Here is a 456,998-nt window from a genome sequence, read left to right as displayed (position 1 = left end):
CTGTGGCCGGAAGAGGAGGACGGCGATCATAACGAATAGTGCCCCGACGTACTTGAGGTCGGCCTCAAGCCAGATGGTGGAGATCTCCACCATGAGACCCACCAGCACGGAACCGATCAGGGCGCCGAAAACGGTGCCGAGGCCGCCGAGGGTGACGCCGGCGAAGATCAGCAGCAGGATCTGCTGGCCCATGTTGAAGGACACCCCTGGGCGGTAGTAGGCCCAGAGGATGCCGCCCAGGGCGGCCAGCATGCCTCCGACGACCCAGACCATGCGGATCACGGCGTCGACGTCGATGCCCGAGGCGGACGCCAGCGCGGGGTTGTCGGCGACGGCGCGGGTGGCCTTGCCCAGCCGCGTCTTCAGGAGCAGAAGGCCGAGGGCGGTGATGACCACCACCGAGATGATGAGGGATGTGAGGTTGTTCCGGGTGATACCCACCGTGCCGAACTCGATGATGGGGCTCTGCGCCCCCGGCAGTTGTCGGGTGGAGCCGCCGAAGAAGAACTGGATGATGTACCGCACGGCCAGGGCCAGACCGATGGAAACGATCATCATGGGAACCAGTGCGGACCCGCGCTTGCGCAAGGGCCGCCACAGGCCCCAGTCCTGGACATAACCGAAGGCTCCGCCCAGGAGGACGGCGAGGATCATGGCCAGCCAGACCGGCATGCCGGTGGCGCTGAGGCCGAAAGCGGCGACGGCGCCGAAGGTAACCATCTCGCCGTGCGCGAAGTTGGTCAGCCCGGTCGTGCCGAAGATGAGCGACAGTCCGACGGCGGCCAGCGCCAGCAGCAGGCCAAAGCTCAGGCCGGCCAATGCGCGTTCCGCCAGCGTGTCCAGGAAGCTCACCTGGGCGACGGCCGCGGCCTCGCCGATCTGGAAGATCACGCCCACGTTGGACGTGGTGCCGAACTCCACCGTTCGCGGGTTCTGCTGGCCCTCGCCCAGGGGCGCGCCCTCGGGGAGTGTGCTCGTGTCGAGCTCGACCCGGTACGTGGACTTTTCGGGGACGATGATCGCCCAGCGGCCGTCCTCGTCCGTCACGGACTCTCCCGTGAACCCGTTGCCGGTGGCCGTGATCCGCACGCCCTCCAAGGGTTCCTGTCCGTTGCGGAGTGTTCCCCTGATGGCGAGCTCTTGTTCGGATGCCTGTGCCGTGGCCGCGCTCGGGATCTCCGTTGGCGGGGCGGCGTGGGCTGCGGGCGCTGTGGCGAACAGGGATGCCAGCAGCGCCAGCATCAGTGCGCCCAGTAGGCCCCAGCGGGGCAGGCGTCGGGCATGAATCACGTGGTGAACCTCCGGTGTGGGGGCCGTCCCGCCCGGAGGCGGGAATGAACGGTGCGGTTGGGCATGTGAGTTGAATCACTAGTGGGGTTCATCGTAGCGCCCGGATGTTTCCTGCCAGTCAAGTAAATGTTTCCCGCTAGGTCGCAATCGCATAACGACTGTCAAGCCTTGTCACGCAGGTGCGCGCCGCTCCCGCGGTACTGCCGGGGCGACGCGGGTGGTTCCGACGGGGGCGTCTTAGGTCACGGTTTTATGAGAATTTTCGCCGAGCGGACAATCCGCGGATAGATCGGTGCCCCCCGCGCGTTGTGACAGTAGGGTATTAACAACAACCATTTTGAGGAGAACCAATGGCACTCGGGGGCAATCCGGTCTTCAACTCGAAGTCCTTCCGCTCACAGACAAACCCCAACGCGATGGGTGGCATGGCGACTGCGCAGCAGTCGCAGGCCACCATGAGCGCGCAGGAGCTGCAGGACCTCTACAGCCAGCGCTCGGCGGGCCCGGCCGATACCGGGCGGATGTCCTACAACGACGTCGTCACGAAGACGGTCATGTGCTTCGCCGTCCTGGTCGTGGGCGCCGTCGTCGGGTGGCAGCTGCCGGGCCTGATGCTTCCCGCGGTCCTCATCGGCCTGGTGCTCGGCCTGGTCAACAGCTTCAAGAAGGAGCCGTCGCCGGCCCTCATCCTGCTCTACGCAGGCGTCGAGGGTGTCTTCATCGGCGGCCTGTCCGGCGTCCTGGAGTCCATGTACAAGGGCATCGCCGTGCAGGCGGTGGCCGCCACGCTCAGCGTCTTCGCCGTGACGCTGGTGCTCTACCGCTCGGGCAAGTACCGCGCGACGCCCAAAATGACCAAGATGTTCATGATCGCCATGGTCGGGTACCTGGTCTTCTCGCTCGTGAACCTCGGCATGATGATGTTCGGCGTCACCGAGGGCATGTTCGGCCTGCGCAGCGGATGGATCGGGCTGGCGATCGGCGCCCTGGCCGTCCTGCTGGCGACGTACGCACTGGTGCTCGACTTCACCTCGATCGAGGAGGGCGTCCGCAACGGCGCCCCGGAGAAGTACTCCTGGACCGCGGCCTTCGGCCTAACGGTCACCATGGTGTGGCTCTACGTGGAGATCCTGCGCATCATCGCCATCATCCGCGAGATGGCCGAGTAGCCTCGACCCGCAGCAGGAACAACGATGGCGGCGCCCGCGAAGGGCGCCGCCATCGTCACTTATTCCGCGGGCGGAACGCATTGGCGCTAACGTAAGTGCATGATCGAGGATGAACGCACCGCCACCGCGCCGGCCGTTACCGGGCGGCAGTGGACGATCCGCAACGGGTCCGGCGAGGCGACCGTGACCGAACTCGCCGCCGCGCTCCGGTCCTACAGGCGACTCGGAGTCGATCTCGTCGAGCCGTTCGCCGCCGACGAGCTGCCGCCGTCCGGGTCGGGCATCCTGCTGGCCCCGTGGGGCAACCGCATCCGCGACGGCCGCTGGCTGCTGGACGGCAAGGTCCAGCAACTGGACATCACCGAACCCTCGCGCGGAAACGCCACACACGGCCTCCTGCGCAACGCGGGCTACGCTCCGGTCGCCGTCGGGCACTCGAAGGTCGTCCTCCGCGCGGAAATCTTCCCCCAGCACGGCTTTCCGTTCCGCATGACACACACGGCCGCGTACGCGATCGATGCCGACGGCCACCTCGCCGTGGAGCAGGACCTCGAGAACCACGGGCCGGCGCCGGCGCCGGCCGCCATCGGCGCGCATCCCTATCTCCGCGTGGGCGACGTTCCCGTCGAAGACCTGGTGCTGACCGTGCGCGGGGAGCGCCGCCTGGTGGCCGACGACCGCCTGATTCCCGTCTCGGAGGAGCCGGTCGCCGGCGACGCCGACTTCCGTGCCGGTCGGCGGATAGGGGACGTGCGCGTCGACGTCGCCATCACGGACCTCGCGTCCGACGCCGACGGCCTCCACCGCCATGTCCTCGAGGCGCCCGACGGGACGCGGGTCGCACTCTGGTCCGACGGTACATTCCCGTATGCGCATGTCTTCGTGACGGAGAAATACCGGGGCCGTCCGCTCGCGGTAGCCGTCGAGCCGATGTCCGCCCCGGCGGATGCCTACAACAGCGGCGCCGGTCTGGTCTGGCTCGGACGCGGCGAGCACCTCACGGGATCCTGGGGCATCCAGTCATGGCTCTGACCCCGGCCCGCGGGCTGAGGCCCGTCGACGACGACGTGCCGTACGGCGTCCGTATCGCCGCGGCCTGGTCCTGGCGCGTCATCGCGATCCTCTTGGCGACCGGCATCATCGTGTGGCTGCTGTCCCACGTCTCGCTCCTCATCATTCCGCTGATGGTGGCCGCGCTGCTGTCCGGGCTGCTGTCGCCGATCGTGTCCTTCCAGCGGCGCAGGGGAGTCCCCAACGGGGTCGCCACGGGGCTGACCGTGGTGGGCTTCCTCGTGGTCGTCGTCGGGTCGCTGGCACTCGTTGGCCGGACGCTGGCGCGGGGTTTCGCCAGCCTATGGGAGCAGGCACTGACCGGGCTCGCGCAGATCCAACAGTGGATGGCCACGGGGCCGCTCAAGATCACCAACGAGGAGCTCGACGGCTACATAGACAACGCCCTCAAGGAGCTACAGTCCAATAGCGCGTCCATCCTGACCGGTGCGCTCTCTTGGGGAAGCACGCTCGGCCACGTCGCGGCCGGGCTCCTGCTGGCCATCTTCGCGCTGGTCTTCTTCCTCCTCGAGGGTGGCCGGATCTGGCGCTTCCTCGTGGGGCTGATGCCCCGCCAGGCACAGGCGGCCACCGGTGGCGCCGGACGCCAGGGGTGGCGGACGCTCGTGAACTACGTCAGGGTCCAGCTGTTCGTGGCATTCGTCGACGCGGTGGGGATCGGGCTCGGCGCACTGATCCTCGGCGTTCCGCTGGCCCTGCCGCTCGGCGTGCTGGTCTTCATCGGCTCGTTCATCCCCGTGTTGGGTGCGCTGGTCACCGGCGCGCTCGCGGCCCTCCTGGCCCTCGTCGCGAACGGCTGGGTCAACGCCCTGATCATGCTGGCCATCGTTCTGGTGGTGCAGCAGGCGGAGTCGCACATCCTGCAGCCGCTGGTGATGGGCAAGGCGGTGAGCCTGCACCCGCTGGCGGTCGTCCTGGCCGTGGCGGGGGGCTCGATGATCGCCGGGATCGCCGGCGCCCTCTTCGCAGTGCCCGTGATGGCTGTCGTGAGCACCATGGTGCGCTACATCGCCGGCCGCAACTGGGAGGTGGACGGGCCCCCCGCCGTTGCCACCCACATCGGCGGCCCGCCCCCGGCCGCGAGGGGAGGCCACGCCCCGGCGGATACCGACGGAGAGGGCCCGCACCCCTGGCCGCCCACACCCGGACAGGCGGACACGCCATGACAACCACAAGCACAGGAAAGCCGGACATGAACACGAAGACCGTCCCAGTCACGCTCCAAGACATCGAAGCGGCCGCGGAACTGCTGAAGGGCGTCATTGCGCGAACGCCCGTGGAACACTCCCGAGCCATCGGCATGGTGACGGGTTCAGAGGTCTTCCTGAAGTGCGAAAACCTCCAGAAGGCGGGCTCCTTCAAGGTCCGCGGGGCCTACGTGCGCATGGCACGCCTCTCGCCCGAGGAGCGCGCCCGCGGCGTTGTCGCGGCCTCGGCCGGAAACCACGCCCAGGGCGTCGCGGTGGCCGCCGATCGCCTCGGCATCAAGGCGCGCATCTACATGCCTTTAGGCGTGGCCCTGCCCAAGCTCACGGCGACAAAGGACCACGGCGCCGAGGTGGTGCTTCACGGCCACAACGTGGACGAGGCGCTGGCGGAGGCGAAGCGGTACGCCGACGCCACGGGGTCGGTCTTCGTCCATCCCTTCGACAACACGGACATCATCGCCGGGCAGGGAACCATCGGCCTGGAGCTGCTCGAACAGTTGCCGGACGTCGACACGGTGCTGATGGGCGTCGGCGGCGGGGGACTGCTGGCCGGGGTCGCGGTTGCGATCAAGGCCAAGGCCCGCGAGTTGGGCCGCGAGATCAAGGTCATCGGGGTCCAGGCCGAAAATGCGGCCGCCTACCCGCCCTCCCTGGCGGCCGACGCGCTCGTGCCTCTGGAGAAGGTGTCCACGATGGCGGACGGCATCGCCGTTGGACGCCCCGGGCAGCTGCCGTTCCAGATCATTAGGGAGTTGGTCGACGACGTTGTGACGGTCAGCGAGGACGCGCTGGCCCGCGCGCTCGTTTTCCTTCTGGAACGCTCCAAGCTGGTGGTGGAACCCGCGGGCGCCGTGGGCGTCGCCGCGCTGCTGGAGGGCAAGCTGGCCGAGCTCGGCATCGAATCCAAGCAGACGGCCGTGATTCTATCCGGCGGAAACATCGACCCCCTGCTGATGCTGAAGGTGATCCAGCGGGGGCTTTCGGTGGCCGGGCGGTACCTGACCGTGCGGCTGATGCTCGACGACCGGGCGGGCGAACTTGCGACGATCTCCCGCGTCATCGCCGAATCGGACGCCAACGTGACACGGGTGGACCACACGCGGGTCGGTGGTTCCCTCAGCATGGGCGACGTGGCGATCACGATCGACATGGAAACCAAGGGCCACGAGCATTCGGAACAGGTCCTCCAGAACCTGCGGGCGGAGGGATTCCAGCCGGTCGCCGTGCACCCCTAGGCGCCGGCGCCCCGGAGCGGGTCCGGAGAAACGACAAAGCGGGACCGGCCACCCTTCGGTGGCCGGTCCCGCTCGTTGGTTCGGGGTCCGTTAGCCCTTGAAGGGCGTGGCGGAAACGATTTCGACGCTGATGTCCTTGCCGTTGGGCGCGGTGTAGGAAAGCTTGTCGCCCACTTTCTTGCCGTGGACGGCAGCGCCGATCGGGGAGCGCTCGCTGTAGACCTCGAGCCCCGAATCGCCGGCGACCTCGCGGCTGCCGAACAGGAACGTGGTGGTGTCGCCGGCGATGATGGCCTCGACCAGCATGCCTGGCTCCACGATTCCGTCGTCGGCCGGGGACTCCCCGACGTGCGCCTTCTGCAGGAGATCCTTGAGGTAGGAAATGCGGGCCTCGGCCTTGCCCTGCTCTTCCTTCGCGGCGTGGTATCCGCCGTTCTCCTTGAGGTCGCCCTCGGAGCGGGCCTGCTCGATGCGGTCCACGATTTCGGCGCGACCCGGTCCCTGCAGGTGTTCCAGTTCGGCGGTCAGGCGATCGAAGGCCTCCTGGGTGAGCCAAACGACTGCTTCATTGTTCGTGGGCACGTACTTCTCCTTGTAGTGATGGGACGGGACGCTTGCCCGGCCGCAGAACTGCCTTGCTTGCCGGCAGTTGCTCTTGCAAGCAAAGACCCCGCCTGCGAGGTGGTGAACTGGCGTGCTCACCATCAGTGGCGGGGTGGATCGTATTAGAGACATTTTAGCCATTATCTTGGCCAAACCCCAACCGAAGACGCGCCGGGTGTGGCGGCTTGGGCCCGCGGGGCGCCCTAGCGCTTCCAGCAGGAGCTGACGCCGCCCGAGACGCCGAGCGACTCCGTGCGGACGTCCACGACCTCGCGCACCTTTTCGCGGCCGCCCCCCTCGCGCGCCGGAACGGTGATGGTCTTCCAGCCGACGACGGCGTAGCTCTCGTTGAGCACGCGCACGGAGCACTCGACGGTGTCGGCAACATTCTTGTCCACGTCGAAGGTGACGGTTGCGGACGCGGGGGACCGGATGTCGAACGCGAGGTCCTTCGATGTGATGTCCTGCGTGTTCCAGACGGCCAGCAGTCCCGCGGCCGCGACGGCGAGCACGAGGGCGACGGCGATCAGGATATTTCTCTGACGCTTGCCAAGGGCGCGCTTGGGCGCTCCATAGCGATTGGCTACGCTTGACACTGGCGCTCCGTCCGACACCACGGCGGGCGCTGACTGGTGGGAATTCATCCCGTACAGTCTATGTCCTTTCCGGCGGCGGCCAACCGTCCGCACCGGAACCGGAGGGAGCAGCACCCAGTGGAAGAACCACGCATTGTCCCGATTCCGCCGTCCGACGGCCTGCGCCTGCTCGCCGTGCACGCGCACCCCGACGACGAGTCCAGCAAGGGCGCGGCGACCATGGCCGCCTACGTTGCCGCCGGGGCGGAAGTCATGGTGGCCAGTTGCACCGGTGGCGAAAGGGGCGACATCCTCAACGCCGCGGCCGGCGAGCTCGCCCATGCGCACCGGGACCTCGCGGGCCTGCGACGGCACGAAATGGCCGAGGCCGCCGGGGTGCTTGGCATCTCCCACCGCTGGCTGGGATTCGTGGACTCCGGCCTTCCGGAGGGTGATCCCCTGCCTCCGCTGCCGCCCGGCTGCTTCGCGCTCCAGCCGCTCGAGCGGGCCGCGGCCCCCTTGGTGCGCCTCATCCGGGAGTTCCGTCCGCACGTGGTCACCACCTACGACGAGAACGGCGGCTACCCGCACCCCGACCACATCATGGCCCACCGCGTCGCCGTCGAGGCCTTCGAGGCGGCCGCGGACGCGACGCGTTATGTGGGACTCGGCGAGCCCTGGGAGCCCTCGAAGCTCTACTTCGACCGCGCGTTCAGCCCGGACCGCTTCCGCGCCCTGCACTACGGAATGCTCGCGCAAGGGATCGAATCGCCGTACGCCGAACGCGTCGAGGCGTGGGAAAAGCATCCCGATGACGAGATGTTCGCCTGGGTCAGCCCGCACAGCACCACCACGCAGATCGCCTGCGCCGACTTCTTCGGCCACCGCGACCGGGCCCTGCTGGCCCACCGCACGCAGATCGACCCCGAGGGATTCTTCTTCGCCGTGCCGGCGGACGTCTACGCACGCCACTGGCCGTGGGAGGACTACACGCTCGTCACGTCCCGCGTGGAGACGGCCCTGCCGGAAAGCGACCTCTTCGCCGGCCTGCGCCAGGAGGCCGAGGCGGCGGGTCCGCGATAGGATGATGATGCGCCGGCGCCGGCCGGCGCCGCACCAGAAAGAGCCGTTCAGTGAACCTGTTGTCCCAGCTTGCCGCTTCCACAAGCCCCATGCCGTCCGTTCCCACCGGGGACGCGGCCAGGGCGATCGGCCCCGGTTTCGCTGGCTTTGTTGCCACCGCGCTGTTGGTCATCGTCGTGATTTTCCTGATCCGCGACATGGTCCGTCGTATCCGGCGGGTCCGCTACACGGCTCAGGCCGAAGAGCGCCAGCGGGACCTGGTCGAGCGGGGTCGATCCCTTCAGCAGGACGACGACGAGGCCCTGGGCGCGGACGGCCCGCGACGCGCCGGGGATGGCGGGACGCCGGCCGATCGGACGACTGGCCGCGACGGCCTGTAGGCCCCTGCGCCCGTCTTTCCCGCCGCTTTCTTCCGGCCACGGACTCGTTCCGCGCCGGCGTGGGATTCATGTCTACTAGTCGACTAATCGACTCCACGTCAGGCGCGGCACGGGCCTCCGGGCGGTTCAGCGGTGGTGCTCCTCGCCCGTGACCTGGTGGTCCGCCGCGTTGTAGCCCTCGCGCAGGAGCCGCACGAGGTGGCCGTCCGTCAGTCGGTACAACACCCGCCGCCCCTCCCTGCGCGCTTGGACCAACCCCGCAAGGCGCAGCTTGGCCAGGTGCTGGCTGATGGAGGTGCGGGAGGCGTTTGAGGCGGCGTTCAGGCCGCCCACGTCCTGCTCGCCGTCGGTCAGGACCCACAGGATGTTCAGCCGGGTCTCGTCCGACATCAGCCTGAACATGGCTGCCGCGGCGCCGAGTCGTTCGGCGTCCGGCGCCATCCCGTGCGCAAGCGAGGGTGTGGGATCGGTCATGCCACCAGCCTAGGCGCGTCATTGGGGAAGACGACAAGGGCGGCAAGGCCGCCCGCCAACGCCACGGCGAGCATCAGCCATGCGGCCGTGCCCAGTCCCAGCGCCGCGCCGGCGAGGCCCGCGAGCGGATACGTCACGAGGTAGCACGCGTGGGACAGGGAGAACTGGGCCGCGAAGACGGCCGTCCGCGTCCGGGGCGTCGACGCGTCGCGCAGGAGGTTCCCGGCAGGCGTCGACACCATGGACGTTCCCGCCCCCAGCACGGCCCAGCTGGCCAGCAGACCCGTCCAGCCCGCGCCGCCGCTGCCGCCGAGGCTGACCAGCAGCGCGCCCACGAGTCCCGCGGACACCAGAACGGACCCCGCCAGCATGGCCTGCCGCTCGCCGTGGGCGTCGATCCATCTCGGCAGCGCCAGTGCCATCGCCAGTGAGCCCGCGCCGAAGACCGCCAGCGCCACACCCAGTTCCGCGTCTCCCAGGCCGAGGCGCCCCTTGACAAGGACGACGGTGTTGATCAACACGGTGGCGTAGGCGCATGCAACCACAAGGTCGAGGGCCAGCAGCGCCCTGAGCCGCGGCGCCTTGGCGAAGATGCGGGCTCCCGCCGTCGTCCGCCGCCACAGCGACCCCGCCCCGGCTTCCGCCGTGGCGGGCAACCGGGTGGCGGCGACCAGCAGGAGCGAACACGCGAATCCGGCCGCCGTGAGGGAAAACAGGCTGTGGAACGAGACGAGGTTGAGGAGTGCCGCCGCCGCCAGGGGGCTGAGGATGGACTCCATGTCGTAGGCGACGCGCGACCACGCCTGCGCGCGCGTGTAGTCGCGCTCGTCGGGCAGGACCGCGGGGATGAGCGCCTGGAAGGTGGGGGTGAATGTGGCGGACGCCGCCTGGAGCAGAAAGATCAGCGCGTAGATTTCCCAAGCCTCGGTGACGAAGGGGAGGCAGAGCGCGGTCAGGCCGCGGACGGCGTCGGCGCCGATCAGGACGGCCTTGCGCGGCAGGCGACCCACCGCTGCCGCGACCAGCGGCGCGAAGAACACGTAGGCGGCGATCTTAATGGTCATCGCCGTCCCCAGGATCGCTCCGCCCCGCTCGCCGGCCAGATCGAACGCGAGCAGCCCCAGTGCGACGGTCAGGATGCCCGTGCCGAGGAGGGCCAAGACCTGCGCGGCAAACAGCCGGGCGTACGTGCGGTTCAGAAGGACGCTCAGCATGGGACGAGTTTATGTGCGCATCTGTGCACATGTCCAGGGGTCGGGCGCTGGTGCCGGTGCCTCCGTGGGGGGTCTCGGAAGCGGCGGGTTACCGCGTTCCGAGAACGGCGAACATGATGGCTATGTAGTGGCACGTGAAGGCGCCCACCGTGAATAAGTGGAACAGCTCGTGGAACCCGAACCACTCCACGTGGATGTTGGGGCGCTTGAGCGCATAGAACACGGCGCCGGCGATATACAGGGCGCCCCCGACGCAAATGAGCACCGCGGCCGCGGCGTTCGCGGCAAAGAAGTCTCCGATGAACAGCATGGACGCGAGTCCGAGGGCGATGTAGACGGGAACGTACAGCCATCGTGGCGCGTCGGTCCACAGTAGGCGGAAGAGCACGCCCAGGATGGCGCCGATCCACACCATGCCGAGCAGCCAGGCGGCCTTGTCTTGGGGGAGGAGGGCCCACGCCAACGGCGTGTAGGAGCCGGCGATGACCAGCATGATGTTGGTGTGGTCGAGGCGTTTGAGCAGTCGCTTGACTGGCGGCGACCAGTTTCCGCGGTGGTAGATGGCGGAGACGGTGAACAGCAGCAGGCCCGTCAGCGCGTAGACCGCGGATGCGGCCTTGCCCCAGGGGCCGGGGGCCAACACCACCAAAACGATGCCCGCCGCGAGTGCCAGCGGTGCCATGCCGGCGTGGATCCAGCCGCGCAGGTGCGGCTTCAGTTCATCGATCAATGGGGCGTCGCCGCCGTTCTCGCGCATACCCGAATTCTAATCTACGGGCGGGTAACTTGAAGCGCCGCGGTATATTCGCGAGGGGGCATATAGGGCCGGAATCCCTGGGGTCGCGCCGCGTCCCTTCGGCAGCGGGCAGAGTAAGCGGGTAGCGTTGGGGAAGCGGGGTCCACTGTGGGCCGGTGCGCAACATCGGATCGGAGGACGCGTGGTGAGGCTGCCCGGGATTCTCTACCGCCTCTACGGACGCGTCATCAGCAAGGACCTCCCGCCGGAAAAGCTCCCGCGCCACATCGGCATGATGGTGGACGGCAACCGGCGCTGGGCCAAGCTGGCCGGCGCACCGACGTCGCACGGGCACCAGGCCGGGGCGGACAACATCCTGGAGTTCCTGGGTTGGTGCGACGAGTTCGGCATCGGTACCGTCACGCTGTACATGCTGTCCACGGACAACATGAACCGCTCCAGCGACGAGCTGGACCAGCTGATGGGCATCATCGCCAACATGCTCGACCGCCTCGGCGCGAACCCCGGCCTGCGCATCCAGCCCGTCGGTGCCCAAGAGCTCCTCCCGTCCTATCTCTCCGACAAGCTGACCGAGCTCGCAGAGTCGACCCGGGAGGCCGGGGGCCTGCACGTGAACGTGGCCGTCGGCTACGGAGGGCGCCGGGAGATCGTCGACGCGGTCAAGGAACTGCTCCGCGACGAGGACGCCCGGGGCAAGTCGGCCGGGCAGATCGCGGACGAGTTGGACATCGAGGACGTGTCCCGTTACCTGTACACCCGTGGGCAACCCGATCCGGACCTTGTGATCCGCACGTCGGGGGAGCAGAGACTTTCCGGATTTATGACGTGGCAGAGCGCCTACAGCGAGTTCTACTTCTGCGAGGCACTCTGGCCCGACTTCCGGAAGGTGGACTTCCTCCGCGCCCTGCGCGACTTCGCCGACCGCCAACGGCGCTTCGGCTCGTAGCCCGGCGGCCGGCCTCGCACGTCCGGATAGCCGTTAACCCAGATTTAACCGAAACGCCGGTGAGCCGTCTCCCACGGCGCGCGGCGCGGGACTAGTTTTGGGTCATCGGACAGCAACCGGGCTGACCGATCGGAAAGGCCACCCGTTGAGATTGCTCGCAATCACTGGGGAGGCCGGTACCGGCCTCGCGGCCGGTCCGGCACACCCGTAGCGATTATCTAGGGCTCACGCCCTGGTTGGGAGTCATCGTGGCAGCACAGACCCAGTCCGCCCAGCAGTCGGTCCCGGCGGACGGCATGACGGAAACAGTTCCCAACGCGGGCGCGCGGCCCGACACCGCGGAACGGCAAAGCGTCGGGGACAAGTCCTACCTGCTGGACACCTCCGTGCTGATTTCCGACCCCCGAGCCATCTTGCGCTTCGCGGAGCACGAGGTCATCCTGCCGATCGTTGTCATTTCCGAACTGGAGAAGAAGCGCAATGACCCGGAGGTCGGCTACTTCGCCCGCAAGGCCCTCCGGCTGCTGGACGAGCTGCGCATCGAGCACGGCGGGCTGGACAAGGCCATACCCCTGGGCGGCGACGGCGGCTCGCTTCGCATCGAACTGAACCACATCTCCACCGAAGTCCTTCCGGTCGGCTTCCGCGGCACCGACAACGACGCCCGCATCCTGGCGGTGGCCAAGAACTTCTCCGACGAGGGGCGGGACGTGACTGTGGTGTCCAAGGACCTGCCGATGCGCGTCAAGGCGTCGGCGATGGGCTTGCAGGCGGACGAGTACCGAAACGAACTCGTCAAGGACTCCGGCTGGACGGGAATGGCCGAGGTGGACGTCGTCGACGAGGACGTCGCCACGCTGTACAACAACGAGGCCGTGCTGATCGACGCGGCCCAGGACATGCCGGTCAACACGGGGCTGGTCATCCTCTCCAACAGGGGCTCGGCGCTGGGGCGCGTCGGGGACGACGGCCTGGTCCGGCTGGTCAAGGGAGACCGCGACGTGTTCGGGCTCCACGGGCGTTCCGCGGAGCAGCGACTGGCCATCGACCTGCTGATGGACAAGGAGGTGGGCATCGTCTCCCTCGGCGGGCGCGCCGGAACCGGCAAGTCCGCCCTCGCGCTGTGCGCCGGACTGGAGGCCGTGATGGAGCGGCGCGAACACCGCAAGGTGGTCGTCTTCCGCCCGCTCTACGCGGTGGGAGGCCAGGAACTCGGCTACCTGCCCGGCTCGGAGAACGACAAGATGAACCCGTGGGCGCAGGCGGTGTTCGACACTCTGGGGGCGCTCGTGAGCCAGAACGTGATGGACGAGGTGGTGGATCGGGGCATGCTCGAGGTCCTGCCGCTGACGCACATCCGCGGGCGCTCACTTCACGACTCCTTTGTGATCGTCGACGAGGCGCAGTCGTTGGAGAAGAACGTGCTGTTGACCGTGATGAGCAGGATCGGTCAGAACTCGAAGATCGTCCTCACCCACGATGTCGCCCAGCGGGACAACCTGCGGGTCGGTCGGCACGACGGGATAGCGGCCGTTGTCGAGACGCTCAAGGGCCACCCCCTGTTCGGGCACATCACCCTCACGCGCTCGGAGCGCTCGCCCATCGCCGCGCTTGTGACGGACATGCTGGAGGACAGCGGCAACTAGGTCCGCAGGACCCGACCGGGGGCTACGCTCGCCCCCCGGTCGGGTCCGTGGGCAAGACCCAGGGAATGTGGTCCCGGACGTCGGTCAGGTGCATGGAGTGCTCAACGAACAGGTCGTCGAGCATGTACTCGTCCACGCCGAGGATGCGCAGGCTGTGTCCCTGACCAAGGTCGTCCCCACCGAGCGCCTCCGAAAAGACGCACACGCCCGTCTGCCGGTCGATCCTCACGCGTGTGCGGCCCGGCGTGACGAGCGGGCTCCCGGCCGTGGCGGCGCGGTACGTCTGGTTGGGGGAAACAACGGCTTCGACCGCGGGTCGGCCCGCGTGCTCCACGTCGGCCAGGGACTGGATCTCCACGACGTTGGAGAACGGGAACTCGAGCGGGACGGGGGCGTTGCCGGCCAGTTCCACCGGATCGAGCATGGCGGCCCAGCGGGGGTCGGCGAACACCGGATCGCCGTATGCCGCCTCGGGGCGCCGCCTCACGAAGCCGTCGTGGTCGTACACGGGAGTTGTCAGCCTGGGCGGCAACAGCCACGACTTGCGGCTTCCTGAGACGTAGAAGGCGTCCCGCGACTCGTTGATCCCGGTGGTGCTGAACAGTAGGCCGCCCTCGGGATTTTCGACGCGCAGGGCGTCCGGGCGGCGCAGCCACGCGCGGACGCGCGGCACGGGAAGCGGCGACGGGGCGTGCGCGGACCCGGGAACGGCACTGCCGGCGCCGGCACCGTCGTCGCCCGACACCGTGCCCTTGGCGGTGGGCGCGGACCACTCGACCTCGAAACGGAGGGTCTCCCAGCGCCACGGCGAGGAGCGGCAGAGGCGGCGGAATGCGGCTGCCGCCAGTGCGGCGACCGGTCCCTGGGAGTCTAAGGATGCTGATTGGTTCCCCATGTCCACAGTGTAGGCGCCGCGGTGCAACGGGGTCCGGCAGTGCAGTAGCGTGGTGCCATGATCGACGCCTTCGGCGAGTTGCGCGCCGCTCAACCCGCCGCCGCCGTCCCCCTCGCGTTGGCCCTGCTGCTGTTTGTGGTCAATGGGGCGCGGCTGGCGTGGATCGACGCCCGCACCCACCTCCTGCCGAACCGCATCGTGTTCCCCTGGTACCCGGCGGCCTTGACGCTGCTGGGGGCGAGCGCCGCCATCGCTGGTGATTGGGGCGCCCTGATCCGGCTGGTCCTCGCCGGAGCCGCGCTGTTCGCCTTTTACCTGGTGCTGCACCTGATCCAGCCGGGCGGCATGGGGCTCGGCGACGTGAAGCTGGCCGGCATCCTGGGCATGTACCTGGGATTTTTGACCTGGGAACACCTGCTGCTGGGCACGCTGGCCACCTTCGTCGTCGGCGGCGCGTACGGACTGGCGATGATCTTGGCGCGAAGGGCCACCCGGAAGTCGTCCATCCCCTTCGGCCCGTTCATGATCCTGGGTACCGCCGCGGCGCTGGTCGTGGCCGGCTAGCGAGACGTGGCAGGCTAGGTTCATGCCCGTTCCCGAATTCATCCTTGAACTGCGCTCCCACATCGGCACCGCCCCGCTCTGGCTGCCGGGCGTGAAGGCTGTGGTCTTCCGGTCGGACGGCGCACTCCTGCTGGTCCGGCGGGCCGACAACGGGTTGTGGACGCTCCCGGCCGGCATCCTGGAACCGGGGGAGGAGCCGGCGGCGGCCGCCGTGCGCGAGGTCCAGGAGGAGACCGGCGTCGAGGCCGCCGTTCTCCGGCTGGCCGGCATCGGAACCACCGATCCGGTGACCTACCCCAACGGGGACCGCGCCCAGTACCTGGACATCGTCTTCGAATGCCGTTATGTCTCGGGGGAGGCGCGCGTGAACGACGACGAGAACACGGACGTCGGTTGGTTCGCCGAGGCCGACCGCCCCGCGCTGCCGCCGAAGCACCAGCGCGCCATCGACTGGGCAACATCCGCGGACGCGGCCGCGCACTACATCGGCTGACCGGAAGCCCCGATCCGTCCCGCTGACCCGTGGTGCGGCCCCACGCTCCGGGTCTACTCTGGCCACAGGGAGAACCACAGGTTGCCGCACGGGCGGGGGGACGCCGGCGGCGCGGACGGTAGGGGCGAGCATGGGATTCGAGCAGTACCACGAGCCTCCCGCCGAGTTGTCGGCGGAGACCCGGACGTTCGCGCGCATGTGCGCGAACCTGACGGAGGAGGCGGAGGCGATTGGCTGGTACCAGCAGCGGATCTCCCTGGAAACCGATCCGGCGGCCCGGGCCATCATGGAGGACTCGCTCGGCGAGGAGTTCAAGCACTTCTGCATGGAGCTGGAGTACCTCTTCCGCGCCAAACCCCAGTGGGGCCTGACGGCGCGCGGCACGCTGTTCCGCGACGGAGACATCGTTGCCAACGGGCGCGCGGCCGAAGAGGCCGCCGGCCCCGGCGCGGCGCCGCCTACGCCGGGGACCCCCGCTCCGCAGGACGATCCACCGGGCGCCGCGCCCGGCGGGTCCCTCGGCATCGGCTCGTTGAAAGGAAGCGCATCGTGACCTCCAACCATCTGCTGCGCGAGCTGGCTCCCATCACCGACGCCGGATGGAAGCTGCTCGACGACGAGGCGCGCGACCGTCTCACCACGACGCTCGGCGCGCGCAAGCTCGTCGACTTCGCCGGACCCTTCGGCTGGGACTACTCCGCCACGAACTTGGGACGCACCGAGCCGCTTGCGGGGCCCGACGGCGACGGAATCGTCTCGCGCCGCCGCAGGGTGCTCCCGCTCGCCGAGATGCGCGTGGACTTCACGGTTTCCCGGGACGAACTGCTGGACGCGGAACGGGGGGCCGCCGACGTCGACCTCGCGAACCTCGACGCGGCCGCGGTGCTCATTGCCAGCGCCGAGAACCGGGCGGTCTTCCACGGCTGGCGCCAGGCGCACATCACCGGCATCACGCAGGCCACGTCCCTGCCCACCGTGCCGCGCGTGGCCGACTTCTTCGACTACCCGCAGCGTGTGGCCAGGGCCGTGGACCTCCTGCTGGAGGAGGGCATTTCCGGTCCCTTTGGCCTGGCGCTCGGCCCCGGACACTACACGGCGGTCATGCAGTCCACGGAGCGCGGCGGCTACCTGCTGTCCGAACACCTGCGCCGCATCCTGGAGGGGCCGATCGTCTGGGCGCCGGGTGTCCGGGGCGCCGTGGTGATGAGCCTTCGTGGCGGGGATTTCCTCTTCGAGTCCGGCCAGGACCTTTCGATCGGCTACAGCCACCACGACGCCGAGAACATCCATCTTTACCTGGAGCAGTCGTTCAGCTTCCGCGTCGCCACGCCGGAGGCCGCGGTGCACCTGACGTCGGGAGAAGACGAGCGGGCCCACTAGCCTCACACGGACAAAAGGCACCGGCGCCGGGCGCTCCCGCAGGGGAGGCCCGGCGCCGGTGCCGGCTGTTTCCGAGGTGGGCCGGGCGTCCGGGACGGCTGCGGACCTCGCCTAGTCGAGCGGCGCGGCGGCGCCCACGCTCCTGGAGTCGCGCTGCTCCGCCTCGAGCCGGAGGGCCTCCTCGCCGTCGACCGCCTCACCGCGGGCAACCATCCCGGAGGTGTGGGAGAGCGGCACCTGCTTGAGCATCAGCGCCAGCACAAAGGCGATCAGGATGAATGGGATGAGATACCAGAAGACGGGAGCCAGTGAATCGGCGTACGCCGTCACGATGCCCTCGCGCAGCGGCTCCGGCAGGGCGTTCATCGCGGCCGGGTCCAGCGTCGCCGTGGCCTGGCCGGCATCGGCCGTGGAGGCGCCGGCCCCGGTGAACACCGCCGTGAGCTTCTCGGACAGGTTGTTGGTGAAGATCGCACCGAAGATCGCGACGCCGAGAGATGCGCCCACCTCACGGAAGTAGTTGTTGGTGCTGGTCGCCGTGCCCACCATCTCGGGTCCGACGGCGTTCTGCACCACCAGGACAACCACCTGCATGATGAGCCCGAGGCCGGCGCCGAAGAAGAGCAGGAACACGCAGATCAGCCACAGGGGCGTGGACGCGGCGAGTGTGGTCATGGCCAGCATGGCGGCGGCGGTGACCAGCGTGCCGGCGATCGGATAGGCCCGGTACTTGCCGGACTTGGTGATCGCTATGCCGGACCAGATCGACGTTCCCATCAGGCCGACCATCATCGGCAGCATCAGCAGACCGGAGACGGCGGCGGAGGTGCCGGCCGACATCTGCAGGAAGGTGGGCACAAACGCGATGGCCGCGAACATGCCGAGCCCCAGGGTGAAGCCGATGCCGGTCGCCGTGACAAAGACCCGGTTGCGGAACAGCGAAAGGGGAATGATCGGATCGGCGGCGCGCAGCTCCGCGAAGATGAACGCGGTGGCGGCGATGACCAGCCCGGCGCCCCACATCCAGGTGGAGGCGGCGCCCCAACCGTGGTCGGCGCTTCCCCCGAAGTCGGTGAAGAAGATCAGGCAGGTGGTGGCGATGGACAGGAAGACGACTCCGGCGACGTCGATGGAAAGCGTGGCCTTCTTGCTCGGCAGCGTCAGGGTGAACCACGCGATGGCAAAGGCCGCGATGCCGATGGGGATGTTGATGTAGAACGCCCACTGCCACGTCATGTGGTCCACGAAGAAGCCGCCCAACAGCGGTCCGGCGACGGCGGAGAGGCCGAAGATGCCGCCCAGCGGGCCCATGTACTTGCCGCGCTCGGATGCCGGGACGATGTCCGCGATGATGGCTTGGGAGAGGATCATCAGCCCGCCGCCGCCGAGGCCCTGCATGGCGCGGAAGAAGACGAAGGCCCAAAAGGTTCCGGCGAAGGCCGCGCCGACCGAGGCCAGCGTGAACAGGGCGATGGCGATGAGGAAGAGGTTGCGGCGGCCCAGCACGTCGCCGAACTTGCCGTAGATCGGCATCACGATCGTGGTGGCCAACAGGTAGGCGGTAGTGATCCAGGCCTGGTGCTCCACGCCGCCGAGCTGGCCGACGATGGTGGGCATCGCGGTGGAGACGATGGTCTGGTCGAGGCTGGAGAGCAGCATCCCGGCGATCAGGGCCGAGAAGATGATCCAGATGCGCCGTTGGGTCAGCGCCAGGGGCTGTGAGGCCTGCGGGGGAGCGATTGAGCTCATCGTGGTTCCTGTTTCGTGGTTCCCGCGCCGGCGAAAAGCCGGGCGGCATGGTCGAATTTGTCGGTGAGGATCGTAGTGAAGCGGGCCAGGGCCCGTTCCGGGGTTTCGTCGGGTTCCGGCGGCGGAGGGTCGGAGCACTCGGTCACGTGCCCCACGAACTCCTGGAAGCTGGACATCGCCAGGTGGGAGGCCAGGCTTGAGACAAGGGCCGCGTAGGGATCGTCCGGATCGAGGCCCTCGCGGCGGGCGATCAGCGCGGCGAGCTCGCGCTGGCGGCGCAGGCCGGTTTCGAACATCCGCTTCATGAGCGCGGGCTCGGAGTGCATGGCCTGCATAAAGGCATGGATGTCGGCACGGGGGATGTCCATGGTGGCGTACCCGCGGAGAATCAGCGACAGGAGCGCGGCGGGCAACGGCACGGGCTCCGTTCCGTCCTTGCCGTCCGTGTCGCCGTGGTCCCGTGCGCCCGGGCCCGTTGCCACGAAGCCCTCCGCGAAGGGCGCCAGCGGATCCGTGGGCTTCGTTCCGAGGACCGCGTCCTCCTTGGTGGCGAAGTAGTTGAAGAAGGTGCGCCGGGATACCCCGACGCCCTCGCACAATTCCTCGACCGTGAAACCGTTGAGTCCACGTTGGGCGGTCAGTTCGCGGGCGAGGTTCGTCAGGGAAGCGTACGTCTCCCGCCGCCGACGCTCGCGGGCGCCAAGACCTTCACTTGCACTGATGTCCATATAGTGCAGTTTTGCACTAAGGCATGGCAAGTGCAATTTGTGGGCGTGTGGTTCTGATCACGGGCCCGGCCCTTGCGACGCCGGCGGGCCACCCCGTGTGGGCGGCCCGCCGGCGTCGTGCGGGTGCGGGCGCCGCGCGCCCGCTGGTTGTGCGGAAGGTCGGCTACTTCCCCGACGGCGACGTCATGGTGGTGACGTCGAGGGCGCTGTCCAACTGCTGCCCGGTGAGTTCGCCCCGTTCGACGAAGCCCAGGGCCACGGTCGCCTCGCGGACCGTCAGCCCCTCGGCCACGGCCTTCTTCGCAATCTTCGCGGCGTTCTCGTAGCCGATGAACTTGTTGAGCGGGGTGACGATCGAGGGGCTGGCCTCGGCCAGGAAGCGCGCGCGCTCCACATTGGCGGTGATGCCGTCGATCATCTTGTCCGCCATTACACGCGAGGTGTTGGTCAGGAGGCGGATGGACTCGAGCAGGTTGGCGGCCATCACGGGAATGCCGACGTTAAGCTCGAAGGCTCCGTTGGTGGCGGACAGGGAGATGGTGGTGTCGTTGCCGACGACCTGCGCCGCCACCATGATGGCGGCCTCGCAGATCACCGGGTTGACCTTCCCCGGCATGATCGAGGACCCCGGTTGGAGGTCGGGGATGGCGATCTCGCCCAGTCCGGTGTTTGGTCCGGACCCCATCCACCGCAGGTCGTTGTTGATCTTCATGAACGAGTACGCGATGGTTCGCAGCTGCCCGGACGCCTCAACGAGGCCGTCGCGGTTTGCCTGCGCCTCGAAGTGGTTGCGTGCCTCCGTCAGGGGCAGCCCCGTGTCTGCGGCGAGGAGCTCGATCACGCGGGCGGGGAAGCCGGCGGGCGTGTTGATGCCCGTTCCCACCGCCGTTCCGCCCAGCGGGACCTCCGCCACGCGGGGTAGCGCCGACTGGATGCGTTCGACGCCGTAGCGGACCTGCGCGGCGTAGCCCCCGAACTCCTGGCCGAGCATCACCGGCGTGGCGTCCATCAGGTGGGTGCGCCCGGACTTGACGACGTCCTTGAACTCCTCGGCTTTGCGCTCCAGCGACTCCGCCAGGTACTCGAGGGCCGGCACCAGATCGCCCAGCAGCGCCGACGTTGCCGCCACGTGGACGGACGTCGGGAAGACGTCGTTGGAGGACTGCGACGCGTTGACGTGGTCGTTGGGGTGGACGACCTTGTCGCTTCCCGCCTCGGCGAGAGCCCGCGTGGCGAGTTCCGCCAGGACCTCGTTGGTGTTCATGTTGGAGGAGGTGCCCGAGCCGGTCTGGAAGACGTCGATCGGGAAATGGTCGTCGAACTCGCCTGCGGCGACCCGGTCGGCGGCGGCGGCGATGGCGTCCGCCAGCTCCGAGTCGATCACGCCGAGCTCCGCGTTGGCGAGCGCGGCGGCCTTCTTTACCCGGGCGAGCGCCTCGATGTGCTTGCGCTCGAGCGTCTTGCCCGAGATCGGAAAGTTCTCCACGGCGCGCTGCGTTTGCGCGCGGTAGAGGGCGTCGGCCGGAACCCGGACCTCGCCCATCGTGTCGTGTTCAATGCGGAAGTCTGCGGTGTCAGCCATGGGCTCAGCCTACGCCGGGCCCCTGCCGACCTCCACCCGGGCGCCGGGTCCTACAGTGCGCCGAACCCGGACACCATTTCCGCTTTGCCCTCCGCCAGGCGGTAGGTGACGCCGATGACGGCGGTGCCCCCGCCGTCGACCGCTTGGGAAATCACCTTCGAGGCGTCGACCAGGCGCTGGGTCGTTTGCTGGACGTGTTCCACCACGTTGGAGTTCACGTCGTGGATGCCGTTGCGCTGCGCGGTGATCACCGACGGGGTGATCCGCTCGACGAGGTCCCGGATGAATCCCGGGGGCATAACGCCGGACTCGAACGCCTCCATCGTGGCGGTGACGGCGCCGCAGTTGTCGTGGCCGAGGACGATGATCAGGGGCACGTTCAGCAGGGCCACGCTGTACTCGAGGGAACCGAGCACGGCGTCGTCAATGACGTGGCCCGCGGTGCGGACCACAAAGACGTCGCCGAGTCCGACGTCGAAGATGATCTCGGCGGCGAGCCGGGAATCGGAGCAGCCGAAGATGACGGCGAAGGGATGCTGGGTGGCCACCAGGGAGTGGCGCCGCGGCGCATCCTGGTTGGGGTGGTCCGTGGCGCCTTGGACGAAGCGGTCGTTGCCCTCCCGCAGCCTGCGCCAGGCCTGCGCGGGGGTGAGGGACTCGGGGGCAGCGGGGGGAGGGGTGGCACCAGACATGGAAAAAAGAATATCGCTCCGGCGGAGCGCTAGTTCGCCGGGCCCGCCTCAAGGCTCTTTGTGACGGCGCGCGCCGCGGCGTCGAGTTCCTCCCAGGAGGACTCGGCGGTGATCAGGACCGTGGATCCGCCGCGCTCCAGGACCAGCGTCCGCTTGCCCTGCTTATCCCGCAGCTCCCAGTCCGTGCCGTCCACCGTGCGGACCCCGGTGACCGGCGCGCCGTCGGTGTACTGCGCGATCCAGGTGGGGTTGGCGTCGCCGGTCTGCCGCAGCCAGACGAAGCCCTCGTCGGCCGTGACGAACCCGGCCTCCCAATAGTCGATCCCGTCCGCGCTTCCCGAGTTCCAGCGCGCGAAGTTGGGGTACCAGCCCCCGGGCAGCTCTGGCGCCACCGGGGTGAAGTCGGCCGCGGCCGCGGCCTGGTTGGCGACGGCGGCCACGTCGATGTCGCGCTTGTAGGTGTTTTCGGTGCTGCCGGGGTTCAGCGCGATGACCGGGACGGCGACGGCAACCGTGAGGAGGACGGAGATGACCATGCCCTTGAGGGACTGGTTGGCTCGCTTCGCCTGGGCGGCGGTCAGGACGGGCTTGGCGGGTCCGCCCGTGGGATCTGGGGAGGGGCTGGGTGTTTCACTCACCCCTACATTGTCCCCGATGTTACGCGTCACGCTTCACGCGCCCGGCGGCGGATATGATCGTAGGGGTCGTCCACCGGCCCAAGCATCCACTCGAAGACGAGGACCACCGTGACAGAAGCCACGAACTATTCCCAACTGTCCCCGCGACTGTCGGTCGGCGACGCCGAGCCCGACCGCAACCTGGCGCTCGAGCTGGTCCGTGTGACCGAGGCCGCCGCCATTGCCGCGAGCCCCTGGGTGGGCTTCGGCGACAAGAACGCGGCGGACGGCGCGGCCGTCGACGCGATGCGTTCACTGCTCTCCACCGTCTCGGTCAACGGCGTGGTGGTCATCGGCGAGGGCGAGAAGGACGAGGCGCCGATGCTCTTCAACGGCGAGCACGTCGGTGACGGGACGGGTCCGGAGGTCGACGTGGCCGTCGATCCCATCGACGGAACCCGCCTGACAGCGCTCGGCATCAACAACGCCGTCGCCGTCCTCGCGATGGCCGAACGCGGCTCGATGTTCGATCCGTCCGCCGTGTTCTACATGGAGAAGCTTGTTACCGGCCCGGAGGCGGCGGAGCTCGTCGACCTGCGCCTGCCGGTCAAGCAGAACCTCTACCTGATCGCGAAGGCCAAGAACAAGCCGATCAGCCAGGTCACGGTCTGCGTGCTGGACCGCGACCGCCACAAGCCGCTGGTCCAGGAGATCCGCGACGCCGGGGCCCGCACGAAGTTCATCATGGACGGCGACGTCGCCGGCGCCATTGCCGCCACCCGCGAGGGATCGGGCGTCGACGTGCTGATGGGCATCGGCGGAACGCCCGAGGGCATCGTCACGGCCTGCGCCATCCGCGCGCTCGGCGGCGTCATCCAGGGCCGGCTGTGGCCCACGGACGATGACGAGAAGCAGCGTGCGATCGACGCCGGCCACGACCTGGAGCGCGTGCTGACCACAACCGACCTGGTCACCAGCGACAACTGCTACTTCTCCATGACGGCGATTACCGACGGCGACCTGCTGCGTGGAGTGCGCTACAAGAACGACCGGATCCTCACCCAGTCGATCGTGATGCGCTCGAAGTCGGGCACCATCCGCACCGTCGAGGGCGAGCACCAGTCACGCAAGTGGGAGGCCTACGTCCGCTAGGACGCGCCAGCGCAAGACGCGCCAGCACAGGCGGAGCCAAAAGCCGGCCGGAGGATCCTGGGATCCACCGGCCGGCTTTTTTGTCACGTCTCCGCGGGGCTACGGCTCCGAGACCGTGACGGCGAAGGCGACGGCGCCGTCGGTCCCGGTGGCCTTGGCTATCGCGGGGCTTTCGTTCGCGGGGACGAACACGGACTCGCCGCAGGCGACCCGCTCGTCGCCCCGCGGCGTGTCCAGCAGCAGGCCGCCCTGCACACAGACGAGGACCACGGGGCCGTTCTGGGCCAGCGGAACGTCGCCCCCGGCCATGCCGGAGGCGGAGGCGGCCCCGGTTACCGCCGGCGGCAACACGATGCGCTGCAGCTGGAACTCGTCGAAGGGTGGACGGTAGAGCTCCTGGCCCAACGCGGTGGTCTCCGGTTCGAGGAACGGGACCGGCAGGCTGGTGAAGTCGACGGTGGCCAGCAGCTCGGGCAGGTCCACGTGCTTTCCGGTCAGGCCCCCGCGGAGCACGTTGTCGGAGCTCGCCATCACCTCCACACCCAGGCCGCGCAGGTAGGCGTGGATGTTTCCGGCCGGGAGGTAGACCGCCTGTCCGGGGTCCAGCGTGACGTGGTTGAGCATGAGTGAGACGAGGACGCCCGGATCGCCCGGGTAGTAGCCGGCCAGCGAGGGCAGCTCGGCGAGGCCGGCGTCGTCCCGGAGCGACGCGTCGGCGGCCACCGCGGCGGACGCCGCCCCAACGAGCGCCACAACGTCGGCGCTGCCTTCGAGAAGGTCGGCGAAGGCCGCGCGCAGGTCGCCGGTCTCGAGCAGGGCCGCCGTGCGTTCGGCGGCGCCGGCCGGCGCGCCGTGGCCCACGGCCGCCGCCAGCCGGCGGAAGAGCGCGGCCGACTCCCGGGCGTCGCGAAATCCGCACAGCGCGGCGAAGGGGGTCAGCGCGAAGATCATCTCCGGCTTGTGGTTGTTGTCCTTGTAGTTCCGGTGGGGCGCGCCACGGGGCACACCGGCGGACTCCTCGGCGGCGAACCCGGCCTTCGCCTGTTCCAGCGTGGGATGCACCTGCAGCGACAGGGGCCCGCCGGCGGCAAGGACCTTCGCGAGGAACGGCAGCCGCCCGAAGCGTTCGGCCGCGTCCCCGCCGATGGTCCCCGCGGGATCGGCCTCCACCAGCGAGTCCAGGGCCTGGGCGGTTCCGTCGGCCTGGACGGCCAGGGAGGGGGAATCCGGGTGGGCGCCGATCCACATCTCGGCCTGCGGGGTTCCGTCCGGCACCGTCCCGAACAGCTCTGCCATCAGCGTGGTGGATCCCCACGGATAGTCGCGGACGGTGTTGTTGAGGCGGTGCATGGGTCTCCTAGGGCGTTGAACACTCGTTGTTGTTGGAGGCGATCGTAGAGATCAAATCCGTCTGCCCGGACAACTCCAGTTGAACAAGGTATTCCTCGGTGATGGGGGAACCGTCCGGCTGCGTCGTCGGGATCTCCTCGCCGATGCCCGATTCGATGGTTTCCGAGGACCCGGAAGAGGACGACGCCGGCGCGGAGGATTCGGCGCCGGGCGCTCCGCCGGAGGATCCGGAGGAAGCGCCGGACGAGCCGGTCCCGCCGGACTTGGTGGCGGAAGGGGTGGCGGTGGGCTTGCCGGCGTTGCCGGAGGCCTTCAGCAGGAGCGCGTCCACCCGCTCATAGATCTGCTCGAAGACCGGGAACGTGGAGAAGCGGTCTGAGCTGGGACCGAAGTCGGGGGCGCCGAGCGTGAGCCGCTCGAACGGCGACTTGCGGGACTTGTCGGCCAGGTTGATGAAGCTTCCCAGCTGGTCCTGCGGGATGTTGGTCTCCAACAGCTGCTCGCCCGCGGCCATGATTCCGGAGAACCGGGTCAGGACCGTGCTCGGGTTGAATTGGCTGATCATGGCCTGCTGCATGCACTGTTGGCGACGGATCCGGTGGTAGTCGGTCGTGAAGTCCCGGGACCGGGCGAACCAAAGCGCCTGCTTGCCGTTGAACTCCTGGACCCCGGGAGCGAACCAGTGTGTGCGGACCTCGGTGCCTTCCCACTTTTTCCCGTTGTAGGGGACCCAGCCACCGGAGTCGACCTTGACGCCGCCCATGGCGTCGATGAACTCCTCGAAGCCGGCCATGTCTATCAGCACGTAGCCTTGGGCCCGCACCCCGGTGCTTCCCTCCACAGCGTCGAGCATTGCCTCGGCGCCGGGGTTGGCGGCGCCGGGGTAGAGGTCCGCGTATTCGTTCTCGACGGTCGGGTACAGGGCGTTGATGATGCATTCGTCGCCGCAGTCGAATCCGTTGGGGAAGACCTCGTGGAGCGGAGACGACTCCGGGAACCGGGCGTTCTGGAAGTTCCGGGGGATGGAGATCACCGCTGTCTTGCCGGTCTTGGCGTCCACGCTGAAAAGGGAGATGCTGTCCGGTCGCAGCCCGATGCGGTTCGCGCCGGCGTCGCCGCCCATCACCAGGATGTTGTACCGGCCGTCGATGGGATCGAACGCCGGCCCGGAGGCGAACACGTTCTGGATGGTTCCCCGCCCCGTGTTCAGCACGTAGGCGCCGTAGCCAAGTGCCCCGCTGGTGGCGACGACGAGGACGACGGTGGAGAACGCGATGATTCCCTTCATGCCGGGGGAGAGCAGCCTGGGGCGGATGATCAGGAGCGTATTGATGAAGAGCACCAGCCAACCGACCGCCAGAAGGGCAAGGACGATCGCGAGGACCAGCTGCACCGCCGGGCGCGCGAGCAGTTCGATCACGAGCCCCCGGTTGAGCAGGCCGGCGGCGACGACCACGATGATGGCGAACCAGCAGGACAGCGTCACCGCGAGTGCCTTGCGGCCCAACGGCCGGTTCCCGGCGACGACCTGGGCCCCTCCCGGCACAAAGACGGTCAGAAACAGCAGGAAGAAGGCGCGCTTGGTCCTCGTCCGGGCGGACGCGCCCTCCGGGTTGCGGATCGGGTCGGTTTGCTGCTGGGTTCGGGTGTTCATAGGCGCCTAGCCGTTGGCCACTTCGTCGGCGACAGTGCGTCTGAGCGCCGCTCCCTTGTCGGCGGCCACCTGCCGGAGTTCGGCGGCGAACTCGATCAGCCGACCGCGGAGCCGCGCGGCCTCCGCGCCGTCTCCCGCGGCCAGAATGCGGGCTGCCAGCAGGCCCGCGTTGCGCGCCCCGCCGATCGAAACCGTGGCGACGGGGACGCCGGCGGGCATCTGGACGATGGAGAGCAGCGAGTCCATGCCGTCGAGCGTCTTCAGCGGCACCGGCACCCCGATAACGGGGAGCGGGGTCACGGAGGCAAGCATTCCGGGCAGGTGGGCGGCGCCGCCCGCGCCCGCGACGATGACCCGAAGCCCGCGTTCGTGGGCCTGCTTCCCGTAGGCGACCATGTCCTCCGGCATGCGGTGGGCGGACACGACATCGGCCTCGAACGGGATGCCGAATTCCCGCAGCGCCTCCGCAGCGAGCCGCATCACGGGCCAATCGGAATCCGATCCCATCACAACGCCGACAATCGGCTTCTCGGTGCTCATCTACCGGGCTCCTTCGTTGGCCTGTTCGGCCCGCCCGTCGCGGATAATGGCGGCGACGCGCTCGGCCCGCCGGCGGACGGAATCGGGGGATTCCCCGTGCTCGCCAACAATATTAACGTGACCGATCTTACGGCCGGGACGCACGGACTTGCCGTAGGCGTGGATTTTGGCGCGCGGCTCGGCGGACATCGCGTCCGCGAACGCGGCGAACAGGTTCAGGTTTGCGCCGCCGAGGTAGTTCTTCATCACACTCACCGCGCCGAGGGCCGACGTGTCGCCGAGCGGGAGGTCCAGGACGGCGCGGAGATGCTGCTCGAACTGGCTAGTGACGGACCCGTTCATGGTCCAGTGCCCCGTGTTGTGCGGACGCATGGCGAGCTCGTTGATGACAAAGCCCACGCCGACGCCCGGCGTCTCGAAGAGTTCGGCCGCCATGACCCCGGTGACGCCGAACGCCGTCGCGATGCGCAGCGCGGCGTCCCTGGCGGCGTCCGCGGCGGCGGGATCGAGGTCCTGCGCGGGCGCGATGACCTCGTCGCAGACCCCGTCGACCTGGACGGTGTGGACGACCGGCCAGGCGCGGGCCTCGCCGCCCGGCGTGCGGGCGACGAGGGCGGATAGCTCGCGGCTGAAGGGCACCTTGGCCTCCGCGAGGAGGGCACCGGAGCCGAACCAGTCGGCGCATTCGGCGGCCGCCCGGGCGTCGTCGACCATGCGGACGCCCTTGCCGTCGTAGCCGCCGCGGGGCGTCTTTAGCACCACGGGCCAGCCGATCCGGTCGCCGAAGGCCACCAGGTCCTCGACCGAATCCACGGCGGACCATTCCGGATTCGGCAGGCCGAGTTCCTCGATGGCCCTGCGCATCACCAGCTTGTCCTGCGCGTGGATCAGAGCCTCCGGGCGGGGCTGCACGTTGACGCCCTCCGCGATCAGGGTGCGCAGGTGCTCGTTGGGCACGTGTTCATGGTCGAACGTCAGCACGTCCACGCCGCTGGCGAAGCGCCGCAGCGTCTCCAGGTCCCGGTAGTCGCCCACCGGAGCCTGGGCCACGGCCGCCACGGCGGAGACGTCCGGGGCCTCCGCGAGGATCCGCAGTTCGAAGCCGAGGTTGACCGCCTCGGGCGCCATCATTCGGGCAAGTTGGCCGCCGCCGACCACGCCAATCACAGGAAACTTCACCAACCAAGCGTACCGAACGGGCGCGATTGCGCCGTCGCCCGCCCGGCCGGGCGGTGGCTTTCTTTAGGAAACGCACAGGCGCCGCGCCTATCATTGAGGGTTGGTGGCGTGCCAAAGCCGGTCGCCAAGTCAAGTTGGGCGCCGCAAAACGGCGCGATTGCTTGGATGTCTTCGGTCTGTGGAGGGTCATGCTCAGGGAGTTGTTCGAAAAAGTCAGCGGGTTGTTCTCGCTGCTGTGGCGCGAGGTCATGAAATTCGGCGTGGTGGGTGGCATCGCCTTCGTCATCGACACGGCCGTCTTCCTGTGGATGATGAACGGCCCGCTGGAGGGATCCGAAGTCAAGGCCAAGGTCGTCGGCGGCGTCGTGGCGACCATGTTCTCCTGGGTCGCCAACCGTTTCTGGACCTTCCGGCACCGGCGGCGGGCGTCCGTGGTCCGCGAGCTCCTGATGTTCCTGCTGATGAACGGCATTGGTCTGTTCATCGCCGCGGCGTGTGTGTGGGTGACCAAGTATTGGCTGGGCCTCACCGACCAGACGAGCCTGTTTGTGGCGGGGTCCGTGGTGGGCCTGGTGCTCGGCACGATCTTCCGCTTCTTCGCCTACCGCTTCTGGGTCTTCACCGAGGAACTGGACGCCGAACCGGCCTTCGAGCACGACCACGAACTGCTTCATGCCGTGCACCACCACGACGGCGTCCACCACGTCGACGCCGCCGAGGCGCCGGTGAGCAGCCGCGCGCCAGCCGAACCCGCCCAGGCGGCTCCGTCGTCCCACGGCGAGGAACCGTCGAGGGTGCGCCCGTCGGCGGCCGCGCCCGCCGCCCGGCAAGCCCCGCCGGTCTAACCGGGCGCGGGACGCGCGCGTCAGGTTCCGAGGACCCGCTCCACGCGTTCGGAGCCCTTGAGGCGGTCCGTCGGCGCGACCCCTTCACCCAGCAGGACAAGTGCCGCCCCGGAGGCCCACAGCCCAATCGCCTCCCGCAGCGCGGATCCCAGTCCCGCGCCGGCGCCGAGCAGGGCCGTGCCGCCGGGGTTGCGCGCACCGAACAGCTCCGAGTAGGCCCAGCTACCGGACGCGTCGCGCAGTGCCGGCTCGCCGCCCGCCACGGCCTCGGGCAGGAAGTAGTCCCCGAAGGCGCGGACCTCGGCCGCGTAATCGAGCATCCCATCGGGTGCGGGGCCCCTGAAGGCGAGGTCCAGCATCCCGAGTGCGACTCCGATGACCGCGGCGCCCGGATACTCGGTGGAAGCGGCCATTGGATCGTCGGCGGCCACGATGTCCACGGGGCCCGCGTGGTGTGCCTCGCCGTCGCCTTCCAGGGACGGCACCAGCAACTCCGCCCCGGTGTGGAGGACCGCGAGCGCGAGTGCCAGCGACTTCCAGTGCGCCGGCAGCCGCAGGGCGACCACCATGCCGGGGCCGGCGTCCAGCTCCTCGACGAGCAGGTTCGCGGACTTCGCGACCCAGTTGTCGAATACCCGCCCGCTGAGCTCCACCCGCTCGCCGCCCACGGAGTGCCAGACGAGGAGCGGGGACGTCGAGGTGCGGACGGGGGACAGCAGTTGGTCCGTAAAGTTTAACGAATTGGCATCGGCGGCCATGGGGCCCTCCTGAGTAGACTGTTAAAAACCTGTGAATCCGCGGCTATCGTGACACGCCCGGCGGCGACGCAAAAAGCTGGGCGTGTTGTGACGCGTTTTGGGTATTGCCTGTCTATAGAATCACCGCCTCCACTTGACGCGCCGGGAGTTACACCAGTGTAATTAGATAGCGAAGCGGCTTTGTCCACTCCTGGACACGAGTCTTCGCACCGAATCCTTCCACCGTCCGGCCCCCGGGCCGTCCGATGGCATGTGTCCGGTGCGGCCGCTTCAATGTCAGCCAACAAGCGGAAGGGCTCAGAACATGGGGAATGCAGAGCGAATTCACGAACACACTTCGGCGGCCGCCCAGGCCTCGAAGAAGTACGGATCCCGCGGCGTGCCCGCGGACTGGTTCCTCGACCCGGCGGACGATTCCGCCGCCGAGCGTTTCCGCGAGAGCACCGCGTTGAGCATCGAGGACCAGGCCACCGCATTCCTTGCCGCCCACGAGTCCGGCCTCCAGGACCCGCAGGCTCTCACCGGTCCACCCGTCCGAGACCTGCCGCTCGAGCGGACCGCCCCGGAGGCGCGTCCGGCGCAACAGCTGTGGATCGGCATGCCGGGATTCCCGGGCGCCGAAGACGAGGGCGAACTCGGATGGCAGACGGAGGCGCTCTGCGCGCAGACCGACCCGGAGGCATTCTTCCCCGAAAAGGGCGGCTCCACGCGCGACGCCAAGAAGGTCTGCGGAGCCTGCAACGTGCGTGCCGAATGCCTCGAGTACGCGCTGTCCAACGACGAGCGCTTTGGCATCTGGGGCGGACTGTCCGAGCGCGAGCGACGCCGGTTGCGGAAGCGAGCGGTCTGATTCACTCGCACGTCCGCGTCACCGCCGTCGTCGTTGCCCGCGACGGGGCCAGCTTCCTTCCCCGGACTCTTCAGGCACTGACCCACCAGACCCGTCCCGTCGACTCCTTCATCGGCGTGGACGCGGCGTCGACCGACGGCTCGCTGGACCTTCTGCGCGCGGGCCTCCCTGCGGGAACACCGATCGTCGAGACGGCCGCGCGGGGATTCGGGCACTCTGTCGGCGAAGGCTTGGCTGGCCGACTTCCCGCCGCCAGCGAATCCACCCAGGACTGGATCTGGCTGATCCACGACGATTCCGCCCCGGCCGAGGACGCGCTCGAGCACCTGCTGGCGTCCGTCGAGACCACGCCTTCGGTGACCATCGCGGGCTGCAAGCAGCTGGACCGCGATGTCCCGCGGAGGATCCTCGACGTTGGCCTCAGCATCAGCCGGTGGGGCGAGCGCCTCGCCATGGTCGACGTCGACGAGTTGGACCAGGGCCAGCACGACCGCAAGTCGGACAGCTTCGCCGTGAATTCCGCCGGGATGCTGGTTCGCAGGGACGCGTGGGAGCAGCTGGACGGCTTCGATCCGGCGCTCGCGGGGCTGGGCGACGACCTTGACCTCTGCTGGAGAAACCGGCTGGCCGGCCACCGCGTGGTGGTGGTCCCCCATGCGCGCATGTACCACGCGGCGGACACCGTCCGCTCGGTCGCGGGTCCGGTCGCCGCGCGGAGGGCCGAGGTCTACCTCAGGCTCAAGCACGCGCCGGCCTGGCAGCTGCCCGTGCTGGGGCTGGGCGCCGTGTTGGGCGGAGTCTTCCGCTTCGTCGCCAGCCTGATCGCCAAGGACCCGGGCCACGCGATCGGACAGTTCGGCGCGTCGGTTGGCGCGGTGCTGCGTCCCGTGCAGCTGGCCACGTCCCGCCGCGCCGCCAAGCGCACCCGCAGGGTGTCGCGGGGCATGGTGCGCCCCCTGATGATTCCGCGACGAGAGGTCTGGTCGCACCGCCGGACCCTGCTGGAGGGAATGGAATCCGGCCCCGTCCACGGAGACGGCTCCGGCGCCACCTCCGAGGCGTCAAACCCCTCCGGTGACAACAACGACGACTTCGCGGCACTGGCGGCGCCGCAGCGCACCAGCGCCGCTGTCGGCGCCATGCTGGCCGTGGGCGCCACGCTGGCCGTGTCGCTGATCGGCCTGCGCAGCCTCGTCGGCGCACCGGCGCTGGCCGGAGGATCGTTGCTTCCGCTGTCGATGAACTCGGTCTTGGTCTGGGAGAACGCCACGGACTGGTGGCAGTCGCTGGGCTCCGGCCACGCCGGCTACGGCGACCCCTTCGACGCCGTCCTCTGGGTCCTGTCCCTGTTGGGGTTGGGACATTCCAACGCCGCCGCCGTCGTCTTCATCCTTGCCGCCATGCCCCTCTCTGCGTATTTGGCCTGGCTGGCCCTCGGCGCCGTGACGGGAAGCAGGTCCGGCCGCCTCCTCGGCGGAATCGCCTGGGGGCTGGCCCCCTCGCTCCAGGTCGCGCTCGGATCCGGCCGTCCGGGAGCGATCGTGGTGCATGTGATGCTGCCGCTCGTTGTGTTGGGGATGATCCGCAGCGTCGGCGCAGCGCGCGAGAGGCACCCGCGGGACGGCGGACGGAAAACCGCCGCGGTCTACGACTCCCGCGCCGGAATCGGCGGCGTCCCGTCCTGGACGGCGGCCGCCGGTGCGTCCCTGGCGCTGGCCGCGTGCACGGCTGCCGCTCCAGGACTTTGGCCCGTCGCGGTTGTCGTGACCGTCGCCGCGGCGCTGGCCCTTGGCCGCTGCGCCAAGGCGCTGTGGTGGGTCCCGGTTCCGTCGCTTGCGCTGTTGGCGCCGAGCCTCGTTGGCGCGATCGACAACCCGCGCGTCCTTCTTGTTGATCCCGGGGTGCCCGCCGCGTTCACGGCGGCACCGCTGTGGCAGCAGCTGCTGGGATTCCCAGTGTCCTTCGATCCGGAGGCACCCGTGGCCGGCCTCGGCTGGGCGTTCGAGCTCGCCTCCGGACCGTGGGCGGGCATCGTGGCTGTCCTCGTAGGCGCGCCGCTACTGCTCCTGGCCGTCGCCGGTCTCCTCCGCGCCGGTCGAGCCGGCTGGATCGCCCGTACCGCATGGTTCGCCGGGCTGGTGGGCCTCGCCGTTTCCCTCGTGGCACAGTCGGCTCCCGCCACGCTGGCCGCCGGCAGCACCACCACGGCCTTCACCGGACCGTTCGTCTCGCTCTTCGTGCTGGGAACCCTGGTCTCGGCCGTCGCGGGCTACGACGCCCTTCGGGAGCGGCCCTCGGTCGGCTCCGATCCAGACCCCCGGCGCGGCCCCGGCGGCGCGTGGGCCGCGGCCGTGGTCCTCGTGGTGGTGTCCCTCGCCACGGCGGGAACGCTGTGGCTCGCACCGCGCATCACCGCTGAGGCGGATCCCACCGCCGTATCCGCCGGCGAGCCCCCGGCCGCCGACTTTGGCGCGGCCCAACAGGTCTCCCCGGTCGCCGAACGCACACTACCGGCCACCGCCGCGGACCGCGGCACCGGAGCATTCGAGGACCGGTCGCTCGTGATCGCCCTCGCCAACGGCGGTGGTGTCAGCGCCACGCTCATGGGGGGCAATGGCACAACGCTGGACGAGCTTTCCGGGGTCGCGTCGGCCGCTAGGCTCCACGGCACGCTCCTGGCCGCCGAGCCGACGGCCGACGACGACGCGACCGCCGCGGCCCGCGCCACGGTCGCGGCACTGATGTCCGGACAGTCCATCGATCCCCGCCGGGAACTCCAGGAACTCGGCGTCGCGTTTGTGGTGCTGCAGGAGGCGGATTCGAGCGCCGATCTGGTCGCCGACCAGCTCGACTCCGTGCCGGGGCTGGCTCCCGTGGGCCGGACCGATTCCGGCTGGCTGTGGAGGGTTCAGTCGGACGCCCCCCTGGCAGGGTCGGACAACAACGCGGACTTCACCGCCCGCGTCCGCGTGGTCGATGCCGACGGCGCGACGCTGGGCCTGGTTCCCTCGCGAAACACGCGCGTGGACGGGGCCGAAGTTCCGAACGGGGAGGAGGGCCGCAAGGTGGTTTTGGCGGAGCGGGCGGACCGCGGCTGGAGCGCAACCTTGGACGGCGAGCCGCTGACACCCACCGCGCAGAGCTGGGCGCAGGCGTTTGAACTCCCGGCCGGAGCCGGTGTCCTGGACATCCGCTACGACAATCCGTGGGCGCTGCCCAGTGCATTGCTCCAGGGCCTCGTCTTCGGCATCGCGCTGCTCCTGGTGCTGCCCATCCCGCAACGGCGGAGGTTCTCCCCGCGCCGCGTCGAGGAGTACCGCGCCACCGGCACGGCCGAATCGGTCGGCGACATCGACAACGAGAATGGCCAGGGTCCCGGCGCCGGAGCGGCGCGCCGGTCAGGCGATTCCGGAACCGCCGCCTCCGCGGAGACCGAACTGGAGAGAACGCCATGAGACCCACACCACGAGGCGCGCGGGGGGTGGCCTCCCGCCGCTTCGCCGCGGCAGGGACCGGCGCGGTGCTGATGGCGCTCACGGCCGGCGGGATCGCCGCGGGCTCGTTCCTCGCGCCCGCAGCCGAGCCGCGCGAGATCGGGGTCCCCGCCTCCACGGTGCCGGCGGGGGACTTCGTGGCCCAGTGCCCGCCGTCCGCCCGTCTCGTTCAGGGCGCGGGAACGGAGGGAACGGACCCTGCCTTCGCCGCCGGCTCGGACTCCGCGAAGACGTCCGTGCGGGCCTCTGTTCTCAGCGACGCGGCCGAACGGGCGCCGGGCGCCAGGATCGTGAACTCCGAGGGTGAGACCCTGCGTGAGGTCAACCCCACCATCGCCGACGAGTCGGCCGAGCGGGAAGCCACGTCCGGAAGCGACGGACTGTCCGGCCAGTCGGCGTCCACCGTCTCCGGACTCTCCGCCGCGGGCGCGGCCGTGCTGCGCGTGCAACCACTGGGCGGCCTCAAGTCGGTGGCCGGCATGGCCCGCAGCTACAGCGCCTCGGACGGCGATCTCGCCGGCCTGGCCGTATCGGGCTGCCAGAGCCCGGCGAACGAACAGTGGCTGGTCGGCGCCTCGACACAGGTGGGCAGGACGGCGCTCCTGGTCGTATCGAACCCGTCGGCGAACACGTCCACCGTGGACCTGGACCTGTTCTCGTCCAAGGGCCGCGTCGAGGCCGGCAACACGCGCGGCCTCGTCCTGGCGGCGGGGGAGTCGCGCTCCATTGTCTTGGGCGGGCTTGCCCCGAACGATCCGGCGGTGTCCGTCCGCGTGTCCGCTACCGGCGCCCCCGTCACGGCCGTGGTCCAGCAAAGCGTCCTGCGGGGACTCACCTCCGGGGGCGTGGACTACATCGAGCCCTCCGCCAGGGCCGGGCAGACACAGGTGGTTCCCGCGGTGGCCATTCAGGATCCGGCGGACACGAAGGACATCGCCTCGCAGAGGGGGTATTCGGACGCGACGCCGGAACTCGAGGTGGCGGTACCCGGAGACGACGAGGCCGTGCTCAACATCCGCGCCCTGGGCGCCTCCGGGGAGGTCGCACTGCCCGACGGCGGCGTGCACACCGCGCCGGGCGGAGGCACGGCGCGCATCCCCTTGGGGTCGCTTCCGAAGGGCGACTACACGATCGTCGTCGAATCGGACCAGCCGATCGCCGCCGGTGCCCGGGTGGTCCGCGGCTCCGCCAAGGGCAAGCCTGTCGACGTCGCCTGGTCGGCCGCGGCCGACCGCCTCGGCAACCAGCACCTGCTGGTGGTCCCGGAGCTTGCCGCCGGGCGCCTGGCGTTCGGATCCATCGGCGGGGATGCCGCCGTGTCCCTGCGGCCCGTTTCCAAGGACGGCTCGATCGGCAGGGAAAAGATTCTTTCGCCGGCCGGCGGGACCACGGCCGTGCAGCAGGTCGGGGGACTGGGGCCGGACGTCGTCGCCGTGATCGTGAGCGCCTCCGGGGAGCCGGTCTACGGGGGCCAGGTCCTGACCAGCGGATCCGCGGCGGTGTCCACGATCGGGATCCCTCCCGCGACCGAGGGCCAGAGGGGCATCAACGTGGACATCAGGTACTAGCTCCGCGTGCCCGCGTGAACACCCGGTGCGGAAAGCGAATGCCCTACTTGGGGCCGTGCGGCCAGCGCCCGTAGGAGGGGTCGACGTCCTCGGGCGCCATGGCGAGCAGTTCCGCGACAAGTTCCACGACCACATCGTGAACAACGTCGGGCAGGTCGACCGGGTTGTCCACCATTTCCTCCACCGGCCGCCGGTAAACCACGACCCGCGCGGCACGTCGCGGCGAGGCGCCGTGCGTGGTTCCCAGCGGGACGCCGCGGCCCGCCGCCCCGGCGCGCTCCAGGGCTTTCCTCCCGGGGACGAGTTCAACCGAGAAGGACACGTCGGCGATGCGGGCGCCCCAGAGGTCCTCGAGCCGCTCCGCCGATTCCGCCACCAGATCCTCGAAGCGCTCGAAACGCGTCCGGGCGCCGGGGAGCTGAGGGAGCATCAGCGGCCCGCGCAGCCCACGACCATGGCGGTTGCGTCGGCGCTGGGCGAAGGAGCGGGCCCCGGTGGCGGACGTGGAGCGCTGCGGCTCGGCGTCGCCCAAGTCGATGTTCAATCCGTGGGGCATGTTCCGAGCCTATCCAACGCCGGGGCCACCGTGAACCCGCGACCCTTGGTTCCCCGGGATCGGGCTGCACGGCGGGTACGCTTACTGCTCGTGGGATCCATCAGACTCTGTTCACGCTCGGCCTGCCGCGAATCGGCCGTGGCGACGTTGACGTATGTCTACGCCGACTCCACCGCCGTCCTGGGGCCGCTGGCCACCTACGCCGAGCCGCACTGCTACGACCTCTGCTCCTCGCACGCGGGCCGCCTGACGGTGCCGCGCGGCTGGAGCGTGCTGAGGCTGGAGATGCCCGGCGCCCCGCGGCTGGCATCGGACGAGCTCTCGGCCCTGGCGGACGCCGTCCGCGAACCGTCGACGCCGTCCGCCCAGGTCCAGCCCGAGGCGGCCGCCGAGCCCGGCGCGCGCCGGTCGCCCCCGGCCCCGATGGAGCCTCCCGTGGAGTCCGGAGCGTCACGCGGGCACCTCCGGGTTCTGCGTGAGCCGCGCTAAACCCATAAACTAGGGCCCATGGCCCACATTTCCCAGCAGCTTCTGGCTGTATTGCGTTGCCCGGAGACGGGATCCCCGCTGACCCAGCAGGGCGAAGAACTCGTTTCGGGCGCCAACGGCCCGCAGGGCGCGCCCGTGCGGTACACCATCCTCGAAGGCATCCCCGTCCTGCTGCGCCCCGCCGGCGCGGCCCCCAGCGACACCCCGGAGTAGTCCACACATGAGCTTTGAATACAAGATCGCCGACATCAGCCTCCACGAGGCCGGTCGCCACCAGATCCGCCTGGCCGAGCACGAGATGCCCGGGCTGATGTCCCTGCGCCGCGAGTACGCGGAAGCGCAGCCACTGAGGGGCGCCCGCATCGCGGGCTCCCTCCACATGACGGTGCAGACCGCCGTGTTGATCGAGACGTTGACTGCGCTCGGCGCCGAGGTCCGCTGGGCGTCGTGCAACATTTTCTCCACGCAGGACGAGGCCGCCGCGGCGACCGTCGTCGGCGCCGGCACGCCCGAGGACCCGCAGGGCGTGCCCGTGTTCGCCTGGAAGAACGAGTCCCTCGAGGACTATTGGTGGACCGCCGAGCAGATCCTCACCTGGCCCGGGGCCGCGGAGGACCCGGAGCTCGGCCCCAACATGATCCTGGACGACGGCGGCGACGCCACCATGCTGCTGCACAAGGGCGTCGAGTTCGAGGCCGCCGGCGCCGTCCCGTCTGCGGCGGAAGACGATTCCCACGAGCACACGCTGGTCCTTGAGACGCTGCGCAGGGCACTGGCCGCGGACCCACGCAAGTGGACCCGCACGGCCGAACGCATCCAGGGCGTTACCGAGGAGACCACAACCGGCGTTATGCGCCTCTACCAGCTGGCCGAGGCGGGCAAGCTGCTCTTCCCGGCGATCAACGTGAACGATTCCGTGACGAAGTCGAAGTTCGACAACAAGTACGGCATCCGGCACTCGCTGCCCGACGGCATCAACCGTGCCACCGACGTACTGATGGGCGGCAAGGTCGCCGTCGTCTGCGGCTACGGCGACGTTGGCAAGGGCGCCGCGGAGGCGCTGCGCGGCCAGGGCGCGCGCGTCATCGTCACCGAGATCGACCCGATCTGCGCGCTGCAGGCGGCCATGGACGGGTACCAGGTGGCGCGCCTGGAGTCGGTCGTCGGCCAGGGTGACATCTTCATCACCACCACCGGCGGCAAGGACATCATCATGGCCGCCGACATGCTCAAGATGAAGAACAAGGCCATCGTCGGGAACGTCGGGCACTTCGACAACGAGATCGACATGGCCGGCCTGGCCAAGGTCGACGGCGTGGTCAAGGTCGAGATCAAGCCGCAGGTCCACGAGTGGGTCTTCGGTGCCGGAACCGCCGGGGAGCGCTCCATCATCGTGCTGTCCGAGGGCCGCCTGCTTAACCTCGGCAACGCCACCGGGCACCCGTCGTTCGTGATGTCCAACTCCTTCGCCAACCAGACGATCGCCCAGGTCGAGCTCTTCACCAAGCACGGCCGGCCCGCGGCGGAGGGCGGGGAGCCGGAGTACGGCAACCAGGTCTACGTCCTGCCCAAGATCCTGGACGAGAAGGTGGCGCGCCTGCACCTGGACGCGCTGGGCGTCGAGCTGACCGAGCTGACCAAGGACCAGGCGGAGTACCTGGACCTGGACGTGGCGGGTCCCTACAAGTCGGAGCAGTACCGCTACTAGGCCCCGGATTCGTCGAACGGAAGGCGGTGGAGCCGTTGGCCCACCGCCTTCTGCCGTTCCTTCACAACAAGCATCCGGCGGTAGTCGCGGTCCCGGCGCTCGGCCATAACGGCTATCAGGAACTCCTCGGCGCCGGTTCCCTGCGGGGGAGCCGGGGCAACAAAGGCATTGAGCTCGTTGGCCAGCTCGATGCCGATCCGCGCCCGGGAGCCCTCCGTCATGGCGTCCGCCTGCCGGCCGAACCGCGAGACCTTGGCCGCAAGCGCATCCGGGACGCGGCCCAGGTCCGCCAGTTCCACCCAGGGACGCAGGTGCGCGGGGGCGGCGGGAAGGTTCGGGCGGACCTTCCGGCGGCGTTCGCGCATCGAATAGGTCCCGGCCAGCATGTCGCCCAGCCGTTTGCCACGCTCGTTGGCGAAAGACACGAGCAGGGCCAGCGAACCGAACATGGCGAGGATCTCCAGCAGGGCCAGCATGCCGCGGATGAACGCGTGCCGGAACCTGATCGCCCCACCGTCGTCGCGGACGATCCGCAGCCCCATCACGAGCCGCCCCAGCGACTTGCCGCGGCTGATCGTCTCGACGGCCACGGGCACCACCAGCAGCCAAAACACCAGCCATCCCACGATCCACGCCCTGCCGGCCGCTGAGTCCAGCCCGGCGGACGTCCGCGAGAGTAGGTAGGTGGTCAGCAGCAGTCCCAGGCCGTAGGCGACGTAGTCGATCGCGCAGCCGACAGCCCGCAGGACGAAGCTGGCCTCGCGCAACTCCAGGACCACCGCCTCGCCGGTGATGACAGTGCTCACGTGTTCCTCCGGGTTCCGCCCCTAGCGGAGGCTGCGCCGCGGCCCGCTGTGCCGTAGCGGCCGTTCTCCCAATCTAGCCGACCGCCCCGGGATAGGCTGGTCACGTGGATCTCGATGCCTTTGTAGCCGTGCACCAGGGGGACTGGCGGCGCCTCGACGAACTGTCGGGCAAACGCCGTCTCTCGGGTCCGGAAACCGACGAGTTCCTCTCCCTCTACGAGCGGGCGTCCACGCACCTTTCCATGGTGCGCTCGGTCGAGCCCGAAGCGTTCGTCTCCGCGGACCTTTCGGCCCGGCTGTCCCGGGCCCGGACGCGATTCACGGGGGCACGGACGGAAACGCTGCAGGACGTCGCCCAATTCTTCGTGGTCACCCTTCCCGCGGCGTTCTACCGCATCCGCCGGCCCACTTTGGTCGTCGGGGCGCTGTTCTGCCTGCTGGCCACGGCCTTCGGGATGTGGGCCGCCGGCTCCCCGGAGGTCATCCGCGCCATGGGCTCCGACGACGACCTGCGGGCCTACGTCGACCACCGGTTCGTGGACTACTACTCGGAGAACCCCGCGGCGTCCTTCGCGGGGGCCGTGTGGACGAACAACGCCCTGATCGCCGGCCTGTGCGTGGCCTTCGGCGTGACGGGCCTCTACGTCCCCTACGTGCTGTTCCAAAACGCCACCGGCATCGGGATGGCCGGCGGAGTCATGGCGGCGCACGGGGAACTCGACACGTTTTTCCTCTACATTCTGCCGCACGGCTTGATGGAGTTGACCAGCGTTTTTATCGCGGCCGCCGCCGGGCTGCGGATTTTTTGGGCCTGGGTCGCGCCGGGTCGGCGAACGCGCATCGCCGCCCTCGCAGCCGAGGGGCGCGCGCTGATGACCGTCGCGCTCGGGCTGGTGCTGGTCCTGCTCGTCTCCGGCGTCGTCGAGGCCTACGTGACGCCCAGCGCGCTGCCCCACTGGGCGCGCCTGGGGATCGGGCTGGCCGTGCTCGCCGCCTATTGGACCTACACCCTGGTGCTCGGCTCGCGCGCGGTCGCCGCCGGCGCCACCGGGGACCTGGACACGTACGACGCCGGGGCAACCGCCCCCATCGCCTGAACCATGGGCACCTATGAAAGGAAACGACTCCGCATGACGGACAAGGACACGCGGCAGGACCCGACGGAGCCCGTTGGCCCCGACACCACGGTGCCGCCGGATGCGGCGCTGTCCCGCAGGCCCGCCGACGCCCCCCTGGACGACTATGCCTCTGGGGCGGACACCGCGGGGCACGAGGGGTCACATGGCGACGCCGCGCAGAGTGCCGCGGCCGCGCATCGGGACGCCCAGGGCGACGACCGGCCACGGGACGCTTCGCCGGACGAAGCTTCGACGCCCGACCCGCAGTCCGCGGACCGGCCAACGGCGGCGGTGCCCGTGGTCCCGGAACCTGAGGCCGAAGCAGCGCCGGACGGGGCGCCGCCGGCATCCGAGCCCGCTCCGGCCCATGAGCCCGCCGCGGTGACCGCGTCCGCCCCGGCCTCCGAGACCGCCGCCGCGGCCTCCGAGACCGCCGCCGCGGCCTCTGAAACCGCCGCGCCAGCCGCCGTCCCGGCGTCGTCCCCCACGGCGAGGGAAGAACCAGAGAGCCGGCGCGCGAACGCCTCCGAATCGGCCGAGGTCAGGAAGATGGACCGGGCCGCCGCGATCGCCGCGGCGAAGCGCCCCGCGGCCGGCACAGGTCCGAAGCCGCGACTCGACGCCGAGGCGCAGCGCCGCAACGCCGCACGCGAGGCCGCGCTGACCGCCAAGCCGGTGCTGGCGCGCATCCTGCAGGTCCTGCTCGCGGTCGCCTTCCCGTTCCTGCTGGTCATCGGCGCCATCAAGGCCGTCGCCAGCCCGTGGTTCCTCTGGTTGGAGTACAACCGTCCCGGCTTCCCGGCGGACCGGTTCGGGTTCACCGCGGACGAGCGACTGACCTACGGTTCCTACGGCGTCGACTACCTGAACAACGCGGCGGGCCCCGACTACCTCGCCTCACTCGTCGGGACCACCGGCGGGGACCTGTTCCTGGCGTCGGAGGTCTCCCACATGGCGGACGTCAAGGCCGTCGTCGCCGCGACCTTCCTGGCCGGACTTATCCTGCTGGCCGCAGCGGTGCTGATCGCGTTCTACCTGGGCAGGAAGTATGCGGGCGGCATCCGCCGGGGCCTCTTTGCCGGCGCCGTGGCGACCGTGGTGGCCATGCTCGCCGTCGGCGTGTTGGCCGCAATGAACTGGCAGGCGTTCTTCTCCGGCTTCCACCAGATCTTCTTCGCCGACGGCACCTGGACCTTCAGCTTCTCCGACACGTTGATCCGCCTGTTCCCGCCCCAGTTCTGGATCGACGCCGGCATCGCCGTGGCGGGGCTGGTCCTGCTCGCCGCGCTCGGCACGCTGATCGCCACGTGGCCCACGGCCCGCCGCCGCGAGCGGTCCCGCTTGTTGCAGGAGGCCAGGGACTTCGGCCTGCGGTAGGCCGCGCTTCCGGGCGCCCCGGAACTCCTAGCGCGCGGCGGGGACGGGGGCGTAGAGCGCCTCGATGTCCGCCGCGCAACTGTCGATGACCGAGCCGCGCTTGAGCTTGAGCGACGGGGTCAGGTGTCCCGACGCCTCCGTGAACTCCCGCTCCAGCAGCACGAACTTCCGGATGCCTTCGGCCTTGGACACGGTGGCGTTCGCCAAGTCGACGGCGGCCTGCACCTCCCGCACCACCAACGGGTGTGTGCACGCCCGGGCCAGCGTCAGGCCGCCGAGGCCGTTCGCCGTGGCCCAGGGCCCGAGACCTTCCGGATCCAGCGTGACGAGCGCGGCGACGAAGGGCCGGTTCTCGCCGACCACCACAACCTGCGAGACGATCCGCGACGTGCGCACCAGCTCCTCCAGGGGCCCCGGCGCGATGTTCTTGCCGCCGGCCGTCACGAGCAGGTCTTTCTTGCGTCCCGTGATGGTGAGGAAGCCGTCGCGGTCCAGGGACCCGAGGTCTCCCGTGCGGAAGAAGCCCTCGGAGTCGAAGGCGTCGACCGACGCGTCCGGGTTGTTGTGGTAGCCGGCGAAGACGCCGATTCCGCGCAGCAGGACCTCACCGTCGTCCGCGATGCGCACCGTGGTGCCGGGGATGGGGATGCCGACGCTTCCCACGCGCGTGTTGTTTGTGCGGTTGACCGTCGCGGGCGCCGTGGTCTCGGTCAGGCCGTAGCCCTCCAGGAGTTCGACCCCCGCTCCGCGGAAGAAGTGCGCCAGCTCCGTGTTCAGCTCGGACGCGCCGGAGATCGTGTACTTCGCCTTGCCTCCCAGGATGTTGCGCAGCTTCGGGTACAGGACGCGGTCGAAGAAGAGGTGCCGCGCGACGTCCGCCGGGGTGCGGCGGGCCGTGGTCCCGCGGGCGCGGGCGTCGCGCGCCTTGGAGGTGAGGATCGCCGTTCGTTCCGCGCTGGCGAACAGGCCCCCCTTCCCGGCGGACTCCGCGGTGGACATGGCGCCTGACCGGATCTTCTCGAAGATCCGGGGCACGGCAAGCAGGAACGTGGGCTTGAACGACGCCAGATCGGCCATCAGGTCGGCGGCCCCGGAGGTGTGGGCCACCGTGGTGTCCGCGTGGACGCAGACCTGCTGGACGGCGCGGGCCAGGACATGGGCGAGCGGGAGGAACATCAGCGTCCGCGAGTTCCTGGCGACGACGTCGTTCATGTGGGGCACCAGGTTCACGGCGACCAGGGAGAAGTTGGCGTGCGTCATCACGCAGCCCTTGGGCCGGCCCGTGGTGCCGGACGTGTACACCAGCGAGGCGGGATCCGACAGCCTGCGCGACGTGCGGGCGGCCTCGACTTCCGCATCGGTGACCGGGTCCGCGTGGCCCGCCGCGATTCGCTCCTCCAACGCCGCGCCCGCGGGGGATCCGCTGTCCGCGCCGGAGGTCGGCCCGGACGCGGTTCCGCGATCAAAGGTCCACACGGTGACCGCGTCGCCGAGGGAGGCCGAGGCGGCCGCGACCGCCTCGGCGTGGGCGTCGCCCTCGGCCAGGACGTGGCGCGCGCCGGAGTCCCGGAGGATCCATTCGATTTGGTAGGGGGAGCTTGTCTCGTAGATGGGGACGGAGACGGCGCCGGCGAACCACACCGCCTGCTCGGCCAACGCCCACTCGTAGCGGGTGCGGGACATGATGGCCACCGAGTCGCCGGGCCGGATTCCCGCGCCGATGAGGGACTTGGCCAGCCCGCGGACACCGTCCACGTACGCCGCGGTGGACACGTCGACCCACTCGCCGGCCCGCTTGACCGCATAGATTGCCGGACCGCCCCCGCGTGCCAACCTGTCCACGAGCAGTTGGCTGGTGCTGAAACTCTCCGGCAGGTCGACGAACAGGTCTGTGCTGGATTCGCGCACGATGTACTCCCTGGTGGTGTTTATGGGCCGGATCACATTCTAAGTTACTGTCTGGTAATAAGAGTTCAGCCCCAGCTGGGCATCCAGCGCCTCAGGGTCCACTGGTCGTAGGGGATGGTCTCCCCGGTCCAGACGGGCCAGAAGAAGGCGGACACGACCAACGCCAGCGCCAGGAAGCCGCCCACGGCGAGCGTGCCCGCGCGCCGGCGTTCCGGCGGAGCTCCCGGGCGCCCGGCCGCGAGGGCCAGCACGTAGGTTAGCGAGAGGACCATAAAGGGTTGGAAGGCGATCGTGTAGAAGAAGAACATGGTGCGGTCCGGGTAGCCGAACCAGGGTCCAAAACCGGCCAGCATGCCGGCGAGGATCGCGCCCGCGCGCCAGTCCCGTCCGCCGGCCCAGTGCAACAGGAGCACCAGCAGGCTGAGAGCGGCAGCCCACCAGATGATCGGGTTGGGGAGGTCCGTGACGACGGCGGCGCAGTCGGCCGAGACGCAGTCGCCCTGGCCCCTTTCGGATCCCACGTAGTAGAACAGCACCGGCCGCCCCGCGAACAGCCAGGTCCACGGGCCCGATTCCCACGAGTGGTCGGAGCTCAGGCCTTGGTGGAACTCGTAGGCGCTGCGGTGGTACTCGATCAGCGAGCGCAGCGGCGCGGGCACGCCGGGCCAGGCGGAGTCGGGGTTGTCCGCGGCCCATTGGCGGTCGTAGCCGCCGGCCGTCGCCAGCCATCCCGTCCACGTGGCCAAGTAGGTCAGTGCCGCCGCCGGAACGACGGTAAGGAAGGCGGGGACGCCGTCGCGGAGCAGTCCCGCGGACATCCACCTCCCGATGCCGGCGATTCGCCGGGCCTGCACGTCCCATAGGACCGTCATCAGGCCGAACACGGCCACGAACGCCAGCGCGGACCACTTGACTCCGACGGCGCCCCCAAGCATGACCCCCGCAACGAGGCGCCACGGACGCCACGGCATCCACGGCCCGTAGAGTAGGGCTGCCCGCCGCGCCCCGGCGTCGGAATCGAGCATGGCGGAGGACAGCCGGTCGGCGAGCTTCCCGCGGCCGTGCTGGCGGTCGAGCAGCAGGGCGTAGAACGCGGCCACCACGAAGAACATCTGGAAGATGTCCAGCAGCGCGGTGCGCGAAAGCACCAGGTGGTGGCCCTCGATCGCGGTCAACAGTCCGGCCACGCCGCCCAGCGCCGCCGAGGCGAACAGCCGCTGAGCGATCAGCGCGATCAGCAGCACGGAGAGCGTTCCCACGGCGGCGGACGAGAACCGCCAGCCCAGCCCGTGGTCCGTGCCGAAGAGGAGCATTCCCAGGCCGATGAGCCACTTGCCCAGGGGCGGGTGCACCACGTACGCGGCCGATTCCAGCGGCGCGGGGTTCCCCGCCAGGTAGGCGTCGTTCGCGTCGTCGGCCCACTGCCGCTCGTACCCGGACTGCAGGAGCGTGTAGGCGTCCTTGACGTAGTACGTCTCGTCGAAGGTGAACGCGTGCGGGTTGTCGAGGTTCCAGAAGCGCAGGATGCCGGCGACGAGCGTCACGGCCAGGGGCAGGATCCACCCCAGCGGCCCCAGCCGCGTCCCGGCGCCGAGAAGCCGCCCGCGCAGGGCGTCGCGGCCATAGGCTTCCGCGGGGACGCGAGTCAGCGCGTGGCGTGCTGGAGAGGTCGTGGCGCTCACCCGGGCAACTCTACCGGCGGCCCCGCGCGCGGGTGTCCAGGGGCGGCCGGCGGACGGCCGTCGCGCCGTCCCGCCGGGCGGTGAGCCGGCGCCCGGCCGGTAGGCTGGTCCGGTGGATACTCCGAAGGCCCCCGGCCGCATCGTCCTGGCGGCAACGCCCATCGGCAACCTCGGCGACGCGTCGCCCCGCCTGATCGAGCTGATGACGACGGCGGACCTGGTCGCCGCGGAGGACACCCGCCGCCTGCTGCACCTGGCCAACGCGCTGGGAGTCCGAGTGGCCGGGAAAATGGTCAGCTACCACGAACACAACGAGGTGGCGCGGATCGCCGAGCTGCTGGAGCACGTGCGCGCCGGGGAAACCCTCTTGGTGGTCAGCGACGCGGGGATGCCCGCGGTCTCCGATCCGGGCTTCAGGCTGGTCGAGGCCGCCGTCGCGGAGGGCCTGACGGTCACCGCCGTCCCCGGTCCGTCCGCGGTCCTGACCGCGCTCGCGCTCTCGGGACTCCCCACGGACCGGTTCACCTTCGAGGGGTTCCTCCCGCGCAAGGCGGGGGAGCGCGCGGCCAGGCTGGCGGAGCTCGGCAAGGAGCAGCGCACGATGGTGTTCTTCGAGGCGCCGCACCGTCTCGAGCCCATGCTGCGGGCGCTCGCCGAGGCCTTCGGCCCGGAGCGGCCCGCGGCGGTCGCCCGCGAGCTGACGAAGATGCACGAGGAGGTCCTGCGCGGGCCGCTGCGCCAGCTGCTGGTCTGGTCCGAGGGCGAGGTCCGCGGCGAGATTGCCGTTGTGGTGGGCGGCGCGCCCGCGGGAGAGCCCGCTCGTGCCGTCGACCACGTGGCGCGGGTCCAGGCCCTCGTCGACGGTGGCATGCGCCTCAAGGACGCCGTGGGCGCGGTCGCGGAGAGCGAGCGCGTGTCCAAGCGCGAGCTCTACGCAGCCGTGCTCGCCTCGCGGAGCTGAACGGCTGGCCGGCCCGGCCGGACTGGCGCCGCCGAAGGGCGCGGCATGGCCCTCCACGCGTCTCGGGCATCTGCACAACGTCACGAATGAGGCGTGGTGCACAGCGGCATTTACAGTGTCAGGGAACCGTCATTACCGTGGCAGGGATAGCCCGGCCACCCCTAGCATTGGGAGATTTACGCGATGACCACCATCACCCTTGAGCGCGAAGCAGCGTTGCTTGCCTCTGTCCCCACCGGCCTGCTGATCAACGGCGAATGGCGCGACGCCTCCGACGGCGGAACCTTCGACGTGCACGATCCGGCCACCGGGCAGGTGCTGGCGACCCTCGCCTCCGCCACCAGCGAGGACGCCATGGCCGCCCTCGACGCTGCCGACGCCGCCCAGGCGGCCTGGGCGCGGACCGCGCCCCGCGAGCGCGCCGAGATCCTGCGCCGCGCGTTCGACCTCGTCACGGCCCGCGCCGAGGACTTCGCCCTGCTGATGACCCTCGAGATGGGCAAGCCCCTGGCCGAGTCGCGCGGCGAAGTGACCTACGGCGCGGAGTTCCTGCGCTGGTTCTCCGAAGAGGCCGTGCGCGACTACGGCCGCTACGTCACCAGCCCGGAGGGCAAGAACAAGCTCCTCGTCCACCGCAAGCCCGTGGGCCCGTGCTTCCTGATCACCCCGTGGAACTTCCCGCTGGCCATGGCCACGCGCAAGGTCGCGCCCGCGGTGGCCGCCGGCTGCACCATGGTCCTGAAGCCCGCCAAGCTGACCCCGCTGACCTCGCAGCTTTTCGCCGCCACGATGCTCGAGGCGGGCCTGCCCGCCGGCGTCCTGAACGTCGTCTCCTCCAAGAGCGCCTCCGGCGTCTCCGGCCCGATCATCAAGGACTCCCGCCTGCGCAAGGTGTCCTTCACCGGCTCCACGCCCGTCGGCAAACAGCTGATGAAGGACGCGGCGGACAACGTGCTGCGCACCTCCATGGAGCTCGGCGGCAACGCCCCGTTCCTGGTCTTCGAGGACGCCGACCTGGACAAGGCCGTGGCCGGCGCGATGGCCGCGAAGATGCGCAACATGGGCGAGGCCTGCACAGCGGCCAACCGCTTCCTGGTCCAGGCGTCCGTCGCCGAGGAGTTCACCCGCAAGTTCGCCGAGGCGATGGCGGCGCTGAAGCCCGGCCGCGGTACGGACGGGGACAGCAACGTGGGCCCGCTGATCGACGGCGGCGCGCGCGACGACGTGCACTCGCTGGTCACCGACGCCGTCGAGGCCGGGGCGACCGTGGTCACCGGCGGTTCCGCACTGGAGGGCGAGGGGTACTTCTACAAGCCCACCGTCCTGTCCGGAGTCCCCAACGACGCCGAGATCCTGCGCAGCGAGATCTTCGGGCCGGTCGCTCCCGTGACGACGTTCGAAACCGAGGAGCAGGCCATCGCCCTGGCCAACGCCAGCGAGTACGGCCTGGCCTCCTACCTGTTTACCAGCGACTACAACCGCATGTTCCGCGTCGCCGAGCAGATCGAGTTCGGAATGGTCGGATTCAACGCGGGCGTCATCTCCAACGCCGCCGCCCCCTTCGGTGGCGTGAAGCAGTCGGGCCTCGGCCGCGAGGGCGGCGCGGAGGGCATCGCCGAGTACACAACGACGCAGTACATCGGCATCGCCGACCCGTACGCCGTCTAGCCCCCCACCACCACGCGACAGCGCCCCGGTTCCGCCGGGGCGCTGTCGCGTTTCAGCGGGCGAACAGCGACGGGGGCAGCCCCGTGGCACGCGCCTGGGCGCCGGGAGCCGCGGCCCCGGAGAGTTCGATCTCGACGTCGCGCAGCGCCGACACCAGTGCCTGCCCCGGGCGCTGGCCGCCGGAGCCGGCACCGGGGGACGGGCTGCGCCGACCGGGGGCGGCGCACACGGCGTCCGGCGCCGGCCGGGAATATCGCACGCGCTCGTAGGAGTCCCTCAGGAGCGTCAGGGACGCGGCGGCGTCCGGCGCCCGCTGCCGCAGCCGGGCCGCATAGTCGTGTGCCGTCTCCGCGCCCCGCATGCGCATCCCGTAGTCCGTTCCGAGCGCCACAAGCTCTTCCCACGCGGCGGCGGGGCCGTCGCGTCCGGCGTCCGGGAACCGGCGTGCGTCGTCGTCCATGGCGCGGATCCTGCGCAGCCGGCGGGCCCGCAGGAGGCGGCGCGCCCCGTGGGGGCCGAACAGCGCCAGCAGTGCCAGGGCGCCCGCCCCGACCAGGCCTCCCGCGCCGCTGTCCCGACCGCCGGTGCCGGCTCCCGGCGCAGCCCCGGCCGAGGACGATTCGGCGGCCGACGGCGCCGGGGTAGAAGAGTTGTTCGCCGTCGCCCCCGGCAGACGCGGATCCTCCTCGGGCGGCGTGGATCCGCCCAGCTGCTCCGGAGCGTACGCCGGCGAGGCGCCCCGGCCCGGAGTGGGCTCGAAGGGCACCCACCCGATGCCGGCGAAGTAGAGCTCGGGCCAGGCGTGGGCGCTGCGCGGGCTGAGCTGGTAGCCGGTCAGTTCCTGCCCGTCGGATCCCAGGGTGGTTTCGCCGTTGGTCCGGCCGGGCGCGTAGCCGATGGCGATGCGGCTGGGGATGTCCAGCGAGCGCGCCATCAGGGCCATGGCCGAGGAGTAGTGGATGCAGTACCCGCTCTTCTGCCGCAGGAACGCCTCCACAACTGCCAGCCCGTTCCCGTCGTAGCCCTGCTCCAACGGCGTCTGCTCCGAGTACGTGTAGTCGATCCCGCGCAGGTGGTTCTGGAGGGCCACCGCCTGTTCGTAGGCCGAGTCGGCGCCCGCCTCGCGGACCACCGAGGCGGCGGTTTCGCGCACGATCTCCGGGAGGTCCTCGGGCACCGAGCTGTAGACGGGCGGCACCAACCGCTCCAGGATTTCGGGGTTTTCGGCTGAGAACTCGTCGCTGGCCTCCAGCAGCTCTGCCGTCAGCACTGGCACGGTGGACACCACGCGGTAGTCCTGGTCCAGGCTCGACGTGCCGCGGTCCGCCAAGACCGTGGCTGTTTCCCCGTACCACCCCCACTCGCCGCTCAGCCCCCCGACGGCGGCCGCGCCGCGGGGGAGGGGAAGCCAGGGGCTCTGGTAGTTGCCCGTGGCGATGCGCGTGTTCACGTCGCGGGTCTCCGTCACCAGGGGATCGAAGAGCCCGCCGAACGTTCCGCTCGTCGTCGGGAGCTGCGTGTCCACCGGGAGCCGCGCCACGTCGTCGTCGCTGGGCCTCCACCGCTCGGCGTCCAGGTCCCCGACGACGGCGGTCCGCAGGTACAGGGGGTCCTCCGAGTCCGTGAAGTACTCGATGGTGGTCAGGCCCAGGGGGCTGCGCAGGTTGTTGCCCAGGTTGAGCACCGGATTGATGCCGCTCGGTTCGCCCCAGAGGTAGAGCCGGCGCCCTTCCGGCAGCAGCCCCGTGGTGAACCCGGGGAGGGCGAACGGCACCAACAACATGGCGATGACCGAGGTGGCGCCGATCATGGCCGCCTGTCTGCCCATTCCCGTGCGCAGCGCGCTGCGCGGAACCTGGGCCGTGTCCGCCAGCCGGGCCGCCGCCAGGATCAGCAGGAACCCTACACCCGTCGCGGCGATGTGCCCCAGGCCGGCGCCGGAGGGCTTGATGAGCGAGGAAGCCGCCAGAATGACGGCGAGGGGGATGGCGGACAGGGCGGGAAACCGCAGGCCGAAGGCGATCAGGTCCACGGTCACGGCAACCAGTCCGATGGACAGGCAGGTCAGGAACACGAGCGGCCGCTCGGCGAGCACCGGGACCGACTGGGACAACACGGCCTCGTTGGCCTGGGGGAAGAGCTCGATGGCGCGCTGGATGGTCGAGGAGTCGGGGATGAACCCGAGGATTGCGGTGTCGGAGAAGAACTGGAGTGTCAGGGTGAGGCCCAGCGCCACCAGCGCCGCCAACGTGGGCCAGGGGCTCGCGGCGCCCGATGCCCGGACGATGCCGGCAGCGGCGCAGACGGCGCCGACTGTCACCGTGGAGTGTTCCAGCCAGCGCCATCCCTCGAAGACGCCGGACAGGCTGCCGGCGGCGAAGAGCACCGCCGCCGCGACCGCGACGGCGCCGAGCCAGGTGGACCCCAGTGGAGGCCGCCGCGGGGAGCGCGGGGCGGCCTGCCCGGGCTGCCTCGGCGGGGCAGGGGCCGGGGGACTGGGCGGCGCGTGGAGTGCCGTCACCGCCGGCCTCCGCGCCCGGCGACCCGCTCGGCGGTGCCGAGGACGTCCCAGGCCTCGGACAGCGGCAGCGTCGGGTCCGCGGCCACCGGATGCCAACCGGCCCGGCGGAAGGCCTTCCCGGCGGGCAGCGCGACGGCGGGGCTGCTGGTCACAAGGAAGGCCGCCACGTTGCGCGACGTGCCCAGCGACTCCGTCCAGGCGCGCGCCTCCCGCTCGTCCAGGTGGCCCGTCAGGATGACCAGCGGGTTTCGCGCGTTGCGGATCCGGGAGGAGAGCCGAGGTCCGGAGGAATGGGCGCCGGGGTCCGCGCGTCCGTCGGCGTCGCGGCGGCGCCGGTGCTTGGCGTCCGATTCCAGCGCCACGGCGGCGAGCGATAGCTGGAGATCCGTCGCCGCGTTCGGGCCCTGGTAGAGGTCGCGGCCGGGATCGACCGCCGAGGAGGACGACGCGGCCAGCGGATCCCCGTGCTGGTCGAGCACCTCGACGGCGTAGCCGAGTTCCGCCAGGTGCGCGCCGATGCCGATCGCGGCCGCCAGCACCCAGTCGAAGCAGGCGGTGGTCGTGCCCGCGGCGTCCGTGAAGTTCGACACCTCGCGGGGTTCGTCGGCGCCGACATAGCTGCCGTTGTAGGGCTCCCGTCGGCGGTCGACCAGCAGCGTGGCCCTGGGGGTCGACTGGTATTCCTCCTGGCGCACCATCAGCGATCCATGGCGGGCGGTCGCCGGCCAGTGGATTCGGCGCATGGAGTCGCCGTCGCGGTATTCGCGTGTCATGGCGTCGTCGCTGTCCGGAGTGGCCTGGCGGTTCGCGCGGGCCTCGCCGTGGGTTCCCCGATCGCCAAGTACGCCGCTGGGGTCCAGCCGCTCGATCGGCTGCACCACCGTGAGCGGCGAGGGCCGGTCCACCGAGCCGGGACGCGTGGCCAGTCCGAACGGGTCGGTGAACTGCGCCGTGAGCGGTCCCACGGAATAGACCCCGCGGTGTGCCGGCTTCAGTCGGTACTGGTAGAGCCCGGCGGCCGAGGGATAGTCGAAGGACGGGCGGCTGCCGAATCGCTCGGGCAGGGTCTCCGTCAGTCGGACCGACCCCGGGGCCGGTCCGGCGTGCGTGACCTCGAGCAGCACCCGCGCGGATTCACCGGCCACGACCGGGTCCGGCGAGAACCCTCGGCGCACGTGCAGGCGGCTTCGGCCGATTCGCACCACGGCGGCCGCCGCCAGCGGGGCGACCAGCAGGAATACGGCGACGTTGACCAGTTCCCGGCGCCCCAGCAGCCAGGCGACCAGCAGGGTAGCTGCGCCGCAGAGGAAGATCGCCCAGCCCCGCCGGGTCAGAAACGCCAGGCGAAGCCGCTGCTGCAGCGTGCGGTGCCCGCCCTCGTCACCCTGTCGGCCGCCTTCCCCCAGGACGGTCACGCTGGCCCCTCAGCCCCGAGCCCCGGCACGCACCGGCACCCTGGCCAGAAGTCCGTCAACGATGTCCGCCTCTGTGGTGCCGGCGACCTCCGCGCGGCGCTGCAGAACGAGCCGGTGCGCCAGGACGGGAGGGCTGACCGCGGCGACGTCGTCCGGCAGCACAAAATCGCGGGCGTTCAGTGCGGCCTCCGCCTTCGCCGCGCGCAGCAGCTGGAGGAGCGAGCGCGGGCTGGCCCCGAGTCGCACGTCGGGATGCTCGCGCGAGGCCTGGCCTAGCGCCACCACGTACTCCTTGACGGGATCCGAGACGTAGACCGATTGGACTGTCGCAATCAGCGCGCGCAGCTCCCCGGTGTCCACCACGGCGCGGACGGCGTCCAGCGGCGACCTCGACTGGTGCGTCTCGAGCATGGCGAGCTCTGCCGTCGTGTCCGGATAGCCCATGGACACGCGCGCCATAAAGCGGTCGCGCTGGGCTTCGGGGAGAGGGAACGTGCCCTCCAACTCGATGGGGTTCTGCGTCGCGATCACCATAAAGGGCTCGTCCAGCGTGTAGGTGGTGCCGTCCACCGTGACCTGGTGCTCTTCCATGCACTCGAGGAGCGCGGACTGCGTCTTGGCTGAGGCGCGGTTGATCTCGTCGCCGATGACGATGTTCGCGAAGACGGGGCCCTGACGGAACTCGAACGTGTGCGAGTCCTGGTTGTAGATGGACACGCCGGTGACGTCGGAGGGCAGGAGATCCGGCGTGAACTGGATCCTGCTGACGCTGCAGTCCACGGTCCGCGCGAGGGTCTTGGCGAGCATCGTCTTGCCGACGCCGGGCACGTCCTCCAGCAGCAGGTGCCCCTGGGCCAGCAGCACGGTGAGCGCGGTCCGGGCCACGGCGGCCTTCCCGTCGATGACCGTGGCGATGGAATCCAGAATCTTCCCGCAGCTTCGTCCGAAGTCCTCGGCCGAATACGTCCCCGACTGCGTGGCTGGCTGCACGTGCACTCCCTGCTCGCTATGGCGATAGAAACTCGTTTTGACAAGACTACTCACGAATGATGTGGCGTGGGGCACATCGGTCGGCGCACCGGGCCGGAGGTAGCCTTGGTCTGCACTTCAACACCCGCGCAGAGAGGACATCCGTTGCCGAACAGCCACCCGGACCATCGGCCGAGCGCCACGGGGCGGGCGGCCCTCGCCGCCGGCGGCCAGACCCCGGCCGCCTACCGTCCCCCGGAGCAGGAGGGCGAGCCCTCGGGTGGCGCCGGGTCGGCCGACGCTGGATCCGGCGACGGGGCCCGGCGCGCGGGGGACGACGCCGGACGCAAACGCAACCTCGACTACCCGCCCGCGCCGGAGCCGCTGGCCGTCCCCGTGCCGGACAACCACACGCACCTGGACTTCCGGGACGGGTGGGTCACCGTCGGCGTCTCCGACGCGCTGGACGCGGCCAACGCCGTTGGCGTGTCCGGCGTTGTCCAGGTGGGCTGCGACGTCGAATCGTCCCGGTTCGCCGTCGCGGCCGCCGAGGCGGACGTCCGGGTCCTGGCCGCCGTGGCCATCCATCCAAACGACGCGCCGCCGCTGGCGGAGCGGGGCGGGCTCGACGACGCGCTCGCGCAGGTCGACGTCCTGGCCGCGCACCCCCGGGTCAGGGCCGTGGGGGAGACCGGCCTGGACCGCTTCAGGACCGGGCCGGAGGGCGCCGCCGCGCAGGAGTACTCGTTCCGCCGCCACATCGACATGGCGGTGCGGCACGGCAAGGCACTGCAGATCCACGACCGTGAGGCGCACGCGGACATCGTGCGGATCCTGGGGGAGGAAAAGCTACCGGACAGGGTCGTCTTCCACTGCTTCTCGGGCGACGCGGAGCTGGCCCGCATCTGCAACGAGAACGGCTGGTACATGTCCTTCTCCGGCACGGTGACGTTCAAGAACTCGCACGGACTGCGCGAGGCCCTGGCGCTCGCCGACCGGAACCTGGTGTTGGTGGAGACGGACGCCCCGTTCCTCACCCCGCACCCGTTCCGCGGGCGGCCCAATGCGAGCTACCTCATCCCCTATACCGTGCGGTCCATGGCCGGTTTCCTGGGGGAGGACGTGGACGGGTTCTGCCGTGACCTGGCGTCCAACACTTTGGCGGTCTACGGGAGATTCGATCGGTAGGATTCGGGCCCTCTCTCGCCGGAATCCGCGGCCGCACGCCGGCCCCTACACCGGATCCGCACGAATTCAACGGAGCGCGCTTGTCACATTATTACGAATCGGTTACGGTTAACGATTAGTAGCCGGGATCGGGGAAGGTTTCCGGGTATCAAGCCGAGCCGGAAGGCAGTTGGACGTTCCGTTCGTACGCCCAAACACGCATCCGCGTAGCTCGACCTGTGCCATGCAATGACGCCAGCACGGGAGGATCCCACGTGCGACTCGCTGGGGTCGTCCTCCAGTGCCAATACCCCGTGCCCGGAAGCCAACGACGTTTGGATTCCCGTGCAACACGCCCTCAAAAAACGCTGGGTCAAGATCAGCGCCCAGGCGGTCATCCTGACCGCACTCGTTCTAGGACTCGTCTCCTTCGTGGGAGCCAACAAGACGGTCGCACTGACCGTCGACGGTGAGACGCAGAGCGTCCAGACCTTTGGCGGGACCGTGGCCGATGTGCTCGCCGCCTCAAACATCTCCCTCGCCGACCGCGACGAGGTCACCCCCTCGCTCGAGGCTCAGATCCAGGACGGCACGGCCATCGAGGTCAACCGCTCCAAGGCCGTCAACGTCTCCATTGATGGAGTCGACCGCGTCGTCCACACCACCGGCATGACCGTGGCGGACATCCTGGCCCAGCTCAAGGTCGAAGGCGCGTCCGACGTCTCGCTGGGAGACCAGATGCAGCTCGCGTCGCTGAGCACCCCCCTCGAGATCAGCACCCCCAAGACCGTCGCCCTGACCGTTGACGGCAAGACCCGCAAGCTGACGACGACGGTCGAGACCGTCGGCGCCCTGCTGGCGGAGTCCAAGGTCAAGCTGGACAAGGACGACGAGCTCTCCGCCAAGAAGGCCGCCAAGGTCTCCGACGGGTTGAAGCTCAAGGTTGTGCGCGTCGCGACCAAGACCACCACCGGCACGCAGGCCATCGCCAACGGCAAGAAGACCGTCGAGGACGATTCGCTCCTCGAGGGCAAGACCAAGGTGCTCGAGGCCGGCAGCGACGGCGTCCGCACCTTGAGCTACAAGGTCGTGACGAAGGACGGCAAGACGGTTTCCAAGAAGCTGGTCGGCTCCAAGGTCACCACCAAGGCTGTCGACACGAAGATCGCCGTCGGCACCAAGGAAAAGCCGAAGCCGGTCGTGAAGTCCGCCCCGGCGAAGTCCGCCACTTCGGCTCCGAAGGCCTCGGCCCCGAAGGCCTCCACCCCCAAGGCCGCGGCGTCCAGTTCCGGCGGCACGACCGCCTCCGCCTCCAACGTCTCCGGCTCTTGGGCCGCGCTCGCCAAGTGCGAGTCCGGCGGCAATTGGGCCATCAACACCGGCAACGGATACTACGGCGGGCTGCAGTTCAGCCTGAGCAGCTGGCAGGGCGTCGGCGGCACGCAATACGCCGCCTACCCGCACCAGGCCACCCCGGCACAGCAGATTGCCGCGGCGGAGAAGCTCCGGGCGAGCGGTGGCTGGGGCCACTGGCCCGCCTGCTCGGCCAAGCTCGGCCTGCGCTAGACAGCGGAGCCGCCAGGTGCGGCACCGTGGACAAGGGAGGAGCCCCGCCACACCGGCGGGGCTCCTCCCTTGTCCTGAACTAGGATTGGTTGCGTGACTGACGACTCTCCGAACGCCCCGGCGCAGGCCGCGCCCACCGGCCCGCCTCCGCTTTTGGGCGCAGCCGACATCCGACGCCTCGCCGGCGAACTCGACGTGCGGCCGACCAAGACGCTCGGCCAGAACTTCGTCATCGACGGGAACACCATCCGCCGCATCGTCGCCTCGGCGGGCATCGGGCCGGAGGAGACGGTGCTGGAGGTTGGCCCGGGGCTGGGCTCGCTCACGCTGGGCCTGCTCGATGCCGCGTCCAGGGTCGTCGCCGTCGAGATCGACCCGAAGCTTGCCGGCCGGCTTGAACAGACCGTGGCGGAGTTCCGGCCCGCCCGCGCGCGGAACCTCGACGTCGTCCTCGCCGACGCCATGCGTGTCACCGAACTGCCCCATCCGCCGAGCTCACTGGTGGCCAACCTCCCGTACAACGTCGCGGTCCCCGTGGTGCTTCACCTGTTGGAGCATTTCCCGAGCATCCGCCACGGCCTGGTCATGGTCCAGGACGAGGTCGCCGACAGGCTGTGCGCCGGCCCGGGCAACAAGACCTACGGGATCCCGAGTGTGAAGGCCGCCTGGTACGGCACCATGCGCAAAGCCGGAGTCATCGGCATGAACGTCTTCTGGCCCGCACCCAAGATCCACAGCGGGCTGGTGGGCTTCGAACGCCACGAGCCGCCGCGCACGACGGCGACGCGAGAGCAGGTCTTCGCGGTCATCGACGCCGCGTTCGCCCAACGGCGCAAGACGCTGCGCGCGGCGCTGGCCGGATGGGCCGGCGGCGCCGTCCGCGCCGAGGAGGCGCTTGTGGCCGCAGGGATCGATCCGCAGACCCGCGGCGAGCGACTGGGCATCGAGGAGTTCGCCCGGATCGCCGAGGCCGCCGTGAAGGCCGCGAAACCCGTGGACGCCGACGGGGCAGTCTCGTGACCCGCACGGTGACCGCGCGCGCGCCGGGCAAGATCAACGTGTACTTCCGCGTTGGTCCGCCGCGCGAGGACGGCTACCACTCTGTCGCCAGCCTCTACCTGGCGGTGTCGATGTTCGAGGACGTGTCCGCCACCGCGCGCGCGGACGGCGGCGTGACGGTCAGCCTGCACCCGGATTCCACGGCCGTGACCGATCCGGAGGACTTCCCGCTGGGAGAGGACAACCTGGTGGTCCGCGCAGCGCGGCTGCTGGCCGAGCACACCGGGCATGCCGCGGGCGTGGATCTGGAGATCACCAAGCGGGTCCCGATCGCGGGCGGCATGGGTGGCGGATCGGCCGACGCCGCCGCCACCCTTGTGGCCTGCAACGCCCTCTGGGGCACCGGGCTGAACCGCGAGGAACTCGGCAAACTCGGAGCCCGGCTGGGAGCCGACGTGCCGTTCGCGCTGTCCGGCGGCGCCGCGGTAGGCCTCGGCGTCGGCGACGAATTGTCGCCGCTGCTGATGCGCAGCCGAACGGACTGGGTGCTGGTGCCGGCAAGCTACGGTTTGTCCACGCCCGCCGTCTACGCCGAACTCGACGAGTTGCGCCAGGGACGGGACGTCCAGGAGCCCACCGAGGTCGACCCCGCCGTCGTGCAGGCCCTCGTGGCGGGCGACCATGTGCTGCTGCAGGGGCTGGTGGAGAACGATCTGGCCCCCGCCGCACGTTCCCTCGCCCCCGTCCTGGGCGCCGTCCTGGAGATGGGCGAGTCCGCCGGCGCCTTGGCGTCCATCGTGTCCGGCTCCGGGCCCACCATTGCGCTGCTTGTCAGCGACGAGGAACACGCCGAGGAGGTGGCGTTCCAACTCCGCGACGAGTCCGGCCTGGATGCCCGCCCCGTCTACGGCCCGGTCCACGGCGCCACCATCGTCTGAGGACCGGGGCCCACAGCCCCCACCACGCGCCCTGTCGTGAACGATCATGGCGCACCGCACGCCTCCCGCCGTCGGATCCGCCGGCAACACCGTTAGGAAGTACCGTTTTGGCCCATTTGCTCGGAGCAGAGAACGTCACCGTCTCGTTCGCCACCCGCACGGTCCTGGATGGCGTGAGCCTGGGACTCGAGGACGGTGACCGCATCGGCATGGTGGGGCGCAACGGCGACGGCAAGTCCACGCTGATGCGCCTGCTCGCCCAGCGTCAGCAGCCCGACACCGGGCGCGTGACCAAGCGGGGCGACGTGACCGTGGGTTACCTCGACCAGCAGGACGTGCTCGACGGCGACCTGGAGGTGGGGCAGGCCATCGTCGGCGACGCCGCGGACCACGAGTGGGCGTCCAACCCCAAGGTCCGCGATGTTATGGGCGGCCTGGTGGGCGAGGTCGACTGGCACGCGCGCGTCTCCAGCCTGTCCGGTGGACAACGCCGGCGCGTGGCCCTGGCCAAGCTGCTCATCGGCGACGACGACGTCGTGATGCTCGACGAGCCCACTAACCACCTCGACGTCGAGGGTGTCGCGTGGCTTGCCAGGCACCTGCGCCAGCGCTGGCGCGCGTCCGCCGGCGGGCTCCTGGTCATCACCCACGACCGCTGGTTCCTCGACGAGATCTGCACGCGCACCTGGGAGGTGCACGATGGCGTCGTCGACCCGTTCGACGGCGGCTACGCCGCCTACGTGCTGGCCCGCGCCGAGCGCGACCGGATGAACGCCGTCGTCGAAAACAAGCGCCAGCAGCTGGTGAAGAAGGAGCTCGCGTGGCTGCGCCGCGGCGCTCCCGCGCGGACGGCGAAGCCGAAGTTCCGCATCGAGGCGGCCAACGACCTGATCAACGACGTCCCGGAGCCGCGGGATTCCGTGGCGCTGTCCAAGATGGCGACAGCGCGGCTGGGCAAGGACGTGCTGGACCTGGAGCACGTGTCTCTGGCCTTCGACGGCGCCGCGCCGCTCTTCGACAACATCACCCTGCGCCTGGCGCCGGGGGAGCGGCTCGGCATCGTCGGCGTCAACGGCGCCGGCAAGTCGACCCTGCTGCGGCTGCTCAACGGAGAGATCGACCCGACGTCGGGGCGGCTGAAGCGCGGCAAGACCGTGAAGACCGCCATTCTCACGCAGGAGGTCCGCGAACTCGACGAGCTGGCGGACATGCGCGTCACCGAGGTCATCCAGAGCGAGCGCAACGTGTTCGAGGTCGGCGGCAAGGAGGTCTCCGCCGGGCAGCTGGTGGAGCAGCTCGGGTTCGGCCCGGAGAAGCAGTGGACCCCGGTCAAGGAACTCTCGGGAGGCGAGCGCCGGCGCCTGCAGCTGTTGCGCCTGCTGGTGGGAGAGCCGAACGTGCTGATGCTCGACGAGCCGACCAACGACTTGGACACGGACACGCTCTCGGCGGTCGAGGACCTGCTGGACGGCTGGGCCGGCACGCTCGTGGTCGTCAGCCACGACAGGTATCTGCTGGAGCGCGTGACGGACCACCAGCTGGCGCTGCTCGGCGACGGGCGCCTCCGCGGACTGCCGGGCGGCGTGGACCAGTACCTCGAATTGCGCGAGACCGCCGGCGCGGGCTCCGGCGGGGCCAAGACCGGCCCCGCGGCAACGTCCGGCTCGGTGGCGGCCACGGCCGGGCCCAGCGAGGCCGAGAAGCGTGACGCCCGCAAGGAGGTCAACCGCATCGAGCGTCAGCTGGGCAAGCTGGCGCAGCAGGAGGAGAAGCTGCACAAGCAGATGGCCGACTCCTCGGCCGCCATGAAGCTGGACGAACTGGCCGGACTCAACGCGAAGCTCAAGGCCGTCGAGGCTGAGCGCGAGGTGCTGGAGGAGGCCTGGATGTCCGCAGCCGAGGTGGCGGGGGACTGACGCCTAGGTCGCAGCGTTGATCGGCGTAGGAGGCGTCAGCGAAGTGATCGGCACCCGGGACGTCAATCTCGCGACGTAGCTCAGGCAACCGGGCGTGGACGGGACCGTGACGGTGAAGTCGTGGGTGCCGCCGTTCCTGGCGCCTCGTCCTCCTGACGCCGCGATCCGCATGTGGCTGTCGTTCGAGCAGGTGAACTGTGCGTCGCCCTGCTCTTCCGTGGTGACGGAAAAGGAGAAGGTGGTGTTGCGGCCTTCGTGGAATCGGCCGCTGGCGCTGATCGTCACCACCCCCATGCTGGCGTCTAGCAGGGCGATTACGCTTCCCGAGGGCACGACCTCGGCGTCCTGCGGACGTTCGGCGCTGAGCGCGACGACGGGCGCGGACCTTGCGGATCCGTGCACGTGGGTGCGGTGTTCTACGGCAATGGACATCTGATTTCCCCCCAAACGGTGGGACCGCGTCGCCTTCTTCCCCGAGAAGACGACCCCAAACACCGGACGGTGTTGCGGTCCCTGTACCGGGAGCCTAAGGGCCGAACCCATCGGACTCGCGAAAGTTTGCTGCAATTTTTGATCAATTCCCCCTGGAGTGCCGTCAATCCTCGCGCCCTTGTCGACCGGTGCGCGGGACAGCTCTGCAAAGAATGGACCCGCGGCGACCTCCGGTTTGGTAGAAGTCGCCGCGGGTCCGATCGAAATTGCGACGCTCGATGCCGAGTTGTCGCCGCGAGACATGGGGCGCTGGTGTGGCTACTTCTTGGAAATCGAAGCTAGAGGCGAGCCGCCGAGTGAATGACCTTTTCCGAAGTGAATTCGCTGATGTAGCTCGCCTTTGAGGATCCCTCAGCATTGGCTGGGATTCGCACTGTTATAAGCTGCTTACCCTTTCCGTTGGTGGAGTCGGTGCTCAAGAGGATAACTCCACCCTGCCCTTTGGCCTTGATCTTAGGTTCGCCGTTGTCTGTTGTGATTAGGAATTGGACATCGACAAACGTGTGGAAATGGCCGCTCACGCGTATGCGGAATGTATTGGCTGCAAAGTCCAATACGTCCACAGTCCCATTAGTCGTCGACGCAGCGGCCTGCGGAGCTGCGGCGGCGAGTGCGATAACGGGCACCGACCAGGCGGCACCCTTTACGAGGGCGCGACGATTTACAGCAGTGCTCATTCAGTAATCCCCAATACGTTGGGACCGCTTCGCCTTCTTCCCCAAGAAGACGACCCCAAGACACCCACAGGTGTAGCGGTCCGTGTACTGAAAACCTATTTTTTCAAAGCACTGGTTTCACGAAAGATTGCCACAACGTTCGCTCAATTTTGGCGAAATTTAGGCCGTTTCATCCCTCAATTCCGGGTCTTTCTTCAGGCCGGTCAGGCCGTACCACGCGAGGTTGACCACGTGGGCGGCCACGGTCCGCTTGTCCGGATGCCGCGCTTCGAGCCACCAATGGCCGGTCATGGCCACCATTCCAACCAGCATCTGCGCGTACACCGAGCGGTCCTCGGTGCTGAACCCGCGGCGCCGGAACTCATCGGCCAGGATCTCCTCGACCTGCTCCGTGACCTTGGAGAGCAGCGTGGAGAAGGTTCCGTTCGGCTGTGACGGCGGCGCATCGCGAATGAGGATCCTGAACCCCTCCGCCTGCTCCTCGATGTAGGTCAGCAGCGCTAGGGCGGCGCGTTCGACAAGCACTCGAGGGCTTGCGCCGCCGTCGGACTCCAGCGCGCCCAGGATGCTTCCGAGGAGCGAGCGGTAGGCGGTGGTCACGATCTCCATGTAGAGCGCTTCCTTGCTGCCGAAGTGCTCGTAGACCACGGGCTTGGAGACGCCGGACGCCGAGGCGATCTCCTCGATCGTGGTTCCCTCCAGGCCTCGCAGGGCGAACAGGGTGCGGGCGATGCCGCCGATCTGCAGCCGGCGTTCCGGGCCGGTCATGCGCACGCGCCGTGGCGGCGGCTCGGGGAGGGTTTCACTGGTCATCGTCACATCGTACGGCGCGGGAGTGCCGGAATCCCGCCGGATTCGGGGCCGGTCGCGGCATGGGTCGCGATCAGCGGGGCACAACTCAGCATGCCGCGACAAGTGTGGCAAAATAGCTAACTGTGCTCGGCGCCTCCGCGTGCGGGCACAGTATTCCGCTCTGGTGTAATGGCAGCACCCCGGCCTTTGGAGCCGTGGAGTATAGGTTCGAATCCTATGGGCGGAACAAGCACGGCCGGCGCCGGTCTGCCGCACGGTAGACTGGGCTGGCCCGGCCAGCGAGTCGGGCCCGTGTCACCAACCCCAGGGAGTGCCTAACTTGAGCGTGGAGCCCACGGCCCCGGCCGCCATCATCGTTCTGGCCGCAGGAGCCGGAACCCGCATGAAGTCGGCGAAGCCCAAGATCCTTCACGAACTCGGCGGACGCTCCATGGTGGGGCACGCGCTCGCCGCGGCCAAGGGTCTGGACCCCGTCCAGCTGGTGGCGGTCGTCCGCCACGAACGCGACCGCGTCGTCGAGCACCTGCTGGACATCGAGCCCGGGATCACCATCGCCGACCAGGACGACGTCCCCGGCACGGGCCGCGCCGTCCAGATTGGCCTGGCAACACTTACCCCGAAGCTCGAGGGCACCATCGTGGTGACCTACGGCGACGTGCCGCTGCTCACCACCGAACTGCTCGCGGAGCTCGTGGCGGCCCACGAGGACAACGAAAACGCCGCGACCGTCCTGACGGCGCTCCTCGACGACGCGACGGGGTACGGCCGCATTCTTCGCGCCCCCGACGGAACCGTCACCGGCATCGTCGAACACAAGGACGCAACCGTGGAACAGCGCGCCATCCGCGAGGTCAACTCGGGGATCTACGCGTTCGACGCCGAGGTCCTGCGCACCGCGCTCGAGCGCGTCACCACGGACAACGTCCAGGGCGAGATGTACCTCACCGACGTCCTGGCGATCGCCCGGAACGACGGCGGCCGCGTCGCCGCCGTCGTCACCACCGACCGCTGGCAGGTGGAAGGCGCGAACGACCGTGTGCAGCTCGCCGCGCTGGGCAAGGAAATGAACCGCCGCACTGTCGAGCGCTGGATGCGCGCCGGGGTCACGGTCATCGACCCGGCCACCACGTGGATCGACGCTGAGGTGGCACTGTCACCTGACGTGACCCTGAAGCCCGGCACCCAGCTCCACGGCTCGACGGCCGTGGGCACCGAGGCCGTCATTGGACCAGACACCACTCTGACCAACGTGACGGTCGGCCGCCGCGCACGTATCACGCGCAGCGACGCCACGGACTCCCGCATCGGGGACGGTGCCACGGTCGGGCCGTTCGCCTACCTGCGCGCCAAAACCGTGTTGGGCGAAGACGGCAAGATCGGTGCGTTCTACGAGACCAAGAACGTCACGGTCGGCAAGGGCTCCAAGTTGTCGCACCTCGGATACGCCGGGGACGCCGAAATCGGGGAGTACACGAACATCGGCTGCGGCAACATCACCGCCAACTACGACGGCGTGAACAAGCACCGGACCGTCATCGGCTCGCACGTCCGCACCGCGTCCAATACCGTATTCGTCGCCCCCGTCCGCGTCGGCGACGGCGCGTACACGGGAGCCGGGGCAATCGTCCGCAAGGACGTTCCGGCTGGAGCCCTCGCACTCACCGTCGCCCCGCAGCGAAACGCCGAGGGCTGGACCCAAGCGAACCGGCCGGGCTCCCCGGCCGCCGAAGCCGCCCAGCGCGCCGCCGGCTAGCCGCGGCCGCGCACACCCCAACAAGCCCCTCCAAGTGCCCCAGCAGATCGAGAAAGTGAATTCATGAGCGAACTGAGCCACAACGTCGACAAGAAATTGGTGTTGGCGAGCGGCCGCGCCCACCCGGAATTGGCGGAGGAGATCGCATCCGTCCTGGAAACCGAACTGCTGCCGATGTCCGCCTACGACTTCGCGAACGGCGAGATCTACGTGCGCTCGGGGGAGAGCGTGCGTGGCAAGGACGTCTTCATCATCCAGTCGCACCCCGCGCCGCTGAACAACTGGCTGATGGAACAGCTCATCATGGTGGACTCCATGAAGCGCGCCTCCGCCAGGCGCATCACCGTGGTCTCGCCGTTCTACCCGTACGCCCGCCAGGACAAGAAGGGCCGGGGCCGCGAACCGATCTCCGCCCGCCTCGTCGCGGACCTGTACAAGACTGCCGGCGCCGACCGCATCATGAGCGTTGACCTCCACACCGCGCAGATCCAGGGCTTCTTCGACGGCCCCGTGGACCACCTGTTCGCCATTCCGCTTTTGGCCGACTACATCCGCGGCCGCGTCGACATCGACAACGTGACGGTGGTTTCACCGGACACAGGCCGCGTGCGCGTCGCCGAGCAGTGGGCGGACCGCCTCGGCGGAGCCCCGCTGGCCTTCGTGCACAAGTCGCGCGACCTGACCGTGCCGAACCAGGCGGTCTCCAAGACCGTTGTGGGCCAGATCGAAGGACGAACCTGCGTCCTGATCGACGACATGATCGACACCGGCGGCACCATCTCGGGCGCCGTCCGCGTGCTGAAGGAAGCGGGAGCGAAGGACGTCATCATCGCGGCAACGCACGCCGTGTTCTCCGAGCCCGCCTCGCAGCGGCTGTCCGAGTCAGGCGCGCGCGAGGTTGTTGTGACCAACACGTTGCCCATCTCGGCGTCCAAGCGCTTCAAGCAGCTCACCGTACTCTCCATCGCTCCGATGATCGCCCGTGCGGTCAAGGAGGTCTTCGAGGACGGCTCCGTCACGAGCCTCTTCGACGGCAACGCCTAACGGACCGAGCCGCACGACGGCGGGGCCCGGACGCAGCGGCGTCCTGGCCCCGCCGTCGTTGTTGTGGGGTGCATCGCGTTGGCCGCGGTCGGGCGGGTCCCCGGCGCGCCGCGGCGCGGCCGCCCGGTAGGCTGGCGGGGTGGTAAAGATCCTGACTGTATGCACCGGAAACATCTGCCGGTCCCCGTTTGCCGAGCGCTACCTGCAGACCCACCTCGACGAGCTGGCGCCCGGTCGCTTCGAACTCTCGAGCGCCGGAACGCAGGCCATGGTGGGCAAGCCCATGGATCGCAGGTCCGCCGAACTGCTGGAACAGGCCGGCGGTAGCGACGACGGCTTCCAGGCCCGGCAACTCAACGAGATGATGCTCTCCGACGTGGACTTCGTCCTGGCGCTGACCGTCGAGCACCGCAACGTCGTTCTGGCGCGGAGCCCGCGGATGCTCAAGCGCGCCTTCACCGTCCGGGAATTCGCCCGGGTCCTCGACGCCATTCGTGCCGACGACGCCGTCTCGCTGCCCCGCGGCGGCGACCCGGAGGACATCGCCGCGCGTTGGAAGGCGCTCCCCAAGCTCGCTGCGCTAAAGCGCCACCAGGCGCATGCGGGCGGCGACGACGTCGTGGACCCGTACCGGCAACCGTCGGAGGTCTACGCGCGGATGATCGACCAGCTGCTTCCGCCGCTGCGCTCGATCGTCGAGTTCGAGGCCGCGGCCGTCCGCGCGTAGCCCACCGGCACAGGCCCGCAACGGCGGACGTCCCGCAGGCCAAACAAAAGAGCCCGGTTCCCCCGCGCTGGCGGCTTGGGGAACCGGGCTCTTGTTGTTGCTGGCTAGCCGCGGCGGCGCAGGTGGCGCATCTGCGGTGAGGTCAGCAGTTCGTCGAAGGACGGGTCGTCGGCGCCGGCCTCGGCGCTTTCGAAGTCGTAGATCGATTCGGGCGCCGGCTGGGCGCTGCCCCGTGCGGACGCCGTGCCTGCGGCAGCAGGGGCCTGCTGGGACTGCTGTCCGCCGAAGGCCTCCTCTCCGAACGACTTGTCGTCCGCGGCGAGGTGGGCCGCCGGCGTGGCCGCGGCGTGCGCGGTGGCGCGCTCGGGGGCCTCAACGGGGACTGCCTGATCCGTGCGGCGGCTGGTCTCGCCCTCGCCGGACTGCGACGAGTAGTAGTACTTGCCGTAGTAGCCGTATTGGTTGGCGCCGGCGCCCTTGGTGGGAACCTGGTTGAGGATTGCTCCCAGCACGTGGGCGTCGACCTTGTGCAGGTTCTCGAGGGCCTTTTCCAGCTCGTCCGTTGTCGTCGAGCCCGCCCTGACCGTCACGAGCGCGCCGTCGGCGGACTTGGTGAGGATCGCGGCGTCGGTCACGGGGAGCAGCGGGGGAGCGTCGATGAGAACAACGGCGGTCTCCGACAGGTCGCGGAGCAGCTTCTTCATGGCGCGCGAGCCCAGGAGTTCGGACGGGTTCGGCGGGATGCGTCCGGACGAGAGCAGGGACAGGTTGGGGACCGGTCCGTATGGCTGCAGCACGTCGTCGATGTCCGCCATTCCGCTGAGGACGTCGGTGAGTCCCGCGCCGGCGGGAAGGCCGAAGACCTCGGTGAGCACGGGGCGGCGGAGGTCGCCGTCCACGAGGACGGTCTCTCGGCCAGTCGCGGCGATTGCCACGGCCAGGTTCGCGGTCACGGTCGACTTGCCCTCGCCGGGGACGGAGGAGGTGACGACGATGATCCTCGGGGGGTTGTCGACGTCCATGTAGGCCAGGTTCGTGCGCAGTTCCCGGAGGGACTCGGAGAAGGCGTGTGACTCGCGGTCGTCGTGGTCGAGCAGGCCGGTTTCCACGATCTGGCGGTGGTCGCTCAGGCGCGGGTCGGACGGGATGGTGCCCACAACGCTCGTGCCGAGACGTTCCACGGCTTCGGCGGAACGGATGCGGCGGTCGAGGTGGTTGCGGATCAACGCGTAGCCGAGGCCCAGGGCCAGTCCGACGACGCCACCGAGGGCGAGAGCCAGCTTCGTGTTCGGGGACACCGGTTCGGTGGGCAGCGCGGCCATCCCGAGAGGGGCCACCTGGACCGCGGGTTCGGAAGACTCGTCGCTCGAGCCGGCGGACTCGATGTCCGCAACCTGGGCGGCCAGGGCCTGGACCCATTCGTTGGCGAGGTTCTGCGCGGCGACCGGGTCGGTGGACGTGGCGCTGACGCGGACCTCGGCGGTGGCGGTCGGAACCTCGACCGAGATCTGGCCCAGCAGCAGGTCCGGGCTGATGTCCAGGCCCAGCTCCTCCTGCACCTTGAGGGCGACGGGGCGCGTCTCGGCGATCGACTTGTAGCTCGTCGCCTTCGACTTGGCGAGGTTGTCGCCCGCGAGGGCCGTACCGATGTTGTCGGCGCCGGCGGTGACAACCATGCCCGACGACGAGGCCTCGTAGATCTTCGGCTGCGTCAGCGTCCAGACAAAGGCAAGGAGAATCGTGGCGAGCAGTATCGCCGAAATTCCCCGCCAGTAGGTCCTGACCACATTGAGATACTGGCGCAGATCCGGCCCAGCCTCAGCGCCGTTGAGTTCGTTCGGTTCCAAAATAAGATCTCCCCGTGGGCTCGGTACAGGCAAAAGAAGCTCTCCAGGCCAACTTTGCGCGCTATATTCCATCTGATTTTAGCTCAATTAGTGCTGCCAACTTTCCTCTGGATCAACACGAGTCGCAGACGCAACATAGCGCGAGTCGCCATCGCGCGGCTTGTCAAGAGTTGGACGGCCTATAGGGACAGGTCGGTTGTGGCCAAACCCTGCCCGCACAGCGAGTCGAGGAAGTCGGCGACCGTCGGCGCGACCTGCTCGGTCGCCACCCCATACTCGGCGGCGACCCGGGCCGCGATCTGGGACGCGGTCCCCGGCTCGGAGAGCGCGCGCCAGATTGCCGCGGCCGATTCCTCGAGTACGACCGGCTGGTCGGCGTCGAGCTCGAGGACCGCGAAGCGCGCTCCGCCGTCGGAGGCCGCGACGGCGATGTTGTCGGACATGCGCCACACGGCGGCGGCGGTCGGGATCTCCATGGCCCGATCCTAGCCCCGGTCCCGGCGGCGGCGTGGGGGCTGGTAGGATGGTCGGCAGTGCCCAGGCGAGGGAGCGGGACCTTGTGTCCCCCACACTCCGTGATCGACGAGGCTAGACGCTGAACCCGGCGGCCATCATCCGATGGACGTTGCGGCATCTAGGCTTTGACCTTCGAGCCAGGCAGCCCGCAACCAGTCCAAGGAGAACCACCATGACCGACCAGCTCAAGATTGCCGCCGAACTGCGCACCGACTTCGGCAAGGGCGCGGCCCGCCAGGCCCGTCGCGACCACAAGATCCCCGCCGTCGTCTACGGCCACGGCGCAGAGCCGCTGCACGTCCTCCTGCCGACGCAGCAGACCACGCTGGCGGTCCGCCACTCCAACGCCCTTCTGGTCCTCGACGTCGAGGGCGAAGAGCACATGGCCCTGGTCAAGGACATCCAGCGCCACGCGCTGAAGCAGTCCGTCGACCACCTCGACCTGCTGACCGTCCGCAAGGGCGAGAAGGTCACCGTGGACGTCTCCGTGCACGTTGAGGGCGAAGTTGCCCCCGGCGCCGTCCTGGACCTCGAGCAGTTCACCGTCTCCGTCGAGGCCGAGGCGACCCATCTGCCCGACTCCGTCACGGTCAACGTCGAGGGCCGCGAGGCCGGCGACAGCGTCCTCGCCTCCGACCTCGTCCTCCCTAAGGGCACCTCGCTGCTCATCGACGCCGACACCGTTATCGCCACCGTCTACGTCCCGGCCGCGGCCGACCTGGGCGAAGAGGGCGGCGAGGCTGCAGGCGAGGCCCCGGCGGCCTCCGCCACGTCCGCCGAGTAGGGACTTTCCCCCACCCGCATGACTAGCGACACTTGGCTCGTAGCCGGGCTCGGAAACCCCGGGCCCGGCTACGCCCATAACCGGCACAACGTGGGGCAAATGGTCCTCGACGAACTCGCCGTTCGCGTCGGCGGCTCCTTCAAGGCGCACAAGTCCCGGGCGCAGGTCCTCGAGGGGCGCCTCGGCATCGGCGGGCCTCGCGTTGTCCTGGCGAAGCCGGCGACGTACATGAACCTCGCCGGCGGACCGGTCTCGTCCCTGGCGAAGTTCTACTCGCTGGACCCGGCCCACGTGATCGCGATCCACGACGAGATCGACATTCCCTTTAACACCGTCAAGCTGAAGCTGGGCGGCGGCGAGGGCGGCCACAACGGCCTGCGGGACATCTCCAAGGCGCTCTCCACCAAGGACTACTACCGCGTGCGCGTCGGCGTCGGCCGCCCACCGGGCCGCATGGACACGGCGGACTATGTCCTCAAGGACTTCGGGACGGTCGAAAAGAAGGACCTTCCGTTCCTGATCGACGACGCCGCGGACGCCGCGGAACTGCTCATCCGCGAGGGCCTGGAGGCGGCGCAGGGGAAGTTCCACGGCGCCTGACTAGTGCGGACGGATCTACCCCGACGTAGAAAGTTGGCCAAGGGTTAGGCGTTTGACAGATTTTTGACTTATGCTGATCACAGCCTTCGTGGCTCCCTGAGTGGGGGCCGGCAGCAGGCGGCCTCTGAGACTGGGCCACCCCCATCCTGCTGCCGGTCCCTTTTCAATGTCCGGGCAAGGTTAGGCTCGGCTCAGATGTGGTTTGGCACGCCGAGTGGGAGGATTAGAGTACGATTCCGTTCCGGAATCCCAAGCACCTAGCATCCCCCAAGCGAAGGGTCCGTCCATAGTGGAGTCACCCACCCGCCCGACCGCCACCGACGCGGCGCCGCTCGACGACGCGGAGGTGGGCCGCCTGCGCGCGGACTTCACCATCCTCGGCCGCACCATCAACGAGGCGCCGCTGGTGTATTTGGACTCCGGCGCGACGTCCCAAAAGCCGCAGTGCGTCCTCGAGGCCGAGCAGCACTACTACGAACGCTTCAACGCGGCGGTCCACCGGGGCGCGCACAGCCTGGCCGTCGAAGCCACGGAAATCTACGAGGACGCCCGGGCAACCGTTGCCGCCTTCGTGGGCGCCGCCACGGACGAACTGGTGTGGACGTCCAACGCCACGGAGGCGATCAACCTCGTTGCGTATGCGTTCTCCAACGCCGCGGCCGGCCGCGGCGGGCCCGCGGCCGAGCGCTTCGTCCTTGGCCCCGGCGACGAGATCGTGGTCACCGAGCTCGAACACCACGCCAACCTCATCCCATGGCAGGAACTCGCGTTCCGGACCGGCGCCACCCTGCGTTACATCCCCGTCGACCCCGACGGCGCGCTGCGCATGGATCTGGCCGCGGGCATCGTGGGTCCGCGCACCCGCATCCTGGCCTTCAGCCACGTTTCGAACGTCCTCGGCACCGTCACCGACGTGGCCCCGCTGGTGGAGTTGGCCCGGCGCGTCGGCGCGCTCACCGTCCTGGACGCCTGCCAGTCCGTCCCCCACCTGCCGGTCGACGTCCGCGAGCTTGGCGTGGACTTCATGGCGTTCTCGGGCCACAAAATGCTCGGCCCCACCGGAATCGGCGCCCTCTTCGGGCGGCGTGAGCTCCTCAACGCGATGCCGCCCTTCCTCACCGGCGGTTCCATGATCACCACCGTCACCATGGAGTCGGCCGCATACCTTCCCGCCCCGGCACGCTTCGAGGCCGGCACCCAGCGGATTTCGCAGGCCGTCGCCCTGGCGACGGCCGTCCGCTACCTCTCCGAGGTTGGCATGGACCGGATTGCCGCATGGGAATCGGCACTCGGCGCCCGCATGGCGCAGGGGCTGGCATCCATCCCGGGAGTCCGCCAACTGGGCCCGTCCGGTGTGGAGCGGATCGGCACGGCCGCCATCGACGTCGAAGGGGTCCACCCGCACGACGTCGGCCAATACCTGGACAGCCGCGGCATTGCGGTGCGGGTGGGACACCACTGCGCGCAGCCGCTGCACCGCGCGCTCGGCGTCACCGCCAGCACGCGGGCCAGCACCTACCTTTACAACACCGCCGAGGACGTCGACGCCTATCTGGCGGCCGTCGCCGAAGTGCGGGCCTTCTTTGGAGTCAACGCATGAGCGGCTTGGAACAGCTGTACCAGCAGATCATCCTGGACCACGCCAAGCGCCGGGAGGGCGACAGCCTGCGCGAGGCGGACGCGGGCCACGCGTGGGGAGAGTCGCACCAGCACAACCCGATCTGCGGCGACGAGATCCGGCTGCGCGTGGAAACGGACGGGACGCGGGTCGCCAACATCAGCTGGGAGGGCAACGGGTGTTCCATCTCCATGGCCTCCGCCTCCGCCCTCACTGAGCTGGCCGGCGGCGTGGACCGCGACGAGCTGGCGGCGGTGGTCCAGGAGTTCCGCGAGGTGATGCGCTCGCGTGGCACGCGCGAGGCGGACGAGGAGATCCTGGGTGACGCGGCGGCATTCTCCGGCGTCTCCAAGTTCCCGGCGCGCGTCAAGTGCGCCATGCTGGCCTGGGTTGCCGCCGAACAGGCGCTGCTGGCGTCCAACGGGGCTTCGGCCGGTGCGGCGAGCCCCTAGGCAGCCATGACGGAAAGGCAGGAACGCAAGCCCCGGCCGCTCTGGCTGTCCACCGCCCTGAACGTGGTGGCCGCAATCGTGGTGATCGCCCTGGTGCAGGGCTTCCTGGTGAAGGTCTACAGCGTCCCTTCCGGCTCCATGGAGAGCACTCTCAACGTGGGCGACCGGATCCTGGTGAACCGGCTCGCCTACAACGCCGGCGGGCCTAAGCCGGGGGACATCGTTGTCTTCCGCGCCGATGCCGCGTGGGGCGCCTCGGCCGGCGACGAGCCGGCCGGGGTCCTGGAGGCACTCGTCCGCGGCTTTGGCGACCTCACGGGAATCGGGCCGTCCAACGAGGACTTCCTCGTCAAGAGGGTTGTGGGCGCCGGCGGCGACACGGTCGAGTGCTGCAGCGCCGAGGGGGCGCTGGTGCGCAACGGAGAGCCGCTGAACGAGGACTACATCCTTGAGGACCCGGCGTTCGCGCCGGGCGGGCCGGACTGTGGGAGCGATCCCCGTTCCCTGCGCTGCTTCGGACCGGTCGAGGTGCCGGAGGGGAGCCTCCTGGTGCTGGGGGACCATCGCGGCGCCTCGGCGGACGGCGTCCTGGCGTGCCGGGGCCGCGCCGAGAACGACCAGTCCGGCTGCGCCCGGTTTGTGGACGAGGAGAACGTCGTCGGACGGGTTGTCGCCAAGCTGTGGCCGCCGGCAGACTGGCGCGGCTTCTAGGACCCGGCGCGTCTCGCCCGTCGCCCGTCGGCCCAGACGCCTTCCGGAACGCTAGGAGCGTTCCAGCAGCCCCCGGGCCTGCAGCGCCGAGAGCTTTTCGTCCAGCAGGGCGCCGGCGTCGGGATGTTCACCGAACTCGTCCGTGACGGCCCGCATCAGCTGCTCCCGGCTGGCCCAGCGTTCCGTCGCCGCCCACAGGACGGGCCCCAGTCCGGCTAGGACCGTCAACCGCTCCCCGTGGAGAACCGCCACGGACTCGTCGTGGCCGGCCGCAGCGTGGGGGTCCGCCGGAGGGGCCCTTCGAATGCCGACGGCGTCGTCGGCCGCCGCCCTCCGGAACAGCCCGGGCAGGTCCGGGGCGTCGTTGTTGTCCGTCAGTTCCAGGGGACGCCACACGGGTTGAAGCGGCTCAGCGGCGGCGGCGAGCAGGCCCCGGGCCAGCGGCACCAGCTGCTCGGCCTCGGAATAGTTCAGCCGCAGCGCCCCGCCGCACCCGTCGAGGACCCTGCAAAGCATCACCAGGCCCCGCGTGAGGGCGGACAGAGACGAAATCTGCGGGCTGAGCCACTCCAGGGCCTCCTCCAGCGGCAGCGGATGCGCAGTGGCACGCTCGACCCCGCGCGTCCGCTCCCGGTCAAGGACCGCCACGCGGGCAAGGCACGGGGACGGGGGTGCGGGGAGCAGTGCGATGTCGTCGGGCGCCAGCTGCGACTTGGGACGCCGCCCCGTGGACGGAAGCACCGAGAGCGGCTTGGGAAACGGGACCAGACCGCCGGCCGGATCGACAGCGACCGTCTCGTCTGTGACGTAGCCCAGGTGGCGGCCCAACACGCGGGTGGCCGTGGTCTTGCCCGTCCCGCTGGACGCGACCAGCGCGATGGCGGCTCCGGTGGCGGGCTCCGCCAGCGCGGCGGCATGGAACATCAACAGCTCGCCGCGCCCCGATTCGATGCCGGCACGCGTCATCGCGAACACGAGCTCCTCGTGGAACGTGGTCCAGTCCGCAGCCCGTTCCCGGTCCAGGGCGGTGCCGGGCGAAGCGGGCGCACCGGTTGAATCATTCGCGTGGGACACGGGGGAGCAGCGGGACCACGCCCGGTCGAGCAGGTCCGCCTCGTGCCCGCTCAGGCCGGTTACCGTAACGCGTGCCCGCAGGGCGGTGGCGGACCAGCCGATCGGCCCCGCGCCGTCGCGGTGCCGGGCCTCCGGCAGCGGCGTGTGTGGCTCACGCATGTGTTTCCCCCATGATCGTTGCTGACGGTCCGCGAGTGTGGGCGCGGCTATTCGAAGAGGTCTGGAATGCCGTCCTTGTTCGCGTCCACCCGCTCGCGTTCGGCGATCTCGCGGTAGCGGCGGTCACGGGGACGGAGCCAGAGCGCCCCCAGGACGGCGGCGGCCAGCGAGCCGACCAGGATGGCGACCTTGGCATGCTCGTAGTGCGGCGACTCCAGTCCGAAGCTGAGCTCGGAAACCAGGAGGGAGACCGTAAAGCCGATGCCGCCGAGCAGCGTCACGCCGAAGAGGTCGCCCCACCGCGTGTCCGGGTCCAGGCTGGCGTGGCGGGTCTTGGTGACCAGCCAGGTGGCGCCGAGGATGCCGATCGGCTTGCCGAGGATCAGGCCCGCGACAATTCCCCACACCACGGGATCGCCGAGTGCCTTGGCCACGCCCTCGCCGCCGCCGAGCGCGACGCCGGCGGAGAAGAAAGCGAACAGCGGCACGCAGATGCCGGAGGACAGCGGACGGAAGCGGTGCTCCAGCACCTCGGCGAGGCCGGGGCCGTCCGCCCCGTCCTTGCGGCGCACCGGAACCGCGAAGCCCAGAACAACGCCCGCGATCGTGGCGTGCACGCCGGATTCGTGTAGCAGGGCCCACGAGGCGATGCCGAGCGGCAAGAGAATGGCCCACGCGGCCCAGGGCCTGCGGCCGAAGAACCTGCGTCGACGCTGCGCCAGGAACGCGAAGATGGCCATGGGAACGAGGGAATACAGCAGGAACTGAGGGCGCAGGTCCGATGTGTAGACGAACGCGATGATGACGATGGCAATGAGGTCGTCGACCACGGCCAGGGTCAACAGGAAGATCCGCAGCGCGGAGGGCAGGTGCGAGCCGATGACGGCCAGGACCGCGACGGCGAAGGCTATGTCCGTCGCCGTGGGGATCGCCCAGCCGCGGAGGGTCTCACCTCCCGTTGACAGGTTGAGTCCGACGTAGATGAGGGCGGGAACCAGCACCCCGCCGAACGCGGCCGTCACGGGCACGATGGCCCGGCTGAACTTGTTCAGGTCGCCGACGACGAATTCCTTCTTCAGCTCCAGCCCGGTGAGGAAGAAGAACACGGCCAGCAGCCCGTCGGACGCCCAGTGCCCCAGGCTAAGGTCCAGGTTCAGACCCGGGACGGGTATGGCCACGTGGAAGTCCCGCAACGCGAAGTAGGACGCGGCGGCCGGGGTGTTCGCCCAGATGATGGCGACGGCGGCGGCGACGATCAGAACCAGCCCGCCGATGGTTTCCTTACGGAGGATCTCGGAGATCCGAAGGTTCTCCGTGTGGCTTGAGCGGCGGAAGGCCGTTTCGGCGGGGCGCTTGTTTGGCGACTGGTTCATCGTTCTCCCAAAGGGTAGTCGGGCATGCTGCAGCTATCGCCGACCAGACTTCCCGGCACACCAGCTTCCACCCTACCGCCCCCGCCAGGCCGCGCCGCCCCCGCCGTGCCCCGCGCGGTAGGTGGCCGTGCGCCGAAACACCGCCAGACAGGCGAAGAGGCCGACGAACGCGCCGAGTGTGTTCGCCGCGACATCCGCCGGGGATGCGAACCGGTCCCGCAGCACCGCGTACTGGACGAGTTCGATCGCCATGCTGACGGTGAGGGCGGCCACCGGGACCGTCCACCAGCGCCGCGGTGCCAGTACGGCCGCCAGTAGGAATCCGAACGGCAGGAACATCACCACGTTGGCGAGCCACTCCACCAGGCCGTAGTCGAACCAGCGCGGCAGTCCGTGGCCGTGGAGCCACGCGAGCAGCCGCTGGAGCCCGCCGGCGCCGTACCGGTCCACCGGGACGGGCCAGAAGACCACCAGCAACAGGCACAGGGCGTAGGCGGCCGCTGGCAGCGCAATCCACTGTCTCCGGCGCCGCGGGGCCAACAGGGACAGCAGCGAGAATCCGGTCCGCAGCAGCGTCTGGCCTAGCTGCGGCGGGCGAGCCAGGCCTCGGCCTGGCGGGCCTGCATGCCAAGCGCCTTGCCGAGGAACGGCTCGGCGGCGGAGGCGATCTTGCCGCCGAGGAACGGGATTCCGGACGTCACGTCGCCCGTGAGCTCGATGGTGGTGGAGTCGCCGTGGGCCACCAGTCGCTGGACCGCCTTGACGTCGACGGGGGCGCCGGCCACGTCGACCGTGATGTCCACGGTCCGTCCGCCGTCGGGTGCGGGCGCCGACCAAGACTCGCGCTGGGTGACGTTCAGCGTGTGTCCCACGAACTTTCGCACCATCTCCGGGAGGCGATCCGTGGGGACGGCGCGGACCACCACTGCTTCGAACGCGCCGGAAACGGGGCCGCTGACGGTGAACTCCGTTAGGGTTCCCCCCACTTCGCGACTGACGTGGTCCACGAACTCACGGTCCGCGAACACCTCCGCAACGCGGGCGGCCGGGTAGGGCAGGGTGGTGCTGGCGCTCAGTGCCACGATGGCTCCTTCATCTCGGTGCTTCGGCGGAACGGGCCGATGCCGTGTCCGCTCCCATGCTACGGGCCGCGCACCGGGCCAACCCAACGGTGGCTCGCCGCGTGAACGCGGTAGGCTGGAGCCATACCCCGGTCTCCGCAAGGATCCCGGGTATTTGTGCTGTCCGACGGACCCCGGAAGGAACACCATGGCCCTCTCTGGCCTTCGCGCCGCCCTCGCGGCCGATCCCTCCTACGCGCGCGTGCGCGCCTACGCCTCCAATCCCTTCGCGGCGCGGAGCCAGGACCTGGAGGTCGCGGCCCCGGCGGGACTGCGCGCCGCGCTCGTGGCCGAGGCCGCCGATGGGCTGGGCGCCGGGGGAGACGGAGCGGGCGGCGGCGGCAATGCCGTTGTGCTCGCCGTGACGGCGACCGGGCGCGAGGCCGAGGACCTCGCCGCGGCCCTGCGCTCCTATCTGCCCGACGGCGGCGTCGCCGAGTTCCCCAGCTGGGAGACCCTTCCGCACGAGAGGCTCTCGCCGCGGTCGGACACGGTGGGCCGCCGACTCGACGTCCTGCGCCGCCTCAAGCACCCCGACGGATCGCTGAAGGTGGTGGTGGCACCCATCCGCGCGGTGGTCCAGCCGCTGGTCGAGGGGCTCGGAGACCTGAGGCCCGTGCACCTGAAGACCGGTGAGGAGAAGCCCTTCGGGAACGTGGTGCGCGAGCTGGCGGACGCGGCCTACGCGCGCGTGGACATGGTGACCCACCGTGGCGAGTTCGCCGTCCGCGGCGGCATCCTGGACGTTTTCCCGCCCACGGAGGACCATCCCGTGCGGATCGAGTTCTTCGGCGACGAGGTGGAACAGATGCGCTGGTTCTCCGTCGCGGACCAGCGTTCGCTGTCCGCCGACGGCGAGAGCGGAGCCGGCCCGGTGGAGCTGTTCGCGCCGCCCTGCCGCGAGCTGCTCATCACCCCGTCCGTGATGTCCCGCGCGGCGAAGCTCAAGAGCGCGATGCCCGCGGCGGCGGACATGCTGGAGAAGATTGCGGGAGGCATCGCGGTGGAGGGCATGGAGTCCCTCGCGCCAGTGCTTGTGGACGCGATGGTGCCGTTCTTGGCCCAGCTTCCCACCGACTCGATCGCGGTGGTCATGGAACCGGAACGGGTGCGGGCACGCGCCCACGACCTGGCCGCCACCAACGAGGAGTTCCTCGCGGCCGCGTGGTCGACCGCCTCCGACGGCGGAGCCGCGCCGGTCGACCTGCTGCAGGCGGAGGGCATGTCCGTGTCGCTCGACGCCGGCAACTTCTCCTCGCTGGCCGACACCCGCGCGATCGCGCTGCAGTCCTCGGTGAGCTGGTGGTCCGTCACGTCGCTGGGTCGGGACGACGAACTGGTGCTCGACGTGGACAGCATCACGGTCGGTGCGCGCGAACCGCGCGGCTACCAGGGCGACGTGGCGGAGATGATGGACTTCATCGGCGCCAGGATCCGCGACGACTGGCGGGTCGTGGTGGTCACGGACGGGCCCGGCCCCGCGCAGCGGCTCGCCGAGCTGTTCCACGACGCCGGCATCCCCTGCCACCGCGTGGAGTCGCTCGACGTCCTCCCGCAGGAGGGCCTGATCGAGATCACGACGGCGGTCGCGGGCCGCGGCTTCGTCTTCGACGGCCTCAAGCTGGGCCTGCTGACCGAGGCGGACCTGTTGGGGCGCTCCAGCGCCTACTCGGCGAAGAGCGGGCGCAAGCTGGCCGCCAAGCGCCGCAACGCGGTCGACCCGCTTCAGCTCACCGAGGGCGACTTCGTGGTGCACGAGCAGCACGGCATCGCCCGCTTCGTGGAACTGATGCAGCGCAAGGTGGCCGGCGGCTCCGGTCCGGAATCGATGCGCGAGTACCTGGTGCTGGAGTACGCGCCGTCCAAGCGTGGCGCGCCCGGAGACCGGCTGTTCGTCCCCACCGACCAGCTGGATCAGGTGACACGCTACGTCGGGGGAGAGACGCCGTCGCTGTCCAAGATGGGCGGATCCGACTGGTCCCAGACGAAGTCCAAGGCGCGCCGCGCGGTCAAGGAGATCGCCGGCGAACTGATCCGCCTCTATTCGGCCCGCATGGCCTCCCGCGGGCACGCATTCGCGAAGGACACGCCGTGGCAGCAGGAACTCGAGGAGGCGTTCCCGTTCAACGAGACTCCCGACCAGTTGACCACCATCAACGAGGTGAAGGCGGACATGGAACGGGAGATTCCGATGGACCGCCTCGTCTCGGGCGACGTCGGCTTCGGCAAGACGGAGATCGCGGTCCGCGCGGCGTTCAAGGCGGTGCAGGACGGCAAGCAGGTGGCCGTGCTGGTGCCCACGACCCTGTTGGCCCGCCAACACCACGAGACGTTCGCCGAGCGCTTCTCCGGCTTCCCGGTGCGCGTGAAGTCACTCTCCCGCTTCCAGACCACCAAGGAGGCCAAGGAGGTCATCGAGGGGCTCAAGAACGGTTCCGTGGACGTGGTGATCGGCACCCACCGGCTGCTCTCCAGGGAGGTTCAGTTCAAGGACCTCGGCCTGGTGGTCGTCGACGAGGAACAGCGCTTCGGCGTCGAGCACAAGGAGGCGCTGAAGAAGATGCGCACCGACGTCGACGTCCTGGCCATGTCCGCGACCCCCATTCCCCGCACGCTGGAGATGTCGTTGACCGGCATCAGGGAGACGTCCACGCTCGCCACCCCTCCGGAGGAGCGGCACCCCGTGCTGACCTATGTCGGCGCGTACACGGACAAGCAGGTCACCGCGGCCATCAGGCGCGAACTGATGCGCGAGGGCCAGGTGTTCTTTGTCCACAACAGGGTGTCGTCGATCGACTCCGTGGCGTCCAAGCTGCGCGAGCTGGTGCCGGAGGCCCGGGTGGAGGTGGCCCACGGAAAGATGAGCGAGGCCCGGCTGGAGCAGATCATCGTGGACTTCTGGGAGCGGAAATTCGACGTGCTCGTCTCCACCACGATCATCGAGACCGGCTTGGACATCTCCAATGCCAACACGCTGATCGTGGACCGCGCCGACGCCTACGGCCTTTCCCAGCTCCACCAGCTGCGTGGGCGCGTGGGCCGCGGCCGGGAGCGGGCCTACGCCTACTTCCTGTGGAACGCGGAGAAGCCGCTCGGCGAGGTCGCGCTGGAGCGGCTGAAGGCCGTGGCGGCGCACAACGAGCTCGGCTCCGGGTTCCAGCTGGCCATGAAGGACCTCGAGATCCGTGGTGCCGGCAACCTCCTGGGCGGCGAGCAGTCCGGGCACATCGCCGGGGTGGGGTTCGACCTCTACATCCGGCTGGTGGGCGAGGCCGTCGCGGACTTCAAGGGCGACGCCGAGGAAAAGGTGGCGGACATGAAGATCGAGTTGCCCGTCAACGCGCACCTGCCCCACGACTACGTGCCGGGCGAGCGCCTCCGCCTGGAGGCCTACCGCAAGCTGGCGGCCGCCACGGACAACGAGGGAATCGACGAGGTGGTTGCGGAGCTTGTGGACCGCTATGGCGAGCCGCCGGCACCCGTGGTGAACCTGGTGGAGGTGGCGCGCTTCCGTGTGCGTGCGCGCGCAGCCGGCCTGACCGACGTGGCGCTCCAGGGCAACTTCATCAAGTTCGCGCCGGCCAACCTGCCCGAGTCGCGCGAGATGCGCCTGGTCCGGATGTACAAGGGCGCGCAGCAGAAGCCCGCCCTCAACGCCATCCTGGTGCCAAAGCCGAAGACCGCGGCCATCGGGGGCAGGGACCTGGCGGACGCCCAGATCCTCGAGTGGGCCGGGGGAGTGCTGAAGGCGGTCTTCGAGGACTAGGCGGCCGGACCGGAAAAGCCCGGCACGAAAGAACCCCGGCACCCCGCCAAGGCGGTACCGGGGTTTCTTCGTTCGGCCAGTGGGCCGGCGTTCGACGCTAGTTGCCCGTCGCCGGGCCAGACGGGGTGGCCCCGCCCTCGCTCGACCAGTCCGTCCCGGTTCCCGCCGCGTGCGCGGGGTCGGACACATGGTCCGCCTCGTGGCCGAAGCCGGACGCGGAGTCGGTCTTGCCGGTCGTCTCGCGGACCTTGTGTGCCACGTTCGATGCCGCGGCGCCGACGGCCGCACTGACCTCCGGCGCCTTTTCCTTGATGGTCTCGCCCAGGTTGTTCAGCTTTTCCTGGGTGCGCGGATCCTCCCAGAGTTCACGCGCCTTGACCTTCATCTTGTCGTAGGACTCGCGGCCAGATCGCGTTCCGAAGATGTATCCGGCCGCTGCCCCTGCAAGGAACGTAAAGATTCGCATTCCAGCCCTCCTGTGGTCGTCTGGGCCCTGGACCGGGCCCCGCCAACCACCCTAGCGTCACTCGTGGCGCGTCGCCACGGAAGCGGCGCGCGCATCTGCCGACGGCGAAAGCCCCGCCGAATCGGCGGGGCTTTCGGTTCGTTGCCGCTTCGCGGCGGGGGCGTCGGCCCCGGGTTCGCGGTGCGGGGGCTACTTGGTCCTCACCACGGCCGCGGCCTCGGCGCGCGCGGTTTCCAGGCTGTCCGAACGGCCCAGGATGGTCTGCGGGATGCCGAAGGCAAGCCCGGCGAGAGCCAGGCACACGATGCCCGGGATCCAGGCGTTCTCCAGCGTCCAGAAGGACAGCGCGTAGATGGCGCCGAGGAAGAGGATGAAGAACACCGCGAAGGCAACAAAATTGCCGACAAACTTGCCCTGCCCCGAATAGGCCTTGTTCTTGCCGTCTGAGTACACAGCGTTTCTCCTTGTTAGTGCGCCTGGAAAGCTTCGGCGGTGTCCGCGTCAGTAGCCGGCGGCTCCCTGTTCTCCCTCTACAATAGCAACTCCCGAGCTGGCTCCGAGCCGCGTTGCGCCGGCCTCGATCATGGCCCGCGCGTCCTCCAGCGACCGCACGCCGCCGGAGGCCTTGACGCCGATGCCGGGTCCCACGGTCCGGCGCATCAGCGCGACGTCCTGCACGGTCGCGCCGCCTCCGGCGAACCCGGTGGATGTCTTGACGAAGTCCGCGCCGGCCTCGACGGCGGCCTCGCAGGCGAGGACCTTCTCGTCGTCGTCCAGCAGCGAGGTCTCGATGATGACCTTAAGGATGGCGCCACCCTCGTGGACCGCGGCGGCGACGCCCGCGATGTCGCCGACCAACGCCACGCGGTCCCCGCGCTTGGCCGCCGCGATGTCGATGACCATGTCGATCTCGGCGGCCCCGTCGGCGATGGCGCCGGACGCCTCGAACGCTTTCGACGCCGTTGTGGTCGCGCCGAAGGGGAAGCCGATGACCGAGCAGGTCAGGACTCCCGAGCCGGAGAGCGCCTCCGCGACCGTGGACACCCACAGCGGGTTCACGCAGACGGACTTGAACTTGTACCGCGCCGCCTCCGCGGCGATGCGCAGGACGTCGTCGCGGGAGGCGTCGGGCTTGAGCAGCGTGTGGTCGATGTAGCCGGCGATCTCGGATCCTGCGGGTGCGGTGTTCTGGCTTGCGGCCATCATTTCCTCCTGGGTTCGTGGGGTGTGGTGGGGGGTCTGCCGGGCCGTCTAGAGGCCCAGCGCCTCGCTGACGTCGCCGCGCACGGCCGCCAGCCTTTCGCGGGCGGCGGCCCGGGCTCCGGGCAGCTCGTCGGCGGAGTAGGCGGGGGCCACGACCTCCAGGTAACACTTGAGCTTGGGTTCCGTGCCGCTGGGGCGGACGATCACGCGCGTGTCGTCGGCCGTGAGGAACAGCATGCCGTCCGTCGGGGGAAGCTCGCCGCCCTCCGCGGCGAGGTCCCGGACCTCGACGACCTCCGATCCGCCGAGCAGCTGTGGCGCCTGGGTCCTCAGCCGGCCCATCATGGCGCCGAGCAGGTCCAGCGAGTGCACGCGCACGGAGAGCTGATCGGTCAGGTGAAGGCCATGCACCAGGGCGAGTTCGTCGAGCGCGTCCGGGATGGACCGGCCGGCCGCCTTGAGGCCGGCGGCCAGCTCGGCGACGAGGAGCGCGGCGGACATGCCGTCCTTGTCCCTGACGAGGTGGGGGGCCACGCAGTAGCCCAGCGCCTCCTCGTATCCGTAGGCGAGGCCGGGAACCCGGGAGATCCATTTGAAGCCGGTCAGGGTGGTGCGGTGGCCGATTCCGTGGGCCTCCGCGATGCGCGCGAGCTGGCGCGAGGAGACGATGGAGTTGGCGAACACCGTCTCCGGCTGTCCGGTGACGGCGTCCGCGTCCGCGGCGGAGGTCAGCCGGCCGGCCACGTGCGAGCCGAGCAGCGAGCCGACCTCGTCGCCGCGGAGCATCCGCCAGCCCTCGTCCGGCCATTCGACGGCCACCGCGCAGCGGTCGGCGTCGGGATCGTTGGCGATCACCAGGTCAGCGCCCTCGAGCTGGGCCTGCGCCAGCGCGAGGTCCATGGCGCCGGGCTCCTCCGGGTTGGGGAAGTCCACCGTGGGGAAATCAGGATCGGGCTCGGCCTGCGCGCGGACCACCCGCACGTCGCCGAACCCGGCGGCGTCGAAGATCCGGGACATGGTCTCGCCGCCCACCCCGTGGAGCGGGGTCAGCACGATCTTCAGGTCCCGATGCGGCCAGCGCCCGGCGTCGGCAAGAGCGGCGACGTCGGCCACGTAGCGGGCCTGGACGTCGCCCTCCTCTCCCGCTCCGGGAAGGACGGTCCACCCGGAGTCGGCCAAGGCGATGGAGGAGAGCGGTGCGGTGTGGTCGATGCGTCCCGCGATGTCACGGTCCATGGGAGCCACGATTTGCGCCCCCTGGCCCGCGTCCGCGACGGCCCGGCCGCCGAGGTAGACCTTGTAGCCGTTGTCCTGGGGCGGATTGTGGCTGGCCGTGACCATCACGCCGGCCTCGCAGCCGAGCGCCCGGACGGCCCAGGCGAGCACCGGCGTCGGCAGCATCGCGGGCATCAGGAACGTCTCGATGCCCGCGGCCGTGAAGACCGCCGCCGTGTCCAGCGCGAACACGTCCGAGTTGTGCCGGGCATCGAAGCCGACGACCGCGCGCGGAACATACGCCCCGGAGGCGGTGTGGAGCAGGTAGTCGGCCAGTCCAGCGGCGGTGCGTCGCACCACCGCGCGGTTCATGCGGTTGGGTCCGGCGCCGAGGGCCGCCCGCAGTCCGGCGGTGCCGAACTCGAGGGGGCCGGAGAAGCGGTCGGCGAGGTCCGCGGCGGCGGCGGCGGCTCCGGCGTCGTCCGCCGCGGCCGCGTCCAGCAGGTGGCGCAGCTCTTGTGCGGTGGCCGCGTCGGGATCCTCTTCGATCCAGGTTCCGACGGCGGCGGCGAGGTCGGCGGCCATTTCAGGTGTGGGGTTCATTGCGCTCTTTGCGGTAGCGGTGGCGTAAGGGTTCCGGCGGTCGGGCGCCGCTAGATGCGGTCGACGATGTCCGCGAGGAGCTTGGAGATCCGCGGGCCGGCGGCCTGGCCGGACTCGATGACCTCGGCGTGGCTGAGCGGGACCGGGCTGATGCCCGCGGCAAGGTTGGTCACCAGCGAGATGCCGAAGACCTCCAGGCCCACGTGGCGCGCGGCGATGGCCTCGAGCGCGGTGGACATCCCGACCAGGTCGGCCCCGATGGCCTTCGCGTAGCGGACCTCCGCCGGGGTTTCGTAGTGTGGGCCCGTGAACTGCGCGTAGACGCCCTCGTCCAGGCTCGGGTCCACCTCGCGGGCCACCGCGCGCAGGCGGGAGGAGTAAAGGTCGGTCAGGTCCACGAACGTGGCGCCCTCCAAGGGGGAGGTCGCGGTCAGGTTCAGGTGGTCGCTGATCAGGACCGGTGTCCCCGGCGCCCAGGCCTCGTTGAGGCCCCCGCACCCGTTGGTCAGGACCAGCGTCTTGCACCCCGCGGCGGCGGCCGTGCGCACTCCGTGGACGACGGCGCGCACGCCCTTGCCCTCGTAGTAGTGGGTCCGCGCCCCGAGCACCAGGATGCGCCGGCCGGTGGGGGTCAGGACGGACCTGATGGTTCCGGTGTGCCCCACGACCGCGGGGGGGTGGAAGCCGGGGATCCCGTCCGCGGGCAGTGCGTGGGTGGTCTCGCCGAGCAGCTCCGCGGCCTCGCCCCAGCCGGAGCCGAGGACCAGTGCGGTGTCGTGCCGGGGGACTCCGGTCTGTTCCGCGATGGCGGCGGCGGCCTCGCTGGCCAGGGCAAAGGGATCGTTGTGTAGTTCGGTCACGGGACTAACCTACCGGGCGGGAACGGAGTTGGGCAGAAGCCCTGCCGGTGTGCAAGTTCCTTACGCGTAGTGAAGAATGGTCTCTCGTGACGGCTCAACACGACTTCAGCTCCCATCGGCTCGTAATCCTCGGCGGCGGCCCCGGCGGCTACGAGGCGGCCATCGTGGGCGCCCACCTCGGTGCCCAGGTGACCATCGTCGAACGCGACGGCCTCGGCGGCGCGGCGGTGTTGACCGACGTCGTACCCTCCAAGACCCTGATCGCCACCGCCGACGCGATGCGGCGCGTGACCAACGCCCGCGACTTTGGCGTCCGCACCGGCGACGGGCTGGACGCCTCGGCGGACCTGGGGGTCGTGAACGCCCGACTCCTGGCGCTTGCACGCGACCAGTCCACGGACATCCACACCGGCCTGGAGCGCGCCGGCGTCCGCGTGGTCATCGGCCAGGGACGGCTCGTGGACAACAACACGGTGCACGTGGACCGTGCGGACGGCGCGGAGGAGACGCTGGACGCCGACGCGCTGCTGATCGCCGTCGGGGCCCACCCGCGGGAACTGCCCACCGCCAAGCCGGACGGCGAGCGGATCTTCACGTGGACCCAGGTGTACAACCTCAAGGAGATCCCGGAGCACCTGATCGTCGTCGGCTCCGGCGTCACCGGAGCGGAGTTCGCGTCCGCCTACAACATGCTCGGAGCCAAGGTCACCCTCGTGTCCTCCCGCGACCGGGTGCTCCCGGGCGAGGACGCCGACGCGGCGCAGGTCCTGGAGGACGTGTTCAGGAACAACGGCCTCAACGTGATGGCGAAATCCCGCGCCCAGGGCGTCGAGCGGACCGCCGACGGTGTGCGCGTGACGCTGTCCGACGGTCGGACGATCGACGGCAGCCACTGCCTGATCGCCGTGGGCGGCATCCCGAACACGGACGGTATCGGCCTGGAGAACGCGGGCGTCGCGGTGACCGAAAGCGGGCACATCAAGGTCGACGGCGTCTCGAGGACCACCGCGACCAACGTCTATGCCGCGGGCGACTGCACCGGGGTGTTCGCCCTGGCGTCCGTCGCCGCCATGCAGGGCCGCATCGCCATGGCGCACCTCTTGGGCGACAGCGTGCGGCCCCTCAAGCTCAACGAGGTCTCCTCCAACATCTTCACCAGCCCGGAGATCGCGACCGTCGGCGTCACCGAGCAGCAGGTCGCCGAGGGCAAGTACCAGGCGGACATCATCAAGCTCGACCTCGCCACCAACGCCCGGGCGAAGATGATGAACGTGACCGAGGGGTTCGTCAAGATCATCGCCCGCAAGGGATCGGGGTCCGTCATCGGCGGCGTGGTGGTGGCGCCCCGGGCCTCGGAGCTGATCTTCCCGATCGCGCTCGCGGTCCACAAGCGGTTGCACGTGGACGACATCGCAGAGACCTTCACCGTCTACCCCTCCATCAGCGGATCCGTCTCCGAGGCGGCCCGCAGGCTGCACGTGCACTTGTAGACCCGAACGGGCGCCAGTGGTGTCCAGCATGTGGACGGGGTGTCCATATAGTGGCGGATCGGCCTAATATCTCTAGGCAACGACCCAACCCCTTTCGCAGAGAGACCACCACTGTGTCCACCCCCGCCACCACCTCGGCGCCGAAGCAAAACACGCGCGGGCGCGTGATCTTCGCCAGCCTCATCGGCACAACCATCGAGTTCTACGACTTCTACGCGTACGCGACCGCCTCCGTGCTGGTGTTCCCCGCGCTGTTCTTCCCGAACGCCAGCAACATCAACGCGATCCTGAGCTCCTTCGCGATCTTCGGCGTGGCGTTCGTCGCGCGGCCGCTGGGTTCGATCGTCTTCGGCCACTTCGGCGACAAGTTCGGGCGCAAGGGCACACTGGTGGCCTCGCTGCTGACCATGGGCATCGCGACCTTCCTCATCGGCTTCCTGCCGGCCGCCTCGGGCTCGTTCGTGGTCCTGGCACCGTTGATGCTGGTCATCCTCCGCTTCTGCCAGGGCCTGGCCCTGGGCGGCGAGTGGTCCGGCGCCGCGCTGCTGGCGACCGAGAACGCGCCGGCCAACAAGCGGGCGATCTACGGCACGTTCCCGCAGCTCGGCGCGCCGATCGGATTTATCCTCGCCAACCTGGTCTTTGTTGGCCTGCAGCTGACGCTGTCCGCCGAGGAATTCCAGGCCTGGGGCTGGCGCGTGCCGTTCATCCTCTCCGCCGTCCTGGTCGCGGTTGGCCTCTACATCCGCCTCAAGCTGGTCGAGTCCACGTCCTTCCAGAACGTGGTCAAGGCCAACAAGGTCGCCAAGTCCCCGCTGAAGGACACCTTCAAGTACCACTGGCGCCCCGTCGTCGCCGGCACGTTCATCATGTTCGCCACGTACGTGCTGTTCTACCTGATGACCTCCTTCACGCTGACCTACGGGACCGCGCCGAAGGATCCGGCCGTGGCCGCGGCCGCCGCCGAGAAGGCCGGCAAGTCGTTCGACGCCGCGGCGTTCGTCCCGGGACTGGGCATCGCCCGGACCGAGTTCCTGTGGATGCTTATCCTCGGCGTCGTCTTCTTCGGCATCTTCACCGTGGTCTCAGGACCGCTTGCCGAGCGCTTCGGCCGCCGCAAGTTCCTGCTCGCCGTGTCGCTGGGCATCCTGGTCTTCGGGGCATCCTGGACGCTGATGTTCGGCCCGGGCAAGGGGGCGGCCATGGTCGGCCTGATCGTCGGGTTCACCCTGATGGGCCTGACGTTCGGACCGATGGCGGCCATCCTTCCCGAACTGTTCCCCACCAACGTCCGCTACACGGGTTCGGCTATCGCCTACAACCTCTCCTCGGTGATCGGCGCGGCGCCCGCGTCGTTCGTGGCCATCGCGCTGTGGCAGACCGGCGGCGGCAACACCGTGTGGGTGGGCGTCTACCTGGCCGCGGCCGCCGTCCTCACGCTCATCGCCCTGTGGATGACCGCGGAGACGCGCGACCGCGACTACGAGAACAACCTCGCCTAGGGGTTCCTTTTCCTCATCGTGCCGCCTAGGGGCGGCACGGCGGCACAACGGCGGCGGTCCCTCGAGAGGGGCCGCCGCCGTTGTGCCGCTAGGACCTCGGGGCTGCGGTCGGCGTCGGTGACGACGCCGGCCTCACTCCGCTATTCGGTTGCCGCCGGCGCGTCCGCCGCCGGCGCATGGACGGGTTCGGCGGTGCCCGCCGTCCGCTCGGACGTGAACTGGACCGGCGCCGCGTCCGGGGCGGTGACTGTTGCCACCACCTGGACCGGCGACCCGGCCTCGGTGGCGGTGATGTCGAACTCGCCGGTCGCGTTGCTCTGCGTGGTGAGCGCAATGCGGTTGTCGGCGGGATCGAGGGCGATGACCTGCAGTTCGAACTGGATGCTGGCGTCTGCCGGCACCCCGTCCGTGCCCAGCTCGGTGGAGAGGATGGCGCCCTCGGCCGGGGCGCCGGTGTTGCTGGGGGCGACGGTCACGGGATCGACGTCCAGCGCGGTCGGCGCGGCGCCGGAGACGTCCACCACACCGTCGCTGAACTGAAGTTGCTCCACGTTGCGGAGGTAGTCGGTCCGGACCGTGGGATCGTCCACGCTCGCGACCTGGACAACGCCGTCGGCGAGGACCGTGACCTCGAAGTCGGCCTGCGCCTCGGCGTAGACCACCGTGTCGTTGCCGTTGACTGCCGCGTCGGCGTTCTGCAGCCTCCGCTCGATGGACAGGTCGGCCGGGTTGAGCGTGCGGTTGAACATCCGCGCCTGGTAGGGGGCCATCGAGTTCTGGCGTTCGGTGACCGCTCCCGCGGCGTCCCTCAGGACCACGCTGGTGTCGATCCACGCGTCGCCGTCCACAAAGTTCGTGCCGGCACGCGTCTCGAACACGTCGTTTCCTCCGCCGCCGAAGAGGATGTTGTTGTTCAGGTCCTCTTGGGTCTGGACGTTGTCGTTCAGGAACGGCTGCGCGTAGACGGGCTGTTCGCCGCCGCCGAGGATCTCCCGGAGGCCGTCGACGCGGTCCAGGTGATCTTGGGTCATCCGGTGCCCATAGCCGAGCTTGTTGATCTCCGGATCGTCGAACGCGTCGCGGTTTTGGTTGCCGCGGACCACGTCGTTGCTGTTGAAGCCGGAGAAGCCCTCGACGCCCAGGTACCTGTCTACGATGCCGCCCTCGGTGCCCGGAAGGATCTGGATGACATCCATATCCGCGTTGACCGCGAAGTTGTAGTCCTCGAAGGAGGCCCAGTCGAAGCCAAGCTGGCCACTGAACCGGTCGGTGCCGGGCCCGCCGATCATCACGTCGTCGCCCTCTTCGGCGTCGTAGTCGTTGTTGCCGGTCTTTCCCACGATGACGTCGTGTCCGCCGTGGTACAGGCCGGGATTGTTCTCCATGGTGTTCATGTTGTCGCCGATGAGGAGGTCGGCGTTGGTTCCGCCCTCCACCCAGTCGTTGCCCTCGTTGCCCTGGATGCTGTCGCGACCGGTGGAACCCAGCATAAAGTCGTCGCCGCTTCCGCCGAACATGGTCGAGGCGTCCTGGCCGCCCATCAGGTAGTCCTGGCCCGAGCCGCCGAAGACGAGGTCGTCGATGCCGGGCCCGGCGTTGGCGACGTCGTTGCCGGCTTCGCCCTGGATCCGGTCGCCGTCGCCGAAGATGTCGGTGATGACGTCGTCGCCGTCGCCGCCCATCAGGGCGTCGACCCCGTCGTCGCCCTCGATGCGGTCGTTGCCGGCCTTACCCCAGATGGAGTCGTCGCCGAGTCCGCCGCGGATGGTGCTGTTCAGCGGTGTCGGGGCGTCCGCGTCCTGGATGACGATGTGTTCGGCCCCCGCGTACCGCCAACCGGCCGCGGCGGTTCCGCCGAGCCCCGCCGCGTTCAGTTCGACCTGTGGCTTGTCGAGGTTGAACGTCAGCTGCGGCGCGGCGAAGACATCGTGCGGCACACGCTCGGCCGACGTGTTGCGCAGCACGATCTGCGAGAAGGAGTTCGCCTCCAGCGTCTGGAAGAGCGAGTTGCCGAGGTTCCGCGACAGGTAGTAGAAGCGGTCGCCGTTCTGCAGGTCCTCGAGCTGGTGCTCAAAGACGTAGTTGAACGTGGAACCCAGCATGGCGCCGAAAATGTACGGCTTTTCGGCGAGACCGCCCATCCACAGGTCCACATCGTTGAGGCCGGTATCGGCGGCCGGCGCATTCATGAACGCGGTGTTGGCCGCGAGCGCCGTTCCCGCCGCGCGTTTGGCGGCGAGGGTGTCGGCCCCGGTGACGGTCGGGTGGTTGCCGTAGGCGGCGATGAAGTTGGCGATCGACTCGGGGTTCTTCATCGAGAGCCGGAAGTCCTCCCAGCTGGAGTAGGGCTGCAGCTGCGGGTCCTGGGTGGCGTCGAAGAAGGAAGTGCGCGCTGCCTGCATGGTGGGCACGCCCGCCTCCCTGGCCCGGGCGATGTTGATCGCGGACAGGTCCAGCGGCAGGCCGAGCAGCTTGTTGCGGAGCGTGTCCGTCACGAACTCGTCGATGCCGTTGGCGGTCTGGTTCGCCAGCCCCTTGAGGATTCCGCCGGCCGATTCGTCGGCCGTCAGCGCGGCGCCGTCGGGGCCGGTGGCGAACGCCGTCGGATTGAGGAAGGCGTCCAGTAGAGGCATCTCGGTCACCACGCCGTTCTGCTCCCGGGGAATCGTCTCCCGCAGCATGGAGTGTCCGAACCGGTAGACGGCGTGGGCGAACTCGGCGCGGATCGAGGAGTTCACGTCCGGCTGGTAGGAGTTCTCGGGCAACGCCGTCGGGTCGATGCTCGGCGAGATCCTGCGGCCGAACTCCTCGAAGACCAGGTGCTGGTACTGCATCTCGGTGAAGAAGCGCGCGGCCTGGAACAACCGCTCGCCCTCGTCCCAGAAGCCGTCCGCCGCGTAGCGGTCCCGCAGCGCGGCCGGCATCGTCGCCAGTTCCTCGGCGATCTGCTCCTGCACCCGGTTGTGCTCCGAATGGAAGACGTGGTGCACGGCGGTCAGGCCGATGTTCTCGTTGCCGCGCCCGTCGCCGGTGATGAAGTGCTTGCCGAGCGCCACGTTGTCGTAGCCGGGGATGGTGGGTCCGCCGTTCGGGTCCGGCCGGTCGGCGGCCGGGCTGGCGCCGTGGGCGATGTCGTCCAGGAAGGACGCGTTGGCGGTGAGCCCGTCGGTCGGGATGGGTGCCGCGGTGTTTCCCTCGCGGAGACCGTCCTCGTAGGCGAGCTGTGCCTTGCCGGTCGGGCCGAGGATCAGGTGTCCGTAGGGGTCGGTGGCCAGGAGCGGCACGTCCAGGACGTCGAAGTCGTCGAGTTCGATGCCGAGGACGGTGGCGGCCTGCGCCTGGACGTCGTCCCACGTGGGAAGCCCGCCCGCCGCTCCATTGAGAATCTGCCCGGTGGGCGCCGGCGACCCGTTGGCGTCCAAGGCGTATTCGCGCGTAAACGCCTGGTGGGAGGCGTGCGATCCGTAGGTTTGGTTCTGGTCCACGAACGGGGTGGTGCGGTTGACGTGCTCGCGGCCGTTGCCGTCCGCGCCCGTGTCGATCGTGGCGCGGGTCAGGGTCAGGAAATTGGTCCGTCCGCCCGGTGTGTAGAGCGGGTCGTCGGCCTTCAGCGGGACGACGACGGTGCCGTTGCCGCCCTTGGACACCAGGTCCAGGCCGTGGTCGAAGAACTGCCCGAAGATGGTGAACAGGCTCGTGGCGGAGGCCGAAAGGCCCTCGTCCGTTGCGATGTCCGGGATGAACGTGTTGTTGCTGCTGGCCACCTCGCCGACAGTGGCATCCAAGGTCATCGGGAGGGCAAGCGGGCCGCCGACGATGACGACATTGGCGGGGTCGAGCCTGTCCAGTTCCGCCCGCACGCTGGCCGGCATGACCCCGGTGGTCGGGATCAGCAGGATCGGCGCGCCCTTCGCGCCGGCGACCGGCGCGATGGAGAGGGCGTCCGGGAAGTTCGCGCCCGTGGTGAGGTAGACGGTGTCCACCCCGGGAGCGAAGTTTGCCGCCGAGATCATCGAGGCGGTGTCGTACAGCGTTGTGCCGCCGATCCGGACCGTGTTGGCCCAGCCCGCCTTGAGCTGGGCCTCGACCGCGGCGCTGACGGCGAGCTCGCCGCCGAGGATAACCACCTCGGCCGGCGCGAGCCGCTGGATTTCGGCCAGGACGTTGGCCGGGATGGAAGCCTTGCGGACCAGGAGCACCTGGTGCCCGTCGCGCGCGGCGGGGGCTGCGGCGGCCAGGGCGTCCGGGAAGTTTTCCCCGGTGGCGATGTAGAGGCGTTCGACCGGGTTGGCCGGGCTGGCATCGGGGTTCGCGTACTTGCTGATCTCCACGGCGGTGTCGTAGAGCGAATTGCCCGCCAGGCGGGTGACCGAGCCCGGAACGGTGGTGTACGTGCGCAGCTGCGTCTCCACGGATGCGTTGATGGCCACCGGGCCACCGACAATCACGATGTTGTCCGGGTTCAGCCGATCCAATTCAGCCGCCGTTTCGGTCGGGATCGCGTCAGGCCGGACGAGGACCAGCGGACCTCCGGCCGCCTTGGCCGCGGCTCCCGCCGCCAGCGCATCGGCGTAGTGGTCGATCCGCGCGACGAACACCGTTGGGGCGCCGTTCGGGAAGTTGGTTGTGCTGATGGCCGCCGAGGTGGCGGCCGCGGTGTTGCCGAAGAGACGGGTCGCCGTGACCGGCCTGTCGCTTCCGCCCCCGTTCACCCTGGCGCCAACGGTGGTCGCCGCCGGATTCGTAGAGGTCTGATCGACGATCAGGTTGCTGATGGTGCGCGGCTCCGAGTCGTAGACGAAGGTGTTCGTTGTGCTCTCGTAGCTCGTTGACGTGCCTGCGGCCCTGGGTTCCATGGCGGCCGGCATGCCGGTTGGCACCGGATCCGCGGCGTTGTACTGGGCCGCGACCAGCCGTGGGAACGTCTCCTGGGCGGTTCCGAACCCGTCCTGGCCCGCCATCAGGTTGTTCCACCGGCCATCGACGGTACGCAGACCGTGCGGCAGCTGTGGCTGGCCGACACATGGTGTGCCGTCGGCGTTGAAGTAGGTCTGCGTCGCGACCTCGAACGTTTTGCCGGAACCGCAGAGCGGCGAGGCGTCCGGATCGGTGAGGGTGGCCTTGGCGTGCGCCTCGGCGATGTCAATCTGCTTGATGATGAACTCAAGGTCGCCCTGGGTGACTTGCATGTCCTGTCCGGGCGGTGGAGCGGCCTGCGCCCCTCCGGCCGGGATCAGGGTCCCTGCTGCGACGACGGCGAATCCGGTGGCCAGTGCCCCCAGCCTTCGACCTGTTTTTTGGCGCGAGTGACTACGCATCTGACGTTGCTCCCCAATTTCGTGGCCCGACGCTTAGTCGCCAAATGGGCCCCCCGATTTGCACCGGGTCAATCGGCCTCAACTTCTCCCAACAGCCGAATCCCCCCAGTGCGCCCAGTATGGGCGCGAGTCAACTCCCTGTAAAGGGGTTGGGGGTGGCGGTTGTGGATGGGGGCGTCCAACGTGAATCGCCCAGCCGGCTGGCCTGCACGGCGCCGTGATCCGGCCCTCGAAAAAAGAATTACAGATCATGCCTTTACAAATGATTACAGCCCGCTAATAGTTGGTGCCACTTGGGGGCTCGGTCACTCGCGTCGCTCTTTGGGGGAGCGTCCGATCCCTGGTCAAACACGGCCAGCGGCTTTATTTGCCGCGCCGTCATCACCTTGGGAGTGAAAAAATTGAAGAAAATTGGGGACAAGTCCGGGCAACCGGGCAAAAAGTTGGGGGCATTTGCGGTCGGGGCCGCCTTGGTTGCCACGGGTGCACTTGCGCCGATACCGGCGGCATTCGCCGCTCCACCGCCAGGCCAGGACTTCAACGTCACGCAGGGCGACCTGGAATACATCATCAAGCAGGTCGAGATCGCCGAGGCGCACGCCGAAAGGACGCTGACCAATCCTGACGCGTCGCCGCTGTGCGGCAACGGGAAGCGGTTCGACGTCGCGTCGCAGACATTCCTCGACGCCAACAACAAGCCTTGCGTGGGCAATCCGTTGCTGCCGCACGGGCTGCGCACGGTCGACGGGCGGTGGAACAACCTGATGCCCGGCCAAGACGGCTTCGGCACGGCGCAGGAGACGTTCCCGCGTCTCGTTGCCGCGGAGTACGCGGACGCCGAGGTCACCCCCCCGTTCGCGCCGGGGAACAACGCCCCGACGCCCGGCGCCGCGACGAGCTACAAGCAGACGGACGGGTTCGTCTACGATTCGAAGCCGCGCACGATCAGTAACCTGATCGTCGACCAGACGACCGCCAACCCGGCGGCCGAGGAGGTCGCCACGCGCGTCGAGGGCGGTGGCCTGGAGGGCACCACGAACACGTTCATCCCGGACATCGCGACCGACGAGGGCCTCTCGGCCTCGGCCACGAGCCTGTTCACCATCTTCGGGCAGTTCTTCGACCACGGCCTGGACCTCGTGTCCAAGGGCGGCAACGGCACCGTCGTCGTCCCGTTGAAGGAGGACGATCCGCTGTATGTCGCGGGTGGACGCACCAACTTCCTGACCCTGACCCGCGCCACGATCGATAAGGGCGCGGACGGCACGGCCCGCGAGCACGTCAACCGCACCACCCCGTTCGTGGACCAGAACCAAACCTACGGCTCGCACGCGTCCCACCAGGCGTTTATGCGCGAGTACGCGATCGTCGACGGCAAGCCGAAGCCGACGGGACGGATCCTCAACGGGGCCGACGGCGGGCTTCCCACCTGGAAGGAAGTCAAGGACCAGGCTCGAACGGTCCTGGGCATCGAACTGGACGACTTCGACGTCTTGGACGTGCCGTTGCTGGCCACCGACCCGTACGGCCACCTGATCCTCAGCGCTGACGGCAACGCGCAGCTCGCCACCGAGGACGGGCTGGTCGCGGGCAACCGGACCACTCCGATCGCCACGGACGGGCTCACGGCCAACGCGTCGTTCCTGGACGACATCGCGCACGGCGCCACGCCGAAGGAGGGCACCACCGGTGCCGACGGCGTGGTCATTCCCGGCTACGACAACGACTCGCTGGACGCGCACTACATCACCGGCGACGGCCGCGGCAACGAAAACATCGGACTGACCGCCGTGCACCACGTGTTCCACGCCGAGCACAACCGCCTCCAGGCGCAGATCCAGGCCGAACTGGCCGGGATGCCTGCCGCGCTGCGGGACCGCTTCGCCGCGGACGGCTTCTGGGACGAGGGCGAGCGCCTGTTCCAGGCCGCGCGCTTCATGACAGAGATGCAGTACCAGCACCTGGTCTTCGAGGAGTTCGCCCGCCGGATCCAGCCGGAGATCGACACCGTGGTGGTGAACGAGAACTCCTACCAGCCGGACGTGAACTCCTCGATCCGCGCCGAGTTCGCGCACTCCGTGTACCGGTTCGGGCACTCCATGCTGCGGGAGACCGTCCCCGTCGAGCAGGCCGACGGGACCATGGCCGAGGTCAAGTTGCTGGATGCGTTCCTGAACCCGACCATGTTCGCGGAGTCCGGTACGGACGCCGACGATTCCGCCGGCAACATTCTCAAGGGCCTCGCCAACCAGACCGCCAACGGTGTGGACGAGTTCGTCACGGATACGCTCCGCAACCAGCTGCTGGGCCTGCCGCTGGACCTCGCGACCATCAACATGGCGCGTGCGCGGGAGACCGGCACCCCCGGCCTCCAGGCGGCGCGCAAGGCGTTCTTCGCCGAGACCCGCGACCCCGCGCTGCAGCCCTACTCCAGCTGGGAGGACTTCCGGCTCTCGATGAAGAACCCGGAATCCATCGCGAACTTCATCGCCGCCTATGGCAACCACCCGACCGTCACCGGGGCCGACACGCTGGCGGCCAAGCGCGCCGCCGGCACCGCACTCGCGGGCGACACGGCCTTCATGAACGCACCCGCCGCGGAGACCGGCCTCGACGACATCGACCTGTGGATGGGAGGACTGGCCGAGAAGCCGTTCGTCTTCGGCGGCATGCTGGGGGCGACGTTCAACCACGTGTTCGAGAAGCAGCTCGAAGACCTGCAGAACGGCGACCGCTTCTACTACCTGACCCGGAACCTCGGCAACTCGCTCTTCCACGCACTGGAGGCGAACTCGCTGTCCCAGATCGTGCAGCGCAACACCAGCGCGGACCGCGTCCCGCACGACGTGTTCGCGGCACCGCAGCTCACCTTCAACCTCGACGACAGCGTCACGCGCCAGGCCGAGCTCAACACCGCGGGCCTCACCGGCACGCAGGCCACCGGCTGGCGGTTCAGCGGCGACGAGCACATCGTCGTCCAGGACACCGACCAGGCCAGCAGCATCCGCACGGGCATCGGCGACGACTCCGTCTGGGGCAAGGGCGGCAACGACACCATCGAGGGCGACGACGGCGCCGACGCCCTGATGGGCGGCGACGGCGACGACGTCATCACCGACATCTTCGGCGACGACCGCCTCCAGGGCGAGGGAGGCAACGACGCCCTCAACGGCGGACCGGGCCTCGGCGACCTGCTCTTCGGCGGCTCCGGCCAGGACTTCATCGTCGGCGGCCACGACGCCTCCACCACCTTCGGAGGCCTCGGCAACGACTTCATCCTCGGCGGCACCGGGCGCGACAACGCCCGCGGCGACGAGGGCGACGACTGGATCGACGGCAGCACCAACGCCGACCTCCTCGTCGGCGACCTGAGCCAGACCGCGCAAAACGACCCGGGTCTCTACCACGGGGGACACGACGTGCTGGTGGGCCGCACCGGCAACAACGACCACGACGCCGAGGGCGGCGACGACATCATGGTCGGCGGGCCCGGCACCGACCGCTTCGCGGGCATGCTCGGGTTCGACTGGGTCACCTACGACAAGACGACCCACCCGGTCCGGGCCGACATGGACCCCGTCCAGATCGTTCCCGGCGTCGAAAGCGCCATCGTGGACCGGTACGACGAGGTCGAGGCGTTCTCCGGATTCGACGGCGACGACGTCGTTCGCGGCGTCCGCAACCGCGACGCCTTCGCCGACCCCGAGAGGGACAAGATCGGCTACGGCCACCGGCTGACCCAGGCAAACCTGGACCGCGTCGAGGGTCTCCGCGACCTGCTCGGCGGCGGCGAGGAGCCAACCTACGCCCTGCCGTTCCTCGAGGGACAGCCCTTCGACGCCGAAGACATGAACAACAACCTGATCCTCGGCGGCGGCGGCAGCGACCTGATCGAGCCCCGCGCGGGCGAGAACTTCATCGACGGCGACGCCTGGCTCGACACGAACATCGTCTACGGCGAGGAACGCTCGGACAAGCTCGAGCCGTTCATCGAGCGCATCTTCGACCGGACCATCAGCCCGACGGACCTGAAGATCGAACGCCGGATCCAGACGGCCACCGGCGGAGACGACACCGTCGTGTACTCGGTGGACAGTGCCGACGCCACCCTGACCGCGCTGCCCGACGGCCTGGTTCAGGTTGAGACCACCGGACGCGACGCCGCCGTGGACGTGCTGCGCAACGTGGAGCAGCTCCAGTTCAACGACGGCTTCGTCGACATCAGCGAAGGACTCGGCGATCCCGATCCCGAGCCGAACCTGCCGTTGACCGTGGGTCTGTCCAACCCAGGGGTCCCGGTGCTGGGGGCGGCGCTCGACGCCACCGTCGCAGGTGCCACAGCCGGCAGCGAGGTGTCCTTCGAACTGCAGGTCTTCCGGCTCACCCCGGAAGGAACGGAGTTCGCCACCACGACCCAGACGAACACCACCGGCAAGTTCACCATCACGGAGACCGAGGCCGGATTCCCGGTCCAGGTGATCGCCACGGTGACCCCGGTTAACGGCGCACCCTCCCAGGTCGTCTCCGACCGCACGGCCGGCGAACTGACTGTTCTCAAGGAATCCGTCGCCGCCACCGATCCCACGTTCGACGGGGCGGCGCGCACCGTAACGATCCCGGACGTCCGGGGTGTTGCCTACTTCATCGATGGGGAACGCAAGGATCCCGGCACCTACCCGGCCATGAAGGGAAGCGTGACCGCAAAGGCCTCCTCGGAGGACTTCATCGCAGAAGCCCGCACGTGGGACTTCGACCACCGTACCGAAGTCTCGACGGCCAAGCCTTCGTTCGATGCCGCAAAGAACACGGTGACTATCCCGGCGAAGGACGGCGTCGCCTACTCCATCAACGGCGCAGCCAAGAAGGCCGGATCGCACACCTACTCCGGCAAGGGCACCGTGACCGCGAAGGCGGCCGGCGACTCCTACAAGCTGGCCGGCGACGCGTCCTGGACGTTCGACAACTGGAACACGGTGACCGCAACGGCACCAAAGTTCGACGCGTCGAAAAACAAGGTGACGATCCCGTCGAAGGCGGGCGTGGCCTACCTCATCGACGGTTCGTCGAAGAAGGCCGGAACCTACACTTACGCCGGCACCGGCACCGTGACGGCCAAGGTCGCGAGCGGGGCGGACAAGCTCACCGGGACGACATCGTGGAAGTTCGACAACCGGAACTCGGTGACGCCGACGAAGCCGGTGTTCAGCGCCTCCGGAAACACGGTGAGGATCCCGTCGAAGGCGGGCGTCGTGTACTACGTCAACGGGGTGAAGAAGTCCGCGGGTACCCACAAGTACTCCGGCACGGGCACCGTCACCACCAAGGCGTCCAGCGGCTCATACAAGCTGGCCGGAACCACGTCCTGGAAGTTCGACAACCGGAACTCGGTGACGCCGTCCAAGCCGGTGTTCAGCGCCTCCGGCAACACGGTGCGGATCCCGTCGAAGGCGGGCGTCGTCTACTACGTCAACGGGGTGAAGAAGTCGGCCGGTACCCACCGCTACACGGGTAACGTCACGGTGACCACGAAGGCGTCCTCGGCCTCCTACAAGTTGGCAGGTACGCAGAAGTGGACCGCGCGCCTCTAGGGGCGATCCGCTGAAGCCATAAGAACAGGAAGGGCCAGTCAACTTCGGTTGGCTGGCCCTTCCGCTTGTTCGACGTGGTGGTCCTGCCGGGTGGCCGGCGTTGGTCCGGCCGGTCAGTCGGCGATGGTCGCCAGCACGGCGCCGGCGGACACGGTGTCTCCGGCGACGGCGGACAGGCCAGTGATGGTCCCTGCCTTGTGCGCCGTGAGGGGCTGCTCCATCTTCATGGCCTCCAACACGACCACAAGGTCTCCCTCGGCGACCGAATCGCCGTCGCTCACGGCGACCTTCACGATCGTGCCCTGCATGGGCGAGGACAGGCTGTCCCCGGAAGACGCGGCCACCGCGCTCCCGCGCTGCGCCCGCTTTTTCTTCGTTTTGCCGACTGCCCGGCCCGTCGAGCCGTTGGCTCCGCCGAGGCCGGCCGGCAGAACGACCTCCAGGCGCTTGCCGCCGACCTCGACCGTGACGCGCTGGCGCTCTCCGGCGTCGGACTCCTCCGCGGCGCCGGCCGGGGACCAGGACTCGATGCGGTTGTTGAACTCCGTCTCGATCCAACGCGTGTGGACCGTGAACGGACCCTCGGCGGGCACAAACGCGGCGTCGGTCATCACGGCCCTGTGGAAGGGGACGACCGTGGGCATTCCCTCGATCACCAGCTCGTCGAGTGCGCGGCGGGCGCGCTGGGCGGCCTGCGCGCGGGTCGCGCCGGTGACGATGACCTTGGCGATCATCGAGTCGAAGTTGCCGGAGACGCTCTCGCCCTGCTCGACGCCGGAATCGATGCGGACGCCGGGGCCCGTGGGGAACACGAGCGTGGAGATGGTGCCGGGAGCGGGCATGAAGTTGCGGCCGGCGTCCTCGCCGTTGATGCGGAACTCGAACGAGTGTCCGCGGATCTCGGGGTCGGTGTATCCGAGCTCCTCGCCGCGCGCCAGGCGGAACTGTTCGCGGACCAGGTCGATTCCGGTGACCTCTTCGCTGACCGGGTGCTCGACCTGGAGGCGCGTGTTGACCTCCAGGAACGAGATGACGCCGTCCTGGCCCACGAGGAACTCGCAGGTTCCGGCGCCCACGTAGCCGGCCTCGCGGAGGATCGCCTTGGAGGCCTGGTAGAGCCGGGTGTTCTGCTCGTCGGTGAGGAACGGCGCGGGTGCCTCCTCCACGAGCTTCTGGTTGCGGCGCTGCAGCGAGCAGTCGCGGGTCGAGACGACCACGACGTTGCCGTGGACGTCCGCCAGGCACTGCGTCTCGACGTGCCGCGGGGCGTCGAGGAAACGTTCGATGAAGCACTCGCCGCGGCCGAACGCCGCAGTGGCTTCGCGGACCGCCGACTCGTACATCTCCGGGATCTCGTCGCGCGATCGGACGACCTTGATTCCGCGCCCGCCTCCGCCATATGCGGCCTTAATGGCCAGCGGAAGACCGTGGTGGTCGGCGAACTCGAGAACCTCCTGCGTGCTGGACACCGGATTCTTCGTGCCGGGCACCAGGGGAGCGCCGACCTTCTCCGCGATGTGGCGTGCCTGGACCTTGTCGCCCAGTTGCGCGATGGCGGACGGGGGCGGGCCAACCCACACCAGCCCGGCGTCGACCACCTTCTGGGCGAACTCGGCGTTCTCGGACAGGAAGCCGTAGCCGGGATGGATGGCGTCGGCGCCGGAACGGGCCGCGGCGTCGAGGATCTTGTCCATGACCAGGTAGGAGTCCGCCGCCGTCGATCCGCCGAGCGCGTAGGACTCGTCGGCGAGGCGCGCGTGCAGGGAATCGACGTCGGGCTCCGCGTAGACGGCAACGGAGGCGATGCCCTCGTCACGCGCCGCTCGGATGACGCGCACGGCGATTTCGCCGCGGTTGGCGATGAGGACCTTTGTCAGGGGGGTCATGGCAGGGGTTTCTCCTTCACGTTGCTGCTCTGGAGCCTACCTGCGCTTGTGGGGTTTCCACGCCAGCACGCAAGTTCCTCCGTGCGTCCGGCGAAGTTTTTTGTAGGGACCCTACAAGGGTGCCGGGTGCCGCGTTGCCAGACGGCCGGGCATGACCGTGCGTGATTGGCAGGCCGGCGCGTGGCCATGCGACTCACGCGGGGCATGCGCCGTCCCAGCTCGGTCGGAGATACTCTCTGGGGCTATCCGCTCGTGGCCGTACCCAAGGATGTGGCGGTGGCCGTGGACCGCCGGGGACGTTCCGGGTACGATCCGCCGGTCGAGCGCGCCTTCCGTCGGCGAAGCGCACCCTGGGCGCCGGATTTCCCGGAGTCGGTTTTGGCGTCGGGCCCTCTTGTTACCCGGCCCGGTGCGCGGGATCGAATCCGGCGGATCCATCTTCTGGCCTGTGCGCCGCCGGAGGTCCAGCATTCGGTTGCGGATGCCGAGGGGGCTTTTGCGCGGACCGTCTGCCACTGGCCGGGGATGCGTTTGGTGGGGGAGATCGACGGCCGGGGGAAGTGCCAACGGGCCGCGTCGGAAGCAGGCCGGGATGTCGCGGACATCGTGATGGCCGAGAAGGACCGCGAGAACCGGATCCGCCGGACCGGCCGCGATGTCGCGAGGTGGGATTGGGCCTTCGCCCGGGATCCGGGGCGGCTTCGGCGGCTACTGCTTGGTGCCGGCGTTCCGCTGGCGCGGGGGCATCGGGGGGCGGATCGGGACTACTCCCAGAGGTCCGTGATGGAGAGCCCCGCCGCGGACAGCAACTGCCGGAGCGTGGAGACGGACAGGCCCACCACCGCGTTCGGATCCCCGTCGACGCCGCGCACGAAAGCGGCTCCGCGGCCGTCGATGGTGAAGCCGCCGGCGCAAGGCAGCGGCTCGCCGGTGGCCACGTAGGCGTCGATCTCGTCGTCCGTGGCGTCGACGAACGCCACGGTGGCCGAGGCCACGGCGCCGACGGTTGCCCCCGTTCCGCCGTCGCCCGGTTCCTCGCTGCGGTTGTCGATCAGCCAGTGGCCGCTGTGGAGCACGCCCGACTTGCCGCGCATGCTCCGCCAGCGCTCGGCGGCGACATCCGCCGTGTACGGCTTGCCGTACGCCACGCCGTCGAACTCGAAAACCGAATCACAGCCCAAGACGACGGCCCCGTCGGCCGCCTCGAGGGTGGCCACCGACTCGGCCTTGGCCCGGGCGAGCAGAAGGGCGGTGTCGTGGGCGTCCAGGTCGCCGAGGCGTTCGACGGCGTCGCGCAGGACAGCGTCCTCGTCCACCTCGGACACCACGACGTCGTAGGAGACGCCGGCCGCCGTAAGTATCCTGGCGCGGCCCGGTGAGGCCGAGGCGAGGACCAGCAGGGATGCCTCCTGGTCTTGGGAGAAGTCTCCGACGATCACGGACGAGTCCCGGTCCACGTTGTTCGATTCACTCATACGTCAACCGTAGCCTTACGGCCCCCGCCGTTGGCGCCATCCTGGTCGTCGAAGAACCAGTCCGATGCGCCGTCGTCGGCCGTGGCCGGCCGCTCCTTGGGCGAGGCGTCGCCCGCGGCGTCGAGCTTGGCGCCCTCGACGTCGACGTCGGGGAGGATCCTGTCCAACCAGCGCGGGATGTACCAGGCCTTCTCGCCGAGCAGATGCATCACGGCCGGCGTCAGCGTCATGCGGACGATGAACGCGTCGAACAGGACGCCGACCGCCAGCGCGAACCCGATGGCCCGGATCATGGTGAGGTGCGAGAACACGAAGCCGGCGAACACGCTGCCCATGATGAGCGCGGCGGCGGTAACCACGGGCGCCGAATGTGCGAAGCCGGAGCGGACGGCCGAGCGCGCGTCCTGGCCGTGCGCGAACGCCTCCCGCATTCCCGAGACGAGGAACACCTGATAGTCCATCGCCAGCCCGAAGAGGATGCCCGTGAGCAGGATCGGCAGGAAGCTCATGATCGGCCCCGGGTTCTCCACCCCGAACACGTTGCCCAGCCATCCCCACTGGTACACGGCCACGGTCGCGCCGAATGCGGCGGCCAGCGAGAGCAGGAAGCCGATGGTCGCGATCACGGGAACCACTATGGAGCGAAACACCAGAAGCAACAGGATCAAGGACAGTCCGACGACGATGCCGAGGTACGTCGGCAGCACTTCCGCCAGACGTTCGGAGACGTCCACCTGCGCGGTGACCTGCCCGGTCAGGGCGATCGAGGAGCCGGTGTCCGCCTGGATCCGGTCCGCGGCCCCGCGCAGGGTGTGCACGAGTTCCTCGGTGGCCTCGCTGGCGGGGCCGTCCTGCGGGATCACCTGGATGACGCCCACCGTGTTGGTGTCGTTGACTCCCAGGGGGACTGCCGCGACCACTCCATCGAACGCGCGGACCGCGTCGGCGACGTCGAGGTTGGCCTCGGTGGCGCCGCGGTCGTCGAGGCCCTGCGGCAGGTCGGCCACGACGATGATGGGTCCGTTGTACCCGCCGCCGAAGCTGCCGCTGATGTAGTCGTAGGCCTGGTGGGCGCTGGACTCGACCGGTTCGGCGCTGCCGTCGGGAAGGGCGGTGCGCATCTGTGCCGCGGGCACGGCGATGATGCCGAGCACCACGATCGAGACGACCGTTGTCAGCCAGGGCCGCTTGGTGGCGAACGCACCCCAGCCCCGGGCGCCGTCGTCGTTCCCGTGGCGGGCGGCGCGGCCTTGCGAGGCCTTGGCCCACGCGCGCTTGCTGACCAGCCGCTTCCCGATGATCCCCAGGAGCGCCGGGGTCAGGGTGAGCGCGATGAGCACGGCGACGGCGACGGTGAACGCGGCGGAAAGGCCGAGGACGGACAGGAAGGGAAGGCCGGGCACGGCCAGCGCGGCGAGCGCGATGACGACCGTCAGGCCGGCGAAGACGACGGCGTTTCCGCTGGTTCCGGTGGCGCGGCCGATGGACTCCTCCATGTCCATGCCGTCCAGGAGCTGGCGGCGGTGGCGGTGGACGATGAACAGCGAGTAGTCGATGCCCACGGCCAGCCCCAGCATCAGCGCCAGGGCAGGGGTAATCGAGGCCATCTCGATGAGGCTGGAGAGGGCCAGGGTCCCGCCGACGCCGACCGCGACGCCGAGCACCGCCATCACCAGCGGCAGGCCGGCGGCAACGAGTGTTCCCAGCATGGCCAACAGCACGGCGGCGGCGACGGCGAGCCCGAGGATCTCCGCGATACCGAAGATCGAGGAGAGGTCCTGGACGATCTCCTTCGAGTAGTAGACCTGGACGCCCTCACCCTCGGGGGCCGCAGCGATGTCCTGGATCGCCGCACGCGTCTCCGACGTGAGGGAGTCGGTGCTGCCCACGAACGTCAGGCTGACGGCCGCGGTGGTGCCGTCGGCGGAGACGAAGCGCATGCCTTCGGTGGAGGCCGCCTGGCGTTCCCCGAGCGCGAGCTCGTCCTCGCCGTCGGCAAGCTCGCGCTCGCCGTCGACCAGCTTCCGTTCGGCCGTCGGGATCTCGGCGGCCTTCTCCTTCAGCGTTGTCTCGCCGTCGGCCAGCTTGGCCTCGTTCGCGGCGATCTTCTCGAGCCCCGTGGCGATCTTGTCCCGGTTCGCCGCGATGGCGGCGGCACCCTCTGCGAGCTTGGCCTCGCCGGAGGAGACCTGGGTCGCGGCGGCGTCGAGCGTGGACTGGTTGGCCGTCAGTTCCGCCCACCCCGTGGTCAGTTTCTGCTTGGCCGCGGCGAGTTGGGCACGCCCGGCGGCGAGCTCCTTCTCCTTGGCCACCAACGTCTCGCGTGCTTGGGTGATTTGCGCGGATCCCGAGTCGAGCTGGGCCCTGGATGCCGCGAGCGAGTCGAGTCCGCCCCGCGCCCGAGTGATGGACGCCTGCCGCTGCGCGAGCGTGTCGCGCTGGTCTGCGACCTCCTGTTCAGTCGGCAGATCGGCGATGCCGGCGTCGATCTCCGCCAGCCGTGCCTCGCGTTCCTCGTCGGTCAAGGACTCGTCGGCCTCGACGGCGGCGCGCTGCTCCTCCAGCGAGGTCCGGGCGGCCGCGGCCTGGTCCAGCTGGGCCGTGCCCTCGTCGATCGAGGCCTGGCCCGTGTCGAGCTTCTTGTCGGCGGCGCCGAGGGAACGGACGTCGAGCTGCGCGAGCAGCCGCGCGACGCCGGCGGCGTACTTCTTGTTGCCTTCCGCGAGCTCCGCGTCCTTTTGGGTCAGCTGAGCTTGGCCGGCGGCCAGCTGCTTGGCGCCCGCCGCGATCTTGCCGGCGCCGGAATCGTAGTCCCGCTGGCCGTCGACCAGCTTGGCGCGTCCGGCCTCAAGCTGGCTGAGGCCCTTGGCGAGCTGCGCCTTGGCGGCGTCCAGCTCGCTTTGGCCGGCCGAGAGCTCCGAGGCGGCCGCCGCCAGCTGTCCTTGCCCGTCCTCGAGTTCCGCCTTGCCCGCAGCCAGCTGTTTCTTGCCGTCGGCGACTTCCTCTTTGCCGTCGGCCAGCTGTTTCTTGCCGTCGGCCAGCTGCTGCCGGCCGTCCGCGAGCTCGGCGCGGCCGTTGGCCAGCTGCTCCCTGGCGTCGGCGACCTCGGTCCGTGCCCCGTCCAGGTCGGACTGGAGCGCGAAGGGATCCCGCACCTCGCGGACGTCCTCCATGTCCTGGAGGTCGCCCAGCGCCGTGGCGATAGCCGTGCGCTGCGCGTCCGTGAAGGCGCTGCCGTCGGCGGTCCTGTAGACCACCGAGCCGGTTCCGCCGGCGAACTCGGGGAGCTCGGTCTTCAGGCGGTCAAGCGTCCGCTGCGTTTCCGTGCCGGGGATCGAAAAGGAATTGACCAGCGTGCCCATAAAGGCGCCCGCGGCGCCGCCGACGAGGACCAGGACCAGCGCCCACGCGGCGACGAAGCGCCAGCGGCGACGGTACGCGAGGCGGCCGAGTCGGTAGAGGAAGGTGGCCATGCGTCAGGCCTCTCGCGTCGTGGCCGGAGCGGCCTGGGTGTGAAGAGTGGGGAATCCGTCGCGGAGCTGGGTCAGGGCGGCGGTGAGGTTGTCCTGGAGGGCGGCGATGGAGGCTTCGGAGAGGTCTCCGCCGCCGGCCGCGGCCCAGTGGCCGAACACGGCTTTGCCGGCGCCCACGATCGAGTACGCGAGCACGGCGATGTCCAGTTGCGGCGTGCCGGGCGAACGCTCGGCGAAGGCGGCGATGAGCCGATCGGCGCACCTGTCCCAGGATTCGAGTTGGAGCCTGGCGAGTTGCGGGTTGTTTCCGGCGAGCGTGAAGAGCTCGGCCACGGACGCCAACGCGCGGGCATCGGCAAGGCTGCGGACGGCGTCGGCGGCCGCGGCGACGATGGACATGCCCTCAGGCAGCGTGTCGAGCTGCCGCAGGGCCTGCTCGAGGAACAGCTCGGTGGGCTCGTTGAGCGCGGACTCGACCGACGGGAAATAGTTGAAGAAGGTGCGGCGGGAGACGCCTGCGGCGTCGGCTACCCGATCTGCCGTTACCGCGGTGGCGCCTTCGGTGCGCAGGAGCCGCAGCGCGGCCTCGGCAATGGCCGCCCGTGTGGCGGCCTTGTTCAATTCGCGGCGTGAGGGCGCGCCCTCGGGTGCGGTGGGTGTGGGATCCTCTGGGGGCATGCAATTACACTACGTGCAAGTTTGCACGGTGTGCAAATTGACGCGTGGCCGTCGGTGGCCTGGCCTCCGCCGTCGCCTCGGCCGCCCCCCGCCGTGGGGTTGCCGGCACGCCGTGTTGCGGTGTCCGGGAACGCAAAGGGCGGCCCGGAAACCGGACCGCCTTCCGCTGGCGCTGGGTGGCGCCTGCCGAGGATCGGCTAGGCGGGGGGTGCCGCAGTGCGCGCCTCCGCGCGGCCGCCGGCTGCCTGGGCATCCTCCGTTGCCAGGGCGAACTCGTCGGCGAACGGGTTGCCGTTGCGCGGCGCGTTGTAGAGGCCCTCGTCGAGGATTCCCTCTCGTTTGGCCACGATCGCGGGCACCAGGGCCTGCCCGGCGACGTTGACCGCGGTGCGGCCCATGTCCAGGATCGGATCGACGGCGAGCAACAGGCCGACTCCGGCGAGGGGGAGACCAAGGGTGGACAGCGTCAGCGTCAGCATCACGACGGCGCCTGTTGTGCCGGCCGTGGCCGCGGATCCGAGGACGGACACCAGAGCGATCAGGACGTAGTGGCCCGCGTCCAGCTCGATGCCGAAGAACTGGGCCACGAAGATCGCGGAGACCGCCGGGTAGATTGCGGCGCATCCGTCCATCTTCGTGGTGGCGCCCAGCGGCACCGCGAACGACGCGTACCCGGACGGAACGCCGAGGTTCCGCTCGGTGACCCGCTGGGTCAGGGGCAGGGTGCCGATGGAGGAGCGGGAGACGAAGGCCAGTTGAACGGCCGGCCAGACGCCGGAGAAGTACTGGCGGACACTGAGCCCGTGGACGCGGACCAGGACCGGATACAGCGCGAACAGCACCAGGGCCAGCCCCACGTAGACGGCCACCGTGAACTTGCCGAGGGCGCCGATGGTGTCCCAGCCGTACGTCGCCGTGGCGTTGCCGATCAGGCCAACCGTGCCGATGGGCGCAATGCGGATGATCCACCAGAGAACCTTCTGGATGACGGCGAGGACGGAGGAGCTGAACGCCAGGAAGGGTGCGGCCGGCTTGCCGACCTTGAGGGCGGCGATGCCCACGGCCACCGCGATGACCAGAATCTGCAGCACGTTGAAGCTGACGGCGGTGGTCACCGCCCCGGACTCGGCGACCTTGGAGCTGGCCTCAAGCCCCAGGAAGTTGCCGGGGACCAGGCCGGTCAGGAAGGCCCACCAGTCGCCGGTTTTCCCCGTGTACTCCTCCGGGGTGCCCTGGCCGGTGTTGGCGCCGGGCCGCAGCAGGGCGCCCAGGCCCATGCCGATGAGCACCGAAACGAACGCCGTGATGGCGAACCAAAGGATGGTCTGCCACGCGAGCCGTGCCGCGTTCGCCACCTGGGACAGGTTGGCGATGGATGCCACGACGGCGAAGAAGATCAAGGGCACGACGGCGGCGCGCAAGAGGCTCACATAGCTCGAGCCGATGACGTCGAGGGTCGCGCCCAAGCCGTTCGGGGTCTCGTCGCTGTGTCCGGTGGACTTCGCGACGAGCCCGAGCACGACGCCCAGTATCAGGGCGGCGATGATCTGTGGCCCGAAGGACGTTGCCCAGCGTGGGAGGCGCCTGCGCGGCGCGGAGGATTGAGTAGTCACCCCAAGAAGCTAGGGCGTGCGGCCTAGCAAGGAAACCGGCGGTTGCGTAATGTTACGCGCACGGTGGTGGCCGCATCCGGCCAGTGGATTGGGGATCCGCGGAACGGCGCGCCGAAGAACCGGGACTGTTTCGCCCAGTGGTGGCGAACGTCTCGGCGGAACTTGGGGTCCGCAAGGAGGCGATGTTGGAACCGGCGACACCCGACGACGCGGGGGACTCCGGCATGCCGGACGCGGCCGATGTGGTCCGCGGCGCAGACGGTCCGCCGCGCCCGCCCGTGTCCATCATCGCCCGGCCCCGCCTGTTCGACGAGCTGGACCGGGCGTCCGAGTTTCCGCTGGCGATCCTTCGCGGGCCCGGCGGGAGCGGCAAGACGTCCCTGCTCCTAGATTGGATCAGCCGTTCCGCGGGCGGGTCGGAGAGGCGGACCCGGTGGCTGGACGGGACGGCCCTCCCCGCCGGCGGACACCTGGACAGGGATGCCTTCTGGGCCGCCGTACTGCGGGTCCTGTCCGGCAATGGTGCCGAAGGCCCCCCGGGGGCGGACCCCCTGCCGTCGGGCAGCCGGCTGGTGGACATGATCCGCAATCAAGTGGACGTGGTGCCCGTCCTGCTTGTGGTGGACGGCTGGGAGGGTGCGGTCCTGCCCGGCGTGGCGGACGAGGTGATGGCCGTCGCCGCCGCGGTGCCCCGTCTGAGGTGGATGGTCACGACCCAAACCACCGGTCATCTGGAGCGCCGGGGAACCTTGGACGGCCTGGACGTGGCCGTCATCGGTCCCGAATCCCTTCGCCTCACGGTGGACGAGACCGAGGAGTTGCTCGGCGGCTCCCCGTTGGCGGGCGAGGCCGCGGCCGTGTGGCGCCTTTCGGCCGGTTCGCCGCGGTTTTCCCGGGCACTCCTTGCCCGGGCCGCGGACCGCGGCACCGCTCCCCGCGGGACGGTGGAGGAGGCCGCGGCGGCGGTGGTCGACGATCTGCGGTCGCTACTGGCTTCGGGGACGCTGCCGCCCGGAATGCTGCGGTTCATGGAGCGCACGTCCGTGCCGGAGGAGGTGCCGGTGGGACTGGCGGAGGTCCTGGCCGCGGACGCCGATGCGCCCAGCCACCTGAATGCCGCCGCCCGGCACGGCCACGGAGACTGGACGGGGCGCGGCTCCTTCGCCTACGTCCCCCTGGTCCGCACGGCCTTGCTGGCGGAGTTTGAGCGGAACGCTGCCGGCGACGTCTCGTCGCTCAACCGCGAGTGCGCCCGGTACCTGACCCTGCACGGGAACCCGCGTGCCGCGCTGAGGCACGCACTCGCCGCCCAGGACCTGGATGCGGCCACCGGCGTCCTGCGCCGTTATGCGCTGCACATGGCGGACGCGTCGGAGCGCGAGTCGACCATCGAGACGCTGCGGGGCATCGGCTCCGCGAAGTTGGCCCGCTATCCCATCGTGGCCATGGTGCTGGCGCTGGCGTACATGTCCAGCGGCGTGCACCGTGCCAAGGGGCTGGAGATGCTGGCCGCGGCCATGGCCGGGGTCCGCAATCTGGCCAAGGGCCTGCCGCCCCCGGACCGCATGCTGCTGTCCATGCTGGAGGTCGTGGCGCTGCGCGTGGGCGGACGCGTCGCCACGGCCGAGGCGGTCGCGCGGAGGGCCTTGGCCCGCTACGAAGCGCTATCCGACGACGACCTCGAGGCGATCGGAGACTTCGAGGGCACCATGCTGGCCCACTTCGCGCTGACGTTGGTGCTGGCGGGCCATACGGAGTCGGCGGGCGCGGTCGCGTCGCGCGCCGTGACCGCATCCGCGCGCAGGGAGTCGGCCGCGGGCGAGGGGTACGCGCTGGGTGTCGCCGCCTGCGTGAACGTTGCCGAAGGCGACTTCCGGCAGGCGGCGTTGCTCGTCCGGCGCTCTATTGGGACGGGCTGGATCGAGCGGGAGCCCAGCGCCTACGCGACGACGCCGCTGCGGCTTGCGCAGGCCGCGGTCGAATTCGAGCGCCTCGATCTCGCGGCCGGGAGGGAAGCCTTGGCGCCCATTCTTTCCGAGGCGGAAACCAGCGAGTTTTGGCCGCACATTGTGTCCATGGCGACCATGTTCGACCTGTTGGCGGGCGACGCTGCGCTGTCCCTGGGCAAACTTCGGGCGGTGTTGTCCAGGCAACGCAACCTTCCGCCCACCAACCCCGCAGGCCAGTGGGCGCTGGACGCCGCGGCCGGGTGGTTGCACCTGGCGCTCGGCGATGGGGCCGCCGCGCTGCGCGCCGTGGGCCGGTACCGGGAGAAGTCCGGCGCGCAGGCGCTGATGAGGGCGCGGATCCATTTGGCGCGGGGCCAGTCGGAAGCCGTGCTCCACCTGACCGCGCGCGTCACGGACGGAGACTCGCCCCGCCAGCGGTTCGACGCCGGGGTGTTGGCGCTCGCCGTCCGGCTCCGGCTCGGCGACACGGAGGACACCGAGCGTCGCCTGCGCGAACTTGCGGGGATGTCCTCGGTCTTCAACCTCGTGTCGCCGGTCGCATTGCTGCCGGCGCCCGATCTGGAGCGCGTGCGGGCGGCGGCAGGCGCACACGGTGTGGCGTTGGGCGTTCCCGACGGATTCCGGGCGCTCGTCCAGGGCGACCTTGCCGCCGTCGACCTGACCGCACGGGAAGCGGCGGTGCTCCGCGAGTTGGAGGCCACCGGGAACGCCGCCGCCATCGCGGCGGTGCTGTTTGTTTCCGTCAACACGGTGAAGTCCCAGCTCAGGAGCCTGTACCGGAAGCTCGGGGCCTCGAGTCGCAACGAGGCCCTGAGCGCCGCCCGTCACTATGGTCTGCTCAACAGCTGAGCCCCGGGAGGGTCGTTGGCCCATCGTGAGGATGGCCGCACGCGTCCGCGACGGACGTGTGCGGCCATCTTCCCCCCAAGCGTCGACTGCCTGAGCCGTCTCCGGAGGCCTGCCCCATGCCGGCCCCCGGTCACTTGACCGTACTCATTTATGGTCTCCCTCCAACGACCGCTTGACAGCCGCGAGGGCGAATTTCACCCTCGGGATTCACCCCGTTAAGGGGTCGGCAGCAGGGCCCGGCGCAACGTGTCCAGCCCGACGGAACCCAAGTTTAGGGCCTCCGAATGGAAGGACTTCAGGTCGAACGCGGTGCCCTCGTTCTCTCGGCGCGCGTCGCGGATCTGCTCCCACAGGCGTTGGCCCACCTTGTAGGACGGGGCCTGCCCGGGCCAGCCGAGGTACCGGGTGAACTCGAACTTGAGCTGACCTTCGGAAATGTCCAGATGCTTGGCCAGGAAGTCGTAGCCCTTCTCCGGGGTCCACTGCCCCTTGCCCCAACGCTCCGGCATGTCGAACTCCAGGTGGACGCCGATGTCGAACACCACCCGCGCCGCCCGCATCCGCTGCATGTCGAGCATGCCCATGTGGTCGCCCGGGTCGGACAGGTAGCCGAGCTCGAGCATCAGCCTCTCCGCGTAGAGGGCCCAGCCTTCGCCGTGACCGGATACCCAGCAGGCGTTGCGCCTCCAGTTGTTCAGGGTGTCGCGCCGATAGGTGGCGGTCGCGACCTGCAGGTGGTGGCCCGGGACGCCCTCGTGGTAGACCGTGGTGGTCTCCGACCAAGTGGTGAACTGGTCCTCGCCAACCGGCACCGACCACCACATCCGCCCGGGACGGGCAAAATCGTCGGAGGGTCCCGTGTAGTAGATGCCGCCCTCCTGCGTCGGCGCGATCATGCATTCGAGCTTTTCCATCACCTCAGGGATCTCGAAGTGGACATCCTTCAGCTCGCGGACGGCCTGGTCCGATTTCCCCTGCATCCAGGACTTCAGCGCCTCGGTGCCCTTGAGCTGGCGGTCGGCGTCGGCGTTGAGGATCGACTTGGCTTCCTCGATGGAGGCCCCGTCCTTGACCTGGTTGGCGACCCGTTCCTGCTCCGCGATGAGCCGTTCCAGCTCCTCCACGCCCCAGCGGTAGGTTTCCTCGAGGTCGACCGCGGCCCCGAGGAAGCGACGCGACATCAGCGCGTAGTAGTCGCGGCCGACGGCATCCTTCACCGGGGCGTGGGGGAGGAGGTCGTTCTGGAGGAAATCGGCGAACCGGCTGTACGCGTCGGCGGCGAGCCGGGAGTTCTGCTTGAGGTCGGCGGTCAGCGACGGCGTCAGCTCCTCGTCGCCGGCGCTAGCCCCGGCGACGAACGAGTCGAAGAAGCCGCCCGGCTTCGCGTAGTCGCGGGCCTGTTCGACGACGATCTCCACCTGCCGCCGAGCGGAAACCTTGCCCTGCTCCAGGCTTGCGCGCAGCGATTCCTCGTAGCCGGCGAGGGCACCGGGCACGTTGGCGAGGCGGCCTGCGATGTGGCTCCACTGCTCGGCGGTGTCCGTCGGCATCAGGTCGAAGACGGCGCGGATGCCTTGCGCGTTGGAGGCGATGTTGTTCAGCTCCGTCACGCCGGTCTCGTGGATTTCCAGCTCCAGCCCCAGCCGCTCGCGCATTGCGTCCAACGTGGTCCGGTCGATGTCGTCCACAGGTTCCAGCCCCTCGAGCCGTGCGAGGGCCGTCCGGTTCGCCTCGGCCATGGCGCGCTCGCCCGCGGGGGAATAGTCACCGTATTCGGTCTCGTGCCCCGGGATGCCCAGGCTCGTCGCGAAATCGGGCGCGAGTTCCAGCAGGCGGGCGAAGTAGTCGTCGGCGACGGCGTCGATGGCGGTGGGAACGCGTGAGGTTCCGGATGTGGCGTTGGTCATAGGGGAAGACTACCGGTTTGTGAAGCCTTCGCTGAAGACCCTGGCCGAGTTATTTTGTCTCCCGCACTTGCGCGGCGGCGCGTCTAGAACCGCCCGCTGCGCCAGGACCCGGGGAGCCCGGCCAGCTGCCTGCCCCGGCGGGATTGGCGCCGCAGGCGCTCGCCACGCGACGCGGTCGCCGGCTCCTCCTCGTCCTGTCCATTGCCCAACGCCAGCACCACGGCGGTCAGCGCGGCCAGCTCGGCGGTGGTCGGGTTGCCCCGTTCCACGGTGAACAGCGCCGGCGCACCCGGTCCGGTCTCCGGCGTCGTTGTGTTCTCCACGTTGCTCCGTTCCTTCAGCGGTCTTCCTACAGCGGGATGTTGCCGTGCTTCTTGGCGGGCAGCGACGCGTGCTTGTCGCGCAGGGCGCGTAGGCCGCGCACGATCTGCAGGCGAGTGTCGGCTGGCGCGATGACCGCGTCCACATACCCGAGCTGGGCGGCCTGGTACGGGTTCAAGAGTTCGGCCTCGTAGTCGGCGATGATCTCCTGGCGCCGCTCCTCGACGTCGCCGCCGGCGGCCTCGACGGCCGCGAGGTCGCGGCGGTAGAGGATGTTCACGGCGCCCTGGGCGCCCATCACGCCGATCTGGGCCGTGGGCCAGGCCAGGTTCAGGTCGGCGCCCAGCTTCTTGGACCCCATCACGATGTACGCGCCGCCGTAGGCCTTGCGGGTGATGACGGTGATCTTGGGAACGGTGGCCTCGGCATAGGCGAACAGGAGCTTGGCGCCGCGGCGGATGATCCCCTGGAACTCCTGGTCCTTGCCGGGCAGGAATCCCGGGACGTCCACCAGGGTCAGGATGGGCACGCCGAACGCGTCGCAGTTCCGGACGAAGCGCGCGGCCTTCTCCGACGCGGCGATGTCCAGCGTCCCCGCGAACTGCATCGGCTGGTTGGCGACGATGCCCACGGTGCGGCCCTCGACGCGCGCATACCCGATCATGATGTTCGGCGCGTACAGCGACTGCATCTCGAGGAACGCGCCGTCGTCCACGACGTGCTCGATCACCTTGCGCATGTCGTAGGGCTGGTTGGCGGAGTCGGGGATCAGCGTGTCCAGTTCCAGGTCGCCGGCGGTGAGTTCGAGTTCCTCGTCGAAGTCCGCGGCGGGCGCCTCGGCCATGTTGTTGGACGGGAGGTAGTCCAGGAGCTCCTTGACGAACTCGATCGCGTCCTCCTCGCCCGCGGCGAGGTAGGTGGCGGTGCCGGTGGTGGAGTTGTGTTGCCGGGCCCCGCCGAGGGTCTCCATGTCCACTTCTTCGCCCGTCACCGTCTTGATGACGTCGGGTCCCGTGATGAACATGTGGCTGGTCTTGTCCACCATGACCACGTAGTCGGTCAAGGCAGGCGAGTAGGCGGCCCCGCCCGCGCAGGGCCCCATGATCAGGGAAATTTGGGGCACCACCCCAGAGGCATGGACGTTGTTGCGGAAGATGTCGGCGAACATCGCCAGCGAGGCGACGCCTTCCTGGATGCGGGCGCCGCCGCCGTCGTTGATGCCCACCACGGGGCAGCCGTTGCGGAGGGCGAACTCCTGGACCTTGACGATCTTTTCCCCGTTCACCTGGCTGAGCGAGCCGCCGTACACGGAGAAATCCTGGGAGTACACGGCGACCAGCCGGCCGTCCACGGTGCCGTAGCCGGAAACGACGCCGTCGCCAAGCGGCCGCTTTTTGTCCATGCCGAAGGCGGAGGTGCGGTGGACCGCCAGCGCGTCGAACTCAACGAACGATTCCTCGTCGACCAGCAGGTCGATCCGCTCGCGGGCCGTGTTCTTCCCCCGGGCGTGCTGTTTCTCCACGGCCTCCGGACCGGAGGGGAGTAGCGACTGGGCCTGCCGGCGGCGGAACTCGGCGATCTTGCCCGCCGTGGTGGACACGTCGATCGCATCGTCAATCGTGTCGGTGCCGGTCTCGCTCATGCCGGGGACTCCCGTCTGGTTGGGGTAGTAGGAATGGCACAACGATTGCGCCGTTCCTGCAAGTCTAGTGACGGGCGTTCATCGCCAGCCTGTAGGAACCCTACAAAAACCACCAGCGGCACTGGGCCGGTGTGGTGGCAAATACCGTTGTTACCGATGGGTAACATTTGGTCGATTTCTGTCGTAGGGTGTTGCCATGACCACGCAGCGAACCGCAGAGACCGATCCCGCCGCCCCGCTCGCAGGCCGCACCATCCTGATGAGTGGAGGGAGCAGGGGAATCGGCCTGGCGATCGCCCTGCGCGCCGCAGCGCAGGGTGCCAACATCGCCCTGATGGCCAAGACTGCGCGCACCCACGCGTCCCTGGAGGGGACCGTGTATTCGGCGGCCGAGGAAATCCGGGCGGCCGGCGGCATCGCCCTTCCGCTCGTGGGGGACGTGCGCAACGACGCCGACGTCCAGAATGCGGTCGACGAGACGGTGGCGACGTTCGGCGGCATCGACGCCGTCGTCAACAACGCGTCCGCGATCGACCTGTCCCGAACCGACGACGTTTCCATGCGGCGCTACGACCTGATGCAGGACATCAACGTGCGCGGAACCTTCCTGCTTTCCAAGCTCAGCCTCCCGGCCCTTCGCCGCTCGGCCAACGGCCACATCCTCACGCTGTCCCCGCCGCTGAACCTGGATCCCGCGTGGGCGGGCAGGCACCTTGCGTACACGATGGCCAAGTACGGCATGAGTCTCACGACGCTGGGCCTGGCCGAGGAGCTGCGCGCCGACGCCATCGCCGTGAACTCCCTCTGGCCGGCGACGCTCATCGACACGGCCGCGATCCGGAACATGCCCGGCGGCGAGAGCTTGGCGCGCTCGGCAAGGAGCCCGCGCATCGTGGCCGACGCCGCGGTGGCGGTCCTCGCCCGGCCCGCGGCCGGCTGCACCGGCAACTTCTTCACCGACGAGGATGTCCTCCGCGCGGAGGGCGCCACGGATCTTTCCGAGTACAGCCTGGGCGCACCGGAGGACCGGCTGGTCCCCGACATCTTCCTCTAGGACCGCGCGGCGGGATCTAGGCTGGAACCATGACGAGCGACGCATCGACCCCCGCCGCCCCCGAGCCGCAGGCAACGTCAGGTCCCGCGGAAGCGGCGGCGCCGCCCGGGCCGCAGGCCCCCGGAGACCAGGCCCCCGGACGCCAAGACTTCGGACCCCTGGACCGCCAGCCGCTAAACGGTGCGGCCCTGCGGGCGACCCTCGCTCAGCCCGCTGGACCCTACGCCCGCCTGGAGACCGTCGAGTCCACGGGATCGACCAACGCCGACGTTGCTGAGGCGGCCGCCGCCCACCCGGGGGACTGGCCGGACCTGAGTGTGCTGGCCACCGACTTCCAGTCCGCGGGCAAAGGGCGCCTCGAGCGGGTCTGGCAGGCGCCTCCGCGCAGTTCCCTTGCGGCGTCCATTCTGTTTCGGCCCGGATCCGCCGCCGGGGGACCGCTGCCGGCCGGCGCCTACGGTTGGCTGTCCATGCTCTGCGCGCTGGCGCTGGCGGAGGCCATCGAGGAGGCGAGCGGGCTCGACGCCCGGATCAAGTGGCCCAACGACGTGCTGGTCGGCGGCCGCAAGGTGGCCGGACTCCTGGCCCAGCTGGTGCCGGCGGGCCGCGTGCCGGCCGTCGTCGTCGGCTCGGGAGTCAACGTCGGCCTCACCGAGGCCGAACTGCCCGTGCCGACCGCCACCAGCCTGCTGCTGGAGGGCAGTCCATCGATCGACAACACGGTGGTCCTCGGCGCGTACCTTCGCAGGGTGGCGGTCCTGTACGGCGACTTCGTCGCCGCGGAGGGCGACGCCGCGGCCGGGCTGCGCGTTGGCGTCTCGGCGCGCATGGCCACCCTCGGCGCACGGATCCGCGCCGACCTGCCCGGCGGAGCGACACTGGAGGGCACGGCCGTGGGGCTCGAGGCCGACGGCGCCCTGCGTGTCCGCTCCGGCGACGGGACCGAGACGGTCCTCCGCGCGGGCGACGTGGTGCACGTGCGCCGCGCGGATGGCGGCTACGCGTAGCCAACCGGCCGCCGGGGGCCGGGGCCCGCGCCTAGACTTGAAGCGAGCAACCCACGAGGAGGACCCATGCGGCTTCGGCTGGCAGAGGGCGAACGCGTCATCGTCAGGACACGCGCGCACCGCCGGGTCCTGATGGTCCCCGCCCTCGCCTTCCTGGCCCTCGTCGGGCTGACGGGGTTCGCGCTGGGGTGGCTGAGCCGTCCCGGCCTGCCGCCGGCCCTTCAGGACGCGCTTCCCCTGCTACGGGTGGTGGTGCCGCTCGCGGCCGCCGTGCTGGCCCTGACCTGGTGCGTGGCCCCGCTTCTGCGCTGGCAGCGCACGCTGACCTACCTGACCAACCGCCGGGTCGTCATCCGGCGCGGAATGGGCGGACGGTCTCAGTGGGAGTTGCCGCTGGTGATCGTCGGGGGGATCCGGGTGCGCCAACCCGTCCTCAGAAGGGGGGCGGGAGCCGGGACTCTGGTGCTGGACACGGCCAACGGCGCGGCCGAGTTGACGAACATGCCGGGCGTCCACCGGCTGCGGGAGTTGGTCCTCGACGCCATCGAGGCTTTGCCAAGGACCGTCATGTTCGATGGTGTAGAACTGGATGTTGAACAACGGATGGATTGGACGGGACATGGTTGATGGGCCGCAGGACGGCGTGCTGGGCGGCTCGTCCGCCGCAACGCCGGATCCCGAGCCGCACCCCACCACCGCCCCACTGCCCCAACTGAGCCCCGACGCCGGTCCCGAGACCCGCGCCCTCCCGTTGGTGCAGGCGCTCGCCCGCGAAGCCGTCAAGGAGTCCGCAAAGGACCTCGAGCACAGGCTGCTGGGTGCGGAACGCACCATGCGCCGGCGCGAGGTCGCCGCCGGGGCGGGGATCTCGCTGCTCAGCGCCCGCAAGCTGTGGCGGGCCATGGGCTTCCCCAACCTCGGGGACGACGACGTCGCCTTCACCCAAGTGGACCTCGACGCGCTGGTGGTCATCGTCGAACAGGTGCGCGCCGGCAAGCTCACGGAGGAGGCGGCGATTTCCCTGACCCGGGCGATCGGCCAGATGACCGACCGCATGGTGGTGTGGCAGGTCGAGGCCCTCGTCGAGGACATGGTGCAAAACCAGGGGGTGAGCGATCCGGAGGCCCGGCGGCGTCTGGTGGACCTGCTGCCGGAGCTGATCGAGCCGATGGAGAAGATCCTGCTGTACTCGTGGCGGCGGCAGCTCAATTCCGCGGTGCACAGGCTTGGCGTGCGCGCCGAGACCGGCCTCGCGTCCAGCGAGGAGGGCCGGGACGGAAGCGAGGACGACGCGCCGTTGCCCCTGGCGCGCGCGGTCGGGTTCGCCGATCTGGTTTCCTACACCAGCCTGTCCCGCCGGATGAACGAACGCACGCTTGCCCAGCTGGTCCAGCGGTTCGAGAACAAGTGCGCCGAGATCATCTCCGTCGGCGGCGGCCGCCTCGTCAAGACCATCGGCGACGAGGTCCTCTTCGTCGCCGAAACACCGCAAGCTGGGGCCCAGATCTCGCTGTCGTTGGCGCGGGAGTTCAAGAAGGACGAGTTCCTCCCGGACACGAGGGTGTCCCTAGTCTGGGGCAGGATCCTGTCCCGGCTCGGAGACATCTACGGGCCAACGGTCAACCTCGCCGCGCGGCTGACCGCGCTCGCGGAGCCCGGGACGGTGCTCACCGACGCCATGACTGCGGCCACGCTTGCGGGCGACGACCGGTTTGTACTGATTCCGCAGGAAACGACGTCCGTGCGCGGCTTCGGAGACATCAATCCGGTGGTCCTGGCCCCCGGCGAGGGGACCGGCCTGGTGCTGGACTGACGCATGGGGACAACTCCCCATCGCACTGTTGTTCCTCCATCGGTTAGGCTGATGACGGTCGACGCCGGTCTTGTTGGGGGAGCGCTTAGGCGACAAGTATCTACGTGAGGTCTCGTCATGTCCCGATGGGGAGCGAATACCGGCAAGTCCGCGGGCTTTAAGGTTGCGGCGGTTTCGGCGGCAACGGCGTTGGCCGTCACCGGAGCCATCATCTACCCCGGGTTTGAAACCGCGGACGTGGACCTCAACGACGGCGGCGTCTGGGTGGTCAACAAGTCGGTCAACAAGGTGGGCCACCTGAACTACCAGTCGCGCGTGCTCGACGGTGGTGTGGTGACACCACTGCCCCGCTACGACCTGGCGCAGAACGCGGACCGGGTGTTTGTCAGAAACCTGGAGCAGGCCTCGCTGACCACGGTGGACCCGGCCATGGTCGCCTTCACCGACGACAACGCACTGCCGGCCAACTCGTCGTTCTCCTACGGCACCTCGGTGGTGGCGGTTTCCGACGCCGAGCGCGGCATTGTCTACGCGTCCAGCACGGAGCAGCTCAGCGAGTTCTCGGCGCAGGACCAGGAGCCGCTGCTCGACGCGGAGGGCGACACCCTCACCGCCGTCGGCCCCGACGACACCGTCTGGGCCGTCGACTTCAACGCCAACCGGTTCCTCAGCTTCACGGCGCTCGCCGACGGCACGTTCGAGCCGGGGGAGAACCGCGAGATCGAGGGCCTGTCCTCGCTGGCCGACCCGCAGCTGAGCGTGGTTGGCGATACCGCCGTCGTCTTCGATGCCGCATCCGGAGACGTGCTGACGTCCGACGGCACGGCAACCACCGTCGTCGACCCCACGGGAGGCAAGATCCAGGCGCCCGGGCCCGAGGCCGACGGCGTCGCGATCGCCCTGTCCAACAAGCTGGCCGAGGTGCCGCTCGGAGGGGGCGACGCCACCTACCGCCCCCTGGCGGCGACGGGCGAGCCCATCCAGCCGGTCCGCGTCGGCGAATGCACCTACGCGGCGTGGCAGGGCAGCGCGGCCTACGTCCGCGACTGCGCCAACGACGCCGAGGACAACGAGGCGCAGATCCCCGAACTCGGCGGCTCCGCCGAACTGGCCTTCCGCGTCAACCGCGACGTGGTGGTGCTCAACGATGTTGCCAGCGGCCTGGTGTGGCTGGTCAACGACGGCATGCAGGTGGTGAACAACTGGAGCGATCTGGAACCGCCCAAGGGCAAGGGCGAGGCGAAGAAGGAGGACTCCAAGGAGATCACCGACGCGATCGAGCTCCCCAACCGCACCGAGGACAACAAAAAGCCCATCACCAAGCCGGACAACTTCGGCGTGCGCCCGGGCCGCACCACGGCCCTGCCGGTCCTGTTCAACGACGTCGATCCCGACGGCGACCTGCTGGTGGCGACCCTGGAGGGCAAGCAGCCCTCCGTGGGAACCCTGCAGGGAATCTACGACGGCACCGGCTTCCAGCTGGTGGTCCCGGACGACGCGACCGGTTCGACGTCGTTCGTCTACAAGGCGTCCGACGGGCGCGGCGGCGAAGCGACCGGCAAGGCGACCGTTCGCGTCGTGCCGATGGACAAGAACACCGGCCCCGTGCAGGAACGCGTGACCACGCTGCGCGTCCAGCAGGGCGAATCGATCACCCAGCACATCCTGACGGACTGGTCGGACCCCGAGGGCGACGACCTCCAGCTCCTCGGCGGCGCCAGTAAGGACAACGACACCGTGCGGGTCCGGCCCGACGGCGCGTTGACCTTCCAGGACAGCGGCAAGGCCGTGGGCCGCAAGGAGATCACGGTGCAGGTTTCCGACGGACAGAAGAGCACCCAGGGGCGCATCGTCGTCGAGGTTCTCGCCAAGTCCACCATCCCGCCGATCCCCTCCACCGACCACGTGGTGGCCAACGTCGGCGAGGAGGTGACCTTTTCTCCGCTGGAGAACGACGGCGACCCGTCCGGAGCGGGACTCCGCCTGGCGAACGTCGACTCGGTCAACGGGCTGGAACTGGCGTCGAACCCGGACACGGGGACGGTCACGCTGCGCGGGGAGCGCACCGGCACCTTCTACGCCAAGTACGTGGCCACGAACGGCCCCTCGAGCGCCGCTGGGCTCATCCGCATCGACGTCAAGGACCCCGAGCAGAACACCGGCAACCCGGTGGCCGTGCGCGACGTCGCCCTGCTGCCCGCGGGAGGAAACGTGCTGGTCAACGTGCTCGGCAACGACTCGGATCCGGCCGGTGGCGTCCTGGTGCTGACCGGGGCGGAAGTCCCGGACGACGCGCCGTTCACGGTCGCCGTCGAACGCAACAGCTTTGTCCGCGTCACGGACGTGCGCGGCCTGACCGAGTCCACCAAGGTGACCTACACGGTCTCCAACGGAAGCGGCGTCTCCAAGGGCGAGATCACCGTTATCCCGGTTCCCGCCCCGCCGCGGTTGGACCCGCCGCGGCCCAACCCGGACACCGTTGTGGTGCGGGCCGGAGACGTGGCGACGGTCGACGTCCTTGAGAACGACGTCCACCCGAACGGCGCCGAATTGACGCTGCGCCCCGAGCTCAAGGAATCCTCGAAGATCGGCGAGGGCAGCCTGGTCAGCGTCGCCGACGACACCGTGCGCTTCCGCGCCGGGGCGTTCGACGGCAAGCCGCGCACCGTGTCCGCGGTCTACACGGTCGCGGGCCCGGACGGCCAGGAGGCCAACGCGCGCGTCAACTTCCACGTCCAGCCGCAGGACCTCGAGAACAACGCGCCGCCGAACGCCGTGCAGGTCCAGGGCCGCGTCTTCGCCGGCGGCAGCACGTCGATCGACATCCCGCTGAACGGCATCGACCCGGACGGCGACTCGGTCACCTTGGTGCAGCTGGGTTCCGCCCCCACGCTGGGCAACGCCAAGGTTCGCGGTTCGGCCATCGAGTACACGGCCGGCAAGGAGGCCAGCGGAACCGACGTCTTCACCTACGTCGTCGAAGACCGGCTCGGTGCGCGCGCCACCGGCACCGTCATGGTCGGCATCGCCCCGCTCGCCAGCACCAACAACCCGCCCGTCGCGGCCAACGACTCCATCACGGTGCGGCCCGACCGTCCGGTCTCCGTGGACGTGCTGACCAACGACACCGATCCCGATGGGGACAAGATCGCGCTTGTGGACGACCTCAAGGCCTCCGAGGGCGCCGACGCAAAGGTCGTCGAGGGCCGCATCGTCGTGACGTCTCCGTCGGAGAAGGGCTCGCTGTCCGTCCGGTACAACGTGAGCGACGGACGCGGAGGCTCGGCCTCGGCGACGCTGACGGTCCAGGCCGACCCGGAGGCCAAGCTCTTGGCCCCGATCGCGCGCGACGACCGCTCCTCCCTCCAGGAGACCGTGGGCAAGGAGCAGATCACCATCCCGGTCCTCGACAACGACGAGGACCCGGACGGCCGCACCGACGACCTCGAGGTCTCGCTGCCGGACGAGCCCGACACCGCCAGCGTCGTCGACGGCCAGCTGCGGGTGAAGGTGCTCGCGCAGGCGCAGGTGGTCGCCTACACGGTGACCGACGTCGACGGCCTGTACTCCACCGCCTTCGCGCACGTGCCGGGCTCCGGAGAGGCGCGCCCAGTCCTGAAGAGCGACACGCCGCTCGAGATCATGGCCGGCGAGCCGCTGCAGCTCAAGCTCCCGGACCTCGTCCAGGTGCGCGACGGGCGCAGCGCCCGCCTGACGGGCGAGGACAAGATCAAGTCCGTGCCCCAGAGCGAGGGCCAGCTGGTCAAGTCGGCGACCGAACTGACCTTCCGATCGGCGAAGGACTACTCCGGCCCGGCATCCGTGACCGTCGAGGTCACCGACGGGACCGGACCGGACGACCCGGACGGCCTTGCCGCCGTCCTGTCGATCCCCGTCAAGGTCCTGCCGCGGCCCGAGGAAAACAAGCCGCCGACCATCCAGTCGAATTCCATGGAGGTGGCGCAGGGCGAGGACCCGGCCACGCTGGACCTGCGCCGCACGGCCACGGACCCCGATGCCGGAGACACCGAAAAACTGGTGTTCAAGGTTGCCGAGACCAACATCCAGGGCGTCGACGTCGAACTCGTCGACGGTCACACGCTGCGGGCGTCCGCGCCGGCAACGACCCCCAAGGGCACCCGGGGCGCCGTCACGGTGACGGTCCAGGACGAGAAGAATCCACCCGTCTCCGCGACGGTCTCCATCTCCGTGCTCGCCTCCAACCGCGAGCTCCCGGTGGCCGTCAACGACACTGTCGCCGACGCCCACCAGGGCCGCACCGAGGTGGTCCCCGTGCTGGCCAACGACCACAACCCCTACAAGGGCGAGGGCGAGCTGACCATCATCGGCGCCACCGGGCGGCAGGGGGACGGAACGGTCCAGGTAAGCGGCCAGAACCTCGAAATCACGCCGGCCGAGACGTTCGTGGGCACCATGACCGTGCAGTACACCATCGGCGACATGACCGAGGACGCGGACCGCGAGGTCACCGGCACGGTCACGCTGAACGTCAAGGGCCGCCCCGAGGCGCCGGGCCTGCCGCTGGTGGAGTCGACCGGCGACCAGACCGTGGTCCTGCAGTGGGACGCGCCGTCCAACAACGGTTCCCCCATCGAGTACTACACGGTCCGCGGCGGCGGATTCGAGCAGCAGTGCGCGGCGACCACGTGCACGCTGAACGGCCTGGTGAACGACAAGACCTACAACTTCACCGTCACCGCCACAAACGCGGTCAACGAGTCCGACCCCTCGGCCGAGTCCGCCGAGGCCCGGCCGGACGTCGAACCCGAGCAGCCCGCGCCGCCGACCACCACCTACGGCGACCAGGAGGTCGCCGTGAAGTGGGCCGCACCGGTCAGCCGCGGTTCGGCGGTCACCGGCTACACGCTGGAGATCTCCCCGGCGCCGGCCAACGGCGTCACCCAGGTCACGGGCATCACCGGCACCGGCTACACGTGGAAGGGTCTCGCCAACGGAGTCTCCTACCAGTTCCGGGTGCAGGCGCTGAACAAGGCGGACAAGCCGTCCCCTTGGAGCCTCTACTCCGCGGGCGTGATCCCGGCAGGGAAGCCGTTCCAGCCGGTCGCCCCGACCGCGGTGCGCCAGGAATCGGCGGTCGACGGCGGCGTCGTCAACGTGAACTGGTCGGCGCCGGACAACAACGGCGCGCCGCTCCAGGGATACACGCTGAAGGTCTTCGAGAACGGCGCCCTGGAACGCTCCATGAAGCTGCCGGCGAGCAGTACCAGCCAGACGTTGCCGGGCCTGAAGACCACAAGCTCCTACAGCTTCAGTGTGACTGCCCAGAACAAGGTTGGGGCGTCGCCGGAAAGCGCGCAGTCCACGGCCGTCACCCCCTACGGGCGTCCGCTCGCCATCGGCAAGCCCACCGCGACGGCGACCGGGCAGAACAACCAGGTCCGCCTGGACTTCAGCCCGCCCGGGGCCAACGGATCCGCCATCACGGCCTACCAGTATTCGACCGACGGCGGTTCCTGGCAGTCCATCTCGGGTCCCGGAACGGTCATCACCACCAACGCCAACGGGTCCGCCCACACCTGGCGCGTCCGCGCCCTGAACGCCGCTGGCGCCGGCGACCCCAGCGCCGGGTCGAACAGCACCAGCTCCTACGGGCCGCTGCGCGACGGCGGCGGTCGGTCGGCCAGCCACGGCGACGACTGGATCGACTTCCGGTGGAACGGAAACGCCGACGCCTACGCCAACGGTCGGCCCGTCACGCTGACCATTTCGGTCGACGGGGGCTACGGGGGAACGCCCAACGACGGCAACCAGCGCGTCGGCGGTCTGGGGTGGAGCACCACCCGCACGCTGACCGTGACCGCGCGGGACTCCGAGGGCAACCACTCCGGCTCGTGGCAGGTCAGCGACACGACCAACAAGAAGCCGGATCCGCCGGCCCGCTCCGTCACCCTGCGGAAGGGCCCGGAGTACAACGGGTACGAGGGATGCTGGATCCGCTGCCACAAGTTCGACGTCGAGGTGAACAACTTCGCCGGCAACGCGTCCTTCCCCGTGCGGTGCTACAACAGCAACGGCCGCTTCGACAGCGGTGTGCACACCATGAGGACCAATGGCGACGGCTACGGCCGGTCTGTCATCGAATGCGTGAACGGCGAGGGCTACGCCAACCCCGTCTATGCCACCGTCGACGGCGTCGAGTCCAACAAGATCAGCAACTGGTAGCCCAAGGCTCCCGCCACCCACGTTCACAGCTTTTGAAGGAGACATCCCCATGACCATGACCACGGAGCAGGCAGAATGGTTTGCCGGCACATTTGAGAAGCTCGTCGCGAACGTGGGCCGCGCCGTGCTGGGCAAGGACGACGTCGTCAAACTGGTCCTGACGGCCATGCTGGCGGAGGGACACGTGCTGCTCGAGGACGCCCCCGGCACGGGGAAGACCATGCTCGCCCGCGCGCTTTCGGCCACCGTCCAGGGAACGCACTCGCGCATCCAGTTCACCCCGGACCTCCTGCCCTCGGATGTCACCGGCATCACCATTTACGACCAGAAGACGCAGAAGTTCGAGTTCCACAAGGGCCCGATCTTCGCCAACCTGGTACTGGCCGACGAGATCAACCGCGCCTCGCCCAAGACACAGTCGGCACTGCTCGAGGTCATGGAGGAGGGGCGCGTGACGGTGGACGGCACCACGTACCCGCAGGGCCGGCCCTTTATGGTGATCGCGACCCAAAACCCGATCGAGCAGGCCGGTACGTACCGACTGCCCGAGGCCCAGCTCGACCGCTTCCTCATCAAGACCTCGATCGGCTACCCGGACCGCGCCTCGACCGTTCGGCTGCTTTCCGGCGCGACCACCCGGGACCGCTCCGTGGGCCTGCAGGCCATCATCACCACCCAGGCCGTCGCGGACATGGCTGACCTCGCGACCACCACGCACGTCGACGACGCGGTGCTGGAGTACGTGGCGGAACTCTGCGAGGGAACCCGCGATGCCGACGAGACCCGCCTCGGCGTCTCCGTCCGCGGCGCCCTGGCCATGGTCAGGGCGGCGAAGGTCTGGGCGGCCTCCGAGGGACGGAACTTTGTGCTCCCGGACGACGTCAAGGAGCTTGCACCCTACGTCTGGACCCACCGTTTTGTGATGGACCCCGAGGCCGAGTTCGCGGGCGCCACCCCGCACGCGGTCCTCTCGCGCGTGCTTGCCGACACCGCGGCGCCGCAGCAGCGCGCCGTGGCCAATGCCTAACCCGCCCCGGAAGGCATTCGACGCATGAGCACCACCACTCCGGCGCCCAGCCGGCGCGAGGCGCGCAAGTCGGCCTCGATCAAGAACCGTGCCGGCAGGGCCTCCCGGCGCAAGGCCAACCGGGCGAACCGCGGCAGGCTCCATCCCACCTCGCTCTTGCGCGAGGGCGCCAAGCTGGCCGAGATCTACGTGGCCCCGCACTGGCAGCGAGCCGGCGGCTGGGCAGCCAGGAGGGTCCGGCCGGTCACGGAGATCGTCTCGCCCCTGGGCTGGCTGCTGGCCGGGATCGTTGTGCTGCTTGGTGTTCTCGGCGCCTCGTTCGGATGGCAGGAGTCCAAGATCGCTGCGATGATGGGCGGGCTGCTCCTGCTGATCGCCGTCGCCTTCATCCTGGGGCGCTCCGTCTACGAGGTCAGGCTGGACCTGAACCGGACACGCGTCGCCGTGGGCGACCGCGCCGTGGGCAGCATGGACGTCGCGAACGCCGCGACCAAGCCGCTGCTACCCTCCGCCATGGAGTTGCCCGTCGGCGCGGCGACAGCCTACTTCCACATCCCGCGGCTCGCCCCCGGGCAGGTCCACGAAGACCTCTTCACGATCCCCACGCAGCGCCGCGCCGTCATCCAGGTGGGCCCCGTGCGCTCGATCCGCCAGGATCCCTTCGCCCTGCTGAGGCGCCAGGTCAAGTGGACCGAGGCGCAGGACCTCTTTGTCCACCCCCGAACGACCGCTCTGGAGGGCTCCAGCTCCGGTTTCATCCGCGACCTCGAGGGCCTGCCCACGCGCGACCTGTCCTCGTCGGACGTCTCGTTCCACGCCCTGCGCGACTATGTCGTGGGCGACGACCGCCGCCACATCCACTGGAAGTCCACTGCGCGCACGGGCGAGCTGATGGTCAGGCAGTTCGAGGAAACCCGGCGTTCGCACCTGGCGATCGCCCTGTCCACCAACACGCAGGAGTTCGCGACGGAGAGCGATTTCGAGCTCGCCGTCTCGGTCGCGGCGTCGATTGGCCTTCAGGCCGTCCGCGAGCAGCGCAACCTCACCGTCATCAGCCAGGACGGCCCCGCGCGCACCGAAACCGGCAGAAACCTCCTCGACGACCTCACCCGGATCGTGGGCCGCCCCCAGCGCGCCAACCTGATCGACCTCGCGCGGACCACGTCTGACGCGGTCCCCAACGCGTCCGTCTTTTTCCTCGTCACCGGATCGCTGGCGACCCCGTCTCAACTGCGCGCCGCCAGCATCCACGTTCCGGTCGGTGTCCGCGCCTTCGCGCTCCGTTGCGCACAGGGCCTGACGGCCGGACGGGCCACCATCGGGGACCTGACGGTGATTTCGCTCGGAGACCTCAACGACCTCGGACTCGTCCTTCGAAAGGCTGCCTCATGAGAGCGAACCGCCCCGCGCGGCCGGCGTTCCACCACGCCATCGACGCCGCCTGCCTGTTCGTGGGACTGGCCATCGGCACCATGGGCCTGCACTCGGCCTTCGGCGGCAACCCGCACTACCTGGCGGCGGGCCTTGGCGGAGCCCTGATCGGACTCGGGGTGGCGTACGCCAATGTTCGGTTCCGGTGGGGCATCCTCACGACGGCCGGAACCACTGCGGCGGCGTACCTCCTGTTCGGAACCGCGCTGGCCACGCCGGCGGAAGCGACGGCGGGCTTCCTCCCGAACCTCGAGTCCGTGCGCACGCTGGTGGCCGGCATCGTCCTGTCGTGGAAGGACGTCCTCACGGTGGCCCCTCCCGTGGGAGTGCAGGGAGGAATGCTGGTCGTCCCGTACATCGCCGCCCTCGTCACGGGACTCGCGGCGGGCCTTCTGGCGTGGCGGCTGCGCTCACCCTTCTTCTCCGTGATCCCCGTGGCGGCCATGTTCGTCGTCGGCATCTGCTTCGGCACCAACGACGTGCCGATGCCGGTGTTCCGCGGCGTGGTGCTGACCGTTGTGCTGGTCATCTGGCTTTCGTGGCGCCGGCATGTCGACCGCGCCGTCGGCGCGGGAATGGAGTCGCTGAACCACGCCTCCGAGGACCGGAATGTGGCCCGCGACGGGCTCCTGCGCCGCGTCGCCTTCGGCGCCGTCGTGCTTCTCGTGGCCGGGGGCACAACGGCTGTCGCCGCGCCGCTGGTCACGGCGACCGAGGACCGGCAGGTGCTCCGCGACGTCGTCGTGCCTCCCGTGGACCTGTACGACTATCCGAGTCCGCTGATGCGGTTCCGCAACTACGTCAAGGACAACGCCGACGAGACCCTGTTCTCCGTCTCCGGACTTCCCGATGGCCAGCGCATCCGCCTCGCCGCGCTGGACTCCTACGATGGCATGGTCTTCAACGTCGATCCGCGCTCCGGTGGCAACTTCGCCCCGGTGGGCGACACCAGCAGCATCAACGCCGCCACGCAGGACGAACCGCTCCGGGAACCGGGGACGCTGGACATCACGATCGAGGGATACAACGGCGTGTGGCTACCCGGCGGAGGCAAGCTGGCGGGCGTGGACCTCACGGGGGAACGGGCGCGGAGCATGTCCCGTTCGCTCTTCTACAATGCGGACGCCGAAACCGCGCTGAGCACCATTGCCTTGCAGCGCGGGGACTCGTACACGGCGGACGTCGTGTATCCAGTGGACATCCCGGACAAGGATCTTGCGGCCTTCGGCTTCAGCGACGTGCGCCTGCCCAAGCTGGCCAACGTCCCCCAGTCCGCCGCCGGCAAGGGCGCGGACCTGGCCGGGGACGGCGACACCCCGCTGGCCCGCGCCCGCAACATGGCCACCGTCCTGAAGACCAGCGGCTTCTTCTCCAACGGCAAGGAGAACGAGGTGCCCAGCCTGTCCGGACACGGAGCCGCCCGCATCGCGTCGCTGCTCGACGCGGACAACATGATCGGCGACGACGAACAGTACGCGGTCGCCATGGCCCTGATGGCCCGCGAGCAGGGAATGCCCGCGCGCGTGGTCATGGGCTTCTACCCGGAGGACTACGCGCAGGACGCGGAGGTGCAGATCACCGGCAAGGACGCCCACGCGTGGGTGGAGATCGCCTTCGAGAACGTCGGATGGGTGCAGTTCGACCCGACGCCGGACAAGGACAAGGAGCCGACGCCGCCGCAGCAGGAGCCGCAGTCCATCCCGCAGCCCCAGGTGCTGCAGCCCCCGCCGCCGCCGCAGGACCCGGCCAAGCTTCCGCCGGAGACCGCCCCGGATCCGCAGGACGCAGAGGAGCAGGAGCAATCGTTCTGGGACCAGTGGGGTCCGCTGATCGTAGCCCTGGCGACGGCCACGATCCCGCTCCTGGTACTGCTGCTGCCGCTGCTCTTTGTCGCGTGGCTGAAACTGCGGCGCCGCCGGTCGCGCTTCCAGACCGGTGCGCCGGGGGAGCGCGTGAGCGGCGGCTGGCGCGAGGTGGTCAGCCTGGCCACCGACCTGGGCGCCAGACCCGATGGAAACGGTACCCGGCGGGAGAACGCGAGGGCGCTCGGCGGCGACTTCCCCGAGTCCCGCTCCACGGTGATGCAGTTGGCACACCGGGCCGACGGAGCCGTCTTCGGATCCGGCGAGCCGACCGAGGCGCAAGTCGCCGACTACTGGAACCTCGTCGACGAACAACTCGTTGGCATGCGAACCTCTGTAGGCTTCTGGAAACGCCAACGTGCCAAGTTCTCTCCCCGGTCGCTTTTCCAGGACGCGGCCGCGAATGTGGTGGCGCGCCGAAAGGCGCGCGGCGGCAAGCAGGACGGCATCCGTAGAGTAGACGCACCAAAGAAGAAGGAGTAGCCAGTGGCCGCAGCGCTGAACCTGGTAAACGCCGCCGCAGGCAAGAGACTTGCCGCGTGGCTCCTCGACGCGGTGCCCGTCCTGATCGCCTGGATGGCCTTTGTGGCCGTCAACGCGGAAGCCATCTCGCGGATGGCCACATCGGAGGCGGCGGGCGCCTCCCTCGCGGGCTCCTACCTGGTGCTGGTCGCGATCCTCCTCGCGTACGGCATTGCCGTATGGGGATGGGAGGCGCAGACCGGCAAGACACCCGGCAATCTGGCCCTCGGGCTGCGCACGTCGGACGAGGACGGCTTCGCCCCGGGCTGGTTGAAGGTTTTCCTGCGCCGCCTGATCGTCGCCGTCTCCGGCATCGTGCCCCTCGTGGGACCCGTGGTGGTGGTGCTCTCCAACCTGTGGGACGCCAACCACCAGCGACAGGGATGGCACGACAAGATCGCCAAAACCCTGGTGGTCGACGTGAACCAGGGGCGCAACCCGATCACGACCGGAGGCCTCTTCGGCCCCTCGACGTTCGCGCCAGGCGGAGCCACGGCTCCGGGCCAGGCCGGGCACCCGGACTTCGCCGGCACGGCGCCGGCCACCGAATGGCCGGCCCTGAGCGCCGAATACGGCGGCCCCGGACCGATCGCCAGCATCCCGGGACGCCCGGCGCCCTTGCCCGCGGCGACCGACGCGCCGGCGCCGACCGACGCGCCCGCCAGGGTTGAGCCCGCAGAGCGGGACGCTTTGGTGGCCGACGCTGAGGTGTCCCATCCCGACGAGGAGCTCGGCCACACACAACTTCGGCCCGCGGCGCCGGCCGCCGTCGGAGCGCGCCTGGTTTTCGACGACGGGCAGGTGCTGAAGCTGGCCACCACGGCCCTCGTCGGCCGGAACCCGGCACCCTCCGGAAGCGAGGAGATCGCAGAGCTGTTCAACTTCGCGGACATGGGCCGCTCGGTCTCCAAGACCCACCTGCACCTGGCTGCCGACAGCTCGGGGGTGTGGGTCACCGACCGCAACTCCACCAACGGCTCGGGGGTCACCGGGGCCGACGGACAGCGCCGGCAGCTGGCCGCGGGGCACGCCCAGCGGGCGGTCTTCGGGGACACCGTGCACTTCGGCGACCGGCACTTCAGGGTCGAACGCGCGTGAGTCGACCCGAGACAGAGAATATTGTGGGGAACTTCCGCTTGAACTACGGATTCGCGACCGACCGCGGGCTCCGGAGGCCGCTAAACGAGGACTCCCTCCTGGCCGACCGCCACCTGTTTGCGGTCGCGGACGGAATGGGCGGGCACGAGGCAGGCGAGGTCGCCAGCAGCATCTGCGTCAGCACCTTGGCGCATGGCCAGGACGACGCCGACGGAGCCCTGACCGCCGCCGACCTGCAAGCCCTGATGCGGGCCGCCGACCTGGCCATCCGCCAGGCGGCCGGATCGAGGGCGGGAACCACGCTGAGCGGCGCGGCGATCGTCCGCGAAGGCGGTGTGCCCTACTGGCTGGTGTTCAACGTGGGCGACTCCCGCACCTATCTGCTCAGCCGCGGCGCGCTGGCCCAGGTCAGCGTGGACCACTCCGAGGTCCAGGAGCTCGTCGACGGCGGAGAAATTACCGCGGAAGAGGCGCTCGTCCACCCCCGGCGCCACGTCATCACCCGGGCGCTCGGCACGGGGGACGATAGCGCGGCCGACTTTTGGATGATGCCCGTGCGCGAGGGCGACCGCCTGATGATCTGCTCCGACGGGCTCACCGGAGAGGTTAGGGACGAAGACATCGCGGAGATCCTTGGCCGTCATGAGGGGCCGCAGGAGGCCGTGGACGAGCTGGTGCAGGCGGCGCTGCGGTCCGGTGGCCGCGACAACATCACGGTGATCGTGGTCGACGTTCTGCACGGGCACGACGACGACGCGCTCTCGGACACCGCGCCGCGTCCGGCCAGCGAAGACAGCCAAACCAAACCACGTATGGAGGGGAGCGGGTCGTGAGCTTGAGTATTCGGTATGTTCCGGGCCCCTGGATCGGCATGGTCCGGTCCGGGCACATGCTGCTGCTGCCCGGCGAGACCGGCTCGGAGGAACTCGACCGCCTGTGGGAGGCGCTGGGCGCGGCACCGTCCGTCGAATCCCTGCTCTCGGCGGTGTTGTCCGGCCGGGGGATGTCGCTGACGGGGATGCCGTCGTTCGGGATCCTCGCGCTGGAGGAGGACCTCCACGTGATCCTGCGCGGGCCGCTGTCCCTCTCCACCTCCGGGCGGGAGCTGAGCACACACGTCAACGGCATGGGCGTCACCACATGGATGGAGCGGCGCCTCTCGCGGCAGGAGCACCTGACCGTGGCGAGCGACGAATCGGCGAGGCCGTCCTCCGACGACATTGTCGGCGGGCTGCCGCTGGTCGAGGGCGTCGTCCACTTCGGGCGGCTGACGGCCGTGCTCCCGTCCCCTTGCGACGACGGCGTCATCGAGCCGCTGTCCGGCCCCATGGCGGTGGTTCCGACGGCGGAGCGGATCGCCGCGGAGAGCGCGCCGGCGGCCGAGATGGAGCCGGAACGTGAACCAGCACAGGAACCAGAACTGGAGAGCGCGCCGGCGGCCGAGCTAGAGCCGGAACGTGAACCAGCACAGGAACCAGAACCTGAACCAGCGCCGGAACCGGAGCCAGCGCAGGAACCTGAACTTGTGCCGGAACCGGAACCAGTGCAGGAACCTGAGCCGGAATTAGCCCCAGATCTGGAACCGGAACCGGAGCCAGAGCCGGAGTTGGCGCCGCAACCCGAGCCCCAGTTGGTGCGGGAGCCTGAACCCGAGCCCACACCGGCACCCGAAAGGGAGCCCGAGCCGTCGCACGATCCCGCCCCTGAGCAGACCATCGAAGGTGTCTCCGAGGAGACCTCGGCGTTCCACGGCGATCCGGGGGACAACGCCTCCGTGGACGACACGATCGTGACGGCGGACGATGCGGAGGACGAGAACACCATCCTGTCTGCGTCTGCGTCCGCTGCTGGTAGGCGCGGCCAGTCCGCGCCGCCCCCGGACCCTTCGGCGCCGCAGCGGGCCGCTGTGGCCGAGCCCGAGGCGTCCGTGTTCCCCGACGCCCAGCAGCTGATCGACGCCGTCCCGTGGCTCGCGGCCGCCCGGGCGACGGCGGCGCCGTCGCCCTCCGCGACGACGTCTCCCGTGCCCGGCGCCCAGGCGCCAGACCCCGGCGACAGTGGTCTCCTCGGCGACCACGATGGACACACGCTGATGCGAAGCGACCTTGGGGACGTCCCTGCTGGCGGCGCGCAGGAACCGGAGCCTCCGCAACGGACGGAATCCCCGGAATCCGCGGGCGGTCCCATGGTGCTCGGCCGAGTCTGCCCGTCCGGGCACGCCAATCCGCCGACGTCGTCCCAGTGCGGCCGCTGCGGTGCGCCGCTGGCCACGGACGCGGTCCCGGCACCTCGGCCATCGCTCGGGAGAATGCGGATCTCCACGGGAGAGAGCTTTGACCTCGACCGGTCCGCGGTCGTGGGACGGCAGCCGTCCATCGCGCGTGTGGCCAGCGGCACCATGCCGCGCGTCGTCCAGGTCAAGAGCCCCAGCGGAGACATCTCCCGGTCGCACCTCGAGGTGCGTCTCGACGGTTGGCACGTGATGCTTGTTGATCTGAACGCCACGAACGGCACGATGCTGGTGCGTGCGGGCCAGTCCCCGCGCAGGCTGGGCAAGGGGGAGTCCCTGATGTTGCTCGACGGCGACATCGCCGACCTGGGCGACGGCGTCTCGCTGCGCTTCGAGGGTCTTCTGTGAGCGGGAAGCGTCCGCCGGCACCGCCTCCGGCGATCGCCGGATACGAGTACGTCAGCCTCCTCGGCAGCGGCGGATTCTCCGACGTGTACCTTTACCAGCAGGACCGGCCCCGCCGGAAAGTCGCCGTCAAGGTGCTCCTCTCCGACCTCAAGACTGAGAGCGCGCGGAGGCGCTTCGAGTCCGAGGCCAACCTCATGGCCCAGCTGTCCTCCCATCCGTACATCGTCACCATCTTCGAGGCGAACATCTCCGGCGAGGGCCACTCCTACCTCGCCATGGAGTACTGCTCGCGTCCCAGCCTCGACGTCCGCTACCGCCGGTCCAGGTTGGGTGTGGACGAGGTGCTCTCCGTCGGCATTCAGGTGGCTTCGGCGGTCGAGACGGCGCACCGGGCGGGAATCGTCCACCGCGACATCAAGCCGGCCAACATCCTGGTGACCGATTACAACCGGCCCGCACTCACCGACTTCGGCATCTCCGGGACCACGGACACGCTCGACGACGAGGCCGGACTCTCGATTCCCTGGTCTCCGCCTGAGGCATTCGGCGGCGGTTCCCCCGACGGCGTGCGCATGGACGTCTGGTCGCTCGGGGCCACCTTATACACGCTGTTGGCCGGCCGCTCGCCGTTTGTGCGGCCGGGCGCGGACAATTCCCAGCGCGAGCTCATCAGCCGCATCACCAACTCTCCGCTGCAGCCGCTGAACCGCGCGGACGTGCCCTCCGCACTGGAACAGACGCTCGCCACGGCTATGTCCAAGAGTCCCGCCGGCCGCTTCTCCTCCGCCCACCAGTTCGCGCTGTCGCTCCAGCGGATCCAGGCCGAACTGGGCCTGTCGGTGACTCCCTTCGAGGTGCTCGAGGACGCCGGTTCCGCCGAGGATGCCGGCGCGGAGGACGACGGCGGCGAGGCCACGCGCGTGCGTCAGGTGGTCTCGATCGATCCCGACGGCACCACCGGATCGGTGACGTCCCGCCGAACGGAGAGCGCCCCTTGGCCGGGGCCGCAGGCGGACACGGAAGGGTGGGACCATACGGTTCTGCGTCCCGGCGGCGCCGGGGACAATCCGCCGGCTGCGGCTGCGGCTGCGGCCGACGCGGAAGAGGCGACCATCATGCGCGGGCGGCTCCCGGGCGGGGATCTCGCGGGGTCCCGGGTCCGGAACCCGGGCGGCGGGGCCGGTCCGACTGGCGCGTCGGTCCCGAGCCAGGCGTGGGTGCCCTCCATACCGCGCGATGCTCCCGCCCCCGCCGGCCAGACGCCGGCGCAGCGGTTTCCCACCGGGCTGGTCGCCGGGATAGGCGCGGCCGTCGCCGTCGTCGTGGCCGGTGCACTTGTTGCCTCCGCGGTGATGAATGGTGCCGCCACGGACGAAGACCCCACGGGTCCGCAGCTCACGCAGGGGCCCACCGACCCGCTCGCCGGCGCCGGCGAGATCGTGTCCCCGGCCAGCGGCTTCCGGACGTCCGCGTCCGGAGGCAGCGTGACGTTCACCTGGAAGAACGAGGACCCCCGCAAAGGTGACGTCTACTTCTGGGCCCCGGTCACCGCGACCGACCAGGGGCAGAACAAGAAGGTGGAGTCGACCAGGGTCAAGACCCCGCGGGCCACCGGCCAGCCGACGTGCATCCAGGTCACCGTGGTGCGCGCGACCGGCAAGGCGTCGGAGCCGGCGAGGCATTGCGCGGAAACCTAGCGCGCCCGCGGTCAGGTTTGATCAATTCGATTGATAAGATCGTGGAGTTTCCCGCCGTCGTCCCCATGGGGCCGGCGGGGCTTCGGAGGCTGGAAGGGGATGTGTGCCCATGGCGGGACTGAACATCGACTTTTGCGGGGAATGGTTTCCCGTGCAGGACGACCAGGTGTTCACCATCGGCCGCGAGGGGGACCTCGAGGTCGACGACAACCCCTATCTGCACCGGCAGTTCCTTACGCTCGCGCGCTACGACAACATGTGGTGGCTCTCCAACGTGGGTTCGCGGCTGTCGGCCACCATCGCGGACACCACCGGCGGCCTCCAGGCTTGGGTGGCGCCGGGTGCGCGCCTCCCGCTGGTGTTCGGCCAGACCAACGTCGTCTTCACGGCAGGTCCCACCACCTACGAGTTTGCCGTGCATCTCTCGGCGCCGGCCTTCCGCCAGGAGTGGACGGCGAACGACGGCGACGGCCAGACAACGATCGGTCCCGTGCTGCTCACCGAATCCCAGCGCGCGCTGATCGTGGCCCTCGCCGAGCCCATGCTGCGCCGCGACGGCACGGGCCTGAGCTCCATCCCGTCCTCGGCCAAGGCCGCCCAGCGGCTGGGCTGGCAGCTCACCAAGTTCAACCGCAAGCTGGACAACGTGTGCGACAAGCTCGATAGGGCCGGCGTAGCGGGCCTGCGCGGGGGAGCGGGCAAACTCGCGACCAACCGCCGGGCCCGTCTGGTCGAACACGCAGTGACATCGCACCTGGTGACCGCCGCGGACCTGCGCCTGCTGGAAACGGCACCGGCGGCTGACGACTGAACTCCGGGCGTGGGGCAAGATAGGACTGTGAACGAGATCCCCGTGAGCAGCAGCCCCATAGACACGTCGGCGGAAGTCGTCCCCCCGGACAGCGTCCGCGAGGAGTACCAGCAGCTGGCGGACGATGTCCGCAAGTACCGCTTCGCCTACTACAACGAGGACGCGCCGCTGGTCTCCGACGCCGAGTTCGACGAGCTCTTCCTCCGGTTGGAGGAGCTCGAGCAGCTCCACCCCGAGATCGTCGCCAACGATTCGCCCACCCAGGAGGTGGGCGGCGAGGTGTCGGTTGCCTTCGCCCCCGTCCACCACTTGAGCCGCATGTACTCGCTCGAGGACGTCTTCTCGATCGACGAGCTGCGGGCGTGGCTCGACCGGGCAGCGGCCAACGCCGCGACGCGGGCGTCCACGGAAAGCCTGCGCTGGCTCTGCGAGGTCAAGATCGACGGCCTCGCGGTGAACCTGCTCTACCGGGACGGCAAGCTGGTCCGGGCCGCCACGCGCGGCGACGGCACCACGGGCGAGGACGTCACGCACAACGTGTTGACCATCGGGGAAATCCCGACCGAGCTGTCCGGATCCGGGTGGCCGTCCGAGGTCGAGATCCGGGGCGAGATCTTCATTCCCTCGAAGGAGTTCCGCGAATTCAACGAGGCGCTCCTGGCCGCCGGCAAGGCTCAGCTCGCCAACCCGCGCAATGCCGCCGCCGGCTCGCTGAGGCAGAAGGACCCGGCGGAGACGGCCAAGCGCCCGCTGAGCATGTACGTCCACGGCATCGGGGTGCGCGAGGGGCTGGCCGCGGCGTCCCAGTCCGAGACCTACGAGCTCCTGCACGGCTGGGGACTCCCCGTCAGCCCCTACTCGCGCGTGGTGGGGACACTCGAGGAAGCGCTCGACTACATCGGCGAATTCGAGGGCAAGCGCCACCGCCTGGTCCACGAGATCGACGGAATCGTCATCAAGGCGGACCCATTCGCCATCCAGCGCGCCCTCGGCTACACCTCACGCGTCCCACGCTGGGCCGTGGCCTACAAGTACCCGCCGGAGGAGGTCCACACCAAGCTGCTCGACATCCGCGTCAACGTGGGCAGGACCGGTCGGGTCACCCCTTACGCCATGATGGAGCCGGTCAAGGTGGCCGGTTCGACCGTGGAGATGGCCACCCTGCACAACCAGGACGTGGTCAAGGCGAAGGGCGTGCTGATAGGGGACGTCGTCATCCTGCGGAAGGCTGGAGACGTCATCCCGGAAATCGTCGGGCCGGTGCTGCCGCTGCGCGAGGGGCGGGAGGACGAGCTGCGCGAGTTCGTTATGCCCACGCACTGTCCGTCCTGCGGGACGAAGCTGGCCCCGGCGAAGGAGGGCGATGTGGACATCCGCTGCCCCAACGCCAAGTCCTGCCCCTCGCAGCTCACCGAGCGCGTCGCCCACCTGGCGGGGCGCGGCGCGTTCGACATCGAGGCGCTGGGCTACGAGGCGGCCTTCGCGCTGACGGCCCCCGCCGAGCCCGCTCCCGGTCCGCTGACGACGGAGGCGGACCTCTTCGCCCTGACGCCCGAGGACCTGGCGGGCGTGATGGTACGGCGCGAGAAGCGCTCCAAGGGCGTCGGGACGGGGGAATTCGACCTGGTTCCGTACTTCTACACGAAGCCGACGGCGAAGACCCCGTCAAAGCCCACGGCCAACACCAACAAGCTTTTCGCGGAACTGGAGAAGGCCAAGACGCAGCCCCTGTGGCGGGTGCTGGTTGCCCTGTCCATCCGGCACGTCGGGCCGACCGCCTCCCGCGCCCTGGCCACGCGATTTGGCAACATGGACGCGATCCGGGCCGCCGCAGCCGAGGAGGACGGCCGCGCCAAGCTGGCCGACGTCGACGGCGTGGGACCCATCATCGCCGACGCGCTCATCGAATGGCTCGCCGTCGACTGGCACACGGAGATCCTGGACAAGTGGGCCGACGCGGGCGTGCGCATGGCGGACGAGGTGGACGAGGACACGCCGCGCACGCTTGAGGGGCTCACCGTGGTGGTGACCGGCTCGCTCGAGGGTTTCAGCCGCGACGAGGCCAAGGAGGCCATCATTGTCCGCGGCGGCAAGGCGTCCGGCTCGGTCTCCAAGAAGACCTCCTTCCTGGTGGCGGGCGACGCCGCGGGCACGAAGCTGGACAAGGCCGTTTCGCTCGGGGTGCCGGTGCTGGACGAGGACGGCTTCCGCGAGTTGCTGGCCAACGGGCCGCTGTCGACCCCCGACGGCGAGGGCCCCGCCGTCGACGATCCCGCGGCGGAAGCCGGGTCGGATGCAGGGCCGGAAGCCGGGCCGGAGACGGCCGCCGAGGGTGGCCGGGCATGAGCGCGCCGACGACGGCGGGGTTGCTCGAGGTGGCGGCGCGGGCCGCCGCCGCCGGGGCCGCCGTGCTGGCCCAGCGCCCGCAGGCGCGCGTCGAGACGGATACGAAGAGCGCCGCGGGCGACTGGGTGACCGACTTCGACCGCCGCGCCGAACAGGCGGTGCGCGACGTCATTGTCGCGGCCCGCCCCTTCGACGAGATCACCGGCGAGGAGTACGGCACCACAACGCCCGCCCAGCCCAGCGGCTACCGCTGGTCCATCGATCCGCTGGACGGCACCACCAACTTCGTGCGCGGCATCCTCTACTACGCCACGTCCGTCGCCGTGGCCGGACCCGTCCCGGAGGCGCCCGGGCAGACCGCCTGGCTCGCCGGCGTTGTGCACGCCCCCGCGCTGGGGCGGGTCTACTCCGCGTCGCGCGGGGCCGGCGCGTGGCTCGTTTCCGCCGGAGAGTCCGCCCGGGTTCGCCTGCGCGGTCCGGAACCCGGGGCGGACGGCGCGCTGATCGCGACCGGCTTCGGATACGACGCCGAACGGCGGCGGCTTCAGGTGGAGGCGCTGAACGGGCTGCTGCCCGGTTTCGCCAACGTCCGCAGGCTCGGTTCGGCGGCCCTGGACCTCTGCCTCGTCGCCGACGGAACACTGGACGCGTACGCCGAGTACGGCACGCAGGTCCACGACTGGTCCGCGGCGTCGCTGATCGCCGAGGAAGCCGGTGTGCCGGTCCTGCGTCCCGAGACCGAGCCCGGCTGGTCCGCGGCCGGCTACTTCGACTTCGGCCGGCTTGTCGACCTCGAGGCGGGCGAATGACGGGATCGACCGATGCCGCCCCTTCCGCCAACGTCGTCGCGATCCGCCATGCCGTGCCCGCGGACTACCCGGAGATCGCCCGCATCACGGTCGCCGCGTACCTCGCCTCCGGCCACTTCGACCCCGAGTCGCCGTACCTGCGCCACATCGCCGATGTCGCCGACCGCCACCAGGATGCAGAGATCTGGGTTGCCGAGCTGGCCGGATCGATCGTGGGCGCCGTGACGCTGGTGCGCAGCGGAAGCCGCTACGCCGACATCGCCCTGCAGGGCGAACTGGAGTTCCGCATGCTCGCGGTGGATCCCGGGGTGCAGCGCAGCGGCGCCGGCCGGGCGATGGTGCGCGCCATCGTCGACCACGCCCGCCGCCTGGACGGCGTTTACGCCGTCAGCCTGACCACCGGCGAGATGTGGGGAGTGCCGCGCCGCCTCTACGCGTCCGAGGGCTTTGTCCATGCGCCCGAGCGGGACTGGCTGGTGCCCGGGACGGACATCCGGCTGGTGGTCTACGTCCTGGACCTCGGTGGCCCCGACGCCGCCGCGGTGCCGCCGGGCGACTAGACTGGACGGGATACAACCACACCCTAGACACGGGAGATACATGTCTGCCATCAGCCGTGAGGACGTCGTTCACCTGTCCCGGCTCGCCCACATCGAGATGACCGAGGCGGAGCTGGACAAAATGGCCGGCGAGCTCGCCGTCATCGTCGACGCCATCGCCAGCGTGAGCGAGGCCGCCGGAGACGACGTCCCGGCCACCAGCCACCCGATCCCGCTGGTCAACGTCATGCGGGAGGACGTGGTGGGCCCCACGCTCACCAACGAAGAGGCCCTGATGAACGCCCCGGATTCCGCGGATTCGCGTTTCAAGGTTCCGGCGATCCTGGATGGGGAGTAGAGACATGGACAACATCATCAGGCTCTCGGCCGTCGAGCTGGCCGACAAGTTGCGCGCCGGCGAAGTCACGTCCGTGCAGGCGGTGCAGGCGCACCTTGACCGCATCGCCGAGATCGACGGCGGGGACCGCGGCGTCAACGCCTTCCTGCACGTCAACGCCGAGGAGGCCCTCGCGGTCGCCGCGGAGGTCGACGCCATCCGTGCCGCGGGCGGGGCGGACGCCGAGGCGCTCCACCCGCTGGCCGGCGTTCCGATCGCCGTCAAGGACCTCATCGTCACGGTCGGGCAGCCCACGACCGCCGGATCCAAGATGCTCGAGGGCTGGATGAGCCCCTACGACGCCACCGTCGTCTCCAAGGTGCGCGCGGCCAAGCTGCCGATCCTGGGCAAGACCAACCTCGACGAGTTCGCCATGGGCTCCTCCACCGAGCACTCCGCCTACGGGCCGACGCGCAACCCCTGGGACCTGGACCGCATCCCGGGTGGCTCGGGCGGAGGCTCCGCCGCCGCGGTGGCCGCCTTCGAGGCGCCGCTGGCGCTGGGCACGGACACCGGCGGCTCCATCCGCCAGCCCGGCGCCGTGACCGGCACCGTGGGCGTCAAGCCGACCTACGGCGGCGTGTCCCGCTACGGGGCGATCGCCATGGCCTCCTCGCTGGACCAGATCGGCCCGGTCACCCGGACGGTGCTGGACTCCGCGTACCTGCACGAGCTCATTGGCGGACACGACCCTGCCGACTCCACGTCCCTGAACGAGCCCGTTCCGGCACTGGTCGAGGCGGCGCGCCAGGGCCACACCGGCGACCTGACCGGCGTGCGCGTCGGCGTCGTGAAGGAACTGCAGGGCGAGGGCTACGAGCCCGGCGTCCAGCAGCGCTTCGACGAGTCGCTCGAGCTGCTACGCGGCGCGGGCGCGGAGATTGTCGAGGTCTCCTGCCCGAACCTGAAGTATGCGCTCGGCGCCTACTACCTGATCATGCCCTCGGAGGCCTCCTCCAACCTCGCGAAGTTCGACGGCGTCCGGTACGGCAAGCGCGTTCTGCCGGCCGAGGCCCCGCTGACCATCGAGCGCGTGATGGGCGCGACCCGCGCCGCCGGTTTCGGAGACGAGGTCAAGCGCCGCATCATCCTGGGCACCTACGCGCTCTCGGCCGGCTACTACGACGCGTACTACGGGTCCGCGCAGAAGGTCCGGACGCTCATCCAGCGCGACTTCGCCGCCGCGTTCGAACAGGCCGACGTGCTGGTGTCCCCGACGTCGCCCGCCGTTGCCTTCAAGCTCGGCTCCAAGCTGGACGACCCGCTGGCGATGTACCTCAACGACGTCGCCACGATCCCCGCCAACATGGCCGGGATCCCCGGGATCTCCGTCCCGGGCGGGCTCTCCGAGGGCCTGCCCGTGGGCATCCAGTTCCTGGCCCCGGCCCGCGAGGACGCGCGGCTGTACCGAGCCGGCGCCGCGCTGGAGAAGCTGCTCGAGGACTCGTGGGGCGGGCCGCTGATCAACCAGGCTCCAGATCTGGCCGCCGCAACCCTGGGAGGTGCCGCCTAGCATGGCCGCTTTCACCGATGTGCTCGTGGACTTCGACGAGGCCCTGGACAAGTACGACCCGGTCCTCGGCTTCGAGGTCCACGTCGAGCTGAGCACCAAGACAAAGATGTTCTCCGCCGCACCGAACGTGTTCGGCGACGAGCCCAACACGAACGTCACGCCCGTCTGCCTGGGGCTCCCCGGCGTCCTGCCCGTGGTCAACAAGACCGCGGTCGAATACGCGATCCTGATCGGCCTGGCGCTGAACTGCAAGATCGCGGAGACGTGCGGCTTTGCCCGGAAGAACTACTTCTACCCGGACACCCCGAAGAACTTCCAGACGTCCCAGTACGACGACCCCATCGCCTACGACGGCTACCTGGACATCGAGCTCTCCGACGGAGCGGTCTTCCGCGTGGAGATCGAGCGCGCGCACATGGAGGAGGACGCCGGCAAGCTCACCCACATGGGCGGCGCGACCGGCCGCATCCAGGGCGCCGACTTCTCGCTGGTGGACTACAACCGCTCCGGCGTCCCGCTGGTGGAGATCGTGACCAAGCCCATCGTGGGCGCGGGCAAGCGAGCCCCCGAGCTGGCCAAGGCCTACGTCGCCGCGATCCGCGAGATCGTCAAGAACCTCGGTGTCTCCGATGCGAGAATGGAGCGCGGCAACGTCCGCTGCGACGCCAACGTCTCCTTGATGCCGAAGGACGCCACCGTGTTCGGGACACGCACCGAGACGAAGAACGTGAACTCGCTGCGCGCCGTCGAGCACGCGGTCCGCTTCGAGATCGAGCGCCACGCGGGAGTGCTGGACTCCGGCGCGAAGATCGTCCAGGAGACGCGCCACTGGCACGAGGACACGCGCACCACGACGTCGGGGCGCCCCAAGTCCGACGCCGACGACTACCGCTACTTCCCCGAGCCCGACCTGCTGCCGATCGTCACGACCCCGGAGTGGATCGAGGAGTTGCGCTCGCGGCTGCCCGAGCCGCCGTCCGAGCGCCGCAAGCGCCTCCAGGCCGACTGGGGATACTCGGACGCCGAGTTCCGCGACGTGGTCAACGCGGGCGTGATGGACGACGTCGAGGAGACGATCGCCGCGGGCGCAACGCCCGCCGTCGCCCGCAAGTGGTGGATGGGCGAGATCTCCCGCCTGGCCAAGAACGCCGACGTCGACCCCGGCGCGCTCGGCGTCTCCCCGGCGACGATCATCGAACTCAACTCGCTGATCGAGGCGAAGAAGATCAACGACAAGATCGCCCGCCAGGTGCTCGAGTTCGTGGTCGCCGGCGAGGGCACGCCCACCGAGATCGTCGAGAAGCGTTCGCTGGCCGTCGTCAACGACGACTCCGCCCTGGGCGCCGCGATCGAGGACGCGATGGCGGCCATGCCGGACGTCGTCGCCAAGATCAGGGACGGCAAGCTGCAGGCCATCGGCGCGCTGATCGGCCCGGTCATGAAGGCCACCCGCGGCCAGGCCGACGCGGCCCGCGTCCGCGAGTTGGTCCTGGCGAAGCTCGGCATCGAGGGCTAGCAACTCCGCCCCACAGCCCCGCGAAGTGGACATTTCCGCCGTTAGTTACGGTAGGTGGTGTCCACTTCGCGGGGCTTCGTGCGTAGGTTGGGAGCATGAACACCGTTCCCGGCGCCGACGTCGACATCACCGACGCCCTGGTGCGCGGGCTCCTCGCGCAACAGCATCCGGACCTGGCCGGCCTGCCCCTTGAGCGCGCCGACAACGGGTGGGACAACGTGGTCTACCGGCTCGGGGACGGGCTGGGCGTGAGGCTGCCGCGGCGGGAGGCCTCCCACCGGCTGCTGCTCAACGAGGTCCGCTGGCTGCCGTTCCTGGCGCCGCGCCTGCCGCTTCCGGTCCCCGCGGCCGTCCGCCGCGGACGCCCGGGGCCCGGCTACCCCTACCACTGGGCGGTCGTCCCGTGGTACGAGGGGCGGAGCGCGGCCCTCGCCGAGCCGGGGGAGCGCGACGCCTACGCCGCCCCGTTCGCCGCCTTCCTGCGCGCCCTCCACGTGCCCGCGCCGGGCGACGCCCCCCGGAATCCCGTCCGCGGGGTGCCGCTCGCCTCGCGCGGCGAATCCTTTGCCGAGCGGCTCGCCTCGGGTCGGCTCCCGCAGGAAGACGCGCTCCGGGAGATCTTCGCCGGGGCCGCCGACGCGCCGCGGCATTCCGGTCCGGCGCTGTGGATCCACGGCGACCCCCACCCGCACAACCTGGTGCTGCGACCCGGGACCGGCGCCGGGGCCTCGCCGGGAATCGCGGCCGTCGTCGACTTCGGCGACCTCGCGGCGGGGGATCCGGCGTCGGACCTCGCCGCCGCCTGGCTGCACTTCACGCGGCGCGGGCGGGAGGAGTTCAGGTCCGCGCTGGCCGGCGGTTCGGGGCGCCCGCTGTACGACGTCGACACCTGGCTAAGGGCCCGCGGGTGGGCCGTGCACCTGGGCGCGATGATGGCGCTGCTGCCCAAGGGGGACCCGCTCCGGCAGGTCGGGAGACACACCCTCGACGGGGTGCTGGAGGAGTTCCGCCGCGGCGCCGCTGACCGGCCCGCTGTGCACCGGGCCGCGTCTGGCCTAGGGTGGGAAGCTGGACGAAAGGAGCATCTCATGAAGAAAATCCTCATGGTTCTGACCAGCGTTTCCGAGATCGGCGACACGGGAGAGAAGACCGGCTACAACGTGGCCGAGGCCGCGCATCCCTGGAAGGTCTTCAAGGATTCCGGCCACTTCGTCGATTTCGCCTCCATCCAGGGCGGGCAACCCCCGCGCGACGAGGTGGACACGGAGGACCCCATTCAGGTGGCCTTCACGGAGGACGAGACCACGCGTGCCGGCCTCTACAACACGGCCCGCGTCGACGTCGTCGACTCCGGGCAGTACGACGCCGTGTTCCTCGTGGGGGGCCACGGCACCATGTGGGACTTCCCGGACAGCGAGGGCCTGCAGAAGCTCGTGTCCGGGGTCTACAACGCCGGCGGCGTGGTGGGCGCCGTCTGCCACGGGCCCGCCGGCCTGGTGAACGTGGAACTGGCCAACGGGCTGCGGCTCGTCGAGGGCCGCAAGGTCGCCGCCTTCACCAACGAGGAGGAGGTCGCCGCGGGCAAGGACAAGGCCATCCCCTTCTTCCTGGCCGACAGGCTCGAGGAGCAGGGCGCAACCCACGTGTCCGCCGGCGTCTTCGAGGAGAAGGTCGTGGTCGACGAGCGGCTCGTGACCGGCCAGAACCCCGCCTCCGCCGCCGGTGTGGCCAAGGAAATGGAGAAGTTGCTGGCCGAGGTCATCCACCAGGAGAAGGCGGAGGAGCAGAGCGAGGCGGAGGCCCTGCGCGCCGAGAAGGACGCCGAGAAGGACGCCAAGAAGGCTGCCGCGGCGGAGTCCGAGCACTAGCCTCCGCGGAGTCGCAAACCGGCGGCCGTCCCACCCGGGGCGGCCGCCGGCGCCGTCCCGTCAGCCGTCCGTTCCGGCGAGTTCCCGCATGGCGGCCCCGAGCGCGTCGGCCACCAGCCGGACCGAGCGGCGACGGAGCGTCTCCGGCCGGGCCAGCATGTCGATCCTGCGCCGGTTGTTGATCCCCTCCAGCGGGCGGAGGACCACGCCGGCGTCCGCGGACACGGCGGCCGTGTACCGCGGCAGGATGCCCAGCACGTTCCCCGTCCCCACGAGCGCGGCGACCGTGGTGTAGTCGTTGATGCGGTGCACCACCCGCGGAGCGGTGCCGCCTACGGCGGCGACGGCGGCCAGGATATCCGCCGGGGAGTAGCCCTCGCGGCTGACCACCCAGTCCTGGCCCGCAAGGTCCGCCGGGCGGAGCACGGTCCGGTCCGCCAAGGCGTGGCCCGCCGGGACGGCGATGTCCAACGGCTCGTGGGCCAGCGGCACGACCGCGACACGTTCGGTCGGCCAGCGCGGGGTGTGGTCCATGCGGTGCGCCAGCACCAGATCGTAACGGGCGGTCAGGGCGGGAAAGTCCTGCTGCGCCACGTCCTCGTCGAAGAATCGCGGAAGCGGCGCCCCGTCCGCGGAGAGCCTCCGAAGCAGCGGCGCAAACAGGGCCTGGCCGGCCGAGTGGAACCCCGAGATCGTGACGGACGCCGCGGCGTCGTCCTGGAAGGCGCCGATGGCGGCGCGCGCGTCCGCCATGGACGCGATCACGGAGGCCCCGGCGGTCGCCAGCACGCGGCCCGCGTCGGTAAGCACCAGGTTGCGGCCCTCCTTGCGCGTCAGGGGAACATCGATGCCCCGCTGTAGGAGCGCCAACTGCTGGGAAACGGCGGACGGCGTGACGAAGAGGGACGCCGCCACCGCCTTCACGCTTCCCAGGTCCCCAAGCTCGCGCAGGATTTGCAGCTGATGGATTTCCATGTAGCCAATACTAAATCGTGGGTTGAGACATGCGTGGTTGTTCTAAACAGAGGCGGATGGTGACATGGTGCCAGACTGGAAACCGAACGATCCGACCCGAAGGCATGGTGCCCATGAAAGCCCTTTACAAGTCAGGTCCGCACGCCGGCCTGGAACTCGTCGACCGGCCCGAGCCGGTGACCGGCCCCCACGACGTCAAGATCCGGGTTATGACCACGGGCATCTGCGGCACGGATCTCCACATCCTCGCGTACGACGACGCCGCGAAGGCCATGATCCAGGCGCCGCTGATCCCGGGGCACGAGTTCTACGGCGAGGTCGTGGAGGTCGGCGACCTGGCGACGCACGTGAGGGTCGGGGACCGCGTCTCCGGCGAGGGGCACATCGTGTGCGGCATGTGCCGCAATTGCCGGGCGGGACGGCGCCAGATGTGCATCAACACGGTGTCCGTGGGCGTCCAGCGCGATGGCGCCTTCGCCGAGTACGTCGTCATTCCGGAGGCGAACGCCTGGGTCCACCGCGGCGACGCCGTCACCCCCGAACTCGGCGCCATCTTCGACCCCTTCGGCAACGCCGTGCACACGGCCCTGTCGTTTCCGCTGGTGGGCGAGGACGTGCTGGTCACGGGCGCCGGCCCAATCGGACTGATGGCCATCGAGGTGGCCCGCCACGCGGGAGCCCGCAAGATCGTGGTCACCGACGTCTCGGCGCCGCGCCTGGAGCTGGCCCGGGGCATGGGCGCCGACCTCGCGGTCGACGTGTCCGCCACCCGCATCGTCGACGCGCAGCGGGAGCTTGGCATGGTGGAGGGGTTCGACATCGGCATGGAGATGTCCGGGCATCCGACCGCCCTGCCGGAGATGATCGACAACATGAACCACGGCGGGAAGATCGCCATGCTGGGGCTGCCCAGCCAGGCGATCGACATCAACTGGGGCAAGGTTGTCACCCACATGCTCACCCTCAAGGGCATCTACGGCCGCGAGATGTTCGAGACCTGGTACGCCATGAGCGCCATGCTGCAGTCCAACGAACAACTGCGAGAGCGCATCGCCTCGGTGGTCACGGACCGCCTTCCCGCCACCGAGTGGGAGGCGGGTTTCGCCGCCGCCCGCGCCGGCAACGGCGGCAAGGTCGTCCTCGACTGGTCAGTCTTCTAGGAAGGAACACAACATGTACACGACCCTCAGGGACCAGCTGGCCACGGAATTGGACGAGCTCGCGCAGGCGGGGCTGTTCAAGCGCGAGCGCCACATCGACTCCGCGCAGTCCAGCCACATCGTCGCGGGAGGGCTCGGCGAGGCCGCCCGTCCGGTACTCAACTTCTGCGCCAACAACTACCTGGGCCTGGCGGACCACCCGGACATCGTCGCCGCCGCCAAGCGGGCGCTGGACGAGCGCGGCTTCGGCATGGCCTCGGTCCGGTTCATCTGCGGCACCCAGGACCTGCACCTGGAGTTGGAGCGCGGCGTCTCCGCGTTCCTGGGCACGGAGGACACCATCCTGTTCTCCAGCTGTTTCGACGCCAACGGGGGAGTCTTCGAGTCGCTCTTCGGCGCACAGGACGCGATCATCTCCGACGCGCTCAACCACGCGTCCATCATCGACGGCATCCGGCTGTGCAAGGCGCAGCGCTTCCGCTACGCCAACCGGGACATGGACGACCTGGAGGCCCGGCTGCGCGCCGCGGCGTCCATGAACGACGGCGCCGGGCCGCGCCGCCAGATCATCGTCACCGACGGCGTCTTCTCCATGGACGGCTACCTTGCGCCCCTGGCGGAGATCTGCGACCTGGCGGAGCGCTACGGCGCGCTGGTGATGGTGGACGATTCCCACGCCGTCGGCTTTATGGGGGACACCGGCGCCGGGACACCCGAGCACGCGGGGGTGTCCGGCCGCGTCGACATCTACACGGGAACTTTCGGCAAGGCCTTGGGCGGGGCGTCCGGCGGCTATGTCTCCGCCCGGGCGGAGATCGTGGCGATGCTGCGGCAGAAGGCGCGCCCGTACCTCTTCTCCAACTCGCTGGCGCCCTCGATCGTCGCGGCGACGCTGAAGGCCCTGGAGTTGGTGGAAACGTCCGGCGAGCTGCGCGCGCAACTCTTCCGCAACGCGGAGCATTTCCGACGCCGCATGACCGAGGAGGGGTTCGATCTCCTCCCCGGCGAGCACGCCATCATTCCGGTGATGTTCGGCGACGCCGTCAAGGCCGCCGCCGTGGCGGACAGGATGCTGCAACACGGCGTCTTCGTCACGGCGTTCAGCTACCCGGTGGTGCCGAAGGGCGCCGCGCGCATCCGCGTCCAGCTCTCCGCCGCGCATTCGGCCGAGGACGTCGAGGCCTGCGTCGCCGCGTTCGTCGCGGCCCGCTGACGCCGAAGGGCCGGTGAGGCCGGGCCGGACGGCCTAGCCGACGGGCTCCTCCACCCGCGCGCGCCGGCCCCGCGCGGGTGCCGGCGGGCCGGAGTCGCCGGGGGTCGCCGCCGCCGCCTTGCGGAGCGCGCGGTCCTCGCGCCGCCCCTCGACCAGCCGGTAAAGCACCGGCACCAGCACCAGCGTCAGCGCCGTGGAGGACACCAGCCCGCCGATGACCACGATCGCCAGGTCCTGCGAGATAAACCCGCTGGACCCCGTGACTCCCAGCGCCATCGGCGTCAGCGCGAAAATGGTCGCCAGCGCCGTCATCAGGATGGGTCGCAGCCGCTGGCGGGCGCCGTTCATCACGGCGTCGCGCACGTTCTGGCCTTGCCGGCGGTACTGGTTCACCAGGTCGATCAGCACGATGGCGTTCGTGACCACGATCCCGATCAGCATCAGCAGGCCGATCAGCGAAGCGATGCCCATGGCCCGGCCGGAGAGCAGCATCAGCACGATCGCGCCCGTGGCGGCGAACGGAATGGACACCAGCAGGATCAGCGGCTGCACAAGCGACTTGAACTCCGCGACCATCAGCAGGTAGACGATAGCGATGGCGACCAGCATGGCCAGTCCCAGCTGCTCGAAGGACTCGGTCTGCTGCGTGCTCACGCCGCCGAGCTCGACCGTGACCCCGACCGGCAGGTCCAACGCGTCGAGGCGCTCCTGGACGGAGGCGGTCACGGCGCCGAGCTCGCCCTCCGCGGGTGTGAGGGCGACCGTGGCCACCAGGTCGCCGCCGTTGCGGGTGATCTTGGCGGGGACCGCGGCACGTTCGATCGCGGCGAGCTCGCCAAGGCGTTGGATCCCCGCGCGCGTCGGGACCGGGAGATTCTCCAGGTCCCGGATCGACTCGACCGCCGCGCCGCCGGCCACGTAGATCGAGAGTTCGGTTCCGTCCACGCGCAGGCTGCCGACGCTCTGCGGGTTGGAGGCCGACGCGACCAGCCCGGCAAGCTGCATCTCCGTCAGCCCGGCGTCCGCGGCCTTGGCCCTGTCCACCACAACCTGGATCGTGGGCTGGTCCGCCGCGAGGTCGTTTGACGCGTCGGTGGTGAGCGGGACGTCCCGAAGCGCCTCGAGCACCTGCCCGCTGGCCGCCGTCAGGGCCGCGTCGTCGTCGTTCGCCTTCACCAGGACGTCCACCGTGCTGCTCCCGTAGGCGGCCGACTGGCCGACGGTGATGTCCTCGGCCTTCTCCAGCGCGGCGATGCGGTTGTTGATGTCCGCCGCGATGGCTGCCTGGTCGCCGTCCGGGTCTGTGTTGACGGTGAAGGAGGCGGAGCCGCCCGAGGAGGGCGTGGGACCCAGCCGCTCGCCTCCGATGCCGGCCGTCAGCAGGACGGAGTCGACGCCGTCCGCCGTCAGCAGGGCGTCCTCGGTGGCTTTGGCCTCCGCGCCGAGCGTCTCGAGGTCGGTTCCGGCACTGAACTGCTGCGTGATCCGCAGGCTGTTCTGGCCGGTGCTGCCCAGGAAGTCGACCTTCAGCGCGGGCACCAGCGCGCCGGTGATCCCCAGCACCACCACGGCGGCGACGAGCGTCCACACCGGGTGGCGCTGCGTGCCGCGCAGGACGGGCAGGTAGCCGCGCTGCAGCCACCCCCGCCGCTCCTTCTCCTCGGCCGCAAGCCTCACCTGCTCCGCGTCCACGTCGTGGGCGGGACGGCGCATGAACCAGTAGGCCAGGATGGGCACGATGGTCAGGGCCACGAGCAGCGACGAGAACATCGCGATGGCCACCGTCAGGGCGAAGGGTCGGAAGAGCTCGCCGACCATGTCCCCGACGAGGGCGATCGGCAGGAAGACCATGATGGTGGTCAGCGTGGAGGCGGTGACGGCGCCGGAGACCTCCCGGACCGCGGTGAGGATGGCCTGGCGCTTCTCCTCGCCGTAGCCCAGGTGCCGCTTGATGTTCTCGATCACCACGATCGAGTCGTCCACTACGCGACCGATCGCGATCGTGAGTGCGCCGAGGGTGAGCATGTTCAGGGAGTAGCCGCCGAGGCTCAGGCCGATGAACGTCACCAGCACGGACAGCGGGATGGAGATCGCCGTGACCAGGGTGGAGCGCAGGGACATCAGGAACACCAGGATGACGACGACGGCGAACAGCAGGCCGAGGAGGCCCTCCGTGGCGAGGTGCTCGATCGACTGCTCGATGAACGGCGCCTGGTCGAAGATGACGGTGACGGACGCCCCGGCGCCCAGCGCGGTCTGGAACCCGGCCAGCTTGTCATTCACCGCGTGCGAGATCGACACAACATCGGCGTCGGGCAACGCGGTGACCTGCAGCGAGAGGCTCGGCACACCGTTCGTGCGGGTGATGGACGTGGCGTCCTCGGTGACGATCCCGACCTCGGCGACGTCGCCGATCGTCGTGGTGGGGGGCGCGGCGGGAGCGGAAGGCGCGGCGGGAGCACCGGAGGACGACGGGGTGGCGAGGAGGGGCAGGGCTTCGAGCCCGGCCAGGGAATCGATGGCCGTGCCGGCCTGGACGGAGACCGTCTGGTCGTCTTCCACGATGGAGCCGGCGGGGAGGGTGGTGCCGTTCGCGTCCAACGCGGCCTGGATGCTTTGTCCGGTGAGGCCGGCGGCGGCCAACTTGGCCGCGTCCGGCGTGATGGTGATGCGTTCCCGCGCCCCGCCGCCCAGGGAAACATCGCGCACGCCCTCCACGGCCTCGATCTCCGGAACCACCAGGTCCTCGAGCTGCGTGCTGAGCTCCTCCGGGGTCGCGTCCGAGGACGCCGTCAGCATGACCACCGGGATGTCCGCCGTGCTCCCGGCGATCAGCTCGGGCTCTGCGCCCTCGGGCAGCCGGTCGGCGACTGATTCGACGGCGTCGCGCAGGGCCGACTCGACCTCGTTCTGGTCCAGGCCGTACTCGGTGGCCACAGAGAGGATGGAGACGGACGGGGAGGACGTGGCCACCACGGACTCGACGCCCGTCACGCCCTTCAGGGCATTCGAGAGCGGCTGAGAGATCTGCTCGTCGACGACGTCCGGGCTGGAGCCGATCGAGGTTGTCATGACCGTCGTCTGCGGGATCGAGATGGAGGGGATGAGCTCCTGCTTGAGCGAGCCCATCGACACGGCGCCGGCAACGGCGATGATGAGCGTCAGCAGCGCCACGACCGCCCGGTTCGACAACGAGAATGTGGCGAGACGGTGCAAGGGAACCTCCGGGTGGGGCGTGCCGCGCGCGGCGATGCTGGGCTTGGCACCAACCCTACCTTCGGGGGGCGTTCGGCCGACCACCGGTTAGGCTGGCGCCATGGCATCCACCGTGGACACTTTGGAATGCGACGTCCTGATCATTGGGGGCGGCATCGCGGGGCTCTCCCTGGCGTCGGAGTTGGCTCCGGAGACGCCCGTGGTGCTCCTGGAGGCCGAACCGACGCTCGCGTTCCACACCTCCGGCCGCTCCGCCCAGCAGCTGATTCCCAGCTACGGGCCGCCCGCCGTGCGCGCGCTCACCCGGCGCACCCTGGCGGCCCTCGCGGCCCTGCCGTCCGTCGGCCGGCCGCTGGTGTGGCCCAGCCGATTCCTCTTGGTGGGGACGGCCGGGGACGTCCGCGCCCACCGTTCGGACACCATGCGCGAGGTCGGCCACGCCGAGGCCCTCGCCCTTGCGCCCGCGCTGCTCCCGGAGTCCTTCGAGGCGGCGGGCCTGGACGAGACCAGCGTCCGAACGGACGCGGACGCGCTGATAGAGCACCACCGGGCGCTCGCGGCGGACTCTGGCGCGCGCATCCTCACCGGTCGGCGCGTCGCCGCGGCGGAGCGGCACGACGGCGGCTGGCTGGTGTCCGCGGCCGGCGTCGCGGTCCGCGCGCGGCGGGTGGTCAATGCCGCTGGAGCCTGGGCCGACCAGGTGGCCGGCCTGTTCGGAGCCCGTCCGCTGTCGCTGGTGCCGCTTCGGCGCACTGCCGCCTACGTCCGCGTCGAACGGCCGCCGGACCCGGCGACGCCGATGGTCGGGTCGGCGGACCACACCTGGTACTTCCGACCCCACGGGGACAAGGTGCTGGTCTCGCCTTCCGAGGCCGTGCCTGCGCGGCCGGGCGACGCGCGGCCCGTCGCGGCGGACGTCGACGCCCTCGTGCGCCGGCTCAACTCGATCACCACCCTCGGTATCACCGGCGTGGAGCGCGCCTGGACCGGGCTGCGCACCGAAGCCGCGGACGGGAACCCCGTCCTCGGCTTCGATCCGGAGGTGGGGGACTTCCTGTGGCTGGCGGGTCAGGGCGGCTACGGGTTCCAGACCTCCAGTGGCATGGCCGAGCTGGCCGCGGCCCGGCTGCTGGGCGGCCCGTCGCCGTTTCCCGACGCGGTCGCCTCGGCGCTGGCGCCGGAGCGCCTCGCCGTGTTCGACCGCTAGGCGTGGCCGGCCGGATCGATCGAGACGACAGCCAGGAAACCCCGGCCGGAGATCTCGGGCGGACGTTCCTCGGAGCCGACGACGGCATCGTACCGGCCCAGCTCCGCGCCGCCGCCGACGGTGGCGTTTCCCTGGAGCAGCACCGCGTGCTGGCCGCCGAAGACCGGGTGCGGCCGCTTCTTCGACAACTCCACGATCGCCACGTGCGCCCGATAGCCGCCTGCGGCGATGACGTTCAGGTTGCGGACGCTGCCGGTGGGAAGGGTGGCCGTGGTGGGCGCCCCGCCGTCGAACCGGAACGGGCGGTACTTCTCCAGTCCCTGTTCGCGCCCGCCGACGTTCAGCACCAGCAGATCGCCCTCCACCACCGTCAGGATGCGTTCCGTGTCCGGGAACGCCGAGAACGGCCCGGCCTTGTCGACGTCTGCGAGGCTGATGCGCCAGCCCCAGGAGTCGCCGATTGAAGCCTCCGGGCCGCGTGCGAGCTCGCGCGTGGTCCCTCCGCCGTTGCGCCAGCGTGTGGCGGTCGCGTCCGCGCCGCGGATGATCGTGGGGGCTTCGCTCGGTTCCATGCCCACAACATTAGGCCTTGCCGGGGCCATCATGGGGCCCGGCCGGGACGCGGGGACCTAACGTAGCCGGCCCGCGGCCGCCTCGTTGGCGGCGTCCAGCACGGCGCCGGAGTGCACCAGCCCGAAGACCGCCTCGATCTCCGGAGCCAGGTACCTGTCCGTTCCCGGCCCCTCGGCGACCGTCCTGACGAGCATGCGCACCGCCGTCGAGACGGGGGAGGACCGGGCGGACGCGAGTCCGCCGTCCCGCATGTCCAGCGCGCGGGCGCTGGTCAGCAGCTCGACCGCCAGGACTCGCTCGAGTCCGTCGATCGCGCGCCGCAGCTTGAGGCCCGCGGCCCAGCCCATGGACACGTGGTCCTCCTGCATGGCGGAGCTGGGGATGGAGTCCACGGAGGCCGGCACGGCCAGCCGCTTGAGCTCGGAGACGATGCCCGCCTGGGTGTACTGGGCGATCATGTGTCCGGAGTCGACTCCGGGGTCCGCGGCGAGGAAGGCGTTCAGGCCGTGGCTGCGCGCCTTGTCCAGGAAGCGGTCCGTGCGGCGTTCGGAGATGGACGCGAGGTCCGCGACGGCGATGGCCAGGAAGTCCAGCGCGTAGCCCACGGGCGCGCCGTGGAAGTTCCCGTTTGACTCCACCCGCCCGTCCTCGGTCACCACCGGGTTGTCGATGGCCGAGGCCAGCTCGTAGCCGGCGACCGACTCGGCGTGGTCCAGCGTGGCGCGCACGGCCCCGTGGACCTGGGGCGCGCAGCGCAGCGAGTACGCGTCCTGCACCCGCGTGAAGGCGTGGTCGCCGTCCTTTTGGGACTCGATCAGCGCCGAGTCCGCCAAGGCGGCCCTGATGTTGGCGGCGGAGGCGATCTGTCCGGGGTGCGGCCGCAACGCCGTCAGGTCCTCCGCGAAGACGGAGTCCGTGCCGAGCAGCCCCTCGACGCTCATGGCCGCTGCGACGTCCGCCGTCGTCACCAGCCGGCGCAGGTCCGCGGCGGCCATCAGCAGCATGCCCAGCATGCCGTCGGTGCCGTTGATGAGCGCCAGGCCCTCCTTCTCCACCAGGACGATCGGGTCGATGCCGGCCGCGGCGAGCGCGTCCGCCGCCTCCATCAGTCCGCCGTCGGCGTTGCGGACCCGGCCCTCGCCCATGGCGGCGAGGGCGCAGTGCGACAGCGGCGCCAGGTCACCGGAGCAGCCCAGGGAGCCGTACTCCCCGACGACCGGGGTGATGCCGGCGTTGAGCAGGCCGGCGTAGGCCTCGGCGACGGCCGGGCGCACGCCGGTGCGCCCCGTGGCCATGGTGTGCAACCGGTTCAGCATCAGCCCGCGCACCACCTCGCGGTCCACTTCCGCGCCGGAGGAGGCGGCGTGCGAGCGGATCAGCGAGCGCTGCAGTTGTGCCCGCAGCTCCAGGGGGATCTGCTTGGTGGCCAGCGCGCCGAAGCCCGTGGAGACGCCGTAGTGGGGGCGGGCGTCGGTGGCGAGCGCCTCGATGACGGCGCGGGACCGCTCCATGGCGGCCATGGATTCCGGGGAAAGCTCCACCAGGGCCCCGTGCCTGGCAACCGCCACAACGTCGGCGGGGGACAACGGCGCGGGCAGCAGCCGGACGGTGGAGACGGGGCGGGTGTCGGAGAGGGGCATGGCGTCTTTCGTCGGTGGGTGCTTGGGCGATCGGGATCTATGGGTCAGGAGGCGATCAGCGCGTCGTAGTCCGGTTCCTTGCCGAGGACGCCGTACGAGGTAGCGGCCGACCCGAGGGCGGAGAGCGCGTCGCGGTTGATCTCCGGCGTCCACACGGACATGACCACGGTCTCCGCCAACGCGGGCTCGACCTTGGCGTAGTCCTGGACGATTTTCCGGACCTCGTCCTCGTGCGCCATCGCATAGTCGAAGGATTTCGCGAGCGCGTCGCGGAAGCGCGCGACGAGGTCCGGGTTCCCGTCGATCGTCTGCTGCGACGTGAAGTAGAACGCGGAGTCGAAGTTGGCCGCCAGATCGGTCATGGGGGAGGCGACGATCTGGCCGCCTGACTCCAGGATCTGTGTCCGGAAGGGCTCGGTGGTCCATGCGGCGTCGACGTCCCCGCGCTCGAGCGCCGCGGGCATGTTGGGGTACGGCATTTCGACGAACTTGACGGCGGCGGGGTCGCCTCCGGCCTTCTGGACGGAATTGCGGATCGTGACGTCCGCGAAGTTGTTCAGTGCGTTGACCGCGACGGTGCGTCCCGGCAGGTCGGCGGCCGAGTCGATGCCGCTGGCTGGCAGGGCCGCGACCTCGGTGACGTCCTTGCCGGGAGTGTTGGTGGAGCTGGACCCGTTCGATACCACCTTGATGGGCAGCCCCTTGTCCGCGGCGATCAGCAGCGAGACGACGTTCGAGTACCCGAAGAGGAAGTCGCCGGTCATCACGGCCGGCAGGATGGCGGCGCCGCCCTGGGCCATCTGGACCGTGAGGTCGATGCCCGCGTCGCGGAAGTATCCCTCCTGCAGGCCGAGGTAGACGGGGGCGACGTCGGTGATCGGAATGAGCCCGATGGTGACCTTCTGCAGGTCACCGGCCGAGGATCCGGCGGAACCCGTGGACGTGGCGCCGGCGGAGGTGGCCTCACCGGAAGGGCTGCCGGAGCCGCAGGCGGACAGGCCGACGGCTCCGCCGCCGGCGAGCAGAGTCCCGACCAGGAAGTGGCGGCGGCTGGGAACCGGGGACTGCGGGAGGCTGAACGACATGGGAACTCCGATCCTGCCGTTGCGCGGCATCGACGTTTCAAGCAATAAAACGAGCGGACCGTCCCATGGAACAGCATCCACCGCGTCGCGGTCAATGGCGGGCCCTTGCCGACAGGTGAAATGGATGTTCTACTGGTCGCAACACCAAGCGACGACCGGAGGCTCCATGGACGTACTCGCGAAACCCGACGCGACCACGCGCAGCGCCGACCGCGTGCTGGGGCTGCTGCGCGTGGTCTGCGAGCACGACGGCGTCAAGCTCGCGGACGCGGCGAAGGCAATGGCGCTCTCGCCGTCCACGGCGCTGCGCCTCCTGCGCACCCTCGAGGCCAACGGCTTCGCCACCCGGCGGGACGACGGCCTCTACCGTCCGGGATACCGGATGGTGCAGCTCGGGGTCCAGGCCCTGAGCCACGAGTCCCTGGTGGCGACCTCGCGCCGATCGCTCGCCGCGCTGGTGGCGGAGAGCGGGGAGTCCGCCTATCTCAGCGTGGCCGCGGACCACGGAAACGGCCTTTACCTGGCGATCGAGGAGGGCACCCACGCGGTGCGCCACGTGAACTGGGTCGGGCGGACCTTCCCGCTCGAGGGAAGCGCCGCCGGCGCGGTCCTGCTGGGCCGCGTGGATGCCGGCGGTTATGTTGCCGTTGCCGACGCCGTCGAGTCGGACGTGACCGCGGTGGCCGCCCCGGTCATGGCCGGAAGCCGGGTCGTCGCCGCCTTGAGCATCGTCGCGCCCAGCTACCGCACGGACCCCGCCGCGGCCGCCCGCCTCGGCGATCTGGTTGCCGCCCGCGCGGCCGCGCTCCTCGCGAACGCCTGACGCACACCACCACCTCCGTCTACAGCCGCGGCGTCGCCCGCCGCGGCGCAAAAACCGAAAGGCCCCAGAATGAGCTTCACCCAGCACGACCCGTCCCGGACCATCCGCGCTCCGAGGGGAACCGAACTGACGGCGAAGAGCTGGCAGACCGAGGCGCCACTGCGGATGCTGATGAACAACCTGGATCCGGAGGTCGCCGAGCGGCCGGAGGACCTCGTGGTCTACGGGGGCACGGGCCGCGCCGCCCGCAGTTGGGAGGCCTACGACGCGATCGTGGCGACGCTCGCCGGGCTCGAGGACAACGAGACGCTGCTGGTCCAGTCGGGCAAGCCCGTAGGCGTCTTCCGCACCAACAAGTGGGCGCCCCGCGTCCTGATCGCCAACTCGAACCTGGTCGGGGACTGGGCGACCTGGCCCGAGTTCCGCAAGCTCGAGGCGGAAGGGCTGATGATGTACGGGCAGATGACCGCGGGTTCCTGGATCTACATCGGCACGCAGGGCATCCTCCAGGGCACCTACGAAACGTTCGCCGCCATCGGCCGCAAGCTGTACGGGGGCAGCGGCGGAACACTCGCCGGAACCCTGACGCTCACCGGCGGCTGCGGCGGCATGGGCGGGGCGCAGCCGCTGGCCGTCACGCTGAACGGCGGGGCCTGCCTCATTGTCGACGTCTCCGAGGACCGGCTGCGCCGGCGCTTGGGCAAGCGCTACCTCGACGACGTCGAGCTGGACCTCGAGGCCGCCATCGCCAAGGTGGTCGCGGCCAAGGGGGAGCGGCGGGCCCTGTCCGTGGGCTACGTCGGCAACGCCGCCGACGTCTTCCCCGAACTGCTCCGCCGCCATGTGGCCGGGGAACTGGCCATCGACATCGTCACCGACCAGACGTCCGCCCACGATCCCCTGTCCTACCTGCCCAGCGAATACTCCCTGGCCGAGTGGGACGCCGAGGCGAAGGCCGACCCCGTGGGGTTCACCAAGAAGGCCCAGGCCTCCATGGCCCGCCACGTCGAGGCCATGGTCGGCTTCCAGGACGCAGGGGCCGAGGTCTTCGACTACGGCAACTCCATCCGCGACGAGGCGCGCCAGGGCGGGTACGCCCGCGCCTTCGCGTTTCCCGGCTTTGTTCCCGCCTACATCCGCCCGCTGTTCTGCGAGGGGCTCGGCCCCTTCCGCTGGGTCGCCCTGTCCGGGGACCCGGACGACATCCGGGTGACGGACGAGGCGCTCAAGGAACTCTTCCCGGACAACGCACACCTGCACCGCTGGCTGGACGCCGCCGCGGAGCACGTCGAGTTCGAGGGCCTGCCCGCCCGGATCTGCTGGCTGGGCTACGGCGACCGCGCCAAGGCCGGCCTCCTGTTCAACCGGCTGGTGGCCGACGGCAAGGTCTCCGCGCCGATCGTCATCGGCCGCGACCACCTGGACGCCGGTTCGGTGGCCTCCCCGTACCGGGAGACGGAGGCCATGAAGGACGGCTCGGACGCCATCGCGGACTGGCCTCTGCTCAACGCCCTGACGGCCGCAAGCTCCGGGGCCACGTGGGTCTCCATCCACCACGGCGGCGGCGTCGGCATCGGCCGTTCCATCCACGCCGGTCAGGTGTCCGTGGCCGACGGCACCGAACTCGCCGCCGCCAAGCTGGAGGCGCTCCTGACGAACGACCCCGGCATGGGCGTCATCCGCCACGTCGACGCTGGCTACGACCGGGCGCTCGAGGTCGCCGCCGAGCGGGGCATCCGCGTTCCGATGCTTGAAAGAGGAGCGTCGGAGCAGTGAGTGGGCCCAGGGGCGAAGGGGCGGAGTAGGGTGCATTCCATGGCAGGCAGCACGGTCAACAGGCTCATGGCGGACATCGAGGGGATAGGCCGCGACCGCCGGCGCGGCGGCTACTCCCGGCCCGTCTACTCCACGGCGGAGCTCGAACTGCGCGAATGGTTCACCGCCGAGGCCGCTGCGCGCGGCCTGGCCGTGGAGACGGACCGCAACGGAATCCTTTGGGCGTGGTGGGACGTCCCTGGCGGAGACCGCACGGGCTCCCTTGTGACCGGTTCGCACCTGGACTCGGTCCCCGGAGGCGGCGCGTTCGACGGTCCGCTCGGCGTCGCGTCGGCGCTGGCCGCCGTCGACGCCCTGATGGCGCGCGAGGCCGCCGGCGGGCTGCAGCGCCACCGGGCCCTGGCCATCGCCGTCTTCCCCGAGGAGGAGGGGAGCCGCTTCGGCGTCGCCTGCCTCGGCTCGCGGCTGCTGACGGGCGCGATCCTCCCGGCCAGGGCGCTGGCCTTGCGCGACGAGCGCGGAACCACGTTCGCCGACGCGGCAACGTCGAACGGCCTGGATCCCCGCCGGGTGGGCCGGGACACCGAGACGCTGTCCCGCATCGGCGACTTTGTGGAGCTCCACGTGGAGCAGGGGCGCGGGCTCAACACGGAGGAACACACGGACCACGCCGGGCGCGGCCCGGCGCTGGCCGTGGCGTCCTCGATCCTCGGGCACGGCCGGTGGCGGCTCAGCGTGGCCGGACAGGGCAACCACGCCGGGACCACTCCGATGAACGACCGCGCGGACCCCATGGTCGCCGCGGCGCAAATGGTGCTGGCCGTCCGCAAGGCGGCCGCGGCGCAAGACGGCGCCAGGGCCACGGTCGGGCGACTGGAGCCGGTGCCCGGCGGAACCAACGTCATCGCGTCCCGCGTGGACCTGTGGCTGGACGCGCGCCACCCCGACGACGCGGTCACGGCCGCGCTGATCGAGCGCATCCACGGGCAGGCGCAGAAGATCGCTGCTTTCGAGGGCTGCGCCGTGACGCTGACCGAGGAGTCGTACTCGGACACGGTGCACTTCGACTCGGCGCTGCAGCGTTCCCTCGAGCGCTCCGTCGCACGAACCGTCCCGGGCGCCCCCGTGTTGGCCACCGGTGCGGGGCACGACGCCGGCGTGCTGGCGGGCGTGGTGCCGACCGGCATGCTGTTTGTGCGCAACCCGTCCGGCATCAGCCACTCGCCCGAGGAACACGTCGAGGAACCCGACGCGGACGCGGGGGTGGCGGCGCTTGCCGACGCGCTCGAGGACCTCCTGTGACGGATACCGCCGGGCTGGTCCGCGTTCCGGGCCCGGTCAACGCGCACTCGCATGCGTTCCACCGCATCCTGCGCGGGAGGACGCACGAGGGCCGGGCCGGCGGCGCGGGCACGTTTTGGACGTGGCGGGACCAGATGTACGCCGCGGCCTCCACCCTGACGCCGCCCGCGTACGAGCGGCTCGCCACGGCGGTCTTCGCCGAGATGGCCGTCTCCGGCTGGACGGCCGCGGGCGAGTTCCACTACCTCCACCACGCCCCGGGCGGGCGTCCCTACGCTGCCGCGGACTTCGGCGCGCACGCCATGGAACGAGCCCTTGCGCGCGCGGCGCTCGCGGCGGGGATCCGGCTGGTGCTGCTCGACACGTGCTACCTCTCCGGCGGCCTGGACGCGGCCGGCCGCGACATCCCGCTCGACCCGACGCAGGCCCGCTTCAGCGACGGCAGCGCCGTGGCCTGGCTTGACCGCCTCGCGGGTGTGCGCGCCGCGCTTGCCGAGGAGGACGCCGGCCGCGGCCTGGTGTCCACCGGCGGCGCGGTCCATTCCGTGCGCGCCGTCCCGCCGGACGCCTTGGACACCATCGCCGCGGGTTTCCGGGACGTCCTGGGGCCGAACGCCCCGTTGCACGTCCACCTGTCCGAGCAGCCCGCCGAAAACGAGGCCTGCCTGGCCGCTCACGGGCTGACCCCCGCGGGCCTGCTCGCCGCCAAGGGGCTGCTCTCGCCACAACTCTCCGCCGTACACGCCACGCATCTGAGCGCGGCGGACATCGGGGCGCTCGGCGCCGCTGCCGCGTCGATCGTGATGTGCCCGACGACGGAGGCGGACCTCGCCGACGGCATCGGTCCGGCCCGCGAGTTGGCCGACGCCGGAGCGGTCATCGCCCTCGGCACCGACCAGCATGCCGTGGTGGACCCGTACCTGGAGATGCGCGCGCTGGAGCACGGAGAGCGCCTGCGCAGCGGCGTCCGCGGCCGGTTCGCGCCATCGGAGCTGGCGGGCGCCGCCCGTTCCGGGGGCCTGCGCAGCCTGGGCCTGGCCGAAAACGACGACCACCTGCTGGTGCGCGCGGACAGCGTCCGGACCGCCGGCTCGCGGCGCGGCCAGCTTCCGCTCGCCGCGACCGCGGCGGACGTTGTGGAGGTCGTGGTCAACGGTGCCACGATTGCCCGCGACGGCGTCCACACCACCCTCGGGGAGCCCGCCGAGCTCTACCGGGCCTTCCTGACCGAGAATCCGGAGTTCCAATGAGCAGCATCCTGATCACCAATATCGGCGAACTGACTACGGTCGACGGCGAGGACCGCGTGCTGCGCGGCGCGGCCGTCGTCCTCGAGGGCGAACGCATCGCGTGGGTCGGCGCCGCGGCCCACGCGCCGGCCGCCGACGCCGTCCACGACGCCGAGGGACGCGCCGCGCTGCCGGGCTGGGTGGATTCGCACACGCACCTGGTTTTCGCGGGGGACCGGACGGCGGAGTTCGAGGCGCGGATGGCCGGCGATGCGTACGCCGCCGGCGGGATCGCGGTCACCACCGGCGCGACCCGTGGGGCGAGCGACTACGAGCTCACCCGGCTGGTCCTCGGCCGGGCCGCCGAGGCCGCGGCAGGCGGCACCACCTACCTGGAGACGAAGACCGGATACGGGCTGGACGTGGACGAGGAGGCGCGGCACGCCCGCATCGCCTCCACCGTCGTCGACGAGGTGACATATCTCGGCGCGCACCTGGTCCCGCCCGGCGCGGACGCGGACAGCTACACCGACCTCGTCTGCGGTGCGATGCTCGACGCGGTCCGCCCGCACGTCCGCTGGGCGGACGTCTTTTGCGAGCGGGGGGCCTTTACCGAGGAGCAGTCCCGCCGCGTGCTGGCCGCCTGCCGGGACGCCGGGCTGGGACTTCGCGTCCACGGCAACCAGCTGGGCCCGGGACCGGGCGTGCGCCTCGCCGTGGAGTTCGGGGCCGCCAGCGTGGACCACGTGAACTACTTGGACGATCCGGACATCGAACTGCTGGCCGGGAGTTGGGCCGGGTGGAGGCCCTCCGACCGGACCGGCGACCCTGGCACCGTGGCCACCTGCCTGCCCGCCTGCGACCTCTCCACACGCCAACCCCTGGCCCCCGGCCGGCGGCTGCTCGATGCCGGCATTCCCGTGGCGCTGGCGTCCAACTGCAATCCGGGCACCAGCTACACGTCCTCGATGGCCTTCTGCGTCACGACCGCAGTGCTGCAGATGGGGCTCTCCGTGGCCGAGGCTGTTCGGGCCGCCACCTGGGGCGGGGCTCTGGCGCTGCGCCGGCACGCGGGCGAGGACCGCGACGGCGCCCGCGCCATCGGGTCGATCGCGGTGGGGCACCGCGCCGATCTCCAACTGCTCAACGCCCCCGGCGCCACCCACCTGGCGTACCGGCCCGGGATGCCGTTGACGCACGCGGTCTGGCGGGCGGGCCGGCGCGTGGTAGACAGGAACCATGGCTAACACCGCATTCAAGGGAACCCCCGTACAGACCATTGGCGACCTGCCCGCGCAGGGCGCCGCCGCCCCCGACTTCACTCTGACATGCGCCGACCTGTCCGACGTGGCCAGTGCCGACCTCGCCGGCCGCCGCGTGGTCCTCAACATCTTCCCCAGCGTCGACACCGGCGTCTGCGCCGCGAGCGTCCGCAAGTTCAACGAGCTGGCCGCCGGCCTGGACAACGCGACCGTGGTCTGCGCCTCCGCCGACCTCCCGTTCGCGCTGGGCCGCTTCTGCGGTGCCGAGGGCCTGGAGAACGTCGTCGCGGCATCCACCTTCCGCTCGGACTTCGCCGAGGCCTACGGCGTCAAGATGGTCGACGGCCCGTTGGCCGGCCTCAACGCGCGCTCCGTCGTCGTCTTCGACGCGGACGGGACCGTCCTGCACTCCGAGCTGGTTTCCGACATCACGGTGGAGCCGGACTACGACGCCGCCATCTCCGCGCTGAACTAGCCGGCGTCGGCGGGGGATCCGAGTCGCTACCATCGATGACATGGACAGCACCGGATCCCTTGCCGCGTCCGCGGCCGACCGAGAGGGCGGCCTGCGACCACCCGCGACCCGCCGCTGGCTGCGGATCGAACTCGCGCTGATCCTGGGGCTCTCCCTCGGACAGTCGGCCGTGTACTCCGTAGTCAGCCTGCTGGACAAGCTGAGCCGCGCCCCCCTGGGGGGCCAGACCACCAGCATGAACAACACCCTCAGCGACCGCCCCTACTTCGATCTGACGTACCAGCTGCTGGACATCGTGTTCGCGCTGGTTCCGGTGGCGCTGGTCTTTTTCCTGCTGGCGCATTCCGGGGTCAACGGCTTCCGGGCCATGGGCTTCGACCTCCGCAGGCCCTGGCGGGATGTCGGCTGGGGGGTGGCGCTCTTCGCCGTGATCGGCCTGGGCACGCTGGGGGTCTACGCGGCGGGCCGGGCCTTCGGCCTGACCACGGCGATCGTTCCGTCCGCGCTGGAACCCTACTGGTGGACCATTCCGGTGCTGGTGCTCTCCGCGGTCCGCCACGGTGTCCTGGAGGAAACCGTCGTCGTGGGCTATCTCTTCGACCGCCTTCGGCGCCTCGGCTGGGGTCCGTGGGCCATAGTCCTCGCCAGCGCCGTCCTGCGTGGGAGCTACCACCTCTACCAGGGGTTCGGGCCCTTCGTCGGCAACTTCCTGATGGGCCTGGTCTTCGGCTGGCTCTACCTGCGGTTCAAGCGCGTGATGCCGCTCGTCGTCGCCCACGCCCTGCTGGATACCGCGGGCTTTGTGGGCTACGCGCTGATCGGCACGGCCATCGGCCTGGGCACCTAAGGGACCGGCGCTTAAAGCACCGCGGGCCGGACGCCATTGTCCGGCCCGCGGTGCCCCAAGTGCCCGGGATTCCGTGGTTACAGGGTGACTTCGCCGTTCGGGGTCTCGAAGGTGACGGACATGATGCCCGGCGTGCCGTTGGGGGCCTGCCAGTCGACGTCGACTCCCTCGAGCGGGCTCTGCTCCGGTGTCCCCAGCCATTCGCGCACCCGGTCGCGGGATCCGGCGATGCTGATCCTGGAGATCCGCGCCACCGGCTCTAGCGCCTTGGACGGGTGCAGGTTCTCCGTGCCGTCGTCCCAGCGCAGCATGTAGGGCACTTGGGGGTCGGCGATGAGCCCCTTGATCCCGATCTGCTGCCACGTGAGCTCCTGGCCGTCCGGAAACTTTCGGTTGCCCGGAACGGCGGAACGGCCGAGCCGCTCCTCGAATGGAGCCAGGTCGTCAACGGCGACGCACCAGCCCATCCAGCCGCCGCCCATTTCGGAGCGCGCGCGCACGGCCTGGCCGAAGGGCGCCTTGTCCGACGCCGGGTGCGCGAGCACCTCGACGACCTCCAGGTACTGGTTGTTCAGCAACGGGAAAATGACGTTCCGGGTGCCGAATCGGGGATGGACGCCGCCCTTGACCGACTTGATCCCCAAAGTGTCTTCGATGCGGTCGGCGGTGGCCGCCAACCCATCCTGTCCGCAAGCGTATGAAACGTGGTCCAACCTCATGTGCCCATGATGGCACTTTGTGAGGTGTGTCTCGACTTAGGATCCCCTTACTTGAAGGCGGGTGTCCCCGGGGTGTCGTGGATTCATTCCGCGTCACATTCCCGGGGTGCGGCTTGCGGGGCGGCGGGGCTTCAGCAAAACTGGTTCTCAGGTCATGAGTGCCAGCGCTAAACCCCGGTTTGCTGGCCGGCAACCCTCCACTCGCGGTGGGGTGCCCCGGGTGAAGACCGGGCCCGGCGCCAAGAAGTGGCGCGGGGCAAGCGCGGGTCGGTTCCCGGCGGCGCCACCCTGGTGGCGACTCGCCGCAGGGTCGGCCCCTCGAGAGAAGAGGAGCACCACAATGTCCGCCAACTGGTCCTTTGAGACGCGCCAGATCCACGCCGGCCAAACTCCCGATTCGGCCACCGGGGCGCGCGCCCTGCCGATCTACCAGACGACGTCGTTCGTTTTCCCGAGCTCGGAGAGCGCGGCCGCCCGTTTCGCGCTTCAGGAACTCGCGCCCATCTACACCCGCATCGGCAACCCCACCGCGGAGGCCGTGGAGAACCGGATCGCCGACCTCGAGGGCGGCGTCGGCGCGCTGCTCCTGGCCTCCGGTCAGGCGGCCACGTCCTTCGCCGTCCTCAATGTGGCCGAGGCCGGCGACCACATCGTGGCCAGCCCGAGTCTTTATGGCGGAACGCAGAACCTGTTCAAGCACACCCTTCGCCGGCTGGGCATCGAAACAACTTTCGTGGAGGACCCCGACAACCTCGACCAGTGGCGGGCCGCCGTCCGGCCGAACACCAAGGCCTTCTTCGGCGAGGTGGTCTCCAACCCGCGCCAGGACGTGCTGGACATCGAGGGCGTCGCCACGGTGGCGCACGAGGCCGGCGTCCCGCTCATCGTGGACAACACGCTCTCCACCCCGTACCTGATCCGTCCCATCGAATGGGGCGCGGACATCGTGGTCCACTCGGCCACCAAGTATCTGGGCGGCCACGGCACGGCCATCGCCGGCGTGATCGTGGACTCCGGCAAGTTCGACTTCGCCGGGGATCCCGAGCGTTTCCCGACCTTCAACACCCCCGACGAGTCCTACAACGGACTGGTGTTCGCCCGCGACCTGGGCGTCGGTGGGATCCTCGGGGCCAACCTGGCCTACATCCTCAAGGCGCGCGTCCAGCTCCTGCGCGACCTCGGCTCGGCCGTCGCACCGCTCAACGCGTTCCTGATCGCCCAGGGGCTCGAGACGCTCAGCCTGCGCGTGGAACGCCACGTCTCCAACGCGCAGCGGGTGGCCGAGTGGCTCGAGGCCCGCCCGGAGGTGCGCTCCGTGGCCTTCGCGGGCCTGCCCTCCAGCCCGTGGTTCGAGCGCGGCCGCAAGTACGGTCCGCGCGGGACCGGCGCCGTCGTCGCGTTCGATCTCGCGGGCGGGGCGGAGGCGGGCCAGGCATTCGTCGACGCGCTGGAGCTGCACTCCAACGTCGCGAACATCGGCGACGTCCGCTCGCTCGTCATCCACCCGGCGTCCACGACCCACGCGCAGTTGGGCGAGGCCGAGCAGATCGCCGCCGGGGTCACGCCGGGACTGGTGCGGCTCTCGGTCGGGCTGGAGCACATCGACGACATCATCGGCGACCTCGCGGCCGGATTCGACGTGGTCCGCAGCGCCGCGCCGACGGACCTGCAGGCGGCTCGGTGAGCGTCGACTTCAACACGACGTCGGAGCGCTCCGCTCCGGACGCCGTCGGTCCGCGGACCGACGGCGTCCTGCGGACCCTGCGCACCGGCGCCTTCCACTTCGAGACCGGTGGCTGGCTCCCCGAGCTCGCCATCGGGTACGAGACGTGGGGCAGGCTGAACGCCGACGCCTCCAACGCAGTCCTGCTGCAGCACGCCCTCACCGGAGACACGCACGTGGCGCGCGGCGACGCCGCGGAGCCCGGCTGGTGGGACGGTTTTGTGGGTCCCGGCAAAACGCTGGACACCAACAGGTACTTTGTTGTCGCCGCCAACATGGTCGGCGGGTGCTACGGCACCACCGGACCCGCCTCCCCGGATCCCGACGGCAGGCCGTGGGGATCGCGCTTCCCGTTCACCACCGTGCGGGACTCCGTGCGCGCGGAGGCGCGGTTGGCCGACGCCTTGGGCGTCGCGCGCTGGCACAGCGTCCTCGGCGGCTCGCTGGGCGGGGCGCGCGCGCTCGAGTGGGCCGCGGAGTTCCCGGACCGGGTCGGGGCCTGCGTGGTCATTGCCGCGGCGGCCGAGGCGAGCGCCGAGCAGATCGCGTTCGCCCAGGCGCAGACCGCGGCCATCCGGTTGGACCCGGCGTTCTCCGGCGGCGACTACTACGGCGCCACCGCCCCGCTGGGCGGACTCGGGATCGCACGCCGGATCGCGCACATCACCTACCGCTCCGAGCCCGAACTCGATGTGCGGTTCGGTCGCGAGGCGCAGCGCGGCGAAGACCCGCTTGGGTCGGCGACCCTGGAGCGCGGCCGCTACCAAGTCGAGAGCTACCTGGACCACCAGGCCTCCAAGCTGGTGGACCGCTTCGACGCGAACAGCTATTTGGTCCTGACCGAGGCGTTGATGAGCCACGACGTCGGACGCTCGCGCGGGGGAGTGGACCAGGCCCTGTCCCGGCTTGGCGAAGTTGATTTCATCATCGCGGCCGTCGACAGCGACCGGCTCTACTGGCCGGCCCAGTCCGAACGGCTGGCGGCGGCGCTCCCCGGACGGCCGGAGGTGCGCTACATCACGTCGCCGCTGGGGCACGACGGGTTCCTGACCGACATCGAGCAGCTCGGCGAGGGCCTGCGCGGGGACCTCTACCGGTAGGCGCAGGCCTACCGGTCGACGCGGATCAGGCCTGCCGCGTTGCGGGGTCTCCCGCCCCGACCGAGCCGGTGGCGAACGGTGCGGCCAGCGGTCGCTTGGGTGCCACACCGTCGCCGGTGGACCGGTGCCGCAGCCCGCGCAGGACCCAGGGCGCCAGGTGGGTCCGCGCCCACACCAGATCCTCGCGCCTGGCAGTGCGCCACCTTTTGGGCTGCGCCTCCCGCGGCTCGAGGGGGCTGAGCGAGTGCGGAACGTTGAGGGTGTCGAGCACCATCATGGCGATCGTGTGGTGGCCCATCGGCGAGAAGTGCAACCGGTCGGGGGCCCACATCCACTGCTGGTTCAGCTCGCGCAACGCCCACAGGTCCGCCACCACCGCGTCGTGCCGCGCGGCCACGGCGCGGAGGTTCTCGTTGTAGATGGCGACCCGCGCCCGTGAGGTGCCCAGCACAGGCGTCGCTCCGATGTCCGGGCCCGTGAAGAGCACGACGGTGGCCCCGGTCGCCGCGAGCGTCCCGACGAGCTTGTCCATGCGCTGGCCCAACGCGTCCGGGTCGCCGCCAATGCGGATCACGTCGTTGCCTCCGGCGCAGACGCTGACCAGGTCGGGCCGCAGGTCGATGGCCGCCTGCAGCTGCTCGTCGCTGATCTGCGCCAGCATGCGCCCGCGGATCGCGAGATTGGCGTAGGCGAAGTCCGGGACCCCTCGGCTGAGCTCCTCGGCGACGCGGTCCGCCCAGCCGCGGTGCCCGCCCGGGCTGGCGGGGTCGGGGTCGCCGATGCCCTCCGTGAACGAGTCTCCGATCGCCACGAACCGGCGCCAGGGATGGCGGGGTCTCTCCAGCGGGAGATTCCGGGCGTCGCCCCGCGCCGCCGGCGCGTCAACGGAGTCGCTGATGTTACCCATGGGTCATCGTCCCAAGGGGGCGGCGCGGATGCGAGACATAGCCCGCGCGACTTGAAAAAAGTTGAAGCTTCAACTCTGGACGTGGTTCAATGGATGCCATGAGCGATTCGTCTTCGAACCCCGTAGTTGTTTGGTCACGCCCCGAATCGGAGCGTGCGGGAACGCCCCTGATTGTCGCCTTCCACGGCTACCTCTCGCACGAGCGGGACCTGATGGGACTCGCGCCGCTGCTGCCCGCCGAGTTCACCATCGCCTCCGTTCGGGCGCCGCACGCCCTCGGCCCGGGATTCACGTGGTTCCCGCTGATGCACGAGCCGGACTTCTCCGTGGACAAGGTGGAAAGGTCCGTCGCGGACGTCTGGGCCTGGCTGGACACGGTCCGCGGCAACCATGCTTCGGTGACGCTCCTGGGCTTCTCGATGGGCATGGCCGTGGCGACCAGCGCGCTGCGCCACCGCCCGGACGACGTCGCGGCCGTCGTCGGGCTCTCCGGTTTCGCCGTGCCCGCCCCGGGCAACCCCTTTTTCGACGACGCGCGCGTCAAGGCCGCGGCCACACCCCTGTTCTGGGGCCGCGGCCAGGCCGACCAGGTCATTACGGAGGACAAGATCGCCTTCACGCACGAATGGGCGACCGAGCACACCCGCCTGACGAAGATGCTCTACGCCGGCATGCAGCACAGCATCTCGCAGCCGGAAATGGGGCACGTCTCGGAATTCCTGCGCCGCGCCGTCCTCGAGGCCAGCGAGGCCACGGCCGGCTGACATCCCGGCGGCACGGTGCCGGACATGGCGGGCTTGTACTGATGCATTGACACAAGCGCGCCACGCTGCTTGTATTGCCCCAGTGGTACAAATGGTGCCGCCTAGGCTCGGAGAAATGGGTGCGAGATGTCCGCTTGGTTGCTTCCTTTGCTGGGTGCCGCTGCCGCGGCATTGTTGTTGCTCGCCGTCGGGGTGCGTGCGCTGCTCCGGACGTCGTCCGGGCAGGAGAACCTCGGGCGGGCAGTGGCCCCGGTTGGGCCGGAATCGCTGGACGCGGCCCGGCGCCAAGCCCGCCGCGAGGCGCTCGTCCTGGCGCTCGCGTTGGCGTCGGGGATCGCCGCCACCGTCCTGATGGCGGTGCTCGGCGGTGCCCTTCCGCGGCTCCTCGGACTTCCCATGGCCCTGGCCGGCAGCGTTGGCGCGATCGTGGGCCTGGCGGTGTTCAGTCTGGTTCCTCGTCCCGCCTGGCCCCGCGCCGAGGGCTACCGCTCCGCCGAGCTCGTCCCCCGCGAGGCGTGGAGCTTCGGGCGGCAGTGGGCGTTTGTGGTGCCGCTGGTGGTGGCCGGGGTGCTTGTGCTGGGCCTCGTTGCCGCCGGGGCCGCCTCCTCCGTGGACGAGCGCGGGCTCCACCGCGTCTACGCCACCACGGGTGTCGCGGGCTGGGGGATCGAAGGCGGCCAGGTCGTCGACGTCCAGGCCGGTGTGCACCAGGCCGGTCCGTTCCCCGGCTGGTACTACGGTGTTCCGCTGATCCTCGCCACGCTGCTGCTGGTCGGCGCGGTCTATTGGTCGCTGCGCAGGGTGGCGCTCGCACCACGGCCGGCCGGCGCAGAGCTCTTCGGGATCGACACGGAGCTGCGCACCCTGCGCACGCGCTTTGTCATGGCCGCCTCCAGCGCGGCGCTCGGCATCCAGGTGGCTGGACTCAGCCTGATGACGGGAATCGTTCTGCGCTCCGCCCACACGGATCCCGTCCCCACGCCGGACATCGACGGCGCGACCGAGTTCGTGTCCCAACAGCCCGGGCACAGCATCGGCGTCGTTCTGATCTTTGCCGGACTCGGCCTGGCGGTCGCAGCGTTCGTCCTTCTGTTTGCCGCCATCGGGGCGGTGCGGGACGCGGCACATGCGGCGCCCGCCGGTGTGACGACGGCATGATCGGCGTCGATCCGGACTCGCCCGTCCAGCCGGCCGAACAGATCCGATCCCAGCTGGCGGCACTCGTCCAGTCGGGGGAGTTGGCGGCGGACGCGCGGCTCCCCACCGTGCGGCAGCTGGCCGCGGACCTGCGCGTCGCCGCCGGGACCGTCGCCAAGGCCTACCGGGACCTCGAACAGGCCGGCCTGATCCGCACGGGACGTGCCGCGGGCACCAGGGTCAACGCGGGGCAGGCCACAGGGGTTCCAGTGCTCGCGGAGGCACGGTCCTTCGCGCGCTCGGCGGTCAACGCCGGGCTGTCCCTGGAGGAGGCACAGGGAATCCTTGCGACGGCCTGGAACCCGCCCCGTGCCGTCTAGCCGCGTTCGACCCTGATGGCCTCGCCGTTGACGTCCACGGTATCGCCGGGACGGACTTGGCGGCCGCGGCGGGTCTCGATCTCCCCGTTGACCTTGACCAGCCCGTTCTCCACAAACTCCTTGGCCTGGATCCCGTCCTCGGCGAGGGAGGACAGCTTCAACAGCTGTCCCAGGCGGATGGTTTCGTCGCGGATCTGCACGGGTGTTGGTTCGGGGGTGCTCATGCCTCCATCATCCGGCAGTTCCGGCCATCCCGCGAACACGGCGGGCGGGGCCCGCCGCCCTGGTGCCCGCCGGGGGTCGACATCGCGGCGTCAACATTGGGACATGAGCGCTCTCGTCTGCGAACCTTGAACCGCCCAGGGGCACGGCGCCCCCGCGGGCGTCTGCGCCGAACCGCCGCCTGGCCCCATCGAGGAGGAACGTGGCCCAGCGCCCACCAACACAGACACCCGGCCCGCTGCTGAGCGCCGGGGGAGCCGGTGTCCTGATGCCTATGCAGGCCCTCGTCACGGCGGCTGCCGCGGCCACCATGGGCAGCGTCCTGGCGGCATCGCTGCTCAGCCAGGCCACGGCCCTTGTGGTTGTCCTCGTGGCCAGCCTGATCCTGCCGGCGGGGCGGCGCGGCTGGGCGGCCGTCCCGGCGGTCTGGCGCGAACGCCGAGTCCCCCGCTGGTTTTTCCTGTCCGGGCTCATCGGGGCGTTCTACGTGATGGCGCAGGCGCTGAGCGTGGGGACGATCGGGCTGGCCCTGTTCGCGGTCGCGGTGGTTGCCGCGCGCACGCTGGGCAGCATCGTGATCGACGTCGTCGGGTTCAGCCCGGCGGGCCGGCGCCGCCTGACCCGGCAACGCCTATCCGGCGCGGGTCTGCTGGTGGTCGGGTCCGTCATCGCGGCGGCCGGCACGGGCGCCAGGGCGCAGGGGGATGCCCTGGCCTGGTGGGGCCTGGGTGTCGCCGCCCTGGCCGGGCTGCTGATCAGCTTCCAGCAGTCGATGAATTCGCGGGCCGGCATCGCCTTCGGATCCACGTCGACGGCCACGGCGGTGAACTACGTGGCGGGTGCCCTCGGCGCCGCGCTCGCGGTGGGGGCAGGTGCCGCAGCGGGCCCGGCCGGCGCCGCCCCCTCCCAGTGGCCGCACTGGTGGCACTACCTCGGCGGTCCGATGGGGATCCTCTTTGTGGTGGTGGGTGTCACGCTGGTTCCCCGGCTCGGGTCCCTGCTGTTGGGCATTGCGTTGGTGACTGGGCAGCTGCTCGGATCATTGCTCCTGGACGTGGTGCTGGAGCCCGAACGGGTGACCTCGCTCGAGGTCGCCGGGACCCTGGTGACACTCGCCGCGGTGTTCGTGGCGTCCTGGCAGCGCCCGATCGGGCCGCGCCGGATCCGCTAGCCGCCCGCGGGATTCATGGGCCAACGCCCGCCCGCGTTAGGCTGGACGGGTATTGTTCCCCCGTTACGGACCGCAACCAGCGGCCACGTGAACCTTTGGAGTATTAATCTATGGCGCCACAGTCCAAGCTCGATCAGGTCATCTCCCTCGCCAAGCGGCGGGGCTTCGTCTTCCAGGCCGGTGAGATCTACGGAGGCTCCCGTTCCGCCTGGGACTACGGGCCACTCGGCACCGAGCTCAAGGAAAACATCAAGCGCGAATGGTGGCAGACCTTCGTCCGCGGGCGCGAGGACATGGTGGGGCTGGACTCCTCCGTCATCCTCCCCAAGGCCGTCTGGGAGGCGTCGGGCCACGTGGCCACGTTCACCGACCCGCTCGTCGAGTGCACCAGCTGCCACAAGCGGCACCGCCAGGATCATCTCCTGGAGGCCTTCGAGGCGAAGAAAAAGCGCGCCCCGCAGGACGGCATGGCGGAGATCGTGTGCCCGGACTGCGGCACCAAGGGCCAGTGGACCGAGCCGCAGCTCTTCTCCGGTCTGGTCAAGACGTTCCTCGGCCCGGTGGACAACGAGGCCGGGCTCCACTTCCTGCGTCCCGAGACCGCCCAGGGCATCTTCGTGAACTTCAACAACGTGCTCACGGTTTCGCGGAAAAAGCCGCCTTTCGGCATCGGCCAGATCGGCAAGGCCTTCCGCAACGAGATCACGCCCGGCAACTTCATCTTCCGCACGCGCGAGTTCGAGCAGATGGAGATCGAGTTCTTCACCGCGCCGGAGGATGCCGAGCAGTGGTTCAAGGAATGGGTGGAGATCTGCTGGGCCTGGTTTATGGAGCTGGGCATCAACCCTGAGAACATGCGTCGCTTCGACGTCCCCGAGGACGAGCGTGCCCACTATTCGGCCGGCACGATCGACTTCGAGTACCGCTTCGGCTTCCAGGGCTCCGAGTGGGGCGAGCTGATGGGCGTCGCGAACCGCACCGACTACGACCTCGGCTCGCACAGCAAGGGCTCGGGCACCGAGCTGAGCTTCTTCAACCAGGCGTCGGGGGAGCGCTTCACGCCGTACGTCATCGAACCGTCGTTCGGCCTGACCCGTTCCATGATGGCGTTCCTGGTGGACGCGTACACGGAAGACGAGGCACCCAACGCCAAGGGCGGCGTCGACAAGCGCACGGTCCTGCGCCTGGATCCGCGGCTCGCTCCGGTCAAGGCCGCCGTGCTGCCGCTGAGCCGGAACGAAGAGCTGTCGCCGAAGGCGAAGGCGCTCGCCGCGGACCTGCGCAAGCACTGGAACATCGAGTTCGACGACGCCGGTGCCATCGGCCGCCGCTACCGCCGCCAGGACGAGATCGGCACGCCGTTCTGCATCACCGTCGACTTCGACACCCTAGAGGACAACGCGGTCACCATCCGCGAGCGCGACACCATGGCGCAGGAGCGGGTGGCGCTTGACCAGGTCAAGTCCTATCTCGCGGCCCGCCTGCTGGGCGCCTAGGAAGGGAACCGACGCCGGGCCTGCCGATCGGTTTCGGCAGGCCCGGCGCGTTCCACCGCACCATCAAACAGGAGCACAATGAGCAACCTGAACTACCGCCCGTGGCGCGACGGCGACGACCTCGCCCTCCTGCAGCTCTGGGGCGATCCTTCCACGCCGCAGGCGCACATCGACCGCACGATGCTGCGCCCGTCCACGGACGATCCGTGGGCCCGTACCCTGGTGGCGGAAGACGACGGCGTGCCCGTGGCCGCCGCCACGATCTTCGAATCGTCCCTGCACCCGGACCGGCTGTGGTTCTTCGTCGAGGTCGCGCGCGACCACCGCCGGCAGGGCATCGCCACCGAACTGCTGCGCCGGCTCCGCGCCGAGCCCGCGCCGTCGGGCGTCACCGCGCTGAAGTCCCGCTACACCGTGGAGGGGGCCGAGGCCGAGGCCGCCTCCCTCTTCACCGCGTCGATCGGACAGAAGCCCATCCAACGCTCGCGCGCCGTCGTCGTCGAACCGGGCGGCCTGAAGTTGCCGGCCTTCGAGGACGAGGGGCTGACGCTAGAGGAATCGGCCACCGGTTCCGTGGAACTGACCCAACTGGTCGCGGACTTCTACAATGCGGTCCACGACTGGGACCGCTCGGAAATGACGCTGGGACGGGCACAGACCATGCTGCTCGGGGACGCGACCGGTGCGAAGGGCGCGGTTGTGTTGCGCGACAAGCCCAAGGAGCTCGGTGGCAAGATCCTCTCGTTCGCCATCAGCTACGAGCCCGACCGCATCGATGCTCCGGCCGACGTGCTGATGGGCTGGGATCCCGCCCTGTCCGACGGCGCCGCGCGCGAGGCGCTCGTGGACCTGCTGGCCATGCTGGCGCACCAGTACCCGGTCAAGCTGGAGGTGGACGACGCGATGGCGCCGCTCAACGACCTCACCGACTCGCTGATCGCGGCCGGGCAGGCGACCGTGGTCACCACCACGCACATCCTCAGCACCGACTGACGGAGATCTGACGATGGGGCACGGCCACGGCCACGGCAGAGAGTTTCTGCGCGATCCCCTCCGCCGTCGCCGCGCCACGGTCATTCTGGCGTCCATCCTGTTGCCGCTGGCGCTGCTGACCGGCATCGGAGTGGTGGCGCTGTGGCCCGGCCCGGCGGAGGGGCGCGTTTCCCTGGGGGATCCGTATTCGACGTCGGCCGGTGTGGTATTCACCACCGGGGCGGTGCAGAAAACGGTCACCGAGGAGTGCCCCTCGGCCGGCGCCACGGAGGATGCCGGCGGCACGGCCCAGCTCTGCGAGGTCTCGTATGTGCTGCCCGACGCCGGCGGCGGCGCGGTCCCCGTCGAGGTCCCGCCGGAGGTCGTCGCGTCCAGCGGCGTTTCTGCGGGGGACCACGTCCGCTACCTCGACCTGCGCGGCGCGGTCACCGGTTCGGCGGCACCGTACGTCTTTGTCGACTTTGTCAGGACGGCGCCGATCCTGCTTCTCGCGGCGGTCTACGCCGTCGTCGTCTGCGCGGTGGCGCGGTGGCGCGGATTCCGCGCGCTGCTCGGATTGGGCGGCGCCTACGCCGTGTTGGCCGGGTTTATGCTCCCCGCGCTGGTGGAGGGCAAGCCGCCGCTGCTCGTGGGGCTCGTCGGTTCATCCGTGATCATGTTCGCCGTCCTGTATTTCGCCCACGGGCTCACCGCGAGGACAACGACGGCGCTGCTCGGAACCCTGTTCGGCCTCCTGGTCACCGCGCTGCTGGCGGCCTGGGCGACCGGTTCCGCGCACCTCACCGGCGTCGGCGACGAGAACGCCTACACGCTCATCAACCAGGTCCCGCAGCTCAGTCTTTCGGGCGTTATCCTCTGCGGGCTGCTGGTTGCCGGGCTGGGCGTGCTCAACGACGTGACGATCACGCAGTCTTCTGCCGTCTGGGAGCTCGCGGAGGCCTCGCCGGACCGGACCGCGCGGGAACTGTTTGCGTCGGCCATGCGGATTGGGCGCGACCACATCGCCTCGACCGTCTACACGATCGCCTTCGCCTACGCGGGTGCCGCGCTGCCGGTCCTGATCCTTGTCAGCCTGTACGACCGCGCGCTGCTGGACACCTTCACCAGCGGCGAGCTGGCCGAGGAGGTGGTCCGGACGCTCGTGGGTTCGATCGGTTTGGTGCTGGCCATTCCCGTGACGACGGCGATCGCGGTGGCCGTCGTCAAGGCGGTGGGCCCGGGCCGTGGCGGCCGCGCGGCCGTGGGGCGATCGGCGGAATCCTCGGAACGCACCGCAACCGGAGGGCCGCTTTCCCGCGGGGCCGCCGAAGGCGAGTCCTTCGCCCGAAGGTGACGTCCGGGGATACTTCCCCTCAACAAGCCCCGCCGCATGACACGTGTCCACATTCGAACACGTGTTCCCATAGTGTCGGTGGCCCTGGATAGCATTGATGCATGTTCACTGACTCGCATCCACGGCCGCCAACGGGGCCCGAAGCCCCGGCGTCTTGTGGTGGGATGCCTCCCGCCGCCATTGAAGAGTTCCGTGCCCAACTGGCTGGTCTCTGTTTCGACGACCAACAGTCTCTGCGCCTCGCGGGGCCGGTCCAAGCGGACCGGGCCGCCATCGTGCCGTCCGGCGGGTCCGCCACCATGGCATCGGAGGGGGTTGCCAATTTTGCGGCCGGCAGGTCCGCCTCGGACGCGGCCGGCAGGTCCGCCCACGTCGCGGAAGGCCCCGACTCTCGCGCGGAGTTCGGCACGCGGGCCGGCTCCGGGGCCCCGCACACTCCACCGGACGCACTGGCGATTTCACCCGAGTCGCTGGCGATCGATATGCTCCGCGCTCTGGAGCTCCTGAAGTCGGCGGCCTGCGCGGCCCAGGCGCGCCTTGCCGTCGGCCTGGACGAGTCCAGGCGGGCAGCCCAGGCGGCCGCCGGCGTTCCTGCGGCCAGGCGCGGGCTCGGAGTGGCGTCGGAGATTGCCCTGGCCCGGCGGGAGTCCCCGCATCAGGGGCGAGTCCACCTGGGCGTGGCGAAGGCGCTGGCCGGAGAAATGCCCCATACGCTCGCAGCCCTGTCCTCCGGAGCCTTGACCGAATGGCGCGCAACGCTCTTGGTCCGCGAGACCGCGTGTCTGCAACCGGAGCACCGGGCGCCGGTCGACGAGCAGTTGTGTTCGGACCCGCGCAGCCTGGACGCTATCGGGGACAGGTCGCTCGTGGGCGCCGCCATGGCCTTGGATCCCCGGGCCGTGGTGGAACGGGCTCGCCGTGCGGTCTCTGAACGCTCGGTGTCGTGCCGACCCGCGCCGGACACGATGGTTTACCTCACCGGGCTATTGCCCGTCGCCCAAGGAGTTGCCGTCTACGCGGCCCTGTCTAAGGAAGCGGACCGGCTTCGTGCCGGGGGCGACAGGCGTGGCCGCGGACAGGTCATGGCGGACACCCTGGTCGAGCGCGTCACCGGGCAAGCTCGGGCGGACGCCGTGGGCGTTTCGGTGCAGTTGATCATGACGGACCGCGCGCTGTTCCAGGGCGACGCCGAGCCCGCGCATCTCGTGGGCTACGGCACCGTGCCGGCTCAATGGGCACGCGACCTCGTTCGGCCGCCGTCTCCGCCCGGCGAAGCGAGCGAGCACCCGGAAGGCTCGAAACACCTTCCAGCCCCGGCGGGCCCTGAATGCGCCGGGGATTCCGGCGCCTGCACCCCGGATTCCAAACCACGCATGCCCGACACGACACCCGAGGTCGTCGTCTGGCTGCGCCGCCTCTATACCGCGCCGACCACCGGCGAGCTTCAGGCCATGGACTCGCGCGCCCGTGTTTTCCCGGAGGGGATGCGCCGATTCGTCGCGGCTCGCGACACATCCTGCCGGACGCCGTGGTGCGATGCCCCGATCCGCCACCACGATCACGTGGTGGCCTCGTCGGCGGGCGGAGCGACCAGCGTCGACAACGCCGACGGGCTCTGCGAGGCCTGCAACTACGCGAAGGAGGCCAGCGGGTGGTCCTCGGCTCCGACTCCCGCGGGGCCTGCGGCGCGCCACACGGTCACCACGACCACGCCAACCGGCCATCGCTACAGCCCGACCGCGCCGCCCCCGCCGGGAACCCCGGCGGCCCCAAGACTGAGTGGAGAACTGGTCCTCCACAGCGGTCGTGGACGTCGCACGTTTCTCCTGCAGCACCTGCGCGGTTAGCCGGCGCGGCGCCTTGTGGCGTGGTCTCCCGGACATGGGCGCTCCGGATTTGCGCCGACTTGAGACAATGGATGGGTGACCGTTACCGCGACCGAATCCCAGACGCCCGCAAAGCTCGAGTTGCCGCCCCTGAAACTCGGCAACCTCGTTATCGACGTGCCCGTGGTGCTGGCCCCAATGGCCGGCATCACGAACAAGGCGTTCCGGCGACTGTGCCGGGAATACGGGGGTGGCCTCTACGTCGCGGAGATGGTCACCTCGCGTGCCCTCGTCGAGCGCAACGACATGTCGATGCGGATCATCTCCCACGACGAGGACGAATCCGTGCGTTCCGTCCAGCTGTACGGCGTCGACCCCAAGACGGTGGGCGCGGCCGTGCGCCTGCTGGTTGAGGAGGACCGCGCGGACCACATCGACCTCAACTTCGGCTGCCCCGTCCCCAAGGTCACCCGCCGCGGGGGAGGGTCGGCCCTGCCGTGGAAGACCGACCTCTTCACCGCCATTGTCCAGGCAGCCACGCGCGAGGCCGCCCGCGGCGACATCCCCCTGACCATCAAGATGCGCAAGGGCATCGACGACGACCACCTCACCTTCATCCAGGCCGGCAAGATCGCGCGCGACGCGGGGGTCGCGGCCGTCACGCTCCATGGCCGCACGGCCAGCCAGTTCTATTCGGGCCAGGCCGACTGGGACGCCATCGCCGAACTCCGCGAGGCGCTCCCGGACGTTCCGGTTCTGGGCAACGGCGACATCTGGAGCGCCGAGGACGCCCTCCGCATGGTCGAGCAGACGGGAGTCGACGGCGTCGTCATCGGCCGGGGCTGCCAGGGCCGACCGTGGCTTTTCGGCGACTTGCAGGCCGCCTTCGAGGGAACCGACCGGCGCTTCCGGCCGGGATTGAAGGAGGTCGCCGACAGCTTCCACCGCCACGCGGAACTGCTCGTCGACTACTTCGAGGACGAGGGGAAGGCGCTGCGTGACATCCGCAAGCACGTCGCCTGGTACTTCAAGGGCTACATGGTCGGAGGCGAGCTGCGGGCCGCACTCGCCGCCGTGCCGAGCCTCGAGGTCCTGCGCGAGCTGCTCTCGCAGCTCGACGCGGACGCCCCCTACCCGGGCCCGGACGCCGAGGGTCCCCGCGGCCGCGCGGGCTCGCCCAAGCGCACCGCGCTGCCGGACGGCTGGCTGAACAGCCGCGAACTGAGCGCCGACCACAAGTCCATGATCTCCGCGGCCGAACTGGATGTCTCCGGTGGCTGAGTCCCCCTACCTTTCCGCGCGGGGCGGCTCCCGCCTGGCTCCCGGCTACACGCCCTACGACGAGGAGCGCTGGGTCCCCGAGCCCCCGAAGAAGTCCTACCGGACCAGCTTCGAGCGCGACCGCGCCCGCGTCCTGCACTCGTCCGCGCTCCGCCGGCTCGGCGCGAAAACCCAGGTTGTCGCGCCTTACTCGGACGACTTCGTCCGCACCAGGCTGACCCACTCGCTCGAGGTCGCCCAAGTGGGGCGCGAACTGGGCGGGACCCTGGGCTGCGACCCGGACGTCGTCGACACGGCCTGCCTTTCCCACGACCTCGGACACCCGCCGTTCGGGCACAACGGCGAGAAGGCCCTGAACAAGCTCTCGGAGGGCATCGGCGGTTTCGAGGGCAATGCGCAGACCCTGCGCCTGCTGACCCGCCTGGAGACGAAGACGTTCCGGCACACGGGCGAATCCGCCGGCCTGAACCTGACCCGGGCCACGCTCGACGCCGCCACGAAGTACCCGTGGCGGCGCGCGGACGCCCCGCTGAAGAACGGCAAGACCACCAAGAAGTTCGGTGTCTACGAGGACGACCGTCCCATCTTCGATTGGCTGCGCTCCGGCAACGACGACGGGACGCACGGCGCCGCGTCGGAGCCGTTGCAGACGTGTATCGAGGCCCAGGTCATGGACCTCGCCGACGACATCTCCTATTCCGTGCACGACGTGGAGGATGCGATTGTCGCCGGGCGCTTCCAACTCCGCTGGATCCGTGATCCGGACCAGCGGGCCCGCGTGATCGACTACACGCGCCGCTGGTACCTGCACGACGAACCGGACGAGACGATCGACGCCGCCCTGGCGCGCCTCGAGGCGACGACGGAATGGGTGCCCCACGCCGACGGCTCGCGCAGGTCCATGGCGGCGCTGAAGGACATGACCAGCCAATTCATCGGGCGCTTCTGCCAGTCAGCGCTGGAGGCGACGCGCGCCGAGTTCGGCCCGGATCCGCTGACCCGCTTCAACGGCCGGCTCCTGGTTCCGCTCGAGACCGAGCACGAGATCGCGGCCATGAAGGGCCTGGCGACGGCCTACGTGATGACCAGCGAGGAGAGGCGACCGATCTACCAGCGGCAGCAGGAAGTGCTGGCGGATCTGGTGGGACTCCTGACGGAGACGGGCGACCGCTACCTCGAGCCGATGTTCGCCGCCGACTGGCGGGACGCGGGAGACGACGCCGGGCGTCTGCGCGTGGTCATCGACCAGGTCGCGTCCCTGACCGACGGCTCGGCGATCGAATGGCACGCGACGCTGGTGCAGGGCCACTCCTTCAGCAGCGAACTCTTCTGAGCGACCCGCGGCCGGACGCGCCCGACCGGAACCCGCGCCGTCCGAAGCGTCGGCGGCGCCAACTAGACTGGATGGCATGGCCGGCCTGATCAAACGCGAAGACATCGATGAGGTCCGCTCCCGCACGGACATCAAGGAAGTCGTCGACGGCTACGTCACGCTGCGCTCCGCCGGCGTCGGCTCGTACAAGGGACTGTGCCCCTTCCACGACGAGCGAAGCCCCAGCTTCCACGTCCGGCCGCAGGTGGGCACGTTCCACTGTTTCGGTTGCGGCGAGAGCGGCGACGTCATCGCCTTCATCCAGAAAATGGACCACACCACCTTCAGCGAAACGGTCGAGCGGCTGGCCGGCCGCATTGGATTCGAACTCCGCTACGAGGACGGCGGCCACGGCCCCAACAAGCAGGAGGTCGGCCGCCGCCAGCGCCTGCTCGACGCCCACAAGATCGCCGAGGAGTTTTTCCGCGCCCAGCTCGCCGGCCAAGAGGCCGAAACCGGCCGACGCTTCCTCGCGGAGCGCGGTTTCGACGAGACGGCGTCCGCCCATTTTGGGGTCGGCTATGCGCCGAAGGGCTGGGACGCGCTCCTGAAGCACCTGCGCCACAAGGGTTTCCAGGAGGAGGAACTCAAGCTCACCGGCATGTTCTCCGAGGGAAACCGCGGCATCTACGACCGCTTCCGCGGCCGGCTGATCTGGCCCATCCGCGACCTGAGCGGGGCCACCATCGGATTCGGTGCACGCAAGCTCTACGAGGACGACCAGGGGCCCAAGTACCTCAACACCCCGGAGACCCAGCTCTACAAGAAGTCCCAGGTGCTCTACGGGGTGGACCTCGCCAAGCGGGAGATCACCAAGAACCGCCAGCTGGTTGTCGTCGAGGGCTACACGGACGTGATGGCGTGCCATTTGTCAGGCGTCGGAACGGCCGTGGCGACCTGCGGGACATCGTTCGGCACGGATCACATCAAGATTGCCCGGCGTCTGCTTCAGGACGACGGCACCGGGGGAGAGGTGGTCTATACCTTCGACGGTGACGCGGCCGGCCAAAAGGCGGCGCTGCGGGCCTTCGAGGAGGACCAGCGGTTTACCGCCCAGACCTACGTGGCCGTCGAGCCCACCGGCGCCGACCCCTGCGAGCTGCGCCAGCGGCGTGGCCCGGAGGCCGTGCGGGAGCTCATCGCCTCCAAGCGCCCGCTGTTCGAGTTCGCCATCAAGGTGGGTCTCAAGCGCTTCGACCTCAACACGGTGGAGGGCCGCGTCCAGGCCCTGCGCGCCTCCGCGCCCATCATTTCCGCCATCCGGGACTCCGCCATGCGGACGGCCTATGCCCGCGAGTTGGCGGGTTGGCTCGGGATGGACATGGACGACGTCAACCGTTCCATCGGCGCGGCGGCCAAACGTCTGCGCGACGGCGGGGACGGGGCGCCCGGCGCGGGCGGCGGTCGGCACGACGGTGATCGGCGCGACGCCGGAAGGCCGCAGCAGGGCGACGGCCAGCGCCGCGGCGGCGACGGTCACCGGCAGGACACGCGCCAAGGGCAGTACCGCGACCATGGCCGCGAGCAGGAACCGCGGCAATCCGCCGGGAACCAGCAGGAGCAGCCGGCCCAGGAACCCGGGTTCGCGCGGCCGGACCCCCGCGACCCGGTTGCGCGTATGGAACGCGAATCGCTCGAGGTCGTCCTCCAGCAGCCCGGCATGCTCTCGCCGGAACAGTGGCAGGCGTTCTATGACGCGCGCTTTATGGCGCCGGTGCACGTCCTGATCCACAACGCCATCCGGGCGGCCGGCGCGTCCGGGGCGACCCCGTCCCAATGGGTCGAATCGATCCGCCAGGAAGTGCCGGAACCGGTCCGCGGATTCGTTTCCGAACTGGCCGTGATGCCCCTGCCGGCCAATTCGGAAGAGGCGCTGGCACGGTACTGCCGGGACATCATGAACCGACTGTTCGAGCTGCAGATCACGCACCTGAAGGCGGAGAAGATCGGGCAACTGCAGCGGATGGACCCGGCGGAGGATCCCGCCGTCTTCCAGCGGATCAACCGCGAGCTGATGGAACTCGAGCTGCGCCGCCGGTCGCTCCGGGCGGAATAGGCGCCGCGCGTCCCGCGATTTAGTCCACGCGCCACCGCTCTTGTATAGTCGTACCTGTTGCTTTCCCCCGTAGCTCAATTGGCAGAGCATTCGACTGTTAATCGAAGGGTTACTGGTTCGAGTCCAGTCGGGGGAGCCAAAACCGCAGGTCCCCGTCCTCGCTTGAGGGCGGGGACCTGCGTGTTTCCACCGTCGGGTGCGCGTCCATGGCCGCCGGCGTCGGCCGGACCTACCATGGGCGTGTGGAGTGGCTGTCCGGCACCGAGTTCGAGTTCGCGCGGCAGGTTCTGCAGCGCGGCGTCGCCGCCCTCTACGTCGTTGCGTTCGCCTCGACGCTGAACCAATTCCGCGTCCTTTGCGGCGACCACGGACTGCTGCCGGTGCCCGAACTGCTCGCCCGCGGTGGCGCCCGGGGTCCCACGATCTTCCGCAGGTGGGGCTATTCGGACCGGAAGCTGGCGCTGCTCTGCGTTGGGGGGATTGTCGTAGCGTCCACGCTGGTGGTCGGCTTGCCGCAACAGGGCCCCCCCTGGCTTCCGCTGGCGGCGTTCCTTCTCCTGTGGGGCGACTACATGTCGATCGTGAACGTCGGCCAGACCTTCTACGGTTTCGGCTGGGAGATGCTGCTGCTCGAGGCCGGGTTCACCGTGGGGCTGCTCGGTTCGCAGCAGGTCCCGCCACCGGCTCCGCTGCTGGTGCTGACCGCATGGCTGGTGTTTCGGTTGGAGTTCGGGGCAGGAATGATCAAGTGGCGGGGCGACCCCGCGTGGCGCAACCTGACGGCGCTCTACTACCACCACGAGACCCAGCCGATGCCCGGCCCCCTGAGCCGGCGCGCACATCTGATGCCCAAGTGGTGGCACCGGGCCGAGGTCGCCGGCAACCATGTGACCCAGATGGTGGTTCCGTTCCTCCTTTTCCTGCCGCAACCCACGGCCTCGGTAGCCGCGGCCGTCATCGTCTTCACGCAACTGTGGCTGGTGGCCACCGGCAACTTTGCGTGGCTGAACTGGATCACGATCGTCCTGGCGTTCTGTGGGGTCGGCGATGACGTGGTGCACAGGCTCGTCCCCGGGATACACGCCGACTTGGGCTCGCCCGCCGCGGCCCCGCTGTGGTGGAACGTCCTTGTCCTGGCAGCATCGCTCCTGATCGTCGTCGCGAGCGTCCCGGCCGCGGGCAACCTGTTCTCCAGCCGTCAACTCATGAACGCAAGTTTCAACCGTTGGCAGTTGGGCAACGCCTACGGGGCCTTCGGCACAGTGACGCGGGAGCGTGTCGAGATCGTGGTCGAGGGCACGCTGGACGACGCGTCCTCGCCGGACGCGCAGTGGCGCGAGTACGAGTTCAAGGGCAAGCCCGGGGAGCTCGGATACCGCCCGCGGCAGTTCGCCCCGTACCACCTGCGGCTTGATTGGCTGATGTGGTTTCTGCCGCTCGGCTCGGTCCATCAGCGCTGGTTCTACGCGTTCCTCGGCAAACTCTTGGCAGCGGATCCTCCCACCCTGCGGCTGCTGCGACGAGACCCCTTCGGCGGCGCCCCGCCGCGGTTTGTGCGGGTGTGGTCGTACCGCTACCGGTTCGCCACACGGGAGCAACACCGGGAAACTGGTGCCTACTGGGTCCGCGACCGGGCCCGCCTGGTGATCCCGGCCGCGGCGGCGCGCGGCGCGTGAACCGGGCTACGAGTTCCGGCCCCGGGCGTGGACCGTCCACACGGAGTCGTAGCCGTCCTCCACCGCGACGAGCTCGTCGACGAGGTTCACCGCGTTGCACACGTGATTCGGAATGAGCGACAGCCGTGTGCCCAGCGGTGGAACGGGGCCGTCCCACTCGATCGTCGCGTGGTGCTCGGAGAGGGCCACCACCCGAGCCCCCGGGTGGCCCGCGACGCGACCGTAGCCGGTCGTCCAGTCGGGCCGGTCGGCTCCGAGCACCTTGCTGCCCGCGTCGGCCACCACGTGGTTGCCGCGCACATCGACGACGGTCGAGGCCGCGGACAGTGCCACGGATGCCTCTGGGCAGGAGCCGCTCTCCAGCTGTTGCGCATCGTTGAAGACGTACACCCCGGGCCGCAGCTCGCTGGCGGCCCCCGAGCCGCTGTGCAACACCGTGGGGGTGGATCCACCGCTCAGGACCGGACACTCCAGCCCCTCCGCCGCGAGAGAGGCCGCCGCCGCCGTCAGCGCGGAGTCCTCGTCCACGGCCGCGGCCGCCGCCCTGCCGGGTCCGTACCCGTGGCCCGGGAACGTGAAGACGCCGTCGACCCGCAGTCCGGCGCCGCGCGCGGCCGCGGCGACGCGCCCGGCCTCCTCCGGCGTCGTGCCGCTGCGGTGGTGGCCGCTGTCGACTTCGATGCGTACGCCCAGCCGGCCGGCGTCCCCGCCCAGCGCCTCTCCCAGACGCAGCGCCGCCGCCACCGAGGCCACGCCCACGCTCATCCGGGCGCCATCCAGCAGGGTCCGCAGCCGCCGCGCCTTGGCCTCGTCGACCCACAGCGGGTAGGCGACGAATAGGTCCGTGAAGCCGCCGCGGGCGAAGACCTCCGCCTCGCCGAGCGTCGCCACCGTCAGCCCCACGGCCCCGGCCTCCAGCTGGAGGCGCGCGATGTCCAGGCTCTTGTGCGTCTTCGCGTGCGGCCGCAGCGAGACCCCCGCCCTGTCGGCGAAGGACGCCATGGCCTCGATGTTGCGCCTGAGGACCGCCGCGTCGACGGCCAGGTAGGGCGTGGAGCGCGTCACGTGTCCCGCCTCTCCCGGGCCCGGATCCGCCCGCCGACGGAGATCGCGAGCGCGAGGACCAGCAGCAGGTAGATGACGATCGGGATGGGGCCGTCGACGAACACCCCATAGTCCTGGTTGGAGCTCATCAGCGCGTCCCGCATGCTCGTCTCCGCCAGCGGACCCAACACCATGCCGATCATCAGGGGCGCCAGGGGCACCCCGAAGCGGCGCATGGCGAACCCCAGGAGGGCGATGCCCAGCAGCATCAGCAGGTCGAAGGTGGAGCCCGAGGTGGCGTACACGCCCAGCCCGCAGAACACCGTAATGCCACCGTAGAGGTAGGGCCTGGGGATCGACAGGAGCTTGGCCCACAGCGGCGCGAACGGAAGGTTCAGGATCAGCAGCACCACCATGGCGATGAAGAAGCTGGCGAGCAGGGCCCACACCAGGTCGGGTGCGCGGTCGAACAGCAGCGGACCGGGCTGCAGGCCGTACTGCTGGAAGGCGGCCAACATGATCGCCGCCGTGGCGGAGACCGGCAGGCCGAGCGCCAGCAGCGCGCCCATGGCGGTGCCGGTGGTCGCGTTGCCCGCGGCCTCCGGCGCCGCAAGGCCGCGGATGGCGCCCTTGCCGAAGCGCGGCTCCTTGCGTCGACGGTCGAGCTGCCGCTCCAGCCCGTAGGCGACAAACGTGGGGACCTCGGCCCCTCCGGCGGGAATGACGCCGAACGGAAGGCCGATGCCGGTGCCGCGCAGCCACGCCGGGAGGGCCTCGCGGAACTCGGCGCGGGAGAGGAAGGGCCGGCCCGATGCCTTGATCGCGCGGGTCGTCGGGTCACGGCGGATGCGCGAGGCAATGTGCAGCACTTCGCCCAGCGCCAGCACGGCCACCGTCACGGTCACCAGCGAGATGCCGTCGAAGAGCTGGGGGACGCCGAAGCTGAAGCGCTCGGCGCCGGAGGTTTGGTCGATCCCCACGACGGCGATGCCGAGTCCGAGGACCAGCGACGACAGCCCCTTGAGCACGGAGTCCGCCACAACCGAGGACGTCGCCACGAAGGCGAAGAGCGCGAGCGCGAAGAACTCCTGTGGGCCGAAGTTCGCCGAGAAGTCGGCCAGCGCCGGGGCCAGGAAAACGACGACCACGCAGGCGATCATGCCGCCGATGAAGGCGCCGATGGCCGCCGTCGCCAGTGCCTGGGGCGCGCGTCCGGCACGGGCCATGCGGTGGCCCTCGAAGGTGGAGGCGATCGATGACGCCTGGCCCGGCGTGTTCATGAGGATCGCCATGGTGGAGTCCCCGAACAGGCCGCCGAAGTAGACCCCGGCGAACATGATGAACGCCCCGGTCGGATCCAGCGCGAAGGTCATCGGCAGGAGCAGGGCGACCGCCATGGAGGAACCGAGGCCAGGGAGCACGCCCACGGCGGTCCCCAACAGGCAGCCGACCACCACCCAAAGCAGGTTCATGGGCGTCAGTGCCAGAGTGAAGCCCTCGAGAAGGCTGTTGACGGCATCCACCTAGAACACACCCCCGAGCAGTCCCGAGGGGAGGCTGAGGCCCAGTCCGACGTCGAACGCGAGGTACACGAAGCTGCTGAGCACCAGGCCCAGGCTCACGTCGAACAGGGTGCGGCGGCTTCCGATGCCGTGCGCCACGCACCAGAACAGCAGCGCCGCGGCGAGGATCCAACCCAGGGGCTCGAGCAGGAGGGCGAAGGCGAGGAAGCCTCCGGCGCTCCAGCCCACGGCGTACCAGTCGGAAAAGGTCCGGTACGGGACGCGCGCGGCGGCCTCGGCCGCCCGCCGCTCGTCGGGGCTGGCGGCGTCGTCCTCGGTGAAGGTCGCGGGCTCCGCCGGCTCCGGGGTGCGGATGTAGGACACGGCCAGAAGCGCCGCGAGGGCGTACCCGGCAAGCATGATCAGGGTGGGGAAAAACGCGGGGCCCGGTGGGTCGGCGCCGTCGGGCACCACCATGGTGTTGATGCCGACCAACAGGTACGTGGAGAAGGCCGCCATGATGAGCGCCAGCAGGAGCCCGCTTCGGCCGTGCCACCAGCCGTGGGCGGTGGAGCCGGTGGCATCCGCGGTGTGTGTCCGTGTGTGGCTCACAGGTCCAACTCCTCGAGTAGTGCGGCGATGGACGCCTGGTCCTGTCTGATGAACTCGGCGAACTCGTCGCCGGTCATAAAGGAGTCGGTCCACTGGTTCCTGGCCAACGCGTCGCGCCATTCCGCAGTCTGGACGGTCTCCGTGACCATGGCCTGGAGTTCGGCGAACTGCTCGTCGGTGATGCCCGGCGCCGCGAGCATGCCGCGCCAGTTGGCCATTTCGACGTCGTACCCCTGCTCGCTGAGCGTGGGGATGTCCACGCCGTCCAGGCGTTCGGGGCTGGAGACGCCCAGCGCCCTGATCCGGCCCGCGGCGATCTGGTCTGAGAACTCGTTGTACCCGGACACGGCCGCCTTGGCGGTGTCCGAGGAGATGGTCTGGATCGCCTCGCCCCCGGAGGTCTTGGGGATGTAGGTGATCTCGGCGGGGTCGATGCCGGCCTCCAGGGCGAGCTTGGCGATGATGAGGTGGTCGATCGATCCCACCGAGCCGCCCGTCCAGGGGAACGAGGCGGGGTCCTTGGCCCACGCCTCGACGAGCTCGTCCAGCGTGTTGTAGGGAGAGCTGGCGGGAACGACGATCGCGTCGTAGTCGTCGGAGAGCCGCGCGAGCGGCCGGACGTCCCCAAGGTCCACGGGAGAGTCGTTCAGCTCGATACCGCCGAGCATGACGGAACCGGTGGCCAGCAGCGTGTCCGCCTGCCCGGTCATCGTGGAGAACCTTCCCAGCCCGATGGTGCCGCCGGCGCCCGGGATGTTGACGACCTGCGCGTTGTTCACGATCCCGTTCACCCGCATGGCGGCCTGCTGCTCGCGGGTGAATCCGTCCCAGCCGCCACCGGCGCCCGCGGGGGCGATCAGCGTGAGATTGCTGCGGAGGTCCGCGCCCGCGGTCGCCGACTGGATGGAGAAGAACGTGGCCGTGCCGACCACCAGCGCGGCCACGACGCCGTACGCGACCATCCCGGCTCCGGGGCCCTTGCGTGTGGGCGGGCCGCCCTCGGGATCCGGCGGGCCGCCGCCCGGGTTGGACGAGTCCTGGGACATGGCCACCGCCTCCTTGTGGTTCGTGCTCGGCGGGACGCCGCCTGTAGGAACAAACGTAACGAGTGTCACTTTCAAAACCTAGTGGCCGCGGCCAATGGCGAAGCGCGTGTCACCTGGGACTAGTCTGTTAGCGAACGGGCCGGAGCCCACTCGACGGAAGGACACACACGATGTCGGTACTGGTGGCACGCAGCGGAAGCGCCGAAGGGGCTGCGGCGGTCGCCGCCGCGGTGGCGGAGGCCCACCGCCGCGGCGAGGCCCTCGTGGTGTTCGACCTCGAGAAGGACGCGCCCACGGACTACCCGGACCAGATCGACGGCGTGGCCGTCACGTATCGGGCGCCGGATCCGCGGAGCCGCGACGCGGCCGGGGACCTCCTGGACCTCGCGGAGGCGGAGGGCGTCTCGACCATCGTGATCGGCATCAAGCACCGCAGCCCCGTGGGCAAGCTGCTGCTCGGTTCGAATGCCCAGGAGATCCTGCTCGGGGCGTCCGTGCCGGTCATCGCGGTCAAAGCTTCCAGGAACGCCTAGTTGGCGGAGGGACGCGGGCGTCGGCTGCGCTGGCTATGGCTGCTGATCGGTTCCGCGGTCCTCACGCAGTCCACGCTCAACCTGGTCCGCCCCATGACCAGCTACAAGCTCCTGGAGCTTGGCGCCGACGCGACGATCGTCGGGGCGGTCACCGCCGCCTACGCGATACTGCCGCTGTTCCTCGCGGTCTGGCTGGGGAAGGTGAGCGATCGGCTTCCGTCGCTGAGGATCCTGCTGGCGGGGGGAGCCGTGTTGCTGGCCGGCGGCGCGGGCCTCCTGGCCGCGGGAACCACCCTGTGGGCGCTGGCCGTCGGCAGCGCTGTCCTGGGCATCGGCCACCTGATGTACACGATCGCCGGACAGAGTGCCGTGGCCCGCTATTCCCGCGAGAGCGAGCTCGACGCCGGATTCGGGTGGTTCACTGCCGCCTTCGCGGCCGGTCAGCTGATCGGCCCCCTGGCCGGTGGCCTGATCGTGGGCACGGCCGAACTCGGCGCGCCGGAACGGCTGACGAGCATCAACGTTGCCCTGTTGTTGGGGGCCGCGCTCTCCATCCTGGCGGTGCCGCTGATGATCGCCAGGCCGCGCCTGCCCGACGCGGGGGACGCGCGCCCGAACCCTGTGAGGCGGCGCGGGCAGGCGCCGCTGCGCGGCAGCGCGACGGGGACGCGCGATGCTCCGTCCGGAGACGCGGGCCGGCCCAGCGTCGCGAAGATCCTCCGTATTCCCGGCATCCCCTCCCACATGCTGGCGAGCCTGGCCCTGCTGGCGATGATCGACATCCTTGTGGCCTTCCTCCCGGTGGTGGGGGAGCGCGCGGGCGTCGCGCCGGTCTGGATCGGCGCGCTGCTGGCGGTGCGGGGCGGCGCCACGATCCTCTCCCGCGTGTTTCTCCCCGCCCTGTCGCGGCGCTGGCGCCGCCAACCGCTGGTCCTTGTCAGCCTCTTTGGCGCCGGCACAGCCCTGGCAATTCCCCCGCTGGTGATCGAGCAGGTGTGGCTCGCCGCCGTGTGCCTCGCCGTCGGCGGCTTCTGTCTGGGGCTGGGCCAGCCGCTGACCATGACACTGGTCTCCCAGTCCGTGCCGACTCCGTGGCGCGGATCGGCACTGGCCGTGCGCCTGATGGGCAACCGGCTGGGTCAGGTGGCCATGCCCCTGCTGGCGGGTGTCGCCGCGGCGCCCCTCGGCCCGGCGGGCGCCATCTGGTTCAGCTGCGCGGTCCTCGCGGTCTCCGGCATCGAGAAGCTCTCGCCCGGGCATCGTGGCCGCGGCGGCTGACGCCCCGTTCGGGTGGCCGAGCGGATTTCAGGATCGGCGGGCGCCCTGCTACAGTTTTACTCGCTTCAATCCCCCGTAGCTCAATTGGCAGAGCATTCGACTGTTAATCGAAGGGTTACTGGTTCGAGTCCAGTCGGGGGAGCGCAAACGAAGGGGCCCCGCCGCAAGGCGGGGCCCCTTTTGCATTCCCTTGGCGGCCCCAGTGCCGTACGGTGCCGAACCCCGGCGCAGGACGCCGCCGCTTGGCGTGACCAGTGTTCGCGCGGCCGTGCAACGCCTTTCGGCTGGGGCTGCGGGACAAGGCATGATGGTAGTTTTGGAGTGCATTGGCCCGTCCGGGCCGGACAGGATGGAGGCCACCATGGCAACAAGCACATCTGAACGACGCCCGTCGTCTTTGGCGGGATTGGCCAGGGTCGCCGGCAGGTTGGTCCCCAAGCAGCTCAACGACGAGATCCAGCTCGCGGTCGCCCAAATGAAGGCCAAGGGCATCCAGGTCGGCATTGCCGCCGCCGTCGCCGCCGTGGCCCTCGTCTTTGTGGCGCTTCTCGTGGTCGCGCTTCTTGTCGCGGCGATCCTCGCCCTCGGCCTGGTGGTGGAGCCGTGGCTCGCCGCCCTGCTCGTGGCGGCGCTCTTCCTGGTCCTGGCCGCCATCCTCGGACTGATCGGGTATTCCCGCGTCAAGAAGGCCCTGCCCCTGGTACCGGAGGACGCCATGCGCGGCCTCAAGTACGACCTGGGCATCCTGAAGGAGGGATCCTCCTTCGACCCGGCGACGCTGGACGAGGAAAAGCCCAAGGAAGAGAAGCCCAAAACGGACAAGGACAAGGAGGCGGAGGTCAAGACCCCGCCGGTTCCCTACGACGAGCTTCTCCACCGCTCCCAGCTCCGTCGCGACCACCTCGCAGAGCTGCGGGACCGCATCGGCCCCAAGCTCGACGTCAAGGCGCGGGCCACCACCGGCCTGCACCGCGCCGCATCCTTTGCCGAGGCCAAAAAAGAGCGGGCCGCCTCCACGCTGGCCAGCACGGCGGGCCCGGCCGGAGACGACGCCGCCCGCCTGCTGCGCGAGAAGTGGCAGCCACTGGCCGTGATGGGCGCGTCGCTCGTCGCGCTGGTGGCCTTCGTGCGCCAGCTCGTCAAGCGCTAGGGCCTGCGGCACAAACGGGGGAACGCCGAGTCGTGGGAACCAGGGAAAGGGGGAGCCGGTGAGGTTCATCGGCGCCGGCCGGCGCGACGACGTCGCCTACCGCGTACTCGACACGTTCTGGACCGTCCCGAACCTGATCACCGTCGGGCGCTTCCTGCTGGTCCCCGTCTTTGTGTGGCTGGTCGCCGTCCACGAGTACGGATGGGCGACCGTCACGCTGGTGGTGCTCGGCACCACGGACTGGGTGGACGGCTACTTGGCACGCAGGCTCAACCAGATCTCAACGGTCGGGACGTGGCTCGATCCGGTCGCCGACCGGCTCGCGCTGATCGTTGTCGTGGCCACGTTCGTCATCGCCGGCATCGCGCCCGCGTGGCTCGTGTACGCCATCGTCGTTCCGGACATCCTGCTGATCATCAACGCGCTGGTCCTCTTCGGCGGCAGCCCCAACCTGCCGGTGAGCAACGTCGGCAAGATCCGCACCGCTCTTCTGCTGGTGGGTACGCCGTTCCTGCTCCTGGGACGCGTCGACGGCATCGAGTCGCCGGCCGTCGGCATGGCCGCCACGGTGATCCTCGCCGGAGGGTGCCTGCTGCACGTGATTGCGGCCGTCGGCTACTTCGTGGCCGCCCGCCGCAAGTCGGCGGCCCTGCGCGCAGGGAAAACATGGTCTGGGTAGCGGTCCTTTGCGCGGTGGTCGCCGCGTTCTTCCTGGCCTTCGGAACCCAGCGCCAAGGTGGTGCCGTCCGCGCCAGCAGCGGCGGCCTGAACGTCAGCTCGCGGGGCATGCTGCGGCTGCTGCGTAACCCCCGGTGGGTCTTCGGCCTCGTGTTGATGGTCATCGGCATGGTCCTGAACGTCTACGCGCTGGCGACCGCACCGCTGACGGTGGTCCAACCGATCGGCGCCATCGCCCTGGTCATCACCACCGTGGTGAATGCGCGCGAACAGAAGATCCGCATCAACCGGCCGACCGTCCTGGCCATCACGGCCTGCATGGCCGGCAGCATCGGGTTCGTCCTGCTTGCCATCAACGTCACCGCGGAGAACCACGGGGTGACGGTCCGCCAGGAGCTCGCCACCGTGATGCTGCTCGCCGCCGTCGTCGCCGCGTTCGGCGGCATCTCCACCATCTTCCGGCACCGGGTCAACGCATTCTTCTACATCATGGGAGCGGGGATCCTCTTCGGTTTCGTGGCCGTGCTGGTCCGCACGATCGCCATCGCCCTGATGGACCCGAACGGCCGCTTCCTTGCGAACGTCTCCTGGTACGTGGTGCTGGCGGTGGCCGTGGCCGGGCTCCTCGGGACCTACTTCGTTCAGAACGCCTACTCCAGCGGCCCGCCGGACCTGGTCATCGCGGGGCTGACCGTTGTGGACCCCATCGTGGGCATCGCGATCGGCATCGGCATCCTGGGGGAACTCCAACCCGACGTGCACCCCGTCATCGCGATGTCCATGGCGGGAGCGGCAACCGTTGCTATCGTGGGGGTGATTGCCCTTTCGCGGCACCACCCGGACGTCCTGCAACGGCAGGAGGAGGCGCGCCGCAAGCAGGGCGCCGCCGGTTCCTAGGGCCGGTGCCGCGCCCATCGCGGCCGTCCGTCCCCATGCGCTACTACGAGGAGTTCCCCCCACGTGACCGGTGAACAGCCACTGAAGATCCTGATCGCCGCGGACACGTATCCTCCGGACGTCAACGGTGCGTCGGTGTTTTGCCATCGGCTGGCCACGGCGATGGCCAAGCGAGGCCACGAGGTGCACGTTGTGGCGGCCGGCGGCACGTCCGGCCCGGGCTACACCGAGCGGCTGCCCGAAGCCACGGTCCACCGCCTGCGCTCGCACGCGGTGCCGACCCACGAGACCTACCGCCTCTGCGCCCCCTGGAACGCGAAGCGGGACATCGGCCGAATCCTGGACGAGGTCCAGCCGGACGTCGTCCACGTGCAGTGCCACTACATGGTCGGCCACGCCGCCATCAACGAGGCCAAGCGACGCGGGATCCGGATGGTCGCCACGAACCACTTCATGCCGGAGAACCTGGACCCCTTCCTGCCGTTCCCGAAGTGGTTCAAGCGGGTCATCGCCAAGAATTCGTGGCGGGACATGGGTCGCATCATGGGGCGGGCAGACGTGGTCACGACGCCCACGCCGCTGGCCGCGCGGGCCATGAAGCAGCACGCCAGGCTCGGCAAGGTGCTGCCGTTGTCCAACGGCATCGACTCGGGCCACTACGAGTTGGCCGAGGGGGAGGCCGTGAGCAAGGCCGATTGGCCGGTGGTCCTCTTCGTGGGACGGCTGGCGGTCGAAAAGAACGTGAACGTGCTCATCGACGCGCTCGTCCACAGCGCCACCGTCCCGGCGCCGCACCTCGAGGTCATCGGGGGCGGGGAACAGCGTGACCACTTGGAACGCCACGCGCAGCAGCGTGGCGTCGCCGACCGCGTCCACTTCCGCGGGCACGTCGACGACGGGGAGTTGCGGCGCGCCTACCTGAGGTGCGACGTGTTCTGCCAGCCCGGCACGGCGGAACTGCAGTCCCTCGTGACGCTGGAGGCCCTCTCGGCGTCGCGCCCCGTGCTGCTGGCCAACGCGATGGCCCTGCCGCACCTCGTCGACGACGGCGTAAACGGCTACCTGTTCACGCCGGGCGACGCGGTCGAGCTCGCGGCCAAACTCGATGCCGTCCTTGCCGCCGGGCCCCAGGAACGCGCGGCGATGGGGGAGGCGGGCCACCGCAAGGCGGTCGCGCACAGCCAAGACAAGACCATGGACACCTTCGAGCGTCTCTACCGCGGTGCCGCGGCCGACGAGTTCCTCGCCGCGACGTAGGCGAGGCTGGCCCTCGCGATCCACTAGGATGGCAGATGCCGTCGTGGACGAACGACCGCTACGGCGACGAGGGGCGATAGCTCAGTTGGTTAGAGCAAGGGACTCATAATCCCTGGGTCGTGGGTTCAAGCCCCACTCGCCCTACAAACAGGTGGCGGCTCCGGGCAACGCTCCGGCGCCGCCACCGAGGCATCAGGACCCCCCAAGGCAGTCCGGGGTCGTCGACGAGGGAGGTTCCGCATGTCGCGCTTGCTGCACATCGCGATCTTCGTGGACCAGCACCCCCACACGCTCGGCGGGATGCAGACCTCCGTCCGGCTACAGCGCAAGTTCCTCGAGGCGGCGGGGCACCGGGTCACGATCGTCTCGCCCACCCGGCGCGGCGACGCTTCCTCCGATTCGGCGCTCGTGGGGCTGCCCTCGCTTCCGCTCGGCGCGGGGGAATACGCGTGGACCGTCCCCGGTCGCGCCTCCGACCGCAGCCTGGAACGCCAGTTGGCGGACGGCCCGCCCGTCGACGTGGTGCATGTCCAGGCGGACTTCTGGCAGGCCGTCACCGGCTACCGCTTCGCCGAACGCCACGGACTCCCACTGGTGCACACGATGCACAACCGCCTGGACGTGGGGCTGGAGGCCACCGTGCCCTTTCCGGCGGCCATACAGCGTTTTTTCGGTGCCCTCCAAAAACGGCTCCTCGGCGTGCAGGGTCCCGCCGCGGTCGACGCGTGGGAGTTCCTGCGGAACTTCGCGGCCAACGCGGACGCGGTGACCGCGCCCTCGAGCCACTTTGCGCGCCTGCTCGAGGACCGTGGCGTCTTCGACGCGGTGGACGTCATCCCCAACGGTCTGGACGACGCAGTGGCGGCCGAGTTGTTGGCCACCCCCAAGCCGGCCCGTGCGGGACGCATCAGGTTGGCCTGGATCGGTCGCTTCAGCCCCGAGAAGCGCCTCCTGCCCTTCTTGGAGTCCGTCCGGCGATCGGGCATCGACGCCGAGGTCCACGTCTTCGGCGACGGGGCGGAGCGACGCAGGGCGGAGGCCCAAGCGCGCCGGATCTCCGCGGCGGACATCGTGTTCCGCGGAACCGTCCCGTACCGGGAGATGCTGGCCGAACTCCGGGCGGCGGACGCACTGGTGCAGACTTCCCAGGGTTTCGAGACGCAAGGCATGACGGTCTTCGAGGCCGCCGCCCTCGGCACGCCGACCATCCTCAGCGACCACCGGCTGGCCGCGGACCTGCCCGAGGGCAGCTATTCGCTGACACCCGACGGCACCGTCGACGGACTCGCCACGGCCCTCGGGGAGGCGAACAACCGGCTGCGTTCCGCCGGCTCGGCGCCGATGGATGCCCTGGACGCCACGTCGCTTCTGCAAAGCCGGCACACACGAACCATGGTGGGCGTTTACGCCCGGGCCCTCGGCGCCCGCAACTAGCCTCCGGAGGGGAGAGGAAGCAGGACGGACGGCCTTCGGTCCAAGACCGTATTGAGCGGATCGATGTAGTCGCCGTTCAACCGCAGTCCCCAGTGGACGCACCTGCCGGAGCAATGTCCGCCGGCTTCCACGCTGCCAATGGGCTCGCCGGCGGAGACCGCCGACCCGACCTCCACCAAGGCCGCGACCGGCTCGAAACTGGACACCAGCCCGTCGCCGTGGTTAATGGTCACCACCGGGCGGTCCACCACGGTCCCCGAAAACGCGACCACACCGGCGGCCGGAGCGAACACTTCGCCGCCCCCCGGCGCCTGCAGGTCCGCGCCGCGGTGGCCTGCGAGCCAGCGCTCCGGGGGAGGGTCGAACGGTTCCAGCACCTGCGGACCTCCCGCGCCGGCCGGACCCGTCCCGCCAGCGGCCGTCCCACCACCGGCCGTCCCACCACCCACGGGCCACAGCCAACCGGACGATGACGGAGGCGCAGCCGCTGAGGCCGCCGGCCAGGCAAGCGGGCCGGCCGCCAGCAGCATGCCCAACAGGGCGCCCATCGCTGCCGCGAACGCCGCGGCCCGCGCGTGGGGAATCCGCCGCCGGTGTCCGCGCTCCCTCAGGTTCCGTGCCATCTTCAGACGTCCTTCCCGTGGATCGCGACCCCCGCAGCGGTGTGTGGGCGGGGCCTCAACCCATCGTGGCGCGCGGCGGGTGGCCGCGCCCTACCCCGCTCCCTGCGGGGGAAAAAGCCGCGCCGGCATGGCATGTTCGGGGCAAGTGGGCAGTCCGAAGCGGCCCCGGCGCTGTAGTACACTGGTAACCGCAGTTCTGTGCGTCGATTGTCCATGCCCGGACCAACGGCCACGAAGCTGACTTCGCGCATCGCGCATCCATCCCGCACCGCCCCACGGCGGACCGCGGGATGGACCACGCCGTCCACGGTCCGGAAATCCGGTGGTGGCGGGGGCCGGGAAACCGGCGAACGATGCCAGGGGCGCCACCCATACGGGGTGAATCGCCATCAACCGAAACAACAGGCAGTTACCGCGGCCCCCTGGGGCCGGTCCGCTACTGCCGGAAGGAGTTGCGACATGCCCGTCGTAACCATGCGCCAGCTGCTCGACAGCGGCGTCCACTTTGGCCACCAGACCCGTCGCTGGAACCCGAAGATGAAGCGCTTCATCTTCACCGAGCGCAACGGCATCTACATCATCGACCTTCAGCAGTCGCTGTCCTACATCGACCGCGCCTACGAGTTCACCAAGGCCACCGTGGCCCATGGCGGAACCGTGCTGTTCGTTGGCACCAAGAAGCAGGCCCAGGAAGCAATCGCCGACCAGGCCACCCGCGTGAACCAGCCGTATGTCAACCAGCGTTGGCTCGGTGGCATGCTCACCAACTTCCAGACGGTCGCCAAGCGCGTGCAGCGCATGAAGGAACTCGAAGAGATCAACTTCGACGACGTCGCGGGCTCGGGCCACACCAAGAAGGAACTGCTGCTGCTCCGCCGCGAGCTCACCAAGCTGCAGACCAACCTGGGCGGTATCCGCAACCTGACGAAGACGCCGTCGCTGATCTGGATCGTCGACACCAAGAAGGAACACCTCGCCGTTGACGAGGCCCAGAAGCTTGGCATCCCCGTGGTCGCCATCCTGGACACCAACTGCGATCCGGACGAGGTCGACTTCCCGATCCCGGGCAACGACGACGCCATCCGCTCCGTCAACCTGCTGACCCGCGTCATCGCCGACGCCGTTGCCGAGGGCCTCATCGCCCGCAACAACAAGGCATCGGGCAACACCGACGCCGCGGCCGAGCCGCTGGCCGAGTGGGAGCGCGAACTGCTTGAGGGCAACGCCGAGGCCCCCGCCGCCGAGGCGACGGAAGCACCGGCCACCGAGGCTCCGGCCGAGGAAGCCAAGACCGAAGAGGCTCCGGCAGCCGAGGCCGCCACCGAGGCTCCGGCCGAGGACGCCAAGTAACCATCCGAGTTTCCGGGCCGGCGGGCCACACGGCCCGTCGGCCCGGTCAACCGGACGCGCCCTCCGCGGGCCGTCCGGCCAGACAACTAAGAACCACTAAGAATGGGGTTGCACATGGCGAACTACACCGCCGCTGACATCAAGGCCCTTCGCGAGCGCACCGGCGCTGGCATGATGGACGTCAAGAAGGCACTCGACGAGGCCAACGGCGACGCCGACAAGGCCATGGAACTGATCCGCATCAAGGGCCTCAAGGGCGCCACAAAGCGCGAAGGCCGCTCCACGGCCGAGGGCCTCGTTGCCGCGAAGATCGTCGACGGCAACGTCGGCGTGATGATCGAGGTCAACTGCGAGACCGACTTCGTCGCCAAGAGCGACAAGTTCATCGCCCTGGCCAACAAGGTCCTCGACGTCGCCGTGGCATCCGCCGCCGCCGACATCGAGTCCCTGCTCGCCGCCGACGTCGAGGGTAAGAACCTCGCCGACTACGTCACCGAAGAGGGTGCCGTGCTGGGCGAGAAGGTCGTCGTCCGCCGCCTCGCCCGTATCGAGGGTGGCACCGTCGACGCCTACCTGCACAAGACCTCCAAGGATCTCCCGGCGCAGGTCGGCGTGCTCCTGGCGGTCGACGGATCGGGCGAGGCCGCCACGACGGTCGCGCACGACGTCGCCGTGCACACCGCCGCGATGGCCCCGACCTTCCTCACCCGCGAAGAGGTTCCGGCCGAGACCGTCGAGAACGAACGCCGCATCGCTGACGAGACGGCACGCGCCGAGGGCAAGCCCGAGGCCGCGTTGACGAAGATCGTCGAGGGACGCCTGACCGGCTTCTTCAAGGAGGGCGTCCTCGTGGACCAGTCCTTCGCGAAGGACGCCAAGAAGTCCGTTGGTAAGGTTCTCGAGGAGGCCGGCGTGAAGGCAACGTCCTTCGCCCGCTTCCGCGTGGGAGCCTAGCAACATACGACGGCGGCCGGATTCCGCCCGCCGACGAAGGTAAAGGGGGTGGCCACCACAGGGTGGCCGCCCCTTTTTCCTGTCATTTTCGTTTCAGTCAGCAGCAAAAGCAGCGCACGACGGCGGACCGGCGGTCCGCGACAGGAGTCACCATGGAAGCTACACAGCAGAGCACCAGCGCCACCGATACGCAGGAGCGGTCCCCGCGCCGCCGAGTCCTGCTCAAGCTCTCCGGCGAGGTGTTCGGTGGCGGCAAGCTCGGCGTCGACCCGGTCACCGTGCGCGGCGTGGCGGAGCAGATCGCGCAGACCGTCGGCAAGGTGGAGACCGCCATCGTCGTCGGCGGCGGCAACTTCTTCCGCGGGGCCGAGCTGTCACAATCCGGCATGGACCGGTCGCGCGCCGACTACATGGGCATGCTTGGCACGGTGATGAACTGCCTGGCCCTGCAGGACTTCCTGGAGCAGGCCGGGGTCGAGACCCGCGTCCAGTCCGCCATCAGCATGGCCCAGGTCGCCGAGGCCTACATTCCCCGCCGCGCCATCCGCCACCTCGAGAAGGACCGCGTGGTGATCTTCGGCGCCGGGGCCGGCCTGCCGTACTTCTCCACGGACACCGTCGCCGCCCAGCGTGCGCTGGAAGTGCGCGCCGACGTCGTACTGATGGCCAAGAGCGGCGTGGACGGCGTCTACACGGCGGATCCCAAGAAGGACCCGAACGCCGTGAAGCTCGACCGCCTGACCTACGACGAGGCCCTGATGCAGGACATCCGCGTGATGGACCAGACCGCCATGACCATGTGCAAGGACAACCGCCTCGAGATGATGGTCTTCGGCATGGAGGGCGAGGGCAACGTCACGCGCGCCATCCTCGGGGACGAGATGGGCACGGTCGTCACCGTCTAGTGCCCGTGGCATAGGATGTTTTGAGAGCCAGAGAACCCGCCGGCGGCCTCCGCGAGGCGCCGGACACTAAGGAGAAGCAAGTGATCGACGAAACCCTGCAGGACGTGGCCGAGAAGATGGACCGGACCATCGAGGCCGCCAAGGAAGACTTCGCGACCATCCGGACCGGACGCGCCAACCCGGGGCTGTACTCCAAGGTCATGGTGGACTACTACGGTTCGCCGACCCCGCTGCAGCAACTGGCGTCCTTCGGCGTGCCGGACGCGCGCACCATCCTCATCACGCCCTACGACGTCACCGCGCTGCGTGCCATCGAGAAGGCGCTGAGCGACTCGGAAGTGGGCGCCAACCCGTCCAACGACGGCAAGATGATCCGCGTGACCATTCCCGAGCTGACGCAGGAGCGCCGCAAGGAGTACGTCAAGATCGTGCGCGGCAAGGGCGAGGACGCAAAGGTCGCGATCCGCAACCACCGCCGCAAGGCGAAGGACACGCTGGACAAGCTGGTCAAGGACGGCGACGTCGGCGAGGACGACGGCGCCCGCGGCGAGAAGGACCTCGACGCGCTGACCAAGAAGAACGTGGATTCGATCGACGAGCTGCTCAAGCGCAAGGAAGCGGAGCTGCTGGAAGTCTGATGGCGAACCCCACACCGCCCGGCGACGCGGAGCCCGATCCGGCATTGCCGGGCCGGCCTTCGGTCGGCGGGCCAGCCCGCGAAGGTTCCAGGCGCTCCCTGCGCGAGGCCGGTCCCAAGGGCTCCCGCGCCGGACGCGACCTGCCCGCGGCCATCGCCGTCGGGCTGGTGCTCCTGGTGGGCGTCCTCGTGGGCCTGCTGCTCTTCCCGCTGGCTTTCGTGGTGATCGTGACGCTGTTCGCGGTATTCGGGTGTTGGGAGGTCAGCCGCGCCCTGGCGGAGGCCAAGGTGGACATTCCCCTGGTTCCACTGGGCGTGGGGGCCGTGGCGATGCCGTTCTGCGCCTACTACGGCGGCCCCGAGGCGCTCGGCTTCGGCCTCGCCGGGACGCTGCTGGTGACCCTGCTCTGGCGGGTCGTCGAGGGACGCGCAGGCGCCTCGCGTTCGGTGATGTCCTCGGCCTTCGTGGCGCTGTGGGTTCCGTTCCTCATCAGCTTCGCCCTGCTGCTGTTCAACGAGGTCGACGGGCCGCTGAAGGTGGCGACTCTCCTGCTGCTGGTCGTAGCAAACGACACGTTCGGATACCTTGTCGGCGCGTTCTTCGGACGGCACCCGATGGCGCCGAAGATCAGCCCGAAAAAGTCCTGGGAGGGATTCGCCGGCTCCGTCGGCGGGGCGATCGTCGTCGGCGTGCTCGCCAGCGTGCTGCTACTGCACCAGCCGTGGTGGGTCGGCGTTCCGCTTGCCATGGCGACCGTGGCGGCGGCGACGGTGGGCGACCTGTCCGAGTCGATGGTCAAGCGCGAACTCGGCATCAAGGACATGAGCAACCTCCTTCCGGGGCACGGCGGTTTTATGGACCGGTTGGATTCCATCGTGTTCGCGTCGCCGGTCGCCTACATCCTTTTTGTTTTGCTGCTGCCCGGTGCCGTCTAGGCCCGTTTCCGGCGCGACTAGGTAGGATTGTGCCAGCGGAGCGCCCCGGCGTTGCGCGCTTTCGTCATGACTACATCGGTGCAACGCCGGAGCTGAGGATAACGCTGTGAGCCAGGACCACGCCCAGAAGACCCAGGCCCCCTTCGAGCGGGTGGACCCGCAGGAATACGGCTACAACACCAAGCAGGTGGAGCTCTTCCTGGCCAGGGCCCGAGCCACCTTCAACGGGACCGGCGACGATGCCAGCGTTGTGACCAGCCACCTGGTCCGCCGGACGGCCTTCGAGCCGCAGAAGGGCGGCTACGACGCCCGCGAGGTGGACACCGCCCTGGACCGGCTGGAGGACGTCTTCGCCCAGCGCGAGCGCGACGCGCTGATCGACGCCGAGGGCGAGGATGCCTGGCTGCAGCAGGTGGGGCGCCTGTCCGCGATCCTGCGTGGACGCCTCCACCGCGAACCGGGCGAGCGCTTCCGCCGACCCAGCCGGCGCGGCGCCCCAAGCTACAACATCGAGGACGTCGACGAGCTGTGCACGCAGCTGGTGGACTACTTCGAGCACGACTCGCCGATGAGCGTGGATACCGTCCGCCGCGTGGTGTTCCGCGAGGCCAAGGGCCAGGAGGGCTACGAGGAGAGCCAGGTCGACGCCTTCCTGGACCGCGTTGTGGAGCTGATGGCCTCCATCGACTAGGTTTCCCCAGCCGGGGCGTCACCCGCCCGGTTCGAGCGGTTCCGGGGCATGCAGCCGGGCCATCACGGAATCGACCCGGGGTCGGGGCCCTGACGCCGGGAGGTGAGAGACCACCACCGTGGTGAGGAAGGCCAGCGGCACGCTCCACGCCGCGGGCTGGGACAGCAACTCGTACGCCAGCCCCCACTTCTGCGCGAACAGGCCGCTTGAGATCAGGGCGGCGCCGCAGGCCAGCGCCCCCGTCGCCATCCCGGCCACGGCGCCGCGCGCCGTCAGGCCCCGCCACCAGATCCCGAGCAGAAGCAGCGGGCAGATGGTGGAGGCGGTGAAGGCAAAAACGGCGCCGATCGCCCCGGCCAGGGCAAACGTGCTGGTGAGCAGAGCCAGCAGCAGGGGCACCGAGCAGGCCATCACCGTCGAGATCCGGAAGCCCCGCACGGTGCCGCGGAACAGGCCCTGGCTGATGACGCCGGCCAGCGAGACGACGAGCCCGGAGGTGGTGGAGAGGAAGGCGGCGAACGCCCCGCCCACGACCACGGCGGACAGCGCCTCGCCCGCCGTGCCGCCCACGATCCGGCCCGGCAGCAGCAGGACCGTGGCGTCCGCGTTGCCGGCCGCCGCAAGCTCCGGCGTGTAGGTCCGGCCCAGGATCCCGAGCACCGTTGGAAACAGGTAGAACAGCGTGAGCAGGCCCAGCACGATCGCCGTCGTCCGCCGGGCCGAGGGCCCGTCCGGGTTCGTGTAGAAGCGCACCAGGACGTGCGGCAGCCCCAGCGTGCCGAAGAGCAGGGCGACGATCAGCGAAATGTTGCGGTAGATGCCGGCGTCGCCGGCCGGAGCGGCGGGCGAGTCGAACGCCTGCCCGCCCCCGGTGGGCGACTCGCCGGCGATGCCCAGGTGCAGCAGGATGAACACGGCCGGGACGGCGAGCGCCAGCAGCTTGAGCCAGTACTGGAACGCCTGGACGAAGGTGATGGAGCGCATCCCCCCGGCGAGGACGGTCACGCAGACAACCACCATGACCAGCAGGGCGCCGAGCCAGGACGGCAGCGACGTGGTGATGCCCAGGGTCAGCGCCGCCCCGTGCAGTTGGGGCACGATGTAGAGCCAGCCGACCACCACCACCAGGCCGCTGGTGACATGGCGCGCGGCCCGTCCGCCCAGCCGGATCTGGGCGAAGTCGGGCAGCGTGTAGGCTCCAGACCGGCGCAGCGGGGCGGCCACAAACAGCAACAGCATGAGATACCCGGCCGTGTAGCCGATCGGGAACCACAGCGCGTCCTGCCCGGAGACCACGATCAGCCCGGCAACACCCAGGAAGCTCGCCGCCGAGAGGTACTCTCCGCCGATGGCCGAAGCGTTCCACCAGGGCTTGACGGTGCGGGACGCCACGTAGAAGTCGCCGGTGGTGCGGGAGATGCGCAGGCCGTTGAAGGCGATAAGGACGGTGGCGGCGACGACTGCGAAGACGGCGACCAGCGCGGTGGTCGGGTTCATCGGCCGGACACGTCCCGGTACCGGTCCTCGTTGCGGGTCGCGGCCCGGTTGAAGAGAAAGGCTCCCAACAGGATGATCGGGTACACGCCCAGGCCCAAAACCAGCCACGGGAGCGGGACGGTCGCCAGCCGGGACTCATGGATCTGCGGCCACGTGCCGACCAGGACCGCGAGGCCCACCAGCAGAAGCAGGAACCCCAAGGCCACGGACAGCGCAAGGCGCAGCTGGGACCTGATCAGCGACCGCACGTAGAAGTCGCCCACGGGGTCCGCCGCGGGGTCCGCGGAATCACGCCTCGGGGGACGGAGCACGGCCTCCGCCGGCGCCACCACGCGCACCCGCCGGGCCGGCTGGGGGATCTCGCTCACGGCGGCCCGCCCATCTCAGGCAGCCCGTTCCACGGTGGTCACAGTGGGCGCACGCGGTTGGCCGCCAAACGTTCGCGGAGGTAGGGTAGCGCGCGCCGGCTGACGGGAAGCTCCGTTCCGCCGACCATCACGGACGCGCGTCCGGTCTGCAGCTTCACCTGGTCGATCCTGTCCATGGCCACCAGGTAGCTGCGGTGGATCCGGACGTAGCCCGCCGACGCCCATTGCTGCTCCAGGTCGTTGAGCGGGACCCGGATGAGGTAGCTCGCGTCTGGGGTGTGGAGTCGGGCGTAGTCGCCCTGGGCCTGCACGTAGCGGATGTCGTCGCGCCGGATCATCTTGGTGATGCCGCCCTGGTCCACGGTGACGACCTCCGGCTTGGACCCGCCGTCCTCCATCAGCTCGCAGATGCGGCGCACGGACTCGGCCAGCCGCTCCGGGCGGATGGGCTTGAGGACGTAGTCGACCGCGGCCAGCTCGAACGCCTCGAGGGCCTGCGCCTCGTCGGCGGTCACGAAGACGACTGCGGGGGGCCTGCTGAAGCGCGAGATGGTCCTCGCGATGTCCAGGCCGGACAGCGCGGGCATGTGGATGTCCAGAAACAAGGCGTCCACCTGGAACTCCTCCAGTGCGCGGAGAGCCTCCGCGCCGGATGTCGCGCGGTGGATCTGGCCCACCCTTGCGTCCTGGGAGAGGAGGTACGCCAACTCGGCGACGGCCGGCAGTTCGTCATCGGCGACGACCACATTGATCATGCGTTTCATTCTAGGGCGTGGCGGCGCGCCGGGTGCGGCGGGCCGGCGTCGTTCCCGGGCTGGAATTTAGGGACGCGGAGGGTGATCAGCGTCCCCGCCCCCGGTGCCGTGTCGATCACCAGCCCGTGGTCGTTCCCGTAGACCTGCCGAAGGCGCACATCGACGTTGCGCAGGCCCACGTGGACGCCCTCCGTGGTTCCCGCCAGGACCGACCGCAGGGCGTCCGGGTCGATGCCCACGCCGTCGTCCTCGACGGTGATCTCGGCGAACTCGCCGCTGTCGCGCGCCGTGATGGTGATCAGCCCGCCGTCGGACTTGCCTTCGAGCCCGTGGCGGACGGCGTTCTCCACCAGCGGCTGCAACGACAGGAACGGGATGACGGTGCTGAGGACCTCGGGGGCGATCTTGAGCGCGACCCGGATCCTGTCGCCGAAGCGGGCCTTCTCCAGCAGGAGGTACCGGTCGATCGACTGGAGTTCCTCCGCCAGGGTCGTGAAGTCGCCGTGCCGACGGAAGGAGTACCGCGTGAAGTCGGCGAACTCCACCACAAGCTGGCGCGCCCGCTGCGGATCGGTGTTGATGAAGGATGCGATGGCGTTGAGACTGTTGTAGATGAAATGCGGGCTGATCTGGGCGCGCAGGGCGCGGACCTCGGCCTCCATCAACAGCGCGCGCGACTCGTCCAGCTCCGCCAGGCCCACCTGCGCGGCGACCCACGCGGCGACCTCCGTGGTGGCGCGGACCAGCCCGGCGTCGGCCCGCCGCGCCACGGACACGACCGTGCCCACGGTCCGCTCCTGGACCACGATCGGGGCGAAGACCGCGTCCCACCCGTCGAGGCGATGCAGCCGGGTCCGGCCGGAGGTGAGCGAGTCCGCGGCCAGGTCGATCAGCCGGTCCGGCGGCAGGGAGCCGTCCCGGGCGAGGACAGTGGTTGTGTCCGTGATCGCGAGCCCCTCGCACGCCAGCAGGCCGCGCAGGTGCCGGCTCGCCTTGGCGGCGCCCTCGCTCGTCAGGCCGCTGGCCAGGTGCGGCGCCGCCAGCGAGACGGTGTGCAGCGTCTCGTACGTTGCCCGGTCGGCGTCGGTTCCCAGGTCCCGCGAAGACCGGTAGATGCGGTATCCGACGAAGCAAACCACGGAGACGGCGACCATGACAATGGCCACGATCAGCGTGGTTTCGAGCGCGGTGGACATCATGTGACCAGCGTAGACCGGGCCGAGGGCGCCCCGTTCGCCGGTGCTGGCAACCGTTCGGCGCAACGAGGGCACCGCTCGGCACAACCCCGGTGTGACGGTCTTCACACCGGGCGTCGGTATGGACAAAAGTGATTCACGTCACTAGCCGCCCGGGCGGACGGTGCCATCCACAAGGAGGAAGCATGGGCAACAAGCCAGCGTCGGACGGTGTTCCGATCGAGGACTTCACGGAGGTCCAAAACAGTCCGGAGTTCACAGAGCTCCGCCGCACACACCGCAGTTTCGTTTTCCCCATGGCCATCGTGTTCCTGCTCTGGTACTTCGTGTACGTGCTGATGGCGGCGTACCTGCCGGAGTTCATGTCCATCAAGGTCTTTGGGAACGTCAACGTCGGCCTGCTGCTGGGCCTGCTGCAGTTCGTGTCCACGTTCGTCATCACCGGCCTCTACGTGAGCTTCGCCAACCGCAGGCTCGACCCGAAGGCCACAAAGATCCGCCACGAGCTCGAGGCGCGCATCGGCACCCAGGAGGCAAGCAAGTGAACGTCACCCCCCTAGCGGCGGCGGCCGTCGAGTCGACGAAGGTCGGCGATCCGCTCGTCAACATGCTCATCTTCGGACTCTTCGTCGGAGTCACCCTCGTCGTTGTGCTGCGCGCCAGCAAGAACAACAAGACGGCGGCGGACTACTACGCGGGCGGGCGGTCCTTCACCGGCGGACAAAACGGCACCGCCATCGCCGGAGACTATCTTTCGGCGGCGTCCTTCCTGGGCATCGTCGGGGCTATCGCCATCAACGGCTACGACGGCTTCCTCTACTCCATCGGCTTCCTGGTCGCGTGGCTGGTGGCGCTGCTGCTGGTCGCCGAGCTGCTGCGCAACACAGGCAAGTTCACCATGGCGGACGTGCTGTCCTTCCGCCTGAAGCAGCGTCCCATCCGCATCGCCGCGGCGACCACCACGCTCGCCGTGTGCCTGTTCTACCTCTTGGCGCAGATGGCCGGCGCCGGAGCGCTGGTCTCGCTGCTGCTGGGGATCGACGACAGGCTCGGCCAGTCGCTGGTCATCACGATCGTCGGTGCCCTGATGATCGTCTACGTACTGGTCGGCGGCATGAAGGGCACCACCTGGGTGCAGATCATCAAGGCCTGCCTCCTGATCGCGGGCGCCTTTGTGATGACCGTCTGGGTCCTGGCCATCTATGGCTTCAACCTGTCCGCCCTGCTGGGCGACGCGGTCGCGTCCGCCGGCACGGAGGCGATCCTGAATCCGGGGCTGCAGTACGGCGCCAACCCCGTCACCAAGCTCGACTTCCTATCGCTCGGCCTCGCGCTGGTGCTCGGCACCGCCGGCCTGCCCCACGTGCTGATGCGCTTCTACACCGTTCCGACGGCCAAGGAGGCCCGCAAGTCCGTGGTCTGGGCCATCTGGCTCATCGGTGGCTTCTACCTGTTCACCCTGGTCCTCGGCTATGGGGCCGGCGCCCTCATCGGTGCGGACCGCATCAAGGCCGCCCCCGGTGGCGTGAACTCGGCGGCCCCGCTGCTGGCGTTCGAACTCGGCGGCCCGCTCCTGCTCGGCGTGATTTCGGCGGTGGCCTTCGCAACCATCCTCGCCGTGGTTGCCGGGCTCACGATCACGGCGGCGGCGTCGTTCGCCCACGACATCTACGCCAACGTGATCGCCAAGGGCAAAACGACCCCGGAAAAGGAGGTCAAGGTCGCGCGGCGCACCGTCATCGTGATCGGCATCCTGGCGATTGCCGGCGGCATCGGCGCGCAGGGCCAGAACGTGGCGTTCCTCGTGGCCCTGGCCTTCGCGGTGGCGGCGTCCGCCAACCTGCCGACCATCCTGTACTCGCTGTTCTGGAAGAAGTTCAGCACCCAGGGTGCAGTCTGGTCGATGTACGGCGGGCTGGCCTCCGCCCTGCTGCTGATCATCTTCTCCCCGGTCATGTCGGGCAACGAGACGGCCATGATCCCCGCGGCGGACTTCGCGATCTTCCCGTTGAAGAACCCGGGGCTGGTCTCCATCCCGCTGGCGTTCTTCCTCGGCTGGCTCGGAACCGTCCTGGACAAGCGGACGGAGGACCCGATCAAGCAGGCCGAGATGGAGGTCCGATCGCTGACCGGAGTGGGGGCCGAGAAGGCGGTGGACCACTAGGGGGAAGGCCCGTCCTGCGGGCACCCACCACCCGGCAGTCAAAGAGAAGGGACCCTTCGGCGCGGACCGCGCGCCGGGGGTCCCTTCCCGCGCCGCCGCCCGGAACGCTACGTGGCCAGCAGCGGGCGGATGCGGTGCGGGATCAGTTCCGCCATCGACAGCGACGTGTCGGCCCGCTCCACGCCGTCGATGTCCAGGATGGTGCCGTTCACCCTGAAGAGGTCCTCCGCCCCGCGTGCGACCACGCGCGCCAGGATGTCCGCGCTACCGGTCAGGCCGTGCGCCTCGACCACCTCCGGGATGTCCGCCAGGGCCTCCACGATCTCGCCGAGCAGCCGCTGCTGGACGTGGATGTGCACGAAGCTGGTGAGCGGATAGCCCAGCGCCGCCGGATTGACCCGGCGTTCGAATGGCAAGAACGCTCCGTGCTTCTCCAGGCGTACCGTCCGCGCCTGGACCGTGTTGCGCGAGATGCCCAACTGCTGCGCGAGGCTCACGACAGTGGCCTTCGGATCCAGTGCGAGGGCGTCGAGCAGCCGAAGGTCGGTGTCATCCAAAGCGTGCATAGTGCGCAACTCTAGCACCGTGGATGGATGCCGAATAGTGCACCATGATCAGTTTTTGCGGCGGTGGTTGTGCGCGGTGGTCGCTGTGAGTATCGTCACATCATCCGCGGTGAAGGCTTCGCGGCAACTGTCCGGCGCTGGCGGCCACAAGCCGCCTGCGGTGAGCAATCGAGAGACAAGGGCCCACCGATGTCCCTGCACGAAGCACCATCCAGATCCCGGATGGACGATCTGGTGCAACTCATTTCGCCAAACGGCACGCGGACGCCGCACGTCGAGCTTGACCGCTGGGTCGAAGACGTCGACCCTGCCGCGCTGGCGGCCCTCTACACGGACATGGTCACCATCCGTCGTATGGATACGGAGGCGACCGCGCTCCAGCGGCAGGGCGAGCTGGCCCTCTGGCCTCCGCTGTTGGGCCAGGAGGCGGCCCAGATCGGATCCGGACGAGCGCTCCGAGCCGACGACTTCGTGTTCCCCTCCTACCGGGAAAACGGCGTCGCCTACTGCCGCGGCGTGGACTTCGCCGACATCGTTCGGGTGTGGCGGGGCAACTCGTCCAGCGGATGGGATCCGTTCGGGCTGAACATGGCGACGCCGCAGATTGTGATCGGCGCCCAGACGCTGCACGCGGCCGGCTACGCGATGGGCATCAAGTTCGACGGCGGCGATCAGGCCGCCATCACCTACTTCGGCGACGGGGCCACCAGCCAGGGCGACGTGAACGAGGCGATGGTCTTCGCGGCCAGCTTCCAGGCCCCGGTGGTCTTCTTCTGCCAGAACAACCATTGGGCCATTTCCGAACCAGTGGTGCTGCAGACGCACACCCGAATCGTGGACCGGGCCACGGGGTTCGGGATCCCCGGGATCCGCGTCGACGGCAACGACGTCCTCGCCTGCCTCGCGGCGACTCGCCAGGCGCTCGAGCGTGCGCGCACCGGAAACGGGCCCAGCTTCATCGAGGCGGTCACCTACCGCATGGGACCGCACACGACGGCTGACGATCCCACGCGCTACCGCGACGCCAACGAGCTCGAGAACTGGCGGGCAAAGGATCCGATCGAGCGCCTGGAGGCGCATCTGGTGTCCCTCGGGATGGACGCGTCCACGTTGACGGGGGACGCGGCGCGCAGGGCCGACGAGGTGGCCGCGCGGATGCGCGCGGGGGTCATCGGCATGCCGGAGCCGGAGGCGATGGAGGTTTTCGAGCACGTGTACGCGACACCCAACGTGTGGCTGGACCGTCAGCGGGAGCACTATGCGCTGTACCTGGAACAATTCGCCGGCGGGGCCGCCGCGGCGGAAGGAGGCCCGCGATGACCAACCTCGCGTTCGGAAAGGCAATCAACACCGGGTTGCGGCAGGCCATGGAGCGGGACCCCAAGGTGGTGCTGATGGGCGAGGACATCGGCAAGCTCGGCGGCGTCTTTCGGGTCACCGACGGACTCCAGAAGGACTTCGGGGAACACCGGGTCATCGACACGCCGCTGGCGGAGTCCGGCATCGTCGGTACCGCGATCGGCATGGCCTACCGCGGCTTCCGCCCGGTGGTGGAAATCCAGTTCGACGGCTTCGTCTATCCGGCGTTCGACCAGATCGTCAGCCAGATAGCGAAGCTGCACTACCGCACCCGCGGCCGCGTGCTGATGCCCCTCACCATCCGCATTCCGTTCGGCGGAGGCATCGGATCCCCCGAACACCACTCGGAGTCCCCGGAAGCCTACTTTGCCCACACGGCCGGACTGCGCGTGGTCAGCCCGTCCAACCCGCAGGACGCCTTCACAATGATCCAACAGGCCATCGCCTGCGACGACCCCGTGGTCTACTTCGAGCCGAAGCGGCGCTACCACGAGAAGGCCGACGTCGACCTGGACGCGCTGCAGGGCGCGCTGCCCATGGGGTCCGCGCGCGTTGCAGCGCCCGGAGAGGACGTCACTCTGGTGGCCTACGGGCCGCTGGTGAAGACCGCCCTCGCGGCCGCCGTCGCCGCCTCCGACGAGGGGATTTCGATCGAGGTCGTCGATCTGCGATCGCTCTCGCCCGTCGACTTCGCGGCGCTGGAGGAGTCGCTGAGGAAAACCGGGCGGTTGGTGATCACCCACGAGGCCGGCGAGCACGGCGGGTTGGGCGCCGAACTGGCCGCTAGCCTGACCGAGCGTTGCTTCGACTTCCTCGAGCATGCGCCGGTGCGTGTGACGGGCTTCGACATCCCCTACCCGGCGTCGAAGCTGGAGTTCCACCACCTGCCCGATCTCGACCGGATCCTCGACGGCGTGGACCGCGCCCTGGGTCGTCCCAACTCCCTTAGTTCACTGGAAGGCTAGCGCCGTGTTGAAGGTATTCAAGCTCCCCGATCTGGGCGAGGGCCTCACCGAATCCGAGATCGTCTCCTGGCGCGTGAACGTGGGAGATGTTGTGGACCTGAACCAGGTGATCGCCGAGGTGGAAACCGCCAAGGCGGTCGTCGAGCTCCCCTCGCCCTACGCCGGCACCATCGCGGAGCTGTACGAGCAGCCCGGCGCGGTGGTCGAGGTGGGTGAACCCATCGTTTCGTTCGAGGTCGCCGGGTCCGACGGCGGCTCGGCCGGCACCGACCTGCCGCGGGAATCGGCGGCGGCCCGCGAGCCGGAGCAGAAGCGCGAGCCCAACCTCGTTGGCTACGGTGCGGCCGTGGAGAAGGCGGGCCGCCCGGCGCGGCGGCCGCGCGGCCCGGTGCCCGCGGCCGTCCAGGGGGCCGGCCCGGGGGAGATCCGGGGTTCCGCGGAGCGGCCGCGGTCGACGCCGCCGGTCCGCAAGCTCGCCCGCGACCTGGGGGTCGAGCTGGAGCTGCTGCGGGGCACGGGGCCGCGGGGGGCCATCACCCGCGACGACGTCCAGTCGGCGGCCGGCGGACACGGGTCCACGGGAGCGGGCGGGGGAGCGCCGTCTCCCGGCGCGGTGGTGCCGGGGCCCGCGAGGACCGGCGGCGCGTCGGAGGACATCCGCCACGTCCGGACCCTCGGCGACCAGCCCCGCGAGGTGCGGGTCCCCATCCGCGGCGTGCGCAAGCACACCGCGGCGGCCATGGTCGCCAGCGCCTTCACCGCGCCGCACGCCACCGAGTTCCTGACCATCGACGTGACGCCGACGATGGAGCTCATCGAGCGGCTGCGGGCCAACCGCGTCTTCGCGGGGATCAAGCTCACGCCGCTCACCATCGTCGCCAAGGCGGTCTGCATTGCGCTCGAGCGGAGCCCGGCGCTCAACTCGCGCTGGGACGAATCGGCGCAGGAGATCGTGCAGCTGAACTACGTGAACCTGGGCATCGCCGCGGCGACGCCCCGCGGGCTCACGGTGCCCAACATCAAGGACGCGCAGTCGCTGGACCTGGCGGGAATGGGGCGGGCGTTGGCCAGCCTCGCGGAGACCGCGCGCGCCGGCAAGACGTCGCCGGCGGACCTCGCGGCAGGCACCATGTCCATCACGAATGTCGGAGTGTTCGGCATCGATGCCGGCACGCCGATCCTGAACCCCGGCGAGGCGGCGATCCTGGCCATAGGACAGGTGCGCAAGATGCCGTGGGAGCACCTGGGTGGGATCGCGTTGCGGCAGGTGATGACGCTCAGCCTGTCCTTCGACCACCGGCTGGTGGACGGCGAGCAGGGATCCCGGTTCCTGTCGGACGTCGGAACCATGCTCGCCGATCCCGGCATGCTGATCGCGATGGTCTAATACTCCGCTGCTCCGCCCGGCCCGTCGGCCCGACGGGCCGGGGACCGGGCGCGGAAGGCTAGGAGAGCTCCATGATGTATTCCTTGACCACTGCGGCGCGCGCGTTGGCGAATCCCTCGGCCTCGCCAATGACGGTGAATCCCCGGCGCTCCAGCACCTTCTGGGAGCCGATGTTGTCCGTGACCACGCGCGCCCGGATGGGCCGCTGCGTGAATTCCTGCAGGAATGCGTCGACGGCGCTGGTGGTGACGCCCTGGCCCCAGTAGGCCTTGTCCGTCCAGAAGCTGATCTCGGGAACGCCGTCGTTCGGGTAGGCCAGCACGGAGCCGACCACCTGGCCGTCGTGCTCGATGGTGCGCACCGTGATCTCCGGATCGCGCAGGATCAGTCCCCAGTGGTGGTCGAAGACGCCGCGGTCGGAGGGGTTCTTGGCCGTGAACGCGGCCATCTGGTTGGCCTCCGGATCCTGCTGGTGCGCGAAGAACCAATCCAGGTCCGCGGTCTCAACGGGGCGTAGCTTCACGGCAAAACCTCTCTAGTAACAACACTGTTCCGCGACCTAGCCTACCGGGGCGCGCAGTGCCGCAAACGCCATTGTGGTCAGGCGTGCGCGCAGTGCCGCGGGGTCCGAGTCGGCGCGGGGAACCGAGTGGTGGGTGGAGTTGATCAATCCGAAGGCCGCTTGGGCGCGGAAGCGCGCAGCCGTGAGGTCCTCGCCCGCGTGCAAGGCCAGCAACTGGTCCGCCCACACGTCCATGTAGGCGCGCTGCAGGCGGCGCACCGCGGCGGCATCGGCGTCGGAAAGGCTGGACATGTCCCGGTCCTGGACGCGGATGACGTCCGGGTGCCCGAGGGCGAAGTCGGCGTGGAACTCCACCAGGCGGCGCAGGATCTCGGTTGGGGTGCCGCCGTCGGACGCGACGTTCCGCCCGCCCTCCAGCAGTTCCTCGCTCACCCCCACCAACAGCGCCCCCAGCACGGACGCCTTGCCGCTGAAATGCCGGTAGACCGCCGGCCCACTGATTCCGGAGGCGGCCCCGAGGTCCTCGAGGGAGACTCCGCGGTACCCGTGCCGGGCGAACAGGCGCGCGGCCTCGGCCAGCAGCGTGCTGCGCCGGCTGGCCTTCGCCTGGCTGCGTCCGGTCGTGGGGAGTGGTCGGTCGGTCATCGCTCTCCGATTGTCGCCGTGGCGTACGTCACTGGAAACTCTGGACATTTGGGTTAATGAACACTAACGTCGTTTTCGGTTAATGCACACTAACTGAACCCCCGCGCCGCACGAAGGATCCGCACATGCCTAATTTCGAGCTTGAGGACGAGTACCAGGACCTGGTGGACACGGTCAGGGACTTTGCCGACGAGGTGGTCGCGCCGGTCAGCGCCAAGCACGACGAGGAGCATAGCTTCCCGTACGAGGTGGTGGCGCAGATGGGGGAGATGGGATTGTTCGGCCTACCGTTCCCCGAGGAGTTCGGCGGCATGGGTGGGGACTACTTCGCGCTGGCCCTCGCCCTGGAGCAGCTGGGGCGCGTCGACCAGTCGGTCGCGATCACCCTCGAGGCGGGCGTGTCGCTGGGGGCCATGCCGGTCTTCCGGTTCGGCACCCAGGCGCAAAAGGAGAAGTGGCTTCCGGAATTGGCCGCCGGGAAGGCGCTGGCGGGCTTCGGGCTGACCGAGCCGGAGGCGGGATCCGACGCCGGGGGCACCAAGACCTCTGCCCGGCTGGAGGGCGGGGAATGGGTCGTGAACGGAACCAAGGAATTCATCACCAACTCCGGCACCGACATCACCCAGCACGTGACCGTGACGGCCGTGACGGGCGGCGAGGAGCGGCCGGACGGTTCGGTCAAGAAGGAGATCTCCACCATCGTGGTGCCCGCGGGAACTCCCGGTTTCCGGGCCGAGAAGGCCTACAACAAGGTGGGATGGAACGCCTCGGACACGCACCCGCTGACACTGAAGGACGTGCGGGTGCCGGAGGAGAATTTGCTGGGGGAGCGGGGGCGGGGCTACGCCAACTTCCTGTCGATCCTGGACGAGGGGCGGATCGCGATCGCTGCCCTGGCGACCGGTGCCGCCCAGGGGTGCGTGGACGAGTCGGTCCGCTACGCCAAGGAGCGCAGCGCCTTTGGCCGCAACATCGGCAGCTATCAGGCCATCCAATTCAAGATCGCGCGGATGCAGGCGCGCGCCCACACGGCACGCCTGGCCTACTATGGCGCGGCGTCGAAGATGCTGGCCGGCAAGCCCTTCAAGACGGACGCCGCCATCGCCAAGATGGTCGCCGGCGAGGCCGCCATGGACAACGCCCGGGATGCCACCCAGGTGTTCGGTGGCTACGGATTTATGAACGAGTTCGTGGTCTCCCGCCACTACCGCGATTCGAAGATCCTCGAGGTGGGCGAGGGCACCACCGAGGTGCAGCTCATGCTGATCGCGCGGGAGTTGGGCCTCTAGGACTGACGCAAGGCCTCCGGCGGGAAGCACGTCCCGCCGCGCATGATGTTCCGCGGAGTGCGCTTGTGGGCCAATTGAATTGTGCACAACTAAATTGTGCGCTACTATTTCTTGCATGACCCAAGACAACCCGTTGGCGCTCGACGCCCAGGTCTGCTTTGCCCTCTACTCCGGCGAGAAGGCGGTCGCGTCCGCGTACCGCGACTTGCTGCGGCCGCTGGGGCTGACCTACGCCCAATACCTGGTCATGCTGGCGCTATGGGAAGAGGACGGCCAGTCCGTCTCGGCGCTCGGTCGGCGCCTGGGCCTGGACAGTGGGACGCTCTCGCCGCTGCTCAAGCGGCTGGAGGCGGCAGGTCGGCTGGAACGCCGCCGCGCCGCCTCCGACGAGAGGATGGTCGGCGTCCACCTCACCGCGGCCGGCGCCGAGCTGCGGGCGGGCGCGCTTGCCGTGCCCGAGGAGCTGTTCGGACGAATGGGGCTCGAGCCCGCCGAAGCCGACGAACTCGGGCGCCTGCTGCGAAAGATTTGTGCACACCACCCTGCCGGCACGGCACGGACACCCCACGGAAAGGAAAAACCATGAAAGCCCTTTACACCGCCGAGGCCCTCGCCACCGGAGGCGGACGCGACGGCCACGTCCTGACCGCCGACCGCCGGCTCGATCTCGACCTCGCCATTCCGCAGGCAATGGGCGGGTCCGGCAACGGCGCCAATCCCGAGCAGTTGTTCGCCGCCGGCTATGCCGCCTGCTTCCACAGCGCCCTGCAGCTGGCGGCGCGCGAGCGGAAGGTGGCGATCGACGGCTCGAGCGTGGGCGCGCAGGTACACCTCGGAGCCACGGACGCCGGAGGCTTCGGTCTCGCCGTGACGCTTGAGGTTGTGCTCCCGGACGTGGACGCCTCCGTCGCCCGCGAGTTGGCCGACCGGGCCCACGAGGTCTGCCCGTACTCGAACGCGACCAGGGGCAACATCGACGTGGACATCCAGGTCTCGGACGACTAGCGCGGGTCGGCGCGCCCCGTCCCGCTCTGCGAGACTTTCCCCATGCGGGACAACTACGAGGACCGGGCGTACACCACGATCGAGGGCGTCCCCTTCGTGCGGTTGTTCGTCGACGGCGGGGCCAGCCCGGTGTGGGCCTGGGATTCCCTTGAGTACGCGGACCTGGAGCTGCCCGTCGACGTCGAACGCCGGATGAGGGCGTGGGAGGACACGTACCGTGCCGGCGGCTGGGAAGCGCCGGCCGCTCCGCCGCCGCCGGTGGCCGCGCGCCACCGGGCGGAGGGCGCCTTGCTGGCCCTGCTCCTCGCCGAGCACCTCGGCGGCTCGCTCGCCGTCGAGCTCGCGGAGGGCGTCGCCGACGGCCCCTTCGGATGGGACGAGGCCTCCGACGAGGAGGGTGTCCGCCGTTCCCTCGCGGACCCGGCGATGTTCCACGCCAACGCGCCCGCCGCGGATCCGGCGGTTGCCGCCCGCGTCCGTTGGATGGTCCTGCATCCGTTCGAGCGGCCCGACGAGTGACGCGGCCTCCCGACGGGCCCGCGCCGCGGCGGCGTCACCGGTGCGCGGCGTCTGGGAGAATGGCCGCGTGACTTCCACGCAGCACCACTTCAGACCGCCCTCGGGCACCCGGCCGCGCCGCGTTGTGTTCCTTGGATCGACGGGCTCGATCGGCACTCAGGGACTCGACGTGGCCGCGAAGAACCCGGACAGGTTCCAGGTCGCCGCGCTCGCCGGGGGATCCAACCTGCGATTGCTCGCCGAGCAGGCCGTTGCCACCCGCGCTCCCGCGGTCGGCGCCGCCCACCCGGACGTCGACGCCCTGCGCGACGCCATCCACGCCCGCGCGCTTGCGGCCGGCACCACCGGATACGAGCCCGAACTCTTCGCCGGCCCCGAGGCCGCCTCGGCGATCGCGGCCTGGTCCGGCGCCGACGTCGTCCTGAACGGCATCACCGGCTCGATCGGGCTGGCGCCGACCCTCGCCGCGCTCGGCGCGGGACATCTGTTGGCCCTCGCCAACAAGGAGTCGCTGATCGTCGGCGGCGCCCTTGTGAAGGACGCCGCGGCCCCCGGGCAGCTGGTGCCGGTCGACTCGGAGCACTCCGCGCTCGCCCAGGCCCTCCGTGCAGGGGGCGCCGAGGAGGTGGAACGGCTGGTGGTCACGGCCTCCGGGGGCCCGTTCCGCGGCCGCGCCCGCGCCGAGCTGGCCCGCGTCACGCCCGCGGAGGCGCTCGCGCACCCCACCTGGGACATGGGCAAGGTCGTCACCACCAACTCCGCCACCATGGTCAACAAGGCCCTGGAGGTCATCGAGGCACACCTGCTTTTCGACATCCCGCTGGACCGCATCGACGCCGTGGTGCACCCGCAATCGGTGGTGCACTCGATGGTCGAGTTCATCGACGGATCCACCATCGCGCAGGCGTCGCCACCGGACATGCGCCTGCCCATCGCCCTCGGCATGGCCTGGCCGGCCCGTGTTCCCGGGGCGTGCGCGCCCTGCGACTGGCGCTCGGCCGCCTCGTGGACCTTCGAGCCCCTCGACGAGGACGCGTTCCCCGCCATCCGGCTCGCGAAGGACGCGGCCGCCGCCTCGGAAACCCACATGGCCGTGTTCAACGCCGCGAACGAGGAGGCCGTCGAGGCCTTCCACAACGGCAGGATCGGGTTTCTCGACATCGTCGACACGGTCGCCGCGACGGTCGAGGATTACGACGCCGGGGCAGTCGCCGGCGCGGGGCTCACCCTGGAAGCGGTGCTCGCGGCAGAGGATTGGGCACGAAACCGTGCCCACGAACGTTTGGGACTGTTGTGACCGTATTGCTATTCGTCGTGGGCGTCCTGATCGTCGCCGTGGGCATCGCCCTGTCCATCGCGCTGCACGAGGTCGGGCACCTTGTGCCGGCCAAGCTCTTCGGCGTCCGCGTACCGCAGTACATGGTCGGCTTCGGCAAGACCGTGTGGTCGTTCAGACGCGGCGAGACCGAATACGGGTTCAAGGCCCTGCCCCTGGGCGGCTACGTGTCCATGATCGGCATGTACCCTCCGGCCAAGGGCGGCGACGCTGGCGTGCGGCAGTCCAGCACGGGGATGTTCCAGCAGCTCGCGGACGACGCGCGCAAGGCCGCCGCCGAACAGCTGCAGCCCGGGGACGAAAACCGGATGTTCTACCGGCTCCCGGTGTGGAAGCGCATCATCATCATGCTGGGCGGCCCCATGATGAACCTCGTCATCGGTACCCTGCTGATCGGCGTCGTCGTCACAAGCTTCGGGACGGTCCAGGCCACTACCACCGTCTCGGAGGTCTACCAGTGCGTCGTCAGCGACGCAGACCAGGCCCAGCGGGCGCAGGAGGGCGGGGACGCCTGCCGGCCCTCGGACCCCGAGGCGCCCGCCTACGCCGCGGGACTCCTGCCCGGGGACGTCATCACGTCCTTCGGCGGCACCGCCGTCGGCGAGCGCGGCTGGACCGAACTCACGGAGATGATCCGGTCCGCGGCCGGACGCGAGGTGCCGATCACCTACATTCGCGACGGCGTCGAAAAAACCACCACCATCACCCCGCTCCTGAGCGAACGTCCGGCGACGGACATCAACGGGCGCGCCTTGACGAACGCCGACGGCACCGTCCAAACCGTGCAGGTCGGCTTCGTCGGCATGGGCTCCGAACAGCGCCTGATGACCCTTCCCGTCGGGGAGGTGCCCGGCCTCGTCGGCGAGAACGTCACCGCCGTGGCGGGAGTTGTGCTGGACCTTCCGGCCCGTATGGCGGCCGTGGCCCGCGCCGCGTTCTCCGACGAGCCGCGGGACCCCAACGGTCCCATCTCCGTGGTGGGGGTCGGACGGATCGCGGGGGAGGTCAGCGCCATGGAGGAGGTGCCGCTCAAGAGCCGGTTCGCCACGCTGCTGGGCCTCGTCGCAAGCCTGAACATCGCCCTTTTCGTCTTCAACCTGGTCCCCCTGCTCCCTCTCGACGGCGGGCACATCGCCGGGGCCCTCTGGGAGGCGCTGCGCCGCGGGTTCGCCAAGGTATTCCGCCGGCGGGATCCGGGACCGGTGGACATCGCCAAACTACTCCCGTTGACGTACGTGGTTGCCGCGCTGATGCTCGGCATGGGAATACTGTTGATCTACGCCGACATCGTCAAACCGGTGAACATCTTCTAGACAGCGCGCCGCCGGGGGACCAGCGCCGCCGGACGAGGGGCAAGGATGCCGAGGACCAGGACCGCCAACCCCGCCGCGGCGATCGCGGCGATCCTCGCGGCGGCCTCGCTGGCCGTCTCCGGGTGCACCGCCGGCGCGCCGGGATCCGCGGCTCCCGCGGCTTCGGGCGCCCCGTCGGTGCTGCCATCGACCGCGGAGGGCCGGGACACTGCCGTGCCGCGGGAGGCGACGCCGGGCTACGGACGCATCGCGGGCACGCCCGCCGAGGCGGCGCTGAAGGCCAGCCGCGCGTTCTTCGAGTTCTCGCCCGCCGCCGTGGTGGTGGACACCGCGTCGCCGGCCGCCGGTTCGCCAAGAGACCGGCTGCTCCCCGCCGCGCGCGGGCGCGCCCTGGAGATGGGCGTTCCCCTGCTTCTGGCCGGGGCGGACGCGGCGGGACGCGCCGCGGTCCGCGAGGAGCTGGACCGGCTCGGGGCGCGCTCGGTGGTGCGCTTCGGCGGGCCCGCAACCGAGGGGGACGGGCTGTTCTCCGGGCTCGCGACGTCCGACGGCGCCGACCCCGACGCCGACCGCGGCCCCGCGGCGCCGACCGCGGCCGACGGCCGCTTCGCCGTTGTGCACCGGCTGGGAAAGGCCGGGGCGGACTATTCGGCGGCGCTTGCCACGGCGGAGGCCGCGGGTGCCTCCGTGCATGGGATGGACTCCTCCGATCCCCGCGTGGACGGGCGGGACAGGGCATTCTTCCGGGACCACGCCGGCGCGGCCCTCTACGGCATCGGACCGGGCCTCGCCCCGGAGGCCGACTTCGCGTCACTGGCGGCCACCGCGGCCACCGGAGCGGAACTGCCGGGAGGCGGACAGGTGGTTTTCCCCGAACGGCGGATGGTTGCCCTCTACGGCCACCCCGAAACGTCCGCGCTAGGGCTCCTCGGGGAGCAGGGCGTCCAGGAGGCCATCCGGAGGGTCAAGGGACTGGCCGCCGACTACCAGCCCTACAGCCCGGAGCCCGTCCAGCCCGCCTTCGAGATCATCGCCACGGTCGCCTCCGCCGCCCCGGGCAAGGACGGCACCTACTCGCGCTACACGGACGTAAACGTGCTCCGTCCATGGGTCGAGGCCGCGGGAGAGGCAGGGGTGTATGTGGTGCTGGACCTGCAGCCGGGCCGCAACGACTTCCTGACGCAGGCCAAGCGCTACGAGGAACTGCTGAGCTTGCCCCACGTCGGCCTGGCCTACGATCCGGAGTGGCGTTTGGGGCCGGACCAGCTGCACATGGCCCAGATCGGCAGTGTGCAGGCCCGGGAACTCAACGCGACGAACGCGTGGCTGGCGGACCTGACGCGCCGGCACCGGTTGCCCCAGAAGGTGGTGGTGCTGCACCAGTTCCAGCTGCGGATGATCCCGGACCGCGCCGCGCTTGACACGGGCCATCCCGAACTGGCGATGGTCGTCCACGCCGACGGGCACGGAACGCCGGGGCAGAAGTTCCAGACATGGGACGTCCTGCGCCGGGACCTCCCGAAAGGCATCCGGATGGCCTGGAAAAACTTCATCGACGAGGATTCCCCGACCTTCACGCCCGAGGAGACGTTCACCAAGGTCACACCGGCGCCGTGGTTCGTCTCCTACCAGTAGCCGCTACTGTGGATGCATGACCATCTTCGCTGTCGAGTACGTCTATGCCGCCGGATCCGAGGCGGCCCGCGACGAGCACCGCCCCGGCCACCGCGCCTTCCTGGCCTCCCTGAAGCAGGACTCCACCGATGCCGGCGGCACGTGGCTGGTGGCCTCCGGGCCCTACACGGACGGGAGCGGCGCCCTGCTGATCTTCGGTTCCGGCTCGGAGTCCGAGCTCGCCGCCCGGCTGACGGAGGACCCGTTCAACGCCCACGGGCTCGTGTCCGCACTGCGGATGACGCCCTGGATTCCCGTGACGGGCGAGCTCGCGCACTACGCCTGATCTTTCTTCGGGCCGCCGCGCAACGGCGGCCCCCACCACACCAGCCCGGGCCATGGGGTCCGGCCGGCCAACGCCGAATTCCCCGCGAGGGGGATAATGGGGGCCGAACCCAAACGCACCACACACGGAGGAAGCCTTGACCTCGGTCAGCCTCGGAATGCCAGCAGCACCGCCGCCAGTCATCGCCCCCCGGCGCAAGACCCGCCAGATCCGTGTCGGCTCCGTCGGCGTGGGCTCCGATTCGCCGATCAGCGTCCAGTCGATGACCACAACGCCGACGACGGACATCAATGCCACGTTGCAGCAGATCGCGGAGTTGACGGCCTCCGGCTGCGACATCGTCCGGGTCGCCTGCCCCTCGGCGGACGACGCCGAGGCCCTGCCGATCATTGCGAAGAAGTCGCAGATCCCCGTGATCGCCGACATCCACTTCCAGCCCAAGTACGTCTTCGCCGCCATCGACGCGGGCTGCGCGGCGGTCCGCGTGAACCCGGGCAACATCCGCAAGTTCGACGACCAGGTCAAGCAGATTGCCGACGCCGCGAAGGCCGCCGGAACATCGATCCGCATCGGCGTCAACGCCGGTTCGCTCGATCCGCGCCTGATGGCCAAGTACGGCAAGGCGACGCCCGAGGCCCTGGTGGAGTCCGCCGTCTGGGAGGCCTCGTTGTTCGAGGAGCACGACTTCCACGACTTCAAGATCTCCGTCAAGCACAACGACCCGGTGGTCATGGTGCGGGCCTACGAGCTGCTGGCGGAGCGCGGCGACTGGCCGCTCCACCTGGGCGTGACCGAGGCCGGTCCGGCGTTCCAAGGGACCATCAAGTCCGCCACCGCCTTCGGGGCGCTGCTGGCCAAGGGGATCGGAGACACCATCCGGGTCTCGCTGTCCGCGCCTCCGGTTGAGGAGATCAAGGTCGGCAACCAGATCCTGCAGTCGCTGAACCTGCGCCCGCGCAAGCTGGAAATCGTCTCCTGCCCGTCCTGCGGCCGCGCCCAGGTGGACGTCTACACGCTGGCCGACCAAGTGACCGCCGGGCTGGAGGGCATGGAGGTTCCCCTTCGCGTGGCCGTGATGGGCTGCGTCGTCAACGGGCCGGGGGAGGCCCGCGAGGCGGACCTCGGCGTCGCCTCCGGCAACGGCAAGGGTCAGATCTTCGTCAAGGGCGAGGTCATCAAGACGGTCCCCGAGGACCAGATCGTCGAGACGCTGATCGAAGAGGCCATGCGCCTGGCGGAGGGCATGGAGACCCCGGACGACGGATCGGCCGCCAAGCCGACCGTCAGCGTCTCCTAGCCCGCGCGTCCCCGGCGCTGGCGGGGCCCGCGGAGTCATCTTGCGGGGGAGACTGGTCCGGAGACTGGACTTATTGAGACACTGGTCGTAGGCGGCGCACGACGTATTCGGAACGGGGACGCGGTGGCGAAGATTCTTTCGAGGGTGGCACCGTGGCTCCCCGCGGCCAAAAAAGGGGCCACCGAGGGCGAACAGCTCACGGATGCGGTCCGAGTCCTGGGCCCGACCGACACGGCCGCGTTGCGCGAGCTGGTCTCCCGCGACGCCGTCGCCAACGTCTTTATGGACGCCCAGTTGGAGGCAACGGGAACGGCCGGCCCGACCCCGAGCGGCGGCATGGTGCTGGGCCGGTTCGACGGGACGGCGCTCGCGTCCGCCTGCTGGGTCGGCGCCAACATCGTACCGATCGAGGCGACTCCCGAGGCCGCCGTCGAGTTCGCAGACGCGATCCTGCCCCTGGGACGTCGCTATTCGTCCCTCTTCGGGATGTCCGACGCCGTGCTCTCCCTTTGGTCGCGGCTGCAGGACGGGCCGCAGCGGGCCTTCGACATCCGCGCCCGCCAGCCCCTGATGGTCCTGGACCGGGCCCCGGCGATCGCGCGCGCCACCGGCCTGCGCCCGACGGTGGAGGCCGACTACGAGGCGGTGCTGCCCGCGTGCGCCAAGATGTTCGAGGAAGAGTTGGGCTATTCGCCGCTGGCGGGCGGTGGAGCGTACTACCGGTCGCGGGTGCGCTCACTCATCCGCCAGGGCCATTCGCTGGTGGAGCTCGACGACTCCGGGCAGGTCCTTTTCAAGGCCGAACTGGGCACGGCGTCACCGCGGGCGACGCAGATCCAGGGCGTCTGGCTGGACCCGCGCCACCGCGGCCAAGGACTCGCCGCCCCCTACATGGCCGCGGTCGCGGACTACGCCCTGTCGCTGGCGCCCGTCACGAGCCTCTACGTGAACGACTACAACGCCGCCGCGCTCGCGACGTACCGCAGGGTCGGTTTCCGCCAGACGGGCGAGTTCGCGACGATCCTCTTCTAACCGCATTCGGTTTCACCGAGCGCCACCGGGTAAATTGGACAGCGTTCCCTTCGGGAACCCCTCCACCGATTGCGGCCCGTGGCCGCGGAAACGGACATCACGCGTGGTCCTTCGACTCTCCACCCTGTTCCTGCGCACCCTGCGCGAAGATCCGGTCGACGCCGAGGTCGCCAGCCACAAGCTGATGGTCCGCGCCGGCTACATCCGCCGCGCCGCGCCCGGCATCTACACCTGGCTCCCGCTGGGACTGCGCGTCCTGGCGAAGGTGGAGGCCATCGTCCGCGACGAGATGAACGCCATCGGCGGCCAGGAGGTGCACTTCCCGGCCCTGCTGCCGCGCGAACCCTACGAGGCCACCAACCGGTGGACAGAATACGGCGAGGGCCTGTTCCGCCTGAAGGACCGCAAGGGCGCCGACTACCTCCTGGCACCCACGCACGAGGAGATGTTCACCCTCCTCGTGAAGGACCTCTACAACTCGTACAAGGACCTCCCCGCGTACCTTTACCAGATCCAGAACAAGTACCGCGACGAGGCCCGCCCCCGGGCCGGCCTGCTCCGGGGCCGCGAATTCATCATGAAGGACTCGTACTCCTTCAACATCGACGACGCCGGACTGGAGGAGGCGTACCAGGCGCACCGGGCGGCGTACCTGAAGATCTTCGCCCGGCTCGGGCTGGAGGTCCTGCCCGTGTTCGCCACGGCAGGAGCCATGGGCGGGTCGAAGTCCGAGGAGTTCCTCCACCCCACCGAGGTCGGGGAGGACACCTTCGTGCGCTCGCCCGGCGGCTACGCCGCAAACGTCGAGGCCGTCACCACCGTTGTCCCGGCGGACATCGACCACACCGGCCTTCCCGCCTTCGAGGTCCTCGACACCCCCAACACACCCACGATCGACACCCTGGTGGCGGCGGCGAACGAACTGGCCCCGCGCGACGGCACGCCGTGGACCGCCGCGGACACGCTCAAGATCGTGGTCCTCGCCGCCCTCCTCCCGACCGGCGAGCGCCACGTGGTGGCCGTCGGCGTCCCGGGGGACCGCGCCGTCGACCTCAAGCGCGTCGAGGCCAACATCGGCGCCCACCTGCCCATCGGCGGCGAGGTCGGCATCGAGGCCGCCACGGAGGAGGACCTGAAGAGGCACCCCGGGCTGGTCAAGGGCTACATCGGCCCCGGCCTGGGGACGGACCAGGCGGTGCTCGGCTCGGAGGCGTCCACCGGCATCACGTTCCTTGTCGATCCGCGCGTGGTCTCCGGAACCAGTTGGGTGACGGGGGCCAACGAGGACGGCAGGCACGTCTTCGGGCTGGTCGCCGGGCGCGACTTCGCCTGGGACGGAACCATCGAGGCCGTCGAGGTGCGCGCGGGCGACCCGGCTCCGGACGGCTCGGGGCCGCTCGAGACCGCGCGGGGCATCGAGATGGGCCACATCTTCCAGCTGGGCCGAAAGTACGCCGAGGCCCTGGAGCTCAAGGTCCTGGACCAGAACGGCAAGCTTGTCACCGTGACCATGGGGTCCTACGGGGTCGGTGTCACACGCGCGGTCGCCGCCTTGGCCGAGGCCTACCACGACGACCGCGGCCTGATGTGGCCGCGCAACGTGGCGCCGGCCGACGTCCACCTGATGGTGACCGGCAAGGGCGAGGACCTCTTCGCCGAGGCCGAGCGCATCGCCGCGGAACTCGAGGCGCAGGGCATCGAGGTGATCTTCGACGACCGGCCCAAGGTCTCCGCCGGCGTGAAGTTCGGCGACGCCGAACTGATCGGCGTGCCGACCATCGCCGTCGTCGGGCGCGGGCTCGCGGAAGGACTGGTCGAGGTCAAGGACCGCGCGTCGGGCACCGCCGCGAACGTGGCCGTTGCCGACGTCGTGGGGCACCTCGTCGCAGCCGTGCGCGGCTAGCGCCGGCACCGTGCTGGACTGGCTCGCGAACTTGGAGGGTTCCGGCCTGGAGGACATCCAGGCCGGAACGCTGCTGTTGGTGGTCGTGGCCGGCCTGGCCGCCGGCTGGATCGACGCCGTGGTGGGCGGGGGCGGGCTGCTGCAGCTTCCCGTCCTTCTGCTGGTCCCGGGCATCACGCCCGTCCAGGCCCTGGCGACCAACAAGCTGGGCTCCATCTTCGGAACCACCACCAGCGCGGTCACCTACTACCGGCGCGCGCACCCCGACCTCAAGACGGCCCTGCCCATGGCGGGGGTCGCCCTCGCCGGGAGCTTCGCCGGGGCGATCGTGGCCACGGTCCTGCCGGCCTCGGTCTTCAAACCCATCATCGTCGCCGCGCTGGTGGCCGTGGCGCTCTTCACCGCCTTCCGGCCGACGGTCGGGGAGTTGACGGCCCTGCGCCACACGGGCCGCCGCCACTACGCCGTGGCCGCGACCATCGGGCTCGTCATCGGCTTCTACGACGGCCTGATCGGTCCGGGAACGGGCTCGTTCCTGGTCATCGCTATGGTGGTCTTCCTCGGCTACAACTTCCTGGCCTCCAGCGCCAAGGCGAAAATCGTGAACATGGCCACCAACGCCGGCGCGCTGGCGTTCTTCCTGCCCACCGGGCACTTGCTGTGGGGGCTCGGCCTGGTCCTCGGCCTGGCCAACATGGTCGGCGGCTACCTGGGGGCGCGCATGGCGGTCAGCAAGGGCAGCCGTTTCATCAGGGTGGTCTTCCTGGTCGTGGTCGGCGTCCTGATCCTGCGGCTGGGCTACGACGTGGTCCAGGAGAACATCCTGGGCAACGCCTGACGACCGTCCGGCGGGGCTAGACGAGCGGCTTGAGGTCGCCGGCCCGCGGCAGGCCGGCGAGCTCCAGGCCGGCCAGGGCGGTCGCGACCCAGCGGGACCGTTCGGCGTCCTCCGCGTGGCCCTGGCGGGTGAACCAGAGGCTGTCCTCGACCGCCCGGGCTACGGACCAGGCGGCCGCCAGGGCGGCATCCAGCCCGGCGGCGGCACACATCAGGCGCAGCCGCCCGCGCAGGGCCGCGGCCTGGTTCCGCGGAGGCAACTCGCCCAGCCGGTTGTGCAGCATGGGCAGGGCCGCGAACTCTCGGTCGCCGACGAAACCATGGGGGTCGATGGCGGCGTAGCCCCCGCCGGGGCGCGCGAGGACGTTGTAGAAGTGCAGGTCGGCGTGGACAAGGAAGTCGTCCGCATCCCGGCGGGAGACGGCGCCGCGGTACTGGCAGACGTCCAGTCCGGCCTCCAGCACAGAACGGGGAAAAGGCCGGCCCAGCGCGTCCCATTCGGCGGGCAACTCGTCGTTCCAGCGTTCGGCGATGGCGTCGGTGCGCTCGAACGGGGGCCACCCGGCGCGGGCCGGGAGCGAGAGCCGGCGCATGGTGTCGCCCCAGATCGCGCAGGCGTCCGGCACCGGAATCGCGCCCAGGTCGGCGTCGGGAACGAGGCGCTCCAGCAGGAGGTCGAAGCCGTCGTGGTCCACCATCTCCACGGCGCCCCGCCCGGCCCACACGGCCAGCGCCCAGGCCTCCGAGCGGAGCTCCTCCTCCGGTATGGAGGCCTTGAGGGCCAGCGGGCGGCCGTCCGCGGCCGTCACGGGGACCACCACTCCACCGTGGCCGGCCCACCAGGACCCGGCGGCGGCGTCGTGGGTCAGCGACCACTGGCCCATCAGGCGCTGAACGCGCTCGCCCAGGCCTTCGAGCCAGTCCCTGCCCCGCGGGAGGCGCAGGGCGTTGGCCCGCAGCACCGCGGGAAGACCCTCCTGCCGGAGAACCAGGCCCATGTCAGGTCAGCCGCGGATCGGCGCCGGCGTCCTGGGCCGCGACGGCCGCGCGGAACGCCTCGGCGACCAGCAGGGTCCGCAGTTCCACCGGCGCGGCGGCGGCGGAATCGCGCAGGGCCCGTGCAAGCTGCAGTTCACCGGCCCCCAGCGCCGTGCGCGGGGCGGCGTCGAAGCCGTCCGGGACCGTGTAGGCAGCCCTCCGCAGCGGGGGGCATGACGCGGGCAGGAGGCCCTGGAGCCGTCCGCCCAGTTCCTCGCGCCCGGACGCCGCCCTCCAGAAAGACGGCGCCGCATCGCCGCCCGTCCTTGCGGCACCGAGCTCGTAGGCGTAGGACAGCCGGTAGGCCGCATCGGCGGCCACGGCCGCGGCCGGAACGGGATCCGTGTCCGCCGAACCGGTCAGCGACGGAATCCCGGACGCCGGGGGCGGCGGCGACGGATAGGGCGCGGTGGCGCCAGCGCCGCACGATCCGCCCGCGAAGTGCGTCCCGGCGGCCTCTGTCCAGGCCGCCCGCGGGGCATCGGCGTCGGACAGCGCCTCGGGGCCGGCGGGCAACGAGGCGAGTGCCCGGGTGCCCCCGGCGGCCCGGGCCAGTGCGCGTGCGGCCAGCAACTCCTCAAGCCCGGCGCCGAGCAGCGCGCCGGACTCGGCCGCCTCCGCCTGGATCGATTCGGACACGAGGCCGTTGCCGGAGGCCGCGAGCGCATTGGCCAGCCGGGCGGGCGTCTCGTCCGGCGCCGGGCCGGACGGCGGCGTGGTGGCGCCGGCGGGCGCCGCCCCGGGGGCCGGGCCGCCTCCGGGAACCGCAGGTGTGAGCAAGTCGACATGCCGTTCCAGCATCGCGGAGATGGTGTGCAGCTCGGCCAGGGTTTGCGCCTCCCGTCCGGTGGCGGCGCCGGCCGCCGGGACCGAGTCGCCGGTCCCGTCCCCGTCCTGCCGGGAACCGGAATCGGCGGCCTTAACGGCGGCCGCGGCCAGCGCGTCGGCCCGTGCGGCAAGCTCCGCGAGGCCGTCCGCGGCCGTGGGCTCCGCCACGGCGCGGCCGCCCCCGTTTGCCGCAGCATCGCCCGGAACACCGCCGATGGACAGGTCCGTTGTTGTGCCGATGCCCACCACCACAAGGGCCACCAGCAGTAGTCCGACGACGCGCCGCAGCCACGCCGGCACGGGTCCGTTCCGGCGGCGCGGGGGTGGGGCAGCGGGCGAGGAATGCATGGCTTCGATCATCCCACGGTGGGGGCGGGGGCCGGTCCCGGCTCACCGCGACGGTGGTGGTGAACCGCCGGCCGTGCGGCGTCGGCGGGGCCGGCGCGAAAACCATTTCCGCAGAAAGTCGATACTCTTGTTTGCACAACATCATCACGTGGGAGGAAAAAATGCCCGGCCAGCCGGTAGACACCCAGCTTGAGGCTCGCCGCCTCAGGGATTACCTGGAGCCGACGGTCGCCTCCCACAACCTCCATCTGGAGGACGTGGAAGTGCGCGTCGCAGGCGACCACCGCACCGTCCACGTGGTCGTCGACCTCCGCGAGGGAACCGGCGGCGTCGACCTGGACACGATCGCCGAGGTTTCGCGGTCGCTGTCCGACGCCATGGACAACGACCCGGGCGACCGGGGCCGAGCCTACGACCTGGAGGTGTCGTCCTTCGGCGTCGGGCGGCCGCTCACGGAGCCGCGCCACTGGCACCGCAACGTGGGCCGCCTGGTCAAGGTGAACCTCATCGGCGAGGAGAACGTGGCCGGCCGCCTGACGGACGCCACGGACACCGGAATCGTCGTGATCCCGGACCTGCCGGTCAAGAAGGGCATGAAGCCGAAACAGGGCGATCCCCTGACGCTGGAGTTCGACCGCATCCGCCGCGGTACGGTCGACGTTGAATTTACCCGCCCGGGGGAACCGGACGAAGAATTGCTGGAGATCGACGACGAGGAAGAGGAGGCCTGACATGGATATCGACATGAGTGCGCTGCGCCTATTGGAACGCGAGCGCGAGATTCCGCTCGAGCTGCTGATTCCAACCATCGAGCAGGCCCTGCTGATGGCGTACCACAAGTCGCCGGGCGCGATCGAGAAGGCCCGCGCGGAGCTGGACCGCAAGAGCGGCCACGTGACCATCTGGGCCACCGAGGTCGACGACGAAGGAAACGACGTCGGCGAGTTCGACGACACGCCCACCGGATTCGGGCGCATCGCCGCGAGCACCGCGCGCCAGATCATCCTGCAGCGCCTGCGCGACGCCGAGGACGACAACATCCTGGGGCAGTTCCGCGGCAAGGAGGGCGAGCTCGTCTCGGGGCAGATCCAACAGGGATCCAACCCCCACATGATCCAGGTTAACCTCGGCACCGTTGAGGCCGTCCTCCCGCCTCCGGAGCAGGTTCCGGGGGAGAAGTACACGCACGGTTCCCGCATCCGCGCCTACGTCACCGACGTGCACAAGGGCACCAAGGGGCCCTCGATCACACTCTCGCGCTCGCACCCGAACCTGGTGAAGAAGCTCTTCGAGCTGGAGGTTCCTGAGATCGCGGACAAGTCCGTCGAAATCGTGTCGCTGGCCCGCGAGGCCGGGCACCGCTCCAAGATCGCGGTCCGCGGACGCGTCCCCGGCATCAACGCTAAGGGCGCGTGCATCGGCGAAATGGGCTCGCGCGTCCGCGCGGTCATGAACGAGCTCAACGACGAGAAGATCGACATCGTCGACTACAACGAGGACCCGGCCAAGTTCATCGCCAGCGCCCTCTCGCCGTCGCGCGTCAACTCCGTGACCATCGTCGACGCGTCGATCCGCCAGGCCCGGGTGGTGGTTCCGGACTACCAGCTGTCCCTGGCGATCGGCAAGGAGGGGCAGAACGCGCGCCTCGCCGCCAAGCTCACGGGTTGGCGAATCGACATCGTCTCCGATGCCGTCAAGACCGACGAGGCGCGGCCCGAATAGGTCCGATCCGCGTCGGACGACAGGTGGGCGGTCTCCGGTGGAGGCCGCCCACCGGCGCGTCCGCTGCGCGCCGGTTGGGCCGAAACGCGGTAGACTTGTCAATGGTCCGTATCCGGACCGGTATCCGGTAGCAGGAGTGGTTCCGATCGTGAGCGAGCAGCACAGGCCGCGGCGGACGTGCATCGGATGCCGGACAACGGAGGAGCAGGACCAGCTGTTGCGATGGGTGGCGGTGACGGAGAACGGCGCGAACGCCGTGGTTCCGGACCCCGACCGTCGCAAGTCCGGCAGGGGTGCCTGGTTGCACCCGTCGCCGGAGTGTGCAGCCCTCGCCGTGAAGCGCAGGGCGTTCGGGAGGGCCCTCAGGGTTCCCGCGGACGTCGTGGCGCTTGAGGCGGCGCTGGCCGCAATCGGCTCCCTCCCGCACCGGGAGGAAGCCAACACGACCGTCCAACCTGAAAGCGGGTCAGAAAACTGATGGAAACCCGATGAGTGTCAAGCGATGAGCGCCTAGCTATGACTCAGCAGCTATGCGCAGCATTCGGCCGTCCGTCCGTCGACGGCGGCCGCACCAGCAAACATAAGACGGTTCGTACCTGGCAGAAGTGAATGCGGGGCGGACCGAGACAGGAGAAATGTGGCCAAGGTCCGCGTACACGAGCTTGCAAAAGAGCTCGGCATCACTTCGAAGGATGCAGTAGCCAAACTGCAGGAACTGGGCGAATTCGTCCGCTCCGCATCTTCGACCATTGAGGCGCCAGTCGTGAGGAAACTCCGCAACGCCTACCCCGCCGGCAACGGTTCCGCCGCCGGCCAGAAGACCGCGGGCAGGCCCGCGCCGGCTCCGGCGGCCCCCGCGGCCCAGTCCGCTCCGGCACCCGCCCAGCCGTCCGCGCCCGCAGCGGCGCAGCCTTCGGCGCCCGCGGCCCAGGCCCCGGCAGCACCGGCCGCGTCCGCCCCCGCGGCGCCGCAGGCCAGCGCTCCGCAGGCGGCCAGCAAGCCCGGCCCCGCGGCCCCCGCGCGTGCGGAGACCCCGGCAGCCCAGCCGGAGGCACCCGCAGCCGGCGAGCGCTCCCAGGCACCACGTCCGGGCTCCCGTCCGGCACCGGGCGCCAAGCCCGGCGCCCCGCGTCCGGGCAACAACCCCTTCTCCTCGCAGCAGGGCATGCGCGGCGACGAGCGTCCGGGTGGTCCCCGACCGGGTGCCCCGCGTCCGGGCGCCCGCCCCGGCGCCCCGCGTCCGGGCAACAACCCGTTCGCTCCGCAGCAGGGCATGCGCTCCGGCGCGCCCCGCCCGGGTGCGGCCGGCTCGGGCGGTCCGCGCCCGCCGGCAAGCCAGGGTGGCGCTCCGCGCGCCGGTGCCCCGCGTCCGGGCGGTCCCCGTCCGGCCGGCGCCGGCACCGGTGGCCCCCGTCCCGGCGGCCCGCGTCCGACCCCGGGCATGATGCCCAACCGCACCGAGCGTCCGGCGGCAGCCGCCGGCGGTCGACCCGGTGCTCCCGGCCGTGGCGGTGCCCCCGCACGTCCGGGCGGCGCCCCCGGTGGCGCACCGGGTGGCGGCGGCGGCTTCAAGGGCGGCGCAGGCCGTGGCCGCGGCGGAACCCAGGGTGCCTTCGGCAAGGGAGGCGCCGGGCGCGGCAAGCAGCGCAAGTCCAAGCGCGCGAAGCGCCAGGAGCTTGAGCAGATGAGCGCACCGTCGCTGGGCGGCGTGAGCGTTCCCCGCGGCAATGGCGAGACGATCGTCCGGCTCCGCCGCGGCGCGTCGATCACGGACTTCGCCGACAAGATCGAGGCGAACCCAGCGGCGCTCGTTACCGTCCTGTTCCACCTGGGAGAGATGGCCACCGCCACCCAGTCCCTGGACGAGGCGACCTTCGACGTGCTCGGCACCGAGCTCGGCTACAAGGTCCAGGTCGTGTCGCCGGAGGACGAGGAGCGCGAGCTGCTCGAGTCCTTCGACATCGACCTCGACCAGGAGCTCGAGGACGAGGGCGACGAGGACCTGATGTCCCGTCCGCCGGTCGTGACCGTGATGGGCCACGTCGACCACGGTAAGACCCGTCTGCTCGACGCCATCCGCAAGACCAACGTCATCGAGGGCGAGGCCGGCGGCATCACCCAGCACATCGGTGCCTACCAGGTCCAGCACGAGCACGAGGGCAACGACCGCGCCATCACCTTCATCGACACCCCGGGCCACGAGGCGTTCACCGCCATGCGTGCCCGTGGCGCGAAGGTCACGGACATCGCGGTGCTGGTGGTCGCGGCGGACGACGGCGTGATGCCGCAGACCGTCGAGGCGCTCAACCACGCCCAGGCGGCCGGTGTTCCGATCGTGGTCGCGGTGAACAAGATCGACAAGGAGGGCGCCAACCCGGACAAGGTCAAGGGCCAGCTCACCGAGTACGGCCTGGTTCCCGAGGAATACGGCGGCGACACCATGTTCGTCCACGTGTCCGCGCTCCGCAACGAAGGCATCGACGAGTTGCTCGACGCCGTCCTGCTCACCGCCGACGCGGCGCTGGACATGCGGGCCAACCCGAACAAGGACGCCCGCGGCATCGCGATCGAGGCCAACCTGGACAAGGGCCGCGGCGCCGTCGCGACCGTCCTGGTCCAGTCCGGCACGCTGAACGTCGGCGACACCATCGTCGCCGGACAGGCGCACGGTCGTGTCCGCGCAATGTTCAACGAGAAGGGCGAGAACCTCGAGGTCGCCGGCCCGTCGCGTCCGGTCCAGGTCCTCGGACTGTCCACGGTGCCCCGCGCCGGCGACACGTTCCTGGTCACCTCGGACGAGCGCACGGCCCGCCAGATCGCCGAAAAGCGCGAGGCGGCGGACCGCAACGCGGCCCTGGCCAAGCGCCGCAAGCGCATCACCCTGGAGGACTTCGACCAGGCCGTCGCCGACGGCAAGATCGACACCCTCAACCTCATCCTCAAGGGCGACGTTTCGGGTGCCGTGGAGGCCCTCGAGGACTCCCTGCTCAAGATCGATGTGGGCGAGGGCGTCCAGCTGCGGGTCATCCACCGCGGCGTCGGCGCCATCACCCAGAACGACGTCAACCTCGCCACCGTGGACAACGCCATCATCATTGGCTTCAACGTCCGCCCGGCGGAGCGCGTTGCGGAACTGGCCGACAAGGAGGGCGTCGACATGCGCTTCTACTCGGTCATCTACGGCGCGATCGACGACATCGAGCTGGCGCTGAAGGGCATGCTCAAGCCCGAGTACGAAGAGGTCCAGCTCGGCTCGGCGGAGGTTCGCGAGATCTTCCGTTCCTCCAAGTTCGGAAACATCGCCGGCTCTATCGTCCGCTCCGGCATCATCCGACGCAACGCCAAGGCGCGCGTCACCCGTGACGGCAAGATCATCGGCGAAAACCTCACCGTGGACTCGCTCAAGCGGTTCAAGGACGACGCCACCGAGGTCCGCACGGACTTCGAGTGCGGCATCGGCCTGGGCTCGTTCAACGATGTCAAGGAAGGCGACTTCATCGAGACGTACGAGATGCGCGAGAAGCCGCGCGTCTAACACCCGAGTGCGCCGACGACGGCGGACCCCGCCACGGTGGGTGTCCGCCGTCGTCGTCACTGGTAGGTTTTTTGAAACAGACATTCCCTAAGGAGGGACCATGGCCGATCCGGCCCGCGCGGCACGGCTCGCGCAACGCATCAAGGTGGTCGTCGCACAGTCGCTCGGCAAGGTTGTGAAGGACCCGCGTGTCGAGGGCGTCACCGTCACCGACGCTCGCGTGACCAACGACCTGCAGCACGCGACCATCTACTACACAGTCTTCGGCGACGACGAGGCCAAGGAGGGCGCCCGCGCGGCGCTCGCCAAGGCCAAGGGCGTGCTCCGCAAGGAGGTCGGCCGCAACGTGACGGTCCGCCTGACCCCCGACCTGGAGTTCGTCGCCGACGAGATCCCGGTCAACGCATCCCACCTCGAGGAGCTCCTGCGGGAGGCCAAGGCCCGGGACGCCGAGGTCGCGGCCCTGGCCCAGGGCGCACAGCACGCCGGCGACGCCGATCCCTACAAGCGCGACGGCGACGACGACCTCGATCTCGACGGGGACGACGATCCCGACCAGGACAACGATCCCGATCAGGACAACGACGAGGACGGCAACGCCAAGGCGTAGCTGCCGATTCCAGGCCATGCCAGCGCCACAACGAAGTCCGGCTCCCGGGACCGCCCGGGGGCCGGACTTCGTTGTGTGCGGCCCGTGGGACCTATACTGGGGGGCGTGAAAACAGGTCGCGGGAACACTCCGGAAAGCGCAGGCTCCGGTCTGGTCATCGTCGACAAGCCCCAGGGCTGGACCAGCCACGACGTCGTGGGCAAAACGCGGAGGCTGGCCGGCACGCGCAAGGTCGGCCACGCCGGCACGCTGGACCCGATGGCCACGGGAGTGCTGGTGGTGGGCGTCAACAAGGCGACCCGGCTGCTCACCTACATCGTCGGGGCCACGAAGACCTACGAGGCCACCATCCGCCTCGGGGAAAGCACCGTCACCGACGACGCCGAGGGCGAGGTACTGCAGGCGCGCATCGCAGCCGCGGTCACCGAGGAGATGATCGCCGCCGAGGTGCTCCGGCTGACCGGGGACATCGAACAGGTGCCCTCAAGCGTCAGCGCCATCAAGGTCGACGGCGTGCGGTCCTACGCGCGCGTCCGCAAGGGCGAGGACGTGGCGCTGGCCGCCCGTCCCGTGACCGTGTCCCGCTTCGAGGTCCATGCCGTGAGGCGCGTCCGCGCAGGCAAGGTCCTGGATGTGGACGTGACCGTCCAATGCTCCTCGGGAACGTACATCCGGGCGCTGGCCCGCGACCTCGGCGAGGCGCTGGGCGTCGGCGGGCACCTGACCGCGCTGCGCAGGACACAGGTCGGTCCGTACCTGATCGGGCAGGCCCGCACCATGGAGCAGCTGGCGGAGGAGCTGGTCATGCTGCCCCTGGACGACGCGGCGCGCGCGTTGTTCCCGAACCGGGAGCTGACCGCGGAGGAGACCTCGGAGCTGTCGTTCGGCCGCCGGATCGCCCCGAACCCCGACGGGGCCGTCACCGCGGCATTCGCGCCGGACGGCGGCCTGGTCGCGCTCCTTAAGAACAAGGGCGAGGCGGCCAAGCCGGAAATCGTCTTCGCCACCGCCTAGGCGGCACCTCAACACCGCACACCGCGCCACCACCACGAAAGGTAATGCCACCGTGATCGTCGACGGCTTCTTCATCGCCGGGGCAGTCGTCTGCGCCGCGTCGGTGGTCCTCGGGGTGGTGGCGGCCATCATCCGCGACCATCCCGACGACTTCGCGATCCTCGGCGTCGCCGCCGTCGAGCTGTACCTGGTCGCTTACGGAATTGCCGCGGCGCTGCGCCAAGCGCAGGGGGAGGCCCTCGCGGGGGCCGCCTGGGAATTCTGGGGCTACATCGCGACGGCGCTGCTGGTGCCGCCGCTGGCGTTCGTCTGGGCGGTTTCGGACAAGACCCGGTGGTCCAACGTGGTCCTGGCCGCCGCGGGCGCCACGGTCTTCGTGATGCTCTACCGCATGGAACAGATATGGGACGGAGCCACCACGGCATGAGCAAGAGAATCCTTTCCGCCACGTCGCGCGGAGGACAGGCGCGGACCGACGAGCCCGCGGTCGCGACCCGCAACCGCGGGCTGGGACGGATCATCGTGGCCGTCTACGGCATCCTGGCCCTCGCGGCCACCGTCCGAGCCGTCTACCAGGTGTCCACCGAATTCGGCGAGGCGCCGCTGGCCTACTCCCTCAGCCTGTTCTCCGGCCTGGTCTACATCCTGGCCACCGTCACGCTGGCGGGTCGCGGCCGGGCCACCTGGGCATGGTCGGTGGCGGCCGTGTCCGTCGAGCTCGTTGGCGTGCTGGTCGTCGGCGTCCTGTCGCTGACTCTTCCCAGCCACTTCGCCCACGCCTCGGTGTGGTCCGGATTCGGGTCCGGCTACGGCTACGTGCCGCTGCTGCTGCCCCTCGTCGGGCTGTGGTGGCTTTTCCGCCACCGCCCTTGACGTTATGCGTCAGCGCTTGCCGAACAGGCCACCGAGGATTCCGCCCAGGTCCACACCCTGACCGCCCGCATTCGCCTGCCCCGCGCCGCTTCCGCCCAGCAGCCCACCCAGGAGCCCGCCCAGGTCCGGCTGGGACTGCGCATCGCTCGCCGCACGCCCGCCCAGGAGTCCGCCGAGTCCGTCCAGGAGCCCGCCCGGGCCACCCTCGGCGTTGTTGGCCCCCGTGGAGGGGGCCGGGCCCTGGCCGAACTGCTTCGCCAGATACGCCAGGAGGATGGGCGCGAGGATGGGCAGCACCCGCTGGACCAGCGATCCAAGGTCGATGCCCGCTGGGGAGGCCCCGTTGAGTCGGGCGGCGAGGGTCTCCTGCTTGTCGCCCAGGACGTGGTCGACGATCTTCGCGCCGTCCGCCGTGTCCACCCGGTCCAGGGAGACGCCGCCGTCGAGGAGGTCGTTGTTGTGCCCGGCGATGGCGGCCCGCAGATCGCCCTCGCCGCCCGAGTCCGCGTTCCGCCGCATCCCGGCCAGCAGGGTCGGCAGGGCGGCCTCCACGGCCGCCTGCGCGTTGCCCCTGTCCGTTCCCAGCCGCTGCGCGATCTGGTCCATGGGGAGCATGCCGACGATTTCTCCGATGCCAGCCACTGTGCCTTCTTTCCCGTGCCGTCGTTGCCTGCGGTTGCGGCGTCGGCGCTCCGCGGGTTCCGCGCGCGGCCTGCCACTGGTGGTGATGCTATCCGCGCGCCCGGCGGCGCGGTACCCCCGCCGTCGACACCCAAATGTGTCCATCGGCTCCGATCGTCCATAATGGAACAGGCGTTTGCCCGCCGCACCGCACGTCGGACCCACAAAGGAGCACAGTGCACTACTGGAAAGGCCTGGAGGCCGTGCCCGCGGGCTACGGACCCTCGGTGGTCACCATCGGCAATTTCGATGGAGTACACCGCGGCCACCGTGCGGTCCTGCGCACACTCGTCGCGGCCGCCCGGGAACGCCACGCATCGGCCGTCGCCATCAGCTTCAACCCCCACCCCGCGCAGGTTCACCGCCCCGAGACGTCCCCGCCACTGATCATGGGTGTCGAGGACCGGATCGACGCGCTGGCCGAAACCGGCATCGACGCGCTGCTGATGGTGCACTACACGCTCGAGTTCGCGCAGGCCTCCGCCGAGCAGTTCGTCAAGGACCTCATCGCGGACCGGCTGGGCGCCAAGGCCGTGGTGGTCGGGCACGACGTGCGGTTCGGCCGCGACAACGAGGGCGACTTCGCGACCATGGTGGAACTCGGGGCGCGCCACGGGTTCGATGTGGTCGGCATCGACGACATCGGCGAGGAGCGCCGCTGGTCCTCGACCTGGATCCGCGAGGCCCTCACCAACGGCGACGTGCGCCTGGCCGCCGAGATCCTCGGGCAGCCCCACCGCATGCGCGGCGAAGTTGTCCACGGGGCCGCCCGCGGGCGTGAGCTCGGGTTCCCGACGGCCAACCTCTCCACCGACGCCTCCGGCATCATTCCCGCCGACGGCGTCTACGCCGGGTGGCTCGTCGACGAGGCGGAGGTGCGTTGGCCGGCCGCGATCTCGGTAGGCTCCAACCCCACGTTCGAGGGGGTCAGCCGGCAGGTCGAGGCACACGTGATCGACCGTCCCGCAGAAGCGGTGGAGGACTTCGACCTATACGGCCAGCAGGTCGTGGTCGAGTTCGTGGCGCGGCTGCGCCCCATGGTCGCGTACCGCGGGATCCAGGCGCTCATCGAGCAGATGCGCGAAGACGTCGCCCACGCCCGGTCCGCGCTGGCCGAGGGCTGAACCGGTGGCCGGACGCAGCCGGACACCCAACCTGCCCGGGCGGCCGCCGGAGATCGGCGCGGAGGCGCGCCGCGAGTTCGGGGCGGCCTTCCGAACCGGCGGGCGGCACTACGACGCCGTTCGCCCGTCCTATCCGGAGGCGGCGGTCGACTTTATGCTTCCGCCGCGCGCCCGCGCCGCCGTCGACATCGGCGCCGGCACGGGGATCCTGACCGCCCTCGTCGCGTCCCGCGGTGTGGACACCACGGCCGTGGACCCTTCCGCCGACATGTTGGACCGGTTGCGCCACAAGCTTCCGGGGACGGCGGCCGTGGAGGCGACCGGAGAGGACACCAGCCTGCCCGCTGGCTCCTACGACGTTGTGCTGTGCGCCCAGGCGTGGCACTGGCTGGATGCCGCGGCGGCATCGAGGGAGGCCGCGCGCATCCTGCGGCCCGCCGGCACGCTGTCGCTCGTCTGGAACCAGTTGGACGTCACGGTGCCCTGGGTCCACCGCCTGAGCCGCATCATGCACGCGGGAGACGTCCACCGGCCGGAGTTCAGGCCGTGGATCGGCCCGGAGTTCGCCACGCCGGAGTCCCTGCACGTCACCTGGGAGCAGCGCGTGTTGCCGGAGGACATCATGGGCCTGGCGCGGAGCCGAAGCTACTACCTGCGCTCGGCCGCACCGGTCCGCGAGCGGGTGGAGGCGAACCTTCGGTGGTACCTCTTCGAACACCTCGGGCACAGGCCGGGCCAACCGCTCGGCCTGCCCTACTACACCCATGCCTGGCGCGCGCCCCGACTGGGAGCGAGCGAGCCCGCGCCGTAGTTGGCGCCGCGGCCCCGGTGCTAGACTTGATAACGGTGCCCGCTGCAGTCCGCGGTTGCGCGGCACCCGTCCGGCGACGGGCGTTCTTATGTTCGCGGTACAACTCTAGGAGTTATTGTGGCCCTCGACGCCGCCGTAAAAACGGAAATCATCAAGGCCTACGCCACGCACGAAGGAGACACCGGTTCGCCGGAGGTCCAGGTGGCCGTGATGTCCCGCCGCATCCTCGATCTGACGGAGCACCTGAAGACGCACAAGCACGACCACCACACCCGCCGCGGCCTGATGGCCCTCGTCGGACGTCGTCGTCGTATGCTCGGCTACCTGAAGGACACCGACATCGAACGCTACCGCGCGCTCATCGAGCGCCTCGGCCTGCGCCGATAGCATGAACCCGGGGCGACCCTCCGGCCGGTGAAGCCGGCGGGGGGCCGCCTCCGGTCCGGTGGGGGACACCACGTCCCGCCGCCGAATAAGCAAAACACCAGGAGCCAACCCGCATCACGCGCATTCGCGGTCCTCGGTAGTGGTCTACGGGACGTCCGGCGCAACGCCGGCGCACCCGTGGGCCTCGATCGAAGACCGGGTGCCACCTCCGGTTGACCCGGAAAAGATGCCGGTTGCCTCCGCAACCAAAGAAACGGAGGTGACTCTCCATGGAGGGTCCCGAAATCCAGTTCGCCGAAGCCGTTATCGACAACGGCCGCTACGGTCAGCGCACCATCCGCTTCGAGACCGGCCGCCTTGCCCAACAGGCCGCCGGCGCGTCGTTGGTCTCCATCGACGACGACACCTCGATGCTCTCCGCAACCACCGCGGGCAAGCACCCCCGCGAGGGCTTCGACTTCTTCCCGCTGACCGTGGACGTCGAGGAGCGCATGTACGCTGCCGGCCGCATCCCGGGCAGCTTCTTCCGCCGCGAGGGCCGCCCCTCCACGGAAGCCATCCTGGCCTGCCGCCTGATGGACCGCCCCCTGCGCCCGGCCTTCGTGAAGGGCCTGCGCAACGAGGTCCAGGTGGTCGTGACGATCCTGTCCATCAACCCGGACGACCTCTACGACGTTGTGGCCATCAACGCCTCCTCCATGTCCACCCAGCTGTCCGGCCTGCCGTTCTCCGGCCCGATCGGCGGCGTTCGAGTGGCACTGGTCGACGACGGCAACGGCGCCCAGTGGGTCGCCTTCCCGAAGCACTCCCAGCTCGAGAACGCCGTGTTCTCCATGGTTGTCGCCGGCCGCATCGCGGGCGACGACGTCGCCATCATGATGGTCGAGGCCGAGGCCACGGACAACGCCTGGACGCTCATCAAGGAGCGCGGCGCCACGGCACCGACCGAAGAGGTCGTCGCCGAGGGGCTCGAGGCCGCCAAGCCGTTCATCAAGGTGCTGTGCGACGCGCAGTCGGACCTGGCCGCCCGCGCGGCCAAGCCAACCGTCGAGTTCCCGGTCTTCAAGGACTACGAGGACGACGCCTTCTCCGCCGTCGAGACGCTGGCCACCGCCAAGCTGACCGAGATCTTCGCGATCGCCGACAAGCAGGACCGCGACAACGCCTCCGGCGCCTACCGCGACGAGGTCGTGGCCCAGCTCGCGGGCGAGGGCACCGAGTTCGAATCGCGCGCCGGCGAAATCTCCAAGGCCTTCGGCGCCGTCACCAAGCAGGTTGTGCGCCAGCGCATCCTCAAGGACCAGATCCGCATCGACGGCCGCGGCCTGACGGACATCCGCAAGCTGACCGCCGAGGTCGAGGTTCTGCCGCGCGTGCACGGCTCCGCGATCTTCGAGCGCGGCGAAACCCAGATCATGGGCGTCACCACGCTGAACATGCTCAAGATGGAGCAGCAGATCGATTCGTTGTCGCCGGTGACGCGCAAGCGCTACATGCACAACTACAACTTCCCGCCGTACTCCACCGGCGAGACCGGCCGCGTCGGTTCCCCGAAGCGGCGCGAGATCGGCCACGGCGCCCTGGCGGAGCGCGCGCTCGTCCCGGTCCTGCCGTCCCGCGAGGAGTTCCCCTACGCGATCCGCCAGGTCTCCGAGGCGCTCAGCTCCAACGGCTCCACGTCGATGGGCTCCGTCTGCGCCTCGACCCTGTCGCTGCTCAACGCCGGCGTGCCGTTGCGCGCACCGGTCGCCGGCATCGCCATGGGCCTGGTCTCCGACCAGGTCGACGGCCAGACCCGCTACGCGGCGCTGACCGACATCCTCGGAGCCGAGGACGCCATGGGCGACATGGACTTCAAGGTCGCCGGCACCTCCGAGTTCGTCACCGCCATCCAGCTCGACACCAAGCTCGACGGCATCCCGGCGTCCGTGCTGGCGGCCGCGCTGAAGCAGGCCCGCGAGGCGCGCCTGCACATCCTCTCGGTCATCAACTCGGCGATCGATACGCCGGACGAACTCTCCGAGTTCGCCCCCCGCATCATTTCCGTGAAGATCCCCGTGGACAAGATCGGCGAGGTCATCGGCCCGAAGGGCAAGATGATCAACCAGATCCAGGAGGACACCGGCGCCGACATCTCCATCGAGGACGACGGCACGGTCCTGATCGGCGCGACCAACGGCGAGTCCGCCGAGGCCGCGCGATCGGCCATCAACGCGATCGCCAACCCGATGGTCCCCGAGGTCGGCGAGCGCTACCTCGGAACCGTCGTGAAACTGACCACCTTCGGTGCGTTCGTTTCCCTCACCCCGGGCAAGGACGGCCTGCTGCACATCTCGGAGCTGCGCAAGCTCTCCGGCGGCAAGCGCGTGGACGACGTCGAGGACGTCGTCTCCGTCGGCCAGAAGCTCCAGGTCGAGATCACCAAGGTCGACGACCGCGGAAAGCTCTCGCTGGCCCCGGTCGTTGCCGAGGAAGCCGCCGACTCCGCGGAAACCGCAGAGTAGGTTCGCAACCCACGATGGCAATGATTCCTCTGCCGCTCAACGGCTCGGGAATGTCCCCGGCCCCGGTGGTCAAGCGTGGAGCGCCCGAACAGGGCGCCCACGCTCCCATCGAGGCCGGGGACCCCACGATCCTGCACGGGGAGGCCGGTGGGGCGCTGGTGCGCCGCTCCGTCCTCCCCGGCGGGGTCCGGGTCCTGACCGAGGCCATGCCCGGCCAACGCTCCGCCACGATCGGATTCTGGATCGGCGTCGGATCGAGGGACGAGGCCGAGGGCCAACACGGCTCGACCCATTTCCTTGAGCACCTGCTGTTCAAGGGCACCAAGCGCCGCACGGCGCTTGAGATCGCCTCCGCCTTCGACGAGGTCGGCGGCGAGTCCAACGCGGCCACCGCGAAGGAAAACACCTGCTACTTCGCGCGCGTCCTCGACTCGGACCTCGCGCTGGCCATCGACGTCATCGCCGACATGGTCACCTCCGCCGTGCTCGACCCGGACGAGCTCGAGCAGGAGCGCGACGTCATCCTCGAGGAAATCGCCATGGACAGCGATGACCCGGGCGACGTCGCCCACGAGAAGTTCGTCGCGGCCGTGCTGGGGGACCACCCCCTCGGCCGCCCCATCGGAGGGACGCCGGAGGCCATCATGGCCGTCCCGCGCTCCTCCGTGGTGGACCATTACGCGCGCTACTACAAGCCCAGCGAACTGGTGGTCACCGCCGCCGGCTCGCTGGACCACGACGACGTGTGCCGCCAGGTCATGGACGCGCTGCACACGGCCGGATGGAACCTCGAAGAAGGAGCCAGCCCTGAACCGCGGCGGGCATCCGAGCCGTCCACCATCCATGGCCAGCACACCATCGACGTCATCCGCCGCCCCGTGGAGCAGACGAACATCATCATGGGCTGCCCCGGCATCGTGGCCACGGACGAACGCCGGCACACCATGAGCGTGCTCAACGCCGTCCTCGGCGGGGGGATGTCCTCCCGCCTTTTCCAGGAGATCCGCGAAAAGCGCGGCCTCGTGTATTCGACGTACTCCTTCTCCGCGGCCTACTCCGACGCCGGCTATTTCGGCATGTACGCCGGGTGCTCGCCCGCCAAGACGGGGCAGGTCATCACGCTCCTCGGCGAGGAGCTGGACAAGCTCGCGGCCGACGGCGTGACGGAAGACGAGCTGCGCAAGGCCGTCGGCCAGCTGTCCGGCGGCATGGTCCTGGCGCTGGAGGATCCCGGATCCCGGATGTCGCGCCTCGGCCGCGCGGAGCTGGTCACCGGCGTGTTCCACGACATCGACGACTCGCTGTCCCGGATCCGCGCCGTCACCCGCGAAGACGTGCGGACCCTGGCTCGTGAACTGGCCGGCAGGCGCCGGACCGTCACCGTCGTGGGGCCCTTCGACAGCGCGGCTGACTTCGGCCTCTAGCCTGCCGCCCCCGCCGGCGGCTAACCGCCGGCGAAGGGCGGCAGGATGTCGACGACGTCGCCGTCCCGCAGCTTTCGTTCCGCGTCGCGGACGTTGACCTCGTTGACCAGGAAGCTGGAGCGGGCCAAGACCCTGGCCAGCGACGGTGCGGTCTTCGTGGCTCCCGGAGCGGCGGCGACCGCGGGATGCGCGCCGGAAAGGTGGCTCACCAGCGCCCCGAGCGTGCCTCCGTCGGGGACGATCAGGCCCAGCTCGACTGTCTCCTCGCGCACGCCGGCGGCGGCCGCTGCGGCGGCAAAGTAGCGAATGCGCACCTAGCCCCCGATCGCGCTCATGGAACGGTCGGGCTGCACAAAGTCCTCGGCGCCGAGCCCAACATGGTCCATGCCGTGGGCTCGCGGCTTGGCCCACATGGCGGCACGCCACCGGTCCGCGACCTCCTCGTCGCCGGCGCCCGAGCGCAGCAGGTCCGTGAGGTCCGTTTCCTCCCGGGAGAACAGGCAGCTCATCACTTTGCCCTCCGCGGTGATGCGGGTGCGGCGGCAGTCCGCGCAGAACGGTTCGGTCACTGAAGCGATGATGCCTACGGTGCCGAGCACAACATCCGGATCCGCCTTGGACGCCACGGTGTACTTCTCCGCCGGCGCGCCGTCGCGTGCCGCGCGGTCGACGGCGAGCACGAAGTCCCTGCGCAGGCGCTCGCGGGTTTCCTCGGCGGTGACCATGTTGTCCTTGCGCCATCCGTGGTCGGCGTCGAGCGGCATCTGTTCGATGAACCGGAGCTCGTAGCCGTTCTTGAGCGACCACTCCAGCAGCTCGGGCGCCTCAGCGTCGTTGATGCCGCGCATCAGGACGGCATTGATCTTCAGCGGGGACAGCCCCGCCGCCGCCGCCGCGTCGATGCCGGCGATGACGCGGGCGAGGAAGTCGCGCCGGGCGAGCCGCGCGAAGGACTCGGCATGCAGCGTATCCAGGGACACGTTGATGCGGCTGAGCCCCGCGGAGGCCAGCGCGCCGGCCTTTTCGGCGAGGCCGACGCCGTTGGTGGTCATAGAGATCGGGAGCTCCGGGTGGTCCGCGCGAAGTCCGGCGATGATGTCCACCAAGTCGTGGCGGACCAGTGGCTCGCCGCCGGTCAGGCGGAGCTCCCGGACACCGAGGGTGTCCACGCCGATGCGGACGATGCGCCGGATCTCCTGAGCGGTCAGCAGGCGCTCCTTCGGTAGCCAGGCCAGGCCGTCCGCCGGCATGCAGTAGGTGCAGCGCAGGTTGCACTTGTCGATCAGCGAGACGCGCAGGTCCGTGGCCACCCGGCCAAAGCGGTCCACGAGGCGTGGGTCGTTGCCGGGCGCCGGCGGCAGGGGCGCCTTGGGGATGCCTGGCATGCCCAGCGCCACGGCCGAGGCGGCACCGCCGGACCGGGGGCGTTCAGAGCTGGGTTCCATGCCATCGAGCGTAGACCACGCGGGCGCGGGAGCACAGTAACGCGCACCCGCAGTGACGGATCCCGACCGCTTGGCGTCCGGGCCGGCCGTGCGGGCCGCCGCCGTAGTATGGGGCCATGGAGTCCACGTTCCGCCGCACCGTCGAAGAGCACCGCGAAGCCCTGGGCCGTCTGCTCTCCGGGCTGCCCTCCTCGCTCGGAGCGGAATCCGTGCCGCTGGCCGCGGCGCTTGGCCGGGCCTTGGCCGCCGGGCTGTGCGCGCCGCGCAGCCTCCCGCCTTTCGACAATTCGCAGATGGACGGCTATGCCGTCGGGACCCGCGACCTTGTGGCGGGGACGCCGTTGCGCGTCGCCCGCCCGATCCCCGCGGGCCGCGACGCCGCTGCGTTGGAGCCTGGCACGGCGGCGCCGATCATGACCGGCGCCATGCTCCCCGCGGGAGCCGACGCCGTGGTTCCCATTGAAGCCGCCGACCCGGCCGAGTTCCCGGCGTTCGTTGGGGGCGCGACCGCCTTCGAGGACGGGGCACTCGTCCGGCTCCCGTCGTCGGTTCCGTCCGGGCGCTTCGTGCGCCGGGCGGGGAGCGACATCGCCGCCGGCACCGAGGCGCTGGCGGCCGGCGCCCGGCTGACGCCCGCCCGGCTGGGGCTTGCCGCGGCCCTCGGGGTGGCCGAACTGACCGTTCTGCGCCGCCCGCGCGCCCTGCTGATCTCCACGGGGGACGAGGTTGCCGCGCCGGGCGCGCGGCTCCGGCCCGGACAGATCCACGATGCCAACACCACGCTGCTCGCCGCCTCACTCGCCGAGGCCGGATGGGACGTGCGGTCCGCGGGAATCAGCGCCGACGACGTGTCTGGCTTCGCCGCGTCGCTCGCCGCCGAGCTCGGGGCGGCCGATGGCCCGGGCTTCCAGCTGGTGCTGACCAGCGGGGGGATCAGCAAGGGAGCGTACGAGGTGGTGCGCCTGGCTCTCGCATCGCACGGTGTGTCCTTCGGTTCCGTGGCGCTGCAGCCGGGAGGGCCGCAAGGCGCCGGCATGCTGGACCTGCCCGGTGCGGAGCCGGTACCGCTGGTGGCCTTCCCCGGGAATCCGGTCAGCAGCTTCGTCAGCTTCGAGTTGTTCCTGAGGCCGGCGATCGGGGTCTTGCTGGGCCTGCCGCCGCGGCGGGTGGTCATGGCGCGGCTCGAGGGGGCGCTGGCCGGATCCCCGGACGGCAAGGTGCAGGCGCGCCGGGCCGTGTACACCGCGGAGACCGGAGGCGTGGCGACCGTGGGCGGGGTGGAGTCCCACCTGGTCCACGCGCTCGCCAGGGCCAACTCCCTGATCCTCGTGCCCGCCGGAACCACGGAGCTGCCCGCGGGCGCTACGGTTGAAACCATGTTGATGGGAGACGAGTCATGAGCCAGGACGCCGCGCCGGAGCTGAGCCACGTGCGCGCCGACGGCACCGCCCACATGGTGGACGTGTCCGCGAAGGCGGAGACCTCGCGCGAGGCCACGGCCCAGGCCATGCTGACGACGCGCCCTGAGGTGGTGGCCCTCGTCGCGGAGGGCGCGCTGCCCAAGGGGGACGCGCTGGCGGTGGCCCGCGTGGCCGGCATCATGGGGGCCAAGAGGACCCCGGACCTTGTGCCGCTGTGCCACCCGCTTCCGCTGGCGAAGGTGACCGTGGACTTCAGGCCGGACGCCGTGGCCGGGACCGTGCTGGTCACGGCCACCGTCAAGACCCGCGGCGTCACCGGCGTCGAGATGGAGGCGCTCACCGCGGCCTCCGTCGCGGCCCTCGCGCTCTACGACATGGTCAAGGCCGTGGACCGCCACGCCGTCATCGGCGACATCAAGGTCCTGGCCAAGTCCGGCGGCAAGAGCGGCGACTGGTCCCTCGAACCTGGCGCCGCGTCCGCGGAGGGAGCATGAACGGCCCCGCCGCCCAGCCGGGCCCGCGCCGGGCGGCAGTGCTCATCGCATCCACCCGCGCAGCCACCGGAGTCTACGAGGACCGCACCGGCCCGGTGATCCGCGACTGGCTCGCCGAGCACGGCCTGCAGACCGGCGAGGCCGTTGTTGTGCCCGACGGCGAGGCGGTGGGTTCCGCCCTCCGGGCCATCCTGCTGACCAACCCGCGAGTGCTGCTCACCAGCGGTGGCACCGGCCTCAGTCCCACCGACGCGACCCCCGAAATGACCTACCCGCTGCTGGACCGCCACCTCCCCGGCATCATGGAGGCCATCAGGGCCGCGGGCCGGGCGAACACGCCCCTCGCGGACCTCAGCCGGGGCCACGCCGGCACGGTCAATGGCACGTTCATCGCCAACCTGCCGGGATCACCGGGCGGCGTGATGGACGCGCTGGCGGTACTCGACCCGATCATTGGACATCTGTGCGAACAGTTGGAGGGCGGACATGGACACTGAGAAGCAAGCGGAAGGGCCCGTATCCCCGGCGGGGGAGCCCGGGACCGTGGTGTACGCGGGCGTGAGCGCCGATCCCATCGACGTCTCGACCGCGTGGGACGCGGTCGAGACCGCCGAGACGGGGGCCGTCGTGACGTTCGGCGGCGTGGTCCGAAACCACGACGGCGGCCGCGGCGTGACGCGGCTGGCCTATAGCGCACACCCCTCCGCGCAGTCCCGCATGCTCGGGTTGGCGGCGGAGGTGGCCGCCCGCCACCCGGGTACCCGCCTGTGGGCCGCCCACCGGATCGGCGACCTCGCCGTCGGGGATTCCGCGCTCGTCGCGGCGGCGGCCTCCGCGCACAGGGCGCAGGCGTTCGACGCCTGCCGCGACCTCGTCGAGGCGGTCAAGCACGGGGTGCCCGTCTGGAAGGAACAGCATTTCGACGACGGGGACACGGAATGGGTCGGCATCGCCTGAGCGGGATAGCCTAGGGGCCATGACCCCACCGATTTCCGTTGCAGTGCTCGGCGCCTCAGGACGCATGGGAGCAGAGGCCGTCCGTGCCATCGACGCCGCCCCAGACCTTACGCTCGTTGCGGCGCTCGGGCGCCGGGACCCCCTCCAGTCCGTGCTCGACGCCGGCGCCACCCACGTCCTGGACCTCACCGTCCCGGAGAGCACCGAGGCCAATGTCCGCTTCGCGGTCGAACATTCGCTGCATGCCGTCGTCGGGACCACCGGCTGGGACGACGGGCGGCGCGCCTCACTGCTGCGCCTGTTGGACGAGCGGCCGGGCACGGGCGTGCTGATCGCCCCCAACTTCGCGCTCGGCTCCGTGCTGGCCTCCGCGTTCGCGGCGCAAGCCGCGCGGTACTTCGAGTCGGTCGAAGTCATCGAGCTGCACCATCCGGACAAGGTGGACGCACCCTCCGGCACCGCGGTCCGGACCGCCGAACTCATCTCCGCCGCCCGGGACGCCGCGGGGGTGCCCGCCAGCCCGGACGCCACGGAATCGGTACTGGACGGCGCGCGCGGGGCCGACGTGGCGGGCGTGAGGGTCCACTCGGTCCGCCTGCGCGGGCTGGTGGCGCACCAGGAGGTGCTCTTCGGCAGCGCGGGGGAGCAGTTGACGCTGCGCCACGACTCCTTCGACCGCGCGTCCTTTATGCCGGGCGTCCTGCTGGGGCTGCGGACCGTGGCGGGCCGTCCGGGCCTCACCTACGGCCTCGACGGCTATCTGGACCTGGGGAAGTAGCGCGTTGAAGACCAAGCTGTGGGTCGGTGCGATCATCGCCCTCTTCGTCCTGTACCTGTTCGCCTCGTTCTCCTCCTCGATCGCCTATCTCTCCGCTCCCGAGCCGGTCGCCAAGGCGATCGGCGCCGCAGCCTTCGTGCTGCCGCTGATCGGGGTGTGGATCCTGGTCCGCGAACTGCTGTTCGGGTCCCGCACGCAGCGCATGGCCCGCATCCTCCAGGACGAGGGCCTGCTGCCCGTCGACGAGCTTCCGCGCACCCCGTCCGGGCGGATCGTCAAGGCCGCCGCCGACGAGGACTTCGTCCAGTACCGGGAGGAGGCCGAGCGGAACCCGGAGAGCTGGCGCAGCCTGCATCGCCTCGCGCTTGCCTACGACGCCTCGGGCGACCGCAAGCGCGCGCGGGAGACCATGCGCTCCGCGATCGCGAACTTCCTCGCCTCCCCGGACGCGCGCCGGGACGCCTGACAAAGGGCGCACGCCCGACGCGCGCGTTCGCCCGGACGGTGGCCCCGGCTAGCCGGCCTTGGCGCCGGCCGCGCTCGTCGCGGCCCTGTGGACGACGGTCTCCAAGGGGCCCCGCAACGCGGCCCACTTCAGCGCGATGCCGGCCAGCAGCGCCACCACGGCGTACCAGAGGTACACGGCAAGGCGTGGCATCTCCGCGGTCGCCTCGCTGAGCAGGTCGAGCGCCACCAGGTGGCCCACGTAGAGCGTCAGCGTGGCGGCTCCGGCCCCGGCGACGGGCCACAACAGCGCCTCGCCGACTCCACCGAGCGCCGACGCCAGGGCCAGCGCAACAAGTTGGCAGACCGCCAGCACGGCGACCGCGGTGCCGGCGACGTGGAGCACGTCCAGTGGCGCGCCGGTGTGCGGCGCGGCCAGGGCAAACCACCAGGGCGTGGTCTCTGCGCCGGCGAGTCCCTGGCCCGTCGCAAGGGCGACGTCGAGCGTCTCGGGATTCCTGCGCGTCGCGGCGGCGAGGGCGGCGAGTCCTTCCGGCCCGGAAAGCAGGGCGCCGGACAGTGCGCGCGAGGCCACCGCCACGGCCGTCCCGCCGGCGGCGAAGGCCAGCGCGACGGGTGGCCGGGACACGTCGCAGCGGCCAACGAACAGTCCCAGCAGGATAAAGCCGGTCCACACGAGGACGGGATAGTAGCCCGTCACCAGCAGGTCGGCCGCCAGAGTCGCGGGCCGGAACAGGTCCATGAAGTCGGGCGAGCCGCCCACGTCCTGTGGCGAGACCGCCCGCGCGACGGCGGGATACGCGAAATAGAGCACGGCGGGCGAGATCAGCATCCATCCGCCGGCCCACCAGGCCAAGCGACGGGGCGGGAGTCCGAGGAACGGTATCGCGAACAGGAACAGCAGCCCGTAGTGGGTCAGGATGACCGCGACGTGCGTGTCGAGCATGCCGCCCGCCATGCCCAGCCCGGCGATCACCAGCGCGCGGACGGCCACGCCCCGGCGCGTCGCGGACAGGCGCGGACCGGCGTGCGCTCGAGCCCCGCCCGTCAGGAGGGCCAGACCCACGCCGGCAAGCACGGCGAAGAGTGCGGAGGCCTTCCCCGCGAACCAGAGCGCGGCCCACGTGGGCTCGGCGGAGGCGAGGGCGGTGCCGGTGGATTCGTCGACGGACACCTTGGACAGGGGGATGATGTGGGTCGCCATCATGCCGAGCAGGGCAAGGCCCCGCGCGGCGTCTATCCCCGCCAGTCTGGGGCGCGCCCCGGCCGGGGGGCGATTGCTTCCGCTCATCGGGACACCATGGGGCGGCGGACGGCGTGGACGACGGTGACCGATTCCCCGTGGGGGGTGCGCAGGGTCTCGGCGCGTTCGTAGTGCAAGGAAACGTTCGCGGAGTCCAGGATCGCCCTCAACTCGTTCAGCGGGGGTCGGAAGCGTGGATTGCCGGGCCCCGCCGGGGAGTCCGGGGCGGGGGTGACCACCAGCAGGCGGCCGCCGTCGGACAGCCAGGCCGGGACGCGGGCGAGGACCTCCGCCGCGTGGAAATAGGCGCAGAGGACCAAGTCCCAGCGCGCCCGCGGCTCCCATTGCGACGCGTCTGTCAGGACGAACCGCGGGCGGTCTTCCGGATCAAGCCGTTCCGCCGCGGCCTCCGCAAGGGCCAGCCCCGCGGGGGAGAAGTCCAGGCCGGTCACCCGCCAGCCTCGCTCGGCCAGCCAGACGCTGTGGCGTCCCGCGCCGCAGGCGAGGTCCAGCGCGCGGCGTCCCGCGCCGTTGTGCCCCGCCAACTCGCCGGCGACGACGGGGCTGGGCGCCAGCGCGCCGGCACCGCTGCCCTCGGGAGCCGCGTAGCGACGCTCCCATCGGAGCAGTGAGCCCGAAGCGGCGGCGGAGAGGCCGGGCGCCACCGGTGCCGCCGTCCCGCGCCCGGGAGTGGTTTTCGTCATGTTGCCAGCCTAGGGGGATCGGGCGCGGACCGGGCAGTCGCGAAAAGTGTAACGTTGGATGCATGCCTGCCTCCGCATCTGCCGCCCCCCGGAACGACTACACGTTCGGTACCCTGCTGACCGCCATGGTCACCCCCTTCAAGGACAACGGCGACGTCGATTACGACACCGCCGCGCGTGTGGCCGTGAAGCTGGTCGAGGACGGGTGCGACGGGCTGGTCGTCACCGGCACGACGGGTGAAACCTCGACGCTGACGGACCAGGAGAACCTTGAGATGTTCCGCGTCGTCGCCGACGCCGTGGGCGGCCGCGCGAAGGTGCTCGCGGGCTCCACCACGAACGACACGCGGCACTCGATCGTGCTCTCGAAGAAGGCCGCCGGGTTCCCCATCGACGGCCTGCTCGTAACCGCGCCCTACTACAACAAGCCCAGCCAGGCCGGTATCCAGGCCCACATCGAGGCCATCGCCGACGCGGTCGACCTGCCCGTGATGGTCTACGACATCCCCGGTCGGGCCGGCATCGCCATCGAGACCGAGACGTTGATTCGGCTCGCGGACCACCCCAGGATCGTCGCGCTGAAGGACGCCAAGGCCGACTACCAGGCGACCACGCGCGTCCTGGCCAACACCGACCTCGACGTCTACTCGGGCGACGACGGCCTGACGCTGCCGCTGATGGCGGCCGGCGCCGTCGGACTGGTGTCGGTGACGGCCCACGTGGCGACCGCCAAGTACCGCGAGCTCGTGGACGCCATGCTGGCGGGGGACCTCGCGACAGCCCGTGCTGCGCACTTCGCGCTGGATCCCGTGCAACGGGCCGTGATGTCGCACATTCAGGGCGCCGTGGCCGCCAAGACCATTCTCCACTGGCAGGGCGTCCTGCCGAACGCCGTCGTCCGGCTGCCCCTCGTGGCCCCGTCGGAAGCCGAACTCGCACCGATCCGTGCCGATCTCGCGGAGGCCGGATGGGTCATCTAGGAAGGTAGCCACCGAATGACCGAAAGCCCTGTTGACGTAGCCGACGGAGCGCCGCTGAACGCGCCGCCACCACTGCGGGACGGGACCCTGCGGATCGTGCCGCTTGGGGGACTCGGCGAAGTGGGCCGAAACATGGCCGTGTTCGAGATCGACGGCAAGCTCCTCATCGTGGACTGCGGCGTCCTGTTCCCGGAGGAGTTCCAGCCGGGCGTGGACCTGATCCTCCCCGACTTCGGGTACATCCGGGACAGGCTCGAGGATGTGGTCGGCGTTGTCCTGACCCACGGCCACGAGGACCACATCGGCGCGGTGCCGTACCTCCTGCGCCTCAAGGCCGACATCCCCCTGATCGGATCCAAGCTCACCCTGGCCCTCATCGAGGCCAAGCTGCAGGAGCACCGCATCCGCCCGTTCTCCCTGACCGTGGCCGAGGGACAGGTCGAGCGGCTCGGTCCCTTCGAGTGCGAGTTCGTCGCGGTCAACCACTCGATCCCGGACGCGCTGGCCGTCTTCATCCGCACGGCCGCGGGCAACGTGCTGCACACGGGCGACTTCAAGATGGACCAACTGCCGCTCGACGGCCGGATCACCGACCTGCGGGCCTTCGCGCGCCTGGGCGTGGAGGGCGTCGACCTCTTTATGTCCGACTCCACCAACGCGGACGTCCCCGGCTTCACGACGGCCGAGAAGGAGATCGGACCGGTGCTGCAGCGCCTGTTCGGCGAGGCCGAAAAACGGCTCATCGTCGCGTCGTTCTCCTCGCACGTGCACCGCGTGCAGCAGGTCCTGGACGCCGCGGAGATCCACCACCGCAAGGTCGCGTTCGTGGGCCGCTCGATGGTGCGCAACATGGCCATCGCGTCGAAGCTCGGGTACCTGAGGGTCCCCGACAACATCCTGGTCGACCTCAAGGACGTCGACAACCTGCCGGACCACAAGGTGGTCCTGATGTCGACCGGCTCCCAGGGGGAGCCGATGGCCGCGCTGTCCCGCATGGCCAACGGAGACCACAGGATCAACGTGGGTCCGGGAGACACCGTGATCCTGGCGTCGTCGCTGATCCCCGGCAACGAGAACGCGGTCTTCCGCATCATCAACGGGCTGATGCGCCTCGGCGCCGACGTGGTCCACAAGGGCAACGCCAAGGTGCACGTGTCCGGGCACGCCTCGGCCGGGGAGCTGCTCTACTGCTACAACATCGTCAGGCCGCGGAACGTGATGCCCGTCCACGGCGAGACCAGGCACCTGATGGCCAACGGGCGGCTTGCGCAACAAACCGGAGTCCCGGCCCGCAACGTGCTCCTGACCGAGGACGGTTCCGTGGTGGACCTCCGCGACGGCGTGGCGAGGCTCGTGGGCCGCGTGGACTGCGGGTTCGTCTACGTGGACGGGTCCAGCGTCGGCAGCATCACCGACGACGACCTGAAGGATCGCCGGACGCTGGGCGAGGAGGGCTTTATCTCCGTGATCAGCGTAGTCAACCGGCAGACCGGCAAGCTGGTGTCCGGTCCGGACATCCACGCGCGCGGCGTGGCGGAGGACGACTCCGTGTTCGACGACATCAAGCCGAGGATCGCCGCCGCGCTGGAGGAGGCGGTGCTGAACAACCCGACGCACACGACCCACCAGCTCCAGCAGGTGGTGCGAAGGGTGATCGGTTCCTGGGTCAGCCGGAAGCTGCGGCGCAGGCCGATGATCGTCCCCGTTGTCCTGGAGGCCTAAAGGGGCGTGTAGATCCCCGGTATAACGGCCCAATTCGGGTACCGTGGCCCGTATGGCCACCCGTACTTCCCCCAGCCAGCCGAAGGCCTCTGGCCGCAAACCGGCCGGCGCAGCAGGGTCCCGCAGCAAGTCCACCGACACCGCCGCGCGATCCTCCACCGCCCGCACGCGGCAGCAGCCGCAGGTTCCCGAGCACGACCTGCCCCTGCCGCTGCGCGCGGTCCGCGGACTGTGGATGGGAATCGCGCGCGTCGTCGGCGGCGCGTTCCGCAAGATCGGGCAGGACCTCCACCCGGACCACGACGTGCGCCGCGACGGCACCGGGCTGTTCCTGGTGATCATCGCCGCGATCGTGGCCAGCGTCGAGTGGTGGGGCCTGCGCGGGCAGGGCTGGTACGGGACAACCGTGCACAACGTCGCCGGCGGGACGTTCGGCTTTGTGGCTGTCATCCTGCCGTTCGTCCTCCTCGCGGGCGCGTTCCGGCTCTTCCGGCATCCCGAGGAGCACCGGACCAACACCCGCGTGGGCATCGGCCTCACGCTGGGGACCGCGGCCGGCACCGGCATCGCCCACGTGGTCGCGGGAGTCCCGACGCTCTCCGACGCCTTCGAGACGCTCTGGTCCGGGGGCGGCATCGTCGGCTTTCTCATGACGTCTCCCATCTCGGGCCTCATCAGCCGCTGGGGCGCGCTGGTCCTGATGCTCCTGCTGCTTTTCCTGAGCCTCATGATCATCACGGCGACCCCGTTCCGTCACATTCCCGCGCGGCTCCGCCAGGGCTACGAGTGGATCATGGGGCAGCCGGAGGATTCCCGCGACGGCGGCGGCGGGGACGCCGCCGATCACGACCAGAGCTATCTCTACGAGGAGCGGAAGGCCCAGGCCCGGGAGGACCGCAAGTCCCGCCGCAAGGGCAAGCTCTTCGGCAAGGACAAGCAGTCCCGCCAGGACGAGGCGGGTCGCGAGGTGTTCTCCGGCGACGAGGCCTACGACAACGCCGTCATCCGCGAGGCGGACGAGGAGGTCCAGCCGGCCCCCGTCGACGACTCCCCACGGATCCCGCCGGGAGTCCGCCGCCCCACCGCGTCCGAGCGCGCCATCGAAAAGATCAAGAGCGACGTCGGGCTAGGAGCGCCCGGCGAGCCGGTGACCGAGGCGATCGACACCGTGTCCCTCTCCGCCCTGGCGGCGTCCGCGCCGAAGGTCCCCTCGACGCCGGTGGCGCAGCCCGCGCCGCTCGCGCCCATTCCGCAGCGCACCGAGCAGCTGCAGCTCTCCGGCGACGTGGCCTACACCCTGCCGGCGTCCGAGTTCCTGCCGTCCGGACCGCCCGCCAAGGAGCGCTCCGAGGCGAACGACGCCGTCGTCAAGGCGCTCACGGGTACGCTCGACCAGTTCAAGGTCGAGGCGCAGGTGACCGGTTTCAGCCGCGGGCCGACGGTGACGCGCTACGAGATCGAGCTCTCCCCGGGCACCAAGGTGGAGCGGGTCACGGCGCTGAGCAAGAACATCTCCTACGCCGTCGCGTCCTCCGACGTGCGGATCCTTAGCCCCATCCCGGGCAAGAGCGCCATCGGGATCGAGATCCCCAACGCGGACAAGGAGGTCGTCGCCCTCGGCGACGTGCTGCGCTCCAACGCCGCCCGCAAGACCGAGCACCCCATGGTGATGGGCGTCGGCAAGGACGTCGAGGGCGGCTTTGTGGTCGCGAACCTGGCGAAGATGCCCCACCTCCTGGTCGCGGGCGCCACCGGCGCGGGCAAGTCCTCGTTCGTCAACTCGATGATCACGTCCATCCTGATGCGGGCGACTCCGGACGAGGTGCGCATGGTCATGGTCGACCCCAAGCGCGTGGAACTCACCGCCTACGAGGGTGTCCCGCACCTGATCACGCCGATCATCACCAATCCGAAGAAGGCCGCGGAGGCGCTGCAGTGGGTCGTCCGCGAGATGGACACCCGCTACGACGACTTGGCGAACTTCGGCTACAAGCACATCGACGACTTCAACAAGGCAGTCCGCAACGGCAAGGCCGTTCCGCCCGAGGGCTCGAAGCGGGTCATGAAGCCCTACCCGTACCTGCTGGTGATCGTGGACGAGCTCGCGGACCTGATGATGGTGGCCCCGCGCGACGTGGAGGACTCGATTGTCCGCATTACGCAGCTTGCGCGGGCGGCCGGCATCCACCTGGTGCTGGCGACCCAGCGCCCGTCCGTGGACGTGGTCACCGGACTCATCAAGGCAAACGTCCCGTCGCGGATGGCCTTCGCCACCTCGTCCGTCACCGACTCCCGCGTTGTTCTGGACCAGCCGGGCGCCGAAAAGCTGCTGGGGCAGGGCGACGCCCTCTTCCTCCCGATGGGCGCCTCCAAGCCCATGCGCGTCCAGGGGGCCTGGGTCACCGAGTCGGAGATCCATCGGGTCGTGGAGCACGTCAAGGGCCAGCTAAAGGCGGAGTACCGCAAGGACGTCGCGGTCGAGGTCGCCAAGAAGGAGATCGACGACGACATCGGAGACGACCTCGAGGTGCTGCTGCAGGCGACCGAGCTGGTGGTCACCACCCAGTTCGGCTCGACCTCGATGCTGCAGCGGAAGCTGCGGGTCGGGTTCGCCAAGGCCGGACGGCTGATGGACCTGCTCGAGTCCCGTGGAGTCGTGGGCCCGTCCGAGGGGTCCAAGGCGCGCGACGTCCTGGTGAAGCCCGACGACCTGCCCGGGGTGCTCGCCACCATGCGCGGCGAGGACGGGCCCGCATCGGCGTCGGAGGCCCCGCCCATGGAGGCGGCGCTGGCCGAGAACGCCAACGCGAACCACTACGGAACCGACCTGGTCGCCGAGGACCTTGCGAACCGCACCCAGGCGATCGAGTACCACGACGGTCTGGACGAGAACGACGACGAGGGCTCCGAGGACGCCTGGAACCTCACCGGAAGGTAGCCTGAGACCGTGACTGCGCATGAGGGGGACCGCGGCAACGACCCGGTCCCAACGCTGAACATCGCGAACGTCCTGACGACGCTGCGGATCGTTATGGTCCCCTTTTTCGCCTGGGCGCTCGTCGCGGACGACTCCCGGTACGGCGTCCTGCGCTGGGTCGCCGTCGCCATCTTCGTGGCGGCCGTCTACACGGACAAGCTCGACGGCGACCTGGCGCGCAGCCGGGGGCTGATCACGAACTTCGGCAAGATCGCCGACCCGATAGCGGACAAGCTGCTGCTTGGCTCGGCGCTGGTGCTGCTGTCCTGGCTCGGCGAGCTTCCGTGGTGGATCACCATCGTGATCCTGGTCCGCGAGCTCGGCATCACGCTGCTCCGTTTCGCCGTCATCCGCTACGGCGTGATGCCCGCCTCCCGCGGGGGGAAGCTGAAGACGGTGACGCAGTCGCTGGCCGTGTTCCTCTACCTGCTCCCGGTGACGCACACCGTGGGCTGGCTCGGCGTCGTGGCGCTGGCCGTTATGCTGCTGGCGACCGCCATCACCCTCTACACGGGCGTCGAGTACGTCTTCCAGGCGGCGCGACTGCGCGCCGCGGCCCTGAGGAAGAAGTAGATGACGGTTCCTCCGGCCGATGCCACGCACTGTTGGCCAACGCCGCGGACGGGCGGCCCCGGGCTGCCGCTCGCGCGCCAAGTGGTCCAGGCGGCCATCGAGCGTTCGCTGACGCTGGCGACGGCCGAATCGCTGACCGCCGGGCTTGTGTCCGCCGCCCTGGCCGACGTCGCGGGGTCCTCGGCAGTCCTGCGTGGCGGGGTCGTTTCCTACCACAACGACGTCAAGACCGGGCTCCTCGGGGTCGACGCCGGACTCCTCGAGCGGCAGGGATCGGTCGATGCCCGGGTCGCCGTCCAGATGGCCCTCGGCGCGCGCCGCGCGTGCGGGGCGGACATCGCGGTTTCCACCACCGGTGTCGCCGGGCCGTCCGCGCACGACGGCAAGGAGGTCGGGACGGTATTTGTCGGCTTCGCCGGGCCCGCGGGGAGCGGCAGCGAGGAACTCCACTTGGAGGGGGACCGCCAGGCGATCCGGGTCCAGGCCCGCGACGCCGCGCTCCGGCGGCTGCTGGCCATGTTGCCCCGCAACGATTAACGCACAACCCGCGCCGACCACTGGCAGGCGCGGGCCCCGAATGGATAGTGTGGGGGCGTGGGAACAAAACGCGGCCCCCGGTAGTTGGAAAAAGCATTGGGGCCGCGCAGAAGGCGCACCCGATCCGACCGTCAAGTTGGCGCAAGGACCCGAAGGAGTAAGGCAATACACATGGTCAAGCAACCCGTAACCGTGAACGGTGTAGTCCGTTGGCGGGATGTGGGCCTGACAGAAGATGCCCGCCGCGACCAGAAGGAGCGCAAGATGGTTGTCCTACGCCACGAGATCGGCGATGTCCTGCGGGACGTCCGTCAGCGCCAGGGCCGTACCCTGCGCGAAGTGTCACACAATGCCCGTGTATCCCTCGGCTACCTCTCGGAGGTCGAACGCGGCCAGAAGGAAGCGTCCTCCGAACTGCTCTCGTCCATCTGCGGCGCCCTGGACGTGCCGTTGTCGCTGATGCTGCGCGAGGTCAGCGACCGCGTCGCCATGGCAGAAGGCGTCGACATTCCGGACACCGTTCCCTCCGAGCTGGCGAACCAGTTCGGCTCCATGTCGGAGGAATGGCCGGACCGGTTGGCCAAGGGCCTGGCCTCGAGCCACTAACCGCACCCCGCGTCCAAGGAAAGGGACCCGCTCGCGGGTCCCTTTTCCGTGTCGCGCATCGGGGTGCCGGACTTCCCGTCGGCGTCCGCTAGAGCGGATCGTTGCGGTATGAGACGTTGAGCCTGGTGAGCAGCGAGGCCAGCCGGGCGAGGTCGTCCACGGGCCAATCGGCGAGCAGCTCGTGGAAGACGACGCGGCGCGCGGACTGGGCCGCCGAGAGTTGGCGCGCACCCTCCTCGGTGAGGGTGATCGTCTGGGCGCGCCCGTCCTGCGGATCCGCCTCCTTGCGCACGATGCCCAGCTTCTCCAGCAGGGTCACCTGTCGGCTGACGGAAGGCTTGCCCACGCCGATCTCCGCGGCGAGATCCGTGAGGCGCAGGCTGCCCCTGCGCTGCAGCGCGGCCAGGAGGCCGTAGGCGCCCGGTTCCATGTCCGGATGGACCTGGCGGGCGACCTTGTTTCCGTTGGCCCGGGCTCGCCGCCACAGGAAGCTCAGCTGCTCCTCCATGTCGTGGATGGCCTGGTCGCGGTCCCCGGTGGACGCCGGGGGATGGTGATGCGTCATGCCCCCATGATAGGCCGCGTCGGCTCCTGATTCGGCCGCAGGCGTGGGAGAATGCGGGTGTGCGATTAAGCGAGTTTTGGCGGCTAATGGAAGACGAGTTCGGCTCCGGCTACGCCCGCGTGCTGGCCAGGGATCTGGTCCTGACGGGGCTGGGTGGCCGCACCGCGCAGGAGGCGCTGTCGGCGGGAACGCATCCCAAGACCGTTTGGCTCGCCGTCTGCGAGATGCAGGACGTGCCAGCCGAGCGGCGGCTGGGCATCGATAGGGCGGCCAAGGGCTGAACGCCCGAGGGGACACGCCGCGCACCTAAATCGAATATCTGTTCGGATGGCGATAGGCTCCTCACAGAGAAGAACCAAGGGGCTGCCGGCCCCGATCGTCCACAACCCCGGCGCCCCGGGCCAAATCGTCCGGGCCTGCGCATAGCGTGGTTTGCAGGACGAACAAGGGGCCGGGAGGCCACGAGACAACCGAGGTGGACAATGGCCGCAATGGACCGCGAGAAGGCGCTCGAAGCAGCGCTGGCTCAGATCGACAAGCAGTTCGGCAAGGGATCCGTGATGCGACTGGGTGATGACACCCGCGCGCCGATCGAGGTGATCCCCACCGGATCGATCGCCCTGGACATCGCCCTGGGAATTGGCGGGCTGCCTCGCGGCCGCGTTGTCGAAATCTACGGGCCGGAGTCCTCGGGTAAGACCACGGTCGCCCTGCACGCGGTGGCGAATGCCCAGAAGAACGGCGGCATCGCCGCGTTCATCGACGCCGAGCACGCGCTCGATCCGGAATACGCCAAGAAGTTGGGCGTGGACACGGACGCCCTGCTGGTCTCCCAACCGGACACCGGTGAGCAGGCGCTGGAGATCATGGACATGCTGATCGGCTCCGGTTCGCTGGACGTCATCGTCATCGACTCCGTTGCCGCGCTGGTTCCCCGGGCGGAGATCGAGGGCGACATGGGCGACAGCCACGTCGGCCTGCAGGCTCGTCTGATGAGCCAGGCGCTGCGCAAGATCACCGGCCGCCTGAGCCAGACGAAGACCACGGCCATCTTCATCAACCAGCTGCGCGAAAAGATCGGCGTGTTCTTCGGCAGCCCGGAGACGACCACCGGTGGCAAGGCGCTGAAGTTCTACGCCTCCGTGCGCATCGATGTCCGTCGCATCGAGACGCTGAAGGAAGGCACCAACGCGGTCGCCAACCGGACCCGGGCCAAGATCGTCAAGAACAAGATGGCGCCGCCCTTCAAGCAGGCGGAATTCGACATCGTCTACGGCCACGGCATCTCCCGCGAGGGCGGCCTGATCGACATGGGCGTGGAGGAGGGCTTCGTGAAGAAGTCCGGCGCCTGGTTCACGTACGACGGCGACCAGCTGGGCCAGGGCAAGGAGAACGCCCGCCGCTTCCTGACGGACAACCCGGACCTGGCCAACGAACTGGAGCGCCGGATCAAGGAAAAGCTCGGCATCGGCGCCCAGGCAGAGCCCGAAGCCAAGGATCCGAAGCTGAAGGCCGTCTCGGATTCCTAGGGTCGTGTCGCAAACACCGGACTGGAGCGGCCTGACCGATGCCGGCGACGGCGTCGCAGGGCCGCTCCCGCCGCCGGCGGCCGTTCCTGGGGAAGGCGCCGCAGCCCCCTTTGTGTCCGAACGGGAGTCGGTGCGGCCATCCGCCAAGCCCAGGCGACAGAAGCGGTCCACGGACGGCGACGACGCCGACCCGGAGTCCCGGGCCCGGGCCATCGTCCTGAGGCAGCTAACGGGGGCGGCCAAGAGCCGCAAGCAGCTCGAGGACAAACTCGCCCAGCGTGAGATCCCGGCGGAAGCGGCCCGTGCCGTGTTGGACCGCTTCGAGGAGCTTCAGCTGATCGACGACGAGGCCTTCGCGGAGGCGTGGGTCCGCAGCCGGGCCCAGTCGCGCGGCCTGGCCGGGGGGGCGCTTCGCCGCGAACTCCGCGACAAGGGCATTCCGCAGGACATGGCGGACCGCGCCCTCGAGCAGCTCACCGCAGAGGACGAGGACGCCACGGCGCGCGAACTCGCCCGCCGCAAGTTGCGCTCGGTGCCGCCCACCGGGGATCGGGACAAGTCGGTCCGCAGGATCGTCGGAATGCTGGGCCGCAAGGGCTACGGCCCCTCGGTGGCCTTCAGGGTGGCCAACGACGCGTGGGCCGAGCACGTCCTGGGCCACTAGCGCCGGGTCGGCCCGCGGCCGGGGATTCGGTACCCTTGAACGGTGAGTCTCACCATGCCCAACACCCCGATCCTGCCGGCCGACGGCGCCGCCGAGCGCACCTACGAAGTGCGGACGTTCGGTTGCCAGATGAACGTCCACGATTCCGAGCGCCTGGCAGGACTCCTGGAGACGTCCGGCCTGGTCCCGGCGGCCGAGGGGCACGGCGTAGCGGACGTCATCGTCTTCAACACGTGCGCGGTGCGCGAAAACGCCGACAACAAGCTTTACGGAAACCTTGGCCGGCTCGCGCCCATCAAGGAACGGCGCCCGGGGATGCAGATCGCCGTCGGTGGCTGCCTGGCGCAGAAGGACCGCGAGACCATCCTGCAGAAGGCCCCCTGGGTGGACGTGGTCTTCGGCACGCACAACGTGGGTTCCCTGCCGGCGCTGCTGGAGCGCGCACGGCACAACAACGAGGCCCAGCTGGAGATCCTCGAGTCGTTGGACGTCTTCCCGTCGACGCTCCCCACCAAGCGCGACTCGGTGTACTCGGGCTGGGTCTCCATCTCCGTGGGCTGCAACAACACGTGCACCTTCTGCATCGTGCCGAGCCTGCGCGGCAAAGAACGCGACCGGCGGCCGGGCGACGTCCTGGCCGAGGTCGAGGCGCTCGTTGCCGACGGCGCAATCGAGGTCACGCTTCTCGGACAAAACGTGAATTCCTACGGCGTCGAATTCGGCGACCGGTTGGCGTTCGGCAAGCTGCTGCGCGCCTGCGGCAGCATCGAGGGGCTGGAGCGCGTGCGCTTCACCAGCCCGCATCCCGCGGCGTTCACCGACGACGTCATCGACGCCATGGCGGAGACGCCCAACGTGATGCCGCAGCTGCACATGCCCCTCCAGTCCGGATCGGACAAGATGCTTAAGGACATGCGGCGTTCGTACCGGTCGAAGAAGTTCCTCGGCATCCTCGACCGCGTCCGCGAGCGCATCCCGAACGCCGCCATCACCACCGACATCATCGTCGGTTTCCCGGGCGAGACCGAGGAGGACTTCCAGGCCACCCTCGACGTCGTCGAGGAGTCCCGCTTCGCCAGCGCCTTCACCTTCCAGTACTCCAAGCGCCCCGGCACACCGGCCGCGGAGCTCGCGGACCAGCTTCCCAAGGCCGTGGTGCAGGAACGCTACGAACGGCTGACGGCGCTCCAGGACAGGATTTGCGCGGAGGAGAACGCGCTGCAGGTCGGCCGTCGCGTGGAGGTCATGGTCACCGCGCAGGCGGGGCGGAAGTCCAGCGAGACGCACCGACTGTCCGGCCGCTCGCGAGACCAGCGGCTGGTGCACTTCACGGTTCCCGATGGAGCGGAGCACCCGCGCCCGGGAGACCTGGTGACCGTGCCCGTGACCTCCGCGGCGTCGTTCCACCTCATCGCGGACCCGCGTGACGCCTCGGACTACGCACTCCGCCGCTCGCGGGCCGGGGACGCGTGGGACAGGGCGCAGGCAGAATCGTGCGGCGTGCCCGCGCCCGGCGGACCTTCGGGCGGCGGGGGAGTCTCGCTGGGCATGCCCTCGCTGCCTCCGCGCGCCTAGCCGGTGGGCGACGCCTCCGCGGCACGGCCGGTTGTGGCCATCGTCGGCCCCACCGGCACCGGAAAGTCGGACCTCGCCATCGCGTTGGCCCAGCGCCTGGGCGGGGAGATCGTCAACGGCGACGCCCTGCAGTTCTACCGCGGGATGGACATCGGCACCGCCAAACTCCGGCCCGACGAGCGCGGAGGCATCCCCCACCACCTCCTGGACATTCTCGACGTCACCGAGGAGGCGAGCGTCGCGCGCTTCCAGACACAGGCCCGATCCGCCTTCGACGACATCTCCTCGCGGGGCCTGCTTCCCATTCTGGTCGGAGGTTCGGGGCTCTATGTTCGCGCGGCGCTCGACGTGCTCGAGTTTCCCCCGACCGAGCCCGGGGTCAGGGGACGAATCGAGGCCGAGGCACGCGCCGCTGGCCTGGACACGCTGCGCGCACGGCTGCGGGCCGTCGACCCGGTGTCCGCCGAACGGCTCAACGACGAGCGCCGCGTCGTCAGGGCCCTCGAGGTCCACGAATTGACGGGCAGGCCCTTCAGCTCCTTTATGCCGGAGCGCACGTACGCCCGCCCCGCGGTGCAACTGGCGCTGGACCTCGACCGCCCGCTTCTGCACGGCCGGCTGCGCGAGAGGGTCCACCGGATGGTGCGCGGGGGGTTGCTGGAGGAGGTCAGGGAGCTGGATGCACGGGGCCTGCGCTCGGGCAAGACGGCCGCGCGCGCCATCGGGTACGCGCAGTTCCTCGAGGTGCTGGACGGGCTGGCCTCCACCGAAGAGGCCGCCGAACGCACCGTGGTCGCGACGCGGCAGTTCGCGCGCCGACAACTGACCTGGTTCCGCGCGGACCATCGCGTGAACTGGCTGGACGCCGCCTCCACGGGACTGGCGTACGAGGCCGAACGGATGGTTGCCGACGCCCATTAGGCTTGGAACATGAGCATCGACAACGCCGCCCAGCCGAACGCCCTCGCGGGACTGGCCTTCGCCAAGGGCCACGGGACGGGCAACGACTTTGTCCTGATCGCCGACCCCGACGGCACCCGCTTCCTCGCACCCGCCGACGTCGCCTTCCTGTGCGACCGGCATCGCGGCATTGGTGGCGACGGCCTCATCCGTGCCGTGAGGTCGGAGACGCTGCCCGAGGGCCTGGCCCTGTTGGAGTCCGATCCCCGCGCCGAGTGGTTCATGGACTATCGCAACGGGGACGGCTCGCTATCGGAGATGTGCGGCAACGGAGTGCGTGTCTTCGTCCACTTCCTCATCGCGGAGGGCCTCGTCACCCTGGCCGACGGGGAGGCGCTGACCATCGGCACACGGGCAGGCATCAAGACGGTGGCACGCTCCGCCGACGGCTATGCGGTGGACATGGGGCCGTGGGAGTTCGCTTCGCCCACGCTGGCGGAGGAGCGAGCCCTCGACGCGCTGGTGGAGACCGATGGCCTCGAGGTGGCCCGGCCCGCCCTGAGCATCAGCATGGGCAACCCCCACACCGTCGTGGCGCTATCGGAGGCCTCCGAACTCGAGCAGGCGGAGCTGCACCGGGCGCCGCGCGTGGATCCCGTCCCGGAGCACGGAACCAACGTCGAGTTCGTGGTTCCCTCCGAGCCGCTGGTCGACGCCGGAGTCGGCGGCATCCGGATGCGGGTGCACGAGCGCGGCGTGGGGGAGACGCTGTCCTGCGGGACCGGGGCGTGCGCGGCCGTTGTGGCGACGCGGCACTGGGCGGGCGGAGCGGTCGCGGACCGCTGGGACGTACAGGTTCCCGGGGGTGTGGTGGGCGTCCGCTTCATTACCGCGCCGGACGGGCGCGAGCACGTGGAACTCAGCGGGCCCGCCGCGATCGTCGCCCGCGGAACGCTCGCCTAGGACCGCAGGTCAACCAGTCGACTTGTCTACTGGTCTGTGCTGGTCGCGACAGGAGGCCGGGCAACGCGCAGCAGCCTGAAGGACTTGGACGTGGATGCGCGTTCGACCGCCCACTCGGCCGGCAGCTGGTCCCTCAGCCATGCCTGGAGCGAGTCCGAGCCAAGGTTCTTCTGCACCACCAGCCATGCCACCCCGCCGGGGGCCAGGCGGGGCAGCCACTGGAGGAGGATCGCGTGCAACTCCTCCTTGCCGACCCGGATCGGGGGATTGGACCAGATGGTCGCAAACTCCAGATCCGCCGGCACGGAGTCCGGCGTGCCCGCCACGACGTTCCCCAAGCCCAGGAGTCCGGCGTTCTCACGCGTCAGTTCGATGCTGCGCTCGTTGACGTCGACGGCGTACACGGTGGCCCCTGGCGACTGCAGCGCAAGACTCAGGGCGATGGGGCCCCAGCCGCAGCCGATGTCCAAGAGCGCGCCGTGCCCGGCGGGGGCCGGCGCGCCGGCCAGCAGGACCGCGGTGCCCTTGTCCACGCCGTCGGGGCTGAAGATCCCGCCGGAAGTCACCACAGTGCGGTCGGCGCCGCCAAGGCGCACCGTGACGGTCTTGCGCTTGAGCGGTGTGGACGGCTGTGCGCTGAAATAGTGGTCGGAACCCATGCAGGCAGGTTAACCGCCACCGCTGTTCCGCGGGAAATCCGCGGGGATGCCGAGCTGTGCCGGAAGGGCGCGCGAGAGGGCGACCCGTCCGTTCGCCCACCGGGGAACCATGGTCCAAATGACGGGGGTGGGGACTATTCTGGAAGGAACAATCCGCCAAAGGGGAACATGACCAATTTGAACCAGCCCAACCCGCAGGACCACGGCCTGAACGAGGACGAGATCCAGTCCGTGATCGACCGTATCCTGGCCGCGGACAACGCGGCCGCGAAGAAGTCCGCGGGCAAGCCCTCCGGCGGCGCCGACGGCGCGTTGTCGGGAGGCCGGGCACAGGCGCTGGGCTTGACCGGGCGCGAGCATTCGGAGTTCGACGGCGACCAGCGGGACCTTGAGGAGAGGCGCGCACTCCGCCGCGTTGCCGGCCTGTCCACCGAGCTGGAGGACGTCAGCGAGGTCGAGTACCGGCAGCTGCGCCTGGAGCGCGTGGTTCTCGCCGGCATCTGGACCGAGGGGACAGCCGCGGACGCGGAGAACTCGCTGCGCGAACTCGCGGCGCTGGCCGAGACGGCGGGCTCGGAGGTGCTGGACGGTGTGATCCAGCGGCGCCTGAAGCCGGACCCGGGAACGTTCCTCGGATCCGGCAAGGCACTCGAGCTCAAGGAGATCGTCGCCGCGACCGGTGCCGACACCGTCGTTGTGGACTCGGAACTCTCGCCGTCCCAGCGGCGCGGACTCGAGGACATCGTCAAGGTGAAGGTCATCGACCGGACCGCACTGATTCTGGACATCTTCGCGCAGCACGCGCAGAGCCGCGAAGGCAAGGCGCAGGTTGAGTTGGCCCAGCTCGAGTACCTGCTCCCGAGGCTCCGCGGCTGGGGCGAGTCCATGTCCCGGCAGGCTGGCGGTCGCGTCGGCGCGGCGGGCGGCGGCATCGGTTCCCGTGGCCCCGGCGAGACCAAGATCGAGCTGGACCGGCGGCGCATCCGCACGCGCATGGCCAAGCTGCGCCGCGAGATCACCGCCATGAAGCCGGCGCGGGAAACCAAGCGGGCCAACAGGAAGCGCAACACCGTTCCGTCCGTGGCCATTGCGGGCTACACCAACGCCGGCAAGTCGTCGTTGCTGAACCGGCTGACCGACGCGGGCGTCCTGGTGGAAAACGCGCTGTTCGCCACCCTGGACCCCACCGTCCGCAAGACGGAGACCGCCGATGGGCTGGGCTACACGCTGGCCGACACCGTCGGGTTCGTCCGCTCGCTGCCGACGCAACTCATCGAGGCGTTCCGCTCCACGCTGGAGGAGGTCGCCGACTCGGACCTCATCCTGCACGTGGTCGACGCGTCGCACCCGGACCCGGAAGGCCAGATCCACGCCGTCCGGCAGGTCTTCACCGAGGTGGATGCGCAGAACGTCCCCGAGATCATCGTCCTCAACAAGGCCGACATCGCCGACCCCTTTATTGTGGAGCGAATCCGCCAGCGCGAGCCCCGCCACGTCGTCGTTTCGGCACGAACCGGGGACGGCATACCGGAACTGCTGCGCATGATCAGCGAGTCGATCCCTCGGCCGGACGTGCGTCTGGAGCTCCTTGTGCCCTACGAGCGCGGCGACGTCGTCAACCGCCTCCACGGCTCGGACGCGGAAATCCTGGAAACCGAGCACGTGGAGCACGGAACAAGGATGGTCGTCAAGGTCCGCGAGGGCCTGGCGGCCGAACTGGAGCAGTTCGCCGTCCATGGCTGAGGTCGACGACGTTCTTGGACTTCTCGATGCTGCCGTCGAGGGAATGGGCGGACAGAACCGACCCGGACAGCACCAAATGGCGCAGAAGGTGTGCGAATCCCTCGAATCCGGCAAGCACCTTCTGGTGCAGGCCGGGACGGGCACCGGCAAGTCGCTCGCCTACCTGGTTCCCGCGATCGCCCACGCCCTCGAGTCGGACAAGCCCGTCGTCGTCTCGACCGCGACCCTTGCGCTCCAGGCCCAGATCGTAGGCAGGGACGTGCCGCGGCTGCTGAAGCAGCTGGGGCCACACCTTCCTCGGCCGGTCGACGTCGCGCTCGCCAAGGGGCGCGGCAACTACGTCTGCAAGTACAAGCTGGGTGGCGGGTATCCCGACGAGGACGAGGGCGCGCTCTTCTCCCTCGGCGACGACGGCGCGGCGAGGCCGCTGACGGCCGGGGCCGGCCCCGGCAGCGCGTTGGGCCAGGAGGTCGTCCGCCTGCGCGAATGGGCCGAGGACACGGAGTCCGGCGACCGGGACGACCTGGTCCCGGGTGTGAGCGACCGCGCCTGGCGGCAGGTCTCGGTCACGGCCATGGATTGCCTGGGGGCACAGAAGTGCCCCATGGCGGAGGAGTGCTTCAGCGAACTGGCGCGCAAAAAGGCGGCGGACGCCGACATCGTCATCACCAACCACGCCATGCTCGCGGTCGCCGCCTTCGAGGGTCTGGCCGTGCTTCCCGAATTCGATACCGTCATCATCGACGAGGCCCACGAACTCCAGGACCGTGTAACGAGTTCGGTGACGCGCCCACTGTCCGTCGCCCTCGTTAGTGCCGCCGCCTCCGCCGCCCGGAAGCACTGCGCCGTCAGCGTGGAGGCCCTCAACCAGGCTGGCAGGGCGCTCCAGCGCAGCCTCGAGGGAGTCCCCACCGGGCTGATGCCCTCCGGGCTCAACGCGGAGCAGGCCGCCTCCGTGGCGCAAGTCAGGGAGGCCGCTCGCGTGGCCCTCTCCGACTCGAAGCCCGCGCCCAACGAGACGGTCGACGGGGGTCGGCAGATGGCCCGCTCGCAGCTGGTCTACCTCGTCGAGCAATGCGACCGCTTCGAGTCCGCCCAGGACTCGCGGGAGGTCCTGTGGGCGTCCCGCCCCGGTGCCTTCACGCCCGGCCAAGGGTTCGTTCAGCCGGACGAATCGACACCGGCAACGCTCAACGTCGCGCCGCTGTCCGTGGCGGGACGCCTGCGGGAGGGGCTTTTCGAGGGTCGTACCGTGGTCCTGACATCGGCAACGCTGGCCATCGGGGCGGCCTTCGAACCCGTGGCCGGCTCGCTGGGCCTCCTGGGCGACGGTGCGCCGACGTGGACGGGGGTCGACGTGGGGAGCCCGTTCGACTATCCGCGCCAGGGAATGCTGTACGTCGCCAAACACCTGCCCAAGCCCTCCCGCAACGTCTCGCCCGAGGCGCTCGCGGAACTGGGCGACCTGATCCGCGCGGCCGGAGGCGGAACGCTTGCCCTCTTCTCGTCCCGTCGGGCGGCGGAGGAGGCCGCCGAGGCCCTGCGACCGGTCCTCGAGCAGGAGATCCTCTGCCAGGGAGAGTCGGGGATGGCCTCCCTGGTCAAGCGGTTCGGCGAAGAACGGGACACGTGCCTGTTCGGCACCATGACCCTTTGGCAGGGCGTCGATGTCCCGGGGCCCGCCTGCCGCCTGGTCGTGATCGACCGCATTCCCTTCCCGCGCCCGGACGATCCCTTGTCCACGGCCCGGAGCCGGGACGTGGCGCGTCACGGGGGGAACGGATTTATGGCGGTCTCCGCGAGCCACGCGGCGGTCCGGCTGGCCCAGGGTGCGGGAAGGCTCATCCGGTCGACGGCGGACAAGGGAGTGGTGGCCGTGCTCGATTCCCGGCTGGCCACCGAGCGCTATGGGAGTTTCCTGCGCGCGTCGCTGCCGCCGATGTGGGCCACGACAGACAAGAAGACGGTGCTGGGCGCCCTGGAGCGGCTAGCCGGCTCCTAGGCAAGCGCCCAACGGGTCCCCGCCGCCGGTACGCCGGCGGGCAGGGCCCGCTCCCCGGGCTAGAGGGAACGCATCACCGAGACGACCTTGCCCATGATCGTGGCGTGGTCGCCGAGTATCGGTTCGTACTGGCGGTTCTGGGGGAGGAGCCACGTGTGCCCGTCCCGCTGGCGGAACGTCTTGACCGTCGCCTCGTCGTCCAGCAGGGCGGCCACGATGTCGCCGTTCTGGGCGTTCTGCTGGCGGCGCACAACGACCCAGTCTCCGTCGCAGATGGCAGCCTCCACCATCGAGTCGCCGCTGACCTTGAGCATAAACAGTTCCCCGTGGCCGACGAGCTGGCGCGGCAGCGGCATTACGTCCTCGATGGTCTGGTCGGCCAGGATGGGCCCGCCCGCGGCGATGCGCCCCACCAGCGGCACCATGGCGGTGTCCGCGGACGTGCTCAGCTCGGAAACGGGCATGCCGTTGATCGCGGTCAGGTCGGCCTCGCCCGAGGCCGACTCCGTTTTGGCCCCTTCGCTGAGCGTCAGCGGCATCAGGATCTCCATGGCCCTCGGCCGGCGAGGATCCCTGCGTATGTAGCCGAGCTTCTCGAGCTGCGCCAACTGGTGCGTGACACTGGAAAGGCTGGCCAGGCCCACCGTGTCGCCAATCTCGCGCATGGACGGGGGATACCCGTGCGAGGCCACGGCGCGCTGGATGGTTTCGAGGATTTTCTTCTGCCGGATGGTGAGGCTCTTCGGCGCCTTTTTCGGCGCCGGATTCTCCGCTGTGCTCATGCTGTACCCCATCCTCGTTGTCCCGTCGCTGCGGGAGAGTTGCGCATTCTGTCGGTGGCCGGTGGTGTAGTCGATCCCACTGGCGGCTTATCTCAACGCTAGTGGAACGGGTACCTCTTTCAAAGGTTTGTTCGAACGTGTCTCGACATTCATCGTCTAGGCATGCTAAAACTGGAGAAGTAAAATTCGAAGATGCGTTCGAATGAAAGTTTCGAAGCCAAGAACTTCGAACACGGACGGATTCGAACCCCCGCATGCTGGGGGCCGAAGCAATCAGAAAGGCACGTCATGGTTCAGATCGCGCTCCCCGCAACTGTTCGCCCCGCGGCACGCCCCCATAGCGCCGGCTCCGCCGCACGGTCCGCGGTGGCCGTCCCCCATCTCCGCATCGTCGGCGCGGACGCCGAGCCCTCGTCGGGGCACACCACCGACGTTCCACGGCGTGTGCACCTGACGCGCCGCGGCCGTTTCCTGCTGATCGGGCTTCCGGTCATGCTGGGGGCCACGGCCCTCCTGGTGTTGCTTGGCGTCTTCACCGCGCCCGCCATGGCAGCCGGAGCCGGTGCGGCATCGCCCGTCGACGCCGCGGCGGTGACCGTCGTGGAGGGCGAGACGCTCTGGGCGCTGGCAGCCGAATTCGCGCCGCACCGCGACCCGCGAGAGATCATCGCGGAGATCGTCGAACTGAACAACCTTTCCGGCCCAACGCTGGTTCCCGGTCAGGAACTGTTCGTCCCGTCCGGTCGGTAGGGCCGCGCCAGGAGCGCGCCGCGCCGGCGAATGTTACCCGTGGACCGACGCGATTGGGGCGCCGATCGGTGCCGCACTAGAATTGTCCGGTGAGTGATCAGCTTAAGCGCCTGGCCAGACTGCCGCTTCGGGACAACCTCAGGGGACTCGAGCCGTACGGTGCCCCGCAGCTTGACGTGCCGATCCTGCTCAACGTCAATGAGAACACCCATCCCGTGCCCCCCGAGGTCAGTGCCGCGATCGCGGCCGATGTCGCGGCCTGCGCCCCGGGGCTCAACCGGTACCCCGACCGCGAGTTCACCGAACTGCGGCAGCGCCTTGCCGACTATCTCGGGCACGGGCTGACGGCCGACCACGTTTGGGCCGCCAACGGATCCAACGAAGTGCTGCAACACATTCTCCAGGCGTTCGGCGGCCCAGGCCGCATCGCCATGGGCTTTCCTCCCACCTATTCGATGTACCCGCTGCTGGCCAGCGGGACCGACACCGCTTACGTCCGGGGTGTCCGTTCCGAGGACTTCGGCCTCTCGGCGGAGTCGGCCGCGGAACAGGTTGCCGCCAGCGGAGCGAACATCGTTTTCCTCTGCTCGCCGAACAATCCCACCGGGACCGCCCTGGGACTCGACGTGGTGGAGGCGGTCTACGAGGCCGGCGAGGCGAGCCAGGCCATCGTGATCGTCGACGAGGCGTACGCCGAGTTCGCCATGATCGGCACCCGCTCCGCACTGAACCTCCTGCCCGGACGCGACAGGCTGATCGTCTCCCGCACCATGAGCAAGGCCTTCGCGCTTGCGGGCGCACGGCTCGGCTACATGGCCGCCGTGCCGGAGATCGCCGACGCGCTGCGGCTCGTCAGGCTTCCATACCACCTCTCCGCCGTTACCCAGGCGACCGCCAACGCCGCGCTGAAGCACGTCGACGTGCTGCTGGCCACCGTAGAGGACATCAAGATGCAGCGCGACAGGATCGTCGACGAACTCAAGCGGCTGGGACTCTCGCCCGCCGCGAGCGACTCCAACTTCGTGTTCTTCGGTGGGATGGAGCACCCCGGCCGGATCTGGCAGGGGCTCCTGGACGCCGGCGTCCTGGTCAGGGATGTCGGGATCCCCGGCCACCTGCGTGTGACGGCGGGCACGGAGGCCGAAACCACCGCCTTCCTGAACCGGCTCGAGGAGCTGCTCGAGCCGGAACCGTCGGGGGCCCGCGGGTAGACTTGCCCTAGGTGGCGCCTGCCCTCCGGCGCGCCGCCCACCACCTTCCAGGCCTAAGGATCATCTATGTCTGCAGAATCGCCCAACGGCCGACGGGCCCGCATGGAGCGCAAGACCAGCGAGTCGTCGGTCCTCGTGGAGCTCAACCTCGACGGGACCGGCGTCGCGAACATCAGCACCTCGGTGCCGTTCTACGACCACATGCTGACCGCGCTGTCCAAGCACTCCCTGATCGACCTGACCGTCGAGGCCACGGGGGACACGCACATCGACGTCCACCACACGGTGGAGGACGTTGCCATCACCATCGGAGAGGCGTTGCGCACGGCGCTGGGCAACAAGGCGGGAATCCGCCGCTTCGGCGAGGCGACGGTGCCGCTGGACGAGGCGCTGGCGCACGCGGTGGTCGACATCTCCGGGCGCCCCTACCTGGTGCACTCGGGGGAGCCCGCCGGGCAGGAATACCACCTCATCGGCGGGCACTTCACCGGGTCCCTCACGCGCCACGTTTTCGAGTCGCTGACGCTCCACGCCCAGATCTGCCTCCACATGAGGGTGCTGGGCGGTAGGGATCCGCACCACATCGTGGAGGCCCAGTTCAAGGCGCTGGCCCGCGCGCTGCGGACCGCGGTCGAGCCCGACGCGCGCATCGGCAACGCCATCCCCTCCACGAAGGGCGCACTGTAGATGGCTGCGCCCAAGGTCACGGTCCTGGACTACGGTTCGGGGAACGTGCGATCGGCCGTTCGCGCGCTGGAACGGGTGGGGGCGTCGGTCACCCTGAGCGCCCGGCCCGAGGACGTCCTGGAGGCGGACGGCCTCCTGGTACCCGGCGTCGGCGCCTTTGCCGCGGTGATGAAGGCACTCGGCGACGTCGGCGCGGCGCGCTACATCGGACGCCGCATCGCTGGAAACCGTCCCGTGATGGGGATCTGCGTGGGACACCAGGTCTTCTTCGAGGAGGGTGTCGAGCACGGCGTCCGCACCAAGGGGCTGGGCGAGTGGCCCGGAACGGTTGAACTCCTTCCCGCGCCGATCGTCCCGCACATGGGCTGGAACACGGTCAAGGCCCCAGCCGGCACGCGCCTGTTCGCCGGCATTGAGGACGAGCGCTTCTATTTCGTGCACTCCTATGCCGTCCAGACGTGGGACTTCGAGGTCCTCCAGCCCGCCATGACGCCGCCGAAGGTCACGTGGTCGGAGCACGGCGCGCGCTTTATCGCCGGCGTGGAGAACGGCCCGCTGTCCGCGGTGCAGTTCCACCCGGAGAAGTCCGGCGACGCGGGGGCGCAACTCCTGGAGAACTGGCTCGGGACCCTCTGATGTGGAGCATCCTGCTGATGGCTCTGGCCGGCATCCTCGCGGGCGGGGCCATCTCGCTGCGGCAGCAGCGCGCACACGTCTCGTGGACCATCACCTGCTGGGTCCTCGCGGGCCTTTCACTCCTCGCGGCCTACGTCCTGACCTTCGCCGACTAGCGCGGCCCCGCCGCCTTGGCGGCGGGACCACCGCGCACCACATACACCCAACGAACCGAAAGTGCCGAACATGACCAACCACGACGTCCCCGTTCTCGAGCTCCTTCCCGCCGTCGACGTCGCCGACGGGCAGGCCGTGCGCCTTGTCCAGGGCGAGGCCGGCAGCGAGACGGGCTATGGCGATCCACTCGAGGCCGCCATGGCGTGGCAGAACGACGGCGCGGAGTGGGTCCACCTCGTGGACCTGGACGCCGCCTTCGGCCGGGGCAACAACACGGAGGTGCTGCGCAGGGTCGCCGACGAGCTCTCGATCAAGGTGGAGCTTTCTGGCGGCATCCGCGACGACGAGTCCCTGGACCGCGCACTCGAGTTCGGCGCGGCGCGCGTCAACCTCGGCACCGCCGCGTTGGAGAATCCGGAGTGGACAGCACGGGCCATCGAGCGCCACGGAGACAAGATCGCCGTCGGGCTCGACGTGCGCGGAACGACGCTCGCTGCCCGCGGCTGGACCAAGGAGGGCGGCGACCTTTGGGAGGTTCTCGCCCGCCTTGAGGATGCCGGCTGCGCCCGCTACGTCGTCACGGACGTCACCAAGGACGGCACGCTGCGCGGGCCGAACGTCGAGCTTTTGCGTCAGATGTGCGAGCGCACCGACAAGCCCGTCGTTGCCTCGGGCGGCATCTCAAGCCTCGAGGACCTGCGCGTCCTGCGCGAGCTTGTTCCGCAGGGCGTGGAGGGAGCCATCGTCGGCAAGGCGCTCTACGCGGGCAAGTTCACCCTGCCCGAGGCCCTCGACGTGGCTGGCCGACGCTGAGCGGCGGACTCCGGCACCCCGTGGGAGCGCACGATGGTCCCGCCGCCGGGGATGTGCCGTCGGCTTCCCGGCATCTGCCCGGACACATAGCCGCCGCTCTCGACCGCGCCGGCGGGGCCGCCGATTCGGCCGGACGCCCGTGGGCGGGCCGCGACCTGTCCGGCGAGGGCAACCCGCTGCACCACTTCGACGACGACGACGGTTCCGCGGACGCGGGCTACGAGGCGGCGATCGCGGGACTTCTGGCGGGCGCCGCCGCAGAGGAGGACGTGCACGCCGCCCTGGCGACGGCGCGGGTGTTCATCCCCGTGGTGGCGACTCTGGCCGACGGCGGCGCCGGCGCGCACGGCGTCGTGGAGGACAAGGAGGCCGACATGGCTCTGGTCACCATCACGGCCCCCGACGGGCGGACGGCCCTCCCGGTGTTCACAACCGTCCAGCGCCTCCAGGCCTGGCATCCCGAAGCCCGGCCGGTCGCGGTCCATGCCCCTCGGGCGGCCCTCTCGGCAGTCGCCGAGGGCGCGCATCTTCTGGTCGTGGATCCGGGCGCGCGCGTTACGTTCGTGCTGCGACGGCCCGCCGTCTGGTCCCTGGCCCGCCAAGAGCCTTGGCTGCCGAGCTACAAGGACGCGGCGCACCTGCAGGTACTCAGGCGGCTCGCCGACGCGGAAGCGACGGTGGTGGGCATTTCCGCGGGGCCGGGTGCTGGCGTCGCCAGCCGTTCCGCCGACGGTCGTGTGCTCGCGGGCGGGGGCCCGGGGCCGGAGCTGCGCCTGGAGATTTCTTTCAGGGCCGGCACCGCCGAAGCGGACGCCCGGGCGGCGGCCGCCCGGATCCAGAGCGCGCTGGGCGCCGACGCGGCGTTCGCGGAGGCGGTGGACTCTCTCGAGATCTCCCTGAAGGCGGCGCCGCCCGCGGCCTGATCCACGGGAGGGCCTTAAGGCCGAGAAGGGCCGGCCGCATGGCGGCCGGCCCTTCGGATGTCCTGCTAGTTGACGGGGCCCGTGAGCTTTTCGCCCGGTCCCTGGCCCGGCGCGTCCTGGATGGTGGACGCCTCGCGGAAGGCGAGCTGCAGCGTGCGCAGTCCGTCCCGCAGCGGCGCCGCGTGCTGGCTGCCGACTTCGGGGGCCGCGGCGGTGATCAGGCCGGCGAGGGCGGTGATGAGCTTCCGGGCCTCGTCCAGGTCCTTCAGCTCTTCGGCATCCGGGCCTTCGGCCAGGCCGCACTTGACCGCGGCCGCGCTCATCAGGTGAACGGCCGCCGTCGTGATGATCTCCACGGCGGCGACCTCAGAGATGTCGCGCACGTGGTCGGTGTCGGTGGAGGGGGCGGCCGAATTGGTTTCAGGGGTACTCATACTGCTAAGCTTTTCACAGACCGACTGGAATCGCGCATTCGGTGGTGCCGCTGGGAAACATTGGGTGGCATTGGAGCGCGCGGTTCCGGTACGCAAGTGGAGGCCTACTCCCACCCGCCGCAGCCGCACAGGCCGCCGGGTCAATTCGGTGGCGTGGAACCCAGGTTTCCGCCGGACGGCTCGCCGTCTTACGAATTCACTGGCCTCCGCCTGCCCCGCAGACGGAGGCCTTCTCCATGTGTGGGCGGCTTCCGAACGATCAACAGCAGGAGTTACACATCAGCGATCCACGCATTAATGATCGAATCCGCGTCCCAGAGGTGCGGTTGGTTGGACCCAACGGCGAACAGGTGGGCGTGGTCCGCATCGAGGACGCGTTGCGTCTGGCGTCGGAGTCCGACCTTGATCTCGTCGAGGTGGCGCCCACGGCGAAGCCTCCCGTGTGCAAACTGATGGACTTCGGCAAGTACAAGTACGAAGCCGCGGTCAAGGCCCGCGAGGCCCGCAAGAATCAGACCAACACGGTCCTGAAGGAAATCCGCTTCCGCCTCAAGATCGACAAGCACGACTACGAGACGAAGACGGGCCACGCACTCCGCTTCCTAGCGGCCGGCGACAAGGTCAAGGCCATGATCCAGTTCCGTGGCCGCGAGCAGCAGCGTCCGGAAATGGGCATCCGCCTCCTCAACAAGTTTGCCGAGGACGTCGCGGAGGTCGGAATGGTCGAATCCACCCCGCGGATCGACGGCCGAAACATGGTCATGGTCGTGGGGCCGCTGAAGAACAAGGCCGAAGCCAAGGCCGAAGCCCGCCGCCAGCAGCAGCGGGAGACGGACAAGGCCAGGTCGGTGGCTTCCAAGGAACGCGTCGACACCTCCGGCGACCAGCCGGCGTTGACGCAGAGCTTGGCCGACAACCTCCCGGACGACTTCATGGCCCGGGTGGCCCAGGTCGAGGCGGATGCTGCCGAGGCCGCGAAGGCGCCGGCCCCGGCGAAGGAAGAGGCAAAGCCGGAGGCCTCCGCCGCGGCCCCCGTCGAGACCGCGGAGAAGACTTCCGCTCCGGTCGCCAAGGCCCCCGCAGCCAAGGCTCCCGCTCCGGCGGCCGCCAAGGCTCCGGCACGGCCCGCGGCGGCGTCCGCTCCCAAGGCGGCGCCAAAGCCGGCAACGACTGCGACTACGGTGCCCAAGGCGGCACCGAAGCCCGTGGTCGCGGTTCCCAGGCCCACCCCCAAGCCCGCGGCCGTGCCCAAGCCGGCGCCCCGCAAGCCAGCCAAGCCGGGCCCGGCCAAGTAGCCGACCCGGTGCGGCGCGCCCCACGGGGCGAGCACACCACCAACGTGCCTCCGAAACCGGAGACACGAGAGATCCCCGGTCCTCAGGGACACGGGAGCACGTAAGGAGAACGGCGGACATGCCGAAGTTCAAGACCCACAGTGGAGCCAAGAAGCGCTTCAAGCTCACCGGTAGCGGCAAGCTCAAGCGCCAGCAGGCCAACCGCCGGCACTACCTGGAGCACAAGCCGTCCAGCCTGAAGCGCCAGCTCAAGGGCGACCGTATCGTCGCCAAGGCGGACACCAAGACCATCAAGCGGATGCTGGGAATCTAGCAAACCGCACCCGGGGGCCGCGGCTCCCATCCATCCATAGTTTTCCCTTGGCCGGAACCCACCTTGTGGACGGCCCGGGGGCAGAGCATTAAGGAGTACACACGTGGCACGTGTGAAGCGGGCGGTAAACGCCCACAAGAAGCGCCGGGTTATCCTCGAGCGGGCCAAGGGCTACCGCGGTCAGCGTTCGCGCCTTTACCGCAAGGCCAAGGAACAGCTGCTGCACTCGTTCGTCTACAGCTACGGCGACCGCCGCAAGCGTAAGGGCGACTTCCGCCGCCTGTGGATCCAGCGCATCAACGCCGCGGCGCGTGCCAACGGCCTGACGTACAACCGCCTCATCCAGGGCCTCAAGGCCGCCGAGGTCGAGGTTGACCGCCGTATGCTCGCCGAGCTCGCCATCTCCGACGCCAACGCCTTCAGCGCGCTGGTCAAGATCGCCAAGGAGGCTCTGCCGGCGGACGTGAACGCACCCGCCGCCCCCAAGGCCGCCCTGACCAAGACCGAGCTCACCGCGTCGAAGGCCCCGGCCGCCAAGGCTGCCCCGGCCGCCAAGGCCGCTCCCGCCGAGAAGAAGGCTCCCGCCGCAGCGGAGAAGTCCGTCGAGGGTGGATCCGTCAAGGCCGTCGAGGGCGAGGACGCCCCCGAGGGCTTCGTCATCAAGGGCAACCAGTCCAAGAAGTACCACGTGCCGGGCTCCACCTGGTACGAGCAGACCCAGCCGGAGTTCTGGTTCAACTCGGTCGAGGCCGCCAAGGCCGCGGGCTTCGAGCCCGCCGGTGGCGAGTCGCGCCAGCAGTTCAAGGGCTAGCCTTCACGGGCTGAGCAGCGGCCGTTGGGCCGCGTTCCTGCGAAGGGGACGGAATCCGCGTGGATTCCGTCCCCTTCGCCGTTCCCGGCTAAGGTTTTCGCATGACTATTGCGGGATCCAACGCCGAACCCATGACCAATCCGCGGGCCGAGCGCGTCAAGGACGTCGCCCGTCTCGCGTCGCGCATCGGCAGGAACCGCAGCGGACTGTTCCTCGCGGAGGGGCCGCAGTCCGTGCGCGAGGCGCTGCGCCTGCACCGGGAGCGGGGGGCAGCGGGCGGCGAGCCGGTCGTCGAGCAGCTGTACGCCACGGCGGAGGCCCTCGAACGTAATCCCGACCTCGCGGAGCTGGCGGGGGACGCGCCGCTGCGCCTGGCCACCACCGAGGTGATCGTGGCCATGGCCGATACCGTCACCCCGCAGGGACTGCTCGCCGTGTGCAGGATCCCGCGCGACACGCTTGCCGGCGTGCTCGCGTCGGCACCGCGGCTGCTCGCGGTCCTGTGCAGGGTGCAGGATCCCGGAAACGCCGGCACCGTGCTGCGTGCGGCGGACGCCGCCGGCGCCGACGCGGTCCTCGTGACGCAGGGAAGCGTCGACATGTTCAACCCCAAGGCCGTGCGGTCGACCGCCGGTTCCCTCTTCCACCTCCCGGTCGTCTCGGGGCTCGACTTCGACGAGACGGTCGCGGCCCTCCGCGCCGCGGGCATCGCCGTCCTCGCCGCCGACGGATACGGGGACATGGACCTGGATGCGCTGCAGGATCGGAGCGCGTCGCGCAGGCTCGTCGCGGCACCGGGACCGCAGATCGCCGCCCCGTCCCTTGCTGCGGCCGGCCCCGCCGCGGAACCTCGGTTGGAGGAGCCGACGGCGTGGCTGTTCGGCAACGAGGCGAACGGTCTCTCCACCGCCGAACTGGCCGCGGCGGACCACAGGGTCGCCGTTCCGCTGTATGGCGTGGCGGAATCCCTGAACGTTGGAACGGCGGCAACCGTCTGCCTCTATGCCTCGGCCCGGTCGCAGCGGCGCGGAGCGGGCGCGTGAGCGGCGTGCGGCAAATCGTGGGCGCGGCGATCGTCGACTCCCTGGGGTTTCCCCGCCGACTGCTGGCCGCCCGGCGCACCAAGCCGGAGGCGCTGGCGGGCCTGTGGGAGTTCCCGGGCGGCAAGGTGGAGGCCGGCGAGGGCTGCGAAGAGGCGCTGCTGCGCGAGCTGCGGGAGGAGCTGGGCGTCGATGCCCGGCTCGGGTCCGAGTTGCCGGGGCCGGGGAGCGGGGGCTGGCCGCTGACCGAATCGGCCTCGATGCGCGTGTGGTTCGCGGAGATCACGGCGGGGGAGCCCGCCCCGCTCGAGGACCACGATGAACTCCGGTGGGTCGACCTTGGGTCCTCCGCCGTCCTGGAGCTGGACTGGATTCCCGCCGACCTGCCGATCGTCAGGCAACTCCTGGGCGCCACGGCTACGGCCGGCGGCCGGCCCGGCGCAGGGGCGTAGTCCGCCGCCGCGGCGCACCTACAGCTTGTGCGCGAAACGGATGAGGTTGCCGTCCGGATCGACGTGGGCAGCCTCGCGGAGCCCGTATTCGGTGTCCAGGGCGTCGCTGGTGGGAGCGTCGTAGTCCACGCCACCGGTGGCGACCCGCCACTCGGCCGCCAGCCCGTCTGCGTCGTCAACGGTGACGAAGACCGAAGCGAAGTTGTTCTCCGGGGCGAGCGTGGGCGCCTCCCAGAGGTGGATCGCGATGCCGTCGCGGCGGGCCAGCGCGTACGCCTCGTCCCCGTCGTATCCCGTGACATTGAAGCCGAGGAGCGCGTAGTGCGCCATGGCGCGTTCAATGTCCAGGACGGGGAACACGGTTGCGGATGTCTCCAAGGTGGCCATGGTGCGAGCCTAGCGAGGCCTGAGGCCCGCGGCAACGAAGCGCGGGTGAACATCACGCTTCGACGTCGAACAGCGTCCCTTGCGGCGGCGGCGCGACCACGCCCGCGTTCCCGGCGGGCGGCGCATCGGGGTTCCCGTCCCCGCCCGGCGACGGGGCACGGAAGCCGCCGGAACCCGAGGCCAGGCCGTGCCGCGCACGGAAGTGGCGAATCCGCCCGTTCAGCCACGTCCGGTACTCGGCGTCAGCCACGGAGCCCCGGCGGTACAGGTTCCGGTAGCGCCCCACCAGTCCGGGGTGGTTCGTCTGGAGCCACTCCATAAACCATTCGCGCGCGCCGGGGCGCAGGTGCAGGGGACCCGCCGAGACGCTCGCCGCACCGGCCGCGGCCAGCCGGGCGAACAGCGCATCGAGCGCTTCGTCCGAGTCGCTGAGCCACGGGAGGATCGGCATGGCGAGCACGGAGCACTCGATGCCGCTGGCGCTCAGCCGCTCCACCAGCCTGAAACGCGCCTCCGGCGTTGGCGTACCCGGTTCTATGGAGGCGCTGAGCTCGGTGTTGGTCATGGCGATGGAGAGAGCGACCGACACGGGCACGCGCTCGGCGGCGCGCACCAGCACCCCCACGTCGCGGGCCAGCAGCGTGCCCTTGGTCAGGATGGAGAACGGCGTTCGGGAGTCGGCGAGCGCCGCGATGATGTCCGGCATCAACCTGTAGCGCCCCTCGGCGCGCTGGTAGGGGTCCGTGTTGGTGCCGAGCGCCACGTGTTCGTGGCTCCAGCCGGGCTTGCTCAATTCCGCGCGCAAGACGTCCGCGACATTGAGCTTGACGACCACCTGTGAGTCGAAGTCGCGGCCCGCGTCCAGGTCCAGGTACGTGTGGGTCTTCCGCGCGAAGCAGTACACGCAGGCGTGGCTGCAGCCGCGGTAGGGGTTGACCGTCCAGTGGAACGGCATGCGGGAGGCCTCGGGCACCCGGTTGAGCGCGCTCTTCGCTAGCACCTCATGGAACGTCATTCCGGCGAACTCCGGGGTGCGCACCGAGCGGACGATGCCGGAGATCGGGAGTTCGGCTCCGGGGGCCCCCGCGAAGTCGGCCAGCGGAAGCGGGGCGCCGACCGCGTCGGCCGCCCCCGCTTCCGGCCGTCCGGCTGGTGGCCGAACGAGCTGAGCTTCCCATCTCACCCCTTGATTAGAACATATCTTCGAATAAGAGTCCAGTGCATCGAAGGAGGAAGTGTGCCGCGCCGTAGGATGGGACGAATGATCCTTATCACCGGCTTCGAACCCTTTGGCGGACACACGAGCAACCCCTCGATCGCGGCGGCGCGCGAAGCCGCCCAGGAGTTGTCCGCGTCCGGGATCCCCGCGGTCGCCGAGGAGCTTCCCTGCGTCTTCGCCGCGTCGCCCGGCGCCCTCCTCCGGGCCATCGAGCGGCACCGCCCCGACATCGTGGTGTGTGTGGGCCTCGCGGCCACACGCCGGGTCCTCTCGCTGGAGCGGGTCGCCATCAACGTGATCGACGCGCGGATTCCCGACAACGCGGGGGCGCGGCCCGTCGACGAGCCCGTGGAGGCGGACGGTCCCGCGGCCTACTTCACCCGGCTGCCCATCAAACGCACACTGGCCGCGTTGGACTCCGCCGGAATCGGGGCGGAGGTCTCGCAGACCGCCGGCACCTTCGTGTGCAACCAGGTGTTCTACTCCCTGATGCACCAGCTCAAGGAGTCCGGCGCGGACCTCCCGGCCGGATTTGTGCACGTTCCCCAGCCCGGGGAGGGTGATGGCGTTGCGCCGCCCGCTCCGGACCTCGCGCGCGCCCTCGCTATCGTCGCCCGCGAAGCGCTGAACCCCTCGCCCGACGCGATCCTAGCCGCCGGAGCGGAGTCCTAGCCGGGCGCTCCACGTAGCCGCCGGCGGAGAGGCCCGCCGCACGTTCGAAAGGGTTGCGCGACGCTGGATCGCCCGTCCTGAGCACTGACCACGCGGCGCCGGCGAAGTAGAGCGGAATAAACGGCAGGCCACCACACCACGCGTACTGCGACGTGTGCCGCTCCTCGTGTGACAGGAGCAGCGGATGGTCCTCGGGACGGGCGAACCGCGGCCTGAGGAACACCACGCTGCCCACGGTGAACGCTCCCGCCGCCGGCAAGGGCGGACGGTAGTCGACGGCCAGGAGCAGACCGTTGGGCCCGCGCCGGACCCGGCACCCGGTGGCGGCGGCCAGCGCCAGGCCCGCGGGCGTTGACAGGTTGGCCCAATTCGCGAACGTCCTGGCCTGCTTCCAGCGTGGCATGCGCCCAGTGTAGCCAGCCCGCGGTGCGCGTGCCGGCGCGCGCGACTGCCCGAGGGCGCCGCCGTTTCGGGGCCGTGGGCCGCGCTGAACTAGACTTGACTCCGAACCAGGACACGCGAACCACAGGGAAAAGGGCCGTAACCAAACATGTCTGAACCAATGACGCCCGTCGCCGGCGTCCACGAGGCCGTGGGCGACGCCGTCCCGCACCCGACGGACGAATCCGCCGTTGGCGCCGCGGCGGACCGCGCGCTGGCCGCCATCGCCGCCGCAGCCAACCTGTCCGAGCTCAAGGCGGCCAGGATCGCCCACACCGGCGAGAAATCGCCGCTGAGCCTCGCCAACCGGGAGATCGGCAGGCTGGACAAGTCGGAGAAGGCCGTGGCCGGCAAGCTGCTGGGGTCGGCGCGTGGCCGCGTGAACAAGGCGCTCGCCGAGCGCACGCTGGTCCTCGAGGAAGAAGACGCCGCAAGGATCCTCGTTGAGGAGGCCGTGGACGTCACCGCGGCTCCGCGCCGCCGTCGCGCCGGTGCCCGCCACCCGCTCTCGGTGTTGCAGGACCGCGTCAGCGACATCTTCGTCGGCATGGGCTGGGAAATCGCCGAGGGCCCCGAGGTGGAGTCCGAATGGTTCAACTTCGACGCCCTCAACTTCAAGCCGGACCACCCGGCACGCGACATGCAGGACACGTTCTTCGTCGATCCGCCGGAGGCCCACCTGGTCCTGCGCACCCACACGTCGCCGGTGCAGGTCCGCTCCATGCTGGAGCGCGACCTGCCCATCTACGTGCTCTGCCCCGGCAAGGTGTTCCGCACCGACGAGCTCGACGCGACGCACACCCCGGTGTTCCACCAGTTCGAGGGCCTGGCGATCGACAAGGGCCTCTCCATGGCGGACCTCCGCGGGACGCTCGAGCATTTCGCGCGCCAGATGTTCGGCGACGAGGCCGACATCCGGTTGCGCCCTAACTATTTCCCCTTCACCGAGCCCTCGGCCGAGCTGGACATCTGGCACCCGGGGGCCAAGGGCGGGCCGCGCTGGATCGAGTGGGGCGGCTGCGGCATGGTGCATCCCAACGTGCTCCGGGCCGCGGGCATCGACCCGGACGTGTACTCCGGATTCGCCTTCGGCATGGGGATCGAACGCACCCTGATGTTCCGCAACGACGTACCGGACATGCACGACATGATCGAGGGCGACGTCCGTTTCAGCCAGCACTTCGGGATGGAGATCTAAGCATGCGTATTCCACTTTCCTGGTTGCGCGAGTACGCGCAGGTTCCCTCCGACGCCACGGCAGAGGACGTGATGGCGGACCTGGTCAAGGTCGGCCTGGAGGAGGAGGACGTGCACCGCCCCTCCGACCAGCTGACAGGCCCCGTTGTTGTGGGCCAGGTGCTCAGCATCGTCAAGGAGCCGCAGTCCAACGGCAAGACCATCAACTGGTGCCAGGTCCGCGTGGTCCCGGAGGGCCGGCCGCAGACCCTGGAGCAGGACGGGATCGATCCCTCCGGCATCCAAGGGATCGTCTGCGGCGCGCACAACTTCGTCGAGGGCGACAAGGTCGTTGTGACGCTGCCCGGGGCCGTCCTGCCCGGCGACTTCCGCATCGGCCCGCGCAAGACCTACGGCCACGTCTCCGCCGGCATGATCGCCTCCTCCCGCGAGCTGGGCATCGGCGACGACCACGACGGCATCATCGTGCTCTCGCGGCTGGGGCTGGACCCGGACATCGGCACGGACGCCCTGGAGCTCCTGGGCCTCAACGACCAGGCCGCCGAGATCAACGTGACCCCAGACCGAAGCTACTGCTTCTCGATCCGCGGGGTGGCCCGGGAGTACGCGCACGCCACCGGGACACCGTTCACCGATCCTGGGGCGGGATTGGCCGTGGCCGAGCCCACGGGGCCCGGATACCCCGTGCGGCTGCAGGACGCCGCGGGAATCCACGGCAAGGACGGCTGCGACCGTTTCGTCGCCCGCACCGTTCGCGGCGTCGATCCAGCGCGGCCCACGCCACCGTGGATGGCCAGCCGCCTCCGCCTGGCCGGCATCCGCTCCATCTCGCTGGTCGTGGACATCTCCAACTACGTGATGCTGGAGCTGGGCCAGCCGTTGCACTTCTACGATCTGGACAAGCTGACCGGAGAGATCGTGGTGCGCCGCGCGGCGGCGGGCGAGACGCTGCGGACCCTCGACGACAAGGTCCGGACGCTCGATCCAGAGGATCTGCTGATCACGGACGGCTCCGGCCCCATCGGCATCGCCGGGGTGATGGGCGGCGGGGCGACGGAGGTCTCCGGAACCACCGCCAACGTGCTCATCGAGGCCGCGCACTTCGAGGAGGTCTCGATCGCGCGGTCGCGCCGCAGGCACAAGCTGCCGTCCGAAGCGTCCAAGCGCTTCGAACGCGGCGTGGACTGGGAGATCGCGGACGAGGCCGCGCAGCGCGCCGTCGATCTGCTCGTCGAGCTGGCGGGCGGCGTGCCGGACTCCACCGCAACCGACGTCGGCACACGCCCGTCACCGGTCGTCATCGAGCTCCCGGCCGGCTATGCGACGCGCCGGGTGGGGATCGACTTCACCCCAGACCAGGTGGAGGGAACGCTGCGCGACCTCGGCGCCGTCGTCGAGGCCACGGACGGCGGCCACCGCGTCACGGCACCGAGCTGGCGCCAGGACCTCCAGACGCGGGACGACCTCACGGAGGAGATCGCCCGTCTGGTCGGCTACGACAAGATTCCGGCCACCCTGCCCGTGGCGCCCCCCGGCCGGGGGCTGACCCGCCTGCAGCAGCAGCGCCGGCGCCTGATGCAGGCCCTGGCCGACGCCGGACTCACCGAAACGCTGAGCTACCCGTTCGTCTCCGCGCGGCAGAATGGAACGTTCGGGACCCCCGACGCCGGGACCGTTCCCCCCGCCGTGAAGCTGGCGAACCCGCTGTCCGCCGAGTTCGGGCAGATGCGCCGTTCGGTGCTGCCGGGGCTCCTGGAGGCGGCGCGCCGCAACCACTCGCGCGGCTTCCGCGACCTCGCGCTCTACGAGGCCGGCCTGGTGTTCCTTCCCGGCGACACGCTGGGCACGCCGGACGTTCCGCCGCTGGGCGCACGCCCGGCGGAAGACGTCCTGGACGCGCTCTACAACGGACTGCCGGAGCAGCCGCAGCACCTCGCCGCGGTGCTGACGGGCCACGATTCACCACAGGCCGCCGGACACACCCCGCGCACCTACGACTGGGCCGACGCCGTCGACGTCGCCCGCCTCGCGGCGGACGTGCTCGGCGTCGAACTGGTCGTCGCCCAGGGCCACCACCAGGCGTTCCACCCGGGACGCACGGCGCGCCTCGAACTGCGGACCGGGGAGACCATCGGCTACGCCGGCGAGCTCCACCCGAAGCTGCTGGCGGAGCTTGACCTGCCCGCGCGGACGGTTGCCATGGAACTCGACGCCGACGCGCTCTTCGACGCCGCGGCCGACGTCGTGGTGGCCCGGCGGATCTCCACCTACCCGATCAGCACCCAGGACGTCGCCCTGGTGGTTGGCGACGCCGTGGTGGCACAGGACGTGCTTGAGGCGCTGCGCGCCGGCGCGGGGGAGCTGTTGGAGGACGTGGCGCTCTTCGATGTCTACTCGGGGGCGGGCATCGAGCCGGGCAAAAAGTCGCTGGCGTTCGGCCTGCGGTTCCGCGCGGCAGACCGCACCCTGACCGCGGACGAGGCCTCCGAGGCGCGCGCCGCCGCCGTCGCGCTGGCCGCCGAGCGGTTCGGGGCGGTCCAGCGCTAGACGCTTGATGCGCTCGAGGGCCCGGATTCCGCGGAATCCGGGCCCTCTCGCTGTTCGGGGACCTTAGACTGGGGTCGGCCGTTCGAGGAGGGAGCAGGGGAGTGGATTTCAACCCGACGCCGCCAGGCATCCGGCTGGCGGCCGCGCCGTTGTCCGACGCCGGCCGCCTGCCGTCGACCTGGCTCGGGCCGCTGGAGCGCGAGCGCGCGGCGGCCTACGGGGCCGGCGCACCCAGGTTGCGCTTCACGGCGGGGCGGCTCCTGGCGCGGTCGCTCGCTGCCTCCCTGCTGTCCGTCCCGCCCGAGGACGTGGGCATCGCCAACGACTGCCCCCTGTGCGGACCCGGTGCGCACGGCCGACCCGTTCTGCTGCTGCGCGGTGTTCAGGTCCCGGCGTCGTTCAGCCTCACGCGCGCCGCGGCCTGGATTCTGGTCGCCGTGGGGCCGCCGGCCATGCGCCTGGGCGTCGATCTTGCGGAGCCCGCGGATGCGGCCTTCTCCGAGGGGCACAATCGCGGGGGGCTGGACGAACTGTCTTTCGGCGCGGCGGAACGCGCGGCGCTCGCTTCCCTCCCGCCCCGGGACCGCCCGTGCGAACGCGCGCGGCTGTGGGCCCTGAAGGAGGCGCTCGGAAAGGCCCTCGGCGAAGGCATCGCCGGGCCGGACGGCATCCCGTCGGTCGAGGGCGTCGGCGCACACCCCGCGCTGCTCGCGCCCGGCGCCGTGAAGTGGTCCCCGCCCTCCGGGTCTGCGGGCCTGCCCCGCGAACTGGTGTCCGGCGCCGTGCTCCTGCCCCCGTCCGCCGGGCCCCGCGCCTAGCGGGGCAGTGCCGGCACCGAGGGCAGCGCCGGCAGCGCCTCCCTGAAGAGCCACGGCTTGAGGAAGGACTTGGCCGCGAAGCCCTCCGGCGCATACCCGTCCACGTGGCTGGCGAACTGCGCCGTCGACACCGTGGCGTGGCGCATGGACAGCGTCCATGCCCGGAGCATGGCGAAGAACGCCCGATCGCCCAGGTGCAGGCGGAGCGCCTGCAGGGTCAGCGCGCCGCGTTTGTAGACGCGGTCGTCGAACATGTCGGCCGCACCGGGGTCGCCCACTTCGATGTCCTGCGGCAGGGCGGCCAGCACCGACCAGGCGAGCTCCGCCCGCGATTGCGCCGACGCCGCGCCGGAGGCCTCCGACCAGATCCATTCCGCGTAGCACGCGAAACCCTCGTGCAGCCAGATGTCGCTCCACGAGCCCAGCGTCAGCGAGTTCCCGAACCACTGGTGTGCCAGCTCGTGGGCGATCAGGCGCTGCTGCTCCCAACCGGGCCGCAGGTGGTTGCTGCCCAGGATCGACATGCCCTGTGCCTCGAGGGGGATCTCCAGCGCGTCCGCGGTGACAACGACCACGTACTCCGCGAAGGGGTAGGGGCCGAAGGCGTCGGCGAACACCTGCATCATGCGCGGCTGCTCGGCCAGCGCGCGGCGCGCGGCGGGCGCCAGCGGGCCGGGAACGGCCACGTGCTGCGGCGGCTGCGGCGCCTCGTCGGCATGGCGCGCGGGGGTGGCCGCGACGGGTGGCAGGTCGATCCGCTCGTAGCGGCCGATCTGCAGCGTCGCCAGGTAGGTGGCCATGGGTTCGTGCTGTTCGTACACCCATTCCTCGCGGCTTGATTTCCGCGCGTAGTGGACCAGCTGGCCGTTGGACACGGCTCGGTACCCGGCGTCGGTGCTGATGCCGATGCGGAACGTTGCCTTGCGGCTCGGGTGGTCGTTGCAGGGGAACCAGGTGGCGGCGCCGTGGGGCTGGCCCGCCACCAGCAGCCCGTCCTCCAATTCCTCCCATCCGACCTCGCCCCACGCGCTGCCGCGCGGGCCGGGAGTGCCCCCGTACCTGACATCCAGCTCGAAGGCCGCGCCGGCGTCGATCCGGGACGAAGGCACGACCACCAACCGGTCCCCGCGGTGCAGGAACTTGGTTGGTTTCTTGCCGTTCACCGCGACCTTGCTGGCCTGCAGGCCCGCCAGGTCCACTTCGATGCGCTCCAGGTCCTCCAGCGCCGTGCACCGGATGCGGGCGCGCCCGTCGAGCCGGTTGCCGCCGAGCTTGCACTCTAGGTCCAGGTCGTAATGCTCCACGCTGTAGGCGGCGGAACCGGTCAGCGGCAGGTAGGGGTCCGGCAGGAGGGCGTCGGAGGGTGATTTTCTCTTGGGGCTCATGGAGTGGGACGTTTCCAGGGTTTGACGGGATTGCCCATCCAGTAGCTGGAGGGCGGGACGGTTTCGCCGCGCATGACCAGGGAAGCGGGCCCCACGGTCGCGCCGGCGGAGAGCGACGCGGCCGGCAGGATGACGCCGTGCGGGCCCATGGTGGATCCGGCACCGAGCTCCACCGTGTCGATTGCCATCACGCGGTCGTGGAACAGGTGGGTCTGCACCACACAGCCGCGGTTGACGGTCGAGGAGTCGCCGAGCCGGACCAGGTCGGCCTCCGGCAGCCAGTAGCTTTCGCACCAGACGCCGTGGCCGATCTTCGCGCCGAGTGCGCGGAGCCACCACACCAGGGCCGGGGTACCGGAGGCGCTGCGGGCGAACCAGGGTGCGCACACCATTTCGATGAAGGTGTCGACGACCTCGTTGCGCCAGATGAAGGAGCTCCACAGCGGGTGTTCGCCGGCGCGGATCGGTCCCACGAGGATCCACTTGGCGGCAACCGCGCTCACCGCGGCGCCGGCGCCGGCCAACATCATCACAACACCGCTGAGCAGTGCGGCGGCGCCGTAGCCCAGGCGCACGGCGACGGCGTCCAACGTGGCCAGCACCAGCACTGCCAGCGCCACGGTCACCATGACCGGGACGAACCTGCACAGTTCCCACAGGGTTCGGGCCACCTTGAGGCGCGCCGGGGGATCGAACGTGCGGGCCTCGTCGGAGGCGACGGCGGTGCGCCGGAGCCGGACGGGCGGACTGCCCAGCCAGGACGAGCCGGACTTCGCCTTGGCGGGCGTGGCCGAGAGCACCGCAACGAGGCCGTTCTTCGGCACCCTGCGGCCCGCGCCGGCCATGCCGGAGTTGCCGAGGAAGGCGCGCTTGCCGATCTTCGCGGGGGCTACGTGCATCCACCCTCCGCCGAGTTCGTAGGAGGCAACCATGGTGTCGTCAGCGAGGAACGCGCCGCTGCCGATGGTGGTCATCTTCGGCAGCAGGAGCACCGTGGAGGCCTCCACGTTGCGGCCGACCCTGGCGCCCAACAGGCGGAGCCAGACCGGGGTGAAGAGGCTGGCGTAGAGCGGAAACAGCACGTCGCGGGCCATGTCCAGGATGCGCTCCGTGGCCCAGACCTGCCATCCGACGCGGCCCCGGACGGGGTGCCATCCCTCCGTGATGCCCAGCGACAGCAGCCGAACGGAGCCCAGAATGAGCGCCATGTTGCCCAGGAACCAGACGGCCGCGCCGAGCGGCACGGTCGCGAGGAGCGCGGGGACGGCCGCCGACAGCGATTCGTGGCCCCGGAGCGGCAGCGTCGCCACCACCACGGCGGCGGCGACGCTGAAGTAGGGGATCGTGGCGAGGACCGCGGCCGCGACCCCGAAGGCGGCGGTGTGCAGCCGCCCGGAACGGACGGGGGTTTCGGGCCAGTTCCGCTTCGCCCGCCCGGTCCGCTCGGCCGGGGCGCCGGCGTAGGCGAGGTTGGCCTTGGTGGCGCCCGCGACGGCGGAACCGGGCGCCACGTGGGCGCCGTCCGCCACCGAGGCGCCGGGCAGCAGGGTCGACCGCGCCCCGACCGTGGCCTCGGCCCCAATCCTGACCTGTCCCACGTGCACCCGGTCGCCGTCGAGCCAGACGCCGCTCAGATCGACCTCCGGTTCGATGGACGAGCCGCGACCCAGCTGGAGCATGCCGGTCACGGGAGGCACGGAGTGGAGGTTGACGTCGCGGCCGACCTTCGCGCCCAGGGCCCGGGCGTAGTACGGAACCCACGCCGCGCTGGCGAGGCTGACCGGATCCACCAGGTCGGCAATGTGCTGGGCCAGCCAGAGGCGCAGGTGCACCTTGCCGGACCGCGGATAGGAGCCGGGCCTCAGCCCGCGCAGCAGGAGGCGGGCAGACACCACGGAGATGGCCATGCGGCCCACTGGGCTGACAAAGACCAGCCAGACGGCCAACACCAACCACCAGGAGACGGCCGGAGCCCCGGCGAGGACGCCGAGGGACCCGAGGAGGTTGTTCAGCGCCATGAGGTAGGTCAGCCAGCGCATGCCAACCAGGATGAACAGCGGGATTCCCATCAGCGTTTGGAAGACCTGGGCCTTGCGCGTGGTCCTGGCGACGACGCGCGGTTCGGCCGCCTCGTCGACGCCGACGGTCCCCGCCACGGCCTCGATGAGCGCGCCGACCCGCGGGTGCGAGTAGATGTCGCCGACCGTCACGGTCGGATAGCGCAGCCGCAGCGCGGAGACAAGCTGCGCGGCCGAGAGCGAACCGCCGCCGCTGGCGAAGAAGTCGGCGTCCAGGCTGCCGGCGGGCGTGCCCAGGACGGAGGACCACTGCTCCACGATCCACTGGGCGTCCGGCGCCAACTCGGGCAGGACGCCGGCGTCGTGCGTCCCCGCTCCGGGAAGGGGCCACGGCAGGGCGTTGCGGTCCACCTTGCCGCTGGTCTTCGTCGGCAGGTCGTCGACGACCGCGAGCAGCGGGACCAGCGCGGCGGGGAGCTCGCCGGTGAGCGCGGCCCGCGCGCCGTCCGTGTCGAAGTCGGCGGGGGCCGCCAGGTAGCCCACGAGTATTTGGTTCCCGGACGCCGTCGTCTTCACCGCGGCGGCCGCGCCGGCGACTCCGGGGAGGGCCTGCAGCGCGGCGTCGATCTCGCCGAGCTCGATCCGTCGCCCGCCCAGCTTGATCTGCTCGTCGGCGCGGCCCACGAACAGCAGTCCCTCCGGATCGAAGACCACGAGGTCGCCGGAGCGGTAGGCGCGGTCCCAGCCCAGCGTGTCCATGGGGGCGTACTTTTCGGCGTCCTTGGCCGGGTCGAGGTAGCGGGCCAGGCCAACGCCGCCGATGATCAGCTGACCGGTCTCGCCCTCGCCAACCGGCACGCCGGCATCGTCGACGACCGCGAGGTCCCAGCCGTCCAGTGGGAGGCCGATCCGCACGGGTCCGTCCGCAGCGAGCGGCGCGGCACACGCGACGACCGTGGCCTCCGTGGGGCCGTAGGTGTTCCAGACCTCTCGTCCGTCGACCGCGAGGCGAGCGGCCAGTTCCGGGGGACAGGCCTCGCCGCCGAAGATGAGCAGGCGGACGTTCTCGAGCGCCTCGGCCGGCCACAGGGCTGCCAAGGTGGGCACGGTGGAGACGGCCGTGATGCCGCGCATGACCAGCCACGGGCCCAGGTCGACGCCGGAGCGGACCAGGGAGCGGGGGGCCGGCACCAGGCAGGCTCCGTGCCGCCAGGCGAGCCACATCTCCTCGCAGGAGGCGTCGAAGGCCACGGACAGGCCGGCCAGCACCCTGTCCTCCGGGCCGAGCGGCTCTTCGCGGAGGAAGATCCGGGCCTCGGCGTCCACGAAGGCGGCGGCCGATCGGTGCGTCACCGCGACGCCCTTCGGCGTGCCGGTGGAGCCCGAGGTGAAGATGATCCACGCGTCGTCTTCCAGGGAGGGGTTCCGCGGCGCGGGGAACGGCGCGGGCCGCTTCTTGCCCACCACCATTTTGCCCCCGCCGCGGAGGATCCCCGCGACCTTGGCCTCGGAGAACACCAGTCGGGCGCGTTCGTCGGGGTCGTCCGCGTCCACGGGCACATAGGCCGCGCCCACGGCGAGCGTGGCCAGGATCGACACGTAGAGATCGCGCGTGCCGGAGGGGATCCGCACCCCGATCCGGTCGCCGGCCCCGAGCCCGGCCTCGTGCAGGACGCGCGCCCGGTCCCTGACCTCCGCCATCAGTTCGGCGTAGCTGAGGGACACGTCGCCGTCGTCGAGCGCCGGGGCGTCCGGATGGGCGGCCGCGGTGGCGGCCAGGACCTCCAACAGGGTCCTCGGATCGGGTGTGGACGCCGATCCCGGCAGCTGCGGAAGATAGGTGGACGCGGTTCCGGGCGCCCGGGACAGATGCTCGGTCACGCTACGAAAGCCCCCCGGCCAGCGGCGAGGTGTTGGGCACCAGGAGCAGCTTGCCCGTGGTCGCACGGGACTCCAGCGCGGTGTGGGCGCGGCCCGCGTCGGCCAGCGGGTACAGGGCGTCGATGCGCACGCTGAGCCGGCCGTCGGCGACGAGGCCCATGATCTCGGAGGAGCGCCAACGCACTTCCTCGGCGTCCCGCGTGAAGTCCGCCAGCTTGGGGCGCGTGACGCTCAGCGAGCCGAGCGCGTTGAGGCGCTGCAGATCGAACGGCGGCACCTGGCCGGAGGCTCCGCCGAACAGGACCAGCGTGCCCCGGGTTCGCAGGGACTTGAGCGAGGACTCGAACGTGTCCTTGCCGATCCCGTCGTAGACCACGTCGACGCCGCGGCCGCCGGTCAGCTCGCGGACCTTGTCCGGTACGTCGGCGTAGTCGAGGACATGGTCTGCCCCGGCCCCACGCGCCAGTTCCGCCTTCTCCGGCGTCGAGGTGGTGGTGATGACCGTGGCGCCGCGCAGCTTGAGCAGCTGGGTCAGCAGCAGGCCGACGCCGCCGGCGCCGGCGTACGTCAGCGCGGTGTCCCCGGGCTTGACGTTGTAGCTGGAGTTGATGAGGTAGTGGGCCGTCATGCCCTGAAGCGGCAGGGCCGCGGCGACGCCGTCGTCGACGCCGTCGGGCACGGGGAACGACTTGCCGGCGGGGAACAGCGCGTACTCGGCGTAGGTGCCTGCGCCGTCGCTGCTGGCCACCCGGTCGCCGGGAGCGAACCCCTCGACGCCGGGGCCGACCTCCTCGACGGTTCCGGCGGCCTCGCTGCCCGGCGTGAACGGGTAGGAGACCGGATAGACGCCGGAGCGCTGGTACGTCTCGATGAAGTTGACGCCGGCGGCGGAGACCTTGACCAACAGTTGGCCGGGACCCGGCGCCGGGCGCGGAACCTCGACGGTCTCGAAGACCTCCGGCCCGCCCGCGCGGACCGCCTGGACTGCATACGGCATAACCATCTCCTTGTGCGTCGCTGTTGCTTCGGGACAACCTTAGACCGCGCGGATGAACGGAAGGCGTCCGCCCCACACCGTCGCCGGTGTTCGAGACGCGGGCCACAACGGCATGAATATTTATTAGCCATCATGCATAAATCGGTTGTAGGCTGGGCCCATGACCATCTCAGTAGCGGTATCCGGCGCCAGCGGGTACGCCGGCGGCGAGCTCTTGCGTCTGCTGGCGCACCACCCCCACGTGGAAATCGGGGCCATCACGGCCCACAGCAATGCGGGCCAGCCGCTTGGGGCGCTGCAGCCCCACCTCCGCGCCCTGGCCGGGCGTGTGCTGGTGGACACCACGGTGGACAACCTGTCCGGGCACGACGTCGTTTTCCTCGCGCTGCCGCACGGGGCCAGTGCGGAGCTGGCCGCCGCGCTACCCGAGGGGACGCTCGTGATCGACGCCGGCGCGGACCATCGGCTGGAATCCGCCGCGGCCTGGGAGAAGTTCTACGGATCCCCCCACGCGGGCACCTGGCCCTACGGGCTGCCCGAGCTGCCGGGCGCCCGGGAGGGGCTGCGCGGCGCCACGAGGATCGCGGTCCCCGGCTGCTACCCCACGTCCGCGCAGCTGGCACTGGTGCCCGGATTCGCCGCGGACCTGCTGGAGCCGGACGACGTCGTGATCGTTGCCGCCTCCGGAACCTCCGGCGCCGGCAAGTCCGCCAAGCCCCACCTGCTGGGATCCGAGGTCATGGGCGGCATGGGACCCTACGGGGTCGGTGGCGGGCACCGCCACACCCCCGAGATGGAGCAGGGATTCTCCCGCGCCGCCGGCCGGCCGGTGACCGTGTCGTTCACGCCCACCCTGGCGCCGATGGCCCGGGGCATCCTGACCACGGCCACTGCGCGGGTGAAGGCCGGCGTGGACGCCGCGACCCTGCGCGCGGCCTGGGAAGCGGCCTACGCCGACGAGCCCTTCGTCCACCTGCTCCCGGAGGGGCAGTGGCCGCACACCAAGCAGGTCCAGGCCTCGAACCACGCGACCCTGCAGCTGGCCTTCGACCGCCACGCCGGACGCGTGATCGTCGTCTGCGCGATAGACAACCTCGCCAAGGGCACCGCCGGCGGCGCCATCCAGTCCATGAACATCGCCCTGGGCCTGCCGGAGGACGCGGGCCTGACCCTCGAAGGAGTCGCCCCATGACCAGCAATCCCACCTCCGCGCAGGCGCCGCTCGGCGTGACCGCGCCCCGGGGCTTCCGGGCCGCCGGTGTCACCGCCGGGCTCAAGGCCTCCGGCAAGCCCGATGTCGCGCTTGTGGTGAACGACGGCCCGATGAAGAGCGCCGCGGCCGTGTTCACCACCAACCGGGTGGCGGCGGCGCCCGTCCACTGGTCGCGGCAGGCCGTGTCCGACGGGCGCGCCGACGCGGTGGTGCTCAACTCGGGCGGAGCCAACGCGTGCACGGGCCACCAGGGCTTCCAGAACACCCACGCAACGGCCGAGCACGTGGCCGCGGTGCTGGGCGGCAGCTCCGGCGACGTCCTGGTCTGCTCCACGGGACTGATCGGCGAGCAGCTGCCGATGGACAAGCTCCTTCCCGGCGTCGACGCCGCCTCGAAGGCGCTCGGCGACGGCGGACCGAACGACGGCGGCGCGGCGGCGGCCACCGCCATCATGACGACCGACAGCGTCTCCAAGCAGTCCGGCTTCGCCGGATCGGGATACTCGATCGGCGGCATGGCCAAGGGCGCCGGCATGCTGGCGCCGGGCCTGGCGACCATGCTGGTGGTGCTCACGACCGACGCGGCCGTCGGGGCGCCGGAGCTGGATGCGGCCCTGCGCGCCGCGACGCGCGTGAGCTTCGACCGCGCGGACTCGGACGGCTGCATGTCAACCAACGACACCGTCGTCCTGCTGGCCTCCGGCGCGTCCGGCACAACCCCGGACCCCGCCGAATTCGCCGAAGGCCTCACCGCGGTCTGCACCGACCTGGCCACGCAACTCATCCACGACGCCGAGGGCGCCGCGCACGACATCACCATCCGCACGCACAACGCCGCCACCGAGGCCGACGCCGAAGAGGTGGGCCGCGCCGTCGCCCGCTCCAACCTCTTCAAGACGGCCATCTTCGGGCTGGACCCCAACTGGGGCCGCGTGCTCTCGGCCGTGGGCACGACGCGCGCGGCCTTCGAGCCGGAGCGGCTCAACGTGGCGATCAACGGCGTGCAGGTCTGCCGCGACGGCGGCATCGGCGACGACCGGTCGCTGGTGGACCTTGGCGGGCGCGAGGTGCTGGTGGAGATCGACCTCGGCGCGGGCTCCTCGGAGGCGTCCATCTGGACCAACGACCTCACCCACGAATACGTCCACGAGAACTCCGCCTACAGCAGCTAGGAACCCAGCCATGAGCACCATCGAGACCACCGGGCCGGACGACGGCCAACGCGCCGACGCGCAGCGCAAGGCGGAAGCCCTCATCGAGGCCCTCCCGTGGATCCAGCGGTTCGCCGGCACCACGATGGTCGTGAAGTACGGCGGCAACGCCATGGTCAACGAGGAACTGCGCCGGGCCTTCGCCGAGGACATCGTATTCCTGCACCACGCCGGGATCCATCCCGTCGTGGTCCACGGCGGCGGGCCGCAGATCAACGCCATGCTCTCCCGCCTCGGCATCGAGTCCGAATTCAAGGGCGGGCTGCGCGTGACCACCCCGGAGGCCATGGACGTGGTCCGCATGGTGCTGACGGGACAGGTGGGCCGGGAACTCGTGGGACTCATCAACTCCCACGGACCCTACGCCGTCGGCCTCTCCGGCGAGGACGGCGCGCTGCTCCGCGCGGAGCGCACCGGGACGGTCGTCGACGGCGAAGAGGTGGACCTGGGCCTTGTGGGGGAGGTGACCGGGGTCGAGCCACGCGCCATCGTGGACCTGCTCGAGGCCGGGCGCATCCCCGTGATCTCCACCATCGCGCCCGAGGTGGGGGACGACGGCGAGCCGACCGGCCAGGTCCTCAACGTCAACGCCGACACCGCCGCCGCGGCCCTCGCCGCTGCGCTGGACGCCTCCAAGCTGGTGATCCTGACCGACGTCGAGGGCCTCTACGCGGCATGGCCGGACAAGTCCACGCTGATCTCCTCGCTCACCGCCGGAGAGCTGCGCGCCATGCTGCCCGGCCTGCAGTCCGGCATGATCCCCAAGATGGCCGCCTGCCTCAAGGCCGTCGAGGAGGGCGTCGAGCGCGCCCACATCGTCGACGGGCGGCAGGCCCACTCGATGCTGCTGGAGGTCTTCACCTCCGCCGGCGTCGGCACCCAAGTAGTCCCGGAGGGAGCAAAATGAACGAGGCCGCCATCACCGAGGCGCTGGGCCCGCTGGCCCTCCTGCACGGACCGGAACTCCTGGAGCGCTACAACAAGTCGCTGCTGGGCGTCTTCGGGACGCCGCAGCGCGTGCTCGTCCGCGGGGCCGGATGCACGGTGTGGGACGCGGACGGCAAGGAGTACCTGGACCTACTCGGCGGCATCGCCGTCAACGCGCTGGGCCACGCGCACCCCTTCGTCTCCAGCGTCGTCGCGAGCCAGTTGTCCACGCTCGGGCACGTCTCCAACTTCTTCACCAGCCCCACGCAGATCGCGCTCGCCGAGCGGCTGCTTGCGCTCGCCGGGGCGCCGTCCGGCTCCAAGGTGTTCTTCGCCAACTCCGGCACCGAGGCCAACGAGGCCGCCTTCAAACTGGCCCGCAGGAACGACTCGGGGCCGGGCAAGCCGCGCCACCGGATCATCGCCCTGGAGAACTCTTTCCACGGGCGGACCATGGGCGCCCTCGCGCTGACCTGGAAGAAGGCCTACCGCGAGCCCTTCGAACCGTTGCCCGGGGGAGTGGAGTGGGTTCCCGCCGGGGATGCGGAGGCCCTGCGCGCGGCCGTCGACGAGACGGTCGCGGCCGTCTTCATCGAGCCCGTCCAGGGCGAGGCCGGCGTCCGCGGCTATCCGGAGGGCTACCTCCAGGACGCGCGGGACATCACCCGCGCGGCGGGCGCCCTGCTGGTGTTCGACGAGGTCCAGACGGGGATCGGGCGCACCGGGCGGTGGTTCGCCTCGGAGGGGGTGCTCCCGGACGCCATGACGCTGGCAAAGGGACTCGGCGGCGGCTTCCCGATCGGCGCGCTGATCACGTTCGGCGAGGAAGTCTCGACGAAGCTCATGGCCGGGCAGCACGGCACCACGTTCGGCGGCAACCCGGTGGCCACGGCCGCCGCGCTCGCCACGCTCCACACCATCGAGGCGCAGGGGATCCTGGAGCACGTGCGGTCCGCCGGGGAGACCGTCGCCGCGGCCCTGCGCGGCCTCGAGTTCGTCGTCGACGTCCGCGCGCACGGCCTACTCATCGGGTTCGACCTCGCCGCGGACGACGACGCCAACCTCGCGCCCGCCGTCGTGCGCCACGCCCTCGACGCCGGATTCATCGTCAACGCCACCGGGCCGCGGACCGTGCGGCTCGCGCCGCCGCTGATCGTTACGGCCGAGCAGCTACTCTCGTTCGTCGCCGCCCTGCCCGCCATCCACGCCGCCGCACTTTCCGAGGAGACACCGTGAGCACCACCCCCGTCCGCCATTTCCTGGCCGACACCGACCTGACGCAGGCCGAACAGACCGAAGTCCTGGACCTCGCCGCGGCCATGAAGGCGGACCGGTACGGCCACCGCCCCTTCGCCGGTCCGCAAACGGTCGCCGTCTTCTTCGACAAGACGTCCACGCGAACCCGGGTCTCCTTCGCCGCGGGGATCGCCGAACTGGGCGGATCGCCGCTGGTGATCAACGCGGGCGAGTCCCAGCTGGGGCACAAGGAAACGATCGCGGACTCCGCCAAGGTGCTGGCGCGCATGGTCTCCACCATCGTGTGGCGCACCTACGCCCAGGCAGGGCTGGAGGAGATGGCCGCGAACTCCCGCGTGCCCGTCATCAACGCGCTCTCCGACGACTACCACCCATGCCAGCTGCTCGCGGACCTGCTGACCGTGCGCGAGCACAAGGGCGCGTTGCCGGGCCTGACCATGACCTACCTGGGCGACTCGGCCAACAACATGGCGAACTCCTACCTCCTGGCCGGGGTGACGGCCGGAATGCACGTCCGCATCGCCGGGCCGGAGGGCTACCTGCCCGAGGCCGGCATCGTCGCGGCGGCCGAGGCCCGCGCGGCCGAGACCGGCGGGTCCGTCCTGGTCACGACGGACGCGGCAGCGGCGCTCGCCGGCGCCGACGTCGTCGCCACCGACACCTGGGTCTCCATGGGCCAGGAGTCGGAGAAGGAGGCCCGCATGGAACTGTTCCGCGACTACGCGGTGGACGCCGCCGCCATGCGGCTGGCCGCCCCCGAGGCCGTTGTGCTCCACTGCCTGCCCGCCTACAGGGGATACGAGATCTCGGCCGACGTCATCGACGGGCCGCAGTCGCTGGTCTGGGACGAAGCGGAAAACCGCCTCCACGCGCAGAAGGCGCTGATGGCATGGCTGGTGCTGAAGTCAGGGCTCGCCGGGTCGCCCGCCGCGGACGGGCGACGATGAGTGTCCAGCCCCCGGGCCAGCCGAGCACCAAGATCGCCCGCCAGGCGCGTATCAAGGCCATCCTCGGCGCGGAATCAGTGCGGTCCCAGGCGGAACTCGCCGCGCTCCTGTCCGCCGAGGGCGTGCAGGTCACGCAGGCGACGCTCTCACGCGACCTGGTGGAACTCGGGGCCATCCGCGTCCGAGGCGTCGACGGGGGACTCGTCTACGCGCTCCGGGCCGACGGTGGGGACCGGACGCCGCGGACGGGTCTGACGCAGGAGGTGCTGGACGCGCGGCTCGCCAAGCTCTGCGCGGAACTGCTCGTCACGGCGGAGGCGTCCGGCAACATCGTAGTGCTCCGCACACCGCCTGGCGCCGCGAACTTTCTGGCGCTGGCTATCGACCATTCGGTGCTTCCCGACGTCCTGGGAACGATCGCGGGCGACGACACGGTGGTGCTGGTGACCCGCGACCCCTTGGGCGGGGACGACGTCGCCGCGCGCTTCCTCGAGTTGGCCGACCCGCAGTAGGGCGGCGCCCCTAGGCGAAGGCGGTCCGGAACACCGTCTCGATTCCCGCGCTGGACAGCACGAAGCGGATCTCCCGGATCCCCGGTGGTGCCTCCGCGCCGGTTCCGGGCGGCCTCCAGGAACGCACGGCATCCGCGGCCCGCCCGGCAACCTCTGACGCGTCCCATCCGAAGATGCCCGCCCCGATCGCGGGGAAGGCCACCGTCGCCGCGCCGACGCGGTAGGCGGCGTCCAGGCTGGACGCGAAGCACGCCTCCAGCAACGCGGGGTCCGTCTGTCCGGCGCGGCGGTTCGGCCCGACGGTGTGGATCACCCAGCGCGCGGCCAGACGCCCGGCACCGGTCGCCACGGCCGAGCCCACCGGGAGGCCGTCCGGGTAGCTGCCGGCGCGAAGGCGGCGGCACTCGGCCAGCAGTTCGGGGCCGGCCGCCGCATGGATGGCTCCGTCCACGCCGCCGCCACCGAGGAGCGACGAGTTGGCGGCGTTCACGATGGCGTCGACTGGCTGGGCCGTGATGTCCCCACGGAGGATCCTGATGTCCATGTGTCCGCTCCCCGTCTCCGCGCGTCGGTTCCTAGAGGTATTCCTCGATGACCTTGCGCAGGTCGGGCAGCCCGAACATGTCCGTCACGGCGAGCGCGTTCTGTGGTCCGAGCCGCGGGTCGGCGCCGTTCTCGAGCAGCCAGCGCGCGAGCGCCTCGTTCTGGCGGAACACGGCGCAGGTCAGCGCCCCCTGGCCCTTGTCGTTCAGCCGGTTCACGTCTGCTCCCCGTTCGGCCAGGCCCTGCACCAGCGCATTGTGGCCGTTGTAGGCCGCCAGGATCATCAGGGTGTCGCCCTTGGGATCCGTCAGGTCCGCCGGGATGCCCTGATCCACCAGGGCCAACAGCTTCTCGGCCTCCCCGTTGCGGGCCAGGTCGAAGGTCGAGTGGAGGAAGGCCAGTTCCTCGTCGCTGAGGTCCGGCGTGCCGTGGGGGGATTCCTGTGTCATGTGCAACAGGTTACCGTTGCGGTGCGGCACGGTTGAGCGGTGCGTCCGGATCCGGATTGCGCCCTATGCATATTTATGTAGACTTATGAATAAGAAACGATTACCGCGACTTGCGCCGATCCGGCGCGCACGAAGGAGATCCCTGTGAAGGAACGTATTGTCCTTGCCTATTCCGGCGGCCTCGACACGTCGGTTGCCATCGGCTGGATCGGAGACGCCACCGGTGCCGAGGTCATCGCGGTCGCGGTGGACGTGGGACAGGGTGGCGAGTCGCTGGAGACCGTGCGTCAGCGCGCCCTGGGCTGTGGCGCCGTCGAGGCCTACGTCGCCGACGCGCGCGACGAGTTCGCCAACGAGTACTGCATGCCCACGCTGAAGGCCGGCGCGCTGTACCAGAACCACTACCCGCTGATCTCCGCGATCTCGCGCCCGGTGATCGTCAAGCACCTGGTCACCGCGGCCAAGCAGTTCGGGGCCACGACGGTCGCGCACGGCTGCACCGGCAAGGGAAACGACCAGGTCCGCTTCGAGGTCGGCATCCAGACCCTGGGCCCGGACCTGAAGTGCATCGCGCCGGTCCGCGACCTGGCGCTGACCCGCGACAAGGCCATCGCCTACGCGGAGGAGAAGAACCTACCCATCGAGACGACCAAGAAGAACCCGTACTCGATCGACCAGAACGTCTGGGGCCGCGCCGTCGAGACCGGCTACCTCGAGGACATCTGGAACGCCCCGACCAAGGACATCTACAACTACACGGACTCCCCGGAGTTCCCGCCGGCGCCGGACGAGGTCACGATCACGTTCCGCGAGGGCATCCCCGTGGCGATCGACGGCGTCGCCGTGACTCCGCTGGAGGCCATCGAGCAGCTCAACCGCCGCGGCGGGGCGCAGGGCATCGGCCGCATCGACATCGTCGAGGACCGCCTCGTGGGCATCAAGTCCCGCGAGATCTACGAGGCCCCCGGCGCCATGGTGCTGATGGAAGCCCACAAGCACCTCGAAAACATCACGGTGGAGCGCGAGCAGGCCCGCTTCAAGGCGACCGTCTCGCAGCGCTGGTCCGAGCTGGTCTACGACGGCCAGTGGTTCTCGCCGCTGAAGTACTCGCTCGACACGTTCATCAACGACACCCAGCGCTACGTCTCCGGCGACATCCGCATGGTCCTCCACGGCGGCCGCGCCGTCGTCGAGGGGCGCCGCTCCGACACCGGGCTGTACCGCTTCGACCTGGCCACCTACGACACCGGCGACACGTTCGACCAGTCCAGCGCTCGCGGCTTCATCGACATCTACGGCCTGACCTCCAAGGTGGCCACCGAGCGCGACATCCACGTGGCGGGCGGCGGCAAGTAGATGGCCTCCGCGACCAACGAGGGCGCGCTCTGGGGCGCCCGGTTCGCCGGCGCGCCGGCCGACGCACTGGCCGCGCTGAGCAAGTCCACCCACTTCGACTGGCGGCTGGCGAGGTACGACATCGCCGGCTCGCGGGCGCACGCCCGCGTCCTGCACACGGCCGGCCTGCTGGACGAGTCCGAACTAGAGGGCATGCTCTCCGCCTTGGACGTCCTTGAGGCCGACGTCGTTTCCGGCGCCTACACGGCGTCGGAGTCCGACGAGGACGTGCACGGATCCTTGGAGCGCGGGCTGATCGAGCGGGCGGGTCCCGCGCTGGGCGGGAAGCTGCGCGCGGGACGTTCGCGCAACGACCAGATCGCCACCCTGGGGCGGATGTTCCTGCGCGACCACGCCCGGATCGTCGGCCGCGGCGTGCTGGCGACCATCGACTCGCTCATCGCCCAGGCCGAGGCGCACCCCAACGCCGCCATGCCGGGACGCACGCACCTGCAGCACGCCCAGCCCGTGTTGTTGTCGCACCACCTGCTGGCCCATGCGTGGGCGCTCCTGCGCGACGTGCAGCGCCTGGAGGATTGGGACAAGCGGGCGGCGGTGTCACCCTACGGTTCCGGCGCCCTCGCGGGCTCCTCGCTCGGGCTGGACCCGAATGCCGTGGCGGCTGACCTGGGTTTCGAGTCCGCGGTCTGGAACTCGATCGACGGCACCGCCTCGCGGGACGTCTTCGCGGAATTCGCGTGGGTGGGCGCCATGATCGGCGTCGACCTGTCCAGGATTTCCGAGGAGGTCATCCTCTGGGCCACCAAGGAGTTTTCTTTCGTCACCCTGGACGACTCCTACTCCACGGGCTCGTCGATCATGCCGCAGAAGAAGAACCCGGACGTCGCCGAGCTCGCCCGGGGCAAGTCGGGGCGCCTCATCGGTGACCTGACCGGCCTGCTGGCGACGCTGAAGGGCCTGCCGCTGGCGTACAACCGCGACCTCCAAGAGGACAAGGAACCGGTCTTCGACGCGGCGGACACGTTGGAGCTGCTGCTTCCCGCCGTGTCAGGCATGATCGCCACGCTGAAGTTCAACACAGATCGGATGCAGGAGCTCGCCCCGCTGGGCTTCGCGCTCGCGACCGACATTGCGGAGTGGCTGGTCCGCCAGGGCGTCCCGTTCCGCGACGCCCACGAGCTCTCCGGAGCCGCCGTCAAGCTGGCGGAGGCCCGCGGCGGGGAGTTGTGGGATCTGACGGACGAGGACTTCGCCGGCATCTCGGCATCGTTGACTCCCGAGGTGCGCAGCGTGCTCAGCACGGCCGGATCGCTGGCCTCGCGGAGTTCCCAGGGCGGAACCGCGCCCGAGGCCGTGGCGCGGCAGCTGGCGGCGCTCAAGGCCCAGGTGGAGTCCGTGCGCGCCTTCGCCGGCTAGCGACTCCGCCGCCCACAAGCCTGCCGCCGCCGGGACCCCCGGGCCGGCGGCGGTAGGCTTTCGCCATGAACGCGCTCGGCCCCACGGCCCTTTCCGCCTTTGTCCGCGACTCCGTCGGCACCTTCAGCGCCACGCTCGACGCCTTGGATCCCGCCAGCCTGGGCGCACCGTCCACGTTGCCCGGGTGGTCCCGCGCCCACGTCGCGGCGCACGTCGACGGTGTCGGCAGGGCCATTGCCAGGCAGCTCGAGTACGCCCGGAGCGGCGAACGGATCGAGTTCTACGACGGCGGCCAGCAGGGGCGCGACGAACGGATCGAGGCCGGCGCCGCCTTGGCCCCGCAAAAACTCCTGTCCCGCGTGCGCGAGGGCCTCATGATGCTGGTCGAGGCGGTGCACGACGTCCCCGCGGACGGCTGGGACACACCCACGAGCTTCCGCGGCGAGGGCACCGTGGCGGACTGCGTCCAGGGCGCCTGGAGGGAAACCCTCATCCACGCGGCGGACCTCGCGGGCCGGTCCACGCCCGCGGACTGGCCCACCGAGTTCGCCGCACACCTCTTCGACTTCCTGTCCGCCCGTGTCCCCGCCGGCACGCGCCTGGTGCTGCAGCCAACGGGCCGTCCGCCCGTCACGTTGGGAATCGGCGCGAACGGCTGCGTGGTCACCGGCATGGAGACCGACCTGGCCGCATGGTTGGCGGGGCGCGAACCGGTGGGCCCGGTCCGTGCCGCGGCGTCGGCCGACGCCAGCGAACTGCCCGCCCTCCTCCCGTGGCCCAGCGCGCTCACGCCGAGGGACGCCGCGCCGCAGGCAGGGTAGGCGCCGTGCGGGTAGGGATCCCGGCCCCCGGGGACGTGGACAACCCGGCGGCGGTGCTTCGCCGTGGCGCGCTGACGGCGGCGCCCCTGCTCCTCGGATCCGTCCTCCGGACGCGGGTCGGCGGCGCCGAGGTCGCCGTCCGCCTCACGGAGGTCGAAGCCTACGAGGGCGCCGGCGACCCCGGCTCGCACGCGTACCGCGGAATGACTGCCCGGAACGCGGTCATGTTCGGTCCGGCGGGACGGCTCTATGTCTATTTCACCTATGGAATGCACCACTGTGTGAACGTCGTTTGCGGCGGCGAGGGCGCGTCGTCGGCCGTCCTGATACGGGCGGGAGAGGTGGTCGCGGGGCGGGACACCGCCCAAGGTCGGCGTGGGCCCGCGGCCGCGCGCCTGCCCGGGTACCGGATGGCTTCCGGTCCCGCCCGGCTGGCACAGTGCCTGGGCCTGGGCCTGGAGCACAACGGGCTTGAGCTGGGCGGGGAGGACGGCGTCGCCGGCCTCGGCGGACTGGGCGCCGTTTCTCCCTCGGCGATCGCCCAGGGGCCCCGGGTGGGGGTGGCAGGTCCCGGCGGCTCGTCCGACTTCCCCTGGAGGTTCAGCATCGCGGGGGACCCCACCGTGTCTCCCTACCGGGCGGCGCAGCGGAAGCGGGGGCGGCCGGGACCGGGGGATGCCATCCGAGCCGACTAGAGTGGTGGGGTGCAATCGCGGACCGAACCCATCGCTGACCTCCTCGACCGGCTGTGCGCCGTCGTACCCGACTATCCCGTCGCCGGTGTGTCCTTCAAGGACCTCACCCCCGCGTTCGCCGACGCCAACGGCCTCAGGCGCATCGTCGATGCGATCATCGAGCCCTTCGCCGGGACGTTCGACGTCGTGGCCGGAATCGAGGCGCGCGGGTTCGTCCTCGCGGCCGCCGCGGCCTATGCCACGGGCAGCGGGATGGTCACGATCCGCAAGAAGGGCAAGCTGCCGCGCGCCGTCCACGCCGAGGACTACACCCTCGAGTACGGCACGGCCACGCTCGAGCTCCACCGGGACGACATCGCCCCCGGCTCGCGCGTCCTGATCCTGGACGACGTCCTGGCCACCGGCGGGACCGTGGGCTCGGCCGTCCGGCTCGTCGAGCGGGCGGGCTGCCACGTAGCCGGCGTCGGAGTGGTGCTGGAACTGGAAGAGCTCGCCGGACGGGCCAACCTGCCCGGCCGCCGCATCCACTCGCTCCAAACGGTTTGATTAAAGAGAGTAGACTTGTCTGTCCGCCAATGAGCATGAGGGAGCATCCATGCCAGATTCACCGTCGTCCATGACGGAGCTGGACCAAGAGCGCAGCTACGTGTCCGGCCTGTACACCCGGCTCGACGAACTGCGCCAGGAAAAGGCGGCCCAGCTGGCTCGCGTGCGCAGGAGCGGAGCGGTCGGCTCCATGCAGAACGTGTCGGAGCGCGACGCGTTCGCCAGCATGTACGAGGACCGCCTGGCGCAGCTGAACGCCGTCGAGGACCGGCTCGTCTTCGGCCGGCTCGACCTCGAGCACCCCAACAGCAAGTCCAACGACGACGGCGACACGTCCGCGCGTTACATCGGGCGCATCGGGCTCACCGATGAACACCAGTCCCGGCTGATGATCGACTGGCGAGCGCCGGAAGCCGGCGCCTTCTACCAGGCGACCGCTTTCGACCGGCACGGCGTCCGCCGCCGCCGCCACTTGATCCTCAAGGGACGCAACGTCGTGGCGCTGGAAGACGACGTCCTCGACTCCGCCCTCCTGGAGGAGGGCGTCCAGCACCAGGGCGAGGGCGCCCTCCTCGCCGCACTGAAGTCCAAGCGCACCGGCCGCATGGCGGACATCGTCAGCACCATCCAGGCCGAGCAGGACCGCATCATCCGGTCGCCCCTGGCCGGTGTCCTTGTGGTCCAGGGCGGCCCCGGAACCGGCAAGACGGCAGTGGCCCTGCATCGTGCGGCGTTCCTGCTGTACCAGCACCGGGAGCGCTTGAAGTCGGCCGGCGTTCTCCTGGTGGGCCCCTCCTCGTCCTTTATGCGCTACATCGAGCGTGTGCTTCCGTCCCTCGGCGAGACCGGCGTGGTCATGGCCAGCGTCGGGCGGCTCCTGCCCGGAGTCCGCGCCGTGCCGGAGGCGTCCCGCGAGGTCGCCCGCATCAAGGGACGCCTCGAGATGGCCGACGTCGTGGCACAGGCCGTTGCGAATCGGCAGCGCCTGCCGGCGGGAGACCGCCGGATGCTGGTCGAGGGCACGCCCATCACGCTGACGCCGCGCCAGGTTCGGCGCGCGCGGGACAAGGCGCGGGCAACACACAAGCCCCACAACGAGGCCCGGGCGACGTTCGTGAAGATCCTGCTGCGCGAGTTGGCCGACCAGCTTCAGGAGAAGCTGGAGGATTCGTCCGGCACGGGCAACTCGGTGGACCGCGCCTACCTGCTGGAGGACGTGAGGTCCTCGCGCGACGTCCGCATCTCGCTGAACCTGTGCTGGATGCCGATGACGCCGGAAAAGCTCCTGCGCGACCTCTTCTCCAAGCCCGAGCACTTGGCGGCCGCCGCGCCGCATCTGACGGAGGCGGAGCGCTCCGCCCTGATGCGTTCCCCGGACGCCCCGTGGACCGAGGCCGACGTGCCGCTGCTGGACGAGGCCGCCGAACTGCTGGGCCAGCACGACGCCACGAGTGGACACGAGCAGGCCCAGGCAGAGGCGGCACGCAAGCGGGACATCGCCAACGCCGAGCAGTCGTTGCGCAACGTGGACTCGATGTTGCGCGAGATCGGCGTCGACGGCGTGGTCACCGCCGAGGAGCTGGCGAACATCAACGAGGAAACGGAAGAGAGCACGACCGCCGCCGAGCGGGCGTCCCAGGACAGGACCTGGGCCTACGGGCATGTGGTCGTGGACGAGGCGCAGGAGCTCTCGCCCATGCAATGGCGGCTGCTGGTTCGTCGCTGCCCGCTGAAGTCGTTCACGGTGGTGGGCGACATTGCCCAGGCGAGCTCCGCGGCCAGCGCCACCAGCTGGTCCGCCGCCATGGAGCCGTTCGTGGGGGACCGGTTCACACTGGAGGAACTCACCGTCAACTACCGCACGCCCACCCAGATCGCGGAGGCCGCGGCCCGGATGGCCCAGTCGGCGGGACTTGTGGTGTCGACGCCGAAGGCGGTCCGCGAAGGCACGTGGCCGCCGATCGTCGACCATGTCGGGACGGGCGGCCTCGTGGAACACCTGGTGGAGGCGCTGCCGGGCGAGGTCGCCGCGGCAGAGGGCGGCCTTGTCGCCGTCATCGCCCCCGTCGGTCGCCTGCGCGAGGTGCGCACCGCCGTCGTCGGACTGTACGGCCGCCGCGTGGGGAGCGGCTCCGGCGGGCTGGACCAGGACATCGTTGTGACGACGGCGACCGAGGCCAAGGGCCTGGAGTTCGACGTCGTGGTGCTGCTCGAGCCGCAGGAGCTGGTGGACGATGCCGAGGGCACGGTGGGGGACCTCTACGTGGCCATGACGCGCGCGACGCAGCGGCTCCGGGTGATGGCGGAGGGCAACGTGCCGGACGGCATCGAGTTGGTTTCCTAGCGGCGCCGCACCAACTGCTAGGTTTAAGGACGTGTCTTCGAGTGAGCAGAGTCCCGCCCTTGCGGGCCAGAGCAACGATCCGTCCTTCCCGAACGTCTGGCAGGAACTGAAGTGGCGCGGCCTGGTCCACGTTTCCACCGACGAGGCGGAGCTCGAGGCCCTGCTGGCGGGTGAGCCGATCACCTACTACTGCGGCTTCGACCCCACCGCGCCGTCGCTGCACCTGGGGAACCTCGTCCAGTTGCTGAACATGCGCCGCCTGCAACTGGCCGGCCACCGGCCGCTTGGCCTGGTGGGCGGCTCGACCGGCCTGATCGGCGACCCGCGGCAAACCGCCGAGCGGGTTCTCAACACACCCGAAACCGTGAACGAGTGGGTGGGAAACCTTCAGGGGCAGGTGGGCCGATTCCTGTCCTTCGAGGGGCCGTCCGCCGCGCGAATGGTGAACAACCTCGATTGGACCGCCCCGCTCTCGGCGATCGACTTCCTGCGCGAGATCGGCAAGCACTTCCGCGTCGGAACCATGATCAAGAAGGACATCGTCGCAGCGCGCCTCAACTCCGACGAGGGCATCAGCTACACGGAGTTCAGCTACCAGATCCTGCAGGGCATGGACTACCTGCAGCTCTACCGCGACTACGGGTGCGTCCTGCAGACGGGCGGATCCGACCAGTGGGGGAACCTCACGAGCGGCACCGACCTGATCCGCAAGGTGGAGGCCAAGTCCGTGCACGCCTACGGCACGCCGCTGATCACGAACGCTGACGGCACCAAGTTCGGTAAGAGCGAGGGCAACGCGATCTGGCTGGACGCGCACATGTGCAGCCCCTACGCCTTCTACCAGTTCTGGCTCAACACGGCCGACGCGGACGTGGTCAACCGTCTCAAGGTGTTCACGTTCAAGACCCGGGCCGAGATCGAGGCCTTGGGGGATGCCGTCGCGGAGCGGCCCTTCGCGCGGGAGGGGCAGCGCGCCCTCGCATACGACGTGACCAGTCTGGTCCACGGAACCGAGGCAGCGGACAAGGTCATCGCCGCTTCGGCCGCGCTGTTCGGGCAGGGATCCCTGCGGGAGTTGGACGAGCCCACGCTCATCGCGGCGACGGCCGAACTGCCGAACGCAGTGGTCGCGCAAGGCGGGACCGGGATCGTGGATCTGCTGGTCGCCTCGGGACTCTCCGATTCGAAGTCGGCGGCGCGGCGGACGGTGTCCGAGGGGGGAGCCTATGTGAACAACCTAAAGGTCTCCGACGCCGAGAGCGTTGTGGACGCGGCGGAACTGTTGCACGGTCGCTACCTCTTGGTCCGCCGCGGCAAGAAGAACCTGGCGATGGTCGAGGTCGCCGGCTAGGGAAACATCCGGGCCATGGGCCGCGGGGCGAATCGCGCAAGCGAACGTCGCCCCGCGGCCCATTGCTGTTTAATGCCGCGGTCCACCCGGCGCCTCGGTGCGACACGCCCGGGCGTTAACGACGATTTTGCGCCAGCGAAATCTGTGTGTATTGTTTTTTGAGTCGCCGCCGCTGAGAACGCGGGCCACGGAATGAAAGTTCTGGGGAATGGCGGCCAAACCCCACAAAACCACCGGAATCACCGGACGCTTTCGAGCGCCAAAGACTCCCGGATCGGCCGAGTGGGGGCGCCAAATGGTCGCAAACGGTCAGCGAAAGCCGATTTGACAGCGAGCAAATGGTGGAATAACTTAGATAAGTCGCTACGGACGAAAAGCAAAAAGAATTCAGAATGAATCGAATTCATTGTTTGGAACCGTAAGCGGTCTGTTGCTTGAGAACTCAATAGTGTGCCATGTTTGTTGACACCGATTTTTTATCGATTATTGGTGAATGGCCTTTCTTGTCGCACCCCGTGCGGCGGGAGGGGTTTTTTGCCGGGATTGTTTTGCTTGGTGCAGCCGTTGGCCCGATTTTCCTTGGGCCTTCCTGGTTGTGTCTGTAATTTTTTTACGGAGAGTTTGATCCTGGCTCAGGATGAACGCTGGCGGCGTGCTTAACACATGCAAGTCGAACGATGACCCCAGCTTGCTGGGGGATTAGTGGCGAACGGGTGAGTAACACGTGAGTAACCTGCCCCCGACTCTGGGATAAGCCCGGGAAACTGGGTCTAATACCGGATATTCTCCTTCCGCCGCATGGCGGGGGGTGGAAAGCGGTTTAGCGGTCGGGGATGGACTCGCGGCCTATCAGCTTGTTGGCGGGGTAACGGCCCACCAAGGCGACGACGGGTAGCCGGCCTGAGAGGGTGACCGGCCACACTGGGACTGAGACACGGCCCAGACTCCTACGGGAGGCAGCAGTGGGGAATATTGCACAATGGGCGAAAGCCTGATGCAGCGACGCCGCGTGAGGGATGACGGCCTTCGGGTTGTAAACCTCTTTCAGTAGGGAAGAAGCGAAAGTGACGGTACCTGCAGAAGAAGCGCCGGCTAACTACGTGCCAGCAGCCGCGGTAATACGTAGGGCGCAAGCGTTATCCGGAATTATTGGGCGTAAAGAGCTCGTAGGCGGTTTGTCGCGTCTGCCGTGAAAGTCCGGGGCTCAACCCCGGATCTGCGGTGGGTACGGGCAGACTAGAGTGATGTAGGGGAGACTGGAATTCCTGGTGTAGCGGTGAAATGCGCAGATATCAGGAGGAACACCGATGGCGAAGGCAGGTCTCTGGGCATTAACTGACGCTGAGGAGCGAAAGCATGGGGAGCGAACAGGATTAGATACCCTGGTAGTCCATGCCGTAAACGTTGGGCACTAGGTGTGGGGGACATTCCACGTTTTCCGCGCCGTAGCTAACGCATTAAGTGCCCCGCCTGGGGAGTACGGCCGCAAGGCTAAAACTCAAAGGAATTGACGGGGGCCCGCACAAGCGGCGGAGCATGCGGATTAATTCGATGCAACGCGAAGAACCTTACCAAGGCTTGACATGGGCCGGACCGCCGTGGAAACACGGCTTCCCCTTTGGGGCCGGTTCACAGGTGGTGCATGGTTGTCGTCAGCTCGTGTCGTGAGATGTTGGGTTAAGTCCCGCAACGAGCGCAACCCTCGTTCCATGTTGCCAGCGGGTTATGCCGGGGACTCATGGGAGACTGCCGGGGTCAACTCGGAGGAAGGTGGGGACGACGTCAAATCATCATGCCCCTTATGTCTTGGGCTTCACGCATGCTACAATGGCCGGTACAAAGGGTTGCGATACTGTGAGGTGGAGCTAATCCCAAAAAGCCGGTCTCAGTTCGGATTGGGGTCTGCAACTCGACCCCATGAAGTCGGAGTCGCTAGTAATCGCAGATCAGCAACGCTGCGGTGAATACGTTCCCGGGCCTTGTACACACCGCCCGTCAAGTCACGAAAGTTGGTAACACCCGAAGCCGGTGGCCCAACCCCTTGTGGGAGGGAGCCGTCGAAGGTGGGACCGGCGATTGGGACTAAGTCGTAACAAGGTAGCCGTACCGGAAGGTGCGGCTGGATCACCTCCTTTCTAAGGAGCAGCTAGCAAACGCCGTCCACACGCAACGTGTGGGGGGTTTTGTTCAGTGTTTGCCCGTTGCGGCCGCGTTTGTCGGCCGGCGGGCGCTCATGGGTGGAATGTCAACGGATTGTGGCCTGTCTTCGGCGAGTGTCGGGACCTGCGAGTACGCCCCCCTGGGGGTTGGAAAGCGGTGTTCCGTCCGGTGCCGGGCGGGTCCATGGCACACTGTTGGGCCCTGAGGCAACAGGCCCGCGGACACGGCGAACGCTTTTGTGGCGTTGGTTGTGGACGGGGGGCTGGTTTTGTCTTGGTTGTCCCCGCGCACGGCCTAGGCCCACGTAAGTCCCGCACCGGTTGGTGCGGGTGGTGGGGTGTGGGTGTGTTGGGGTTGTTGTTTGGGAACTGCATAGTGGACGCGAGCATCTTGTACCGGGACGCCCTTTGGGGTGTTCCCGGGCAAAAAGCAATTTCTTTGATTTGAGAACCCCGGTGGCCGGGCCCTGGTGGTCTGGTTTCCGTGTGGTTTTCTCGATTTGTAGCAATGCTCTTTGCTTGGCCTGTTTGTGGTCAAGTTTTCAAGGGCGCACGGTGGATGCCTTGGCATTAGGAGCCGAAGAAGGACGTGGGAATCTGCGATAAGCCTGGTCGAGTCGATAACCGGACGTTGACGCCAGGATTTCCGAATGGGGAAACCCCGCACAGCGCGCGAGTGTCTGTGTGACCCGCAGCTGAACACATAGGCTGCGTGGAGGGAACGCGGGGAAGTGAAACATCTCAGTACCCGCAGGAAGAGAAAACAACAGTGATTCCGTGAGTAGTGGCGAGCGAAAGCGGATGGGGCTAAACCGAGCCATGTGTGATAGCCGGCGGGCGTTGCATGGCCGGGGTCGTGGGACCATCCATACCAGTTCTGCCGGACTGGTGGGGCGAGGTGCGGAAGTATAGGCGAACCGGTTTGAATGCCGGACCATAGGGGGTGCGAGTCCCGTAGCCGTAATGCTTTCCGCCGCCCTGTGAAGGTATCCCAAGTAGTACGGGGCCCGAGAAATCCCGTGCGAATCCGCCAGGACCACCTGGTAAGCCTGAATACTACCTAATGACCGATAGCGGACAAGTACCGTGAGGGAAAGGTGAAAAGTACCCCGGGAGGGGAGTGAAACAGTACCTGAAACCGTGTGCCTACAATCCGTCGGAGCCTCCATTGTTGGGGTGACGGCGTGCCTTTTGAAGAATGAGCCTGCGAGTTAGTGTTACGTCGCGAGGTTAACCCGTGTGGGGAAGCCGTAGCGAAAGCGAGTCTGAATAGGGCGACGCAGTGGCGTGATCTAGACCCGAAGCGAAGTGATCTACCCATGGCCAGGTTGAAGCGCGTGTAAGAGCGCGTGGAGGACCGAACCCACTTCAGTTGAAAATGGAGGGGATGAGCTGTGGGTAGGGGTGAAAGGCCAATCAAACTTCGTGATAGCTGGTTCTCCCCGAAATGCATTTAGGTGCAGCGTTGCGTGTTTCTTGCCGGAGGTAGAGCTACTGGATGGCCGATGGGCCCCAAAAGGTTACTGACGTCAGCCAAACTCCGAATGCCGGCAAGTGAGAGCGCAGCAGTGAGACTGTGGGGGATAAGCTTCATAGTCGAGAGGGAAACAGCCCAGAACGCCAACTAAGGCCCCCAAGCGTGTGCTAAGTGGGAAAGGATGTGGAGTTGCCCAGACAACCAGGAGGTTGGCTTAGAAGCAGCCACCCTTGAAAGAGTGCGTAATAGCTCACTGGTCAAGTGATTCCGCGCCGACAATGTAGCGGGGCTCAAGCACACCGCCGAAGTTGCGTCATCCAGATTTACAGGCAGGCCTTCGTGGTCCAGCCGTCTGGGTGGGTAGGGGAGCGTCGTGCCGGCAGTGAAGCAGCGGTGTGAACCAGCTGTGGAGCCGGCACGAGTGAGAATGCAGGCATGAGTAGCGAAAGACGGGTGAGAAACCCGTCCGCCGAATGATCAAGGGTTCCAGGGTCAAGCTAATCTGCCCTGGGTAAGTCGGGACCTAAGGCGAGGCCGACAGGCGTAGTCGATGGACAACGGGTTGATATTCCCGTACCGGCGAAGAACCGCCCATACCGAGCTGGCGATGCTAACCGCCCCAGACGCCCACCGGGTTCCCTTCGGGGAGCCCACCGGGCGCGCGGCGCGGGACCCGAGCCAGGGAGGTAAGCGTATTAACAGGTGTGACGCAGGAAGGTAGCCGGGCCAGGCAATGGAATCGACCTGGTCCAAGGGTGTAGGGCGAACGGTAGGCAAATCCGCCGTTCACGATGCCTGAGACCCGATAGGCGCCCCCCTTGGGGGGTGATCCGGTGATCCTATGCTGCCAAGAAAAGCATCGACGCGAGGTTCCAGCCGCCCGTACCCCAAACCGACACAGGTGATCAGGTAGAGAATACTAAGGCGATCGAGAGAATCATGGTTAAGGAACTCGGCAAAATGCCCCCGTAACTTCGGGAGAAGGGGGGCCCCAACCTTGAACGGTACTAGCGACCGGGAGGGGATCGGGGCCGCAGAGACCAGGGGGAAGCGACTGTTTACTAAAAACACAGGTCCGTGCGAAGTCGCAAGACGATGTATACGGACTGACTCCTGCCCGGTGCTGGAAGGTTAAGAGGACCGGTTAGCCGCAAGGCGAAGCTGAGAATTCAAGCCCCAGTAAACGGCGGTGGTAACTATAACCATCCTAAGGTAGCGAAATTCCTTGTCGGGTAAGTTCCGACCTGCACGAATGGAGTAACGACTTCCCCGCTGTCTCAACCATGAACTCGGCGAAATTGCACTACGAGTAAAGATGCTCGTTACGCGCAGCAGGACGGAAAGACCCCGAGACCTTTACTATAGTTTGGTATTGGTGTTCGGTGCGGCTTGTGTAGGATAGGTGGGAGACGTTGAAGCCCGGACGCCAGTTCGGGTGGAGTCATCGTTGAAATACCACTCTGGCCGTACCGGATTCCTAACTTCGGCCCATGATCTGGGTCAGGGACAGTGCCTGATGGGTAGTTTAACTGGGGCGGTTGCCTCCTAAAGAGTAACGGAGGCGCCCAAAGGTTCCCTCAGCCTGGTTGGCAATCAGGTGTCGAGTGTAAGTGCACAAGGGAGCTTGACTGTGAGAGCGACAGCTCGAGCAGGGACGAAAGTCGGGACTAGTGATCCGGCGGCACGTTGTGGAACGGCCGTCGCTCAACGGATAAAAGGTACCTCGGGGATAACAGGCTGATCTTGCCCAAGAGTCCATATCGACGGCATGGTTTGGCACCTCGATGTCGGCTCGTCGCATCCTGGGGCTGGAGTAGGTCCCAAGGGTTGGGCTGTTCGCCCATTAAAGCGGTACGCGAGCTGGGTTTAGAACGTCGTGAGACAGTTCGGTCCCTATCCGCTGCGCGCGCAGGAAATTTGAGAAGGTCTGTCCTTAGTACGAGAGGACCGGGACGGACGAACCTCTGGTGTGTCAGTTGTACTGCCAAGTGCACCGCTGATTGGCTACGTTCGGATGGGATAACCGCTGAAAGCATCTAAGCGGGAAGCCCGCTTCAAGATGAGATTTCCATACCATTTATGGTGAGAGGCCCCCAGCAGACCACTGGGTTGATAGGCGGGACGTGGAAGCGAGGACGAAAGACTCGTGAAGCCGACCCGTACTAATAGGCCGACAACTTACACCACAAACACCACACCGAGCGTGTGGCAAGAAACGCTGCGTCCACTATGCGGTCCCGAAACAACAACCCGTTTCGGAACGACCACAACCGAATACGCCGCCACCACGGCACCCCGCACGAACCGCCCCCCCCGGGGGCGGGGACCGATGGGGTAGAGTGGTGGGCGGCAACGTCACGGAACTAAATCCCGTGGCCCACAGTTTTCCCACCCCCAACCAGGTTGGCGGGCAGGGAGCAAGGGTTACGGCGGTCATAGCGTGGGGGAAACGCCCGGTCCCATACCGAACCCGGAAGCTAAGACCCACAGCGCCGATGGTACTGCACTCGGGAGGGTGTGGGAGAGTAGGACACCGCCGGACAACCATTACCAGGACCCCCAACACCACGTGTTGGGGGTCCTGACGTTTAACCACCCACACCCGGACGCCGGGCCACAGTGACTCGACTAAGATTGAATGAGTCGAAATTTTCAAGGCATATATCTGCCTCCAGTAGTTCGAATAGACACCCAGGCGTGGAAGTTGGCACGCCGCAGAGAGGAACGGCCACCTTGGCTGAAGACCAGAGGAACGCCGGCGAAGATCGCCCACGTAAGTTCAACAAGCCGGATTCCCAGCGTCCCCCGACCGGTGATCGCCGTCCTCCGAGCAGCGACCGTCGTGAGGGTGGTTTCCGTGGTGGGGACCGTCCGACCGGTGACCGTCGTGAGGGTGGTTTCCGTGGTGGGGACCGTCCGACCGGTGACCGTCGTGAGGGTGGTTTCCGTAAGGACAACGACCGTCGTGAGGGTGGTTTCCGTGGTGGGGACCGTCCGACCGGTGACCGTCGTGAGGGTGGTTTCCGTGGTGGGGACCGTCCGACCGGTGACCGTCGTGAGGGTGGTTTCCGTGGTGGGGACCGTCCGACCGGTGACCGTCGTGAGGGTGGTTTCCGTGGTGGGGACCGTCCGACCGGTGACCGTCGTGAGGGTGGTTTCCGTGGTGGGGACCGTCCGACCGGTGACCGTCGTGAGGGTGGTTTCCGTGGTGGGGACCGTCCCACGGGTGACCGTCGTGAGGGTGGTTTCCGTGGTGGGGACCGTCCCACGGGTGACCGCCGCGAAGGTGGTTTCCGTGGTGGGGACCGTCCCACGGGTGACCGCCGCGAAGGTGGTTTCCGTGGTGGGGACCGTCCCACGGGTGACCGCCGCGAAGGTGGTTTCCGTGGTGGGGACCGTCCGACCGGTGACCGCCGCGAAGGTGGTTTCCGTGGTGGGGACCGTCCGACCGGTGACCGCCGCGAAGGTGGTTTCCGTAAGGACAACGACCGCAGCGAGGGCAAGTTCGACAGGCCCCGGCGCGAGAACTTCGGCGACGACACGCGGTCCTTCCCGGGCGTGGCCGAGGGCGAGCGCGCCGCGCACAATCCTGCCGACCTCCGCAGCGCCAACCGCGCCGATCGTCCGCGGTCGCCGGAGATCGACGACGACGTCACGGGCAAGGAGCTGGACCGAGTCACCAAGGCAGAGCTGCGCTACCTGGACGAGAAGAACCTCGATTGGGTATCCAAGCACCTCGTGATGGCGGGCCGCCTGATTGATTTGGACCCGGTGCTTGCCCACGAGCACGCCTTGGCCGCAAGCCGCCGCGGCGGGCGCGTCGCCGTCGTGCGCGAGGCCGTCGGCCTGACCGCCTACGCGGCCGGCGAGTATGCCGACGCCCTCCGGGAATTCCGTACGTTCCGACGCATCAGCGGATCGAACATCCACCTGCCGATCATGGCGGACTGCGAACGCGGCCTCGGCAAGCCCGAGAAGGCTCTCGAGACCGCCCACAGCGAGGAGGCGGCCGCGCTCGACGCACCCGCACGCGTCGAGATGGCCATTGTCGCCTCGGGGGCACAGACCGACCTGGGCCGCGCGGAGGAGGCGCTGTCCGAGCTCCAGATCCCGGAGCTGGACATCAACCGTGCCTTCTCCTTCAGCCCCCGGCTCTTCGCCGTCTACGCGGACGCGTTGGAGGCCCTGGGCAAGAACGACGAGGCCGTGCTGTGGCGCCGACAGGTTGTTGTGGCGGAGAGCGCGCTCGGAGTCGGCGAGTTCGCGGAGCCCGAGATCATGGATCTCGTGGATGAGGACGACGAGCCCGAGCGCAAGCCGCGTGTCAAGGACTACCTCGAGAAGGACGACGCCGCGGTCGCGGTCGACGCCGAGGACGGCCTGACGACAACCGGCGAGCAGCCGGACGCCGACATCGATCCCGAGTCGCAGGATGCCGCCGCAAGCGAGCCGGAATCCGGCGACGATAGCGGCGCGGAGTCCGACGGCGATGGCGAGGACGACGATCGGGACGAGGACGACGACGAGGACGACGACGACGAGGCGGACGATCTCGTGGGCGACGCGGACTTCTGGGATGCCGAGGACGGCGCCGATGCGACCGACGGACAGGATCCGACGACCGTCGACACCAACTCCGACGACCGCTAGCCCAAAGGAACGCATGTTCATCACCGGTTTCGACGCCGTCCTGTCTGACCTTGACGGCGTGGTCTATGCCGGCAGCGGGGCGATCCCAGGGGCCATCGAGTCCTTGGATCGCCTCGCTGGCGTCGGCGTCGGCCTGGCGTACATCACGAACAACGCCTCGCGGTCGCCCGAGGCCGTCGCCCAGCACCTCCGGGAGCTGGGCGCGCCGGCGACCGCCGGGTCCGTCTTCGGATCCGCCGACGCCGGCAGCGACCTGCTCTCCGAAGTTGTCCCCACGGGCGCGCGCGTCCTGGTTGTGGGCAGCCCCTACCTCAGGGACTGCGTGGCGCGGCGCGGGTTCCGGCTGGTGGAGACGTCCGCAGACGCTCCGGACGCCGTCATCCAGGGTTTCGATCCCGGCGTCGGTTGGCACGGCCTTGCAGAGGCATCGTACGCGGTCGCAGCCGGCGCGGCCTGGGTTGCAACCAACACCGACCTGACCATCCCGCAGTCCCGGGGCATCGCGCCCGGCAACGGCTCGCTGGTCAACGCCGTCGCCGCGGCGTCGGGCGCCCAGCCGCGGGTCGCCGGAAAGCCCGAACCGCTGATGTTCCGTCAGGCGGCGGACCACTTGCAGGCCAAGCGGCCGCTGGTCGTCGGCGATCGCCTGGACACGGACATCTTGGGCGGCAACCGGGCCGGCTACACCACGGCCGCAGTCCTCACGGGCATCGAGTCCACCCGATCCATCCTGTCCTCGCGCAAGGCCGAGCGCCCCGACTTCATCCTGCGGGACCTGACCGAGCTGTTTGCGCCGTATCCCGCCATCGAGGCCTCGGGCAAGGACTTCGCGTGCGGGCGTGCCCGCGCCTGGCTCGACGGGGAACGCCTGATGGTCGCCGGGAACCCCGACGATGCCGACGCCTGGCGGGCCGCCTGCGCCGCCTGGTGGTATGCGCACCCGACGGCCGAGGCCTCGCGGTCCCCGGACATCGAGTTCCGGCGCTAGAGCCCCGTCGCGGGACAACACCCCTGCCCCACACCAAGAGGAGAACCGTGAACGAGCCCGCTACTCCGGCCGAGTGGCCCAAGCCCGATGCCGGCACGGGGGACCCGGAGGTCGAGTCTGCCCTCGCGGATTTGGGCGGCCTGAGCGGGCTGCCCGTGTCCGGACACGCAGGCGTCTACGAATCCGTCCACGACGCGCTCCGGGAAGCCCTGGACCGGAAGGACGGTACCGGGCAGTGAGCCGCCTCGACCAGGAACTGGTGGCCAGGGGCTTGGCGCGCTCCCGGACGCATGCGGGAAAGCTGATCGCGGATGGCCGCGTTCGGGCGGACAACGAGTGCGCCACGAAGGCGGCGCGGCCGGTGAGTGCGGATACGCGACTCGAGGTGCTGCCGGCCGATGGCGACGAGTACGTCTCGCGCGCCGGCAACAAGCTCGCCGGCGCGTTGGAGGCCTTCCAAGAGGTGGCCGTCGCCGGCCGCCGCTGCCTCGACGCGGGCGCGTCCACCGGCGGGTTCACGGACGTGCTTCTCCGCCGCGGTGCCGACCGAGTGATCGCGGTCGACGTCGGCCACGGGCAGATGGTCGAACAGCTACGCTCCGATCCCCGCGTCGACGTGCGCGAAGGCATGAACGTCCGCTACTTGTCCGCGGACGAGATCGGGGGACCGGTGGACCTGGTCGTGGCCGACTTGTCCTTCATCTCGCTGACCCTGGTCGTCGGACCGCTCGCCTCGACGACACGCCCCGGCGGAGACCTGGTGCTGATGGTCAAACCCCAGTTCGAGGTGGGCAGGGACAACCTGGCGCGGACGGGAGTGGTCACCGATCCAGGCTGGCGGCGGCGAGCCGTCGAGACCGTGGTAGCGGCGGGCTACCGCGAAGGCCTGCGCCTCGTGGGCCTGGCGCGCAGCCCGCTCCCGGGCCAGGACGGCAACGTCGAGTTCTTCCTGTGGCTGCGGCGGCAAACGGACGACGGTTCTCCACACCCCGACGATGGTCCGCCCGCGTTGCCAATCGTTGACTATTCTTGAACCGGGTCCGCCAGAGCACTGGGGCGCCCCGCAGCAGCCAACGGAAGGAACGCATGAGAAGGATTCTTGTCCTCGCGCACACCGGACGTGCGGATGCCCTGCAGGCGGCGCTGGACACGTGCCGGAGTCTCCGGGCCGCCGGACTCATCCCCGTCATGCGCCGGCTTGAGCTGCAGAACCTCCGCAACGCCGTTGACGGCGAGACCCTCGAGGTGGAGATCCTGGACGAGGATGTTCGGCTGGACGAGGTGGATCTGGGCATGGTCCTCGGCGGCGACGGCACGGTTCTGCGCGCCGCCGAACTAGTGCGCAACTCCGGCGTGCCGTTGCTGGGCGTCAACTTGGGCCACGTGGGCTTCCTCGCCGAGAGCGAGCGGGCCGACCTGGGCCAGACCGTGGAGTGGGTCGTCAACCGCGAGTACACGGTCGAGGAGCGCATGGCCATCGACGTGCAGGTATGGCTGGGCAACCGACGGATCGCGCACACGTGGGCGCTCAACGAGGCGGCCATCGAGAAGGCCAACCGTGAACGCATGATCGAGGTCGTCATTGAGATCGATGGGCGCCCCATCAGCACCTTTGGTTGCGACGGCATGGTCATGGCCACCCCCACGGGTTCCACCGCCTACGCCTTCTCCGCCGGCGGCCCCATCGTCTGGCCGGAGGTCGAGGCGCTCATCATGGTTCCCATCAGCGCCCACGCCCTGTTCGCCAAGCCGCTGGTCGTGTCGCCGACCTCCACCATGGCTCTCGAGATGCTCACACGCACCGATGCGCAGGCCGTGCTGTGGTGCGACGGACGGCGCACCATCGACCTTCCGCCGGGCTCCCGGGTCGAGGTGACGCGCTCAAGCAAGCCGGTGCGGCTGGCACGCGTGAACCGGACCCCCTTCAGCGAACGACTGGTGCGCAAATTCGAGCTGCCGACGCGCGGTTGGCGCGGACCCGTGCCCCCGGCGGATCGGGACACGGCCACCGCCGCCCTGCCCGTGACGGCGGCGGCCCTCCACGTCGTGGAGCCGCGGCACTACGAGCCGCGCCCGGAAACGGAGCACCGCCCATGATCGAGGAAATCCGGATCTCCGACCTCGGCGTCATCGAGCAGGCCACCCTTCCCCTGGGGCCGGGGCTCAGCGTCGTGACGGGCGAGACCGGCGCCGGCAAGACCATGGTGGTGACGGCCCTCGGCCTCCTCCTCGGGCAGCGGGCCGACGCGGGCGCGGTGCGCCATGGATCGAAGCAGGCCGTGGCTGAGGCGACCGTCCGTCTGCCCCGCGGCAGCGCCGTGCTGGCCCGCGCGGAGGAGGCCGGTGCGCTGGTCGAGGAGGTCGACGACGTCGCCGAGCTCATCATCGCGCGGGTCCTCAGCGCCGAGGGGCGGAGCCGCGCCGCGGTGGGCGGCCGGTCGACTCCGGTCGGCGTACTTTCCGAGCTCGGGGATGCGCTCGTCGCGGTCCATGGCCAGACCGACCAGCTGCGCCTCAAGGGCGCCGCGGCCCAGCGGGAGTCGTTGGACAAGTTCGCCGGATCCGGCCTCGCGGCGGTCCTCATCGATTACCGGTCCGCCTTCGACCGCTGGAAAGAAGTCAGGGCGTCCCTCCAGGAGCTGGTCGCCCAGGCACGTGAGCGCGTCCGCGAGGCCGAGGGGCTCCAACTGTCGCTCGAGGAAATCGACGGCGTCGACCCCCAGGCAGGCGAGGACGAGACCCTCAAGGCCGAGGCCCAAAAGCTTTCGAATGTGGAGGGGCTCAGGTTGGCGGCGGCCACGGCCCGCACCGCCCTGGCCTCGGACGAATTCGGCGGCGACACCGACGCGGTGTCTCTGGTGGACGCCGGCAAGCGGGCGTTGGAACTGGTGGAGGACGACGACCCCGAGCTCAAGGCGTTGGCCGGCCGGCTGGCGGAGATCGGGTTCCTGATGGCGGACGTCTCCGCGGATCTTGCCAGCTATGCCGCGTCGCTGGACACCGACGGTCCGGAACACCTGGGGCAGATCGAGGCGAGGCGGGCGGAGCTGAACGTCCTGATCCGCAAGTATGCTCCCAGCATCGACGAGGTGCTCGAATGGGCGGGCTCGGCGCGGAGAAGGCTGAGCGAGCTGCAGGACGACACGGGCCGCATCGAGACGCTCACCGCCGAGGAGGCCGAGCTGGAAGAGCGCCTCGGCGTCCTGGCCGGACGCGTCAGCGAGCTGCGGACCGCGGCGGCGGAGGAACTCGCCGAGCGCGTCAGCGCCGAGCTCGCCGCCCTGGCGATGCCGGATGCGCGCTTCGTCGTGGAGGTCGCGACCGCCGACGAGCCCAGCCGGCATGGTCGGGACGAAATCCGCATGCTGCTGCGTCCACACGCGGGCAGCGCACCCCGCCCGCTGGGCAAGGGAGCGTCGGGCGGAGAGCTCTCGCGGGTCATGCTTGCCATCGAGGTGGTGCTGGCGCAGGTCGACCCGGTCCCGACGTTCGTCTTCGACGAGGTCGACGCCGGCGTCGGAGGCAAGGCCGCCGTCGAGATCGGCCGGCGGCTGGCCATGTTGGCCCGCCACGTGCAGGTGATCGTTGTGACACACCTGCCGCAGGTGGCCGCGTATGCCGACAGGCACATCCGTGTGATCAAGAACTCCGACGCGTCCGCGGACGGGGGAGCGGGCTTCACCGCGAGCGACGTTGTGCTGCTCGAGGGCGGCGAAAGGGTGCGCGAACTCGCGCGGATGCTGGCCGGTCAAGAGCACTCGGACACAGCGCAGGCGCATGCCGAGGAACTTCTCGACGATGCGCAGAGGGCCGTCGCGGCCCTGCAATGAGCACGTCCAGTAGAGTGATCCCCCATCCGTCCGGCGAAATGATGATAGGCTCGAATTCCGTGGTGCAGCGAACATTTTCCCGTAATTCCCGGTCCTCCGAAACTACCAAGCAGATCTTTGTCACCGGTGGTGTCGCCTCGTCCCTAGGCAAGGGGCTGACGGCTTCCAGCCTCGGTCACCTGCTTCGGGCCCGAGGCCTATCCGTCACGATGCAGAAACTGGATCCCTACCTGAACGTGGATCCTGGCACGATGAACCCCTTCCAGCACGGGGAGGTGTTTGTCACCGACGACGGCGCCGAAACCGACCTTGACATCGGTCACTACGAGCGTTTCCTCGACGAGAACCTCGACGGCATGGCCAACGTCACGACCGGCCAGGTCTACTCCACGGTCATCGAGAAGGAACGCCGCGGAGACTACCTCGGCGACACAGTCCAGGTCATTCCCCACATCACGGACGAGATCAAGCGCCGCATGCGCCTCCCGGCCGAGGCAAAGAAGGCGCCGGACGTCATCATCACCGAAATCGGCGGGACGGTCGGCGACATCGAGTCCCAGCCCTTCCTCGAATCCGCCCGGCAGGTCCGCCAGGACATCGGGCGCGGCAACGTCTTCTTCGTCCACGTCTCGCTCGTCCCGTACATCGGGCCGTCCCAGGAACTGAAGACCAAGCCGACCCAACACTCCGTGGCCGCACTCCGTTCCATCGGCATCCAGCCCGACGCCCTGGTCATCCGCTCCGACCGCGAGATCCCGGACGAGATGCGCGTGAAGCTCGGCCGCACCTGCGACGTCGACCCGGAAGCCGTGATCAACTGCGCCGACGCGCCGAGCATCTACGACATCCCCGTGATCATCCACGAACAGGGCCTCGACGCCTACATCGTGCAGTCCCTCGGGATGAAGTTCAAGGACGTGGACTGGACCGAGTGGAACCGCCTGCTCGACGCGGTCCACAACCCGCAGCACCAGGTCAACGTGGCCCTCGTGGGCAAGTACATCGACCTGCCCGACGCCTACCTCTCCGTCACCGAGGCCCTGCGCGCCGGCGGCTTCGCCAACCAGACAAAGGTCAACGTCCGGTGGGTCCCGTCCGACGAATGCCAGACGCCGGAGGGGGCGAAGGCCGCGCTCGACGGCGTCGACGCCATCTGTGTCCCCGGCGGATTCGGCATCCGTGGCCTCGAGGGGAAGCTGGGCGCGCTTAAATTTGCACGTGAAAACAAGCTTCCGACCCTTGGCCTCTGCCTGGGCCTGCAAAGCATGGTGATCGAGTACGCACGCAACGTCGCCGGGCTGAAGGGCGCCTCCTCCACCGAGTTCGAGCCGGAAACCAAGCACCCGGTCATCGCGACCATGGCGGAGCAGCTCCACATCGTCGAGGGCAAGGGCGACCTGGGCGGCACCATGCGCCTGGGCCTCTACGACGCAAAGCTCAAGAGCGGTTCCGTGGTGGCACAGACCTACGGCAAGACCGCCGTGGCCGAACGCCACCGCCACCGCTACGAGGTCAACAACGACTACCGCGAACAGCTGGAAAAGCACGGGCTCGTGTTCTCCGGTACCTCGCCCGACGGCAAGCTCGTCGAGTACGTCGAGCTTCCGAAAGAGACACACCCGTACTACGTCTCCACGCAGGCGCACCCCGAGCTGAGCTCGCGGCCCACGCGGCCGCACGCCCTGTTCGCCGGGCTGGTCAAGGCGGCGCTGGACCACCAGAAGGCCGGTCTGTAGCCATGGCTGAAGTGGACGGCGGAGGGCTGGCCGATCGGGCGAGCCCCCGCCGTTTGCTGTCCTCCGAGACCGTGTACCGCGGGCGGATCTGGAACGTGGTCCAGGACCGCTTCCAGTTCGGCGCGGACCAGCGACCCCTGGTGCGCGACTACATCGACCACCCCGGTGCGGTTGCTGTTGTTGTTATGGACGGCGAGGGGCGCGTCCTGTTGATCAACCAGTATCGCCACCCCGTTGGCATGACGCTCTGGGAGATCCCCGCCGGACTGCTCGATGTCGACGGCGAGGCGCCGGAGGTTGCCGCCGCCCGCGAACTCGCCGAGGAAGCCGATCTGACGGCGGCATCGTGGCACACGCTGGTGGACATGTTCAATTCGCCCGGGTCCTCCAGCGAGGCCATTCGCATCTACCTGGCACGGCAGCCCGGCGCCGTGCCGGCCGACCGGCTCCACGAGCGAACCGAAGAGGAAGCGGACATGCCCGTCGACTGGGTCCCGCTGGACGAGGCCGTCGCGGCCGTCCTGGACGGCCGCATCCACAATCCTTCCGCGGTCGCCGGACTGCTGGCCTGCCAGGCCGCGGCCGCGACCGGCTTCGCCTCGTTGCGCCCGGCCGATACCCCGTGGGAAGCGCACCCGCGGCTGCGCCAGACCGTTCCCCCCGCGGCGCAGTAGGCGGGGCGGCACATGTCCACGCCGAGTCCCGACGCCCCCGGTGAGCTTCCCGCCCGGGACACGCGTGCCGCCTTGGAGGCAACGCGCCCGGGGCGCCAAATGGCGGCGTACCTTCAGCATCTCGCCGTGGAGCGCGGAATGGCCCCGAACACCGTCGCGGCCTACCGCCGCGACCTTGGCCGCTACGCCGCGTATCTGGCGGAGCGTGGAGTCGAAGGCGCCAACGACGTGGACCGGCATGTCCTGACCTCCTTCGCCCAGGCCCTGCGCGACGGATCCGACGGCGGGTCGCCGCTGAGCGCCCGCTCGGCCGCGCGCTGTGTGGTCGCGGTGCGGGGGCTGCACCGCTTCTGGGCGCTGGAGGGCACCACGCGGGACAACCCGGCGGCGGACCTGCGGCCACCCGCGGCGGGCCAGAGGCTGCCCAAGGCCATCAGCGTCGCCGAGGTCGGGGCCATCCTCGAATCCGTTCCCGTGGAGACGGAAACGGGACAGCGGGACCGGGCCCTGCTGGAGTTCCTCTACGCAACGGGGGCGCGCATCAGCGAGGCGGTGGGTCTGGACGTGGACGACCTGCACCTCGAACGCCCCGAAGAGGGCCCCGCCGTCGTCCGGCTGACAGGCAAGGGCTCCAAAGAGCGTGTTGTGCCGCTGGGATCGTACGCGCTGTCGGCCCTGGAGGCCTATCTTGTCCGCGGCCGTCCCTCGCTGGTCGGCAAGGGCAAGGGCACACCCGCGCTGTTCCTCAACGCCCGTGGCGGGCGACTGAGCCGCCAATCGGCGTGGACCGCGCTCAAGGCCGCCGCCGAGCGCGCCGGCATCGAGAAGACCGTCTCGCCGCACACGCTCCGCCACTCGTTCGCGACCCACCTGCTGGAGGGCGGCGCCGACGTGCGCGTTGTCCAGGAACTACTGGGCCACGCATCCGTCACCACCACGCAGGTGTACACGCTCGTCACCGCCGAAACCCTCCGCGAGGTCTATGCGGCGGCCCACCCGCGGGCGTTGGCGTAGCCGATGCCCGTCGCCGTGGTGCTCTGCCTGCCGGTCCGCGAGGACGATCGCGGCGCCTTCGTCCTCCTGGGCCTGAAGAAGACGGGTTTCGGCCGCGGCAGGATCGTGGGACCCGGCGGAAAAATCGATCCGGGGGAAAGCCCGGAGCAGGCGGCGGCACGGGAACTCGAGGAGGAGACGACCCTGGTCGTCTCGCCAGGAGACCTCGAAGACGCGGCGACGATCAGGTTCCGTTTCCCCGCCAGCCCCGCCTCGGACATGGACTGCACGGTTTTTATCGCGCGCGGCGCCGCCGGCGAGGCGGCGGAGACCGACGAGCTTGCCCCGCGGTGGTACCCCGTGCTTGGGCTGCCGATCGAGTCGATGTGGGACGACTCTGCGAGATGGCTCCCGGAGATCCTGGCGGGCGGACGCCTGGACGCCACGGTGGTGCTCGCCGAGGACAACCAGAGCGTGGCCGACTACAGCTTTGTGGCCCGGTCCGCCGCCGACGGCGCAGCGGGCGCGGACGGCCGGACGAATTGGGCCCGCCGGCCGGGATGCCGCGCCACGCGCGGCGAACGGCCGGCCTCCCCGGCGGGGGAGACCGGCCGCACGCCGTGATCGCCGGAGGGTCGGGTTGTCCCTACAGGTGCCGCTCGTCCGGTCCGTTGTACTCGGACAGCGGCCGGATCAGCGAGTTGGCGGCGCGCTGTTCCATGATGTGGCTGGTCCAGCCCGTGATGCGCGAGGCGATGAACAGGGGCGTGAACATCTGGGTGTCGAAGCCCATGAGGTGGTACGTGGGTCCGGCGGGATAGTCGAGGTTGGGCTTGATGTTCTTCGCCTCGCCCATCGCCTGCTCCAGTCCGTCGTAGAGGCCCAGCATCTCGTCGCGGCCGAAGTGCGCGATCATCCGGTCCAATGCGGACTTCATCGTGGGAACGCGGGAGTCGCCCTTCTTGTAGACGCGGTGCCCGAAGCCCATGACCTTCTTCTTCTGTGCGAGCGCGTCCTCCATCCAGGCCTTGGCGCGCGCGGCCGCCTCCTCTCGTGACTCGTCCTTGCGGATGCCGATTTCCTCGAACGTGTGCATGACCGCCTCGTTGGCCCCGCCGTGCAAGGGGCCCTTCAGCGCGCCGATCGCACCGACCACGGCCGAGTGCAGGTCGGACAGCGTTGAGGTGATCACGCGCGCGGTGAACGTGGAGGCGTTGAACGAGTGCTCCGCGTAGAGGACCATCGAGACCCGGAACGCGTCGACCACGTCCGGTGCGGCCTCCTCGCCGAACGTCATCCAGAGGAAGTTCTGCGAGTAGTCGAGGTCCTCCCGCGGCTCCACCGGTGCCAACCCCCGGCGTCGGCGCTGGTCGTATGCGACGGCCGCCGGGAAGCGCGCCAGGAGGGACTTGGCCTTGCCGAGCTCGGCCGCGGGCGAGGAGTCCTCGGCCAGCGGGTGGTTCGCCCCGAGGACGGACACCGCCGTGCGGGCCACGTCCATGGGGTGGCACGTCAGGGGCAGCAGGTCGATCGCGGACTTGACGTTGCCTTCCAGGGCGCGGTTGGCCCGCTCGAAGGCGGTGAACTCCTCCAACTCCGCGGCGGTGGGCAGCTCGCCGTTCCACAGCAGCAGCGCCACCTCCTCGAAGCTCTTCCGTGCCGCGAGCTCCTGGACCGGGTAGCCGCGGTAGAGCAGCGAGTTGGTGTCCGGATTGACCTTCGAGACGGCGGTGTAGTCGACGACGACGCCGTCGAGCCCCTTCTTGATTTCCTTGATGTCGGTGACGCCCATGGTGGTGCTCTCCTTCGGCCGTTACGGGTTGGTGTTGTTGCCGTTGATATCCAGGCCGGGGACCTGGAAGTTGAAGATGCCGGTGTCGAACCTGTTGTAGGCCTCGTAGTCCACCAGCTCATAGAGTCTCACGCGCGTGAGCATGTTGGGCACATCCTCCTCCTGGGTGCCCTGCGCGGCAATGGCGTCGAGGGTGCGCTCGGCCGCCCCCATGGCGCTGCGCAACAGGGTGACGGGGTAGATGACCATAGCGACGCCGGCGTCGGCCAGCTGGCTTCGGGTGAACAGCTCGCTCTTGCCAAATTCGGTCATGTTGGCCAGCACGGGAACGTCCACCGCCGAGCAGATCGCTGCGAACTCGGACACGTCGCGCATGGCCTCCGGGAAGATCGCGTCGGCGCCGGCGTCGACCAGGGCCTTGGCCCGCTCGACGGCCGCGTCCAGCCCGTCCACCGCGCGGACGTCGGTGCGGGCCATGATCAGGAAGTTCGGATCCCGCCTCGCGTCCGCGGCCGCCGCGATCCGCCTGACGGCGGTATCGACATCGACGACGTTCTTCCCGTCGAGGTGGCCGCACCTTTTGGGATTGAACTGGTCCTCGATGTGGCAGCCCGCCAGCCCGGCGTTCTCCAGTTCCTGGATGGAGCGGGCCACGTTCATGGGCTCGCCGAAGCCGGTGTCCGCGTCCACGAGGGCCGGGAGATCGGTCATTCGTGCGATCTGGCCCGCGCGCTGCGCCACCTCGGTCAGGGTCGTCAGCCCAATGTCGGGCAGGCCCAGGTCGTTGGCCAGGACGGCCCCGGAGATGTAGACGCCGTCGAACCCCTTCTCCTCGATGAGCCGGGCCGAGAGCGGGTTGAACGCGCCGGGGAACTGGCGCGCGCTGCCGGGAACCAGCATTTCGCGTAGGTTGGCGCGCTTGCGCTCGGGGGTCACTGAGGAGTACAGCATGCTAGAACAGTCCCTTCGGTGCGGCTGCGAGGTCGATGACGCCGGGGGCGGCGGTGATGTTGAGCTGGCCGAGGTCCCCTGCGGCCAGGTTCGGCAGGTTCTCGGCCGCGGCGATGAAGCGGTCGATCTCGTCGTCCGCGACCAGGCCGGCGGCGAGCGTGCGGAACTTGCCGATGTACTGTTCGCGGGCGAACGGGCGGGCACCTAGCGGGTGCGCGTCGGCCACCGCGATCTCGTCGGTGACCACCGTGCCGTCCTTCAGCGTGATGGCCACGGAACCGCCGAAGGCCTTCTCGTTGATGTCCAGCGAGTGGTACCGGCGGGTCCATTCCGGATCCTCCTCCGTGGTCACCTTGTGCCACAGCTCGACCGTGTCCGGCCGGCCGGCCCGTTCCGGCGCGTAGGAGTCCACGTGGTGCCACGCGCCGTCCTGCAGCGCCACCGTGAAGATGTACGGGATGGAGTGGTCCAGGGTCTCCCGCGAGGCCGTCGGATCGTACTTCTGCGGGTCGTTGGCGCCGGAGCCGATGACGTGGTGCGTGTGGTGGCTGGTCCTGATCAGGACCGATTCGACGTTGGCGGCGTCGGCGGCCTCCGGATGTTCGCGGTTGAGCTTGCGCGCGAGGTCGATCCACGCCTGCGCCTGGTACTCGGCCGAGTGCTCCTTGGTGTAGGTGTCCATGATGGCCCGCTTGGGCTCGCCCGCCTCGGGCAGCGGCACTTCGTAGCGTGCGTCCGGCCCGTCCAGCATCCATGCGATGACGCCGTCCTCGCCCTCGTAGATCGGGACGGGGGACGTCTGGCCCCGCATGGCGCGATCCGCGGCCTCGACGGCCATCTTCCCGGCGAAGGCGGGCGCGTGCGCCTTCCAGGTGGAGATTTCGCCCTTGCGGGACTGGCGGGTGGCCGTGGTCGTGTGCAGCCCCTGTCCGACTGACTGGAAAATGGTCTCGACGTCGAGCCCCAGGAGGGTCCCGATGCCGGCCGCGGCGGAGGGGCCGAGGTGCGCCACGTGGTCGATCTTGTGCTTGTGCAGGCAGATGGCCTTGACCAGGTCGACCTGGATCTCGTAGCCGGTCGCGATGCCGCGGACGAGGTCCTTGCCGGAGGCGCCCACGTGCTGCGCCACGGCGAGGATCGGCGGAATGTTGTCTCCCGGGTGGGAGTACTCGGCCGCCAGGAAAGTGTCGTGGTAGTCCAGTTCGCGAACGGCGACCCCGTTGGCCCAGGCCGCCCACTCCGGGGAGACCTTGTCCTCGATGCCGAACACCGAGGCGCCCGCGCCGCCCGTGCTGGGGGCGTGCGCGAGCGCCTGGGCGCGGGCGGCAACGATCGGGCCGCGGTTGAGCGAGGCGATGGCCACGGAGGCGTTGTCGATGACGCGGTTGATGACCATGTCCGTCACCTCCGCCGTGACCTCGACGGGGTCGGCCGCCACGGTGGCGATCTTGTGGGCCAGCTGGTCCTCGCGGGGAAGGTTTTCCTCCGAGCGGTACACGCGGACGGTGTGGTTGATCATGGGGAGTCCTCTCTCGATGATGCATGGGATGTGATGTGGTCGAGACTGTGTTGGAGATGGAGCATGGTCGCGGCGGCGGCCAGGTCAGAGTCGCCCGCCGCGATCGCGCGCGCGATCGCGGCATGCTCCGCGGCGGACGCGCGAAGCCGCGGGGGGTCGTCCCGGGCAAGGCGCCGCACGCGCGCCAGATGGACGCGAAGCCCGCGGAGCGCCTGCTCGAGGTACGGGTTGCGGACGGCGGCGTCGATCGCGGCGTCCAGTTCGGAGGCGAGGCGGTAGTAGTCCTCGCCGAGGGCGTCCCCGCCCGCCCCGCCCGCCCCGCCGGGCACGCCCGCGGCGGTCGAGAACCGCAGCGCCAGTTCGGCGAATTGGGCCCGGGATCCGGACCGGGAGGCGATGCGCGCCGACTCCACCTCGAGCGCGCGGCGCAGTGCGAACAGGTCGTCGACGTGTTCCAGGGACACGTCGGAGACGACGGCGCCGCGGCCGCGCTGCTGAACGGCCAGTCCGTCGGCGGCCAGCCGGGACAGCGCCTCGCGGAGCGGCGTTCGGGACACTCCGAGGCGTTCGGCCTGTTCCACCTCGCCCAGGACGGTGCCCGGAGGCAGGCGCCACTCCACGATGTCCCTGCGCAGCTCGCTGTACGCCTTGTCACTTGCCCTCATGAAGTCATTGTATACACAACCCTCCCCAGTGGCGGCCGCTTGTCGCAATAATCGGCCTGTCGGGCGCGAAGGTTCGTTTTGTGTATACATAAGGGTTGATTGCCCGTGACCCACGCCATAGTGTCGTGGCAGGTCAAACGGGGCGGCCCATCGCCGCCGCGGCCGAGCCAACGCGACGAACAAGGGAGTTCCGATGCCGTCCACCACCCCACCGCATGCCACCTACGCAGCCACCCACGCCGCGAGCGTGGGGGACCCGGCAGGGTTCTGGCTGAAGGCCGCGTCCCGCATCGAGTGGACGGTTCCACCGACCACCGGTTTGGACGGCTCAAGGGCGCCCCTCTACGGCTGGCTGCCGGACGGACGGCTCAACCTCAGCGTCAACGCGCTGGACCGGCACGTGGCCGCGGGTGCCGGCGACCGGGCGGCGCTCGTCTACGATTCGGCGGTCCTCGGTATTCGTCGCACGTACACGTACTCCGAACTGCTCGGGGAGGTCGAGCGTTTCGCCGGCGTCCTTGACGGGCTCGGGGTCTCGGCGGGGGACCGGGTCTTGGTGTATCTGCCGATGATTCCCCAAGCCGTTGTCGCCATGCTCGCCTGCGCGCGCATCGGCGCAGTCCACTCGGTGGTGTTTGGAGGCTTCGCCGCCCGAGAGCTGGCCGCCCGCATCGACGACGCGAAGCCCTCCGCCCTCGTTACGGCCACCGGTGGGGTGGAGCCGTCGCGACGCGTCGAATACCTGCCCGCCGTCGCCGAGGCGCTCGACGTCGCCTCGCACACCGTCCCGCACGTGGTGGTGCAGCACCGCGACGGCTTCTCCGCACAACTGTCCGACTACCGCGGCGGGCAGGCGTCCGCCGGAAGCCCCACGACTTCGCCGCCCGCCGCGACCGCGTGGCACGACTGGGAGGATCTCGCCCGCTCCGCGCGGCCCGCGGCCCCGGTCGATGTCGCCGCAACGCATCCCCTCTACATCCTCTACACCTCGGGGACGACCGGATCCCCGAAGGGCGTGGTCCGGGACACCGGCGGATATGCCGTGGCGATGGGCTGGTCGATGGAGAACATCTACGGGGTGCGGGCCGGCGACACCATGTTGACGGCATCCGACGTCGGATGGGTGGTGGGTCATTCATACATCGTCTACGGTCCCTTGATTGCCGGGGCCACCACGGTCCTCTACGAGGGCAAGCCCGTTGGAACGCCCGACGCCGGCGCATTCTGGCGACTGGTCGAGGACCACCGCGTCAAGGTGATGTTCACCGCGCCCACGGCGCTCCGCGCCATCCGCAAGGCGGACCCCGAGGCGGCATTGCTGGCCGACCACAACATCGCATCCCTTCGCGCGCTGTTCGTCGCGGGCGAGCGGCTGGACCCCGACACCTACCAGTGGGCTTCCCGCGTTTTAGGTGTTCCGGTCATCGACAACTGGTGGCAGACGGAGACGGGGTGGCCGATCGCGTCCAGCCCCTGGGGTCTCGAGCAGCTGCCACTCAAGGCGGGATCGCCGTCGTTTCCCGTTCCCGGCTACGACGTCCGCATCCTCGACGCGCTTGGCGAGCCCTTGCCGCCGGGTGAAGAGGGCAACATCGCCATCCGCCTGCCGCTGCCTCCGGGCACGCTGACCACACTGTGGGGCAACGACGAACGCTACATCGCCTCCTACCTCGAGCAATTCCCCGGGTACTACGCCACGGGCGACTCCGGGCGGATCGACGAGGAAGGCTACTTGTACGTCATGGGACGGACCGACGACGTCATCAACGTCTCGGGACACAGGCTCTCCACCGGGGCGATGGAGCAGGTGCTGGGTGCGCACCCGGCCGTCGCCGAATGCGCGGTGATCGGTGTGGCGGACGAGCTCAAGGGGCAGATACCCCGCGGTTTTGTCGTGCTGAAGGACGGGGTGGACGCCACGGAGGAGTCCCTCAGCGCCGAACTGGTCGCCATGGTGCGCCAAAGAATCGGGCCGGTGGCGGACTTCCGCCAGGTGCGCGTGGTGGAGGCGCTGCCCAAGACCCGCTCGGGCAAGATCCTCCGCAAGACCATGCGGCAGATCGCCGACGGGTCCGCCTACGCGGTGCCGGCAACCATCGAGGACCCGAGCGTCATCGACGACCTCATCCCGTTCCTGAGGCCCTAGCCCCGCCGGCGCGGAGGCTGGCGGTCAACCCTTCCACCGATACTCGTACTCGGGCCTGCCCCGCGTGCCGTGACGGGGCGCCTTGGCGGCCATTCCCTGGCCGTCGAGGTGCTCGAGGTAGCGGCGCGCCGTAACGCGCGAAATTTCCAGGGCCTCCGCGACCTCGGTGGCGGAGAGCGCCTTGTCGGATCCGCGCAGGCTGGCGGCGATGGCCGAGAGCGTCTCCTCGAGCATTCCCTTCGGCAGGCTCGCCGGCCCGGTGGTGCGCAGAGCGGCGAACGCGTTGTCTATCGACGCCTGGGTCGCCGCGTGGGGGCCGGCGAGGTTCAGGCGGAAGCCGCGGTAGTTCTCGAGCTTGTCGCGGAAGGCCGCGAAGGTGAAGGGCTTGATCAAATACTGCGTGATCCCGGCTGCTATGGCCGTCCTCACCACGCCAAGGTCCCGCACGGCGGTGATCGCGATGATGTCCACCGTGTTGCCCCGCCCCCGGATGCGGCGGGCCACGTCGAGGCCGTGCAGGTCCGGAAGGTTCATATCAAGCAGGAGCAGGTCGACCGGGGCTCCCGCGGCCGCGGCGGATTCCAGCATCGAGAGGATCTCCGCGCCCGTGTGGGCCACGGCCGAGACCTGGAACCCCTCCACGCGGCGCACGTAGTCGGCGTGGGCGGCCGCGGTGATCGGTTCGTCGTCGGCGACCAGGACACGCAGGACGCGGGCCGCCTCACTCATCGTGACCACCGCCGCGCACGGGCGTTCCCCGCCGGCCGAAGGCGGCCGACCCGCTCCGCAGGGGGAGTGTGACCGTGAAGATCGCCCCGGCGTCGTTGTCCACCTCCAGGGAGCCGCCCAGCCGGGCGACGGCCTGCCGGACGAGCGCCAGGCCCAGGCCGCGCCCCCCCGCGGTGGCCGAGGCCGGTTTGGTGGAGGCGCCCATGCGCATAAAGTCCTCGAGGTGGTCGGGATCGATGCCGGGACCGGAGTCGGCCACGGAGATGACGACGTCGGAGTCCACGACGGAAAAGTCTGCCCATACACGGCGCGCCTCGGAGCTCGTTGCCGCGTCGAAGGCGTTGTCGAGGAGGTTCCCGGTGATCGTCACCAGGTCGCGCGCGTCGAGCGAATCCCGTGGAAGCGCGCCGCTGGCGGAGAGGGTGAGGGTGATGCCGCGCTCGTTCGCCTGGGCCGCTTTGCCCACGAGCAGCGCCGTCAGGAACGGCTCGTCGATGGCCTGCACCACATCGTCCGTCAGGCGTTGGGATTCCTGGCGGTCGTGAACGGCGAAGTCGAGGGCCTCGCGCTCGCGGCCCAACTCGATGAGCGACGCGACGGTGTGCAGGCGGTTGGCATGCTCGTGGGTCTGCGCGCGCAGCGCCTCCGTCAGCGTCTTCATGGTCTCCAGCTCTCCGGTCAGCGCCTGGATCTCGGTGTGGTCGCGCAGCGTCGCCACCGTGCCGGGGCTGCGCGGTTCGGACCTGCCGCCGAGGTTGTCGAGCCGTCCTCCCAGCGCCCGCCGCCTCGCCGTTCCCGGCGCCGCACGCCGGCCCGGGCCTGCGCCGTTGGGCTCGGAGGCGCGCGCCTGGCTGATGACCAGGACGCGGTCGTTGGTCAGATGAATCTCGTCCGTCGCGCGCCGCCCGCTCTCGAACAGGTCGCTGACGGAGTCGGACAGGCCCAGCTGCGCGACCGGAAGCGGCTTGAGCGCGCCGGCCGGCGGGAGGCCCAGCAGGTCCGCCGCGTGATCGTTGTAGAGCACCAGGCGGCCGGAGCCGTCGACCAGGACCAATCCCTCGCGGAGGGAGTGCAGCGCCGAATCGTAGTAGGCGAAGAGCCGCCGCAGCTCCTCGGGACCGTAGCCGAGCGTGACGCGGCGCAGGTAGCGGCTGAGCACGTAGGCCGCGATGCCGCCGAGGGCGATTGCGGCGCCGGCAACTCCGAGGATCGCCGGGATGCCCGCCGATTGGCTGATCCCCAGCGTCCGCATGGTCACGCCGACGGACACCATGGCCGTGATCCGGCCATCGTCGCCGCGGATGGGGGCGATGGCCCGGACGGAGGGTCCCAGGGTGCCCGCGTACTCCTCGACGAACGTCTGGCCGGCGAGGGCCTGCGCGATGCTGCCGATGTAGTCCTGACCGATCTGCTCCGGCGTCGGATGGGTGTACCTGGTGCGGTCCGTGTCCATGACGGTCACGAAGTCCACGGAGGCCTCCTCGTGGAGCTGGCGCGCGTACGGCTGGAGTGCGGCCGACGGGTCCACCCCCTGCACGGCCTCCACCACGAAGGGGTCGTTGGCCAGCGTCGCCGCAATGCTCAGGACGCGGTCCGCGGCAAAGTCCCTGGCCTGCGCCTCGGCGCTGCGGTAGCTGAAGACGCTCACCGCCGCCGCAACCGCCGCAATCAGGACAAGCTGCCACACGAACAGTCGGGTGGCCAGGCTCGCGGCGCCGGACGCCCGGCCCTGCCGCCCGCCCCCGGCAGGCGGCGGCGCGTTCTGGGTGTCCGTGCCCATGGTCCTCCCTTCGACGCCGCCCCCGGCGACCCGGGCGTGAACAGTATGAACTCAAGGGGTGATGCTGGTCACTGTCGGCGCACCATGGTCATAGACGTAACAACCACAATACCTAGGAGCACCCATGGCAACGACGCCAACCCACCTCGAAGGGCAGCCCGGCGGCACGCCGGAAGGCCAGGGCCCCGCGCCCAAGAAGGACCGCACCCACTGGCTCTACATCATGGTGATCGCGGCCGTGATCCTCGGCGCGACGATCGGCCTGGTGTTCCCCGAGCTCGGCAAGGCGCTGAAGCCGCTCGGAACCGGATTCGTGGCCCTGATCAAGATGATCATCGCCCCCATCATCTTCTGCACCATCGTGTTGGGCATCGGCTCCATCGCCAAGGCGGCCACGGTCGGCAAGGTCGGCGGCCTGGCCCTCCTGTACTTCATCACCATGTCGACGTTCGCACTCGCGATCGGCCTGGTCGTCGGCAACCTGATCCACCCGGGTTCCGGCCTGCAGCTCAAGCCCTACGAGGGCGCCGCGGGCGACGAGGAGAACGCCACCGTCAAGTTCCTGCTGGAACTGATCCCCGGTGACATTCCGGTCCTGCCCACCCTGGTCCTGGCCCTGTTCGTCGGCTTCGCGCTGCAGTCCATGGGCAAGTCCGGAGAGCCCGTGCTCAACGGGATCCGCCACATCCAGGGCGTTGTCTTCCGCATCATGATGATGATCATGTGGGCCGCGCCGATCGGCGCCTTCGGCGCGATCGCCGCCGTCGTCGGCGCCACCGGATGGGCCGCCATCGGCTCCATGGCCATCCTGATGGGCGCGTTCTACGCGACGTGCGCACTGTTCATCGTGATCATCCTGGGCGGACTGCTGAAGATGGTGACCGGGCTGAACATCTTCTCGCTGCTGCGCTACCTGGCCCGCGAGTACCTGCTCATCTTCTCGACCTCGTCCTCCGAGTCCGCGCTTCCGCGCCTGATCGCCAAGATGGAGCATGTCGGCGTCTCTAAGCCGGTCGTCGGCATCACCGTACCCACCGGCTACTCGTTCAACCTGGACGGCACCGCCATCTACCTGACCATGGCCTCGCTGTTCGTCTCCACAGCCATGGGCATGCCCATGACCCTGGGTGAGCAGATCGGCCTGCTGGTCTTTATGATCATCGCCTCCAAGGGTGCCGCCGGCGTCACCGGCGCGGGGCTTGCGACGCTCGCCGCCGGCCTTCAGGCGCACCGCCCGGAACTGCTGGACGGCATGGGAGTCATCGTCGGCATCGACAAGTTCATGTCGGAGGCCCGTGCGCTGACCAACTTCACGGGCAACGCCGTCGCGACGCTGCTCATCGGAACCTGGACCAAGGAGATCGACAACGAGCAGGCCCGCGCGGTCCTCGCGGGGGAGCGGCCCTTCGACGAATTGTCGCTGCACCCGGAAGCGCACTAGGCGACGCGTCCGCCACGCAAAGCCGGCCGCCACACCCACGGTGTGGCGGCCGGCTTTTCTGTCGGCAACCCTCCACTTCAGCTTCAAGGTAAAGGCTCGCCGTCGACCCCGGCGTGTCCAACGGGTCGGCCCCGCGGGGGATAGCCTATGGGGTAGGCATCAACCGGAATCAAACGATCGGAAGCGTGGTTCATACCGTGAGCGAGGAACAGGGTTCGGGCACCCGGACGGCAGGTCTGCTGAAGGAGCCCCCGGCGATGGGACCCACAGGGCGCCCCCTCACCACCTTCCCCGAACCGCCGCCGCTAGAGGGGCATGGCCCCGCGCGCGTCATCGCCATGGTGAACCAGAAGGGCGGCGTCGGCAAAACGACGTCGACCATCAACCTGGCCGCTGCGCTCGCTGAATTCGGCCGCAAGGTGCTCCTGGTGGACTTCGATCCGCAGGGCGCCCTCAGCGCCGGCTTTGGAACGAACCCGCACGAGCTCGACACGACCGTCTACAACGTCCTGATGGACCGGAAGACGGACATCCGCGACGCCATCATGGACACCGACGTCGACAATGTCGACCTTCTGCCGGCGAACATCGACCTGTCCGCCGCCGAGGTCCAGCTGGTGAACGAGGTGGCGCGCGAGCAGGTCCTGGACCGCGCCCTGCGCAAGGTCGCCGACGACTACGACATCATCCTCATCGACTGCCAGCCTTCCTTGGGACTGCTGACCGTCAACGCGCTGACCGCGGCTCACGGCGTCATCATTCCCCTCACCGCGGAGTTCTTCGCGCTCCGCGCCGTGGCGCTGCTGGTGGAGACCATCGAAAAGGTCCAGGACCGGCTCAACCCTGCCCTGCAGATCGACGGCGTCCTCGCGACCATGTACGACGCGCGCACCCTGCACAGCCGCGAGGTTGTCGGGCGCCTCCTCGAGGCCTTCGGCGACAAGGTGTTCGAGACGGTCATCAAGCGGACCATCAAGTTCGCGGACGCCAACGTCGCGGCCGAACCGATCACGAGCTACGCAACCAACCACCCCGGCGCCGAGGCCTACCGCAACCTGGCGCGCGAACTCATTAGCCGCGGCGGCGCCCCGTAATGACGCCGGGCGGGGCGGACACCGCGCCGCCCGAAACCACCGGGTTCGCCGTCAAGCTGGCGAATTTCTCCGGACCCTTCGACCTCCTTCTGGGGCTTATCTCCAAGCACCGGATGGACATCACTGAGGTGTCGCTCGCCGGCGTCACCGACGAGTTCATCGCTTATATCCGAGAGGTCCGCCAGCGCGGCGGCGACAAGGCGCTCGACGAGACCACGCAGTTCCTCGTGATCGCGTCCACGCTGCTGGACCTCAAGGCCGCGCGGCTGTTGCCCTCCGGCGAGGTCGATTCGGACGAGGACATCGCGCTCCTGGAGGCGCGGGACCTTCTCTTCGCGCGGCTCCTCCAGTACAAGGCGTTCAAGGTTGTCGCCGGGGAACTGTCAGAGCGGCTGGAGAACGAGGCGGAGCGCTTTCCCCGCCAGGTGCAACTCGAGCCGCAGTTCTCTGCGCTTCTGCCGGAGTTGCTGTGGAAGACGAGCCTCGAGGATTTCGCGGGCCTGGCCCGCAAGGCGCTGGCTCCCAGGCAGGCGCCGGAGACGCAAGTGGGGCTGTCGCACCTGCACGCGCCCACGGTCAGCGTGCGGGAGCAGGCGGAGTACCTGGCGGTCCTGCTGAAGTCCGGCGGGCAGCGTAGTTTCCGGTCCCTCGTCGCCGACGCCGAATCCACCCAGGTGGTGGTGGCCCGCTTCCTGGCGCTCCTGGAGATGTTCCGCGATCAGGTGTTGGCCTTTGAGCAGGCGGCACCCCTCGGCGAACTGGTCGTCAGGTGGAGCGCCCACGGCTCCGACTGGGATGCCGGGCTGCTGCGGGAAGAATACGACGCGGACACCGGACCGCGCGACGCCCCCATCGACCAGGCCGAACACCAGCCGGAAGGAGAAGCATGAGCAAGCAACGCGTCGGCGTACCCCGCAACGAACGCGGCGCCCCGGACGGGGAAGACAACGGACTGCCCGACCCGGACGCGCTCCCCGGCGGGGCGCGGGCCGCGGTGGAGGCCGTTCTTATGGTTGTCGACGAGCCCGTCACCCCGGAGAGACTGGCGTCGGTGCTCGGACTGGAGGTCGACCGCGTGAACGGGTTGCTCGCCGCACTGCGCGCCGACTACGAAAACGGCCGCGGATTCGAGCTGCGCGAGGTCGCCGGGGGGTTCAGGATCTTTTCGCGACGTGATTTTGCTCCCTTTGTGTCCCGGTTTGTCCTCGACGGCCAAACCGCCCGCCTGACCCAGGCCGCGCTGGAGACCCTCGCGGTCGTGGCGTACCGCCAACCCGTGTCCAGAGCCCGGATCGCGGCGATCCGCGGAGTCAACGTCGACTCGGTGGTTCGGACGCTCACGGTGCGTGGTTTGGTGGAGGAAGCATCCACGGATCCGGAGACTGGGGCACTCTTGTACCAGACCACGTCGTATTTTCTGGAAAGATTGGGTATAGGTAGCGTTTCGGAGCTGCCGAAGCTCTCACCGCACCTGCCCGGAATCGAGCACCTCGACGAGTTCGGGGACCACGGGTTCTAGGCACACCAAACTACGCAGCATTGAAGGACATGACATGACCCAGGGATCCCGTTCCGGCGCAGGCCGAGGCGACGAACGCCGCCAGGGCCCCTCGCAAGGCTCGGGGCGCGGGCAAGGCCCCGCGTCTTCCGGACGCGCCGGCGGACCGCGCCGCGACGACAGGCAGGGCGGCTCCTTCGGGGCGCCCTCCGAGGGCGGCAAGGGCGCGCCCCGGGGCGGCGCCAAGGGCAAGCCGGCGGGTGCCGGCAAGGCCGGGGCCGGGAAGTCCGGCGCGAAGCAGGGCGGCGCCTACCCCTCGAAGGGACCGCGTCCCTTCGGCAACGAACGCTTCGGCCGCAACCTCGGCCCCGTGCCGCGCAAGCGTCCGACGTCGAAGCCGGCGCCGAGGCCCCGGGAGGACGCGGACGAGCAGGACGGCGTGCGCCTGCAGAAGGTGCTGGCCAACGCCGGCGTCGCCTCGCGCCGCGTCAGCGAGGACATGATCGCCGCCGGCCGCGTCGAGGTCGACGGCGAAATAGTCACCGAGCTCGGCATGCGCGTCGATCCGACGACGGTCAGCATCCACGTCGACGGCATGCACGTGCAGCTCAACGACACGCTGAAGTACTTCGTCTTCAACAAGCCCCGCGGTGTGGTCTCCACGATGGACGACCCCGAGGGTCGACGCTGCATCTCCGACTACGTCAAAAAGCGGGGCGAGCGGCTGTTCCACGTCGGACGCCTGGACGTGAACACGGAGGGCCTCCTCCTCCTCACGAACGACGGCGAGCTGGCCAACCGTCTCACGCATCCCTCCTACGAGATCCCCAAGACCTACCTGGTCCAGGTTCCCGGCCCCATGGCGCAGGGGATCGGCGCCAAGATGAAGGACGGCATCCAGCTCGAGGACGGGTGGGCCAACGTCGATTCGTTCAAGCTCGTGGACTCCACGCCCGGCAAGGTCCTCGTCGAGGTCATCCTGCACTCGGGCCGGAACCGCGTTGTGCGCCGCCTGTTCGACGCCGTCGGACACCCCGTCAAGCGCCTCGTCCGGGTCCAGATGGGACCCATTCGCCTGGGCGACCAGAAGCAGGGCACCATCCGTCCGCTGGGCAAGCAAGAGGTCGGGCACCTGCTCGCCGCGGTGGGAATGTAGCCGGTGGCAGCAACGCACCTGACGGGTCGCGTGCTGGTCCTCGGCACCGGCCTGCTTGGCGCCAGCATCGGGTTGGGGCTCAGCCGCCGCGGGATCGACGTGCTTCTCTCGGACCCGTCGCCCACCGCGCAGTCCGTGGCACAGGACATCGGCGCGGGAACCGTTCTGGGCCCGGGGCTACGCGGCGCGCCGGACCTTGTGGTGGTCGCGGCGCCGCCGGACGTGACGGCGTCGGTCGTCGCGGGCGCGCTGCGCGTGTACCCGAACGCGACCGTCGTGGACATCGCGAGCGTCAAGTCGTCGATCCTTGAGAGCCTCCGCGCCGACAAGTCGCTGAATCCGGGCGACCTCGACCGCTACGTGGGCACACATCCGATGGCCGGACGGGAGAAATCCGGGCCGGCCGCCGCGCGCGGGGAATTGTTCACGGCCATGCCCTGGGTCATCTGCGCCCACGCCACGAGCAGCCACCAGAGCCTGCTGGCGGCCGAGTCGCTGGCCATGGACCTCGGAGCGACGGTCAGCCGCATGGACGCCGCCGAGCACGACGCCGCGGTGGCCCTGATCTCCCACTTCCCGCAGGTGGCCTCGTCGCTGCTGGCCTCCAGGTTGCTCAACGCCCCGGCGCACGCCCTGGCACTGGCCGGCAACGGGCTGCGGGACACCACCCGCATCGCCGCCTCGGACCCGCGGCTCTGGATCCAGATCCTCAGCCACAACGCCCCGCAGCTGGTCCCGATCCTCCACGGCCTGCGCGAGGACCTCAACCGGCTCATCAACACGCTCGAACACCCGGGCGCGCCCGGGGCCCTGCTCGACCTCGCCGAGCTGATGGGGGAGGGGAACGCCGGTCAGGCCCGCATTCCTGGCAAGCATGGCGCGCCGCCCCAGGCCTTCGCCGTCGTGACCGTCCTCGTGGACGACAAGCCCGGGCAGATCGCCCGGTTGCTCGCGGACGTCGGCGACGCCGGGGTCAACGTCGAGGACCTCCGCATGGAGCACTCCTCCGGACACCAGGTCGGCATGGTCGAGGTGTCGGTCCTCCCCGGACGGAGCCAGGAGCTGGTCTCCGCCCTCACCGAACGTCAATGGAAAGTGGTGCAGTAAGTGAAGCAGCTCGTGGTCGCAATCGACGGCCCCTCCGGCAGTGGCAAGTCCTCCGTCTCCAAGGAGGCGGCGCGCCGCCTCGGTGCCGCGTACCTGGACACGGGTGCCATGTACCGGGCCGTGACGTGGCACTGCCTCGATGCCGGGACCGATCTCTCCGACGCCGACGCGGTCGCCGCCGCGGTCCGCGCCGCCGACCTGTCCATCAGCACGGACCCGGGCGTCGAAGAGATCCGCATCCACGGGACAGACGTCACCACGCTGATCCGCGAACCGTTTGTCACCGAGGCCGTCTCCGCGGTCGCCACCAACCTGCAGGCCCGTGCGGAACTGGTCCGTCGGCAGCGCGAACTGATCGCCGCGCACCCCCGCGTTGTTGCCGAGGGCCGGGACATCACCACCGTCGTCGCACCGGACGCGCAGGCGAGGATCCTGCTCACCGCAAGCGAAGAGGCGCGGCTCCGCCGGCGCGGGATCCAGCTGGGCGGCACGCAGTCGTCCACCCAACTGCACCGCCAGGTGCTGACGCGCGACGCCAAGGACGCGACCGTCACCAACTTCACCACCGCGGCCGACGGCGTGGTCACGCTCGACTCCTCCGAGCTCGATTTCGAGCAGACCGTGCAGGCCGTCCTCGACATCGTTTCGGGGCGGTCCGGGCAGGCGTAGAACCACGCCTGCCCAAGACATGCGAAAATAGAAGGTGCCTTCGTGTCCAGCGGGGGCGGCAAACAAAGGAAACCCCTCACCATGACCGATAGCGCCGCCTACCCGGGCGACGGCGACGACTACGTCCCCTCGGGCGAGGACCACATCGCCGAGAAGCTCCAGCACATCTCCGACGAGGACGCGGAATTGCGCGCCGCGTCGTTGCGCGCGGGCCTCGACGACTACGATCTCGACGACGAGGACGCAGCCCTCCTCGCCCACGCGGAGGACGACTCATTCGACGAGGAGGACGACCGGATCCCGCCGGTCTTGGCCATCATCGGGCGTCCCAACGTCGGCAAGTCAACGCTGGTCAACCGCATCATCGGCCGCCGCGAGGCGGTCGTCGAGGACGTTCCAGGGGTGACCCGCGACCGTGTCACCTACTCCGCCGAGTGGGGCGGACGCGACTTCACGCTCGTCGACACGGGCGGCTGGGAACACGACGCCAAGGGCCTCCACGCCCGCGTCGCGGAGCAGGCCGAGATCGCCGCGGAGATGGCGGACGCCATCGTCTTCGTGGTGGACTCCGCCGTCGGCGCCACGGCGACCGATGAGGGCGTCGTTCGGATGCTCCGCCGCATGAAGAAGCCGGTATTCCTGGTCGCCAACAAGGTCGACGACATCTCCCAGGAGGCGGACTCCGCCTCCCTGTGGGGCCTCGGCTTCGGCCAGCCCTACCCCGTGTCCGCGCTGCACGGGCGCGGCACCGCGGACCTTCTCGACGACATCGTCAAGAAGCTCCCGGAGTTCTCGGCCAACGAGGGCCTCATTCCGCGCGGCGGCCCCCGCCGCGTGGCGCTTATCGGGCGCCCGAACGTCGGAAAGTCCTCCCTGCTGAACAAACTCGCGGGCAGCGAGCGCGTGGTTGTGGACAACACGGCCGGGACTACGCGCGACCCCGTCGACGAGCTCGTGGAGCTTGGCGGCCGCACGTGGAGGTTTGTGGACACGGCCGGCATCCGTCGCCGCCAGCACATGGCGCACGGTTCGGACTACTACGCGTCGCTGCGCACCCAGAGCGCCCTGGACAAGGCGGAGGTTGCCGTCGTGCTGCTTGCGGTGGACGAGGTCCTCAGCGAACAGGACGTTCGCATCCTCCAGATGACTATCGAGTCGGGGCGTTCGCTGGTGTTGGCGTTCAACAAGTGGGACCTCTTGGACGACGAGCGTCGCCGCTACCTCGAGCGCGAGATCGAGCAGGACCTGGCGCACGTCGACTGGGCGCCTCGCGTCAACATCTCGGCCAAGACCGGCTGGCACAAGGAAAAGCTGGTGCCGGCCCTGGACACCGCGCTGGAGTCCTGGGACAAGCGCATTCCCACGGGCAAGCTCAACGCGTTCCTGGGCGAGCTTGTGGCCGCGCATCCGCACCCGGTCCGCGGCGGCAAGCAGCCCCGGATCCTCTTCGGCACGCAGGCGTCCGCGAGGCCGCCACGCTTTGTTCTCTTCACCACCGGATTCCTCGACCCGGGCTACCGCCGGTTCATCACGCGCCGCCTCCGGGAGACCTTCGGGTTCGAGGGAACACCGATCGAGGTCAGCATGCGCGTGCGCGAAAAGCGGGGGCGTCAAAAGTAGTCCCAAATCTGGGGTAGAGTATCCAAGGAGCTTTTCGCAGACGGACCCGTTTGGAAACGAGTGGGAGAACGGCTGCGGAAAACCTCGGGCTATGGCGCAGCTTGGTAGCGCGCCTGACTGGGGGTCAGGAGGTCGTGGGTTCGAATCCCGCTAGCCCGACCACACCGAAGGGGTCCGGGGAATCGCAAGATTCCCCGGACCCCTTAGTCGTCCCCCCAGGCCTTAAGCCCGGGGAGTTCCGGAGCCTATACTTTCAAAACGCAGGTGGCGCGGCACGGCGGGTCTGGCGTGGCACCGCCGGGTCATCCGTTTACTTGGGCGGCGTTGCCAACAGCGTCCTGACGGCCGACGATTCCGTCCGAAAGGTAGGCTAGGCTGGATGAAAGGACGACTCGGGGCGCTAGGCGGCGCCGACCGGGTCCTTTGGCTAAAGTTGTTGACGCAAATCAGGGAGGACACCACATGGCAGGGGAAAACGGCCTGAGCGACACCAGGCCCGGTCGCGGGGAATCGGTCGCGGAGACCACGAGCATCAGCCTGCCTCCGCTCGCCGAGGGCCCCATCGGCGACACCCCGCTGGCGCCCGAGGAGCGCGCGGCCGTCGCCGCCCTTCCCGAGGGCTCCGCACTCCTGATCGCCCATTCCGGCCCCAATCGGGGTGCGAGGTTCCTGTTGGACTCCGAGCGCACGACGGCGGGGCGCCACCCCGAGGCGGACATCTTCCTCGACGATGTCACGGTGTCCCGCAAGCACGCCGAGTTCCGGCGGACCGACGGCGGTTTCGAGGTGGTGGACGCGGGCAGCCTGAACGGCACGTACGTGAATCACGACCGCGTCGACGCCGTTGGCCTGCGCACCGGTTCCGAGGTCCAGATCGGCAAGTTCCGCCTAACGTTCTACGCCGGCACCCGCCCGACCGCCGCCGCACGGCAAGACTGACGGCTACGCCAGTGGCCACCACCGCACACGCCCGGCGCACCGCCGAAGCGGGCGGCGCTTCACCGCGCTCCTCGGTCCTGAACATCGGGGAGGTCCTGGCGGAGCTGTCGGCCGACTACCCGCAGACCACCGCGTCCAAGATCCGCTTCCTCGAGGAAAAGGGTCTGATCACGCCACAGCGGACGGCCGCCGGCTACCGAAAATACACCGCCGGGGACATCGACCGCCTGCGCTTCATCCTGGCCCTGCAACGCGACCAGTATCTGCCGCTCAAGGTCATCAAGGACTACCTCGACGCGGTGGACCGCGGCGAGCGCCCCGAGCAGCTGCCCGGCGGAATCACGCTTGCGCCGCGCAGCGTCACGGAGCAGATGGCCAGCGAGCTCGCCGGCCGGCGGCGTCCGCTCACCCGCGCCGAACTGCAGGGGGCGACCGGCGCATCCGCCGAGCTGATCGAGGAACTGTTGGCGTACGGGATCATCGCCGAAGAGAACCAGCGCTTCGACGAGCATGCCGTCCGCATCGCGACCGCCAGCGCCAAGCTCGCTGGCCACGGGATCGAACCCCGGCACCTTCGGGCGTTCAGGGTGGCCGCGGACCGGGAGCTCGGGCTGGTCGAACGCGCCGTCGCGCCGTTGACGACCCGGCGGGACGTCTCCTCCCGGGCCCGCGCCGCGGAGACGGCACGCGAAATCAGCGACGCCTGCCTGGCCTTGCACAGCGCACTGGTCAACGGAGCCATCGCAAGGCTGGATCACTAGGGAACGGAAGGGGAGAGCCATGCGGGAACTTGAGGTAGTCGGGGTTCGCATCGAACTGCCGTCCAACCAGCCGTTGGTTCTCCTGAAGGAGGCCGACGGCCCGCGCCACCTGCCGATCTGGATCGGCGCGCCGGAGGCTTCGGCGATCGCGATGGCCCAGCAGGGGATCGAGACCCCGCGGCCGATGACCCACGACCTCTTGGCCTCGGTGATCGGCGCGCTGAACCGCACACTGGTCGAGGCGCGCCTGGTGTCCGTGCAGGACACCGTCTTTTACGCGCGCCTGGTTTTCGATGGCGGGGTCGAGGTCGACTCCCGCGCCTCGGACGCCGTTGCGATCGCCCTGCGCGTCGGGTGCCCCCTGACCTGCGCGGACGAGGTGCTGGTCGAGGCGGGTGTCCTCGTGAGCGACGACGGCACGTCGAGCGAGGGGGAAGAGGCCGAACTGCGCGAGTTCCGCGAGTTTCTTGCGGACGTCGAACCGGAGGACTTCGAGCCCTAGCGACACGCCCTCAAGTTAAGCTTGAAGGTCTTTGACCTTGCGGCCCGCTCGCCGTACCGTCGAAGCATAGGTTTCCCATTGCCTGGCTTGTCGTCCGAGCGGAACATTGGGTGGATCCGTCCGCCCGCCTTCGACTCCGACCCCAGCGGGCCTTTTCCCCTCGGGGAGCACTAGACAAGGAGGGTTCGACGTGAGTCCCACAGGTGATCACCGCGGATCGTCGGGCAACGGCACGAGGGCAGCGGGCAACGGTGCCTCGCAGGGCCTGCTGTTCTCCGAGGACCTGCCGGTCCTCGACGAAGACGCCGGCTACCGCGGCCCGATCGTATGCAAGGCGGCAGGAATCACCTACCGTCAACTCGACTACTGGGCCCGGACCGGCTTGGTTGAGCCCGCGGTGCGCGGCGCCTCCGGTTCCGGCACCCAGCGCCTCTACAGTTTCCGGGACATTCTGGTCCTCAAGGTCGTCAAGCGTCTGCTGGACACCGGCGTGTCGCTCCAGCAAATCCGCACGGCCGTCAGCCACCTGCGGGAGCGCGGCGTCGAGGACCTCGCCCAGATCACGCTGATGAGCGACGGCGCGTCGGTCTACGAATGCACGTCCGCCGACGAGGTTATCGATCTCGTCCAGGGCGGCCAGGGAGTGTTCGGCATCGCCGTCGGACGCGTCTGGCGCGAGGTCGAGGGCAGCCTGTCCGCCCTCCCCAGCGAGCATGCCGCCGAGGAGTTCCCCGAGGACGAACTGGGCCAGCGGCGGGCAGCCAAGAAGTCCGCCAGCTAGCGCGGCCGGCACGCGGGCACCCCCGAACGGCGCCCCGAAACACACAACGGCGGGCGGCTTCCCTTCGAAGACGCCCTCCGTTGTGTGCCGCCCCTAGCGCGAAGCGCGCGAGACGCGGCTGCGCAGGCCCCCGGAATCGGTGACATTGCGGAGGAGCTCGTCGAAATGGGCGGCGCCCTGACGCGCGGCCTCGCCGGGCCACTGGTGCACCGAGTAGGCGGCGCCCTGGATCTGCTGCCAGTTGGCCTGGTCCGGAATGATCGGGGAGAGGAGCGAGGAGCCGAACATCGAGCGCATCTCCTCCAGCCTGAAGCGCTGCTCGGCGGAGGCCGACCTGTAGCGGTTGGCGACGACCCCGGCCGTGGTGAGGTCCGGGGCAAACTCCCTGCGGAACAGCTCGAGTGCCCTCATGCTTCGCTCCGTGCCCGCGACGGAGAAGAGGCTGGGCTCCGCGACGAGCAACACGCGGTTGCTGGCGGTCCACGCCATGCGTGTCAGGCCGTTCAAGGAAGGCGGGCAGTCGATGAGGACCAACGAGTACTTGGACGTGCGCCCCAGCAGCGTGCGGAGGCGGCGCATTTCGCGCAGGCGCAGGTCAGGGCGGTCGTAGATGCCCGCGAACGCTCCGCCGACGGCCACGTCCAGGACCGGCCCGCGGCCGCGCGCGGGATCGGCAGGGGCCTTCTCCACCCAGGAGCTCGGGACGGCATTCGGCTCGATGTCCGCACGGCGCGCATTCTTGAGCAGATGGCCGATGTCGCGCCGGCCGTTGAGCCGAACGCCCAGCCCGGTGCTGGCGTCCGCGTGCGGGTCGAGGTCCACCACCAGGGTCGGCAGTCCCGCGGCAAGGGCGGCGGAGGCCAGCCCCAGAGTGACGGACGTCTTTCCGACGCCACCTTTGAGACTGCTGATGCTCACAACCTGCACGGACCCGACCACAACCTCTTCTGTGTGTAACCCTTGTTCTGCTCCCCGACCATCATAGGTCTCCCAAACGGCGGGGCGGTCCGGCGTGTCGCGGGGCGGGAGTTCTTCCCGCGCAATGTTTCTGGGTGTGGCCCCCGCCACTGTAGTGTGATTTTCAAGGTGGCCCCCGGGGGCCGCCCGGCGACGATGCCGTCCCGATTTGTGGGCGCCCCGGCGCCTTCCATTGACGTTGACATTCCCAGGAGCACCATGTTTTCCAAGGTTCTGGTTGCCAATCGCGGCGAGATCGCGATTCGCGCTTTTCGTGCAGGCTACGAGTTGGGCGCCAAGACGGTCGCCGTTTTCCCGCATGAGGACCGGGGCTCGATGCACCGGCAGAAGGCGGACGAGGCGTACCAGATCGGCGAGGAGGGCCACCCGGTCCGCGCCTACCTGGACGTCGAGGAGATCGTGCGGGTGGCCAAGGAGTCCGGCGCAGACGCGATCTACCCGGGCTACGGCTTCCTCTCGGAAAACCCGGACCTGGCCCGGGCCGCGCGGGACGCGGGCATCACGTTCGTCGGGCCGCCGGCCGAGGTGCTGGAGCTGGCGGGGAACAAGGTCGAGGCGCTGCGCGCCGCGCGGGCCGCGGGCGTTCCGGTGCTGAACTCCTCGGAGCCCTCCGCGGACGTGGACTGGCTGATCGGCGAGGCGGACAAGATAGGGTTCCCGATCTTCGTGAAGGCCGTCGCGGGCGGCGGCGGGCGCGGGATGCGCCGGGTCGACACGCGGGCGGACCTGCCCGAGGCGTTGGGCTCGGCGATGCGCGAGGCGGGCACCGCGTTCGGGGACCCGACCGTGTTCCTGGAACAGGCCGTCCTGCGCCCTCGGCACATCGAGGTGCAGATCCTCGCCGACGGCGCCGGCAACGTGGTCCACCTCTTCGAGCGCGACTGCTCGCTGCAGCGCCGGCACCAGAAGGTCATCGAGATCGCGCCGGCGCCGAACCTGGACGAGGGGATCCGGCAGGCGTTGTTCGCCGACGCGGTGAAGTTCGCGAAGGCCCTGAACTACCAGAACGCCGGCACGGTCGAGTTCCTCGTGGACACGGTGGGCGAGCGGGCCGGGCAGCACGTGTTCATCGAGATGAACCCGCGCATCCAGGTCGAGCACACGGTCACCGAGGAGATCACGGACGTCGACCTGGTCTCCGCGCAGATGCGCATCGCGGCCGGGGAGACCCTGGAGGACCTTGGGATCCGGCAGGAGGACCTGCGGGTCCGCGGCGCGGCCCTGCAATGCCGCATCACCACGGAGGACCCGGCCAACGGGTTCCGTCCCGACGTTGGCACGATCACCGTGTACCGCTCGGCCGGCGGGTCCGGTGTCCGGCTGGACGGCGGCACGATCTACGCCGGCGCCGAGGTCTCCCCCCACTTCGACTCGATGCTGGTGAAGCTGACCTGCCGCGGCCGCGACTACGAGATGGCTGTGCGCCGCGCACGGCGCGCGCTGGCCGAGTTCCGGGTGCGCGGCGTGACCACGAACATCCCGTTCCTGATGAATGTGCTGGACGATCCGCAGTTCGTCGCCGGGGACGTCGCGACGGACTTCATCGACTCCCGCCCGGACCTGCTCGAGGGTAACAAGTCCCAGGACCGCGGCACGAAGGCGCTGACCTTCCTCGCGGACGTCACGGTCAACCGCCCCAACGGTGAGCGCCGCGAGGGCCTGGACCCGCGCGAGAAGCTGCCCTACTACCCCGGGGACAAGTCCGAGGAGCCCTTCCGGTCCCCGTTCGACGGTCCCTCCGCCCACCAGCCGCCCGCCGGGTGGCGCCAGGTGCTCCTGGAGAAGGGGCCGGAGGGCTTCGCCGCCGCGCTGCGCGCGCAGACCGCGGTCGCGGTCACCGACACCACGTTCCGCGACGCGCACCAGTCGCTGCTGGCCACCCGTGTGCGCACCCGGGACCTGCTGGCCGCGGCCCCGGCGTTCGCGCACACCCTGCCGCAGCTGTTCTCCATGGAGGTCTGGGGCGGGGCGACGTACGACGTCGCGCTGCGGTTCCTGGGCGAGGACCCGTGGAAGCGCCTCGCGCTGCTGCGCGCGGAGCTGCCGAACATCCCGCTGCAGATGCTGCTGCGCGGGCGGAACACCGTGGGCTACACCCCGTACCCGACCGAGGTCACCGACGCGTTCGTCGCCGAGGCCGCGGCGACCGGCATCGACATCTTCCGGATCTTCGACGCGCTGAACGACGTGTCCCAGATGGAACCGGCGATCAGGGCCGTCCGCGCGACCGGCACCGCGGTGGCCGAGGTCGCCCTCTGCTACACCGGCAACCTGCTGGACCCCGCCGAGGACCTCTACACCCTGGACTACTACCTGGACCTCGCGCAGCGGATCGTGGACGCCGGAGCGCACATCCTGGCGATCAAGGACATGGCGGGCCTGCTGCGCCCGGCCGCGGCGAAGCTGCTGGTCACCGCGCTGCGGGAGCGCTTCGACCTCCCCGTCCACCTGCACACCCACGACACCGCCGGCGGGCAGCTGGCGACGCTGATGGCCGCGGTCGACGCCGGCGTGGACGCGGTCGACGTCGCGATCGCCTCGATGGCCGGGACCACGTCCCAGCCCTCGTCCTCGGCCCTGGTCGCGGCGCTGGCGCACACCGGGCGGGACACCGGGATCGCGCTGGACGCGGTCGCGGCGCTCGAGCCCTACTGGGAGTCCGTGCGGGCGATGTACGCGCCGTTCGAGTCCGGCCTGGCCGGGCCGACGGGGCGGGTGTACCGGCACGAGATCCCGGGGGGGCAGCTCTCCAACCTCCGCCAGCAGGCCATCGCGCTGGGCCTGGGGGAGCGGTTCGAGGCGATCGAGGACATGTACACCGCGGCGAACCGGATCCTGGGGCGGCTGGTGAAGGTCACGCCGTCGTCGAAGGTCGTGGGCGACCTGGCCCTCCAGTTGGTGGGCATGAATGTGGACCCGGACGAGTTCGAGGCGAACCCGCAGGCGTTCGACATCCCGGAGTCCGTCATCCAGTTCCTCTCCGGCGAGCTCGGGGACCCGCCGGGCGGCTGGCCCGAGCCGTTCCGGTCCAAGGCGCTGGAGGGCCGGAACGTGCGGACCCGCGTCGAGGAGCTTGCCGTGGAGGATTCCGAGGCGCTGCGCGCGGACTCGGAGACCCGGCGCCGGACGCTGAACCGGTTGCTGTTCGCGGGTCCGACCCGGGACTACGAGAAGTCCGTCGCCGACTTCGGCGACATCTCGACCCTCCACACCCGCGACTACCTCTACGGCCTGGAGAAGCACACGGAGCACGTGATCTCCCTGGGCAAGGGCGTGCGCCTGCTGGCGACGCTGCAGGCCATCTCGGACCCGGACGAGAAGGGCATGCGCCAGGTGATGTGCACGCTCAACGGGCAGATGCGCAGCATCACGGTGCGGGACCGCAACGTGGAGTCCACGGTGAAGGCCGCGGAGAAGGCCGACCCGCAGCAGGCGGGGCACATCGCGGCGCCGTTCGCCGGAGCGGTCACGTCCACCGTGAGCGTGGGCGACACCGTCGAGGCCGGCGCGACCGTCGCAACGATCGAGGCCATGAAGATGGAGGCCTCCATCACCTCGCCCGCCGGAGGCAAGGTCGTCCGCATCGCGATCGACGGCACCGCCCAGGTCCAGGGCGGAGACCTCCTGCTCGTCGTGGGCGCCGAATAGCGGCGGCGGACGCCACACCACGGCGTCCGCAGCACGTCCCACCGGGGACCGACACCCTTCGGGGTGGCGGTCCCCGTGTGCGCTAATGTGAAGGCTGACCCCGGCCACAGGCCATTCCGCACGCCCCGAGGACGCGATGACCCAGCACAGCAGGACACCCGACGAGAACCCGTTGGACGCCGGAAACGTCGGCCAGGAAAGCGACGTATCCGCGGACGGGGCGTCCCACGGAGCCGAGCCGGGTCCCTCGGCCACCGCCGGCGATACCGAGGACGCCGTGTCCGCAGACGCCGTGTCCCAAGACGCCGTGTCCAGAGGCGCCACGCGATTCCCCGCCACGGACTCCGCCTCCGGCATTCCGGACGTCGCGGGATGGCACCCCTCCGGGTCGGTCCTCTCGGGCGCCGGCGCCGAATCCCTCGAGTCCCCGGCCGTGGAGTCCTCCGATGCCCCGGCCCCGGGACCTGCGCCCGCAACCCCCGAAACGGCCGCGGCCCTGACCGCGGACCGGCTGTTGGAGCCCCGAAACCGGCCGCCGGCATCCGGGTGGCGCCGCTGGCTGTTCGCCTCGACCCTCGGCAAGGTCAACGTGGGCGATTCGGACGCCGCCCGGATGCGGCGCATCACGGAGCACAAGATCGCCGCGCCGCTGGGCGAGGGAACCCGCTACGTGCCGGTCCTCTCCCGCAAGGGCGGCGTCGGCAAGACCACCGTCACCACCCTGCTGGGCATGGCGCTCGCCCAGGTCCGTGAGGACCGGATCATCGCCATGGACGCGAACCCGGACCGCGGCACGCTGACGGATCGCTCGCCCGGGAAGGCCCGCTACACGGCGCGGCAACTGGTGCAGAACCGCTTTATGGTCGATTCGTTCTCGAAGCTCTCCACGTACGCCGCCCGCGAGGGGTCCCGCCTACACGTCTTGGCGTCGGACACCGATCCCCACATCGCCGAGGCTTTCGACGACTCGGACTACCGTGCGGTCACGGACCTGCTCTCCAAGTTCTATTCGATTGTGCTCACGGATTCGGGGACGGGCATGGTGCACTCCGTCATGAAGGGCACGCTGGACAAGGCCGACGCCGTTGTGCTGGTCTCCGGGGCCAGTGTGGACGAGGCCCGGCTGGCGTCGGAGACGCTGTCCTGGCTGGAGGCCCACGGCCGCACCGACCTCTCCGAGCGCGCGATCGTGGTGATCAACCAGTCGGCCGGGCAGGGCCGCGGCGTCAACGTCGAGGAAATCGAGGCGCATTTCCGGACCCGCGCGGCCACCGTGGTTCGCCTTCCCCACGATCCACACCTCGCCGAGGGGTCGCGCATCGAGCTGGCCCGGTTGCGTCCCGCCACGCGCCAGGCCGCCATGGAGTTGGCGTCGCTCGTTGTCGACGAGCTGAAGCGCTAGCCCGTGCCGCACTACGATCTGGCCATCATTGGCTCTGGCTCGGGAAACTCCCTGATCACGCCCTTCTGGGACAACAAGCGGGTCGCGATGATCGACGGAGGCACCTTTGGCGGGACCTGCCTGAACGTCGGGTGCATCCCCACCAAGATGTTCGTGTACCCCGCACAGCTCGCCGCGTCGCCGGCCGAGGCCGCGCGCCTCGGCGTGGACCTGCGGCTCGAGGGCGTCCGGTGGACGGAGATCCGCGACAGGATCTTCGGCAGGATCGACGCGATCTCCGCGGCGGGCCGGCGGTACCGCGCCGATGAGCTGGAGAACGTGGACCTGTACGAGGAGCACGTCGGGTTCACTGCGCCGGGTGCGCTGCGGACGGACTCCGGCACGGAAATTACGGCGGACCGCATCGTTGTTGCCGCCGGGTCGCGGGCCGTGCGCCCCGATGTGCCGGGCATGGACCTGCCGCAGGTCCACACGTCGGACACCATCATGAGGCTGCCGTCGCTTCCGCGCCGGGTACTGGTGCTCGGCGGCGGCTTCATCGCGGCCGAGTTCGCCCACGTGTTCCACTCCTTTGGCGCTGCGGTGGTCCAGGTCAACAGGTCCGGCCGGCTGCTTCGCCAGCACGACGAGGAGATCTCGCGCCGCTTCACGGCGGCCGCCGGCCGGCGTTGGCGCGTGGAGCTGGGCCACGCGGTGACCGGCATCAACCAAAACGCGGATGGTTCCGTCACGGCGTCCTTCGGGCCCGACGACGCCGGACGTCCGCTCAGTGTCGAGGCCGACGTCGTGCTGGTTGCCACCGGCCGCGTCCCCAACGCGGACCGGCTCGGCGCCGGCGACGCAGGGTTGGACTTGAACGACGACGGGACGCTCGCCGTGGACGACTTCCAGCGTGTTTTGGCCGGCGGCCGGCCCCTCGACGGTGTCTATGCCCTGGGTGACGTGTCCAACGAGTTCCAACTCAAGCACGTCGCCAACCGGGAGGCGCGGGTGGTCGCGCACAACCTGGAGCACCCGACCGACCAGCGGCGCATGGACCGGTCCCACGTGCCGGCCGCGGTCTTCAGCGACCCGCAGATCGCGACGGTTGGCCTCACGGAGGAACAGGCCCGCGGGCAGGCCGCCCCCGGCGAGGAGATCGTCACCGTTGTGCAGGACTACGGCTCCACCGCCTACGGATGGGCCATGGAGGACGGCGAGGGAGTGGTCAAGCTTGTCGCCGAAAGAAATTCCCGGAAGATTCTGGGGGCGCACATTATGGGCCACGAGGCGTCCATGCTCGTCCAGCCCCTGATCCAGGCGATGGCGACCGGCGTGGACGTCCCCGCCATGGCCCGCGGCCAGTACTGGATCCACCCGGCACTGACGGAGGTCGTTGAGAACGCGCTGCTGGCCCTGGACATCGACGCGTCGGACGACGACCCGCTGTAGTGCCGGGGGACGGACGCGCCGAGGCCGGCCCCCGCTGGACGGGGGGCCGGCCTCGGGCCGCGTCTGGACGGCGCGGCTAGCGCTGCTTCACCGCGTAGATGTCGTCCACCACGGAGCCGAAGTCCTTCAGCACCTGTGCCCGCTTGATCTTCAGGGACGGGGTCAGGTGGCCCGAGGTTTCCGTGAAGTCCGTAGGGACGATCCGGAACTCCTTGATCGACTCGGCCTTGGAGACGGAGTTGTTTGCGCCGTCGATGATCCCTTGGATGGCCGCATGGACCTCGGGCAGCTCCGCCGCCTCCTGAGCGCTCGAGGCCGGAAGGTGGTGGCGCTGGAGCCAGCCCGGCAGCGCCTCCTCGTCGAGCGTCACCAGGGCGGAGATGAACGGCCGCTGGTCCCCGACGACGACGCACTGGGAGACCAGAGCATCTGCGCGGATCGCGTCCTCCAGCTGCGCCGGGATCACGTTCTTGCCGCTTGCCGTGACGATGATCTCCTTCTTGCGGCCGGTGATCCTCAGGAAGCCGTCCGCGTCTAGTTCGCCGATGTCGCCGGTGTGGAACCAGCCTCCGCTGAATGTCTCGTCCTGCAGGTCCGGCCGGTTGTAGTACGTCCGCATCACACAGTTTCCGCTGGCGAGGATCTCGCCGTCGTCCGCGATCTTGACCCCGTTGCCCGGGATCGGGGCCCCCACCGTCCCGATCTTGATGCGCTTGGGTGTGTTGACCGTGATCGGCGCCGTGGTCTCAGTGAGGCCGTAGCCCTCCAGGATCATCAGACCGATGCCGTTGAAGAAGTGCCCCAGCCGCTCGCCCAGGGGTGCGCCGCCGGAGACGGCGTGCACCACGCGGCCGCCCATCGCCGCGCGGATCTTCCCGTACACGAGCTTGTCGAAGACCCTGTGCTTGAGGCTCAGGACCAGAGGCACCTTGCCCTGCTCCCGCGCGCGGGACCAGGCGATGGCCGTGTCCGCCGCGGCGTGGAAGATCTTGCCCTTCCCGCCGTCCTCGGCCTTGAGCATGGAGGAGTTGTACACCTTCTCGAACACCCGGGGAACGGCCAGGATGAACGTCGGCCTGTAGCTCTGCAGGTCCGGCAGCAGGTTCTTGACGTCCGGCGTGTGGGCGACCGTCGCGCCGGCCGCGACGCAGAGGACGGAGATGAAGCGGGCGAAGACGTGCGCCAGCGGGAGGAACATGATGGTGGAGGCGCCCGCGTGCACACACTCCGGCAGCGCGGCCGCGGCGTTCTCGCTGAGCTCCACGAAATTGTGGTGGGTCAGTTCGCAGCCCTTGGGGCGCCCGGTGGTGCCGGAGGTGTAGATGATCGTCGCCAGGCTGTCCTGGTTGAGGGAGGTCCGGCGCTCCTCGAGCTGGGCGTCGCCCACGGAGGCGCCCGCCAAGCGCAGGGCGTCGAGTCCGTCGCCATCCATCTGCCACACGTGCGCCAGGGAGTCCAGTCCCTCTTGGGCGGCCGCCTGCCGGACCACGTTCTCGTGCCGCCCGGATTCCACGATGGCCGCGGTGGCCCCGGAATCGCCCAGGATCCAGGCCACCTGCGTGGGTGACGAGGTCTCGTAGACCGGTACGGACACACAACCGGCGAACCAGATGGCGAAATCCACGAGGGCCCACTCGTAGCGCGTGCGGGCCATGATGCCGATCCGCCCGCCCGGCTCGATGCCCTCCGCGATCAGTCCCTTGGCGATGGCGGAGGCGTCCGCGGCGAAGTCCTTGGCGCTGACGTCGAGCCATCCGCCCTGGCCGTCGGGGCGGGAAAACAACGTCGGGTTCGACGGCGATGCCGCGTGGCGCAGGACAAAGTCCGTCGCGTTCGTTGCAGGTGGGCTGACCACGAGCGGGGGTACGCTGAGTTCGCGCACAGTGGGCTCCTCTTCGTCGAGTGTTGACGACCGTCGGCCGGTCCCCGATGGACCGGTCATTACCTCCAGCCTAGTGTGTTGCATCACAGGAAATACCGATTGGTAACCTACGAATCTGTAACGGCGGTAAAGGATGCACCACATGGCGGTTGGCACGGCGATCGGCCTCGACATCGGGGGCACCAAGATCGCCGCCGGCCTGGTGGGAGACGACGGCACGGTCCTGCGTCGGCTGGTGCGCGCAACGCCGGGACACCACGCCTCTGCGGTCGAATCGGCCGTTGTTGATCTCGTGCGCGAGCTCGCCGCGGCGGGCGGCGGTGTGGCGGGCGAGGTCCCGGTGGGGGTCGGTGCCGCCGGATGGATGGATCCGGCGACCGGCACCGTCCTGTTCAGCCCCCACCTCGCGTGGCGCAACGAGCCGCTCCGCGATCGCCTCGAGGCCCTCCTTGGCGGCGCGGTGAGCGTGGTCAACGACGCCGACGCGGCCGGGTGGGCGGAGTGGCGGTTCGGCGCGGGGCAGGGCGAGGAGCAGTTCGTCTGCCTCACGCTGGGCACCGGGATCGGGGGCGCCCTGGTCATCGACGGCGTCCTCCGCCGCGGGCGCCACGGAGTGGCCGGCGAGTTTGGACACCAGGTCATTGTCCCGGGCGGGCACCGCTGCGAGTGCGGCAACCGCGGTTGCTGGGAGCAGTACGCGTCCGGCAACGCGCTGGGCCGGGAGGGGCGGGAGATGGCCCGGGCGGGTTCGCCCGTGGCGCACGCCCTGCTGGAGGCGGCGGGAGGCGATCCGGATGCCATCGACGGCGAACTCGTGACCCGGCTGGCGCTGGAGGGCGACCCGGCCAGCAACGAGCTTGTCCGCGAGGCCGGGGAATGGCTCGGGCTTGGACTGGCCAACCTCGCCGCCGCGCTGGATCCCGGAACGTTCGTCGTCGGCGGGGGACTGGGTTCGGCCTCGCCGGTGCTTCTCGAGACCGCCGAGGCGTCCTATCGCCGACAGCTCACCGGGCGGGGCTACCGGCCTTTCGCCCGGGTGCTCCGCGCCCGGCTGGGCGCCGACGCGGGGCTGGTGGGGGCGGCCGACCTCGCCCGGGCGGAACGGCGGCAGCTAGCGGGCAGATAGCGGCCGGGCGCGCTCAGACGCGCGAACCGTCGTCGCCCTCGGATCGTTGTCCCGGAAGGCGCCACAGCAGGTAGCCGACCGAGGCGATAAAGACGAGGCAGAGGCCGGCCCAGGCAACGGAGGGCGCACCGCGCCACACTATGGCCAGCAACAACAGCGCCAGTGGCGCGCCCGCCGCGCCACACCAGGCCAGCACGGTGAGCGGGTTGCCGCTGCCCAGGACCGGCGGGTCCTCAGGAACGAACCCCTCGTCGTCCTCTTCCTCGGGCACGTAGTCCCGCGGCCCCGGCGCGGCGTACCGGGGTCCGGGCGTCTCCCGTTCGGGCCCCGCCGCCGCGGGGGCCGGCGCGGCATCCAGGCCGGCCGTTCCGGCCGCCTGCTGCTCGGGCGCCCCCGATTCGGACTCCTCCAGGCGCCGGACGAGGTCGCGCCAGGCGGCGTCGTCGGAGGCCGCGTCGCGCCGCGGCTCGGGATCGTGTTCAGGCACTGCTACCTCCGGCTGGCGTTGACGAATTCGATCGAACCATCGAACAGCACTTGGGCGTCGTGGTCCAAGGTCGCCACGTGGAAGCTGTTTTCGAGGGCGCGAACGGTGGGTGCTGGGACGCCGGCGGGCCGCTTCGCCATTCCGGCGCGCAGGGCCGCCATGCTGGAATCGGGCACCACGTGGTCCACCCGCGACCTGTAGACCAGGACGGGAGCGGAGACACGGGACAGGACGCGGCGGGTGTCGCGGAAAAGGAGCGCCAACTGCTCGACGGCGGCCACCGGCGTCCGCTCGTAGGCGCCCTCGTCGGCGCCCTCCAGGGCGATGTCGTTGGCGATGGCCGCCACGGACTTGACGGCGTACTTCAGGAGGCCGGCGAAGCGCGCGGCCGGGTCCGCGAACGTCAGTCCGGGGTTCGCCACGACGACCCCCGCGACCGCTCGGTGGGCGGCCAACTGGAGGGCCAGGGCGCCGCCCATGGAAAGGCCGAAGACGTAGACGTTGCGGTGGGCGCGCTGCAGCAGGTCGAACTCCCGCTCCACGGCCCGCGTCCACGAGGTGTGGGGGGTTGTGGCCAATTCCTGCCAGGTGGTTCCGTGGCCGGGAAGAAGCGGCAGGCTCACGGTGAAGCCCTCGGGGATGAGCGCGTCGGCCCAGGGACGCATGCTGCGTGGGCCCGACGTGAAGCCGTGGATCAGCAAGATGGCGTCCCTGCCCCCGCGCACCCGGAACGGGGCGTCGGCCTGCGCTGGCGCCTGGCGCGAGAAGTCCATGGTGCTCCCGATGCTGCCCGGAGATGGGTGCTCCGAGGGTGGATGTGTGCCTAAGGTAGAGCGTAACCGACTTGCGGTCCGCGGCACTGCCGAGCCGTCAGACACATCCCCTCACGGGCGGAAGGCACACGCGTGTTTTATTGGATCATGAAGCGGCTCTTCATCGGGCCGTTGGTCAACCTGCTTTTCCGCCCCTGGGTCAAGGGTCTGGACAACATTCCGGCAGAGGGCGGCGCCATCCTGGCCAGCAACCACCTCTCGGTGTCCGACTCCATCTTTATGCCCGTCGCCGTCGACCGTCCCGTGGTGTTCCTTGCCAAGAGCGAGTACTTTACCGGCGCCGGACTCAAGGGCAAGGTGACGGCGCTGTTCTTTCGGCTGACCAACCAGCTGCCCATGGACCGCTCCGGAGGCACCGCGTCGGCAAACTCCCTCGGCGCGGGTGAGGCGATCCTCGCCTCGGGCCAGTTGCTGGGCATCTACCCGGAGGGGACGCGCAGCCCCGACGGACGCCTGTACCGCGGCAAGCTCGGCGTCGCGAAGCTGGCGCTCGCGACCGGTGTTCCCGTCATCCCCATCGCCATGATCGGCACGGACAAGGTCCAGCCGATCGGCAAGACGGTCCCCAATATCCGCCGCGTGGGCATGATCGTGGGGGAGCCCCTGGACTTCTCGCGCTACGCGGGCATGGCAGACGACCGCTTTGTGCAACGGTCCGTCACGGACGAGATCATGTACGCGCTGATGCGCCTCTCGGGGCAGGAGTACGCGGACGTCTACGCGGCCACGGTGAAGTCCCGGCTGGCCGCCGAGCGCCAGGCCGCCCGCGCGGCGGATAAGGCGAAGCGGGCGGAAAGCAAGGTGGCGAAGAGCGAGGCCGCCGCCTCGGCCGGCACCACTGAAGACGCCGACGCGACGTCGCCCAAGGATGGTCCGGACCTGGGCGGCGACGACCTCGGGCAGGCTACCGGCAAGCCCGTGGCGTAGCCTTCCGCAAGTGTGCGCACAGTGCACAACGCGTCGCGTGGCGCACTGTGAACCGGCAACGTTCCACCTTTACGCGCGAATGTCGCGCCCGGTTGCCGGGGGCTAACCTTTAAGGGTGATCGACGTAACCGCCCCCAGTTCCCCTTCCGCCGACAGCACCGTCCACGACCTCGATGCGTGGCGTTCGCTGCCGATCCAGCAGCAGCCCAGTTGGCATGGGACCCCGGAGCACGGCCGTGCCGTCGCGGAGCTCTCCAGCCTGCCCCCACTGGTGTTCGCCGGCGAGGTGGACGTGCTGCGCGAGCGGCTCTCCGAGGCGGCGCAGGGCCGCGCGTTCCTGCTCCAGGGCGGCGACTGCGCAGAGACTTTCGCGGGAGCGACGGCGGACAAGATCAGTGCCCGCGTGAAGACGATCCTGCAGATGGCGGTGGTCCTGACCTATGGCGCCTCCATGCCCGTCGTGAAGATGGGCCGCATGGCGGGCCAGTTCGCCAAGCCGCGGTCCTCGAACGACGAGACGCGCAACGGGGTCACGCTGCCGGCGTTCCGCGGCGACATCGTCAACGGGTACGAGTTCACCGAGGAATCCCGCGCGCACAACCCCGAGCGGATGGTGAAGGCCTACAACACCTCGGCCGCCACGCTGAACCTTATCCGCGCCTTCACCCAGGGTGGCTTCGCCGACCTGCGCTCCGTCCACAACTGGAACAAGGGCTTCCGCGCGAACCCCGCGCACGCCGCGTACGAGTCCCTGGCCGCGGAGATCGACCGCGCGGTCCGCTTTATGGCCGCCTGCGGGGCAGACTTCGAGGCGCTCAAGCGCACGGAGTTCTTCGCCAGCCACGAGGCGCTGCTGCTCGACTACGAGCGCGCCCTCACCCGGTTCGACTCGCGCACCGGCCTGCCCTACGACACGTCGGGCCACTTCCTGTGGATCGGGGAGCGCACGCGCCAGTTGGACGGCGCCCACGTGGACTTCCTCTCGCGGGTCCGCAACCCGATCGGCGTGAAGCTGGGCCCCGGAACGTCCCCGGACGACGCGCTGGCCCTGATCGACAAGCTCGACCCGAACCGCGAGCCCGGCCGCCTGACATTCATCACGCGCATGGGCGCGAAGAACATCCGCGAGAAGCTGCCCAACCTCGTTGAGCGCGTCACCGCCTCCGGCGCGCAGGTCCTGTGGGTCACCGACCCGATGCACGGCAACACCGTCACCAGCCAGAACGGCTACAAGACGCGCAACTTCGACGACGTTATGGACGAGGTCCGCGGGTTCTTCGAGGTCCACGACTCGCTGGGGACCTTCCCCGGCGGCCTGCACGTCGAGATGACCGGCGACGACGTCGCCGAGTGCCTGGGCGGCGCCGATCCGATCCGCGAGGACCAGTTCGACGACCTGTACGAGTCGGTCTGCGATCCGCGCCTGAACCACCGGCAGTCGCTCGAGATGGCGTTCCTGGTCGCCGGGGCGCTCTCCAAGCGCGGTCCGCGCAACTAGGCGCGACGCCACCCCGCGGTCATTGCCGCGGGGTGGCCGCGGCCGGTGCCGGCCGCTCGTCGCCTAGACGACGACCAGCGTGACGGTCGACCCTTCCTCGGCCTCTCCGTCGGCGGGGTCCTGCGACCTGACCGTTCCGAAGAAGTTCCCCAGCGGGGTTTCGACAGCCACCTCGAACCCCAGCCGCTCCAGCTCGGTCTGGGCGTCGCTGAGCTGCTTCCCAACGAAGTTCGGCACCTCCACCATGCGCGGCCCCTTGGAGAGCACAAACTCGACCTCGGAACCGCGTTCCAGCCGGCCTCCGGCCGGTGCCTGCGAGACCACGTTGCCGGCGGGCACGCCACGGCTGAACTCCTGTCCGGACTCCCTGCCGGAGAGGCCGGCCGACTCCAGAATCCGAACGGCCTCACCGGCCGGCTTTCCGACGATGGACGGGACGTCCACCGGAGCAGGGCCGCGCGAGACGACAAGGGCCACTTGGGTCGCCCGGCGCACCTGCTTGTCGGGCAGCGGCTTCTGGGAGATCACCCGCCCGGCGGGAACCGACTCGTCGTACGCCTCGCTGGTCTTGCCGGCCGCGAGCTGGGCCTCCTTCAGCACGGCCCGTGCATCATCCGCGCCGCGCCCCACGACGTTGGGCACCGCGAACAGCTCAGGTCCGCGCGACACCAACAGTTCGACGTCCTGGAACTTCCGGATCTCCGTGCCGGCGCCCGGGTCGGAGCCGACGACGGCGCCGCGCCCGAGCTTCTCGTCGAAGACCTCGCGCTGGGTGGAATCGACGCCAAGCGAGGCCAGTTCCTGTACCGCCCGCTGCACGGGCTGGCCGGCGAAGGCGGGCACGGTCACGGCCGCCCCGGGCCCGAGGCCGAAGAACCATCCGGCAGCGGCCAGAAGCGCCGCGAGCAGCAACAGGACGATCGCCAGGATCCAGCCGCGGCGGCGGGCGCCGGGGGACTCCAAGGACTCGAGCGGGCGCTGCGCCTCCCGGTCCCATTCCTTGCGGGCGGCTCTGGCATCGCGCTTTTGCTGTCGGGCAGAGGAGGGCCGGCGGGCCTCCAGTTGCGTCGCGGCGGCGGCCGTTCCCGCGGACGGGACGCCTGCGGCGGACCGCGGATGCTGGATGACGGAGGTGGCGCCGGTGTCCGCCGGCCGGCCCGCCCCCGGTTCGTTGCGCGGCAGCGCGCGTGTCGCGTCGCGGGCGGCCGCGATAACGGACGTCGCGGCGTCTGTTCCGGAGATCACCTCGGTCGCGCCCGCCGGCGGGCGCCCGGCGTCGTACGCCGGTGTGCCGCGCGGCCCGTTGTCCAGGCCCGGCGCCGCGGGACCGCCGGCCCCGAAGTCCAACTGCTCGTCCGTGAGCGTGGTGCGGATGTGCCGGAGCTCCATCAGAAGGGCGGCGGCGTCGTGCGGTCGTTCCTCGGGGTCCTTGGCCGTGCACCACTGGACCAGCTCGTCGATGTCCTCCGCCAGGCCGGGCAGCACGTCGGACGGCGGCGGGACGGTGCCGTTCACGTGCTGGAAGGCCACGTTGATGGGGAGGTCGGCCTCGAAGGGTTGGCGGCCGGTGAGCAGTTCGTAGAGCATGATGCCGACGGCGTAGATGTCGCTGCGGGCGTCGGAGGGCGCGCCGGTGACCAGCTCGGGGGAGATGTACGCGACGGTGCCGACAAGGGTGCCGGTCGCCGTGTGGTTGCTGGTGGCGCGGGCCAGGCCGAAGTCCGCGACCTTGACGCGGCCGTCGTCGGAAAGCAGCACGTTCTCCGGCTTCATGTCGCGGTGCACCAGGCCGGCGCCGTGTGCGGCGGCGAGTCCCTCGACGACGGCGTCGAGCAGCGCCAGGGACTGCCGGGGCGGCAGGGTGCCGCGTTCGCGCAGTAGATCGCGCAGGGTCCGCCCGCGCACGTACTCCATGGCCAGGTACGCGATGCTTCCATCGACGCCCTGGTCCAGGACGCTGACCACGTGGGGGTGGGAGAGGCGCGCGGCGGTGATGGCCTCGGCCTCGAAGCGCTGGACGAACCTGGGGTCCTCGGCGAGGTGGGGGTAGAGCACCTTCAGCGCCACGTCGCGGCGTAACCGCAGGTCGGTGGCGAGGTAGACGGTGGACATGCCGCCGCGGGCCAGCCGGTCCTTGACCGCGTAGCGGCCGTCGACCGTCGTCCCGATGAGGGGATCGCTCCCGTGTTCCGTCACCCTACGATGGTAGCCAGTCATGCTTGACGATGGCTGGACATACTCGGCCTCGGTGCGTTCCGTGACCATGAAGGACCGCTCAAACGCGTCAGGGGCCGAATCGTTGGATTCGGCCCCTGACATCGAAGCTTTGTCGGCTCGCGGGCGGGATGTCCCCGCCCGGGCGGGGCCTAGGAGGCGCGGCGGGCGCGGGCCGCGCGGCGCTTGAGGGCGCGGCGCTCGTCCTCGCTCATGCCGCCCCAGACGCCCGCGTCCTGGCCGGACTCGATGGCCCACTGCAGGCAGGTGTCGAGCACCGGGCAGCGACGGCAGACGCTCTTGGCCTCTTCGATCTGGAGCAATGCCGGTCCGGTATTTCCCACGGGGAAAAACAGTTCGGGATCCTTGTCCAGGCAGGCTGCGCGACTACGCCAATCCATGCTCGTTGATGCTCCTTGAAGTAGGTGTCTGTTGGTCGCCCGCATCTCGGGGGAGAATCGGCGGGCTGCGGCAGTCGATGAAACGGAGCGTTTACAGGCTCCTCGATTGACTGCCTAACTAGGTTTTCATGTTACGTAAACGTAAACAAGGGCAATCGGTTGGGAATTCGCCGCTTACTCCTGAGGTTTTCGTCACAGGAGACAAGGATTTCGACGTTTTCCGTACCGCGGAATGGGCGTCCAATCCCGCGGCTCGGGTAGATTCTCGGTGTGGAACCCGAGCCGAAGATCCCCGTGCACCGACCATTGTCGATTGTGGCGGTTGCCGCGCTCCTCTTGCTCGAGGCGATGGCCGTTCTGGCGGCGGCTCTGGTGTTCGCGTCCTCGCTCGGCCAGCCCGGCCCCGTTCCGCTGTCCGGGCGGGTGTTCCTGCTGGTGCTGATCCTGGCCGCGTCCGCCGGCCTGGGCTGGGTGGCGCTCAACGTCTTCCGCGGTCGCCCGTGGACCCGGGCCGCTGGGCTGGTGTGGCAGATCTTCCAGGTGATCTTCGCTGTGCCGCTGATCGGGGGATCAACGACATGGCTGGGAGTCGCCCTCTTGGTTCCCGCCGCGGCCATCATCGTACTGATTTTCGATCCGCGCGCGACCGCGTACTTCGGGGACCGGGCAGAGCGCAGGCCATAGCGCACCGCCCGGCCCTGCCGGGCCGATTGGTTAACAGTCCGGATACGGATGCCACGCCCGTGGCGCGCCGGGCGGCCTAGCCTTCCGTGAGTTCGATTTCCTCGGCATAGGTGAAGTTCGCGCACGAGGTCGCGTCGCAGGGGTACAGGGTGACGACGGCGATCGCGGTGCCTTCGGTGAAAACCAGATTCTGGGTGGTCAGGACAAGTTCGAATGCTTGGGGTTCTCCGGTGCACGGCACCGAATTGGTGCCCTGGAACGCGCTCGCCGTCTGGCGCCCGCTGCGCTGGACCACGTTGATGGCGGCTCCACCGATGCTTCCGACGTCGCACGTGTAGGTGAGCGTCGTGGTGAGGACGACGCCCTCGCCCATCAGCGCGCCGTCGCTGATGCCCACCAGCGACGCGGTGGCGGCCTGGGCCGGAGCCGGGGCAAGCAGGAGCAGGGATCCCGCGGCCAAGGCCATCAAGGTGATTCGGGGTGTTGTTTTCATGTCGGTCTCCGGTGTGCCGCCGGCCGCGCGGGACCGGGCGTGGATCGCATCCCCGCCCGGGTCGATGCATCGTGCGGTCCGCCGCCGCGATGGAGGCGGCCCAGGACGGGGGATTGGGGTGCGGTCGCGTGCAACGCGCCGCTGGGTTCCCGAGTCTGCGCAGGGGACACGTGGATTGCGGGGATCCACCGGCTACTCCGTGGCAATTTCTGGCGCCGGAGTTACGTGGGCACCATACCGCGGTGTACCTCGGAGGGGAACATCAAGGAGGCGGCGTCCGGCACGAATTCCCGCGTCTTCCGCCAACATCAAGCGGCCCGTTGTTGTCCGGCGCCGGAGGCGCTGCCACTCTGGTTGCATCCGCGTGTCCGTCGGCGACGAAAGGCCAAGACGATGCCGCTATACCTGTCAAAATTCACCTATTCGCCCGAGACGTGGGGCCGGCTGATCGCGCAACCGGAGGACCGGCGTGAAGCCGCGCGGGAGTACATCGAGTCGGTCGGAGGCAAGCTCCATGGGTTTTGGTATGCCTTCGGCTCGCACGACGGCTACAACCTGTGGGAGGCGCCAGACAACGTATCGATGGCTGCCGTCGCCGTGGCCATCAGCGGGGGCGGGGCGCTGAGTTCGTTCGAGACCACCGTGCTCTTGAGCGTCGAGGAGACGATGGTGGCCCTCCGCACGGCTGAGCGGATCCGGTACCGGTCGCCGGGGACCTGATGCGCGATGGTGCCCAGAGCGGGGGACCGTCGGGTGCACCGAGGTTCGTCCGCCGCGATCGCTTCGCACCCGTCATCCCTGGCCTCGGTCGGCGCGATGGTCCAACCGTGCCTGCTGTCCTCGGCGGCGGCGCTTTCTGGCGGCGCCGAACGGCGATCCCACGACTGGCCGAGAGTGAAACCGTGGACGAAATGCCCATCCACCCAGTTCCCGTTCAGGCGTCGTTGCTAGCCTCGATGGTTCGTATTCTCCAGGAGGTAAGCAAATGAACAAGAAGAAGATGCTGGCCGCGCTGACGCTCGTAGGATCGCTGTCCATGGCGACAGCATGCGGTGCGGGCGCCAACCAGGCCGCCGAGTCCACGCCCGCGCAGCAATCCTCCCAGAGCGGACAGAGCCAGGCTGCCGCGCCGTCCCCGGACCTGACGGGTGTCCCGGATGTTGTTGCCACCGTTAACGGCAAGGACATTGGAAAGGACGAGTTCTCCAGGGTTTACGAGAGCCAGTTCCAGCAGTCGGCCATGCAGGCGCAGATGTCCGGGCAGGAGCTGGACCAGAACGAGCTGAAGAAGAGCGCGGCCGAGTCGATGGTCGGCACCGAACTGCTGATGCAGCATGCCGACAGGGCGAACATCCAGGCGACGGACGACCAGATCGCCAAGGCCCTGTCCGCGGCCGCCAAGTCAAACGACATGAGCAACAAGGAGTTCCTGGCCGCACTCGAGAAGCAGGGAGTTGACCGCAAGCAGGTCGATGTTCAGTTGACTCAGCAGGTCGAAGTGGAGGCCGTGATCAAGAAGGAGCTCGGCACCTTTTCCGCCAGCGACAAGGAGCTCAAGGTCGCGTACGACCAGGCGAAGGCCCAGCAGGAGCAGCAGGCTCCGGCGCAGTCCGGCGACGCCGCGAAGATGCCCTCCTATAAGGAGGTCAGGCCACAGCTCAAGCAGCAGGTGGTGCAGCAGAAGGAGGGCGCAGCCACGCAGAAACTGGTCGAGAAGCTGCGCGCCGACGGCGATGTCAAGGTCAACATCTAGCTCCGTGTCGACTTGCCCGGTCGCTGCGACCGGACCGCTTTATGCGCCGTCCGCGGCGCATTGAACAGCCTTGAGCGCACCGTCGACGAGGGCGAGTCCGCGGCCCGGCACGTCGCGTTCCAGCGGTTGTATGCGCCACCCAAGAAAGTCCGCGTCGCTTGCCGCCCGCGGATTGAGAAGAATCGCCGACCCGGCTTCCCGTGCAGGGCCCGCGAGGGGGAGGGCGGAGTAGAGCCGCGGCGAGGGTGTGGCGCCCATCAGCACCTGCGCACCCCGGGCGTGCCACGCTTCGACCCGCACCCTCTCGGATTCCGGCAGGTCGGTCGCGGCGTCCACCACGACCAGCGCCGGTGTTTCCGTCCCATCTCGCAGCCCGACGAACGGCGAGGCGGGTCCGCCGGGTAGGGCCCCCTCCGTGAAGCCGAGTGCGACTACCGGCCCTTCGGCCTGCGACGCAATGTGCAGCAACGCCGTGGTCTTGCCGCTGCCGGACCCGCCGAGGATAAGTCCGACGGAACCCGGCTGCCAGAACCACGGGCGGTTGTCCGGGCCCGTGACGCCCACCAGCCAACCATCGCGTCGCGAGACTGGGCGCGTGCCACCCGGCAGCAGATCGAGCTCCCGGCGCGACAGGTGGCTCGGGAGGGAAATCGAGCGGAGAATCGCCGAACCGGCTGGGGGGAATCCCGACGTGAAGGGAGACTCGTCCGGACTCAGCAGCTGCAGGGCCATCCCGGGAGCGGGGATGTCCGGTCCCACGAGGACCCCCCGGCCCGGGACGGCATGTACGCGCCTCAATTTGGGCCATCCCAGGACAGTCTCCGGCCCGAGCCCGAAGGGGCAGTACAGCCGGTGCTCGGCCAGGGAGAAAAAACGGGACGAGGTCAGGTCGCGGTCGCCGACGACGACGATCGCGACGCCGCGCCGAGCGGCGTCGCGTGCCAACGCGGCGAGCCGATCATCGAACTGCGCAAAAGCCGCGCCACCCATGGAGGACTGCCACACGGCTAATCCGGTGACCACGAGCAGGCGGTCCGACGCCTCCCCGACCGGCCGTTCAAGGAGGTCCAAGATCTCGACAACGCGCTCCGGCTCGTCCGGGTCCACATAGGCTCCAACGCGGGGAATGTCGGCGGCGCCGCCGAGCAGGCGCGCGCCGTCGGCGATGTAGACGTGGCACTCCCGCGTCCCGCGTGCCGCGCCGGCGACAAGGCATGCGGCGGCGGCGTGCGCTCCGCCGGCCGGCCCCGAAATGACGGCCAAACGTCGGTGTCTCCGGGGATTCCAAACGAGTGGTTGGAGTTCCTGACGACCGACGTCGTCCAGCACCCCCAAGACGACGCCGGGCGTGGCGGTGCCTGTGCGCAGTCGCCTGGGGAGGCGCGACAGCTCGTCTGGCAGCGGAGGCGAGAACAGGGGTGCGGGCCAGCCGGGTTCATCCGTCGCGTCCGCTATGCGGCCGACAATGTCCATGGGCGTCACGGGCCCGGCGTCCTCTGCGTCGATCCGGATGTGTGGCCCGTAGGCGCCAAGTTCCGTGGCTACGGGTGTCACAGTCCACCCGGACTTCCGATGGAGTATCGAAGCGGCGTGGAACAGCGATGGCGGCCCACCGCCGCGCCGCAGGTACGCCCTTCCCGGAAGATCCGGGCGAATCTCGGCCGCCACCGGCGAACCCAGTAGATCGTTGGAGTCAAAGGCGCTCATGAGTCTCAGGCACAGGATGGTGTTGATGTTCGCGCGCATTTCCGCCGAGACGACACCCTGCGGCCGCTGGGTCGCCAACACCAGATGGATACCGAGCGAGCGGCCGACGCTGGCTATGCGCATCAACTCGCCCAGCGCTTCCGGGAGTTCGTCCGTGAGCACCCGAAACTCGTCCACGACGACGACCAGCCGTGGCAAAGGTTCCCGCCCAGGGGGAGCGAGGGCACGGAACTGGGCGTAGTCGGCGGCCCCGGTATGCCCGAGAAGCCTCTCCCGGCGCGTGATCTCAGTGCGCAGGCTCTCCAGTGTCCGGTCAGCGGTTTCCACGTTGAGGTCGCTGACGAACGCGTGGCAATGGGGAAGATCCCGGAAAGGGCCGAGCGTCGCCCCGCCCTTGAAGTCCACCAGCATCAGGGCGAGCTCGCTGGGGGAATACGCGCAGGCCAGTCCCAGGACCAACGACTTGACGAGTTCGGACTTGCCGGCTCCCGTTGTTCCGGCGATCAGCATGTGCGGACCGTCCCCGACAAGATCCAGTGCGACCTCGCCGCGATGGTCCATGCCCAGGACGGTCCGCAGGTCGGAAGCCGCGGAGGAGTGCCAACCCCGCGCCGGGAACGCGAGCGGCACGGTGGTGGGGAGCACCGGCGGAGCGACGTCCGCTGCTGCGGACATCCCGGCTCCGCAGTCGTCGGCAAGGCGACCGGCGAGCGCCGCCAGAGTCTTAAAACCGACGCGGTCCGGGTCTACCTGGCGGCGTGAGGACCCCTCAGACAGCCGGCCGTCCCCTAATGAGAGACGCCATGCGGCTGCCTGAACCGTATCCGAGGGGTCCAGGCAGACGATGGCGGGGAGCGGGCTCCCGTCAATGGAAGCGGAGCAGGCGTCCAACCATGCGGCATCCGTCGTCGAGAGTACGAGCGTCGCGGCCACGGGGAGGTCGCGACGCAGGCTGAGCAAGTGGTTTGGGGAGACGACGACCCTGACGCCTCGAACGCGGCGAAGTTCGGAGGGCAGGGCGGTGGTGGGGCCCTGCACCCAGGTTTCCCAACCGCCCTCGGAGGAATTGAGTGCCAATTGTGCGGCGATGGCCCGCAGCACCCCGGCGCCCGCCACCGGGGAGCCCGTGATCGCGCCGTGGGCACCCGCATGCATGTCGACGACGACGGGCCCGTTGGGCGCTGCTACCCGCCCGGGGGGATCGTCGGAGTGCCCCGCCCCGAGGGGCGGGCGAACGCCCCCGCGACCGATGCGGAGCGGGAACGCCGCGGCCGGGCCCGTCGTGCGCGCCTGCCCCCCGCGTGTGTGCAACGCTGCCAAGGCCCTGTCGCCGGGCGGTGGGGCGACGCGTTCCAGACGATGCAGGTAGGCGTCCTCGGCCTCCCTGACGCGGAGGGCGTACGCGCGGCGACTGCGCAACTCCGACAAGGCGGGAATGCCGCCGGTGAAAAGTCCCAGTCCGCTAAAGGCCAGGAAGTACCACGATCCCGTTGCCGTGACGAGGCCAATCCCGACAATCAATGGGAGGACCGCTCCCAGCAACATGAGCCACGGGCGCCCGTTCCCGGGCGGGCGCCCGACGGGCGTCAGATCCAGTGGCCAACGCTCGGGCGGGCGCTGAGCGCCGCCTCCGGCCGACACATGGAGCGTGGTTCTCCCCAGGATGAACCTGTCGGCATTGGTTAGCCGCAAGCGCGAAACCCGCCGATCAGACCGTAGTGCGGCGTTTCCCTCTGTGCACGTAAGCGTGATGGACGTCGCGTCCACAACGAGGTCCGCATGGTGCCGGGACAGGGCCGGATCCATGATGCGGATGTCGCAGGCACCCCTGCCAATGGAATAGGTGCCGCGCGGAAGCGGAACCGTTTGGCCGGCATCGGGCCCCTCGGCAACTGCCAGCCACACCGGTGGAGGACCGGCCGGGGTGGCCTCTCCGCGCGGGAAAGGCGTCAGCAGCAAGTGACCGCTTTCTGGAAGGTCGGCCACTTCGGACAACGGGGTCTCCCGCACGAAGAGATCACCCGTTGTTCCGGCGTCTAGCGCGGCTGCCAAGGCCCGTCCGCTGAGGCCGTCCGGTCCCGCAACGTCGTATTGGAGCGATCCTCCGACCGCGGGAAGCGCGCCGACGATGGTCAGGTGCAGTGTCACGGTGGTCCTTCCGCAGGTTCCTACGACCGAACCTAACCGGGCTGTTGCGCGTGTGCCCGCCCCGATGACAATTCTGTGGAAAACCCAACGGTCTATCCACAGCCCAAGAACGATGCTTGTGGATTGTCGAGTCTCGTCGGTAATCTCGTCTCCGGGTGGTTCATCCGATCGATGAAAATATTGCGCTAAGGATGGGGGTGGCGGGGCCTTGAACGGAATAGCGATCATCGAGGACGAGGTGCGCGAGACGATTCGTCGTCGCGGGCTCGACCCCGCCCGAGCCTTGAGCGACGTGCGCCGAATTGTCGAGGAGGCGGTCAGGGACTATGACGAGCGCTCCCTCCTGGGGGTCCTGCCCCGTTTGGGCCAACTGGAGGAGGCCACACGGCTGGTTTACGACGCCGTTGCCGGCTTCGGGCCCTTGCAGCCGCTCTTGGACGACGCGGAAGTCGAGGAAATCTGGATCAACTCTCCGACGGAGGTGTACGCCGCCCGCGGTGGAAGTTCGGAACTGACCTCGGTTCGACTGGACGAGTCGCAGGTGCGCATACTCGTTGAGCGCATGCTCAAGACCTCCGGGCGACGCTTGGACCTGTCGTCCCCCTTTGTCGATGCGGCGCTGCCCGACGGCTCCCGGCTGCACGTGGTCATCCCCGACATCACCCGACGCCATTGGTCCGTGAACATCCGGAAGTTCATCGCACGCGCGTCCCGGCTCGACCATCTTGTGGATCTGGGCTCGCTCTCCCGGCATGCGGCGGACTACCTGTCGACCGCCGTCTCCGCGGGCATGAATGTCCTTGTTTCCGGCGCGACGCAGGCGGGGAAAACCACGCTGCTCAATTGTCTGACGTCCGGCATAGGCAGTCGGGAGCGAGTCATCACGGTGGAGGAAATCTTCGAACTGAAGATCTCGCTCCGCGATGTCGTCGCACTCCAATGCCGTCAGCCGAACCTGGAGGGCGGCGGAGAGATCGACATGCGCCGGCTGGTCAAGGAGGCCCTGCGCATGCGCCCGGATCGGATCATCGTGGGTGAGGTCCGCGAGGCGGAGGCTCTGGACATGCTCATCGCGATGAACGCCGGTTTGCCGGCCATGGCCAGCGTCCACGCGAACAGTGCGCGTGATGCCGTCACCAAGATCTGCACCCTCCCGTTGCTTGCCGGCGAGAACATCTCGTCGCACTTCGTGCTCCCGACCGTCGCGTCCTGCATCGATCTGGTGGTCCACTGCGAACGGACACCGTCGGGCCAGCGGCAGGTGGCGGAGATCCTCAAACTCGGGCGCCGAGTCGAGAACGGCGTCATAGAGTCCAGCAATCTATTTTCCCGGTCCGGCGGCGAGCTCGTGCTGACGCCTTCGGCGGACCTTTCGCACGACAAGCTGACCCGCGCCGGCATAGACAACGCGCGCCTGATGGCGGCTGCGCCGTGAGCCTGCTACTGGGTCTGATGCTTGGACTGGGCGCCTTTTTGATGTGGTGGTCCTTCTGGGCCGAGCCGGTCGGGAAGCCCTCCAAGGCCCCGACCGTGGGACGAGTCGAGACGCTCCTGCTGCGCGCCGGCCTGGACAAGGTGGGACCCGGGGGGTTCATGTCCGCGACGGCGATGTCTGGTGTCCTGGTATTCCTGCTGGTCCTGGTCGTCACCGGTGGGCCTGTGATAGCCATCCTCTTCGGGGCCTTTGGGTGCGCGGTTCCGCTGGGAGTCGTGAAATGGCGGGCGTCCAAGCGCTCGGCCGCCATGCGGGAGCAATGGCCCGACGTCGTCGACCATCTCCGCTCGGCCATCAGGGCCGGCCTCTCCCTCCCGGAGGCCCTCGTGCAACTTGGCCACCAGGGACCGGAGCAGCTGCGCCCTGCCTTCGTCGATTTCGCCGCCGACTATCGGGCGACGGGCCGCTTCGACGATTCGGTCGACCGGCTGCGCGCCCGTTTGGCGGATCCCGTTGCTGACAAGATCATCGCCGCGCTGCGCATCACACGCGAGGTCGGCGGATCCGATCTGGGCGAAATGCTCTCCACCTTGGGTGCCTTCCTGCGGGACAGTGCACGCACGCGCGGGGAACTCGAGGCCCGGCAGTCCTGGACGGTCAACGCCGCGCGCCTGGCGGTGGCCGCACCGTGGGTCATCCTCCTGCTGCTGTCGACCCAGCCCCCGGCCGTCGCGGCGTACTCGACCTTCGCCGGGGCGATGGTCCTCCTCGCCGGATTTGGGATATCGGTGGTCTGCTACAGGGTCATGCTGCGGATAGGCACGCTCCCTGAAGAGGAGAGGGTGATCGCATGAGCGCCACCCTCGCTTGGGCACTTGCCCTAGGCCTCGGCATCGGTTCCGGACTGTGGGTCGTGCTCGTCCGGCTCCCTTTGATGCGGCGCCCAAGCTTCTCGGACAGGATTGCCCCGCAGCTACGGTCCGGTCGGACTTCCCTCAGGTCGCCGGGCGCCCCTTCGTCCCTCTCTCTCTTCGGACCCATGGGCCGGATCTTCGCGCCAGTCCTCCAAGATCTGGTCCGGCACATCAACAGGGTCAACCCCATGGGGGACGCGCTGGACCGCCGCCTCAAAAAGGCGGGACTGGACATTGGTGTCTCCGACTTCAGGGCTTCCCAACTGATCTGGGCAGGCGTCGGCTTTTTGCTTGCGGGGCTCTTCGTTGGCGCCTCCGCCGTGGGAGGGACGTTCAACGGCCTCCTGGCCGTGGTGCTCCTCTTCGGCAGCGCGATCGGCGGATTCGTCCTCAGGGAGTGGTACCTGGGGGAACAGATACAGCGGAGGGGCCGGAGGATCCTGGGGCAGTTCCCGGCCATCGCCGATCTCATGGCACTCGCGGTGGGGGCGGGCGAAAGCACGATCGGCGCTCTGGAGCGGATCGGACGAACTTCCAGGGGCGACCTTTCTCACGAGTTCCAATTGGCGCTCGCCGAAGTGAGGGCAGGCCGGCCGCTGGCGGACGCCCTCAGGAACATGTCCAACCGGATCGACCTGACGGCCATGACCAGGTTCGTGGACGCGATCGTTGTTGCCTCCGAGCGCGGCACGCCGCTGGCCCAAGTGGTCAGGGCGCAGGCGCAGGACGTGCGGGACGCCGCGAAACGCGAGCTGATGGAGACGGCCGGGCGGAAAGAGATCGGCATGATGGTTCCCGTTGTCTTTGGGATCCTCCCCCTGACCATCGTCTTTGCCGTCTATCCCGGCATCTCGCTGATCGACATGAACTACTGACCGTCGCAACCGAACGAGGCAGCCCGCTAGGGCAGGCACACAACAACAGTTAGGGAGCACAACGTGAACAGGCACCTGGAAAGCATTTCGGCGATAGGCATGACGGCCATGCTGCTCTGCACGGCCCGCCTGGCGGGCGTCGCCCGGAACATGAGGAAGGACGAGCGAGGCGACGTGCCGGGCTGGGTCATGATCACCCTCATGTCGGCGGTGCTCGTGGCGGCCCTGTTGGCCATAGCCGGGCCCCGATTGGGGGAGCTCTTCAACCAGGCCATCGATCGTGTGTCCGGCCTCGGCTGAGCTCGGGTGATCGATCTGGCCACCGGCGCCCCCTGCCCCGAGGCTCCAACGACGGACGTAAAGCAACATGGCTCCGCGGTCGCCGAATTCGTGATGGTCACAGCGGTCCTGACTGCCGTCTTTGTGTCGGTGCTCCAACTAGCATTGGTGCTTCACGTCCGGAACACCCTGCTCGACGCTGCGGCGGCCGGCGCGCGCTTCGGCACGCTCGCGGACCGGAGCCCGGCGGAGGGAGCGGACCGGACGCGCAGCATCATTTCCGAGAGCCTGAGCCCCCGCTTCGCCGAGGGGGTCACCTTCGAGTCCACAACGATCGGCGGCAACGCCGCTGTGCGGGTGACGGTCGCAACGGGTTTTCCGCTGATGGGATTTCTTCCGGTCGCGGGGGACCTAAGGGTTCACGGGGAAGCCGTTCGCTATGGATAGGCGACCGACCCGCCCCGCCCAACGCGAAACGTCGGCCCAAGTCCCCGGGTGGGAACCGGGCCACGCGGGAGGCAGGATCGAGGCCGTGGTCTTCGACCTCGACGGAACTCTCATGGATCACCCGGCGGCCAGCAGGGCCGCACTGGCCTTTGTCCTCTGCTTGGAGGCCGACGTGGACGCAGTGTCCGTCGACCGCCTGTACCGACGATGGAGAAGTCTGGAGAGGGTCCACTTCCAGCGCCACCTTGATGGACGCACCACCTTCGCCGGACAGCGCGTGGCGCGGGTCATGGAATTCGGGGCCGCCGCGGGCCTCCCGCTCGCCGCAACTTCCGACGCCGAGGCTTGGTTCGCGGGCTACCTCGCGGAGTGCGAGGCCCGGTGGACGGCGTTTCCCGACGTCGGGGCGGCTCTGGGAGAACTCCGCCGCCAAGGGTTCTTGCTATCTGTCCTGACCAACGGTGACCACGATCAACAGGCGCGCAAGCTTCGGCGCCTGGGCCTCGGCGACCTGCCCATGCTTGCCTCCAGCGACGTGGGTGCGTGCAAGCCCGACGGCGGCATTTTCCGCGCGGCGTGCCGGGCGATTGGACGCGACGAGGCGGCGTGCGCATATGTCGGGGACGATCCCGCGAACGACGCGCTGGCGGCGGCGCGGGCGGGACTTCGGGGCATCTGGATCGATCGCCGTGGGCGGCGGACCGCCCCCGAGGGCATCGAGACGATCCGCGAACTCACGGAGCTCGCGGCCCTGGTTGCCGCGCCGTCCCGTCTTGCGGTCGGCCCGTGAGAACCGCGTGCGGTGGCCCCGGTCCCCTCCCGCCGAACGGGGGTCCGCGTGGCGAATACGGGCGGGCGTTGTTTCCGAGCGGCCGTCCGCCACGCGCCACCGCGGCCGAGCGCGGATCGGCCGTCGTGGAGTTCGTCTTCCTCGGGGTCATCCTGCTGGTCCCGCTGGTTTATCTGATCATCACGGCCTCTCAGCTTCAGGCCGCGTCGTATGCCGCGGTCGGCGCCGCGGACCACGCCGCCAAGGTGTTCGTTGCCGCGGGGTCGGAGTCCGAGGGGGCGGCCATGGCCAACGACGCGGTCGCCCGAGCCGTCGCCAACATGGGACTCGACGCCGGGGCGGGCACCCTCCGCTACACGTGTTCGGGCCCGTGCCTCGATCCGGGCACCACCGTCACGGCGAGCGTCACCGTCAAGGTGTCGCTGCCCTTTCTTCCCCACGGTCTGGACGCGAGCGTGGGGTCGGCGTCGTCGACGGCCACCCACCGTGTGGACCGCTTCGGATGAGGCGCCGGGAGGCCCGCGGAGAGCAGGGCCAGACGCTGATCCTCATCGTCGGATATGTCGTTGTCGCCCTGTTGGCGGTCAGCGCAACTCTCGCGGCAACGTCGGTGAACACAGAGGCACGCCGGCTGCTCAGTGTTGCGGACGGCGCGGTTGTGGCCGCGGCGGACGGCTTCTCCGTGGCGCCGGCCGCCGGGGGAGACGGGTTGGGCCTCGTCCTGACCGACGGGGCAGTCAGGGAAGGGGTTACCGGATACCTCACGGACACGGGGGCGGCGGGGCGCTTCGACGGGCTCGGCATCGTGGCGGCCGAAGCCACCGGCGACGGCACCACCGCCTACGTCCGGCTCCGGGCGACCGTGCGGCCGCCCATCGTCGGCTGGTTCGTTCCCGGCGGCGTCCCGATCCAGGTGGAGAGCAACGCCCGGACTGTCCTGACACGCTGATTCGCAAGGGCGGACGGGCCGGCCCAGAGGGGACTCTCCGAACTCGATGACGTAGGCTGGAACCACCATGGCTGCAACTGACTTCTCCGCGGAAATCCGCGCGCTCCGGACCACCTACGCTTCGATCGAGGCCGTCACCGACGTCGAGCGCATCAAGGCGGACATCGCTGAATTGTCCGAGCAGGCCGGCGTGCCGGACCTCTGGGACGACCCCGCGTCGGCGCAGAAGATCACCTCCAAGCTCTCGCACCGCCAGACCGAGCTGGAGCGCCTGCGCAAGCTCACCGAGCGCATCGACGACCTCGAGGTCATGGTGCAGCTCGCCGAGGAGGAAGACGACGCCGACACCCTCGCCGAGGCCGAGAAGGAGCTCCCGTCCCTGCACAAGGCGCTCGCCGAGCTCGAGGTTGTCACCCTGCTGTCAGGCGAATACGACGAGCGCTCCGCCGTCGTCACGATCCGCGCGGGCGCCGGCGGAGTCGACGCGGCCGACTTCGCCGAGATGCTGATGCGCATGTACCTGCGCTGGGCGGAGCGCAAGGGCTACCAGACCACCATCATGGACACCTCCTACGCGGAGGAGGCCGGGCTCAAGTCCGCCACGTTCGAGGTCAACGCGCCCTACGCCTTCGGCACGCTCTCCGTCGAGGCGGGCACGCATCGCCTGGTGCGCATCAGCCCGTTCGACAACCAGGGGCGCCGGCAGACCTCCTTCGCGGCGGTCGAGGTCATCCCGCTCATCGAACAGACGGACTCGGTCGAGATCCCGGACAACGAAATCCGCGTCGACGTCTTCCGCTCCTCCGGCCCGGGCGGACAGTCCGTCAACACCACGGACTCCGCGGTTCGCATGACCCACATTCCCACCGGCATCGTCGTCTCCATGCAGAACGAGAAGTCGCAGTTGCAGAACCGCGCCGCAGCGCTGCGCGTCCTCCAGTCCCGCCTCCTGCTGGTCCAAAAGGAGCAGCAGGACGCCGAGAAGAAGGCGCTCGCCGGCGACGTCAAGGCCTCGTGGGGCGACCAGATGCGCTCCTACGTCCTGAACCCCTACCAGATGGTCAAGGACCTCCGCACGGAGCACGAGGTCGGCAACACCTCGGCGGTGCTGGACGGCGAGATCGACGACTTCATCGACGCCGGCATCCGCTGGCGCGCCAACAACCGCAACGCGGCCGCCGCCGACGCCTAGGCCGGCCGGGGGATCGGCCCCGTCCAAGCGCCCGAGTGCGGGAGCGTACGCGCGCCGGGACCCGCCCAAGTCGGGCACGCGCCCGGGAGCGCGATTCTCCGCGTGCCGCCGCGTAGGCCTGGCCGAGGCGCCTCCATGGGATCCGGGCGCCGATGGACTGGGGCGTTGACAACCTGTGATCCACGCCATAGGTTTTCCGTAATCTGAATCACCTTTCAGGTTATGGTCTTCGAGGCCGTCCCCCAGCGCTGTGGGCACCGCCTCGCGTCGAAAGGCAACCCACGTGAAGGCAACGAAGAAGCTCCTCGCCGCGGCGGTCCTCGCCGGCGGCCTCGTCCTGACCGCCTGCGCCCCGTCCGGCGACGCCGGCGCGGGCGCCTCGGCCGGCACGGACGGATCGGCCGCGTCGTCCGTGAACGTCGGCATCGTGTACTCCAAGACCGGCCCCCTGGCGGCCTACGGCGACGCCTACTACGAGGGCCTGCAGGCCGGCCTGGACTACGCCACCGAGGGCACCGGCAAGGTGGGGGACACCGCGCTGAACATCACGTACCACGACGACGGCGGTGACCCGGACAAGGCCGTCACGGTCGCCAAGGAGCTCATCGGCAAGGACTACAAGATCCTCGCCGGCACCGCGTCCTCCGGCATCGCCCTGAAGCTGGTGGAGCAGGCGGAGCAGAACAAGGTCCTGTACATCTCCGGCCCAGCGGCCTCCGACGCCGTCACCGGCGCCAACAAGTACACGTTCCGCTCCGGCCGCCAGTCTGTCCAGGACGTCGCCACCGCGGGAACCTTCGTCGACGACCTCGAGGGCAAGAAGGTCCTCGTCTTCGCCCAGGACAACGCCTTCGGGCAGGGCAACCTCGCCGCCGTGGAGGCCGTGCTCGGCGGGCAGGGCGCCGAGGTCACCTCCGTGCTGGTGCCGGAGGACGTCACGGAGTTCACCCCGTTCGCCCGGCAACTGGTGGACGCGAAGCCGGATCTTGTCTTTGCCGCCTGGGCGGGCGCCACCTCGGGCGCGATGTGGGAGGCGCTGACGCAGCAGGGCGCCTTCGACGCGGCGCCGATCGTCACCGGCCTCGGCGACGTCGCCACCTACGGCGCGTTCGGCGACGCCGGCACGGAGCTCTCCTTCCTCAACCACTACTTCCCGGGCGCCGCCGGCAACGATGTCGAGAAGGCCATGATCAAGTCGGTCGAGGACGCGGGCAAGGAGGCGGACCTCTTCACGCCCGACGGCTTCGTCGCCGCACAGATGATCGTCGAGGCCGTCGAAAAGGGCCAGGGGGACGTCGAGCGGATGGTCGCCGCGCTGGAGGGCTTCAGCTTCGACGGACCGAAGGGCCCGACGACGGTCCGCGCCTCGGACCACGCCCTGGTCCAGAACATGTACCAGGCCAAGCTCACGAAGGACGGCGCGACGTGGGTCCCGGAACTCGTCGCCACGGTCCCCGGCGACGACGTCGCACCGCCCGAGGCCGCCAAGTAGCGCATCCCCTAAGGATTCCCATGAGCAACTCGTCCCGTGCCGCGCTGGAGCTGAGCGGCGTCGGCCTGCGCATCGGCGGCGCCCGCATCCTAGAGGACGTCGGATTCACGGTGGCACGCGGAGAAATGATCGGCGTCATCGGACCCAACGGGGCCGGCAAGACCACGCTCTTCAACCTGGTCTCCGGGGTCCTGAATCCCACGGAGGGAACCATCTCCATGGACGGGCGCCCGCTGGCGTCCATGCCGGTCCACCGTCGGGCCGCGGCCGGGCTGGGCCGCACCTTCCAGACCTCCAGCCTGTTCCCCGGGCTGAGCGTCCTGGAGAACGTCCGCCTGGCCGCCCAGGCCAAGCGCGGGGGAAGCCTGTCCCTGCTGCGCTTCCCGCGCGCCGCGGACGCCGCGACCACGGCCGCGGAGGCGGCACTGGAAGAGGTCGGACTCCCGCACAACACGGGCGCCCTCGCCGGAGGGCTGTCCCACGGGGACAAGCGCAAGGTGGAGATCGCGATGCTGTTGGCCACCGACCCCACGGTCATCCTGCTGGACGAGCCCATGGCCGGCGTCGGGTCGGCGGACGTCCCCGTGCTCTCGGCCATCATCGACCGCATGCACCGGGCGGCGGGGCGCACCATCCTCATGGTCGAACACCACATGGACGTTGTGCTCGGGCTGGTGGACCGGGTGGCCGTCATGCACCACGGGCGACTGCTGGCCATCGACACCCCGGACGCCGTGATGGCCAACCCGACCGTCCAGTCGGCATACCTCGGGGAGGCGGTCTGACATGGCGGACATCCTGACCCTCTCCGGCGTCAGCGCGTCAATCGGCGGCCAGCAGGTCATCGAGGACGTCACCTTCGGCGTCCCGGCGAGCGGCATCACCGCACTCCTGGGACGCAACGGCGTGGGGAAGACCAGCACCATCAAGGCCGTGCTGGGGCTCATCCACCGCACGGCCGGCACCGTGGCGCTCGACGGGGAGCGCATCGACCGCGAGGCCACGCACCGGATCGTGCGGCGCGGAGTCGGGTACGTCCCGGAGGACCGCGAGGTCTTCTCCAAGCTCACCGTCGCCGAGAACCTGCGCCTCGCCGAGCGGGACACCACCCCGCGGCGAGCCCTGGTGGAGGCCCTCTTCCCGGATCTCGTGAAGCGGGCCGGGCAGGCCGCCGGGACGTTGTCCGGCGGCCAACAGCAGATGGTGTCGCTCGCCCGGGCGCTCCTGAACGACAATCGCGTCCTGCTGGTCGACGAGCCCACCAAGGGGCTGGCCCCGAAAATCGTGCAGGAGGTCGCGGAGGCGCTGGCCGAGGCGGCGAAGACGGTGCCCATCCTGCTGGTGGAGCAGAACCTCGCGGTGGTCCGCCGGTTGGCGGACGGTGTGGTGGTCCTCTCCGGCGGCCGGGTGGCGCACACCGGGCGATCGGCCGCCGAGCTGCTGGACGACTCGGCGCTGACCCAATCGCTGCTCGGCGTCGGGTCCCACGCACCGCCGGGCGTCGACGCGGCCCCGGCCGGCGCGCGAGATCGGGAGGGCACATGAGCACCGTCGTCCTCCTGCTCGTCACCGGCCTCGGCCTCGGCGCGCTCTACTTCCTGGTCGCGTCCGGGCTGTCACTGATCTACGGCCTCATGGGCGTGCTGAACTTTGCGCACGGATCCTTCCTGACGCTCGGCGCGTTCGTCGGATGGGAGGCCGCGCGGCGGATGGGCGCCGACAACTGGGGCACCTTTGCCGCCTCGCTGGCCATCGGCGCCGCGGTCGGCGCGGCCTTCGCGGCCTTCACCGAACTGGTGCTGATCCGCCCGCTCTACAACCGCCACATAGAACAGGTGCTCGTGACGGTGGGGCTGTCCCTCGCCTCGGTGGCTCTGTTCGAGGGGATGTGGGGGACCGACCCCGACTTCATCGCCGGGCCGTCCTGGTTCCGGCAGACCACGCAGGTCCTCGGCGCCACCGTCCCCAACGACAGGTTCGTGACGATCGCGGTGGCCGTCATGGTGCTGCTGGCCATGGTGTTTTTCCTCAAGCGCACCCGCTACGGGATGATCATCCGCGCCGGCGTGGAGAACAGGGCCATGGTCACCGCCTTGGGCATCGACGTGCGCAAGGCGTTCACCCTGGTGTTCGCGATCGGCGGCGCCGCGGCGGGGATCGGCGGTGTGCTAGCCAGCCACTACTTCGGCTACGTGTCCCCGCTACTGGGCGGTTCACTGCTGATCTTCGCGTTCATCGTGACCGTCATCGGGGGCCTTGGCTCGCTCACCGGCGCGGCCGTCGCTTCGGTCGTCGTCGGCGTACTCCAGCAGTTCGCGAACTTCTACTGGGGCGTCGGGGACTTCGTGGTGATCGTGCTCCTCGCCGTCGTCCTCCTGACCCGGCCCAACGGACTGATGGGAAAAAAGGCATGAGCGCGCACACCACGGCTGAGGCGTCGGGCACGGCGGGACAGCGGCCCGACGGCGGCGCCCCGCCGCGCGGCACGGGGTCCGGCACGGAAGGACCGGCGGATCGGCGCCCGGGAGGGCCGCTGGCCGCTGGCCGGTCCCGCCGCACCGCGGCCGCCAGCTGGGGCGGCGCGATCGCGGGCGTGGCGGCGCTGGCCCTCCTCCCTCTGCTGAACATCAGCGTCCCCGGCCTGCTGCCCACCCCCACCTACCAGCCCGGGGCCCTCCAGCTCCTGGCGCTATGCATGCTGATGGCGGCCGCGGCGCTCAGCTACCACCTTCTCGTGGGCGTCGCGGGCCTGCTCTCCTTCGGGCACGCGCTCTACTTCGGCGCCGGCACGTACGGCCTGGCCATCATCCTGAACCGGCTCGAGCTGCCGCTGCTGCCGGCCATGGCGCTCACGCTGGTGGCGGTGGTGGTGCTGGCCAACATCACCGGCGCCGTCGCGCTGCGTGTCACGGGGATCCCGTTCGCCATGGTGACCCTGGCGTTCGCGCAGGCCGGATCGGTTCTGGTCCGGCGCAATCCCGGCGGAGCGACTGGCGGAGACGAGGGGCTGACGCTCAACGCGGCCAACGTCCCCGATTTCCTCATCGGCGTCGGCAACACGCGCAACCTCTACTGGATCTCGCTGGTCGCGCTGGTCGTCGCGTTCCTGGCGGTTACCTGGATCCAGCGGAGCAGGGCGGGGCACGTGGCCGCCGCGGTCCGCGAAAACGAGCTGCGCGTGCGCGTGCTGGGGCTCCAGCCGTACCTGGCCAAGCTGCTGGTCTTCGTGGTCGGCGCCACGCTCGCCGCCGTCGTCGGCATGGTCTACCTCTTGCTCCAGTCCGGCGCGGTGCCGCGCGCCGTGTCCGCGGACTTCACCATCACCCTGCTCGTCATGGTGGTGCTCGGCGGCGTCGGCTCCCGGTGGGGCGCGGTCATCGGCGGAGTCGTCTACACGCTGCTGGACCAGCGGCTCGCGGCGCTGGCGAACTCGGAGGCCATCGCCAGCCTGCCGCCCGTGTTGCACCTGCCGCTCTCCGAACCCCTGTTCATCCTCGGTACGCTCTTTATCCTGGTGGTGCTGTTTATGCCCGGCGGACTGACCGGCGCGGCGGGACGGCTCACCCAACGCGGGGGCGCCCGGAGCAGGCGCCCGCGGGAGATCCTCGAGGAGGCCTCATGACCACGGAACACGGCGGCGGGCTGTCGGACGGGCTGCACACCCTGGGCCGCTGGACCGCCGACAGGGCCGGCGCGACGCCGGAGCGCGTCGCCATCGACGACCGCGGCGTCACTCTGCGCTACCGCGACCTGGAGGACCGCGCCGCGTCCCTGGCCGGCGCGCTGGCCGCGGCCGGTTACGCGCCCGGCGACCGCATCGCCACCCTCGGCGGCAACAGCTCCGACCAGGTGGTCCTCTTCTTCGCCTGCGCCAAGGCCGGCCTGGTCCTGGCGCCCCTGTCCTGGCGCCTGGCCCCCGCCGAGCTGGCGGACCAGCTGGCCACTGCGGATCCGGCGCTCCTGCTGGTCGAACCGGAGTTCGCGGCGCTGGCGGGCGCCGCGCTGGCCGCGATGCTGGCCCCGCCCGCCACCGCGGCGCCGGGGCCGGGAGGCGTCGAGGCCTCGGTGCCCGGACCGGCCCGGCACTCCGGGGCACTGGCCCATCCGCGCCCGGTGCCCGACGACGCACCGCTGCTGATGCTCTTCACCTCGGGCACCGAGGGGCCCGCCAAGGCGGCCGTGCTGACGCACGCGAACTGCTTCTGGACCAACCTCTCGCTCTCGCGGACCCTCGACATGGGCAGCCGCGACGTGGTGCTCGCCGTGATGCCGCAGTACCACGTGGGCGGGTGGAACATCCAGCCCCTCCTCGCCTGGTGGACCGGCGCCACGGTGGTGCTCGAGCGGACCTTCGACGCGGGACGGGTCCTCCAGCTGCTCGAGGACCGGGCGGTCACCACCATGATGGGTGTGCCGTCCCACTACCAAATGCTGGCCGAGCACCCTCGCTTCGCTGACGCGGACCTGTCCGCCCTGCGGCTCGCCGTCGTCGGGGGAGCGCCGATGCCGCCCGCCCTCCTGCGCGACTGGCACCGCCGCGGAGTGCGGCTGGTGCAGGGCTACGGACTCACCGAGGCCGGGCCCAACGTGCTGTGCCTGCCCGCCGAGGACGCCACCCGCATGGTGGGCTTCGCGGGGCGCCCCTATCCGCACGTGGAGGTCCGCGTGGCGGATCCGGCGACCGGCCGGATCCTGCGCGGCGCCGGAACCGGGGAGCTGCTCGTCGCCGGGCCCGGCGTCTTCGCCGGCTACTTCCGCGACCCCAAGGCCACCTGTGCCGCCCTGGCCGGCGGCTGGCTCCGCACCGGCGACGTGGTGGAGCGGGACGCGGACGGCTACCTGCGCGTGGTCGGGCGCCTGCGGGACATCTTCATCAGCGGTGGCGAGAACGTGGCGCCCGCGGAGATCGAATCGGTCCTCCAGGGGCACCCCGGTGTCGCCGAGGCCGCCGTCGTGGGCGTTCCCGACGGCCGCTGGGGCGAGGTGGGGGAGGCGTACGTGGTGCGCCGACCCGGAGTGGCCGTGGACGCGCAAGAGCTCGCCGAGCACTGTTCCGGGCGGCTGGCGGCGTTCAAGCGACCCGCGCGGTTCCACTTCGTGGCCGAGCTCCCGCATTCGGGTCTGGACAAGATCTCCCGCGCCCGGCTCCGCGCCGACGCCCGCGCGACGGCGGCCGGCCAGTGAGCACCGTGCCCCGGACCGCGCGCGGGACCCGCACGCGCGCCAAGATCCTCGAGGCCGCGGAGCGCGTCTTCGAGTCGGTCGGCTACCACGAGGCCTCCATCGTCAAGATCACCGAGCAGGCGGGTATTGGGCTGGGCACCTTCTACCTGTACTTCGAGGGCAAGCTGGAGGTGTTCGACGAGGTCGTGGAGGACCTCAACAGGCGGGTGCGCCAGGCCATGTCCGAGGCCGCCGGCGCGCGGGACAACCGGATCGAGGCCGAACGCGCCGGATTCAGGGCGTTCTTCCGCTTCACCGCGGAGCATCCAGCCCTGTATCGGATCATCCGGCAGGCGGAGTTCGTCTCCCCGGGCGCGCTTCGCCGGCACTACACGAGGATCGTAGACGGCTATGTCGAGGGCCTGGCGGCGGCGCAGCTGACCGGGGAGGTCCGCCCCATGGATCCCGAGGTCGCGGCCTGGGCGCTGATGGGGATCGGGGAACTGGTGGGCATGCGGTGGGTGCTGTGGGAGGACGACGTCGGCGGGGGCGACGCCGGCGGGCCCGGCGCTTCCCGGCGTCCGGATGTGCCGGACGAGGTTTTCGAGGAAATGATGCGATTTATCGAACGTGCGATGGCGCCAGATGCGGCGCCGGCGAAAGGCGGAACACCATGACAGAGGCACTCGGCGGGACCACCCCGGCGGAAAGCGCCCGGGGAGGCGACGCCGTCCGGACCGAGGGCGCGACCCGCGCCGAGACCGCGGCCCTTCCGCTCAGCGGGCGCAGCGCCGTCGTCACCGGAGGCGCCAGCGGCATCGGCGAGGCCTGTGCCCGCGAATTCGCCCGGCTGGGCGCCTCGGTGACTGTCGCGGACCTCAATGGCGCCGAGGCCGAGCGGGTGGCCGCGGACATCGGCGGCACCGCGTGGCAGGTGGATCTCGCCGACACGCGCGCCCTGGAGGCGGCCACGCTGGACACCGACATTCTTGTCAATAACGCGGGCATCCAACGCATCGACCCGGTGCACGAATACGATCCCGAGACGTGGCGCCTGATCCACCGGCTCATGCTTGAATCGCCGTTCCTGCTGATCCGCGCCGCGCTGCCGGGCATGTACCGCCGGGGGTTCGGCCGGATCATCAACATCTCCAGCGTCCACGGGCTGCGCGCGTCCGCCTTCAAGAGCGCCTACGTCTCCGCCAAGCACGGCCTCGAGGGGCTGTCCAAGGTCACCGCCCTCGAGGGAGGCGAGCACGGGGTCACCAGCAACTGCATCAACCCGGCCTACGTGCGCACGCCACTGGTCGAGCGGCAGATCGCAGACCAGGCCACGCTCCACGGGATCCCCGAGTCCGAGGTGGTGGCCAAGGTGATGCTGACCGAAAGCGCGGTCAAGCGGCTGGTCGAGCCGGAGGAGGTGGCCTCGCTGGCCGCCTGGCTGGCCTCCCCGATGGCCGGGATGGTCACGGGGGCGTCCTACACCATGGACGGGGGGTGGACGGCGCGATGAGCGGGGAGACCGCCTACCGCGCCGCCGACGTCCCCGTCCCGGGCGGAGACCTGCGCGTTGGCGTATGGGGGCCGGACGATGCCGGGACGCCGAGCGTGCTCGCGATCCACGGCGTGACGGCGTCCCACCGCGCGTGGGGACTGGTGGCCGCCGCGCTGCCAGGCATCCGCGTGATCGCGCCGGACCTCCGGGGGCGCGGACGCAGCAACGCGCTGCCCGGACCCTACGGCATGCCCGTCCACGCGGACGACCTGGCGGCCGTGCTGGAGCACTTCGGCACCGGGCCCGTCGTCGTCGTGGGCCACTCCATGGGGGCGTTCGTGGCGCTCGTCCTGGCGCACCGGCATCCGGGCCTCGTCCGGTCGCTCCTGCTGGTCGACGGCGGGTTGCCGCTGGTTGTGCCCCCGGGCCTGGAGGACGGGGAGATCCTCACCGCCGTTCTCGGCCCCGCGGCCCGGCGCCTGGGCATGGAATTCGAGTCGGTCGAGGTATACCGCGACTATTGGAGGTCCCACCCCGCGTTCGCCGACGGCTGGGGCGCACTGGTGGAGGACTACGTCGACTACGACCTCGAGGGGACCGCGCCCCGACTCCGCCCGTCCACCCGGTACGCCGCGCTCGCCGAAGACACGGCCGAACTCCACCGCGGTCCGTCGCTAACGGCCGCGCTGGACGGTTTGGCGCACCCCGCCACGCTGCTCCGCTCGCCGCGCGGCCTGATGGGCGAAGAGCCCGGCCTGTTCGCCGCCGAGTACGTGGCGGAGTGGCAGGACCGGTTGCCCGCCCTGCGGTCCCGCGAGGTTGCGGGAACAAACCACTACACGATCATCATGGACGAGCCCGGCGCCGGGCACGTCGCCGCGGAGGCGCGGTCCATGCTGTCCGCCGCGGGATCCCCTCCCGCGGCGCCGAACGTATCATCGACCCAAGGAGGTCACTGAGTTGGCAATCGACAAGGCGTATGCGAGTGCCGCGGAGGCCGTCGCGGACATCCCGGACGGTGCTTCGTTGGCGGTCGGGGGCTTCGGGCTCTCCGGAAATCCGATCCAGCTGATCGAGGCGCTGCTTCACCAGGGCGCCACCGGACTCTCGGTGGTGTCCAACAACTGCGGGGTCGACGGCTGGGGGCTGGGGATCCTTCTGGCGGCCGGTCGGATCAGGAAGATGACGTCCTCCTACGTGGGCGAGAACAAGGAGTTCGCGCGGCGCTACCTCACCGGGGAGTTGGAGCTCGAGCTGACCCCGCAGGGGACCCTGGCCGAGAAGTTGCGGGCCGGAGGGTCCGGCATCGCGGCGTTCTTCACCCGCGCCGGCGTCGGGACCCAGGTCGCCGAGGGCGGCCTCCCGCAGCGGTACGACGCCGACGGCAACGTTGCGCAGGTGTCGCGGCCCAAGGAGGTTCGCCCCTTTTCCCTGCGCGGCGAGGAGGGCGACTACGTGCTGGAGGAGGCGATCGCCACGGACTACGCGCTGGTGCACGCGCTCAAGGGCGACCGCCACGGGAACCTGGTTTTCAACAAGGCGGCCCGGCAGTTTTCGCCGCCGGCCGCCATGGCGGGCCGCGTGTGCATCGCGCAGGTGGAGGAGCTCGTCGAACCCGGCGAGATCGATCCCGACCAGGTCCACCTTCCCGGGGTCTTTGTGCACCGGATCGTCGAGGTCGGACACAACATCGAGAAGCGCATCGAGAAGCGGACCGTCACGCCCTCCGGGGCCGGCGGCAACAACGGGAAGGTGGCCTGACCATGGGGTTGACCCGTGAAAAGATGGCGGCCCGCGCCGCACAGGAATTGGGCGACGGGGACTACGTGAACCTGGGCATCGGCCTTCCGACCCTGGTGCCCAACTATGTTCCGGCGGATCGGACGGTGGTGCTGCAGTCGGAGAACGGGATCCTCGGCGTGGGCCCCTACCCAACCGAGGAGAACGTGGACCCGGATCTGATCAACGCGGGCAAGGAAACCGTGACCGTCAATCCGGGGGCTTCCTTTTTCGACTCCGCGACGAGCTTCGGGATGATCCGCGGCGGGAAGATCGACGCCGCGATCCTCGGTGCCATGCAGGTCTCCGCGGCGGGCGACCTGGCCAACTGGATGATCCCGGGCAAGATGGTCAAGGGTCCGGGCGGGGCGATGGACCTGGTCCACGGAGCCGGGCGGGTGATCGTGCTGATGGAGCACACCGCGAAGGACGGGACCCCGAAGATCGTAAACCAATGCTCGCTTCCGCTGACCGGGCGCGCGGTGGTGCACCGGATCATCACCGACCTCGCGGTCATCGACGTCACCCCCGACGGGCTTGTGCTGGTCGAGACCGCGCCGGGGGTCAGCGAGGAGGAGGTCCGCGCCGCCACCGAGCCCGAACTGCGCACGCCGGACGCGCCAAACGTGCCCTCGAGGGCCTAGCGCGGTTCCCGCCGGGACGCCGGCGGGAACCCCTTCCTCCGGGGCGACACACCGCCGGCGTTCGCGCCCCTGATGCTGGTGAGCACTAGAGTGCAAGTGCCGGTGCCGCAACTTCCCCCAGCAAAAGCCCCGCATCCATGGCCGATGAACCGGCGGTCCGTGTGGGCAGAACCGACATGATCAGATTTGAGCACGTCACCAAGGTCTACGACCAGACTTCCCGTCCAGCTTTGGACGACATCGACATCGAGATCAACCGTGGCGACTTCGCTTTCCTTGTCGGCGCCTCCGGCTCCGGCAAATCGACGTTTATCCGCCTGATCCTGCGCGAGGACACGTCCACACGCGGCTCCGTGCACGTCGCCGGGCAGAACGTTGCCCGCATCCCGAGCTGGCGCGTTCCGCGCCTGCGGCGCGGCATCGGCGTCGTCTTCCAGGATTTCCGCCTGCTTCCCAACAAGGACGTCTTCGGCAACGTCGCCTTCGCCATGCAGGTCATCGGCAAGAGTCGCGCCATGATCCGTGACACCGTCCCGGAGGTGCTGAGGACCGTTGGCCTGGAAGGCAAGGAAAAGCGCATGCCCAACGAACTCTCCGGCGGCGAGCAGCAGCGCGTCGCCATTGCCCGCGCCATCGTCAACCGGCCCGGAATCCTGTTGGCCGACGAGCCCACGGGCAACCTGGACCCGGCCACCAGCGTCGGCATCATGAACGTGCTGGACCGGGTGAACCAGAACGGCACGACCGTGGTCATGGCCACGCACGACGACGACATCGTCAACTCGATGCGCCGGCGCGTGATCGAACTCTCGGAGGGCAGGATCATCCGCGACGAGGCGGCGGGGGAGTACACGGCCATGATCCCCATCGTCAAGGCCGACGGCTCCCGGGAGCTACGGCTCGCCGATCCCGGCGACCAGGCCATCGCCCCGTTCGACCCAGAGGAGGACGGCGCATGAGGTTCGCATTCATCCTCGGCGAGATCGGCTCCGGCCTGCGCCGCAACCTCTCCATGGTCGTGTCGGTCGTCCTGGTCACGTTCATCTCGCTGACCTTCGTGGGCGGCGCCGCCCTGCTCCAACTGCAGATCACCCAGATGAAGGGGTTCTGGTACGACAAGGTCCAGGTCGCCGTCTTCCTCTGTGGCGAGAACTACGGCTCCCAGACCTGCGCCGACGGGGCCGTCACCGACGCCCAGCGCGAGGACATCAGCGCCATGATGGACTCGGCCGCCGTGGCGCCGTACATCGACAGCTACGAGTACGAGTCGCAGGAACAGGCGCTCGGCCACTTCCGCGAGCAGTTCAAGAACTCGCCGATCGTGGACACGGTCACGGCGGACCAGCTGCCCGAGTCGTTCCGGGTCAGGCTCGTAGACCCCGAGAAGTACGAGGTGATCAACGAACTGTTCTCCTCAATGCAGGGCGTGGACGTGGTCATCGACCAGCGCGAGCTTCTGGAGAAGATCTTCTCGATCATGAACATCGCCTCGCTGGTTGCGGTGGGCATCGCCGGAGTGATGATCATCTGCGCGGTGCTGCTGATCGCCACGACCATCAGGCTCTCGGCTTTCAGCCGCCGGCGGGAGACGGGCATCATGCGGCTCGTCGGAGCGTCTAAACTGGTAATCCAACTGCCCTTCGTCCTGGAGGGCGTCATTGCGGCGTTGATCGGTGCGCTGCTCGCAGCCGGCTCGCTCTGGGCGGTCGCGCACTTCCTGGTCGACGGTCGCCTGGCGAATGAATATCCGGACACGGCGTTCATCTCGACAGGCGAGGTGTTACTGGTGACACCACTGTTGTTGGTGTTGGGTTGTGTGCTTGCTGGTGTATCGTCGATCCTAACCTTGAGGCGCTACCTGAAGGTCTAGCACGCTCCCTCGTTTGTAAGCCCTCCCGGCCCGTGCCAGGGAGGGCGGTAAGAAAGGACCACCCTTGGCGGAACGGACCCGGTGCGCCATGCCCACGACCGCGCTGAGCGGCGTCCTCGCCACGGTGCTGGTCCTTTCCCTGTCCGCGACGGGCGCCCAGGCGGACGAGCTGAACGACCACAAGCAGGAGATCGAGAGCAGCATCGACTCCCTCGAGAGCGATCTGGAGTTCCTCAACGCGGACATCCAGAAGGTGGCGCGCGAGCTGAAGGGCTACCAGTCCCAGCTGCCCGCGGCGCAACAGGCGCTGTCCGAGGCGCAGGGGCGCGTGCAGTCGGCCACCGACGAGGTCGACTCGCTTGCGCAGCGGGTGCAGTTGGCCCAGCAGACCCGAGACCAGATCGCGCGCCAGATCGTCGACGACGCCGCCAAACTCGAGGACACGCGGAAGCTCATCGGGCAGATTGCGACGCAGGCCTACAAGCGCGGCGGCGTCTCCAGCAATCTCAGCCTGATGATGGACGCCGGCGCCGACGGAAACCTGGCCACCGGCATGGACCTCGCCGACCAGGCGCTGCGCAGCCAAAACGCGGTGTTGGACGAACTGAGCCAGCAGCACGCGACCGACCGCAACTCGCAGGCCCGTCTCGAGGCCGTCGAGGAGGAGATCCGGGGCCTGAAGATCAAGGCCGAGGCCGCGCTGGTCCACGAACAGGACGCGCGCGACGAGGCGGAGGCGAGCAAGCGCAAGGTCGACGGCCTGATCGGCAAGGCCGAGGCGTTGAGTGCCGAACTGACGGAGAAGCGCCCGCAGATCAAGGCGCAGATCCAGGAGCAGGAAGCCGAACATGCCCAAGTCCTGTCCGACATCAAGGAGCGGCAGGAGCGGTTGATCCGTGAGGCCGCCGCCAAAAAGAAGCGCGAGGAGGCCGCGGCCGCCGCGCGCCAAAGGGCCGCCGAGGCGGAGGCGGCGGAACGCGCCGCGGCCGCCGCGGCCGCGCGTCGCGCGAACGCCCGGGACGCGGCCGGCAAGCAGGCCGCCGCCGATGCCGCGGAGCGCGAGGCGCAGGATGCCCGGGACGCGGCCTCGGTGCCGTCCGGATCGTCCGGTGGGTGGGGGCTGCGCATTCCGGCCTCGGGGGGATACATCACCTCCGGCTTCGGTTGGCGCCCCACGCCGGCCGGCACCATCGACTACGGCGGCATGGGCGGCTACGTCCACGCGGGACTGGACTGGGGATTCGGCGGGGCGTGCGGGGCGCCGATCCACGCCGCGGCTGCCGGCGAGGTCTGGTACGCGCAGCAGTCCGGCAGCTCCGGCAACAAGGTGACCGTCAGCCACGGCGTTGTGAACGGCCACGCCTTGGCGACGAACTACCACCACATGTCCTACTACACCGTTTCGGCCGGGCAGAGCGTGAGCAAGGGCCAGGTCATCGGATACGTCGGCACAACGGGCAACTCGACCGGGTGCCATCTGCACTTCGAGACCATCCTGGACGGCAGCGCCGTGGACCCGATGGGCCTGCTGTAGCGTAGGATTGATCTTCCGCCATTGGGTGGAACCAATCACAGCTGCAGGAGGAGGTCGCCATGCCCAAGGAAACCGGACGCAAGGTTGTTGCGACCAACCGCAAGGCCCACCACGACTACAACATCATGGACACGTTCGAGGCCGGCATGGTCCTCAGCGGCACCGAGGTCAAGTCCCTCCGCGAGGGCAAGGCGTCTCTGGTGGACGGGTTCGGCCAGTTCTACCGCGACGAGCTGTTCATCGAGGCCGTGTACATCCCGGAATACCTGAACGGCTCGTGGACCAACCACACCGCGCGCCGGCGCCGGAAGCTGCTGCTGCACCGCGAGGAACTGACCAAGATCAGCCGCAAGATCCAAGAGTCCGGCTTCACGATCGTGCCCCTCCAGCTGTATTTCAAGGACGGCCGTGCCAAGCTGGAGATCGGCGTGGGCAAGGGCAAGCGCGAGTTCGACAAGCGGCAGACGCTGCGCGAAAAGCAGGACAACCGCGAGGCTCTGCGCGCGATGCGCGAGCGGAACCGCCGCACCGCGTAGTGGCGGTTGCCCCCGGGGAATGCATTGGCGGCAACCGGGGTTACACTAGAAGTCCGGGGCAAGCCCCCGGGAGTTCGGCGGAGCAACCCGCCGTTGGCAACAAAATACGGGGATGATCGGTTTCGACGGTGTGAGTCGCGACAGGAGAAGCGGGCCGAGGATGCAGGGTTATCTCGGAAACGCTCTCTGCAAAACAATAAGTGCCGAATCTAAGCGCACTGACTTCGCTCTCGCTGCCTAAGCAGCCAGACAGTCCGTCAGCCAGGAATTGCTATCGCTCCTGATACTGGCGTCATTTAGATAGCCACTGCCAGGTACCCACGTCACCGGGGTGCTTGGCATAACTTAGGTGACTGTGCCCAGGGTAGCCCGCAAGGGTCCAGCCGCTTGTTTGCGCGACGGCTGATGGGGCAGAGAAAATCCACAGCAAACTGCGCCCGGAGAAGACCTGGCAAAACCACATCGGACGGGGGTTCAATTCCCCCCATCTCCACCAGCGAAAGAGGCCCGGATTTCCGGGCCTCTTTTGTTTTCGGCGCGGAACGTTCGAGCAGCATGCTGCCGGTCCGCGCCGGCCCCGACTTTCCATTCGGCCGGCCTGCACCGACCGCGCAGCGCCGGTGCGGACCGCAGGTGGCGGGCGTCCCACGCGCAACAGGGGCCGCGCGAGTCGCGCATACAATGGGTGCGGACCTGGTGGCGGGAGGCCCCGCCCGGTGAGGGCAAGATCGGCCGGATGAAGGGATGGCACATGGAGACGCAGCGTCAGGGACCCGAGGTGGGCACACCCAATGTGCGCGCGGCGGGAGCGATGGCGTTCATCCTGGAGGTCGCGCTGCTCGGCGCCGCGGGGTTGTGGGCCATCGAGGCCTTGCCGCTCTTCCCGCTCCTGGCCATGGTTGTGGCAGCCGTGCCGTTGGTCGTCTTCTGGGCGGTCTTTATGGCGCCAAAGTCCAAGCGGCGGCTCCCGTGGCCGGCCCACCCCGTTGTTGCGCACGCCCTCTTCCTGGGCGGCGCCATCCTGCTTCTGGTCGTCGGACGGCCGTGGCTGGCGGGCATCATGCTGTGCCTCACAGTCGTCGGCGGGATGCTGGCGTGGCGGGACCGCGGCCTGGCCGCGGCGGACGCCCGCGCCCTGGCGGAGCGGCCCCGCGACCACGATGCGCGCCGCCCCGCGGGTCGACGCGCCGCACGCTAGGCCCCGCCCACCGAAACGCGAACCGACGCACCCCATTCCGCGCGGTTGCAACCCGGCCCGCTCCCAACAACACCCTGCCTACCAACGCGCGCCGAGCCGACACGCCGCACACCGGAGCGGCAGGCGTTGTCCGGTGTCACGGCGCCCCGGCATTGGCCGCCCGGCTACCCTGGCGGCAGGGTTCCCAGCCAGTAGCCAAGGCCCGCGGCCGCAACCCCGAGCAGCACGTTGGCGAGGATGTTTCCGACGGCGCCCCCGCGCCGCCCCGATTCCCACAACCTGAACGTCGCGACGCTGAAGGTGCTGAAGGTGGTCAGGCCGCCGCAGAAGCCGACGGCGACAATGGTGCGCGCGTCGCCGGGAAGTCCCGACGCCAGCGCGAGGGCCGTTGCCAACCCCATCACCAGGGAGCCCAGCACGTTGGCTGCCAGGGTACCGACGGGCCAGGAGTGCGCCTTGCCGGCGTCGTCGTCCCTGGCCGGGGGCGTGAGAAGCGCGTCCAACCAGACCCTGAGGACGGAGCCCGCGGAACCGGCGACACCCACGCAGAGCGCCAGCGCGAGCGCGCTCACGATGACCGCCCGCGGCGGGACCTTGTGCCGCCAAGCCATAGGCCCGCCGCGGCGGCGGCCAGGCCGGCGACGAGCGACGCCGCAAGATACGCCCCAGCCTGCGCGGCCGACGGCGCGCCGCTGGACGTTGCCGCCGCGGCGACGTGCACGGCCACGGCGGAGAAGGTCGTGAACGCGCCCAGCAGTCCCGGGCCCACGGCGGCGCGCAATGCGACGGAGTCCGCTCCGGGCCCGCCGGCGAGCCACATGCCGGTCAGGACTCCTAGCACCAGGCTGCCGCCCACGTTGATTCCCAGCGTCGTCCAGGGGAAGGCCGCGGGGTCGGGCGACGCCACCCCCAGCCCGTAGCGAAGGAGCGTCCCGACGAAGCCGCCCGCGGCCACCGCCGCGGCGGTGCGCACCGGAAGCCGGGCGCGGCTCATGCCTGATGCGCCGCGGGCACGATCCACACCCCGCGGGCCTGCTCCGGCGTGAGCGGGTGGCTGGCCGAGTCGAGCTGTGTCCCGGGGAGTATCCCCTCGGCCGCGCACGCGCGCAGCAGGCTCGGGTCCACGTCGCTGACGCGCACGACGACGCCGCGCCCTTCCGGGGCGAGGTCCAGCCGAACGGCGTCGGGCAGCCGGAGGTCGCCGTCGGCCGTGGGGATCGGGTCGCCGTGGGGGTCGCTGTCCGGCCGGCCGAGGCGGGCGTCCAGCCGGTCGATGAAGCGGGCCGATACCGTGTGCTCGAGTAGTTCGGCCTCGTCATGCACCTCGTCCCACGCGTAGCCGAGTTCGCCGACCAGGAAGGTCTCTATCAGGCGGTGGCGGCGCACGATCGAGAGGGCCGCGTGCCTCCCCTCGCCGGTCAGCGACACGGAGCCGTACGGCGGGTGGTCCAGGAGCCCGCGCCCGACCAGCTTGGCCACCATTGCCGTCGCCGAGGCGGGGGAGACGCCCAGCTTCACGGCCACCGCGCCGGTCGTGACGGGGCGGCTGTCCCACTCGCCCAGCCCGTAGACCGCCTTGAGATAGTCCTCCTCGCTGCTGGAGAGCATCATGCGGCCACCGTCCGGCGCCGGACCGCGGCCGGAACAACGCCGACGCGGGGCGCGAAGAGGTACGCGGCCAGGAACATCAGGGCCTGCGCGAGGACCACCGACGCGCCCGTCGAGAGGTCCAGATAGTAGCTGGCGTAGATGCCGGCCACGGCGGACGCCACGCCCAACACGGACGCGACCAGCAGCATCCGGCCGAAGCGCCTGGTCAGCAGGAACGCCGTGGCGCCGGGGATGATCAGCATGGCCACCACCAGGATGATGCCCATGGCCTGCAGGCTGGTGACGACCGTAAGCGCCAGCAGACCAAGCAGCACGGCGTTGAGTACCCGGGCGTTGAGCCCGATCGCGTGGGCGTGGACTGGATCGAACGCCATCAGCGTGAGGTCCTTGCGCAGGTACAGCACGATCGCGAGCGTGACGGCTCCGAGGGATAGGACCTGGAGCAGCTCCGATGTACCGGCGCCCAGCACGTTTCCGAACAGGATGTGCCCAAGGTCCACCTGGCTGGGCGTCTTGGACACGATGGCGAGGCCGAGCGCGAACAGTGCGGTGAAGACCACGCCCGTGGCCGTGTCCGACTTGAGCTTGGTGGTGGAGCGCAGGCCCCCGATCAGGTAGACCGCTCCGAGCCCGAAGACGAGGGCCCCGACGGCGAAGGGCACCCCCACGAGATAGGAGAGCGCCACGCCGGGGAGGACCGCGTGGGAGATCGCGTCGCCCATCAGGGACCAGCCCATCAGGACCAGCCAGCAGGACAGCACGGAGCACACCAGTGCCGCCGCGACCGTGACCATCAGCGCGTTCGTCATAAAGCCGTAGCCGAAGGGCTCGGCGAGCCAAACAAGGGGGTTCACCGCGCGGCCTCCCGTCCGTCGGAGCCGAAGGCGAGGGCAAGGTTCGCGTCCGTGAGGACGCGGTCCGGCTCGCCGGCGGCCAGTACCGTGCGGTGGAGCAGCAGCGCGTGCGTGCAGAGCTTGGGCACTCCCGCCAGGTCGTGGGTGGACATGAGAATGGTTCGTCCCGAGCTGCGCAGCAACTCCAGCTGAGCGCTGATGAGGCGCTCCGAGCCCACATCGACGCCGGCGAACGGCTCGTCGAGCAGCATCAGGTCCGCGTCCTGTGCGATGCCGCGGGCCACGAAGGCGCGCTTGCGCTGCCCGCCGGACAGTTCGCCGATCTGCCGCCCCCCAAGCTCGGCCAGGTTGACCCGGTCCAGCGCCTCGTCGACCGCGGCGCGGTCGGCCGCCGACGGTCGGCGGGAGCGGCCCATGTAGCCGTAGCGGCCCATCATCACCACGTCGCGGACGCTCACCGGAAAGGTCCAGTCGACGGCCTCGGCCTGGGGCACGTAGGTGATGCGCCCTTCCTTTCTGGCGCGCCCAGGCGGGACGCCGAAGAGCCGTACGGTACCGGACGACGGGGAGACGAGTCCCATCAGCGTCTTGAACAGCGTGGACTTGCCGCTGCCGTTGACGCCCACGAGTCCGCAGAGTTCGCCCACGGGCAGGCTGAATTCGACGTCCTCCAGCGCGCTTGTGGTCCCGTAGCTCACGCAGAGGCCGGCAACGTCGATGGCCGCCTGCCGGGGTTCAGCCGTTGGCTGGGGCATGGTCCAGTCCCTCCAGGATTTGGTCGATGTCGTAGGTCAGCAGTTCCAGGAACGTCGGTACCGGGCCCTCGGGTCCGGACACTGAGTCGACGTACAGCGGCCCGCGCAGGGGGACGCCGGTCTCGGCGGCGACCCTCTCCTGCGCGGAGGAGTTCACGGTGGACTCGCAGAAGACGGCCGGCACCTTCTTGGACTTCACGAATTCGATCTGCTCCCTGATTTGCCGGGGTGTGCCTTCCGCGTCGGAGTTCACCGGCCACAGGAAGTGCTCCTCGATGCCCATGTCCCTGGCGAGGTAGGAGAAGGCGCCCTCGCACGTGACGAGGGCCGCGTGCGGGTTGGATGCGACGCCGGCCCGCGTGCGGGACTCGAGGTCCATCAGCTTGTCGCGGAAGGCGTCGGCCCGCTGCGCGAAGTAGCCGGCATCGGCGGGACTCAGGGCGGCCAGGGCGCGTTCGGCGTTGTCCACGTAGGTGCGGGCCTGAACGGGCGACATCCAGGCGTGCGGGTTGGGGCGGCCCGAATACGCCCCCGAGGCGATGTCCACCGGGTCGACGCCCTCGGAGAGCACCACATGCGGGGCCTCGAGATCGCGGACGAACCGGCCGAACCAACGTTCCAGGCCCAATCCGTTGTCCAGCATAAGGTCCGCCTCGTGGATCCGCACCAGATCGGACGGAGTCGGCTCGTACCCGTGTATTTCGGCGCCGGGCTTTGTGATGGACAGGACCTCGACGCGGTCTCCTCCGACCTGCCTGACGAGGTCGGCCAGCACGCTGAAGGTCGTGAGCACCACGGGCTTGTCCTGCGCCGCGTTCGCCTCCGGCGGCGCGGCGCAGCCGGACACGAGGAGGATGCAGACAGCGGCCCGCGCGGCGGCCCGGATCCCGAGCCGCCCGGGCGGCCTTGCACCGCTTGGAAGGGTCACGCGCTCGTCCTCGAGCGCGGCATCGGATATTTAGCCATGCCTAAATATTGCACCAGGCAGGCGGCGCGGCACAATCGTGACGCGCCGGTTCGACGGGCGGGCGGCCTCAGTCGCGCGCGAAGATGCCCAGGGCCGCCTCGTGGAGCTTGCCGTTGGTGGCCAGGGCGTTTCCGCCGAAGCAGCCCTCCTCGCCCTCGAGCGAGGTAAAGCGGCCCCCCGCCTCCGTGACGATGGGCACCAGGGCGGCCATGTCGTAGAGGTTCAGCTCCGGCTCGCATGCGATGTCGACGGCACCCTCGGCCAGGAGGCAGTACGACCAGAAGTCGCCGTAGGCGCGGGTTCGCCACACGGCGTCGTGCAGCTCCAGCATCTGGTCCAACTGCCCGCGGTCGCGCCAGCCTCCCAGGCTGGAATAGGACAGCGACGCGTCGGCCAGTTCGCCAACGCCGGACACCCGAAGGCGCGTGGCCGCCGCGAGCGACTTGCCGGTGTAGGCGCCCATCGCCTCCGCGGCCCACCAGCGGCGGCCCAGCGCGGGGGCCGACACCAGGCCGACGACGGGACGGCCCTCGTCCATCAGGGAGATCAGGGTGGCCCAGACGGGGACTCCGCGCACGAAGCTCTTGGTGCCGTCGATCGGATCGATGACCCAGCGGCGCGCCCCGTGGCCGGAGCTGCCGAACTCCTCCCCGAGGACGGCGTCGCGGGGGCGGGCGCGGGCCAGATGGCTGCGGATGGCCTCCTCGGCGTCGCGGTCCGCGTCCGTCACGGGCGTCAGGTCGGGCTTGGTATCCACTTTCAGGTCGATGGCCTTAAAGCGGGACATGGTGAGCGAGTCCACGGAATCCGCGATCACGTGCGCGAGGCGCAGGTCATCGTTGTAGCTCATTACGTCGCGGGTCATGCCCTCCAACCTACCGCAGGCCGACCCGTCGCCCGTGGTCCTAGACGGTCCCCAACTGCTTGGCGTCGACCTTGTCCTCGGCGCCGAGGAGCCGCCGGAGGGAGGCCAGGCGGGCCGGACCGGAGGGGTCCGCTTCGGGGCGGACCACCCAGGCGTCCAGCGCGCAGCCGGGCGCGTCAACGGCGTGTGTGCAGCCGCGGGGACAGTCCACGGAGGCCGGCACCAGGTCGGGGAAGGACTGGAGGATGTGGTCCGGGTCCACGAGCGCGAGTCCGAACGAGCGGATGCCGGGCGTGTCGATGATCCAGGTTCCGGCGGGCGCGTCGCCCACGCGCAGCGCCAGCGTCGATGACGACGTGTGGCGGCCGCGGCCGGTGACGGCGTTGACTCCGCCGGTCGCACGCTGGGCGCCCGTCAGGGCGTTCACCAGCGTCGACTTGCCCACGCCGGAATGGCCCAGCACCACGCTCACCTTGCCGGCGAGCAGCCGGTGCAGCTGTTCCACGGCGCCGCTCTCGAGGCGCGCGGACATGCCGTCGGCCGAGCGCGCGTCGATGCCGGTCGAGGAGTCGCCCGCCGACTTGCTGACCACGACTTCCAAGTCGAGGTGCCGATAGTTTTCGAGGAGCTGAGCGGGGTCCCGGACATCGGCCTTGGTGACACACAGCACCGGTTCGATTCCGGCGTCGTACGCGGCGACCAGCGCACGGTCGATGAACCCCGTCCGGGGCTCCGGATTCGCGGCGGCGACGACGATGACCAATTGGTCGGCATTCGCGACCACGACCCGCTCCACCGGATCCGTGTCGTCGGCGCTGCGCCGCAGGACGGTGTGGCGGTCCTGGATGCGCACCAGGCGGGCGAGGCTGTCCGGGGAGCCGCTGGTGTCGCCCACCAGGGCAACGAAGTCGCCGGGGACGATCGGGGAGCGGCGCAGTTCGCGGGCGCGCGCGGCCACAACGATCCGCTCGTCCTCCGAGTCCTCGCCGAGGATGGCGGTGTAGCGGCCCCGGTCCACGGTCACGATGCGGCCGATCACTGCGTCGTCGTAGGCCGGCCTGTCCTTTGTGCGGGGCTTCGAGCCCTTTTTGTTGGGGCGGATGCGGACGTCGGACTCGTCCCACTGGTAGGCGTCGCGCCCCATCGTCAGCTTCGATCCGCCGTGGCGGCGAGAGCTGCCCACAGCTGGGGGAACTCGGGCATGGTCTTCGACGTGGTGCCGATGTCCTCCACCTCCACGCCGTCGACCGCCAGGCCGATGATCGCCCCGGCCGTCGCCATACGGTGGTCCGCGTAGCTGCGGAACAGTCCGCCGTGCAGTGGCCGCGGCCGGATGACCAGGCCGTCGGGCGTTTCCTCGGCGTCGCCGCCGAGGTTGTTGATCTCCGCCACGAGGGCCGCGAGCCGGTCGGTCTCGTGGCCGCGCAGGTGGGCGATCCCCGTGAGTCGGGATTCGCCGTCGGCCAGCGCGCAGAGGGCCGCGACGGTGGGAGCGAGCTCCGAGGCGTCGGCGAGCTCGATGCCCCTGATGCCTTGCCCGCCGCGCACGGTGAGCGTCCCGTCGGCGAGCTCCACGGATGCGCCCATTCGCGCCAGGATGGAGCGCCAGGCGTCGCCGACCTGGGTGGTGTGCTCCGGCCAGTCCGGGATCGTCACGGTGCCGCCGGTGGCCAAGGCGGCCGCCAGGAACGGTCCGGCATTGGAGAGGTCCTGTTCCATCGTGCGGTCGAACGCGGCGACGGGCCCGGGGGAGACCACCCAGTGGTTGGGCACGGAGTCGTCGACGTCGACGCCAAGGCTGCGCAGCACCTCGACCGTCATGCGGATGTGGTCCAGGCTCGGCACGGGTTTACCGACGTGTTCCAGGTGGAGGCCCTCGCCGAATCGGGCCCCGACAAGAAGCAGCGCGGAGACGAACTGCGAGGAACCGCTGGCGTCGATCACCAGATGCCCGCCGCGGACCCCGCCCGCTCCCCGGACCGTGAACGGCAGGCTTCCCCGACCGGCGTCGTCGACGTCTATTCCCAGGTCCATCAGGGCGCGGATCACGGCGCCGATGGGGCGCTTGCGCATGTGCGCGTCCCCGTCGAAGGAGACCGCCGAACGCGTCAGGGAGGCGACGGGCGGGACAAAACGCATGACCGTGCCCGCGAGGCCGCAGTCGACCGCCACGTCGCCGGGCCCGGCGCCGGGCCCGATCGGCGTCACCAGAAGGTCCGGGCCGTAGGCGCCCTCGCCGGGAACCTCCTCGATCACGGCGCCCAGATCGCGCAGGGCGCGAACCATAAGTTCCGAGTCCCGCGAGTGCAGGGGCGCGCGCAGGCGGCTCGGCCCCGAGGCGATGGCCGCCAGCACCAGGTAGCGGTTGGTCAGCGACTTGGACGCGGGAACGCGCAGCGTGGCGTTGACGGGGGCGGCCGCCCTGGGGGCGCGCCAAGGCGCGGGGGCGGTGGGGACCTGGGGAGCCGGAATGGTCATGCGGATGGGCCTAGTGGCCGATCACCTCGCCGGCGGTCTTGCGGGCGTCGGCTGCGGTGCGCTTGACCGTGCGTCCCAGATCGCGGTTGGTCTTGGCCAGGTGCTTGCGGGCGTCGGCCGTCAGGTGCTGCGCCCGCCACGCCAGCGACGGCTGGCCCGCCGTGTCCACCGAGGCGAGCAGCACGCCGCCGGCGAGCGACGCGTTGCGCAGGCGGGCGCCGGAGCGCGAACCGTTGGAGGAGCCGGAGGAGTCCTCGAAGGACGTCAGGGCGGATGCGCCCACGAGCAGGGACGCCGAGAGGCGCGGGAACTTGCCGAGGGCGAACAGCAGGCCGGCGACCACCTGGACGCCGCCGAGGACCTGGGCGACCGTGGCCGGCCGTTCGGCGAACTGGCCGAGCTGCGGTGCCACGGCGGAGAGCCGGCGCAGTCCGGGCCGCAGGCGTTCCCCGGATTCCGTGGGCTTGCGCAGGCGCTCGAGTCCGGACCAGACAAAGCTCGAGGCCAACAGGGGGCGTGCGATCAGGCGGACGAGAGACATGTGTACCTCCGGGTTCGGCGGGGTGCGTTTTCGCTCCACCTAGTCTTGCACTTTTTCGATGGGTGCGTGCCCCTGGCGGGGAATAGCTCCGACTCTGCGGCGGTTGAGTCAGGTACGTGAGGGATGCCGGTTGGCATCGGTGGCGGCGCGGGTTCCGCGCCGGAAGGGAGGCCCGCCTATGGGCACATTGACCGTGGAGGCACCCGCAGGGTTGGACGGCGCCCCCGGCGTACACTGGGGCGTGATGACCGAGAGTAGCCAGAGCACCGAGATCGTGCCAGATGGAGCCGAATCCGAAGAGCAGCGGCGCGCCCGTTTCGAGCGCGACGCCATGCAGTACGTCGACCAGTTGTTCTCCGCCGCCATGCGCATGGCGCGCAACCCCAGCGACGCCGAAGACCTGGTGCAGGAGGCGTACACGAAGGCCTACTCGGCGTTCCACCAGTACAAGCCGGGCACCAACCTCAAGGCTTGGCTGTACCGGATCCTCACCAACACGTACATCAACCTGTACCGCAAGAGGCAGCGCGAACCGTTGCGTTCCAGCACGGACACGGTCGAGGACTGGCAGATGGCCCAGGCGGCCGAACACACGCCGACGGGTCTTCGGTCCGCCGAGGCCGAGGCGCTGGACCACCTGCCCGATTCGGACGTCAAGGACGCGCTCCAATCGATCCCGGAGGAGTTCCGACTCGCCGTCTACTTCGCGGACGTCGAGGGGTTCGCCTACAAGGAAGTAGCGGAAATCCTCGGGATCCCCATGGGCACGGTGATGTCCCGTCTGCACCGCGGGCGCAAGCAATTGCGCGAATTACTGGCCGACTATGCCGCCGAGCGCGGCCTCGGCAAAAAAACGACAACGAACGGCCGCGCGGTTGCCGCCGCGCAGGAGGGAAAATAATGGGCGACTGCCAATCGCTGGGCGACTGCGCCGACAAGCGGATCGTCCGGCTCTACGAATACCTGGATGGCGCGTTGTCCCTTGATGACCTGACGGAAGTCAAGGGGCATCTCGAGCACTGCGAGGAGTGCGCGCACGAGTATGACCTGGAGTGCATCATCCGTTCCGTGGTGCGCCGCAGCTGCCAGGAGGTGGCGCCGGAGACGCTGAAGCAGCGGATCATGGGGCGCATCAGCGAGATCCGCGTCGAGTCCGGCCACGCCTAGCCGGAGCCCGGCTCCCGGAACGCCAAAAGGGTCCACATCCCGCGGGGGATGTGGACCCTTTTGCATACCGAACCGTTTAGGTGTTGGGGCGCTTACCGTGGTTCGCGCCGCCACGCTTACGGTCACGACGCTTGCGTGCTCGCTTGCTCATAGCTGCCTCCTTACTTAGATCAAAAAGAACTGCGTACCAGTCTCCCACATGCGGGGGAGGTGACCTAACCGACGGACGGGGGCCCCGCGTGCAGCGTGGCCCTGATGGTGGCGAGGGACTGGGCGAGCACGGTGCGAATGGTCTGGTCCGCGGCCTCGTCCACTCCGCCGGCAGCCTCGGCGCGGCGCAGCAGGACCCGCACCTCGCCCCGGAAGTCGTTGACCAGGAAGTCCAGTTCGCCGACCGCGCGGGCCCCGGCGGGCTCCCGGGCGGTCGGCGAGCGGAGGGCCGCGGACCTTGCCGCCTCCGAGGAGGCGGCAAGGTCCGCCTTCAGCCCCTTCATGGAACTGCGCAGCTCGGCGCGCAACCCGTCCGCCAGCTGGCTCACCGAATCGGAGATGTCCGCCTCGACCGCGGCCAGGTCCGGCCCGCGCTCCTCGAGCTCCCGCCGGCCGGCCGGCGTCAGGCTATAGACGGTGCGCCGCCCGTCGGTCGCCGTCGCCACCAGGCCCTCCTTCTCCAATTTGGCCAGCCGCGGGTACACGGTGCCGGAACTGGGTTTGTACGTGCCGCCGAACCTGTCCGACAAGGCGGTGATGATCTCGTAGCCGTGCCTGTCGCCGTCGGCCAGGAGGGAGAGCAGGTACAGGCGCAGGGCGCCGTGGGCGAAAACCGGGGGCATCAGATGGCCACCGGACGTTCCGCGGCCTCGGCGCGGTGGAACACGGACAGTGTGCCCGAGACCGACGTGGAGCGGACGGCCAGCGCGGGGCCGCTGGGGCCGAGGCGGGTGCGCACGCGCTCGGCCAGGCCAGCGTAGCGCCGGTCGTTCAGGTTGATCCTGCCCGTTGCGGTGTTGGCGTTGACCTCTATGGCCGTGTCCGCCGGCACCCGGATGGTGACATCGCCGGAGACCGACTTGGCGGCAAGGTCGCGCGGGTGGCCGTGCAGGTCGAAGGCCATGGCGCCGCTGACCGTGGTGGCCCGGACGTGGCTGAGGGTGCCGGAGGCCGTCACCTCGCCGGTGACCGTCTTGGCGACCAGCTCGCCGTTGTGCGCCCTGACGATGGCCTCGCCGCTCACCGTGCTGACCCGGAGCGCGCCGGCCGTGTCGTCGACCATCAGGGAGCCGGAGACCGTGGAGATCTCAACCCCGGCGGCGCATCCGCAGACCAGGGAGTCGCCGCTGACGGACTCCAGCGACACCGCAAGGCCGGCCGGGAGGCCGAGGCTCAGGACCGCGCGGTCGGGGATCGAGGACCCGCCCCAGGCGCGACCCAGGGAGATCTCCTCGCCGTGGCGCACCGTGAGCTTGCCGTTCTCCAGCGACAGGCGCAACGGGCGACCCTCGATCTCGGACACCTAAAGCCTCACGCACGGTTCCTCGTGGACCAACACGTCGACTCGGCCTCCAACCACGGCCACGCGCAACCGGGTCACCGAGTCGATGTCGATCGTCTGGGGGGAGTCGATGCTCCAACTGTCCTTGTCCATGGTGCTTCCCGTCGCCGCAGAATCGCGATATGTCGCGTTGTACGACTCACGATATGTCGCGATGGCGGACGACGCAAGGGGGTTTCGCGGCTCCGGGCACGAAAAGGCCCGTCCGCAGCGGCGAGGCATCACCGTTGCGAACGGGCCGAGTCGCGGAGCGGCTAGCCCGCGGCGGGCTCGGGCAAGTCGAGCCAACGGTGCCAGCCGCGGTGCAGGACAAGCCAGGCAACAAGCCCGTGGCCGGCCTGACCCGGAAGCCCACCGTTCGCCGCCAGGTCGTTGCGCCACTGCTCATGGTGCTGCAGGGGCCCGAAGGTGTCGACGTAGGCGTGGTGGCGCCTGTCCGCCACATCCCCGTATGCGGCCGACAGCTCGGCCAACCGCGCGTTGCGTTCGGCGTCCAGTCCGGGAGTGGGCCCGACAACGAGCGCCTTGATGCTCATCTGCGAGGCGGCATCGAGAATATTGGCGAGGTTGAGGCGGCTGCGCGCCGTGGAGAGGCCGAGGTCCAGGTCGTAGTCGGAGAGCGCCACGACGAGCCGGTTGTCGCAACCGTCTCCGAAGCGCCGCCCCGCCTCCTCCAGCCAGCGCTGCGCCAGCACCTCGGTGCCCTCGTCCGGACTCGCGAGCGTGTAGCTCTCGAGCCGCACGTTTTCGGCAGCGGTCCGTGCGAGGACGCGGCCGTACCAGCCCAAAGCTCGGGGATCGCCGTGCCCGGCCAGCAGTTCGTTGCCCACTGCCGCTATGCGGATGATGCGTTGTTGCACGAAAGACCTCTCTCGGCGGTTGGGGCCGCTAACGGCGACCCGATAGAACGGGCGGGCGGGCCGAAATCCGTCCCGCCCGCCGAAATATGCCTACGCTGGTTCGGCGGCGATCAGCCGCGGCCGAACGTCTGCTGCAGGAGCTGCGACTGCTCGATGTCGTGCCGCTTGTGCGACCCGGTCGAGGTGGCGGCCGACGCGGTGCGCGACACAAGTCGGATCTCCCGGTCCAGCTCCGGTGCCAGATTCAGTCCGATGAACGGCCACGGTCCCTGGTTGGCCGGCTCGTCCTGCGCCCAGAGAACCTCGGCGTTCGGGTACTTAGCCAGTTCGTCGGCGATGGCCTTGGCGGGCAGCGGGTAGAGCTGCTCGACGCGGACGATCGCCGTCTTCTCGTCGGCGGCCTTCCGGCGCGCCGCCTCGAGGTCGTAGTACAACCGGCCCGAGACGAGGACCACGCGGTCCACCTTCGCCGCGTTCAGGCCCGCGGTGTCCGGGATGATCTCCTGGAATCCGCGCTGCGTGAAGTCCTCCACCGAGCAGGCCGCCGCCTTCAGGCGGAGGAGCTGTTTCGGGGTGAAGATGATCAGCGGCTTGCGCGGCCGGGCATAGGCCTGGCGGCGCAGAAGGTGGAAGTGGTTGGCGCCCGTCGACGGGTTGGCCACCACCATGTTGTCCTCCGCGCACATCTGCAAGAAGCGCTCGATACGTGCGGACGAGTGGTCCGGGCCCTGCCCCTCGTAGCCGTGCGGGAGCATCAGCACCAGCGACGAGCGCTGGCCCCACTTCTGCTCGGCTGAGGAAATGAACTCGTCGATGATCGTTTGGGCGCCGTTGACGAAGTCCCCGAACTGCGCCTCCCAGAGAACCAGCGCGTCCGGGCGCTCAACGGAGTAGCCGTACTCGAAGCCCATGGCCGCGTATTCGGACAGCAGCGAGTCGTAGATCCAGAGCTTCGCCTGGTCCTCGGACAGGTGCTGCAGCGGCATCCACTCGTTGCCGTTGGCGCGGTCGTGGAAGACGGCGTGCCGCTGCACGAACGTCCCGCGGCGCGAGTCCTGGCCGGCGAGCCGAACCGGGACGCCCTCCATGGACAGCGAGCCGAAGGCCGCGAGCTCGGCGAAGCCCCAGTCGATGCCGCCCTCGCGCGACATCTGCTCGCGGCGCTCCAGCAGGGCCTTGAGCTTCGGGTGCACCGTGAAGCCGTCGGGGATCTGCAGGTGGGCGGCTCCGATGCCGGCCAGCGTTTCGGCGGTGATCGCCGTCTCCGTGCGCGCGGGCTTCGACTCGTCGTCGAGCTGCGACGTCGGCAGCTCCAGGTCGTGGACCGTGCCGCCGGTGCTGATGACCGGGATCGGGGACGTCTGCGCGGCGTGCGTCTCCGAGAAGACGCGCTCCAGGCGTTCCTGGTAGTCGCGCAGGGCCTGGTCGGCCTCTTCCTGCGTGATGTCGCCGCGGCCGACGAGGGCCTCGGTATACAGCTTGCGGGTCGAGCGCTTGGCCTCGATGAGGTTGTACATCATGGGCTGGGTCATCGACGGGTCGTCGCCCTCGTTGTGTCCACGACGGCGGTAGCAGACCATGTCGATGACGACGTCCTTGTTGAACTTCTGGCGGTACTTGAAGGCGAACTGGGCCACGCGGACCACCGCCTCCGGGTCGTCGCCGTTCACGTGGAACACGGGGGCCTGGACCATCTTCGCCACGTCGGTCGAGTAGACCGAGGAGCGCGATGCCGTGGGAGAGGTCGTAAAGCCGACCTGGTTGTTCACGACCACGTGGATCGTGCCGCCGGTGCGGTAACCGCGCAGCTGGGAGAGGTTCAGCGTCTCCGCCACCACACCCTGGCCCGCGAACGCCGCGTCGCCGTGCACGAGGATCGGCAGGACGCCGAACCCGCCGTCGCCGCGGTCCAGGCGGTCCTGCTTGGCCCGCACGATGCCCTCGAGGACCGAGTCGACGGCCTCCAGGTGGGACGGGTTGGCGGCCAGGTAGACCTTGGTCTCGTTGCCGTGGTCTGAGACGAAGCGGCCCTCGGTGCCGAGGTGGTACTTGACGTCGCCCGAGCCCTGCACGCTGCGGGGGTCCTGCGTTCCCTCGAACTCGCGGAAGACCTGGGCGTAGGTCTTGCCGGCGATGTTGGTCAGCACGTTCAGGCGTCCGCGGTGCGCCATGCCGATGGCGACCTCGTCCATGCCCTCGTCGGCGGCGTCGGAAATGATGCCGTCCAAGAGCGGGATCAGCGACTCGCCGCCCTCGAGGGAGAAGCGCTTCTGGCCCACGAACTTCGTCTGCAGGAACGTCTCGAACGCCTCGGCGGCGTTGAGCTTGCCCAGGATGCGCAGTTGCTCCTCGCGGGTCGGCTTGGAGTACTCGTGCTCCAGCTCGGACTGGAACCAGTCGCGTTCCTCCGGGTCCTGGATGTGCATGTACTCGATGCCGGTGGTGCGGCAGTAGGCGTCGCGCAGAACACCGAGAATCTTGCGCAGCGGGAGGCGCGGCTGTCCACCGAATCCGCCGGTCACCCACTCGCGGTCCAGGTCCCACAGGGTCAGGCCGTAGGTCTGGATGTCCAGATCCGGGTGGCGCCGCTGCACGTACTCCAGCGGGTTCGTGTCCGCCATCAGGTGGCCGCGCACGCGGTAGGCGTGGATGAGCTGCTGGATGCGGGCGATCTTGTTGACCTGCAGCTCGACGTCGACCTGGTTGTCGACCGTCCAGCGCACGGGCTCGTAAGGGATCCGCAGGGCCTCGAAGATCTCGTCGTAGAAGCCCTGGTCGCCCAGGAGCAGCGACTCGACGAGGCGGAGGAACTCGCCGGAGCCGGCGCCTTGGATGACGCGGTGGTCGTAGGTGGACGTCAGGGTGATGATCTTGCCGATGCCCTGGGTCGCGATCGTCTTTTCGCTGGAGCCGCGGAACGAGGCGGGGTATTCCAGCGCGCCGACGCCGACGATGGTTGCCTGGCCCTTGGATAGGCGCGGTACCGAGTGGACGGTGCCGATGCCGCCGGGGTTTGTCAGGGAGACCGTGGTGCCCGCGTAGTCGTCGGCGGTCAGCTTGTTGTTCCGCGCGCGGCGGATCAGGTCCTCGTAGGTGTTCCAGAACTCCGAGAAGTTCAGGTTCTCGGCCTTCTTGATGTTCGGGACCGCGAGCATGCGCGAGCCGTCCGGCTTGGGCATGTCGATGGCGATGCCGAAGTTCACGTGTGCGGGCTGGACGGCGAAGGGCTTCCCGTCGACCTCGGCGTAGGTGACGTTCTGCGAGGGGAACAGCTTCAGGGCGCGGATGACGGCGAAGCCGATCAGGTGCGTGAAGGAGACCTTGCCGCCACGGGCGCGGGCCAGGTGGTTGTTGATGACCACGCGGTTGTCGATGAGCGCCTTGGCGGGGACGGCGCGAACGGTCGTCGCCGTCGGGACCGTCAGGCTCTGCTCCATGTTGGTGGCGATGGCCTTGGACGGGCCGCGCAGGGGAGTGGCCTTGTCCTCCTCGGTCGCGGCGGGGCCGGACGCTGATTTCGGAAGCTCCGCGGGGATGGGCTGGGTCTTGGGGGCGGCCTCCGTTTTGGCCTGTTCCTTCGCCGGCTCGGCGGGAACCGCCTTGCCGGACGTTGCGGCGGCGGTCTCGGAGGACTCGGCCGACGATCCGGCTCCGCCGCCGGTGGTGTTTACCACACGCGCGTTGGTCGCCGCGCGGGGCGCCGCGCCGGGCGTGGGGCGGGTCTGGGCCTCGGGCGCCTTGGCGGGGTGCGTCGTCGACCCCGCATCGCCGGCCTGCGTCCGCTGGGTGGAATCCGTGCCGCCGAAGGATTCGAAAATGTCCCACCACTTCTTGTCGACGGAGTTCTTGTCGCGGAGGAACTGCTGGTACAGCTCGTCGACAAGCCACTCGTTGCCGCCGAATTCCTCGGTCAGTCGGTGGTGTGGTTGATCTGGCACGGTTACGCCTCTTCCCTGGTTGCCTCGTCGCTCGTTGCCCATTGGCCTGGACTGCACGACGACATAGTCCTAGACCTGCGGCTAGTCTAGTGACTTTCCACCAGCCGTTGCGAATCTGCCGCCGCGTTTCGGCCGGCGCGTCCGCGCGCCCGCCGGGCCCAAAATTTCTGTAGACTGGTGCCCTTATGGACAGCCACTCACCGTGCCGGCCCGCCGCCTCCGAGCGCCGCGCCGGCATTTTCCTTCCCGCCTCCGCCGCGTGCCCCGAATCCCCGACGGAGCCCTCTAGACCCGGCTCGCCGATTCAGCGCCGCGGCACCCAGCGCGCAGCAGGGGTGGCCCGCTAGATGGAGTGGTTCCTACTCTTCTGTGGACTGCTTCTGATCCTGGGTACGGGCTTTTTTGTCGCCGTCGAATTCTCCCTCGTCGCGCTGGACCAGGCCACGGTGCAGCGCGCCGTGGATTCCGGCGACAAGGCCGCGGTCCCCTTGATGCGCTGCCTCAAGTCGCTCTCCACGCAGCTCTCCTCCTGCCAGCTGGGGATCACCCTGACCACACTGCTCACGGGCTACGTCATGGAGCCGTCCGTCGGCAGGCTCCTGACGCCGGTCCTGGCCGCCGCGGGCCTGGGCGACGCCGCCGGACCCACGTCGCTGGTCGTCGCCCTAATCCTCGCCACCCTCTTCTCCATGGTGTTGGGCGAATTGATCCCCAAGAACCTCGCGATCGCCGAGTCGCTGGCGATCGGGCGCGCCGTCGCGCGCCCCCAGCTGGTCTTCACCGCGGTCTTCAAGCCCGCCATCCTGGTCCTCAACGGATTCTCCAACCGCATCCTGCACCTCATGGGGCTCGAGGCGAAGGAGGAGATCTCCGGAGCCCGCAGCCCCGCCGAGCTGGCCTCCCTGGTGCGCCGGTCGGCCGAGATGGGAACGCTGGACCGCGACACCGCGAACTTCCTTTCCCGCACGCTGCGCTTCTCCGAGCGCTCCGCGGCCGACGTAATGACGCCGCGGATCCGCATGGAGACCGTCCGCGACGACGACCCGCTGACCGAGGTCATTGAGACGGCCCGCCGCACCGGCTACTCGCGCTTTCCCGTCATCGGCGAGTCCGCCGACGACGTGCTAGGTGTCTGCCACGTGAAAAAGGCCGTGGCCGTCCCGCGCCGGAAGCGCGGCGGGCTCGTCGCCGCCAACATCATGACCGACATCATCTCCGTTCCGGAGACGGTCCACCTCAACTCCCTGATCTCCGACCTGCGCGAGGCGAACCTCCAGGTGGCCATGGTCCTGGACGAGTACGGCGGGACCGCGGGAATGGTGACGCTCGAGGACCTCATCGAGGAGATCGTCGGCGAGGTGGCGGACGAGCACGACCGTGTGAAGCCCGGCGTGCTGCAGTCGGCCGCGGGGAACTGGTATTTCCCTGGCCTGCTGCGCCCGGACGAGCTCGGCGACCAGGTTCCCGGGCTGCACGTCCCCGACGACGCGTCCTACGAGACCGTCGGCGGCTACATCATGAGCGAGCTGGGCAGGATCCCGGCCGCGGGCGACACCGTGGAGACCGGCTCCGGCGAACTGGTCGTCGAGCGAATGGACGGACGGCGAGTGGAGCGCGTGAGTTTCCGGCCGACGTCCGCCGAGCAGCCCAGCGCCGCGGACAAGGCGACGGGGGGACACCGATGAGCGACTGGGCCGGCATCGCCTGGCTGGTGGTCCTGCTGTTCGGCAACGCGTTCTTCGTCGGCGCCGAGTTCGCCGTCATGACGGCGCGGCGAAGCCAGATCGAGCCGCTGGCGGACGCCGGCAGCGCGGCGGCGAGAACCGCGCTCCGCGCGATGGAGAACGTGTCCCTCATGCTGGCCGTGTGCCAGTTGGGCATCACCGTCTGCTCCCTCCTGATCCTCAACGTCGCCGAGCCGGCCATCCACCACCTGTTCGCGGCCCCGCTGGAGTCAGTGGGCGTGCCGCACGCCGTGGCGGACACAACGGCGTTCGTCCTCGCGCTCGCGATCGTCACGTTCCTGCACGTCACGTTCGGCGAGATGGTTCCCAAGAACATTTCGGTGAGCGTCGCGGACCGCGCGGTCCTGCTCCTTGCCCCGCCGCTGCTCTGGTTGTCCAAGCTGGTGCACCCCGTCGTCGCCTCGTTGAACTGGATCGCCAACCGTTCGCTCCGGCTCCTTCGGGTGGAGGCGAAGGACGAGGTGACGTCCTCGTTCACGCTGGAAGAGGTGCAGTCGATCGTGCAGGAGTCCACGCGGCACGGACTCGTGGAGGACGACAACGGGCTCATTTCCGGGGCGCTGGAGTTCTCGGGCTACACGGCCGAGGGCATCATGGTGACGCTGGACGAGCTGGTGGCGCTGCCCTGGAACACCACGCCGGCGCAGTTCGAGCGCGCCGTGGGCCGCACGGGCTTCTCCCGGTTCGTCATCCTCGACGACGAGGACAGCCTCTCGGGCTACCTCCACCTCAAGGACGTGATGAACATCCCCCCGTCGCGCTACGACGAGCCGATCCCGGTCACCAAGCTCCGGACGTTGGCGAACCTGCGGCTGGACGACGAGATCGAGGACGCGCTGGCGGTGATGCAGCGGACCGGCTCGCACCTCGCCAGGGTCAACGACGCGGCGGGGACAACGCGGGGCGTCCTCTTCCTCGAGGACGTGCTGGAGCAACTTGTGGGAGAAATCCGGGACGCGACGCAGTCCCAGGGGCTGCGGCGCCAGAACGGGTTCAGCGATAATGAAAATGACTCGCATTTGAGTTAGAATTTCGGAGGCCGCCCGGCCCACCGCCGAACCCGAAAGGTCCCCCATGCGCTCGAGCGCCCTCCTGTCCGCCGCAACCGTGTCCGTCGCAGCACTTGCCCTCGCCGGCTGCGCGTCGGGGCCCGCCGACGGTGCGGCCGACGACGGGTTGACCGTGGTGGCGTCCACGAGCGTGTACGCCGACGTCGCCCGGGCAGTCGGTGGGGACGACGTCGAGGTCAGTGCCATCATCGATAAAACCTCCCAGGATCCCCACTCCTACGAGGCGACCGCCCAGGACAAGCTCGCGGTCTCCAAGGCGGACCTGGTGGTGGCCAACGGCGGAGGGTACGACCACTTCATCGACGTCCTGACCCAGGACCTTGGGCTGTCCGCCGAGGCCGTTCTCTCCGCCGTCGACTCCGCGGAGCCCGCCCACGAGGGCGAGGACGCGCACGTTGCCGAGGAAGGGCGCGCCGCTGCGGAGGCGTCCGACGGCGCCGCCGACACCGGCGCCGAGGCGGAGGACCACGGCCACGACCACTCGGCCGGCAACGAGCACGTCTGGTACGACGTCCACACCGTCGCGGCCCTGGCCGGTGAGATTTCCCAGCGCCTGGGCGCGCTCCAGCCCGAATCGGCATCGACCTTCGAGGCCAACGCCGAGGCGTTCGCCACGTCGCTGGAATCCGTCGAGGACAAGATCGCTGCCCTGGCGGAGTCGTCGAACGGCAAGCGGTTCGCCATGACCGAGCCGGTTCCCTACTATCTCCTCCTCGAGGCGGGCCTGGTGGACGGGACGCCGGAGGGATTCAGCGAGGCCATCGAGGAGGGCGGCGACGTCTCGCCCCTGCTCCTGAAGGAACTGCGCGACGGGCTCTCCGACGGTGGGTATGCTGTCCTCGCGTACAACGCGCAGACGGCCGGACCGCAGACCGAGGCCGTGCGAAGCGCCGCGGAGGCCGCCGGCGTCCCCGTCGTCGAATTCACCGAAACCCTGCCGGAAGGTACCAACTACGTGTCGTGGATGTCGTCGAACACCGAGTCGCTGGCGGCAGCCCTTGACGGCTGAGCCAACGGCGAGCGTACCGGCCGTCCGGCTTCGGGGCGCGAGGCTGAGCTTCGGTCGCCGGACGCTGTGGGAAGGGCTCGACCTCGACGTCGCCCCCGGGGAGTTCCTCGCGGTCCTCGGCCCCAACGGTTCCGGCAAGACCACGCTGCTGCGCGTCCTCCTGGGCCTCCAGGAACTGTCCGCCGGCACCGTGGAGGTGGCGGGCCGTCCCGCCAGCCGCGGGTCCCGGTTGATAGGGACCATTCCGCAGCAGAAAGGGTTCCCCGAGGACACACCGCTCCGCGCCCGGGACCTGGTCGCGCTGGGCATGGACGGCCACCGCTGGGGCCCCCGGCTGACGGGGCGCAAGGCCCTGTCCCGGAAGGTCGACGGCCTGCTGGAGAAGGTCGGGGCCACCGGTTATGCGGACCGTCCCGTGGGCATCCTTTCCGGCGGCGAGCAGCAGCGGCTGCGCGCTGCGCAGGCCCTCGCCGACGATCCGCGGCTGCTGCTCTGCGACGAGCCGCTCCTCTCGTTGGACATGCACCACCAGCAGGCGGTTTCGTCGCTCATCCACCGCCAGGCCTGCGACCAGGGCAGCGCCGTCGTCTTCGTCACGCACGAGATCAACCCGATCCTGCAGTACGTGGACCGGGTCCTGTACCTGGCCGGCGGGCGCTTCCACATCGGCACGCCGCGCGAAGTCATGACGGGGGAAGTCCTCTCGGAACTGTACGGCAGCCCCATCGAAGTCTTCCGCAGCAACGGCCGCATCGTCGTCGTCGGCATCCCCGACGCCGTCGCACACCACCACGGAGAGGACGCCGAGTAGCCGTGGACTTCAACGACCTCCTGCGCACCGTCTTTAGCTTCGAGAACTACGCCGAAGTCCTGCCCCTCGTCTCGAACTCGATCATCGCCGGCGCCGTGCTCGGGCTGGTCGGCGGGCTGATCGGCGTGTTCGTGATGATGCGCGACATGGCCTTCGCGGTGCACGGGATCGCGGAGCTGAGCTTCGCGGGCGCCGCGTTTGCCCTGCTCATCGGGGCCAACGTGGTTTTCGGCTCCATCATCGGATCGATCGTGGCCTCCCTGGTCCTGGGCCTCATGGGTGCCAGCGCCAAGGACAGGAACTCGATCATCGGCGTGTTGATGCCCTTCGGTCTGGGCCTGGGGATCCTCTGCCTGGCGCTCTACGAGGGGCGCAGCGCCAACAAGTTCGGTCTGCTGACCGGTCAGATCGTGGCCGTGGACGACGTCCAGCTCGGCCTGCTGGCGGTGTGCGCCGTGGTGGTCGTGGCCGGACTGGTCGCCATCTGGCGCCCGCTGACGTTCGTCAGCGTCGACCCCACCGTGGCCGCCGCGCGCGGCGTCCCGGCCGGCCGACTGTCCGTGGCCTTTATGCTCCTGCTGGGACTGGCCGTGGCGCTGTCGATCCAGATCGTCGGCGCGCTGCTGGTGCTCAGCCTGTTGGTGACGCCCGCGGCGGCGGCGCTCAGGGTCACCGCGCGTCCCGCGCTCACGGTGGCCCTCAGCGTCGTTTTCGCCGTGACAAGCGTGGTGGGCGGCATCATGCTGGCCCTGGCCGGGCGGCTGCCCATCAGCCCCTACGTGACAACGATCTCCTTCCTCATCTACGCCGTCTGCCGTCTGGTGGCATGGCGCCGCAGCGCAACGCGCCGCGAACACCACCGCGCCGTCCCGGCCTCGGTGGCGTAGCCGGACGCTAGACCGCGGCGGCCGCAGTGCAGGCGGGGCAAAGCCCGAAGATTTCCACCGTGTGAGTGGGGGCGCTGTAGCCGTGCTCGGCCGCCACGCGCGCGGCCCAGCTTTCGACTGCGGGAGCTTCCACCTCGACGGCCTTGCCGCAGCTGCGGCACACCAGGTGGTGGTGGTGGTGGTCGGCGCGGCAGCGCCGGTAGACGGCCTCGCCCTCGGCCGCGCGGAGAACATCGACGAGCTCGTCGTCGGCCATCGACTGCAGGATCCGGTAGACGGTCGCCAGCGACACCTTGTCCCCGCGGTCCAGCAGCCAGCGGTGCAGCTCCTGCGCGCTCACGAAATCGTCCAGTTCCTTCAGCGCCGCCGCGACAGCGAGGCGCTGCTTGGTGACGCGCTGCTCGCTGCCGCGTTTTTCGGGGGCGGGACTCGTCATGGTGAGGTGCGCTCCTGGGACTCTGCCCGGCTCTGTGGTGTGGGGCGGTTGTGGGGGACGCGCCGCGTTCCGGCGGCGGCGGCTTCAAGCCTAACAGCGGCCGGTACCGGTCGGGGAGCGCGCACCGGGGCATGCCCGGCGGCGGTCCTGCGGCGTAGGCTGTGGCCCATGAAACTCACCAAGCTCGGGCACGCGTGCGTTCGGTTGGAGAAGGACGGGCGTTCGCTGGCCATCGATCCGGGAACGTTCAGCGACGTCGACGCCGCGGTCAAGGGAGCCGCGGCCGTTCTTGTGACGCACGAACACGCCGACCACATCGACGCGGACGGCGTGCTTCCCCTGCTGGCGGCGGACGGTTCCATGGTCCTGTACGCCCCGGCGTCGGTCGCGGACCGGTTGCGCGCCCACCCTGCCGCCGGGGACGCGGCCGTCCGCATCAAGACCGTGGAACCGGAGGCCGCGTTCGAGGCCGCGGGGTTCGCGATCTCCACGTTCGGCGGCCAGCACGCGCTCATCCACCCCCACATTCCCGTCGTCGCGAACATCGGCTACCTCGTCGACGGGCGGCTCTACCACCCCGGCGACTCCTTCATCGTTCCGCATGGCGCGGTGGTGGAGACCCTCCTGGTCCCGGCGCACGCCCCGTGGTCGAAGACCGGCGAGGTGATCGACTTTGTGGTGTCCGTCAGGGCGAGGGTTGCCATCCCGATCCACGACGGACTCCTGAACGACGCCGGGCTCCGGCTCGTGGACGGCCACGCGTCGCGGATCGGCGGACACTACGGCACCGAGTATGTGCGCCTTGGCAACGGGGAGAGCCGGGAGGTCTAGGGTTCCCGGCGGACCGGAAGCGGTCCGGGCCTCCGGGTGTCCGGCGCCTAGGGACCGGCGGTGACGGGTCCGGCCCAGATCCCCGTCTCGAGCAGCCGGTCGATGATCCCCTCGTAGGGAGCGGGATCGATGCCGGCGCGGGCGAGCCACGCCGCATCGGCATGGGAGCGCGCGTACCGTTCGCCGCCGTCGCAGAGCAGCGACACGACGCTGCCGCGGCGTCCCTCGGCGACCATGCGCGCGACCAATTGCCAGGACAACCACAGGTTGGTGCCGGTGGACGGCCCCGCGCTGAGTCCGGCCCACCGGGCCAGGTGCCTCATCGCAGCGATCGATGCGCCGTCGGGCACCGTTCGGACCAGATCGATCACCGAGGGAATGAAGCTGGGTTCCGGGCGGGCCCGTCCGATGCCCTCGATGCGGCTGGGCCGACCGGCCGCCGCGAGCGGGTCGCCGCCGTCGCGCCACGCGCGCCACGAGGGCAGGAAGGCCGAGCCCTCCGGATCCGCGACCGCGAGCCGGCTGCGGAGGCCGTGATAGCGGACGTAGCGACCCATGGTCGCGCTGGTCCCGCCGGTCCCCGCGCCGACCACGAGCCATTCGGGAATCGGGTGGGGTTCCATCGAAAGCTGGGAGAAGATCGACTCCGCGATGTTGTTGTTGCCGCGCCAATCCGTGGCCCGCTCCGCGTGGGTGAACTGGTCCATGTAGTGGCCGCCGGACTCGCGGGCGACGTGCTCGGCCCGCTCGTAGACGGACGACGGATCGTCCACCAGGAGGCAGGAGCCGCCGAAGCCCTCGATGAGGGCGATCTTCTCGGCGGATGTGCCGCGGGCCATGACCGCGACGAACGGCAGCCCCAGGAGACGCGCGTAGTAGGCCTCGGAGACCGCGGTGCTTCCGCTGGACGCCTCCACGACGGTAGTGGACTCGTTGATCCAGCCGTTGACCAGTCCATAGAGAAACAGCGAGCGAGCCAGACGATGCTTCAGGCTGCCCGTCCTGTGGGTCGACTCGTCCTTGAGATACAGGTCCACGCCCCAGTGGGAGGGCAGCGGGAGCTTGTGGAGGTGCGTGTCCGCGGAACGGTTGTTCTCCGCCTCGATGGTGCGCACCGCCTGGTCCACCCAGGCCCGCCCGGACAGCGGCGGAAACGGAGACACGGGGTTGGGAATGTTGTCCACGCAGACACCCTACCCGGGGGCGACGGTCGCGCCCACGGTTCCGGCCCGGCCGCGCCGCCGCGCGCGGGACCACATCGGCCACGGTTCGGATGCCGCGCGGGGCGGGTACAGAATGGGCGGGAGGGGCAACGCCGTGGCACACCAACGGAAGGTCGGCAACATGCGCACACTTATCGACGTGGACGAGCTCGCGGAGCGGCTCGCCCGTGGCGACCGGACCGTACTCCTGGACGTCCGGTGGGCGCTGGGCGATCCGGAGGGCAGGCGGCACTACGCGGCCGGTCACCTGCCCGGCGCGGTGTACGTGGACCTCGAGACCGAGCTCGCCGCCGCGGGAGGCCCGGGCCGCGGTCGGCATCCGCTCCCCGAGCCGCGCCAATTCGCCAGTGCCGTGCGCCGCTGGGGCATCCGCGACGGGGACACGGTTGTGGCCTACGACGCGACCGGCGGACTCGCGGCGGCCCGCGCCTGGTGGTTGCTGCGGCACGCGGGCATCGACGGGGCGAGCCTTCTGGACGGCGGATTGGCCGCCTGGGCGGCAGCCGGCCTGCCCGTCGACACGGGGGACGTGGTTCCCGATGCGGGAGACGCCGAACCGGGGTGGGGCCGGATGCCGGTCGTATCCGTCGACGGGGCCGCCGGGTGGCCGGCAAACGGGCTCCTGCTCGACGCCCGGGCCGGCGAACGGTACCGGGGCGAGTCCGAGCCCGTCGACCCGCGGGCGGGACACATCCCGGGCGCGGTCAGCGCGCCCACGGCGGACAACCTCGACGGCTCCGGGAAGTTTCTGCCGGCGGAGGCGCTCCGCGAGCGGTTCGGCCGGCTCGGCGCGGCGGGCCCCGACGGCGGTGCGGCACCGCGGGACGTCGCCGTCTACTGCGGGTCGGGTATCACGGCCGCCCACCAGATTGCCGCCCTGGCCGAGGCGGGCATCGACGCCGCCCTCTTTCCGGGATCCTGGTCCCAATACGCGTCCGATCCGGAGCGCCCGGCGGCGACCGGACCGGAGCCCGGCTGACGGTCCGCGTTGGCTTGGGTGCGGCGTCGGAGTATAGGTTCGAGTCATGATAGGTCGCCCCGTTCCCCCCAGCCCGTCCGCCCTGGCCCAACTTCGCGCCGAGGCCGCGGCCCAACTGCGCCCGGAGGCGCCGGTGCTGGCGGACACCGGCGCGGCCCCGCTCGACGGCGGGGCGCCGGCCGATTTCCCGGGCCGTACGGCCCTGGCCGCCGGGATCGCGGAGGTGGGTGGCGCCCTCGTCCCGCTGGAGATCGAGCGCCGCGCACCGTTGGCCGACGACGTCGTGATCGACATCGAGTTCTGCGGCCTGTGCCATTCGGACGTCCACGCGGGCCGTGGCGAGTGGGGCGGGCGGCAGTTGCCGCTGGTGACCGGGCACGAGATCGTGGGCCGGGTGGTCGCCGTGGGCGACTCGGTGGCGGACTTCACCGTGGGCGAGCGCGTCGGCGTCGGCTGCCTGGTGGACTCCTGCCGGACCTGCGGAGCCTGCCGCGACGGCTTCGAGCAATACTGCGAGAACGGGGGCACCGGCACCTACAGCGCCACCGACCGCCGGACGGGGGAGTACACCCAGGGCGGCTACTCCACCTCGATTGTGGTCAACCAAGGGTTCGTGCTGCGCATCCCGGAGTCGCTGGATCCCGCGGCCGCCGCGCCCCTGCTCTGCGCCGGGGTCACAACCTATTCGCCGCTGCGACACTTCGGTGCCAAGGCGGGGGACCGGGTGGGGGTTGTCGGGCTCGGCGGGCTAGGACACATGGCGGTCAAGATCGCGAAGGCCATGGGGTGCTCGGTGACGGTCTTCACCACCAGCGAGTCCAAGCGCGCCGCGGCCGCCGAGCTCGGCGCGGACCGTGTGGTGGTCTCACGCGACGCCGAGGAGTTGTCCAACGCCCGGGACAGCCTGAACCTGATCATCGACACGGTCGCGGCGCCCCACGACCTGGACCCGTACCTGGCGGCCCTGCGCCTCGACGGCACGCTGGTCCAGCTGGGCCTCCCGGCCGGGGCCATGCCCCCGGTGAACCCGCGCCCGCTGATCCGGCGACGCATCCGGTACACGGGCTCCATGATCGGCGGCATTGCGGAGACGCAGGAGATGCTGGACTTCTGCGCCGAGCACGGCGTTCAGGCGGACATCGAGCTGGTGGGCGCCGACCGCCTCAACGAAGCCTGGGACCGCATGGTTGACGGGGACGTGAAGTACCGCTTTGTATTGGACAACTCGACGCTGGATGTCCCGGCGGCGGCGCAGGCTAGGAGCGATGGCGCATGAGCACACTTTTCACGAAGATCATCGAGGGGCAGCTCCCCGGGAGATTCGTCTGGAAGGATCCGGACGTCGTCGCCTTCCTGTCCATCGGCCCGCTCACCGACGGACACACACTGGTGGTTCCGCGGCGCGAGGTCGACAGCTGGACGGACGCCGAGCCGGAGCTGGTGGCCCGGGTGGCGGAGGTGGCGCGCATCATCGGCCGGGCACAGGTGCGCGCGTTCGGCTCCGAACGGGCCGGGCTGATGGTCGCCGGCTTCGAGGTGCCTCACCTGCACGCGCACGTGTGGCCCACGAACTCGTTGGCGGACTTCGATCTCTCGCGGGCGGACAGCGACCCTGATCCGGCCCGGCTCGACGCGAACGCCGACCTTCTCCGCTCGGCGCTGCGCGAGGACGGCCACGCGGACAACGTCCCGTCCGCCTGATCCGCCCCCGATCCCCCATCCCGCCACGCGAAGTGGACACCACCTCGGTTCGTTAACCCCGGTGATGTCCACTTCGCGGTGCCGGGGGCCGGTTAGGGCGCGGCCGTCCGGAGGGCCGCGCGGATGCGCTTCTCCGAGACCGAGTAGGCCGTCCCGAGCTCCTGCGCGAAGAGGCTGACCCGGAGCTCCTCGAGCATCCACTTGACGTTCGCCAGTGCGGCGGGCGTGCGCGCGCCCGGCACCAGCGCGTCCAGCGCGGCGTCGTACTCGTCCTCGAGCGCCTGCACCGACAGTGTGGCGACGTTGTCCCGCGCCACGTTTCCGGCCTCCAGCTTGTCGAGCCGCTTCTCGATCCCCGCGAGGTAGCGCGGCAGCTGCGCCAGCTGGGCGTACCCGGTCTTGGCGACGAACCCGGGATACACCAGTTGCCCGAGGTGCGTGCGGATGTCGCCGAGCGCGTTGACCAGGGCCAGGCTGGACACGGACTTGATCCGCTTCTCGATCCGCCTCGCCGCCGAGAGGACCCGCTCGACGATGGCCGTGACGCTGAAGACCGTGTCGATGAGTTCCGCCCGGACCGACTCGAACAGGGCCAGGAACTCCTCGCGGGTGAACGGCAGCTCGGCCGGAACCAGACGGTCCACGGCCGCCAGCGTGCAGTCCTCGATCAGCGACGCCACCGAACCGTGCGGATTCTGGGTGAAGACGAGCTTTTCCTTGTTGTTCAGGTGGTCGAGGACGTAGCGGGCCGGCGAGGGCACCTTGAGCAGCAACAGCCGGACGACGCCGGAGCGGTGCGCGGCCAGCTGCTCGCCCTCGTCCCGGAAGACCGTCAGGGACACGGAGGACCCCGCATCCAGCAGCGCGGGGAATGCGGTGACGCGCTGGCCCATGATGTTGGTGACCACTTGGCGCTCGACCGTTCCGCCCGCGCCGACGTCGGCCGTCCAGTCGGTGAGTCCGGACCGCTCCCACACGGCCCCCGACGCGGACGTCGCCGCGTCGGGCGAGCCGGGCGCCTGTCCGGCGGCGGCGGCGGTCGGTGTGCCCGGGGTCGCGCCGGGGGGCCGGCCGGAACCGCGCGCCGCGCCGGCCAGCGCCCCGGGGGAGGCCACCGATCCGGCGGCGACGAGGCGCTCGCCCCCCGCGCCGAGCGACGCGGCCAGGGCGCGGCGGTTCTCGGCCGCCAGCGTCTCCTGCAGCCGGGCCAGATCCTTGGATTCGTCCAGGACGCGGGCCGTGGAGTCGACGATTTGGAAGGACGGCAGCAGGTGGGCCGGAACAGCGCCCCAGTTCCACGAGCCCGGCGGCACAACGTGGCCCTTGAGCCGGCGCAGCGCCAGCTCCAGCGAACCCTCCAGCGGATCGGTCGCCGGGTCGAAGTCGCGCGCCAAGACGTCCACGGCCTGCCGCGCCACGTCCGGCGCGGGAACGAAGTTCTTGCGGACCTGCTTGGGCAGCGACTTGATCAGCGCGGTGACCAGTTCCGCGCGGAGCCCCGGTATCTGCCAGCGGAAGACATCCGGATCGAGCTGGTTCAGGAAGAGCACGGGGACCCGCACGGTCACGCCGTCGGACTCGCCGGCGCCGGCCACCGGATTGAACTCGTAGGAGAGGTCCAGGTCCAGGGTCCCGTGCCGCCACGTGCGCGGGTACGCGTCGACGTCGAGCTCCTCGGCGTCGGCCTGCAGCAGGGCGTCCGGGTCGAAATCCAGCAGCGTCTCGTTGTCGCGGCGCGCCTGCTTCCACCAGCGGTCGAAGTGGCGCTCGGAGACAACGTCGGGGCCCACGCGCTCGTTGTAGAAGTCGAAGAGGTCCTCGTCGGAGGCGCGCAGGTCGCGCCGCCGCATGCGGGTCTCCAGCTCCTCGATGTCCGCGAGCAGCCGCCGGTTGCGGTGGAAGAACTTGTGGTGGGTCTTCCAGTCGCCCTCGACCAGCGCGTGGCGGATGAACAGCTCGCGGCTGAGCTGCGGATCCACCCGGCCGTACTGGATGCGGCGGCTCGGGATGACCGGAACACCGTAGAGCGTCACCTTCTCGTATCCCATGACCGAGCCCATGCGGCGGGACCAGTGCGGCTCCGAATAGGACCGCTTGAGCAGGTTCCCGGCGACTTCCTCCACCCACAGCGGATCGAACCGGGCGGCGGTGCGCGCCCAGAGCCGGCTGGTTTCCACGAGTTCGGCGGCCATCACCCAGTCGGGAGACTTCTTGAACAGGGCCGAGCCGGGGAAGATCGAGAACCGCGTGCCGCGCGCGCCGGCGTACTCGCGCTTGCGCTCGTCGTAGGCCCCGATGTGGCTCAGCAGTCCGGCCAGCAGGCTGGTGTGGATCTCGCGCTCCAGGCCCACGGGATCCACCGGTCCGGTGGACAGGGTCACGCCTAGCGGCTTGGCGAGCTGGCGGAGCTGGGCGAAGAGGTCCTGCCACTCCCGCACCCGAAGGTAGTTGATGAACTCGTTGCGGCACAGACGGCGGAACGCAGAGGACGAAAGCTCCCGCTGTTGCTCCTGGAGGTAGCGCCACAGGTTGAGGTACCCGGTGAAGTCGGACTTCTCGTCGGAGAACCGCTTGTGCAACTCGTTGGCTCGCTCGCGCTTTCCCGTCTCCAGGGAGGGCCGCTCGCGGGGGTCCTGGATGGTCAGCGCCGCCGAAAGTACCATGACCTCCTTGGCGCAACCGCGCCGTCCGGCCTCGACGATCATGCGCCCGAGGCGTACGTCCACGGGCAATTGGGCGAGCTGGCGCCCGACGGCGGTGATCCCGGCGTCGCTTCCCTCGCCGACGGCGCCCAACTCGCGGAGGAGGGTCACGCCGTCGTTCACCGCCTTGGAGTCCGGCGGCTCGACGAACGGGAAGTCCGCAACGTCCCTTGGCGCCCTGACCACGCCCATGGCCGCCATCTGCAGGATGACGGCCGCCAGGTTGGTGCGCAGGATCTCCGGGTCCGTGAATTCGGGCCTGGACCCGTAGTCCTCCTCGGAGTAGAGCCTGATGGCGATTCCATCGCTGACGCGTCCGCAGCGACCGGAACGCTGGTTGGCGCTGGCCTGGGACACGCGCTCGATCGGCAGCCGCTGGACCTTCGTCCGGTGGGAGTAGCGGGAGATGCGCGCTGTGCCGGTGTCGATGACGTATTTGATGCCCGGGACGGTCAGCGACGTCTCGGCGACGTTCGTCGCCAGGACGATGCGGCGCTTTGGCCCGGGATGGAACACCTGGTGCTGCTCCGCGAGGCTCAGCCGGGCGAACAGCGGGAGGATCTCCGTGCCTGCCAGGCGCTTGTTGGTCTGGACGCGCGCCCGCAGCGCTTCGGCGGCGTCCCGGATCTCGCGCTCGCCCGAGAAGAACACCAGGATGTCGCCCGGGGCCTCCAGGGCCAGCTCGTCGACGGCGTCGCACACCGCGTCGAGGGGATCCCTGTCCTCCTCGGCGGAGTGCTCCGGGTCCAGCTCGTCGGGGTCCATGCCCTCGGACGGGTTCAGTGGACGGTACCGGAGCTCCACGGGGAAGGTGCGCCCCGAGACCTCGATGATCGGCGCGGGTTCGATCTCCGGGGCGCCGTCCACCGTGCGCCCCGTCTCCTTCCCGAAGTGCCGCGCGAAGCGTTCGGGATCGATCGTCGCCGAAGTGATGACCACCTTCAGGTCCGGGCGGCGGGGGAGTATGCGGCGAAGGTAGCCGAGCAGGAAGTCGATGTTGAGGCTGCGCTCGTGCGCCTCGTCGATGATGATCGCGTTGTAGCGCTTGAGCAGCTTGTCGTGCTGGATCTCCGCAAGCAGGATGCCGTCGGTCATGACCTTGACCCGGGTGTTCCGGGAGACCTCGCCGGTGAAGCGGACGTGGAAGCCGATCTCTTGGCCGATCTCGCTGCCGACCTCCTCGGCGATGCGTTCGGCGACCGTGCGGGCCGCGAGGCGGCGCGGCTGCGTGTGGCCGATCATGCCGCCCTCGCCGAGCCCGAGCTCCAGAAGCATCTTGGGCAACTGCGTGGTCTTGCCGGAGCCTGTCTCGCCGGCGATGACAACCACCTGGTTCCCGCGGATCGCCTCCATGATGTCCTCGCGGCGGGCGCTGACGGGAAGGGCCTCGGGATACGTGATGGTGACTGCCATGGTGTGCCCAGTCTAGTGCCGAACGCGGGGGGACCGGGCGCGCGGGCAGGCCGCTGGCGGTCGCGGGCGACCGATACGAAACTTCGGATTCGTGCCGCGCGGCGCATCATTCGTCTGCGAAGAGGGTAAATTTCTTGCGGGACGTCCACGGGTGGCGGCCTTGGTTGGACAATGTGACTTGATTCACAGGTACTATCTAGGTGCCGGCGTGTCACAGGCCCGTCAACTTATCCAACCGCCTGCCACCCGCGACAGACCACGGGTCCGAGGGACGCGCATCAAAGACGACCGCGCCCGGACATTGATCCGCATGTTGTGAAAGGAACACCCATGAAACTCCTGCAGTCGAGCAAGTTGGCCGCGGGCCTGTTGGCCACCGCACTCCTCGCCACCGCCTGTGGCGGCGGCTCCCAGACGGGCGACGCGACCTCGGGGGAGGCCGTCAAGGTAGGCATCACCCAGTACGTCACCCACGCGTCGTTGGACGCGAGCCGGGAAGGCTTCAAGAAGGCCCTCGCCGACGCCGGCTACACCGGGGACAAGATCGTCCTCGACGAGCAGAACGCGCAGGCGGACGCCGCCACCAACACGTCCATCGCGGGCAAGTTCGCTTCGGACGGGCTCGACCTGGTCCTGGCGATCGCCACCCCCAGCGCGCAGGCGGCGGTCCAGGCGATCTCCGACGCGCCGATCCTGTTCACCGCCGTCACGGACCCGGTCGCGGCCGACCTGGTCGACTCCATGGAGGCCCCCGGCGGCAACGCGACGGGCACCTCCGACGGGGTGCCGGACGATGTTGTTGTCCAGCAGCTCGAGCTGATCAAGGAACTGGCCCCGGAGGCCAAGAGCATCGGCGTCGTCTACTCCTCGGGCGAGGTGAACTCCGCGGTGCAGGTCGATGCCGTCAAGGAGGCCGCGGCGGGCTTGGGCCTCGAGGTCAAGGAGGCGACGGTTAGCGTCTCCGGCGAGGTGCAGCAGGCCGCCCAGTCCCTGGACGTGGACGCCTTCTACATCCCCACGGACAACAACGTGGTCTCGGCGCTGTCGTCCCTCATCCAGGTCGCGGAGGAGAAGAAGGTCCTCACGATCGCGGCGGAGGGCGACTCGGTGCGCAACGGCGCCGTCGCCACGTGGGGCATCGACTACGAGAAGCTGGGCTACCAGACCGGCGAGATGGCCGTGAAGATCCTCAAGGGCGAGGCGACTCCGGCGGACCTGCCGGTTGAGACGCAGACGAAGATGAACCTCTACGTGAACCCCGCGGCCGCCGAGCGCATGGGCGTCGAGCTGCCAGCGGGCTTTGTCGAGAAGGCCGACGTCGAAATCACCGAATAGCGGGCGCGTCGTCCCTCCGCGTTGCCGGCCGGCCGGCATGTCCGGCCGGCCAGCGTTCCACCTCTACAGAAACCAAGGTCCCCACCTATGATTACCGCGGTTGAACTGGGCCTGATCTACGCGATCATGGCCCTGGGGGTCTACCTGACCTTCCGCATCCTCGACTTTCCCGACCTGACGGTCGACGGTTCCTTCACCACGGGCGCCGCCGTTGCGGCGACGGGAATCATCAACGGCGTCCCGCCGCTGCTGGCCACACTGATCGCGTTCGTGGCCGGCATGGCCGCCGGCGTCGTCACCGGACTCCTCCACACCAAGGGCAAGATCAACGGCCTGCTGGCCGGCATCCTGACGATGATCGCGCTGTACTCCATCAACCTTCGCATCATGGGCAAGGCGAACCTCCCGCTCCTGCGCGAGGAGACCCTGCTCAGCGGGCTGCGCGACGGCGGACTGATGGGCAGCGGAATCTCCATCCTCTTGTTCGCGGCCCTCGCGCTGGTCGTGAAGTTCGTGCTCGACTGGTTCCTCCACACGGACGTGGGCCTTGCCATGCAGGCAACCGGCGACAACGAGGAGATGATCCGCAGCTTCGGTGTGTCCACCGACAACCAGAAGATCCTGGGCCTGGCGCTCTCCAACGGACTCGTGGCCCTCTGCGGGGCGGTGATCGCCCAGTACCAGGGCTTCGCGGACATCGGCATGGGCATCGGCCTGATCCTCGCCGGGCTTGCGTCGGTCATCATCGGCCAGGCCATCTTCGGCACGCGACTGGTGGCGATCGCGACCTTCGCCGTTGTGCTTGGCTCCGTGCTCTACCGCGTTGTCATCCAGCTGGCCCTCGAGGCCGGCCTGCAGCCGAACGACATGAAGCTCATCTCCGCCGTCCTGGTGGTGCTGGCGCTGATACTTCCCCGCTGGAGCGGCTTCAGGAAGCTTGGGGCGCGAATGGGGACGGCCAAGCCGGAAAAGAAGGGTGCGGTGGCCTAGCCATGCTGGACATATCCAATGTGAACAAGACGTTCTTCCCGGGCACGGTCAACGAGCGCAAGGCCCTGCGGGGGATCGACCTGCATCTTGCCGCGGGCGAGTTCGTGACCGTGATCGGCTCCAACGGCGCCGGAAAGTCGACGGTCCTCAACATCACTTCCGGGAAGATGCGCCCGGACACGGGAACCGTCTCGATCGACGGCAAGGACGTCACCAAGCTCCCGGACCACCGCCGCGCGCAGTACATCGGCCGGGTCTTCCAGGATCCGATGGCGGGCACGGCGCCGACCATGAGCATCGAGCAGAACATGTCGATGGCCCTGGAGCGGGGGCGCCGCCGCGGCCTGGCCCTGGGCGTCACAAAGGCCAAGCGCGAGCGGTTCCGCGAGGAGCTCAAGTCGCTGGAGCTGGGGCTCGAGGACCGGCTCAAGGCCAAGGTTGGACTCCTCTCAGGCGGCCAGCGCCAGGCGCTGTCGCTGCTGATGGCCACGTTCAGCGGACCCAAGATCCTGTTGCTGGACGAGCACACGGCCGCTCTCGACCCGCAGCGGGCCGAGCTAGTGTCCCGGCTGACCGCCGAGACGGTGGACCGCTTCAAGCTGACCACGCTGATGGTCACGCACAACATGGAGCAGGCGCTGCGCCTGGGCACGCGGCTCATCATGATGCACGACGGGCGGATCATCCTGGACCTGGACCGGGAGCAGAAGTCGAAGATGACCGTGCACGGGCTGCTCCAGGAGTTCGAGAAGATCAAGGGCGCGCAACTGGACGACCGCACCATGCTCCAGTAGGGGCGGGCACCGTTGGGCCGGGGCGGGGGCCCCGCAACGCCTCGGCGACCCGGCAACACGCAAGGAAAAGGGATCCCTCGCGGGGTCCCTTTTCCCGTTGCCGCGAACCCCGGGTTGCCGCGAGAGGCCGTCAGGGCGCGGCGGGTTCGAAGTAGAGGCCGGCATGGAGCTTGCAGCCGGGGTTGAAGTCGGCCGCGCAGCGGGGGCACCGGTCCGTGGCCAGATACTCGGCGATGCCCAGTTCGGCGGCGCAGACCCCGCACAGCACGGCCCGCGCGGCCCGCTCGGCGGCGGGCCACCGTTGGGCGGGGTGCTGGCCAGGCACGGAGTCGTGGCACAGGTGGCAGGGGTAGTACTCCCCGCAGCAGAAGAATTTGATGGCGATCACGTCGAGCTCCGTCCGGTAGTGCACGCACCTCGTCTGCGCGTCCACCGTGTCGCCGAGTATGCGCGGGCGGATCACTGCACGCCCCGGGCGGACAGGGCCTCGCCGAGTTCGTCCGCGTGCTTGAGGGAGACCACCAGGAACGGAACCACGAACGTGCGGATGCCCCCGCGGGCCCCGCGGGCCCGCTGGGCCTCCCGGACCCCCGCGGCCAGGCGCGCGAGCACCGGCAGTGTGGTGATGGTGACGGTGAGCAACAGGGCGACGCGTTGCGGGTCCACGCCGAGCCTCGACGCCGGACGTAGCCAGCGCTCCACCGCGTCGAGCAGGTCCGTAATGCGCGTGGTGAGGACCAGGAGCCCGGCCAAGAGGATGGCGGCCAGGACCCGGGAGGCGTTGGCCACCGCAGCCTCGGCGGGAAGGAAGATCAACTGGGCGCCAAGCGTGACCAGCATGACCCAGCGCAGGGCCGCCGCCTGACGGCCGAGGGTGCGCGCGCCGAGGCCTGCGGCCAGGTAGGCCGCGACGGGTACCGCGCACGCTACGCCGACGGCCCACCAGGCGGAGGGCAGGAAGGAGAGGCCCAGTACGGCCGCCGCCAGCAGCAGGGCCTTGGGCCCGGCGGGCATGCGGTGAAGCGGTCCGGTTCCCTCGCGGTACAGCGTCAGCACACGAGGCTCCTCTCGTAGGCGGCGACGACCTCGGCAGACGGGCCGCTGGCGACGATCCTGGAGTCCGCGACGAGCACCGCCGCGTCGCAGCGTGCGGCGAGCGCGAGATCGTGCGTCACCAGCACCAGGCGGTGCGCGTCGCCGCCCAGCAGGTGGTCCGCGACGCGCCGGCCGTTCCGTGCGTCGAGCAATGCTGTCGGCTCGTCGGCGACGACCAGTTCAGGTCTTCGGACGAAGGCCCCGCAGAGCGCGAGCAGTTGCTTCTGGCCGCCGGAGAGCTCGTGGGCCGAGCGCCCCGCGAGCTCGGCGAGCCCGAACTCCTCGAGCGCGGCCCGGACGCGTTCGGTGGCTGTGCCGCGCGGCAGCTTCGCCGATCGCAGCGAGAACGCCACGTCCTCCTGGACGGTCGGCATGATGATCTGCGCGTCGGGGTTGCTGAACACGATCGCCACAATCCGGCGCAGCTCGCGCGCCTGGCGGACGGGATCCACGCCGTGGACCGTGACCCGACCGGAGGCCGGCGGCACCAGGCCCCCGATGACGCGGGCCAGCGTCGACTTGCCGGACCCGTTGTCGCCGACAATCGCGATGGTCCGCGCTTCCAGATGGAGCGTGACGTCGTCCAGCGCCGTCGTCTCGCCGAGGCGCACGGTCACGCCATGCAGGGAGATCGCACTCATCGGACCACCTCGAACACGGCGGCCACACCCATTCCGCCGCCGATGGAGGCGGCCGCGACGCCGAGCGTGCCGGCCCGGGCCCCCGAGCGCACCAGCCGACTGAAGAGCCGCACCACGCCCACCGCGCCGCTGGCGCCCCACGGGTGCCCGAGGGCCAGGGCGCCGCCGTCCGTGCAGACCCGGGGATCGTCGGCCGGTATCCCCAGCCGGTCCAGCACGGCCAGGGTCTGGGCGGCGAACGCCTCGACGATCTCGACGGCCGCGAGGTCGCTGGGGCCGATGCCGGCGGATCGCAGCGCCTCGGCGATGGCCGGAGCGGCGCCGATCCCGGGGAGCGCCGGATCGCAGCCGACGACGGCGTGTGCCCTCAGGGCCAGTCCGGGCGGCCGGCCGGCGCCGTCCGACGCGGAGGCCGCCCACGATTCGCCCGGCACCAGGGCCACGGCGGCGGCCCCGTCGCTGACCCGGCAAGAATTGCCGCCGGTGACGCTGCCGCCCCCGAACAGTGGCGTGAAGCGGGACAGGAGGCCGGCCGCGCCGGGGCGCAGCTCGTCCGCGTCGATCCCGCCGACCGGGACCAGTTCGGCGCTGAAGGCCCCGCGGGCCGCCGCCGCGCCGGCGCGCCGGTGGCTCGACGCCGCGTAGTCGTCCTGCCGGGAGCGCCCTATTCCGTCCAGCACGGCGAGCCTCTCCGCGGCCTCGGGCATGTCCGGATCGTCTTGGCCCCCGGGCGCAAAGGGCGCGCGGCCGTAGGCGACACCGTCGACCGAGCGGACGGGCGCCGTCGAGGCACTCTCCGCGCCACCGGCGAGGCGAAGTCCGGATTCGCCCGCACGCACCGCCCGGGCCGCCTCGATGATGGCGGCCAGCCCGCTGCCGCATTGCCGATCGATGGTCATGCCGGGCACGGCGTGGCCGAATCCGGCGCCCAACGCGGCGACGCGCGCGGAGTTCCCCCCGGGTCCCATGCAGTTGCCGAGGACAACATCGATGGCCCGCTCCACGCGACCCAACGCCGCGTTGGCGTCGTCCAGCGTCGCCCTCAGCACGGGGGAGGCCAGTTCGTCGACGGTCCATCGGGCGAGTCCGCGCCCCCGCGTGGCGATCGGCGACCTGCGTGCGGCGACGACGACCGCGCGGTGCTCACGCAAGGGTGTCCACCTCGCCGGCCGCCAGCATCCTGGCGACTTCGGCGCGCGCGGGTTTGCCGCTGGCCGTGCGCGGGAGACGGGCCCGGAACCAGCGGCGCGGCCGGTGCGCGGGGGACAGGAGCTCCCGTGCCGCCCGCCGCATCGACTCCGCCGTCGCGGGTGTCCCTGTCTGCCGGGGTTCGATCACGGCGGCCAACAGGTCGCCGAGAGCGGCGTGCGGCAGCCCGAGCACAACGGCGTCGCCCACGCCGTCGACGGAGCGCAGGACTGCCTCGACGTCCTCGGGGACGACCGTGGCCGAGGCCGTGAGCACCGCGCCGTCGGCGCGGCCCAGGAGCCGCAATCCGCGGGTGGAAAGTTCCGCACGGTCGTCCACGGTGTGCCACCCGTTCGCCGACCGCAACGGGCCGCGCGGCGCGCCGTCTTGGGCCGAGGGGCGATCCTGCGCGCGGCCGGCCGGGCCGGAAACCTCGAGATGGCCCGCGGCGACGAACGGCGACCGGACCCACAGAATGCCGTCCCGCACATCCAGCTCGACGCCGGGGAACGGAACGTAGCCCTCGCCGTGGTCGACCGCCACGAAGGAAAGCTCGGCGGCACCGTAGTAGGCCACCACCCGGATTCCGAGCGCCTCGGCCCTGGCGCGCAGACCGGCGTCCAGCCCGCTCCCGCCGACGAGCGCGGCGCGGAGCCGTGGCGGGGTTCCGGTGTCCAGCAGTTGGCGCAGGGCGTGCGGGGTGCCGTGGAAGAGCGTCGCGGACGCGAAGTCGTTGCTGGCGGCCGTGCGCCCGGAGGGAAACGCAGGGCGGGGCCCGCCCTCGAGCGAGTGCGCGATGGAGAAAAGTGTCAGCGAGGAGGCTGGGGGAGCGGGAAGCGCCACGACGTCTCCCTCCCTGGCGCCCAGCAGCTCCTCGACGGCGGGGAACGAGGCGGACCACGAGTCGGCGCTGCGGAGGACAACGCGGGGGAATCCGCCGCTGCCGGAGGTGAGGCTGGCCCATCCGATGCCGGGCTGGGCGACGGCGTCCGCGCAGAGGCGCCGGATCCGCGCCCACTGCTCGGCGCTCCAGCCGTCGTCGCCGACCAGCGGGATGCCGCCGTCCTCCAGGACCGTGGCCAGGCTCCCGGGCAGGCCCGACGGCCGCAACGGAACCAGTCGGCCGGCCAGGCGTGGGGTCGGCCCGTGGGAGTTCGGCGCGCCGCGCGGAATCAACGGGCAGGCCCGCCGACTCGCCCGCTGGCGGTGTCGCGCCCGGACGCGGAGCCGGCGTCGCGCGCAACGTTGGAGGCCGGCGGGGCGACGCTCCGGAAGGCGCGCGGGTAGGCGCGGGAGAGCGTCAGGGTGATGGTCGCGGCGATCGCGGCCTTGATGAAGTCCCCGGGCAGGAAGACCAGGCTTTGCAGCGCGGTCGCGTCCAAGGGCAGCCGAGTGACGAAGGACTGCACGGGTATCCCGAAGGCGTAGATCACCAGGATGCCGCCGACCAGCACACCGAGCACCGTCCGCAGGCGGGTCGGGCGCCCGCCCGCGTGCACGATCAGTCCAACAACAAACGCGCCGACGATCCAGCCGATCAGGTATCCCGCCGACGGACCCGCGAAGACGCCGATCCCGCCGCGCCCGCCCGAAAGCAAGGGGAGGCCGATAGCAACAAGCGCCAGCAGGACGACCATCGACAGGGCACCGCGCCACGGTCCCAGGATCGCGCCGGCCAGCATCACGCCGAGTGTCTGCGCGGTGATCGGGACGGATCCGAAGACCGAGAGCCCTCCGGGAAGGCCTAGGACGGCAACAATGGCGGTGAAGACGGCGATGCGGGCAATATCGGTGGCATCGAGGCGCAGGCGGTTCATGGGAGTCCTGGTGGCAGTCGGGTCGAAGTCTCTTGAACGTCGTTCAGTTGAACACTGTTCACTGTAGCGCCGTGCCCTCCCGATGGACAATGTGCCCCCCGTCCCAGCGTCCTCCGCCGTGCCCGGGGGCACGAAAAAGGCCCCCGGCCGAAGCCGGGGACCTGAGTCCGTTGGCGGTGTACCGCCGTGTTTGGTGCCCTCGAAAGGATTCGAACCTTCGACCTTCCGCTCCGGAGGCGGACGCTCTATCCCCTGAGCTACGAGGGCGTGCCGCGAACTACTCTGCGGCTGGGAACGTAGAAGAGCTTAGCAGGACTGGCGGACCGTTCGGTAACCGGCGCTCCGGAGCCCGCCCGCCGCGCACATGACCCGTCATACACCGCCCGCGAACGGGGCTCCGCTTCGCCCCGCTATTCTTGTCTGGTGACTCCCGAACAGCTTTCCTCCGCCATATCCGCCTGCCTGCGCGACGCCGTCGCCGCGGGCGACTTCGCCGTCGACGTCCCGGAGCATGTTCGGGTGGAGCGGCCCAAGAGCCGCGAGCACGGAGACTGGGCCACGAACATCGCCCTCCAGCTGGGCAAGCGCGCCGGCATGAACCCGCGGGAGTTCGCGCAGATCCTTTCGTCGCGCCTGCAGCGGATCGGCGGCGTTTCGTCGGTGGAGATCGCCGGCCCGGGCTTCCTCAACATCCGTCTCGACGCGGCCGCGGCCGGAGAGCTGGCGCGCAAGATCGTTGAGGCCGGCCCGTCCTACGGAACCAACGACGCCCTGACCGGGCACGTCGTGAACATGGAGTTCGTGTCCGCCAACCCCACGGGACCCCTGCACATCGGCCACACGCGCTGGGCCGCCCTCGGCGATTCGATCGCCCGAGTGCTCAAGGCCAGCGGCGCGCGGGTGACGAGCGAGTACTACATCAACGACGCCGGCAACCAGATGAACATCTTCGCGCAGTCGGTCTACAACCGCATCCACGGTCTACCGGTACCCGAGGGCGGCTACCCGGGCGAGTACATCCGCGAGCTCGGCGACCACGTGCTCGGCGAGCACCCGGGCATTCGCGCGCTCACGGAGGAGGCGGCGATCCCCGTGATCCGCCAGCTTGCCTACGAGGCGCAGCTGAGGGACATCAAGGCGACGCTGGCCGACTTCGGCGTGGAATTCGACGTCTACTACTCCGAACAGGACCTGCACGCCACGGGCGCGGTCGAGGACGCCGTGGCCCGCCTGCGCGAGCAGGGGCACGTCGACGATGTCGACGGCGCCGTCTGGCTGCGCACCACGGATTTCGGCGACGACAAGGACCGCGTCCTCATCCGCGCCAACGGCGAACCGACTTACTTCGCCGCGGACGCCGCCTACTACCTCTCCAAGAAGGACCGCGGCTTCGTGGAGAAGATTTATCTCCTCGGCGCCGACCACCATGGCTACGTGAACAGGCTGAAGGCCCTCGCCGCGGCGGCCGGTGACGACCCGGAGAAGAACATCGAGGTGCTGATCGGGCAGCTGATGTCCGTCAACGGGGCCAAGCTCTCCAAGCGCGCGGGCAACATCATCGAGCTGCGCGACCTGATCCAGTGGCTCGGCGCCGACGCGCTGCGCTACTCGCTGGGCCGCTACCCGGCCGACTCGCCGATGACAATCGACCCGGAGCTCCTGAAGAAAAACACCAACGACAATCCGGTCTTCTACGTCCAGTACGCGCACGCGCGGTCGCGGGCGGCGTCCAACAACGCCGGCGCGAAGGGCGTGGACCGCGGCGCCTTCGAGGCGTCCCTGCTCACGCACGAGACGGAGAACGAGCTCCTGTCGCACCTCGGGAGGTTCCCGTCCATCGTGGCCCAGGCCGCGTCCTTCCGCGAGCCGCACCGCGTGGCCCGCCACCTCGAGGTCATTGCCGGCGCCTACCACCGCTGGTACCAGGCATGCCGCGTCGCCCCGCTGGGGGACGAGCCCGTGGAGGACGTGAACCGCACGCGCCTGTGGCTGAACGACGCCACCAGCCAGGTGCTGGCCAACGGGCTTGGCCTCTTGGGCGTCTCCGCGCCGGAGAAGATGTAGCCGTGGGCGCCTCACCGCTGGCCCCGGAATGGCTGGGCTTCCCGGACGACGTCAATGCGCTGCGCCCCGCGCTATGGGCCGCCGGCGTCGGCAGGGCCGCTGACGGCCAGGTCGCCGTGCACGGAATCGGGGTCCGCGATCTGGCGGCCGAGTTCGGCACGCCGCTCTTTGTGATGGACGAGGACGATTTCAGGTCCCGCGCCCGTGCGTTCAAGCGGGCGTACGACGGCGCGTTCGCGGACCTGTGCGGGGGAGTGGACGTCTACTACGCGGGCAAGGCCTTCCTCTCCGTCGACGTGGCGCGCTGGGTCGGAGAGGAAGGGCTGCGGCTGGACACCTGCTCAGGCGGCGAGCTGGCCGTGGCCAGGCGCGCGGGCGTCCCCGCCGCGCGGCTGGGACTGCACGGGAACAACAAGTCGGCGGAGGAGATCCGCACCGCGCTGCGAATGGACCTCGGGCGCATCGTGGTGGACAGCCTCGACGAGTTGGATCGCGTCTCCCGGCTCGCCGCCGAGATGGGCGTGCGGGCCAACGTGATGCTTCGCCTCACGCCCGGCATCCACGCGCACACCCACGAGTTCATCGCCACGGCGCACGAGGACCAGAAGTTCGGCCTGTCCATGGCGGACGGCGACGCCCCGGACGAGGGCACGGCATCCGACGCCGCGCCCGAGGGCAAGTCGCCGGCCGCCACCGCGGTAGCCCGGGCGCTGGCCAGCGGCTCGATCAATCTCCTCGGCCTTCACTGCCACATTGGTTCGCAGATCTTCGAGGCGGAGGGTTTTGCCCTGGCCGCCGAGCGTCTGCTCACGTTCCTCGACGCCGTCCGCAGGGACCACGGCGTCGAACTGCCCGAACTCGACCTCGGGGGCGGATACGGCATCGCGTACACGGAGGCGGACACGCCGCGCGAACCCGCCGAGCTCGCGGCCGCCATGGCCGCCGTCGTCGGTGACGTCTGCGCGCGCCTCGGGCTCGCCGTGCCGCGCATCTCGATCGAGCCGGGCCGCGCCATCGTTGGCCCGTCGACATTCACGCTCTACGCGGCAGGCGTCCGCAAGACCGTTCAGGTCGACACGGAGTCGGGAACCTCCGCGCGGCGCTACGTGTCCGTGGACGGCGGCATGAGCGACAACGCACGCCCCGTGCTCTACGACGCCGACTACTCTGCCGTCCTGGCCTCGCGTGTGACGGAATCGGAAGCGATTGTTTCCCGGGTGGTTGGGAAACACTGCGAGAGCGGTGACATAGTCGTGAGGGACGTTTACCTGCCGGAGGACGTCGCGGCGGGCGATCTCATCGCCGTTCCCGCCACCGGAGCCTATTGCTGGGTGCTGGCCAGTAACTACAACTATCTGGGCCGCCCGGCCGTCGTCGCCATCCGCGACGGCAAGGCACGGCTGATCATCCGCAGGGAAACGGAAGACGACCTTTTAGCCCGTGACATGGGAGCGTAGATAGCACGTGAAGAAACTCAAGGTGGCCCTGCTCGGCTGCGGAAACGTGGGATCCCAAGTGGCCCGCATCCTTTTGGAAGACGCGGACGAGCTCGCCTCGCGCACCGGTGCCCGCCTTGTCCTGAAGGGGATCGCGGTCCGCGACACCACCGCCGTGCGCGACGTCGAACTGCCACCCGAGTTGTTCACCACCGACGCCGGGGCGCTGATCGAGGGCGCCGACGTGGTGATCGAGCTGATGGGCGGCCAGGAGCCCGCCGGGACGCTGATCCGCCAGGCGATCGCCGGGGGCGCCGCCGTGGTCAGCGGCAACAAGGCGCTGCTGGCGCGCCAGCTCCCGGAGCTCTCCGCGCTGGCGGACACCGCGGGCGTGCAGCTCAGCTACGAGGCGGCCGTCGCGGGCGCCATCCCGATCCTGCGCCCGATCCGCGACAGCCTGTCCGGCGACCGCGTCACCAAGGTGATGGGCATCGTGAACGGCACCACCAACTTCATACTCGACGCGATGGACAGCACCGGCGCGCAGTTCGCGGACGCGCTGGCCGAGGCGCAGGCCCTGGGCTACGCGGAGGCGGATCCCACCGCCGATGTCGAGGGGCACGACGCCGCCGCCAAGGCCGCCATCCTGGCGACGCTGTCCTTCCACACGGAGTTCGACCTGGCGGACGTCTACTGCGAGGGCATCACCAAGGTCACGGCCGAGGACGTCGCCGCGGCCAAGGACGCCGGCATGGTCATCAAGCTGCTCGCCATCGCGGAGCGCATCAAGGGGGCCGACGGCGACCACGGGATCGCGGTGCGTGTGCATCCCACCCTACTGTCCCGCGCCCACCCGCTGGCCGCGGTCCACGGCGCGTTCAACGCGGTCTTCGTCGAGGCGGAGAACGCCGGCCAGCTGATGTTCTACGGGCAGGGCGCGGGCGGCAAGCCCACGGCGTCGGCGATCCTCGGCGACGTGGTCAGCGCAGCCCGGCGCACGGTCGCCGGCGGCCGCGGCCGCACGGAGACGACCACGGGCAGCCTGCGCGCACTGCCGATCGACGAGATCAGCACCAGCTACAGCATCGGCCTCGAGGTCAGCGACGAGACGGGGGTCCTTGCCTCCATCGCGGGAATCTTCGCCGAGCATGGAGTGTCCATCGAGACCATGCACCAGACCACACATCCGGTCGCCGCGGGAGAGGCGGGTTCCGCCACCCTGCGGTTCGTGACCCACGTGGGGCGCGAGTCCGCGCTGGCGGCCACCGTCGCCGACGTCGGGCGCCTGCCCGTCGTGCACAGCATCACATCCGTTCTCCGAGTCGAAGGAAACTAAGTGGCCCACCAGTGGCGCGGTGTCATCCGCGAATATTCCGACCGCCTGCCCGTCACCGAGTCGACCCGGGTCATCACGCTCGGCGAGGGCGGCACCCCGCTCGTCCACGCCCCGGCGCTGTCCGAGCTGACCGGCTCCGAGGTCTACCTCAAGGTCGAGGGCATGAACCCGACCGGCTCGTTCAAGGACCGGGGGATGACGATGGCAATCACGGCCGCCGTCGAGGCGGGCGCCAAGGCCGTGGTGTGCGCGTCCACCGGCAACACCTCCGCTTCGGCCGCCGCCTACGCGACCCAGGCCGGACTGACCTGCGCGGTGCTGGTGCCGGACGGCAAGATCGCCATGGGCAAGCTGTCCCAGGCCATCGCCCACGGCGCCGAGTTGCTGCAGGTGGACGGGAACTTCGACAACTGCCTCGAGGTGGCGCGCAAGCTCAGCGAGAACTACCCGGTTTTCCTGGTCAACTCCGTCAACCCCGCCCGCATCCAGGGCCAGAAGACGGCGGCCTTCGAGGTTGTCGACGCGCTCGGCGACGCGCCGGACCTGCACCTTCTTCCCGTGGGCAACGCCGGTAACATCACGGCCTACTGGAAGGGCTATAAGGAGTACGCGGCGCCGTTCTCCTCGCCGACCGCCGGCGAGCTCCCCGCCGTCGCCAGCAAGACCCCCGTCATGTGGGGTTTCCAGGCGTCCGGATCCGCCCCCCTGGTCGCGGGCCACCCGATCACCGAACCGGACACGATCGCCACGGCGATCCGGATCGGCAATCCGGCCTCGTGGGAGCAGGCCATCGCCGCCCGCGACGAGTCCGGCGGCCTGATCGACTCCGTCACCGACGAGGAGATCCTCGATGCCCACCGGTGGCTCTCCGCGCGGGAAGGCGTGTTCGTCGAACCCGCCTCCGCCGCCGGCGTTGCCGGGCTGATCAAGTACCACGCCCTCGGCAAGGTGGCCGCGGGCCAGCGGATCGTCATCACGGTCACGGGCCACGGACTGAAGGACCCGCAGTGGGCGCTGCGCAACGCCGACGGCTCCGACGTCTCGCCGACGAAGGTCGGGTTCGACGTCGTCGCCGTCGCCGATGCCCTCGGCCTCGGCTAGGGGCGGGGCCATGCGGGACTTCGCCTCCGAAACCGTCGACGCTCCCGGCGCGGGCACCGCGCGGATCGCCGCCGGGCAGTCCATCACCGTCACGGTCCCGGCGACCACGGCGAACCTGGGGCCGGGCTTCGACAGCCTCGGGCTGGCGCTCGGCCTGCGGGACACGTTGCGCGTGCGCACCATCGAGGGCGCGGACGTTCGCGTCACCGTCTCGGGCGAGGGCGCGGAGACGCTGCCCGAGGACGAATCCCACCTCATCGCCAAAATCATCCTGGACCGGTGGGCCGCGCTGGGTGTGGCGGCCGCCGGCTTGGAAATCGACGCGACCAACGCCATCCCTCACGGGCGCGGACTCGGTTCGTCCGCGGCCGCCGTTGTGTCCGCCTTGACCGCCGCCGACGCGTTGCTTCCGCGCGGGGTCCGCGGGACGCTGGAAGCGGAGGCGGTCTTCGCCGAGGCCGCGCGCCTGGAGGGCCATCCGGACAATGTGGCGCCGGCCGTCTTCGGCGGGCTGACGCTGTCCCTGGAGGACAACGGCCGCATCGAATCCGTCCCCCTGGACCTCGCCCCCGGGATCGTGCCGGTGGTGGCGGTGCCGGACGTGGAACTGTCGACACAGCGCGCCCGGGGCCTGTTGCCCGCCTCCGTGCCGCATGCCCTTGCCGCGGCCAACGGCGCACGGGTCGGCCTACTGGTCAAGGCGCTTGCCGGCGCTCCCGAATGGCTGATGGCGGGCACCGAGGACTTTCTGCACCAGGCCTTCCGCGCGGAAGCCATGCCGCACAGCGCGGCCCTGATAGCGGAACTGCGGCGGCAGGGGCTGGCCGCCGTTGTCTCCGGAGCCGGTCCGACCGTCCTGGTGCTCGCGTTCGGGGCCGACGAGGCGCGGCGCGCGGCGGAGGTCATTGCCGGCACCGCCACGCGCCGCGCCCGGGAATCCGCGGACCCGGCCCCGGTCGCGTGGCGTGTCCTGATGCCCGGCGTTGATCGCACGGGTGCTAAGCTTGAGGTGCACTAGCGGCCAACGAGTCGCGGCCCCCGAGTCCAGGACTTTCCAGTCCTTCACCTTTGGGCCCGACCACCGCGAATCGTGCACTTCTGGGGCAGCCAATCCGGTGGGCCCCGTGTGCCGATTTCAGTGGCTGACCGCGTGCGGCTTTCAACCCGGCAGTTCCCCCGTCATGCGCGGAGCTGCACGGACAATCCAAAGTGAGCCAGACCGGCATCGGCGGTAGCATCGCCGCCGTGGCCGGCCGCCGTTCCCGCTTCTGACGCGGATCCGGCGAGAAACTGTTCCGCGGGCCGTTCCTATACGGTCCGCCCGACGAGGGGGAAGGAACCTTCGTGACCGAAACCACCAGCCTGCCAGCAGGCGTGGAAACCACCGACAGCGAACCCAAGAGCACGGGATTGGCAGGGCTCAAGCTCGCACAGCTCCAGGCCTTGGCGTCCCAGCTGGGCATCACCGGCGGATCGAGGATGCGCAAGGGCGACCTGGTCGCGGCCATCTCGAACCACCAGCGCGGCGGCGCGGTCGCCGACCGCGACAAGCAGGTCAAGCAGCAGGCCCCCGCCCCGGCGGCGTCCGAGGCAGCCGCCGAGGCCAAGGCTCCGGCCGCCGAGGCTCCCGCCCCCGAAGGCGAAGCCGCAGGCCGCGCGCCGCGCACCCGCAACCGCAACCGCCGGGCCAGCAGCGACGGCGTCGCCGCGCCGCAGGCCGAGGCCGCCGAGGCCCCCGCCGCCGCGCCTGCCGCCGAGTCCGAGCAGCCAACCGGATCCCGCCGCAGCCGCGGAAGCCGCCGCGCGGAGGCCGGCCAGGCCGAGACCGCAACCGCGGAGGCCCCGGCCCAGGAGACCGCGGCCGTGCAGGGCGGCCCCGCCTCCGAAGAGGGCGAGGAGCGCGCCGAGCGTTCCGGCCGCAACCGCCGCAACCGCAACCGCCGCGACGAGCGCGACGGCGAAGGCTCGGAGCAGCGCGAGTCGGGCCAGCAGCGCGAGGCGCAGCGGGAGTCGGGCCAGCAGCGCGAGGCGCAGCGGGACTCCGACGGCCAGGACCGCAGTGGCCGGTCGAACCGTCGCGAACGCAACCGCGACCGCAACGAGCGCAACGACCGTAGCCGCAACGAGCGCAACGAGCGTCGTCGTGGACGCGGCCGCAACCAGCCAGAGGTGGACGACACCGAGGTCACCGAGGACGACGTGCTGCTGCCCGTCGCGGGCATCCTGGACGTGCTGGAGAACTACGCCTTCGTCCGCACCTCCGGCTACCTGCCCGGCCCGAACGACGTCTACGTGTCGCTGAACCAGGTCAAGAAGTACAACCTCCGCAAGGGCGACGCCGTGGTCGGCGCCATCCGCGCGCCGCGCGACGGCGAGAACTCGGCCAACCAGCGCCAGAAGTTCAACGCGCTTGTCCGCCTCACGAACATCAATGGCAAGCCGGCCGAGGACAACAAGGACCGCGTCGAGTTCAACAAGCTCGTCCCGCTCTACCCGTCCGAGCGGCTCCGCCTGGAGACCGACCCGAAGAAGGTCGGCCCGCGCGTGATCGATCTCGTCGCCCCGATCGGCAAGGGCCAGCGTGGCCTGATCGTGTCGCCGCCGAAGGCAGGCAAGACGCTGATCCTTCAGTCGATCGCCAACGCGATCACCATCAACAACCCTGAGGTCCACCTCATGATGGTGCTCGTCGACGAGCGTCCCGAAGAGGTCACGGACATGCAGCGAACGGTCAAGGGCGAGGTCATCGCCTCCACCTTCGACCGTCCGGCCGACGACCACACGACGGTCGCCGAGCTCGCCATCGAACGGGCCAAGCGCCTGGTCGAAATGGGCATGGACGTTGTGGTCCTGCTGGACTCGATGACCCGCCTGGGGCGCGCCTACAACCTGGCCGCCCCGGCGTCGGGACGCATCCTCTCCGGCGGCGTCGACTCGTCGGCGCTCTACCCGCCGAAGCGCTTCTTCGGCGCGGCCCGCAACATCGAGAACGGTGGCTCGCTCACCATCCTCGCCACGGCGCTGGTGGAGACCGGATCCAAGATGGACGAGGTCATCTTCGAGGAGTTCAAGGGAACCGGCAACATGGAGCTCCGGCTCTCCCGCGCGTTGGCCGACAAGCGCATCTTCCCTGCGGTGGACGTCAACGCGTCCGGCACGCGCCGCGAAGAGAACCTGCTTTCCCCCGACGAGGTCAAGATCATGTGGCGCCTGCGCCGCGTGCTCTCCGGCCTCGACACGCAGCAGGCGCTCGAGCTTCTCACCGGCAAGATCCGTGAGACGCAGTCCAACGCGGAGTTCCTCATGCTGGTCAACAAGACCACTTTGGGCACCAAGAACGACTAGCTGTCCCAACGCCCGGTCCCGTCCCCGCCCTCCGCGGGCGACGGGCCGGGCTTTGGCCGTTAAGGCGCCGCCCCGGCGTCGTTCCCTACACTTGAACCAGCCGTAGCGAAAGAAGCACACACCATGTTTGAGTCCGTCCAGGGCCTGCTCGACGAGCACGCCGAACTCCAGCGTCGACTCAGCGACCCCGCCGTCTACCAGGACCAGGCCCTGGCCCGGAAGCTTGGACGCCGCGGAGCGCAGCTGAACGGCATCGTGGAGGCGCACCGTCGCTGGAAGCAGATGCAGGAGGACCTCGAGGCCGCCCGCTCGATGGCTGACGAGGATCCCGAATTCGCCGCGGAGGTCCAGGAGCTCGAGGCCAAGCTGCCGGCCGCCGAGGAGAAACTGCGCCGCCTGCTGATCCCGCGGGACCCCAACGATTCGCGGAACGTGATCCTCGAGGTCAAGGGCGGCGAGGGCGGAGACGAGGCCGCGCTGTTCGCCGCCGACCTGCTGCGCATGTACACGCGCTATGCGGAGACCAAGGGGTGGAAGACGGAGATGATCTCCTACAACGAGTCCGACCTCGGTGGTTACAAGGACGCCCAGGTGGCCATCAAGGGCTCGTCCAACGACCCCGCGGAGGGCGTGTTCGCGCACCTCAAGTACGAGGGCGGGGTGCACCGTGTCCAGCGCGTGCCCGTCACCGAGTCGCAGGGCCGCATCCACACATCCGCCGCCGGGGTGCTGGTGCTCCCGGAGGTCGACGAGCCGGAGGAAGTCGACATCCACCAGAACGACCTCAAGATCGACGTCTACCGATCGTCGGGACCCGGAGGGCAGTCGGTCAACACCACCGACTCCGCGGTGCGCATCACCCACCTGCCGACGGGCATCGTTGTGGCCATGCAGAACGAGAAGTCGCAGCTGCAGAACCGCGAGGCCGCCATGCGCGTGCTGCGCTCGCGCCTCCTGGCCCACCAGCAGGAGATCATCGACGCCGAGAACTCCGAGGTTCGCAAGTCCCAGGTGCGGACCATGGACCGCTCCGAGCGCATCCGCACGTACAACTACCCGGAAAACCGGATCGCCGACCACCGCACGGGCTACAAGGCCTACAACCTGGACGCCGTGATGAACGGCGACATCGAGTCGCTCATCCAGTCCTGCATCGAAGCCGACGAGCAGTCGCGGCTGGACGCACTCGGTGACGACCAGAAGTAGCCCGGAGTCCCGGCCCGGCCCGGCGGGCCGCGCCGGGCCGGGTGTGGACCTGCACGTGGCGATCCGCCTGGCGGCCGCCCGGCTGGCGGAGGCGGGCGTTCCCTCGCCTCGGGCCGACGCCGAGTTGCTGGCCGCGCACCTGCTGGGCGTCGGCCGCGGCAGGGTCGTGGCACTCGCCCTCGGGGGTGCCGGAGTCCCCGAAGGGTACGACGACCTCGTGGCGGAGCGCTGCCGCCGTGTCCCGCTCCAACACCTGACCGGCACGGCGCACTTCAGGCACCTCGAGCTCGCGGTCGGTCCGGGGGTCTTTGTGCCGCGGCCGGAAACCGAAACGCTGGCCCAACTCGCGATCGACCACGCCAGGATCGTCCTGGCGCAAACGGGGCAAGCGAAGGTGGTGGACCTGGGAACGGGTTCCGGCGCCATCGCCGCCGCCGTGGCCTCCGAGGTGCCGGGATCCACGGTCTATGCCGTGGAGCTCAGCGACCTGGCCCGCGCCTGGGCCGAGCGGAACCTGGCACCCCACGGCGTGGTCCTGTTGGCCGGGGACCTGCGCACGGCGCTGGCCGACCACGACGGGAGCTTCGACGTCGTCGTCAGCAACCCTCCGTATATCCCCGCGGACGCCGTTCCGAACGAGCCCGAGGCGCGCGACCACGATCCCCGACTGGCACTCTACGGCGGGGGAGCGGACGGCATGGAGCTGCCCGCGGCGGTCGAGCGGGCCGCGGCCCGCCTGCTGCGGCCGGGCGGGTTCGCCGCCATGGAGCATGCGGAGGTGCAGGCGGGGGCGGTCGCGGCCCTGTTCGACTCCACCGGATGCTGGGACGCGATCGCGGGACACCAGGACCTCACCGGCCGGGACCGCGCCACCTCCGCCGTCCGCCGGTGAGAACCGCTACGCATGGAAGAATGTACACGTGACTTCACGCTTTGATTGCCAGGACCCCACCGATCGGACCGCCGGCCTCGAGGCCGCGCGGCAGGCCATCTCTGCCAAGCGGTGCGTGGTCCTGCCCACCGACACGGTCTACGGAATCGCCGCCGACGCGTTCTCGCCGCAGGCCGTGGCGACCCTGCTCGCGGCCAAGGGCCGCGGCCGCACCATGCCGCCTCCGGTGCTGATGCCGGGCATCGCGACCCTCGACGGGCTGGCCACCGCCGTGTCGGAGGACGCGCGCCGTTTCGCCAACGAGTTCTGGCCGGGCGCCCTCACGCTCATCCTTCGCGCCCAGCCCTCCCTGACCTGGGACTTGGGCGAGACGAAGGGCACAGTGGCCTTGCGAGTCCCGGACGACGCGGTGGCGCGGGAGATCCTCGACGCGACGGGTCCGCTCGCGGTGTCCTCGGCCAACCGCTCCGGGCAGCCGGCGGCGACGACGGCGGACGACGCCGAGGAGCAGCTCGGCGAGGCGGTGGAGGTCTACCTGTCCGACGGCGTGCGCCCGGAGTCGGGTGAGGCGCTGGCCTCCACGATCGTCGACTGCACCGGTTCCGTTCCGCGCGTGGTCCGGCAGGGGGCGCTCCCGCTGGCCGAGCTGCAAAGGATCGCGCCCCACACCGTTGGCCTCGGGGAGGAGCTCCGGGAGGAGCCGGCCCCCGAGGCATGAGGGTCTATGTGGCCCTGATCGGGCTGAGCTTCATCGCCTCGTTCGGGCTGACGCCGCTGATGCGCAGGCTCGGTCTCAGGGTGATGGGGGCCGCCCCGCTGCGCGACCGCGACGTCCACGACCGGCCCATCCCGAAGCTTGGGGGCGTCGCCATGGTGGCGGCGGTCCTGTTGGGCCTGGCGGCGGCGGCGCAATTCGACTTCCTGTCCGGCGCCTTCAGCAATCCGCTACCCATCGCCGGGATCGCGGCCGCCTGCTCCCTGGTGCTGCTGATCGGCGTGGTGGACGACATCTGGGACCTGCGCTGGTACCTGAAACTCACGGGCCAGACCCTGGTCGCCCTGGTCGTCGCCTTCTCGGGCATCCGGCTCGAGGCCATGCCCGTGGGCTGGATCCACATCAAGAGCGAGCCCCTGCAGATCCTGCTCACCGTCTTCCTGGTGGTCTTGACCATGAACGCGATCAACTTCGTCGACGGGCTCGACGGGCTCGCGGCCGGGATGGCCGCCATCGGCGCGGCGGCGTTCTTCATCTACTGCTATATGCTCGCGCGGACCATCAACCAGTTCGACCACTCCAACTTTTCGGCGATGCTGATGGCGCTGCTGCTCGGGGCCTGCCTGGGCTTTTTGCCCCACAACTTCAATCCGGCCAGGATCTTCATGGGCGAGGCCGGCGCCATGCTCATCGGGCTGCTGATGTCCGTTGCCGCCATCGCGGTGACCGCCGACCTCGATGCGATCTCCGGCTTCCGCTTCCGCAATGTCCCGGCCTACATGCCCATCCTGTTGCCCATCGCCGTGATCCTGTTGCCGCTCGCGGACCTGATGCTGGCCGTCATCCGCCGCACGGCGACCGGGCGGTCTCCGTTCTCCGCGGACCGCGGGCACCTGCACCACAAGCTCGTCGACGGCGGGTACACCCAGCGCCAGGCCGTGCTCCTGCTGTACCTGTGGTCCGCGCTTGTCGCCTTCGGCGCGGTCTCCTTCAACTTCGTCGATTGGCTCGTCCTGACGCCCATCCTTGCGGTCCTGCTGCTGATCGCCGCGTACCTGACGCTGCACCCGTGGATCCGCCGCGCGCGGGCACGGTAACCTGCGCGTCACGGTTTCTATCTCGTGTAGAATTTCATGTTGGGCGCGGGCACTTGCGTCCCGCAGACACCCACCAACATCCGCCAACACAGCAACGGGACGGCCATGACGGAGCAAGGCAGAGCGACGGGAAGCGGCAACGTTTTCCGCGCCTCGGGGGAGACCTCGGGACCATGGCTCGCCATCCTTCGCCGCTGCTCCATCGTCTGCGGTGTGGCGCTGCTTGCGCTGGCCGTCGTCGGACTCGTTGTGGCGGGTATGCCGGCGGCCGGAAGCGCGCTGCTGGGCGGAGTGCTCGTGGTGGTGTTCTTCGGGATCAGCCTGCTGATCGGCCACCTCGTGGGGCGCCGAAATCCCTCCGCGGCGCTCGGCGCCTTTATGGCGGGCTACGCCGTCAAGGTCGTGGTTTTGGGTGTCCTGGCCTTCGGGCTGGGTGCCCCCGCGTGGCTGGACGGCACGTGGTTCCTGATCGCAGTGGTGGCCTCGGTCATCCTCTGGCAGGTGGCGGAGCTTCACGCATTCTCCAGGCTGCGCTTCCAGCTCTACGCGGATCCGGAAACCCCTCCGGGCGGCGCCCCTGGAGGACCCCGTGGCTAGGGGGAGCGATCCCGTGAACCGGCGCCGCGACTGGTCAGGGTTCCGGGAGTTCTTCAACTACATCGTTGGCGGGATCTTGGCCTGGGGTTTGATAGGCTGGGGCCTGGACTATCTGTTGGATACCCGCTGGATCTGGATTGTCGGTGCCATTCTTGGCGCCTGCGCTGGCTACTATCTTGCCCACCAACACCGCAAGGCGCGCACCTCCGGGAGCGACCCGGGCGAACAACACACAAGCCCATAATTTTCACCGGTGGGACCGCCGCTGGCCGGCGCACCACCCAACATGCCCAATGACGGACACTGCAGAGAGGAAACGCGTTGATCGCGCTTGCGCTTCCGGCGGCCACTGAAGAAGGTGGCTTCAAAGCCCCCGCCCTTGAAGACATGCATCTTCCCGAGATTCTTCCCTGGTACGCCGAATACGGAACGGGTTTCGGCAAGCAGATGCTGCTGGTCCTGCTCTCGGTTGTACTCATCTCCTGGTTCTTTGTCGCCGCCTCGCGCCGCGGCGCGCTGGTTCCGGGCAAGATGCAGTTCCTGGGGGAGTTCTCCTACAACTTCGTCCGCAACTCCGTGGGCAAGGACGTGATTGGCGAACGGGACTTCAAGCCGTTCATCCCCATCCTGTTCTCGTTGTTCTTCTTCATCATCGTGAACAACCTGTTCGGAGCCATTCCGTTCCTGCAGATCCCGACCACATCGCACGTGGGCACCGCCTACGCGCTGGCGGGCATCGTCTACTTCCTCTGGATCGTGCTTGGCATCCGGAAGCACGGCATCAAGTACTTCAAGGTCGCGACGGTACCGTCCGGCGTCCCGAAGGCCATCCTGCCGCTGATCGTGGTCATCGAGATCATCTCGACGTTCTTCGTGCGTCCGCTGACGCACAGCCTCCGTCTCTTCGCGACGATGCTGTCCGGCCACCTGATCGTGATGCTCTCCGCCGCGGGAACGTCGTTCCTGCTCATCGAGGCCGACGGCCTGATGAAGGGGCTCGGCGTCCTCACGCTCGTAGGCGGCGTCGGCATGTACCTGTTCGAGATCCTCATCATGGTTCTCCAGGCCTACGTCTTCGTCCTGCTGACGGCCATCTACATCCAGGGTTCCCTGGTCGAAGAGCACTAAACAAGCTTTCCCTCCCAGGAGGGGATATCCCGTACCCAACACCCTGCCAACTCAAACTGGCATTCTGAAAGGAAAACAATGGAAATCTACGGTAGCCTCAACGCCATCGGTTACGGACTCTCCGCAATCGGCGGTGCTATCGGCGTGGGCCTGGTGTTCGCCGCCTACATCAACGGTGTCGCCCGCCAGCCGGAGGCCCAGCGCGTGCTGCAGCCGATCGCGTTCCTCGGCCTGGCGCTGACCGAAGCTCTTGCCATCCTCGGCCTCGTCTTCGCCTTCATCTGGGGCCGGGTCTAAGCCTCAGCCTGTTCGCAGAACTGAAGCTTCGAGTCTTAGAAAGACGGGTGAAACATGAACGAGGCAATCATCTTGGCCGCAGAGGGCAATAACCCGCTGATCCCCAACATTTGGGAGATCGTGGTTACGCTCATCGGTTTCGGCGTACTGCTGTTCATCGTCTCCAAGTATGTCGTTCCGGCATTCGAGAAGACCTATGAAGAGCGTTCGGCCGCCATCGAGGGCGGCATCGCCAAGGCCGAGGCCGCGCAGGCCGAGGCCAACGCGGCACTGGACGAGTACAAGCAGCAGCTGACGGACGCTCGCACCGAGGCCAACCGCATCCGTGAGGAAGCGCGCGCCGAGGGCGCCAAGATTCTGGCGGACCTCAAGGAGAAGGCGGCGGCAGAGTCCGCGCGCATCGCCGAGCAGGCACACGTCCAGATCGAGGCGGAGCGTCAGGCCGCTGTTGTGTCGCTGCGTACCGAGGTCGGCACGCTGGCAACCCAGCTCGCCAGCCGCATTGTTGGCGAGTCCCTCGCCGACGACGCACGCTCGTCCCGCGTCGTTGACCGCTTCCTGGCGGATCTCGAGTCCCAGCAGAGCGCAGGTGCGACGAAGTAATGGCAGGTGTATCGAGCGATTCCCTCGCCGCGGCACTGGATGCGCTGGAGGCCAAGCTGCCTACGGCTGACCTGTCCCTGGCGGAGGACCTTTTCGGAATCCTTGGCATCCTGGACGGCAACGCCGGCCTGCGCCGGGCACTGACCGACCCTGCCCGCGAGGGCAAGGACAAGTCGGCGCTCATCTCGCAGCTGCTCGCGGGCAAGGTCTCGGCCGACGCCGTGGCCACCGTCGCTGACCTCGTGGCCGCACGTTGGCGCTCGGCCCGCGACATCGGGGATGCGCTGGAGACACTGGCCGCCACGGCGGCCATCGCCGTGGCGGAGCGCCAGGGCGCGGGGACGGCAGGACTCGAAGCACTTGAGGAGGACCTCTTCGGGTTCATCCGGGTGGTCGGCTCCAGCCACGACCTGCAGCGTGCCCTCGACGAGCCGCAGGCCACCGCGGACGCCAAGCGCGCCTTGGCGCTCAAGGTTGTCCCGCAGGCCGGCCCGGCAGCCAAGCTGCTGATCGCCCAGGCGGCCACTGCGCCGCGCGGGCTGAAGCCGACGGCTCTGGTCCAGCGGTTCGTGGAACTCGTTGCCAAGCGGCAGGAACGGTGGATCGCGAACGTCAGCGTCACCCGTCCGCTGACGGACGAGCAGTTCAACCGGCTTCAGGCCGGACTGAACAATCTCTACGGACGCGATCTCAAGATCAACGTCAACATCGATCCAACGCTGGTTGGTGGCATCCGCGTGGTCGTGGGCGACGAGGTTGTTGACGCAACCGCCGCCACCCGGCTCACCGAGCTCCGCCGCAGGCTGGCCGGCTAGGTCCTCCGGGATCCGTCGCGCCAACCACACAACAGACTGAACAAACCCCGGTCGTCGCCGAGAAACACCGCGATGATCATAACCAAGGAGAGCAGGGACTGCAGATGGCCGAATTGACCATCAATGCCGATGACGTCCGCAACGCCTTGACCGACTTCGCCGCGTCCTATGAACCGGGCACTGCGCAGCGCGTTGAGGTTGGCCGCGTCACCACGGCAAGCGACGGCATCGCCAAGGTGGAGGGCCTTCCCTCCGTCATGGCCAACGAGCTGCTTCGTTTCGAAGACGGCACCCTGGGCCTGGCCCAGAACCTCGACACCCGTGAAATCGGCGTTGTGGTGCTCGGCGACTTCGCCGGGATCGAAGAGGGCCAGGAAGTCCACCGCACCGGAGAGATCCTCTCCGTGCCGGTTGGCGACGCCTTCCTCGGCCGCGTGGTCGACCCGCTGGGCGTTCCCATCGACGACCTCGGCGAGATCGCTGCCGAGGGACGCCGTCCGCTCGAGCTTCAGGCCCCGGGCGTTACGCAGCGCCAGTCGGTCACCGAGCCGATGCAGACGGGCATCAAGGCCATCGACGCCATGATCCCGATCGGCCGCGGCCAGCGCCAGCTGATCATCGGCGACCGCCAGACGGGCAAGACCGCCATCGCGGTCGACACCATCATCAACCAGAAGGCCAACTGGGACTCCGGCGACGTGAAGAAGCAGGTTCGCTGCGTCTACGTCGCCATCGGTCAGAAGGCGTCGACCATCGCGGCCGTCCGCCAGACGCTCGAGGAGAAGGGCGCGCTGGAGTACACCACCATCATCGCCTCCCCGGCGTCCGACCCGGCCGGCTTCAAGTACCTGGCACCCTACGCCGGTTCGGCCATCGGGCAGCACTGGATGTACGGCGGCAAGCACGTCCTCATCGTGTTCGACGACCTCTCCAAGCAAGCCGAGGCGTACCGCGCAGTTTCGCTGCTCCTTCGCCGTCCGCCGGGACGCGAGGCCTACCCGGGCGACGTGTTCTACCTGCACTCCCGCCTGCTGGAGCGTTGCGCCAAGCTGTCCGACGAGCTCGGCGGCGGTTCGATGACCGGTCTCCCGCTCATCGAGACCAAGGCGAACGACGTCTCGGCCTACATCCCGACCAACGTCATCTCCATCACCGACGGTCAGATCTTCCTGCAGTCGGACCTCTTCAACGCCAACCAGCGCCCGGCAGTCGACGTGGGCATCTCGGTGTCCCGCGTTGGCGGCGCCGCCCAGCTGAAGTCGATGAAGAAGGTCTCCGGCACGCTGAAGCTCGAGCTCGCCCAGTACCGCGACATGCAGGCGTTCGCAATGTTCGCCTCGGATCTCGATGCCGCCTCCAAGCAGCAGCTGACCCGTGGCGCGCGCCTGATGGAACTGCTCAAGCAGGGCCAGTACTCGCCGTTCCCGGTCGAGGACCAGGTTGTCTCCGTGTGGGCCGGCACCAACGGTTTCCTCGACGACGTTCCGGTTGAGGACGTCCGCCGCTTCGAGGCACAGTTCCTCGAGCACCTGAGGAACCGCAGCGACGTCCTGACGACCCTTGCCCAGACGGGCAAGATCGAGGATTCGACGGTCGAAGCACTCAGGGGCGAAATCACCGAGTTCAAGAAGGGCTTCTTCGGGGAGGGCGACAACCACCTGGTTGGCGCCGGCCACGAGGAACACTCCCCGCTGGACGAGGAATCCGTCGACCAGGAAAAGATCGTCAGGCAGAAGCGCTGACCATTCGTGAAGTGGTGCCGGCCGCACGGCGGCCGGCACCGCATTCGCGAATAAGGAAAGGATAAACATGGGAGCCCAGATTCGGGTCTACCGCCAGAAGATTGCCTCGACCTCGTCGATGCGCAAGATCTTTAAGGCGATGGAACTGATCGCTACTTCCCGCATTGGCAAGGCGCGCAGCCGCGTCGCGGCGTCGTTGCCGTACTCCAATGCGATCACCCGTGCCGTTTCCGCCGTCGCGTCCCAGTCCGAGGTCGAGCACCCGCTCACCACCGAGCCGGAGCAGATCCGCCGCTCGGCCGTGGTGGTCATGACTTCCGACCGTGGCCTGGCCGGTGCCTACTCCGCCAGCGTGATGAAGCAGGCGGAATCGCTTGCGGAACTGCTTCGCGAAGAAGGCAAGGAAATCAAGGTGTACCTGGTCGGCCGCAAGGCCCAGGCATACTTCGACTTCCGCGGACGCGAGTACACGCGTGTCTGGACCGGTGGAACCGATGCGCCGGCCTTCGAGACGGCCCGTGAAATCGGCCGCGCGCTTCTTGAGGATTTCGCCACCCCCTTCGAAGAGGGCGGCGTGGACGAGATCCACATCGTGCACACCCAGTTCAAGTCCATGGTCGTGCAGGTACCGACGGTCATTCGCCTCCTGCCCCTCGAGGTCGTCGAGGAGGAGGTCGTGAACGAATCGGACCTCCTTCCCCTCTACGACTACGAGCCGGAGCCTGAACAGGTCCTCGACGCCCTTCTTCCCCGCTACATCGAGTCGCGCATCTTCTCGGCGCTTCTCCAAGCAGCGGCTTCCGAACTGGCGGCACGCCAGCGTGCGATGAAGTCGGCGGGCGACAACGCCAGCGACCTCATCGAGAAGTACACCCGGTTGCGGAACAACGCACGCCAGGCGGAGATCACGCAGGAGCTGACCGAGATCGTGGCAGGCGCCGACGCGCTCAGCGCGTCCTAGTCTGCCGACCACACGTAACCCCACGCTAGACAGACAAGCGAAGTGAGAGAGATGACTGCCCAACTGAACGAGCAGGGAACCGCTGCCGCGACCTCCGGTGCCACCGGACGCATCGCCCGCGTCATCGGTCCGGTCGTCGACGTCGAATTCCCGGCCGATGCCCTTCCCGCCATTTACAACGCACTGACCACGGAGATCACGCTTAACGGCGAGACCCACACGATCACGTTCGAGACCAGCCAGCACCTCGGCGACAACCTGGTCCGCGCCATCGCCCTGCAGGCCACCGACGGACTCGTCCGCGGCACGGTTGTGCAGGACTCGGGCGCAGCCATTTCCGTCCCCGTCGGCGACGTCGTCAAGGGCCACATCTTCAACGTCCTCGGCCAGCCGCTGGACGTTGCCGCGTCGGACCTGGAGATCACGGAGCGCTGGCCGATCCACCGCAAGCCCCCGGCGTTCGCGACGCTCGAGGGCTCGACCGAGATGCTGGAGACCGGCATCAAGTCGATCGACCTTCTCACCCCGTACATCAAGGGTGGAAAGATCGGCCTCTTCGGCGGCGCGGGTGTTGGCAAGACCGTGTTGATCCAGGAAATGATCACCCGCGTGGCCCGCAACTTCGGCGGCACCTCGGTGTTCGCCGGCGTCGGCGAGCGTACCCGCGAGGGCAACGACCTCTGGGTCGAAATGGAAGAGTCCGGCGTCCTGAAGGACACGGCCCTTGTGTTCGGCCAGATGGACGAGCCGCCGGGCACGCGTCTCCGCGTCGCGCTGTCGGCGCTGACCATGGCGGAGTACTTCCGCGATGTGCAGAACCAGGACGTGCTGTTGTTCATCGACAACATCTTCCGCTTCACGCAGGCCGGCTCCGAGGTCTCGACCCTTCTGGGCCGCATGCCGTCCGCCGTGGGCTACCAGCCGAACCTTGCCGACGAGATGGGCATCCTGCAGGAGCGCATCACCTCGACCAAGGGCCACTCGATCACGTCGATGCAGGCCGTCTACGTTCCCGCGGACGACTACACCGACCCGGCCCCCGCGGCGACGTTCGCCCACCTGGACGCCACCACGGAACTGTCCCGCGAGATCGCCTCGCGCGGCCTGTACCCGGCCATCGACCCGCTGACCTCGACGTCGCGCATCCTCGACCCGCAGTACGTGGGCCAGGCGCACTACGACGTGGCCGTGCAGGTCAAGCAGATCCTCCAGAAGAACAAGGAACTGCAGGACATCATCGCGATCCTCGGCATCGACGAGCTCGGCGAAGAGGACAAGATCGTCGTCTCGCGCGCGCGCCGCATCCAGCAGTTCCTCTCGCAGAACACCTACACCGCCAAGCAGTTCACCGGTGTTGAAGGCTCCACGGTCTCCATCAAGGACACCATCGAGGGCTTCAAGGCGATCTGCGACGGCGACCTGGACCACATCGCCGAGCAGGCGTTCTTCAACATTGGCGGACTCGACGACGTCGAGCGCCAGTGGGCCAAGATCCAGGAACAGACCAAGTAGCCATGGCCGAACTCGAAGTCGAAATCGTTGCCGCCGACCACTTCGTGTGGTCGGGGGCGGCGACCATGGTCAAGGCCCGCACAAGCGACGGCGACATCGGTGTTCTGCCGGGCCACAGCCCGGTGCTCGCCGTGCTCGCGGAGGGTGTGCTGGAGATCCAGCCCGTCCACGGATCGCGGATCACGGTTCAGGCCGACGGCGGTTTCTTCTCCGTCGACAAGGACCGGGTCGTAATCGTCGCCGACAACGCTCAGCTGGACGGTTCCGCCACGGCAGGAAACCGATAGTCCGGCCTTGAACGAAGTCGGCATCACCTTCGCCATCCTGGCCGCGGCACTGCTGCTGGTCGCGATGGTCTTGGGAGCCATGGGGTTGCGCCGCTATCATCTGCAGCGCGCCCTGGGCACCTTCGACGCCTCCATCTCCACCGCCCGCGGGCACTGGATGATGGGGGTTTGTCGTTATGCGGAGGGTGAACTCGAATTCATGCGGCTGTTCTCCGTCTCTCCGGTCCCGTTGCGGCGTTTCCTGCGCAGCTCCCTGGAGCTGCAGGGATGGCGGCAGCCGGCGGAGTGGGAGGTTGCGCGGATCCAACCGGGCAGCATTGTGGTCTCGCTGGAGTACAACGGCGAGGACATACTGCTGGCCATGGACTACGGCGCCTACACGGGGCTGAGCACGTGGCTGGAAGCCGGTCCGGCCGTCGGCGTCGGCACCTGGCGCTAGGAGTCACCCGTCACGCAAAGGAGGGGCGCATCCGTGAGGATGCGCCCCTCCTTGTGCTCGGGCCCGCCGTCTGGCGGGCCGCCGCGTCCCTAGACCGCGGTCACTCCGGTGGCCTGGGGGCCCTTGGCTCCCTGACCGATCTCGAACTCGACCCGCTGGTTCTCCTCGAGGGTGCGGAAGCCGTTGGTCTGGATTTCGGAATAGTGAACGAAAACGTCGCCTTCGGATCCGTCCGGGGTGATGAACCCGAACCCCTTCTCTGCGTTGAACCACTTCACGGTGCCCTGCGCCATGTATTTCTCCTACGGTGTTAATGTTGACGGCCTGTGCACCTCACACCGGCCGGGCGGTACCGAAGTGGGAAGTGTGCGGCCCGCGTCGGAGCCGCGGCCTCCACACCCGCAACCTGCTTTGCGGGTATGACAAACACCAACACAAAGACTGAGTCCAGCATCACACAACCCGGTGAAACGGGCAACGGTTTTACCCGCGTGTTTCGCTGACTTCGGGCGATTCGAGGCGTTTGCCGGCCAGATAGACGGCCTCGAGGTTCATCGCGGCGTCGAGAACCAGCACATCCGCCCGGAAACCCATGTGCAACGAGCCGACCTCGTCGGCGAGACCCAGGACGGCCGCCGGGATCGATGTGGCGCTGCGCAGGGCGTCCGCCAACGGGACTCCGGCCGCGACCGTCGCCCGGACGACGTCGAGCAGCGTGGCGGTGCCGCCCGCGAGCGTCCCGTCGTGGAGCAAGGCCACGCCGTCCACCACGGGCACGCTGGCCGGGCCGAGCACGTAGTTGCCGTCGCCCAAGCCCGTCGCCGCCATGGAATCGGTCACCAGCGCGATCGCCTCGCTGCCCACGAGGGAGAAGACCGTCGCCACCGTGAAGGGGTCCACGTGCCGCCCGTCCCCGATGAGCTCAAGCACGGCACGCCCCTCGGCCGCAGCGGCCAAGCAGGCGGCCACCGGCCCGGGGGAGCGGTGGTGCATCGGGGGCATGGCGTTGAAGAGGTGTGTCACCGTGGGGCGTTCGGTGTAGCCGTCGAAACCCGCGGATCCCAGTTCCTCGGCGGCGAGCCGAAGCGATGCGGCCACCGTGTGCGCGTCGGCGTCGGTGTGTCCGATCGAGGGGACAACGCCGTGCGAGGCCAGCTGCTCGACGAGCGCCTCCGCCCCGTCCAGCTCCGGCGCGTAGGTCATGGTGCGCAACTGGGCGCGGGAGGACTCGACGAGACTGTCGACGAAGTCCGGGTCCGGCGCCCCGAGGTGTGCGGGGTCCTGTGCTCCGCAACGCGCGCTGGAAAGGAACGGGCCCTCGGCGTGGATGCCGGCGATCGCACCCTCCTCCGCGAATCCTGCTAGCGTTTCCGCGGCCGCGAGCATCGCCGAGCGGTCCCCCGAGACGACGCTGGCGAGGACCGTCGTGGTCCCGGAGGCGTGGAGGAAATCCAGGGCGCCGGAGATCTCAGACGTGCCGGCCGTCGCGAAATCGACGCCCGCCGCACCGTGGCAGTGCAGGTCCACAAGCCCGGGGACCAGCAGCGCCCGCTGCGGCACGGCCACCTGTTCGAACTCCGCGAAGTCGGGCTGGCGGGAGAACTCCTCGGCGGTTCCCGCGAACACGATTCTGTCCCCGTCGATCGCCACGGCGCCGTCGTCGATCGTCCGGCCGTCGGTCACGATCCTGCCGGCGAGCCAGAGGCGGGCGGGTTCCTCGATCGAAGTCATGCGTCCATCATAGGCACGGGCCCTCGGGGCCCGTCTGTAGCGGCCCGTGGGGCCGGCCGCTAGAACAGCCGAGAGGCGCTGTCGTCCACGCCGCGCATGGCGTCGTAGTCCAGCGTCAGGCATTCGATTCCGCGGTCCGCGGCGAGCGTGCGCGCCTGCGGCTTGATCTGCTGGGCCGCGAAGACTCCGCGAACCGGGGCGAGGCGGGGGTCGCGGTTCATCAGCTCCAGGTAGCGGGTGAGCTGTTCGACGCCGTCGATGTCGCCGCGGCGCTTGAGCTCGATCGCGACCGTCGCGCCGTTCGCGTCCCGGGCGAGGATGTCCACGGGGCCGATGGCGGTCATGAACTCACGCCGGACCAGCGTGTAGCCGGCACCGAGCGTCTCGATCTGGTCCGCAAGCAGCCTCTGCAGATCGGCCTCCACGCCGTCCTTGATGAGGCCCGGATCGATGCCCAGGTCGTGGCTCGTATCGTGCAGGGTCTCGTGGATGCGGATGACCAGCCGGTCGTCGCTTTTGGCGTGCTGCACGTGCCAGACGTCAACCACGCCGGTGAGCGCCTCGTCGTCGTCGGCGGCCACCGCGCGCATGGTCGCGGGCGGGCTCATCCAGTTCAGCGGCTTGTAGGAACCGCCGTCGGAGTGGATGAGGACGGAGCCGTCGGCCTTCACCATCAGCAGGCGCGTGGCCAGCGGCAGGTGGGCTCGGAGGCGGCCCTCGTAGTCGACTGAACAACGGGCTATCACTAAACGCACAGAGAGTACTGTACCGGGTTGCCCGGGGCGGCCCCGCCGTGGGGCAGAATGGTGGCATGCCCCGTTCCAACCGTCCGCGCCGTGCCGGCGGAAGCGCACGAGGCGGAAAATGGGCCCGCAACGAGGGGCCCGAGGAGGGCGCCGCCCCGCTGGAGCGCACCCGCTTCGGTATTCCCGAACTGCAGGACGCGCCCGACGGACAGTGGCACGTCAGGCGGGTGTCCCCGGTCCGCGCCGCGAAGACGTACACCTGTCCGGGGTGCCGCATGCAGATCGCCCCGGGGACCGACCATCTTGTGGCCTGGCGGGCCGACCACCTCTTCGGCGACGAGCGGGCGGCCGCGGAGCGACGCCACTGGCACACCCGCTGCTGGGGCACACGGAGCCACCACTACCGCTGAGCGACGACCGCCGGCAATCGGGCTAGAGGCGGTCCTGGCGGACGATGAAGACCTCCCGCAGCAGCAGCATGGCGGCGGCGGCAAGGGGAATGGCCATCAGCGCTCCGGCGATGCCCATCAGCGCGCCGCCGGCAATCACCGCGATGACGGCCACGGCGCCCGGCACGGCCACCGCGCGCTGCATCACCCGGGGCGAGATGAAGTAGGCCTCGATCTGCAGGTAGGCGAAGTAGAAGCCCGCGTAGATCGCGGCAGTCTGCCAATCGACGGTCAGCGCGATCAGCGACACGACGATTCCGGCCACGACGGCGCCCACCAGCGGCACAAAGGCGAGCATGGCCACAACGAGGGCCAGCAGCAGGCCGAAGGGGATCTCCAGGACTGTCATCAGGATGAAGGCGTACGTGGCGTTGATGAAGGCCACGAACGCCTGCCCGATGACGTAGTTGCCGACGCTTGTGGTGATCTGTTCGGACAGGACCTGGACCCGCGCCCGGCGGGACCTCGGCGCCAGGCGGTAGGACCACGCCTTGAGTGCCGGGAGGGACGCCAGGAAATAGATGGCGAGGACCAGGACGGTCAGCATGCCGAAGAGTCCCTGCGCGATGATGGTGCCCGCCCCGATCACGCCGCCGAACACCCCGCCGACCGCATCGGAGTTTTGAAAGAACTTGTTGACCTCTTCCGTCACCCGGTCCCTGACCTGGAACTGGTTGTCGATCGTGCGGAAGAAGTCGGAATTGAGGAAATCGTCGACGAAGCCCGGCGCACGATCGATGAACTGCCCCGTCTGGGACACGATCGTGGGGATAAGCGTCCCGAAGACGGCCGCGAACACGGCCGACAGCAGCAACATGGCGACGATCACGCCGGCCGGGCGCGGCAGTCCCCGGCGCTCGATCCACTTGACCACGGGATCCAGGCCGAGCGCGATGAACAGCGCGACGGCGATCCACACCACGAGTTGTCCGACGTTGGTCAGGATGAAGTAGCCCAGCAGGGCGAGGCCGACGCCGACGGTTCCCATAAATCCGGTTTGGATCGGGTGCCGCGCGTTCCGGTAGGCCAGGAGCGCCGCCTCGGCGTCGAGGGCCCCTTCGGGTTCGGGTGGAACGTCGAACCGCGAGCGGTGCTGCGTGCGTCCGAAGACGGCGCGGATCTTCTCCGTCAGGGACGGTGCCGCGGGCGGCGCGTCGACCTCCGGGTGGCCCGGGCGCACCGGCTCGGCCGCCACGGCGGCGTTCGGGAGCGTGCCGTCCGCCGGGGCCGCTCCCGCGGCGTGCGGCTCGTGGGCGGACTCCACTGCGCCTTCCGGCGTGCCGGGGGATGCGCCCGGCGCGTCGTCTTCGGGATGCGTTTTCACAGGGCGAGCCTACCCGTCGGCGTGCCGTCGCCGCCGGACTGGGCGGGCGAGTCCCGGCGGGGGCCAAAGTGTTGCCAGCCACACCGGGAACACCGGCGGTAACCAATTCGTTATCATTGGAGTTGTGGTCCGAGGCGCCTCCGTGCCCGGGACCACGCCTGAGGCCGTTGTGCGACCCCTTCCGTTAGGTGAAATGTAGTGCGAATCTTGTTAGCTGTGTTGGCAATCCTGCTGGGGGCCGCCGCCCTCCTGGTGGGCATCGGCCAGCGGACCTTTTGGGCTCCGCCGGAGACAGCGATGGCGACGCTCGCGGCCCCCCTGGCCGACGCTCCGCTGACGATCATCGAGCCCGGTGTCGCGGGCGTCCACCCGGACGCCGTCGACATCACGATCGACGGCGATGGCGAGTTCGTGGCCGCCTTGGGCCGCAGCTCCGACGTCGACGCCTGGGTGGGCAAGGCCGCACACAACACGATCACCGGCGTGGACACCGTCAACGACGTCCTCTTCGCCGAGCACACGGACGGGGAGCCCAAGGTTCCCAACCCCGAGAATTCGGACCTCTGGGTCGATTCGGAGACCGCCGACGGCCAGCTGTTGCACAAGTGGACCGAGCCCGCCCAGGGCGACTGGTCGCTGCTGCTCGCGGCCGACGGCACCGAGCCCGCGCCGACGTCGATCACCGTCTCTTGGCCGAACGACGCCAGCACCCCGTTCGCCATCCCCCTGATCATTGCCGGCTCGCTGCTGCTGGTGCTTGGGCTGGCCCTGTCCGTCGTCTCGGGACGCGGACGCGGAGGGTCGGGAACGGCCGCGGCGAAGTCACCGGAGGCTCCACGGGCCGACCGTGGCGACGCCGCGCCCCCGGGCGTCGCGAAGCGCGGCATCGTTGTGGCGCTGGCCGCCGTGCTGGCCGTGGCTCCGGCCACCCCGGCGCTTGCGGCCGGTCCCGCACCTCTGCCGCAGTCGGCATCGCCGTCCGAGAGCGCGATGACGTCCGACGAACCGGTCGACGGCGAGAACGCGGTTCCCGCGGTGCTCCTCGACGTGCAGCTGGAACGCATTCTGGCATCCGTCGCCGAGACGGTCGCGGAAGGGGATTCGGCGCGCGACGCCAAGAAGCTCGAGAGCCGTGCGACGGGCCAGGCGCAGCTGCTCCGCAAAGCCAACTACGGCCAGCGCGCCAAGGGCCTGAAGGTGGCCGCCCCCGCCGCGGTGGCCGAGGGCCCGGTGCTCTCCGCCGCCGTCACAACGTCCACCGAATGGCCGCGGACGGTCACGGCCGTGACCAAGGCCAAGAAGGCCTCGGTGCCCCAGGTGCTCACGCTGACGCAGGCCGACGCGCGGGCGAACTACAAGCTGGTGTCCAGCGTTTCCATGCTGCCCGGCTCCGAGTTTCCGGGCATCGCCGTGGGCGATCCATCCGTGAAGACCCTCGGCGCCGACGCCAAGGATCTGGTGCTGACACCGAAGGCGGCCGCCGCCCAGCTCGCCCAGTACCTCAGCAACCCGAGGGCCAAGAGCAAGGCGAGCTTCGCCGAGAGCGTCTTCATCACGGCCACCCACAAGGGTCAGAACGACGTGGCGAAGGCCAACAAGGACGCATCCATCAAGTACTCGCGCAAGGTCAACGAGTCGCGGACGACCGCGGTCTCCACGCCAGACGGCGGCGCCATTGTCACCGCCTACCTGACCAGCACGATGACCGCGCAGCCGAAGGAGGACGGCGGAACGGTCAAGCTGGACGACCTCAGCGCCAAGCTGGCCGGGGCCCCCACCACGAAGGAGCGCGTCGACATCGCCTACGCGGAGCCGGTCGTCTTCTACATTCCGGCCTCGGGCAGCAAGGACAAGGTCAGCCTCATCGCCGGCGACGTTGTGCTCATCTCGGCGAAGGTCGCCGACTAGTCGCGGACCGCGGCCCCGCCGCGGCCACGGGAACGCCGTAGCGGCTCCGCGCCGTCGAATGCATAAGGTGGAAGCATGACCAGCACAGAAGAACCCGCAGCCGCGTCCTCACGGGGCGCCTTCGACCTATCCTCACTGGCGGCAGCCGGACAGGGTGCCCCGCCGGCGTCGGCCGGGGGTCCCTCGGCACAGCTCGCCGCCGGCGCCCCGCAGCCCGTCCCGGCAGCCGCGGGCGCCGGCGGATCCTGGGTGCGCTCGGTGACCCAACAGGACTTTCCCGAGTTGGTGTCGTTGTCGCAGCGGGTTCCCGTCGTTGTGTCCTTGGGGAGCGGGGGAGTGCCCGCGTCGGAGCAGCTGGACCAGGCCATCGGCAGGGTCGTCGACTCCTACGGCGGCCGGCTGGTCCTGGCGACGGTGGACACCGACCGCGAGCCGGCCATCGCGCAGGCTTTCCGCATCCAGCAGGTCCCCTCCGTGGTCGCCCTGCTGAACGGTCAGCCGGTCCCGATGTTCCAGGGGGCCATGTCCGAGGACCAGATGCGGTCCCTGCTTGACGAACTTCTCCAACTCGGCATCCAGCACGGCGTCGCGGGCACCGTTCCGCCGCTCGGGGCCCCCGCGGCGGACGCCCCCGTTCCGCCGCTCCACCAAGAGGCGATCGACGCCATCGACGCCGGAGACTACGACGCCGCGGCCGCCGCATACCGAAAGGCGTTGGCGGAAAAGCCGAACGACACCGATGCCGCGACGGGCCTGGCGCACGTCGAGCTCCTCCAGCGCACCGCGGCCGCCGACGCGCGCGCCGTCAGGAGCGAGGCGGCCGAGAACCCCGACTCCGTCGCGGCGCAACTCGCCGTCGCGGACCTGGATGTCACGGGAGGCCACGTGGAGGATGCGTTCGCCCGGCTTGTGTCCCTCGTCGGGCGGACTTTCGGGGAGGACCGCGAGACGGTCCGCGCCCGCCTCGTCGATCTGTACACCGTGGTGGGAATCCAGGATCCCCGCGTGGCCAAGTCGCGGCAGGCGCTGGCCCGCGTCCTGTTCTAGCCGATGACGCGGTGACGGTTCGGGGCGGCGCCGCAGGCCGGCGTAGTCCCTTGTGCTGAGCCCCGGTTTTCCTCCGCAGGGATGACGCCCCGGCGACCGGCCGGCTGTTAGATTTTTGCCATGACAGCCCAGACACCCAACCCCGTGGCGCCCGCCATCGCCATTCGGGGCCTCGGAAAGCGGTATGGCGACAAGATTGCCGTCAACGGCATCGCGCTTGATGTGCCGTCCGGTTCCTTTTACGGGCTTGTGGGCCCCAACGGGGCCGGCAAGACGACCACGCTGTCCATGGCGACGGGCCTGCTGCGGCCCGACGCCGGACAGGTGTGGGTCCACGGGGTTGACGTGTGGAGCGACACGCTCAAGGCCAAGTCGCTCCTGGGGGTGCTGGCGGACGGGGTCCGCCTGTTCGACCGCCTCAGCGGCCGGCAGCTGGTGACGTATTCGGGCCTCCTGCGCGGCATGGACGCCGCGACGGTCGAGGAGCGGACCAACGACCTCCTCCGCGTCCTGGACCTGGAGGGCGCCGCGTCCAAGCTGGTGGTCGACTATTCCGCGGGCATGACCAAGAAAATCGCCTTGGCCACCGCGCTGATCCACTCCCCGCGCGTCCTGGTCCTCGACG

403 protein-coding genes, 6 tRNA genes, 3 rRNA genes, 1 other RNA gene, 2 pseudogenes and 1 riboswitch (2 of these 416 cut by a window edge) are annotated in these 456,998 nt (G+C 69.7%); of the genes and pseudogenes, 283 read left to right on the top strand and 132 right to left on the bottom strand.

What is annotated here, in order from left to right; genetic code table 11:
* A protein-coding gene (locus AC3ZJJ_RS10145) for a branched-chain amino acid ABC transporter permease (protein WP_489895785.1) crosses the window boundary here: on the bottom strand, positions 1–1,242 show its 5' portion. Its footprint begins 33 nt before the window's first position; 1,242 of the gene's 1,275 nt are visible here — the first part of the coding sequence; the start codon lies at positions 1,240–1,242; its stop codon lies off the left edge, out of view.
* A gap of 398 nt (positions 1,243–1,640) precedes the next feature.
* Between AC3ZJJ_RS10145 and AC3ZJJ_RS10140 the strand changes: the two genes are divergently transcribed.
* The 4 genes from AC3ZJJ_RS10140 to ilvA all read left to right on the top strand — a co-directional run bounded on the left by AC3ZJJ_RS10140 (position 1,641) and on the right by ilvA (position 5,973).
* Positions 1,641–2,459: a Bax inhibitor-1/YccA family protein gene (locus tag AC3ZJJ_RS10140; RefSeq protein WP_489891701.1), complete on the top strand. Its 819-nt coding sequence runs from the start codon at positions 1,641–1,643 to the stop codon at positions 2,457–2,459.
* A gap of 99 nt (positions 2,460–2,558) precedes the next feature.
* Entirely contained in the window at positions 2,559–3,491 is a 933-nt protein-coding gene (locus tag AC3ZJJ_RS10135; protein ID WP_489891700.1) for an aldose 1-epimerase family protein, read from the top strand.
* Entirely contained in the window at positions 3,482–4,696 is a 1,215-nt protein-coding gene (locus tag AC3ZJJ_RS10130; RefSeq protein WP_489891699.1) for an AI-2E family transporter, read from the top strand. The genes AC3ZJJ_RS10135 and AC3ZJJ_RS10130 overlap by 10 nt, the downstream gene beginning before the upstream one ends.
* Positions 4,697–4,722: 26 nt before the next feature.
* The gene (gene ilvA / locus AC3ZJJ_RS10125; RefSeq protein ID WP_489891698.1) at positions 4,723–5,973 is read left to right on the top strand and encodes a threonine ammonia-lyase; all 1,251 of its coding nucleotides are present in this window, start codon (positions 4,723–4,725) and stop codon (positions 5,971–5,973) included.
* Between the two features lie 90 nt (positions 5,974–6,063).
* On the opposite strand, the gene greA is transcribed toward ilvA, so the two are convergent.
* Positions 6,064–6,555, bottom strand: a complete 492-nt coding sequence (gene greA, locus AC3ZJJ_RS10120) for a transcription elongation factor GreA (RefSeq protein ID WP_489891697.1) — start codon at positions 6,553–6,555, stop codon at positions 6,064–6,066.
* Positions 6,556–6,779: 224 nt separating this feature from the next.
* On the bottom strand, positions 6,780–7,220 hold the full coding sequence (locus AC3ZJJ_RS10115; RefSeq protein WP_489891696.1) for a DUF4307 domain-containing protein: 441 nt from the start codon (positions 7,218–7,220) through the stop codon (positions 6,780–6,782).
* A 69-nt stretch (positions 7,221–7,289) separates the two neighbouring features.
* On the opposite strand from AC3ZJJ_RS10115, the gene mca reads away from it, so the two are divergent.
* Positions 7,290–8,234, top strand: coding sequence for a mycothiol conjugate amidase Mca (mca, locus tag AC3ZJJ_RS10110; RefSeq protein WP_489891695.1), 945 nt, complete (start codon positions 7,290–7,292; stop codon positions 8,232–8,234).
* An 89-nt stretch (positions 8,235–8,323) separates the two neighbouring features.
* Positions 8,324–8,614, top strand: coding sequence for a hypothetical protein (locus tag AC3ZJJ_RS10105; protein WP_489891694.1), 291 nt, complete (start codon positions 8,324–8,326; stop codon positions 8,612–8,614).
* 126 nt (positions 8,615–8,740) lie between these two features.
* Here AC3ZJJ_RS10105 and AC3ZJJ_RS10100 read toward each other — a convergent pair whose 3' ends face one another.
* From AC3ZJJ_RS10100 to trhA, 3 genes are all read right to left on the bottom strand, one after another.
* Positions 8,741–9,088, bottom strand: coding sequence for an ArsR/SmtB family transcription factor (locus tag AC3ZJJ_RS10100; RefSeq protein WP_489891693.1), 348 nt, complete (start codon positions 9,086–9,088; stop codon positions 8,741–8,743).
* On the bottom strand, positions 9,085–10,302 hold the full coding sequence (locus AC3ZJJ_RS10095) for an MFS transporter (protein ID WP_489891692.1): 1,218 nt from the start codon (positions 10,300–10,302) through the stop codon (positions 9,085–9,087). Before AC3ZJJ_RS10095 ends, AC3ZJJ_RS10100 begins: the two co-directional genes overlap by 4 nt.
* A gap of 88 nt (positions 10,303–10,390) precedes the next feature.
* On the bottom strand, positions 10,391–11,059 hold the full coding sequence (gene trhA / locus AC3ZJJ_RS10090; RefSeq protein WP_489891691.1) for a PAQR family membrane homeostasis protein TrhA: 669 nt from the start codon (positions 11,057–11,059) through the stop codon (positions 10,391–10,393).
* A gap of 184 nt (positions 11,060–11,243) precedes the next feature.
* Here trhA and AC3ZJJ_RS10085 point away from each other — a divergent pair, with 184 nt between their 5' ends.
* Positions 11,244–12,005 carry an isoprenyl transferase gene (locus tag AC3ZJJ_RS10085; RefSeq protein ID WP_489895783.1) on the top strand — a complete coding sequence of 254 codons (762 nt, stop codon included), beginning with the start codon at positions 11,244–11,246 and terminating at the stop codon, positions 12,003–12,005.
* Positions 12,006–12,301: 296 nt separating this feature from the next.
* Positions 12,302–13,651 (top strand): RNA 5'-3' helicase PhoH2, encoded by a 1,350-nt coding sequence (phoH2, locus tag AC3ZJJ_RS10080; RefSeq protein WP_489895781.1) that lies wholly within the window; start codon positions 12,302–12,304, stop codon positions 13,649–13,651.
* 22 nt (positions 13,652–13,673) lie between these two features.
* Here the strand turns inward: phoH2 and AC3ZJJ_RS10075 are convergent, their stop codons facing one another.
* A complete protein-coding gene (locus AC3ZJJ_RS10075) occupies positions 13,674–14,546 on the bottom strand; it encodes a hypothetical protein (RefSeq protein ID WP_489891690.1) in 873 nt (290 codons plus the stop codon).
* Positions 14,547–14,603: 57 nt separating this feature from the next.
* Between AC3ZJJ_RS10075 and AC3ZJJ_RS10070 the strand changes: the two genes are divergently transcribed.
* The 4 genes from AC3ZJJ_RS10070 (at position 14,604) to AC3ZJJ_RS10055 (ending at position 16,983) form a co-directional block, all read left to right on the top strand.
* A complete protein-coding gene (locus tag AC3ZJJ_RS10070) occupies positions 14,604–15,110 on the top strand; it encodes a prepilin peptidase (protein WP_489891689.1) in 507 nt (168 codons plus the stop codon).
* Positions 15,111–15,132: 22 nt separating this feature from the next.
* A complete protein-coding gene (locus AC3ZJJ_RS10065; protein WP_489891688.1) occupies positions 15,133–15,603 on the top strand; it encodes an NUDIX hydrolase in 471 nt (156 codons plus the stop codon).
* A gap of 130 nt (positions 15,604–15,733) precedes the next feature.
* Positions 15,734–16,156 (top strand): ferritin family protein, encoded by a 423-nt coding sequence (locus tag AC3ZJJ_RS10060; RefSeq protein ID WP_489891687.1) that lies wholly within the window; start codon positions 15,734–15,736, stop codon positions 16,154–16,156.
* Positions 16,153–16,983, top strand: a complete 831-nt coding sequence (locus tag AC3ZJJ_RS10055; RefSeq protein ID WP_489891686.1) for a family 1 encapsulin nanocompartment shell protein — start codon at positions 16,153–16,155, stop codon at positions 16,981–16,983. The genes AC3ZJJ_RS10060 and AC3ZJJ_RS10055 overlap by 4 nt, the downstream gene beginning before the upstream one ends.
* 111 nt (positions 16,984–17,094) lie before the next feature.
* Here AC3ZJJ_RS10055 and AC3ZJJ_RS10050 read toward each other — a convergent pair whose 3' ends face one another.
* The 5 genes from AC3ZJJ_RS10050 to AC3ZJJ_RS10030 all read right to left on the bottom strand — a co-directional run bounded on the left by AC3ZJJ_RS10050 (position 17,095) and on the right by AC3ZJJ_RS10030 (position 22,372).
* The gene (locus tag AC3ZJJ_RS10050) at positions 17,095–18,732 is read right to left on the bottom strand and encodes an MDR family MFS transporter (RefSeq protein ID WP_489891685.1); all 1,638 of its coding nucleotides are present in this window, start codon (positions 18,730–18,732) and stop codon (positions 17,095–17,097) included.
* Complete coding sequence (locus AC3ZJJ_RS10045) at positions 18,729–19,460, bottom strand: TetR/AcrR family transcriptional regulator (RefSeq protein WP_489891684.1); 732 nt, start codon at positions 19,458–19,460, stop codon at positions 18,729–18,731. Before AC3ZJJ_RS10045 ends, AC3ZJJ_RS10050 begins: the two co-directional genes overlap by 4 nt.
* Before the next feature lie 163 nt (positions 19,461–19,623).
* Positions 19,624–21,042 (bottom strand): class II fumarate hydratase, encoded by a 1,419-nt coding sequence (locus AC3ZJJ_RS10040; RefSeq protein WP_489891683.1) that lies wholly within the window; start codon positions 21,040–21,042, stop codon positions 19,624–19,626.
* A gap of 50 nt (positions 21,043–21,092) precedes the next feature.
* Positions 21,093–21,734 (bottom strand): carbonic anhydrase, encoded by a 642-nt coding sequence (locus tag AC3ZJJ_RS10035; protein ID WP_489891682.1) that lies wholly within the window; start codon positions 21,732–21,734, stop codon positions 21,093–21,095.
* Positions 21,735–21,763: 29 nt separating this feature from the next.
* Positions 21,764–22,372, bottom strand: coding sequence for a DUF4245 domain-containing protein (locus tag AC3ZJJ_RS10030; protein ID WP_489891681.1), 609 nt, complete (start codon positions 22,370–22,372; stop codon positions 21,764–21,766).
* A gap of 108 nt (positions 22,373–22,480) precedes the next feature.
* Between AC3ZJJ_RS10030 and glpX the strand changes: the two genes are divergently transcribed.
* Entirely contained in the window at positions 22,481–23,503 is a 1,023-nt protein-coding gene (gene glpX / locus AC3ZJJ_RS10025; RefSeq protein ID WP_489891680.1) for a class II fructose-bisphosphatase, read from the top strand.
* Positions 23,504–23,602: 99 nt separating this feature from the next.
* Here the strand turns inward: glpX and manA are convergent, their stop codons facing one another.
* Genes manA through AC3ZJJ_RS10005 form a run of 4 tightly spaced genes read right to left on the bottom strand, consistent with a single transcriptional unit; the run spans position 23,603 to position 28,226 of the window.
* Entirely contained in the window at positions 23,603–24,853 is a 1,251-nt protein-coding gene (gene manA / locus AC3ZJJ_RS10020; protein WP_489891679.1) for a mannose-6-phosphate isomerase, class I, read from the bottom strand.
* Between the two features lie 7 nt (positions 24,854–24,860).
* Positions 24,861–26,507, bottom strand: a complete 1,647-nt coding sequence (locus AC3ZJJ_RS10015; protein WP_489891678.1) for an LCP family protein — start codon at positions 26,505–26,507, stop codon at positions 24,861–24,863.
* Between the two features lie 6 nt (positions 26,508–26,513).
* Positions 26,514–27,047: a 5-(carboxyamino)imidazole ribonucleotide mutase gene (gene purE / locus AC3ZJJ_RS10010; protein ID WP_489891677.1), complete on the bottom strand. Its 534-nt coding sequence runs from the start codon at positions 27,045–27,047 to the stop codon at positions 26,514–26,516.
* Positions 27,048–28,226 carry a 5-(carboxyamino)imidazole ribonucleotide synthase gene (locus AC3ZJJ_RS10005; protein ID WP_489891676.1) on the bottom strand — a complete coding sequence of 393 codons (1,179 nt, stop codon included), beginning with the start codon at positions 28,224–28,226 and terminating at the stop codon, positions 27,048–27,050.
* Between the two features lie 188 nt (positions 28,227–28,414).
* Between AC3ZJJ_RS10005 and AC3ZJJ_RS10000 the strand changes: the two genes are divergently transcribed.
* Positions 28,415–29,071, top strand: a complete 657-nt coding sequence (locus AC3ZJJ_RS10000; RefSeq protein WP_489891675.1) for a GtrA family protein — start codon at positions 28,415–28,417, stop codon at positions 29,069–29,071.
* Between the two features lie 20 nt (positions 29,072–29,091).
* Here the strand turns inward: AC3ZJJ_RS10000 and AC3ZJJ_RS09995 are convergent, their stop codons facing one another.
* The gene (locus tag AC3ZJJ_RS09995) at positions 29,092–29,829 is read right to left on the bottom strand and encodes a TIGR03089 family protein (RefSeq protein ID WP_489891674.1); all 738 of its coding nucleotides are present in this window, start codon (positions 29,827–29,829) and stop codon (positions 29,092–29,094) included.
* A gap of 304 nt (positions 29,830–30,133) precedes the next feature.
* Between AC3ZJJ_RS09995 and AC3ZJJ_RS09990 the strand changes: the two genes are divergently transcribed.
* The 3 genes from AC3ZJJ_RS09990 to AC3ZJJ_RS09980 are packed head-to-tail and all read left to right on the top strand — an operon-like array spanning position 30,134 to position 35,741.
* A complete protein-coding gene (locus AC3ZJJ_RS09990; RefSeq protein WP_489891673.1) occupies positions 30,134–30,679 on the top strand; it encodes a WhiB family transcriptional regulator in 546 nt (181 codons plus the stop codon).
* Positions 30,583–34,134: a glycosyltransferase family 2 protein gene (locus AC3ZJJ_RS09985; RefSeq protein ID WP_489891672.1), complete on the top strand. Its 3,552-nt coding sequence runs from the start codon at positions 30,583–30,585 to the stop codon at positions 34,132–34,134. The genes AC3ZJJ_RS09990 and AC3ZJJ_RS09985 overlap by 97 nt, the downstream gene beginning before the upstream one ends.
* Positions 34,131–35,741 (top strand): DUF5719 family protein, encoded by a 1,611-nt coding sequence (locus tag AC3ZJJ_RS09980; protein WP_489891671.1) that lies wholly within the window; start codon positions 34,131–34,133, stop codon positions 35,739–35,741. Before AC3ZJJ_RS09985 ends, AC3ZJJ_RS09980 begins: the two co-directional genes overlap by 4 nt.
* 43 nt (positions 35,742–35,784) lie before the next feature.
* Here AC3ZJJ_RS09980 and AC3ZJJ_RS09975 read toward each other — a convergent pair whose 3' ends face one another.
* Positions 35,785–36,297 carry a metallopeptidase family protein gene (locus AC3ZJJ_RS09975; protein WP_489891670.1) on the bottom strand — a complete coding sequence of 171 codons (513 nt, stop codon included), beginning with the start codon at positions 36,295–36,297 and terminating at the stop codon, positions 35,785–35,787.
* Between the two features lie 90 nt (positions 36,298–36,387).
* Here AC3ZJJ_RS09975 and AC3ZJJ_RS09970 point away from each other — a divergent pair, with 90 nt between their 5' ends.
* The 3 genes from AC3ZJJ_RS09970 to ahcY are packed head-to-tail and all read left to right on the top strand — an operon-like array spanning position 36,388 to position 38,494.
* A complete protein-coding gene (locus tag AC3ZJJ_RS09970) occupies positions 36,388–36,786 on the top strand; it encodes a DUF3499 domain-containing protein (RefSeq protein ID WP_489891669.1) in 399 nt (132 codons plus the stop codon).
* Positions 36,787–36,804: 18 nt separating this feature from the next.
* The gene (locus tag AC3ZJJ_RS09965) at positions 36,805–36,999 is read left to right on the top strand and encodes a Trm112 family protein (RefSeq protein WP_489891668.1); all 195 of its coding nucleotides are present in this window, start codon (positions 36,805–36,807) and stop codon (positions 36,997–36,999) included.
* Positions 37,000–37,006: 7 nt separating this feature from the next.
* Positions 37,007–38,494, top strand: a complete 1,488-nt coding sequence (gene ahcY / locus AC3ZJJ_RS09960; protein WP_489891667.1) for an adenosylhomocysteinase — start codon at positions 37,007–37,009, stop codon at positions 38,492–38,494.
* Here the strand turns inward: ahcY and AC3ZJJ_RS09955 are convergent.
* A complete protein-coding gene (locus AC3ZJJ_RS09955; RefSeq protein WP_489891666.1) occupies positions 38,491–39,300 on the bottom strand; it encodes an RDD family protein in 810 nt (269 codons plus the stop codon). The two genes, ahcY and AC3ZJJ_RS09955, sit on opposite strands and share 4 nt — an antisense overlap.
* 104 nt (positions 39,301–39,404) lie before the next feature.
* Between AC3ZJJ_RS09955 and AC3ZJJ_RS09950 the strand changes: the two genes are divergently transcribed.
* Together AC3ZJJ_RS09950 and AC3ZJJ_RS09945 are read left to right on the top strand one after the other, a co-directional pair.
* Positions 39,405–40,397, top strand: a complete 993-nt coding sequence (locus AC3ZJJ_RS09950; protein ID WP_489891665.1) for a stage II sporulation protein M — start codon at positions 39,405–39,407, stop codon at positions 40,395–40,397.
* Between the two features lie 33 nt (positions 40,398–40,430).
* A complete protein-coding gene (locus AC3ZJJ_RS09945) occupies positions 40,431–41,795 on the top strand; it encodes a TIGR01906 family membrane protein (RefSeq protein WP_489891664.1) in 1,365 nt (454 codons plus the stop codon).
* 27 nt (positions 41,796–41,822) lie between these two features.
* Here the strand turns inward: AC3ZJJ_RS09945 and AC3ZJJ_RS09940 are convergent, their stop codons facing one another.
* Positions 41,823–43,703: an AMP-dependent synthetase/ligase gene (locus AC3ZJJ_RS09940; protein WP_489891663.1), complete on the bottom strand. Its 1,881-nt coding sequence runs from the start codon at positions 43,701–43,703 to the stop codon at positions 41,823–41,825.
* A gap of 65 nt (positions 43,704–43,768) precedes the next feature.
* Positions 43,769–45,526, bottom strand: a complete 1,758-nt coding sequence (locus tag AC3ZJJ_RS09935; RefSeq protein WP_489895779.1) for a dolichyl-phosphate-mannose--protein mannosyltransferase — start codon at positions 45,524–45,526, stop codon at positions 43,769–43,771.
* On the opposite strand from AC3ZJJ_RS09935, the gene rsmI reads away from it, so the two are divergent.
* Together rsmI and AC3ZJJ_RS09925 are read left to right on the top strand one after the other, a co-directional pair.
* Positions 45,498–46,346, top strand: coding sequence for a 16S rRNA (cytidine(1402)-2'-O)-methyltransferase (gene rsmI / locus AC3ZJJ_RS09930; protein WP_489891662.1), 849 nt, complete (start codon positions 45,498–45,500; stop codon positions 46,344–46,346). The two genes, AC3ZJJ_RS09935 and rsmI, sit on opposite strands and share 29 nt — an antisense overlap.
* 183 nt (positions 46,347–46,529) lie before the next feature.
* Positions 46,530–48,014 (top strand): NAD-dependent succinate-semialdehyde dehydrogenase, encoded by a 1,485-nt coding sequence (locus tag AC3ZJJ_RS09925; protein WP_489891661.1) that lies wholly within the window; start codon positions 46,530–46,532, stop codon positions 48,012–48,014.
* Positions 48,015–48,066: 52 nt separating this feature from the next.
* Here the strand turns inward: AC3ZJJ_RS09925 and AC3ZJJ_RS09920 are convergent, their stop codons facing one another.
* Genes AC3ZJJ_RS09920 through AC3ZJJ_RS09910 form a run of 3 tightly spaced genes read right to left on the bottom strand, consistent with a single transcriptional unit; the run spans position 48,067 to position 52,940 of the window.
* Positions 48,067–50,535: a transglutaminase TgpA family protein gene (locus AC3ZJJ_RS09920; protein WP_489891660.1), complete on the bottom strand. Its 2,469-nt coding sequence runs from the start codon at positions 50,533–50,535 to the stop codon at positions 48,067–48,069.
* Positions 50,532–51,950 carry a DUF58 domain-containing protein gene (locus tag AC3ZJJ_RS09915; protein ID WP_489891659.1) on the bottom strand — a complete coding sequence of 473 codons (1,419 nt, stop codon included), beginning with the start codon at positions 51,948–51,950 and terminating at the stop codon, positions 50,532–50,534. The genes AC3ZJJ_RS09920 and AC3ZJJ_RS09915 overlap by 4 nt, the downstream gene beginning before the upstream one ends.
* A 9-nt stretch (positions 51,951–51,959) precedes the next feature.
* Entirely contained in the window at positions 51,960–52,940 is a 981-nt protein-coding gene (locus tag AC3ZJJ_RS09910; RefSeq protein ID WP_489891658.1) for an AAA family ATPase, read from the bottom strand.
* Between the two features lie 144 nt (positions 52,941–53,084).
* Between AC3ZJJ_RS09910 and AC3ZJJ_RS09905 the strand changes: the two genes are divergently transcribed.
* From AC3ZJJ_RS09905 to AC3ZJJ_RS09885, 5 genes are all read left to right on the top strand, one after another.
* On the top strand, positions 53,085–54,107 hold the full coding sequence (locus AC3ZJJ_RS09905; protein ID WP_489891657.1) for a TatD family hydrolase: 1,023 nt from the start codon (positions 53,085–53,087) through the stop codon (positions 54,105–54,107).
* 324 nt (positions 54,108–54,431) lie between these two features.
* A complete protein-coding gene (locus tag AC3ZJJ_RS09900; protein WP_489891656.1) occupies positions 54,432–55,652 on the top strand; it encodes a resuscitation-promoting factor in 1,221 nt (406 codons plus the stop codon).
* 93 nt (positions 55,653–55,745) lie between these two features.
* Positions 55,746–56,672, top strand: a complete 927-nt coding sequence (gene rsmA / locus AC3ZJJ_RS09895) for a 16S rRNA (adenine(1518)-N(6)/adenine(1519)-N(6))-dimethyltransferase RsmA (protein WP_489891655.1) — start codon at positions 55,746–55,748, stop codon at positions 56,670–56,672.
* Positions 56,669–57,589 carry a 4-(cytidine 5'-diphospho)-2-C-methyl-D-erythritol kinase gene (locus AC3ZJJ_RS09890; protein WP_489891654.1) on the top strand — a complete coding sequence of 307 codons (921 nt, stop codon included), beginning with the start codon at positions 56,669–56,671 and terminating at the stop codon, positions 57,587–57,589. The genes rsmA and AC3ZJJ_RS09890 overlap by 4 nt, the downstream gene beginning before the upstream one ends.
* A 107-nt stretch (positions 57,590–57,696) precedes the next feature.
* Positions 57,697–59,505, top strand: coding sequence for an ABC-F family ATP-binding cassette domain-containing protein (locus AC3ZJJ_RS09885; protein ID WP_489891653.1), 1,809 nt, complete (start codon positions 57,697–57,699; stop codon positions 59,503–59,505).
* Between the two features lie 3 nt (positions 59,506–59,508).
* On the opposite strand, the gene AC3ZJJ_RS09880 is transcribed toward AC3ZJJ_RS09885, so the two are convergent.
* The 3 genes from AC3ZJJ_RS09880 to AC3ZJJ_RS09870 form a co-directional block, all read right to left on the bottom strand.
* A complete protein-coding gene (locus tag AC3ZJJ_RS09880; protein ID WP_489891652.1) occupies positions 59,509–59,937 on the bottom strand; it encodes a hypothetical protein in 429 nt (142 codons plus the stop codon).
* Between the two features lie 338 nt (positions 59,938–60,275).
* A complete protein-coding gene (locus tag AC3ZJJ_RS09875; protein WP_489891651.1) occupies positions 60,276–60,674 on the bottom strand; it encodes a hypothetical protein in 399 nt (132 codons plus the stop codon).
* Between the two features lie 159 nt (positions 60,675–60,833).
* A complete protein-coding gene (locus tag AC3ZJJ_RS09870; protein WP_489891650.1) occupies positions 60,834–61,487 on the bottom strand; it encodes a TetR/AcrR family transcriptional regulator in 654 nt (217 codons plus the stop codon).
* Positions 61,488–61,641: 154 nt separating this feature from the next.
* Here AC3ZJJ_RS09870 and AC3ZJJ_RS09865 point away from each other — a divergent pair.
* The 4 genes from AC3ZJJ_RS09865 (at position 61,642) to AC3ZJJ_RS09850 (ending at position 65,011) form a co-directional block, all read left to right on the top strand.
* Positions 61,642–61,713 (top strand) — tRNA-Gln (locus AC3ZJJ_RS09865).
* 93 nt (positions 61,714–61,806) lie between these two features.
* Positions 61,807–63,240: a bifunctional UDP-N-acetylglucosamine diphosphorylase/glucosamine-1-phosphate N-acetyltransferase GlmU gene (gene glmU, locus AC3ZJJ_RS09860; RefSeq protein WP_489891649.1), complete on the top strand. Its 1,434-nt coding sequence runs from the start codon at positions 61,807–61,809 to the stop codon at positions 63,238–63,240.
* A 63-nt stretch (positions 63,241–63,303) separates the two neighbouring features.
* On the top strand, positions 63,304–64,284 hold the full coding sequence (locus tag AC3ZJJ_RS09855) for a ribose-phosphate diphosphokinase (protein ID WP_489891648.1): 981 nt from the start codon (positions 63,304–63,306) through the stop codon (positions 64,282–64,284).
* Positions 64,285–64,423: 139 nt separating this feature from the next.
* Positions 64,424–65,011, top strand: coding sequence for an arsenate-mycothiol transferase ArsC (locus AC3ZJJ_RS09850; protein ID WP_489891647.1), 588 nt, complete (start codon positions 64,424–64,426; stop codon positions 65,009–65,011).
* A 104-nt stretch (positions 65,012–65,115) separates the two neighbouring features.
* Here the strand turns inward: AC3ZJJ_RS09850 and AC3ZJJ_RS09845 are convergent, their stop codons facing one another.
* Positions 65,116–66,858 carry a tyrosine-protein kinase domain-containing protein gene (locus tag AC3ZJJ_RS09845; RefSeq protein WP_489891646.1) on the bottom strand — a complete coding sequence of 581 codons (1,743 nt, stop codon included), beginning with the start codon at positions 66,856–66,858 and terminating at the stop codon, positions 65,116–65,118.
* Positions 66,859–67,037: 179 nt separating this feature from the next.
* Positions 67,038–67,334: a PqqD family protein gene (locus tag AC3ZJJ_RS09840; RefSeq protein WP_489891645.1), complete on the bottom strand. Its 297-nt coding sequence runs from the start codon at positions 67,332–67,334 to the stop codon at positions 67,038–67,040.
* A gap of 212 nt (positions 67,335–67,546) precedes the next feature.
* On the opposite strand from AC3ZJJ_RS09840, the gene AC3ZJJ_RS09835 reads away from it, so the two are divergent.
* The 5 genes from AC3ZJJ_RS09835 to lepB all read left to right on the top strand — a co-directional run bounded on the left by AC3ZJJ_RS09835 (position 67,547) and on the right by lepB (position 71,539).
* Positions 67,547–68,158 carry a 50S ribosomal protein L25/general stress protein Ctc gene (locus AC3ZJJ_RS09835; protein WP_489891644.1) on the top strand — a complete coding sequence of 204 codons (612 nt, stop codon included), beginning with the start codon at positions 67,547–67,549 and terminating at the stop codon, positions 68,156–68,158.
* Between the two features lie 18 nt (positions 68,159–68,176).
* Positions 68,177–68,758 (top strand): aminoacyl-tRNA hydrolase, encoded by a 582-nt coding sequence (pth, locus tag AC3ZJJ_RS09830; protein WP_489891643.1) that lies wholly within the window; start codon positions 68,177–68,179, stop codon positions 68,756–68,758.
* 289 nt (positions 68,759–69,047) lie between these two features.
* Complete coding sequence (locus tag AC3ZJJ_RS09825; RefSeq protein WP_489891642.1) at positions 69,048–70,358, top strand: aminotransferase class V-fold PLP-dependent enzyme; 1,311 nt, start codon at positions 69,048–69,050, stop codon at positions 70,356–70,358.
* Complete coding sequence (gene sufU / locus AC3ZJJ_RS09820; protein ID WP_489891641.1) at positions 70,355–70,828, top strand: Fe-S cluster assembly sulfur transfer protein SufU; 474 nt, start codon at positions 70,355–70,357, stop codon at positions 70,826–70,828. The genes AC3ZJJ_RS09825 and sufU overlap by 4 nt, the downstream gene beginning before the upstream one ends.
* Positions 70,829–70,834: 6 nt before the next feature.
* Entirely contained in the window at positions 70,835–71,539 is a 705-nt protein-coding gene (gene lepB / locus AC3ZJJ_RS09815) for a signal peptidase I (RefSeq protein WP_489891640.1), read from the top strand.
* Positions 71,540–71,590: 51 nt separating this feature from the next.
* Here the strand turns inward: lepB and AC3ZJJ_RS09810 are convergent, their stop codons facing one another.
* The 4 genes from AC3ZJJ_RS09810 to AC3ZJJ_RS09795 form a co-directional block, all read right to left on the bottom strand.
* Positions 71,591–72,772 (bottom strand): PqqD family peptide modification chaperone, encoded by a 1,182-nt coding sequence (locus tag AC3ZJJ_RS09810; RefSeq protein WP_489891639.1) that lies wholly within the window; start codon positions 72,770–72,772, stop codon positions 71,591–71,593.
* Between the two features lie 47 nt (positions 72,773–72,819).
* The gene (gene nhaA / locus AC3ZJJ_RS09805; RefSeq protein WP_489891638.1) at positions 72,820–74,145 is read right to left on the bottom strand and encodes a Na+/H+ antiporter NhaA; all 1,326 of its coding nucleotides are present in this window, start codon (positions 74,143–74,145) and stop codon (positions 72,820–72,822) included.
* Between the two features lie 72 nt (positions 74,146–74,217).
* Positions 74,218–74,685 carry a VanZ family protein gene (locus AC3ZJJ_RS09800; protein WP_489891637.1) on the bottom strand — a complete coding sequence of 156 codons (468 nt, stop codon included), beginning with the start codon at positions 74,683–74,685 and terminating at the stop codon, positions 74,218–74,220.
* A gap of 41 nt (positions 74,686–74,726) precedes the next feature.
* Positions 74,727–75,227 carry a DUF2505 domain-containing protein gene (locus tag AC3ZJJ_RS09795; protein WP_489891636.1) on the bottom strand — a complete coding sequence of 167 codons (501 nt, stop codon included), beginning with the start codon at positions 75,225–75,227 and terminating at the stop codon, positions 74,727–74,729.
* A 187-nt stretch (positions 75,228–75,414) separates the two neighbouring features.
* Between AC3ZJJ_RS09795 and mfd the strand changes: the two genes are divergently transcribed.
* A complete protein-coding gene (gene mfd, locus AC3ZJJ_RS09790; RefSeq protein WP_489891635.1) occupies positions 75,415–79,032 on the top strand; it encodes a transcription-repair coupling factor in 3,618 nt (1,205 codons plus the stop codon).
* A 97-nt stretch (positions 79,033–79,129) separates the two neighbouring features.
* Here mfd and AC3ZJJ_RS09785 read toward each other — a convergent pair whose 3' ends face one another.
* The 5 genes from AC3ZJJ_RS09785 to AC3ZJJ_RS09765 all read right to left on the bottom strand — a co-directional run bounded on the left by AC3ZJJ_RS09785 (position 79,130) and on the right by AC3ZJJ_RS09765 (position 83,379).
* Entirely contained in the window at positions 79,130–79,498 is a 369-nt protein-coding gene (locus tag AC3ZJJ_RS09785; protein WP_489891634.1) for a YtxH domain-containing protein, read from the bottom strand.
* Positions 79,499–79,687: 189 nt separating this feature from the next.
* Complete coding sequence (locus AC3ZJJ_RS09780; protein WP_489891633.1) at positions 79,688–79,951, bottom strand: hypothetical protein; 264 nt, start codon at positions 79,949–79,951, stop codon at positions 79,688–79,690.
* A gap of 48 nt (positions 79,952–79,999) precedes the next feature.
* Positions 80,000–80,701: a deoxyribose-phosphate aldolase gene (gene deoC, locus AC3ZJJ_RS09775; RefSeq protein ID WP_489891632.1), complete on the bottom strand. Its 702-nt coding sequence runs from the start codon at positions 80,699–80,701 to the stop codon at positions 80,000–80,002.
* Positions 80,702–80,749: 48 nt separating this feature from the next.
* Positions 80,750–82,519, bottom strand: a complete 1,770-nt coding sequence (locus tag AC3ZJJ_RS09770) for a phospho-sugar mutase (protein WP_489891631.1) — start codon at positions 82,517–82,519, stop codon at positions 80,750–80,752.
* Between the two features lie 50 nt (positions 82,520–82,569).
* Positions 82,570–83,379: a purine-nucleoside phosphorylase gene (locus tag AC3ZJJ_RS09765; RefSeq protein WP_489891630.1), complete on the bottom strand. Its 810-nt coding sequence runs from the start codon at positions 83,377–83,379 to the stop codon at positions 82,570–82,572.
* Between the two features lie 86 nt (positions 83,380–83,465).
* On the opposite strand from AC3ZJJ_RS09765, the gene AC3ZJJ_RS09760 reads away from it, so the two are divergent.
* Together AC3ZJJ_RS09760 and AC3ZJJ_RS09755 are read left to right on the top strand one after the other, a co-directional pair.
* Entirely contained in the window at positions 83,466–84,869 is a 1,404-nt protein-coding gene (locus tag AC3ZJJ_RS09760) for an NAD(P)H-quinone dehydrogenase (protein WP_489891629.1), read from the top strand.
* A gap of 113 nt (positions 84,870–84,982) precedes the next feature.
* Entirely contained in the window at positions 84,983–86,371 is a 1,389-nt protein-coding gene (locus AC3ZJJ_RS09755; RefSeq protein WP_489891628.1) for an MFS transporter, read from the top strand.
* Positions 86,372–86,511: 140 nt separating this feature from the next.
* Here AC3ZJJ_RS09755 and AC3ZJJ_RS09750 read toward each other — a convergent pair whose 3' ends face one another.
* Positions 86,512–91,560 (bottom strand): peroxidase family protein, encoded by a 5,049-nt coding sequence (locus tag AC3ZJJ_RS09750; protein WP_489891627.1) that lies wholly within the window; start codon positions 91,558–91,560, stop codon positions 86,512–86,514.
* A 599-nt stretch (positions 91,561–92,159) separates the two neighbouring features.
* Between AC3ZJJ_RS09750 and AC3ZJJ_RS09745 the strand changes: the two genes are divergently transcribed.
* Positions 92,160–97,277 carry a peroxidase family protein gene (locus tag AC3ZJJ_RS09745; RefSeq protein ID WP_489891626.1) on the top strand — a complete coding sequence of 1,706 codons (5,118 nt, stop codon included), beginning with the start codon at positions 92,160–92,162 and terminating at the stop codon, positions 97,275–97,277.
* A gap of 113 nt (positions 97,278–97,390) precedes the next feature.
* On the opposite strand, the gene AC3ZJJ_RS09740 is transcribed toward AC3ZJJ_RS09745, so the two are convergent.
* The 5 genes from AC3ZJJ_RS09740 to AC3ZJJ_RS09720 form a co-directional block, all read right to left on the bottom strand.
* Positions 97,391–99,163 carry an acetyl/propionyl/methylcrotonyl-CoA carboxylase subunit alpha gene (locus AC3ZJJ_RS09740; RefSeq protein ID WP_489891625.1) on the bottom strand — a complete coding sequence of 591 codons (1,773 nt, stop codon included), beginning with the start codon at positions 99,161–99,163 and terminating at the stop codon, positions 97,391–97,393.
* A 764-nt stretch (positions 99,164–99,927) separates the two neighbouring features.
* Positions 99,928–100,638, bottom strand: a complete 711-nt coding sequence (locus AC3ZJJ_RS09735) for a Maf family protein (protein WP_489891624.1) — start codon at positions 100,636–100,638, stop codon at positions 99,928–99,930.
* On the bottom strand, positions 100,635–102,578 hold the full coding sequence (locus AC3ZJJ_RS09730; protein WP_489895777.1) for an MMPL family transporter: 1,944 nt from the start codon (positions 102,576–102,578) through the stop codon (positions 100,635–100,637). Before AC3ZJJ_RS09730 ends, AC3ZJJ_RS09735 begins: the two co-directional genes overlap by 4 nt.
* A gap of 1,536 nt (positions 102,579–104,114) precedes the next feature.
* Complete coding sequence (locus tag AC3ZJJ_RS09725) at positions 104,115–104,789, bottom strand: TetR family transcriptional regulator (protein ID WP_489891623.1); 675 nt, start codon at positions 104,787–104,789, stop codon at positions 104,115–104,117.
* Between the two features lie 197 nt (positions 104,790–104,986).
* Positions 104,987–106,402, bottom strand: a complete 1,416-nt coding sequence (locus tag AC3ZJJ_RS09720) for a dicarboxylate/amino acid:cation symporter (protein WP_489891622.1) — start codon at positions 106,400–106,402, stop codon at positions 104,987–104,989.
* A 185-nt stretch (positions 106,403–106,587) separates the two neighbouring features.
* On the opposite strand from AC3ZJJ_RS09720, the gene AC3ZJJ_RS09715 reads away from it, so the two are divergent.
* Positions 106,588–109,221, top strand: a complete 2,634-nt coding sequence (locus AC3ZJJ_RS09715) for a helix-turn-helix transcriptional regulator (protein WP_489891621.1) — start codon at positions 106,588–106,590, stop codon at positions 109,219–109,221.
* A 215-nt stretch (positions 109,222–109,436) separates the two neighbouring features.
* Here AC3ZJJ_RS09715 and AC3ZJJ_RS09710 read toward each other — a convergent pair whose 3' ends face one another.
* The 3 genes from AC3ZJJ_RS09710 to AC3ZJJ_RS09700 form a co-directional block, all read right to left on the bottom strand.
* Positions 109,437–111,128: a DUF885 domain-containing protein gene (locus AC3ZJJ_RS09710; RefSeq protein ID WP_489891620.1), complete on the bottom strand. Its 1,692-nt coding sequence runs from the start codon at positions 111,126–111,128 to the stop codon at positions 109,437–109,439.
* 83 nt (positions 111,129–111,211) lie between these two features.
* Positions 111,212–111,451, bottom strand: coding sequence for an acyl-CoA carboxylase subunit epsilon (locus AC3ZJJ_RS09705; RefSeq protein WP_489891619.1), 240 nt, complete (start codon positions 111,449–111,451; stop codon positions 111,212–111,214).
* Between the two features lie 26 nt (positions 111,452–111,477).
* Entirely contained in the window at positions 111,478–113,091 is a 1,614-nt protein-coding gene (locus tag AC3ZJJ_RS09700) for an acyl-CoA carboxylase subunit beta (RefSeq protein WP_489891618.1), read from the bottom strand.
* A gap of 196 nt (positions 113,092–113,287) precedes the next feature.
* Here AC3ZJJ_RS09700 and AC3ZJJ_RS09695 point away from each other — a divergent pair, with 196 nt between their 5' ends.
* The 21 genes and pseudogenes from AC3ZJJ_RS09695 (at position 113,288) to AC3ZJJ_RS09595 (ending at position 143,243) form a co-directional block, all read left to right on the top strand.
* Positions 113,288–114,145 (top strand): SDR family oxidoreductase, encoded by an 858-nt coding sequence (locus AC3ZJJ_RS09695; protein WP_489891617.1) that lies wholly within the window; start codon positions 113,288–113,290, stop codon positions 114,143–114,145.
* 29 nt (positions 114,146–114,174) lie between these two features.
* Positions 114,175–115,152, top strand: a complete 978-nt coding sequence (locus AC3ZJJ_RS09690; RefSeq protein ID WP_489891616.1) for a biotin--[acetyl-CoA-carboxylase] ligase — start codon at positions 114,175–114,177, stop codon at positions 115,150–115,152.
* 66 nt (positions 115,153–115,218) lie between these two features.
* Positions 115,219–115,779 carry a PH domain-containing protein gene (locus AC3ZJJ_RS09685; RefSeq protein WP_489891615.1) on the top strand — a complete coding sequence of 187 codons (561 nt, stop codon included), beginning with the start codon at positions 115,219–115,221 and terminating at the stop codon, positions 115,777–115,779.
* Entirely contained in the window at positions 115,772–116,965 is a 1,194-nt protein-coding gene (locus AC3ZJJ_RS09680; protein ID WP_489891614.1) for an adenylate/guanylate cyclase domain-containing protein, read from the top strand. Before AC3ZJJ_RS09685 ends, AC3ZJJ_RS09680 begins: the two co-directional genes overlap by 8 nt.
* Positions 116,966–117,082: 117 nt before the next feature.
* Positions 117,083–123,169, top strand: coding sequence for an Ig-like domain-containing protein (locus AC3ZJJ_RS09675; protein WP_489891613.1), 6,087 nt, complete (start codon positions 117,083–117,085; stop codon positions 123,167–123,169).
* 49 nt (positions 123,170–123,218) lie between these two features.
* A complete protein-coding gene (locus tag AC3ZJJ_RS09670) occupies positions 123,219–124,196 on the top strand; it encodes an AAA family ATPase (protein WP_489891612.1) in 978 nt (325 codons plus the stop codon).
* A 24-nt stretch (positions 124,197–124,220) separates the two neighbouring features.
* A complete protein-coding gene (locus AC3ZJJ_RS09665; RefSeq protein ID WP_489891611.1) occupies positions 124,221–125,588 on the top strand; it encodes a DUF58 domain-containing protein in 1,368 nt (455 codons plus the stop codon).
* A complete protein-coding gene (locus AC3ZJJ_RS09660; RefSeq protein ID WP_489891610.1) occupies positions 125,585–127,972 on the top strand; it encodes a transglutaminase TgpA family protein in 2,388 nt (795 codons plus the stop codon). Before AC3ZJJ_RS09665 ends, AC3ZJJ_RS09660 begins: the two co-directional genes overlap by 4 nt.
* A 3-nt stretch (positions 127,973–127,975) precedes the next feature.
* Entirely contained in the window at positions 127,976–129,109 is a 1,134-nt protein-coding gene (locus AC3ZJJ_RS09655) for an RDD family protein (protein WP_489891609.1), read from the top strand.
* A 38-nt stretch (positions 129,110–129,147) separates the two neighbouring features.
* The gene (locus AC3ZJJ_RS09650) at positions 129,148–129,942 is read left to right on the top strand and encodes a PP2C family protein-serine/threonine phosphatase (protein ID WP_489891608.1); all 795 of its coding nucleotides are present in this window, start codon (positions 129,148–129,150) and stop codon (positions 129,940–129,942) included.
* On the top strand, positions 129,939–131,747 hold the full coding sequence (locus AC3ZJJ_RS09645; RefSeq protein WP_489891607.1) for a double zinc ribbon and FHA domain-containing protein: 1,809 nt from the start codon (positions 129,939–129,941) through the stop codon (positions 131,745–131,747). The genes AC3ZJJ_RS09650 and AC3ZJJ_RS09645 overlap by 4 nt, the downstream gene beginning before the upstream one ends.
* Positions 131,744–133,444, top strand: coding sequence for a serine/threonine-protein kinase (locus AC3ZJJ_RS09640; RefSeq protein ID WP_489891606.1), 1,701 nt, complete (start codon positions 131,744–131,746; stop codon positions 133,442–133,444). Before AC3ZJJ_RS09645 ends, AC3ZJJ_RS09640 begins: the two co-directional genes overlap by 4 nt.
* A 109-nt stretch (positions 133,445–133,553) precedes the next feature.
* Complete coding sequence (locus tag AC3ZJJ_RS09635) at positions 133,554–134,255, top strand: hypothetical protein (RefSeq protein ID WP_489891605.1); 702 nt, start codon at positions 133,554–133,556, stop codon at positions 134,253–134,255.
* A 27-nt stretch (positions 134,256–134,282) separates the two neighbouring features.
* Complete coding sequence (ligA, locus tag AC3ZJJ_RS09630) at positions 134,283–136,601, top strand: NAD-dependent DNA ligase LigA (protein ID WP_489891604.1); 2,319 nt, start codon at positions 134,283–134,285, stop codon at positions 136,599–136,601.
* The gene (locus AC3ZJJ_RS09625; protein ID WP_489891603.1) at positions 136,598–137,410 is read left to right on the top strand and encodes an inositol monophosphatase family protein; all 813 of its coding nucleotides are present in this window, start codon (positions 136,598–136,600) and stop codon (positions 137,408–137,410) included. The genes ligA and AC3ZJJ_RS09625 overlap by 4 nt, the downstream gene beginning before the upstream one ends.
* Positions 137,407–137,970 (top strand): GNAT family N-acetyltransferase, encoded by a 564-nt coding sequence (locus tag AC3ZJJ_RS09620; RefSeq protein ID WP_489891602.1) that lies wholly within the window; start codon positions 137,407–137,409, stop codon positions 137,968–137,970. Before AC3ZJJ_RS09625 ends, AC3ZJJ_RS09620 begins: the two co-directional genes overlap by 4 nt.
* Positions 137,971–138,010: 40 nt before the next feature.
* Entirely contained in the window at positions 138,011–138,307 is a 297-nt protein-coding gene (gene gatC / locus AC3ZJJ_RS09615) for an Asp-tRNA(Asn)/Glu-tRNA(Gln) amidotransferase subunit GatC (RefSeq protein WP_489891601.1), read from the top strand.
* Between the two features lie 4 nt (positions 138,308–138,311).
* Entirely contained in the window at positions 138,312–139,859 is a 1,548-nt protein-coding gene (gene gatA / locus AC3ZJJ_RS09610) for an Asp-tRNA(Asn)/Glu-tRNA(Gln) amidotransferase subunit GatA (RefSeq protein WP_489891600.1), read from the top strand.
* A 1-nt stretch (position 139,860) separates the two neighbouring features.
* Positions 139,861–141,375 carry an Asp-tRNA(Asn)/Glu-tRNA(Gln) amidotransferase subunit GatB gene (gene gatB, locus AC3ZJJ_RS09605; protein ID WP_489891599.1) on the top strand — a complete coding sequence of 505 codons (1,515 nt, stop codon included), beginning with the start codon at positions 139,861–139,863 and terminating at the stop codon, positions 141,373–141,375.
* 95 nt (positions 141,376–141,470) lie between these two features.
* A pseudogene (locus AC3ZJJ_RS09600) lies at positions 141,471–142,223 on the top strand (aminoglycoside phosphotransferase family protein); the annotation flags it as partial.
* A 240-nt stretch (positions 142,224–142,463) separates the two neighbouring features.
* Positions 142,464–143,243: a type 1 glutamine amidotransferase domain-containing protein gene (locus tag AC3ZJJ_RS09595; protein WP_489895775.1), complete on the top strand. Its 780-nt coding sequence runs from the start codon at positions 142,464–142,466 to the stop codon at positions 143,241–143,243.
* Positions 143,244–143,303: 60 nt separating this feature from the next.
* On the opposite strand, the gene AC3ZJJ_RS09590 is transcribed toward AC3ZJJ_RS09595, so the two are convergent.
* Entirely contained in the window at positions 143,304–144,218 is a 915-nt protein-coding gene (locus AC3ZJJ_RS09590; protein WP_489891598.1) for a LysR family transcriptional regulator, read from the bottom strand.
* Between the two features lie 113 nt (positions 144,219–144,331).
* On the opposite strand from AC3ZJJ_RS09590, the gene tdh reads away from it, so the two are divergent.
* Both tdh and AC3ZJJ_RS09580 read left to right on the top strand, forming a co-directional pair.
* Positions 144,332–145,378 carry an L-threonine 3-dehydrogenase gene (tdh, locus tag AC3ZJJ_RS09585; RefSeq protein ID WP_489891597.1) on the top strand — a complete coding sequence of 349 codons (1,047 nt, stop codon included), beginning with the start codon at positions 144,332–144,334 and terminating at the stop codon, positions 145,376–145,378.
* A gap of 13 nt (positions 145,379–145,391) precedes the next feature.
* Entirely contained in the window at positions 145,392–146,591 is a 1,200-nt protein-coding gene (locus AC3ZJJ_RS09580) for a glycine C-acetyltransferase (protein ID WP_489891596.1), read from the top strand.
* 33 nt (positions 146,592–146,624) lie between these two features.
* Here the strand turns inward: AC3ZJJ_RS09580 and AC3ZJJ_RS09575 are convergent, their stop codons facing one another.
* Positions 146,625–149,783, bottom strand: a complete 3,159-nt coding sequence (locus AC3ZJJ_RS09575) for an efflux RND transporter permease subunit (RefSeq protein ID WP_489891595.1) — start codon at positions 149,781–149,783, stop codon at positions 146,625–146,627.
* A gap of 124 nt (positions 149,784–149,907) precedes the next feature.
* On the opposite strand from AC3ZJJ_RS09575, the gene AC3ZJJ_RS09570 reads away from it, so the two are divergent.
* Positions 149,908–151,014, top strand: a complete 1,107-nt coding sequence (locus AC3ZJJ_RS09570) for an NAD(P)/FAD-dependent oxidoreductase (protein ID WP_489891594.1) — start codon at positions 149,908–149,910, stop codon at positions 151,012–151,014.
* Here AC3ZJJ_RS09570 and AC3ZJJ_RS09565 read toward each other — a convergent pair.
* From AC3ZJJ_RS09565 to AC3ZJJ_RS09555, 3 genes are read right to left on the bottom strand one after another with little or no spacing between them, the layout of a single operon-like run.
* Positions 151,011–151,586, bottom strand: a complete 576-nt coding sequence (locus AC3ZJJ_RS09565; RefSeq protein WP_489891593.1) for a HutD/Ves family protein — start codon at positions 151,584–151,586, stop codon at positions 151,011–151,013. The two genes, AC3ZJJ_RS09570 and AC3ZJJ_RS09565, sit on opposite strands and share 4 nt — an antisense overlap.
* Positions 151,587–151,643: 57 nt before the next feature.
* Positions 151,644–153,227, bottom strand: a complete 1,584-nt coding sequence (gene hutH / locus AC3ZJJ_RS09560) for a histidine ammonia-lyase (protein WP_489891592.1) — start codon at positions 153,225–153,227, stop codon at positions 151,644–151,646.
* 44 nt (positions 153,228–153,271) lie between these two features.
* Positions 153,272–154,312 carry an ABC transporter substrate-binding protein gene (locus AC3ZJJ_RS09555; RefSeq protein ID WP_489891591.1) on the bottom strand — a complete coding sequence of 347 codons (1,041 nt, stop codon included), beginning with the start codon at positions 154,310–154,312 and terminating at the stop codon, positions 153,272–153,274.
* A 166-nt stretch (positions 154,313–154,478) separates the two neighbouring features.
* Between AC3ZJJ_RS09555 and AC3ZJJ_RS09550 the strand changes: the two genes are divergently transcribed.
* From AC3ZJJ_RS09550 to AC3ZJJ_RS09520, 7 genes are all read left to right on the top strand, one after another.
* A complete protein-coding gene (locus AC3ZJJ_RS09550; RefSeq protein WP_489891590.1) occupies positions 154,479–155,135 on the top strand; it encodes an IclR family transcriptional regulator in 657 nt (218 codons plus the stop codon).
* Between the two features lie 69 nt (positions 155,136–155,204).
* Positions 155,205–156,911: a urocanate hydratase gene (gene hutU / locus AC3ZJJ_RS09545; protein WP_489891589.1), complete on the top strand. Its 1,707-nt coding sequence runs from the start codon at positions 155,205–155,207 to the stop codon at positions 156,909–156,911.
* A gap of 39 nt (positions 156,912–156,950) precedes the next feature.
* Positions 156,951–158,213, top strand: a complete 1,263-nt coding sequence (locus tag AC3ZJJ_RS09540) for an allantoate amidohydrolase (RefSeq protein WP_489891588.1) — start codon at positions 156,951–156,953, stop codon at positions 158,211–158,213.
* Positions 158,210–159,463 carry a formimidoylglutamate deiminase gene (locus AC3ZJJ_RS09535; protein ID WP_489891587.1) on the top strand — a complete coding sequence of 418 codons (1,254 nt, stop codon included), beginning with the start codon at positions 158,210–158,212 and terminating at the stop codon, positions 159,461–159,463. Before AC3ZJJ_RS09540 ends, AC3ZJJ_RS09535 begins: the two co-directional genes overlap by 4 nt.
* Positions 159,460–160,689, top strand: a complete 1,230-nt coding sequence (locus AC3ZJJ_RS09530; protein WP_489891586.1) for an amidohydrolase family protein — start codon at positions 159,460–159,462, stop codon at positions 160,687–160,689. The genes AC3ZJJ_RS09535 and AC3ZJJ_RS09530 overlap by 4 nt, the downstream gene beginning before the upstream one ends.
* Complete coding sequence (tpx, locus tag AC3ZJJ_RS09525; protein WP_489891585.1) at positions 160,682–161,179, top strand: thiol peroxidase; 498 nt, start codon at positions 160,682–160,684, stop codon at positions 161,177–161,179. Before AC3ZJJ_RS09530 ends, tpx begins: the two co-directional genes overlap by 8 nt.
* Before the next feature lie 40 nt (positions 161,180–161,219).
* Positions 161,220–162,026 carry a CPBP family intramembrane glutamic endopeptidase gene (locus tag AC3ZJJ_RS09520; protein ID WP_489891584.1) on the top strand — a complete coding sequence of 269 codons (807 nt, stop codon included), beginning with the start codon at positions 161,220–161,222 and terminating at the stop codon, positions 162,024–162,026.
* A 77-nt stretch (positions 162,027–162,103) separates the two neighbouring features.
* Here AC3ZJJ_RS09520 and AC3ZJJ_RS09515 read toward each other — a convergent pair whose 3' ends face one another.
* Positions 162,104–162,745: a VOC family protein gene (locus tag AC3ZJJ_RS09515; RefSeq protein WP_489891583.1), complete on the bottom strand. Its 642-nt coding sequence runs from the start codon at positions 162,743–162,745 to the stop codon at positions 162,104–162,106.
* A gap of 150 nt (positions 162,746–162,895) precedes the next feature.
* Positions 162,896–163,014, top strand: a riboswitch (SAM riboswitch).
* A 71-nt stretch (positions 163,015–163,085) separates the two neighbouring features.
* Between AC3ZJJ_RS09515 and AC3ZJJ_RS09510 the strand changes: the two genes are divergently transcribed.
* Both AC3ZJJ_RS09510 and metX read left to right on the top strand, forming a co-directional pair.
* Positions 163,086–164,429 carry a bifunctional o-acetylhomoserine/o-acetylserine sulfhydrylase gene (locus tag AC3ZJJ_RS09510; protein ID WP_489891582.1) on the top strand — a complete coding sequence of 448 codons (1,344 nt, stop codon included), beginning with the start codon at positions 163,086–163,088 and terminating at the stop codon, positions 164,427–164,429.
* A gap of 68 nt (positions 164,430–164,497) precedes the next feature.
* Positions 164,498–165,568 carry a homoserine O-acetyltransferase MetX gene (gene metX / locus AC3ZJJ_RS09505; RefSeq protein WP_489895773.1) on the top strand — a complete coding sequence of 357 codons (1,071 nt, stop codon included), beginning with the start codon at positions 164,498–164,500 and terminating at the stop codon, positions 165,566–165,568.
* A gap of 25 nt (positions 165,569–165,593) precedes the next feature.
* Here the strand turns inward: metX and AC3ZJJ_RS09500 are convergent, their stop codons facing one another.
* Entirely contained in the window at positions 165,594–166,475 is an 882-nt protein-coding gene (locus tag AC3ZJJ_RS09500) for an SGNH/GDSL hydrolase family protein (RefSeq protein WP_489891581.1), read from the bottom strand.
* 98 nt (positions 166,476–166,573) lie between these two features.
* On the opposite strand from AC3ZJJ_RS09500, the gene AC3ZJJ_RS09495 reads away from it, so the two are divergent.
* From AC3ZJJ_RS09495 to AC3ZJJ_RS09485, 3 genes are all read left to right on the top strand, one after another.
* Entirely contained in the window at positions 166,574–167,239 is a 666-nt protein-coding gene (locus tag AC3ZJJ_RS09495; RefSeq protein ID WP_489891580.1) for an alpha/beta hydrolase, read from the top strand.
* A gap of 126 nt (positions 167,240–167,365) precedes the next feature.
* The gene (locus AC3ZJJ_RS09490; protein WP_489891579.1) at positions 167,366–168,397 is read left to right on the top strand and encodes a hypothetical protein; all 1,032 of its coding nucleotides are present in this window, start codon (positions 167,366–167,368) and stop codon (positions 168,395–168,397) included.
* Positions 168,394–168,756: a GntR family transcriptional regulator gene (locus AC3ZJJ_RS09485; protein ID WP_489891578.1), complete on the top strand. Its 363-nt coding sequence runs from the start codon at positions 168,394–168,396 to the stop codon at positions 168,754–168,756. The genes AC3ZJJ_RS09490 and AC3ZJJ_RS09485 overlap by 4 nt, the downstream gene beginning before the upstream one ends.
* Here the strand turns inward: AC3ZJJ_RS09485 and AC3ZJJ_RS09480 are convergent.
* On the bottom strand, positions 168,753–168,980 hold the full coding sequence (locus AC3ZJJ_RS09480) for an RNA-binding S4 domain-containing protein (RefSeq protein ID WP_489891577.1): 228 nt from the start codon (positions 168,978–168,980) through the stop codon (positions 168,753–168,755). The two genes, AC3ZJJ_RS09485 and AC3ZJJ_RS09480, sit on opposite strands and share 4 nt — an antisense overlap.
* Positions 168,981–169,180: 200 nt before the next feature.
* Here AC3ZJJ_RS09480 and AC3ZJJ_RS09475 point away from each other — a divergent pair, with 200 nt between their 5' ends.
* The 10 genes from AC3ZJJ_RS09475 to AC3ZJJ_RS09430 all read left to right on the top strand — a co-directional run bounded on the left by AC3ZJJ_RS09475 (position 169,181) and on the right by AC3ZJJ_RS09430 (position 182,182).
* Positions 169,181–170,149 carry a DMT family transporter gene (locus AC3ZJJ_RS09475; RefSeq protein WP_489891576.1) on the top strand — a complete coding sequence of 323 codons (969 nt, stop codon included), beginning with the start codon at positions 169,181–169,183 and terminating at the stop codon, positions 170,147–170,149.
* A gap of 110 nt (positions 170,150–170,259) precedes the next feature.
* The gene (locus AC3ZJJ_RS09470; protein ID WP_489891575.1) at positions 170,260–171,645 is read left to right on the top strand and encodes a glycine--tRNA ligase; all 1,386 of its coding nucleotides are present in this window, start codon (positions 170,260–170,262) and stop codon (positions 171,643–171,645) included.
* 78 nt (positions 171,646–171,723) lie between these two features.
* Positions 171,724–172,638, top strand: a complete 915-nt coding sequence (locus tag AC3ZJJ_RS09465; protein WP_489891574.1) for a GNAT family N-acetyltransferase — start codon at positions 171,724–171,726, stop codon at positions 172,636–172,638.
* Positions 172,639–172,651: 13 nt separating this feature from the next.
* Positions 172,652–173,971 (top strand): YibE/F family protein, encoded by a 1,320-nt coding sequence (locus AC3ZJJ_RS09460; RefSeq protein WP_489891573.1) that lies wholly within the window; start codon positions 172,652–172,654, stop codon positions 173,969–173,971.
* Between the two features lie 299 nt (positions 173,972–174,270).
* Positions 174,271–175,818 carry an HNH endonuclease gene (locus tag AC3ZJJ_RS09455; RefSeq protein WP_489891572.1) on the top strand — a complete coding sequence of 516 codons (1,548 nt, stop codon included), beginning with the start codon at positions 174,271–174,273 and terminating at the stop codon, positions 175,816–175,818.
* Between the two features lie 75 nt (positions 175,819–175,893).
* Positions 175,894–177,078, top strand: a complete 1,185-nt coding sequence (gene dusB / locus AC3ZJJ_RS09450; protein ID WP_489891571.1) for a tRNA dihydrouridine synthase DusB — start codon at positions 175,894–175,896, stop codon at positions 177,076–177,078.
* Positions 177,062–178,411 (top strand): deoxyguanosinetriphosphate triphosphohydrolase, encoded by a 1,350-nt coding sequence (locus AC3ZJJ_RS09445; RefSeq protein WP_489891570.1) that lies wholly within the window; start codon positions 177,062–177,064, stop codon positions 178,409–178,411. The genes dusB and AC3ZJJ_RS09445 overlap by 17 nt, the downstream gene beginning before the upstream one ends.
* Positions 178,412–178,487: 76 nt before the next feature.
* Positions 178,488–180,506, top strand: coding sequence for a DNA primase (gene dnaG, locus AC3ZJJ_RS09440; protein WP_489891569.1), 2,019 nt, complete (start codon positions 178,488–178,490; stop codon positions 180,504–180,506).
* A 63-nt stretch (positions 180,507–180,569) separates the two neighbouring features.
* Positions 180,570–180,645, top strand: a tRNA-Asn gene (locus AC3ZJJ_RS09435).
* A gap of 67 nt (positions 180,646–180,712) precedes the next feature.
* Positions 180,713–182,182, top strand: coding sequence for a lipase maturation factor family protein (locus AC3ZJJ_RS09430; RefSeq protein ID WP_489891568.1), 1,470 nt, complete (start codon positions 180,713–180,715; stop codon positions 182,180–182,182).
* A gap of 6 nt (positions 182,183–182,188) precedes the next feature.
* On the opposite strand, the gene AC3ZJJ_RS09425 is transcribed toward AC3ZJJ_RS09430, so the two are convergent.
* The 4 genes from AC3ZJJ_RS09425 to AC3ZJJ_RS09410 are packed head-to-tail and all read right to left on the bottom strand — an operon-like array spanning position 182,189 to position 186,386.
* Positions 182,189–183,247 (bottom strand): alanine racemase, encoded by a 1,059-nt coding sequence (locus tag AC3ZJJ_RS09425; protein WP_489891567.1) that lies wholly within the window; start codon positions 183,245–183,247, stop codon positions 182,189–182,191.
* The gene (locus tag AC3ZJJ_RS09420; RefSeq protein WP_489895771.1) at positions 183,244–184,698 is read right to left on the bottom strand and encodes a tripartite tricarboxylate transporter permease; all 1,455 of its coding nucleotides are present in this window, start codon (positions 184,696–184,698) and stop codon (positions 183,244–183,246) included. Before AC3ZJJ_RS09420 ends, AC3ZJJ_RS09425 begins: the two co-directional genes overlap by 4 nt.
* Before the next feature lie 51 nt (positions 184,699–184,749).
* Positions 184,750–185,340, bottom strand: coding sequence for a tripartite tricarboxylate transporter TctB family protein (locus tag AC3ZJJ_RS09415; RefSeq protein WP_489891566.1), 591 nt, complete (start codon positions 185,338–185,340; stop codon positions 184,750–184,752).
* A complete protein-coding gene (locus AC3ZJJ_RS09410) occupies positions 185,337–186,386 on the bottom strand; it encodes a Bug family tripartite tricarboxylate transporter substrate binding protein (RefSeq protein WP_489891565.1) in 1,050 nt (349 codons plus the stop codon). The genes AC3ZJJ_RS09415 and AC3ZJJ_RS09410 overlap by 4 nt, the downstream gene beginning before the upstream one ends.
* Before the next feature lie 170 nt (positions 186,387–186,556).
* Between AC3ZJJ_RS09410 and AC3ZJJ_RS09405 the strand changes: the two genes are divergently transcribed.
* From AC3ZJJ_RS09405 to AC3ZJJ_RS09365, 9 genes are all read left to right on the top strand, one after another.
* Positions 186,557–186,919, top strand: a complete 363-nt coding sequence (locus AC3ZJJ_RS09405; RefSeq protein ID WP_489891564.1) for a universal stress protein — start codon at positions 186,557–186,559, stop codon at positions 186,917–186,919.
* On the top strand, positions 186,920–188,197 hold the full coding sequence (locus AC3ZJJ_RS09400) for an MFS transporter (RefSeq protein WP_489891563.1): 1,278 nt from the start codon (positions 186,920–186,922) through the stop codon (positions 188,195–188,197).
* 69 nt (positions 188,198–188,266) lie between these two features.
* A tRNA-Asn gene (locus tag AC3ZJJ_RS09395) sits at positions 188,267–188,339 on the top strand.
* A gap of 219 nt (positions 188,340–188,558) precedes the next feature.
* The gene (locus tag AC3ZJJ_RS09390) at positions 188,559–189,347 is read left to right on the top strand and encodes a phage holin family protein (RefSeq protein WP_489891562.1); all 789 of its coding nucleotides are present in this window, start codon (positions 188,559–188,561) and stop codon (positions 189,345–189,347) included.
* Positions 189,348–189,405: 58 nt separating this feature from the next.
* Complete coding sequence (locus AC3ZJJ_RS09385; protein ID WP_489891561.1) at positions 189,406–190,026, top strand: CDP-alcohol phosphatidyltransferase family protein; 621 nt, start codon at positions 189,406–189,408, stop codon at positions 190,024–190,026.
* Positions 190,014–190,922: a DMT family transporter gene (locus tag AC3ZJJ_RS09380; RefSeq protein WP_489891560.1), complete on the top strand. Its 909-nt coding sequence runs from the start codon at positions 190,014–190,016 to the stop codon at positions 190,920–190,922. Before AC3ZJJ_RS09385 ends, AC3ZJJ_RS09380 begins: the two co-directional genes overlap by 13 nt.
* Positions 190,923–190,985: 63 nt before the next feature.
* Positions 190,986–192,179 (top strand): glycosyltransferase, encoded by a 1,194-nt coding sequence (locus AC3ZJJ_RS09375; RefSeq protein ID WP_489891559.1) that lies wholly within the window; start codon positions 190,986–190,988, stop codon positions 192,177–192,179.
* A 70-nt stretch (positions 192,180–192,249) separates the two neighbouring features.
* A tRNA-Ile gene (locus AC3ZJJ_RS09370) sits at positions 192,250–192,323 on the top strand.
* Positions 192,324–192,419: 96 nt separating this feature from the next.
* Complete coding sequence (locus tag AC3ZJJ_RS09365) at positions 192,420–193,613, top strand: glycosyltransferase (RefSeq protein WP_489891558.1); 1,194 nt, start codon at positions 192,420–192,422, stop codon at positions 193,611–193,613.
* Here the strand turns inward: AC3ZJJ_RS09365 and AC3ZJJ_RS09360 are convergent.
* A complete protein-coding gene (locus AC3ZJJ_RS09360; RefSeq protein ID WP_489891557.1) occupies positions 193,610–194,236 on the bottom strand; it encodes a M23 family metallopeptidase in 627 nt (208 codons plus the stop codon). The genes AC3ZJJ_RS09365 and AC3ZJJ_RS09360 overlap by 4 nt on opposite strands.
* A gap of 459 nt (positions 194,237–194,695) precedes the next feature.
* Between AC3ZJJ_RS09360 and rpsB the strand changes: the two genes are divergently transcribed.
* From rpsB to AC3ZJJ_RS09330, 6 genes are all read left to right on the top strand, one after another.
* Positions 194,696–195,586, top strand: coding sequence for a 30S ribosomal protein S2 (gene rpsB / locus AC3ZJJ_RS09355; protein ID WP_489891556.1), 891 nt, complete (start codon positions 194,696–194,698; stop codon positions 195,584–195,586).
* A gap of 114 nt (positions 195,587–195,700) precedes the next feature.
* Positions 195,701–196,540 carry a translation elongation factor Ts gene (gene tsf, locus AC3ZJJ_RS09350; RefSeq protein ID WP_489891555.1) on the top strand — a complete coding sequence of 280 codons (840 nt, stop codon included), beginning with the start codon at positions 195,701–195,703 and terminating at the stop codon, positions 196,538–196,540.
* Between the two features lie 152 nt (positions 196,541–196,692).
* Entirely contained in the window at positions 196,693–197,445 is a 753-nt protein-coding gene (gene pyrH, locus AC3ZJJ_RS09345; protein ID WP_489891554.1) for a UMP kinase, read from the top strand.
* A 116-nt stretch (positions 197,446–197,561) separates the two neighbouring features.
* Complete coding sequence (frr, locus tag AC3ZJJ_RS09340; RefSeq protein ID WP_489895769.1) at positions 197,562–198,083, top strand: ribosome recycling factor; 522 nt, start codon at positions 197,562–197,564, stop codon at positions 198,081–198,083.
* A complete protein-coding gene (locus AC3ZJJ_RS09335) occupies positions 198,083–199,018 on the top strand; it encodes a phosphatidate cytidylyltransferase (RefSeq protein ID WP_489891553.1) in 936 nt (311 codons plus the stop codon). Before frr ends, AC3ZJJ_RS09335 begins: the two co-directional genes overlap by 1 nt.
* A gap of 106 nt (positions 199,019–199,124) precedes the next feature.
* Positions 199,125–199,709, top strand: coding sequence for a DivIVA domain-containing protein (locus AC3ZJJ_RS09330; protein WP_489891552.1), 585 nt, complete (start codon positions 199,125–199,127; stop codon positions 199,707–199,709).
* A gap of 18 nt (positions 199,710–199,727) precedes the next feature.
* On the opposite strand, the gene AC3ZJJ_RS09325 is transcribed toward AC3ZJJ_RS09330, so the two are convergent.
* The 4 genes from AC3ZJJ_RS09325 to AC3ZJJ_RS09310 are packed head-to-tail and all read right to left on the bottom strand — an operon-like array spanning position 199,728 to position 203,528.
* Positions 199,728–201,206 (bottom strand): sodium/solute symporter, encoded by a 1,479-nt coding sequence (locus AC3ZJJ_RS09325; RefSeq protein ID WP_489891551.1) that lies wholly within the window; start codon positions 201,204–201,206, stop codon positions 199,728–199,730.
* Complete coding sequence (locus AC3ZJJ_RS09320) at positions 201,203–201,574, bottom strand: hypothetical protein (RefSeq protein WP_489891550.1); 372 nt, start codon at positions 201,572–201,574, stop codon at positions 201,203–201,205. The genes AC3ZJJ_RS09325 and AC3ZJJ_RS09320 overlap by 4 nt, the downstream gene beginning before the upstream one ends.
* 38 nt (positions 201,575–201,612) lie before the next feature.
* Entirely contained in the window at positions 201,613–202,329 is a 717-nt protein-coding gene (locus AC3ZJJ_RS09315) for a LytR/AlgR family response regulator transcription factor (protein WP_489891549.1), read from the bottom strand.
* A 5-nt stretch (positions 202,330–202,334) separates the two neighbouring features.
* Positions 202,335–203,528, bottom strand: a complete 1,194-nt coding sequence (locus AC3ZJJ_RS09310) for a sensor histidine kinase (RefSeq protein ID WP_489891548.1) — start codon at positions 203,526–203,528, stop codon at positions 202,335–202,337.
* A gap of 182 nt (positions 203,529–203,710) precedes the next feature.
* On the opposite strand from AC3ZJJ_RS09310, the gene AC3ZJJ_RS09305 reads away from it, so the two are divergent.
* The gene (locus AC3ZJJ_RS09305) at positions 203,711–204,070 is read left to right on the top strand and encodes a DUF485 domain-containing protein (protein WP_489891547.1); all 360 of its coding nucleotides are present in this window, start codon (positions 203,711–203,713) and stop codon (positions 204,068–204,070) included.
* Positions 204,071–204,132: 62 nt separating this feature from the next.
* Positions 204,133–205,689: a solute symporter family protein gene (locus AC3ZJJ_RS09300; protein ID WP_489895767.1), complete on the top strand. Its 1,557-nt coding sequence runs from the start codon at positions 204,133–204,135 to the stop codon at positions 205,687–205,689.
* A gap of 107 nt (positions 205,690–205,796) precedes the next feature.
* Here the strand turns inward: AC3ZJJ_RS09300 and AC3ZJJ_RS09295 are convergent, their stop codons facing one another.
* The gene (locus tag AC3ZJJ_RS09295; protein WP_489891546.1) at positions 205,797–206,255 is read right to left on the bottom strand and encodes an Lrp/AsnC family transcriptional regulator; all 459 of its coding nucleotides are present in this window, start codon (positions 206,253–206,255) and stop codon (positions 205,797–205,799) included.
* 189 nt (positions 206,256–206,444) lie between these two features.
* Between AC3ZJJ_RS09295 and pdhA the strand changes: the two genes are divergently transcribed.
* The 3 genes from pdhA to AC3ZJJ_RS09280 are packed head-to-tail and all read left to right on the top strand — an operon-like array spanning position 206,445 to position 209,966.
* The gene (gene pdhA, locus AC3ZJJ_RS09290; protein ID WP_489891545.1) at positions 206,445–207,575 is read left to right on the top strand and encodes a pyruvate dehydrogenase (acetyl-transferring) E1 component subunit alpha; all 1,131 of its coding nucleotides are present in this window, start codon (positions 206,445–206,447) and stop codon (positions 207,573–207,575) included.
* Positions 207,572–208,579, top strand: a complete 1,008-nt coding sequence (locus AC3ZJJ_RS09285) for an alpha-ketoacid dehydrogenase subunit beta (RefSeq protein WP_489891544.1) — start codon at positions 207,572–207,574, stop codon at positions 208,577–208,579. Before pdhA ends, AC3ZJJ_RS09285 begins: the two co-directional genes overlap by 4 nt.
* A gap of 4 nt (positions 208,580–208,583) precedes the next feature.
* Positions 208,584–209,966 carry a dihydrolipoamide acetyltransferase family protein gene (locus AC3ZJJ_RS09280; RefSeq protein ID WP_489891543.1) on the top strand — a complete coding sequence of 461 codons (1,383 nt, stop codon included), beginning with the start codon at positions 208,584–208,586 and terminating at the stop codon, positions 209,964–209,966.
* Positions 209,967–210,024: 58 nt separating this feature from the next.
* On the opposite strand, the gene AC3ZJJ_RS09275 is transcribed toward AC3ZJJ_RS09280, so the two are convergent.
* On the bottom strand, positions 210,025–210,489 hold the full coding sequence (locus AC3ZJJ_RS09275) for a GNAT family N-acetyltransferase (RefSeq protein ID WP_489891542.1): 465 nt from the start codon (positions 210,487–210,489) through the stop codon (positions 210,025–210,027).
* Between the two features lie 36 nt (positions 210,490–210,525).
* Positions 210,526–211,134, bottom strand: coding sequence for a TetR/AcrR family transcriptional regulator (locus tag AC3ZJJ_RS09270; protein WP_489891541.1), 609 nt, complete (start codon positions 211,132–211,134; stop codon positions 210,526–210,528).
* A gap of 125 nt (positions 211,135–211,259) precedes the next feature.
* On the opposite strand from AC3ZJJ_RS09270, the gene AC3ZJJ_RS09265 reads away from it, so the two are divergent.
* The 12 genes from AC3ZJJ_RS09265 to AC3ZJJ_RS09210 all read left to right on the top strand — a co-directional run bounded on the left by AC3ZJJ_RS09265 (position 211,260) and on the right by AC3ZJJ_RS09210 (position 223,626).
* Complete coding sequence (locus AC3ZJJ_RS09265) at positions 211,260–212,423, top strand: acyl-CoA dehydrogenase family protein (RefSeq protein ID WP_489891540.1); 1,164 nt, start codon at positions 211,260–211,262, stop codon at positions 212,421–212,423.
* Positions 212,424–212,538: 115 nt separating this feature from the next.
* Positions 212,539–213,009, top strand: a complete 471-nt coding sequence (locus AC3ZJJ_RS09260) for a MarR family winged helix-turn-helix transcriptional regulator (RefSeq protein ID WP_489891539.1) — start codon at positions 212,539–212,541, stop codon at positions 213,007–213,009.
* Positions 213,006–213,428: an organic hydroperoxide resistance protein gene (locus AC3ZJJ_RS09255; RefSeq protein ID WP_489891538.1), complete on the top strand. Its 423-nt coding sequence runs from the start codon at positions 213,006–213,008 to the stop codon at positions 213,426–213,428. Before AC3ZJJ_RS09260 ends, AC3ZJJ_RS09255 begins: the two co-directional genes overlap by 4 nt.
* 42 nt (positions 213,429–213,470) lie before the next feature.
* Positions 213,471–213,947, top strand: coding sequence for a hypothetical protein (locus AC3ZJJ_RS09250; protein ID WP_489891537.1), 477 nt, complete (start codon positions 213,471–213,473; stop codon positions 213,945–213,947).
* 67 nt (positions 213,948–214,014) lie between these two features.
* Complete coding sequence (dxr, locus tag AC3ZJJ_RS09245; protein WP_489891536.1) at positions 214,015–215,244, top strand: 1-deoxy-D-xylulose-5-phosphate reductoisomerase; 1,230 nt, start codon at positions 214,015–214,017, stop codon at positions 215,242–215,244.
* Positions 215,241–216,596 carry a M50 family metallopeptidase gene (locus AC3ZJJ_RS09240; protein WP_489891535.1) on the top strand — a complete coding sequence of 452 codons (1,356 nt, stop codon included), beginning with the start codon at positions 215,241–215,243 and terminating at the stop codon, positions 216,594–216,596. The genes dxr and AC3ZJJ_RS09240 overlap by 4 nt, the downstream gene beginning before the upstream one ends.
* 45 nt (positions 216,597–216,641) lie before the next feature.
* On the top strand, positions 216,642–218,231 hold the full coding sequence (locus AC3ZJJ_RS09235; protein WP_489891534.1) for a hypothetical protein: 1,590 nt from the start codon (positions 216,642–216,644) through the stop codon (positions 218,229–218,231).
* Between the two features lie 16 nt (positions 218,232–218,247).
* Positions 218,248–218,556 (top strand): YciI family protein, encoded by a 309-nt coding sequence (locus AC3ZJJ_RS09230; protein WP_489891533.1) that lies wholly within the window; start codon positions 218,248–218,250, stop codon positions 218,554–218,556.
* Positions 218,557–218,692: 136 nt separating this feature from the next.
* Positions 218,693–219,853 (top strand): flavodoxin-dependent (E)-4-hydroxy-3-methylbut-2-enyl-diphosphate synthase, encoded by a 1,161-nt coding sequence (ispG, locus tag AC3ZJJ_RS09225; protein ID WP_489891532.1) that lies wholly within the window; start codon positions 218,693–218,695, stop codon positions 219,851–219,853.
* A gap of 144 nt (positions 219,854–219,997) precedes the next feature.
* Entirely contained in the window at positions 219,998–220,885 is an 888-nt protein-coding gene (locus tag AC3ZJJ_RS09220; RefSeq protein WP_489891531.1) for a GNAT family N-acetyltransferase, read from the top strand.
* A gap of 103 nt (positions 220,886–220,988) precedes the next feature.
* On the top strand, positions 220,989–222,788 hold the full coding sequence (locus AC3ZJJ_RS09215; protein WP_489891530.1) for a proline--tRNA ligase: 1,800 nt from the start codon (positions 220,989–220,991) through the stop codon (positions 222,786–222,788).
* 10 nt (positions 222,789–222,798) lie between these two features.
* A complete protein-coding gene (locus AC3ZJJ_RS09210) occupies positions 222,799–223,626 on the top strand; it encodes a sulfite exporter TauE/SafE family protein (RefSeq protein WP_489891529.1) in 828 nt (275 codons plus the stop codon).
* A gap of 16 nt (positions 223,627–223,642) precedes the next feature.
* Here the strand turns inward: AC3ZJJ_RS09210 and AC3ZJJ_RS09205 are convergent, their stop codons facing one another.
* Both AC3ZJJ_RS09205 and AC3ZJJ_RS09200 read right to left on the bottom strand, forming a co-directional pair.
* Positions 223,643–224,623, bottom strand: coding sequence for an aminoglycoside phosphotransferase family protein (locus tag AC3ZJJ_RS09205; protein ID WP_489891528.1), 981 nt, complete (start codon positions 224,621–224,623; stop codon positions 223,643–223,645).
* 1 nt (position 224,624) lies between these two features.
* Positions 224,625–225,791, bottom strand: coding sequence for a hypothetical protein (locus AC3ZJJ_RS09200; protein ID WP_489891527.1), 1,167 nt, complete (start codon positions 225,789–225,791; stop codon positions 224,625–224,627).
* Between the two features lie 209 nt (positions 225,792–226,000).
* Here AC3ZJJ_RS09200 and rimP point away from each other — a divergent pair, with 209 nt between their 5' ends.
* From rimP to AC3ZJJ_RS09160, 8 genes are all read left to right on the top strand, one after another.
* Complete coding sequence (gene rimP, locus AC3ZJJ_RS09195) at positions 226,001–226,570, top strand: ribosome maturation factor RimP (protein WP_489891526.1); 570 nt, start codon at positions 226,001–226,003, stop codon at positions 226,568–226,570.
* A 1-nt stretch (position 226,571) separates the two neighbouring features.
* On the top strand, positions 226,572–227,561 hold the full coding sequence (nusA, locus tag AC3ZJJ_RS09190; RefSeq protein WP_489891525.1) for a transcription termination factor NusA: 990 nt from the start codon (positions 226,572–226,574) through the stop codon (positions 227,559–227,561).
* A gap of 148 nt (positions 227,562–227,709) precedes the next feature.
* The gene (locus tag AC3ZJJ_RS09185) at positions 227,710–228,039 is read left to right on the top strand and encodes a YlxR family protein (RefSeq protein WP_489891524.1); all 330 of its coding nucleotides are present in this window, start codon (positions 227,710–227,712) and stop codon (positions 228,037–228,039) included.
* Between the two features lie 159 nt (positions 228,040–228,198).
* Positions 228,199–231,096, top strand: a complete 2,898-nt coding sequence (gene infB / locus AC3ZJJ_RS09180) for a translation initiation factor IF-2 (RefSeq protein ID WP_489891523.1) — start codon at positions 228,199–228,201, stop codon at positions 231,094–231,096.
* A gap of 100 nt (positions 231,097–231,196) precedes the next feature.
* Positions 231,197–231,706 (top strand): 30S ribosome-binding factor RbfA, encoded by a 510-nt coding sequence (rbfA, locus tag AC3ZJJ_RS09175; RefSeq protein WP_489891522.1) that lies wholly within the window; start codon positions 231,197–231,199, stop codon positions 231,704–231,706.
* A gap of 96 nt (positions 231,707–231,802) precedes the next feature.
* On the top strand, positions 231,803–232,720 hold the full coding sequence (truB, locus tag AC3ZJJ_RS09170; RefSeq protein WP_489895765.1) for a tRNA pseudouridine(55) synthase TruB: 918 nt from the start codon (positions 231,803–231,805) through the stop codon (positions 232,718–232,720).
* 52 nt (positions 232,721–232,772) lie between these two features.
* A complete protein-coding gene (locus tag AC3ZJJ_RS09165; RefSeq protein ID WP_489891521.1) occupies positions 232,773–233,147 on the top strand; it encodes a hypothetical protein in 375 nt (124 codons plus the stop codon).
* Positions 233,144–233,593, top strand: coding sequence for a hypothetical protein (locus AC3ZJJ_RS09160; RefSeq protein WP_489891520.1), 450 nt, complete (start codon positions 233,144–233,146; stop codon positions 233,591–233,593). Before AC3ZJJ_RS09165 ends, AC3ZJJ_RS09160 begins: the two co-directional genes overlap by 4 nt.
* 9 nt (positions 233,594–233,602) lie before the next feature.
* Here AC3ZJJ_RS09160 and AC3ZJJ_RS09155 read toward each other — a convergent pair whose 3' ends face one another.
* The gene (locus AC3ZJJ_RS09155) at positions 233,603–234,235 is read right to left on the bottom strand and encodes a DUF937 domain-containing protein (RefSeq protein WP_489891519.1); all 633 of its coding nucleotides are present in this window, start codon (positions 234,233–234,235) and stop codon (positions 233,603–233,605) included.
* A 215-nt stretch (positions 234,236–234,450) separates the two neighbouring features.
* On the opposite strand from AC3ZJJ_RS09155, the gene AC3ZJJ_RS09150 reads away from it, so the two are divergent.
* The 5 genes from AC3ZJJ_RS09150 (at position 234,451) to AC3ZJJ_RS09130 (ending at position 240,524) form a co-directional block, all read left to right on the top strand.
* Complete coding sequence (locus tag AC3ZJJ_RS09150; RefSeq protein ID WP_489891518.1) at positions 234,451–235,398, top strand: bifunctional riboflavin kinase/FAD synthetase; 948 nt, start codon at positions 234,451–234,453, stop codon at positions 235,396–235,398.
* A gap of 4 nt (positions 235,399–235,402) precedes the next feature.
* Complete coding sequence (locus AC3ZJJ_RS09145) at positions 235,403–236,209, top strand: class I SAM-dependent methyltransferase (RefSeq protein WP_489891517.1); 807 nt, start codon at positions 235,403–235,405, stop codon at positions 236,207–236,209.
* A 117-nt stretch (positions 236,210–236,326) separates the two neighbouring features.
* Positions 236,327–236,596, top strand: a complete 270-nt coding sequence (rpsO, locus tag AC3ZJJ_RS09140) for a 30S ribosomal protein S15 (RefSeq protein WP_489891516.1) — start codon at positions 236,327–236,329, stop codon at positions 236,594–236,596.
* Between the two features lie 269 nt (positions 236,597–236,865).
* The gene (locus tag AC3ZJJ_RS09135; RefSeq protein WP_489891515.1) at positions 236,866–239,100 is read left to right on the top strand and encodes a polyribonucleotide nucleotidyltransferase; all 2,235 of its coding nucleotides are present in this window, start codon (positions 236,866–236,868) and stop codon (positions 239,098–239,100) included.
* 14 nt (positions 239,101–239,114) lie between these two features.
* Positions 239,115–240,524 carry a M16 family metallopeptidase gene (locus AC3ZJJ_RS09130; RefSeq protein ID WP_489891514.1) on the top strand — a complete coding sequence of 470 codons (1,410 nt, stop codon included), beginning with the start codon at positions 239,115–239,117 and terminating at the stop codon, positions 240,522–240,524.
* A gap of 20 nt (positions 240,525–240,544) precedes the next feature.
* On the opposite strand, the gene AC3ZJJ_RS09125 is transcribed toward AC3ZJJ_RS09130, so the two are convergent.
* Both AC3ZJJ_RS09125 and moaA read right to left on the bottom strand, forming a co-directional pair.
* Complete coding sequence (locus tag AC3ZJJ_RS09125) at positions 240,545–240,838, bottom strand: MoaD/ThiS family protein (protein WP_489891513.1); 294 nt, start codon at positions 240,836–240,838, stop codon at positions 240,545–240,547.
* Positions 240,839–241,969 (bottom strand): GTP 3',8-cyclase MoaA, encoded by a 1,131-nt coding sequence (moaA, locus tag AC3ZJJ_RS09120; protein ID WP_489891512.1) that lies wholly within the window; start codon positions 241,967–241,969, stop codon positions 240,839–240,841. It abuts the gene before it with no gap.
* A 116-nt stretch (positions 241,970–242,085) separates the two neighbouring features.
* Here moaA and AC3ZJJ_RS09115 point away from each other — a divergent pair, with 116 nt between their 5' ends.
* The 6 genes from AC3ZJJ_RS09115 to AC3ZJJ_RS09090 are packed head-to-tail and all read left to right on the top strand — an operon-like array spanning position 242,086 to position 246,085.
* The gene (locus tag AC3ZJJ_RS09115) at positions 242,086–243,369 is read left to right on the top strand and encodes a molybdopterin molybdotransferase MoeA (protein ID WP_489891511.1); all 1,284 of its coding nucleotides are present in this window, start codon (positions 242,086–242,088) and stop codon (positions 243,367–243,369) included.
* Entirely contained in the window at positions 243,366–243,884 is a 519-nt protein-coding gene (gene moaC / locus AC3ZJJ_RS09110; RefSeq protein ID WP_489891510.1) for a cyclic pyranopterin monophosphate synthase MoaC, read from the top strand. Before AC3ZJJ_RS09115 ends, moaC begins: the two co-directional genes overlap by 4 nt.
* Complete coding sequence (locus AC3ZJJ_RS09105) at positions 243,881–244,381, top strand: MogA/MoaB family molybdenum cofactor biosynthesis protein (protein ID WP_489891509.1); 501 nt, start codon at positions 243,881–243,883, stop codon at positions 244,379–244,381. The genes moaC and AC3ZJJ_RS09105 overlap by 4 nt, the downstream gene beginning before the upstream one ends.
* Positions 244,371–244,841 (top strand): molybdenum cofactor biosynthesis protein MoaE, encoded by a 471-nt coding sequence (locus tag AC3ZJJ_RS09100; RefSeq protein WP_489891508.1) that lies wholly within the window; start codon positions 244,371–244,373, stop codon positions 244,839–244,841. Before AC3ZJJ_RS09105 ends, AC3ZJJ_RS09100 begins: the two co-directional genes overlap by 11 nt.
* 19 nt (positions 244,842–244,860) lie before the next feature.
* The gene (gene dapB / locus AC3ZJJ_RS09095) at positions 244,861–245,619 is read left to right on the top strand and encodes a 4-hydroxy-tetrahydrodipicolinate reductase (RefSeq protein ID WP_489891507.1); all 759 of its coding nucleotides are present in this window, start codon (positions 244,861–244,863) and stop codon (positions 245,617–245,619) included.
* Positions 245,620–245,623: 4 nt separating this feature from the next.
* Positions 245,624–246,085 carry a hypothetical protein gene (locus AC3ZJJ_RS09090; protein ID WP_489891506.1) on the top strand — a complete coding sequence of 154 codons (462 nt, stop codon included), beginning with the start codon at positions 245,624–245,626 and terminating at the stop codon, positions 246,083–246,085.
* 48 nt (positions 246,086–246,133) lie between these two features.
* Here the strand turns inward: AC3ZJJ_RS09090 and AC3ZJJ_RS09085 are convergent, their stop codons facing one another.
* Both AC3ZJJ_RS09085 and AC3ZJJ_RS09080 read right to left on the bottom strand, forming a co-directional pair.
* The gene (locus AC3ZJJ_RS09085) at positions 246,134–247,375 is read right to left on the bottom strand and encodes a heparan-alpha-glucosaminide N-acetyltransferase domain-containing protein (protein ID WP_489891505.1); all 1,242 of its coding nucleotides are present in this window, start codon (positions 247,373–247,375) and stop codon (positions 246,134–246,136) included.
* The gene (locus AC3ZJJ_RS09080; RefSeq protein ID WP_489891504.1) at positions 247,372–248,031 is read right to left on the bottom strand and encodes a class I SAM-dependent methyltransferase; all 660 of its coding nucleotides are present in this window, start codon (positions 248,029–248,031) and stop codon (positions 247,372–247,374) included. The genes AC3ZJJ_RS09085 and AC3ZJJ_RS09080 overlap by 4 nt, the downstream gene beginning before the upstream one ends.
* A gap of 62 nt (positions 248,032–248,093) precedes the next feature.
* Here AC3ZJJ_RS09080 and dapA point away from each other — a divergent pair, with 62 nt between their 5' ends.
* From dapA to AC3ZJJ_RS09050, 6 genes are all read left to right on the top strand, one after another.
* Positions 248,094–249,011, top strand: a complete 918-nt coding sequence (gene dapA, locus AC3ZJJ_RS09075) for a 4-hydroxy-tetrahydrodipicolinate synthase (protein WP_489891503.1) — start codon at positions 248,094–248,096, stop codon at positions 249,009–249,011.
* A 15-nt stretch (positions 249,012–249,026) separates the two neighbouring features.
* Positions 249,027–250,733 carry a ribonuclease J gene (locus tag AC3ZJJ_RS09070; RefSeq protein ID WP_489891502.1) on the top strand — a complete coding sequence of 569 codons (1,707 nt, stop codon included), beginning with the start codon at positions 249,027–249,029 and terminating at the stop codon, positions 250,731–250,733.
* A gap of 52 nt (positions 250,734–250,785) precedes the next feature.
* Positions 250,786–253,671 (top strand): FtsK/SpoIIIE family DNA translocase, encoded by a 2,886-nt coding sequence (locus tag AC3ZJJ_RS09065; RefSeq protein ID WP_489891501.1) that lies wholly within the window; start codon positions 250,786–250,788, stop codon positions 253,669–253,671.
* Positions 253,672–253,680: 9 nt separating this feature from the next.
* On the top strand, positions 253,681–254,283 hold the full coding sequence (pgsA, locus tag AC3ZJJ_RS09060) for a CDP-diacylglycerol--glycerol-3-phosphate 3-phosphatidyltransferase (protein WP_489891500.1): 603 nt from the start codon (positions 253,681–253,683) through the stop codon (positions 254,281–254,283).
* Positions 254,284–254,820: a CinA family protein gene (locus AC3ZJJ_RS09055; RefSeq protein ID WP_489891499.1), complete on the top strand. Its 537-nt coding sequence runs from the start codon at positions 254,284–254,286 to the stop codon at positions 254,818–254,820.
* Between the two features lie 171 nt (positions 254,821–254,991).
* Entirely contained in the window at positions 254,992–255,426 is a 435-nt protein-coding gene (locus tag AC3ZJJ_RS09050) for a helix-turn-helix domain-containing protein (protein ID WP_489891498.1), read from the top strand.
* 88 nt (positions 255,427–255,514) lie between these two features.
* Here AC3ZJJ_RS09050 and AC3ZJJ_RS09045 read toward each other — a convergent pair whose 3' ends face one another.
* Positions 255,515–255,991: a MarR family winged helix-turn-helix transcriptional regulator gene (locus AC3ZJJ_RS09045; protein ID WP_489891497.1), complete on the bottom strand. Its 477-nt coding sequence runs from the start codon at positions 255,989–255,991 to the stop codon at positions 255,515–255,517.
* A 59-nt stretch (positions 255,992–256,050) separates the two neighbouring features.
* Between AC3ZJJ_RS09045 and AC3ZJJ_RS09040 the strand changes: the two genes are divergently transcribed.
* From AC3ZJJ_RS09040 to dapF, 6 genes are all read left to right on the top strand, one after another.
* Complete coding sequence (locus AC3ZJJ_RS09040) at positions 256,051–256,272, top strand: DUF3046 domain-containing protein (RefSeq protein ID WP_489891496.1); 222 nt, start codon at positions 256,051–256,053, stop codon at positions 256,270–256,272.
* A 201-nt stretch (positions 256,273–256,473) separates the two neighbouring features.
* A complete protein-coding gene (gene recA / locus AC3ZJJ_RS09035) occupies positions 256,474–257,520 on the top strand; it encodes a recombinase RecA (protein WP_489895618.1) in 1,047 nt (348 codons plus the stop codon).
* A 4-nt stretch (positions 257,521–257,524) separates the two neighbouring features.
* Positions 257,525–258,184: a regulatory protein RecX gene (locus AC3ZJJ_RS09030; protein WP_489895616.1), complete on the top strand. Its 660-nt coding sequence runs from the start codon at positions 257,525–257,527 to the stop codon at positions 258,182–258,184.
* Between the two features lie 54 nt (positions 258,185–258,238).
* Positions 258,239–259,759: a tRNA (N6-isopentenyl adenosine(37)-C2)-methylthiotransferase MiaB gene (miaB, locus tag AC3ZJJ_RS09025; RefSeq protein WP_489895763.1), complete on the top strand. Its 1,521-nt coding sequence runs from the start codon at positions 258,239–258,241 to the stop codon at positions 259,757–259,759.
* Between the two features lie 33 nt (positions 259,760–259,792).
* The gene (gene miaA / locus AC3ZJJ_RS09020; RefSeq protein ID WP_489895614.1) at positions 259,793–260,680 is read left to right on the top strand and encodes a tRNA (adenosine(37)-N6)-dimethylallyltransferase MiaA; all 888 of its coding nucleotides are present in this window, start codon (positions 259,793–259,795) and stop codon (positions 260,678–260,680) included.
* A 9-nt stretch (positions 260,681–260,689) separates the two neighbouring features.
* Positions 260,690–261,622 carry a diaminopimelate epimerase gene (gene dapF / locus AC3ZJJ_RS09015; protein ID WP_489895612.1) on the top strand — a complete coding sequence of 311 codons (933 nt, stop codon included), beginning with the start codon at positions 260,690–260,692 and terminating at the stop codon, positions 261,620–261,622.
* A gap of 26 nt (positions 261,623–261,648) precedes the next feature.
* On the opposite strand, the gene AC3ZJJ_RS09010 is transcribed toward dapF, so the two are convergent.
* Positions 261,649–262,281 (bottom strand): class I SAM-dependent methyltransferase, encoded by a 633-nt coding sequence (locus tag AC3ZJJ_RS09010; RefSeq protein WP_489895610.1) that lies wholly within the window; start codon positions 262,279–262,281, stop codon positions 261,649–261,651.
* Between the two features lie 168 nt (positions 262,282–262,449).
* On the opposite strand from AC3ZJJ_RS09010, the gene hflX reads away from it, so the two are divergent.
* Together hflX and AC3ZJJ_RS09000 are read left to right on the top strand one after the other, a co-directional pair.
* The gene (hflX, locus tag AC3ZJJ_RS09005) at positions 262,450–264,024 is read left to right on the top strand and encodes a GTPase HflX (protein ID WP_489895608.1); all 1,575 of its coding nucleotides are present in this window, start codon (positions 262,450–262,452) and stop codon (positions 264,022–264,024) included.
* Complete coding sequence (locus AC3ZJJ_RS09000; RefSeq protein WP_489895606.1) at positions 264,017–266,026, top strand: ATP-dependent DNA helicase; 2,010 nt, start codon at positions 264,017–264,019, stop codon at positions 266,024–266,026. The genes hflX and AC3ZJJ_RS09000 overlap by 8 nt, the downstream gene beginning before the upstream one ends.
* A 59-nt stretch (positions 266,027–266,085) precedes the next feature.
* Here AC3ZJJ_RS09000 and lexA read toward each other — a convergent pair whose 3' ends face one another.
* Complete coding sequence (gene lexA / locus AC3ZJJ_RS08995; protein WP_489895604.1) at positions 266,086–266,808, bottom strand: transcriptional repressor LexA; 723 nt, start codon at positions 266,806–266,808, stop codon at positions 266,086–266,088.
* Between the two features lie 288 nt (positions 266,809–267,096).
* Here lexA and AC3ZJJ_RS08990 point away from each other — a divergent pair, with 288 nt between their 5' ends.
* The 7 genes from AC3ZJJ_RS08990 (at position 267,097) to AC3ZJJ_RS08960 (ending at position 271,984) form a co-directional block, all read left to right on the top strand.
* On the top strand, positions 267,097–267,558 hold the full coding sequence (locus AC3ZJJ_RS08990) for a LysM peptidoglycan-binding domain-containing protein (RefSeq protein ID WP_489895602.1): 462 nt from the start codon (positions 267,097–267,099) through the stop codon (positions 267,556–267,558).
* Positions 267,559–267,647: 89 nt separating this feature from the next.
* Entirely contained in the window at positions 267,648–268,769 is a 1,122-nt protein-coding gene (locus AC3ZJJ_RS08985; protein ID WP_489895600.1) for a histidinol-phosphate transaminase, read from the top strand.
* A gap of 66 nt (positions 268,770–268,835) precedes the next feature.
* Positions 268,836–269,456, top strand: coding sequence for an imidazoleglycerol-phosphate dehydratase HisB (hisB, locus tag AC3ZJJ_RS08980; protein WP_489895598.1), 621 nt, complete (start codon positions 268,836–268,838; stop codon positions 269,454–269,456).
* Positions 269,457–270,092 carry an imidazole glycerol phosphate synthase subunit HisH gene (gene hisH, locus AC3ZJJ_RS08975; protein WP_489895596.1) on the top strand — a complete coding sequence of 212 codons (636 nt, stop codon included), beginning with the start codon at positions 269,457–269,459 and terminating at the stop codon, positions 270,090–270,092.
* Positions 270,092–270,247, top strand: a complete 156-nt coding sequence (locus AC3ZJJ_RS08970; RefSeq protein ID WP_489895594.1) for a hypothetical protein — start codon at positions 270,092–270,094, stop codon at positions 270,245–270,247. The genes hisH and AC3ZJJ_RS08970 overlap by 1 nt, the downstream gene beginning before the upstream one ends.
* Positions 270,248–270,317: 70 nt before the next feature.
* On the top strand, positions 270,318–271,061 hold the full coding sequence (priA, locus tag AC3ZJJ_RS08965) for a bifunctional 1-(5-phosphoribosyl)-5-((5-phosphoribosylamino)methylideneamino)imidazole-4-carboxamide isomerase/phosphoribosylanthranilate isomerase PriA (protein ID WP_489895592.1): 744 nt from the start codon (positions 270,318–270,320) through the stop codon (positions 271,059–271,061).
* A 20-nt stretch (positions 271,062–271,081) separates the two neighbouring features.
* A complete protein-coding gene (locus AC3ZJJ_RS08960; RefSeq protein ID WP_489895590.1) occupies positions 271,082–271,984 on the top strand; it encodes an SseB family protein in 903 nt (300 codons plus the stop codon).
* Positions 271,985–272,049: 65 nt separating this feature from the next.
* Here AC3ZJJ_RS08960 and AC3ZJJ_RS08955 read toward each other — a convergent pair whose 3' ends face one another.
* The gene (locus tag AC3ZJJ_RS08955) at positions 272,050–272,418 is read right to left on the bottom strand and encodes a DUF1844 domain-containing protein (RefSeq protein ID WP_489895587.1); all 369 of its coding nucleotides are present in this window, start codon (positions 272,416–272,418) and stop codon (positions 272,050–272,052) included.
* 320 nt (positions 272,419–272,738) lie between these two features.
* Between AC3ZJJ_RS08955 and infC the strand changes: the two genes are divergently transcribed.
* The 5 genes from infC to AC3ZJJ_RS08930 all read left to right on the top strand — a co-directional run bounded on the left by infC (position 272,739) and on the right by AC3ZJJ_RS08930 (position 276,329).
* The gene (gene infC / locus AC3ZJJ_RS08950; protein ID WP_489895585.1) at positions 272,739–273,713 is read left to right on the top strand and encodes a translation initiation factor IF-3; all 975 of its coding nucleotides are present in this window, start codon (positions 272,739–272,741) and stop codon (positions 273,711–273,713) included.
* Between the two features lie 118 nt (positions 273,714–273,831).
* Entirely contained in the window at positions 273,832–274,026 is a 195-nt protein-coding gene (gene rpmI, locus AC3ZJJ_RS08945; RefSeq protein ID WP_435725957.1) for a 50S ribosomal protein L35, read from the top strand.
* A gap of 103 nt (positions 274,027–274,129) precedes the next feature.
* Complete coding sequence (rplT, locus tag AC3ZJJ_RS08940) at positions 274,130–274,837, top strand: 50S ribosomal protein L20, sunset domain variant (protein WP_489895582.1); 708 nt, start codon at positions 274,130–274,132, stop codon at positions 274,835–274,837.
* A 101-nt stretch (positions 274,838–274,938) separates the two neighbouring features.
* Positions 274,939–275,880, top strand: a complete 942-nt coding sequence (locus tag AC3ZJJ_RS08935) for a TrmH family RNA methyltransferase (protein ID WP_489895580.1) — start codon at positions 274,939–274,941, stop codon at positions 275,878–275,880.
* On the top strand, positions 275,877–276,329 hold the full coding sequence (locus AC3ZJJ_RS08930) for a (deoxy)nucleoside triphosphate pyrophosphohydrolase (protein WP_489895578.1): 453 nt from the start codon (positions 275,877–275,879) through the stop codon (positions 276,327–276,329). The genes AC3ZJJ_RS08935 and AC3ZJJ_RS08930 overlap by 4 nt, the downstream gene beginning before the upstream one ends.
* Positions 276,330–276,347: 18 nt before the next feature.
* Here AC3ZJJ_RS08930 and AC3ZJJ_RS08925 read toward each other — a convergent pair whose 3' ends face one another.
* Positions 276,348–276,716, bottom strand: a complete 369-nt coding sequence (locus AC3ZJJ_RS08925; RefSeq protein WP_489895576.1) for a bleomycin resistance protein — start codon at positions 276,714–276,716, stop codon at positions 276,348–276,350.
* Between the two features lie 52 nt (positions 276,717–276,768).
* The gene (locus AC3ZJJ_RS08920; RefSeq protein WP_489895574.1) at positions 276,769–277,899 is read right to left on the bottom strand and encodes an Rv2578c family radical SAM protein; all 1,131 of its coding nucleotides are present in this window, start codon (positions 277,897–277,899) and stop codon (positions 276,769–276,771) included.
* Between the two features lie 78 nt (positions 277,900–277,977).
* Here AC3ZJJ_RS08920 and pcp point away from each other — a divergent pair, with 78 nt between their 5' ends.
* Positions 277,978–278,607 carry a pyroglutamyl-peptidase I gene (gene pcp, locus AC3ZJJ_RS08915; protein ID WP_489895572.1) on the top strand — a complete coding sequence of 210 codons (630 nt, stop codon included), beginning with the start codon at positions 277,978–277,980 and terminating at the stop codon, positions 278,605–278,607.
* On the opposite strand, the gene AC3ZJJ_RS08910 is transcribed toward pcp, so the two are convergent.
* Complete coding sequence (locus AC3ZJJ_RS08910) at positions 278,540–279,010, bottom strand: hypothetical protein (RefSeq protein ID WP_489895570.1); 471 nt, start codon at positions 279,008–279,010, stop codon at positions 278,540–278,542. The genes pcp and AC3ZJJ_RS08910 overlap by 68 nt on opposite strands.
* 147 nt (positions 279,011–279,157) lie before the next feature.
* On the opposite strand from AC3ZJJ_RS08910, the gene pheS reads away from it, so the two are divergent.
* The 3 genes from pheS (at position 279,158) to AC3ZJJ_RS08895 (ending at position 283,610) form a co-directional block, all read left to right on the top strand.
* Positions 279,158–280,246 (top strand): phenylalanine--tRNA ligase subunit alpha, encoded by a 1,089-nt coding sequence (gene pheS, locus AC3ZJJ_RS08905; protein WP_489895568.1) that lies wholly within the window; start codon positions 279,158–279,160, stop codon positions 280,244–280,246.
* A 2-nt stretch (positions 280,247–280,248) separates the two neighbouring features.
* On the top strand, positions 280,249–282,792 hold the full coding sequence (gene pheT, locus AC3ZJJ_RS08900) for a phenylalanine--tRNA ligase subunit beta (RefSeq protein ID WP_489895566.1): 2,544 nt from the start codon (positions 280,249–280,251) through the stop codon (positions 282,790–282,792).
* A gap of 101 nt (positions 282,793–282,893) precedes the next feature.
* Positions 282,894–283,610: a 4'-phosphopantetheinyl transferase family protein gene (locus AC3ZJJ_RS08895; protein ID WP_489895564.1), complete on the top strand. Its 717-nt coding sequence runs from the start codon at positions 282,894–282,896 to the stop codon at positions 283,608–283,610.
* Here AC3ZJJ_RS08895 and AC3ZJJ_RS08890 read toward each other — a convergent pair.
* Genes AC3ZJJ_RS08890 through AC3ZJJ_RS08880 form a run of 3 tightly spaced genes read right to left on the bottom strand, consistent with a single transcriptional unit; the run spans position 283,607 to position 289,891 of the window.
* On the bottom strand, positions 283,607–284,995 hold the full coding sequence (locus tag AC3ZJJ_RS08890; RefSeq protein WP_489895562.1) for a M1 family metallopeptidase: 1,389 nt from the start codon (positions 284,993–284,995) through the stop codon (positions 283,607–283,609). The genes AC3ZJJ_RS08895 and AC3ZJJ_RS08890 overlap by 4 nt on opposite strands.
* The gene (locus tag AC3ZJJ_RS08885; RefSeq protein ID WP_489895560.1) at positions 284,992–288,894 is read right to left on the bottom strand and encodes a Pls/PosA family non-ribosomal peptide synthetase; all 3,903 of its coding nucleotides are present in this window, start codon (positions 288,892–288,894) and stop codon (positions 284,992–284,994) included. Before AC3ZJJ_RS08885 ends, AC3ZJJ_RS08890 begins: the two co-directional genes overlap by 4 nt.
* A 1-nt stretch (position 288,895) precedes the next feature.
* Positions 288,896–289,891, bottom strand: coding sequence for a quinone oxidoreductase family protein (locus AC3ZJJ_RS08880; protein ID WP_489895558.1), 996 nt, complete (start codon positions 289,889–289,891; stop codon positions 288,896–288,898).
* Positions 289,892–290,051: 160 nt separating this feature from the next.
* Here AC3ZJJ_RS08880 and argC point away from each other — a divergent pair, with 160 nt between their 5' ends.
* From argC to AC3ZJJ_RS08850, 6 genes are read left to right on the top strand one after another with little or no spacing between them, the layout of a single operon-like run.
* Entirely contained in the window at positions 290,052–291,083 is a 1,032-nt protein-coding gene (gene argC / locus AC3ZJJ_RS08875; RefSeq protein WP_489895556.1) for an N-acetyl-gamma-glutamyl-phosphate reductase, read from the top strand.
* Positions 291,080–292,276 carry a bifunctional glutamate N-acetyltransferase/amino-acid acetyltransferase ArgJ gene (argJ, locus tag AC3ZJJ_RS08870; protein ID WP_489895554.1) on the top strand — a complete coding sequence of 399 codons (1,197 nt, stop codon included), beginning with the start codon at positions 291,080–291,082 and terminating at the stop codon, positions 292,274–292,276. The genes argC and argJ overlap by 4 nt, the downstream gene beginning before the upstream one ends.
* Positions 292,277–292,286: 10 nt before the next feature.
* Positions 292,287–293,222 carry an acetylglutamate kinase gene (gene argB, locus AC3ZJJ_RS08865; protein WP_489895552.1) on the top strand — a complete coding sequence of 312 codons (936 nt, stop codon included), beginning with the start codon at positions 292,287–292,289 and terminating at the stop codon, positions 293,220–293,222.
* On the top strand, positions 293,219–294,478 hold the full coding sequence (locus AC3ZJJ_RS08860; protein ID WP_489895550.1) for an acetylornithine transaminase: 1,260 nt from the start codon (positions 293,219–293,221) through the stop codon (positions 294,476–294,478). The genes argB and AC3ZJJ_RS08860 overlap by 4 nt, the downstream gene beginning before the upstream one ends.
* Positions 294,475–295,446: an ornithine carbamoyltransferase gene (gene argF, locus AC3ZJJ_RS08855; protein ID WP_489895548.1), complete on the top strand. Its 972-nt coding sequence runs from the start codon at positions 294,475–294,477 to the stop codon at positions 295,444–295,446. Before AC3ZJJ_RS08860 ends, argF begins: the two co-directional genes overlap by 4 nt.
* Positions 295,443–295,958 (top strand): arginine repressor, encoded by a 516-nt coding sequence (locus AC3ZJJ_RS08850; protein WP_489895546.1) that lies wholly within the window; start codon positions 295,443–295,445, stop codon positions 295,956–295,958. The genes argF and AC3ZJJ_RS08850 overlap by 4 nt, the downstream gene beginning before the upstream one ends.
* A 10-nt stretch (positions 295,959–295,968) precedes the next feature.
* On the opposite strand, the gene AC3ZJJ_RS08845 is transcribed toward AC3ZJJ_RS08850, so the two are convergent.
* Together AC3ZJJ_RS08845 and AC3ZJJ_RS08840 are read right to left on the bottom strand one after the other, a co-directional pair.
* Positions 295,969–296,502, bottom strand: a complete 534-nt coding sequence (locus AC3ZJJ_RS08845) for an O-acetyl-ADP-ribose deacetylase (RefSeq protein WP_489895544.1) — start codon at positions 296,500–296,502, stop codon at positions 295,969–295,971.
* Positions 296,503–296,533: 31 nt separating this feature from the next.
* Positions 296,534–296,950: an ankyrin repeat domain-containing protein gene (locus AC3ZJJ_RS08840; protein WP_489895542.1), complete on the bottom strand. Its 417-nt coding sequence runs from the start codon at positions 296,948–296,950 to the stop codon at positions 296,534–296,536.
* A 144-nt stretch (positions 296,951–297,094) separates the two neighbouring features.
* Between AC3ZJJ_RS08840 and AC3ZJJ_RS08835 the strand changes: the two genes are divergently transcribed.
* The 10 genes from AC3ZJJ_RS08835 to rrf all read left to right on the top strand — a co-directional run bounded on the left by AC3ZJJ_RS08835 (position 297,095) and on the right by rrf (position 311,657).
* Positions 297,095–298,306, top strand: coding sequence for an argininosuccinate synthase (locus AC3ZJJ_RS08835; protein WP_489895540.1), 1,212 nt, complete (start codon positions 297,095–297,097; stop codon positions 298,304–298,306).
* Entirely contained in the window at positions 298,307–299,722 is a 1,416-nt protein-coding gene (gene argH, locus AC3ZJJ_RS08830) for an argininosuccinate lyase (protein ID WP_489895538.1), read from the top strand.
* 65 nt (positions 299,723–299,787) lie between these two features.
* Positions 299,788–300,543 carry a maleylpyruvate isomerase family mycothiol-dependent enzyme gene (locus tag AC3ZJJ_RS08825; RefSeq protein ID WP_489895536.1) on the top strand — a complete coding sequence of 252 codons (756 nt, stop codon included), beginning with the start codon at positions 299,788–299,790 and terminating at the stop codon, positions 300,541–300,543.
* A 5-nt stretch (positions 300,544–300,548) separates the two neighbouring features.
* Positions 300,549–301,238 carry a DNA-3-methyladenine glycosylase gene (locus tag AC3ZJJ_RS08820; protein WP_489895534.1) on the top strand — a complete coding sequence of 230 codons (690 nt, stop codon included), beginning with the start codon at positions 300,549–300,551 and terminating at the stop codon, positions 301,236–301,238.
* A 9-nt stretch (positions 301,239–301,247) separates the two neighbouring features.
* Positions 301,248–301,784, top strand: a complete 537-nt coding sequence (locus tag AC3ZJJ_RS08815; protein ID WP_489895532.1) for an adenine phosphoribosyltransferase — start codon at positions 301,248–301,250, stop codon at positions 301,782–301,784.
* 49 nt (positions 301,785–301,833) lie between these two features.
* Positions 301,834–304,128, top strand: coding sequence for a HelD family protein (locus AC3ZJJ_RS08810; RefSeq protein ID WP_489895530.1), 2,295 nt, complete (start codon positions 301,834–301,836; stop codon positions 304,126–304,128).
* Positions 304,129–304,159: 31 nt separating this feature from the next.
* On the top strand, positions 304,160–305,479 hold the full coding sequence (tyrS, locus tag AC3ZJJ_RS08805; RefSeq protein ID WP_489895528.1) for a tyrosine--tRNA ligase: 1,320 nt from the start codon (positions 304,160–304,162) through the stop codon (positions 305,477–305,479).
* Positions 305,480–306,088: 609 nt separating this feature from the next.
* A 16S ribosomal RNA gene (locus tag AC3ZJJ_RS08800) occupies positions 306,089–307,614 on the top strand.
* Positions 307,615–308,170: 556 nt separating this feature from the next.
* A 23S ribosomal RNA gene (locus AC3ZJJ_RS08795) occupies positions 308,171–311,302 on the top strand.
* 238 nt (positions 311,303–311,540) lie between these two features.
* Positions 311,541–311,657: ribosomal RNA gene (rrf, locus tag AC3ZJJ_RS08790) — 5S ribosomal RNA — on the top strand.
* The 16S, 23S and 5S rRNA genes sit together here, the layout of an rRNA operon.
* Positions 311,658–311,767: 110 nt before the next feature.
* Here the strand turns inward: rrf and AC3ZJJ_RS08785 are convergent.
* Positions 311,768–312,700 carry a hypothetical protein gene (locus AC3ZJJ_RS08785; RefSeq protein ID WP_489895526.1) on the bottom strand — a complete coding sequence of 311 codons (933 nt, stop codon included), beginning with the start codon at positions 312,698–312,700 and terminating at the stop codon, positions 311,768–311,770.
* On the opposite strand from AC3ZJJ_RS08785, the gene AC3ZJJ_RS08780 reads away from it, so the two are divergent.
* The 10 genes from AC3ZJJ_RS08780 to AC3ZJJ_RS08735 are packed head-to-tail and all read left to right on the top strand — an operon-like array spanning position 312,674 to position 322,610.
* On the top strand, positions 312,674–313,765 hold the full coding sequence (locus tag AC3ZJJ_RS08780; protein ID WP_489895524.1) for a tetratricopeptide repeat protein: 1,092 nt from the start codon (positions 312,674–312,676) through the stop codon (positions 313,763–313,765). The genes AC3ZJJ_RS08785 and AC3ZJJ_RS08780 overlap by 27 nt on opposite strands.
* 13 nt (positions 313,766–313,778) lie before the next feature.
* Positions 313,779–314,753 carry an HAD-IIA family hydrolase gene (locus AC3ZJJ_RS08775; protein WP_489895522.1) on the top strand — a complete coding sequence of 325 codons (975 nt, stop codon included), beginning with the start codon at positions 313,779–313,781 and terminating at the stop codon, positions 314,751–314,753.
* A gap of 47 nt (positions 314,754–314,800) precedes the next feature.
* Entirely contained in the window at positions 314,801–314,992 is a 192-nt protein-coding gene (locus tag AC3ZJJ_RS08770) for a hypothetical protein (protein ID WP_489895520.1), read from the top strand.
* On the top strand, positions 314,989–315,786 hold the full coding sequence (locus AC3ZJJ_RS08765) for a TlyA family RNA methyltransferase (RefSeq protein WP_489895518.1): 798 nt from the start codon (positions 314,989–314,991) through the stop codon (positions 315,784–315,786). Before AC3ZJJ_RS08770 ends, AC3ZJJ_RS08765 begins: the two co-directional genes overlap by 4 nt.
* Before the next feature lie 53 nt (positions 315,787–315,839).
* Positions 315,840–316,850 (top strand): NAD kinase, encoded by a 1,011-nt coding sequence (locus tag AC3ZJJ_RS08760; protein WP_489895516.1) that lies wholly within the window; start codon positions 315,840–315,842, stop codon positions 316,848–316,850.
* Positions 316,847–318,583: a DNA repair protein RecN gene (gene recN / locus AC3ZJJ_RS08755; RefSeq protein WP_489895514.1), complete on the top strand. Its 1,737-nt coding sequence runs from the start codon at positions 316,847–316,849 to the stop codon at positions 318,581–318,583. Before AC3ZJJ_RS08760 ends, recN begins: the two co-directional genes overlap by 4 nt.
* Positions 318,584–318,624: 41 nt before the next feature.
* Positions 318,625–320,319: a CTP synthase gene (gene pyrG / locus AC3ZJJ_RS08750; protein WP_489895512.1), complete on the top strand. Its 1,695-nt coding sequence runs from the start codon at positions 318,625–318,627 to the stop codon at positions 320,317–320,319.
* A 2-nt stretch (positions 320,320–320,321) separates the two neighbouring features.
* Entirely contained in the window at positions 320,322–320,993 is a 672-nt protein-coding gene (locus AC3ZJJ_RS08745) for an NUDIX domain-containing protein (RefSeq protein ID WP_489895510.1), read from the top strand.
* A 12-nt stretch (positions 320,994–321,005) separates the two neighbouring features.
* A complete protein-coding gene (gene xerD, locus AC3ZJJ_RS08740; protein WP_489895508.1) occupies positions 321,006–322,007 on the top strand; it encodes a site-specific tyrosine recombinase XerD in 1,002 nt (333 codons plus the stop codon).
* 3 nt (positions 322,008–322,010) lie between these two features.
* Positions 322,011–322,610 (top strand): 8-oxo-dGTP diphosphatase, encoded by a 600-nt coding sequence (locus AC3ZJJ_RS08735; protein WP_489895506.1) that lies wholly within the window; start codon positions 322,011–322,013, stop codon positions 322,608–322,610.
* Between the two features lie 22 nt (positions 322,611–322,632).
* Here the strand turns inward: AC3ZJJ_RS08735 and AC3ZJJ_RS08730 are convergent, their stop codons facing one another.
* Genes AC3ZJJ_RS08730 through AC3ZJJ_RS08715 form a run of 4 tightly spaced genes read right to left on the bottom strand, consistent with a single transcriptional unit; the run spans position 322,633 to position 326,913 of the window.
* Positions 322,633–323,778, bottom strand: coding sequence for a bifunctional 2-methylcitrate synthase/citrate synthase (locus AC3ZJJ_RS08730; RefSeq protein WP_489895504.1), 1,146 nt, complete (start codon positions 323,776–323,778; stop codon positions 322,633–322,635).
* 21 nt (positions 323,779–323,799) lie between these two features.
* Positions 323,800–324,729 (bottom strand): methylisocitrate lyase, encoded by a 930-nt coding sequence (gene prpB, locus AC3ZJJ_RS08725; protein WP_489895502.1) that lies wholly within the window; start codon positions 324,727–324,729, stop codon positions 323,800–323,802.
* A 1-nt stretch (position 324,730) separates the two neighbouring features.
* A complete protein-coding gene (locus AC3ZJJ_RS08720) occupies positions 324,731–326,248 on the bottom strand; it encodes an MmgE/PrpD family protein (protein WP_489895500.1) in 1,518 nt (505 codons plus the stop codon).
* Positions 326,245–326,913 (bottom strand): GntR family transcriptional regulator, encoded by a 669-nt coding sequence (locus tag AC3ZJJ_RS08715; protein ID WP_489895498.1) that lies wholly within the window; start codon positions 326,911–326,913, stop codon positions 326,245–326,247. The genes AC3ZJJ_RS08720 and AC3ZJJ_RS08715 overlap by 4 nt, the downstream gene beginning before the upstream one ends.
* A 193-nt stretch (positions 326,914–327,106) precedes the next feature.
* Here AC3ZJJ_RS08715 and AC3ZJJ_RS08710 point away from each other — a divergent pair, with 193 nt between their 5' ends.
* The gene (locus AC3ZJJ_RS08710) at positions 327,107–329,059 is read left to right on the top strand and encodes an AMP-binding protein (protein ID WP_489895496.1); all 1,953 of its coding nucleotides are present in this window, start codon (positions 327,107–327,109) and stop codon (positions 329,057–329,059) included.
* Positions 329,060–329,083: 24 nt separating this feature from the next.
* On the opposite strand, the gene AC3ZJJ_RS08705 is transcribed toward AC3ZJJ_RS08710, so the two are convergent.
* Together AC3ZJJ_RS08705 and AC3ZJJ_RS08700 are read right to left on the bottom strand one after the other, a co-directional pair.
* On the bottom strand, positions 329,084–329,788 hold the full coding sequence (locus AC3ZJJ_RS08705; RefSeq protein WP_489895494.1) for a response regulator: 705 nt from the start codon (positions 329,786–329,788) through the stop codon (positions 329,084–329,086).
* Positions 329,781–331,568, bottom strand: a complete 1,788-nt coding sequence (locus AC3ZJJ_RS08700; RefSeq protein ID WP_489895492.1) for a sensor histidine kinase — start codon at positions 331,566–331,568, stop codon at positions 329,781–329,783. Before AC3ZJJ_RS08700 ends, AC3ZJJ_RS08705 begins: the two co-directional genes overlap by 8 nt.
* Positions 331,569–331,692: 124 nt before the next feature.
* On the opposite strand from AC3ZJJ_RS08700, the gene AC3ZJJ_RS08695 reads away from it, so the two are divergent.
* The 13 genes from AC3ZJJ_RS08695 to AC3ZJJ_RS08635 all read left to right on the top strand — a co-directional run bounded on the left by AC3ZJJ_RS08695 (position 331,693) and on the right by AC3ZJJ_RS08635 (position 343,136).
* Positions 331,693–333,009, top strand: a complete 1,317-nt coding sequence (locus tag AC3ZJJ_RS08695) for a cation:dicarboxylate symporter family transporter (protein ID WP_489895490.1) — start codon at positions 331,693–331,695, stop codon at positions 333,007–333,009.
* A gap of 197 nt (positions 333,010–333,206) precedes the next feature.
* Complete coding sequence (locus AC3ZJJ_RS08690) at positions 333,207–334,103, top strand: ParA family protein (RefSeq protein WP_489895488.1); 897 nt, start codon at positions 333,207–333,209, stop codon at positions 334,101–334,103.
* A complete protein-coding gene (locus AC3ZJJ_RS08685) occupies positions 334,103–334,993 on the top strand; it encodes a segregation and condensation protein A (RefSeq protein ID WP_489895486.1) in 891 nt (296 codons plus the stop codon). Before AC3ZJJ_RS08690 ends, AC3ZJJ_RS08685 begins: the two co-directional genes overlap by 1 nt.
* Entirely contained in the window at positions 334,990–335,622 is a 633-nt protein-coding gene (gene scpB / locus AC3ZJJ_RS08680; protein WP_489895484.1) for an SMC-Scp complex subunit ScpB, read from the top strand. Before AC3ZJJ_RS08685 ends, scpB begins: the two co-directional genes overlap by 4 nt.
* Positions 335,623–335,656: 34 nt before the next feature.
* Positions 335,657–336,757, top strand: a complete 1,101-nt coding sequence (locus AC3ZJJ_RS08675) for a pseudouridine synthase (protein ID WP_489895482.1) — start codon at positions 335,657–335,659, stop codon at positions 336,755–336,757.
* 3 nt (positions 336,758–336,760) lie between these two features.
* Complete coding sequence (locus tag AC3ZJJ_RS08670) at positions 336,761–337,864, top strand: prephenate dehydrogenase (RefSeq protein WP_489895480.1); 1,104 nt, start codon at positions 336,761–336,763, stop codon at positions 337,862–337,864.
* Positions 337,865–338,533, top strand: coding sequence for a (d)CMP kinase (gene cmk, locus AC3ZJJ_RS08665; protein WP_489895478.1), 669 nt, complete (start codon positions 337,865–337,867; stop codon positions 338,531–338,533).
* Positions 338,534–338,614: 81 nt separating this feature from the next.
* Positions 338,615–340,153 (top strand): ribosome biogenesis GTPase Der, encoded by a 1,539-nt coding sequence (der, locus tag AC3ZJJ_RS08660; RefSeq protein ID WP_489895476.1) that lies wholly within the window; start codon positions 338,615–338,617, stop codon positions 340,151–340,153.
* 85 nt (positions 340,154–340,238) lie between these two features.
* Positions 340,239–340,315 (top strand) — tRNA-Pro (locus tag AC3ZJJ_RS08655).
* A gap of 300 nt (positions 340,316–340,615) precedes the next feature.
* Positions 340,616–341,092, top strand: a complete 477-nt coding sequence (locus tag AC3ZJJ_RS08650) for an FHA domain-containing protein (protein ID WP_489895474.1) — start codon at positions 340,616–340,618, stop codon at positions 341,090–341,092.
* 77 nt (positions 341,093–341,169) lie between these two features.
* On the top strand, positions 341,170–341,853 hold the full coding sequence (gene ftsR / locus AC3ZJJ_RS08645) for a transcriptional regulator FtsR (protein ID WP_489895761.1): 684 nt from the start codon (positions 341,170–341,172) through the stop codon (positions 341,851–341,853).
* A gap of 19 nt (positions 341,854–341,872) precedes the next feature.
* The gene (locus AC3ZJJ_RS08640; RefSeq protein WP_489895472.1) at positions 341,873–342,355 is read left to right on the top strand and encodes a bifunctional nuclease family protein; all 483 of its coding nucleotides are present in this window, start codon (positions 341,873–341,875) and stop codon (positions 342,353–342,355) included.
* Positions 342,356–342,545: 190 nt separating this feature from the next.
* Positions 342,546–343,136 (top strand): MerR family transcriptional regulator, encoded by a 591-nt coding sequence (locus AC3ZJJ_RS08635; protein ID WP_489895470.1) that lies wholly within the window; start codon positions 342,546–342,548, stop codon positions 343,134–343,136.
* Positions 343,137–343,229: 93 nt separating this feature from the next.
* Here the strand turns inward: AC3ZJJ_RS08635 and AC3ZJJ_RS08630 are convergent, their stop codons facing one another.
* A complete protein-coding gene (locus AC3ZJJ_RS08630; protein WP_489895468.1) occupies positions 343,230–344,063 on the bottom strand; it encodes a ParA family protein in 834 nt (277 codons plus the stop codon).
* Positions 344,064–344,312: 249 nt separating this feature from the next.
* Between AC3ZJJ_RS08630 and AC3ZJJ_RS08625 the strand changes: the two genes are divergently transcribed.
* The 3 genes from AC3ZJJ_RS08625 (at position 344,313) to AC3ZJJ_RS08615 (ending at position 350,595) form a co-directional block, all read left to right on the top strand.
* On the top strand, positions 344,313–347,762 hold the full coding sequence (locus AC3ZJJ_RS08625) for a pyruvate carboxylase (protein ID WP_489895467.1): 3,450 nt from the start codon (positions 344,313–344,315) through the stop codon (positions 347,760–347,762).
* Between the two features lie 136 nt (positions 347,763–347,898).
* Complete coding sequence (locus AC3ZJJ_RS08620) at positions 347,899–349,164, top strand: MinD/ParA family ATP-binding protein (protein ID WP_489895465.1); 1,266 nt, start codon at positions 347,899–347,901, stop codon at positions 349,162–349,164.
* Between the two features lie 3 nt (positions 349,165–349,167).
* Positions 349,168–350,595 (top strand): mycothione reductase, encoded by a 1,428-nt coding sequence (locus tag AC3ZJJ_RS08615; RefSeq protein WP_489895463.1) that lies wholly within the window; start codon positions 349,168–349,170, stop codon positions 350,593–350,595.
* 76 nt (positions 350,596–350,671) lie between these two features.
* Here the strand turns inward: AC3ZJJ_RS08615 and AC3ZJJ_RS08610 are convergent, their stop codons facing one another.
* Entirely contained in the window at positions 350,672–352,477 is a 1,806-nt protein-coding gene (locus AC3ZJJ_RS08610) for an AMP-dependent synthetase/ligase (protein ID WP_489895461.1), read from the bottom strand.
* A 133-nt stretch (positions 352,478–352,610) separates the two neighbouring features.
* Between AC3ZJJ_RS08610 and AC3ZJJ_RS08605 the strand changes: the two genes are divergently transcribed.
* A complete protein-coding gene (locus AC3ZJJ_RS08605) occupies positions 352,611–353,603 on the top strand; it encodes an ROK family protein (protein ID WP_489895459.1) in 993 nt (330 codons plus the stop codon).
* 13 nt (positions 353,604–353,616) lie between these two features.
* Here the strand turns inward: AC3ZJJ_RS08605 and AC3ZJJ_RS08600 are convergent, their stop codons facing one another.
* Both AC3ZJJ_RS08600 and AC3ZJJ_RS08595 read right to left on the bottom strand, forming a co-directional pair.
* Positions 353,617–354,090, bottom strand: a complete 474-nt coding sequence (locus AC3ZJJ_RS08600) for a hypothetical protein (RefSeq protein WP_489895457.1) — start codon at positions 354,088–354,090, stop codon at positions 353,617–353,619.
* A gap of 2 nt (positions 354,091–354,092) precedes the next feature.
* A complete protein-coding gene (locus AC3ZJJ_RS08595; RefSeq protein ID WP_489895455.1) occupies positions 354,093–354,863 on the bottom strand; it encodes an alpha/beta hydrolase in 771 nt (256 codons plus the stop codon).
* Positions 354,864–354,995: 132 nt separating this feature from the next.
* Between AC3ZJJ_RS08595 and AC3ZJJ_RS08590 the strand changes: the two genes are divergently transcribed.
* Positions 354,996–355,850, top strand: coding sequence for a lysophospholipid acyltransferase family protein (locus AC3ZJJ_RS08590; protein ID WP_489895453.1), 855 nt, complete (start codon positions 354,996–354,998; stop codon positions 355,848–355,850).
* Between the two features lie 115 nt (positions 355,851–355,965).
* Entirely contained in the window at positions 355,966–357,348 is a 1,383-nt protein-coding gene (locus tag AC3ZJJ_RS08585; RefSeq protein ID WP_489895451.1) for a class II 3-deoxy-7-phosphoheptulonate synthase, read from the top strand.
* Positions 357,349–357,411: 63 nt separating this feature from the next.
* On the opposite strand, the gene AC3ZJJ_RS08580 is transcribed toward AC3ZJJ_RS08585, so the two are convergent.
* Both AC3ZJJ_RS08580 and AC3ZJJ_RS08575 read right to left on the bottom strand, forming a co-directional pair.
* Positions 357,412–359,544, bottom strand: coding sequence for a Stk1 family PASTA domain-containing Ser/Thr kinase (locus tag AC3ZJJ_RS08580; protein ID WP_489895449.1), 2,133 nt, complete (start codon positions 359,542–359,544; stop codon positions 357,412–357,414).
* 170 nt (positions 359,545–359,714) lie between these two features.
* The gene (locus AC3ZJJ_RS08575; protein WP_435726630.1) at positions 359,715–359,963 is read right to left on the bottom strand and encodes a WhiB family transcriptional regulator; all 249 of its coding nucleotides are present in this window, start codon (positions 359,961–359,963) and stop codon (positions 359,715–359,717) included.
* Between the two features lie 270 nt (positions 359,964–360,233).
* Between AC3ZJJ_RS08575 and AC3ZJJ_RS08570 the strand changes: the two genes are divergently transcribed.
* Positions 360,234–360,647 carry a hypothetical protein gene (locus AC3ZJJ_RS08570; RefSeq protein ID WP_489895447.1) on the top strand — a complete coding sequence of 138 codons (414 nt, stop codon included), beginning with the start codon at positions 360,234–360,236 and terminating at the stop codon, positions 360,645–360,647.
* Between the two features lie 76 nt (positions 360,648–360,723).
* On the opposite strand, the gene AC3ZJJ_RS08565 is transcribed toward AC3ZJJ_RS08570, so the two are convergent.
* On the bottom strand, positions 360,724–361,140 hold the full coding sequence (locus tag AC3ZJJ_RS08565; protein ID WP_489895445.1) for a hypothetical protein: 417 nt from the start codon (positions 361,138–361,140) through the stop codon (positions 360,724–360,726).
* Between the two features lie 393 nt (positions 361,141–361,533).
* Between AC3ZJJ_RS08565 and AC3ZJJ_RS08560 the strand changes: the two genes are divergently transcribed.
* A complete protein-coding gene (locus AC3ZJJ_RS08560) occupies positions 361,534–361,860 on the top strand; it encodes a GYD domain-containing protein (RefSeq protein WP_489895443.1) in 327 nt (108 codons plus the stop codon).
* Between the two features lie 265 nt (positions 361,861–362,125).
* Positions 362,126–362,893 carry a SurA N-terminal domain-containing protein gene (locus AC3ZJJ_RS08555; protein ID WP_489895441.1) on the top strand — a complete coding sequence of 256 codons (768 nt, stop codon included), beginning with the start codon at positions 362,126–362,128 and terminating at the stop codon, positions 362,891–362,893.
* 39 nt (positions 362,894–362,932) lie between these two features.
* Here the strand turns inward: AC3ZJJ_RS08555 and AC3ZJJ_RS08550 are convergent, their stop codons facing one another.
* Positions 362,933–366,121 carry an FtsK/SpoIIIE domain-containing protein gene (locus AC3ZJJ_RS08550; protein WP_489895759.1) on the bottom strand — a complete coding sequence of 1,063 codons (3,189 nt, stop codon included), beginning with the start codon at positions 366,119–366,121 and terminating at the stop codon, positions 362,933–362,935.
* 174 nt (positions 366,122–366,295) lie between these two features.
* Positions 366,296–366,976 (bottom strand): annotated as a pseudogene (locus AC3ZJJ_RS08545) (FHA domain-containing protein); the annotation flags it as partial.
* On the opposite strand from AC3ZJJ_RS08545, the gene AC3ZJJ_RS08540 reads away from it, so the two are divergent.
* The 26 genes from AC3ZJJ_RS08540 (at position 366,957) to AC3ZJJ_RS08415 (ending at position 389,340) form a co-directional block, all read left to right on the top strand.
* Entirely contained in the window at positions 366,957–368,183 is a 1,227-nt protein-coding gene (locus AC3ZJJ_RS08540; RefSeq protein WP_489895439.1) for a TadA family conjugal transfer-associated ATPase, read from the top strand. The pseudogene AC3ZJJ_RS08545 and the gene AC3ZJJ_RS08540 sit on opposite strands and share 20 nt — an antisense overlap.
* A complete protein-coding gene (locus AC3ZJJ_RS08535; protein WP_489895437.1) occupies positions 368,180–369,037 on the top strand; it encodes a type II secretion system F family protein in 858 nt (285 codons plus the stop codon). Before AC3ZJJ_RS08540 ends, AC3ZJJ_RS08535 begins: the two co-directional genes overlap by 4 nt.
* Before the next feature lie 185 nt (positions 369,038–369,222).
* Positions 369,223–369,972, top strand: coding sequence for a type II secretion system F family protein (locus tag AC3ZJJ_RS08530; RefSeq protein WP_489895435.1), 750 nt, complete (start codon positions 369,223–369,225; stop codon positions 369,970–369,972).
* A 99-nt stretch (positions 369,973–370,071) separates the two neighbouring features.
* The gene (locus AC3ZJJ_RS08525) at positions 370,072–370,272 is read left to right on the top strand and encodes a hypothetical protein (RefSeq protein WP_489895757.1); all 201 of its coding nucleotides are present in this window, start codon (positions 370,072–370,074) and stop codon (positions 370,270–370,272) included.
* Positions 370,273–370,278: 6 nt separating this feature from the next.
* Positions 370,279–370,698: a TadE family protein gene (locus AC3ZJJ_RS08520; RefSeq protein WP_489895433.1), complete on the top strand. Its 420-nt coding sequence runs from the start codon at positions 370,279–370,281 to the stop codon at positions 370,696–370,698.
* Positions 370,691–371,488 (top strand): HAD family hydrolase, encoded by a 798-nt coding sequence (locus AC3ZJJ_RS08515; protein ID WP_489895431.1) that lies wholly within the window; start codon positions 370,691–370,693, stop codon positions 371,486–371,488. The genes AC3ZJJ_RS08520 and AC3ZJJ_RS08515 overlap by 8 nt, the downstream gene beginning before the upstream one ends.
* Before the next feature lie 125 nt (positions 371,489–371,613).
* Positions 371,614–371,994, top strand: a complete 381-nt coding sequence (locus AC3ZJJ_RS08510) for a hypothetical protein (protein WP_489895429.1) — start codon at positions 371,614–371,616, stop codon at positions 371,992–371,994.
* Positions 371,991–372,437 (top strand): hypothetical protein, encoded by a 447-nt coding sequence (locus AC3ZJJ_RS08505; RefSeq protein ID WP_489895427.1) that lies wholly within the window; start codon positions 371,991–371,993, stop codon positions 372,435–372,437. The genes AC3ZJJ_RS08510 and AC3ZJJ_RS08505 overlap by 4 nt, the downstream gene beginning before the upstream one ends.
* 67 nt (positions 372,438–372,504) lie before the next feature.
* Positions 372,505–373,629, top strand: coding sequence for a peptide chain release factor 2 (prfB, locus tag AC3ZJJ_RS08500; protein WP_489895425.1), 1,125 nt, complete (start codon positions 372,505–372,507; stop codon positions 373,627–373,629).
* 283 nt (positions 373,630–373,912) lie between these two features.
* A complete protein-coding gene (locus AC3ZJJ_RS08495; RefSeq protein ID WP_489895423.1) occupies positions 373,913–375,121 on the top strand; it encodes a substrate-binding domain-containing protein in 1,209 nt (402 codons plus the stop codon).
* A 20-nt stretch (positions 375,122–375,141) separates the two neighbouring features.
* Positions 375,142–375,906, top strand: a complete 765-nt coding sequence (locus AC3ZJJ_RS08490) for an ABC transporter ATP-binding protein (protein WP_489895421.1) — start codon at positions 375,142–375,144, stop codon at positions 375,904–375,906.
* Position 375,907: 1 nt separating this feature from the next.
* Entirely contained in the window at positions 375,908–376,666 is a 759-nt protein-coding gene (locus tag AC3ZJJ_RS08485; RefSeq protein WP_489895419.1) for an ABC transporter ATP-binding protein, read from the top strand.
* Complete coding sequence (locus tag AC3ZJJ_RS08480; RefSeq protein ID WP_489895417.1) at positions 376,663–377,535, top strand: branched-chain amino acid ABC transporter permease; 873 nt, start codon at positions 376,663–376,665, stop codon at positions 377,533–377,535. Before AC3ZJJ_RS08485 ends, AC3ZJJ_RS08480 begins: the two co-directional genes overlap by 4 nt.
* Entirely contained in the window at positions 377,532–378,743 is a 1,212-nt protein-coding gene (locus tag AC3ZJJ_RS08475; RefSeq protein WP_489895415.1) for a branched-chain amino acid ABC transporter permease, read from the top strand. Before AC3ZJJ_RS08480 ends, AC3ZJJ_RS08475 begins: the two co-directional genes overlap by 4 nt.
* On the top strand, positions 378,740–380,305 hold the full coding sequence (locus tag AC3ZJJ_RS08470) for a class I adenylate-forming enzyme family protein (RefSeq protein ID WP_489895413.1): 1,566 nt from the start codon (positions 378,740–378,742) through the stop codon (positions 380,303–380,305). The genes AC3ZJJ_RS08475 and AC3ZJJ_RS08470 overlap by 4 nt, the downstream gene beginning before the upstream one ends.
* Positions 380,302–380,961 carry a TetR/AcrR family transcriptional regulator gene (locus AC3ZJJ_RS08465; protein ID WP_489895411.1) on the top strand — a complete coding sequence of 220 codons (660 nt, stop codon included), beginning with the start codon at positions 380,302–380,304 and terminating at the stop codon, positions 380,959–380,961. Before AC3ZJJ_RS08470 ends, AC3ZJJ_RS08465 begins: the two co-directional genes overlap by 4 nt.
* Complete coding sequence (locus tag AC3ZJJ_RS08460; RefSeq protein ID WP_489895409.1) at positions 380,958–381,797, top strand: 3-hydroxybutyrate dehydrogenase; 840 nt, start codon at positions 380,958–380,960, stop codon at positions 381,795–381,797. The genes AC3ZJJ_RS08465 and AC3ZJJ_RS08460 overlap by 4 nt, the downstream gene beginning before the upstream one ends.
* A complete protein-coding gene (locus tag AC3ZJJ_RS08455) occupies positions 381,794–382,738 on the top strand; it encodes an alpha/beta fold hydrolase (protein ID WP_489895407.1) in 945 nt (314 codons plus the stop codon). The genes AC3ZJJ_RS08460 and AC3ZJJ_RS08455 overlap by 4 nt, the downstream gene beginning before the upstream one ends.
* Position 382,739: 1 nt before the next feature.
* Complete coding sequence (locus tag AC3ZJJ_RS08450) at positions 382,740–383,540, top strand: CoA transferase subunit A (RefSeq protein ID WP_489895405.1); 801 nt, start codon at positions 382,740–382,742, stop codon at positions 383,538–383,540.
* Between the two features lie 2 nt (positions 383,541–383,542).
* Entirely contained in the window at positions 383,543–384,202 is a 660-nt protein-coding gene (locus tag AC3ZJJ_RS08445) for a CoA transferase subunit B (RefSeq protein ID WP_489895403.1), read from the top strand.
* 176 nt (positions 384,203–384,378) lie between these two features.
* Positions 384,379–385,161, top strand: coding sequence for a cell division ATP-binding protein FtsE (gene ftsE / locus AC3ZJJ_RS08440; protein ID WP_489895401.1), 783 nt, complete (start codon positions 384,379–384,381; stop codon positions 385,159–385,161).
* A complete protein-coding gene (gene ftsX, locus AC3ZJJ_RS08435; RefSeq protein ID WP_489895399.1) occupies positions 385,158–386,072 on the top strand; it encodes a permease-like cell division protein FtsX in 915 nt (304 codons plus the stop codon). Before ftsE ends, ftsX begins: the two co-directional genes overlap by 4 nt.
* A 64-nt stretch (positions 386,073–386,136) precedes the next feature.
* Positions 386,137–387,606, top strand: coding sequence for a peptidoglycan DD-metalloendopeptidase family protein (locus tag AC3ZJJ_RS08430; RefSeq protein WP_489895397.1), 1,470 nt, complete (start codon positions 386,137–386,139; stop codon positions 387,604–387,606).
* A 59-nt stretch (positions 387,607–387,665) separates the two neighbouring features.
* Positions 387,666–388,142, top strand: coding sequence for an SsrA-binding protein SmpB (smpB, locus tag AC3ZJJ_RS08425; RefSeq protein WP_489895395.1), 477 nt, complete (start codon positions 387,666–387,668; stop codon positions 388,140–388,142).
* Positions 388,143–388,250: 108 nt separating this feature from the next.
* Positions 388,251–388,638: a transfer-messenger RNA gene (gene ssrA, locus AC3ZJJ_RS08420) on the top strand.
* Positions 388,639–388,893: 255 nt separating this feature from the next.
* Positions 388,894–389,340, top strand: coding sequence for a YrdB family protein (locus AC3ZJJ_RS08415; RefSeq protein ID WP_489895393.1), 447 nt, complete (start codon positions 388,894–388,896; stop codon positions 389,338–389,340).
* Between the two features lie 164 nt (positions 389,341–389,504).
* Here AC3ZJJ_RS08415 and crcB read toward each other — a convergent pair whose 3' ends face one another.
* The 10 genes from crcB to AC3ZJJ_RS08365 form a co-directional block, all read right to left on the bottom strand.
* Complete coding sequence (crcB, locus tag AC3ZJJ_RS08410) at positions 389,505–389,912, bottom strand: fluoride efflux transporter CrcB (protein ID WP_489895391.1); 408 nt, start codon at positions 389,910–389,912, stop codon at positions 389,505–389,507.
* Positions 389,909–390,334 (bottom strand): fluoride efflux transporter FluC, encoded by a 426-nt coding sequence (locus AC3ZJJ_RS08405; RefSeq protein WP_489895389.1) that lies wholly within the window; start codon positions 390,332–390,334, stop codon positions 389,909–389,911. Before AC3ZJJ_RS08405 ends, crcB begins: the two co-directional genes overlap by 4 nt.
* On the bottom strand, positions 390,331–390,951 hold the full coding sequence (locus AC3ZJJ_RS08400; RefSeq protein WP_489895387.1) for a metal-dependent transcriptional regulator: 621 nt from the start codon (positions 390,949–390,951) through the stop codon (positions 390,331–390,333). Before AC3ZJJ_RS08400 ends, AC3ZJJ_RS08405 begins: the two co-directional genes overlap by 4 nt.
* On the bottom strand, positions 390,948–391,805 hold the full coding sequence (locus tag AC3ZJJ_RS08395) for a metal ABC transporter permease (protein ID WP_489895385.1): 858 nt from the start codon (positions 391,803–391,805) through the stop codon (positions 390,948–390,950). The genes AC3ZJJ_RS08400 and AC3ZJJ_RS08395 overlap by 4 nt, the downstream gene beginning before the upstream one ends.
* Positions 391,802–392,560, bottom strand: coding sequence for a metal ABC transporter ATP-binding protein (locus tag AC3ZJJ_RS08390; protein WP_489895383.1), 759 nt, complete (start codon positions 392,558–392,560; stop codon positions 391,802–391,804). Before AC3ZJJ_RS08390 ends, AC3ZJJ_RS08395 begins: the two co-directional genes overlap by 4 nt.
* Positions 392,541–393,488 carry a metal ABC transporter substrate-binding protein gene (locus tag AC3ZJJ_RS08385; protein ID WP_489895381.1) on the bottom strand — a complete coding sequence of 316 codons (948 nt, stop codon included), beginning with the start codon at positions 393,486–393,488 and terminating at the stop codon, positions 392,541–392,543. Before AC3ZJJ_RS08385 ends, AC3ZJJ_RS08390 begins: the two co-directional genes overlap by 20 nt.
* 106 nt (positions 393,489–393,594) lie before the next feature.
* Positions 393,595–394,392, bottom strand: a complete 798-nt coding sequence (gene hisN, locus AC3ZJJ_RS08380; RefSeq protein ID WP_489895379.1) for a histidinol-phosphatase — start codon at positions 394,390–394,392, stop codon at positions 393,595–393,597.
* A 40-nt stretch (positions 394,393–394,432) separates the two neighbouring features.
* Entirely contained in the window at positions 394,433–395,536 is a 1,104-nt protein-coding gene (gene rsgA / locus AC3ZJJ_RS08375; RefSeq protein WP_489895377.1) for a ribosome small subunit-dependent GTPase A, read from the bottom strand.
* Positions 395,537–395,538: 2 nt separating this feature from the next.
* Positions 395,539–396,870, bottom strand: a complete 1,332-nt coding sequence (aroA, locus tag AC3ZJJ_RS08370) for a 3-phosphoshikimate 1-carboxyvinyltransferase (RefSeq protein WP_489895375.1) — start codon at positions 396,868–396,870, stop codon at positions 395,539–395,541.
* 10 nt (positions 396,871–396,880) lie between these two features.
* A complete protein-coding gene (locus AC3ZJJ_RS08365) occupies positions 396,881–397,411 on the bottom strand; it encodes a DoxX family protein (RefSeq protein WP_489895373.1) in 531 nt (176 codons plus the stop codon).
* Positions 397,412–397,589: 178 nt separating this feature from the next.
* Between AC3ZJJ_RS08365 and AC3ZJJ_RS08360 the strand changes: the two genes are divergently transcribed.
* Together AC3ZJJ_RS08360 and rsrA are read left to right on the top strand one after the other, a co-directional pair.
* Entirely contained in the window at positions 397,590–398,312 is a 723-nt protein-coding gene (locus tag AC3ZJJ_RS08360; RefSeq protein WP_489895371.1) for a sigma-70 family RNA polymerase sigma factor, read from the top strand.
* The gene (gene rsrA / locus AC3ZJJ_RS08355; protein ID WP_489895369.1) at positions 398,312–398,578 is read left to right on the top strand and encodes a mycothiol system anti-sigma-R factor; all 267 of its coding nucleotides are present in this window, start codon (positions 398,312–398,314) and stop codon (positions 398,576–398,578) included. Before AC3ZJJ_RS08360 ends, rsrA begins: the two co-directional genes overlap by 1 nt.
* A gap of 76 nt (positions 398,579–398,654) precedes the next feature.
* On the opposite strand, the gene AC3ZJJ_RS08350 is transcribed toward rsrA, so the two are convergent.
* From AC3ZJJ_RS08350 to AC3ZJJ_RS08325, 6 genes are all read right to left on the bottom strand, one after another.
* Positions 398,655–398,729, bottom strand: coding sequence for a 50S ribosomal protein bL37 (locus AC3ZJJ_RS08350; RefSeq protein ID WP_369299106.1), 75 nt, complete (start codon positions 398,727–398,729; stop codon positions 398,655–398,657).
* 64 nt (positions 398,730–398,793) lie between these two features.
* Positions 398,794–399,411, bottom strand: coding sequence for a PadR family transcriptional regulator (locus tag AC3ZJJ_RS08345; RefSeq protein WP_489895367.1), 618 nt, complete (start codon positions 399,409–399,411; stop codon positions 398,794–398,796).
* Positions 399,411–400,091 (bottom strand): DUF4097 family beta strand repeat-containing protein, encoded by a 681-nt coding sequence (locus AC3ZJJ_RS08340; RefSeq protein ID WP_489895365.1) that lies wholly within the window; start codon positions 400,089–400,091, stop codon positions 399,411–399,413. The genes AC3ZJJ_RS08345 and AC3ZJJ_RS08340 overlap by 1 nt, the downstream gene beginning before the upstream one ends.
* Positions 400,092–400,223 (bottom strand): hypothetical protein, encoded by a 132-nt coding sequence (locus AC3ZJJ_RS08335; RefSeq protein ID WP_489895363.1) that lies wholly within the window; start codon positions 400,221–400,223, stop codon positions 400,092–400,094.
* A gap of 161 nt (positions 400,224–400,384) precedes the next feature.
* Entirely contained in the window at positions 400,385–400,990 is a 606-nt protein-coding gene (locus AC3ZJJ_RS08330; protein WP_489895361.1) for a GDSL-type esterase/lipase family protein, read from the bottom strand.
* 110 nt (positions 400,991–401,100) lie between these two features.
* Complete coding sequence (locus AC3ZJJ_RS08325; RefSeq protein WP_489895359.1) at positions 401,101–404,928, bottom strand: multifunctional oxoglutarate decarboxylase/oxoglutarate dehydrogenase thiamine pyrophosphate-binding subunit/dihydrolipoyllysine-residue succinyltransferase subunit; 3,828 nt, start codon at positions 404,926–404,928, stop codon at positions 401,101–401,103.
* A gap of 347 nt (positions 404,929–405,275) precedes the next feature.
* On the opposite strand from AC3ZJJ_RS08325, the gene AC3ZJJ_RS08320 reads away from it, so the two are divergent.
* From AC3ZJJ_RS08320 to AC3ZJJ_RS08300, 5 genes are read left to right on the top strand one after another with little or no spacing between them, the layout of a single operon-like run.
* A complete protein-coding gene (locus AC3ZJJ_RS08320; RefSeq protein ID WP_489895357.1) occupies positions 405,276–406,613 on the top strand; it encodes a hemolysin family protein in 1,338 nt (445 codons plus the stop codon).
* Entirely contained in the window at positions 406,610–407,701 is a 1,092-nt protein-coding gene (locus AC3ZJJ_RS08315) for a hemolysin family protein (RefSeq protein WP_489895355.1), read from the top strand. The genes AC3ZJJ_RS08320 and AC3ZJJ_RS08315 overlap by 4 nt, the downstream gene beginning before the upstream one ends.
* A 46-nt stretch (positions 407,702–407,747) precedes the next feature.
* Positions 407,748–408,752, top strand: a complete 1,005-nt coding sequence (locus AC3ZJJ_RS08310; protein ID WP_489895353.1) for a metal ABC transporter solute-binding protein, Zn/Mn family — start codon at positions 407,748–407,750, stop codon at positions 408,750–408,752.
* Complete coding sequence (locus AC3ZJJ_RS08305; protein ID WP_489895351.1) at positions 408,742–409,563, top strand: metal ABC transporter ATP-binding protein; 822 nt, start codon at positions 408,742–408,744, stop codon at positions 409,561–409,563. Before AC3ZJJ_RS08310 ends, AC3ZJJ_RS08305 begins: the two co-directional genes overlap by 11 nt.
* Before the next feature lie 2 nt (positions 409,564–409,565).
* Positions 409,566–410,450 carry a metal ABC transporter permease gene (locus AC3ZJJ_RS08300; protein ID WP_489895349.1) on the top strand — a complete coding sequence of 295 codons (885 nt, stop codon included), beginning with the start codon at positions 409,566–409,568 and terminating at the stop codon, positions 410,448–410,450.
* Positions 410,451–410,457: 7 nt separating this feature from the next.
* Here AC3ZJJ_RS08300 and AC3ZJJ_RS08295 read toward each other — a convergent pair whose 3' ends face one another.
* Positions 410,458–410,886, bottom strand: a complete 429-nt coding sequence (locus tag AC3ZJJ_RS08295) for a Fur family transcriptional regulator (RefSeq protein WP_489895347.1) — start codon at positions 410,884–410,886, stop codon at positions 410,458–410,460.
* A 168-nt stretch (positions 410,887–411,054) separates the two neighbouring features.
* Between AC3ZJJ_RS08295 and AC3ZJJ_RS08290 the strand changes: the two genes are divergently transcribed.
* Positions 411,055–411,717, top strand: coding sequence for an MBL fold metallo-hydrolase (locus tag AC3ZJJ_RS08290; RefSeq protein WP_489895345.1), 663 nt, complete (start codon positions 411,055–411,057; stop codon positions 411,715–411,717).
* Between the two features lie 47 nt (positions 411,718–411,764).
* Here the strand turns inward: AC3ZJJ_RS08290 and AC3ZJJ_RS08285 are convergent, their stop codons facing one another.
* Complete coding sequence (locus tag AC3ZJJ_RS08285; protein WP_489895755.1) at positions 411,765–412,892, bottom strand: PLP-dependent cysteine synthase family protein; 1,128 nt, start codon at positions 412,890–412,892, stop codon at positions 411,765–411,767.
* A 169-nt stretch (positions 412,893–413,061) separates the two neighbouring features.
* Here AC3ZJJ_RS08285 and AC3ZJJ_RS08280 point away from each other — a divergent pair, with 169 nt between their 5' ends.
* From AC3ZJJ_RS08280 to AC3ZJJ_RS08270, 3 genes are read left to right on the top strand one after another with little or no spacing between them, the layout of a single operon-like run.
* A complete protein-coding gene (locus tag AC3ZJJ_RS08280) occupies positions 413,062–413,919 on the top strand; it encodes a sulfurtransferase (protein ID WP_489895343.1) in 858 nt (285 codons plus the stop codon).
* A 46-nt stretch (positions 413,920–413,965) separates the two neighbouring features.
* Positions 413,966–415,195 carry an NAD(P)-dependent alcohol dehydrogenase gene (locus AC3ZJJ_RS08275; protein WP_489895341.1) on the top strand — a complete coding sequence of 410 codons (1,230 nt, stop codon included), beginning with the start codon at positions 413,966–413,968 and terminating at the stop codon, positions 415,193–415,195.
* Positions 415,192–415,620, top strand: coding sequence for an HIT family protein (locus AC3ZJJ_RS08270; protein ID WP_489895339.1), 429 nt, complete (start codon positions 415,192–415,194; stop codon positions 415,618–415,620). The genes AC3ZJJ_RS08275 and AC3ZJJ_RS08270 overlap by 4 nt, the downstream gene beginning before the upstream one ends.
* A gap of 92 nt (positions 415,621–415,712) precedes the next feature.
* Here AC3ZJJ_RS08270 and hrpA read toward each other — a convergent pair whose 3' ends face one another.
* Complete coding sequence (hrpA, locus tag AC3ZJJ_RS08265; RefSeq protein ID WP_489895337.1) at positions 415,713–419,735, bottom strand: ATP-dependent RNA helicase HrpA; 4,023 nt, start codon at positions 419,733–419,735, stop codon at positions 415,713–415,715.
* Between the two features lie 330 nt (positions 419,736–420,065).
* Here hrpA and AC3ZJJ_RS08260 point away from each other — a divergent pair, with 330 nt between their 5' ends.
* From AC3ZJJ_RS08260 to AC3ZJJ_RS08250, 3 genes are all read left to right on the top strand, one after another.
* Positions 420,066–421,070, top strand: a complete 1,005-nt coding sequence (locus AC3ZJJ_RS08260; RefSeq protein WP_489895335.1) for an ABC transporter substrate-binding protein — start codon at positions 420,066–420,068, stop codon at positions 421,068–421,070.
* Positions 421,071–421,157: 87 nt separating this feature from the next.
* Positions 421,158–422,060 (top strand): ABC transporter permease, encoded by a 903-nt coding sequence (locus tag AC3ZJJ_RS08255; RefSeq protein WP_489895333.1) that lies wholly within the window; start codon positions 421,158–421,160, stop codon positions 422,058–422,060.
* 2 nt (positions 422,061–422,062) lie between these two features.
* The gene (locus AC3ZJJ_RS08250) at positions 422,063–422,854 is read left to right on the top strand and encodes an ABC transporter ATP-binding protein (protein ID WP_489895331.1); all 792 of its coding nucleotides are present in this window, start codon (positions 422,063–422,065) and stop codon (positions 422,852–422,854) included.
* A gap of 130 nt (positions 422,855–422,984) precedes the next feature.
* Here AC3ZJJ_RS08250 and AC3ZJJ_RS08245 read toward each other — a convergent pair whose 3' ends face one another.
* The 7 genes from AC3ZJJ_RS08245 to AC3ZJJ_RS08215 form a co-directional block, all read right to left on the bottom strand.
* Positions 422,985–423,242, bottom strand: coding sequence for a CHY zinc finger protein (locus tag AC3ZJJ_RS08245; RefSeq protein WP_489895329.1), 258 nt, complete (start codon positions 423,240–423,242; stop codon positions 422,985–422,987).
* Positions 423,243–423,313: 71 nt separating this feature from the next.
* Positions 423,314–423,910: a CbiQ family ECF transporter T component gene (locus AC3ZJJ_RS08240; RefSeq protein WP_489895327.1), complete on the bottom strand. Its 597-nt coding sequence runs from the start codon at positions 423,908–423,910 to the stop codon at positions 423,314–423,316.
* The gene (locus tag AC3ZJJ_RS08235) at positions 423,904–424,590 is read right to left on the bottom strand and encodes an energy-coupling factor ABC transporter ATP-binding protein (protein WP_489895325.1); all 687 of its coding nucleotides are present in this window, start codon (positions 424,588–424,590) and stop codon (positions 423,904–423,906) included. Before AC3ZJJ_RS08235 ends, AC3ZJJ_RS08240 begins: the two co-directional genes overlap by 7 nt.
* Complete coding sequence (locus AC3ZJJ_RS08230) at positions 424,587–425,741, bottom strand: thiolase family protein (RefSeq protein WP_489895323.1); 1,155 nt, start codon at positions 425,739–425,741, stop codon at positions 424,587–424,589. Before AC3ZJJ_RS08230 ends, AC3ZJJ_RS08235 begins: the two co-directional genes overlap by 4 nt.
* The gene (locus AC3ZJJ_RS08225; RefSeq protein WP_489895321.1) at positions 425,734–426,888 is read right to left on the bottom strand and encodes an AMP-binding protein; all 1,155 of its coding nucleotides are present in this window, start codon (positions 426,886–426,888) and stop codon (positions 425,734–425,736) included. Before AC3ZJJ_RS08225 ends, AC3ZJJ_RS08230 begins: the two co-directional genes overlap by 8 nt.
* Positions 426,889–426,950: 62 nt before the next feature.
* Positions 426,951–427,595, bottom strand: coding sequence for a biotin transporter BioY (locus AC3ZJJ_RS08220; protein ID WP_489895319.1), 645 nt, complete (start codon positions 427,593–427,595; stop codon positions 426,951–426,953).
* Positions 427,596–427,786: 191 nt separating this feature from the next.
* Positions 427,787–427,862 (bottom strand) — tRNA-Arg (locus AC3ZJJ_RS08215).
* 156 nt (positions 427,863–428,018) lie between these two features.
* Between AC3ZJJ_RS08215 and argS the strand changes: the two genes are divergently transcribed.
* From argS to AC3ZJJ_RS08115, 20 genes are all read left to right on the top strand, one after another.
* Positions 428,019–429,659: an arginine--tRNA ligase gene (gene argS, locus AC3ZJJ_RS08210; RefSeq protein WP_489895317.1), complete on the top strand. Its 1,641-nt coding sequence runs from the start codon at positions 428,019–428,021 to the stop codon at positions 429,657–429,659.
* Positions 429,660–429,661: 2 nt separating this feature from the next.
* Positions 429,662–431,116 (top strand): diaminopimelate decarboxylase, encoded by a 1,455-nt coding sequence (gene lysA / locus AC3ZJJ_RS08205; protein ID WP_489895315.1) that lies wholly within the window; start codon positions 429,662–429,664, stop codon positions 431,114–431,116.
* Between the two features lie 7 nt (positions 431,117–431,123).
* A complete protein-coding gene (locus AC3ZJJ_RS08200; protein ID WP_489895313.1) occupies positions 431,124–432,431 on the top strand; it encodes a homoserine dehydrogenase in 1,308 nt (435 codons plus the stop codon).
* Positions 432,432–433,532: a threonine synthase gene (gene thrC / locus AC3ZJJ_RS08195; RefSeq protein ID WP_489895311.1), complete on the top strand. Its 1,101-nt coding sequence runs from the start codon at positions 432,432–432,434 to the stop codon at positions 433,530–433,532.
* 10 nt (positions 433,533–433,542) lie between these two features.
* Complete coding sequence (gene thrB, locus AC3ZJJ_RS08190) at positions 433,543–434,550, top strand: homoserine kinase (RefSeq protein WP_489895309.1); 1,008 nt, start codon at positions 433,543–433,545, stop codon at positions 434,548–434,550.
* Positions 434,551–434,876: 326 nt separating this feature from the next.
* Positions 434,877–436,877 (top strand): transcription termination factor Rho, encoded by a 2,001-nt coding sequence (rho, locus tag AC3ZJJ_RS08185; protein ID WP_489895307.1) that lies wholly within the window; start codon positions 434,877–434,879, stop codon positions 436,875–436,877.
* Between the two features lie 123 nt (positions 436,878–437,000).
* Positions 437,001–438,083 (top strand): peptide chain release factor 1, encoded by a 1,083-nt coding sequence (gene prfA, locus AC3ZJJ_RS08180; RefSeq protein WP_489895305.1) that lies wholly within the window; start codon positions 437,001–437,003, stop codon positions 438,081–438,083.
* Positions 438,067–438,975, top strand: coding sequence for a peptide chain release factor N(5)-glutamine methyltransferase (gene prmC, locus AC3ZJJ_RS08175; RefSeq protein WP_489895303.1), 909 nt, complete (start codon positions 438,067–438,069; stop codon positions 438,973–438,975). Before prfA ends, prmC begins: the two co-directional genes overlap by 17 nt.
* 28 nt (positions 438,976–439,003) lie before the next feature.
* Positions 439,004–439,693, top strand: coding sequence for an L-threonylcarbamoyladenylate synthase (locus tag AC3ZJJ_RS08170; protein WP_489895301.1), 690 nt, complete (start codon positions 439,004–439,006; stop codon positions 439,691–439,693).
* A complete protein-coding gene (locus AC3ZJJ_RS08165) occupies positions 439,690–440,787 on the top strand; it encodes an MraY family glycosyltransferase (protein WP_489895299.1) in 1,098 nt (365 codons plus the stop codon). Before AC3ZJJ_RS08170 ends, AC3ZJJ_RS08165 begins: the two co-directional genes overlap by 4 nt.
* Before the next feature lie 39 nt (positions 440,788–440,826).
* Positions 440,827–441,384, top strand: coding sequence for a Cg1360 family ATP-synthase-associated protein (locus tag AC3ZJJ_RS08160; protein WP_489895297.1), 558 nt, complete (start codon positions 440,827–440,829; stop codon positions 441,382–441,384).
* 321 nt (positions 441,385–441,705) lie between these two features.
* Entirely contained in the window at positions 441,706–442,512 is an 807-nt protein-coding gene (atpB, locus tag AC3ZJJ_RS08155; protein WP_489895295.1) for a F0F1 ATP synthase subunit A, read from the top strand.
* Between the two features lie 78 nt (positions 442,513–442,590).
* Entirely contained in the window at positions 442,591–442,809 is a 219-nt protein-coding gene (gene atpE, locus AC3ZJJ_RS08150; protein WP_343901976.1) for an ATP synthase F0 subunit C, read from the top strand.
* Positions 442,810–442,863: 54 nt separating this feature from the next.
* Positions 442,864–443,412 (top strand): F0F1 ATP synthase subunit B, encoded by a 549-nt coding sequence (locus tag AC3ZJJ_RS08145; RefSeq protein WP_489895292.1) that lies wholly within the window; start codon positions 442,864–442,866, stop codon positions 443,410–443,412.
* A complete protein-coding gene (locus AC3ZJJ_RS08140; protein WP_489895290.1) occupies positions 443,412–444,227 on the top strand; it encodes a F0F1 ATP synthase subunit delta in 816 nt (271 codons plus the stop codon). The genes AC3ZJJ_RS08145 and AC3ZJJ_RS08140 overlap by 1 nt, the downstream gene beginning before the upstream one ends.
* 104 nt (positions 444,228–444,331) lie before the next feature.
* Positions 444,332–445,969 carry a F0F1 ATP synthase subunit alpha gene (gene atpA / locus AC3ZJJ_RS08135; protein ID WP_489895288.1) on the top strand — a complete coding sequence of 546 codons (1,638 nt, stop codon included), beginning with the start codon at positions 444,332–444,334 and terminating at the stop codon, positions 445,967–445,969.
* Between the two features lie 67 nt (positions 445,970–446,036).
* Positions 446,037–446,930 carry a F0F1 ATP synthase subunit gamma gene (locus AC3ZJJ_RS08130; RefSeq protein WP_489895286.1) on the top strand — a complete coding sequence of 298 codons (894 nt, stop codon included), beginning with the start codon at positions 446,037–446,039 and terminating at the stop codon, positions 446,928–446,930.
* Positions 446,931–446,981: 51 nt separating this feature from the next.
* On the top strand, positions 446,982–448,442 hold the full coding sequence (gene atpD / locus AC3ZJJ_RS08125; RefSeq protein ID WP_489895753.1) for a F0F1 ATP synthase subunit beta: 1,461 nt from the start codon (positions 446,982–446,984) through the stop codon (positions 448,440–448,442).
* Between the two features lie 2 nt (positions 448,443–448,444).
* On the top strand, positions 448,445–448,729 hold the full coding sequence (locus AC3ZJJ_RS08120) for a F0F1 ATP synthase subunit epsilon (RefSeq protein WP_489895284.1): 285 nt from the start codon (positions 448,445–448,447) through the stop codon (positions 448,727–448,729).
* 7 nt (positions 448,730–448,736) lie between these two features.
* Positions 448,737–449,168, top strand: coding sequence for a DUF2550 domain-containing protein (locus AC3ZJJ_RS08115; protein WP_489895282.1), 432 nt, complete (start codon positions 448,737–448,739; stop codon positions 449,166–449,168).
* Positions 449,169–449,257: 89 nt separating this feature from the next.
* Here AC3ZJJ_RS08115 and AC3ZJJ_RS08110 read toward each other — a convergent pair whose 3' ends face one another.
* From AC3ZJJ_RS08110 to nucS, 3 genes are all read right to left on the bottom strand, one after another.
* Positions 449,258–449,461: a cold-shock protein gene (locus AC3ZJJ_RS08110; RefSeq protein ID WP_489895280.1), complete on the bottom strand. Its 204-nt coding sequence runs from the start codon at positions 449,459–449,461 to the stop codon at positions 449,258–449,260.
* A 190-nt stretch (positions 449,462–449,651) separates the two neighbouring features.
* Complete coding sequence (locus tag AC3ZJJ_RS08105; protein WP_489895278.1) at positions 449,652–450,899, bottom strand: N-acetylglucosamine-6-phosphate deacetylase; 1,248 nt, start codon at positions 450,897–450,899, stop codon at positions 449,652–449,654.
* A gap of 59 nt (positions 450,900–450,958) precedes the next feature.
* Positions 450,959–451,654: an endonuclease NucS gene (gene nucS, locus AC3ZJJ_RS08100; RefSeq protein ID WP_489895276.1), complete on the bottom strand. Its 696-nt coding sequence runs from the start codon at positions 451,652–451,654 to the stop codon at positions 450,959–450,961.
* A gap of 56 nt (positions 451,655–451,710) precedes the next feature.
* Between nucS and AC3ZJJ_RS08095 the strand changes: the two genes are divergently transcribed.
* Positions 451,711–452,055, top strand: coding sequence for an Rv1322 family protein (locus tag AC3ZJJ_RS08095; protein ID WP_489895274.1), 345 nt, complete (start codon positions 451,711–451,713; stop codon positions 452,053–452,055).
* Between the two features lie 22 nt (positions 452,056–452,077).
* Here the strand turns inward: AC3ZJJ_RS08095 and AC3ZJJ_RS08090 are convergent, their stop codons facing one another.
* Positions 452,078–453,418 (bottom strand): AI-2E family transporter, encoded by a 1,341-nt coding sequence (locus AC3ZJJ_RS08090; RefSeq protein WP_489895272.1) that lies wholly within the window; start codon positions 453,416–453,418, stop codon positions 452,078–452,080.
* Positions 453,419–453,616: 198 nt separating this feature from the next.
* On the opposite strand from AC3ZJJ_RS08090, the gene AC3ZJJ_RS08085 reads away from it, so the two are divergent.
* From AC3ZJJ_RS08085 to AC3ZJJ_RS08075, 3 genes are all read left to right on the top strand, one after another.
* Entirely contained in the window at positions 453,617–455,326 is a 1,710-nt protein-coding gene (locus AC3ZJJ_RS08085; RefSeq protein WP_489895270.1) for a hypothetical protein, read from the top strand.
* A gap of 75 nt (positions 455,327–455,401) precedes the next feature.
* Positions 455,402–456,373, top strand: a complete 972-nt coding sequence (locus AC3ZJJ_RS08080) for a co-chaperone YbbN (protein WP_489895268.1) — start codon at positions 455,402–455,404, stop codon at positions 456,371–456,373.
* A 120-nt stretch (positions 456,374–456,493) separates the two neighbouring features.
* Positions 456,494–456,998 carry the 5' portion of an ABC transporter ATP-binding protein gene (locus AC3ZJJ_RS08075; protein WP_489895266.1) on the top strand. The gene runs 275 nt beyond the window's last position, so only the first 505 of its 780 coding nucleotides appear in the window; the start codon lies at positions 456,494–456,496; the stop codon falls past the right edge of the window.

It is taken from the genome of Arthrobacter sp. AOP29-A2-19, assembly GCF_058138025.1.
This window is presented reverse-complemented; position numbering and strand designations above follow the sequence as displayed.

What these genes read in the sequence shown, in the direction of transcription:
- hutH (WP_489891592.1), bottom strand. Translation starts at nt 153,227, where the DNA reads ATGCCCCTCTCCGACACCCGCCCCGTCTCCACCGTCCGGCTGCTGCCC.
- AC3ZJJ_RS08140 (WP_489895290.1), top strand. Translation starts at nt 443,412, where the DNA reads ATGGCAGGTGTATCGAGCGATTCCCTCGCCGCGGCACTGGATGCGCTG.
- AC3ZJJ_RS08145 (WP_489895292.1), top strand. Translation starts at nt 442,864, where the DNA reads ATGAACGAGGCAATCATCTTGGCCGCAGAGGGCAATAACCCGCTGATC.
- AC3ZJJ_RS09065 (WP_489891501.1), top strand. Translation starts at nt 250,786, where the DNA reads ATGGCCACCCGTACTTCCCCCAGCCAGCCGAAGGCCTCTGGCCGCAAA.
- AC3ZJJ_RS10015 (WP_489891678.1), bottom strand. Translation starts at nt 26,507, where the DNA reads ATGAACACCCGAACCCAGCAGCAAACCGACCCGATCCGCAACCCGGAG.
- AC3ZJJ_RS08825 (WP_489895536.1), top strand. Translation starts at nt 299,788, where the DNA reads ATGAACGCGCTCGGCCCCACGGCCCTTTCCGCCTTTGTCCGCGACTCC.
- AC3ZJJ_RS09725 (WP_489891623.1), bottom strand. Translation starts at nt 104,789, where the DNA reads ATGCCCCCAGAGGATCCCACACCCACCGCACCCGAGGGCGCGCCCTCA.
- AC3ZJJ_RS08715 (WP_489895498.1), bottom strand. Translation starts at nt 326,913, where the DNA reads ATGAGGGCAAGTGACAAGGCGTACAGCGAGCTGCGCAGGGACATCGTG.
- AC3ZJJ_RS09420 (WP_489895771.1), bottom strand. Translation starts at nt 184,698, where the DNA reads ATGAACCTGCTTTGGGTGGTGGTCGGCTGCCTGTTGGGGACCGCCGTG.
- nhaA (WP_489891638.1), bottom strand. Translation starts at nt 74,145, where the DNA reads ATGAACCAGTCGCCAAACAAGCGCCCCGCCGAAACGGCCTTCCGCCGC.
- AC3ZJJ_RS09625 (WP_489891603.1), top strand. Translation starts at nt 136,598, where the DNA reads ATGAGCGCGCCGACGACGGCGGGGTTGCTCGAGGTGGCGGCGCGGGCC.
- AC3ZJJ_RS09410 (WP_489891565.1), bottom strand. Translation starts at nt 186,386, where the DNA reads ATGTCCCAGGACTCGTCCAACCCGGGCGGCGGCCCGCCGGATCCCGAG.
- pyrG (WP_489895512.1), top strand. Translation starts at nt 318,625, where the DNA reads ATGATAGGCTCGAATTCCGTGGTGCAGCGAACATTTTCCCGTAATTCC.
- ilvA (WP_489891698.1), top strand. Translation starts at nt 4,723, where the DNA reads ATGAACACGAAGACCGTCCCAGTCACGCTCCAAGACATCGAAGCGGCC.
- ftsX (WP_489895399.1), top strand. Translation starts at nt 385,158, where the DNA reads ATGAGGTTCGCATTCATCCTCGGCGAGATCGGCTCCGGCCTGCGCCGC.
- mfd (WP_489891635.1), top strand. Translation starts at nt 75,415, where the DNA reads ATGGCCCTCTCTGGCCTTCGCGCCGCCCTCGCGGCCGATCCCTCCTAC.
- AC3ZJJ_RS09305 (WP_489891547.1), top strand. Translation starts at nt 203,711, where the DNA reads ATGGGCAACAAGCCAGCGTCGGACGGTGTTCCGATCGAGGACTTCACG.
- prpB (WP_489895502.1), bottom strand. Translation starts at nt 324,729, where the DNA reads ATGCTGTACTCCTCAGTGACCCCCGAGCGCAAGCGCGCCAACCTACGC.
- AC3ZJJ_RS08565 (WP_489895445.1), bottom strand. Translation starts at nt 361,140, where the DNA reads ATGAAAACAACACCCCGAATCACCTTGATGGCCTTGGCCGCGGGATCC.
- AC3ZJJ_RS08310 (WP_489895353.1), top strand. Translation starts at nt 407,748, where the DNA reads ATGCGCTCGAGCGCCCTCCTGTCCGCCGCAACCGTGTCCGTCGCAGCA.
- AC3ZJJ_RS10095 (WP_489891692.1), bottom strand. Translation starts at nt 10,302, where the DNA reads ATGCTGAGCGTCCTTCTGAACCGCACGTACGCCCGGCTGTTTGCCGCG.
- AC3ZJJ_RS09365 (WP_489891558.1), top strand. Translation starts at nt 192,420, where the DNA reads ATGTCGCGCTTGCTGCACATCGCGATCTTCGTGGACCAGCACCCCCAC.
- sufU (WP_489891641.1), top strand. Translation starts at nt 70,355, where the DNA reads ATGAGCGGCTTGGAACAGCTGTACCAGCAGATCATCCTGGACCACGCC.
- AC3ZJJ_RS10140 (WP_489891701.1), top strand. Translation starts at nt 1,641, where the DNA reads ATGGCACTCGGGGGCAATCCGGTCTTCAACTCGAAGTCCTTCCGCTCA.
- ftsE (WP_489895401.1), top strand. Translation starts at nt 384,379, where the DNA reads ATGATCAGATTTGAGCACGTCACCAAGGTCTACGACCAGACTTCCCGT.
- AC3ZJJ_RS09080 (WP_489891504.1), bottom strand. Translation starts at nt 248,031, where the DNA reads ATGACGAAAACCACTCCCGGGCGCGGGACGGCGGCACCGGTGGCGCCC.
- AC3ZJJ_RS09700 (WP_489891618.1), bottom strand. Translation starts at nt 113,091, where the DNA reads ATGAGCGAGACCGGCACCGACACGATTGACGATGCGATCGACGTGTCC.
- lepB (WP_489891640.1), top strand. Translation starts at nt 70,835, where the DNA reads ATGACGGAAAGGCAGGAACGCAAGCCCCGGCCGCTCTGGCTGTCCACC.
- AC3ZJJ_RS09660 (WP_489891610.1), top strand. Translation starts at nt 125,585, where the DNA reads ATGAGAGCGAACCGCCCCGCGCGGCCGGCGTTCCACCACGCCATCGAC.
- AC3ZJJ_RS09480 (WP_489891577.1), bottom strand. Translation starts at nt 168,980, where the DNA reads ATGAGCACCCCCGAACCAACACCCGTGCAGATCCGCGACGAAACCATC.
- AC3ZJJ_RS08095 (WP_489895274.1), top strand. Translation starts at nt 451,711, where the DNA reads ATGCCCCGTTCCAACCGTCCGCGCCGTGCCGGCGGAAGCGCACGAGGC.
- miaB (WP_489895763.1), top strand. Translation starts at nt 258,239, where the DNA reads ATGCCCAACACCCCGATCCTGCCGGCCGACGGCGCCGCCGAGCGCACC.
- AC3ZJJ_RS10130 (WP_489891699.1), top strand. Translation starts at nt 3,482, where the DNA reads ATGGCTCTGACCCCGGCCCGCGGGCTGAGGCCCGTCGACGACGACGTG.
- AC3ZJJ_RS08405 (WP_489895389.1), bottom strand. Translation starts at nt 390,334, where the DNA reads ATGAGCCGCGCCCGGCTTCCGGTGCGCACCGCCGCGGCGGTGGCCGCG.
- AC3ZJJ_RS08460 (WP_489895409.1), top strand. Translation starts at nt 380,958, where the DNA reads ATGACAGAGGCACTCGGCGGGACCACCCCGGCGGAAAGCGCCCGGGGA.
- AC3ZJJ_RS08620 (WP_489895465.1), top strand. Translation starts at nt 347,899, where the DNA reads ATGACCCAGCACAGCAGGACACCCGACGAGAACCCGTTGGACGCCGGA.
- AC3ZJJ_RS10135 (WP_489891700.1), top strand. Translation starts at nt 2,559, where the DNA reads ATGATCGAGGATGAACGCACCGCCACCGCGCCGGCCGTTACCGGGCGG.
- AC3ZJJ_RS09685 (WP_489891615.1), top strand. Translation starts at nt 115,219, where the DNA reads ATGCGGCTTCGGCTGGCAGAGGGCGAACGCGTCATCGTCAGGACACGC.
- AC3ZJJ_RS08295 (WP_489895347.1), bottom strand. Translation starts at nt 410,886, where the DNA reads ATGACGAGTCCCGCCCCCGAAAAACGCGGCAGCGAGCAGCGCGTCACC.
- phoH2 (WP_489895781.1), top strand. Translation starts at nt 12,302, where the DNA reads ATGACGGAAACAGTTCCCAACGCGGGCGCGCGGCCCGACACCGCGGAA.
- AC3ZJJ_RS09265 (WP_489891540.1), top strand. Translation starts at nt 211,260, where the DNA reads ATGCCTAATTTCGAGCTTGAGGACGAGTACCAGGACCTGGTGGACACG.
- AC3ZJJ_RS08745 (WP_489895510.1), top strand. Translation starts at nt 320,322, where the DNA reads ATGGCTGAAGTGGACGGCGGAGGGCTGGCCGATCGGGCGAGCCCCCGC.
- AC3ZJJ_RS09085 (WP_489891505.1), bottom strand. Translation starts at nt 247,375, where the DNA reads ATGAGCGGAAGCAATCGCCCCCCGGCCGGGGCGCGCCCCAGACTGGCG.
- AC3ZJJ_RS08475 (WP_489895415.1), top strand. Translation starts at nt 377,532, where the DNA reads ATGAGCGCGCACACCACGGCTGAGGCGTCGGGCACGGCGGGACAGCGG.
- pheT (WP_489895566.1), top strand. Translation starts at nt 280,249, where the DNA reads ATGCGTATTCCACTTTCCTGGTTGCGCGAGTACGCGCAGGTTCCCTCC.
- AC3ZJJ_RS09115 (WP_489891511.1), top strand. Translation starts at nt 242,086, where the DNA reads ATGGAGTCCACGTTCCGCCGCACCGTCGAAGAGCACCGCGAAGCCCTG.
- AC3ZJJ_RS08130 (WP_489895286.1), top strand. Translation starts at nt 446,037, where the DNA reads ATGGGAGCCCAGATTCGGGTCTACCGCCAGAAGATTGCCTCGACCTCG.
- AC3ZJJ_RS09430 (WP_489891568.1), top strand. Translation starts at nt 180,713, where the DNA reads ATGGCCGCCGGCGTCGGCCGGACCTACCATGGGCGTGTGGAGTGGCTG.
- AC3ZJJ_RS10065 (WP_489891688.1), top strand. Translation starts at nt 15,133, where the DNA reads ATGCCCGTTCCCGAATTCATCCTTGAACTGCGCTCCCACATCGGCACC.
- AC3ZJJ_RS08705 (WP_489895494.1), bottom strand. Translation starts at nt 329,788, where the DNA reads ATGAGTGAGGCGGCCCGCGTCCTGCGTGTCCTGGTCGCCGACGACGAA.
- pheS (WP_489895568.1), top strand. Translation starts at nt 279,158, where the DNA reads ATGTCTGAACCAATGACGCCCGTCGCCGGCGTCCACGAGGCCGTGGGC.
- AC3ZJJ_RS08925 (WP_489895576.1), bottom strand. Translation starts at nt 276,716, where the DNA reads ATGGCCACCTTGGAGACATCCGCAACCGTGTTCCCCGTCCTGGACATT.
- AC3ZJJ_RS09445 (WP_489891570.1), top strand. Translation starts at nt 177,062, where the DNA reads ATGTCTCCGGTGGCTGAGTCCCCCTACCTTTCCGCGCGGGGCGGCTCC.
- AC3ZJJ_RS09470 (WP_489891575.1), top strand. Translation starts at nt 170,260, where the DNA reads ATGGCGCCACAGTCCAAGCTCGATCAGGTCATCTCCCTCGCCAAGCGG.
- AC3ZJJ_RS08880 (WP_489895558.1), bottom strand. Translation starts at nt 289,891, where the DNA reads ATGCCGTATGCAGTCCAGGCGGTCCGCGCGGGCGGGCCGGAGGTCTTC.
- AC3ZJJ_RS09230 (WP_489891533.1), top strand. Translation starts at nt 218,248, where the DNA reads ATGACCATCTTCGCTGTCGAGTACGTCTATGCCGCCGGATCCGAGGCG.
- AC3ZJJ_RS09045 (WP_489891497.1), bottom strand. Translation starts at nt 255,991, where the DNA reads ATGACGCATCACCATCCCCCGGCGTCCACCGGGGACCGCGACCAGGCC.
- argB (WP_489895552.1), top strand. Translation starts at nt 292,287, where the DNA reads ATGAGCACCATCGAGACCACCGGGCCGGACGACGGCCAACGCGCCGAC.
- AC3ZJJ_RS09550 (WP_489891590.1), top strand. Translation starts at nt 154,479, where the DNA reads ATGGACGTACTCGCGAAACCCGACGCGACCACGCGCAGCGCCGACCGC.
- AC3ZJJ_RS08760 (WP_489895516.1), top strand. Translation starts at nt 315,840, where the DNA reads ATGAGAAGGATTCTTGTCCTCGCGCACACCGGACGTGCGGATGCCCTG.
- AC3ZJJ_RS08515 (WP_489895431.1), top strand. Translation starts at nt 370,691, where the DNA reads ATGGATAGGCGACCGACCCGCCCCGCCCAACGCGAAACGTCGGCCCAA.
- AC3ZJJ_RS08720 (WP_489895500.1), bottom strand. Translation starts at nt 326,248, where the DNA reads ATGATCAACCACACCGTCCGCGTGTACCGCTCGGAGGAAAACCTTCCC.
- aroA (WP_489895375.1), bottom strand. Translation starts at nt 396,870, where the DNA reads ATGACCATTCCGGCTCCCCAGGTCCCCACCGCCCCCGCGCCTTGGCGC.
- AC3ZJJ_RS09335 (WP_489891553.1), top strand. Translation starts at nt 198,083, where the DNA reads ATGGCGAACCCCACACCGCCCGGCGACGCGGAGCCCGATCCGGCATTG.
- AC3ZJJ_RS09260 (WP_489891539.1), top strand. Translation starts at nt 212,539, where the DNA reads ATGACCCAAGACAACCCGTTGGCGCTCGACGCCCAGGTCTGCTTTGCC.
- AC3ZJJ_RS10050 (WP_489891685.1), bottom strand. Translation starts at nt 18,732, where the DNA reads ATGAGCTCAATCGCTCCCCCGCAGGCCTCACAGCCCCTGGCGCTGACC.
- AC3ZJJ_RS08315 (WP_489895355.1), top strand. Translation starts at nt 406,610, where the DNA reads ATGAGCGACTGGGCCGGCATCGCCTGGCTGGTGGTCCTGCTGTTCGGC.
- AC3ZJJ_RS09580 (WP_489891596.1), top strand. Translation starts at nt 145,392, where the DNA reads ATGTACACGACCCTCAGGGACCAGCTGGCCACGGAATTGGACGAGCTC.
- AC3ZJJ_RS09380 (WP_489891560.1), top strand. Translation starts at nt 190,014, where the DNA reads ATGGTCTGGGTAGCGGTCCTTTGCGCGGTGGTCGCCGCGTTCTTCCTG.
- AC3ZJJ_RS08250 (WP_489895331.1), top strand. Translation starts at nt 422,063, where the DNA reads ATGCTGGACATATCCAATGTGAACAAGACGTTCTTCCCGGGCACGGTC.
- AC3ZJJ_RS08455 (WP_489895407.1), top strand. Translation starts at nt 381,794, where the DNA reads ATGAGCGGGGAGACCGCCTACCGCGCCGCCGACGTCCCCGTCCCGGGC.
- AC3ZJJ_RS08890 (WP_489895562.1), bottom strand. Translation starts at nt 284,995, where the DNA reads ATGAGCCCCAAGAGAAAATCACCCTCCGACGCCCTCCTGCCGGACCCC.
- AC3ZJJ_RS08235 (WP_489895325.1), bottom strand. Translation starts at nt 424,590, where the DNA reads ATGAGTGCGATCTCCCTGCATGGCGTGACCGTGCGCCTCGGCGAGACG.
- AC3ZJJ_RS09675 (WP_489891613.1), top strand. Translation starts at nt 117,083, where the DNA reads ATGTCCCGATGGGGAGCGAATACCGGCAAGTCCGCGGGCTTTAAGGTT.
- AC3ZJJ_RS08695 (WP_489895490.1), top strand. Translation starts at nt 331,693, where the DNA reads ATGGCAACGACGCCAACCCACCTCGAAGGGCAGCCCGGCGGCACGCCG.
- AC3ZJJ_RS09255 (WP_489891538.1), top strand. Translation starts at nt 213,006, where the DNA reads ATGAAAGCCCTTTACACCGCCGAGGCCCTCGCCACCGGAGGCGGACGC.
- AC3ZJJ_RS08955 (WP_489895587.1), bottom strand. Translation starts at nt 272,418, where the DNA reads ATGAGTACCCCTGAAACCAATTCGGCCGCCCCCTCCACCGACACCGAC.
- AC3ZJJ_RS09250 (WP_489891537.1), top strand. Translation starts at nt 213,471, where the DNA reads ATGCGGGACAACTACGAGGACCGGGCGTACACCACGATCGAGGGCGTC.
- AC3ZJJ_RS09750 (WP_489891627.1), bottom strand. Translation starts at nt 91,560, where the DNA reads ATGCAAGTCACCCAGGGCGACCTTGAGTTCATCATCAAGCAGATTGAC.
- nusA (WP_489891525.1), top strand. Translation starts at nt 226,572, where the DNA reads ATGGATATCGACATGAGTGCGCTGCGCCTATTGGAACGCGAGCGCGAG.
- AC3ZJJ_RS08845 (WP_489895544.1), bottom strand. Translation starts at nt 296,502, where the DNA reads ATGGACATCAGGATCCTCCGTGGGGACATCACGGCCCAGCCAGTCGAC.
- trhA (WP_489891691.1), bottom strand. Translation starts at nt 11,059, where the DNA reads ATGCGCGAGAACGGCGGCGACGCCCCATTGATCGATGAACTGAAGCCG.
- AC3ZJJ_RS09590 (WP_489891598.1), bottom strand. Translation starts at nt 144,218, where the DNA reads ATGGAAATCCATCAGCTGCAAATCCTGCGCGAGCTTGGGGACCTGGGA.
- AC3ZJJ_RS08560 (WP_489895443.1), top strand. Translation starts at nt 361,534, where the DNA reads ATGCCGCTATACCTGTCAAAATTCACCTATTCGCCCGAGACGTGGGGC.
- AC3ZJJ_RS09540 (WP_489891588.1), top strand. Translation starts at nt 156,951, where the DNA reads ATGGCAGGCAGCACGGTCAACAGGCTCATGGCGGACATCGAGGGGATA.
- AC3ZJJ_RS08625 (WP_489895467.1), top strand. Translation starts at nt 344,313, where the DNA reads ATGTTTTCCAAGGTTCTGGTTGCCAATCGCGGCGAGATCGCGATTCGC.
- AC3ZJJ_RS09810 (WP_489891639.1), bottom strand. Translation starts at nt 72,772, where the DNA reads ATGCGTGAGCCACACACGCCGCTGCCGGAGGCCCGGCACCGCGACGGC.
- AC3ZJJ_RS09975 (WP_489891670.1), bottom strand. Translation starts at nt 36,297, where the DNA reads ATGCCCCACGGATTGAACATCGACTTGGGCGACGCCGAGCCGCAGCGC.
- AC3ZJJ_RS09565 (WP_489891593.1), bottom strand. Translation starts at nt 151,586, where the DNA reads ATGGAACCGAGCGAAGCCCCCACGATCATCCGCGGCGCGGACGCGACC.
- gatA (WP_489891600.1), top strand. Translation starts at nt 138,312, where the DNA reads ATGGACAACATCATCAGGCTCTCGGCCGTCGAGCTGGCCGACAAGTTG.
- AC3ZJJ_RS09055 (WP_489891499.1), top strand. Translation starts at nt 254,284, where the DNA reads ATGACGGTTCCTCCGGCCGATGCCACGCACTGTTGGCCAACGCCGCGG.
- AC3ZJJ_RS09100 (WP_489891508.1), top strand. Translation starts at nt 244,371, where the DNA reads ATGGACACTGAGAAGCAAGCGGAAGGGCCCGTATCCCCGGCGGGGGAG.
- rbfA (WP_489891522.1), top strand. Translation starts at nt 231,197, where the DNA reads ATGGCCGATCCGGCCCGCGCGGCACGGCTCGCGCAACGCATCAAGGTG.
- hutU (WP_489891589.1), top strand. Translation starts at nt 155,205, where the DNA reads ATGAGCTTCACCCAGCACGACCCGTCCCGGACCATCCGCGCTCCGAGG.
- AC3ZJJ_RS08220 (WP_489895319.1), bottom strand. Translation starts at nt 427,595, where the DNA reads ATGAACCGCCTGCGCCTCGATGCCACCGATATTGCCCGCATCGCCGTC.
- AC3ZJJ_RS08525 (WP_489895757.1), top strand. Translation starts at nt 370,072, where the DNA reads ATGACGGCCATGCTGCTCTGCACGGCCCGCCTGGCGGGCGTCGCCCGG.
- AC3ZJJ_RS09050 (WP_489891498.1), top strand. Translation starts at nt 254,992, where the DNA reads ATGGTCAAGCAACCCGTAACCGTGAACGGTGTAGTCCGTTGGCGGGAT.
- AC3ZJJ_RS08735 (WP_489895506.1), top strand. Translation starts at nt 322,011, where the DNA reads ATGCCCGTCGCCGTGGTGCTCTGCCTGCCGGTCCGCGAGGACGATCGC.
- smpB (WP_489895395.1), top strand. Translation starts at nt 387,666, where the DNA reads ATGCCCAAGGAAACCGGACGCAAGGTTGTTGCGACCAACCGCAAGGCC.
- AC3ZJJ_RS08650 (WP_489895474.1), top strand. Translation starts at nt 340,616, where the DNA reads ATGGCAGGGGAAAACGGCCTGAGCGACACCAGGCCCGGTCGCGGGGAA.
- AC3ZJJ_RS10040 (WP_489891683.1), bottom strand. Translation starts at nt 21,042, where the DNA reads ATGGCTGACACCGCAGACTTCCGCATTGAACACGACACGATGGGCGAG.
- AC3ZJJ_RS10045 (WP_489891684.1), bottom strand. Translation starts at nt 19,460, where the DNA reads ATGGACATCAGTGCAAGTGAAGGTCTTGGCGCCCGCGAGCGTCGGCGG.
- hrpA (WP_489895337.1), bottom strand. Translation starts at nt 419,735, where the DNA reads ATGGCAGTCACCATCACGTATCCCGAGGCCCTTCCCGTCAGCGCCCGC.
- AC3ZJJ_RS09405 (WP_489891564.1), top strand. Translation starts at nt 186,557, where the DNA reads ATGTCGGTACTGGTGGCACGCAGCGGAAGCGCCGAAGGGGCTGCGGCG.
- purE (WP_489891677.1), bottom strand. Translation starts at nt 27,047, where the DNA reads ATGAGCACCGAGAAGCCGATTGTCGGCGTTGTGATGGGATCGGATTCC.
- AC3ZJJ_RS09130 (WP_489891514.1), top strand. Translation starts at nt 239,115, where the DNA reads ATGGCAATGATTCCTCTGCCGCTCAACGGCTCGGGAATGTCCCCGGCC.
- AC3ZJJ_RS10115 (WP_489891696.1), bottom strand. Translation starts at nt 7,220, where the DNA reads ATGAATTCCCACCAGTCAGCGCCCGCCGTGGTGTCGGACGGAGCGCCA.
- AC3ZJJ_RS09300 (WP_489895767.1), top strand. Translation starts at nt 204,133, where the DNA reads ATGCTCATCTTCGGACTCTTCGTCGGAGTCACCCTCGTCGTTGTGCTG.
- recN (WP_489895514.1), top strand. Translation starts at nt 316,847, where the DNA reads ATGATCGAGGAAATCCGGATCTCCGACCTCGGCGTCATCGAGCAGGCC.
- AC3ZJJ_RS08675 (WP_489895482.1), top strand. Translation starts at nt 335,657, where the DNA reads ATGACCCAGGGATCCCGTTCCGGCGCAGGCCGAGGCGACGAACGCCGC.
- AC3ZJJ_RS09235 (WP_489891534.1), top strand. Translation starts at nt 216,642, where the DNA reads ATGCCGAGGACCAGGACCGCCAACCCCGCCGCGGCGATCGCGGCGATC.
- AC3ZJJ_RS09665 (WP_489891611.1), top strand. Translation starts at nt 124,221, where the DNA reads ATGAGCACCACCACTCCGGCGCCCAGCCGGCGCGAGGCGCGCAAGTCG.
- argC (WP_489895556.1), top strand. Translation starts at nt 290,052, where the DNA reads ATGACCATCTCAGTAGCGGTATCCGGCGCCAGCGGGTACGCCGGCGGC.
- AC3ZJJ_RS09010 (WP_489895610.1), bottom strand. Translation starts at nt 262,281, where the DNA reads ATGGGTTCCGACCACTATTTCAGCGCACAGCCGTCCACACCGCTCAAG.
- ahcY (WP_489891667.1), top strand. Translation starts at nt 37,007, where the DNA reads ATGAGCTTTGAATACAAGATCGCCGACATCAGCCTCCACGAGGCCGGT.
- xerD (WP_489895508.1), top strand. Translation starts at nt 321,006, where the DNA reads ATGTCCACGCCGAGTCCCGACGCCCCCGGTGAGCTTCCCGCCCGGGAC.
- gatC (WP_489891601.1), top strand. Translation starts at nt 138,011, where the DNA reads ATGTCTGCCATCAGCCGTGAGGACGTCGTTCACCTGTCCCGGCTCGCC.
- der (WP_489895476.1), top strand. Translation starts at nt 338,615, where the DNA reads ATGACCGATAGCGCCGCCTACCCGGGCGACGGCGACGACTACGTCCCC.
- AC3ZJJ_RS08480 (WP_489895417.1), top strand. Translation starts at nt 376,663, where the DNA reads ATGAGCACCGTCGTCCTCCTGCTCGTCACCGGCCTCGGCCTCGGCGCG.
- AC3ZJJ_RS09740 (WP_489891625.1), bottom strand. Translation starts at nt 99,163, where the DNA reads ATGACCCCCCTGACAAAGGTCCTCATCGCCAACCGCGGCGAAATCGCC.
- AC3ZJJ_RS09105 (WP_489891509.1), top strand. Translation starts at nt 243,881, where the DNA reads ATGAACGGCCCCGCCGCCCAGCCGGGCCCGCGCCGGGCGGCAGTGCTC.
- AC3ZJJ_RS08935 (WP_489895580.1), top strand. Translation starts at nt 274,939, where the DNA reads ATGACTATTGCGGGATCCAACGCCGAACCCATGACCAATCCGCGGGCC.
- AC3ZJJ_RS08850 (WP_489895546.1), top strand. Translation starts at nt 295,443, where the DNA reads ATGAGTGTCCAGCCCCCGGGCCAGCCGAGCACCAAGATCGCCCGCCAG.
- AC3ZJJ_RS09315 (WP_489891549.1), bottom strand. Translation starts at nt 202,329, where the DNA reads ATGATCAATGTGGTCGTCGCCGATGACGAACTGCCGGCCGTCGCCGAG.
- dapF (WP_489895612.1), top strand. Translation starts at nt 260,690, where the DNA reads ATGAGCATCGACAACGCCGCCCAGCCGAACGCCCTCGCGGGACTGGCC.
- thrB (WP_489895309.1), top strand. Translation starts at nt 433,543, where the DNA reads ATGCGGGACTTCGCCTCCGAAACCGTCGACGCTCCCGGCGCGGGCACC.
- hisH (WP_489895596.1), top strand. Translation starts at nt 269,457, where the DNA reads ATGGCTGCGCCCAAGGTCACGGTCCTGGACTACGGTTCGGGGAACGTG.
- AC3ZJJ_RS09000 (WP_489895606.1), top strand. Translation starts at nt 264,017, where the DNA reads ATGGCTGAGGTCGACGACGTTCTTGGACTTCTCGATGCTGCCGTCGAG.
- AC3ZJJ_RS08490 (WP_489895421.1), top strand. Translation starts at nt 375,142, where the DNA reads ATGAGCAACTCGTCCCGTGCCGCGCTGGAGCTGAGCGGCGTCGGCCTG.
- AC3ZJJ_RS09510 (WP_489891582.1), top strand. Translation starts at nt 163,086, where the DNA reads ATGTCCGCCAACTGGTCCTTTGAGACGCGCCAGATCCACGCCGGCCAA.
- gatB (WP_489891599.1), top strand. Translation starts at nt 139,861, where the DNA reads ATGGCCGCTTTCACCGATGTGCTCGTGGACTTCGACGAGGCCCTGGAC.
- AC3ZJJ_RS08470 (WP_489895413.1), top strand. Translation starts at nt 378,740, where the DNA reads ATGACCACGGAACACGGCGGCGGGCTGTCGGACGGGCTGCACACCCTG.
- frr (WP_489895769.1), top strand. Translation starts at nt 197,562, where the DNA reads ATGGACCGGACCATCGAGGCCGCCAAGGAAGACTTCGCGACCATCCGG.
- AC3ZJJ_RS08255 (WP_489895333.1), top strand. Translation starts at nt 421,158, where the DNA reads ATGATTACCGCGGTTGAACTGGGCCTGATCTACGCGATCATGGCCCTG.
- AC3ZJJ_RS08595 (WP_489895455.1), bottom strand. Translation starts at nt 354,863, where the DNA reads ATGGACTTCTCGCGCCAGGCGCCAGCGCAGGCCGACGCCCCGTTCCGG.
- AC3ZJJ_RS09880 (WP_489891652.1), bottom strand. Translation starts at nt 59,937, where the DNA reads ATGTCCATTGCCGTAGAACACCGCACCCACGTGCACGGATCCGCAAGG.
- atpD (WP_489895753.1), top strand. Translation starts at nt 446,982, where the DNA reads ATGACTGCCCAACTGAACGAGCAGGGAACCGCTGCCGCGACCTCCGGT.
- rpsB (WP_489891556.1), top strand. Translation starts at nt 194,696, where the DNA reads ATGCCCGTCGTAACCATGCGCCAGCTGCTCGACAGCGGCGTCCACTTT.
- AC3ZJJ_RS09710 (WP_489891620.1), bottom strand. Translation starts at nt 111,128, where the DNA reads ATGACCAACGCCACATCCGGAACCTCACGCGTTCCCACCGCCATCGAC.
- AC3ZJJ_RS09455 (WP_489891572.1), top strand. Translation starts at nt 174,271, where the DNA reads ATGGCATCGGAGGGGGTTGCCAATTTTGCGGCCGGCAGGTCCGCCTCG.
- AC3ZJJ_RS09835 (WP_489891644.1), top strand. Translation starts at nt 67,547, where the DNA reads ATGACCGACCAGCTCAAGATTGCCGCCGAACTGCGCACCGACTTCGGC.
- AC3ZJJ_RS08290 (WP_489895345.1), top strand. Translation starts at nt 411,055, where the DNA reads ATGAAACTCACCAAGCTCGGGCACGCGTGCGTTCGGTTGGAGAAGGAC.
- AC3ZJJ_RS08280 (WP_489895343.1), top strand. Translation starts at nt 413,062, where the DNA reads ATGCGCACACTTATCGACGTGGACGAGCTCGCGGAGCGGCTCGCCCGT.
- AC3ZJJ_RS09495 (WP_489891580.1), top strand. Translation starts at nt 166,574, where the DNA reads ATGAGCGATTCGTCTTCGAACCCCGTAGTTGTTTGGTCACGCCCCGAA.
- AC3ZJJ_RS09465 (WP_489891574.1), top strand. Translation starts at nt 171,724, where the DNA reads ATGAGCAACCTGAACTACCGCCCGTGGCGCGACGGCGACGACCTCGCC.
- AC3ZJJ_RS08400 (WP_489895387.1), bottom strand. Translation starts at nt 390,951, where the DNA reads ATGATGCTCTCCAGCAGCGAGGAGGACTATCTCAAGGCGGTCTACGGG.
- AC3ZJJ_RS08575 (WP_435726630.1), bottom strand. Translation starts at nt 359,963, where the DNA reads ATGGATTGGCGTAGTCGCGCAGCCTGCCTGGACAAGGATCCCGAACTG.
- AC3ZJJ_RS08105 (WP_489895278.1), bottom strand. Translation starts at nt 450,899, where the DNA reads ATGACTTCGATCGAGGAACCCGCCCGCCTCTGGCTCGCCGGCAGGATC.
- AC3ZJJ_RS10075 (WP_489891690.1), bottom strand. Translation starts at nt 14,546, where the DNA reads ATGGGGAACCAATCAGCATCCTTAGACTCCCAGGGACCGGTCGCCGCA.
- AC3ZJJ_RS08640 (WP_489895472.1), top strand. Translation starts at nt 341,873, where the DNA reads ATGCGGGAACTTGAGGTAGTCGGGGTTCGCATCGAACTGCCGTCCAAC.
- AC3ZJJ_RS09520 (WP_489891584.1), top strand. Translation starts at nt 161,220, where the DNA reads ATGGACAGCACCGGATCCCTTGCCGCGTCCGCGGCCGACCGAGAGGGC.
- AC3ZJJ_RS08810 (WP_489895530.1), top strand. Translation starts at nt 301,834, where the DNA reads ATGCCAGATTCACCGTCGTCCATGACGGAGCTGGACCAAGAGCGCAGC.
- prfA (WP_489895305.1), top strand. Translation starts at nt 437,001, where the DNA reads ATGTTTGAGTCCGTCCAGGGCCTGCTCGACGAGCACGCCGAACTCCAG.
- AC3ZJJ_RS08775 (WP_489895522.1), top strand. Translation starts at nt 313,779, where the DNA reads ATGTTCATCACCGGTTTCGACGCCGTCCTGTCTGACCTTGACGGCGTG.
- AC3ZJJ_RS09570 (WP_489891594.1), top strand. Translation starts at nt 149,908, where the DNA reads ATGGCATCCACCGTGGACACTTTGGAATGCGACGTCCTGATCATTGGG.
- AC3ZJJ_RS08320 (WP_489895357.1), top strand. Translation starts at nt 405,276, where the DNA reads ATGGAGTGGTTCCTACTCTTCTGTGGACTGCTTCTGATCCTGGGTACG.
- recA (WP_489895618.1), top strand. Translation starts at nt 256,474, where the DNA reads ATGGCCGCAATGGACCGCGAGAAGGCGCTCGAAGCAGCGCTGGCTCAG.
- AC3ZJJ_RS09635 (WP_489891605.1), top strand. Translation starts at nt 133,554, where the DNA reads ATGGCGGGACTGAACATCGACTTTTGCGGGGAATGGTTTCCCGTGCAG.
- hisB (WP_489895598.1), top strand. Translation starts at nt 268,836, where the DNA reads ATGTCTGCAGAATCGCCCAACGGCCGACGGGCCCGCATGGAGCGCAAG.
- AC3ZJJ_RS09695 (WP_489891617.1), top strand. Translation starts at nt 113,288, where the DNA reads ATGACCACGCAGCGAACCGCAGAGACCGATCCCGCCGCCCCGCTCGCA.
- AC3ZJJ_RS08260 (WP_489895335.1), top strand. Translation starts at nt 420,066, where the DNA reads ATGAAACTCCTGCAGTCGAGCAAGTTGGCCGCGGGCCTGTTGGCCACC.
- rimP (WP_489891526.1), top strand. Translation starts at nt 226,001, where the DNA reads ATGCCCGGCCAGCCGGTAGACACCCAGCTTGAGGCTCGCCGCCTCAGG.
- AC3ZJJ_RS09770 (WP_489891631.1), bottom strand. Translation starts at nt 82,519, where the DNA reads ATGAACCCCACACCTGAAATGGCCGCCGACCTCGCCGCCGCCGTCGGA.
- AC3ZJJ_RS09135 (WP_489891515.1), top strand. Translation starts at nt 236,866, where the DNA reads ATGGAGGGTCCCGAAATCCAGTTCGCCGAAGCCGTTATCGACAACGGC.
- tpx (WP_489891585.1), top strand. Translation starts at nt 160,682, where the DNA reads ATGGCTAACACCGCATTCAAGGGAACCCCCGTACAGACCATTGGCGAC.
- AC3ZJJ_RS08970 (WP_489895594.1), top strand. Translation starts at nt 270,092, where the DNA reads ATGTGGAGCATCCTGCTGATGGCTCTGGCCGGCATCCTCGCGGGCGGG.
- AC3ZJJ_RS09490 (WP_489891579.1), top strand. Translation starts at nt 167,366, where the DNA reads ATGTCCGCTTGGTTGCTTCCTTTGCTGGGTGCCGCTGCCGCGGCATTG.
- AC3ZJJ_RS09935 (WP_489895779.1), bottom strand. Translation starts at nt 45,526, where the DNA reads ATGCGGCCGGGGGCCTTCGGAGTATCCACCGGACCAGCCTACCGGCCG.
- hisN (WP_489895379.1), bottom strand. Translation starts at nt 394,392, where the DNA reads ATGACCCGCGACGTAATGAGCTACAACGATGACCTGCGCCTCGCGCAC.
- scpB (WP_489895484.1), top strand. Translation starts at nt 334,990, where the DNA reads ATGAGCAAGCAACGCGTCGGCGTACCCCGCAACGAACGCGGCGCCCCG.
- AC3ZJJ_RS08685 (WP_489895486.1), top strand. Translation starts at nt 334,103, where the DNA reads ATGACGCCGGGCGGGGCGGACACCGCGCCGCCCGAAACCACCGGGTTC.
- pth (WP_489891643.1), top strand. Translation starts at nt 68,177, where the DNA reads ATGACTAGCGACACTTGGCTCGTAGCCGGGCTCGGAAACCCCGGGCCC.
- AC3ZJJ_RS09205 (WP_489891528.1), bottom strand. Translation starts at nt 224,623, where the DNA reads ATGGGCCTGGTTCTCCGGCAGGAGGGTCTTCCCGCGGTGCTGCGGGCC.
- AC3ZJJ_RS08345 (WP_489895367.1), bottom strand. Translation starts at nt 399,411, where the DNA reads ATGCCCCCGGTTTTCGCCCACGGCGCCCTGCGCCTGTACCTGCTCTCC.
- AC3ZJJ_RS09620 (WP_489891602.1), top strand. Translation starts at nt 137,407, where the DNA reads ATGACGGGATCGACCGATGCCGCCCCTTCCGCCAACGTCGTCGCGATC.
- dapA (WP_489891503.1), top strand. Translation starts at nt 248,094, where the DNA reads ATGCCTGCCTCCGCATCTGCCGCCCCCCGGAACGACTACACGTTCGGT.
- AC3ZJJ_RS08080 (WP_489895268.1), top strand. Translation starts at nt 455,402, where the DNA reads ATGACCAGCACAGAAGAACCCGCAGCCGCGTCCTCACGGGGCGCCTTC.
- moaA (WP_489891512.1), bottom strand. Translation starts at nt 241,969, where the DNA reads ATGGAACCCAGCTCTGAACGCCCCCGGTCCGGCGGTGCCGCCTCGGCC.
- AC3ZJJ_RS09875 (WP_489891651.1), bottom strand. Translation starts at nt 60,674, where the DNA reads ATGAGCACTGCTGTAAATCGTCGCGCCCTCGTAAAGGGTGCCGCCTGG.
- rsrA (WP_489895369.1), top strand. Translation starts at nt 398,312, where the DNA reads ATGGGCGACTGCCAATCGCTGGGCGACTGCGCCGACAAGCGGATCGTC.
- AC3ZJJ_RS09670 (WP_489891612.1), top strand. Translation starts at nt 123,219, where the DNA reads ATGACCATGACCACGGAGCAGGCAGAATGGTTTGCCGGCACATTTGAG.
- rpmI (WP_435725957.1), top strand. Translation starts at nt 273,832, where the DNA reads ATGCCGAAGTTCAAGACCCACAGTGGAGCCAAGAAGCGCTTCAAGCTC.
- AC3ZJJ_RS09730 (WP_489895777.1), bottom strand. Translation starts at nt 102,578, where the DNA reads ATGCGCTTCGTCTCCGCCGACGGCACCACCGCGGCCGTCAGCCTGACG.
- lexA (WP_489895604.1), bottom strand. Translation starts at nt 266,808, where the DNA reads ATGAGCACAGCGGAGAATCCGGCGCCGAAAAAGGCGCCGAAGAGCCTC.
- AC3ZJJ_RS08700 (WP_489895492.1), bottom strand. Translation starts at nt 331,568, where the DNA reads ATGGGCACGGACACCCAGAACGCGCCGCCGCCTGCCGGGGGCGGGCGG.
- AC3ZJJ_RS08110 (WP_489895280.1), bottom strand. Translation starts at nt 449,461, where the DNA reads ATGGCGCAGGGCACCGTGAAGTGGTTCAACGCAGAGAAGGGGTTCGGG.
- dapB (WP_489891507.1), top strand. Translation starts at nt 244,861, where the DNA reads ATGACCCCACCGATTTCCGTTGCAGTGCTCGGCGCCTCAGGACGCATG.
- AC3ZJJ_RS09460 (WP_489891573.1), top strand. Translation starts at nt 172,652, where the DNA reads ATGGGGCACGGCCACGGCCACGGCAGAGAGTTTCTGCGCGATCCCCTC.
- pyrH (WP_489891554.1), top strand. Translation starts at nt 196,693, where the DNA reads ATGGAAGCTACACAGCAGAGCACCAGCGCCACCGATACGCAGGAGCGG.
- AC3ZJJ_RS09325 (WP_489891551.1), bottom strand. Translation starts at nt 201,206, where the DNA reads ATGAACCCGACCACCGCGCTGGTCGCCGTCTTCGCAGTCGTCGCCGCC.
- AC3ZJJ_RS08605 (WP_489895459.1), top strand. Translation starts at nt 352,611, where the DNA reads ATGCACCACATGGCGGTTGGCACGGCGATCGGCCTCGACATCGGGGGC.
- AC3ZJJ_RS09980 (WP_489891671.1), top strand. Translation starts at nt 34,131, where the DNA reads ATGAGACCCACACCACGAGGCGCGCGGGGGGTGGCCTCCCGCCGCTTC.
- AC3ZJJ_RS09840 (WP_489891645.1), bottom strand. Translation starts at nt 67,334, where the DNA reads ATGGAGATCCCGACCGCCGCCGCCGTGTGGCGCATGTCCGACAACATC.
- moaC (WP_489891510.1), top strand. Translation starts at nt 243,366, where the DNA reads ATGAGCCAGGACGCCGCGCCGGAGCTGAGCCACGTGCGCGCCGACGGC.
- AC3ZJJ_RS10060 (WP_489891687.1), top strand. Translation starts at nt 15,734, where the DNA reads ATGGGATTCGAGCAGTACCACGAGCCTCCCGCCGAGTTGTCGGCGGAG.
- AC3ZJJ_RS08555 (WP_489895441.1), top strand. Translation starts at nt 362,126, where the DNA reads ATGAACAAGAAGAAGATGCTGGCCGCGCTGACGCTCGTAGGATCGCTG.
- AC3ZJJ_RS08505 (WP_489895427.1), top strand. Translation starts at nt 371,991, where the DNA reads ATGAGGCGCCGGGAGGCCCGCGGAGAGCAGGGCCAGACGCTGATCCTC.
- AC3ZJJ_RS09855 (WP_489891648.1), top strand. Translation starts at nt 63,304, where the DNA reads ATGAGCGAACTGAGCCACAACGTCGACAAGAAATTGGTGTTGGCGAGC.
- manA (WP_489891679.1), bottom strand. Translation starts at nt 24,853, where the DNA reads ATGCACCGCCTCAACAACACCGTCCGCGACTATCCGTGGGGATCCACC.
- AC3ZJJ_RS09985 (WP_489891672.1), top strand. Translation starts at nt 30,583, where the DNA reads ATGCCTCGAGTACGCGCTGTCCAACGACGAGCGCTTTGGCATCTGGGG.
- AC3ZJJ_RS09485 (WP_489891578.1), top strand. Translation starts at nt 168,394, where the DNA reads ATGATCGGCGTCGATCCGGACTCGCCCGTCCAGCCGGCCGAACAGATC.
- AC3ZJJ_RS09285 (WP_489891544.1), top strand. Translation starts at nt 207,572, where the DNA reads ATGACCAACCTCGCGTTCGGAAAGGCAATCAACACCGGGTTGCGGCAG.
- dnaG (WP_489891569.1), top strand. Translation starts at nt 178,488, where the DNA reads ATGGCCGGCCTGATCAAACGCGAAGACATCGATGAGGTCCGCTCCCGC.
- tsf (WP_489891555.1), top strand. Translation starts at nt 195,701, where the DNA reads ATGGCGAACTACACCGCCGCTGACATCAAGGCCCTTCGCGAGCGCACC.
- tdh (WP_489891597.1), top strand. Translation starts at nt 144,332, where the DNA reads ATGAAAGCCCTTTACAAGTCAGGTCCGCACGCCGGCCTGGAACTCGTC.
- AC3ZJJ_RS10105 (WP_489891694.1), top strand. Translation starts at nt 8,324, where the DNA reads ATGCCGTCCGTTCCCACCGGGGACGCGGCCAGGGCGATCGGCCCCGGT.
- AC3ZJJ_RS09735 (WP_489891624.1), bottom strand. Translation starts at nt 100,638, where the DNA reads ATGAGTGAATCGAACAACGTGGACCGGGACTCGTCCGTGATCGTCGGA.
- argJ (WP_489895554.1), top strand. Translation starts at nt 291,080, where the DNA reads ATGACCAGCAATCCCACCTCCGCGCAGGCGCCGCTCGGCGTGACCGCG.
- AC3ZJJ_RS09295 (WP_489891546.1), bottom strand. Translation starts at nt 206,255, where the DNA reads ATGCACGCTTTGGATGACACCGACCTTCGGCTGCTCGACGCCCTCGCA.
- AC3ZJJ_RS08730 (WP_489895504.1), bottom strand. Translation starts at nt 323,778, where the DNA reads ATGGGCGTCACCGACATCAAGGAAATCAAGAAGGGGCTCGACGGCGTC.
- AC3ZJJ_RS08990 (WP_489895602.1), top strand. Translation starts at nt 267,097, where the DNA reads ATGGTTCAGATCGCGCTCCCCGCAACTGTTCGCCCCGCGGCACGCCCC.
- AC3ZJJ_RS09870 (WP_489891650.1), bottom strand. Translation starts at nt 61,487, where the DNA reads ATGACCAGTGAAACCCTCCCCGAGCCGCCGCCACGGCGCGTGCGCATG.
- AC3ZJJ_RS08710 (WP_489895496.1), top strand. Translation starts at nt 327,107, where the DNA reads ATGCCGTCCACCACCCCACCGCATGCCACCTACGCAGCCACCCACGCC.
- atpE (WP_343901976.1), top strand. Translation starts at nt 442,591, where the DNA reads ATGGAAATCTACGGTAGCCTCAACGCCATCGGTTACGGACTCTCCGCA.
- AC3ZJJ_RS10035 (WP_489891682.1), bottom strand. Translation starts at nt 21,734, where the DNA reads ATGTCTGGTGCCACCCCTCCCCCCGCTGCCCCCGAGTCCCTCACCCCC.
- AC3ZJJ_RS09500 (WP_489891581.1), bottom strand. Translation starts at nt 166,475, where the DNA reads ATGGGTAACATCAGCGACTCCGTTGACGCGCCGGCGGCGCGGGGCGAC.
- AC3ZJJ_RS09925 (WP_489891661.1), top strand. Translation starts at nt 46,530, where the DNA reads ATGACCACCATCACCCTTGAGCGCGAAGCAGCGTTGCTTGCCTCTGTC.
- AC3ZJJ_RS09160 (WP_489891520.1), top strand. Translation starts at nt 233,144, where the DNA reads ATGAGCAAGAGAATCCTTTCCGCCACGTCGCGCGGAGGACAGGCGCGG.
- rsgA (WP_489895377.1), bottom strand. Translation starts at nt 395,536, where the DNA reads ATGGGGCGCGACGCCTACCAGTGGGACGAGTCCGACGTCCGCATCCGC.
- AC3ZJJ_RS09995 (WP_489891674.1), bottom strand. Translation starts at nt 29,829, where the DNA reads ATGGCCGCCGATGCCAATTCGTTAAACTTTACGGACCAACTGCTGTCC.
- AC3ZJJ_RS08530 (WP_489895435.1), top strand. Translation starts at nt 369,223, where the DNA reads ATGGGCCGGATCTTCGCGCCAGTCCTCCAAGATCTGGTCCGGCACATC.
- argH (WP_489895538.1), top strand. Translation starts at nt 298,307, where the DNA reads ATGGCCTCCGCGACCAACGAGGGCGCGCTCTGGGGCGCCCGGTTCGCC.
- pcp (WP_489895572.1), top strand. Translation starts at nt 277,978, where the DNA reads ATGATCCTTATCACCGGCTTCGAACCCTTTGGCGGACACACGAGCAAC.
- AC3ZJJ_RS09360 (WP_489891557.1), bottom strand. Translation starts at nt 194,236, where the DNA reads ATGGCACGGAACCTGAGGGAGCGCGGACACCGGCGGCGGATTCCCCAC.
- AC3ZJJ_RS08335 (WP_489895363.1), bottom strand. Translation starts at nt 400,223, where the DNA reads ATGGACAAGGACAGTTGGAGCATCGACTCCCCCCAGACGATCGACATC.
- AC3ZJJ_RS09555 (WP_489891591.1), bottom strand. Translation starts at nt 154,312, where the DNA reads ATGTCGTTCAGCCTCCCGCAGTCCCCGGTTCCCAGCCGCCGCCACTTC.
- AC3ZJJ_RS08445 (WP_489895403.1), top strand. Translation starts at nt 383,543, where the DNA reads ATGGGGTTGACCCGTGAAAAGATGGCGGCCCGCGCCGCACAGGAATTG.
- AC3ZJJ_RS08365 (WP_489895373.1), bottom strand. Translation starts at nt 397,411, where the DNA reads ATGTCTCTCGTCCGCCTGATCGCACGCCCCCTGTTGGCCTCGAGCTTT.
- AC3ZJJ_RS09595 (WP_489895775.1), top strand. Translation starts at nt 142,464, where the DNA reads ATGAAGAAAATCCTCATGGTTCTGACCAGCGTTTCCGAGATCGGCGAC.
- AC3ZJJ_RS08390 (WP_489895383.1), bottom strand. Translation starts at nt 392,560, where the DNA reads ATGCCCCAGCCAACGGCTGAACCCCGGCAGGCGGCCATCGACGTTGCC.
- AC3ZJJ_RS09785 (WP_489891634.1), bottom strand. Translation starts at nt 79,498, where the DNA reads ATGCGAATCTTTACGTTCCTTGCAGGGGCAGCGGCCGGATACATCTTC.
- AC3ZJJ_RS09070 (WP_489891502.1), top strand. Translation starts at nt 249,027, where the DNA reads ATGACCGAAAGCCCTGTTGACGTAGCCGACGGAGCGCCGCTGAACGCG.
- AC3ZJJ_RS09310 (WP_489891548.1), bottom strand. Translation starts at nt 203,528, where the DNA reads ATGATGTCCACCGCGCTCGAAACCACGCTGATCGTGGCCATTGTCATG.
- AC3ZJJ_RS09515 (WP_489891583.1), bottom strand. Translation starts at nt 162,745, where the DNA reads ATGAGGTTGGACCACGTTTCATACGCTTGCGGACAGGATGGGTTGGCG.
- AC3ZJJ_RS08270 (WP_489895339.1), top strand. Translation starts at nt 415,192, where the DNA reads ATGAGCACACTTTTCACGAAGATCATCGAGGGGCAGCTCCCCGGGAGA.
- AC3ZJJ_RS08120 (WP_489895284.1), top strand. Translation starts at nt 448,445, where the DNA reads ATGGCCGAACTCGAAGTCGAAATCGTTGCCGCCGACCACTTCGTGTGG.
- AC3ZJJ_RS08910 (WP_489895570.1), bottom strand. Translation starts at nt 279,010, where the DNA reads ATGCCACGCTGGAAGCAGGCCAGGACGTTCGCGAATTGGGCCAACCTG.
- AC3ZJJ_RS09690 (WP_489891616.1), top strand. Translation starts at nt 114,175, where the DNA reads ATGACGAGCGACGCATCGACCCCCGCCGCCCCCGAGCCGCAGGCAACG.
- hflX (WP_489895608.1), top strand. Translation starts at nt 262,450, where the DNA reads ATGACCAATTTGAACCAGCCCAACCCGCAGGACCACGGCCTGAACGAG.
- AC3ZJJ_RS08275 (WP_489895341.1), top strand. Translation starts at nt 413,966, where the DNA reads ATGATAGGTCGCCCCGTTCCCCCCAGCCCGTCCGCCCTGGCCCAACTT.
- AC3ZJJ_RS09990 (WP_489891673.1), top strand. Translation starts at nt 30,134, where the DNA reads ATGGGGAATGCAGAGCGAATTCACGAACACACTTCGGCGGCCGCCCAG.
- AC3ZJJ_RS10100 (WP_489891693.1), bottom strand. Translation starts at nt 9,088, where the DNA reads ATGACCGATCCCACACCCTCGCTTGCGCACGGGATGGCGCCGGACGCC.
- AC3ZJJ_RS10000 (WP_489891675.1), top strand. Translation starts at nt 28,415, where the DNA reads ATGCTCAGGGAGTTGTTCGAAAAAGTCAGCGGGTTGTTCTCGCTGCTG.
- AC3ZJJ_RS08485 (WP_489895419.1), top strand. Translation starts at nt 375,908, where the DNA reads ATGGCGGACATCCTGACCCTCTCCGGCGTCAGCGCGTCAATCGGCGGC.
- AC3ZJJ_RS08415 (WP_489895393.1), top strand. Translation starts at nt 388,894, where the DNA reads ATGGAGACGCAGCGTCAGGGACCCGAGGTGGGCACACCCAATGTGCGC.
- AC3ZJJ_RS10070 (WP_489891689.1), top strand. Translation starts at nt 14,604, where the DNA reads ATGATCGACGCCTTCGGCGAGTTGCGCGCCGCTCAACCCGCCGCCGCC.
- deoC (WP_489891632.1), bottom strand. Translation starts at nt 80,701, where the DNA reads ATGGCCGCAAGCCAGAACACCGCACCCGCAGGATCCGAGATCGCCGGC.
- AC3ZJJ_RS09530 (WP_489891586.1), top strand. Translation starts at nt 159,460, where the DNA reads ATGAGCAGCATCCTGATCACCAATATCGGCGAACTGACTACGGTCGAC.
- AC3ZJJ_RS08860 (WP_489895550.1), top strand. Translation starts at nt 293,219, where the DNA reads ATGAACGAGGCCGCCATCACCGAGGCGCTGGGCCCGCTGGCCCTCCTG.
- prfB (WP_489895425.1), top strand. Translation starts at nt 372,505, where the DNA reads ATGGCTGCAACTGACTTCTCCGCGGAAATCCGCGCGCTCCGGACCACC.
- AC3ZJJ_RS09965 (WP_489891668.1), top strand. Translation starts at nt 36,805, where the DNA reads ATGGCCCACATTTCCCAGCAGCTTCTGGCTGTATTGCGTTGCCCGGAG.
- pdhA (WP_489891545.1), top strand. Translation starts at nt 206,445, where the DNA reads ATGTCCCTGCACGAAGCACCATCCAGATCCCGGATGGACGATCTGGTG.
- AC3ZJJ_RS09270 (WP_489891541.1), bottom strand. Translation starts at nt 211,134, where the DNA reads ATGACCGACCGACCACTCCCCACGACCGGACGCAGCCAGGCGAAGGCC.
- AC3ZJJ_RS08840 (WP_489895542.1), bottom strand. Translation starts at nt 296,950, where the DNA reads ATGACACAGGAATCCCCCCACGGCACGCCGGACCTCAGCGACGAGGAA.
- AC3ZJJ_RS09945 (WP_489891664.1), top strand. Translation starts at nt 40,431, where the DNA reads ATGACGGACAAGGACACGCGGCAGGACCCGACGGAGCCCGTTGGCCCC.
- priA (WP_489895592.1), top strand. Translation starts at nt 270,318, where the DNA reads ATGACCAACCACGACGTCCCCGTTCTCGAGCTCCTTCCCGCCGTCGAC.
- AC3ZJJ_RS09390 (WP_489891562.1), top strand. Translation starts at nt 188,559, where the DNA reads ATGGCAACAAGCACATCTGAACGACGCCCGTCGTCTTTGGCGGGATTG.
- AC3ZJJ_RS09680 (WP_489891614.1), top strand. Translation starts at nt 115,772, where the DNA reads ATGGTTGATGGGCCGCAGGACGGCGTGCTGGGCGGCTCGTCCGCCGCA.
- atpA (WP_489895288.1), top strand. Translation starts at nt 444,332, where the DNA reads ATGGCCGAATTGACCATCAATGCCGATGACGTCCGCAACGCCTTGACC.
- AC3ZJJ_RS08165 (WP_489895299.1), top strand. Translation starts at nt 439,690, where the DNA reads ATGAGGGTCTATGTGGCCCTGATCGGGCTGAGCTTCATCGCCTCGTTC.
- AC3ZJJ_RS08360 (WP_489895371.1), top strand. Translation starts at nt 397,590, where the DNA reads ATGGGCACATTGACCGTGGAGGCACCCGCAGGGTTGGACGGCGCCCCC.